Origin of the sequence: Streptomyces spectabilis, assembly GCF_008704795.1 — a bacterium.
GTDB lineage: Bacteria > Actinomycetota > Actinomycetes > Streptomycetales > Streptomycetaceae > Streptomyces > Streptomyces spectabilis.
In genome coordinates this window covers 5131935-5586728 of record NZ_CP023690.1, presented here as the reverse complement: position 1 = coordinate 5586728, position 454794 = coordinate 5131935, and the positions used below count along the sequence as shown (strand labels likewise).

Annotated in this window: 404 protein-coding genes, 3 tRNA genes, 3 rRNA genes, 5 pseudogenes, 2 CRISPR repeat arrays and 1 riboswitch (2 of these 418 running past the window's edge); of the genes and pseudogenes, 188 read left to right on the top strand and 227 right to left on the bottom strand. The window is 72.7% G+C overall.

The window, feature by feature from the left end:
- Nucleotides 1–504 carry the beginning of a protein kinase domain-containing protein gene (locus tag CP982_RS24510; protein ID WP_150512487.1) on the bottom strand. The gene continues 1188 nt to the left of window position 1, outside the view, so 504 of the gene's 1692 nt are visible here — the first part of the coding sequence; its start codon is at nucleotides 502–504; its stop codon lies off the left edge, out of view.
- 145 nt (nucleotides 505–649) lie between these two features.
- Between CP982_RS24510 and CP982_RS24505 the strand changes: the two genes are divergently transcribed.
- Nucleotides 650–1669, top strand: a complete 1020-nt coding sequence (locus CP982_RS24505; RefSeq protein ID WP_150512486.1) for an alpha/beta hydrolase — start codon at nucleotides 650–652, stop codon at nucleotides 1667–1669.
- 28 nt (nucleotides 1670–1697) lie between these two features.
- Here CP982_RS24505 and CP982_RS24500 read toward each other — a convergent pair whose 3' ends face one another.
- Nucleotides 1698–2579, bottom strand: coding sequence for a menaquinone biosynthetic enzyme MqnA/MqnD family protein (locus CP982_RS24500; protein ID WP_150515681.1), 882 nt, complete (start codon nucleotides 2577–2579; stop codon nucleotides 1698–1700).
- A 322-nt stretch (nucleotides 2580–2901) separates the two neighbouring features.
- Between CP982_RS24500 and CP982_RS24495 the strand changes: the two genes are divergently transcribed.
- Nucleotides 2902–3105 (top strand): cold-shock protein, encoded by a 204-nt coding sequence (locus tag CP982_RS24495; RefSeq protein ID WP_016645643.1) that lies wholly within the window; start codon nucleotides 2902–2904, stop codon nucleotides 3103–3105.
- 332 nt (nucleotides 3106–3437) lie between these two features.
- On the opposite strand, the gene CP982_RS24490 is transcribed toward CP982_RS24495, so the two are convergent.
- Genes CP982_RS24490 through CP982_RS24465 form a run of 6 tightly spaced genes read right to left on the bottom strand, consistent with a single transcriptional unit; the run spans nucleotide 3438 to nucleotide 9922 of the window.
- Entirely contained in the window at nucleotides 3438–4256 is an 819-nt protein-coding gene (locus tag CP982_RS24490) for an ABC transporter ATP-binding protein (protein WP_150512485.1), read from the bottom strand.
- Nucleotides 4253–5200, bottom strand: a complete 948-nt coding sequence (locus CP982_RS24485) for an ABC transporter ATP-binding protein (RefSeq protein ID WP_150512484.1) — start codon at nucleotides 5198–5200, stop codon at nucleotides 4253–4255. Before CP982_RS24485 ends, CP982_RS24490 begins: the two co-directional genes overlap by 4 nt.
- Entirely contained in the window at nucleotides 5200–6048 is an 849-nt protein-coding gene (locus CP982_RS24480) for an ABC transporter permease (RefSeq protein ID WP_150512483.1), read from the bottom strand. Before CP982_RS24480 ends, CP982_RS24485 begins: the two co-directional genes overlap by 1 nt.
- Nucleotides 6045–7004 (bottom strand): ABC transporter permease, encoded by a 960-nt coding sequence (locus CP982_RS24475; RefSeq protein ID WP_221515809.1) that lies wholly within the window; start codon nucleotides 7002–7004, stop codon nucleotides 6045–6047. Before CP982_RS24475 ends, CP982_RS24480 begins: the two co-directional genes overlap by 4 nt.
- A gap of 6 nt (nucleotides 7005–7010) precedes the next feature.
- Nucleotides 7011–8699, bottom strand: a complete 1689-nt coding sequence (locus CP982_RS24470; RefSeq protein ID WP_150512482.1) for an ABC transporter substrate-binding protein — start codon at nucleotides 8697–8699, stop codon at nucleotides 7011–7013.
- Nucleotides 8696–9922 carry a C45 family autoproteolytic acyltransferase/hydrolase gene (locus CP982_RS24465; RefSeq protein ID WP_150512481.1) on the bottom strand — a complete coding sequence of 409 codons (1227 nt, stop codon included), beginning with the start codon at nucleotides 9920–9922 and terminating at the stop codon, nucleotides 8696–8698. The genes CP982_RS24470 and CP982_RS24465 overlap by 4 nt, the downstream gene beginning before the upstream one ends.
- A 91-nt stretch (nucleotides 9923–10013) precedes the next feature.
- Between CP982_RS24465 and CP982_RS24460 the strand changes: the two genes are divergently transcribed.
- Entirely contained in the window at nucleotides 10014–10985 is a 972-nt protein-coding gene (locus CP982_RS24460) for a MurR/RpiR family transcriptional regulator (RefSeq protein WP_150512480.1), read from the top strand.
- A 25-nt stretch (nucleotides 10986–11010) separates the two neighbouring features.
- Here the strand turns inward: CP982_RS24460 and CP982_RS24455 are convergent, their stop codons facing one another.
- Nucleotides 11011–11526 (bottom strand): helix-turn-helix domain-containing protein, encoded by a 516-nt coding sequence (locus tag CP982_RS24455; RefSeq protein WP_221515823.1) that lies wholly within the window; start codon nucleotides 11524–11526, stop codon nucleotides 11011–11013.
- Nucleotides 11527–11734: 208 nt separating this feature from the next.
- Between CP982_RS24455 and CP982_RS24450 the strand changes: the two genes are divergently transcribed.
- Both CP982_RS24450 and CP982_RS24445 read left to right on the top strand, forming a co-directional pair.
- Nucleotides 11735–12469, top strand: a complete 735-nt coding sequence (locus CP982_RS24450; RefSeq protein ID WP_150512478.1) for an AzlC family ABC transporter permease — start codon at nucleotides 11735–11737, stop codon at nucleotides 12467–12469.
- Nucleotides 12466–12780: an AzlD domain-containing protein gene (locus CP982_RS24445; protein WP_150512477.1), complete on the top strand. Its 315-nt coding sequence runs from the start codon at nucleotides 12466–12468 to the stop codon at nucleotides 12778–12780. The genes CP982_RS24450 and CP982_RS24445 overlap by 4 nt, the downstream gene beginning before the upstream one ends.
- Here CP982_RS24445 and CP982_RS24440 read toward each other — a convergent pair.
- On the bottom strand, nucleotides 12757–14523 hold the full coding sequence (locus CP982_RS24440) for an AMP-dependent synthetase/ligase (protein ID WP_229879041.1): 1767 nt from the start codon (nucleotides 14521–14523) through the stop codon (nucleotides 12757–12759). The two genes, CP982_RS24445 and CP982_RS24440, sit on opposite strands and share 24 nt — an antisense overlap.
- A gap of 176 nt (nucleotides 14524–14699) precedes the next feature.
- Between CP982_RS24440 and CP982_RS24435 the strand changes: the two genes are divergently transcribed.
- Entirely contained in the window at nucleotides 14700–15725 is a 1026-nt protein-coding gene (locus tag CP982_RS24435) for an AraC family transcriptional regulator (protein WP_229879040.1), read from the top strand.
- A 98-nt stretch (nucleotides 15726–15823) separates the two neighbouring features.
- On the top strand, nucleotides 15824–17029 hold the full coding sequence (locus tag CP982_RS24430; protein ID WP_150512475.1) for a lipase family protein: 1206 nt from the start codon (nucleotides 15824–15826) through the stop codon (nucleotides 17027–17029).
- A gap of 113 nt (nucleotides 17030–17142) precedes the next feature.
- Here CP982_RS24430 and CP982_RS24425 read toward each other — a convergent pair whose 3' ends face one another.
- Complete coding sequence (locus CP982_RS24425) at nucleotides 17143–17688, bottom strand: hypothetical protein (protein WP_150512474.1); 546 nt, start codon at nucleotides 17686–17688, stop codon at nucleotides 17143–17145.
- Between the two features lie 39 nt (nucleotides 17689–17727).
- Nucleotides 17728–18207 carry a helix-turn-helix domain-containing protein gene (locus CP982_RS24420; protein ID WP_150512473.1) on the bottom strand — a complete coding sequence of 160 codons (480 nt, stop codon included), beginning with the start codon at nucleotides 18205–18207 and terminating at the stop codon, nucleotides 17728–17730.
- A 259-nt stretch (nucleotides 18208–18466) separates the two neighbouring features.
- On the opposite strand from CP982_RS24420, the gene CP982_RS24415 reads away from it, so the two are divergent.
- From CP982_RS24415 to CP982_RS43245, 7 genes are all read left to right on the top strand, one after another.
- Entirely contained in the window at nucleotides 18467–18739 is a 273-nt protein-coding gene (locus tag CP982_RS24415) for a WhiB family transcriptional regulator (protein WP_150515678.1), read from the top strand.
- Entirely contained in the window at nucleotides 18736–19281 is a 546-nt protein-coding gene (locus CP982_RS24410; protein WP_150512472.1) for a hypothetical protein, read from the top strand. The genes CP982_RS24415 and CP982_RS24410 overlap by 4 nt, the downstream gene beginning before the upstream one ends.
- On the top strand, nucleotides 19278–19517 hold the full coding sequence (locus CP982_RS24405; RefSeq protein ID WP_150512471.1) for a helix-turn-helix domain-containing protein: 240 nt from the start codon (nucleotides 19278–19280) through the stop codon (nucleotides 19515–19517). Before CP982_RS24410 ends, CP982_RS24405 begins: the two co-directional genes overlap by 4 nt.
- 285 nt (nucleotides 19518–19802) lie before the next feature.
- Nucleotides 19803–20204 (top strand): hypothetical protein, encoded by a 402-nt coding sequence (locus CP982_RS24400; protein WP_372503404.1) that lies wholly within the window; start codon nucleotides 19803–19805, stop codon nucleotides 20202–20204.
- 84 nt (nucleotides 20205–20288) lie between these two features.
- Nucleotides 20289–20936: a phage tail tube protein gene (locus CP982_RS24395; RefSeq protein WP_150512469.1), complete on the top strand. Its 648-nt coding sequence runs from the start codon at nucleotides 20289–20291 to the stop codon at nucleotides 20934–20936.
- A gap of 93 nt (nucleotides 20937–21029) precedes the next feature.
- On the top strand, nucleotides 21030–21320 hold the full coding sequence (locus CP982_RS24390) for a hypothetical protein (protein ID WP_150512468.1): 291 nt from the start codon (nucleotides 21030–21032) through the stop codon (nucleotides 21318–21320).
- 188 nt (nucleotides 21321–21508) lie between these two features.
- The gene (locus tag CP982_RS43245; protein WP_372503403.1) at nucleotides 21509–21718 is read left to right on the top strand and encodes a hypothetical protein; all 210 of its coding nucleotides are present in this window, start codon (nucleotides 21509–21511) and stop codon (nucleotides 21716–21718) included.
- Nucleotides 21719–21757: 39 nt separating this feature from the next.
- Here the strand turns inward: CP982_RS43245 and CP982_RS24380 are convergent, their stop codons facing one another.
- Nucleotides 21758–22372, bottom strand: coding sequence for a hypothetical protein (locus CP982_RS24380; RefSeq protein ID WP_150512467.1), 615 nt, complete (start codon nucleotides 22370–22372; stop codon nucleotides 21758–21760).
- A gap of 45 nt (nucleotides 22373–22417) precedes the next feature.
- Between CP982_RS24380 and CP982_RS24375 the strand changes: the two genes are divergently transcribed.
- From CP982_RS24375 to CP982_RS24330, 10 genes are all read left to right on the top strand, one after another.
- Nucleotides 22418–23014 carry a hypothetical protein gene (locus tag CP982_RS24375; RefSeq protein WP_150512466.1) on the top strand — a complete coding sequence of 199 codons (597 nt, stop codon included), beginning with the start codon at nucleotides 22418–22420 and terminating at the stop codon, nucleotides 23012–23014.
- A gap of 257 nt (nucleotides 23015–23271) precedes the next feature.
- On the top strand, nucleotides 23272–24219 hold the full coding sequence (locus tag CP982_RS24370) for a hypothetical protein (RefSeq protein ID WP_229879039.1): 948 nt from the start codon (nucleotides 23272–23274) through the stop codon (nucleotides 24217–24219).
- A gap of 83 nt (nucleotides 24220–24302) precedes the next feature.
- Nucleotides 24303–25133 (top strand): hypothetical protein, encoded by an 831-nt coding sequence (locus tag CP982_RS24365; RefSeq protein WP_150512464.1) that lies wholly within the window; start codon nucleotides 24303–24305, stop codon nucleotides 25131–25133.
- Nucleotides 25120–27495, top strand: coding sequence for a hypothetical protein (locus CP982_RS24360; protein ID WP_150512463.1), 2376 nt, complete (start codon nucleotides 25120–25122; stop codon nucleotides 27493–27495). The genes CP982_RS24365 and CP982_RS24360 overlap by 14 nt, the downstream gene beginning before the upstream one ends.
- Nucleotides 27488–27715 carry a hypothetical protein gene (locus CP982_RS24355; protein WP_150512462.1) on the top strand — a complete coding sequence of 76 codons (228 nt, stop codon included), beginning with the start codon at nucleotides 27488–27490 and terminating at the stop codon, nucleotides 27713–27715. Before CP982_RS24360 ends, CP982_RS24355 begins: the two co-directional genes overlap by 8 nt.
- Nucleotides 27712–28362, top strand: coding sequence for a hypothetical protein (locus CP982_RS24350; protein ID WP_150512461.1), 651 nt, complete (start codon nucleotides 27712–27714; stop codon nucleotides 28360–28362). Before CP982_RS24355 ends, CP982_RS24350 begins: the two co-directional genes overlap by 4 nt.
- Before the next feature lie 67 nt (nucleotides 28363–28429).
- Nucleotides 28430–29293 (top strand): peptidoglycan-binding protein, encoded by an 864-nt coding sequence (locus CP982_RS24345; protein WP_150512460.1) that lies wholly within the window; start codon nucleotides 28430–28432, stop codon nucleotides 29291–29293.
- Between the two features lie 11 nt (nucleotides 29294–29304).
- Entirely contained in the window at nucleotides 29305–29553 is a 249-nt protein-coding gene (locus tag CP982_RS24340; RefSeq protein ID WP_150512459.1) for a hypothetical protein, read from the top strand.
- On the top strand, nucleotides 29540–29794 hold the full coding sequence (locus CP982_RS24335; protein WP_150512458.1) for a hypothetical protein: 255 nt from the start codon (nucleotides 29540–29542) through the stop codon (nucleotides 29792–29794). The genes CP982_RS24340 and CP982_RS24335 overlap by 14 nt, the downstream gene beginning before the upstream one ends.
- Before the next feature lie 178 nt (nucleotides 29795–29972).
- Nucleotides 29973–30464 carry a cupin domain-containing protein gene (locus CP982_RS24330; RefSeq protein ID WP_150512457.1) on the top strand — a complete coding sequence of 164 codons (492 nt, stop codon included), beginning with the start codon at nucleotides 29973–29975 and terminating at the stop codon, nucleotides 30462–30464.
- A 13-nt stretch (nucleotides 30465–30477) separates the two neighbouring features.
- Here CP982_RS24330 and CP982_RS24325 read toward each other — a convergent pair whose 3' ends face one another.
- Nucleotides 30478–31875 (bottom strand): MFS transporter, encoded by a 1398-nt coding sequence (locus tag CP982_RS24325; protein WP_150512456.1) that lies wholly within the window; start codon nucleotides 31873–31875, stop codon nucleotides 30478–30480.
- Between the two features lie 266 nt (nucleotides 31876–32141).
- On the opposite strand from CP982_RS24325, the gene CP982_RS24320 reads away from it, so the two are divergent.
- Nucleotides 32142–33011 carry a helix-turn-helix transcriptional regulator gene (locus CP982_RS24320; RefSeq protein ID WP_150512455.1) on the top strand — a complete coding sequence of 290 codons (870 nt, stop codon included), beginning with the start codon at nucleotides 32142–32144 and terminating at the stop codon, nucleotides 33009–33011.
- Between the two features lie 13 nt (nucleotides 33012–33024).
- Here the strand turns inward: CP982_RS24320 and CP982_RS24315 are convergent, their stop codons facing one another.
- The gene (locus CP982_RS24315) at nucleotides 33025–34593 is read right to left on the bottom strand and encodes an alpha/beta hydrolase (protein ID WP_308294312.1); all 1569 of its coding nucleotides are present in this window, start codon (nucleotides 34591–34593) and stop codon (nucleotides 33025–33027) included.
- A 294-nt stretch (nucleotides 34594–34887) separates the two neighbouring features.
- On the opposite strand from CP982_RS24315, the gene CP982_RS24310 reads away from it, so the two are divergent.
- Entirely contained in the window at nucleotides 34888–36201 is a 1314-nt protein-coding gene (locus tag CP982_RS24310) for a 3-oxoacyl-ACP reductase (protein ID WP_150512453.1), read from the top strand.
- 62 nt (nucleotides 36202–36263) lie between these two features.
- Nucleotides 36264–37112: a MaoC family dehydratase gene (locus CP982_RS24305; RefSeq protein WP_150512452.1), complete on the top strand. Its 849-nt coding sequence runs from the start codon at nucleotides 36264–36266 to the stop codon at nucleotides 37110–37112.
- On the opposite strand, the gene CP982_RS24300 is transcribed toward CP982_RS24305, so the two are convergent.
- Together CP982_RS24300 and CP982_RS24295 are read right to left on the bottom strand one after the other, a co-directional pair.
- Nucleotides 37098–37715 carry a TetR/AcrR family transcriptional regulator gene (locus CP982_RS24300; RefSeq protein WP_150515676.1) on the bottom strand — a complete coding sequence of 206 codons (618 nt, stop codon included), beginning with the start codon at nucleotides 37713–37715 and terminating at the stop codon, nucleotides 37098–37100. The two genes, CP982_RS24305 and CP982_RS24300, sit on opposite strands and share 15 nt — an antisense overlap.
- A gap of 247 nt (nucleotides 37716–37962) precedes the next feature.
- Nucleotides 37963–38367, bottom strand: a complete 405-nt coding sequence (locus CP982_RS24295; protein ID WP_229879038.1) for an ATP-binding protein — start codon at nucleotides 38365–38367, stop codon at nucleotides 37963–37965.
- 245 nt (nucleotides 38368–38612) lie between these two features.
- Here CP982_RS24295 and CP982_RS43340 point away from each other — a divergent pair.
- Together CP982_RS43340 and CP982_RS24290 are read left to right on the top strand one after the other, a co-directional pair.
- A pseudogene (locus CP982_RS43340) lies at nucleotides 38613–39119 on the top strand (NsdA family TPR-like regulatory protein); the annotation flags it as partial.
- Entirely contained in the window at nucleotides 39091–39984 is an 894-nt protein-coding gene (locus tag CP982_RS24290) for an NsdA family TPR-like regulatory protein (RefSeq protein WP_308294311.1), read from the top strand. The pseudogene CP982_RS43340 and the gene CP982_RS24290, both read left to right, overlap by 29 nt.
- A 239-nt stretch (nucleotides 39985–40223) precedes the next feature.
- Nucleotides 40224–40862: direct repeats of the CRISPR family, unit length 29 nt; unit sequence GTGGTCCCCGCGCGTGCGGGGGTGGTCCC.
- A gap of 148 nt (nucleotides 40863–41010) precedes the next feature.
- Here CP982_RS24290 and CP982_RS24285 read toward each other — a convergent pair.
- The 5 genes from CP982_RS24285 to CP982_RS24265 all read right to left on the bottom strand — a co-directional run bounded on the left by CP982_RS24285 (nucleotide 41011) and on the right by CP982_RS24265 (nucleotide 46917).
- On the bottom strand, nucleotides 41011–41928 hold the full coding sequence (locus CP982_RS24285) for an aminoglycoside phosphotransferase family protein (RefSeq protein WP_150512450.1): 918 nt from the start codon (nucleotides 41926–41928) through the stop codon (nucleotides 41011–41013).
- Nucleotides 41929–42290: 362 nt separating this feature from the next.
- A CRISPR array of direct repeats spans nucleotides 42291–42990; the repeat unit is 29 nt; unit sequence GTGGTCCCCGCGCGTGCGGGGGTGGTCCC.
- Between the two features lie 134 nt (nucleotides 42991–43124).
- Nucleotides 43125–44456 carry a dicarboxylate/amino acid:cation symporter gene (locus CP982_RS24280; protein ID WP_150515675.1) on the bottom strand — a complete coding sequence of 444 codons (1332 nt, stop codon included), beginning with the start codon at nucleotides 44454–44456 and terminating at the stop codon, nucleotides 43125–43127.
- A 391-nt stretch (nucleotides 44457–44847) separates the two neighbouring features.
- Nucleotides 44848–45138 (bottom strand): DUF4229 domain-containing protein, encoded by a 291-nt coding sequence (locus CP982_RS24275; protein ID WP_150512449.1) that lies wholly within the window; start codon nucleotides 45136–45138, stop codon nucleotides 44848–44850.
- Between the two features lie 106 nt (nucleotides 45139–45244).
- Nucleotides 45245–46408, bottom strand: coding sequence for an aminofutalosine synthase MqnE (mqnE, locus tag CP982_RS24270; protein ID WP_144320328.1), 1164 nt, complete (start codon nucleotides 46406–46408; stop codon nucleotides 45245–45247).
- A gap of 53 nt (nucleotides 46409–46461) precedes the next feature.
- Nucleotides 46462–46917 carry an Lrp/AsnC family transcriptional regulator gene (locus tag CP982_RS24265; protein ID WP_030685400.1) on the bottom strand — a complete coding sequence of 152 codons (456 nt, stop codon included), beginning with the start codon at nucleotides 46915–46917 and terminating at the stop codon, nucleotides 46462–46464.
- Nucleotides 46918–47056: 139 nt separating this feature from the next.
- Between CP982_RS24265 and CP982_RS42985 the strand changes: the two genes are divergently transcribed.
- Entirely contained in the window at nucleotides 47057–47182 is a 126-nt protein-coding gene (locus tag CP982_RS42985) for a hypothetical protein (protein WP_260423133.1), read from the top strand.
- 16 nt (nucleotides 47183–47198) lie between these two features.
- On the opposite strand, the gene CP982_RS24260 is transcribed toward CP982_RS42985, so the two are convergent.
- From CP982_RS24260 to CP982_RS24250, 3 genes are read right to left on the bottom strand one after another with little or no spacing between them, the layout of a single operon-like run.
- Nucleotides 47199–47873: a UbiX family flavin prenyltransferase gene (locus CP982_RS24260; protein ID WP_362136722.1), complete on the bottom strand. Its 675-nt coding sequence runs from the start codon at nucleotides 47871–47873 to the stop codon at nucleotides 47199–47201.
- Between the two features lie 35 nt (nucleotides 47874–47908).
- Entirely contained in the window at nucleotides 47909–48811 is a 903-nt protein-coding gene (gene mqnP, locus CP982_RS24255) for a menaquinone biosynthesis prenyltransferase MqnP (RefSeq protein WP_150512447.1), read from the bottom strand.
- The gene (locus CP982_RS24250; protein WP_150512446.1) at nucleotides 48808–50259 is read right to left on the bottom strand and encodes a menaquinone biosynthesis decarboxylase; all 1452 of its coding nucleotides are present in this window, start codon (nucleotides 50257–50259) and stop codon (nucleotides 48808–48810) included. The genes mqnP and CP982_RS24250 overlap by 4 nt, the downstream gene beginning before the upstream one ends.
- Nucleotides 50260–50347: 88 nt before the next feature.
- On the opposite strand from CP982_RS24250, the gene CP982_RS24245 reads away from it, so the two are divergent.
- Together CP982_RS24245 and CP982_RS24240 are read left to right on the top strand one after the other, a co-directional pair.
- Nucleotides 50348–50650, top strand: a complete 303-nt coding sequence (locus CP982_RS24245; protein WP_150512445.1) for a PLD nuclease N-terminal domain-containing protein — start codon at nucleotides 50348–50350, stop codon at nucleotides 50648–50650.
- A gap of 117 nt (nucleotides 50651–50767) precedes the next feature.
- Nucleotides 50768–51688, top strand: a complete 921-nt coding sequence (locus CP982_RS24240) for an isopenicillin N synthase family dioxygenase (protein ID WP_150512444.1) — start codon at nucleotides 50768–50770, stop codon at nucleotides 51686–51688.
- A 6-nt stretch (nucleotides 51689–51694) separates the two neighbouring features.
- Here the strand turns inward: CP982_RS24240 and CP982_RS24235 are convergent, their stop codons facing one another.
- Entirely contained in the window at nucleotides 51695–52021 is a 327-nt protein-coding gene (locus CP982_RS24235; RefSeq protein ID WP_030685386.1) for an ArsR/SmtB family transcription factor, read from the bottom strand.
- A 147-nt stretch (nucleotides 52022–52168) separates the two neighbouring features.
- Here CP982_RS24235 and CP982_RS24230 point away from each other — a divergent pair, with 147 nt between their 5' ends.
- On the top strand, nucleotides 52169–53146 hold the full coding sequence (locus CP982_RS24230; RefSeq protein WP_150512443.1) for a quinone oxidoreductase family protein: 978 nt from the start codon (nucleotides 52169–52171) through the stop codon (nucleotides 53144–53146).
- Between the two features lie 21 nt (nucleotides 53147–53167).
- Here CP982_RS24230 and CP982_RS24225 read toward each other — a convergent pair whose 3' ends face one another.
- The 10 genes from CP982_RS24225 to hemL all read right to left on the bottom strand — a co-directional run bounded on the left by CP982_RS24225 (nucleotide 53168) and on the right by hemL (nucleotide 63456).
- Nucleotides 53168–53677 carry an SRPBCC domain-containing protein gene (locus CP982_RS24225; protein WP_150512442.1) on the bottom strand — a complete coding sequence of 170 codons (510 nt, stop codon included), beginning with the start codon at nucleotides 53675–53677 and terminating at the stop codon, nucleotides 53168–53170.
- Between the two features lie 42 nt (nucleotides 53678–53719).
- Nucleotides 53720–54652, bottom strand: coding sequence for a CU044_5270 family protein (locus CP982_RS24220; protein ID WP_150512441.1), 933 nt, complete (start codon nucleotides 54650–54652; stop codon nucleotides 53720–53722).
- The gene (locus CP982_RS24215; RefSeq protein WP_150515674.1) at nucleotides 54649–55278 is read right to left on the bottom strand and encodes an RNA polymerase sigma factor; all 630 of its coding nucleotides are present in this window, start codon (nucleotides 55276–55278) and stop codon (nucleotides 54649–54651) included. The genes CP982_RS24220 and CP982_RS24215 overlap by 4 nt, the downstream gene beginning before the upstream one ends.
- 85 nt (nucleotides 55279–55363) lie before the next feature.
- Nucleotides 55364–56485, bottom strand: a complete 1122-nt coding sequence (gene ccsB, locus CP982_RS24210) for a c-type cytochrome biogenesis protein CcsB (RefSeq protein ID WP_150512440.1) — start codon at nucleotides 56483–56485, stop codon at nucleotides 55364–55366.
- Nucleotides 56482–58251: a cytochrome c biogenesis protein ResB gene (gene resB / locus CP982_RS24205; RefSeq protein WP_150512439.1), complete on the bottom strand. Its 1770-nt coding sequence runs from the start codon at nucleotides 58249–58251 to the stop codon at nucleotides 56482–56484. The genes ccsB and resB overlap by 4 nt, the downstream gene beginning before the upstream one ends.
- A gap of 3 nt (nucleotides 58252–58254) precedes the next feature.
- Nucleotides 58255–59025: a cytochrome c biogenesis CcdA family protein gene (locus tag CP982_RS24200; RefSeq protein WP_170316659.1), complete on the bottom strand. Its 771-nt coding sequence runs from the start codon at nucleotides 59023–59025 to the stop codon at nucleotides 58255–58257.
- A 17-nt stretch (nucleotides 59026–59042) separates the two neighbouring features.
- Nucleotides 59043–59690, bottom strand: coding sequence for a TlpA family protein disulfide reductase (locus CP982_RS24195; RefSeq protein WP_150512438.1), 648 nt, complete (start codon nucleotides 59688–59690; stop codon nucleotides 59043–59045).
- A gap of 102 nt (nucleotides 59691–59792) precedes the next feature.
- Nucleotides 59793–61136, bottom strand: a complete 1344-nt coding sequence (locus CP982_RS24190) for a polysaccharide deacetylase family protein (protein ID WP_229879037.1) — start codon at nucleotides 61134–61136, stop codon at nucleotides 59793–59795.
- Between the two features lie 314 nt (nucleotides 61137–61450).
- Complete coding sequence (locus CP982_RS24185; RefSeq protein ID WP_150515671.1) at nucleotides 61451–62098, bottom strand: histidine phosphatase family protein; 648 nt, start codon at nucleotides 62096–62098, stop codon at nucleotides 61451–61453.
- A 32-nt stretch (nucleotides 62099–62130) separates the two neighbouring features.
- Nucleotides 62131–63456 (bottom strand): glutamate-1-semialdehyde 2,1-aminomutase, encoded by a 1326-nt coding sequence (hemL, locus tag CP982_RS24180; protein ID WP_150512437.1) that lies wholly within the window; start codon nucleotides 63454–63456, stop codon nucleotides 62131–62133.
- A 368-nt stretch (nucleotides 63457–63824) separates the two neighbouring features.
- On the opposite strand from hemL, the gene CP982_RS24175 reads away from it, so the two are divergent.
- The 5 genes from CP982_RS24175 to fxsT all read left to right on the top strand — a co-directional run bounded on the left by CP982_RS24175 (nucleotide 63825) and on the right by fxsT (nucleotide 72955).
- On the top strand, nucleotides 63825–64262 hold the full coding sequence (locus tag CP982_RS24175; RefSeq protein ID WP_016640275.1) for a hypothetical protein: 438 nt from the start codon (nucleotides 63825–63827) through the stop codon (nucleotides 64260–64262).
- 160 nt (nucleotides 64263–64422) lie between these two features.
- Nucleotides 64423–65421, top strand: a complete 999-nt coding sequence (locus tag CP982_RS24170; protein ID WP_170316482.1) for a trypsin-like peptidase domain-containing protein — start codon at nucleotides 64423–64425, stop codon at nucleotides 65419–65421.
- Nucleotides 65418–67043 carry a VMAP-C domain-containing protein gene (locus CP982_RS24165; protein ID WP_150512435.1) on the top strand — a complete coding sequence of 542 codons (1626 nt, stop codon included), beginning with the start codon at nucleotides 65418–65420 and terminating at the stop codon, nucleotides 67041–67043. The genes CP982_RS24170 and CP982_RS24165 overlap by 4 nt, the downstream gene beginning before the upstream one ends.
- 6 nt (nucleotides 67044–67049) lie before the next feature.
- A complete protein-coding gene (locus tag CP982_RS24160; RefSeq protein ID WP_229879036.1) occupies nucleotides 67050–68384 on the top strand; it encodes an AAA family ATPase in 1335 nt (444 codons plus the stop codon).
- The gene (gene fxsT / locus CP982_RS24155; protein ID WP_150512434.1) at nucleotides 68381–72955 is read left to right on the top strand and encodes an FxSxx-COOH system tetratricopeptide repeat protein; all 4575 of its coding nucleotides are present in this window, start codon (nucleotides 68381–68383) and stop codon (nucleotides 72953–72955) included. Before CP982_RS24160 ends, fxsT begins: the two co-directional genes overlap by 4 nt.
- On the opposite strand, the gene CP982_RS24150 is transcribed toward fxsT, so the two are convergent.
- Both CP982_RS24150 and CP982_RS24145 read right to left on the bottom strand, forming a co-directional pair.
- Nucleotides 72952–74850: an HEXXH motif domain-containing protein gene (locus CP982_RS24150; protein ID WP_150512433.1), complete on the bottom strand. Its 1899-nt coding sequence runs from the start codon at nucleotides 74848–74850 to the stop codon at nucleotides 72952–72954. The two genes, fxsT and CP982_RS24150, sit on opposite strands and share 4 nt — an antisense overlap.
- Entirely contained in the window at nucleotides 74847–75065 is a 219-nt protein-coding gene (locus tag CP982_RS24145) for a hypothetical protein (protein ID WP_150512432.1), read from the bottom strand. Before CP982_RS24145 ends, CP982_RS24150 begins: the two co-directional genes overlap by 4 nt.
- 213 nt (nucleotides 75066–75278) lie before the next feature.
- On the opposite strand from CP982_RS24145, the gene CP982_RS24140 reads away from it, so the two are divergent.
- From CP982_RS24140 to CP982_RS24125, 4 genes are all read left to right on the top strand, one after another.
- Nucleotides 75279–75863 (top strand): GNAT family N-acetyltransferase, encoded by a 585-nt coding sequence (locus CP982_RS24140; protein ID WP_150512431.1) that lies wholly within the window; start codon nucleotides 75279–75281, stop codon nucleotides 75861–75863.
- A 28-nt stretch (nucleotides 75864–75891) separates the two neighbouring features.
- The gene (locus tag CP982_RS24135; RefSeq protein ID WP_144320309.1) at nucleotides 75892–76227 is read left to right on the top strand and encodes a YnfA family protein; all 336 of its coding nucleotides are present in this window, start codon (nucleotides 75892–75894) and stop codon (nucleotides 76225–76227) included.
- Nucleotides 76228–76297: 70 nt separating this feature from the next.
- Complete coding sequence (locus CP982_RS24130; protein WP_150512430.1) at nucleotides 76298–77086, top strand: SDR family NAD(P)-dependent oxidoreductase; 789 nt, start codon at nucleotides 76298–76300, stop codon at nucleotides 77084–77086.
- Complete coding sequence (locus tag CP982_RS24125) at nucleotides 77083–77292, top strand: hypothetical protein (protein ID WP_138961172.1); 210 nt, start codon at nucleotides 77083–77085, stop codon at nucleotides 77290–77292. Before CP982_RS24130 ends, CP982_RS24125 begins: the two co-directional genes overlap by 4 nt.
- 38 nt (nucleotides 77293–77330) lie before the next feature.
- Here CP982_RS24125 and CP982_RS24120 read toward each other — a convergent pair whose 3' ends face one another.
- Entirely contained in the window at nucleotides 77331–78524 is a 1194-nt protein-coding gene (locus CP982_RS24120) for an RtcB family protein (RefSeq protein ID WP_150512429.1), read from the bottom strand.
- Between the two features lie 192 nt (nucleotides 78525–78716).
- On the opposite strand from CP982_RS24120, the gene CP982_RS24115 reads away from it, so the two are divergent.
- Nucleotides 78717–79655 (top strand): DUF3558 domain-containing protein, encoded by a 939-nt coding sequence (locus CP982_RS24115; protein WP_150512428.1) that lies wholly within the window; start codon nucleotides 78717–78719, stop codon nucleotides 79653–79655.
- A gap of 135 nt (nucleotides 79656–79790) precedes the next feature.
- A complete protein-coding gene (locus tag CP982_RS24110) occupies nucleotides 79791–80687 on the top strand; it encodes a DUF3558 domain-containing protein (RefSeq protein WP_184925770.1) in 897 nt (298 codons plus the stop codon).
- A 76-nt stretch (nucleotides 80688–80763) separates the two neighbouring features.
- Here the strand turns inward: CP982_RS24110 and CP982_RS24105 are convergent, their stop codons facing one another.
- A complete protein-coding gene (locus CP982_RS24105) occupies nucleotides 80764–81681 on the bottom strand; it encodes a trypsin-like serine peptidase (RefSeq protein ID WP_150512427.1) in 918 nt (305 codons plus the stop codon).
- Nucleotides 81682–81907: 226 nt separating this feature from the next.
- Here CP982_RS24105 and CP982_RS24100 point away from each other — a divergent pair, with 226 nt between their 5' ends.
- Nucleotides 81908–83383, top strand: a complete 1476-nt coding sequence (locus CP982_RS24100) for a DUF2637 domain-containing protein (protein WP_170316481.1) — start codon at nucleotides 81908–81910, stop codon at nucleotides 83381–83383.
- A 325-nt stretch (nucleotides 83384–83708) separates the two neighbouring features.
- Here CP982_RS24100 and lysS read toward each other — a convergent pair whose 3' ends face one another.
- The gene (gene lysS / locus CP982_RS24095; RefSeq protein WP_184925767.1) at nucleotides 83709–85472 is read right to left on the bottom strand and encodes a lysine--tRNA ligase; all 1764 of its coding nucleotides are present in this window, start codon (nucleotides 85470–85472) and stop codon (nucleotides 83709–83711) included.
- Nucleotides 85473–85700: 228 nt separating this feature from the next.
- Between lysS and argS the strand changes: the two genes are divergently transcribed.
- Nucleotides 85701–87458 carry an arginine--tRNA ligase gene (argS, locus tag CP982_RS24090; RefSeq protein WP_150512425.1) on the top strand — a complete coding sequence of 586 codons (1758 nt, stop codon included), beginning with the start codon at nucleotides 85701–85703 and terminating at the stop codon, nucleotides 87456–87458.
- 54 nt (nucleotides 87459–87512) lie between these two features.
- Here the strand turns inward: argS and CP982_RS24085 are convergent, their stop codons facing one another.
- Nucleotides 87513–88724, bottom strand: coding sequence for an aminotransferase-like domain-containing protein (locus CP982_RS24085; RefSeq protein WP_150512424.1), 1212 nt, complete (start codon nucleotides 88722–88724; stop codon nucleotides 87513–87515).
- Between the two features lie 112 nt (nucleotides 88725–88836).
- Complete coding sequence (locus tag CP982_RS24080; RefSeq protein ID WP_229879035.1) at nucleotides 88837–90252, bottom strand: helix-turn-helix domain-containing protein; 1416 nt, start codon at nucleotides 90250–90252, stop codon at nucleotides 88837–88839.
- Nucleotides 90253–90457: 205 nt separating this feature from the next.
- Here CP982_RS24080 and CP982_RS24075 point away from each other — a divergent pair, with 205 nt between their 5' ends.
- The 3 genes from CP982_RS24075 to CP982_RS24065 all read left to right on the top strand — a co-directional run bounded on the left by CP982_RS24075 (nucleotide 90458) and on the right by CP982_RS24065 (nucleotide 92902).
- Nucleotides 90458–91183, top strand: coding sequence for a DUF4232 domain-containing protein (locus CP982_RS24075; RefSeq protein ID WP_150512422.1), 726 nt, complete (start codon nucleotides 90458–90460; stop codon nucleotides 91181–91183).
- A gap of 104 nt (nucleotides 91184–91287) precedes the next feature.
- Entirely contained in the window at nucleotides 91288–91821 is a 534-nt protein-coding gene (locus tag CP982_RS24070; protein ID WP_150512421.1) for a DUF4232 domain-containing protein, read from the top strand.
- Between the two features lie 199 nt (nucleotides 91822–92020).
- Nucleotides 92021–92902 carry an NAD(P)-dependent oxidoreductase gene (locus tag CP982_RS24065; RefSeq protein WP_150512420.1) on the top strand — a complete coding sequence of 294 codons (882 nt, stop codon included), beginning with the start codon at nucleotides 92021–92023 and terminating at the stop codon, nucleotides 92900–92902.
- Between the two features lie 84 nt (nucleotides 92903–92986).
- On the opposite strand, the gene CP982_RS24060 is transcribed toward CP982_RS24065, so the two are convergent.
- The 7 genes from CP982_RS24060 to CP982_RS24030 form a co-directional block, all read right to left on the bottom strand.
- Nucleotides 92987–93952 (bottom strand): zinc-binding dehydrogenase, encoded by a 966-nt coding sequence (locus CP982_RS24060; RefSeq protein ID WP_150512419.1) that lies wholly within the window; start codon nucleotides 93950–93952, stop codon nucleotides 92987–92989.
- A 90-nt stretch (nucleotides 93953–94042) separates the two neighbouring features.
- Nucleotides 94043–95032, bottom strand: a complete 990-nt coding sequence (gene hemB / locus CP982_RS24055) for a porphobilinogen synthase (protein ID WP_150512418.1) — start codon at nucleotides 95030–95032, stop codon at nucleotides 94043–94045.
- 138 nt (nucleotides 95033–95170) lie between these two features.
- Nucleotides 95171–96841: a bifunctional uroporphyrinogen-III C-methyltransferase/uroporphyrinogen-III synthase gene (locus CP982_RS24050; RefSeq protein WP_144320294.1), complete on the bottom strand. Its 1671-nt coding sequence runs from the start codon at nucleotides 96839–96841 to the stop codon at nucleotides 95171–95173.
- Nucleotides 96838–97797: a hydroxymethylbilane synthase gene (gene hemC / locus CP982_RS24045; protein ID WP_150512417.1), complete on the bottom strand. Its 960-nt coding sequence runs from the start codon at nucleotides 97795–97797 to the stop codon at nucleotides 96838–96840. Before hemC ends, CP982_RS24050 begins: the two co-directional genes overlap by 4 nt.
- Entirely contained in the window at nucleotides 97794–99461 is a 1668-nt protein-coding gene (locus tag CP982_RS24040) for a glutamyl-tRNA reductase (protein WP_150512416.1), read from the bottom strand. Before CP982_RS24040 ends, hemC begins: the two co-directional genes overlap by 4 nt.
- A complete protein-coding gene (locus CP982_RS24035) occupies nucleotides 99458–100213 on the bottom strand; it encodes a redox-sensing transcriptional repressor Rex (RefSeq protein ID WP_030687529.1) in 756 nt (251 codons plus the stop codon). The genes CP982_RS24040 and CP982_RS24035 overlap by 4 nt, the downstream gene beginning before the upstream one ends.
- Before the next feature lie 351 nt (nucleotides 100214–100564).
- Nucleotides 100565–100864 carry a glutaredoxin family protein gene (locus CP982_RS24030; protein WP_150512415.1) on the bottom strand — a complete coding sequence of 100 codons (300 nt, stop codon included), beginning with the start codon at nucleotides 100862–100864 and terminating at the stop codon, nucleotides 100565–100567.
- A gap of 130 nt (nucleotides 100865–100994) precedes the next feature.
- Between CP982_RS24030 and CP982_RS24025 the strand changes: the two genes are divergently transcribed.
- From CP982_RS24025 to CP982_RS24015, 3 genes are all read left to right on the top strand, one after another.
- Nucleotides 100995–101933, top strand: a complete 939-nt coding sequence (locus tag CP982_RS24025; RefSeq protein ID WP_150512414.1) for an HAD family hydrolase — start codon at nucleotides 100995–100997, stop codon at nucleotides 101931–101933.
- Nucleotides 101934–102421: 488 nt separating this feature from the next.
- Nucleotides 102422–103192: an ECF subfamily RNA polymerase sigma factor, BldN family gene (locus CP982_RS24020; protein WP_150512413.1), complete on the top strand. Its 771-nt coding sequence runs from the start codon at nucleotides 102422–102424 to the stop codon at nucleotides 103190–103192.
- Between the two features lie 333 nt (nucleotides 103193–103525).
- The gene (locus tag CP982_RS24015) at nucleotides 103526–104758 is read left to right on the top strand and encodes a DUF5667 domain-containing protein (RefSeq protein WP_150512412.1); all 1233 of its coding nucleotides are present in this window, start codon (nucleotides 103526–103528) and stop codon (nucleotides 104756–104758) included.
- Nucleotides 104759–104859: 101 nt separating this feature from the next.
- On the opposite strand, the gene CP982_RS24010 is transcribed toward CP982_RS24015, so the two are convergent.
- The 11 genes from CP982_RS24010 to CP982_RS23960 all read right to left on the bottom strand — a co-directional run bounded on the left by CP982_RS24010 (nucleotide 104860) and on the right by CP982_RS23960 (nucleotide 117359).
- Nucleotides 104860–106023 (bottom strand): lysophospholipid acyltransferase family protein, encoded by a 1164-nt coding sequence (locus tag CP982_RS24010; protein WP_150512411.1) that lies wholly within the window; start codon nucleotides 106021–106023, stop codon nucleotides 104860–104862.
- 14 nt (nucleotides 106024–106037) lie between these two features.
- Complete coding sequence (locus CP982_RS24005) at nucleotides 106038–107141, bottom strand: NAD-dependent epimerase/dehydratase family protein (RefSeq protein ID WP_150512410.1); 1104 nt, start codon at nucleotides 107139–107141, stop codon at nucleotides 106038–106040.
- A gap of 328 nt (nucleotides 107142–107469) precedes the next feature.
- Nucleotides 107470–107568, bottom strand: coding sequence for a 30S ribosomal protein bS22 (locus CP982_RS24000; protein ID WP_003948845.1), 99 nt, complete (start codon nucleotides 107566–107568; stop codon nucleotides 107470–107472).
- A 132-nt stretch (nucleotides 107569–107700) separates the two neighbouring features.
- Nucleotides 107701–107910, bottom strand: a complete 210-nt coding sequence (locus CP982_RS23995; protein WP_157164103.1) for a helix-turn-helix domain-containing protein — start codon at nucleotides 107908–107910, stop codon at nucleotides 107701–107703.
- A gap of 129 nt (nucleotides 107911–108039) precedes the next feature.
- Nucleotides 108040–108855, bottom strand: a complete 816-nt coding sequence (locus tag CP982_RS23990; protein ID WP_150515668.1) for a phosphatase — start codon at nucleotides 108853–108855, stop codon at nucleotides 108040–108042.
- Between the two features lie 188 nt (nucleotides 108856–109043).
- Nucleotides 109044–110216 (bottom strand): acetoin utilization protein AcuC, encoded by a 1173-nt coding sequence (locus CP982_RS23985; RefSeq protein ID WP_150512409.1) that lies wholly within the window; start codon nucleotides 110214–110216, stop codon nucleotides 109044–109046.
- Nucleotides 110167–111423 carry an MFS transporter gene (locus tag CP982_RS23980; protein WP_150512408.1) on the bottom strand — a complete coding sequence of 419 codons (1257 nt, stop codon included), beginning with the start codon at nucleotides 111421–111423 and terminating at the stop codon, nucleotides 110167–110169. The genes CP982_RS23985 and CP982_RS23980 overlap by 50 nt, the downstream gene beginning before the upstream one ends.
- A 61-nt stretch (nucleotides 111424–111484) precedes the next feature.
- Nucleotides 111485–112129 (bottom strand): HAD family hydrolase, encoded by a 645-nt coding sequence (locus CP982_RS23975; protein WP_150512407.1) that lies wholly within the window; start codon nucleotides 112127–112129, stop codon nucleotides 111485–111487.
- 62 nt (nucleotides 112130–112191) lie between these two features.
- Nucleotides 112192–112308: ribosomal RNA gene (gene rrf, locus CP982_RS23970) — 5S ribosomal RNA — on the bottom strand.
- Nucleotides 112309–112396: 88 nt separating this feature from the next.
- A 23S ribosomal RNA gene (locus CP982_RS23965) occupies nucleotides 112397–115517 on the bottom strand.
- A gap of 316 nt (nucleotides 115518–115833) precedes the next feature.
- Nucleotides 115834–117359: ribosomal RNA gene (locus CP982_RS23960) — 16S ribosomal RNA — on the bottom strand.
- The 16S, 23S and 5S rRNA genes sit together here, the layout of an rRNA operon.
- An 867-nt stretch (nucleotides 117360–118226) precedes the next feature.
- On the opposite strand from CP982_RS23960, the gene trpS reads away from it, so the two are divergent.
- Nucleotides 118227–119264, top strand: a complete 1038-nt coding sequence (gene trpS, locus CP982_RS23950; RefSeq protein ID WP_150512406.1) for a tryptophan--tRNA ligase — start codon at nucleotides 118227–118229, stop codon at nucleotides 119262–119264.
- On the opposite strand, the gene CP982_RS23945 is transcribed toward trpS, so the two are convergent.
- Nucleotides 119192–120226, bottom strand: a complete 1035-nt coding sequence (locus tag CP982_RS23945) for a GlxA family transcriptional regulator (protein ID WP_150515667.1) — start codon at nucleotides 120224–120226, stop codon at nucleotides 119192–119194. The two genes, trpS and CP982_RS23945, sit on opposite strands and share 73 nt — an antisense overlap.
- 95 nt (nucleotides 120227–120321) lie before the next feature.
- Here CP982_RS23945 and CP982_RS23940 point away from each other — a divergent pair, with 95 nt between their 5' ends.
- A complete protein-coding gene (locus tag CP982_RS23940) occupies nucleotides 120322–120930 on the top strand; it encodes a cysteine hydrolase family protein (RefSeq protein ID WP_150512405.1) in 609 nt (202 codons plus the stop codon).
- A 134-nt stretch (nucleotides 120931–121064) separates the two neighbouring features.
- Here the strand turns inward: CP982_RS23940 and proC are convergent, their stop codons facing one another.
- From proC to CP982_RS23915, 5 genes are all read right to left on the bottom strand, one after another.
- Nucleotides 121065–121895, bottom strand: coding sequence for a pyrroline-5-carboxylate reductase (proC, locus tag CP982_RS23935; RefSeq protein ID WP_150512404.1), 831 nt, complete (start codon nucleotides 121893–121895; stop codon nucleotides 121065–121067).
- A 101-nt stretch (nucleotides 121896–121996) separates the two neighbouring features.
- A complete protein-coding gene (locus CP982_RS23930; protein ID WP_150512403.1) occupies nucleotides 121997–122734 on the bottom strand; it encodes an ABC transporter permease in 738 nt (245 codons plus the stop codon).
- A gap of 71 nt (nucleotides 122735–122805) precedes the next feature.
- Nucleotides 122806–123618 carry an ABC transporter ATP-binding protein gene (locus tag CP982_RS23925; RefSeq protein ID WP_150512402.1) on the bottom strand — a complete coding sequence of 271 codons (813 nt, stop codon included), beginning with the start codon at nucleotides 123616–123618 and terminating at the stop codon, nucleotides 122806–122808.
- 130 nt (nucleotides 123619–123748) lie between these two features.
- The gene (locus CP982_RS23920) at nucleotides 123749–124528 is read right to left on the bottom strand and encodes a class I SAM-dependent methyltransferase (protein WP_150512401.1); all 780 of its coding nucleotides are present in this window, start codon (nucleotides 124526–124528) and stop codon (nucleotides 123749–123751) included.
- A gap of 52 nt (nucleotides 124529–124580) precedes the next feature.
- Nucleotides 124581–125087, bottom strand: a complete 507-nt coding sequence (locus CP982_RS23915) for an EamA/RhaT family transporter (protein ID WP_150512400.1) — start codon at nucleotides 125085–125087, stop codon at nucleotides 124581–124583.
- Nucleotides 125088–125209: 122 nt separating this feature from the next.
- On the opposite strand from CP982_RS23915, the gene CP982_RS23910 reads away from it, so the two are divergent.
- Complete coding sequence (locus CP982_RS23910; protein ID WP_150512399.1) at nucleotides 125210–127420, top strand: serine/threonine-protein kinase; 2211 nt, start codon at nucleotides 125210–125212, stop codon at nucleotides 127418–127420.
- Between the two features lie 37 nt (nucleotides 127421–127457).
- Here the strand turns inward: CP982_RS23910 and CP982_RS23905 are convergent, their stop codons facing one another.
- The 5 genes from CP982_RS23905 to CP982_RS23885 all read right to left on the bottom strand — a co-directional run bounded on the left by CP982_RS23905 (nucleotide 127458) and on the right by CP982_RS23885 (nucleotide 132600).
- Nucleotides 127458–127775 carry an SH3 domain-containing protein gene (locus CP982_RS23905; RefSeq protein ID WP_184925078.1) on the bottom strand — a complete coding sequence of 106 codons (318 nt, stop codon included), beginning with the start codon at nucleotides 127773–127775 and terminating at the stop codon, nucleotides 127458–127460.
- Between the two features lie 161 nt (nucleotides 127776–127936).
- Nucleotides 127937–129790: a dihydroxy-acid dehydratase gene (gene ilvD / locus CP982_RS23900; protein ID WP_150512398.1), complete on the bottom strand. Its 1854-nt coding sequence runs from the start codon at nucleotides 129788–129790 to the stop codon at nucleotides 127937–127939.
- 179 nt (nucleotides 129791–129969) lie between these two features.
- The gene (locus CP982_RS23895; protein ID WP_150512397.1) at nucleotides 129970–130602 is read right to left on the bottom strand and encodes a TetR/AcrR family transcriptional regulator; all 633 of its coding nucleotides are present in this window, start codon (nucleotides 130600–130602) and stop codon (nucleotides 129970–129972) included.
- Entirely contained in the window at nucleotides 130599–131423 is an 825-nt protein-coding gene (locus tag CP982_RS23890) for a sugar phosphate isomerase/epimerase family protein (protein ID WP_150512396.1), read from the bottom strand. The genes CP982_RS23895 and CP982_RS23890 overlap by 4 nt, the downstream gene beginning before the upstream one ends.
- 244 nt (nucleotides 131424–131667) lie before the next feature.
- The gene (locus CP982_RS23885) at nucleotides 131668–132600 is read right to left on the bottom strand and encodes a Ppx/GppA family phosphatase (RefSeq protein WP_144320272.1); all 933 of its coding nucleotides are present in this window, start codon (nucleotides 132598–132600) and stop codon (nucleotides 131668–131670) included.
- Between the two features lie 260 nt (nucleotides 132601–132860).
- Between CP982_RS23885 and CP982_RS23880 the strand changes: the two genes are divergently transcribed.
- Entirely contained in the window at nucleotides 132861–133655 is a 795-nt protein-coding gene (locus CP982_RS23880; protein ID WP_229878981.1) for a DUF3109 family protein, read from the top strand.
- 29 nt (nucleotides 133656–133684) lie between these two features.
- On the opposite strand, the gene CP982_RS23875 is transcribed toward CP982_RS23880, so the two are convergent.
- The gene (locus CP982_RS23875) at nucleotides 133685–135451 is read right to left on the bottom strand and encodes a BACON domain-containing protein (protein ID WP_150512394.1); all 1767 of its coding nucleotides are present in this window, start codon (nucleotides 135449–135451) and stop codon (nucleotides 133685–133687) included.
- 282 nt (nucleotides 135452–135733) lie between these two features.
- On the opposite strand from CP982_RS23875, the gene radA reads away from it, so the two are divergent.
- Nucleotides 135734–137143, top strand: coding sequence for a DNA repair protein RadA (gene radA / locus CP982_RS23870; RefSeq protein WP_150512393.1), 1410 nt, complete (start codon nucleotides 135734–135736; stop codon nucleotides 137141–137143).
- 89 nt (nucleotides 137144–137232) lie between these two features.
- Entirely contained in the window at nucleotides 137233–138357 is a 1125-nt protein-coding gene (gene disA, locus CP982_RS23865; RefSeq protein WP_150512392.1) for a DNA integrity scanning diadenylate cyclase DisA, read from the top strand.
- 87 nt (nucleotides 138358–138444) lie between these two features.
- On the opposite strand, the gene CP982_RS23860 is transcribed toward disA, so the two are convergent.
- A complete protein-coding gene (locus CP982_RS23860) occupies nucleotides 138445–139284 on the bottom strand; it encodes a hypothetical protein (protein WP_150512391.1) in 840 nt (279 codons plus the stop codon).
- A gap of 240 nt (nucleotides 139285–139524) precedes the next feature.
- On the opposite strand from CP982_RS23860, the pseudogene CP982_RS23855 reads away from it, so the two are divergent.
- A pseudogene (locus CP982_RS23855) lies at nucleotides 139525–140154 on the top strand (phosphatase PAP2 family protein); the annotation flags it as partial.
- Nucleotides 140155–140557: 403 nt separating this feature from the next.
- Here CP982_RS23855 and CP982_RS23850 read toward each other — a convergent pair.
- Together CP982_RS23850 and CP982_RS23845 are read right to left on the bottom strand one after the other, a co-directional pair.
- Entirely contained in the window at nucleotides 140558–141244 is a 687-nt protein-coding gene (locus CP982_RS23850) for a response regulator (RefSeq protein WP_150512390.1), read from the bottom strand.
- A complete protein-coding gene (locus tag CP982_RS23845; RefSeq protein ID WP_229878971.1) occupies nucleotides 141241–142803 on the bottom strand; it encodes a sensor histidine kinase in 1563 nt (520 codons plus the stop codon). Before CP982_RS23845 ends, CP982_RS23850 begins: the two co-directional genes overlap by 4 nt.
- Before the next feature lie 277 nt (nucleotides 142804–143080).
- On the opposite strand from CP982_RS23845, the gene CP982_RS23840 reads away from it, so the two are divergent.
- From CP982_RS23840 to cseC, 5 genes are all read left to right on the top strand, one after another.
- On the top strand, nucleotides 143081–144013 hold the full coding sequence (locus CP982_RS23840) for an HhH-GPD family protein (protein WP_150512389.1): 933 nt from the start codon (nucleotides 143081–143083) through the stop codon (nucleotides 144011–144013).
- A 254-nt stretch (nucleotides 144014–144267) separates the two neighbouring features.
- A complete protein-coding gene (locus CP982_RS23835; protein ID WP_030679845.1) occupies nucleotides 144268–144807 on the top strand; it encodes a SigE family RNA polymerase sigma factor in 540 nt (179 codons plus the stop codon).
- Between the two features lie 38 nt (nucleotides 144808–144845).
- Complete coding sequence (locus CP982_RS23830) at nucleotides 144846–145433, top strand: hypothetical protein (protein ID WP_150512388.1); 588 nt, start codon at nucleotides 144846–144848, stop codon at nucleotides 145431–145433.
- A gap of 46 nt (nucleotides 145434–145479) precedes the next feature.
- On the top strand, nucleotides 145480–146193 hold the full coding sequence (cseB, locus tag CP982_RS23825) for a two-component system response regulator CseB (RefSeq protein WP_150512387.1): 714 nt from the start codon (nucleotides 145480–145482) through the stop codon (nucleotides 146191–146193).
- Nucleotides 146194–146270: 77 nt separating this feature from the next.
- Nucleotides 146271–147707, top strand: coding sequence for a two-component system sensor histidine kinase CseC (cseC, locus tag CP982_RS23820; protein ID WP_150512386.1), 1437 nt, complete (start codon nucleotides 146271–146273; stop codon nucleotides 147705–147707).
- A gap of 33 nt (nucleotides 147708–147740) precedes the next feature.
- Here the strand turns inward: cseC and CP982_RS23815 are convergent, their stop codons facing one another.
- From CP982_RS23815 to CP982_RS23805, 3 genes are all read right to left on the bottom strand, one after another.
- A complete protein-coding gene (locus CP982_RS23815) occupies nucleotides 147741–148187 on the bottom strand; it encodes a VOC family protein (RefSeq protein WP_150512385.1) in 447 nt (148 codons plus the stop codon).
- A 72-nt stretch (nucleotides 148188–148259) separates the two neighbouring features.
- Entirely contained in the window at nucleotides 148260–148673 is a 414-nt protein-coding gene (locus CP982_RS23810) for a helix-turn-helix transcriptional regulator (RefSeq protein WP_150512384.1), read from the bottom strand.
- Between the two features lie 182 nt (nucleotides 148674–148855).
- Nucleotides 148856–150421 carry an MDR family MFS transporter gene (locus CP982_RS23805; RefSeq protein WP_150512383.1) on the bottom strand — a complete coding sequence of 522 codons (1566 nt, stop codon included), beginning with the start codon at nucleotides 150419–150421 and terminating at the stop codon, nucleotides 148856–148858.
- Nucleotides 150422–150599: 178 nt separating this feature from the next.
- Here CP982_RS23805 and CP982_RS23800 point away from each other — a divergent pair, with 178 nt between their 5' ends.
- Nucleotides 150600–151181 carry a TetR/AcrR family transcriptional regulator gene (locus CP982_RS23800; RefSeq protein WP_150512382.1) on the top strand — a complete coding sequence of 194 codons (582 nt, stop codon included), beginning with the start codon at nucleotides 150600–150602 and terminating at the stop codon, nucleotides 151179–151181.
- 24 nt (nucleotides 151182–151205) lie between these two features.
- Here CP982_RS23800 and CP982_RS23795 read toward each other — a convergent pair whose 3' ends face one another.
- Nucleotides 151206–151763 (bottom strand): M23 family metallopeptidase, encoded by a 558-nt coding sequence (locus CP982_RS23795; protein WP_150512381.1) that lies wholly within the window; start codon nucleotides 151761–151763, stop codon nucleotides 151206–151208.
- 348 nt (nucleotides 151764–152111) lie between these two features.
- On the opposite strand from CP982_RS23795, the gene CP982_RS23790 reads away from it, so the two are divergent.
- The 3 genes from CP982_RS23790 to CP982_RS23780 all read left to right on the top strand — a co-directional run bounded on the left by CP982_RS23790 (nucleotide 152112) and on the right by CP982_RS23780 (nucleotide 159411).
- Nucleotides 152112–155204, top strand: a complete 3093-nt coding sequence (locus CP982_RS23790) for an NACHT domain-containing protein (RefSeq protein WP_150512380.1) — start codon at nucleotides 152112–152114, stop codon at nucleotides 155202–155204.
- Between the two features lie 113 nt (nucleotides 155205–155317).
- Nucleotides 155318–156298, top strand: a complete 981-nt coding sequence (locus CP982_RS23785) for a PDDEXK nuclease domain-containing protein (RefSeq protein WP_150512379.1) — start codon at nucleotides 155318–155320, stop codon at nucleotides 156296–156298.
- Nucleotides 156299–156354: 56 nt separating this feature from the next.
- The gene (locus CP982_RS23780) at nucleotides 156355–159411 is read left to right on the top strand and encodes an NACHT domain-containing protein (protein ID WP_150512378.1); all 3057 of its coding nucleotides are present in this window, start codon (nucleotides 156355–156357) and stop codon (nucleotides 159409–159411) included.
- A gap of 69 nt (nucleotides 159412–159480) precedes the next feature.
- Here CP982_RS23780 and CP982_RS23775 read toward each other — a convergent pair whose 3' ends face one another.
- Nucleotides 159481–162006, bottom strand: coding sequence for an ATP-dependent Clp protease ATP-binding subunit (locus CP982_RS23775; protein WP_150512377.1), 2526 nt, complete (start codon nucleotides 162004–162006; stop codon nucleotides 159481–159483).
- Nucleotides 162007–162472: 466 nt separating this feature from the next.
- Between CP982_RS23775 and CP982_RS23765 the strand changes: the two genes are divergently transcribed.
- Nucleotides 162473–163129, top strand: coding sequence for an SCO3374 family protein (locus CP982_RS23765; protein ID WP_150512376.1), 657 nt, complete (start codon nucleotides 162473–162475; stop codon nucleotides 163127–163129).
- Here CP982_RS23765 and CP982_RS23760 read toward each other — a convergent pair.
- From CP982_RS23760 to CP982_RS23710, 11 genes are all read right to left on the bottom strand, one after another.
- The gene (locus CP982_RS23760; RefSeq protein WP_144320252.1) at nucleotides 163108–163443 is read right to left on the bottom strand and encodes a histone-like nucleoid-structuring protein Lsr2; all 336 of its coding nucleotides are present in this window, start codon (nucleotides 163441–163443) and stop codon (nucleotides 163108–163110) included. The two genes, CP982_RS23765 and CP982_RS23760, sit on opposite strands and share 22 nt — an antisense overlap.
- Nucleotides 163444–163668: 225 nt before the next feature.
- On the bottom strand, nucleotides 163669–164262 hold the full coding sequence (locus CP982_RS23755) for an amino-acid N-acetyltransferase (RefSeq protein ID WP_150512375.1): 594 nt from the start codon (nucleotides 164260–164262) through the stop codon (nucleotides 163669–163671).
- A 9-nt stretch (nucleotides 164263–164271) separates the two neighbouring features.
- Entirely contained in the window at nucleotides 164272–164724 is a 453-nt protein-coding gene (locus CP982_RS23750) for a BlaI/MecI/CopY family transcriptional regulator (protein WP_150512374.1), read from the bottom strand.
- A 165-nt stretch (nucleotides 164725–164889) separates the two neighbouring features.
- Nucleotides 164890–165069, bottom strand: a complete 180-nt coding sequence (locus tag CP982_RS23745; RefSeq protein WP_150512373.1) for a hypothetical protein — start codon at nucleotides 165067–165069, stop codon at nucleotides 164890–164892.
- Between the two features lie 13 nt (nucleotides 165070–165082).
- Nucleotides 165083–165751 (bottom strand): hypothetical protein, encoded by a 669-nt coding sequence (locus CP982_RS23740; protein WP_229878970.1) that lies wholly within the window; start codon nucleotides 165749–165751, stop codon nucleotides 165083–165085.
- Nucleotides 165752–165886: 135 nt separating this feature from the next.
- Nucleotides 165887–166204, bottom strand: a complete 318-nt coding sequence (locus tag CP982_RS23735; RefSeq protein WP_170316479.1) for a hypothetical protein — start codon at nucleotides 166202–166204, stop codon at nucleotides 165887–165889.
- A 96-nt stretch (nucleotides 166205–166300) separates the two neighbouring features.
- A complete protein-coding gene (locus CP982_RS23730) occupies nucleotides 166301–167107 on the bottom strand; it encodes a type III pantothenate kinase (protein ID WP_138961121.1) in 807 nt (268 codons plus the stop codon).
- 6 nt (nucleotides 167108–167113) lie between these two features.
- Nucleotides 167114–168136, bottom strand: a complete 1023-nt coding sequence (gene nadC / locus CP982_RS23725) for a carboxylating nicotinate-nucleotide diphosphorylase (RefSeq protein WP_372503398.1) — start codon at nucleotides 168134–168136, stop codon at nucleotides 167114–167116.
- Nucleotides 168133–169836 (bottom strand): L-aspartate oxidase, encoded by a 1704-nt coding sequence (locus tag CP982_RS23720; protein ID WP_150512370.1) that lies wholly within the window; start codon nucleotides 169834–169836, stop codon nucleotides 168133–168135. The genes nadC and CP982_RS23720 overlap by 4 nt, the downstream gene beginning before the upstream one ends.
- 55 nt (nucleotides 169837–169891) lie before the next feature.
- Entirely contained in the window at nucleotides 169892–170893 is a 1002-nt protein-coding gene (panC, locus tag CP982_RS23715) for a pantoate--beta-alanine ligase (RefSeq protein ID WP_150512369.1), read from the bottom strand.
- Nucleotides 170890–171822: a Rossmann-like and DUF2520 domain-containing protein gene (locus tag CP982_RS23710; RefSeq protein WP_229878979.1), complete on the bottom strand. Its 933-nt coding sequence runs from the start codon at nucleotides 171820–171822 to the stop codon at nucleotides 170890–170892. Before CP982_RS23710 ends, panC begins: the two co-directional genes overlap by 4 nt.
- A 222-nt stretch (nucleotides 171823–172044) precedes the next feature.
- On the opposite strand from CP982_RS23710, the gene CP982_RS23705 reads away from it, so the two are divergent.
- On the top strand, nucleotides 172045–173289 hold the full coding sequence (locus CP982_RS23705; protein WP_150512367.1) for a threonine aldolase family protein: 1245 nt from the start codon (nucleotides 172045–172047) through the stop codon (nucleotides 173287–173289).
- Here the strand turns inward: CP982_RS23705 and CP982_RS23700 are convergent.
- Complete coding sequence (locus tag CP982_RS23700; protein WP_150512366.1) at nucleotides 173249–173485, bottom strand: hypothetical protein; 237 nt, start codon at nucleotides 173483–173485, stop codon at nucleotides 173249–173251. The two genes, CP982_RS23705 and CP982_RS23700, sit on opposite strands and share 41 nt — an antisense overlap.
- 263 nt (nucleotides 173486–173748) lie before the next feature.
- Here CP982_RS23700 and CP982_RS23695 point away from each other — a divergent pair, with 263 nt between their 5' ends.
- On the top strand, nucleotides 173749–174858 hold the full coding sequence (locus CP982_RS23695) for a DUF5937 family protein (protein ID WP_150512365.1): 1110 nt from the start codon (nucleotides 173749–173751) through the stop codon (nucleotides 174856–174858).
- A 74-nt stretch (nucleotides 174859–174932) separates the two neighbouring features.
- Here CP982_RS23695 and CP982_RS23690 read toward each other — a convergent pair whose 3' ends face one another.
- Together CP982_RS23690 and CP982_RS23685 are read right to left on the bottom strand one after the other, a co-directional pair.
- On the bottom strand, nucleotides 174933–175604 hold the full coding sequence (locus tag CP982_RS23690) for a response regulator (protein WP_150512364.1): 672 nt from the start codon (nucleotides 175602–175604) through the stop codon (nucleotides 174933–174935).
- Between the two features lie 102 nt (nucleotides 175605–175706).
- Entirely contained in the window at nucleotides 175707–176909 is a 1203-nt protein-coding gene (locus CP982_RS23685; protein ID WP_150512363.1) for a sensor histidine kinase, read from the bottom strand.
- Between the two features lie 106 nt (nucleotides 176910–177015).
- Between CP982_RS23685 and CP982_RS23680 the strand changes: the two genes are divergently transcribed.
- Nucleotides 177016–178062, top strand: a complete 1047-nt coding sequence (locus tag CP982_RS23680) for an SAM-dependent methyltransferase (RefSeq protein WP_150512362.1) — start codon at nucleotides 177016–177018, stop codon at nucleotides 178060–178062.
- Here CP982_RS23680 and CP982_RS23675 read toward each other — a convergent pair.
- A complete protein-coding gene (locus CP982_RS23675; RefSeq protein WP_170316658.1) occupies nucleotides 178027–179169 on the bottom strand; it encodes an NADH-quinone oxidoreductase subunit D in 1143 nt (380 codons plus the stop codon). The two genes, CP982_RS23680 and CP982_RS23675, sit on opposite strands and share 36 nt — an antisense overlap.
- Before the next feature lie 114 nt (nucleotides 179170–179283).
- Here CP982_RS23675 and CP982_RS23670 point away from each other — a divergent pair, with 114 nt between their 5' ends.
- Nucleotides 179284–179796 carry a PH domain-containing protein gene (locus tag CP982_RS23670; protein ID WP_150512360.1) on the top strand — a complete coding sequence of 171 codons (513 nt, stop codon included), beginning with the start codon at nucleotides 179284–179286 and terminating at the stop codon, nucleotides 179794–179796.
- A gap of 8 nt (nucleotides 179797–179804) precedes the next feature.
- Complete coding sequence (locus tag CP982_RS23665; protein ID WP_229878978.1) at nucleotides 179805–181148, top strand: PH domain-containing protein; 1344 nt, start codon at nucleotides 179805–179807, stop codon at nucleotides 181146–181148.
- A gap of 369 nt (nucleotides 181149–181517) precedes the next feature.
- Here CP982_RS23665 and CP982_RS23660 read toward each other — a convergent pair whose 3' ends face one another.
- The 4 genes from CP982_RS23660 to CP982_RS23645 all read right to left on the bottom strand — a co-directional run bounded on the left by CP982_RS23660 (nucleotide 181518) and on the right by CP982_RS23645 (nucleotide 185110).
- A complete protein-coding gene (locus tag CP982_RS23660; protein ID WP_150512359.1) occupies nucleotides 181518–182486 on the bottom strand; it encodes a v-SNARE N-terminal domain-containing protein in 969 nt (322 codons plus the stop codon).
- A 159-nt stretch (nucleotides 182487–182645) separates the two neighbouring features.
- Nucleotides 182646–183608 (bottom strand): ABC transporter substrate-binding protein, encoded by a 963-nt coding sequence (locus CP982_RS23655; protein ID WP_150512358.1) that lies wholly within the window; start codon nucleotides 183606–183608, stop codon nucleotides 182646–182648.
- An 84-nt stretch (nucleotides 183609–183692) separates the two neighbouring features.
- Nucleotides 183693–184373, bottom strand: a complete 681-nt coding sequence (locus CP982_RS23650; protein WP_150512357.1) for an ABC transporter permease — start codon at nucleotides 184371–184373, stop codon at nucleotides 183693–183695.
- Complete coding sequence (locus CP982_RS23645; RefSeq protein ID WP_150512356.1) at nucleotides 184370–185110, bottom strand: ABC transporter permease; 741 nt, start codon at nucleotides 185108–185110, stop codon at nucleotides 184370–184372. Before CP982_RS23645 ends, CP982_RS23650 begins: the two co-directional genes overlap by 4 nt.
- A 206-nt stretch (nucleotides 185111–185316) precedes the next feature.
- Between CP982_RS23645 and CP982_RS23640 the strand changes: the two genes are divergently transcribed.
- Complete coding sequence (locus CP982_RS23640; protein ID WP_150512355.1) at nucleotides 185317–186474, top strand: ABC transporter ATP-binding protein; 1158 nt, start codon at nucleotides 185317–185319, stop codon at nucleotides 186472–186474.
- 33 nt (nucleotides 186475–186507) lie between these two features.
- Here the strand turns inward: CP982_RS23640 and CP982_RS23635 are convergent, their stop codons facing one another.
- Nucleotides 186508–187641, bottom strand: coding sequence for an alpha/beta hydrolase (locus tag CP982_RS23635; RefSeq protein ID WP_150512354.1), 1134 nt, complete (start codon nucleotides 187639–187641; stop codon nucleotides 186508–186510).
- A 280-nt stretch (nucleotides 187642–187921) separates the two neighbouring features.
- On the opposite strand from CP982_RS23635, the gene CP982_RS23630 reads away from it, so the two are divergent.
- From CP982_RS23630 to CP982_RS23600, 6 genes are all read left to right on the top strand, one after another.
- Nucleotides 187922–189739, top strand: coding sequence for a phosphatidylglycerol lysyltransferase domain-containing protein (locus CP982_RS23630; RefSeq protein WP_150512353.1), 1818 nt, complete (start codon nucleotides 187922–187924; stop codon nucleotides 189737–189739).
- Nucleotides 189740–189769: 30 nt separating this feature from the next.
- Nucleotides 189770–190669: a dihydropteroate synthase gene (gene folP, locus CP982_RS23625; RefSeq protein ID WP_150512352.1), complete on the top strand. Its 900-nt coding sequence runs from the start codon at nucleotides 189770–189772 to the stop codon at nucleotides 190667–190669.
- The gene (locus CP982_RS23615) at nucleotides 190666–191325 is read left to right on the top strand and encodes a nuclear transport factor 2 family protein (protein ID WP_229878969.1); all 660 of its coding nucleotides are present in this window, start codon (nucleotides 190666–190668) and stop codon (nucleotides 191323–191325) included. The genes folP and CP982_RS23615 overlap by 4 nt, the downstream gene beginning before the upstream one ends.
- 176 nt (nucleotides 191326–191501) lie before the next feature.
- Nucleotides 191502–191861, top strand: coding sequence for a dihydroneopterin aldolase (folB, locus tag CP982_RS23610; RefSeq protein WP_030679955.1), 360 nt, complete (start codon nucleotides 191502–191504; stop codon nucleotides 191859–191861).
- Nucleotides 191858–192454: a 2-amino-4-hydroxy-6-hydroxymethyldihydropteridine diphosphokinase gene (gene folK, locus CP982_RS23605; RefSeq protein WP_150512351.1), complete on the top strand. Its 597-nt coding sequence runs from the start codon at nucleotides 191858–191860 to the stop codon at nucleotides 192452–192454. The genes folB and folK overlap by 4 nt, the downstream gene beginning before the upstream one ends.
- A 60-nt stretch (nucleotides 192455–192514) precedes the next feature.
- The gene (locus tag CP982_RS23600; protein WP_150512350.1) at nucleotides 192515–193003 is read left to right on the top strand and encodes a DUF3180 domain-containing protein; all 489 of its coding nucleotides are present in this window, start codon (nucleotides 192515–192517) and stop codon (nucleotides 193001–193003) included.
- Nucleotides 193004–193294: 291 nt separating this feature from the next.
- Here CP982_RS23600 and folE read toward each other — a convergent pair whose 3' ends face one another.
- The 6 genes from folE to dacB all read right to left on the bottom strand — a co-directional run bounded on the left by folE (nucleotide 193295) and on the right by dacB (nucleotide 200961).
- A complete protein-coding gene (gene folE, locus CP982_RS23595; protein ID WP_150512349.1) occupies nucleotides 193295–193900 on the bottom strand; it encodes a GTP cyclohydrolase I FolE in 606 nt (201 codons plus the stop codon).
- 113 nt (nucleotides 193901–194013) lie between these two features.
- Nucleotides 194014–196059: an ATP-dependent zinc metalloprotease FtsH gene (gene ftsH / locus CP982_RS23590; protein ID WP_144320226.1), complete on the bottom strand. Its 2046-nt coding sequence runs from the start codon at nucleotides 196057–196059 to the stop codon at nucleotides 194014–194016.
- Between the two features lie 203 nt (nucleotides 196060–196262).
- Complete coding sequence (gene hpt / locus CP982_RS23585) at nucleotides 196263–196823, bottom strand: hypoxanthine phosphoribosyltransferase (protein ID WP_030679974.1); 561 nt, start codon at nucleotides 196821–196823, stop codon at nucleotides 196263–196265.
- A gap of 76 nt (nucleotides 196824–196899) precedes the next feature.
- Complete coding sequence (gene tilS / locus CP982_RS23580) at nucleotides 196900–197985, bottom strand: tRNA lysidine(34) synthetase TilS (RefSeq protein WP_150512348.1); 1086 nt, start codon at nucleotides 197983–197985, stop codon at nucleotides 196900–196902.
- Between the two features lie 237 nt (nucleotides 197986–198222).
- The gene (locus tag CP982_RS23575; RefSeq protein WP_030679978.1) at nucleotides 198223–199344 is read right to left on the bottom strand and encodes a zinc-dependent metalloprotease; all 1122 of its coding nucleotides are present in this window, start codon (nucleotides 199342–199344) and stop codon (nucleotides 198223–198225) included.
- Nucleotides 199345–199437: 93 nt separating this feature from the next.
- Complete coding sequence (dacB, locus tag CP982_RS23570; RefSeq protein WP_150512347.1) at nucleotides 199438–200961, bottom strand: D-alanyl-D-alanine carboxypeptidase/D-alanyl-D-alanine endopeptidase; 1524 nt, start codon at nucleotides 200959–200961, stop codon at nucleotides 199438–199440.
- 85 nt (nucleotides 200962–201046) lie between these two features.
- Here dacB and CP982_RS23565 point away from each other — a divergent pair, with 85 nt between their 5' ends.
- Complete coding sequence (locus CP982_RS23565; RefSeq protein WP_138966881.1) at nucleotides 201047–201538, top strand: inorganic diphosphatase; 492 nt, start codon at nucleotides 201047–201049, stop codon at nucleotides 201536–201538.
- A 198-nt stretch (nucleotides 201539–201736) separates the two neighbouring features.
- Complete coding sequence (locus tag CP982_RS23560; protein WP_150512346.1) at nucleotides 201737–203392, top strand: threonine/serine exporter family protein; 1656 nt, start codon at nucleotides 201737–201739, stop codon at nucleotides 203390–203392.
- Nucleotides 203393–203415: 23 nt separating this feature from the next.
- On the opposite strand, the gene CP982_RS23555 is transcribed toward CP982_RS23560, so the two are convergent.
- Nucleotides 203416–204579, bottom strand: coding sequence for a DedA family protein (locus CP982_RS23555; RefSeq protein ID WP_150512345.1), 1164 nt, complete (start codon nucleotides 204577–204579; stop codon nucleotides 203416–203418).
- 168 nt (nucleotides 204580–204747) lie between these two features.
- Complete coding sequence (locus CP982_RS23550) at nucleotides 204748–205506, bottom strand: MerR family transcriptional regulator (RefSeq protein WP_150512344.1); 759 nt, start codon at nucleotides 205504–205506, stop codon at nucleotides 204748–204750.
- Between the two features lie 168 nt (nucleotides 205507–205674).
- Here CP982_RS23550 and gad point away from each other — a divergent pair, with 168 nt between their 5' ends.
- A complete protein-coding gene (gad, locus tag CP982_RS23545; RefSeq protein WP_150512343.1) occupies nucleotides 205675–207078 on the top strand; it encodes a glutamate decarboxylase in 1404 nt (467 codons plus the stop codon).
- Between the two features lie 173 nt (nucleotides 207079–207251).
- On the opposite strand, the gene CP982_RS23540 is transcribed toward gad, so the two are convergent.
- The 7 genes from CP982_RS23540 to CP982_RS23510 form a co-directional block, all read right to left on the bottom strand.
- Nucleotides 207252–208082, bottom strand: a complete 831-nt coding sequence (locus tag CP982_RS23540) for an ABC transporter permease (protein WP_150512342.1) — start codon at nucleotides 208080–208082, stop codon at nucleotides 207252–207254.
- On the bottom strand, nucleotides 208079–209050 hold the full coding sequence (locus tag CP982_RS23535; protein ID WP_150512341.1) for an ATP-binding cassette domain-containing protein: 972 nt from the start codon (nucleotides 209048–209050) through the stop codon (nucleotides 208079–208081). Before CP982_RS23535 ends, CP982_RS23540 begins: the two co-directional genes overlap by 4 nt.
- Nucleotides 209051–209188: 138 nt before the next feature.
- Nucleotides 209189–209836 carry a PadR family transcriptional regulator gene (locus tag CP982_RS23530; protein WP_150512340.1) on the bottom strand — a complete coding sequence of 216 codons (648 nt, stop codon included), beginning with the start codon at nucleotides 209834–209836 and terminating at the stop codon, nucleotides 209189–209191.
- Nucleotides 209837–209902: 66 nt separating this feature from the next.
- Nucleotides 209903–210451, bottom strand: coding sequence for a DinB family protein (locus tag CP982_RS23525; RefSeq protein WP_150512339.1), 549 nt, complete (start codon nucleotides 210449–210451; stop codon nucleotides 209903–209905).
- Nucleotides 210452–210550: 99 nt separating this feature from the next.
- Entirely contained in the window at nucleotides 210551–210871 is a 321-nt protein-coding gene (locus CP982_RS23520; protein WP_150512338.1) for a type II toxin-antitoxin system prevent-host-death family antitoxin, read from the bottom strand.
- A 67-nt stretch (nucleotides 210872–210938) separates the two neighbouring features.
- On the bottom strand, nucleotides 210939–212396 hold the full coding sequence (locus CP982_RS23515) for an aldehyde dehydrogenase family protein (RefSeq protein WP_150512337.1): 1458 nt from the start codon (nucleotides 212394–212396) through the stop codon (nucleotides 210939–210941).
- Nucleotides 212397–212457: 61 nt separating this feature from the next.
- Nucleotides 212458–213369 carry a helix-turn-helix domain-containing protein gene (locus tag CP982_RS23510; RefSeq protein WP_150512336.1) on the bottom strand — a complete coding sequence of 304 codons (912 nt, stop codon included), beginning with the start codon at nucleotides 213367–213369 and terminating at the stop codon, nucleotides 212458–212460.
- A 330-nt stretch (nucleotides 213370–213699) separates the two neighbouring features.
- Here CP982_RS23510 and CP982_RS23505 point away from each other — a divergent pair, with 330 nt between their 5' ends.
- The gene (locus CP982_RS23505) at nucleotides 213700–214212 is read left to right on the top strand and encodes an ATP-binding protein (RefSeq protein WP_150512335.1); all 513 of its coding nucleotides are present in this window, start codon (nucleotides 213700–213702) and stop codon (nucleotides 214210–214212) included.
- Between the two features lie 200 nt (nucleotides 214213–214412).
- On the opposite strand, the gene CP982_RS23500 is transcribed toward CP982_RS23505, so the two are convergent.
- The 6 genes from CP982_RS23500 to rpmG all read right to left on the bottom strand — a co-directional run bounded on the left by CP982_RS23500 (nucleotide 214413) and on the right by rpmG (nucleotide 217336).
- Entirely contained in the window at nucleotides 214413–214652 is a 240-nt protein-coding gene (locus CP982_RS23500) for a DUF397 domain-containing protein (protein WP_184925098.1), read from the bottom strand.
- 306 nt (nucleotides 214653–214958) lie between these two features.
- Nucleotides 214959–215294 (bottom strand): ArsR/SmtB family transcription factor, encoded by a 336-nt coding sequence (locus CP982_RS23495; protein WP_150512333.1) that lies wholly within the window; start codon nucleotides 215292–215294, stop codon nucleotides 214959–214961.
- 205 nt (nucleotides 215295–215499) lie between these two features.
- Nucleotides 215500–215736 carry a 30S ribosomal protein S18 gene (rpsR, locus tag CP982_RS23490; protein ID WP_150512332.1) on the bottom strand — a complete coding sequence of 79 codons (237 nt, stop codon included), beginning with the start codon at nucleotides 215734–215736 and terminating at the stop codon, nucleotides 215500–215502.
- A gap of 6 nt (nucleotides 215737–215742) precedes the next feature.
- Nucleotides 215743–216885, bottom strand: coding sequence for a CobW family GTP-binding protein (locus CP982_RS23485; protein ID WP_150512331.1), 1143 nt, complete (start codon nucleotides 216883–216885; stop codon nucleotides 215743–215745).
- A complete protein-coding gene (locus tag CP982_RS23480; protein WP_150512330.1) occupies nucleotides 216885–217166 on the bottom strand; it encodes a type B 50S ribosomal protein L31 in 282 nt (93 codons plus the stop codon). Before CP982_RS23480 ends, CP982_RS23485 begins: the two co-directional genes overlap by 1 nt.
- A gap of 5 nt (nucleotides 217167–217171) precedes the next feature.
- Nucleotides 217172–217336 carry a 50S ribosomal protein L33 gene (rpmG, locus tag CP982_RS23475; protein WP_030361075.1) on the bottom strand — a complete coding sequence of 55 codons (165 nt, stop codon included), beginning with the start codon at nucleotides 217334–217336 and terminating at the stop codon, nucleotides 217172–217174.
- 72 nt (nucleotides 217337–217408) lie between these two features.
- Between rpmG and rpmB the strand changes: the two genes are divergently transcribed.
- Together rpmB and rpsN are read left to right on the top strand one after the other, a co-directional pair.
- Complete coding sequence (gene rpmB / locus CP982_RS23470) at nucleotides 217409–217645, top strand: 50S ribosomal protein L28 (RefSeq protein ID WP_150512329.1); 237 nt, start codon at nucleotides 217409–217411, stop codon at nucleotides 217643–217645.
- Complete coding sequence (gene rpsN / locus CP982_RS23465) at nucleotides 217645–217950, top strand: 30S ribosomal protein S14 (RefSeq protein ID WP_150512328.1); 306 nt, start codon at nucleotides 217645–217647, stop codon at nucleotides 217948–217950. The genes rpmB and rpsN overlap by 1 nt, the downstream gene beginning before the upstream one ends.
- A gap of 24 nt (nucleotides 217951–217974) precedes the next feature.
- On the opposite strand, the gene CP982_RS23460 is transcribed toward rpsN, so the two are convergent.
- The 3 genes from CP982_RS23460 to CP982_RS23450 form a co-directional block, all read right to left on the bottom strand.
- Entirely contained in the window at nucleotides 217975–220116 is a 2142-nt protein-coding gene (locus tag CP982_RS23460; protein WP_150512327.1) for an FUSC family protein, read from the bottom strand.
- A 68-nt stretch (nucleotides 220117–220184) separates the two neighbouring features.
- A complete protein-coding gene (locus tag CP982_RS23455) occupies nucleotides 220185–220562 on the bottom strand; it encodes a MerR family transcriptional regulator (protein WP_150512326.1) in 378 nt (125 codons plus the stop codon).
- Between the two features lie 6 nt (nucleotides 220563–220568).
- Nucleotides 220569–221894 carry a DUF2786 domain-containing protein gene (locus CP982_RS23450; protein ID WP_229878968.1) on the bottom strand — a complete coding sequence of 442 codons (1326 nt, stop codon included), beginning with the start codon at nucleotides 221892–221894 and terminating at the stop codon, nucleotides 220569–220571.
- 84 nt (nucleotides 221895–221978) lie between these two features.
- Between CP982_RS23450 and CP982_RS23445 the strand changes: the two genes are divergently transcribed.
- The gene (locus tag CP982_RS23445; protein WP_150512325.1) at nucleotides 221979–224219 is read left to right on the top strand and encodes an FtsX-like permease family protein; all 2241 of its coding nucleotides are present in this window, start codon (nucleotides 221979–221981) and stop codon (nucleotides 224217–224219) included.
- 87 nt (nucleotides 224220–224306) lie between these two features.
- On the opposite strand, the gene CP982_RS23440 is transcribed toward CP982_RS23445, so the two are convergent.
- Nucleotides 224307–225146, bottom strand: coding sequence for a nitrilase-related carbon-nitrogen hydrolase (locus tag CP982_RS23440; RefSeq protein ID WP_150512324.1), 840 nt, complete (start codon nucleotides 225144–225146; stop codon nucleotides 224307–224309).
- A 107-nt stretch (nucleotides 225147–225253) separates the two neighbouring features.
- Here CP982_RS23440 and CP982_RS23435 point away from each other — a divergent pair, with 107 nt between their 5' ends.
- Entirely contained in the window at nucleotides 225254–226960 is a 1707-nt protein-coding gene (locus CP982_RS23435) for a bifunctional 3'-5' exonuclease/DNA polymerase (RefSeq protein ID WP_150512323.1), read from the top strand.
- A 50-nt stretch (nucleotides 226961–227010) separates the two neighbouring features.
- Here CP982_RS23435 and CP982_RS42600 read toward each other — a convergent pair whose 3' ends face one another.
- From CP982_RS42600 to CP982_RS23410, 5 genes are all read right to left on the bottom strand, one after another.
- On the bottom strand, nucleotides 227011–230568 hold the full coding sequence (locus CP982_RS42600; protein WP_229878967.1) for an AfsR/SARP family transcriptional regulator: 3558 nt from the start codon (nucleotides 230566–230568) through the stop codon (nucleotides 227011–227013).
- Between the two features lie 322 nt (nucleotides 230569–230890).
- Nucleotides 230891–232870, bottom strand: a complete 1980-nt coding sequence (locus CP982_RS23425) for a sensor histidine kinase (protein WP_150515660.1) — start codon at nucleotides 232868–232870, stop codon at nucleotides 230891–230893.
- A 97-nt stretch (nucleotides 232871–232967) separates the two neighbouring features.
- Nucleotides 232968–233792 (bottom strand): response regulator transcription factor, encoded by an 825-nt coding sequence (locus tag CP982_RS23420; protein ID WP_150512322.1) that lies wholly within the window; start codon nucleotides 233790–233792, stop codon nucleotides 232968–232970.
- Nucleotides 233793–233885: 93 nt separating this feature from the next.
- Nucleotides 233886–234272: a hypothetical protein gene (locus CP982_RS23415; RefSeq protein ID WP_150515659.1), complete on the bottom strand. Its 387-nt coding sequence runs from the start codon at nucleotides 234270–234272 to the stop codon at nucleotides 233886–233888.
- Between the two features lie 91 nt (nucleotides 234273–234363).
- Nucleotides 234364–237912 carry an ATP-binding protein gene (locus tag CP982_RS23410; protein ID WP_212669198.1) on the bottom strand — a complete coding sequence of 1183 codons (3549 nt, stop codon included), beginning with the start codon at nucleotides 237910–237912 and terminating at the stop codon, nucleotides 234364–234366.
- A 79-nt stretch (nucleotides 237913–237991) separates the two neighbouring features.
- Between CP982_RS23410 and CP982_RS23405 the strand changes: the two genes are divergently transcribed.
- The 4 genes from CP982_RS23405 to CP982_RS23390 all read left to right on the top strand — a co-directional run bounded on the left by CP982_RS23405 (nucleotide 237992) and on the right by CP982_RS23390 (nucleotide 242237).
- Nucleotides 237992–238909 carry an alpha/beta fold hydrolase gene (locus tag CP982_RS23405; RefSeq protein WP_150512320.1) on the top strand — a complete coding sequence of 306 codons (918 nt, stop codon included), beginning with the start codon at nucleotides 237992–237994 and terminating at the stop codon, nucleotides 238907–238909.
- A 107-nt stretch (nucleotides 238910–239016) separates the two neighbouring features.
- The gene (locus CP982_RS23400; RefSeq protein WP_229878966.1) at nucleotides 239017–240270 is read left to right on the top strand and encodes a sensor histidine kinase; all 1254 of its coding nucleotides are present in this window, start codon (nucleotides 239017–239019) and stop codon (nucleotides 240268–240270) included.
- Complete coding sequence (locus CP982_RS23395) at nucleotides 240234–240878, top strand: LuxR C-terminal-related transcriptional regulator (RefSeq protein WP_150512318.1); 645 nt, start codon at nucleotides 240234–240236, stop codon at nucleotides 240876–240878. The genes CP982_RS23400 and CP982_RS23395 overlap by 37 nt, the downstream gene beginning before the upstream one ends.
- A gap of 144 nt (nucleotides 240879–241022) precedes the next feature.
- On the top strand, nucleotides 241023–242237 hold the full coding sequence (locus tag CP982_RS23390; protein WP_150512317.1) for an RICIN domain-containing protein: 1215 nt from the start codon (nucleotides 241023–241025) through the stop codon (nucleotides 242235–242237).
- Between the two features lie 86 nt (nucleotides 242238–242323).
- On the opposite strand, the gene CP982_RS23385 is transcribed toward CP982_RS23390, so the two are convergent.
- Complete coding sequence (locus tag CP982_RS23385; RefSeq protein WP_150512316.1) at nucleotides 242324–243088, bottom strand: hypothetical protein; 765 nt, start codon at nucleotides 243086–243088, stop codon at nucleotides 242324–242326.
- A gap of 130 nt (nucleotides 243089–243218) precedes the next feature.
- Here CP982_RS23385 and CP982_RS23380 point away from each other — a divergent pair, with 130 nt between their 5' ends.
- A complete protein-coding gene (locus CP982_RS23380) occupies nucleotides 243219–243908 on the top strand; it encodes a TetR/AcrR family transcriptional regulator (RefSeq protein ID WP_170316478.1) in 690 nt (229 codons plus the stop codon).
- Nucleotides 243909–243910: 2 nt separating this feature from the next.
- Here the strand turns inward: CP982_RS23380 and CP982_RS23375 are convergent, their stop codons facing one another.
- The 9 genes from CP982_RS23375 to CP982_RS23335 form a co-directional block, all read right to left on the bottom strand.
- A complete protein-coding gene (locus tag CP982_RS23375) occupies nucleotides 243911–245449 on the bottom strand; it encodes an AMP-binding protein (RefSeq protein WP_229878965.1) in 1539 nt (512 codons plus the stop codon).
- A gap of 196 nt (nucleotides 245450–245645) precedes the next feature.
- Nucleotides 245646–245722: transfer RNA gene (locus CP982_RS23370), tRNA-Thr, on the bottom strand.
- 109 nt (nucleotides 245723–245831) lie between these two features.
- Nucleotides 245832–247439: an alpha/beta hydrolase gene (locus CP982_RS23365; RefSeq protein WP_150512313.1), complete on the bottom strand. Its 1608-nt coding sequence runs from the start codon at nucleotides 247437–247439 to the stop codon at nucleotides 245832–245834.
- Nucleotides 247440–247616: 177 nt separating this feature from the next.
- Nucleotides 247617–248822 carry a DNA polymerase III subunit delta' gene (locus CP982_RS23360; protein WP_150512312.1) on the bottom strand — a complete coding sequence of 402 codons (1206 nt, stop codon included), beginning with the start codon at nucleotides 248820–248822 and terminating at the stop codon, nucleotides 247617–247619.
- A 197-nt stretch (nucleotides 248823–249019) separates the two neighbouring features.
- Nucleotides 249020–252355, bottom strand: coding sequence for a dTMP kinase (gene tmk, locus CP982_RS23355; protein ID WP_150512311.1), 3336 nt, complete (start codon nucleotides 252353–252355; stop codon nucleotides 249020–249022).
- A 186-nt stretch (nucleotides 252356–252541) separates the two neighbouring features.
- Nucleotides 252542–255370: a type I DNA topoisomerase gene (gene topA, locus CP982_RS23350; protein ID WP_150512310.1), complete on the bottom strand. Its 2829-nt coding sequence runs from the start codon at nucleotides 255368–255370 to the stop codon at nucleotides 252542–252544.
- Nucleotides 255371–255744: 374 nt separating this feature from the next.
- A complete protein-coding gene (locus tag CP982_RS23345; protein WP_144320182.1) occupies nucleotides 255745–255942 on the bottom strand; it encodes a hypothetical protein in 198 nt (65 codons plus the stop codon).
- 286 nt (nucleotides 255943–256228) lie between these two features.
- The gene (locus CP982_RS23340) at nucleotides 256229–257746 is read right to left on the bottom strand and encodes a DUF7059 domain-containing protein (RefSeq protein ID WP_372503520.1); all 1518 of its coding nucleotides are present in this window, start codon (nucleotides 257744–257746) and stop codon (nucleotides 256229–256231) included.
- Nucleotides 257747–257778: 32 nt separating this feature from the next.
- The gene (locus tag CP982_RS23335) at nucleotides 257779–258378 is read right to left on the bottom strand and encodes a TetR/AcrR family transcriptional regulator (protein ID WP_150512308.1); all 600 of its coding nucleotides are present in this window, start codon (nucleotides 258376–258378) and stop codon (nucleotides 257779–257781) included.
- A gap of 118 nt (nucleotides 258379–258496) precedes the next feature.
- Between CP982_RS23335 and CP982_RS23330 the strand changes: the two genes are divergently transcribed.
- On the top strand, nucleotides 258497–259324 hold the full coding sequence (locus CP982_RS23330; protein WP_150512307.1) for a class I SAM-dependent methyltransferase: 828 nt from the start codon (nucleotides 258497–258499) through the stop codon (nucleotides 259322–259324).
- A gap of 158 nt (nucleotides 259325–259482) precedes the next feature.
- Here CP982_RS23330 and CP982_RS23325 read toward each other — a convergent pair whose 3' ends face one another.
- From CP982_RS23325 to bldG, 4 genes are all read right to left on the bottom strand, one after another.
- A complete protein-coding gene (locus CP982_RS23325; RefSeq protein WP_150512306.1) occupies nucleotides 259483–260067 on the bottom strand; it encodes a small secreted protein in 585 nt (194 codons plus the stop codon).
- A 207-nt stretch (nucleotides 260068–260274) separates the two neighbouring features.
- Nucleotides 260275–262677, bottom strand: coding sequence for a sodium-translocating pyrophosphatase (locus tag CP982_RS23320; RefSeq protein ID WP_150512305.1), 2403 nt, complete (start codon nucleotides 262675–262677; stop codon nucleotides 260275–260277).
- A 543-nt stretch (nucleotides 262678–263220) separates the two neighbouring features.
- Nucleotides 263221–263640, bottom strand: coding sequence for an ATP-binding protein (locus CP982_RS23315; protein WP_150512304.1), 420 nt, complete (start codon nucleotides 263638–263640; stop codon nucleotides 263221–263223).
- 117 nt (nucleotides 263641–263757) lie between these two features.
- Nucleotides 263758–264099 (bottom strand): anti-sigma factor antagonist BldG, encoded by a 342-nt coding sequence (gene bldG / locus CP982_RS23310; protein WP_030677886.1) that lies wholly within the window; start codon nucleotides 264097–264099, stop codon nucleotides 263758–263760.
- An 81-nt stretch (nucleotides 264100–264180) separates the two neighbouring features.
- Between bldG and CP982_RS23305 the strand changes: the two genes are divergently transcribed.
- A complete protein-coding gene (locus CP982_RS23305) occupies nucleotides 264181–266640 on the top strand; it encodes a DEAD/DEAH box helicase (RefSeq protein ID WP_150512303.1) in 2460 nt (819 codons plus the stop codon).
- Between the two features lie 297 nt (nucleotides 266641–266937).
- Here the strand turns inward: CP982_RS23305 and CP982_RS43240 are convergent.
- From CP982_RS43240 to ssd, 7 genes and pseudogenes are all read right to left on the bottom strand, one after another.
- A pseudogene (locus CP982_RS43240) lies at nucleotides 266938–267138 on the bottom strand (Rv3654c family TadE-like protein); the annotation flags it as partial.
- A gap of 113 nt (nucleotides 267139–267251) precedes the next feature.
- Nucleotides 267252–267689: a TadE family type IV pilus minor pilin gene (locus CP982_RS42590; RefSeq protein WP_150512302.1), complete on the bottom strand. Its 438-nt coding sequence runs from the start codon at nucleotides 267687–267689 to the stop codon at nucleotides 267252–267254.
- Nucleotides 267676–267840 carry a DUF4244 domain-containing protein gene (locus tag CP982_RS23290; RefSeq protein WP_078868871.1) on the bottom strand — a complete coding sequence of 55 codons (165 nt, stop codon included), beginning with the start codon at nucleotides 267838–267840 and terminating at the stop codon, nucleotides 267676–267678. Before CP982_RS23290 ends, CP982_RS42590 begins: the two co-directional genes overlap by 14 nt.
- A 249-nt stretch (nucleotides 267841–268089) precedes the next feature.
- Complete coding sequence (locus CP982_RS23285; RefSeq protein WP_150512301.1) at nucleotides 268090–268905, bottom strand: type II secretion system F family protein; 816 nt, start codon at nucleotides 268903–268905, stop codon at nucleotides 268090–268092.
- A complete protein-coding gene (locus tag CP982_RS23280; RefSeq protein WP_150515658.1) occupies nucleotides 268905–269825 on the bottom strand; it encodes a type II secretion system F family protein in 921 nt (306 codons plus the stop codon). The genes CP982_RS23285 and CP982_RS23280 overlap by 1 nt, the downstream gene beginning before the upstream one ends.
- An 8-nt stretch (nucleotides 269826–269833) precedes the next feature.
- The gene (locus CP982_RS23275; RefSeq protein WP_150512300.1) at nucleotides 269834–271003 is read right to left on the bottom strand and encodes a TadA family conjugal transfer-associated ATPase; all 1170 of its coding nucleotides are present in this window, start codon (nucleotides 271001–271003) and stop codon (nucleotides 269834–269836) included.
- Complete coding sequence (ssd, locus tag CP982_RS23270; protein ID WP_150512299.1) at nucleotides 271000–272142, bottom strand: septum site-determining protein Ssd; 1143 nt, start codon at nucleotides 272140–272142, stop codon at nucleotides 271000–271002. Before ssd ends, CP982_RS23275 begins: the two co-directional genes overlap by 4 nt.
- 523 nt (nucleotides 272143–272665) lie before the next feature.
- On the opposite strand from ssd, the gene CP982_RS23265 reads away from it, so the two are divergent.
- Nucleotides 272666–273493, top strand: a complete 828-nt coding sequence (locus tag CP982_RS23265; RefSeq protein WP_150512298.1) for an HAD family hydrolase — start codon at nucleotides 272666–272668, stop codon at nucleotides 273491–273493.
- Between the two features lie 504 nt (nucleotides 273494–273997).
- On the opposite strand, the gene CP982_RS23260 is transcribed toward CP982_RS23265, so the two are convergent.
- Nucleotides 273998–274825, bottom strand: coding sequence for a Fic family protein (locus CP982_RS23260; RefSeq protein ID WP_150512297.1), 828 nt, complete (start codon nucleotides 274823–274825; stop codon nucleotides 273998–274000).
- 101 nt (nucleotides 274826–274926) lie between these two features.
- Between CP982_RS23260 and CP982_RS23255 the strand changes: the two genes are divergently transcribed.
- Nucleotides 274927–275907: an ATP-binding protein gene (locus CP982_RS23255; RefSeq protein ID WP_150512296.1), complete on the top strand. Its 981-nt coding sequence runs from the start codon at nucleotides 274927–274929 to the stop codon at nucleotides 275905–275907.
- A gap of 42 nt (nucleotides 275908–275949) precedes the next feature.
- Here the strand turns inward: CP982_RS23255 and CP982_RS23250 are convergent, their stop codons facing one another.
- Nucleotides 275950–277239, bottom strand: coding sequence for a polysaccharide deacetylase family protein (locus CP982_RS23250; protein WP_150512295.1), 1290 nt, complete (start codon nucleotides 277237–277239; stop codon nucleotides 275950–275952).
- 294 nt (nucleotides 277240–277533) lie between these two features.
- Between CP982_RS23250 and CP982_RS23245 the strand changes: the two genes are divergently transcribed.
- The 6 genes from CP982_RS23245 to CP982_RS23220 all read left to right on the top strand — a co-directional run bounded on the left by CP982_RS23245 (nucleotide 277534) and on the right by CP982_RS23220 (nucleotide 285806).
- Entirely contained in the window at nucleotides 277534–279972 is a 2439-nt protein-coding gene (locus CP982_RS23245) for a bifunctional SulP family inorganic anion transporter/carbonic anhydrase (RefSeq protein WP_150512294.1), read from the top strand.
- 254 nt (nucleotides 279973–280226) lie between these two features.
- Complete coding sequence (gene acs / locus CP982_RS23240) at nucleotides 280227–282227, top strand: acetate--CoA ligase (protein WP_150512293.1); 2001 nt, start codon at nucleotides 280227–280229, stop codon at nucleotides 282225–282227.
- Between the two features lie 277 nt (nucleotides 282228–282504).
- Nucleotides 282505–283941: a Na+/H+ antiporter NhaA gene (gene nhaA, locus CP982_RS23235; RefSeq protein WP_150512292.1), complete on the top strand. Its 1437-nt coding sequence runs from the start codon at nucleotides 282505–282507 to the stop codon at nucleotides 283939–283941.
- Between the two features lie 87 nt (nucleotides 283942–284028).
- The gene (locus CP982_RS23230; protein WP_150512291.1) at nucleotides 284029–284529 is read left to right on the top strand and encodes a phage holin family protein; all 501 of its coding nucleotides are present in this window, start codon (nucleotides 284029–284031) and stop codon (nucleotides 284527–284529) included.
- The gene (locus CP982_RS23225; protein WP_150512290.1) at nucleotides 284526–285473 is read left to right on the top strand and encodes an alpha/beta fold hydrolase; all 948 of its coding nucleotides are present in this window, start codon (nucleotides 284526–284528) and stop codon (nucleotides 285471–285473) included. Before CP982_RS23230 ends, CP982_RS23225 begins: the two co-directional genes overlap by 4 nt.
- 132 nt (nucleotides 285474–285605) lie before the next feature.
- Nucleotides 285606–285806, top strand: coding sequence for a hypothetical protein (locus CP982_RS23220; RefSeq protein ID WP_150512289.1), 201 nt, complete (start codon nucleotides 285606–285608; stop codon nucleotides 285804–285806).
- A gap of 120 nt (nucleotides 285807–285926) precedes the next feature.
- Here the strand turns inward: CP982_RS23220 and CP982_RS23215 are convergent, their stop codons facing one another.
- From CP982_RS23215 to nth, 3 genes are all read right to left on the bottom strand, one after another.
- Complete coding sequence (locus CP982_RS23215; protein WP_150512288.1) at nucleotides 285927–287129, bottom strand: MarP family serine protease; 1203 nt, start codon at nucleotides 287127–287129, stop codon at nucleotides 285927–285929.
- Between the two features lie 112 nt (nucleotides 287130–287241).
- Nucleotides 287242–287883 (bottom strand): NUDIX hydrolase, encoded by a 642-nt coding sequence (locus CP982_RS23210; RefSeq protein ID WP_150515657.1) that lies wholly within the window; start codon nucleotides 287881–287883, stop codon nucleotides 287242–287244.
- 393 nt (nucleotides 287884–288276) lie between these two features.
- The gene (gene nth / locus CP982_RS23205) at nucleotides 288277–289242 is read right to left on the bottom strand and encodes an endonuclease III (protein ID WP_150512287.1); all 966 of its coding nucleotides are present in this window, start codon (nucleotides 289240–289242) and stop codon (nucleotides 288277–288279) included.
- Between the two features lie 474 nt (nucleotides 289243–289716).
- Here nth and CP982_RS23200 point away from each other — a divergent pair, with 474 nt between their 5' ends.
- Both CP982_RS23200 and CP982_RS23195 read left to right on the top strand, forming a co-directional pair.
- A complete protein-coding gene (locus tag CP982_RS23200) occupies nucleotides 289717–290391 on the top strand; it encodes a Crp/Fnr family transcriptional regulator (protein ID WP_006382668.1) in 675 nt (224 codons plus the stop codon).
- Between the two features lie 161 nt (nucleotides 290392–290552).
- On the top strand, nucleotides 290553–291383 hold the full coding sequence (locus tag CP982_RS23195; RefSeq protein ID WP_150512286.1) for a nucleotidyltransferase domain-containing protein: 831 nt from the start codon (nucleotides 290553–290555) through the stop codon (nucleotides 291381–291383).
- Here the strand turns inward: CP982_RS23195 and CP982_RS23190 are convergent.
- From CP982_RS23190 to sp36, 4 genes are all read right to left on the bottom strand, one after another.
- Nucleotides 291380–292210, bottom strand: coding sequence for an MBL fold metallo-hydrolase (locus CP982_RS23190; RefSeq protein WP_150512285.1), 831 nt, complete (start codon nucleotides 292208–292210; stop codon nucleotides 291380–291382). The genes CP982_RS23195 and CP982_RS23190 overlap by 4 nt on opposite strands.
- A 49-nt stretch (nucleotides 292211–292259) precedes the next feature.
- On the bottom strand, nucleotides 292260–293126 hold the full coding sequence (locus tag CP982_RS23185; RefSeq protein ID WP_150512284.1) for an NUDIX hydrolase: 867 nt from the start codon (nucleotides 293124–293126) through the stop codon (nucleotides 292260–292262).
- A 123-nt stretch (nucleotides 293127–293249) separates the two neighbouring features.
- Nucleotides 293250–293714, bottom strand: a complete 465-nt coding sequence (locus CP982_RS23180; protein WP_150512283.1) for a RidA family protein — start codon at nucleotides 293712–293714, stop codon at nucleotides 293250–293252.
- On the bottom strand, nucleotides 293711–293872 hold the full coding sequence (gene sp36 / locus CP982_RS23175) for a Sp36 family protein (RefSeq protein WP_003975360.1): 162 nt from the start codon (nucleotides 293870–293872) through the stop codon (nucleotides 293711–293713). The genes CP982_RS23180 and sp36 overlap by 4 nt, the downstream gene beginning before the upstream one ends.
- 82 nt (nucleotides 293873–293954) lie before the next feature.
- Here sp36 and bagA point away from each other — a divergent pair, with 82 nt between their 5' ends.
- Both bagA and bagB read left to right on the top strand, forming a co-directional pair.
- Nucleotides 293955–294935 carry an ATPase BagA gene (bagA, locus tag CP982_RS23170; RefSeq protein WP_150512282.1) on the top strand — a complete coding sequence of 327 codons (981 nt, stop codon included), beginning with the start codon at nucleotides 293955–293957 and terminating at the stop codon, nucleotides 294933–294935.
- Complete coding sequence (gene bagB, locus CP982_RS23165; RefSeq protein WP_150512281.1) at nucleotides 294932–296329, top strand: ATPase BagB; 1398 nt, start codon at nucleotides 294932–294934, stop codon at nucleotides 296327–296329. Before bagA ends, bagB begins: the two co-directional genes overlap by 4 nt.
- Before the next feature lie 177 nt (nucleotides 296330–296506).
- Here the strand turns inward: bagB and CP982_RS23160 are convergent, their stop codons facing one another.
- On the bottom strand, nucleotides 296507–296851 hold the full coding sequence (locus tag CP982_RS23160) for a WhiB family transcriptional regulator (RefSeq protein ID WP_170316297.1): 345 nt from the start codon (nucleotides 296849–296851) through the stop codon (nucleotides 296507–296509).
- A 438-nt stretch (nucleotides 296852–297289) separates the two neighbouring features.
- Between CP982_RS23160 and CP982_RS23150 the strand changes: the two genes are divergently transcribed.
- Nucleotides 297290–299524, top strand: a complete 2235-nt coding sequence (locus CP982_RS23150; RefSeq protein WP_150512280.1) for a transglycosylase domain-containing protein — start codon at nucleotides 297290–297292, stop codon at nucleotides 299522–299524.
- 109 nt (nucleotides 299525–299633) lie between these two features.
- On the opposite strand, the gene CP982_RS23145 is transcribed toward CP982_RS23150, so the two are convergent.
- A complete protein-coding gene (locus CP982_RS23145) occupies nucleotides 299634–300101 on the bottom strand; it encodes a GatB/YqeY domain-containing protein (RefSeq protein WP_150512279.1) in 468 nt (155 codons plus the stop codon).
- A gap of 110 nt (nucleotides 300102–300211) precedes the next feature.
- Between CP982_RS23145 and CP982_RS23140 the strand changes: the two genes are divergently transcribed.
- Both CP982_RS23140 and CP982_RS23135 read left to right on the top strand, forming a co-directional pair.
- Nucleotides 300212–301147: a metallophosphoesterase gene (locus tag CP982_RS23140; protein ID WP_150512278.1), complete on the top strand. Its 936-nt coding sequence runs from the start codon at nucleotides 300212–300214 to the stop codon at nucleotides 301145–301147.
- Nucleotides 301148–301255: 108 nt separating this feature from the next.
- Nucleotides 301256–301329 (top strand) — tRNA-Pro (locus CP982_RS23135).
- Nucleotides 301330–301398: 69 nt separating this feature from the next.
- On the opposite strand, the gene CP982_RS23130 is transcribed toward CP982_RS23135, so the two are convergent.
- Nucleotides 301399–301878 carry a DUF5994 family protein gene (locus tag CP982_RS23130; protein ID WP_170316477.1) on the bottom strand — a complete coding sequence of 160 codons (480 nt, stop codon included), beginning with the start codon at nucleotides 301876–301878 and terminating at the stop codon, nucleotides 301399–301401.
- Nucleotides 301879–302309: 431 nt separating this feature from the next.
- On the opposite strand from CP982_RS23130, the gene CP982_RS23125 reads away from it, so the two are divergent.
- From CP982_RS23125 to clsA, 7 genes are all read left to right on the top strand, one after another.
- Nucleotides 302310–302882: a DUF5994 family protein gene (locus CP982_RS23125; RefSeq protein WP_150512277.1), complete on the top strand. Its 573-nt coding sequence runs from the start codon at nucleotides 302310–302312 to the stop codon at nucleotides 302880–302882.
- 5 nt (nucleotides 302883–302887) lie between these two features.
- Nucleotides 302888–303166: a hypothetical protein gene (locus CP982_RS23120; protein WP_150512276.1), complete on the top strand. Its 279-nt coding sequence runs from the start codon at nucleotides 302888–302890 to the stop codon at nucleotides 303164–303166.
- Nucleotides 303163–303474, top strand: coding sequence for a hypothetical protein (locus CP982_RS23115; RefSeq protein WP_221515008.1), 312 nt, complete (start codon nucleotides 303163–303165; stop codon nucleotides 303472–303474). The genes CP982_RS23120 and CP982_RS23115 overlap by 4 nt, the downstream gene beginning before the upstream one ends.
- 78 nt (nucleotides 303475–303552) lie before the next feature.
- The gene (locus CP982_RS23110; RefSeq protein WP_150512275.1) at nucleotides 303553–304557 is read left to right on the top strand and encodes an acyl-CoA desaturase; all 1005 of its coding nucleotides are present in this window, start codon (nucleotides 303553–303555) and stop codon (nucleotides 304555–304557) included.
- A gap of 596 nt (nucleotides 304558–305153) precedes the next feature.
- Nucleotides 305154–309200, top strand: a complete 4047-nt coding sequence (locus tag CP982_RS23105; RefSeq protein WP_150512274.1) for a WD40 repeat domain-containing protein — start codon at nucleotides 305154–305156, stop codon at nucleotides 309198–309200.
- A 517-nt stretch (nucleotides 309201–309717) separates the two neighbouring features.
- On the top strand, nucleotides 309718–310479 hold the full coding sequence (locus tag CP982_RS23100; protein ID WP_150512273.1) for a glycosyltransferase family 2 protein: 762 nt from the start codon (nucleotides 309718–309720) through the stop codon (nucleotides 310477–310479).
- A gap of 353 nt (nucleotides 310480–310832) precedes the next feature.
- Entirely contained in the window at nucleotides 310833–311429 is a 597-nt protein-coding gene (gene clsA / locus CP982_RS23095) for a cardiolipin synthase ClsA (protein WP_150512272.1), read from the top strand.
- 34 nt (nucleotides 311430–311463) lie between these two features.
- Here the strand turns inward: clsA and CP982_RS23090 are convergent, their stop codons facing one another.
- Together CP982_RS23090 and CP982_RS23085 are read right to left on the bottom strand one after the other, a co-directional pair.
- Nucleotides 311464–312393, bottom strand: coding sequence for an FkbM family methyltransferase (locus CP982_RS23090; RefSeq protein WP_221515010.1), 930 nt, complete (start codon nucleotides 312391–312393; stop codon nucleotides 311464–311466).
- 60 nt (nucleotides 312394–312453) lie between these two features.
- The gene (locus CP982_RS23085) at nucleotides 312454–313692 is read right to left on the bottom strand and encodes an amidohydrolase family protein (protein ID WP_150512271.1); all 1239 of its coding nucleotides are present in this window, start codon (nucleotides 313690–313692) and stop codon (nucleotides 312454–312456) included.
- A gap of 184 nt (nucleotides 313693–313876) precedes the next feature.
- Here CP982_RS23085 and CP982_RS23080 point away from each other — a divergent pair, with 184 nt between their 5' ends.
- Together CP982_RS23080 and CP982_RS23075 are read left to right on the top strand one after the other, a co-directional pair.
- Nucleotides 313877–314326 carry a DoxX family protein gene (locus tag CP982_RS23080; protein WP_150512270.1) on the top strand — a complete coding sequence of 150 codons (450 nt, stop codon included), beginning with the start codon at nucleotides 313877–313879 and terminating at the stop codon, nucleotides 314324–314326.
- 102 nt (nucleotides 314327–314428) lie between these two features.
- Complete coding sequence (locus CP982_RS23075) at nucleotides 314429–314926, top strand: hypothetical protein (RefSeq protein WP_150512269.1); 498 nt, start codon at nucleotides 314429–314431, stop codon at nucleotides 314924–314926.
- On the opposite strand, the gene CP982_RS23070 is transcribed toward CP982_RS23075, so the two are convergent.
- Nucleotides 314923–317031: a nuclease-related domain-containing DEAD/DEAH box helicase gene (locus CP982_RS23070; protein WP_150512268.1), complete on the bottom strand. Its 2109-nt coding sequence runs from the start codon at nucleotides 317029–317031 to the stop codon at nucleotides 314923–314925. The two genes, CP982_RS23075 and CP982_RS23070, sit on opposite strands and share 4 nt — an antisense overlap.
- 148 nt (nucleotides 317032–317179) lie before the next feature.
- Complete coding sequence (cobN, locus tag CP982_RS23065; RefSeq protein WP_150512267.1) at nucleotides 317180–320815, bottom strand: cobaltochelatase subunit CobN; 3636 nt, start codon at nucleotides 320813–320815, stop codon at nucleotides 317180–317182.
- 86 nt (nucleotides 320816–320901) lie between these two features.
- Nucleotides 320902–320980, bottom strand: a riboswitch (cobalamin riboswitch).
- 113 nt (nucleotides 320981–321093) lie between these two features.
- On the opposite strand from cobN, the gene cobG reads away from it, so the two are divergent.
- The 3 genes from cobG to CP982_RS23050 are packed head-to-tail and all read left to right on the top strand — an operon-like array spanning nucleotide 321094 to nucleotide 324700.
- Nucleotides 321094–322518, top strand: coding sequence for a precorrin-3B synthase (gene cobG / locus CP982_RS23060; protein WP_229878964.1), 1425 nt, complete (start codon nucleotides 321094–321096; stop codon nucleotides 322516–322518).
- On the top strand, nucleotides 322515–323177 hold the full coding sequence (locus CP982_RS23055) for a precorrin-8X methylmutase (protein ID WP_150512265.1): 663 nt from the start codon (nucleotides 322515–322517) through the stop codon (nucleotides 323175–323177). The genes cobG and CP982_RS23055 overlap by 4 nt, the downstream gene beginning before the upstream one ends.
- A complete protein-coding gene (locus CP982_RS23050; protein WP_150512264.1) occupies nucleotides 323174–324700 on the top strand; it encodes a precorrin-2 C(20)-methyltransferase in 1527 nt (508 codons plus the stop codon). Before CP982_RS23055 ends, CP982_RS23050 begins: the two co-directional genes overlap by 4 nt.
- Before the next feature lie 7 nt (nucleotides 324701–324707).
- Here the strand turns inward: CP982_RS23050 and CP982_RS23045 are convergent, their stop codons facing one another.
- Entirely contained in the window at nucleotides 324708–325460 is a 753-nt protein-coding gene (locus CP982_RS23045) for a cobalt-precorrin-6A reductase (protein ID WP_150512263.1), read from the bottom strand.
- A gap of 30 nt (nucleotides 325461–325490) precedes the next feature.
- Here CP982_RS23045 and CP982_RS23040 point away from each other — a divergent pair, with 30 nt between their 5' ends.
- A complete protein-coding gene (locus tag CP982_RS23040) occupies nucleotides 325491–326615 on the top strand; it encodes a cobalt-precorrin-5B (C(1))-methyltransferase (protein WP_150512262.1) in 1125 nt (374 codons plus the stop codon).
- Nucleotides 326616–326637: 22 nt separating this feature from the next.
- On the opposite strand, the gene cobM is transcribed toward CP982_RS23040, so the two are convergent.
- The 3 genes from cobM to CP982_RS23025 form a co-directional block, all read right to left on the bottom strand.
- Nucleotides 326638–327387, bottom strand: coding sequence for a precorrin-4 C(11)-methyltransferase (gene cobM / locus CP982_RS23035; RefSeq protein WP_150512261.1), 750 nt, complete (start codon nucleotides 327385–327387; stop codon nucleotides 326638–326640).
- Nucleotides 327384–328661: a precorrin-6y C5,15-methyltransferase (decarboxylating) subunit CbiE gene (cbiE, locus tag CP982_RS23030; RefSeq protein ID WP_150512260.1), complete on the bottom strand. Its 1278-nt coding sequence runs from the start codon at nucleotides 328659–328661 to the stop codon at nucleotides 327384–327386. Before cbiE ends, cobM begins: the two co-directional genes overlap by 4 nt.
- A 285-nt stretch (nucleotides 328662–328946) precedes the next feature.
- A complete protein-coding gene (locus tag CP982_RS23025; RefSeq protein ID WP_150512259.1) occupies nucleotides 328947–329453 on the bottom strand; it encodes a hypothetical protein in 507 nt (168 codons plus the stop codon).
- A 384-nt stretch (nucleotides 329454–329837) separates the two neighbouring features.
- On the opposite strand from CP982_RS23025, the gene CP982_RS23020 reads away from it, so the two are divergent.
- Entirely contained in the window at nucleotides 329838–330554 is a 717-nt protein-coding gene (locus CP982_RS23020; RefSeq protein ID WP_150512258.1) for a response regulator, read from the top strand.
- A 28-nt stretch (nucleotides 330555–330582) separates the two neighbouring features.
- Here the strand turns inward: CP982_RS23020 and CP982_RS23015 are convergent, their stop codons facing one another.
- Complete coding sequence (locus tag CP982_RS23015) at nucleotides 330583–332331, bottom strand: sensor histidine kinase (RefSeq protein ID WP_150512257.1); 1749 nt, start codon at nucleotides 332329–332331, stop codon at nucleotides 330583–330585.
- Nucleotides 332332–332504: 173 nt separating this feature from the next.
- Between CP982_RS23015 and CP982_RS23010 the strand changes: the two genes are divergently transcribed.
- Nucleotides 332505–333089 carry a hypothetical protein gene (locus tag CP982_RS23010; protein ID WP_150512256.1) on the top strand — a complete coding sequence of 195 codons (585 nt, stop codon included), beginning with the start codon at nucleotides 332505–332507 and terminating at the stop codon, nucleotides 333087–333089.
- Here CP982_RS23010 and CP982_RS23005 read toward each other — a convergent pair.
- Nucleotides 333086–333916 (bottom strand): class I SAM-dependent methyltransferase, encoded by an 831-nt coding sequence (locus CP982_RS23005; protein ID WP_150512255.1) that lies wholly within the window; start codon nucleotides 333914–333916, stop codon nucleotides 333086–333088. The two genes, CP982_RS23010 and CP982_RS23005, sit on opposite strands and share 4 nt — an antisense overlap.
- Nucleotides 333917–333986: 70 nt before the next feature.
- Between CP982_RS23005 and CP982_RS23000 the strand changes: the two genes are divergently transcribed.
- Both CP982_RS23000 and CP982_RS22995 read left to right on the top strand, forming a co-directional pair.
- Entirely contained in the window at nucleotides 333987–335846 is a 1860-nt protein-coding gene (locus tag CP982_RS23000; protein ID WP_221515011.1) for a S9 family peptidase, read from the top strand.
- A gap of 57 nt (nucleotides 335847–335903) precedes the next feature.
- On the top strand, nucleotides 335904–336692 hold the full coding sequence (locus CP982_RS22995) for an SURF1 family protein (RefSeq protein ID WP_150512254.1): 789 nt from the start codon (nucleotides 335904–335906) through the stop codon (nucleotides 336690–336692).
- 46 nt (nucleotides 336693–336738) lie between these two features.
- Here CP982_RS22995 and CP982_RS22990 read toward each other — a convergent pair whose 3' ends face one another.
- From CP982_RS22990 to CP982_RS22950, 9 genes are all read right to left on the bottom strand, one after another.
- Nucleotides 336739–337992 carry a hypothetical protein gene (locus tag CP982_RS22990; RefSeq protein WP_229878963.1) on the bottom strand — a complete coding sequence of 418 codons (1254 nt, stop codon included), beginning with the start codon at nucleotides 337990–337992 and terminating at the stop codon, nucleotides 336739–336741.
- The gene (locus CP982_RS22985; RefSeq protein WP_150512253.1) at nucleotides 337989–338642 is read right to left on the bottom strand and encodes a SigE family RNA polymerase sigma factor; all 654 of its coding nucleotides are present in this window, start codon (nucleotides 338640–338642) and stop codon (nucleotides 337989–337991) included. Before CP982_RS22985 ends, CP982_RS22990 begins: the two co-directional genes overlap by 4 nt.
- 441 nt (nucleotides 338643–339083) lie before the next feature.
- Complete coding sequence (locus CP982_RS22980) at nucleotides 339084–340142, bottom strand: aspartate-semialdehyde dehydrogenase (protein ID WP_150512252.1); 1059 nt, start codon at nucleotides 340140–340142, stop codon at nucleotides 339084–339086.
- Nucleotides 340139–341410 (bottom strand): aspartate kinase, encoded by a 1272-nt coding sequence (locus CP982_RS22975; RefSeq protein WP_150512251.1) that lies wholly within the window; start codon nucleotides 341408–341410, stop codon nucleotides 340139–340141. Before CP982_RS22975 ends, CP982_RS22980 begins: the two co-directional genes overlap by 4 nt.
- Nucleotides 341411–341646: 236 nt before the next feature.
- Nucleotides 341647–344295 carry a tetratricopeptide repeat protein gene (locus tag CP982_RS22970; protein WP_150512250.1) on the bottom strand — a complete coding sequence of 883 codons (2649 nt, stop codon included), beginning with the start codon at nucleotides 344293–344295 and terminating at the stop codon, nucleotides 341647–341649.
- A gap of 6 nt (nucleotides 344296–344301) precedes the next feature.
- A complete protein-coding gene (locus CP982_RS22965) occupies nucleotides 344302–344619 on the bottom strand; it encodes a trypco2 family protein (protein ID WP_150512249.1) in 318 nt (105 codons plus the stop codon).
- Between the two features lie 75 nt (nucleotides 344620–344694).
- Entirely contained in the window at nucleotides 344695–345375 is a 681-nt protein-coding gene (locus CP982_RS22960; protein ID WP_051855490.1) for a DUF5063 domain-containing protein, read from the bottom strand.
- Nucleotides 345368–345967, bottom strand: coding sequence for a recombination mediator RecR (gene recR / locus CP982_RS22955; RefSeq protein WP_150512248.1), 600 nt, complete (start codon nucleotides 345965–345967; stop codon nucleotides 345368–345370). Before recR ends, CP982_RS22960 begins: the two co-directional genes overlap by 8 nt.
- Before the next feature lie 103 nt (nucleotides 345968–346070).
- Nucleotides 346071–346412 (bottom strand): YbaB/EbfC family nucleoid-associated protein, encoded by a 342-nt coding sequence (locus CP982_RS22950; RefSeq protein ID WP_150512247.1) that lies wholly within the window; start codon nucleotides 346410–346412, stop codon nucleotides 346071–346073.
- 313 nt (nucleotides 346413–346725) lie between these two features.
- Here CP982_RS22950 and CP982_RS22945 point away from each other — a divergent pair, with 313 nt between their 5' ends.
- Complete coding sequence (locus CP982_RS22945) at nucleotides 346726–347481, top strand: SLATT domain-containing protein (RefSeq protein ID WP_372503519.1); 756 nt, start codon at nucleotides 346726–346728, stop codon at nucleotides 347479–347481.
- Nucleotides 347482–347601: 120 nt separating this feature from the next.
- Here the strand turns inward: CP982_RS22945 and CP982_RS22940 are convergent, their stop codons facing one another.
- From CP982_RS22940 to CP982_RS41835, 5 genes are all read right to left on the bottom strand, one after another.
- A complete protein-coding gene (locus CP982_RS22940; protein ID WP_150512245.1) occupies nucleotides 347602–348252 on the bottom strand; it encodes a hypothetical protein in 651 nt (216 codons plus the stop codon).
- 93 nt (nucleotides 348253–348345) lie between these two features.
- On the bottom strand, nucleotides 348346–350808 hold the full coding sequence (locus CP982_RS22935; RefSeq protein ID WP_150512244.1) for a dolichyl-phosphate beta-glucosyltransferase: 2463 nt from the start codon (nucleotides 350806–350808) through the stop codon (nucleotides 348346–348348).
- The gene (locus CP982_RS22930; protein WP_150512243.1) at nucleotides 350805–351521 is read right to left on the bottom strand and encodes a GntR family transcriptional regulator; all 717 of its coding nucleotides are present in this window, start codon (nucleotides 351519–351521) and stop codon (nucleotides 350805–350807) included. Before CP982_RS22930 ends, CP982_RS22935 begins: the two co-directional genes overlap by 4 nt.
- A gap of 175 nt (nucleotides 351522–351696) precedes the next feature.
- Complete coding sequence (locus CP982_RS22920; protein WP_150512242.1) at nucleotides 351697–353055, bottom strand: aspartate aminotransferase family protein; 1359 nt, start codon at nucleotides 353053–353055, stop codon at nucleotides 351697–351699.
- 105 nt (nucleotides 353056–353160) lie between these two features.
- A complete protein-coding gene (locus tag CP982_RS41835) occupies nucleotides 353161–353436 on the bottom strand; it encodes a hypothetical protein (protein WP_170316476.1) in 276 nt (91 codons plus the stop codon).
- A gap of 450 nt (nucleotides 353437–353886) precedes the next feature.
- Between CP982_RS41835 and CP982_RS22910 the strand changes: the two genes are divergently transcribed.
- Both CP982_RS22910 and CP982_RS22905 read left to right on the top strand, forming a co-directional pair.
- The gene (locus CP982_RS22910) at nucleotides 353887–354573 is read left to right on the top strand and encodes a response regulator transcription factor (protein ID WP_150512240.1); all 687 of its coding nucleotides are present in this window, start codon (nucleotides 353887–353889) and stop codon (nucleotides 354571–354573) included.
- Between the two features lie 12 nt (nucleotides 354574–354585).
- Nucleotides 354586–355821: pseudogene (locus CP982_RS22905) on the top strand (sensor histidine kinase); the annotation flags it as partial.
- Between the two features lie 43 nt (nucleotides 355822–355864).
- Here the strand turns inward: CP982_RS22905 and CP982_RS22900 are convergent.
- Both CP982_RS22900 and CP982_RS22895 read right to left on the bottom strand, forming a co-directional pair.
- Nucleotides 355865–356764, bottom strand: coding sequence for a VTC domain-containing protein (locus CP982_RS22900; protein WP_229878962.1), 900 nt, complete (start codon nucleotides 356762–356764; stop codon nucleotides 355865–355867).
- Entirely contained in the window at nucleotides 356761–357408 is a 648-nt protein-coding gene (locus tag CP982_RS22895) for a DUF4956 domain-containing protein (protein WP_150512238.1), read from the bottom strand. Before CP982_RS22895 ends, CP982_RS22900 begins: the two co-directional genes overlap by 4 nt.
- Nucleotides 357409–357577: 169 nt before the next feature.
- Here CP982_RS22895 and CP982_RS22890 point away from each other — a divergent pair, with 169 nt between their 5' ends.
- Together CP982_RS22890 and CP982_RS22885 are read left to right on the top strand one after the other, a co-directional pair.
- Nucleotides 357578–358168: a DJ-1/PfpI family protein gene (locus CP982_RS22890; protein WP_150512237.1), complete on the top strand. Its 591-nt coding sequence runs from the start codon at nucleotides 357578–357580 to the stop codon at nucleotides 358166–358168.
- Nucleotides 358165–358641, top strand: a complete 477-nt coding sequence (locus tag CP982_RS22885) for a MarR family winged helix-turn-helix transcriptional regulator (protein WP_150512236.1) — start codon at nucleotides 358165–358167, stop codon at nucleotides 358639–358641. Before CP982_RS22890 ends, CP982_RS22885 begins: the two co-directional genes overlap by 4 nt.
- A gap of 70 nt (nucleotides 358642–358711) precedes the next feature.
- Here the strand turns inward: CP982_RS22885 and CP982_RS22880 are convergent, their stop codons facing one another.
- A complete protein-coding gene (locus tag CP982_RS22880; protein WP_150512235.1) occupies nucleotides 358712–358936 on the bottom strand; it encodes a hypothetical protein in 225 nt (74 codons plus the stop codon).
- The gene (locus tag CP982_RS22875) at nucleotides 358933–359391 is read right to left on the bottom strand and encodes a hypothetical protein (RefSeq protein ID WP_150512234.1); all 459 of its coding nucleotides are present in this window, start codon (nucleotides 359389–359391) and stop codon (nucleotides 358933–358935) included. Before CP982_RS22875 ends, CP982_RS22880 begins: the two co-directional genes overlap by 4 nt.
- A gap of 230 nt (nucleotides 359392–359621) precedes the next feature.
- Between CP982_RS22875 and CP982_RS42585 the strand changes: the two genes are divergently transcribed.
- The 5 genes from CP982_RS42585 (at nucleotide 359622) to CP982_RS22850 (ending at nucleotide 367357) form a co-directional block, all read left to right on the top strand.
- Complete coding sequence (locus CP982_RS42585) at nucleotides 359622–359873, top strand: hypothetical protein (RefSeq protein ID WP_150512233.1); 252 nt, start codon at nucleotides 359622–359624, stop codon at nucleotides 359871–359873.
- Entirely contained in the window at nucleotides 359848–360363 is a 516-nt protein-coding gene (locus CP982_RS22865; protein ID WP_150512232.1) for a DUF6879 family protein, read from the top strand. Before CP982_RS42585 ends, CP982_RS22865 begins: the two co-directional genes overlap by 26 nt.
- 6 nt (nucleotides 360364–360369) lie before the next feature.
- Nucleotides 360370–361224 (top strand): helix-turn-helix domain-containing protein, encoded by an 855-nt coding sequence (locus tag CP982_RS22860; protein WP_150512231.1) that lies wholly within the window; start codon nucleotides 360370–360372, stop codon nucleotides 361222–361224.
- A gap of 279 nt (nucleotides 361225–361503) precedes the next feature.
- Nucleotides 361504–363390 (top strand): serine/threonine-protein kinase, encoded by a 1887-nt coding sequence (locus CP982_RS22855; protein ID WP_150515652.1) that lies wholly within the window; start codon nucleotides 361504–361506, stop codon nucleotides 363388–363390.
- A 217-nt stretch (nucleotides 363391–363607) separates the two neighbouring features.
- Nucleotides 363608–367357, top strand: a complete 3750-nt coding sequence (locus tag CP982_RS22850; RefSeq protein WP_308294310.1) for a WD40 repeat domain-containing protein — start codon at nucleotides 363608–363610, stop codon at nucleotides 367355–367357.
- On the opposite strand, the gene CP982_RS22845 is transcribed toward CP982_RS22850, so the two are convergent.
- Nucleotides 367354–368637, bottom strand: coding sequence for an adenylosuccinate synthase (locus CP982_RS22845; RefSeq protein WP_150512230.1), 1284 nt, complete (start codon nucleotides 368635–368637; stop codon nucleotides 367354–367356). The two genes, CP982_RS22850 and CP982_RS22845, sit on opposite strands and share 4 nt — an antisense overlap.
- Before the next feature lie 162 nt (nucleotides 368638–368799).
- Here CP982_RS22845 and CP982_RS22840 point away from each other — a divergent pair, with 162 nt between their 5' ends.
- The 4 genes from CP982_RS22840 (at nucleotide 368800) to CP982_RS22825 (ending at nucleotide 374326) form a co-directional block, all read left to right on the top strand.
- A complete protein-coding gene (locus CP982_RS22840) occupies nucleotides 368800–369651 on the top strand; it encodes a diacylglycerol kinase family protein (RefSeq protein WP_150512229.1) in 852 nt (283 codons plus the stop codon).
- A gap of 1429 nt (nucleotides 369652–371080) precedes the next feature.
- Nucleotides 371081–372394, top strand: a complete 1314-nt coding sequence (locus CP982_RS22835) for a sensor histidine kinase (RefSeq protein ID WP_150512228.1) — start codon at nucleotides 371081–371083, stop codon at nucleotides 372392–372394.
- Nucleotides 372391–373074 carry a response regulator gene (locus CP982_RS22830; RefSeq protein WP_150512227.1) on the top strand — a complete coding sequence of 228 codons (684 nt, stop codon included), beginning with the start codon at nucleotides 372391–372393 and terminating at the stop codon, nucleotides 373072–373074. Before CP982_RS22835 ends, CP982_RS22830 begins: the two co-directional genes overlap by 4 nt.
- Nucleotides 373075–373093: 19 nt before the next feature.
- Nucleotides 373094–374326 (top strand): cytochrome P450, encoded by a 1233-nt coding sequence (locus tag CP982_RS22825; RefSeq protein ID WP_150512226.1) that lies wholly within the window; start codon nucleotides 373094–373096, stop codon nucleotides 374324–374326.
- A gap of 341 nt (nucleotides 374327–374667) precedes the next feature.
- On the opposite strand, the gene CP982_RS22820 is transcribed toward CP982_RS22825, so the two are convergent.
- Nucleotides 374668–375222: a class IV adenylate cyclase gene (locus tag CP982_RS22820; protein WP_150512225.1), complete on the bottom strand. Its 555-nt coding sequence runs from the start codon at nucleotides 375220–375222 to the stop codon at nucleotides 374668–374670.
- 14 nt (nucleotides 375223–375236) lie between these two features.
- Complete coding sequence (locus CP982_RS22815) at nucleotides 375237–376088, bottom strand: helix-turn-helix domain-containing protein (RefSeq protein WP_150512224.1); 852 nt, start codon at nucleotides 376086–376088, stop codon at nucleotides 375237–375239.
- Between the two features lie 292 nt (nucleotides 376089–376380).
- Here CP982_RS22815 and CP982_RS22810 point away from each other — a divergent pair, with 292 nt between their 5' ends.
- The 7 genes from CP982_RS22810 (at nucleotide 376381) to CP982_RS22780 (ending at nucleotide 381334) form a co-directional block, all read left to right on the top strand.
- Nucleotides 376381–376851, top strand: a complete 471-nt coding sequence (locus tag CP982_RS22810; protein ID WP_150512223.1) for a hypothetical protein — start codon at nucleotides 376381–376383, stop codon at nucleotides 376849–376851.
- Nucleotides 376848–377054, top strand: coding sequence for a hypothetical protein (locus tag CP982_RS22805; protein WP_150512222.1), 207 nt, complete (start codon nucleotides 376848–376850; stop codon nucleotides 377052–377054). The genes CP982_RS22810 and CP982_RS22805 overlap by 4 nt, the downstream gene beginning before the upstream one ends.
- Entirely contained in the window at nucleotides 377047–377505 is a 459-nt protein-coding gene (locus tag CP982_RS22800) for a hypothetical protein (protein WP_150512221.1), read from the top strand. The genes CP982_RS22805 and CP982_RS22800 overlap by 8 nt, the downstream gene beginning before the upstream one ends.
- Nucleotides 377506–377581: 76 nt before the next feature.
- Nucleotides 377582–377995 carry a DUF3151 domain-containing protein gene (locus CP982_RS22795; protein WP_144320093.1) on the top strand — a complete coding sequence of 138 codons (414 nt, stop codon included), beginning with the start codon at nucleotides 377582–377584 and terminating at the stop codon, nucleotides 377993–377995.
- A 195-nt stretch (nucleotides 377996–378190) separates the two neighbouring features.
- The gene (locus CP982_RS22790) at nucleotides 378191–379045 is read left to right on the top strand and encodes a tryptophan 2,3-dioxygenase family protein (protein WP_229878960.1); all 855 of its coding nucleotides are present in this window, start codon (nucleotides 378191–378193) and stop codon (nucleotides 379043–379045) included.
- Nucleotides 379038–380285: a kynureninase gene (gene kynU, locus CP982_RS22785; protein WP_150512220.1), complete on the top strand. Its 1248-nt coding sequence runs from the start codon at nucleotides 379038–379040 to the stop codon at nucleotides 380283–380285. Before CP982_RS22790 ends, kynU begins: the two co-directional genes overlap by 8 nt.
- 134 nt (nucleotides 380286–380419) lie before the next feature.
- Nucleotides 380420–381334, top strand: a complete 915-nt coding sequence (locus CP982_RS22780; RefSeq protein ID WP_150512219.1) for an alpha/beta hydrolase — start codon at nucleotides 380420–380422, stop codon at nucleotides 381332–381334.
- 13 nt (nucleotides 381335–381347) lie between these two features.
- Here the strand turns inward: CP982_RS22780 and CP982_RS22775 are convergent, their stop codons facing one another.
- From CP982_RS22775 to CP982_RS22745, 7 genes are all read right to left on the bottom strand, one after another.
- A complete protein-coding gene (locus CP982_RS22775; protein WP_150512218.1) occupies nucleotides 381348–382514 on the bottom strand; it encodes a MalY/PatB family protein in 1167 nt (388 codons plus the stop codon).
- Between the two features lie 71 nt (nucleotides 382515–382585).
- Nucleotides 382586–383608 (bottom strand): class II fructose-bisphosphate aldolase, encoded by a 1023-nt coding sequence (gene fbaA, locus CP982_RS22770; protein ID WP_150512217.1) that lies wholly within the window; start codon nucleotides 383606–383608, stop codon nucleotides 382586–382588.
- 162 nt (nucleotides 383609–383770) lie between these two features.
- Complete coding sequence (gene pyrE / locus CP982_RS22765) at nucleotides 383771–384322, bottom strand: orotate phosphoribosyltransferase (RefSeq protein ID WP_030682693.1); 552 nt, start codon at nucleotides 384320–384322, stop codon at nucleotides 383771–383773.
- Between the two features lie 30 nt (nucleotides 384323–384352).
- Entirely contained in the window at nucleotides 384353–385147 is a 795-nt protein-coding gene (locus CP982_RS22760; RefSeq protein ID WP_150512216.1) for an aldose epimerase family protein, read from the bottom strand.
- Nucleotides 385148–385337: 190 nt separating this feature from the next.
- Nucleotides 385338–386084 carry an SRPBCC domain-containing protein gene (locus CP982_RS22755; protein ID WP_150512215.1) on the bottom strand — a complete coding sequence of 249 codons (747 nt, stop codon included), beginning with the start codon at nucleotides 386082–386084 and terminating at the stop codon, nucleotides 385338–385340.
- A 70-nt stretch (nucleotides 386085–386154) separates the two neighbouring features.
- Nucleotides 386155–387738 (bottom strand): polyamine aminopropyltransferase, encoded by a 1584-nt coding sequence (locus CP982_RS22750; protein WP_150512214.1) that lies wholly within the window; start codon nucleotides 387736–387738, stop codon nucleotides 386155–386157.
- Between the two features lie 107 nt (nucleotides 387739–387845).
- On the bottom strand, nucleotides 387846–388364 hold the full coding sequence (locus CP982_RS22745; protein WP_150512213.1) for a DUF2617 family protein: 519 nt from the start codon (nucleotides 388362–388364) through the stop codon (nucleotides 387846–387848).
- A 783-nt stretch (nucleotides 388365–389147) separates the two neighbouring features.
- Here CP982_RS22745 and CP982_RS22735 point away from each other — a divergent pair.
- Nucleotides 389148–390349: pseudogene (locus tag CP982_RS22735) on the top strand (pyridoxal phosphate-dependent aminotransferase).
- Between the two features lie 91 nt (nucleotides 390350–390440).
- Complete coding sequence (locus CP982_RS22730) at nucleotides 390441–391637, top strand: mannosyltransferase family protein (RefSeq protein ID WP_150512211.1); 1197 nt, start codon at nucleotides 390441–390443, stop codon at nucleotides 391635–391637.
- 35 nt (nucleotides 391638–391672) lie between these two features.
- Here the strand turns inward: CP982_RS22730 and CP982_RS22725 are convergent, their stop codons facing one another.
- Nucleotides 391673–392212 carry a type III secretion system chaperone family protein gene (locus CP982_RS22725; protein ID WP_150512210.1) on the bottom strand — a complete coding sequence of 180 codons (540 nt, stop codon included), beginning with the start codon at nucleotides 392210–392212 and terminating at the stop codon, nucleotides 391673–391675.
- A gap of 105 nt (nucleotides 392213–392317) precedes the next feature.
- The gene (clpB, locus tag CP982_RS22720; RefSeq protein WP_150512209.1) at nucleotides 392318–394942 is read right to left on the bottom strand and encodes an ATP-dependent chaperone ClpB; all 2625 of its coding nucleotides are present in this window, start codon (nucleotides 394940–394942) and stop codon (nucleotides 392318–392320) included.
- Between the two features lie 119 nt (nucleotides 394943–395061).
- Between clpB and CP982_RS22715 the strand changes: the two genes are divergently transcribed.
- Nucleotides 395062–395490: a pyridoxamine 5'-phosphate oxidase family protein gene (locus tag CP982_RS22715; RefSeq protein WP_150512208.1), complete on the top strand. Its 429-nt coding sequence runs from the start codon at nucleotides 395062–395064 to the stop codon at nucleotides 395488–395490.
- A gap of 106 nt (nucleotides 395491–395596) precedes the next feature.
- Here the strand turns inward: CP982_RS22715 and CP982_RS22710 are convergent, their stop codons facing one another.
- A complete protein-coding gene (locus CP982_RS22710; RefSeq protein ID WP_078869065.1) occupies nucleotides 395597–395953 on the bottom strand; it encodes a Rieske (2Fe-2S) protein in 357 nt (118 codons plus the stop codon).
- Nucleotides 395950–396111: a hypothetical protein gene (locus CP982_RS41830; protein WP_170316475.1), complete on the bottom strand. Its 162-nt coding sequence runs from the start codon at nucleotides 396109–396111 to the stop codon at nucleotides 395950–395952. The genes CP982_RS22710 and CP982_RS41830 overlap by 4 nt, the downstream gene beginning before the upstream one ends.
- A 131-nt stretch (nucleotides 396112–396242) precedes the next feature.
- On the opposite strand from CP982_RS41830, the gene CP982_RS22705 reads away from it, so the two are divergent.
- Genes CP982_RS22705 through CP982_RS22695 form a run of 3 tightly spaced genes read left to right on the top strand, consistent with a single transcriptional unit; the run spans nucleotide 396243 to nucleotide 399281 of the window.
- On the top strand, nucleotides 396243–397232 hold the full coding sequence (locus CP982_RS22705; RefSeq protein ID WP_144320078.1) for a helix-turn-helix transcriptional regulator: 990 nt from the start codon (nucleotides 396243–396245) through the stop codon (nucleotides 397230–397232).
- The gene (locus CP982_RS22700; RefSeq protein WP_150512207.1) at nucleotides 397229–398215 is read left to right on the top strand and encodes a helix-turn-helix transcriptional regulator; all 987 of its coding nucleotides are present in this window, start codon (nucleotides 397229–397231) and stop codon (nucleotides 398213–398215) included. The genes CP982_RS22705 and CP982_RS22700 overlap by 4 nt, the downstream gene beginning before the upstream one ends.
- Before the next feature lie 58 nt (nucleotides 398216–398273).
- The gene (locus CP982_RS22695; protein WP_150512206.1) at nucleotides 398274–399281 is read left to right on the top strand and encodes a helix-turn-helix transcriptional regulator; all 1008 of its coding nucleotides are present in this window, start codon (nucleotides 398274–398276) and stop codon (nucleotides 399279–399281) included.
- Here CP982_RS22695 and CP982_RS22690 read toward each other — a convergent pair.
- Nucleotides 399278–399700, bottom strand: a complete 423-nt coding sequence (locus CP982_RS22690) for a hypothetical protein (protein ID WP_150512205.1) — start codon at nucleotides 399698–399700, stop codon at nucleotides 399278–399280. The two genes, CP982_RS22695 and CP982_RS22690, sit on opposite strands and share 4 nt — an antisense overlap.
- Before the next feature lie 341 nt (nucleotides 399701–400041).
- Between CP982_RS22690 and CP982_RS22685 the strand changes: the two genes are divergently transcribed.
- Nucleotides 400042–401073 carry a helix-turn-helix transcriptional regulator gene (locus CP982_RS22685; protein WP_229878959.1) on the top strand — a complete coding sequence of 344 codons (1032 nt, stop codon included), beginning with the start codon at nucleotides 400042–400044 and terminating at the stop codon, nucleotides 401071–401073.
- The gene (locus CP982_RS22680) at nucleotides 401070–402119 is read left to right on the top strand and encodes a helix-turn-helix transcriptional regulator (protein WP_150512204.1); all 1050 of its coding nucleotides are present in this window, start codon (nucleotides 401070–401072) and stop codon (nucleotides 402117–402119) included. The genes CP982_RS22685 and CP982_RS22680 overlap by 4 nt, the downstream gene beginning before the upstream one ends.
- Before the next feature lie 227 nt (nucleotides 402120–402346).
- Here CP982_RS22680 and CP982_RS22675 read toward each other — a convergent pair whose 3' ends face one another.
- Nucleotides 402347–402853 carry a hypothetical protein gene (locus CP982_RS22675; RefSeq protein ID WP_150512203.1) on the bottom strand — a complete coding sequence of 169 codons (507 nt, stop codon included), beginning with the start codon at nucleotides 402851–402853 and terminating at the stop codon, nucleotides 402347–402349.
- Between the two features lie 174 nt (nucleotides 402854–403027).
- Between CP982_RS22675 and CP982_RS22665 the strand changes: the two genes are divergently transcribed.
- Nucleotides 403028–403813 (top strand): fibronectin type III domain-containing protein, encoded by a 786-nt coding sequence (locus CP982_RS22665; protein WP_170316474.1) that lies wholly within the window; start codon nucleotides 403028–403030, stop codon nucleotides 403811–403813.
- 103 nt (nucleotides 403814–403916) lie between these two features.
- Here CP982_RS22665 and CP982_RS22660 read toward each other — a convergent pair whose 3' ends face one another.
- The 4 genes from CP982_RS22660 to dnaK form a co-directional block, all read right to left on the bottom strand.
- Nucleotides 403917–404372, bottom strand: coding sequence for a heat shock protein transcriptional repressor HspR (locus tag CP982_RS22660; RefSeq protein ID WP_144320071.1), 456 nt, complete (start codon nucleotides 404370–404372; stop codon nucleotides 403917–403919).
- A gap of 4 nt (nucleotides 404373–404376) precedes the next feature.
- Entirely contained in the window at nucleotides 404377–405564 is a 1188-nt protein-coding gene (gene dnaJ / locus CP982_RS22655) for a molecular chaperone DnaJ (protein ID WP_150512200.1), read from the bottom strand.
- Between the two features lie 120 nt (nucleotides 405565–405684).
- Entirely contained in the window at nucleotides 405685–406440 is a 756-nt protein-coding gene (gene grpE / locus CP982_RS22650) for a nucleotide exchange factor GrpE (protein ID WP_150512199.1), read from the bottom strand.
- A complete protein-coding gene (dnaK, locus tag CP982_RS22645) occupies nucleotides 406440–408311 on the bottom strand; it encodes a molecular chaperone DnaK (RefSeq protein WP_150512198.1) in 1872 nt (623 codons plus the stop codon). Before dnaK ends, grpE begins: the two co-directional genes overlap by 1 nt.
- A 315-nt stretch (nucleotides 408312–408626) precedes the next feature.
- Between dnaK and CP982_RS22640 the strand changes: the two genes are divergently transcribed.
- The 11 genes from CP982_RS22640 to CP982_RS22590 all read left to right on the top strand — a co-directional run bounded on the left by CP982_RS22640 (nucleotide 408627) and on the right by CP982_RS22590 (nucleotide 423276).
- On the top strand, nucleotides 408627–410903 hold the full coding sequence (locus CP982_RS22640; protein WP_150512197.1) for a (Fe-S)-binding protein: 2277 nt from the start codon (nucleotides 408627–408629) through the stop codon (nucleotides 410901–410903).
- Nucleotides 410904–411050: 147 nt separating this feature from the next.
- Nucleotides 411051–412355 carry an FG-GAP repeat domain-containing protein gene (locus CP982_RS22635; protein ID WP_229878958.1) on the top strand — a complete coding sequence of 435 codons (1305 nt, stop codon included), beginning with the start codon at nucleotides 411051–411053 and terminating at the stop codon, nucleotides 412353–412355.
- A gap of 131 nt (nucleotides 412356–412486) precedes the next feature.
- On the top strand, nucleotides 412487–413920 hold the full coding sequence (locus CP982_RS22630; RefSeq protein WP_150512195.1) for an FG-GAP-like repeat-containing protein: 1434 nt from the start codon (nucleotides 412487–412489) through the stop codon (nucleotides 413918–413920).
- Between the two features lie 39 nt (nucleotides 413921–413959).
- Complete coding sequence (locus tag CP982_RS22625) at nucleotides 413960–415399, top strand: FG-GAP-like repeat-containing protein (RefSeq protein ID WP_150512194.1); 1440 nt, start codon at nucleotides 413960–413962, stop codon at nucleotides 415397–415399.
- A gap of 379 nt (nucleotides 415400–415778) precedes the next feature.
- On the top strand, nucleotides 415779–416342 hold the full coding sequence (locus tag CP982_RS22620) for a hypothetical protein (RefSeq protein WP_150512193.1): 564 nt from the start codon (nucleotides 415779–415781) through the stop codon (nucleotides 416340–416342).
- Between the two features lie 134 nt (nucleotides 416343–416476).
- Entirely contained in the window at nucleotides 416477–417982 is a 1506-nt protein-coding gene (locus CP982_RS22615; RefSeq protein ID WP_150512192.1) for an FG-GAP repeat protein, read from the top strand.
- A 66-nt stretch (nucleotides 417983–418048) separates the two neighbouring features.
- Complete coding sequence (locus tag CP982_RS22610; RefSeq protein ID WP_150512190.1) at nucleotides 418049–419398, top strand: FG-GAP and VCBS repeat-containing protein; 1350 nt, start codon at nucleotides 418049–418051, stop codon at nucleotides 419396–419398.
- A gap of 97 nt (nucleotides 419399–419495) precedes the next feature.
- Nucleotides 419496–420974: an FG-GAP-like repeat-containing protein gene (locus CP982_RS22605; RefSeq protein WP_150512189.1), complete on the top strand. Its 1479-nt coding sequence runs from the start codon at nucleotides 419496–419498 to the stop codon at nucleotides 420972–420974.
- A gap of 169 nt (nucleotides 420975–421143) precedes the next feature.
- Entirely contained in the window at nucleotides 421144–422184 is a 1041-nt protein-coding gene (locus CP982_RS22600) for a YIP1 family protein (RefSeq protein ID WP_150512188.1), read from the top strand.
- A gap of 137 nt (nucleotides 422185–422321) precedes the next feature.
- Nucleotides 422322–422702, top strand: a complete 381-nt coding sequence (locus CP982_RS22595) for a PadR family transcriptional regulator (RefSeq protein ID WP_150512186.1) — start codon at nucleotides 422322–422324, stop codon at nucleotides 422700–422702.
- The gene (locus CP982_RS22590) at nucleotides 422689–423276 is read left to right on the top strand and encodes an HAAS signaling domain-containing protein (protein WP_150512185.1); all 588 of its coding nucleotides are present in this window, start codon (nucleotides 422689–422691) and stop codon (nucleotides 423274–423276) included. Before CP982_RS22595 ends, CP982_RS22590 begins: the two co-directional genes overlap by 14 nt.
- Nucleotides 423277–423348: 72 nt before the next feature.
- Here the strand turns inward: CP982_RS22590 and CP982_RS22585 are convergent, their stop codons facing one another.
- The 3 genes from CP982_RS22585 to CP982_RS41825 all read right to left on the bottom strand — a co-directional run bounded on the left by CP982_RS22585 (nucleotide 423349) and on the right by CP982_RS41825 (nucleotide 424747).
- Nucleotides 423349–423846 (bottom strand): phosphoribosyltransferase, encoded by a 498-nt coding sequence (locus tag CP982_RS22585; RefSeq protein WP_144320056.1) that lies wholly within the window; start codon nucleotides 423844–423846, stop codon nucleotides 423349–423351.
- Between the two features lie 8 nt (nucleotides 423847–423854).
- Nucleotides 423855–424430: a dCTP deaminase gene (gene dcd / locus CP982_RS22580; RefSeq protein WP_150512184.1), complete on the bottom strand. Its 576-nt coding sequence runs from the start codon at nucleotides 424428–424430 to the stop codon at nucleotides 423855–423857.
- Between the two features lie 158 nt (nucleotides 424431–424588).
- Entirely contained in the window at nucleotides 424589–424747 is a 159-nt protein-coding gene (locus CP982_RS41825) for a hypothetical protein (protein WP_170316473.1), read from the bottom strand.
- Nucleotides 424748–425053: 306 nt separating this feature from the next.
- Here CP982_RS41825 and CP982_RS22575 point away from each other — a divergent pair.
- Nucleotides 425054–425124, top strand: a tRNA-Gly gene (locus CP982_RS22575).
- 66 nt (nucleotides 425125–425190) lie between these two features.
- Here CP982_RS22575 and CP982_RS22570 read toward each other — a convergent pair.
- Nucleotides 425191–425715 carry an NUDIX domain-containing protein gene (locus CP982_RS22570; RefSeq protein ID WP_150512183.1) on the bottom strand — a complete coding sequence of 175 codons (525 nt, stop codon included), beginning with the start codon at nucleotides 425713–425715 and terminating at the stop codon, nucleotides 425191–425193.
- Nucleotides 425716–425829: 114 nt separating this feature from the next.
- Between CP982_RS22570 and CP982_RS42155 the strand changes: the two genes are divergently transcribed.
- Complete coding sequence (locus tag CP982_RS42155; protein WP_212669197.1) at nucleotides 425830–426144, top strand: S1 domain-containing protein; 315 nt, start codon at nucleotides 425830–425832, stop codon at nucleotides 426142–426144.
- Nucleotides 426145–426508: 364 nt separating this feature from the next.
- On the opposite strand, the gene CP982_RS22560 is transcribed toward CP982_RS42155, so the two are convergent.
- Together CP982_RS22560 and CP982_RS22555 are read right to left on the bottom strand one after the other, a co-directional pair.
- Entirely contained in the window at nucleotides 426509–427177 is a 669-nt protein-coding gene (locus tag CP982_RS22560; protein ID WP_150512182.1) for a YdcF family protein, read from the bottom strand.
- A 16-nt stretch (nucleotides 427178–427193) separates the two neighbouring features.
- Nucleotides 427194–428297 carry a helix-turn-helix domain-containing protein gene (locus CP982_RS22555; RefSeq protein WP_150512181.1) on the bottom strand — a complete coding sequence of 368 codons (1104 nt, stop codon included), beginning with the start codon at nucleotides 428295–428297 and terminating at the stop codon, nucleotides 427194–427196.
- 315 nt (nucleotides 428298–428612) lie between these two features.
- Here CP982_RS22555 and CP982_RS22550 point away from each other — a divergent pair, with 315 nt between their 5' ends.
- The 6 genes from CP982_RS22550 (at nucleotide 428613) to CP982_RS22525 (ending at nucleotide 432722) form a co-directional block, all read left to right on the top strand.
- Nucleotides 428613–429014 carry an ATP-binding protein gene (locus CP982_RS22550; RefSeq protein ID WP_150512180.1) on the top strand — a complete coding sequence of 134 codons (402 nt, stop codon included), beginning with the start codon at nucleotides 428613–428615 and terminating at the stop codon, nucleotides 429012–429014.
- A gap of 585 nt (nucleotides 429015–429599) precedes the next feature.
- Nucleotides 429600–429803, top strand: coding sequence for a cold-shock protein (locus CP982_RS22545; RefSeq protein ID WP_150512179.1), 204 nt, complete (start codon nucleotides 429600–429602; stop codon nucleotides 429801–429803).
- A gap of 209 nt (nucleotides 429804–430012) precedes the next feature.
- Entirely contained in the window at nucleotides 430013–431398 is a 1386-nt protein-coding gene (locus CP982_RS22540) for a DEAD/DEAH box helicase (protein ID WP_184925117.1), read from the top strand.
- Nucleotides 431399–431462: 64 nt separating this feature from the next.
- The gene (locus CP982_RS22535) at nucleotides 431463–431810 is read left to right on the top strand and encodes a CBS domain-containing protein (protein ID WP_184925119.1); all 348 of its coding nucleotides are present in this window, start codon (nucleotides 431463–431465) and stop codon (nucleotides 431808–431810) included.
- 53 nt (nucleotides 431811–431863) lie between these two features.
- Nucleotides 431864–432175, top strand: coding sequence for an SCO5918 family protein (locus CP982_RS22530; RefSeq protein ID WP_150512178.1), 312 nt, complete (start codon nucleotides 431864–431866; stop codon nucleotides 432173–432175).
- 193 nt (nucleotides 432176–432368) lie between these two features.
- A complete protein-coding gene (locus tag CP982_RS22525) occupies nucleotides 432369–432722 on the top strand; it encodes a helix-turn-helix domain-containing protein (protein ID WP_150512177.1) in 354 nt (117 codons plus the stop codon).
- Between the two features lie 5 nt (nucleotides 432723–432727).
- Here CP982_RS22525 and CP982_RS22520 read toward each other — a convergent pair whose 3' ends face one another.
- From CP982_RS22520 to CP982_RS22515, 3 genes are all read right to left on the bottom strand, one after another.
- The gene (locus tag CP982_RS22520; RefSeq protein ID WP_150512176.1) at nucleotides 432728–435802 is read right to left on the bottom strand and encodes a P-loop NTPase family protein; all 3075 of its coding nucleotides are present in this window, start codon (nucleotides 435800–435802) and stop codon (nucleotides 432728–432730) included.
- Nucleotides 435803–435915: 113 nt separating this feature from the next.
- Nucleotides 435916–436038: a hypothetical protein gene (locus CP982_RS42980; RefSeq protein WP_260422877.1), complete on the bottom strand. Its 123-nt coding sequence runs from the start codon at nucleotides 436036–436038 to the stop codon at nucleotides 435916–435918.
- 129 nt (nucleotides 436039–436167) lie between these two features.
- On the bottom strand, nucleotides 436168–436941 hold the full coding sequence (locus CP982_RS22515; RefSeq protein WP_150512175.1) for a 3-oxoacyl-ACP reductase family protein: 774 nt from the start codon (nucleotides 436939–436941) through the stop codon (nucleotides 436168–436170).
- A 101-nt stretch (nucleotides 436942–437042) separates the two neighbouring features.
- On the opposite strand from CP982_RS22515, the gene CP982_RS22510 reads away from it, so the two are divergent.
- Nucleotides 437043–437543 (top strand): MarR family winged helix-turn-helix transcriptional regulator, encoded by a 501-nt coding sequence (locus CP982_RS22510; protein ID WP_150512174.1) that lies wholly within the window; start codon nucleotides 437043–437045, stop codon nucleotides 437541–437543.
- Between the two features lie 157 nt (nucleotides 437544–437700).
- On the top strand, nucleotides 437701–439143 hold the full coding sequence (locus CP982_RS22505) for a condensation domain-containing protein (protein ID WP_150512173.1): 1443 nt from the start codon (nucleotides 437701–437703) through the stop codon (nucleotides 439141–439143).
- Here the strand turns inward: CP982_RS22505 and CP982_RS22500 are convergent.
- Nucleotides 439127–440050: a LysR family transcriptional regulator gene (locus CP982_RS22500; protein WP_150512172.1), complete on the bottom strand. Its 924-nt coding sequence runs from the start codon at nucleotides 440048–440050 to the stop codon at nucleotides 439127–439129. The two genes, CP982_RS22505 and CP982_RS22500, sit on opposite strands and share 17 nt — an antisense overlap.
- A gap of 159 nt (nucleotides 440051–440209) precedes the next feature.
- On the opposite strand from CP982_RS22500, the gene CP982_RS22495 reads away from it, so the two are divergent.
- The gene (locus tag CP982_RS22495; RefSeq protein WP_150512171.1) at nucleotides 440210–441292 is read left to right on the top strand and encodes a YncE family protein; all 1083 of its coding nucleotides are present in this window, start codon (nucleotides 440210–440212) and stop codon (nucleotides 441290–441292) included.
- A gap of 121 nt (nucleotides 441293–441413) precedes the next feature.
- On the opposite strand, the gene CP982_RS22490 is transcribed toward CP982_RS22495, so the two are convergent.
- On the bottom strand, nucleotides 441414–442010 hold the full coding sequence (locus CP982_RS22490) for a TetR/AcrR family transcriptional regulator (RefSeq protein ID WP_150512170.1): 597 nt from the start codon (nucleotides 442008–442010) through the stop codon (nucleotides 441414–441416).
- Nucleotides 442011–442205: 195 nt separating this feature from the next.
- On the opposite strand from CP982_RS22490, the gene CP982_RS22485 reads away from it, so the two are divergent.
- Nucleotides 442206–443780, top strand: coding sequence for an outer membrane protein assembly factor BamB family protein (locus CP982_RS22485; protein ID WP_150512169.1), 1575 nt, complete (start codon nucleotides 442206–442208; stop codon nucleotides 443778–443780).
- 64 nt (nucleotides 443781–443844) lie between these two features.
- Complete coding sequence (locus CP982_RS22475) at nucleotides 443845–445464, top strand: outer membrane protein assembly factor BamB family protein (RefSeq protein ID WP_212669196.1); 1620 nt, start codon at nucleotides 443845–443847, stop codon at nucleotides 445462–445464.
- On the opposite strand, the gene CP982_RS22470 is transcribed toward CP982_RS22475, so the two are convergent.
- From CP982_RS22470 to CP982_RS22460, 3 genes are all read right to left on the bottom strand, one after another.
- Nucleotides 445461–445979, bottom strand: a complete 519-nt coding sequence (locus tag CP982_RS22470) for a hypothetical protein (RefSeq protein WP_229878957.1) — start codon at nucleotides 445977–445979, stop codon at nucleotides 445461–445463. The genes CP982_RS22475 and CP982_RS22470 overlap by 4 nt on opposite strands.
- Entirely contained in the window at nucleotides 445976–447493 is a 1518-nt protein-coding gene (locus CP982_RS22465) for a sensor histidine kinase (RefSeq protein ID WP_229878956.1), read from the bottom strand. The genes CP982_RS22470 and CP982_RS22465 overlap by 4 nt, the downstream gene beginning before the upstream one ends.
- 68 nt (nucleotides 447494–447561) lie before the next feature.
- The gene (locus tag CP982_RS22460; RefSeq protein WP_150512167.1) at nucleotides 447562–448251 is read right to left on the bottom strand and encodes a response regulator transcription factor; all 690 of its coding nucleotides are present in this window, start codon (nucleotides 448249–448251) and stop codon (nucleotides 447562–447564) included.
- Between the two features lie 134 nt (nucleotides 448252–448385).
- Here CP982_RS22460 and CP982_RS42580 point away from each other — a divergent pair, with 134 nt between their 5' ends.
- From CP982_RS42580 to CP982_RS22435, 6 genes are all read left to right on the top strand, one after another.
- Nucleotides 448386–449042 carry a hypothetical protein gene (locus CP982_RS42580; RefSeq protein ID WP_229878955.1) on the top strand — a complete coding sequence of 219 codons (657 nt, stop codon included), beginning with the start codon at nucleotides 448386–448388 and terminating at the stop codon, nucleotides 449040–449042.
- The gene (locus CP982_RS42575; RefSeq protein ID WP_229878954.1) at nucleotides 449039–450109 is read left to right on the top strand and encodes a peptidoglycan-binding protein; all 1071 of its coding nucleotides are present in this window, start codon (nucleotides 449039–449041) and stop codon (nucleotides 450107–450109) included. Before CP982_RS42580 ends, CP982_RS42575 begins: the two co-directional genes overlap by 4 nt.
- An 83-nt stretch (nucleotides 450110–450192) precedes the next feature.
- Nucleotides 450193–450846 carry an ABC transporter ATP-binding protein gene (locus tag CP982_RS22450; RefSeq protein ID WP_150515642.1) on the top strand — a complete coding sequence of 218 codons (654 nt, stop codon included), beginning with the start codon at nucleotides 450193–450195 and terminating at the stop codon, nucleotides 450844–450846.
- Nucleotides 450843–452048 (top strand): ABC transporter permease, encoded by a 1206-nt coding sequence (locus tag CP982_RS22445; protein ID WP_150512166.1) that lies wholly within the window; start codon nucleotides 450843–450845, stop codon nucleotides 452046–452048. Before CP982_RS22450 ends, CP982_RS22445 begins: the two co-directional genes overlap by 4 nt.
- A 30-nt stretch (nucleotides 452049–452078) precedes the next feature.
- A complete protein-coding gene (locus tag CP982_RS22440; protein WP_150512165.1) occupies nucleotides 452079–453551 on the top strand; it encodes an aminotransferase class I/II-fold pyridoxal phosphate-dependent enzyme in 1473 nt (490 codons plus the stop codon).
- 225 nt (nucleotides 453552–453776) lie between these two features.
- Nucleotides 453777–454436 (top strand): hypothetical protein, encoded by a 660-nt coding sequence (locus CP982_RS22435; RefSeq protein ID WP_150512164.1) that lies wholly within the window; start codon nucleotides 453777–453779, stop codon nucleotides 454434–454436.
- 33 nt (nucleotides 454437–454469) lie between these two features.
- Here the strand turns inward: CP982_RS22435 and CP982_RS22430 are convergent, their stop codons facing one another.
- Nucleotides 454470–454794: the final stretch of an MFS transporter gene (locus CP982_RS22430; RefSeq protein WP_150512163.1), read on the bottom strand. It continues 1151 nt past the right edge of the window; 325 of the gene's 1476 nt are visible here — the last part of the coding sequence; the start codon falls outside the window, past its right edge; the stop codon is at nucleotides 454470–454472.

Below are 454794 nucleotides of genomic sequence, written 5' to 3'. Positions count from 1 at the left end.
CGTGAGCGAGGCCGTGCCGTCCGTCGCGCGGGCGATGCCGAAGTCGATCAGGCGCGGTCCGTCCAGGGTCAGCAGGACGTTGGAGGGCTTCACGTCGCGGTGGACCAGGCCGAGGCCGTGGACGTGCGCGAGCGCCTCCGCGAGGCCCGCGCCGAGGACGCGCACCGAGTGCTCGGGCAGCGGACCCGCGTCCCGCACGGCCTCCGTGAGGGAGGGGCCCGCCGCGTATCCGGTCGCCACCCAGGGCTGGGCGGCCTCGGGGTCGGCGTCCAGGACCGGGGCCGTCCACTCGCCGCCGACCCGCCGGGCCGCGTCGACCTCGCGGCGGAAGCGGGCGCGGAACTCCTCGTCGAGGGCGAAGTGCGGGTGCACGACCTTCACGGCTACCGTGCGGCCGCCCGCGCTGCGGCCCACGTACACGCGGCCCATGCCGCCGGAGCCGAGCCGGCCGAGGAGTCGGTAGGGCCCGATGGCCGCGGGCTCGTCCGGTTCTAGCGGGTGCATCGCGAAGGTCTCCCCCTGGTGCGCCGTACGCGTACGACTGCCACGGATCAGCCTACGGCCCCGGGAACCCGCGCCCCGGTTTCTCCCTCTACCCAGAAGGAATTGACCGTATTGCCGCCCTTGTCCCCAGGTCCGTCGAGGTCACATGAACGTCCGCCGCACCCCCGTCCCCCTGGCCGCCGCCGCGCTCGTCTTCGTCGCGGCCCTCCTCACCGGCTGCTCGTCCGACAAGGAGGACGAGCCCATGAGCTTCGACGGCCCGAGCTCCGCCGCCCCGGCCCCCTCCGCGGGCCACGGGAGCAAGGCCTCGGGGACCCGGTTCCCCACCGGTCCCCGCGCCTCCTTCACCACCGAGAGCACCCTTGACGACGGCACCAAGATCGGCGTCACGACACTGCGCGGAAAGAAGTCGGGATTCACCGGAAAGGTCTGGGTCTGGGCGCCGAAACAGTACTTCGACCCGAAGTACTCCCGCAGTGGCTTTCCCGTACTCATCGCGCTGCCCGGCGGACCCGGCTACCCCAATAACTATTGGATGGGCACCGACCTGAAGCTGGAGAGCTCCATCGCCAAGTGGTCGAAGGAGGGAAAGAGCCTGCCGTTCATCGTGGTGATGCCGGTGCTCAATCCCGACGACAAGTTCTATTACGACGGCAGCGACATACCGGGGCAGCCGAAAATGGGCACCTGGATGACCGACGACGTCCCGGATTTCGTCAAGGCGAATTTCCGCACCTTCACGTCCCGTGACGGATGGGGCTTCATGGGTTCGTCGTCGGGTGGTTTCGTGGGCCTGAAGTCCGTCCTGAAGCACCCCGAGAGGTTCAAGGCCGTCATCGCCTCGGGGCCGGACACCGTGCCCGACTCCCCGCTCTGGCGCGGACACGAGCCGCAGCGGCTCGCCAACGACCCGGGGCGCCTCGCCGAGCGCCTCATCCGACGCGGTGGCCCCGAGGTCGACATCGCCTTCCAGGTGGGCACGGCGGAGTCCGGGCAGCCGAACCTGCGGGCCTTCATGAAGAAGTACGGCAAGGGACCGGTCAAGACCCGGCTCAACGTCATCCAGGGCGGCAGCCACAGCGCCCGCTCGTACGTCCCCGCCATGGACGACGGGCCGATCCAGTGGATCAGCAAGAAGATGAAGGGCCCGGTCCCCAACGGCTGAGGCCCGGACCCGGCACGGCTGCTGCGGCCTACGGTCGCAGCAGCTCCACCCGCACGTCCTCGGGGAAGCCCGTCGTCGGCCCCACCCGGCGCGCGAACTCCGTGACGCCCGCCAGCTGCGGGCCGCCGAAGCGGAAGTCGAGCGTCGTGAAGTACCGCTCCAGGACGCCCGCGTCGAACGACTCCCAGCGCGAGGCCTGCTCCGCGACCTTCGTGACCTCTTCGAGGGACAGGTCCCGGGAGGCCAGGAACGCCTTGTGCACCTCGCGGACCACCTCGGGCTCGCGCGCCAGGTAGTCGCGGCGCGCCGCCCACACCGCGAAGACGAACGGCAGCCCCGTCCAGTCCTTCCACATCTGCCCGAGGTCGTGCACCTCCAGGCCGAGCTTGGGGGCGTCGATCAGGTTCGCGCGCAGCGCCGCGTCCCCGATCAGGACGGCCGCGTCGGCCTCCTGCATCATCAGACCGAGGTCGGGCGGGCAGGTGTAGTAGTCGGGGCGCACGCCGTGGCGCTCGGCGAGCAGCAGCTGCGCCAAGCGCACGGAGGTGCGCGAGGTGGAGCCGAGCGCCACCCGCGCCCCGTCCAGGCGGTCGAGCGGCACCTGCGAGACGATCACGCACGACATGACCGGGCCGTCGCAGCCCACGGCCAGGTCGGGGAAGGCCACCAGGTCGTCCGCGTTGCGCAGGAACTCGACCAGGGTGACCGGCGCGACGTCGAGGTCGCCGCGCACGAGCTGCTCGCTGAGCTTCTCCGGGGTGTCCTTGGTGAGCTCGAAGTCGAGGAGGGTGCCGGTCCGCGCGAGGCCCCAGTACAGGGGCATGCAGTTCAGGAACTGGATGTGGCCGACGCGCGGCCGTGCGGTGCGGCGGGAGCTGGGAAGCCGGTCGGCTTCCGCCCCGCTCGGGATGTCAGCGGGAGAATTGTCCACATCCGTGAGGCTAGCCCTCGTGCGCGGCGACCCGAGCGCCGGGGCCCGCGTGGGACTGCCGACAGGGCCCGCGTCAACCCGGCGCGAGGGGCTGTCAAACCTCTGAGTGACGTGATCTTGACCCCTATTGCTTCCGGGTGCCTGCGTGCTAAGCTCGCCGCAAGTTGCAGTTTGGTTTCCCTTGCAGTACAGAGCCTGCGGAGCATGTAACCCGCAGGCTCTCGTCGTTTTCAGACTTTTGCAGTTGTTTCAACAATCGCAGGTTCTGGAGCAGGGCAACCCTTTGGCCCAAGGAGGGCTTATGGCTACCGGAACCGTGAAGTGGTTCAACGCCGAAAAGGGCTTTGGTTTCATCGCCCAGGAAGGCGGCGGCCCCGACGTCTTCGTTCACTACTCTGCGATCAACGCCAGCGGCTTCCGCTCCCTCGAGGAGAACCAGGCCGTGACCTTCGACGTCACGCAGGGCCCGAAGGGCCCGCAGGCGGAGAACGTCACCCCCGCCTAAGGGGTGGCTTGTCGCCCATAAGGGCGGCTTGATCCGGACGGAAGCAGTACCCAAGGGGCCCCGCGCCCTCGCTTCGGCGAGGCACCGGGGCCCCTGCCTTTTCCTGGCGTGGGCGCCTTGAACCGGTGAGCTTCCCTCTGGTGGGGTGGGCCTCTCGCGGCGCGGCTCGATCGGCCTGCGGCCTCGTCCTCAAACGCCGGACGGGCTAAAAGTCTCCGGCGCGCGCCGCGTCTCGTCTGCAGGCCGCAGACAAGATCCGGTCCGCACCGGGAACCATCCAGCCCGTCCGGCGTTTGAGGACGAGGCGCGGAGCGCCGTTTCGGTGGCGAGGGCTACAGGGTCGCGCGGGCGCAGGCCGTGGCCTCGGGGTCCCAGCCCTGCGAGGGGACGCTGGCCAGGAGCAGCCGGGTGTAGGGATGCTCCGGGGCCGCGAGGACCAGCGGCGTCGGCCCCCGCTCCACCACCACCCCCTGGCGCATCACCAGGACCTCGTCCGTGACGTGCCGCACCACCGCCAGGTCATGGCTGACGAAGACCAGGGCCACCCCCGTCTCCTCCCGGATCTCCCGCAGGAGCTGGAGTATCTGCGCCTGGATCGACACGTCGAGCGCGGCGACGGCCTCGTCCAGGACCAGGACCCGGGGGCCCACCGCCAGGGCCCGCGCGATCGCGAGGCGCTGGCGCTGACCGCCGGAGAGGTCCCGGGGGCGCGCGTCCGCCTCGCGCGCGCCGAGACCGACGCGGTCGAGGAGGTCGCGGGCCGCCGCGCCGTCCTTCTCGTCCTTGCCGTGCAGGCGCAGCACCGTACGGAGGCACTGCGTGGCGGTCAGCCTCGGGTCGAGGGAGACGTACGGGTCCTGGAAGACCATCTGGATCTCCCTGGCCCTGGCCAGGCGGGCCCGGGAGGTGCGGGGCGTGCGGGGCTCGCGCGGGCGGCCCGCCACGGTGATCTCCCCCCGGTCCGGCGGGACGAGGCCCACGAGCATCCGGGCCACGGTCGTCTTGCCCGAGCCCGATTCGCCGACGATGCCGAGGGAGCCGCCCTCGGGGACCGTGAAGCCCACGTCGTCCGCCGCCCGGTGGCTGCCGCCCCCGGGCAGGGGGTAGGTCTTGCTCAGTCCGGTGGCCCGGAGCAGGGCGGTCGTCGTCACGGCTTCACCTCGGTCTCGACAGTGCCGCTCGCGGCCAGGCAGGCGGACGCGCCGCCGTCCGGCAGGGGCAGCGGCGCGGGGGCCCACGTCCCGCACTCCGGCAGCGCCTCCCCGCACCGCTCCACGAACGCGCAGCCCTCGAACACGTCCGCGAGGGACGGCGGACGGCCCGGGATCGGGCGCAGCGGGGCCTCCAGGGCGTCCAGGGTCGGGGAGCAGGACAGCAGGCCGCGGGTGTAGGGGTGGGCGGGGGTCGTGAACAGGGCCTTCGCGGTGCGCTCCTCCACCACCCGGCCCGCGTACATCACGTACACGCGGTCGCTGTACGCCGCCGCCAGATGCAGGTCGTGGGTGATGAACAGCAGGCCGAGTCCGTGCTCGGCGCGCAGGGTGCGCAGCAGGGCCAGGATGTCGGCCTGGGTGGTGACGTCCAGGGCGCTGGTGGCCTCGTCGGCCAGGAGCAGCCGGGGCCGGGCGGCGAGGGCGCCCGCGATGACGACGCGCTGGAGCATGCCGCCGGACAGCTCGTGCGGGCGCTGGCGCGCGCGGCGCGCGGGGTCGGGCAGCCCGACGGAGGCGAGGAGCTCGACGGCCTCGGCGCGGCTCGCGCCCCGTTCGGTGAGGAAGTCGCCGACGCGGCGCACCGGGTTGAGGGCCGCGCGCGGGTCCTGGTGGACCAGGGCGACCGACCCGGCGCGGTGGGCGCGCAGCCGCTCGCCGGTCAGGGTGAGGACCTCGGTGCCGTCGAAGCGCACGGAACCGGAGACCGCCGCCCCGTCCGGCAGCAGACCGAGCGCCGTCCGCGCGGTCGTCGACTTGCCCGAGCCCGACTCGCCGACCAGGGCCACCACCTCGCCCTCGGCGACCCGCAGGGACACGGAGTCGAGGAGCGGGCGGGCGGCGCCCGGCACGGTCACGCTCACGTCGTCGATGTCGAGCAGCATCACTGCCTCCCCAGGCGGTCGGCGGCCCAGACGCCGACGACGTTGAAACAGACGACGACCAGGGCGATCGCGGTGCCGGGCACCAGGGCGGGGAGCATCGCGCCCTGGACGATCGCCGCCTGCCCCTCCTGCACCATCAGGCCCCAGTCGGAGGATGGTGGCTGGGCGCCGAAGCCCAGGTAGGAGAGCGTCGCCAGGGACATCAGGGCCTCGCCGAAGAGGACCACGAGATAGCCGAGGACGGACCGGCCCAGGTTCGGTATCAGATAGCGGGCGCAGATCCGGGCGCCGCCCATGCCCTGCACGCGGTACGCGTCGACGTACGGCTTGCGGGCCTCGGCCAGGGCCAGGGAACGGGTGTACTTGGCGATGGTGGGCGTGAAGGCAAGGCCGAGGGCCAGGACGGACGTCGTCGTGCCGGTACCGAAGACGGCGATGATCAGGACGGTGAAGAGCAGGCCGGGGAAGGCGTACATCACGTCCGTGAGGCGGGAGACGAGCGTGTCCACCCAGCCGCCGCACCAGGCCGCGAGCACGCCGAGCGTGACGCCGAGCACCCCGGCGACGGCGAGCAGCAGCAGCGGTGCGACGAGGCTCGTCCGCGCGCCGTACAGGGCGCGGGAGAGCAGGTCCTGGCCGGAGGAGTCGGTGCCCAGCAGGTGTTCGCGGCCGGTGCCCACCAAGGAGGAGGACAGGTCGATGGCGTCCGGCGCGTAGGGCGCGAGGAGGGGCGCGAGGGCGGCCGCGAGGACGACGAGGCCGAGGAGGGCGCCCGCGACCAGGACTCCGATGGGGCGCCGGGCCCCGGCCGCCTTCACGGCGCTCGTACCGCTCAGGGTCAGGGTCATGAGCGCACCTCCTTCACGCGCGGGTCGAGCAGCGGGTGGACGGCGTCCACGGCCGTGGTGACGACGATGTAGCCGGTGACCATCAGGAGCAGGACGGCCTGGGCCACGGGGAAGTCATGGGTGTTGATGGCGCCGACGAGCAGGGAGCCGATGCCGCTGAGGCCGAAGGCGGTCTCGACGACGACGGTGCCGGCGAGCATGCCCGCCATGACCAGGCCGCACATGGTGACGATGGGCCCCAGCGCGTTGCGCAGCACGTGGCGGCGGACTATCTCGCGCTCGGGCACGCCGGACGCGCGGGCCGCCGCCACGTGGTCGGAGGCCGCCGCGTCCGCCATCGCCTGCCGGGTCACGCGGCTGACCAGGGCGAGCGCGCCGAGCGCCAACGACAGGGCGGGCAGCGTGAGATGGTGCACGGTGCCGAGGAAGCCGGAGCCGCTGCCGGTCACAGGGAACCAGCCGAGTCGCACCCCGAAGAACGACACCAGGGCGATCGCCGCGACGAACGACGGCACCGAGGCGGCGAGCGTCGTGATCCCGACCACCGCCGAGTCCACCCAGGTGGACCGCTTCACGGCGGCGAGGACACCGGCGCCCACGCCGAGGACCACGAACAGGACGGTGGCGTACAGGACGAGTTGGAGCGTCGTCGGGAAGCGGGCCGCCACCAGGTCGGACACCTGGTCGCTGTACTTGAAGGACCGGCCGAGGTCGAGGTGCAGGCAGTCCCACAGCCAACGGCCGTACTGGGCGGCCAGCGGCTCGTCCAGGTGGTACTCGGCGCGCACCTGGGCCAGGCGCTCGGGGGTCAGCTTGTCGCGGCCGCCCGCGAGGAAGACGGCGGGGTCGCCGGGCGCCGCGTACACGGCGGCGAAGATGACGAACGACGCGGCGAGCAGCGTGGCGAGCACGCCCGTGAGGCGCCGTACGAGACGGACGACGATGCCCTTTCCCATGGCGGCCTAGCCTTTCCGCGCGCCCAGCCGGGCGGCCCACGGGTAGTAGAGGTACGACTGGGAGGCGGGTGGTCCGGTGAGGCGGTCGCTGAGGACGAGCGCGGTGGGCACCTGGGCGACGGGGATCCACACGGCGGCGTCCACGAACCGCCGCTGCGCCTCGGTGGTGAGCCGGGCCCGCTCGGCGTCGTCGAGCGTGGCCAGGGCCTTGTGCACGAGGCGGTCGTACGCCGCGTCCTTGAAGCCGACCCAGTTGTTGGAGGAGTCGGACAGGCCGTTGTCGTAGAAGCCCATGGGGTCGGCCTTGGAGATGTACCAGTCGGCGACGAGGACGTCGATGTCGGCGCGGGCCTGGGGGTCGCTGTAGAACTCCTCGAACTGCGCGGGCGGCACGGTCTTGATCTGTGCCGGCACCCCGATCCGCTGGAGCGCGGCACGGGTGGCGTTGGCCACGACGGTGCGGCCCTGGCTGCTGTCGGTGCCGATGACGACGGGGTCGCCGGGGGCCCCTGCCTCCTTGACCAGCTTCTTGGCCTCGGCGAGGTCGTCGGCGGTCGGGGTCTCGGGGGCGGTGGCGCTCAGCTTCTTCTGGGCGGCGGCGAACCGGGGCCGCTCATAGCCCCAGGCTCCGGCGCCGACGGGGGCGGCCCAGGGCTGCACGAGGCCGCCGTAGCCGGAGTCGGCGATGCCCTTGCGGTCCAGGGAGAGGGACAGGGCGCGGCGGATCGCGGGGTCCTTGAGGCCGCCGCGCGCGGTGGGGATGAGGACGAGGGACGCGGTGGAGGGGCCGTAGTACTGCCGGAGGTCCTTCGTGCGGCGCAGCGCGGCGGCCGTGTTCGGCGACTCGGCGTACGTGCCGTCGGCCGCGCCCGTGCGCAGGGCGTTGACCAGCGCGCTGTCGGAGGCCCAGCGGAAGACGACGCGGCGGGTCAGCGGCTTGGGGCCCCAGTAGTCCGCGTACGCCTCGATGGTGAGGGAGTCGCCGGACTTCCACTCCTTGAGGCGGTACGGACCCGAGCAGGCGTCGGCCTGGCCGGGGGTGCCGAACTCCTTGCCCGCGTCGGCGACGCGGCGGGGGTTCCACACGATGCCCGCGTCCCCGGCGAGGGCCTTGGTGAACAGGGCGTCGGGCTCCTTGAAGCGGATCGTCAGCTCGCGGGGGCCGGTCCTGCGCATCGAGGACACGTTGCCGAACTCGTCCGACTGCTCCATGTCCTTCGCGGCGTGCCGCTTGAGGCTCCACAGCACGTCGGCGGCGGTGAGCTTCGAGCCGTCGTGGAAGGTGACGCCGTCGCGGACGGTCAGGACGAGCGTGCGGTCGTCCGGCGTGCGGGCCTTCTCGGCGAGGAACGGCTTGACGCTCATGTCGGGCTGGAGCTGATACAGCCGCTCGCAGATGTTGGTGAGGACGACGCGGCCGGCGCTGCCGCCCTGGCGGTCGAGGTCGAGCGAGTCGGGCTCGTCCTCGAGAAGCCAGTCGGCCCGGTCCAGGGGGCCCTGCGCGGGCGGGGTGGTGGCGCGCAGGGCCAGCTTCGCGGCGTCGGCGGGGGCGCCGCCCAGGGTGTTGGTGTCGGCTCCCGCGCAGCCCGCCGCGAGCAGGGACGCCGCGACGAGCCCGGCGGCGGCGCGCGCTCCCTGCCGCGGCGCGGCCCTGCCCGTGCCCGTGCCCGTCGGTCGCCTCGATGGGTGCGTCATCTGGTGGCTCCGGTGGCGTCTCCGGTGGTGTCTCCGAACGGGCCGTCGTACAGGTTCCAGGGAAGGTGCTGGTAGTCGCGGTCGCAGGGGGTGCCCGCCGTGACGCGGTAGTCGCCGGTGGTCAGGTCCACGCAGGAGGAGACGAGCGTGGCCCACTGCCTGAGCTCGGTGCGGCGCGGGTCCGGGTGGGTGCACAGGGACTCGGGGTGGCCCAGGTGGTCGGACATCGCCTGCTTGATGATCTTGAGCGACTCGTCGGGTCCCGTGGCGCCGCGCAGGGCGGCCAGGCCCTCCTCCGCGCGCGGGACGCGCACCAGGGAGTCCGGGGACAGCGGGCGGTAGCCGGGGGCCAGGGCCGCGGGCACCCCCGCCTGGTAGTGGTTGCCGTGCACGAGCAGGCCGTCCTTCGGGTACATCCAGCCGTGCCCCGCGGGGGTCGTCTCCAGGTCGATGGCGAAGCCTTCGCGGCAGGTGAGCAGCGCGTTCGACGCGATGTGGGCGCGGGTGCGGCAGAGGACGTCCACGGCGTCGGTGACGGCGTGCTGGTCGAGCACGCTGCGGCGCACCACGGTCTGCGGCAGGCCCACCGCGTCGCTGAAGCGCCCGCCGAGGCCGTTCGCATTGAGGGCGATGCCCGCCGAATTGGCCCCCTGGCGGCCTATCTGGCCCGCCTCGACCTGCATGATCAGGGTGGGCTTCGGGGGCTGCACGACGCGCAGCATCACGACGGTGTCGGCCACTCCGGCGCGCCAGTCCCAGTTCTGTCCCGCGTACACATGGCCGTCGCCGCTGGCCGGGCCGTAGGCCGCGAAGGAGGTGCAGCCGTCGGCGGCTTCGGCGGTGGCCTCGGCGTCCGGGGCCTGCGCCCCCTCGGGCACCGCCATCCGCTTGAAGGATCTGTCGTAGATCACCTCACCGCGCGCGTTCAACGCGAGGACGTCGAGCAGGTCCACCCCCGCGCCGTCCGCGATGCCGGCCATCTCCTCCTCCAGGTGCGGCGCGTACTCCCGGACGGGCTTGAGCCAGCGGGCGGCACGGGCGGTCACCTGCTCCCAGGTCAGACCCGCCGACTGGCCGAACGCGGCCGCGTAGTACCCGAGGGCCGCGTGCAGTTGGGGGCGGACGGCCTCGCCGTACTGACGGCCGCGCTCGGTCGGCGTGCCGGAGATCTCGACCACGGGAAGGACCCGGGAGGACCGGTCGGAGGTGGTGCGCGGCGCCATTCTTCTCCTGTAACGTCGATTACGAAATGCTCGATGCCTGGAACGTGCCATCCAGCATGTAACGTCCATCACACGGGAGTCAAGACCTGTAATGAAGATTTCAGAGCCGCCGGAGGGCGGAGCGGTGGACGGACCCGCCGGGCCCGGCGGACCCGGCGGACCCGGCGGGGCGGACGACGAGAGCGGCGCGGGCGGCGTCGCGCGGCTGCGCACCGCCGTGCGCGGCCAGTGGGAGACCCTGTCCGCGTCCGAGCGCGCCGTCGCCCAGTACCTGGCGAGCGCGCCCGCCGAGTCCCTGCTCTTCGCCTCCGCGCAGGAGCTGGGCACGGCCAGCGGGACCAGCAACGCCACGGTCGTGCGCGCCCTGCAGCGCCTCGGGTACGCGGGCCTGCCCGCGCTCAAGCGCGACCTCGCCACGGACTTCACGGCGGCGGTCGCGCCCGAGGTGCGGCTCGCCAAGCGCATCGCGCACGTCGGCCGGGACCTCGGCGGCATCTGGGACGAGGTCTTCGACGAGGCGCAGGAGCGCATCGAGCACGCCCGCCGCCTCACCCCCGACGACGCGCTGCGCACGGCCGTCGGCGTCCTCGCCGACGCGGGCGAGATCCACGCGTACGGAGTCGCCGCGTCCGAGCTGGCCGCGCGCCATCTGGCCCTCACCCTGGGCCGCGTGGGACGGCGCGCGCGGTACGTGGGCGCGACCGGGTTCGCGCTCGCCGACCACCTGCTCGCGCTGCGCCAGGGCGACGCCGTGGTGATCTTCCAGCCGGGGCGGGATCTGGCGGAGCTCTCCGTGTTCATCGAGCGGGCGCGGGCGGTGGGGGCGCGGGTCCTGCTGGTGACGGACGAGCTGGCCGAGCGGTACGGGGGGCGCGTGGACGCGGTGCTCACCGCGCCGCACACGCCCACGGGGATCACCACCGAGGCGCTGACCGCCCTGGTCGTGGCGGACGTGCTGCTCCTCGCCCTGACCACGCTCGACGAGGCGCGGGCCGTGGACACCTCGCATCAGCTGACGGCGCTGCGGGAGCAGCTGCTGGCCCCCCGGCCGCGGAAGGCATAGGACCCCGCCGGGCCCCGGGCCCGGCCTACACGTGCTGCATCACCAGGACGAACGTCGTCCCCGGCACCAGCGCCTCGTACGCGTGCGGCACATCGCCCCGGTACGACATGTAGTCCCCGGGGAACAGCTCCACCGGCTCGTCGCGCGGCCCCGCGAGGAGGTGGCCGGTGGAGACGATCAGATGCTCCACGGTGCCGGGGTTGTGCGGGTCGGACTCGCGCGCCGGGCCGGGCTCCATGGCGCCGTGGTAGATGTCACGCCGGAGTCCGGACGGGCCCCTGGAGAGCAGCGTGCCCGCGTACGAGGAGCGCTCCGCGTGCATGGTCGGCCCCTCGCCCGCGCGGATCACGGTGACGGCGGGGGCGGGCGACTCCATGAGCGCGCTGAACGGCACCCCGAGCGCCACGGCGAGCGCCCAGACCGTCTCGATGCCCGGATTGCCGGTCGCCGCCTCCAGCTGGGACAGCGTGGACTTGGCGATTCCGGCACGCTTGGCCAGCTCCGAGAGCGAGAGCCCGGCGCGCGCCCGCTCCCGGCGCAGCGCCTCGGCGACCCATTCCCGCGGGGCGCGGGGGGCGCGAGTGGCGTCCGCGCCGCGAGGGGTATCCGCGCCGCGAGAGGCGTCCGCGCCGCCCTCGACGCCTTCCGTGTTGCGGTCCGTCCCCACCGTTACGACTCCCGACCGTTCGGCATATCAGTCCATTCGTTCGCCTTGACGAACTTGATCTCTCTGAACCATCCTACGTCGCATGCGTTCGACACAGCGAACGGGCGGCCCGATAGAGCGAACACCCGGGCTCGTCCGCTTCTCCGACCTTCCCCCCGACGTGCTCCGCGACATCGCCCTCGTGCTGCTCGCCGACCTCGTCGTCGGCGTGTCCTTCGGCGCGATCGCCGTGGCGGGCGGCCTGCCGGTGTGGCTGCCCGTCACTATGTCGCTGCTCGTGTACGCGGGCTCCGCCCAGTTCAGCGCGGTCGCCGTGCTCACGTCGGGCGGCGGCGCGGCCGCGGCCGCCGCGACCGGGCTCCTCCTCAACACCCGCACCGCCGCCTTCAGCCTGGCCGTGGCGGACAGCCTGGGCCGGTCCTGGGCCGCGCGGCTCGTGGGCGCGCACCTCGTCACCGACGAGACGGCGGCGTTCGTCCTGGCCCAGCCCGACCCGCGGCGGCGCAAGGCCGCGTTCTGGATATCCGGCATCGGCCTGTTCGTCGCCTGGAACGTCAGCGTGCTCGCGGGCGCCCTGGCCGGCTCCGCGCTCGGCGACACCGCGCGGTTCGGGCTCGACGCCGCGTTCCCCGCCGTGCTCGTGGCCCTCGTCCTGCCCGTCCTGCGGGACGCCGACGGCGGCGCGCGCCGGGCGGCGGCCGTCGGCGCGGTGCTCGCGGTGGCGGCGGCCCCGGTCCTCCCCGCGGGTCTGCCGGTGCTGCTCGCGCTCCTCGGCCTGCTCGCGACGGGCCGCCGTCCCGCCGGAGGTGCGGCATGAACGCCCCGCTCGTCTGCGTCCTGGCCCTGGCCGCCGGGACCTATGTCTTCCGGCTCGCCGGGCCGCTACTCCAGGGACGGGTGGAACTGCCCGCGCGCACGCAGGAGTTGCTGGCCGTCGGCGCCACCGTGATCCTCGTGGCGCTCCTCGCGACCGGCGCCTTCACCGAGGGCCACGACTTCGCGGGGTGGTCGCGCCCGGCGGGAGTGCTCGTGGGGGCGGCGCTCGCCTGGCGCCGCGCGCCGTTCGTGCTGGTGGTCCTGGGCGCGGCGGGCGCCACGGCGCTGCTACGCCTCGCCGGTCTGCCGTAGCCCGCCGTACAGCGCCTCCACCACCGGCCCGTAGCGCTCGGCCACCGCCTGCCGCCGCACCTTCAGGCTCGGCGTCAGGAGCCCCGATTCGACCGTGAAGTCCTCGTCCAGGACGGCGAAGTCACGGATCCGCGCCGGGCGCGACGCGCTCGCGTTCGCCTCGTCGACGGCCTCCTGGACCAGGGCGCGGACCGCCGGATCGGCCGAGAGCGGCTCGGTGAGGGCGACGCCCGCGCGCCCCGCCCACCCCGTGACCTCCTCCGCGTCGAGCGTGATCAGCGCGACGGGGTAGGGCCGCCGGTCGCCGACCATGACCGCGCGCGAGACGAACCGCGAGGCCTGGACGGCGAGTTCGGTGAGGGACGGCGTCAGGTTCTTGCCGCCCGAGGTGATGATGAGGTCCTTCTTGCGCCCGGTGATGGTCAGATAGCCGTCCTCGTCCAGCGCGCCCAGGTCGCCGGTGTGCAGCCAGCCGTCGGCGTCGAGCGCCGCGCGGGTCGCGGCCGGGTCGCCGTGGTAGCCGGGGAACACGTTGGCCCCGCGCGCGAGGACCTCGCCGTCGTCCGCGATCCGCACCTCGCAGCCCGCGACGGGCCGCCCCACCGTGCCGTACCTGACGGCGCCGGGGTGGTTCAGGCTGATGACGCCGCCCGACTCCGTCATCCCGTACCCCTCGAAGGCCCGGATGCCGCAGGCCCGCAGGAAGTCCAGGACGTGCGGGGCGATCGGCGCGCCACCGCTGAGGGCCCACCGCAGCCGGCCCCCGAGCGCCTGCCTGACCGGAGCGAACAGCGCCTCGTCGGCGGCCTCGTGCGCCTCCCGGAGCTCCGGCGGCAGCGCCCCGTCCGCCGCGAGGACGCCCACGCGCACCGCCTCCGCGAAGCGCTCGCGCCCGCCCTCCCGGGACTCGGCGAGCGAGAGCACCGTCGCGTACACCTTCTCGAACAGGCGCGGCACCGACGGCAGATGCGTCGGCCGGGCCTCGGCCAGCTCGGCGACGACGTCCTCGATCCGCCCGCCGAAGTACACGAGGGTGCCGCCCTGGACGAGGGTCGTGAACTCGATGAGCTGCGCGAGAAGGTGCGCGAGCGGCAGATAGAGGTACGTCGCGTCGCCGGGCCCGCCCTCGATGAGCGGCAGCGAGGCGTCCTGCACGGCCCCGAGGTTGCCGTGGGTGAGCACACAGCCCTTGGGTGGCCCGGTGGTGCCGGAGGTGTAGATGATGGTCGCGGGGTCCGCGGGCCCCCGGCCGCCCGCCCGGTCGAGCAGCACCTCGTCGGCGACCCCGACGGCATCCTCGTACGCCCGCGGGTCCGTCATCGCCACGAGGTGACGGAGGCCCGGCAGCTTGTCGCGGAGGCGCTCCACCTCGGCGACGCGCGCCGCGTCCTCGCACAGGACCACCGAAGCCCCCGAGTCCCCGAGCACCCAGGCCGTCTCGTCCGCGCCCGCCGTCGGATAGACGGGCACGACGACCGCGCCCGCCGCGAGCGCGCCGAGGTGCGCGTACGTCCACTCGGCGCGGGTCTCGGCGAGCACCGCGACCCGGTCGCCGGGCGCCACGCCCCTGCCGACGAGCGCCCGGCCCACCCGCCGCGCCTCGTCGCGCAGGGCCCGGTAGGACACCTCCCGCCACTGCCCGGCGCGTTTGAACCGCAGCGCGGGCAGCTCGCCGTGGCGGTCCGCCGCCCACTCCGCGAGCACGGACAGGGTCGGGGGCCGGTGCGTCAGGCGTTCCGTCATGCGTACGACGCTAGGGACGCGGACCGACCGGACGGCATGACGCGAAACGTCACCACGGCTGACCCGTGCGCTCACCACCGCACACCCCGCGCGCCCCCCGTGTGAATCAGCCAACCCCGCGCACCCCGTCCGGCGCGCCCTTCTTGAGCGGGTGCCCGGCGGCTAACGTCATGGTCATGGCCAGGCGGACGATCACCGTGCACCACGTGCGGGCCGTGCTGCGCGGCGCCGAGCGGCACGGCATCGACACCGTGCCGCTGCTCCAGAGCGCGCAGATCCCGCCCCTGCTGCTCGGCGACGACCGTGCCCGGATCACGGCGCCGCAGTTCGCCCGGCTCTTCCGGGAGCTGTACCGGTCGACGCAGGACGAGTTCCTCGGCCTCGGCTCCTCGCCCAGCAGGCCCGGCACCTTCGCGATGATGTGCTACGCCGCGCTCGGCTGCCGCGACCTGGGCGCGGCCATGGAGCGCGGGGTCACCTTCTACGGCCTCTTCCCCGGCGGCCCCGACCTCGTGCTCAGCCGCACCGGGGACGCCGCCGTCTTCACCGTGCGCAACGACCTGGAGCAGGACTTCTTCCTCGCCGAGTGCCTCGTCATCATCTGGCACCGCCTGTGCAGCTGGCTGATCGGACGCCGCATCCCGCTGCGCTGGGCCGACTTCGGGCATCCGCCGCCCCCGCACAAGGACGAGTACGAGCTGCTCTTCGGCTGCCCCGTGCGCTTCGGCGCCGAGCGCACCGGCGCCGGGCTCGCCCCGCACTGGCTGAACGCGCCGCTGGTGCGCGACGAGGACGCGCTCGCGGCGATGCTGCGCCGCGCCCCCTTCGACCTGCTCTCGCGCCGCGACTACGGCACCACGGTCGCCGAGCAGGTGCGCCTGACCCTCGCCACCGGGCTTCGCGCCTCGCCGCGCCTGCCCTCGCTCGGCGAGATCGCGGCGCGCCTGGCGCTCAGCCCGTCGACGCTGCGCCGCCGCCTCGCCCTGGAGTCCACGTCGTACCAGGAGCTGAAGGACACGGTCCGGCGGGACGCGGCGATCGCGGGCCTCGCGGAGGGCCGGGAGCCGATCGCCGACCTCGCGGCCCGGCTCGGCTTCTCGGAGGACACGGCGTTCCACCGGGCGTTCCGGCGCTGGACGGGCACGACACCGGGGGCCTACCGGTACGCGTACCGCGATGGTCCCGGCGGTCAACGAAGCTGAGCGTTCCCGTCAGCCCCGTACTTACTCGCGAGTCACTACGGTCGTCGGCGTCTGGGTGACCAACGGCCCAGCCCCCCGCGCACAGTTGGGAGACCCGCATGCACGTACGTACGTCCTTCAGATGGCTGGCGGTGACGGCGGCGGCGGGCCTCGCGGCCGCGACGCTCGCCTCCGCCCCCGCGCACGCGGACGACGCGAAGGCCCCGGACGGCGCGACGGCCTCGGACGGCGCACCGGGAACCGCGAGCGCCCCCGGAGACCTCGTCAAGACCGAGCCCAGCGCCTTCCACCCCCTGCCCGGCCAGCCCACGCACACCAAGGCCTGGAAGATCCACTACCGCTCGACGACGGCGAAGGGCGCGCCGAACACCGTCTCCGGCACGGTCATCGTGCCGCAGGACGGGCGCAAGGGCCCGCGCCCGCTGATCACGTACGCCGTCGGCACGGTCGGCGTCGGCGACCAGTGCGCGCCGAGCGCGGGCTTCCCCCGGGGCACCACCCTCGAAGCCAACCTCATCCAGCAGCTCACCCTGCGCGGCTGGGCCGTCGCCGTCACCGACTACGAGGGCCTCGGCACGCCCGGCGACCACACGTACACGGTCGGCCGCGCGGCGGGCCACGCCGTCCTCGACGCGGCCCGCGCCGCGATCCGGCTGCCGGAGGCGGGCCTGTCCGCGGACTCCCCGGTCGGCATCATGGGCTACTCGCAGGGCGGCCAGGCCACGTCCTGGGCGGCGGAGCTGCACGGCAGTTACGCCCCCGAACTGAAGGTGAAGGGCACGGCGACCGGCGGCGTGCCCGGCGACCTGCCGAAGGTGGCCGCCTTCAACGACGGCTCCTACGGCGCGGGCCTGATCTTCATGGCGGCGATCGGCCAGAACGCGGCGTTCCCCGAGCTGGACCTGGAGTCGTACCTCAACCCCGCCGGGCGCTCCCTCATCGGCGCGCTGCGGGGCAGCTGCGTGGCCGACGGCTCGGTCCTCGGCGCCTTCAAGAAGATCAGCGACGTGACGACCAAGAACCCCCTGGAGCAGCCCGACTGGCGCCAGCGCCTGCGCGAGTCCCAGGTCGGCACCCGTGCCCCCGACGCGCCGGTGTACCTCTACCACGCGCTCGCCGACGAGCTGATCCCCTACGGCGTCGGCAAGCAGGTCCGCGAGGACTGGTGCGCGAAGGGCGCACAGGTCGAGTGGCACACGATCGCGCTCGGCGAGCACGTCAGCGGCGTCATCACCCAGTCCCCCCTGGCCGCCCAGTGGCTGGCCGACCGCTTCGCGGGCAGACCCGCACGCGGCAACTGCTGACTCTCCTCCCCCCCCAACCGGCACCGCGCTTCCCTCCCTGACACCCGCCCGAACACGCGCCGCCCGGGCCCGGACCCCGCCCGGGCGGCGCGCCCGTGGCCTCGCCCCGGGAGTCAGCCCCTGCCGTCCGGAAAGTGCCGTGCGGGGGCCGGGCGTCCCGGGTCGCCGGGCGCGGGGCGCGCCGCGCCGGGACGGCCCGGCTCCGGGAACTCCCGCACGCGCAGCCGCCGCACCGGGGCGCCCTCGGTGTCCGGGTGTCCCGAACCGCGGGTGGGACCGAGGTCTTCGCCGTAGCCGGAGCCGCGCGGGACGTCCGGGCCGTCGGGGCGCGCGGGCTCCTCGCCGTACGCGGTGGTGAACGGGGCCCTCTCCGGGTGGGTGCGGTCGGCGCCGGAGCCGGTCCCCGCGGGCGCCTCCCGTCCGGCGCACGCGCACGGCGCGTGCCCCGTGCCGGGCTCCCGGCCCCGCTCCTGCCAGCCCGCGCGGAACCAGGCCGCGCGGTCCCTCTCGACCTCCTCGTCGGTGACCACGCGCACGCGCTCCGCGCCGACCTCGCGCACCTTGTCGCCGAGTTCGGCAAGGAGCTCGACCACGAGCCGCTGGCCCGCCTCCCGCGCACCGTACGACGGAACCTCCGGCCCGTCCCCCGCGTTGACCATCTTCGTGCTCCTCCTCAACGCCCCGAGGGCATCCGGCCGTTACCCACCGCCACCGCCCTCCGGCAGGAACTGCCTCACCACCCTCACGAACAACTCCTGTAGTTCCACAGGGACTTCCATTCTCCGCGCGGCCTCCTCCGGACTCATCCGGTAATCCGCGGGCCCCCCGTCCGACCGCCGGTTTCCGGACAGCGGAAGATCCTCTTCCGTGAGCCGCCCCGACCTGATGAGCATCTCCCGCAGCGGCACGTCGAGCACCGCGGCAAGGCGCCGCATCGTCTCCAGGTCCGGCATGCTCTGCCGCTGCAACAGCCTGCTGACGCCCGCCCGGTGCACCCCGGCGTCGTCCGCGAGCTTGGACTTGCCGCCGCCGCGCGGACTGTCGATGTCGTAGCCCCTGCGGCGGATCAGGCCCTCGATCCAGCCGACGAACTCGTCAAGCCCGTCGACACGGTCCCTTTCGGCGTCCCCGTCGACCTCTTGGCCCCGGCGTGCGGTGGCCCCCGAGCTCGGACGCATGTGATCGCTCTCCCCTCGTCGCGAGGTGGGCAGCGTATCGAGCGGGCGCGCACCGCCGTGTGTGCGCGCTCGCACGCATTCGTGGAGATTCCGTCAACCCACGCACCGCACCAGTGAGTTCGACCATCGGCGCACCCTTCCCGTCAGACCCGCAACAGCTTGCGTGCGCACACGCACCATGCGACGCTGAGAACTCGTTCGTCACGCTCGAACGAATGTTCCCACATCTTGGGAGGGCTTACACGTGCCTGCTTCAACGATGTCGCCGCAACCCGCCCCGACCAGCCCGGACTTCACTCCATCCGGCGCCGGGGGCGAGCACCTCGACTGGCGCAGGTCGGCCGCTTGCGCCGATCTCCCCCCACACTCCGTGTTCACGAGAATCCCCTCCGAAGCCGCCGCGGTATTGCGAGCCTGCAATCAGTGCCCCATCCGTAAGGAGTGCGAAGCCGTGGTCGACCCCGGGCGCACCTGGTTCGACGGGGTCAGCGGGGGCCGGTTATGGCGCAACGGCCGGGCGGTGGCGGCATGAGCGCCCCCACCGCGGCCGCGCTCCGGGACAGCGAAGGACCCGCGGTGTGGCTGGGCGCCCTCGCGCGGCGCTTCCCCGACCTGCTCGCCGAGCTGACCCCGAGCACGTCCCGCCCCCTGCGCGAGCGCCCCGGCGCCAACCGCGTCGGCGGCACGGCCGCGCCCGTCCGCCTGTACGTATCGGACGCGATCCGCGACATCACCGACGGCGTGGTGGAGCTGGAGGAGGCGGTGCGCGACCGGCTCGGGCTCCGCCGGGTGCCGGCCGCGTCCGTCCCCGTACGCCTGCGGCGCGTCGCCGGGCTCCTGGACCGGGTGGCGGACCACCCCGACCTGGCCGCGCACATCGCCGACGAGGCACGGCGCATGACGTACCGCTGCACGCGGGCGCTCGGCGACCCCGAGCAGCTCCTGCGCGTCGCGGGCCGCTGCCCCGCCTGCGACTCGGTGTCCCTGCGGGCGTTCCCGGAGCGGGCGGTCGTGATGTGCGTGAACCCCGTGTGCCGCCACGTCCTCGAGGGCGCGGAGGCGGTCGCCGGATGAGCCCGGAGCGGGGCGGCGACGGCCCTCTCATCACGGGAGAGCTTGCCGCGGCCGAGGTGAGCGTGTCCGCCGCGACCATCCGCAAGTGGGTGCAGCTCGGCCACCTCGCGGCGGCGGGGCGCCAGGGGCGGCGGCATCTGTACCGCCTGGAGGACGTGTTCGCGGCGGAGCGGACGGCACGGCGACGGCCGGGCAAGGACGGCGGCGGGATGGCGAGGGCGGCGGCGGCCGGATAGCGACGGCGACGGCCGGGCTGTCAGGGCGGTCAGGACGGTCAGGGCGGGTCCCACTCACGGGGCCCGCCCTTTCCGTGTCCGAGGACCTCGTACGCGCCCGGTCGACGCGCGTGCGGGCCGCAGACGGGCCGAGCCCCCCGGCACTCACACCCCAACGCCCCAGCTCAGAGAGGTGAGTTGCGGCCCCGGACCCTCTCGCTCACACTTGGAGCAGCGGCAGAGCTGCGCCCCGGACCGGGGTGGCGGACCTGCCGCTTTTCGCTGCCCAGCGAAGGGAGCATGCATGTGAGCGTCCTGGACTTCCCCGACGCGGAACGCCTGATCGTCGACTTCCTGAAGAACCGCCCCGAGCTGGCCGGTACGACGGTCGACAACCGTCCGCCCACCGGTTTCGACGGCACCCAGAAGGCCGTCCTCGTCTCCCGCGTCGGCGGCGCCTGGGTCGACGACCAGCACCTGGACCAGCCGCTGCTGGACCTGGAGGCGTACGGCCCGGACAAGACGGCGGCGCACGCCGTCGCCCTCGCGGCCCGGGCCTGCGTCCTCGAACTGGCCGGAACGGCCCACGGCACGGCCGTCGTCACCGACGTCGCCGAGTCCGACGGGCCGCGCTGGCTGCCGGACTACAACCGCCCGCGCGGCAACCGCTACCTCGCGACGGTCCAGCTGCGGCTGCGCCTGGCCTGAGTCCGCGCCGCCCGGCCCCGGCCCCGCCTGCTCCGGCGGGGCCTTCTTCCTGCCCGAAACCCCTTTCGCAACCAAGGAGTTCCCATGCCCAACCCCTCCGCCAACAACGGTGGCCAGATCCGCGTCGCGGGCACCGGCCGCGTCCTGGTCGCCCCGGTCACCCTGCCGCCCGTCGGGTCCGCAGAGCCGCTCCCGGTCCCGGCCCCCCGGACGACCACCGACGACTGGCTGCTCCCGCACTGGCAGGACCTGGGCTTCACCACGACCGACGGGATCAAGTTCAACAAGAAGGAGAAGATCGACCCCGTCGACACCTGGCAGTCGGCGTCGCCCGCCCGGTTCATCTACTCCGACCGGGACCTCACGGTGAAGTTCCAGCTCCTGCAGATGAACAAGCAGACGCTCGCCTTCTTCATGGGCATCCCGGCGGCGGAGATCAAGCCGACCAAGATCTCCGAGGGCACGCCCCCGCAGGACAAGGTGGTCGACGGCACCTACGAGTTCCAGCTGCCGAGCAACCCGCAGAAGGACGAGCGCGCCCTGGGCATCGAGTTCAAGGACGGCTCGGACATCACGTACCGCTTCATCATCCCGCGCGGCCAGGTCACCGAGACCGAGGAGCTGGGGCTGACCCGGACCGGGGCGGTGAAGCTCGGCGTGACCTTCACGGCGCTCGAGGGGCCGAACGGCGAGCTGGCCAAGTGGATCATGAAGGACAAGTCCTACGCGTAGGCCGCTGGACCGGGCGGGGCGGCGGCCGGCCCCGGCTACCGCCCCGCCCGGGCGCCCCCGCCCCGCACCCCCTCTTCCGGAGACAGGAGCCCCATGCCCGCCTTCAACGTCAACGCCGCTCGCGCCCAGCGCCTCGAAGCGCTCGGCCGCAGCTGGGCCTTCGAGCTCGACGGCGACACCTTCGAACTCCCCACCGAGCTGACGCGCGCGGTGGCGCACCAGCTCCGCGCCCTCGACGACAACGACGTCGACGGTCTGCTCGCGCTCCTCCTGGGCGAGCGGCAGTTCGCGCGCTTCGCCCAGCACGAGACGACCATGCAGGACATCGCCGCGATCCTCGACGCCTACGGCAAGGAGACGGGGCTCGGCCTGGGGGAAGACTGAGCCTCGGCGAGCTCGTCGACGAACACGCCGAGGCCCTCGAGGCGGACCTCCTCCGCCACTACGGCGTCGACCTCCTGGACTGGCACCGCGCCCGCCTCACCTCCCGCCGCCTGGCGATCCTGATCCGCCACCTGCCGCGCGACAGCGCCCTGCACCGCGAACTCCACGGCGAGGCGGCGGAGTGGACGGTGACGGACTACCTCCTGGCCCACGCGGTGGACCAACTGTCGGAAGCGAACTGGATGTTCGCGACGGTCAACCGAGACGAGGAGGCGGAGCCGCTGGAAGCCCCTCGCCCCATCCCGCGACCGGACTCCGCTTCCCCCGAGCACGCCGGGGCACCGGACGATCCGCCACCCGGTCCCGACCTCGCACGGCTGACCGCCTTCTTCGGATAGGCGCGGTGCTTTTGACGGGCATGTTGAGAGAGGGCACAGCTAGGAAAGTGCGGAGATCAGCCGATAGGCGGCCAGTAGACCCATCGCCATGCCCGCCGCGTTGGCAAGCAAAAGCAAGAGGTTCTGCCCCAGGGAGAACCGCCCCGCATCGGCGTCGACGTCCAAGGCCTCGCATCTCTCCCTGCTGATCGACCAGAGCATTCCCCGAACGCCGACAGGGCGACTGAAGGCCAGGAGCAACAGGCCTGCGAGCGCTGTGGTCAATGCGCCCCACAGCGGCGTCTCGGCCACGAACAGTTCCACGGCACCTGATCCCACCAGCAATGGAACGATCACTCGATATGCCTCGTGCCCCTTTCGATAGGGCCGGAACACAATGCCTTCGAGGAAGAGCACACACAACATCGAGGCAGGGAACAGGAAAATCGCAAGGACGACCTGAGAGGCCTGCCCGATGGAACAGCCGACACCGGCGTACCGGGATCCGCAACCACCCGTGACGAAGAGTTCTCGATAAATGAAGTAGAGCAGTCCGAATAGTGCAGCGGGAACTGCCGTACATAAGGACATCATCACGTAGGTAACAGGGGAAGGCCGCTCCGGAACCGCTCTGACAGGCATATCGCCGCCTCGCTCCATGTAGTTGACCGTCACATCAGGACGCCGCACTCCGACCATTAAACCCAAGGGATATACGACATGTCGACCCCTCTCGACAAGAAGCCGAACACCAGTGAGCGCCTGGCCGAACTTGAGAAGAGCGTCGCGGAGGTCCAGAAGGACGCGGAACAGACCTCGAAGACACTGGAACACGCCCAAGTAGCGCTCAAACCGGAAGTGATCGGCGCCGCGCTCGTCGCCGCGCTGGTGAGTGGCGGAATATCCGCTATTTCCTCGGGCTGGACCCTGGTCAAGGCGGACTTGCCCACGCTGAAGGACTTTACGCCCCGGATCGACGCCTACCTCGATCGCAAATTCGGGTTCACCTCGGAGCCCTTGCGGACGGAGCGAAAGCTGGAGCGACGCCTCACGGGAATCGACCTCAGCATTGACGTCCACGACACCAAGATAAGCCGGATCGGCGAGCGAGCCGATGCCGCGTTCCAGCTGGCCGCACGGGCCGATTCCCGTGCCCGGGCAGTCGGTGAGCACGTCTCCAGGACTCGATCCGCGGTGCGCGAGTTGGGCTCCCAGCCGTCACCGAACGGTGCCGGTTCGCGTAGTGCCTCCCAAGCGTCCACGGCCGTACAGCGACTTGAATCACAGGTGAATCGTCTTATTTCTGCGTTGTCCTGAACGGTGCACCGCGGATTTTTCGCGTCCCCCGATCGGAGGATGTAACACTCATGGCTCTGATATCGGCGCTTGGTAAGGCGTCAGGAGCGCTACACACGCTCAAGAAGAACACCGGAACGACCGCAACGGGCCTCTCCGGCCTCCGGCGGAGTGCCGACCGGGCCGGGTCCGCCATGGGCGGCATTCGCTCCGCGGCGACACGCGGAGATGAAGCCGTACGGAAGCTGCGCGGCGGATCCGATCAAGCCCACACCGCTATGGGAAAGCTCCGTGGCAGCGCCGACCGCGCACGCACGGCCCTCGGCAAGCTCCGCACCGCCACCGCCCGCAGTGACGAAGCCGCGCGTAAGTTGCGGTCCGGGCTGCGGTCCGCCGATGGGGCCCTGGACAAGGCCAAGGGCGGCTCCGACAAGCTCAAGTCGTCGCTCGACCGGCTCCGGGGTTCCGCGGGGAAGGCCAAGGACGCGCTGCGGGACGTCAAGCGGCAGGCCGACGCCGTGGAGCGGTCCGTGGGCAAGGCCGGGCGGAACGCCGACCGGGGCGGGAAGTCCATGGGGCGGCTCGGCAAGGGGCTCAAGGGCGCCTCCCTCGCGCAGCGGGGGCTGAACCTCGCGATGGCGGCGAACCCGTTCGGGCTCGTCATGACGCTGCTCGCCCCGCTCATCACGAAGTTCGTCGACATGGACAAGGTCGCCAAGCTCCTGCGCCGGGGCATCTCCGCCGCCTGGAGCGGCATCAAGGAAGCGTCCGCGTCGGCCTCGCGGTTCCTCAAGCCGCTGTTCACGGGGGTCGTCAACGCCTTCCGGTCGCCCGTCGTACAGCTGGTGAGGGGGCTCAACGTCCTGATCGGCGCGATGAACCGGATCAAGTTCAAGGTGCCGGGCTGGGTGCCGGGGCTCGGCGGCAAGGGGTTCGGGTTCGACCTGCCGCGCATCCCCGTGCCGCACCTCGCCGAGGGCGGCGTCGTACGGGCCCGCCCCGGCGGCACCCTCGCGCTCGTCGCGGAGCGCGGCGAGAGCGAGGCGGTGATCCCGCTGAGCAGGCTGGAGCGGATGCTCGGCGACGGGCAGGGCGCAGGCGGCGGACTGCGCCGCCTCGCCGCCGCCGTCGAGCGGCTCGCCGAGCGGCCCGTCGTCGTCCAGGTCGACTCGCAGGCGATCGCCCGCGCCGCGTTCCTCGGGCAGCGGCAGCTCGCCCGCCGCTAGACGGCCGCGCCACCCACACGCCGCGGGCCCCCCGCCCGTGCCCCCACCCATCAGCCTCCGACCATTGGACGAGGTGCTTTCCCATGGGCAATCTCTGGATCGGCCCGCCCGGGGCCATGTACGAAATCGACCAGGCAGCGAAGTCCTTCGACCGCTCGGCCGACCTCGGCGTCAGCGAGTTCAAGTCGCTGACCGGCCGCATCACCCTCACCCGCCATCCGGCGCCGATACGCCGCGTCAAGCTGAGCTGGGACCTGCTCGGTCCGCACCACGCGCGGGCCCTCGACCGGCTCGCGCGGCGCGTGGACGGCGCCGGGCCGCTGGTCCTTGTGGACCCCGGCTCGGTCAACGTCCTCGGCCCCGCGCAGGCCGCGGGGCGCGGGCCCTCCGGGGCGGCCGGGCTCCAGCAGTGGTCCCGGGTCTCGGCGAACGGCTCCGTCATCGAGACCTCCGCCGCCACCGGCGTCTTCTCGTTCACCGCCGACGACGCCACGAGCCGGGTGGCCTGGCGCTGGCCGGGCCCCGGCGGGAACTTCCCGGTGACCGCGGGCCTCCCGGTGTCGTTCCACGCCCCCACCGCGCTCGCCGTTCCGGCCTCCCGCACCGTCGGCATCGACTTCAAGCGGGCCGACGGCACCACGGTCGGCTCGGCGACGGCGAACGGACCGCTCGTGACGGCCACGGTCCCCGACCAGGCCGCGTACCTGACCCCGCACGTCAGGCCCGGCACCGCGGGCACGTTCGCCCTGGCGGGTGCGTGCCTGACGTACGGCGGCGAGCGGGCCGCGGACGGCGTACCGGGCGACGGACTGCCGCTGATGTCCGTCACCGGGTACAGCGACGCCCCCGCCCGCCCGCTGCCGTACCGCAGCTTCGGCATCGACCTCGTGGAGGTGACCGGTGCAACCGGCTGACGACACCACCAAGGACGCGCTCGCGGCGGGCGAGCGCACCCTGACGCACGGCACCCGGCTCGGCGGCGAGGACGTCTCCGCCCAGGTGCAGTCGTGGCAGGTCGAGCGCGCGTACGCGACGGATCTGCCCAGCGCGATGCGCTCGTTCGCAGGCAGCTCGGCGGCCCAGCTCCAGCTCCAGGTCGCGGGGAGGGACGGCAGGGGGGCGCCCGCCCTGTACTCGCCGTGGGCCCCGCGCGCCACCGGCGACATCGCGCGGCCCGGCCAGTCCGTGGTGCACACGGCCGGTGTGGGCGGCGCGGCCCTGCCCGCCTTCCGCGGCACGATCCGCAGCCGGTCCGCCGTGTCGGGCACCGACTCCGTCGAACTCACGGCGCTGGACGGGGCCGAACGCCTGCGCGGTCCCGCCCAGTTGCCGCGCCCGTACACGGGGGTGCTGCGTCGCCGGCCCGTGGCCACGGCCACCTGGTGCGTGGACGAACTCCTGCGCCAGGCGGGCATGCTGACGTCGCCGCCGCCGCGCGGGCCCGAATTCGTCCCGGGCAAGCCGCTGACGCTCGTCCACGCCACGCTGCACGGCGGGTTCGCGACGCCGTACGGCATGCCGGAGGACCTGCCGGACCCGCGGCACTACACGTGGACGCGCGCCGGCGCCCCGCACGAGATGGCGTTCGTGCCCACGGCCCTGCCGCCGGGCCAGGAGCGCGTCACAGCGAGTTGGTTCCCGAGGGCGCGGGTGACCGTGCCCGGCAACCGGATCTTCGTGGAGGCCTGGGTCAACAACGCCCTGGGCGTGGGCGACCAGTTCCGCATCGATCTGATCCTCAACCGCAAGGGCACGACGACGGGCAGGCTGGCCCTGGAGGTCGACTTCCAGGCCGGTACGTACCGGCTCGTGTCCGCGGGAGAGCAGACGGGCGGGCTCTCCCTGCCCTGGGACGTGGCCTGGCTGCGGGAACAGCGGGGCGTGTGGCACTTCGGCGCGTTCTTCGACACCGTGGCCTCCGGCGGCACCGTGCTCCCGACCGTGCAGCCGTGCATCACCACGCCGACGGGCCACTTCTGGCGCGGCAACGCCCTCACCTTCGCCGACGACCGCGCGGCACAGACCGCGTCCGAGCTGCGTCTCGTACGGATGGAGAGCTCCGTCGGCGTGGAGGGGCTCCAGGTGACGAGCGGTCTGGCCGCCACCCCCGACGAGGCCGGGTTCAGCCAGGCCGCCGAGTGGACCAAAGCCGCCGAACTCGATGACGCCATCCTGCCCTTGCGGGTGATCCCGCAGGTCTCCGGTTCGCAGTGGGAGGCCATCACCGGGATCGCCAAGGCCAGCCTGTCGACGGCGGAGGTCGACGAGCACGGCTGGTTCCGCTGGCGCAACTTCACCCGCTTCCAGACCGCGCCGACCGCACCCGACCTCACGCTCACCTCCGTACGGGAGATCGCCTCGCTCACCGTCACCGAGGAGATCGACGCCTGCCGCAACTACTGCGTGCAGCCCGCCAAGGACTGGTCCGGGGTGAAGGCCGTCGTCAGTTCGGTGACCGAGGACGACCGGATCCGGGAGATCCCCCCGTACAGCTCGCTCACGCTGTCGTACACCTTCGACGAGAGCGAACTCGACATCGGCCCGCCGGACACCGACGATGACTCCGGGATCGCCGGCTCGCGCTTCCGCGTGGCCCGGCAGAACGCCGCGGGCCTGCCCCCGGTGAAGGGCATGGTCGACGCGCTCCTGCGGCGTGAGGACGGCGCGGTCGTGCTGCGCCTGGCCAACCGCGGCCCGGACCGGCTCTACACCGTCACCAAGGAGGGCGGTCCGTCCATCCGGATCGTCGGGATCAAGGCCGACCGGGACCCGGTGGAGCGCCACGGCGTCTCGTACGTCCCGGGATCGGTGAGCGAGCGGTTCTACGGCCGTCAGGAGTACTTCGCCGAGGCCACCGACTGGGTCCAGGAGCTCGACTCCGCGCGGCACCTCGCGGCCGCCATGCGGACGGCCGGAGAGCTGCCGGTCCCGGTCCTCGCGGACGTGCAGGTGCTGTACGACCCGCGGGTCCAGCTCGGCGACGTCGTACGGATCCAGGACACCTCCGGCGCCCGCCTCGACACGCTGGCCTGGGTGGTCGGCATCACCACGGCGGCCACCGCCGACGGCGGCGTCCAGCAGACCCTGAGCCTGCGCGGAACCCGCCCCAACGGCGTCCCGCAGGACTCCGGGCTCACCCCGGACCCGCCGGCGGCCGTCCCGCCTCGCCCGCCCCACGCCGACTACGCCGCCGTGAAGCGGACGCACCCCTCGCTCCAGGCGCTGCGCGAGTCCCGCGCCACCTGGCGCTCGGTGAAGGAGAACAGCGATGTCTGAACACCAGCCCGACCCCGTGCCCGTGACCCTCGACCCCGCGCAACTGCGGCAGCTCGCCTCCTCGGTGGCGGCCGGGCTCGCCGACTACCTCGGTCTGCCGCAGCGCCTGCCCGGCCCGCCCGCCGAGGGCGGCGAGATCGTGCCCGGCCTGCCCGAACCACCCGCCACCCACACCCCTGGCGACCAGGACCCCGGACCCGGCGAGGAGATCCCCGCATGACCATCCAGTACACGCCCATCAGCAACCTGCCCTACCCGCAGCCGTCCGACCCGGCGGACCTTCCGGCGCACCTGAAGTCCCTGGCCGAGGCGGTCGACGGCCGGACCGTCATGCGCTTCCAGGACGCCGCCTCCCGGGACGCCAAGCTGTCCGCCCCGGTCGCGGGCATGATCGCCTGGATCGGGGTCCCGGGCCGGTTGATGTACTTCACCGGCCAGGCGTGGGTGCCGGTCGCTCCGGTCCCGGTCTTCCGCGTCAACCGCGACGAGGGCACCACCACGGCCACGGACTACACGGAGTCGTTGGCGGACTCCAGCGCGGGCGCGCTGTCCGTCTCCTTCACCGTCCCCGCCTCGGGCCAGGTGATCATCGCGGTGGGCGCCTACATGCGTTCGCTCGGCTCCCCTCCCGCGGCCTCCTTCATGTCCGCCAACGTCCGGGCCGGGACCCAGGTCGTCCTCGCCGCGGACGACTCGCGGGCCGCCGCGGTGACCGCCGGGACGCGGACGTCCGTGTCCGCCCAGTACCTGGTCAGCGGTCTCGACGTCGGCACGACCTGCACGGCGACGGGAGCGTTCCGGTCCTACAAGGCCGACGCGAAGGCGTCCTTCGACACCCGCTACATCCGCATCGACCCGATCCCGTGACGCGACGCCCCGCCACCGCGGCCCGCCCGCCGCGCCTTGCCCCACCCGTGAGCCAAGGAGGCCCCCCATGGCCACCCCCCTGACCGCCACCGCCTTCCTCCACGCCCTCCACCGCGAAGGCACCCCCACCCGGCAGCACCCCGACTGGCGCTCCCACAACCGCAACCACAAGGGCCCCTGGGGCCCGGTGCACGGCGTGATGCTGCACCACACCGCCGGGACCGACAGCCTCTCCGCCTGCCGCCACGGACTGCCCGGCCTGCCGGGCCCGCTGTGCCTCGGCCTGATCGCCAAGGACGGCACCGTCCATCTGCTCGGCTACGGGCGCACCAACCACGCGGGGAACGGCTCGGCCGCGGCGCTCGCGGCCGTGCGCGCCGAGCAGCCGCCGCCCGCGCGGCCGGGCCCCGACGCCGTAGACGGCAACGCCCGGTTCTACGGCTTCGAGATAGAGAACCTCGGCAACGGCCGCGACCCCTACCCGGACGCCCAGCTCGACGCCGTGGAACGGCTCTCGGCCGCCCTGTGCCGGGCCCACGGCTGGACCGGCGCCAGTGTCGTCGGGCACAAGGAGTGGACCCGCCGCAAGATCGACCCGTCGTTCTCGATGGCGGCCATGCGGGCGCGGATCGACCGGCGGCTCGGGACGCGCCCGCCCGGCGGCCCCGACCGGCCCGCTCCCGCGTACGCGGCCTTCCCCGGCGCCGCGTTCTTCGTGCCGGGCCGCCGCAGCCCGCTGATCACCGCAGTCGGCCACCGCCTCGTCGCCGAGGGCTGCGGGCGGTACGCCGTCGGGCCGGGGCCCGAGTGGACCGGCGCCGACGTGCTCTCGTACGCGGCCTGGCAGCGCAGGCTCGGATACGCGGGCGGGGACGCCGACGGAGTACCGGGGCGCGCGAGCTGGGACCGGCTGCGCGTGCCCCGGACATGAGGGAGACCGCCATGAACGACACCGGCCGACGCGCCCTGCGCACCCTGGTCCAGACACTGTTCGGCCTGGTCACCGCCCTGCCGCTGCTCGCGGACGACCCCGCGGCGCGCGGCCTGCCCGGCATCGCCGTCGCCGTGGCGGTCGCCGGGGCGCTCAGCCGGCTGATGTCCGCCCCGGCCGTGGAGCGGCTGCTCCCGGCGTGGCTGCGCGTCCGCACGGGCCCGCCGCCCGGTGAGGAGGCGGACCATGGCCGGCTCTGACACCGACGGCATCGCCCTGGAGCTGGAGCGCCTGCACCGCTCGGTCGACGTGGGGTTCGCCACCACCCGCGGCGACCTGGCCCTGCTGCTGCAGCGCGCCGACCAGACCGACAAGGCCCTCAGCGAGCACGAGGAACGCCTCGACGCCCTGGAGCGGACCCGGTGGCCGCTGCCCTCGCTCGCCGCCGTCACGTCCTGTACGGCGCTCGCGCTCACGCTGTGGCAGCAGTCCGGCCGCTGACCCGCGGCGGACGTACGTCGTCGCGCTCCGGCGGACCCCCCGCGGGTGCGCCGGAGCGCGGCGCCCCGGGTCCCGGGCACTAGGTCCAGCGGACCCGGGGCCGTTCGGTCGCCGGTCCGATGCGCCGCTCCGTGGTCGTGGCGAGAATTTCCTCGTCCCCCTCCAGAAGGAGCCGACCATGTCCTACCCGGATCCCCGGTACTTCTCCGACAAGGGCGAGGTCAGTGCCGTGTTCCGCCCGGCCGACACGCCGCCCGACCACTCCACGCCCACGCAGGACTACCACTATCTCGCCACCACCGTTGTCACACAGGGCGAGTTCGGCCTCTACAAGGTGGACATGGGGCCGCGGGCGGGCGGGCCCACCACGCACTTCCACAAGGGGATCTCGGAGTCGTTCTACGTCCTCGACGGGGAGCTGGAGCTCTACGATGGCGACCGGTGGCGCACCGGCGGGCCCGGTGACTTCCTCTACGTGCCGGTCGGCGGGCTGCACGCGTTCCGGAACGCGTCCGACGCGCCGACGTCGATGCTGATGCTGTTCGCGCCGGGTGCCCCGCGCGAGGAGTACTTCGAGAACGTGGCGGAGATGGCGCGGCGCGGCGGCGACGAGTTCGGGCGCTTCCTCGTCGAGCACGACAGCTTCTTCGTGGACCAGGGCTACCGATGAGCGGCCCCGGAGTTCAGCGCCCGCCGCCCCGCGGCACGCCCCGGGGCAGCCGCCACACCGAGAGCGCCGCCGTGCCGAGCAGGACGAGGCCCACCACCACGAGGCCCTGCCGCATGCCGCCCACCGAGTAGCCGCCGCCGCTGCCGATGAGCGCGCCGAACAGCGCCACCGAGAGGGCGCCGCCCGTCTGGCGCAGCGAGTTGAGGAGGCCGGACGCGGTGCCCGCCCGGTGGCCGGGGACCGCGTCCATCAGCAGGGCCGTCAGCGCGGGCACCGCCAGCGCGCCGCCGATGCCCGTCGGCACGAGCAGGACGAGGACCAGCCACATCGGGGTGTCCGCCGCGAGCGGGAGCAGCGCGAACATGGCCACGGCCAGGATCAGTTGCCCGGTCACGATCACCGGGCGGCGGCCCGCCCGCTCCGCGAACCGCGGCGAGACGAGGTTCGTCGAGGTGATGAGCACCGCGAGCGGTACGAACGTCAGGCCCGCGGCCACCGCCGACATGCCCCGCAGCTGCTGGAGGTACAGGCCGAGCAGGAACACCACTCCGTAGAAGCCCGCGTTGACCGCGAAGCCGACCGCGAGCGACACGCCGACCTCGCGTTGGCGCAGCAGGGGCAGCGGCACCATCGGCGCCGGGTGCCGCCGCTCGGCGGCACGGAAGGCGAAGACCGCGGCCACCGCGAGGCCCGCCGCGACGAGGACCGAGGGGCTCGTCGGACCCGCGTGCCCGCCCTCGATGACGGCGTACGCGAGCGCGCCGAGGCCGAGCACGGCGGTGAGCTGACCGGGCACGTCCAGGGGCGCCGGACGGCGCGGGGACGGCGCGGTCCGGGTGAGCAGCGCCAGGATCAGGGCGCCGATCGGCAGGTTGAGCAGGAACACCGCGCGCCAGCCGACCGTCTGGGTCAGGACGCCGCCGAGCACCGGGCCCGCCGCCATCGCGGCGGAGCCGCCCACCGTCCACAGCGCGATCGCGCGGGCCCGCTGCCTCGGATCGTCGTACGCCTGCCGGATCAGCGCGAGCGAGGCGGGCATCACGACCGCGGCGGCGGCCCCCTGGCCGACCCTGGCGGCGATGAGCGCGCCGATGCCGGGGGCGAGGGCGCAGGCCAGGGAGGCGAGCGTGAACAGGGCGGTGCCCCAGGCGTAGGCGCGCCGCGCCCCCGCCCGGTCGGCGAGCGCCCCCGCGGAGATCATCAGCGCCGCGAACATCAGCGTGTACGCGTCCACGACCCACTGCAGGCCCGTCATGCCGCCGTGCAGGGACGAGCGGATGTCCGGCAGGGCGATGTTGACGGCGGAGACGTCGACGGTGATGACGGTGAAGCCGAGGAGGGAGGCGAGGAGGGCGGTGGCCGCTCGGGGGGTGGGGCGGGGTGGGGCGGGGGCCTGAAGGGTGAGGGGCATGGGGGTCCTGTCGGGGGGGCGCCGCGGAGCGGCGGAGATAGGGCGGGCGGGTGGGAGACCGTCGCGGAGCGGCGGAGCACGGCCGCGGAGCGGCAAGGCCCCGGGCCGCGGAGCGGCGAAGGCCCCGCTGCGGCCCGGCGGAGCCCCAGCGCGGCAGGGACAGCCTCCGCTCTCGCCGCCGCCCCCGGCAGACCGCCGCGTTCCTGGTCCTGACACGGCCCCCCACCGCCCCGCCGCCGAACCCCCCGGCCAGGGACAATGGCCGTATGAAGAGCAACGGTGGGACCGAGCTCGGCCGCTATCTGCGGGCGCGCCGCGCCCAGATACGCCCCGAGGACACCGGGCTCCCGGCCGGCACGGGCATCCGGCGGACGCCGGGCCTGCGCCGCGAGGAGCTGGCGACTCTGGCCGGGGTGAGCGTCGACTACTACACGCGCCTGGAGCGCGGCCGCGAGTCCAACCCGTCACCGGCCGTCGTCGACGCCCTGGCACGCGCCCTGCACCTGCGCGGCGACGCCCACGAGCGCCTGCACGAGCTGGCGGAGCTGGCCTCGGGCCGCCTCACCGAGCCGCGCCCCACCGCGGAGTTCACCGTCCGCGAGTCCGTGCACCGGATGCTGGAGGCGCTGCGCCCGCTGCCCGCGTACGTGGTGGGTCCGTACAGCGACATGCTCGCCGCGAACGCGCCGTGCCGCCGCCTCATGCCGGGCCTGTGGGACTGGCCCGCGCAGGAGCGCAACCTCGTGCGCTACCTCTTCCTGCACCCCGTCGGCCGCACCCTGTACGTGCCGTGGGAGGAGACCGTCGCCCTGTCCATCGCGCATCTGCGCGCGGTCGGCGGCCGCGATCCCGACTCCCCGCGCCTGACCGCGCTCGTCGGCGAGCTGATGCTCAAGTCCCCCGACTTCGCCCGGCTCTGGGACCGGTACGAGGTCTGCGAGCGCGGCGGCGGCGTCAAGTCCTTCGCCCACCCCAAGGTCGGCCCCATGACCCTCACGTACGAGGTCATGTCGCTCGCCCGCACCGGCGGCCAGCGCCTGGTCACCTACCAGGCCGAGCCGGGCTCGGCCGACGAGGCGGCGATGCTGCGCCTGGACTCCGCGTCCCGTACGGCGGCCGAGCCGAGCACGCGCTAGCGGCGCCGGGCGGTCACTCCCGCCACTCCGCCGCGCACGAACTCCCGTTCGCGGGCAGCTGCTTGTACAGCAGGAACCCGTCGACCTTCGCCTTCACGCACTTGGAGCCGAAGTACCCGGTGTGCCCGTCGCCCTTGTTGTCGAGCACGACCGCCGACGAGCCGAGGCGCCGCGCGGTCTCCTCCGTCCAGCGGTACGGCGTCGCCGGGTCGCCCCGCGTCCCGACGAGCAGCAGCTTCGGCGTGTCGACGTCCCGTACCTCCTTGCGGATGTACGAGGTGCCCGCGGGCCACCCGAAACACATCAGGACGAGCGTCAGATTGTGCTCGCCGAAGACGGGCGAGACCTCCTCGAACTCCTGCTGGAGCCGCCCGATCTCCTTCTCCACCTTCCGCGCGCCGGGCCGGTCGGGGTCGTCGGCGCAGTTCACCGCCGCGAGCGCGGCGGTCTCGTTGTCCTGCGGCACGTCCTGGCGCCCGTGCCCGAAGCCATGTCCGAAGCCGCGCCCGAAGCCGTGCCCGACCCCCATGCCCCCGGCGCCGCCGACGCGCATCAGCGCCCGCGGATCGCCGTCGGCGAGCAGCGCGCCGAGCGCCTGCGACAAGGCGGGCCAGGCCTGCCTGCTGTACAGGGCGGAGCCGAGGACGCTCACCACGTCCTGTCCGGTGAACTCCGCGCCGTCCGTGGAGCGCAGCGGCATCGCGTCGAGGTCCTCGATGACCTTCACCATGGTCTCGCGGGCCCGCCGCGAGTCGTCGCCGAACACGCACCCGGCGTTCTTCGTGCACCACAGCAGGAAGTTGTCGAGCGCGGTCTGCTGTCCCTCGGCGGACGCGAGCCCCTGCTCGTCGACGGGCTCGGTCAGCGTGTCCACGCCGTCCAGGACCATCCGGCCGACCTTCTTCGGGAACTGCGCCGCGTACACCGCGCCGAGCCGCGTCCCGTACGAGAACCCCAGGTAGTTGAGCTTCTTGTCGCCGAGGGCCGCGCGCATGACGTCCATGTCGCGCGAGACGTTCACGGTGCCGATGTGCGGCAGCACGGGCCCCGACTCCTTGACGCACCGCTCGGCGGTCCGCCGCAGCTGCTCCAGGACGGCCCCCGCGTCGTCCGGGTCGTCGAGCCCCTCGGGCTCCGGTTCGTCGCCGCAGCTCACGGGCTCGCTGAGACCGACCCCGCGCGGGTCGAAGCCCACCACGTCATAGCCCTTGCCGAGGTCGCCGAAGCCCTTCAGATCGGCCGCGAGCCCGGCCACCCCGGGCCCGCCGGGGCCGCCGAAGTTCACCAGGAGCGAGCCGCGCTTCTTGCCGCTCGCCTTCACCTTCAGCAGGGCCAGGTCGACGGTGCCGCTGCGCGGGCGGGCGTAGTCGAGCGGCACGGTGAGCGTGCCGCAGCGGACGTCCTCGTTCTTCGTGACCGTCTCCGGCAGGTTCTGCTTCTCCGGCGTACAGACGGCCCACTTGACCTTCTGGGCGTAGAAGCGCTTGAGGTCGGGCCGCGGCGGCTCGGCGCCGGTCGCGGCGGGCAGGGCCGTGAGGGCCAGGGCGAGGGCGGTGACGCCCGTGAGCGCCGGTGTGCGCACGGCTGCCTCCAAGAGGTGCGGTCTCCCCCAAGAGGTGCGGTCTAGCGGTCCACAGGTCCGGTCCCCTTCCGCAAGGCTAGGCGCCCTGACCGCACCCCGCCCGCCCAGAGCGCCTACGTTCCGTGATCGTCACAGCTCAGGACCGTTCCATACGCCCTTGGGCAACGGAACTCATCGACACCTCTCGACCAGCTTCTGACCCTTGAGTAACCTTACTCAAGGGTAAATTGACGTCGGGCTGAGCCCATTGACGGTGACAAGCCCGTCGAGACCGACCGAGCTGGGAGCTGGGCCATGGCCGACCGCTATCTGACGTTCACCCGTACCGCCCCCGGCCGCTTCCTCACCCGCAGGCTCGGCCTGCCCCGGCCCGTGCCGCTGCGCCGCTTCTCGCCCGAACACCCCGCGCTCGACGGGCCGTTGCTGCACCTCACGGCGGGCGACCTGCCGCTGCCCGGCCTGCACGAGGTCCTGACCCGCACCGGACTCCCGCCGCACACCGGCCCGTTGGGCACGCGGCACCCCGCCGCCGTCGTCCTGGACGCCACCGGCGTCGCCACCGTCTCCGCCCTCGTGGACGTGCACGCCACGCTGCACCCCGTGGTCCGCTCGATCGCGGACTGCGGCCGCGTCGTGGTCCTCGGCGCGCCGCTCTCCCCCGCCGACCACCACCAGGCCGCCGCGCAGCAGGCCCTCGACGGGTTCGTCCGCTCCCTCGCGAAGGAACTCGGCCGGGGCCGCACCGCGACGCTCGTCCGCACCGCCTCCGCGCCCGCCACCGAGCCCACCCTGCGCTTCCTCCTCTCTCCGAAGTCGGCGTACGTCAACGGCCAGACGATCGAGGTGACCCCCGACGCGCACGCACCCGAAAACGACTCGCCTGGACGCCCGTTGGCGGGCCGCACCGCACTCGTCACCGGAGCCGCGCGCGGCATAGGCGCGGCGGTGGCCGAGGTCCTGGCCCGCGACGGCGCCCGCGTCGTCGCCCTCGACGTGCCCGCCGCGCGCACCGATCTCGTACGCGTCGCCGAACGCGTCGGCGGCGCACCGCTGGCCCTCGACATCACCGCCGACGACGCGGGCGAGCGGATCGCCGCCGCGCTGCCCGGCGGCCTCGACGTCCTCGTCCACAACGCGGGCATCACCCGCGACCGACGCCTCGCCAACATGGCCGCCGACCGCTGGAGTTCGGTCCTCGACGTCAACCTGGGCAGCGTCCTGCGCACCACGGACTTCCTCCTGAAGTCCGGCACGCTGCGGCGCGGCGGCAGCGTCGTCGCCACCGCGTCCGTCGCGGGGCTCGCGGGGAACGCCGGGCAGACCAACTACGCCGCCAGCAAGGCGGGCGTCGCCGGCCTGGTCCGGTCCCTCGCGCCCCGGGCCCTGGCCGAGCACGGCATCACCGTCAACGCGGTGGCCCCCGGCTTCATCGAGACCCGCATGACCGCGGCCGTGCCCCTCCTCATCCGCGAGGCCGGCCGCCGCCTGAACTCCCTCGCGCAGGGCGGGCAGCCGGTCGACGTCGCCGAAACGGTGGCCTGGCTGGCGCTCGGCGGGGTGAACGCCCAGGTGATACGAGTCTGCGGCCAAAGCCTCCTGGGCGCCTGACGCCACCGCTGAGCTTGAACCGTGCCTCCCGCAAGGCCCCGCCCCCCTCCGGAAAGGCCCCCATGCCCCGGCCCCCGCTCCCCCTCACCCTCCTCAAGGGCGCCTTCCTCTCACCCCTCAAGCACCCCGGCACCGGGCACGGCAACGGCGGCCCGCGACTGCGGGACCGTGCCCGGGCCACGCCCGGCCGAGCCGACGCGTACCGCCGGGTCTGCGGGTTCGCCCCCACCGGGGAACCCCCCGGGGACACCCTCCCCCTGCCCTACCCGCACGTGCTCGCGTTCCCCCTCACCACCCGCCTCATGGCCGCCAGGGCCTTCCCGCTGCCCCTGCTCGGCCTGGTGCACACCTCCATCGAGGTCGTCCGGCACAGAGCACTCCGGCCCACGGACGACCTCGGCCTCACGGCGTACGTGGAGAAGCTGGCCCCGCACCGCCGCGGCACGGAGGCCACCCTCACCGTGGAGGCGACCGTCGACGGAACGATCGCGTGGGAGTCCCGCAGCACCTACCTCGCCCGCCACGAGACCGGGGCGACGGCGCCACCCCGACAGGGCCCCGGCGACGAGCCCCCGCTCCCCGTCGAGGCACGATGGCGCCTCGCGGCCGGTCTCGGCCGCCGCTACGCCGCCGTCTCCGGCGACCGCAACCCCATCCACCTGCACCCGCTCACGGCCCGCCCCTTCGGCTTCCCGCGCCCGATCGCCCACGGCATGTGGACGTTCGCGCGCTGCCTGGCGGAGTACGGACCGACCGGCACGGAACCAGTGCGCGTGACCGCCCGGTTCCGGGCGCCCGTACTCCTACCCGCGACCGTCACGTACGGCCGCCGCGGCCAGCACTTCGAACTGCGCGACAGCACCGGACGGCCGCACGTGCGCGGCCGGGTGGAGCCGCTAGGCGGGCGGTGACCAGGGGCGGCCCTCCATGAGGTCACCGAGCCCCGCCCAGGCGAAGTTCATGAGCGTGGCCGCGGCCTCCTTGGCCGGGACGGACGGCTCCGTGTTGGCCCACCCGGCGAGGGACTCCGCGGCGCCGACGAGGGCGTGCGCGAGCCCCGCGACCTCGCGGTCGGGCAGCGACGGGTCCCGGTGGGCGGCCCGCGCCGCCGCGCCTATGAGCGCGGTCACGAACGCGACGATCTCGGCCCGCGCCGCGTTCACCTCGGCGGCGAACGGCTCGCCGACCGTGCGCGCCTGGCTGTGCAGCACCGCCCAGGCGTCCGGGTGGAGCGCGGTGTGCTCGAAGAACGCCCGCAGGCCGTCCCAGAGCTGCTGATCGGCGGGCGCGTCGGGGTTCACGGCCGAGCGCACGGCCTGCGTGAGCGCGGCGGCCTCACGCCGGATGCAGGCGGTGAACAGGTCTTCCTTGGAGTTCAGATACAGATACACAAGCGGCTTGGAGACCCCGGCCAACTCCGCGATCTCGTCCATGGAAGCGGCCCGGTACCCGCGCTGCCCGAAGGTCCGCACCGCCGCGTCCAGCATCTGCCGCTCCCGCACGGCCCGCGGCATCCGCTTCTGCCGCCCCCGCTTCCCGCCCTCCCCGGCCCTGCTCCCGGTGCTCCCGGTCTTCACAGCTCCCACCCCGGCCGCCCGCCCTTCCGCACCCAACCGTCCACAGATCAGCGTACGACCCACCACCGACACCCCCACGTACAGCCAGGTGGCCCGGTCTCGGTTGAGGTTGTGAAGCGCGCCCCCTCCTCAGGAGGGGAACTCCGGAGCCATCCAAGGAGCCGCGCCCCTTGCGGCCGAGAGGTCAGCTCAGGCCGCGCCCCCGCTCCGGCAGCAGCGCCTCCGGGAAGTCGCCCGCGAGCTCAGGCGATAGGCGATCACCCACCGGAAGATCCGGCGGCGCGGAGTCCTCATCCGTCACGCCGATGCACAGCAGCCCCGGCCAGGTCATCACCGAGATGTCGATACGCCGCCTGGCACCGGGCTGCGCCAGACAGTTGTCCGGTACGGCGTGCTGTACGACGTTGCTGACGAGCTCGGAGACGGCGAGCCGGGCGTCATCGCCGATGCGCTCAAGCCCCCAGTCCTGGAGGGACCCCCGAACCATTTCCCGTGCGGCGCGGACCGCGTCCCGCGAATCTGCGGAGAGCGTCAGCGCCCGGTGATGACCAGCCGACGAATCGGCGGCATCAGCTCGCGGGGCTGCCATGCCTGAAGTGTTCGCTCTGTTCTTGCTCGGACGAGCTCCCATCACGTCCCCTCCTGATGCCGACGGGCGGCATACCCGGTCGTTCCGTGCCGAACAGTGAACGTCACGAGCCGACGAATCGGGAGCGTTCATCAGGGGGTTCATGTGAACCCCGGCGAAGGCAAAGGGGGTTCACATGAACCCCCGAGCCTTGCGAGCTGTGGCACCATGAACACTCGCCGTCATTCTCGGGTTGGCAGGGAAGCATGGACCGAGATCCGAACGCGCGCCTCATCCCCCTGATGGAAGAGGCCGGAGTCTCGAACAAGGGCCTCGCGAAACGCATGTGCGACCGGGCGGAGCAACGCGGCACACCTCTCGGAACCACGCACGTGTCCGTCCAGCGCTGGCGAGCCGGCGCAGGCATCAAGCCGCAGACGGCGGTGATCATGGCCGACGTACTCAGCGCCAAGCTGAGTCGCCGTGTCACGCCGGGCGATCTTGGATTTTTCGGCGAGCCTGCCCCGCCCGCATCGCAGCCGATCGGGTACCCGGCCACCGTGTCCGACGTGTTGGCCACACTCGACAGCCTCGCCCAAGAACGCGCCGAAACCGCCGCGCCCAACCGCCTGGTCGTCGCGGACGCCGACATCGACTCGGCGGTCCTGTCCTGGATGATCGCCCGCCCCGACGGCATCCAGGCCGACAGACCCGCGCGCCAGCGCATCGGCATGCGCGACGTACGTGCCATCCGAGACGCGGCGAGTACGTTCATGCAGCTCGACTTCAAGTACGGGGGGAGGCCACGGCCATCGGGCGCTGCGGCACTACTTCCGCCACGAGGTCCTGCCGCTGCTCAGCGCCAGCTACAGCGAGAGGGTCGGCACCGCGCTGTACAGCGCAGCTTCCGAAGTCGCCCAGTTGCTCGCATGGACCGCGTACGACGCAGGAAACCACCGCCTCGCACACCACTACCTCACGTCGACGCTACGGCTGTCCCAGGTCAACGGCGACCGCATGTTCGGCGCCCGCATCCTGACCAACCTCAGCCACCAGGCCAACTACCTCGGCACCCACGCCCAAGCGATCCAACTCGCCCGCGCATCAGTCGAAGGCGGCAAAGGCCAGTCCACCCCACGCGCCCTGGCAATCTTCACTGCCCACGAGGCCCGCGCCCTCGCCAACGCCGGAGACGCCCGCGGCGCAGGCCGCGCCATGAACGAAGCCGAGCGCCACTTCGAACGCGCCGACACGGCCGAAGACCCCGACTGGCTCCACTACGTCGACGCCGCAGAGATCCACGGCGAGATCTGCCACTGCCTACGCGACCTCAAACAGTGCCGCGAAGCCCTGGACCACGCCCAACGCGCCGTCGACAGCACGGACCCCCAGTACGCGCGCACCCTAGGCTTCTGCCGCATGGTCCTAGCCCAAAGCCAGCTAATGAGCGGCGAATTGGAGGCCGCCATCACAACAGCAAGCCTGGCGGTTGAGGCAGGCGACACCCTGCAGTCCTCTCGCTTCCAGCGATACGTCACCGACTTCCAGACAGAGGTGAGCGAGCACTCAGGCAACCCATCCGTTGCAGCCTTCAGTGAAAAAGTTCGCAACGCACTCGCTCGCTTGGACGACGACTGAGCCTCCACAGAGACGCCCAGCGCGGCTCGCCATCGCCACAGCTGAACAGCAATGGTTTTACTGTCGAGTTGGCCAGAAAGACGTAGCCTCATCGAGTCGTAAGGCTGCACCACCACAGCCCCCGCGCTAGCTCCGAACCGTGAGGTAATGGATGATTCACTCCAAATACTCGCAATGCCCGAGTCTCAAGAAGTGAGTAAAACCGCCCACCCGCCTGACGAACCCCCAGGTCACAGCCTGTGGTCCCCGCGCGTGCGGGGGTGGTCCCCCCGGCTTGCCCGTGAACGTCACAGGCCAGGTGTGGTCCCCGCGCGTGCGGGGGTGGTCCCATCACGGGGATGCCGTACGGATACTGCACCTCGTGGTCCCCGCGCGTGCGGGGATGGTCCTGCGGCGAGCAGGACGCGGTGAAGCGTGTGCTGGTGGTCCCCGCGCGTGCGGGGATGGTCCCTGGACCCGCAGCTCAGCCACGGGGTGTGCGCTGTGGTCCCCGCGCGTGCGGGGATGGTCCCAGCCGAGCGCATGCAGCCCGCGAGCAGTTCAGGTGATCCCCGCGCGTGCGGGAGTGGTCCCTCCTCGCCCTCCTCGATCGGGTTCAGGCTCATGTGGTCCCCGCGCGTGCGGGGGTGGTCCCTCGACCTGCCACTGGCCGCTGCTGGGGTACGCGTGGTCCCCGCGCGTGCGGGGGTGGTCCCATCTGGCCGCAGACCGCGAAGTGACTGCCGGGGTGGTCCCCGCGCGGGCGGGGGTGGTCCCCTGATCCCCCAGGTGCTCGCGCTCCGGGAAGGGTGGTCCCCGCGCGTGCGGGGGTGGTCCCGGGCAGGTCGGCGGCGAGTACTCCTCCCCCGGGTGGTCCCCGCGCGTGCGGGGATGGACCCATAGTGGCCTCTCCCCCCTGGCCGAGGTTGAAGTGGCTCCCACGCATACGCGGTGGCTCCTTCGCGACAGCCCTAGCCTCTACACCCGGAGTGCGGATCCCACCGCGTGCCCATACCTCGCCAAGGGGTACGCCACACCGCCGTAGCCCTACCAGGGCCGCCAATCCCGAGGCCCATCGTCATCCCGCAGTGCCGCGATCCGGCGCCGGTACTCGTCCGCCACCCGCTCACTCACCCGCACGTTCTGCATGAGCCACGTCGTCATGTTGAACTCCTGCAGCCCGCGGAGCGTCGCGTAGCCCTCCCAGTCGTACAGGTCCCGCCCGTACGCGCCCACGAAGTCGGCGTACTGCTGCTCGGTCTGCCAGCCGAGGCTGTGGTGTTCCACGGACGTGACCATCAGGTCCCACTCCGGGTGGTCGAAGCAGAAGACTTCGAAGTCGATCAGGATCACGCGGCCTTGGACGTCCACCATGAGGTTCTGGACGTGGGCATCCCCGTGGACGGGCCCCTTCGGCGTCTCGAACCTCAGCTCAGCGCACTTGTCCCGGAGCTCCCTCGCGCGCTTCCGCAAGAAGGCCTTGTCGTCATCTGGGATCACGGCCTTGTCCAGTCGTACGTCCGACTTGTCGAACGGCTCGTACGACGGCAGGTGGAGGCCCTCCGGCACGGTCATGGAGTGCAGGTCCCGCAGGACACCGCCCAACTCCCCGTACGTGGCCTTGCGGTCTGCCTCAACGATCAGGTGCCAGAACGTCACGGGATGGCCGTCGATCACGAGTGGCTGCTCCAGGTCCTCGACGGCCCGCGTGGCGGGGAACCCCTCGCCGGTCAGCCAGCGCGAGACCGCGACCTCGTTGCGCGCCTTGGTCAGCCACTCCGGCCCGCGCGCGACGCGGACGATCACGGGCGCCGAGGCGAGTCGGAAGAGCGCGTTCTCTCCGAGCCGGATCAACTCCGCGTCTCTGTCGTCCAGGCCCGCCGCCCGGCACGCGGCAGTCATCACCCGCGTCGCCCCCGCCTCCATGAACCCCTTCTCCGACCCCTGACCAGCGTCAGCCGCCATGCCCGAACCAGCTCCCCTAGTCGCGCGCGATCAACTGGCGCCACGCCCACGGGTGACCAACCCGACGCCCGCCAGACGCGTCATCGACCGTACAGACCACACCACTTGGCCACGAGGGGGCGCCAAGACGACAAGCTGCTGCGAAACGGCCCCATAGCCGCTTGCCTTGGCCACTGCCGCGGCCATCTAGACCGCCTAACATCGACAGCAACCAAGGCTGCACCAGCCCCTGAGACAAGCGACCACCAACCGCCGTCGCATTAACGACTGTACGCATTCGCCATCGAATGACCCCAATGCCGCTATCTCAAGAAGTGAGTCAGAACTCCCCAGTCGCCTGACAAACCCCCAGGTCACCGCCTGTGGTCCCCGCGCGTGCGGGGGTGGTCCCGCCGCCGCAGTGACGCCCCACGAGCCGATGTCGTGGTCCCCGCGCGTGCGGGGGTGGTCCCAACAGCACCATTCTTTCGTCCTGTTGCGCATTGTGGTCCCCGCGCGTGCGGGGGTGGTCCCGCCTCCCCGCGTTTCCGCCGCCGCGGCGGGCCGTGGTCCCCGCGCGTGCGGGGGTGGTCCCCCTGACGCTGGCCCAGGTGCTGGACCGGGCGGGTGGTCCCCGCGCGTGCGGGGGTGGTCCCGTCGACTTCGCAGGGAAGCCGCGAAGACCGTCGTGGTCCCCGCGCGTGCGGGGGTGGTCCCAGGGCGACACGGTTCACCGCGGTGGTCACCTCGTGGTCCCCGCGCGTGCGGGGGTGGTCCCCTCGCCGCCATCGAGGAGGCCTACCGCGCGGTGTGGTCCCCGCGCGTGCGGGGGTGGTCCCGTGCTCGTCTCTGGTGATCGCGCGATGTGCCGGTGGTCCCCGCGCGTGCGGGGGTGGTCCCAGAGCAATCGTCCCGCGGTGGGCGGCGCGGACGTGGTCCCCGCGCGTGCGGGGGTGGTCCCCAGCGCACCGTGTGGCCGCCGGGGGCGTTGTAGTGGTCCCCGCGCGTGCGGGGGTGATCCCGTCGCTCCGCCGCCGCGGGCCAGTTCATCCCAGTGGTCCCCGTGCTTGCGGGGGTAGTCCCGAGCTGAGCGGCGAGCACAGCGAACCCGACTCGTGGTCCCCGCGCATACGGGCCCCCCAAGCCACACCCCGCCACACCGCCGAGCCCCGCGCCAAGACATCGGCGCGGGGCTCGCGGAAAGAGGTCGGGAGGCGTCAGGCGTTAGCCGGTACCACGTCCGGCTCGTCGATCGGCGAAGCCGAGGCGTGCTCGTACGCCTCCCGGTCGAGGATGTTCTCGCGCGCCGCGACCAGGACCGGGACCAGGGCCTGGCCCGCGACGTTCGTGGCCGTGCGCATCATGTCGAGCACCGGGTCGATGGCGAGCAGCAGGCCGACGCCCTCCATCGGCAGGCCGAGCGTGGACAGGGTCAGGGTCAGCATGACCGTGGCGCCGGTGAGGCCTGCGGTGGCGGCGGAGCCGACGACCGAGACGAAGGCGATCAGGAGGTACTCCTTGATGCCCATGTTCACGTCGAAGATCTGCGCGACGAAGATCGCGGCGATCGCCGGGTAGATCGCGGCGCAGCCGTCCATCTTGGTGGTGGCGCCGAACGGCACCGCGAAGGACGTGTACTCCTTCGGCACGCCGAGGCGCTCGGTGACCTTCTGGGTCAGCGGCATGGTGCCGACGGAGGAGCGGGAGACGAAGGCCAGCTGGATGGCGGGCCAGGCGCCCTTGAAGAACTGGAGCGGGCTGACCTTGGCGACCGTGGCGAGCAGCAGCGGGTAGACGCCGAACATCACCAGGGCGCAGCCGATGTAGATGTCCGCGGTGAACGTGGCGTACTTGCTGATCAGGTTCCAGCCGTAGTCGGCGATGGCGAAGCCGATGAGGCCGATGGTGCCGATCGGGGAGAGCTTGATGACCCACCACAGGGCCTTCTGGAGCAGCGTGAGGATCGACTCGCTGAGGTCCAGGATCGGCTTGGCCTTCTCGTCGCCGATCTTGAGGATGGCGACGCCCGCGACGGCGGCCATGAAGACGATCTGCAGGACGTTCAGCTCGGTGAACGGCGTGATGACGTCCGTCGGGATGATGCCGGTGAGGAAGTCGATCCAGGAGCCCTCGTGCTCGGGCTTGGCGCCGTCCTTGGGGGTCAGGCCCGTGCCCGCGCCGGGGTTGGTGACCAGGCCGATGACGAGGCCGATGACGACCGCGATCAGCGACGTGATCATGAACCAGAGGAGCGTGCGGGTCGCGAGCCGGGCGGCGTTGTTGACCTTCCGCAGATTGGTGATCGAGATCAGGATGGCGAAGAACACCAGCGGGGCGACGGCCAGCTTCAGCAGGCCGATGAAGGTGTCGCCGACCTTCGACAGGGTGGTGACGAGCCAGCTGATGTCCTGGCTGCGGGCGAGCCAGCCGAGCAGCACGCCCAGGACGAGACCGCCGAGGATCTGGGCCCAGAAGGGCAGCTTCAGGAACTTCGGTATCCGGAAGCCGGGCTTCGGCTCGCCGGCGGGGGTCGCGGAATTCGCGGACACGGACACGGACACACTCCGGGTAATGACGGGGACGTGAGGAGCGGCGACCGCGAAAGGTCGGCGGGCGCCGCTGCAGTGCAGATGTCGAAGTCGTTCAGATGACGCGACAGGCCGCGGACATGCAGCGGCAGAGATCGACATGCAGGCGCGCCACGAGCGGGACGCTCATGGCGTTGCGGTGCGCGGCTGCTGTCTTCATGTCGAACACGTTAACACTTGAACTTTGAGTACATCAAAGCCCTTGTTTGAGGTAGACGGGGTCCCAAGCGTCCCAGAAACGACGGAACCCCGGCACCGGAGCGGCATGCTCCGGTACCGGGGTTCGCGGCGTGGTGAGTGGGGTGTGACGAACCTTACGACCGCGCGGGCCGCACGGCCCGCGGCCTCCGCGCTACTGCGCGGTGCGCGTGGCGTCGTCGGCGCCGTCCTCCTGGGTGCGGTTGCGCTCCAGGCTGGCCTTGACGTTGTCGACCTTCGCGACGACCTTCTCCGACGCGCGGTCACGCTCCTTGCGCAGGAGCACGAAGCTGAGGGGCGCGGAGACCACCAGGGAGAGCAGCGCCACCCACAGGAGGTTGGAGCCGCCGAGTCCGCGCGGCACGATGCCGGAGTAGACGAGGCCCCAGACGACCAAGAAGCAGCCCGCGAAGACCCCGAGGCGCATCAGCGTGTAGCGGAGCATGTCAATCCACTCTTCCGTTCCGACATAGGCCCGAGCATCCCGAATCAGCCCGAGCCGGACGAGCCCCTCCAGTGAAGCACGGCGCGGCGCCCCGGCAGGAGGCGGGTCAGAGCCGCATCGGCTGCGGCGACTCGCGCAGCTCCCGGTCGGGCCCGGGGAACTCGCGGATGACCTCGTAGCGCGTGTTGCGCTCCACCGGGCGGAACCCGGCCTCGCGGATCAGGTCGAGCAGGTCGTCGCGGGTCAGCTTGTTCGGCGTGCCGAAGTTGTCCGCGTCGTGTGTGATCTTGTACTCGACGACGGAGCCGTCCATGTCGTCCGCGCCGTGCTGGAGCGCGAGCTGCGCGGTGGCGAGGCCGTGCATGACCCAGAAGACCTTGACGTGCGGCACGTTGTCGAACAGCAGCCGGGAGACGGCGAAGGTCTTGAGGGCCTCGATGCCGGAGGCCATCTTGGTGCGGGCCTGGAGGCGGTTGCGGACCTTGCCGTCCTGCATGTCCACGAAGTCGTGCTGGTAGCGCAGCGGGATGAAGACCTGGAAGCCGCCGGTCTCGTCCTGGAGCTCACGCAGGCGCAGCACGTGGTCGACGCGGTGCCGGGGCTCCTCGATGTGCCCGTACAGCATCGTCGCGGGGGTCTTCAGACCCTTCTCGTGCGCCAGGCGGTGGATCCGGGACCAGTCCTCCCAGTGGGTCTTGTGGTCCACGATGTGCTGGCGGACCTCCCAGTCGAAGATCTCGGCGCCGCCGCCGGTCAGCGACTCCAGACCGGCGTCGATCAGCTCGTCGAGGATCTCGGAGGCGGACAGGCCCGAGATGGTCTCGAAGTGGTGGATCTCGGTGGCCGTGAAGGCCTTCAGGGAGACGTTCGGCAGCGCGGCCTTCAGCTCCCGCAGCGAGCGCGGGTAGTAGCGCCAGGGGAGGTTCGGGTGCAGGCCGTTGACGATGTGCAGCTCGGTGAGGTTGTCGGCCTCCATCGCCTTGGCGAGCCGGACGGCCTCCTCGATGCGCATCGTGTACGCGTCCTTCTCGCCCGGCTTGCGCTGGAAGGAGCAGTACGCACAGGAGGCCGTGCACACGTTGGTCATGTTGAGGTGCCGGTTGACGTTGAAGTGCACCACGTCGCCGTTCTTGCGGGTGCGCACCTCGTGGGCGAGACCGCCGAGCCAGGCCAGGTCGTCGGACTCGTACAGGGCGATGCCGTCCTCACGGGACAGCCGCTCGCCGGAGCGGACCTTCTCCTCAAGGTCGCGCTTGAGCCCTGCGTCCATTGCCGTACCTCTATCCCTCAACGACCTGCGAACAGACCCGACCAACCGTACGCCTAGACCTCCTCGGGAAGTTCCCCGACCCGGTTCTCCCACTTCGTGGAGAGGACGATCGTCGTCCGCGTGCGCGAGACGCCCTTGGTGCCGCTGAGGCGGCGGATGGTCTTCTCCAGGCCGTCGACGTCGCTGGCGCGGACCTTGAGCATGTACGAGTCGTCGCCCGCGATGAACCAGCAGTCCTCGATCTCGTGCAGGTCGCGCAGGCGCCGGGCCACGTCCTCGTGGTCGGCGGCGTCGGACAGCGAGATGCCGATCAGCGCGGTGACGCCGAGGCCGAGGGACGCGGAGTCGACCGTCGCGCGGTAGCCGGTGATGACGCCGGCCGCCTCCAGGCGGTTGATGCGGTCGGTGACGCTGGGCCCGGAGAGGCCGACGAGGCGCCCGAGCTCGGCGTAGGAGGCACGTCCGTTCTCGCGCAGAGCCTGGATGAGCTGCCTGTCCACGGCATCCATAGGTCGAAGCCTTTCATTATTTAGCGTTTTCGCGAGTCTACGTGTAGAATCTAAGGCGTAACAGGGTCTAGACCCTGCGAATCTTCCGGATGTTCAGCCGATCAACGACGATCCTTCGAATCCTTCAGGAGTGTTCCCCGTGTACACGATCGAGATGGCCTACGCCCGTATGCGCGAGCTTCAGGACCAGGCCAACCGCTCGCGTGCCCACCAGTCCGCCGTCGCCGCGCGCAAGGCCCGCAAGCGCGCCGCCAAGAAGCGCTGAGCGCCCCTCCGGGCGCTCACCCCTCACGGGAGCCGCCTCCTAGCTCCCCTTCCCATCGGCGGTACAGCCGGTGCGGCACCTGAGCCGCGTCCAGCATCCGCCCGGCGACGAAGTCCACCAGATCCTGGATGTGCGTCGCCCCCGCGTAGAACGCCGGAGAGGCGGGCAGCACGATCGCGCCCGCCTCGTCCAGGCTCACCAGGTGCCGAAGCGTCTGCCCGTTCAGCGGCGTCTCCCGTACGCAGACCACGAGCCGCCGCCCCTCCTTGAGCGTCACGCTCGCCACGCGCTGCAGCAGGTCCTTCGAGAGCCCGAGCGCCACCCCGGCCACGCACGCCGTGGACGCGGGCACGATCAGCATCCCCTTCGTCGCGTACGAACCCGACGAGGGCCCCGCCGCCAGGTCACCGGCCGCCCAGTAGCGCACGTCGTCCGTGCGCACCCGGAACGTGTCCGGCTTGCCGTCCGCGCCCCGCGCCAGCCACTGCTCCAGGTCCGCGCGCCAGTGCGCGTCCCGGAACGAGATGCCGGTCTCGTCGAGCAGCGTCAGACGCGAGGCCCGCGAGACCACCAGGTCCACGCTCTCCCCGGCCGCGAGCAGCGCCCGCAGGACCGCCGCGGCGTACGGGGTGCCGGAAGCGCCCGACACCCCCACGACCCAGGGCCTACGCTCCGTATCTCCCGCGTTCACGCCCCGCAGCCTATCCACGGGCTCGGTGCGGCCCGTCATACCGTGAGCCCGCGCACCAGCAGGTCGAGCAGCGCGCACACGAAGAGCGCGATGCCGATGAAGCCGTTGACCTGGAAGAAGGCACGGTTGAGGCGGGACAGGTCGTGCGGGCGCACGATCGAGTGCTCGTACAGGAACGCACCCGCGACGATCAGCAGGCCCAGCCAGAAGAACGCGCCCGCGCCGGTCTGTACGGCGTACCAGACGAGCAGCGCCGTCGTGACGGCGTGGCAGCCGCGCGCGCCCCGGATGGAGGCCGGAACGCCGAACCGCGCGGGGACCGAGAGCACACCGGCCTCCCGGTCGCTCTCCACGTCCTGGCAGGCGTAGATCAGGTCGAAGCCGCCGATCCACACGCCCACCGCGAGACCCAGGATCACCGCGGTCCACGACCACTCGCCGGTGATCGCGAGCCAGGCGCCGATCGGCCCCATGGCCTGCGCGATGCCGAGGATCGCCTGCGGGAAGTTGGTGAACCGCTTGCCGTACGGATAGACGACCATCGGGATCACCGCGACCGGCGCGAGCGCCAGGCACAGCGGGTTGAGCAGCGCGGCGGAGCCCAGGAAGACCACGACGGCGACGAGCGCGCCGGTCCACGCGGACTTCACCGTGACCGCGCCGGTGACCAGCTCGCGGTGCGCGGTGCGCGGGTTACGGGCGTCGATCTCGCGGTCGATGATGCGGTTCGCGGCCATCGCGAAGGTGCGCAGGCCCACCATGCAGATGGTGACCAGGAGCAGCCGCCCCCAGTGGATGTTCTTGTCCCACTCGTACATCGCCGTCAGGGACGCGATGTAGGCGAAGGGCAGCGCGAACACCGAGTGCTCGATCATGACGAGCCGCAGGAAGGCTTTCGTACGTCCCGGCTGCGGCAGCGCGGCGGAAGCGGAACTCACAGGCCGTACTCCCTCCAGCGGCGGTCCACGAGCGCCGCCGTGTCCGGGTCCGACTCGACCATGTCCGGCCAGCCGCCGTCGCGCGTGTAGCCCTCCTCGGGCCACTTCTTCGTCGCGTCGATGCCCGCCTTGCCGCCCCAGAACTGCTGGTACGAGGCGTGGTCGAGGTGGTCGACGGGCCCCTCGACGACGGTCAGGTCACGCGCGTAGTCGGTGTTGCCGAGCGCCCGCCACGACACCTCGTGCAGGTCGTGGACGTCGCAGTCGGAGTCCACGACCACGATCAGCTTGGTCAGGGACATCATGTGCGCGCCCCAGATGGCGTGCATGACCTTCTGCGCGTGCTTCGGGTACTTCTTGTCGATCGAGACGATCGCGCAGTTGTGGAAGCCGCCCGACTCCGGCAGGTGGTAGTCCACGATGTCCGGAACGATGATCTTCAGGAGCGGCAGGAAGAACCGCTCGGTGGCCCGGCCGAGGGGCCCGTCCTCCGTCGGCGGACGGCCCACCACGATCGACTGGAGCAGCGGCCGCTTCCGCATCGTCACGCAGTCGATCGTCAGCGCGGGGAACGGCTCCTGCGGCGTGTAGAAGCCGGTGTGGTCGCCGAAGGGGCCCTCGGGGAGCATCTCGCCCGGCTCCAGCCAGCCCTCCAGGACGACCTCGGCCTGCGCGGGCACCTGGAGCGGCACGGTCTTGCAGTCGACCATCTCGATCCGCTTGCCCTGGAGAAAGCCCGCGAAGAGGTACTCGTCGATGTCGCCGGGCAGCGGCGCGGTGGACGCGTACGTCACGGCGGGCGGGCAGCCGAAGGCGATCGCGACCGGAAGGCGCTCGCCCCTCCGCGCCGCCACCTGGTAGTGGTTGCGGCTGTCCTTGTGGATCTGCCAGTGCATGCCGATGGTGCGCCGGTCGTGGCGCTGGAGCCGGTAGAGCCCGAGGTTGCGGACACCGCTCTCAGGGTCCTTCGTGTGGGTGAGCCCCAGATTGAAGAAGGACCCGCCGTCCTTCGGCCAGGTGAACAGGGCGGGCAGCCGGTCCAGGTCCACGTCCTCGCCGCGGAGCACGACCTCCTGCACCGGCGCGTCCTTGACCTTCTTCGGCGGCACGTGCGTCATCGCGCCGAGCTTCCCGAAGGCCTCGCGCACGCCGACGAAGCCCTGCGGCAGCTCCGGCCTGAGCAGCCCGCCGATCTTCTCGCTGATCTCGCCGTACGACTTCAGGCCGAGGGCCTTGAGCAGTCGGCGGTCGGTCCCGAACACGTTCATCGCGAGGGGCATGTCGCTGCCCTTGACGTTCTCGAAGAGGAGCGCCGGGCCGCCGGACTTCTGTACGCGGTCGACGATCTCGCCGACCTCCAGATACGGGTCGACCTCGGCCTTGATCCGCTTCAGATCGCCCTCGCGCTCCAGTGCCCTCAGCAGAGAGCGGAGATCGTCATAAGCCATGCGGTCAAGTATCGGTCACCGGCTACCCTGGCCCCGTCACCGGGTACGCCCGGCGCCCGCGCTCCGCTCTCTGGGGGATCTCCGACACATGCTCAGGTATCTGCCGTTCCTGCTGGTCCTGGCCGTGTGGATCTACGCCTTCATCGATGTGCTCAACACTCCCGAGAAGGAAGTGCGCCATCTGCCCAAGGTGGTGTGGGTCATCATCGTGCTCCTCTTCGGCGAGGTCCTCCTGGGTCCGATCGCCTGGTTCGTCACCGGCAAGAAGCGGGGGCCCGCGACCGGCCGGGCGGGCGGCTCCCGCGGCGGCTGGGTCGCCCCCGACGACAACCCCGAGTTCCTGAAGAACCTGAACAAGGACCTGGACGACAAGCGGGACGAGGGAAAATAGCCCGTCCGGCGTTTGAGGACGAGGCGCGCAGCGCCGAAAAGGGGGTCCAAGGGGGCGGAGCCCCCTTGCTCGGGAAGGGGCGGGTCAGGGGCGCACCGCGAGGGCAGCATAGGCACCATGACGATCCCCACCGTCGACCTGCGTGCGTGGCGCTCCGGCCCTCCCGAAGCCCGCCAAGAGATCAAAAGGGCCGTGGACGACGGCCTCCGCACCGCGGGCTTCCTCCTCGTCACCGGCCACGACGTGGCACCCGGCCTGCGCACGGCCATCCGCGAGGAGTCCCGCTCCTTCTTCCGGCTTCCCCCCGAGGCCAAACAGCCGTACTCCGTGCGGGTGGGCGCCCGCGGCTGGCTGGGCCCCGGCGCGGAGGCCAACAGCTACGCGGAGGGCACCCCGTCCCCGCCGGACCTGAAGGAGTCGCTGTCCTTCGCCGCCGACGAGCCGACCGGCGACGCGGCCGTCGACGCGGAGTGGTTCGCGCCCAACACCTGGCCCGCCGAGACCCCGGGCCTGCGCGCCTGTGTGGAGACGTATCTGCGGCTGATGCGGACGCTCTCCGACCAGCTCCTCGAACTGCTCGCGGCCGCGCTCGGCGAGCCCGAGGACTTCTTCACCCGCCACACCGGCCACCCCACCTGGGGCTTCAACATCAACTGGTATCCGGGCCGCGACCGGGTCGGCACGCCCGAGCCGGGCCAGTTCCGCATCGGCCCGCACACCGACTTCGGCACGGTCACCGTGCTCGACCGGCAGGCGGGCCGGGGCGGGCTCCAGGTGTTCACCGACGCCGACGGCTGGCAGGACGCGCCCTGGGACCCGGAGGCGTTCACGATCAACATCGGCGATCTGATGGCGCGCTGGACGGGCGGCCGCTGGCGCTCCGGCCGCCACCGCGTCCTGCCGCCCCCGGCCGACGTGCCCGCCGAGGAGCTGATGTCGCTGGTGTACTTCTACGAGTGCGACCCGGGCACGGACGTGCGCGGCATCGACTCGCACGTCTATCTGCGCGCCCAACTGGACGCGATCGCCTCCGGCTGAGCCGGGTCAGTCGCCGCGCAGCACCAGGGCGAGAAGCCCGGGGAAGCGCGCGTCGAACTCCTCGCGCCGCAGCCGGTTCACCCGCCGCGGCCCCTCGTCGCGCTGCTCGACCAGGCCCGCGGCCCGCAGCGCCGCGAAGTGATGGCTCAGCGCGGCCTTGCCGACGGGCACGTCGAAACTCCCGCAGGCCCGCGACCAGTCCGCCGAGCCCGCGAGCTCCCGCACCAGGCGCAGCCGCACGGGGTCGGCGAGCGCGGCGAGGGCCTCCTGCACGGTGACGTCGTCGAGGCGCGCGTGCACGGGGGCCGCGCGGTGGCTTGTGCGTGGGGCCATGGGCCCGCCTTCCCGTTCGCGAGGGGCAGGGACTTGCAGAGTGTTCGATGAAAACCATACAGTCCCGAGTGTTCAACGCAGATCGAACACGCAGAACGAACACGCAGAACGAACACGCAGATCCAGCACCCAGCACGGGAGACACGCATGCGCGCAGTCACGCTCCACGAGTTCGGCGGGCCCGAGGTCCTGAAGACCGTCGAGACCGACGCCCCCGGGCCGGGGCCCGGCCAGGTCGCCGTCGACGTCGCGTACACCGGCGTGAACTTCGCCGACCTCAAGGCCCGCGCCGAGGGCTACCGCGTGCCGGGCCTGCCGTTCGTACCGGGCCTCGAGGTGGCGGGTCGGGTGCGCGCGGTGGGCGCCGGCGTCGCGGGCTTCGAGGTCGGCCAGGAGGTCGCCGCGCTCACGGCGGGCGGCGCCTACGCCGAGGTGGCCGTCGCGGACGCCGCCACCGTCTTCCCGGTCCCGGCCGGTGTCGGCCTGCGCACGGCCGCCACGCTGCCCACCGTCCTGCCCACCGCCCACGCCCTCCTCCACGAGGTCGGCCGCCTGCGCGCGGGCGAGACGGTGCTCGTGCAGGGCGCCGCGGGCGGGGTCGGCACCGTGGTGGGCCAGCTGGCGAAGGCCGCCGGGGCCACGGCGTACGGCGTGGTGTCGAGCGCGGCGAAGGCGGAGTACGCGCGCCGGTACGGCTACGACGAGGTGTTCGTCGACAGCGGGTCCGGTTTCGCGGCCCCGGCCCGCGCGGCCACCGGCGGGCGCGGCGTCGACCTCGCGCTCGACCCGGTCGGCGGCGACGCCTTCCGCGCCGGCCTCGACGCGCTCGCCACCTTCGGCCGCCTGGTCTCGTACGGCAACGCGAGCTCGGCCGAGCCGTGGCGCGCGGGCCAGGCCGAGCTGTTCCCCGGCGCGCGGTCCGTGGCGGCCTTCTCCATCCTGACCCTGGCCAAGGAGGACCCGCGGGCGCTGCGCGCGATCGCCGAGCGCGCCTTCCGCCTGGTCGCCGACGGCACGGTCACGCTGCCCGTCACCGCCGAGTTCCCCCTCGAAGAGGCCGCGAGGGCCCACGAGCTGATGGGCACCCGCACCACGACGGGCAAGCTGCTGCTGCGCGTGGCCTAGGGCCTGTCCACCGGACAGGCCCTAGGCGTAGGTCTCCCGCAGTTCGCGCCACCGGTCCAGGTTCCACGTCGACCAGTCCTTCGGGCGCCCGGCGAGCGCGTCCAGCAGGAACTCGAAGTGGTCGTGCCACCCGGCGAGGCAGTCGAGGCGGAAGCTGTCCTCGCCGGTCAGCTCGTTGGTGAACCGCAGCGTCGTGCCCGCGTCCCCCGCGGGCTCCAGATGGAACCGGCAGCGCCCGTGCAGGTCGATCGTGTACTCGGCGACGACGTCCGGGTCCCAGGCGGTGATGTGCCCGGAGTGAACGGCGCTGTCCGGGGTCTCGTTGTTGAGCCAGCGCAGGCTCACAGCGCCGCCGAGGCGCGGCTCGAACACGTCGGCGGCGGCGAGCCACCCGGGAAGCCCTTCCGGGGTGGCCACCGCCGCCCACACCCGAGCCACGGGGTGCGGCAGGCGCAGCACCCAGTGGAGCGTGTGCGTGTCCCCCTCGCTCCGGCTCGTCCCCCGCTCGATGATTCCGCTGACATCGCTCATGGCCCAAGCCTCACGCACACGGTCGCCCGCGTCACGCATCCACTACGGGCGTTCGCCCGCCTTGTCGACGACCTCCAGCTCCACGACGGCCGAGCTGGAGGTCACCTCGCCCTTCTCGGCGTGCGGCTGGTCCTCGGTCATGACGGTCCGCTCGCCCATGTACCGCCTGGTCCTCTTGTCGAAGATCAGCTCGGCGCGGGTGCCGTCGTCGTCCTCCCAGGCGATGGCGACCCCGTGCCGCCCGGCGGCGTCCACGGCGTCGTCGACCAGCTCGACGCCGGGGATCCTCGTCGCGGCGAGATACATGGCGGCCGCCTGCTCCGGAGGCATCAGCGACTCCATCACCATGTCGCCCAGGAGCACGAAGGGCTTCCCGTCGGTCTCCTCCTTCGCCACCCTGTTCAGCCAGTCGAGCATGTTGACCGGGTCGGTCGGCAGCTTCTGCAGATTGCGGTAGTCGGTGTCGGACTCGACGGGCTTCCCCTCCGGCGGCATCCACATGTTCGCGTTGTCGTTGGCGGGCTCGTGCAGCAGCTCCGTGTGCTTGCCGTCGACGGAGAGCCAGATCTCCCGGTCGTGCAGGGACTGCTGCTTGCCGTCCGCCCGCAAGCTCACCTTGCTCTTGATGTAGACGAACTGGTCGTCGTCGATGTCCTTCGGTACGAACCGCTGCCGCTTCGCCGCGTCCGCGATCTGCTCCAGCATCCGTACCGTCTCCTTCGACGGCGGCCCGGCCTGCGCCGATTCGCCGCCGAAGGGCTGGGCGACCACGAGGCCCGCGGCGACCGCCGCGGCCACCGCCCCCGCGACCAGCGAGGGCCGCAGCCAGGTCCTGCCCTTGGCGCGCGGCACGGTGTCGCCGTTCTCTTGCCGGATCTCGTTCAACAGATGCTCCTTCAGGCGCGGATGGCGGCCTGGCGGAAGGTCCCGCTCCGGCGGGGTCGGGAAGTCGGCACCGCTCTCGGGTGACTTCATCGCGTGCCCTCCTCTAGAGGCCTGACCGCGGTGGTGCGGTCCTCTCTCATCTGTTCGCGCGCCTCGGGCGGTTCCATCTGTTTCGCGAGCTTTCTCCGGGCCCGTGAGAGGCGCGAGCGCACCGTCCCGACCGGGACGCCGAGCGCGCTCGCCGCCGCCTCGTAGCCGAGCCCCGACCACACGCACAGCGCGAGCACCTCGCGCTCGGCCCGGCGCAGCTTCGCGAGCGCCGTGCGGACGAGGGCCAGCTGCTCCCGGTCGTCGACGCGCCCCGCGACCTCGTCGGCGAAGTCGGCGACGGCATCGGCGCGCGGAAGGCGGGCCACGGCCGCGGCGTGGCGGCGGCCCGCGCGCCGCTGGTTGCGGGTCACGTTCGTGGCGATGCCGAGCAGCCACGGCCGCAGCGAACCGCCGTCCGCGTCGGCCCTGGCGCGCAGCCGCCACGCCTCCAGGAAGGTCAGCGACACGATGTCCTCGGCCGTCGACCAGTCCCCCGTCAGGCGGTAGGCGTGGTTGTAGACGGAGCGGGCGTAGGTGTCGAAGAGCTCTCCGAACGCGTCGGGGTCGGAGCCCCGGATCCGTACGCGTAACCGCCGTCGCTCCGCCGCGAGTTCCCCCTCATTCATCTCCACGCCCTGTTGTCTGTCCGTACGACGAAGGCCGGTTCCCATGACCTGTGTCACGGGAACCGGCCTTCGGGGCCTCGCGGGGTCAGACTCCGGCGTAGGAGTGCTTGCCGCTGACGAAGATGTTCACGCCGTAGTAGTTGAACAGCCAGCAGCCGAAGGCGATGAGCGCCAGGTAGGCGGCCTTGCGGCCCTTCCAGCCCGCGGTGGCGCGCGCGTGCAGGTAGCAGGCGTAGGCGACCCAGGTGATGAAGGACCAGACCTCCTTGGGGTCCCAGCCCCAGTAGCGGCCCCAGGCGTCGCCCGCCCAGATCGCGCCCGCGATGATCGTGAACGTCCACAGCGGGAAGATCGCGGCGTTCATGCGGTACGTGAACTTGTCGAGCGAGGCCGAGGCGGGAAGGCGCTCCATGACGGAGGTCGCGAACCGTCCTGGCGTGCCGCCGCTCTGGAGCTTGGCCTCGTAGCTGTCCTTGAACAGGTACGCCGCCGTGGACACCGCGCCGACGTAGAAGGCGGCGCCGCAGAAGATCGCGGTGGAGACGTGGATCCACAGCCAGTACGAGTGCAGCGCGGGAACCAGCTGGTCGCTGTCGGTGTACAAGACAGTGACGGCGAGACCGAGGTCGAGGAGGATCGTCGTGATCAGCGGCAGGCCGATCCAGCGGACGTTCTTCTTCAGGGCGAGCAGCCCCAGGAAGACACCGACGGCGACGGTGGAGAAGGTGATGTTGAACTCGTACATGTTGCCCCACGGCGCGCGCTGCACCGAGAGCGCGCGGGTGAGGACACCACCGGCCTCGACGAGGAAGCCGAGGGCGATCATGGAGACGGCGATGCGGCCGTAGAGGTCGCCCTGCTCGTCACCGGCGGCGGCGCCCGGCCCGTCGGGCACGTCACGGCTGCCCGCGGCGGCACGGGTGACCACCTTGGGCGCGGCCTTGGGGCGCTCCAAAGTGGCCGTGCCGCCCTTGGCCCGCACGGCGACGGCGGGCGCCGACGCCTTGGTGGCGGCCGCGTCGGCCGCGCCGTCCGCGGTGAGCGCGGCGGCCGTGCGGGCGACCTTGCTGCGGCTGCCGAACAGCCACTCCGCCATGAGCGCGAAGAAGGCGAGGAGGTAGACGGCCATCGCGGAGTAGATCAGCACATTGCTGATGTGCGCGAGGTTCTCGTTGGGTTCGGCGGCGAGGGTCGTGGCGAGCGTCACTTCTCAGCCCCTTCGGCAGGAACATCGGGGGTGGGGTGGGGTTCGTCGGTGGCCGGGGTTTCCGAGGCCCGAGGGGCGTCGGCGGCACCGTCCGGTTCGGTCTGTTCGGCCGGTTCCGACGTGCTCGGAGCCCGCTCGTGCAGGGTCTCGGCGAGCGCGGCAAGCTCCTCGGGCACCTTGGCGGACTCGCTGCGGCCGAGGCCCGCCATCTCGACGACCGTGACGCCGTCGGCGCCCCGCACCGCCCGGACCCAGACGCGGCGGCGCTGGATGAACAGCGACCCGGCGAGCCCCGCGATGGCGGCGACCGCGCCGCCGAGGGCCCAGCCGCTGCCCGGCTCCCGGGAGATCTGGAAGGTCGCCCACTGCTTGAGGTCCTTCTCGAAGGTGATCGACCCGGCGCCGTTCGGCAGCTTCATCGTCTCGCCGACCTTGAGCCGCTTCTTCAGCAGCTCGCCCTTGGAGTCCTTGAACTTCTGCATCTTGCGCGTGTCCAGCTGGTACACGTTCTGCGGGATGCCGGAGTCCACACCGAGGCTGCCGTGGTACGCGGAGAGCGCGAGCCGCGGATTGAAGGGCGCGGGGAACTGGGAGAACATCTGGCCGTTGCCCTCGCCCGCGAACGTCGGCACGAAGAAGGCGTTGAAGCCCAGCTGCTCCTTCTTGCCGTTCTTGTCGCGGTAGCCGTCGAGGATCTTGATGGCGCCGGTGGCCGTGCCCATGGAGTCGATGGGCAGCAGGGGCACGGAGACGCGGGAGACGACCTTGCCGCGCCCGTCGCGGACGGTGACCGTGGGCGCGTACCCGTGGCCGATGAGGTAGACCTTCGTGCCGTTGACCTCAAGCGGCTTGTTGACCTCGATGGCCTTCTTCTTCTCCGGCCCGTCGACGCCCTCGGTGTAGGTCACGTGCGCCTTGTAGGTGCGGGCCGTGCCGCGCTCGGGTCCCGACATCTCGTACGTGCCCTCGAAGCCGCGCAGCCGGAAGCTGAACGGCTCCAGCTCGTCGGTGCTGAACAGGCTGCCGGACTTGAAGTCGTCGTACTGCGTGAGCGTGTTGGAGAACCCGTCGCCCTCCATGATCAGCTTGCCGCCCTCGGACTTGAACAGCTGTCCGGCGGCGAAGGCGAGCAGGAGCACGATCAGGGCGATGTGGAAGGCCAGGTTCCCGGCCTCGCGCAGATAGCCCTTCTCGGCGGCGACGGACCCGCCCACCTCGTGGGAGCGGAAGCGCCGCTGCTTGAGCAGCGCCAGCGCGGCCTCGTTCACCTGCTCGGGCGAGGCGTCGGTGCGCCAGGTGGTGTACGCGGGCAGCCGGGTCAGACGCTTGGGCGCGGCCGGCGGGCGGCCGCGGAGCTGGCCGACGAACTGCCAGGTGCGCGGCACGATGCAGCCGATGAGCGAGACGAAGAGCAGGATGTAGATCGCGGAGAACCACACCGAGCTGTAGACGTGGAACAGGCCGAGCTTCTCGTAGATCGGCGCGAGCGTGGTGTGGGTGTCCTTGAAGTCCTGGACCTTCAGCTCGTCCGTGCCCTGCTGCGGGATGAGCGAGCCGGGGATCGCGCCGAGCGACAGCAGGAGCAGCAGCAGGAGCGCGACCCGCATGGAGGTCAGCTGCCGCCAGATCCAGCGGAACCAGCCGATGACGCCGAGCGCGGGCAAGCCGGTCCCGGACTCCTCCTGGGGAGCGGTGGACAGCTGGGCCCCCGCCGCGCCGAGGTCGGCCCGCTCGTCGTCGCGCGGGTTGGTCTTGGTGTCACTCATGGATCAGATTCCCACGTTGTAGCGGTTGGTCCACACCTGCATGTCCTGCACGATGCTGTCCCACACGCCGGTGACGAGGAGCAGCCCGGTCGCGATCATCATGACGCCGCCGACGCGCATCACCCACACATAGTGCTTCTTCACCCAGCTGAAAGCGCCGAGCGCCTTGCGGAAGGCGACGGCCGCCACGATGAACGGGATGCCGAGTCCCAGACAGTACGCGACGCCGAGCACGGCGCCCCGCTGCGGGTTGCCGCCGTCCAGGGCGAGGAGGTTGACGGAGGCGAGCGTGGGGCCGATGCACGGCGTCCAGCCGACGGCGAAGAGCGCGCCCAGGACGGGGGCGCCCACGAGACCGGCGGCGGGCTTCCGGTGGAAGCGGAACTCGCGCTGGTTCAGCCACGGCATGAGGCCCATGAAGAAGATCCCGAGCAGGATCATCAGGGCGCCCAGCACATTGGTGATGGTGCTCTGGTGCTCCCGCAGGCTCTCCCCGAGGGCGCCGAAGAATATCCCGGCGGGAACGAAGATCGCGGTGAAGCCGAGGACGAAGAGCCCCGCCCCCGCGACCATCCGGCCCCGGCGGGCCTCCTGGAGGTCCTGGCCCGTGACCCCGGTGACGTACGACAGATAGCCGGGTACGAGGGGCAGGACGCACGGCGAGAAGAACGAGACGAGGCCACCCAGCATCGCGACGGGGATCGCGAGCAGCAGCGCTCCGCTCATGATGGTCTGGTTCGGCCCGGACGCGGCGAGCGTGTGGGCGGCGGCGATGGCGGTCGACACGTCGGTCACTTCTCCGCGACCACGGGGTCGATCATCTTGCGCAGCTTCTCCTCGCTGAGGGGCTGCTGCGAACGCGCCGCGATCTTCCCGTCCTTGTCGATGACGAGGGTGGAGGGGATGAAGTTCGGGTTGAGCGTGCCCCGCGGGAAGCGCAGCATCAGCTTGCCCATCGGGTCGTACAGGCTCGGGTACGGCACGCCCTTGTCCTTCTCGAAGGCGATGGCCGGGCCCTTCTCGGGGTCGCGGGCGTTGATGCCCACGAACTCCACGCCCTTGGGCTTGGTCTCCTTGGCCACCTTCGCGAAGCTCGGCGCCTCGGCGCGGCACGGCGGGCACCAGGAGCCCCAGACGTTGACGACGACGACCTTGCCCTTGTAGTCGCCGAGGCTGAGCTTCTCGCCGTCGAGGGTCTCGCCGTCGAGGTCCGGCGCGTCGCGCCGGTCGGCCTTCTTCGCGGTGGAGATGCCGTCGGAGCCGGTGATGAAGTTCGTCTTGCCCGAGCCGCCCGACGTGCCGCCCGAACTGCAGGCCGTCAGGGTGAGCGCGGCGGCCGCCGCGGCCGCCGCCAGCGCCGACACACGACTGCGACGACGGCTGGCACGGCGGTCGAGACTGCGGTTCTGGCTGCGGGGGGCGCGGCAGGCGGCACTCATGTGAAAAGTTTCGCATGCCCGATTCGGGGATCTTCGACGCCCCCCGCGGTAGCGGAAAGTCCCATTTCAGACAGGGTTTCCGCGCGTTTTCAAGCCGGTGGTTCAGGCCGCGTCGCCGGTGGCGCCGGTGTCCTTCTCGGCGTCCTTGCGGCTGCCGCCGGAGCCGGCGTCGGACAGGAAGCTCTTCCAGCCGCCCGCGGGCTTCTGGCCGACCTCCAGGCTGCGCAGCTTGGCGAGGACCTCGGGCTTCTGCACGTCGAGCCAGTCCACGAACTGCCGGAAGGAGACCATGCGGACGTCCTTCTTGCCCGCGATGCCCTTGATGGCGGCCTCGACGGCGTCCATGTAGATGCCGCCGTTCCACTCCTCGAAGTGGTTGCCGATGAAGAAGGGCGCGCGGTTCGACTCGTAGGCGCGCTTGAAGCCGGAGAGATAGGCCTCGGTGGCCTGCTTGCGCCAGCCCGGGTAGTTGGCCGGCGGGGCCTTCGTGGAGTTCTTCGACTGGTTGGCGAGGATGTTGTAGTCCATCGACAGGACCTCGAAGGAGTGCCCCGGGAACGGGATCTGCTGCAGGGGCAGGTCCCAGACGCCCATCTTCTTCTCGGGCCACTTCTGGCGGCCGCCGGGCGAGGAGGCGTCGTAGCGCCAGCCGAGCTTCTTGGCGGTCGGCAGCAGGTTGTTCTGGCCGAGCAGGCACGGCGTGCGGCCGCCGACCAGCTCCTTCTCGTAGTCGAACGGCAGCGACGGCAGGTCCGTCCAGCCCGTGTTCGTACGCCACTTCTTGACGAAGGACTTGGCCTGGTCGATCTCGCTCTGCCACTGGGCGGGGGTCCAGTTGCCGACGGTGCCGGTGCCCGCGCAGAAGTGGCCGTTGAAGTGCGTGCCTATCTCGTGGCCCTCCAGCCACGACTGGCGGACGTACTTCAGGGTCTCCTTGATGTGGCCGTCCGTGAGGTAGCCGATGTCGGAGGCGCCGACGGCGTTGTTCGGCGGACGGTAGAGCCGCTTCTTCGACTCGGGCAGCAGATAGAGCCCCGAGAGGAAGAACGTCATCTTCGCGTCGTGTTCCTCGGCGAGCTTCAGGAAGCGCGGGTACAGGCCGTTGCCGACCTCGCCCGCGCCGTCCCAGGAGAAGATCACGAACTGCGGCGGCGTCTCCCCGGGCTCCAGCGGCCGTGGCGCCTCCGGCTGCTTGGGCTGCTTCCCGGTGAACGCCGTGGAGCCGTCACCGATCGGCTTGGCGGGGCGCTCCGGCGTGGCGCCGCCGCCCTTGCCCTTGTCGGCGGCCGAACCCGATTCCCCGGAGCCGGAGCCGCAGGCGGTGAGCCCGAAGGCCGCCGCGGCACCTACGCCCAGGCCTATCGCGCCCCGTCGGCTGAGCGCACCACGGCTCGCGGCCGCTGCTCCGCCGCCCAGGTCCGGGTCCGTCCGGCTGTCGTCGCGCATTCCATCCCCATTCGTCGCGCCCTCGGTTGTGCAAAGGACAACCACTTAGAGGGCACGACACGGGGGCGGGTTCCGGCCAAGCCGGACCTATTCGGGGCCTATTACAGAGAACAGACATTCCGCGCCATAGGGTGGCCACACCACTACCCGCCGCGCACAGCAACCTCACAGGAAGCGCCCCTAAGGGACAGCGCCCCAAAGGGGCGCGGGGAACTGCGCGCCCAGCCAAGCACAACCGGCGGCCGACAGGCGGCAAGCGGCAGCAGTCAGCCCGGCCCCGCAGGGGCCGATGCTGCTCAAGCCCAGCGCACCGGCTACGCCCCGAAGGCCTTGGACTTGCCCTTGACCGGCTTGGCCCCGGCCAGGAGATGCTTCGGCACCAGATCCCGCGCGGGCTCCGAGTACCCCACCGACACGATCTTGTCGCCGCGGTAGGTGAACGACGTCAGCGAGGCGAGCGTGCACTGCCGCTTGCGCGGGTCGTGCCACAGGCGCCGCTTCTCCACGAAGCTGCGCACGATCCAGATCGGCAGCTGGTGGCTGACGCACACCGCCTCGTGCCCGCGCGCCGCGACCCGCGCCGCCTCCAGCGCGCCCATCATCCGGACGACCTGCTCGATATACGGCTCGCCCCAGGACGGCTTGAAGGGGTTGACCAGGTGCTTCCAGTTGTCCGGGTTCTTCAGGGCGCCGTCGCCGACACCGAAGGTCTTGCCCTCGAAGACGTTGGCGGCCTCGATGAGCCGCCCGTCCGTCGCGAGGTCGAGCCCGTGCGCCTTGGCGATCGGCGTCGCCGTCTCCTGCGCCCGGTCGAGCGGCGAGGCGACGACGTGCGTGACGTCCCGCGACGACAGGTGCTCGGCGACCCGGTCGGCCATCTGCCGCCCCAGGTCGGACAGGTGGTAGTCGGGCAGGCGCCCGTACAGGATCCCGTCCGGGTTGTGCACCTCGCCGTGGCGCATCAGATGGACGACGGTCAGCTCATCGGCCCCGCTCACGCGCTGACCTCCTCGGCCTCGGCGGCGGCGCGCGCGGCGGCCGGAAGCGCCGCGGCGATCTTCTCGACGGCACGCTCGTCATGGGCGGTGGACACGAACCAGGACTCGAAGGCCGACGGCGGCAGATACACGCCCTGCGACAGCATCGAGTGGAAGAACGCGGTGAAGCGGAACGACTCCTGCGCCTTCGCGCCGTCGTAGTCGCGCACCTCGCGGTCCGTGAAGAACACGGAGAACATGTTCGACGCGTTCTGCACGCGGTGCGCCACGCCCTCCTTGGTGAGCGCCTCGGTCACCAGGGCGCGCACGCTCTCGGAGACCGCTTCGACCTTCGCGTACGCGGCGTCGTCGAGCAGCCGCAGCTGCGCGAGTCCCGCGGCGGTCGCGACCGGGTTACCGGACAGCGTGCCCGCCTGGTAGACCGGGCCCGCCGGGGCCAGGTGCGCCATCACGTCGGCGCGGCCGCCGAACGCGGCGGCGGGGAAGCCGCCGCCCATGACCTTGCCGAAGGTCATCAGGTCGGGCACGACCCCGTCCACGCCGAACCAGCCGGCCCGGCTCGTCCGGAAGCCCGTCATGACCTCGTCGGAGATGAACAGCGCGCCGTTCTTCTCGCAGGCGGACTTCAGGCCCTCGTTGAAGCCGGGGCGGGGCGGCACCACGCCCATGTTGCCCGGCGACGCCTCGGTGATCACACAGGCGATCTGGCCCGGGTGGTTGTGGAAGGCCTCGTGCACGGCCTCGATGTCGTTGTACGGAAGGACGATGGTGTCGCCCGCCTGGGCGCCGGTGACACCCGGGGTGTCCGGCAGGCCGAGGGTCGCGACGCCGGACCCGGCCGAGGCGAGGAGCGCGTCCACGTGCCCGTGGTAGCACCCGGCGAACTTGATCACCTTGGCGCGCCCGGTGAAGCCGCGGGCGAGCCGGATGGCGGACATCGTCGCCTCGGTGCCGCTGGACACGAGCCGGACCTGCTCGACGGGGCGGATCCGGGCCACGATCTCCTCGGCAAGGGCGACCTCGCCCTCGCCGGGCGTGCCGAAGGAGGTGCCGCGCGCGACGGCCTCCTGCACGGCCGCGATCACCTCGGGGTGGGCGTGGCCGAGGATCATGGGCCCCCACGAACACACGAGGTCGACGTACTCGCGACCGTCGGCGTCCGTGAGGTACGGACCGGTACCGGACACCATGAAGCGGGGCGTACCACCCACCGCGCGGAAGGCGCGCACGGGCGAGTTCACACCGCCGGGCGTCACGGCCGCCGCACGGTCGAAAAGAGTCTGCGAAACTGGGGCGCTATACGGGAAGCTCACATGAACCATGGTGTCAGAGGGTCCGGACGTCGCGCCGGGGCCTCCTGCGCGCCGGCTTTCCTCCCGTACCGCCTTCCCTCGGGGCGGGTGGTGCGGAGATCCTGTGGACTGGTGTTTCACCCCACGTTTCGGCGGGTGACCGTGGGGGAGGTCACTGACACGATGATCGGGTTGCGCGGCAAGGTCCGCGCGCCCTGGAAAAGCAGTCGGGTGGAGATATGCAGCGCGGTGGTGGACTGGGCGAGGGGACCGACGGCCTGGGTCCCCGGCGTGCCCGGCGGGGAAAGCACCGGCGAGATGCGGAGGCGGGCCCGGCCCCTGAGCAGCGGACGCCGGACGGGGCGCGGCGGGACCGCACGGGAAGCAGGAGCGGCGGGGTGGGGGTGACCTACAAGTACTTCGGGGCCCCCGACGGCGCGACCGCGGCCCGGGTGCCGATCTCGATGCGGCCCGAGGAGCTCGGCGGCGACGAGCTGGGCATGGGCGGCATGTTCACGAAGATCAAGCCGGAGACGATGGCCGCGATGGTCCTCACCGGCATCGAGGGCATACCCCTGCACAAGGTCCCCCCGCTGGAACTGGTCGTCCTCCACCCCGACTACGCGGTCGTGAAGCTCCCCATGACGGTCGTCGACCCGCTGCGCGGCATCGGCGAGGAGTCGGTGGGCGCCGCGGCCTTCATCTGGTCCACGGTCCCCGACCGCGGCGGCCCCCGGGACGCGTTCAACGTGTACCAACTCCTGCACGAGTGGCAGGACTTCAGCCACCGCCTGCACGACGCGGGCCATCAGGCGTACTGCCTGGTCTGGCCGTGAACGTCCGGTTCCCTGGGTAGTCACCGGGGTACCGGCGGGCGACGACCCGGGATGCCCCGGTGCGCGCAGCGCCGGTGCGCGGAGCGTGCGTCCTTCGTACGCTGGCTCCGTACGGGGAAGTGCGCGCCGTCGGATCCGTGCCGGGGGAAGGGGCGGGGCAGTGGCCGAGGGGGATGGGCAGAGCACGCCCGCCGCGGGGCGCGTGCGCGTCCTCACGCCGACGGGCGCCTTGCGGGGTGCCGGGATCATCGTGGCGCCCGGCTCCGTGCTGACCTGCGCGCACGTGGTCGCGGGCGCCCTGCGCCAGGACGGCCCCACCGCCCCTGTCGGCGCGGTCGGCCTGGACGTCGGCGGCCATCCGGATCGCGCGCGGGGCGAGGCCTCGGTCGCCGCGGACGGCTGGTTCCCCGGGCCGCTCGACGGGGCGCGGGGCGGCGACCTCGCGGTCCTGACCACCACGTGGCGGCCGCCCCCGGGCGTCGGCTTCGCGCGGCTCGGGCCCTGCGGCGACCCCGACCGGCGCGAGGTGCACGTGTACGGCCACCCCGCCCGCGCGCCCGACGGACTCTGGTCGCGAGCGAGCCTTGTGGGCCGCGGGGGGCCGCACAGGGACTGGGTACAGCTCGACGGGCTCGACTCCGCGACCGCCTGGATCGAGCCGGGCTTCAGCGGCGCGGGCGTCTGGGACCCCGCCACGGGCCGGGTGGTCGGCATGGTCACGGCCGCGCTCGGCGACCGGGGCACCAGGGCGGCGTGGATGCTGCCCATGGAGGCGGCGGCCCGCCTGTGGCCCGCGCTCGCCCCGGCGGTGACCGGGCACGCGCCCCCCGGCGCGGCGCCCAGTGCCGCGAAGCCCCCCACCGACCACCAGCAATTCGCCCTCGCCGACGCCCTCTTGAGGGTCTCCCTGGTCGAGGAGGACCGCGCGGCCACGCTGCTGCGGCTGCTGCCCGCGCACATCCGGCACGGGGTCCGGGACCACCCGAGGGCACGGCTCCAGGTCTTCTACGTCGTCCAGGCCTGTGTCGACCACCGCGACGGCCGGGCCGCGCTCGTGGCCGCCCTGCGCATGCTTGACGAGTCGTCAGAAGCGGCGGGCGCCGCGCTCGCCCTGTTCGACGAGGTGTGGCCGCAGGGCCCGGGCGGCGATGCCCCGTGAGCCAGGCCTGGGGACCGCCCAAGATCGTGCTCGACGCCCTCGACGGCGTACCGGCCTTCGACGAGACGGCCACCCTCCGGGAGTGCACCCGCATGGTGGGCCGGGCCCTCGGCGCGACGGTCACGGTGCCGGACAGCGCCCGGCGGCGGACGTACCTCTCCTCGCTCCTCATGGCGGTCCTGGAGTACGCCGACGGGCTCCAGGTCCTCGGCGGCGTCGTCGAACTGCTCGAAGGCAACACGCGCTACACCGAGCGCGTACGGACCGCGATCGCCGTGGCGGAGGTGCCCTTGTTCCCGCCGGAGGACTGGTCCCGTCTGATGGAGGCGCTCGGCGGCCTCGAAGTGCTCGACATCGCGGGCGCGTACCAGGAGGTCATGCGGTACCACGCCGACCCGCTGCCCGCCCACTGCACCGAGCCCTGGCTCGCCGTCGTGCACGCCGCGACGCTCAACGCGCGGCCCGGCGAACTGCCGCCCTGCGTCCTGCTCGTGGAGCACCTCGCGCGCTACGCCAAGGGCCAGCAGCAACAGGACCTGCTCGGCTGGGCGACGGAGCACCGCGCCCGCCCCGAGTCGTACGGCGACGGGCCCGCGCTTCCGGCGGCCGCCGCCCGGAGCGAGCGCGGCCGCCCGGCGAGACCGGAGGACGTAACGGCCGTACCCGCCATACCGGCCAGGAGCGGCGATAGCGCCCTCCCCGTGGCGGCAGGGGCGGAATCCGGCCTTCTTGGGCGCGGCGTGCGCACGGCGGCCCCCGCCCCCGCGCCCCTGGTGCGCGCCGTCGGCCAGGAGCCGGTGTGGGCACCGAGCGCCTGTCTGCTGATCCGTCTGCGCCCCCTGCCCGACCCCGACCACAAGGACGAGCGGCTGCTCTCGTACTGGTGGCAGATCGAGGGGCCCGAGCCCTACCCGGTGCGCGGCGGGGATCTGCGCGTCGATGTGGCCGAGCTGCCCGAGCAGGTGAAGTCCCTGGTGGAGGAGGCGGAGACGGGCTGGGCCTACTTCTGCAAGGAGGACCTCACGCTGGAGTTCGTGCTGCCGAGGGAGCTGCTGGGGCTCCCGGTCGAGCGGTGGGCCAAGAAGGGCTTCCACGGCGCCGACGGCAGCCTCGGGGAGGACCACCCGGTGCTCCTGCGCAGCCTGGAGAGGATGGAGCGCACGGACACCCACGGCCGCTGGGCGCGCCGCTGGGACGCGCTGCTCACCGGCTGCGCGGGCCCCGTGCACTGGTTCCCCGACGACGGCCGCTCCCGGCTGCTCTCGGATCCGCGGCGCGTCATGGTGGTCCTGAGCGATCCGCCGGGCAACGCCGACGGGCGCGGCTCCGGGGTCGACGAGCTGGCCGAGTCGCTGCGCGCCGGGGTGCCGATCGTGGTGTGGGACAGACGGGGCGGCATAGATCCGGTGTTCCGCGGCGAGCTGGCCGACTTGGCCGCTCGCACAGGAATCCATCAACTACCTGATGCCGTACGGTCGTTGCGCATAGAGGCGAAATCCGGGGATGCTGCTGAGGGCGACTCAACGCTCGGTCGTCACGCAGCACTGCTCTGGGACGATCCGTACCGCCTTCCAGGAGGGGGCGGCGCCATGGCGGATTCTTCCGCACAGGGGGGAGGGTAGGACGCGATGCTTCCCGAGGACGGCGTGCCTCAAGGGATCCGCCCGGTCGGCGCGGCGGGCGCCGAGGACGTCCGGTCACAGGACATGCCCCCTGACCCGGACATGACTCCCGCCCGGGACACGGCTCCCGCCCGGGACACGGCTCCCGCCCGGGACTCGGCGACACCCACGGAAGCGGCGGACCCGGCGGCCGCGGGCGGCGGCTCCGCCGACGGCGGACCCGGCCCCAGCTCCGGCTCCTCCGGGCAGAACCGCTGGTGGATCTACCGCGGTTCGGGGCAGCCCCTGTACGACACGAGCCTGCGCGAGCTGCTTCCCGACCCGCCGCCCTGGCGCCGCTTCACCGGCGGGCCCGTGGTGGCGCCGCCCCCCGCGGACGACGAGGAGGTCGAGCGCAGGCTGGGCACCCCGTCGGGGCGCTCCCCGGCCTCCGACCAGCTGCGGCGCGAGGCCGATATGGTCAATGCCGCTTTGCTTCTGCGACGACCTCTCCTGGTGACCGGCCGCCCCGGCACGGGCAAGAGCAGCCTCGCGTACCGCATCAGCCGCGAGCTGCGCCTCGGGCGCGTCCTGCGCTGGCACATCACCAGCAGGACGACACTGCGCTCGGGGCTGTACGAGTACGACGCGATCGGCCGCGTCCAGGACTCCGCCGCGCTCCGGGCGGCCGCCGACGGGACGGCGGGCGACGGGGCGCCGGACGGCTCCGCGCCGAGCGAGGAACGGCTCCCCGGGATCGGCGACTACGTCCAACTGGGCCCCTTGGGCACGGCGTTGCTCCCGTACGAGACCCCGCGCGTGCTGCTGATCGACGAGCTGGACAAGAGCGACCAGGACCTGGCCAATGACTTGCTGAGCGTCTTCGAAGAGGGCCAGTTCACCATCTCCGAGCTCCTGCGGGCGCGGCGGCGCCACCCGCGCGTGACCGTCCTGACCGACGACCCGGAGGGCGGCGCGGAGATCGTCGGCGGGGTGGTCCGCTGCCGGGCGTTCCCGGTCGTGGTCATCACGTCCAACGGCGAACGCGAGTTCCCTCCCGCCTTCTTACGTCGCTGTTTGCGGCTGAGAATGCCGGATCCGGATCGCGCACAGCTCGTCGACATGGTGACGGCACACCTCGCGGACGGCGCGGTCACCCGCGCCGGTGACGGCGGCGATCTGATCGAGCGGTTCCTCCGGCGCAGCCGGGAGCGCGGCGGGCTCGCCGTCGACCAACTGCTCAACTCCGTGTACCTGGCGACCTCGGGACGCCTCCCCACCGACGCGGGAGCGCTCGACGAACTGGTCGACGCCCTGTGGCACCGGCTCGACGGGGCGGGGGCGGAATCGAGGCCGGGATGACGGCAGCCTCCGCGGAGCCGTCAGCCCAGGCCGCACGGGAGTCCGCGCGCGCCGGGCAGGACCCGGACACCCCGAACCCGGAAGCGCCCACCTGGACGGAGCTGGCGGACGCCCTGTACCTGGCCGCGTGCCAGGACGCGGCCCTGCCGGAGTTCCCCCCGCTGCCCGCGGCGCGCGGCACGGCCGGGTCCGCGCGGCCGGTACGGCCCGCGCGTCCCGACGAGCCGCCGGCGCCGCCGCGGCGCTCCGCCCCGGACCTCGCGAACGGGCCCCCGGACGGACACGACGAACACCCGGGACAGCGCCCGGAGGAAGTGCACGAGAAGGCACCGCCGTTGGCCGCGGCCCCGGTCAGGCCGCTCGGGCCGCTCGTCGGCCTGCGCGGCGGCGTCGGCGGCGGGGCCGCGGGCGCCGAGCGGACCCCCCGCCCCGAGGACACCGCGCCGCTCGCCGACTCCCTCGCCCTCGGCCGCGCCCTGCGCCCGCTGCGCCTCTCCCGCCCCTCGCCGCACGACGTGGAGCTGGACGAGGAGGCCACCGCCGAGCAGGCCGCCGCGGACGGCCTGTGGACGCCGGTGTGCCGCTCGCTGCCGGAGCGGCACCAGGACCTGCTGCTGCTCGTGGACGACGGCCCCTCGATGGCCCTGTGGCGCGGGACCACCCGCCGGATCGGCGCGCTGATGGAGCAGACGGCGGCGTTCCGCACGGTGCGTCGGGTGCGCTGGAGCCCGCGCGGTGCCGCGCCGCCCGCCCCGTCCACCGGCACGCGCCAGCTGGTCCTGGTCGTCACGGACGGCGGCCACGACGCCTGGCGCGACGGCGCCGCCGCCGCGCTCCTGCACCGTCTCGCGCGCTCGTCCCCCACCGCCGTCCTGAACGTGCTGCCGCAGCACCTGTGGGACCTCACCCTGCCCACGGTCACCCCCACCCGGCTGCGCGCGGCGTCCCCGGCCGAGCCCAACCGCCGCTACGACGCCGAGACCTGCCCGCCGGAAGCCGACGCCCTGGCGCCCCGCGCCGTCCCCGAGCCGGGCCCCGCGGACGCCGTCGCCGTCCCCGTGGTCGAGCTGCGCGCCGAGTCCCTCGGCCGCTGGGCCCGCCTGGTGGCCGCGGCCGACACCAGCGAGTGGCACCGCATCGCCGCGCTCCTGACGGCGCCCGCCGGGGACCTGCGCGCGGAAGCGGTCGGCCCAGTGCCGAGCCGCCTGGCCGAAGCGCTCCTGGAGGGCGCCGACGAGGCCGGGCAGGAGCCGCAGGAGCGGGACCGCGCCGCGCGCGCGGCCGCCGTGGTGCGCCGGTTCCGCGCCACCGCGTCGCCCGCCGCCTTCGCCCTCGCCAAGCGCCTCGCGGCGGTGCCCCTGAACCTGCCGGTCATGCGGCTGCTCCAACAGGCCCTGCCGGGCACCCGGTTCTGGAACCTGGCCGAGATCGTGCTGCTCGGCCTGGTGCGCCGCGGCGACGACGCCACCGACGTCGAGGACGCGCACCAGGTGTCGTACGACTTCGTGGAGGGCGTGCGCGAGGAACTGCTCGCGCTGGGACGGCGCGCCGACACCATCGGGGCGCTGCGCCAGGTCGAGGGCTATCTGGGGCCCCGGCTCGAAGCACTGTGGGAGGGGGGCGGCGCTCTGGTCGCGCCGGACGGCGACCCCGCGGACCCGCCGATCACGGACCAGACGCGCCCTTTCGTGACGCATCTGTACACCGCGCTCTGCGCCCTTTCGGGGCCCTATCTCGCCCGCGCCGATCACCTGGGAAGGCTGTTGCAAAGCCATGCGGCAGGCCCGCGCGCCCTGACTCGGGACGAAGCCTTTACATCAGGACATAAGCCGTCATTACAGTACTCACAGGCTGATAGCGGGTCAAACTTGAAAAAGAGCCATCAAACTGCGATACGGTACCGGCCGCAAGCCCCGGCGAACACCCCCGACCGCCCGGGCCTTTCGTCGTCGCCTCCATCCCAGGCCGCGCCCTCCACCGCCACACCCCCCACCCCGCCCCCCTCTCCCTCAGCTCCCCCTCGCTCCCTTCCTGGAGGCCCCGCCGTGTCTGCCGGTCTGCCGGTTGCCCCGGGCCCGCGCGGCCCGCACGACCCGCCCCGAATCTGGGGGAACGTACCGCAGCGGAACAGGAACTTCACCGGCCGGGAAGCCCTGCTCGAACAGCTGCAGGACCGCCTCGGCACCGGAGTCACCGCGGTGCTCCCCGAGGCACTGCACGGCATGGGCGGTGTGGGGAAGTCCCAGATCGCCGTCGAGTACGTCTACCGGCACAGCCGCGACTACCGGCTCATCTGGTGGGTGGCGTCCGAGCAGGAGAACCAGATCGTCCAGTCCCTCATCGAACTGGGCGAGCAGATGGGCCTCCAGGCAGGGTCCGAGATCTCCGCGGTCCCGGCCGTCCTCGACGCCCTGCGCAGGGGAGAGCCCTACAGCGATTGGCTGCTGGTGTTCGACAACGCGGAAGACCCCAAAGAAGTACGCAAGTACTTCCCCAGCGACGGCCCCGGACGCATCCTCGTCACCTCGCGCAACGTCCAGTGGTCCCACACGGCGAGCTCCCTGGAGGTCGACGTGTTCGCCCGCGAGGAGAGCGTCTCGCTGCTGCGCCGCCGCAGCCCCGAGCTGCCCGACGAGGCCGTCAACCACCTCGCGTCCTCCCTCGGCGACCTGCCCCTGGCCGTCGAGCAGGCCTCCGTCTGGCTGGCCGAGACGGGCATGCCCGTCCAGCAGTACCTGGAACTCTTCGAACGCAAGTGGGCCGAACTCCTCAGGTCCGACCCGCCACCGGACTACGAGATGCCGGTCGCCGCCGCCTGGAACGTGTCCCTGGAACGCCTCCGCGAGGACCGCCCCGACGCCCTCCAGCTCCTCCAGGTCTGCGCGTTCTTCGCGCCCGAACCCATCTCCTGGGACCTGTTCTCCGCCGTGCGCGGCATCTCCGTGCCCCAGGAACTCCAGGCCGCGCTCGACGACCCGGTCAAACTCGGACGCGCCGTGCGCGAGATCGGCCGCTACGCCCTCGCCCGCATCGACCACCGCCAGTCCACCGTCCAGCTGCACCGCCTGGTCCAGCGCGTCCTCGTCGAGCAGATGAACCCGCAGGAGCAGGCCCAGATGCGGCACGCCGCACACCAGCTCCTGTCCAACGCCGACCCCAGGAACCCCCAGCGCGCCACCTTCTGGCCCCGCTACTCCTCCCTCCTCACCCACCTGCGCGCCTCCAACGCCGTCGAGTGCGAAGAGGGCTGGACCCGCCGCCTCGTCCTCAACGAGGTCTGGTTCCTACGCGCCCGCGGCGACTACGCCGCCGCCCTCAACCTGGGGGAACGGGCGGCCGAGATCTGGCGGGGACGGCTGGGAGAGGACCACGAAGAGGTCCTCGCCATCGACCAGCAGATCGCCGAGACCCTGCGCGAGCAGAACCTCGACCTCGAACGCGCCTTCCACATGCAGGCCGAACTCGTCGACCGCTACCGCAGGGTCCTCGGCAACGCCCACGAGAACACCCTCCAGGCCCAGAGCTTCATGGCCGGCAACCACCGCATCCGCGGCAACTTCTACGAAGCCAGCGAGATCGACCAGCGGGTCTACGAAACGAGCCTCGCCGAATTCGGCCCCGACGACCCCGCCACCCTCCTCACCGCGCACAACTACGCGGTGAGCCTGCGCCTCGCGGGTTCGCCCGAGAAGGCGCGGGAGCTGGACCACGACACGTGGCAGCGCCGCGTGGAAGTCCTCGGCGAGGACCACCTCTACACCCTGACCACCTACAACGCCTACCTCCTCGACCTCCAGGAAGTGGGCCGGTACGAGGAAGCGCTCGAAGGGTACGAGCAGCTCGCCGAAGACCTGCGGGAACAGCTCGGCGGAGACCACTGGTTCACCGTCCAGGTGGTCCGCAACCTGTGTGTGACCCGCCGCAAGAAGGGCGACCACGAAGGCGCGTACGAACTCTCCACGCCCTACATCTCCCTGGTGCGCGGCCGCTTCGGGGAACGCAGCCGCCAGTACCTGCAGATGGCCATCAGCCACGCCAACGACCTGCGTCAGGTCGGCAAGCTCCAGGAGGCCCGGCAGCTGACCGAGCAGGCCCTGGCGGCGCACCGCGGCCTCTACGGCAGGGAACACCCGCACAGTCACGCCATGGCCATGAACCTCGCCGTGACGCTGCGCCTGCTCGGTGAGAACGACGGCGCCCTCGCCCTGAACCAGGAGATCGTCGACGGACTGACCCGCACCCTGTCGGCCGAGCACCCGCGCACCCTGCTCGCCCGGATGAACCTGGCCAGCGACCACTTCGCGCTCGGCCGCCCCGACCAGGCCTACGAGATCGACGCGGCGGTCGCGCAGGAAGCCGCGCGGCTGCGCGAGCGCCACCCCGCGAACCTCGCCGTGCAGCTGAACCTCAGCCACGACCTCAAGGCCCTGGGCCGGACGGAGGAGAGCGGGCACCTCCTCGAAGAGGCGCTGTCCACCTACCGGACCATCCTGGGGCCCTCCCACCCCGCCACCCGCGACGCCGAGAAGGGGCTCAGGGCCAACGCCGACATCGACCTGATCTCGCTCTAGCCGCTCCAGCCGCTCTGACCGCTGTCGCCGCCGGGCGCGGCGACAGCACCGCGGAGCCAGTCCGCGAGCTCCAGCGGCGCGGACGGCTCCGCCCCCAAGGCCGCCATCGCCCGGCGCACCGCCGCCACGGCCTCCGGCCGTTCGAGCAGCAGCGCCGCGGCCGCGGACCGGTCCTGCCGGGCGAGGGCCGCGCCGATCCACGCCTCCGCGTCGTGCGGCTCCACCGCGGTCCACGCCGCGTAACGGCGCGCCGCACCGTCGACGTCCCCGGCCACCGACGCGCACTCGGCACCGATCACCACGTCCCGGTCCGCGTCGGCCTCCCGCCAGCGGCGGGCGAACGCGTCGGGCGTCCCGAGGCGGAGCCGGACCACATGGCCGAAGGTGTCCGTACGGATCGCGTCCGGGCGCGGGCGCAGCCGGGAGCCCGGCAGCGGCGGGGCGGGCAGCCCCGCCACCCGGGCGACGGCCGCCCGCCGCGCCGCCGCCCCGTCGAGCTCCAGGTGCCGCGCCCGCCACACGGCGCGCCGCAGCGCGCAGTAGCGCGCGGCGAGCCGGGAAGGCCCCGGCAGGACGTCCTCCTTCGCCCACCGCTCGGCGGCCCCCGCGATCTCCTCCACGAAGAGCCGCCCCGCAGCGGTGAGTTCACCACCGGCGAGCAGCGCGGTGGCGACCTCCCGCACCTGGTCCCGGAACACGGCGAACTCGAAGTCCGCCCGCCGCGCCTCGTCGCCCGTCACGAACTCCCGGTGCAGCCGCCAGAAACGTGTCACTCCCGCGAACGCGAACACCCCGTGCAGCAGGCCGTGCGCCGGCCGCGGATCACTGCGCCACGGCGCGTAGTGCAGCGGACGCCGCGCCCCGGCCTCCTGCTCGCGCACCAGCGGCACCAGGCCGAGCAGCGCGTTCAGCTGCTGGTGGCGGGTCTCGTGCACCAGCGTGGCGGCCATCTGCGCCTCGTCGTACGGCAGCGACAGCGTGACCGCGCCGAAGGCGTCGGGCGAGGAGGAACTGGCCACCTGGCCGCGCGTGGACGCGGCGAAGGCGCGCGGCACCAGGACGCGTACGAGCGCCGCGAGGCGTGCCGTGTCCGCGGGGGACTCACGGGCCAGCAGGGCGCAGGCACCGGCGACCCGCTCCCGCCACAGCCCGGACCTGCGCCCCGGCATCCGCACCGGAGCGCGCGGCGACACCTCGAAGTCGCGGTACGGCGTCACCGTGTCGAGGCGAAGGGCGGCCCCCGGCTCCGCGCACCACGGCGCCGCGTCCCACAGCACGGGCAGCGGACGCCAGCCGGGCGCCGGCGCGCCCAGGTCCCGGGGAAGCCGCACCTCCCCGCTCTCCCCCCGTACGACGGCCCCGTCAGCCGCCACCCGAACCTCGGCGCCGCTCCACCTGCGGGACGACAGCGGCCCCACGACCCCGGCACCGGGCACCCACACCACGCCCCGGTGGGCCGGTACGCCCACGACGGCCTCGCTCCCGGCACGCAGTGCCGCCGCGGCGGCCAGCGCGTACAACTGGCCGACATCCGCCCACAGCGGCGCCGCCGGAGAAGCGACGCCCCTCCCGGCCCCTCCCAGGCGCCGCAGCAGCCGCAGGGCCCACGCCATCACCATGGGGTCCGCCAGGACCACGTCCACCGCACCCGGGTCCCTCCGCTGCGCGGCGGCGAGCAGGCGCCAGGCGGACTCCGCCGACGCCACCGCGCCGACGCGCGGCGGCCTGGCCCGTGCGACACCGCTGTGGTCGACGAGCGACCTCAGGACGAGCAGCAGGTGGCTGCGCTGGGCCGACCGCAGCAGCCGCAGCTCGGGAGCCCCCGCGTCACCTGCGGCGATGGACCTCAACGACTCCTCGGGGAGCCGGTAGAGGTCCAGCCGCCCGTCGGTCACTTCCGCTGCCTCGGCCGGTCTGCGCGCAGCAGGGCCATCTCCTCGCTGTTCTGCTCGTCCAGCGTGCCGGCGAACACGCTCGCCCGGCGCGCCGCCCGGTTCAGTGCCCGCCGCAGCACCGGATCGTCACCGGCGTGCAGCTCCGCCAAGGAGACCAAGGAGACCCTGGACAGATCCACCAAGTCGGAACAGAAGTCCTTCCCAGACTCCGCCATACCGTGGTTCCCCCTGACGTAACGGTTCCGCGACTCAGAATCCGCTTCCATGGTGGCTGCAATGGCACTCCAGCGGAAGACTGGCGCTGGTCATCCCGTGTGCGAACACCCGGTGAAACACGGCTGGTTGAGCCGGACCGGGCCGCGTACCGGAACGGGCGGCGAACGCGCAGCTCAGGCCGCGTTGTCAGACCCTCCCCCTACCGTGAGGGCATGGAGCGCACACCCACGGCACCCCCGGCCCCGGTCCGACTCGTCCCGTACGGCAAGGACGACTTCCCGCAGCTCGTCCGGCACAACACCCCGGAGATGACCGCGCATCTGGGCGGCCCCGAGACCGAGGAGAAGCTGCGCGACCGCCACCACAGATATCTGAACCTGGGCGGCACGGGCCGGATGTTCAAGATCGTGACGACGGACCCGGAAGCGGACGCGGAAGGGGACCCGGAAGCGGACACCGAAGCGGCCGCCGGACTCATCGGGTACTGGGAGTCGATCCACTCCGGGCACACCGTCTGGGAGACGGGCTGGGGCGTCCTGCCGGAGTTCCAGGGCCGGGGCATCGCCGTCGCCGCGACCCGCCTGGTCGTCGAGGAGGCCCGCGCGGCCGGACGCCACACCGCGCTGCACGCCTTCCCCGCCGCGACGAACGGCCCGTCCAACGCGGTCTGCCGCAAGGCCGGCTTCACCCTCGTGGGCGCGGGCGACTTCGAGTACCCGAAGGGCCGCTGGAGCCGGTGCAACGACTGGGCGCTCGACCTGACCGCCGCAGCGCCGAAGGAGCCGCACACCGGCTGACGCCCCCGCCCGTGACACCCTGACCTGCATGCTCGTCGCACGCTCCGCCGCCCTGTTCGCCGTCGCCGCCCTCTTCGAGATCGGCGGTGCCTGGCTCGTCTGGCAGGGCGTGCGGGAGCACCGGGGCTGGGTGTGGATCGGCGCGGGCGTCCTCGCCCTCGGTCTGTACGGCTTCGTCGCCACGCTCCAGCCCGACGCCGAGTTCGGCCGCATCCTGGCGGCGTACGGCGGCGTCTTCGTGGCGGGCTCGCTCGCCTGGGGCGCGGTCGCTGACGGCTACCGGCCCGACCGGTGGGACGTCATCGGCGCCCTGGTGTGCCTCGCGGGCATGGCCCTGATCATGTACGCCCCGCGGGGCGAGTGAGGCCGCCGCCTATCCTGGCTGCCGGAGCGAGAACGCCCGTACGAGCCCCGCACCCGAGGGAGCAGCCCCCATGCCGTCCACGCCGCACGCCGACACCTCCCGCAAGCCCGGAATCGCCGTCGTCACCGGCGCCAGCGGCGGGATCGGCGCCGCGACGGCGCGCGGCCTCGCCGAGGCCGGGTACCGCGTCGTCCTGACGGCCCGCCGCAAGGACCGCGTCGAGGCGCTCGCGGCGGAGCTGACGGACGCGGGCCACAGCGCGATGGCGTACGCGCTCGACGTCACCGACCGCGCGGCCGTCGACACCTTCGCCACGGCCTTCCAGAAGGTCGCGGTCCTGGTGAACAACGCGGGCGGCGCGCTCGGCGCCGACCCGGTCGCCACCGGCGACCCGGAGGACTGGCGGCAGATGTACGAGACGAACGTCATCGGCACGCTGAACGTCACCCAGGCCCTGCTGCCCGCCCTCACCGCCAGCGGCGACGGCACGGTGGTCGTCGTCTCCTCCACCGCGGGCCACGCCACCTACGAGGGCGGCGCGGGCTACGTCGCCGCCAAGCACGGCGCCCACGTCCTCGCCGAAACCCTCCGCCTGGAGATCGTCGGCACCCCCGTGCGCGTCATCGAGATCGCCCCCGGCATGGTCAGGACGGAGGGCTTCGCCCTCACCCGCTTCGGCGGCGACGCGGAGAAGGCCGCGAAGGTCTACGCGGGCGTGGCCGAGCCCCTGACCGCCGAGGACGTCGCCGACACGATCACCTGGGCGGTCACACGCCCGCCGCACGTGAACGTCGACCTGCTGGTGGTCCGCCCCCGCGCCCAGGCCTCCAACACGAAGGTCCACCGGGAACAGCCGTGACCTACGCCGCCGACGACCCCGGCACCCCCGGCGGCTCCCCCGACTCCACGGACCCCCTCGACCGGCTCCGCTACGAACAGGAGTCCCGCCGCCTGGCCGAGGAGAAGAAGAACGAACGCATGGTGTGGTGGTACCTGGCGTACTTCCTCTTCGGCATCCACATCGTGGCCTTCGTCATGATCTACGCGGTCTCCCACGCGAAGTAGGGCCCGGGCCTGCGCCCGGGCCCCTGCGATTCGGGGCGTCAGCCCTTCACGCACACCACCTGCTTGAGCTTCGCCACCACCTCGACCAGGTCGGTCTGCTGGTCGATGACCTTCTCGATCGGCTTGTACGCGCCGGGGATCTCGTCCACGACGCCCGAGTCCTTGCGGCACTCCACGCCCCGCGTCTGCTCCTCCAGGTCCTGCGTGGAGAAGCGCTTCTTCGCGGCGTTCCGGCTCATCCTGCGGCCCGCGCCGTGCGAGGCCGAGTTGAACGACGCCTCGTTGCCGAGGCCCTTCACGATGTACGAGCCGGTGCCCATGGAGCCAGGGATGATGCCGTAGTCGCCGGAGCCCGCGCGGATCGCGCCCTTGCGGGTGACGAGCAGGTCCATGCCGTCGTACCGCTCCTCCGACACGTAGTTGTGGTGGCAGGAGATCTCCCGCTCGAACGTCGGCTTGGCCTTCTTGAACTCCTTGCGGACCACGTCCTTCAGGAGCGCCATCATGATGGCGCGGTTGTACTTCGCGTACTCCTGCGCCCAGAAGAGGTCGTTCCGGTACGCGGCCATCTGCGGCGTCTCCGCGATGAAGACGGCGAGGTCGCGGTCCACCAGACCCTGGTTGTGCGGCAGGTCGCGGGCCACGCCGATGTGGTGGTCGGCGAGTTCCTTGCCGATGTTGCGGGAGCCGGAGTGCAGCATCAGCCAAACAGAGCCCTCCATATCCACACAGACTTCGACAAAGTGGTTGCCTCCTCCGAGCGTTCCCATCTGCTTAGTGGCACGCTCCTGACGGAATTTGACCGTTTCGGCAACCCCCTCGAACCGCCCCCAGAACCCGTCCCACCCCGCCGTGGCGAAGCCGTGGAAGCCGCCGGGGTCGACGGGGGAATCGTGCATCCCGCGGCCCACCGGGATCGCCTCCTCGATCTTCGAGCGGAGGCGGGACAGGTCGCCGGGGAGGTCGTTGGCCGTCAGGGACGTCCGGACCGCGGACATGCCGCAGCCGATGTCGACGCCGACCGCCGCCGGGCACACCGCGTCCTTCATGGCGATCACGGAGCCGACCGTCGCGCCCTTGCCGAAGTGGACGTCCGGCATCACGGCCAGACCCTTGATCCACGGCAGCGTGGCCACGTTCCGCAGCTGCTGCATCGCGACGTCCTCGACCGTGCCGGGATCGGCCCACATCCGGATCGGCACCTGCGCGCCCGGAACCTCTACGTACGACATACCGTCCTCATTCCCCCGGAACCAAAGCAAAAGCACTGGAGCGCAAATACCGGCGCCAAGGTCAACAAATAAGAAAACGGACCGGCGTCCACGGCAGCGCGTGCGATACACATTGTGTCCACCGGCCGCCCGCCGGCGGCAACCCAATAACCAGGCCGGACGGACCGGACAGGACCGAGAGGAGCCAGCACGGTGCAGCGGAGGAAGGTCTATGTACCGGGTGCCGCAGCCCTCCTCGTGGCACTGCTCGCCGGCTGCACCGGCGACTCGGGCCACGACGACGGCGGCGACGGCAAGTCCGGCGACACGGGCGCCTCGACGACGGCGGCCGAGCCCGGCAGGTACCGCACCCTGCCCGAGCCCTGCGGCGCGGTCGACAGCTCGACGCTCGACGCGATGCTGCCCGGCATCGAGGAGATCGAGGACACCGACCGGCGCGAGAAGGCCTACGCGGGCTCCCCCACGGTCACCTACGACACCGACCGCCGCGTGGGCTGCCGCTGGAAGGTCGAGTCGGCTGACGCCACGCACCACCTGCTCGTCGACTTCGAGCGCGTGGTCTCGTACGACGGGACCGTGAGCGACGACGCCCGCGCGCAGCAGGTCTACCGGACCAAGCTCCGCGAGGCGGACGTCCCGGAACCGTCGGCCTCGGGCTCCGACGAGGACGACGAGGAGTCCCCGTCCCCGTCCGGGTCCGAGGGGTCGAAGGGCCCCGAGGATCCCGATGCCCCCGAGGGCTCCGCGAAGCCCAAGGGGTCCGCCGGCTCCGCCGGCGCCGAGGGTTCCCAGGTCGCCGCCAGGCCGCAGGGCGGCACGTCCGCCGAGGTCGGCAAGGGCGACGGGGCCGATCCGGGGGACACCGCGGAGGCCGAGGTCACCCCCGAGGGCCTGGAGTCGCGCACCCTCGACGACCTCGGTGACGAGGCGTTCCTCACGGACGTGCTCACCACCGCCGCGTCGGCGAGCCGCCACCGGACCGTGACTGTGGTGTTCCGCACGTCGAACGTCGTCGTCACCGTCGAGTACGACGAGCAGCCCGCCCGCCGCACCGAGGTCTCGGACTCCAAGGAAATGCAGGACAACGCGCGCGAACTGGCCGATAACCTCGCCGACAGGTTCGACGGCTGACAGGTCCGGGAGGCCGGTCCGGGCTCCCCGGAAGCCGGGTCACCTGCGTCGCTCACCGCGTACGGTGGCCCAACGGACCCAGTGGCCCGTACGCACCCGGCACGGACGCCCCGAGCGAACACGAGTGAAGGAACCATGCACCGACCCGCACAGCGACAGCGCCAGCGACTCACCCGCGTTCTGGTGGGCGCGGCCGCCGCACCGGTGATCCTCTTCGCCTCCGCCTGCAGCGGCGACGACTCCGGCTCCGGCTCGGACGACGCCAAGAAGGACTCCGCGGGCAAGCCCTCCGCTTCGGCGTCGAAGGACTCCGGCGGCGAGGCGGCGACCGTCGAGAAGGCCGTGTACGCCAAGCTCCCCGAGCCCTGCAAGACGCTCTCCAAGCAGACGCTCGGCGACCTCGTCCCGTCCGCCAAGGACAAGACGGGCAAGACGGGCACGTCGGACGATGTGTCCACGCGGGGCAACTGCACCTGGGAGAGCCTGGAGGACAACGGCGTCGACGGCTCCCAGTTCCGCTGGCTGCGGGTCTCCCTGAACCGCTTCGAGTCCGACCAGTCCCTCGGCAGCGGCGCCAAGCGCGCGCAGGCCAACTTCGCCAAGCAGGTCGCGGACGCGCAGGCGGTCAAGGGCGCGAAGAGCGTGAAGACCACGCCGGTGCCGGGCACGGGCGACCAGGCGACGCTGGTCAGCTACGACGTGACCAAGGGCAAGGAGACGTTCAAGCAGCAGACCCTCGTGACGCGCGTGGAGAACGCCGTCGTCACCGTCGACTACAACGGCGCGGGTCTCGCGGGCGACGAGCAGCCGAACGCGGCCGACCTCGCCAAGGGCACGCAGAAGGCCGCGAAGGAGGCCGCCGCGTCGGTCGTCGCGGCGAACAAGGCGGGCGCCCCGGCGACTTCGGACAAGCCGAAGGGCGACGCGAAGGGCGACACCAAGGGCGATGCCAAGGGTGACGCCAAGGACAAGCCGAAGGGCGGCGACGGCAAGGGCGCGGCCCTCGACGGCGGCGCCAAGCCCAAGAGCTAGCCGCTCGATCAGTGACGCGGGTCAGGGAGCCCGGCCGCCCCGCGCGGCCGGGCTCCCTGTCCATCGCCGTCTCTCGTCAGCGGCCCTGGGCCCGGTCGTAGACCTTCTTGGCCGTGGTCTTCCACACCTCGCCGAACATCTTGGTCGGCGTCAGCGAGTCGAGCGCGCTGTTGACCGAGACCAGGACGCCGCCCTTGCCCGTGGTGGCGTCGAAGTCGGCCAGCCACGGGCCGCCGCTGGAACCGCCGCTCATGTCGCAGGAGATGGCCTGCTGGCCGTCCTCCTTCTTCGCCGTACCGGTGCAGCGCAGGAGTTCCTCGCCGCGCTGCGGGCGGGTGGCCGAGTAGCCGAGGGCGGAGACGGTGCCGCCGACCGGACGGTTGAAGGCGAGGGGCGTGCCGCCCACGACGTCGGTGAGCTTCTTGCCGTTCTTGTCGGTGCCGACGGTCAGCGCGGCCATGTCGTTGCGGGAGTCCGTCTCCCAGGTGCGCGGGGTCGCGGCCTGCCGTACGGCGAACGCGCCGTACGGCGTCCTGCCCTTGTGGTACGCGGGCACGAACACCATGGACATGTTGGTGTTGTAGGGCGAGGAGCCCCGGCGCACGCAGTGGGCCGCGGTCATCACGGCGGAGCGGTTGGCGCTCTTCACGGCCGTGGCCGTGCACCAGGTGTCGGCACCACTGGCGTTGACGAAGAAGAGCCGCCCCACGGTCTTCAGGGTGGGGCCGCGCCACGGCTTGGCCTTCGGCCCGGTCGGGCCGAGGTCGACGGACTTTCCGACCGCCGTCATCCGCGCGGGCGTCCAGTAGGCGAGGGCGTCCTTGCGCTCCTTGGCGGTGAACTTCAGGACGGAGACCGGGTCGGCCGACGCGGCCGTGGCCTGCCCGGTCAGGGCCGTCGCCTGCGCCGGGACGGCGAGGACGAGGGCCGTACCGGCCACGGCGAGTCCCGTGGCCCGGCGCCGGAGGGTGCGGGAAGGGGCGGTCTCGGGCATGGCGGCTGTCTCCTCGGCTGATGCGGGCGGCGGGCGGGGTCGTTCCGTCCGTGCTGCAAGAGAGCGGAACTCGCCGTTCGGTTGGCGCTGTTGACGACCTGTGACACACGGGGCGAGGGGTGTGCCCCGGCCCCTGCCAGCGGTACCGGCTCACGCTCGGCCGCACACATGTGCCACGCTGTCGCTCGCAACAGCCGGATTAGGGAGGGGTTCGCGGGTGGCGGCGATGCAGCTGACACGCATGCACCGGATACTCATCGGGGTCGTCGTCTTCGGTGCGCTCGTCATCGCCGGCATCGGCTTCGCCGGTTCCTACGCGGCCGTGCGCGAGCTCGCCGAGAAGAAGGGCTTCGGCTCCTTCTCCGTGGTGTTCCCCATCGGCATCGACGCGGGCATCTGTGTGCTCCTCGCGCTCGACCTGCTCCTGACGTGGATCCGCATCCCCTTCCCGCTGCTCCGCCAGACCGCGTGGCTCCTGACGGCGGCGACGATCGCGTTCAACGGCGCGGCGGCGTGGCCGGACCCGCTGGGCGTGGGCATGCACGCCGTGATCCCGGTGCTCTTCGTGGTGGCGGTGGAGGCCGCGCGGCACGCGGTCGGCCGGATCGCCGACATCACGGCCGACAAGCACATGGAGGGCGTGCGCATGACGCGCTGGCTGCTCTCCCCGCTGCCCACCTTCCTCCTCTGGCGCCGCATGAAGCTGTGGGAGCTGCGCAGTTACGACCAGGTCATCAAGCTGGAGCAGGAGCGGCTCGTCTACCAGGCGCGCCTTCGCTCCCGCTTCGGCCGCCGCTGGCGCAGCAAGGCCCCCGTGGAGTCCCTGATGCCGCTGCGGCTCGCCCGCTACGGCGTGCCGCTCGCGGAGACCGCCCCCGCGGGCCTGGCCGCCGCGGGCATCGAACCGGCCGTCCTGCCGCCCGTGACCGCCGTGCCCGTGGCCGAGCGGCCCGCGCAGCAGCCGGAGCTGGCCCCGGCACCCGCGTCGGCACCGGCTGCGGCCCCCGCCGCCGCACCGCCGCAGGTCCATGCCGAGCCCGAGCCCGAGCGGCCCGTGGAGCTGCAGAAGCCCTCACCGCCGCAGCCGCCTGGGCGGCCCGAGGGGGTCGAGGGACCGGAAGGGCCGGACGGCCAGTGGGCGCCGGGCCAGCACGGCAGCCCTTGGTTCGCGGCGCCGCAGCCGCAGCGCCCGCAGGGCGAGGCACCGCTCCCCTACGACCCGGAGGGCCCGTACGAGGAGTGGTACGAGGAGCAGGATCAGGAGGCCTACGAGACGTTCGAGGGCGCGCGGCCGTACGCCCGCCCCGCGGAGCCGGACGCCGCCGAGTTCCGGGTCCCGTCGGGTCCGGGCCGCACCCGCCCGCTGGCGAACGGCACCGCGAACGGGCAGCTGATCCCGAACCCGCGCGCGGAGCAGGCGCCCGACGACGAGCCGGAGCCGCTGCCCGAGCCCGCCGAGGGCGCGCCGGGCCTGCCGGACGACATGACGCGCGAGGAGGCGTACTTCAGCGCCTTCCGCAAGTACGTGAGCGAGATGGGCGACTATCCGAACGCCCGCCAGTTCAGCCTGTACCTGATGGACCTGTACGGCGTCACGGGCCAGGCGGGCGGCCCCCTCACGGAGAGCACCCTGCGCCCCTACCTGCGCGGCTTCCGGGACCGCTACCAGCAGGACCTGGACGCCGAGGAACACATCGCCTGAGCCGAGCGCGGCTGAACGGGCTCTCTCTCCCACCCGCCCACCCGTGACACCAGGCTTCGCCCGCCCGGCCCCGACGCCCAGCGCCGCGACCGAGTGGGTGGTCCCACCGCTACCGCGGCGGCCTTTCCCACCCGCCCACCCGAAACTCCCCAGCCTTGCGAGGCCCGGGCGGGGGCGGGCGGGTGGGACCGGCCCGACCCCGCTGTGGGCAATCGTCCCGCAGGGCGGGACGGGTGGGCACAGCCCCGGGCGCCGAGCAACCGCACGGCCCGGGCCCGGCGCAGGGCATCCCGCGCCGGGCCCGGTTCGAGGCCCAGGGGCCAGGTCAGGCGCCGAGGAGCTTGCGCACGCGCTCCGCGCCGACCGCGAGCAGCAGCGTGGGAAGCCGCGGCCCGGTCTCCCGGGTGACCAGGAGGCGGTACAGGAGCGCGAAGAAGGAGCGCTGGGCCACCTTGATCTCCGGCGGCAGCTCCTTGGCCGTGGCGTCCGCGGAGAACCCGGCCCGCACCTTCGGCACGCCGTACACGAGGTGCGTCAGACCGTCCAGGGACCAGTGCGAGTCGAGCCCCTCCAGGAGGAGGCGCAGCGATTCACGGCTTTCGTCGTCCAGGGACGACAGGAGCTCGGCGTCCGGCTCGGCCCGGACGATCGTGCGGGCCTCGGCCGGCACCTGCGTGGTGATCCAGTTCTCGGCGCGGTCGAGCCGGGGCCGGACCTCGTCGAGGGAGGCGAGCGGCGCCGACGGGTCGAGGTCGCCCAGGATCCGCAGGGTCTGGTCCTCGGCACCGGCGGTGATGTCGGCGACGGAGGCCAGCGTGCGGTAGGGCAGCGGCCGCGGCGTGCGCGGCAGCTCGCCCGCGGCGGTGCGCACCGCGCGCGAGTGCGCGGCGGCGTCGGCGGGCAGCGCGCTGCCGTCGGCGACCTTGCCCTCCAGCTTGTCCCACTCGTCGTAGAGCCGCTGGATCTCCTGGTCGAAGGCGATCTTGAAGGACTGGTTGGGCTTGCGGCGCGCGTACAGCCAGCGGAGCAGCGGCGCCTCCATGATCTTCAGCGCGTCGGCCGGGGTGGGCACGCCGCCGCGCGAGGAGGACATCTTGGCCATGCCGGAGATGCCCACGAAGGCGTACATGGGGCCGATGGGCTGCACGCCGTCGAAGATCTGCCGGACGATCTGCCCGCCGACGACGAACGACGAGCCCGGGGACGAGTGGTCCACGCCGCTCGGCTCGAAGACCACGCCCTCGTACGCCCAGCGCATCGGCCAGTCGACCTTCCAGACCAGCTTGCCGCGGTTGAACTCGCTCAGGAGCACGGTCTCGCCGAAGCCGCACGCCGTGCAGACGTACGCCAGCTCGGTGGAGTCGTCGTCGTACGAGGTGACGGTGGTCAGGTCCTTCTCGCACTGCCCGCAGTAGGGCTTGTACGGGAAGTACCCGGCGGAGCCGCCGCTGCCGTCGTCCTCGCTGGCGGCGCCGGAGCCCTCCGCGGCCTCCAGCTCGGCCTCGTCGACGGGCTTCTGCGCCTGCTTCTTGCCCTTGGCCGGGTCCTTCTTCGTGCGGTACTGGTCGAGGATCGCGTCGATGTCGGCGCGGTGCTTCATCGCGTGCAGGACCTGCGCGCGGTACGTCCCCGAGGTGTACTGCTCGGTCTGGCTGATCCCGTCGAACTCGACGCCGAGCTCGCGCAGGGAGGCGATCATCGCGGACTTGAAGTGCTCGGCCCAGTTCGGGTGCGCGGACCCGGCGGGCGCGGGCACGGACGTCAGCGGCTTGCCGATGTGCTCCGCCCAGGACTCGTCGACGCCGGGGACCCCGGCCGGGACCTTGCGGTAGCGGTCGTAGTCGTCCCAGGAGATGAGGTGCCGCACCTCGTGGCCCCGGCGGCGGATCTCGTCGGCGACCAGGTGCGGGGTCATGACCTCGCGCAGATTGCCCAGGTGGATGGGGCCGGAGGGGGACAGGCCCGAGGCCACCACGATCGCCGGTGCGGCGGCGCTGGATTTCGCGCCCGCGGCACGACGCTCCGACTCGGCGATGACCTCGTCCGCGTAGCGGGAGACCCAGTCGGTGGTATCGGTGCTCTGAGCCACGATCGGCGCCCTTCTTTTCCTGCCTCGATGCCGGTACGTACGGGCGTACCGCTGGACCGACCCATTCTCCCAGGTCGCCCCGCAACCGCGAAAACGCCTTTCCGCCCACCCGCCCACCTGCGGCGGAGCGCCCCCGCCCGGCCCCGCCGCGGGCGCGAAATCCGCTGGACGCCCCGTGGGATACTGACCAGGTCTATCCGCACCCTCGAGGAGAACGGCACCCACTCCATGGCCTCGGTCCAGTCCCTCACCGCCTCCGTACACCAGCGCCTCGCGGACGCCCTCTCGGCAGCCCTGCCGGAGGCAGCCCCCGCCGACCCGCTGCTGCGACGCAGTGACAGGGCCGACTTCCAGGCCAACGGGATCCTCGCGCTCGCCAAGAAGCAGAAGGCCAACCCGCGCGACCTCGCCACCCAGGTCGTCGGCGCGATCGACGCCCCCGGGCTCCTGAAGGACGTCGAGGTCTCGGGACCCGGCTTCCTGAACATCACGGTCACGGACCGGGCGATCACCGAGACGCTCGCGGCCCGCGCGGCCGACGGCGACCGCCTCGGCGTGCCCCTGAAGGCCGAGCCGGGCACCACGGTCATCGACTACGCCCAGCCGAACGTGGCGAAGGAGATGCACGTAGGCCACCTGCGCTCGGCGGTCATCGGCGACGCCCTTCGCGGCATGCTCGACTTCACCGGCGAGAAGACGATCGGCCGGCACCACATCGGCGACTGGGGCACCCAGTTCGGCATGCTCATCCAGTACCTGATCGAGAACCCGGACCAGCTGTCCGCGGAGACCGACACGGACGGCGAGCAGGCCATGTCGAACCTGAACCGGGTCTACAAGGCCTCGCGCGCGGTCTTCGACGCCGACGAGGACTTCAAGGAGCGCGCCCGCAAGCGGGTCGTCGCCCTCCAGTCCGGCGACAAGGAGACCCTCGGCCTGTGGCAGCGGTTCGTCGACGAGTCGAAGGTCTACTTCTACTCGGTCTTCGAGAAGCTGGACATGGAGGTCCGCGACGAGGAGATCGTCGGCGAGTCCGCGTACAACGACCTGATGCCCGAGACCGCCCGCCTCCTGGAGGAGTCCGGCGTCGCGGTCCGCTCGGAGGGCGCGCTCGTCGTCTTCTTCGACGACATCAAGGGCAAGGACGACAAGCCGGTCCCGCTGATCGTGCAGAAGGCCGACGGCGGCTTCGGCTACGCGGCCTCCGACCTGTCCGCGATCCGCAACCGCGTCTTCGACCTCGCCGCGACGACGCTCCTGTACGTGGTGGACGTGCGGCAGTCGCTGCACTTCAAGATGGTCTTCGAGACGGCCCGGCGCATGGGCTGGCTGAACGACGACGTCACCGCGCACAACATGGGCTACGGCACGGTGCTCGGCGCGGACGGCAAGCCGTTCAAGACCCGTGCGGGTGAGACCGTGCGCCTGGAGGACCTCCTCGACGAGGCGGTGCAGCGCGCCGCCGAGGTCGTGCGCGAGAAGGCGAAGGACCTCACCGAGGACGAGATCCAGGAGCGGGCCGCGCAGGTCGGCGTCGGCGCGGTGAAGTACGCGGACCTGTCCACGTCGCCGAGCCGCGACTACAAGTTCGACCTGGACCAGATGGTGTCGCTCAACGGCGACACGTCCGTCTACCTCCAGTACGCGTACGCCCGCATCCAGTCGATCCTGCGCAAGGCGGGCGACACCGCGCCTGCCGCGCACGCGGAGCTTGAGCTGGCCCCGGCGGAGCGCGGCCTCGGCCTGCACCTGGACGCGTTCGGCGACACGGTCTTCGAGGCCGCCGCCGAGTACGCGCCGCACAAGCTGGCGGCGTACCTCTACCAGCTGGCGTCCCTGTACACGACGTTCTACGACAAGTGCCCGGTCCTGAAGGCGGAGACCCCGGCCCAGGTGGAGAACCGCCTGTTCCTCTGCGACCTGACGGCCCGCACCCTCCACCAGGGCATGGCCCTCCTGGGCATCAGGACCCCCGAGCGCCTCTAGCAGCGGTCACGCTGTGCCCGCCCCCGCCCCGCTGTGGGCGGGGGCGGACCACTGCTAGGCGAGCCCCAGCCGAAGGCGACGCAGGCCCTCCCCGATCTCCTCCGGGGTCTGGGTGACGAAGCACAGCCGCAGCGTCGCCGGGTCGGGCGCACCCGCGTAGAACGGCGCCCCCGGCACATAGGCCACGTCGTGCGCGACCACGTCCCGCAGCCGCTCCGTGGCGTCGTACCCGGAAGGCAGCCGCACCCACAGGAACATCCCGCCCTCGGGACGGTTCCACGTGGCCCCTTCGGGGAGCGCGGCCGCCAGGCCCGCGAGCATCGCGTCCCGCCGCTCCCCGTACACCCCGGCCACCCGCGCCACGTGCGCGTCCAGGTCGTACCGCTCCAAGTACCAGGCGGCGGCGAGCTGGTTGACGGTCGGCGTGTGCAGGTCGGCACCCTGCTTGGCGATGGCGCAGGCGCGCCGCAGCGCGGCGGGGGCGCGCAGCCAGCCGAGCCGGAGGCCCGGCGCCATCACCTTCGAGAAGCTGCCGAGCAGCGCGGTCCGGTCCTCGGCCCCCGGGTGGGCGGCGATCCACGGCGCGCGCTCGCCCTCGAACCGCAGCTCCCCGTACGGGTCGTCCTCGACGAGCCAGATCCCGCACCGCGCGGCCACGGCGGCGACGGCCGCGCGCCGCTCGGCGGGCATGGTGCGCCCGGTGGGGTTCTGGAACGTCGGCACGGTGTACAGGAGCTTGGGCCGGTGCTCGGCGATCAGCGACTCCAGGGCGCCGGGGTCGATGCCCTGCTCGTCACCGGGCACGGCGACGACGTGCGCGCCGGTGAAGGCGAACACCTGAAGGGCCGCGAGATAGCAGGGGTTCTCGACGAGCACGGTGTCCCCGGGCTCGACGAGCGCCGTCGCGAGCAGCGAGAGGGCCTGCTGCGAGCCGGACGTGACGAGGATGTCGTCGGCGTCGGTGACGAGCCCGCGCTCGGTGTACCGCGCGGCTATGCGGGCGCGCAGCGCGGGCTCGCCCTCGGTCGTGGAGTACTGGAGCGCCTGCCCGGGCTGCTCCGTGAGGACGGCCTGGTAGGCGGCGGCGAAGCCCTCGCTGTCGAAGAACTCGGGCGCGGGCAGGCCGCCCGCGAAGTTGATGACCTCAGGTCGTGCGGTGACCGCGAGGATGTCCCGTACGGGCGAGCCGCCGACGGCGGCGGCGCGGGCCGCGAAGGCCGGGACGGGCGCGGTGCTGGGCGCGGGTGCGGGTGCGGTGGCGGTCATCGGCGCTCCTTAGTTTTCCGCTCAGCCTAAGCGGCTGAGTGGCCGATACAGGAGTCGTTTCGCGATACGGACGTGGCGCTGCCCGCCCGGCAGACGTGGCGCTGCCCGCCCGCTACCTGCCCTCCCATTCGTAGCCGTCCTCCCCGTTCGGGCGGCGCCACGCCTTCACCCACTCCCTGCCTTCGAGGGTGTAGCCGAAGAGGTGGTCGTCCGGGGCTCCGCTCGTGCGGAACGGCTTGCCCTCGTCGTTGATGACGACCGTCCCGTGCCGGGTGCCGCTGGACCACTCAAGCTCCAGGTACCAGCGCACGTAACGGGACTTGGCCGTGGTGAGGACGTAGAAGGTCTCGGGGTCCTTCTCGCTCACCTTGTACGGGAAGTCGTCGCCCTCGGGGACGAGGGCGGGCCTGCCGTGGTCCAGCTTCGCGTTGAAGGAGTGCTTGGGCACGTTGCCGCCGCAGCCCACGCCCAGGAAGCCCATGAGGTACTTGTTCCAGGCGGGCGGATCGCTCCTGCCGACGACGCGGATGTTCAGGGACTCCAGGACGACGGTCTCCTTGCCGGTCCCCTGGACGGTGAACTTCACGTCATGGCTCTCGGCCGAGACCGCGTCGAACGCGGACACCCAGCCCGCGGCGTCCTGCGGGGTGGGCGGCGAGGGCAGCCGGTCCGGCGGGCGGTTGATGAGGTAGGGGCGCCCGCACTCGTTGTCCCAGTACTGGGGCTGCGTGGAGACGGTGAGGGGGGCGCGGCCCGAGCCGCCGCCGGAGGCCTCGCCGCCCGCGCCCGGGGCGCGGCCCTCGCTGCCTTCGCCGCCGCCCCGCGGGCCGCTCTTCGTACGGCCGCCGTCCTGCTTGTCCTCGTCCTTCTCCGGCGGCTTGGCCGAGGAGGTGAGCGAGGGCCTGCCGGACGGCTGCTTCTCGGCCGTGCCCGACGGCGAGCGCGCGGTGTCCGGGCGGGGCGTGTCGTCCGCGGCGGCGTGCTTGCCGTCGCCGCCGCCCGAACTCCCCGACGCCGAGTGCACGGCGAGGGCGGTGCCCGCGACGGCGAGCACGACGCCGACGGCGGCGAGCGCGCCGAGCCGCTGCCGCTTGCCGCGCGACAGTGACAGACGGGACTTGGACCGGGGCTCGTGCCGCCGTGCCACTTCGAGTTCCGTCTCCGGCTCCGGCACGGGTTCCGGTTCCGGTTCCGACGACACGGGTTCCGGTTCCGGCACGCGCTCCGGCTCCGGCTCCGGCTCCGGCGTGGCCTCGGCTTCCTGTACGGGTTCCGGCTCCGCCTTCCGCCCGCGCGTCGCGTCGGCGACGATCCACCTGCGGTGGACCTCCATCAGCTCGTCCGGAGTGGCCTTGCACAGCCGGGCGAGGCGCTCGACCGGCGCGAACTCCGTCGGCACGGCGGTGCCGTTGACATAGCGGTGGAGCGTCGACGTGCTGACGTGCAGTCTCTTGGCGAGGGCTCCGTAGCTGAGCCCGGACCGCCCCTTCAGTTCTCGCAACAGCTCCGCGAGATCGCCCGCCCCCACGTGTTCTCCTTCCCACGCCGCCGTTCCAGGTGACACGTATTCCCCCAGGTCAGAGCCGGTACGAACATTCCAGCGTCCCGAACACCGCGGTGAGGCTAACGGCTGGGACGAAACCCCGCACAAGCTTTGGTCATCCAAGCACGCCGCTCGCCGCGGTCCGGCCGAGCGGCACGCGTCTACCCCGTCACACGAGAAGAGACCAGCCATGCGTGCGCCCGTCCGACGCTCCCGTACCCGCCTGTTCGCCGCCGCGACGATCGCGGTCGCCGCGCTCTCGCTCACGGCGTGCGACGACGAGGACGGCACCCGGGACGAGGGCGCGGCGAAGTCCACGCAGTCGTCCACGGGCGGCACTTCGGAGCAGCCTGACAAGACTGACGGTGAATCCGGGGCCAATGGTTCCGACGCGAGCGACGGCGGGGAGGGCTCCGGCGGCGCCTCCGGAAGCGGCGGCGAGGGCACGTCCGGCGGGGCGTCGGGCGGCGCGACCGGCGGCAAGGAGACGGACCCCTACGACCCGGCGAACCGCGTCCCCTGCTCCGCCGCCAACACCTCGATCACCGCGACGCCGGTGCAGCGCCCCCTCAACTACATGCTCCTGACGGTCACCAACACCGGCTCCAAGATGTGCGACCTGAAGGGCTATCCGCGGGTCAAGTTCGAGGACGCGCAGTCCGTCCCGCCGGTCATGGAGAACACCAAGCCGCAGGCGGTCACCTCCCTCAAGCCGGGCGGGAAGGGCTACGCCGGAGTGATCCTGTCCGCCGGTGACGGCAGCGGCGGCGAGGGCCGCACCGCGCAGAGCGTGGAGATCGGCTTCGAGGGCAGCGACCGGATGGCCGAGGCCGCGCTCCAGGCCAAGGGCGTCCACGTGGACGACAAGCTGCGCGTCACGTACTGGCTGACCAGCTCGACCGACGCGCTCAACTGACCACCCTCCGCGTCCGGCCGCCCGGCCGGACCGCACCCACTGACCACACCGGCCACACCGGCCACACCGACCGAGTCATTTCGCGAAAAGAGACGGAACCGACCATGCGCACGAACCGCCGCACCACCACCGCCCTCCTCACCCTCACCGCCGCGCTCTCCCTGACCACTCTCGCCGGTACGGCGGCGACGGCCGCCGCCCCCGCCAAGGCCGCGGCCCCGGTCACCTGCTCCGCCGCCAACACCAAGGTCACCGTCAAGCAGGTCGACCGCCCGATCAACCACCTGCTCCTGACCGCCAAGAACACCGGCACGAAGACGTGTTACGCGTACAACGCCCCGTACCTGCGCTTCGACGAGGCCCAGTCCGCCACCCAGATCGTCGAGGACAGCAAGCCGCAGGCGGTCGTCACCCTGAAGCCGGGCCAGTCCGCGTACGCCGGCATCGGCACCTCGTCGCCGGAGGGCGAGCACGGCCACGACGCCAAGAAGCTCGGCGTCCTCTTCTCCAACCGCTCGGCGACCGGCAGCGTGGGCTCCACGACCCACCCGAAGCTCCCGGGCGGCAGCGTGTACGTGGACACCTCCGCGTACGTCACCTACTGGCAGTCGACGGCCGCGGACGCCCTTCGCTGGTAGTCCCCTACCGGCAGTCCGCCCAAGCCGTACGACTCGCCTCGGCCGCGCCCGCACACCACATCCCCCTGGTGCGCGGGCGCGGCGCCTTCACTGACCAGTTCGTAAGTACCCCACTAAATAGTCGGTACTTGTCCGAAGGATCGCGGGGCCGGAGGATCGAGGCATCACCTCGATCCCCTCCCTTCCCGAAGGAGCCCCCATGTCCTCCGCGTCCCCCAAGCCGCCCGTGTCCGTCCTCGGCCTCGGCAACATGGGCAGCGCCCTGGCGGCCGCCCTGCTCAAGGCGGGCCACCCCACCACGGTCTGGAACCGCACGGCCGCGAAGACGGGCCCCCTCACGGCCCAGGGCGCGACCCCCGCCGAGACGCCCCTTGCGGCGGTCACCGCCGCCCCGCTGGTGATCGCCTGCCTCACCCTCAACGACCACGTCTACGACGTCTTCGAGCCGCTCGCCGAAGAGCTGCGCGGCAAGACCCTGGTGAACACCACGAACGGCACCCCGGCCCAGGCCCGCGAGCTCGCCGCCTGGGCCGCGAAGCACGACATCGCGTACGTCGACGCCGGGATCATGGCCATCCCGCCGATGATCGCGACGCCGGGCGCGTACATCCTCTACAGCGGCGACGAGAAGGCCTTCGAGGAGCACCGCGAGACGCTGGCGGCCCTGGCCGACACCAAGTGGGTCGGCCAGGACGCGGGCCTCGCCGCGCTCTGGGACCTGTCGCTGCTCACCGGCATGTACGGGATGATCGTCGGCGTGACGCAGGCGTTCGCCCTGACGGGCAGGGCGGGCGTGCCGCCGAAGGAGTTCGCGCCGCTCCTGGCCGACTGGGTCACCGCGATGACGAACGGCCTCGTGCCCGGCACCGCGGCGGCCCTGGAGTCCGGGCAGCACCTGACGGACGTGTCCAGCCTGTTGGTGAACCAGGCGGCGTTCCCCAACCTGCTCGCGACGTTCGCGGAGGCGGGCGTCAGCGACGAGCTGTTCGCGGGCGTACAGCCCCTGCTCGACCGCGCGGTCGAACAGGGCCACGGCGCAGACGGCCTCTCCCGCCTGGCCGAACTACTCAAGCAGGACTGAGAACCGCCGCCGCATGGAGGCGCCCCAAAGGGGCGCGGGGAACTGCGCGCCCAGCCACATCAGACCCGCAGACGAACAAAACACTCACGGCACCAACACCACTTTCCCAGTGGTCTCCCGCCGCTCCAGCGCAGCATGCACCTCGGCGGCATGAGACAACGGAAACGACTGCACGGCAGGCACAAGCTCGCCGCGCGCCCCAGCGGCCAGGGCACGGCCCTCGTAACCGGGCCGATCCTGGGGCCGGTTCAGCAGCGCGCGCAGCGCGTCGACGTACGCGACCGGGCCCGGCGGAGGCGTGAAGGCGACCTGCGAGGCGTACCCGATGGACACGAACCGGCCGCCCTCGCCGATGAGTTCGAAGGCGGCGGCGGCCAGGGGCCCACCGACCCCGTCCAGGACCACGGTCACGGGCCGCTGCTCGCCGCCGAGCAGTTCGCGGACGGCGTCGTCCCAGCCGTCCTCGCGGTAGTCGACGGCCTCGGCGCCGAGCTTGCGCACGGCGTCGGCCTTGGCGGCCCCGCCCGCCGCACCGACCACGGTGGCGCCCACGGCGAGCGCGTGCTGGACGACGAGACGGCCGACACCTCCGGCCGCGGAGGTCACCAACACCACGTCGTCGGCGGTGAGTCGGGCGATGTCGAGCAGTCCCACGGCGGTGGCGCCGGTGACGACCATGGCCACGGCGTCCTGGAACCCGAGCCCGTCGGGCAGCGGATGGACCTGCTCCACCGCGGCGACGGCCAGCTCGGCGTACCCGCCGGGCGTCCCGGACCCGGTCACGACGGACCGCCCGAGCCAGGAGCCGTCGACCCCGGGGCCCACCGCGTCCACGACCCCGGCGACCTCACCGCCGAAGATCGCGGGCAGCTCGGGCAGCGGCGGCGCGAGATCGCTCGCGGCCCCCGCCCGCATCACGGTCTCGATGAAGTGGACCCCGGCCGCCCGGACGGCGATCCGGACCTGGCCGGGCCCCGGCTCCGGGTCCGGCACGGTCTCGTAGCGAAGGTTCTGAGCGGGTCCGAACTCGCGCAGTACGACGGCGTGCATCTGTGGTCCTCCCCCATGGGCGGCTACGACCTGACACACACCACTCTGAAACATCAACCAATGTTGAGGTCAAGCGCCGCAGGGGACGGCTCAGAGCTGCCGGGCCACCTCGGTCGCCCAGTAGGTGAGGATCATGTTGGCCCCGGCCCGCTTGATCCCGGTGAGCGACTCCATGATCGCCTTGTCCCGGTCGATCCAGCCGCGCTCGGCGGCGGCCTGGATCATCGCGTACTCACCGGAGATCTGGTACGCGGCCACGGGCACGTCCACGCGCTCCGCCACCTTGGCGAGGATGTCGAGGTAGGGCCCGGCCGGCTTCACCATCACCATGTCGGCGCCCTCCTCCAGGTCGAGCGCCAACTCCCGCAGGGACTCACGGGTATTGGCCGGATCCTGCTGGTAGGTCTTGCGGTCGCCCTTCAGCGAGGACCCCACGGCCTCCCGGAAGGGGCCGTAGAACGCCGACGAATACTTGGCGGTGTAGGCGAGCACGGACACGTCCTCGTACCCGGTCTGGTCGAGGGCGTCGCGGATGACGCCGACCTGACCGTCCATCATCCCGCTCGGCCCGACCACGTGGGCGCCCGCGTCGGCCTGGACCTGCGCCATCTCGGCGTACCGCTCGAGGGTGGCGTCGTTGTCGACGCGGCCCTCACTGTCGAGCACTCCGCAGTGCCCGTGCTCCGTCGTCTCGTCCAGACACAGGTCGGACATCACGATGAGGTCGTCGCCGACCTCGGCCCGCACATCGCGGATCGCGACCTGGAGGATCCCGTCCGGGTCGGTGCCCGGCGTGCCCAGGGCGTCCTTCTTGGACTCCTCCGGCACCCCGAACAGCATGATCCCGGAGACCCCGGCCTCCAGCGCCTCGACGGCGGCCTTCCTGAGGGTGTCCCGCGTGTGCTGGACGACGCCCGGCATGGACTCGATCGGCACGGGCTCGTCGATGCCCTCCCGCACGAAGGCGGGCAGGATCAGATCGGCCGGATGCAGCCGCGTCTCGGCGACCATGCGCCGCATCGCGGGGGTGGTGCGCAGCCGCCGGGGCCGCGAGCCGGGGAACGAACCGTATGCAGTCACTGCGCATGCACCTCAACAAGTCTCAAGCCCGTCCGGTGTCTACGGACGGGCGCGAAGCGCGATCAACCGGGGCCCAGGGGGGCTGACGCCCCCCTGGTTCGGGACGGGGTGGGCCTGGCGCGCACCCGAGAAGGCAGCCTACGGCGCGGCCGCCCGGCGCCGCCGGGCCCCCGGCCGACGCTCACTGGGTCGCGTGACGGGATCGCCCGCCTCGATCGCGGCGGCCCGGCGCCGGGCGCCGAACTCCGCGAGGGCCGCCGCCAGCTTGTGCACGGACGGCTCCGGAGCCATCACGTCCACGCGCAGGCCGTGCTCCTCCGCGGTCTTCGCGGTGGCGGGCCCGATGCAGGCGATCACGGTCACGTTGTGCGGCTTGCCGGCGATGCCGACCAGGTTCCGCACCGTGCTGCTCGACGTGAAGAGCACGGCGTCGAAGCCGCCGCCCTTGATCGCCTCGCGGGTCTCCGCGGGCGGCGGCGAGGCCCGCACGGTCCGGTAGGCGGTGACGTCGTCGACCTCCCACCCGAGGTCGATGAGCCCGGCGACGAGGGTCTCCGTGGCGATGTCGGCGCGGGGCAGGAACACCCGGTCGATCGGGTCGAAGACGGGGTCGTACGGCGGCCAGTCCTCCAGGAGGCCCGCGGCGGACTGCTCCCCGCTCGGCACCAGGTCCGGCTTCACGCCGAAGGCGATGAGCGCGGCGGCCGTCTGCTCGCCCACGGCGGCGACCTTGATGCCCGCGAAGGCACGGGCGTCGAGCCCGTACTCCTCGAACTTCTCGCGCACCGCCTTGACCGCGTTCACCGAGGTGAAGGCGATCCACTCGTAGCGCCCGGTCACGAGCCCCTTGACCGCCCGCTCCATCTGCTGGGGCGTGCGCGGCGGCTCGACGGCGATCGTCGGCACCTCGTGCGGCACCGCGCCGTACGAACGCAGCTGGTCGGAGAGCGACGCCGCCTGCTCCTTCGTGCGCGGCACGAGCACCCGCCACCCGAAGAGCGGCTTCGACTCGAACCACGACAACTGGTCGCGCCGGGCGGCGGCGGAACGCTCACCGACCACGGCTATGACGGGCCGGCCCCCGTCGGGCGAGGGGAGGACCTTCGCCTGCTTGAGGACCTGCGCGATGGTGCCAAGCGTCGCCGTCCAGGTGCGCTGGCGCGTCGTCGTACCGGCGATGGTCACCGTCATCGGCGTGTCGGGCTTGCGCCCGGCGGCGACCAGTTCGCCCGCGGCCGCCGCCACCGAGTCCAGGGCCGTCGAGACCACCACGGTCCCGTCCGACGCCCCGACCTCGCTCCAGCAGCGGTCGGACGCGGTCCGCGCGTCGACGAAGCGCACGTCCGTGCCCTGCGCGTCGCGCAGCGGCACCCCCGCGTAGGCGGGCACGCCCACCGCGGTCGCGATGCCCGGCACCACCTCGAAGGGGATGCCCTCGGCGGCACAGGCGAGCATCTCGTCCGCGGCGTCCGTGTCCAGACCGGGGTCACCGGTCACCGCACGCACGACCCGCCTGCCGCCCCGCGCCGCCTCCATGACAAGATTGGCCGCAGCCTGAGCCGGTGCGGCAGTCGGCGCCTGAGCGCTCTCTGACGTGCCGTCAGCCGACTGGGGCAGCGGTGTGTCCACACCCCCTCGGGCATGCACGCGTACGACATCGAGAACATCCGGCTCGGCGATCAGCACATCCGCTCGGGCCAGCGCCTCGACGGCGCGCAGAGTCAGCAGTCCCGGATCTCCGGGTCCGGCACCGAGAAAGGTGACGTGCCCGTGTGCGGGAAGGCCGGGAAGGTTCGAGGTGGGGCTCAAAGTGCTCGCTCCCCCATCAGACCGGCCGCGCCCTTGGCGAGCATCTCGGCGGCGAGTTCCCGCCCGAGCGCCATCGCCTGGTCTTCCGTCCCGGGCACGGGACCGGTGGTGGTCAGCTGCACCAGCGACGAGCCGTCGGTGGCACCGACGACGCCGCGCAGGCGCATTTCCTTGACAACCTGTCCGTCGGCCAGCAGGTCGGCCAGCGCGCCCACAGGTGCGCTGCAGCCGGCCTCCAGGGCGGCGAGCAGGGATCGCTCGGCGGTCACGGCGGCCCGTGTGTACGGGTCGTCGAGCTCGGCGAGCGCGGCGATGAGGTCCGCGTTGGACGCGGCACACTCGATCGCCAGTGCCCCCTGGCCGGGGGCGGGCAGAACCATGTCGACCGACAGGAAGTCGGTCACCTCGTCGAGCCTGCCGACGCGGCTGAGTCCGGCGGCGGCCAGGACGACGGCGTCGAGCCGCCCGTCGTGCACGTATCCGATCCGGGAGTCGATGTTGCCGCGGATCGGCACGGTCTCGATGGTCAGACCGTGAGCGCGGGCGTACGCGTTGAGCTGCGCCATGCGGCGCGGCGAGCCGGTGCCCACGCGGGCCCCGTCCGGCAGCTGCGCGAAGGTCAGGCCCTCGCGCGCGACCAGGACGTCCCGCGGGTCCTCGCGCACCGGCAGGGCGGCGAGCGTGAACTCCTCGGGCTGCGCGGTCGGCAGGTCCTTCAGCGAGTGCACGGCGAAGTCGACCTCGCCGTCGCGCAGCGCGTCCCGCAACGCGGTCGCGAACACACCGGTGCCACCGATCTGCGCGAGGTGCTCGCGCGAGGTGTCGCCGTACGTGGTGATCTCGACGAGCTCGACGGGGCGCCCCGTCAACTGCCGGACCTCCTCGGCCACCTGGCCGGACTGGGCCATCGCCAGCTTGCTGCGCCTGGTCCCGAGCCTGAGGGCCCTCTCGGTCATGCCCGGCCTCGCTTCGGGTCGTCGTTCTGGTGGAGCTGGTCTTGCAGAGCCGCCTGGACGCCGGGGGCGTCCCGCAGGTGGTCGGCCCGGGACACGGCCGCGACCGTCTCCGGGTCGAGGTCGAAGAGGGTGCGGAGCGCGTCCGCGTACCCGGCGCCGCCAGGCTCGCTGGCCAGCTGCTTCACCCGCACCGTCGGCGCGTGCAGCAGCTTGTCCACGACGCGGCGCACGGTCTGCGTGATCTCGGCCCGCTGCTTGTCGCCGAGCTCCGGAAGGCGCCCGTCGAGCCGGGCGATCTCGCTGCTGACGACGTCGGCGGCCATGGTGCGCAGGGCGACCACGGTGGGCGTGATGTGCGCGGCCCGCTGGGCGGCGCCGAACGCGGCCACCTCGTCGGACACGATCGTGCGCACGGCGTCCACGTCGGCGGCCATCGGCGCGTCGGCGGAGGCCTCCGCGAGCGACTCGATGTCGACGAGCCGGACGCCCTCGACGCGGTGCACGGCCGCGTCGATGTCACGCGGCATGGCCAGGTCGAGCAGGGCGAGCGCGACGGCAAGGCCCGGGGCGGCGACCTGAGCGCGGGCCACGGCCGTGGCGGTCCGCGACGCGGCGGCGCCCACGGCGGGGCTGTTGTCGACGAGCGCGCCGTGCTGCTCGTACGCGTGGGCGTCGCCGATGTGCGGGCCCGCGTCGGGCCCTTCGGCGCCGTCGGTGTCGTCGGCGGGCGTGACGAGGCAGGTGTCGTCCGCGCAGGCCAGGGAGGTGTCAGCGGTGGCCGCGGGCGTGCCCGACTGGCCGGGGAGCGTCACCGCGGGCGTACCCGTCCGGCCGGAGACCGCCGCCGCGACATCGGCGCCCGTGAGCACGAGACCCGTGGCGCCGGTGCAGGAAACGGCCACGTCGGCACGTGTCAGCTCGGCCGCCACCGCGTCCATCCGGACCGCCCGGGCCCGCACACCGGTGCCGCCGTCGGCGAGGATCTGTGCCAGCCGCTCGGCCCGCTCCAGGGTGCGGTTGGCGATCACGATCTCTTCGACGCCGGAGCGCGCGAGGGTCGCCGCCGCCAGGGACGACATGGAGCCCGCGCCGATCACCAGGGCGCGCTTGCCCTTGGCCCACGCCTCCACCGGCTCGCGCCCGGCGAGCTGCTCCAGGCCGAAGGTCACCAGGGACTGCCCGGCCCGGTCGATGCCGGTCTCGGAGTGCGCCCGCTTGCCGACCCGCAGCGCCTGCTGGAACAGGTCGTTGAGCAGCCGCCCCGCGGTGTGCAGGTCCTGCGCCCGCGCCAGGGCGTCCTTGATCTGGCCGAGGATCTGCCCCTCGCCCACGACCATCGAGTCCAGGCCGCACGCCACCGAGAACAGGTGGTGCACCGCCCGGTCCTCGTAGTGCACGTACAGATAAGGGGTGAGCTCCTCGAGGCTCACGCCGCTGTGCCGGGCGAGCAGCGTCGACAGCTCGGCCACGCCCGCGTGGAACTTGTCCACGTCCGCGTACAGCTCGATGCGGTTGCAGGTGGCGAGCACGGCGGCCTCGGCCGCGGGCTCGGCGGCCACCGTGTCGTGCAGCAGCTTGGACTGCGCGTCGACGGTGAGCGCGGCCCGCTCCAGGACGCTCACCGGAGCGCTCCGGTGGCTGAGGCCAACGACGAGGAGACTCATGCCGGCATCACCGCGGGGACGTCCCCGTCGGGTCCCTTCCGGTGCTCCTGGGAGGCGGCGGGCGCGGCGGCGCCGTCGCCCGCCCCTTCCTCGCCGGCCTTGCGCTGCTCGTGGAAGGCGAGGATCTGCAGCTCGATGGAGAGGTCGACCTTGCGCACGTCGACGCCGTCCGGGACGGTCAGGACGGTCGGAGCGAAGTTCAGGATGGACGTGACGCCGGCGGCGACGAGACGGTCGCAGACCTGCTGGGCGGCGCCCGCGGGGGTCGCGATCACGCCGATCGAGACACCGTTGTCCGTGATGATCTTCTCGAGGTCGTCGGTGTGCTGCACCGGCATGCCCGCGACGGGCTTGCCCGCCATCGCCGGATCGGCGTCGATGAGGGCGGCCACGCGGAACCCGCGCGAGGCGAACCCGCCGTAATTGGCCAGGGCGGCGCCGAGGTTACCGATGCCGACGATGACAACAGGCCAGTCCTGGGTCAGACCGAGCTCACGGGAGATCTGGTAGACGAGGTACTCGACGTCGTAGCCGACACCGCGCGTTCCGTACGAACCGAGGTACGAGAAATCCTTGCGCAGCTTCGCGGAGTTGACCCCCGCGGCGGCCGCGAGCTCCTCGGAGGAGACCGTGGGCACGGAGCGCTCCGACAGCGCGGTCAGCGCCCTCAGGTACAGCGGAAGTCGGGCGACGGTGGCCTCGGGGATCCCTCGGCTACGGGTCGCCGGTCGGTGAGTTCGGCCAGTTGCCACGGTGCTCCTGCGGGTAGAGCGGGGCTGCGGGCGGCCCCACGTCCCAAGACCGCCCCGTCGAATGCAGGCTATGTCTTTGTGAACGCGTGCACAAAGATGGTGTCCGATTTGCCCGCCCAACGTGACCGGGGTCACGCGCCCCTGGCGCACTTTCGTGGAACCGGCGCACGGCCAGGAACGACACTCACCTGACGGGGGCAAAGCCGCACACACTCCTCATGATCATCGCCCCCGAGACCTCCGAACCGCACCCGATGCTAAACGACTTTCCGGACAGCTCCGGACGTCATAACCAGCCATCGCCGCGCACGGCCCCCGCCACACCCGTGCTATGCGGCCGGCCCCCGCCCGCTACTGCGTGAGCGCCCGCCGCAGCCGCTCGGCGTCGACCTTCCAGAAGGTGTGCTGCTCCCCGTCCACGAGGACCACCGGAATCTGCTCCCAGTACTCCCGGTGCAGCGCCTCGTCCTCGGTGATGTCCTTCTTCTCCCACGCGGCGCCCAGCTCGCCGCACACCTTCTCCACCACGGCCTCGGCGTCCTCGCACAGATGGCACCCGGGCTTGCCGATCAGCGTGACCAGCCGGTCCCCGGGCACCTTCGCGGCACTCCGCGCCGCCTGCTTCGCCGTCCTACGAAAAATCGGGCTCATGCCCCCAGCTTCCTACGCGCTCCCCCGCACCGGGCGAACCCCGTACTGTGACCAGCGCGACACAGTGCGTTGACGGGTTCGAATCCCAGCCTTCACGGGAGAACCGAACAGAGTGGCTATGCTCGACGGCATGGCCGCTCTCGGTTGGCTCCACCCCCGTAGGCGCTCCGCCACCGCGCGCAGCGTCCTGGCAGGCGAGGCCTCGGCGGAGGCCGCTCGCAAGTCCTCGCAGGAGTTGGAAGACCTCGCGCGGACCCCGCCGCCCGACGAGGCCGCAGGTCCCGAGTTCCCGGTGGTCGGCGACGACAAGGCCGCCGCCTTCTTCGACCTCGACAACACCGTGCTGCAGGGCGCCGCGCTCTTCTACTTCGGCCGCGGCCTGTACCAGCGCAAGTTCTTCCAGCGCCGCGAACTCACCCGGTTCATCTGGCAGCAGGCCTGGTTCCGGCTCGCGGGCGAGGACCCCGAGCACCTCCAGGACGCCCGCGAGAGCGCCCTGTCCATCGTCAAGGGCCACCGCGTCGCCGAGCTGATCTCCATCGGCGAGGCCGTGTACGACGACTACCTGGCCGACCGCATCTGGGCCGGCACCCGCGCCCTCGCCCAGGCCCACCTCGACGCGGGCCAGAAGGTCTGGCTGGTCACCGCGGCCCCGGTGGAGATGGCCACGATCATCGCCCGCCGCCTCGGCCTGACCGGCGCGCTCGGCACGGTCGCCGAGTCCGTCGGCGGCATCTATACGGGCAAGCTCGTCGGCGAGCCCCTGCACGGCCCCGCCAAGGCCGAGGCGGTGCGCGCCCTGGCCGCCGCCGAAGGCCTCGACCTGGCCCGCTGCGCCGCCTACAGCGACTCCCACAACGACATCCCGATGCTGTCGCTCGTCGGCCATCCGTACGCGATCAACCCCGACGCCAAGCTGCGCAAGCACGCGCGCGCCCGCGACTGGCGGCTGCGGGACTACCGCACGGGCCGGAAGGCCGCGAAGGTCGGCATCCCGGCGGCCGCGGGCGTGGGAGCCCTCGCCGGCGGGGCCGCGGCCGCGGTGGCGCTGCACCGCCGCCGCCACTGAGCCCTCGGGGCGCGTGAGCCGTCCCCCGGCGCCGCGCACCTCGTCCTCGGGCGCCGGACCGGCTTCCCTTTCGCGCCGCGTGCTCGTCCTCGAACGCCGGGCGGGCCATATCCCCCGCGTCTCCGCCGGCATCGATCGCGTGTGCGGCCCGGCGGCCGCCACGTACCGTCACCAGTGCGAAAACGGCGGTAATCGTTCTCTCTTACCCGTCGGGCCTCCCGCCAGTCCCGTTCGTTCAACTCGGCCACAACACGCCCCCCGCTCAGCCCGAATGCGCGCCGTTTCGATCAATAAGCGTTCAATAACCGGTACTTGTCCGACCGCTGAACGGTAAGAGAAGCGACGTAATCGATGATTTGAGCAACTGGGTGTAGCGCTGCCTGTACGAAGCGTTATTCTCCTCAGACGCATACCGGACCCCGCACGTCGCTACGACGGGTGAACGGTCCAGCACTGCACGTGATGGAAGCTCTGCCTCTGGGAGTCCCGTGTACCCACACGTCGGGGTTGACGCCTCGGGCCTGGCTACGCTGCGCGCAACGGTCCTCGACCGCCTGCGCGGCTTCGTCCCCACCGCGTACGCCGTCCCCGCCTTCGCCGTCCCGGCACCCGCCGGGCCGTGCTACGCCTTGGCGGACGGCGGTGCCGCGGTCAGCAGACGGACGCGCTCCGGCGCCGCCACCACCACCCGCCGCCCCGCCGCGGACAGTGACAGCGCCCGCATGATGGACCTCGTCGAGCGCGCCCAGGCGGGCGAGGCCGACGCGTTCGGCCGCCTCTACGACCAGTACAGCGACACGGTCTACCGCTACATCTACTACCGCGTCGGCGGCAAGGCGACCGCCGAGGACCTCACCAGTGAGACCTTTCTGCGCGCCCTGCGCCGGATCGGCACCTTCACCTGGCAGGGCCGCGACTTCGGCGCCTGGCTGGTCACGATCGCCCGCAATCTCGTCGCCGACCACTTCAAGTCGAGCCGGTTCCGCCTCGAAGTGACCACCGGCGAAATGCTCGACGCCAACGAGGTCGAGCGCAGCCCGGAGGACTCCGTCCTCGAATCCCTGTCGAACGCGGCGCTCCTGGACGCCGTCCGCCGCCTCAACCCGCAGCAGCAGGAGTGCGTGACGCTGCGCTTCCTCCAGGGCCTGTCCGTCGCCGAGACCGCACGCGTGATGGGCAAGAACGAAGGCGCGATCAAGACCCTTCAGTACCGAGCGGTCCGCACCCTCGCCCGGCTCCTCCCGGACGACGCCCGCTGACCCGGCATCCGGGCCGACAGCCGGGCCGGCACCCGGACCGACCACCGGTCCGACACCCTGAGCGAGCGCCAACTCACCGTCCGTGGCGGCCAGATGGCCGTCGCGGCATCTCCTCATTCTTTGGCGGTCCGATCATCCTCCGTCCGTAACCCAAGTGCCGCGACGCTCGTTGTGCGAGATGCAGGCTCCCTGTGGTCGCATCCTGACCTCCCCCGAGCTCCGAAAGAGCAGGGGGACGCCCCATTCGTTCACCCGATCGTGTGGAAGCGCTCAGGACCTGCAACCCTCAGGACGCCTGGGGAGTCGACGTCATGACGAGAGGAGGTGCCGCCAGTGATCGCGAACGTATCGGCCCACCGGCGGGCGAACGCCTTCGCCCAGGCCCTGGAGGAGCACTCCGGCCAGGACCCGGCGGCCGAGCAGCCCGAAGAACCCGCCGCCCACGCGGTCGCCCGCCCCGACACCGCGGGGCCAGGACCGGCCGAGAGCGACCGCCTCCTGGCGCTCGCCGACGGCCTGGCCCGGCTCCCCAGGCCGGAGCTCGACCCCGAGGTCAAAGTGGTGCAGCGGGCCCAGCTCGTGGCCGCCATGGAGGCCATGCTCGCGGAGGGCACCACAGGCGACGCCGCCTCCGTGCCGCGCCAGCGCTCCCGCAAGGGCGCCCACCGCGCACTGCGGAAGCTCAAGCCGCGCACCCGTCTGTCCAAAGGCATCGCCGCGGGCGGACTCACCGTGGGCGTGGCCGCCGGAGCCTTCGGCGGCATCGCCGCCGCGAGCAACGACGCACTGCCGGGCGACTCGCTCTACGGCCTCAAGCGCGGCATGGAAGACCTCAAGCTCGGCATGGCGGACAGCGACGCCGACCGCGGCCAGATCTACCTCGACCAGGCCTCCACCAGGCTCAGCGAGGCCCGCAGGCTGATGGAGCGCGCCCGCTCCGGCGACCTCGACCACGAGTCCCTCGGCGAGGTCCGCCGCGCCCTCTCCGGCATGCGCCACGACGCCTCGGAAGGCCACCGCCTCCTCCGCCAGGCCTACGAGCGCGACGGCTCCCTCGGGCCCATCCAGGCGCTCTCCTCCTTCGCCAAGGCCCACGGCGCCAGCTGGCGCGACCTGCGCGCCAAGCTCCCCGTCCAGCTCGGTGACGTGGGCCAAGAGGTCAGCTCCGTCTTCGACGCCATAGAGCAGCAAGTCGACCCGCTGCGCTCCCTGCTTCCCAGGACGCCCGGAAAGCACCGCGCGACGGACGACCGCCCCCGCGAGGAAGCCCCCGACACGCCCCGCCGGGACCACCCGTCCCCGCACACCGCGGACGAGTCCCCGTCCCACCGCGCCCCGGGCAAGCCGAGGCCCCCCGCCCCCTCCCACAAGGAGAGCGAAGGCCTCCTCCCCGGAGTGACGGACGGCCTGATCGAACCGCCCGGTCCGCACACCCCGCCCCCCTCGCACCACACGTCCGAGAAGCCCCACAGCAACCCCGACCCCGCGAAGCCGGACGTGACCCTCCCGCCCCTGATCCCCGGGCTCCTGCCGGAGCTGAGCATCGAGGACGAGGGCCAGAAGTAGGCGTTTCGACACCCGGCCGTCCGCCCCCGAAATGGGAAGGCGGACGGCCGGGTCGTTTCAGCTCGTCTACGTCGTTGCAGCCCGTCCGGCCCTGCTGGGCGTCAGAAGAACACCGACCGCCGCTGCACAAGGAGCTTGTACAGCGTGTGCTGAATCTGCTCCCGCACCTGATCCGTGAGGTTGAACATCAGCATCGGATCCTCGGCGGCCTCCGGCGGATACCCGTCCGTGGGAATCGGCTCCCCGAACTGGATGGTCCACTTCGTCGGCAACGGCACCACCCCCAAAGGCCCCAGCCAAGGAAACGTGGGCGTCAGCGGAAAGTAGGGAATCCCCAACACCCGGGCCAACGTCTTCGCGTTGCCCACCATCGGGTAGATCTCCTCCGCGCCCACGATGGAGCACGGCACGATCGGCGACCCGGTCCGCAGCGCCGTGGACACGAACCCGCCCCGCCCGAACCGCTGCAACTTGTACCGCTCCCCGAAGGGCTTCCCGATCCCCTTGAACCCCTCGGGCATCACCCCGACGAGCTCCCCCCGCTCAAGCAGCGCCCCCGCGTCCTCCGCACAGGCCAGCGTGTGCCCGGCCTTGCGCGCCAGCTCGTTCACCACCGGCAGCATGAACACCAAGTCGGCCGCGAGCAGCCGCAGATGCCGCTGCTGCGGATGGTGATCGTGCACGGCGACCTGCATCATCAGGCCGTCCCACGGCAGCGTCCCCGAGTGGTTGGCGACGATCAGCGCCCCGCCGTCACTGGGCACGTTCTCGATGCCCTTGACCTCCACCCGGAAGTACTTGTCGTAGATCGGCCGGAGCAGCGACATCAGGACCTGGTCGGTGAGCTCCGCGTCGTACCCGAACTCGTCGACCTCGTAGTCCCCCGTCAGCCGCCGCCGCAGGAACGCGAGGCCACCGGCGATCCGCCGGTCCCAGCCGCCCCCGCCGCCGCGCGGCTCGGGCACCTGCCGTGCCACCGACTCCCGCTCCCCGGCGCGGTCGGCCTCGGACACCTCACCCCGGGCGCGGCCGTCCCGCCGCGGCCGCCGGCCCGAAGGCTCGGAGGAGTCCCCGCCCGCGGCCCCCGGCTTGGTCTCGTCCACCCCGGGAGCACCTCCGTCGCGCCCTGCCGGCACCGCCTTGACCTCACGCACCGTCGCCGCGTCGCCCTTGCGGCGCGACACGGTGGTCCTGCGGCGCGGCGGCCGCTGTCCGGCCCCACGCGACCGGTCGTCGTCGAACGGAATGACCTTGGCGTCCGCCATCGTTGACGATCTCCTCAGTTGGCGCTGTGGTGGGCACTGTCGTCGGCTTCGCGCCCGGCGCCCACGGGGGCGCCGCGCTCCGGACCGCCGCTCGCGAACGGCAGCGCCGCGACCTTGTCGACGGCCGCCGCGAGCGCCTCCGGAGGCAGCAGCCCGGGACCCCGGCTGCGTACGAAGTCCGCGAAGGTCTCCGCGGTCGTGTACTTGGGCTTGAACCCCAGTGTCTCGCGCATCTGCCGCGTCGCCACGACCCGGCCGTGGGTGAGCAGCCGGATCTGCTCGCGCGAGAAGTCGGTGACCCCGAGCGTGCGCAGCGCGGTGCCCACCCAGGTGACGGCGGGCAGGAACACGGGCAGCGTCGGACGGCCGAGGCGGCGCGCGCACTGCGAGAGCAGCAGCAGTCCGTCACCCGCGATGTTGAAGGTGCCGCTGTTGAGCGTGGAGCGCGCCGGGTCGTGCGAGGCGAGGCGCAGCACCTCGATCACATCGTCCTCGTGGACGAACTGCAGGCGCGGGTCGTAGCCGAAGACCGTCGGCAGGACCGGCAGCGCGAAGTACTCGGCGAGCGGCGAGTCCGCGGCCGGGCCGAGGATGTTCGCGAACCGCAGGACGCACACCGCGACGTCCGGGCGACGGCGCGCGAAGCCCCGGACATAGCCCTCGACCTCGACGGTGTCCTTGGCGAAGCCGCCGCTCGGCAGCGACTTGGGCGGGGTGGTCTCCGTGAAGATCGCCGGATCGCGCGGCGCCGAGCCGTACACGTTCGTACTCGACTTCACCACCAGGCGCTTGACCGTCGGCGACTTCTGGCAGGCGCCGAGCAGCTGCATGGTGCCGATGACGTTGGTCTCCTTGACCGAGCCGCGGCTGCCGCCGGCGAGCGCGGTGCCCGTGACGTCCATGTGCACCACCGTGTCCACGGCGTGCTCGGCGAGCACCCGGGTGATCGTGGGCTGCCGGATGTCGGCCTGGACGAAGTCGGCGCCGCCCAGATGGTGCTCGGGCGGCACCGCGTCGACGGCGACCACCCGCTCGACCTCGGGATCGCGCTGAACGCGCCGGACGAACCTGCCGCCTAGCTGCCGGGCCACCCCGGTCACGAGCACGACCTTGCCCAAGATCAGCGCCGCCTTTCCCCAGCCCCGCGTTGCTTCGGTTGCTGCGGGCCGCGTACCGCGCTTCGGCCTCTTCAGGCATCGCGGTGCGTCCGGCCTCGCGTTACGTGCGTGGCCAACGCTAGCGGGTTGTTGTTGCGCTGTGATGACTGCGAGCTGCGCGAAGTGACGACGGCCACACGACTTCGTAGAGATCAAGCCGTTCGCCCGGCTTTGAACAGTTGAACCCCTTATGAACCCCTTGCGCGAGGTCCCCGAACGCACCGAAGCCCTCCCGTCGGACGACGGGAGGGCTTCAGTACGTGCGCTGGCTCGCTCGCTCAGCAGCCGCTTACTTCTTGTTGCGGCGCTGGACGCGCGTGCGCTTCAGCAGCTTGCGGTGCTTCTTCTTCGCCATCCGCTTGCGCCGCTTCTTGATAACAGAGCCCACGACTACCCTCGCTCACTTCTCGGATCACCCCCGCGTCAGCGGGGATATTGGTGCGGGGCGTCTGGGCCCACACGACCTACGTCGGCCTAGCCTACCCGCCCGTTCGCCGAGCCTGTAATCGAGAGATGTCGATCAGGCTGTCTCCACCCCCACGTATGAGTCGCGAAGGTACTCGTGAACCGCGTTCTCGGGCACTCGGAAGGACCTTCCGACCCGGATTGCGGGCAGATGACCGCTGTGCACCAGCCGGTACACGGTCATCTTCGAGACTCGCATCACCGCGGCGACCTCCGCCACGGTCAGGAACGCAACCTCGCTGAGAGGCCTCTGGTCAGCAGCCATGACACACCTGAACCTTCCGCACATGACGCGCACCGGCTTCCCCTTCCGGTGACTCCTCGTCGCTGTGCGCTCACTCCCCAGAGTAGGGGCGGGTGATGCGAGTGGGGAAGAGGAGCTGCCATCGGCCGTTTACTGTGACAGACACGCTCGATTGAGTACATAGCGAGTAAGCGGTCGGTAGTAATCAGACCGCACAGCGTCATCAAGCGGAACGACGACGGACACTCGCCCCTCGGCCTCTCCGACGAACAGCGCCGGATCGTCCGTATCCGCCAGACCGATCGCCTCAAACCCCAGCTGACCTGCTCCGCAGACCCATCCGTGGTCCCCGATGACCAGCTCGGGCAGGGGGCCACCGGACTCCGCCTGCACCCCGAGAGCCCGTCGAACCGGCAAGGGCGAGTGGCTGTGTGCGCCGGTCTCACTCCCGGTGGGACGCGCGCCGGGTTCGCGCACCAGCGCGACACCTTGTACGTAGTCAAGGTTGTACGTGCGTAGGCCGAACCGGGTCGTTATGTCGACACGGTAACCCTGCGCGGGAGTGAGGACCTGGCAGCCCGCCGCCGACAGGGCATCGGCCAACGCGGCGTAGAAGCCCAGGAGTCGATGCGGGTGCCCCGTCCCGAGCAGCACGGGAACCCGCCGCCGGGCCGCCGCCCGGAGCCGCTCGGCGAACGCGTCGAGCGCCGCCAACGTCCGCTCCGGGTCGATGACATCGGCCCCCGTAGTGTGCCGGGGGTCGCCCGACACCCCGCACTTGTCGGCCATGAGCCGCAGCAAGTCGCCCGTGCCCCAGGTCCATTCGGGATCGAGCCCCAGGAGTATGCGCGGATCCCGGGCGGCGAAGAGCCGGTAGCTCCGCAGGCTCTCCTCCCGTGACGTGGCCACAGGCCCGGCGAGCCGGGCCGCCAGCAAATGCGCACGCAACGCTCCGGTGCTCAACACGCCCCGATGCTGCCGCACCCCCACCAAGCTCATCACGAAAACCCCGAAAACACCGCACAGTTGGGCTAACACGGTGGTAACAGTCCGTCCGGCGTTCGCGGGCGAGGCGCGGAGCGACGATCGAGTGCGAGCACGGGAGCGGCAGCCCCGGAGCGGGCACGGGCGGGCCCGGGGCGCACCGCGAGACCCTAGGCGAGCAGCCCCCGCAGCGGGAACACCGCCCGCCGAGCCGCCAACACGGCTTGATCCACACGGTCAGCGGGGTCGTACCCCTCGTCCCACCCCCGCCATCGCACCGGCCACCGCCCGTCCGTCATCCGCCCCGGAGCGTGGATCCGCGCCCGCGCGAACACCTCCCGCCCCCACTCCTCGGGCACTCCCGAGGAAGGCTCGACCTCGCGCCCTGCCGCGACGCCCACCAGATGCGTCCAGGACCGCGGCACCACGTCCACCACCGCGTACCCGCCCCCGCCGAGGGCCACCCAACGCCCTTCCGCGTACTCGTGGGCCAGCGAGTGGCACGCGATCTGCACCGCCCGCTGCGCGTCCAGCGACACCGCCAGATGCGCCAGGGGATCCTCGAAGTGCGTATCGGCACCGTGCTGCGTCACGAGGACCTGCGGCCGGAACTCCGCGAGCAGCTCCGGCACCAGCGCGTGGAACGCCCGCACCCAGCCCTCGTCCCCCGTCCCCGCGGGCAGCGCCACGTTCACCGCACTGCCCGGCGCCGCCTCGCCTCCCGTCTCCTCCGGCCATCCGGTCCCCGGGAACAGCGTCCTGGGGTGCTCGTGCAGGGAGATCGTCAGGACCCGCGGATCGTCCCAGAACGCGGCCTGCACCCCGTCCCCGTGGTGCACGTCCACGTCCACATAGGCGACGCGCTCGGCGCCCAGCTCCAGGAGGCGCGCGATGGCCAGCGCGGCGTCGTTGTACACACAGAAGCCCGAGGCCGCGCCCGGCATCGCATGGTGCAGCCCGCCGGCGAAGTTCACCGCGTGCAGCGCCTCTCCGTGCCACACGGCCTCGGCGGCACCGACCGACTGCCCGGCGATCAGCGCGGACACACCATGCATCCCCGCGAACGCCGGCACGTCCTCCGTGCCGAGGCCGTACTCCCCGTGCGCCGAGGACGGGTCGGCGGAGGCCGCCTTCACCGCCGCCACATAGTCCTCGCGGTGGACGAGGCCCAGCGTCGACTCACCGGCACGCTTCGCCGCGACGACGTCCAGCTCCCGGTCGAGCCCGAAGGCACCGATCAGGCTTCTGGTCAGGGCGAGCCGGACCGGGTCCATGGGGTGCTCAGGACCGAAGTCATAGCCCGTTACCGCTTCGTCCCACATCAGCCGTGCGCGCCCGCTCATGACCGTCACCGTATCTGTCCGGTCCGGGGGCGAACGACCGGGCGTACCGCAGGATCACAAGCACCAACACCAAGGGAACGACCATCGCGCCGCGATAGTTCCACACGTCCCCGAGCGCCCCCACCAGCGGCGAACCGACCAGAAACCCCACATAGTTGAAGATATTGAGCCGCGCGACCGCCACGTCCGAGGCGCCGGGGAACAGCCGCCCCGCCGCAGCGAACGTCTGCGGCACGATCACGCACAACCCGAGGCCGAGCAGCGTGAATCCACCGATCCCCACCCACGCCCCAGGGGCCACGGCCACCACACCGAACCCCACCGCGGCCACCACGGCTCCGCCCCGCACCACGGCCACCGCCCCGAACCGCCGCACCCCCAGGTCCCCAACTCCCCGCCCCACCAGGGTCATCACCATGTACACGTTGTACGGGACCGTCGACAGCTGCTCCGAGCTTCCCAGCACGTCCTGGAGGTACTTGGCGCCCCAGTTGGAGACGGTCGAGTCCCCGATGTACGCGAACGCCATCACCAGGCAAAGCGGCAACAGCGTCCGAAAAACGACCACGCCATCGGCGCCCTCACCCCCACCGCCCCGGCCGTCCTGCCCCTCCTGGCGGCCCTCCGCGCCCACGTCCCCACGGCCGCGTACGTCGTCGACGTACCACCGACTCCCCAGGAACGCGGCGGGCAACAACACCACGACCACCGGCAGGTACAGCACGAACAGAGACAGGTCCCAGTGCGCGCCGGCCCACGCCAGCGAGGCCCCCACGATGCCGCCCAGGCTGTACGCCGCGTGGAAGCCGAGCATGATGCTGCGCCCGTAGGTCCGCTGGAGGCTCACCCCGAGCATGTTCATCGAGGCGTCGAGAGCCCCCACCGCGACGCCGAACGCCGCGAGCGCCACCGCGATCTCCCACATCGCGTCGCCCGCCCCCGCGCCGAGCAGCGCGAGCAGTGCCGCGGGCTGCGACCACCGCATCACCCGGCTGGGCCGCACGCGCCTCACCAGCCGCTCGGCCCCCACGCTTCCGGCTCCGGCCAGCACGGGCACGCCCGCCAGGAAGACCGGAAGGAGTCCGTCGGATATCCCGTACTGGTCCTGCAGCGCCGGTATCCGCGTCACAAGGAGCGCGAACGCGACGCCCTGCACCAGGAAGCCGAACGCGAGCGAGGCCCTGCCCCGCCGCAGCGTCTCCGTCATGACCGCGAAGCGTAGGCCCGGGCGCTACCGCTGGGTAGATAGATCACTCATCAACTTAGCTTTAGCTGAGGAGCGTGGTCAGCTCCCTCAGGTCCCCGAAGAGCCGGGTGGCCCCGGTCAGCCGCTCGGCCGGGGTCATGCCCGTGAACCCGTACACGTCCATCCCTGCCGCGATCGCGGCCTGCACCCCAAGAGGGCTGTCCTCCACCACGACGCACCGCTCCGGCGCGACCCCCATCCGCTCGGCCGCGTACAGGAACAGATCCGGTGCCGGCTTCCCCCGCCCCACGTCCTGCGAACTGAAGACGCGCTCTTCCGCGAACCACTTGTCGAGCCCGGTCTTCCGGTGCCCTACCCGAATCCGCTCATGGCTCCCCGAGGAGGCGAGACAGTACGCGACTCCGTCGGCGGTCAGCTTCTCAAGGACCTCGTAGGCCCCGGCCATGGGTTCCAGTTCCCGCTCGAAGGCCGCGAAGACCCGCCCGTGAAAAACCTCGTCGAAGTCCTCCGGCAACCGCTGCCCCGACCGCTCCAGAACGGTGTCGTGTACGCGGTGGAGCGCGGCACCCATGTAATCGCGCAGGGAGTCCTCGTAGGTGGTGGGGTGCCCGAGCTCGGTCAGATATCCGGCGAGGAGCGTATTGGAGAGCGGCTCGCTGTCCACCAGGACACCGTCATTGTCGAAGATGACAAGGTCGTATCGCATACTTCGACCCTAAACGCAGAAAACCCCCGTGCCCACTGGCACGGGGGTTTCCCTCACAATTTGTTCGGCGGCGTCCTACTCTCCCACAGGGTCCCCCCTGCAGTACCATCGGCGCTGTAAGGCTTAGCTTCCGGGTTCGGAATGTAACCGGGCGTTTCCCTCACGCTATGACCACCGAAACACTATGAAACTGTGAACTACCGCACCACACCAGAAGGTGTGGGGTTGTTCGTGGTTTCAGAACCAACACAGTGAACGCGAGCAACTGAGGACAAGCCCTCGGCCTATTAGTACCAGTCAACTCCACCCGTTACCAGGCTTCCATATCTGGCCTATCAACCCAGTCGTCTACTGGGAGCCTTACCCCATCAAGTGGGTGGGAGTCCTCATCTCGAAGCAGGCTTCCCGCTTAGATGCTTTCAGCGGTTATCCTTTCCGAACGTAGCCAACCAGCCATGCCCTTGGCAGGACAACTGGCACACCAGAGGTTCGTCCGTCCCGGTCCTCTCGTACTAGGGACAGCCCTTCTCAAGACTCCTGCGCGCACAGCGGATAGGGACCGAACTGTCTCACGACGTTCTAAACCCAGCTCGCGTACCGCTTTAATGGGCGAACAGCCCAACCCTTGGGACCGACTCCAGCCCCAGGATGCGACGAGCCGACATCGAGGTGCCAAACCATCCCGTCGATATGGACTCTTGGGGAAGATCAGCCTGTTATCCCCGGGGTACCTTTTATCCGTTGAGCGACGGCGCTTCCACAAGCCACCGCCGGATCACTAGTCCCGACTTTCGTCCCTGCTCGACCCGTCAGTCTCACAGTCAAGCTCCCTTGTGCACTTACACTCAACACCTGATTACCAACCAGGCTGAGGGAACCTTTGGGCGCCTCCGTTACCCTTTGGGAGGCAACCGCCCCAGTTAAACTACCCATCAGACACTGTCCCTGATCCGGATCACGGACCCAGGTTAGACATCCAGCACGACCAGAGTGGTATTTCAACGGCGACTCCACGAACACTGGCGTGCCCGCTTCACAGTCTCCCACCTATCCTACACAAGCCGAACCGAACACCAATATCAAACTGTAGTAAAGGTCCCGGGTCTTTCCGTCCTGCTGCGCGAAACGAGCATCTTTACTCGTAGTGCAATTTCACCGGGCCTATGGTTGAGACAGTCGAGAAGTCGTTACGCCATTCGTGCAGGTCGGAACTTACCCGACAAGGAATTTCGCTACCTTAGGATGGTTATAGTTACCACCGCCGTTTACTGGCGCTTAAGTTCTCAGCTTCGCCCCACCGAAATGGAGCTAACCGGTCCCCTTAACGTTCCAGCACCGGGCAGGCGTCAGTCCGTATACATCGCCTTACGGCTTCGCACGGACCTGTGTTTTTAGTAAACAGTCGCTTCTCGCTGGTCTCTGCGGCCACCCCCAGCTCAGAGTGTAAAACTCGTCACCGGGTGTGGCCCCCTTCTCCCGAAGTTACGGGGGCATTTTGCCGAGTTCCTTAACCATAGTTCACCCGAACGCCTCGGTATTCTCTACCTGACCACCTGAGTCGGTTTAGGGTACGGGCCGCCATGAAACTCGCTAGAGGCTTTTCTCGACAGCATAGGATCATCCACTTCACCACAATCGGCTCGGCATCAGGTCTCAGCCTCAATGTGTGACGGATTTGCCTATCACACGGCCTACACCCTTACCCCGGGACAACCACCGCCCGGGCTGGACTACCTTCCTGCGTCACCCCATCGCTTACCTACTACCACCTTGGGTCGGCGGCTCCACCACTTTCCTTTCCCCGAAGGGTCCGGAACGGCTTCACGGCCTTAGCATTAATGGGCTCGATACTGGGCGTTTCAAAGCGGGTACCGGAATATCAACCGGTTATCCATCGACTACGCCTGTCGGCCTCGCCTTAGGTCCCGACTTACCCTGGGCAGATCAGCTTGACCCAGGAACCCTTAGTCAATCGGCGCACACGTTTCTCACGTATGTATCGCTACTCATGCCTGCATTCTCACTCGTGAACCGTCCACCACTGCCTTCCGGCGCAGCTTCACCCGGCACACGACGCTCCCCTACCCATCCCAGCGGGCGTTGGCCCTCATGCTGGAATGACACGACTTCGGCGGTACGCTTGAGCCCCGCTACATTGTCGGCGCGGAATCACTAGACCAGTGAGCTATTACGCACTCTTTCAAGGGTGGCTGCTTCTAAGCCAACCTCCTGGTTGTCTCTGCGACTCCACATCCTTTCCCACTTAGCGTACGCTTAGGGGCCTTAGTCGATGCTCTGGGCTGTTTCCCTCTCGACCATGGAGCTTATCCCCCACAGTCTCACTGCCGCGCTCTCACTTACCGGCATTCGGAGTTTGGCTAAGGTCAGTAACCCGGTAGGGCCCATCGCCTATCCAGTGCTCTACCTCCGGCAAGAAACACACGACGCTGCACCTAAATGCATTTCGGGGAGAACCAGCTATCACGGAGTTTGATTGGCCTTTCACCCCTAACCACAGGTCATCCCCCAGGTTTTCAACCCTGGTGGGTTCGGCCCTCCACGAAGTCTTACCTCCGCTTCAGCCTGCCCATGGCTAGATCACTCCGCTTCGGGTCTTGGGCGCGCTACTCAATCGCCCTATTCGGACTCGCTTTCGCTACGGCTTCCCCACACGGGTTAACCTCGCAACACACCGCAAACTCGCAGGCTCATTCTTCAAAAGGCACGCAGTCACGACGCAAGGAGCAAGCTCCCTGCGCGACGCTCCCACGGCTTGTAGGCACACGGTTTCAGGTACTATTTCACTCCGCTCCCGCGGTACTTTTCACCATTCCCTCACGGTACTATCCGCTATCGGTCACCAGGGAATATTTAGGCTTAACGGGTGGTCCCGCCAGATTCACACGGGATTTCTCGGGCCCCGTGCTACTTGGGTGTCTCTCAAACGAGCCGCTGACGTTTCGACTACGGGGGTCTTACCCTCTACGCCGGACCTTTCGCATGTCCTTCGCCTACATCAACGGTTTCTGACTCGTCTCACAGCCGGCAGACTGTGAAAGAGAGATCCCACAACCCCCCAAGCGCAACCCCTGCCGGGTCTCACACGCTTGAGGTTTGGCCTCATCCAGTTTCGCTCGCCACTACTCCCGGAATCACGGTTGTTTTCTCTTCCTGCGGGTACTGAGATGTTTCACTTCCCCGCGTTCCCTCCACACCGCCTATATATTCAGCGGTGGGTGACAGCCCATGACGACTGCCGGGTTTCCCCATTCGGAAACCCCCGGATCAAAGCCTGGTTGACGACTCCCCGGGGACTATCGTGGCCTCCCACGTCCTTCATCGGTTCCTGGTGCCAAGGCATCCACCGTGCGCCCTTAAAAACTTGGCCACAGATGCTCGCGTTCACTGTGCAGTTCTCAAACAACGACCAACCACCCATCACCCCGAACCAGCGGTTCGAGTGCACTGGGGCCGGCATTGAGGTCAGGAACAAGTCCGTACCCTCAGATACCCAACAGCGTGCCCGACCCGGTCCCGCCCGGAGATCATGCGTTCCACGCCCCGAAGAGCAGTACTAACAGCCTCCGACCCGTGAACCAGGCCGAGTAGTCAACGTTCCACCCATGAGCAACCAGTGCGAGACGTTCGCCCGCATGCTGGCCTCTGACCTCACCCCGAGGGGATCGGTAAGAAGTGCTCCTTAGAAAGGAGGTGATCCAGCCGCACCTTCCGGTACGGCTACCTTGTTACGACTTCGTCCCAATCGCCAGTCCCACCTTCGACAGCTCCCTCCCACAAGGGGTTGGGCCACCGGCTTCGGGTGTTACCGACTTTCGTGACGTGACGGGCGGTGTGTACAAGGCCCGGGAACGTATTCACCGCAGCAATGCTGATCTGCGATTACTAGCGACTCCGACTTCATGGGGTCGAGTTGCAGACCCCAATCCGAACTGAGACCGGCTTTTTGAGATTCGCTCCACCTCGCGGTATCGCAGCTCATTGTACCGGCCATTGTAGCACGTGTGCAGCCCAAGACATAAGGGGCATGATGACTTGACGTCGTCCCCACCTTCCTCCGAGTTGACCCCGGCGGTCTCCCGTGAGTCCCCAGCACCACAAGGGCCTGCTGGCAACACGGGACAAGGGTTGCGCTCGTTGCGGGACTTAACCCAACATCTCACGACACGAGCTGACGACAGCCATGCACCACCTGTACACCGACCACAAGGGGGCGACCATCTCTGGCCGTTTCCGGTGTATGTCAAGCCTTGGTAAGGTTCTTCGCGTTGCGTCGAATTAAGCCACATGCTCCGCCGCTTGTGCGGGCCCCCGTCAATTCCTTTGAGTTTTAGCCTTGCGGCCGTACTCCCCAGGCGGGGCACTTAATGCGTTAGCTGCGGCACGGACGACGTGGAATGTCGCCCACACCTAGTGCCCACCGTTTACGGCGTGGACTACCAGGGTATCTAATCCTGTTCGCTCCCCACGCTTTCGCTCCTCAGCGTCAGTATCGGCCCAGAGATCCGCCTTCGCCACCGGTGTTCCTCCTGATATCTGCGCATTTCACCGCTACACCAGGAATTCCGATCTCCCCTACCGAACTCTAGCCTGCCCGTATCGACTGCAGACCCGGGGTTAAGCCCCGGGCTTTCACAACCGACGTGACAAGCCGCCTACGAGCTCTTTACGCCCAATAATTCCGGACAACGCTCGCGCCCTACGTATTACCGCGGCTGCTGGCACGTAGTTAGCCGGCGCTTCTTCTGCAGGTACCGTCACTTTCGCTTCTTCCCTGCTGAAAGAGGTTTACAACCCGAAGGCCGTCATCCCTCACGCGGCGTCGCTGCATCAGGCTTTCGCCCATTGTGCAATATTCCCCACTGCTGCCTCCCGTAGGAGTCTGGGCCGTGTCTCAGTCCCAGTGTGGCCGGTCGCCCTCTCAGGCCGGCTACCCGTCGTCGCCTTGGTGAGCCATTACCTCACCAACTAGCTGATAGGCCGCGGGCTCATCCTGCACCGCCGGAGCTTTCCACACGGAGATCATGCGATCCCGTGTCATATCCGGTATTAGACCCCGTTTCCAGGGCTTGTCCCAGAGTGCAGGGCAGATTGCCCACGTGTTACTCACCCGTTCGCCACTAATCCACCCCGAAGGGCTTCATCGTTCGACTTGCATGTGTTAAGCACGCCGCCAGCGTTCGTCCTGAGCCAGGATCAAACTCTCCGTGAATGTGTACCCGTACTCGGGTGCAACACCACGAGAGCGGAACAACCAGGAGGAATAATCCCGGTCGTTCACAGCGTCCTCGCTGTGCGCCTCTCACCAGAGTGGGAGGACTTTTTCAAAGGAACCTCGCCACCGGACTGATGTCCGGCAGACGGGGTATCAACATATCTGGCGTTGACTTTTGGCACGCTGTTGAGTTCTCAAGGAACGGACGCTTCCTTTGTACTCACCCTCTCGGGCTTTCCTCCGGGCGCTTCCCTTCGGTATTTCGTGTTTCCGACTCTATCAGACTCTTTCCGGCTTCCCGGTCCGTTCCGATTTCCTCGGTGCTTTCCGGCCTTTCGGCCTTCCGGCGGTTTTGACTCTATCAGATCCTTTCGGGCCTGATTCCCAGTCAACCGGGTTTGTCTTCACGACTGTTGGGCCGTTCCGACGAGTGAGACTTTAGCGGAATCTCGGCTCCCGACCTAATCGGGGGCGTCCCTTCGAACGCCGATTCCTCATTTCGCAAAAACACATGGAAACGAGCCGACGCCGGACCCTTCGCGAACACGAAGAGGCTGCGCGTCGATCATTTGATGGTTCTTACGGAATGGCCGCCCGGGGACCGACCAGAGTCGGCGCTCACATCGGGCAACTCGGAGAACACTACGTTCCGGGTCTAGGGGTGTCAACTCCGGGCCCTGGAGCGCTACGGTGGAGACGTGACTACGCACGCGTGCATCCAACTGTGGTGGGCCGCCTGACGGCGGCCGTACTCACGCGTGTACTCAACGGCCGCCGCCTCGGCGGCCGTTCGCGTATCTCCCTCCGGAGGACCTGAGCCCGGCCGTCGGGGCGACGGCCCCGTTCTGGAGGTGGAGAGCAGCCATGACGCGGATCTTCAGTGGGGTCAAGCCGACCGGGCATCTGACGCTGGGGAACTACCTGGGGGCCGTCCGGCGCTGGGCTGAAGTGGATCAGTACCGGGCGGAGGCGTTGTTCTGTGTGGTGGATCTGCACGCGCTGACCGTGGAGCACGATCCCGGCCGGGTGCGCAGGCTCAGTCGGCAGGCGGCGACGCTGCTGCTCGCCGCGGGGATCGACCCCGAGCCGTGCACCGTCTTCGTACAGAGCCATGTGGACGAGCACGCGCGGCTCTCGTATCTGCTCGAGTGCGTCGCGACCGACGGCGAGATGCGCCGGATGATCCAGTACAAGGAGAAGTCGGCCGTCGAGCGGGCGCGGGGCGGGAGCGTGCGGCTCTCGCTGCTGACGTATCCGGTGCTGATGGCGGCGGACATCCTGGCGTACGGAGCCCATGAGGTGCCGGTCGGGGACGACCAGACGCAGCACGTCGAGCTGACGCGGGACCTCGCGGTGCGGTTCAACCAGCGGTACGGGCACGCGTTCGTGGTGCCGCGGGCGACGCCGCCGCAGGTGGCGGCGCGGGTCATGGACCTGCAGGACCCGACGTCGAAGATGGGCAAGTCCCACGAGTCCGGGGCCGGGATCGTCTACCTCCTTGACGAGCCGGACGTGGTGCGGAAGAAGGTCATGCGGGCCGTGACCGACAGCGGCAGCGGGGTCGCGTACGACCGCGAGGCCCGGCCGGGGGTGGCGAATCTGCTGGAGATCCTGGCCGCCTGCACGGGTGGGAACCCGGACGAGTTGAGCGGTGTATATGAGTCGTACGGAGCGTTGAAGAAGGACACCGCGGACGCCGTGGTGGAGCTGCTGCGGCCCGTGCGGGAGCGGCACAAGGAGCTGGTCGCGGATGCGGCGTATGTAGAGGAGGTGTTGCGAGCCGGGGCGGAGCGGGCCAGGGGGATGGCTCGGCCGACGGTCGATGCCGCCTATCGAGCGATCGGGCTGCTGCCCCCTGCGGCCGAGGTGCCCGCGGACGTGCCGGTGAACGTGGCGCGGTAGGCGCGTGGGCTGGTGGCGAGACGCGAGGCGAAGTGCTGTCGCATCGTGATCTCGCTGCCGAAGCCCGCGCGGCGGGCGACTTCGGGCATGGGCAGGTCGGTGCGTTCCAGGAGCTTCTGTGCGGCGGCGACGCGTTGGTCGAGGAGCCAGCGCAGGGGGGTGGTGCCGGTCGCCGCGGTGAAGTGACGGGCGAAGGAGCATGCCGACATGCCCGCCCGGGTGGCCAGGTCAGCGATGGTGAGCGGCTCGTGGAGGTGACGGAGGGCGTATTCACGGACGGCGGCCAGGGCGTCGGCGTCGCGGTCGGCGCGGGGTGTGGGGTGCTCGATGAACTGTGCCTGGCCGCCGGTGCGGAAGGGGGCGGTGACCATCGAGCGGGCGATCGTCGCGGCGGTCTCGGAGCCGTGTGCCATGCGGACCAGGTGCAGGCACAGGTCGATCCCGGCGGCGGTACCCGCGGCGGTCCAGATCTTGTCGTCCTCGATGAACAGGGCGTCGGGCACGACATCGACAAGGGGGTGATGGGCGCGCAGAAGATCGACGAGGTGCCAGTGGGTGATGGCCCGACGGCCGTCGAGCAGGCCGGCCTGGGCGAGCGTGAAGGCGCCGCCGCAGAGGGCGGCGACAGGGATGCCGTGGGCGTGGGCGCGGCGCAGGGCTTCGAGGATCGGAGGTGGTGTGGGGGTCAGGTGGTCGTCGAGGCCGGGGACGACGATCAGGTCGCCGTCGGTCAGACGGCTCAGCCAGGCGAGAGTGCGGTCGGGGGTGAGGCTGAGGCCGCCGCGCATGGGGACCGGCGCGGGTTCGGCGGCGACGCGGCGGAGGTCGAAGGGGGGTACGCCGCGGTCGGTGCGGTCGGCACCCCAGACCTCAGTGATCACGGAGACGTCGAAGGCGCGGATGCCGGGGAAGGCGAGCAGGGCGATGCGCTGCGGGCGCGTGGGCGCCGGGGTGGCGGGCATCGGTTCGGCGGCGGTGGACACGCTGGCAGTAAACCATCGATCGGTGGCTTCTGTACCTCTGGGGCGGAGGGCTCTCGGGCGGCAGCATCGAGGGCATGGAGATCACAGAGAACGCAGCACTGGTCGTGGTGGACGTACAGAAGGGCTTCGAGGAGGTGGAGTACTGGGGAGAGCGGAACAACCCGGAGGCCGACGACAACATCGCCGCGCTGATCGGGACGTGGCAGGAATCGGGGCGGCCGGTCGTGTTCGTACGGCACGACTCGGTGAAGCCGGACTCGCCGCTGCGGTCGGGATACGTGGGCAACGACTTCAAGGAGTACGTCGAGGAGCGGCGTGGGAAGGGGGCCGGTGGTGAGCTCCTGGTGACGAAGAGCGTGAACTCGGCCTTCTACGGGACGCCGAATCTGGACGCCTGGCTCAAGGAGGCGGGGGTCTCGCAGCTCGTGGTGACCGGGATCCAGACCAATATGTGCGCGGAGACGACGGCGCGGATGGGCGGGAATCTCGGGTACGACGTGCTGTTCGCGCTGGACGCGACCTACACCTTCGACCTGGAGGGGCCCTTCGGCTGGCGGCTCGGGGCGGAGGAGATCGCGCGGGCGACGGCGGTGACCCTGCACGGGGGCGGGTTCGCACGCGTGGTGACGACGGCGGACCTGATCGCGGGGGCGTCCAGGCCGTCCGGCCCGTCCGGTGTGTGAGGGCGAGTCGCGAAGTCCCGATGGCGGGGCAAGGGGCGGGGCCCCGAGCCCTCGCCACGGGTGAGCCGGTAAGCGGGTGTGCCGGTAGACCCAGTAAGAGGTGTGCCGGTAGACCCAGTAGGAGGGAGGCGGAATCAGACGCTGTTGCCGGAGGCGAGCTCGCGGCTGCGGTCGCGGGCGGCTTCCAGGGCGGCGATGAGCGCGGCGCGCACCCCGTGGTTCTCGAGCTCGCGGATGGCGTTGATCGTGGTGCCCGCGGGTGAGGTCACGTTCTCGCGGAGCTTCACCGGGTGCTCGCCGCTGTCGCGGAGCATCACGGCGGCGCCGATGGCGGCCTGGACGATCAGGTCGTGGGCCTTGTCGCGGGGCAGGCCGAGGAGGATCCCCGCATCGGTCATGGCCTCGACCAGGAAGTAGAAGTACGCGGGGCCGGAGCCGGACAGGGCCGTGCAGGCATCCTGCTGGGTCTCGGGGACGCGGAGGGTCTTGCCGACGGCGCCGAAGATGTCCTCGGCGTGGGTGAGGTGGGCGGCGGTGGCGTGGCTGCCGCCCGAGATGACGGACATGCCCTCGTCGACGAGGACGGGGGTGTTGGGCATGACGCGGATGACGGGGGTGCCGGCGGTCAGGCGCTCCTCGATGAAGGAGGTGGTGATACCGGCGGCGGCGCTGATGACGAGGCGTTCGGCGGTGACGTGGGGGGCGAGTTCGTCGAGCAGCCGCTCCATGTCCTGCGGCTTGCAGGCGAGGATCAGGGTGTCGGCGCGCTTGGCGGCCTCGGCGTTGGTGAGGGCTTCGACGCCGAAGCGGGTGCGGAGCTCGTCGGCGCGTTCCTGGCGGCGGGTGGTGACCAGGAGGTCGGCGAGCGCCCAGCCACCGCGGATCATGCCGCTGAGCAGGGCTTCGCCGATCTTTCCGGTGCCGAGGACCGCGACGGTCTGGCTCGGCTTGCGCGTCTGGCTCATGAGCGAGGGCCTCTCCCGGGGTGCGTCGTTCGGGCCATCCTCGCATCGGGCGGGGTGGGCCGCGGCGGGGTGTCCGGTGGGCGGACGGTCGCGGTCCGTGGTCAGGCCGTGCGGCGGCGCAGGGTGGCGGCGCCCAGGGCGAGGACGAGGACGGCGCAGGCGGCGACGATGACGGCGTCGCGGACGAAGTCGCCGGTGACGTCGGGGTGGCGCAGGACTTCGTTCATGCCGTCGACGGCGTACGACATGGGGAGGACGTCGGAGAGGGCTTCGAGGACGGGCTGCATCTTGTCGCGGGGGGTGAAGAGGCCGCAGAGGAGGAGCTGGGGGAAGATCACCGCCGGCATGAACTGGACGGCCTGGAACTCGGAGGCGGCGAAGGCCGAGACGAACAGGCCGAGCGCGGTGCCGAGCAGGGCGTCCAGGAGGGCGACCAGGAGCAGGAGCCAGGCCGAGCCGGTGACGTCGAGGCCGAGTCCCCACAGGGCGAGGCCGGTGGCGAGGGCGGACTGGATGATCGCGAGGGCGCCGAAGGCGAGGGCGTAGCCCGCGATGAGGTCGGCCTTGGCCAGGGGCATGGCGAGGAGGCGTTCCAGGGTGCCGGAGGTGCGTTCGCGCAGGGTGGCGATGGAGGTCACCAGGAACATCGTGATCAGGGGGAAGATCCCGAGCAGGGAGGCGCCGATGGAGTCGAAGGTGCGGGGGCTGCCGTCGAAGACGTAGCGCAGGAGCAGCAGCATCACGCAGGGGACGAGGATCAGCAGCGCGATGGAGCGGGGGTCGTGGCGCAGCTGGCGCAGGACGCGGGCGGCGGTGGCGAGGGTGCGATGGGTGTTCATCGTGGGCTCCGGTGATGCCTGGGGTCGGTGGGTCGGTGGGTCGGTGGGTCTGGTGCTCCTGGGGTGAGGGGTCAGGGGAGCTGCGGCTCCCGGCCCGGGTGCGGCTGCGCGGCGTTCGCCTCGTCGACCAGGTGGAGGAAGGCCTCCTCGACGGTGCCGGAGCCGGTGCGTTCGCGCAGGGCGTCGGGGGTGTCGTCGGCGAGGATCTCGCCCTCGCGCATGAGGAGGAGCCGGTGGCAGCGCTCCGCCTCGTCCATGACGTGGGAGGAGACGAGGATCGTGGTGCCGCGCTGGTCGGAGAGGGTGTGGAAGAGGTTCCACAGGTCGCGGCGGAGTACGGGGTCGAGGCCGACGGTGGGCTCGTCGAGGACGAGGAGTTCGGGGGCGCCGAGGAGGGCGACGGCGAGGGAGACGCGGTTGCGCTGCCCGCCGGAGAGGTTGCCCGCCAGGGCGTCGGCGTGGCCGGTGAGGTCGACGTCGGCGATGGCGCGGGTGACGTCCTCGCGGCGGCGGGCGGCGGGGCCGCGGCCGGGGGTGAGGACGGCGGCGAAGTAGTCCAGGCTCTGGCGGACGGTGAGGTCCTCGTAGACGGAGGGGTCCTGGGTGACGTAGCCGATGCGGGAGCGCAGGGCGGGGGTGCCCGCCGGGTGGTCCAGGACGTCCAGGGTGCCGGTGACCTTGGCCTGGGTGCCGACGACGGCGCGCATCAGCGTGGACTTGCCGCAGCCGGAGGGGCCGAGCAGGCCGGTGATCTGGCCGCGCGGGACGGTGAAGGCCAGGTCGCGCAGGACGGTGCGGTGGCCGCGGATGACCTTGAGGTCTTCGGCGTGGATGGCGGCCGGGGCGGTGGCCGGGGCCCGGGCCGGGGTCTTAATATTCATCATGTGATGAATAGTGCGCCTGGAGGGCCCGGCCCGTCAAGACGCCGAAGGGCACTCGGGCCTTGCGCGGGGAGCACGGACTGCCGCGGGCGGCTTCGTCGCGGTGGGGTCAGCGGTGGGGTCAGCGGTGGGGTCAGCGGGGACTGCGCACGACGGTGAGGTCGAGGGCGTAGGCCTCCTCCACCGTGCCGTCGGGGAAGTGTTCGAGGAGGTGGGTGCGCTCGTCCGCGAGGACGGCGGCGGACCGGTCGGGGCCAAGGGAGGCGAAGTACGAGCGGCTGCCGAGGTGGGCGAGGTGGACGTCGAGCGGGACCCGGCGCGTCCAGTGCAGACAGCGGTGGACCGGGGTGAGGCCGGGCACCACGCGGTCCACGATGCGGGCGGCGTCGCCGGTGACGCTGTGGGCGTGGTAGCCGGGGAGGCGTGACTTCAGGCGCGCTTCCTGGGCGGCGGCCCAGGGGACGTCCGGGTCGGGCACGTTCCACCACAGGGCGAGGGCGCCGCCGGGACGCAGCACGCGCAGGGCCTCCGGGACGGAGCGCTCGGGGGCGGTCCAGTGGAAGGCCTGGGCGTAGGTGACGAGGTCGGCGGAGGCCGTCGCCAGGGGCAGGGCGTCGCCCGAGCCGCGCACCAGGGGCGTGCCGGGCAGGGCGGCGCGCAGCTGCGCGCCCATCTCGGGGCCGGGCTCCACGGCGATGACGCGGGCGCCCCTCTCACGGAGGAGCCGGGTGGCGATGCCGGTGCCCGCGCCCACGTCGACCACGGTCGCGCCCTTGAGGGGAGCGTCCGCGAGGTCCTGGACCGTGGTGAACAGGCCGGGCGGGTAGCCGGGGCGGGAGGCGGCGTACTGGGCCGCGACGGATTCGAAGGAGAGGGCGAACTCAGCCGATGCGGTGGGGTGTTGGTCTGCCATGGAGGCATCCTCACACCGCCGGGACGGGCCTCGCGGGCCCGGCGCGGGGGCCCTACTTCTGGTGGCGCTTGCGTTTGGAGGGGTTGCCCGCGCGGCGCTTCGTGCGGCGTTCGTACTGCTCGCGGGCCGTCTCGTACTCCTCGCGGTGCAGACGCTCGCCCGGGGCCTCCTTCAGGGAGCGGAAGAAGTAGGCGAGGAGGGAGCCGATGAAGCCGATGGTCATCAGGCTGCGCATGGACGCCACCGACTGCGGGTCGTGGTGCTTGGAGAACCCCTCCCAGGTGCGCCGGAAAGCGATCGCGCTGCAGATGGCGAACATGACCACGACCAGCAGGTTCACAAAGGCGCCCACGTCCGCGATCTCCAGGCCCTGGTACGCGAAGCGCAGCACCAGACAGCCCGCGGCCGCCGCCACGAGCGCGCCTGCCGCGACCCCGGCGCGGCGGGCGGCGTAGCCGTCGGTGTGCTCCAGCCACGACGTCCCGAAGAAGCGGATGGGCTCGGGGCGGGGACCCGGCGGAGTGCCCTCGGTCTGGCCGGTACGTCGTTCGTCGCTCACGTCTCGATTATCGCCCGCGTCGCGAAAGGGCGGGCCGCCTTGCTCCGCCTCCCCGTCCGGCCGCTAATTTGTGCGGGCAGGTAGTAGTACGGGGGACGACCGGTACCGGGAGGTCGAAAGAGGTGTCGCTCCGCTCAGGGGACCCTGAGGAGATCGGTGGCTACCCACTGGAGTCGCGGCTCGGCTCCGGCGGCATGGGCACCGTCTTCCTCGCACGTACGGCGTCGGGGCGGCCGGTCGCGATCAAGCTGATCCACCAGCAGTTCGCGGGGGACGAGGAGTTCCGCATCCGGTTCCGGCAGGAGGTCGCCGCGGCCCGCCGGGTCAGCGGCGCGTTCACCGCTGCCGTGGTCGACGCCGATCCCGAGGCGGAGCAGCCGTGGATGGCCACCGCGTACATAGAAGGCCCCACGCTCGCGCAGCGCATCGCGCGGCGCGGTCCCATCGTCGGGATGGAGCTGCGGACGCTCGCGATCGGGCTCGCGGAGGCGCTGCGCGACATCCACCGCGCGGACGTCGTGCACCGCGACCTGAAGCCGTCCAACGTCGTGCTGTCCGCCGAGGGGCCGCGCGTCATCGACTTCGGCATCTCGCGCGCCGCCGACCAGCAGACGCTGACGATGACGGGGCGGGTCATCGGCACGCCGCCGTTCATGTCGCCCGAGCAGCTCCAGACGCCGCGCGGCGTCGGTCCCTCGTCGGACGTCTTCTCGCTCGGCACGCTGCTCGTGTACGCGGCGACGGGGCAGGGGCCCTTCGACGCGGACAGCCCGTACATGACCGCGTACCAGGTCGTGCACGAGGCACCGGCCCTCGACGAGGTCCCGGGCGAGCTGCGCACGGCCGTCGAGCCCTGTCTCGCCAAGGACCCCGCCGTCCGCCCCACCATCGACGAACTCCTCGTCCGGCTGCGGGACCTGCCGGTGGACCTCGCAGCGGCGCCCGGGCCCGGCGGAAGCCGCACGCGGGACACCGACACGCAGCACCACCTCTCCACCGCCTCCGCCGATGCGGGAGACGCCGGGGCCGACGCGGCGGCGACCCGCGGCCTCGCCGGTCGGCTGCGCCACCGCTGGCGGCCCGTGCTCGCCGCCGTCCTGGGCATCGCCGTGATCGCCGGCGGCGTCGCGCTGCTCGGTCCGGGCGCGGACGGCCCCCGGGACGAGGGGCCCGACGACGGCGGCCGCAATGTGGCGGCGACCGGGGCGCCGCTCCCCCACGGCTTCCGGGCCTGGCGGCAGAACGTGTCGCCCGGCGCGGCGAAGCTCCCGGACGAGCTGCGCTGCGTGCCGCGCGGCGGCTCGGCGTACTGCGGGGGCGGCGGCGTCATCGCCACCCGGATCCGCGTCGCCGACGGCCACCGGATGTGGACCGCGCACCACCCGGGCGTCCCCATGCAGAACACGCACATGGTCGGCGTGTCCGGGAACACGGTCCTCGGCTACCGGCTGCTCCCCGACGGTTCGGGCCCCGGCGAGGTCGTGGCCCTCGACGCGGCCCGGGGCAAGGAGCTGTGGTCGACCCGGTTCGCCACCAAGTCGATGGCCGTCACGAGCCGTTCCGCCGACGCCGAGGTGATCGGCTCCACCGTCATCACCCTCAACGCGCCGGGCACGCACGTCGAGGGCCGCGCGGTCCGCTCCGGAAAGGTGCTGTGGAGGACCCCGGTCCCGGCGGGTGCCATCTGCGCGCCGCTCTCCGCCGGTGGCGCGGCGTACGTGATGTGCGGTTCCGCCGCCGAGGTGTCGAGCACCGTGCTGCGGCACGCCACGGTGCGCGGCCTCGACCTCAAGTCGGGTGCCTTCGGCAAGGCCGTCGCGCTGGAGGGCCCGCTCCAGGTGCTCGGCGCGCACGAGGGCCGGCTCGTCATGGCCAAGGAGCGGGTGGGCGAGATCGGCGTCATCGAGTACGAGGCGGTCGTCCGCGTGGACGTGGCGCGCGGCGAGGTCGCGAAGACCCGGCTGCCGAAGCGGTTCGGCGGCGCCCCCAGCCTGGCCGCCGGGACGGTGTACTTCACCGAGCAGAACGGCGAGGTCAGCGCGGTCAACGCGGCGACGGGCAAGCTCAGGTGGACCCGGCAGGCAGGCGTGGAAGGGGCCTCGGGGCCGGTCGCCGGACCCGGGGCGCTGTACTTCAGCTCGGCCAGCGGCCGCGTCGCCGCGCTCGCGCCGCGCGACGGCGCGCGGCTCTGGACGACGGACCCCAGGACCAACGGCTCGGCGGAGGTGGGCGCGAGCCCGCGCGTCGTCCTCGCGGGCCGCGCGGCGATCGTGACCGGGGCCAAGAACCTGGTGTACGCGTTCGACACCGCGAAGCCGCCGAAGTCCGGGTGACCCCGGGCCCGGCGGCCTCAGGAACCGGCGGCGCGGGTCAGCAGCGCGGCGCCACGTAGCCGTTGCTGCCCGTGCGGACATAGGTGTCGGAGACGTACCGTCCGCTGCCGATGCGGTCCCAGATCTTCGACGTCCCGGTGGGGCCGGTGACCGTCTCGCCGGGCTGCTGGCAGCCGATGGTGACCTGGGTGCCCGCGGAGAGGCGGCCGACCTTGTCGTACGCGGTGCCGGGGCCTGAGCGGACGTTGACGTCGGCGACGATCGCGTACCGTCTGGCCGTCGCGGCCTCTATCGTCAGTTCCGCCCCGTCCGCCACATCGGCGGTGGCGGGCATCGTCAGTTCTTCGCTGCTCATGGTGATCCCCCGTGTGTCCCCGTGTTCCACGTGAAACGGGCGGCGCGGGCCGCCCATGGCATGTACTCCACACCATAGACGCGCCCGCGCTCCACACCAGTTGCAGGACAAACCGGGACAGTCGGCCCGCCGGGTGGCGGAGCCGCCGCGCCGGAGGGGCCTCAGCCCAGCCGCGACACGTCGCGCACCGCGCCCTTGTCCGCGCTCGTCGCCATCGCCGCGTACGCCCGCAGGGCCGCGGAAACCTTGCGCTCACGGGACTTGGGCGCGTACGTGCCGCCGAGGGCCTCGCGGCGGCGGGCCAGCTCGGCGTCGTCGACCAGGAGGTCGATCGAGCGGCCGGGGATGTCGATGCGGATGCGGTCGCCGTCCTCGACGAGGGCGATGGTGCCGCCGGACGCCGCCTCGGGGGACGCGTGGCCGATGGACAGGCCCGACGTACCGCCGGAGAAGCGGCCGTCGGTGACCAGGGCGCAGGCCTTGCCGAGGCCGCGGCCCTTGAGGAAGGAAGTGGGGTAGAGCATCTCCTGCATGCCGGGGCCGCCCTTGGGGCCCTCGTAGCGGATGACGACGACGTCGCCCTCCTTGACCTGCTTGTTCAGGATCTTCTCGACGGCCTCGTCCTGGGACTCGCAGACGACGGCCGGGCCCTCGAAGGTCCAGATCGACTCGTCGACGCCCGCGGTCTTCACGACACAGCCGTCGACGGCCAGGTTCCCCTTGAGGACGGCGAGGCCGCCGTCCTGGGAGTAGGCGTGGGCGACGTCGCGGATGCAGCCGTTCGCCGCGTCCGTGTCGAGGGTGTCCCAGCGCTCGGACTGCGAGAAGGCCTCGGCGGAGCGCTTGCAGCCGGGGGCCGCGTGCCACAGCTCCAGGGCCTCGGGGACGGCGGAGCCGCCGCGCACGTCCCAGTCGTCGAGCCACTGCTTGATGGAGGGCGAGTGGACCGTGTGCACGTCCTCGTTGAGGAGGCCGCCGCGGTAGAGCTCGCCGAGGATCGCGGGGATGCCGCCCGCGCGGTGCACGTCCTCCATGTAGTACGTGCCTTGCGGCGCCACGTTCGGGGCGACCTTCGCCAGGCAGGGGACGCGGCGCGAGACGGCGTCGATGTCGGTCAGGTCGTAGCCGGCCTCGGCCTCCTGGGCGGCGGCCAAGAGGTGCAGGATCGTGTTGGTGGAGCCGCCCATGGCGATGTCGAGGGCCATGGCGTTCTCGAACGCGGCGTGGGTCGCGATGTTGCGCGGCAGGACGGAGGCGTCGTCCCCGTCGTAGTAGCGCTTGGTGATCTCGACGACGGTCGCGCCCGCCTGCTCGTACAGCGCCCTGCGGGCGGTGTGGGTGGCGAGCACCGAGCCGTTGCCCGGCAGGGACAGGCCGATGGCCTCGGTCAGACAGTTCATGGAGTTGGCCGTGAACATGCCGGAACAGGAGCCGCAGGTCGGGCAGGCGTTCTCCTCGATGCGGAGGATGTCCTCGTCGGAGACGTTCTCGTTCGACGCGTCGACCATCGCGTCGATCAGGTCGAGCTTGCGGACGGTGCCGTCGACCAGGGTGGCCTTGCCCGCCTCCATGGGGCCGCCGGAGACGAAGACCGTCGGGATGTTCAGGCGCAGGGCGGCCATCAGCATGCCGGGCGTGATCTTGTCGCAGTTCGAGATGCAGATCAGGGCGTCGGCGCAGTGGGCCTCCACCATGTACTCGACGGAGTCGGCGATCAGATCGCGGGAGGGCAGGCTGTAGAGCATGCCGCCGTGGCCCATCGCGATGCCGTCGTCCACGGCGATCGTGTTGAACTCGCGCGGGATGCCGCCCGCCTCCCGGACGGCCTCGCTGACGATGCGGCCGACCGGCGCGAGGTGGGTGTGGCCCGGCACGAACTCGGTGAAGGAGTTGGCGACGGCGATGACCGGCTTCCGGCCGATGTCCGCGCCCGGTACCCCGGAGGCCCGCATAAGGGCGCGCGCGCCCGCCATGTTGCGTCCGTGGGTGACTGTGCGGGACCTCAGCTCGGGCATCGTCGCTCGCTCCTTCAGGGGCAGATCTCGATACGGCTATCGATACGGCCGAGCGTACGCCGATGATCCAAGATCCGGACAGGGTGTCCGCATGGCGGGACGGCCGTCTCATGCGGATCCGTACGGATCAGGCCGGGGCCACACCGGCCGGGCCCGGGGCCACGCCGGCCGGGCCGGGGTCACTCGGGGTTCGAGAAGCCCGTCAGATGCCCCTGCACCACCGGTGCGAGGCGCGCCACCAGGTCCTCCATGTCCGCCGAGGCCAGCGGCTCCACCTGGATGACGTACCGGAGCATCGAGACGCCCACCAGCTGGGCCGCCGCCAGCTCGGCGCGCAGCTCCGCGTCGGGCAGGTCGAGGGTGGCCGCGACGCGGGACAGGAGCTGGGTCGTGACGAGGCGGCGGAAGACGGCGGCGGCCGTCTCGTGGTTGACCGCCGAGCGCACGATCGCGAGCAGCGGCGTACGGGTGGCCGGGTTCTCCCAGACGCCGAGGACGAAGCGGGTCAGGCGCTCGCCGACGGCGTCGAAGGGGCCGTCCTCGATCGCGGCGGGAGCCTGCAGCGCGGGCGCGAAGGAGACCTCGATGGCCGCCGCGAAGAGCTGCTCCTTCGTGCCGAAGTAGTGGTGCACGAGGGCCGAGTCGACGCCCGCGGCCTTGGCGATGGCGCGTACGGAGGTCTTCTCGTAGCCGTGTGCGGAGAACTGCTCGCGCGCCGCTTCCAGGATCACCTCGCGGGTGGCGGGCCCCCGCTCGGTCTGGGTGCGTGAGGGACGGCCCCGGCGCCGGGGCGCGGCGGCGCCGGCCGTCACGAGCGCGGCACCTTCACCGACGACGCCAGGTGCAGCCGGGTGAAGGCCAGGGCCTCGGCGAGGTCGGCCTCGCGCTCGGCGCTGGACATGGCGCGGCGGGTGTTGACCTCGATGACCACGTGGCCGTCGAAGCCGGAGGTGGCGAGGCGCTCCAGGAGCGCGGCGCAGGGCTGGGTGCCGCGGCCGGGCACGAGGTGCTCGTCCTTCGCGGAGCCCCGGCCGTCGGCGAGGTGGACGTGGCCGAGCCGGTCGCCCATGCGGTCGACCATCTCCAGGGCGTCCGTACGGGCGGTCGCGGTGTGGCTGAGATCTATCGTGAAGTGGCGGTAGTCGTCCTTGGTGACGTCCCAGTCCGGGGCGTACGCGAGCATCTCGCGGTCGCGGTAGCGCCAGGGGTACATGTTCTCCACGGCGAACCGGACGTCCGTCTCCTCCGCCATCCGCCAGATCCCCTGGACGAAGTCCCGGGCGTAGCCGCGCTGCCAGCGGAAGGGCGGGTGCACGACGACCGTCGACGCGTCCAGCTTCTCGGCGGCGGCCCGGGCGCGCTGGAGCTTCACCCAGGGGTCGGTGGACCAGACGCGCTGGGTGATCAGCAGACAGGGCGCGTGCACCGCGAGGATGGGGATCTGGTGGTAGTCGCTGAGGCGGCGCAGGGCCTCGATGTCCTGGCTGACGGGATCGGTCCACACCATGACCTCGACGCCGTCGTACCCGAGGCGCGCGGCGATCTCGAAGGCCGTCGCCGTCGACTCCGGATAGACGGAGGCCGTGGACAGGGCGACCTTCGCGTCCGGGATGCGTACGACTGGTTCCACCACGGGGAACAGCGTACGGGGCCCTGCGAGGGAGCGGGGAGGCGGCGTCCGGCCCGGGCCCCCTGCCCCCGGCTTGATCGGCCTGCGGCCTCGTCCTCAAACGCCGGACGGGCTGGATTGTGCCGGTGCGGACCAGTTCTCGTCTGCGGGCGCGCAGAAGGCATCCGGTCCGCACCGAGGTCTTTCAGCCCGTCCGGCGTTTTGAGGACGAGGCCGCAGGCCGAAACGGCTTGGCGCCTCGGCAGGGTCAGGGCTGGGGCAAGTGGTCCAGGCGTCGCAGGATCACGCCCTCCCTGAGGGCCCAGGGGCAGATCTCCACGGACTCGACGCCGAAGAGGTCCATCGCGCCCTCGGCGACGAGCGCCCCCGCGAGCAGCTGTCCGGCCCGCCCCTCGGACACCCCGGGAAGCTCCGAGCGCTCGCCCGTGGTCATCGCGGCGAGCTGCGGCACCCAGTCCTCCAGGGACTTCCGCTTCAGCTCGCGCTGCACATAGAGCCCCTCCGTGGAGCGGGCCGCGCCCCCGAGCCGGGCGAGCTGCTTGAAGGTCTTGGAGGTGGCCACGACGTGGTCGGGGCTGCCGAGGCGGCTGAACTCCCCCACGGTCCGCGCGATCTGCGCCCGTACGTGCCGCCGCAGGGCGCGGACGTCGCCCGGCTCCGGCGGGTCCTCGGGCAGCCACGCGGCGGTGAGCCGCCCGGCGCCGAGCGGCAGGCTGACCGCGGCGTCGGGCTCCTCGTCCATGCCGTACGCGATCTCCAGGGAGCCGCCGCCGATGTCGAGGACGAGCAGCTTGCCCGCGGACCAGCCGAACCAGCGGCGGACGGCGAGGAACGTGAGCCGGGCCTCCTCCTCACCGGTGAGGACCTGGAGGTCGACGCCGGTCTCCGCGCGCACCCGGGCGAGGACGTCGTCGGCGTTGGTGGCCTCGCGCACGGCGGAGGTCGCGAACGGAAGCAGATCCTCGACGCCCTTGTCCTCGGCGGCCTGGAGGGCGTCACGCACCGTGGCGATGAGCTGATCGACGCCCTCGGGGCCGATCGCGCCCGCCGGGTCGAGCAGTTGGGCAAGGCGCAGGTCGGCCTTGTGGGAGTGCGCGGGCAGCGGGCGCGCGCCGGGGTGGGCGTCCACCACCAGCAGATGCACCGTGTTCGAACCCACGTCGAGGACACCGAGTCTCATATACGGAACGCTACTGCGCGCGCGGCTTTCGCTGGTCCCGGGGCGGGTGTGAGCGCGCATACCCTGGAGGCGTGCCAAAGACGAAAAAGGCGAAGGCCGACAAAACGAAGTCCGCGCGCTCATCGGAGCCCTCGGACCTGTCGGCGCCGCCCGCGCGGGACGGCGCGGGCGGCAGCGCGGACCGGACGGGCAAGGGCGAGAAGACCACCAAGACGGGCAAGAAGAACAAGACGGGCAAGGAAGCCAAGGCGGGCAAGGCCGTGCGCAAGCTCCGCAAGACCGCGGAGGGCGCCGTTCCGGCCGACGACGAGAAGGGCCTCGACTTCCCCCGGGCCTGGGTGGAGTTCCCCGACCCGGCGGACGACGAGCAGCTCTTCCGCTGCGACCTGACCTGGCTGACCTCCCGCTGGACCTGCGTCTTCGGCAGCGGCTGCCAGGGCATCAAGGCGGGCCGCGCCGACGACGGCTGCTGCACGCTCGGCGCGCACTTCTCGGACGAGGACGACGAGAAGCGGGTCGCGGGGTTCGTGGACCGGCTCACGCCCGACATCTGGCAGCACCACGACGTGGGCCGGGAGACCGGCTGGGTGGCCGAGGACGAGGACGGCGAGCGCCAGACCCGTCCGTACAACGGCTCGTGCATCTTCCAGAACCGCCCGGGCTTCGCGGGCGGCGCGGGCTGCTCGCTGCACATCCTGGCGCTCAAGGAGGGCCGGGAGCCGCTGGAGACCAAGCCGGACGTGTGCTGGCAGCTGCCGGTGCGGCGGACCTACGACTGGATCGAGCGGCCGGACGACACCAAGGTCCTCCAGGTCTCCATCGGGGAGTACGACCGCAGGGGCTGGGGGCCGGGCGGCCACGACCTGCACTGGTGGTGCACGTCGGCGACCTCGGCGCACGGGGCGGGCGAGCCCGTGTACGTCTCCTACCGGCCGGAGCTGATCGAGCTGATGGGCAAGGCGGGCTACGACCGGCTCGTGGAACTGTGCGAGGCGCGCCTCGCCTCGCAGCTTCCGCTGCTCGCCCCGCACCCGGCCGATCCGCCGCGCGCCTAGCCGGGCCGCCCCGCCCACCGCTGCTCCGGTCAGCCCTGGCCGGGGCTGCCGTCGCCGCTCGGCGGGGGCGTGGAGCCCGGGTCCGACGGCGTCGGCGCGGGGTCGGTGGGCGCCGGGTCCGTGGGGGTCGGGTCGGGGTCGGGCGGGGTGGGCGTCGGATCGCCGTCGCCGCTGGGCGTGGGGGCCGGGTCCGGCTCCGACGGCCCCGGGCGGGTCGGGGTCGGGCGGGGGCCGGGGTGGCTGGGCCGGGAACTGCCGTACCCCTCGATGGAGATGACGGCTCCCGAGGGTGCGATCGTGACGCGCGCGCTCCAGTGGCCGGCCGGCTCGCGGTCGTCGTCGACGTACACCCGGATCGTGAACGAATCGCCCGGCGCGAGCGTTCCCGACGACTGGCTCAGGACGAGCCAGGGCGCTCCGGTGCTCGCGGACCAGCGCACCGGCGAACTCCCGGACGCGGTCAGGGTGATGAGGGTGACCCCGCCGTTCGACCGGGCCTGGACGGCGACGCGTCCGGCGCCGGGCGCCGCGGGGGCGCCGGGGCTGATGACCTCCACGGAGACGCCGGGGCCACCGCGCCCCGCGGCGAAGCGGGGGTCGGGGGTGGTCTTGGCATTGCCCGCGTTCTCGTAGCTGTCCCGGCCGCGGGAGCCGTCCCGGCCGCCGGGACCGTCGTCGGCCTCGGAGGCGCTGGACGCGCGGCCGTCGGTGCCCTCGCCGGTCAGGGGCGCGCCCCGGTAGGCGGCCCACAGGGCGAGGACGGGAGCGGCCACCACGGTGGCGACGACCGTGGTCGTGACGGCCCGCGCGCGAAAGCGCTCCCGGCGGGCGGCGTGGTCCTTGGGGTCCATGGGGAAGCCGCGCCGGTCGAAGCGGGGCCCGCCGCGGGTCCTGCGGTGGGCGCGCGGAGCGTGGGCCATGGCGTGGTGCAGGGCCGCGCGCGGGGCTTCGATCAGGGGCAGCGCGGCCGGGGTGACGGCGGTGCCGGGCCAGGCGCCGGACGCGGTGCGCTCGGCGGTGCGGCGGCAGCGCGGGCAGTCGTCGACGTGCCGGACCAGCTCGCGGCGCAGGGCGGTGCCGAGCAGGACCTGGTTGTCGCCGGTGAGGCGGGCGACGATGGGGCAGGTGCCCGTCTCGACGACGGCGAGCGCGGCGCGGGTGCGCTCCACCTCGCAGGCGGCCGAAGCGAGCAGCTCGCGGGCAGCCGTGAGGTCGAGGCCGAGGACGGCGGCGACCTCCTTGGGCGCGAGCTGATGGCGGACGGCCAGCTCCAGGGCCTCGCGCTGCTCGGGCGTCGTCCCGGCGGCCTCGGGCCAGGCGAGCTGGGCGAGCTCGCGGCGCCGGGCGCGCTCGGCGTCGTCCTCGGGTGGCGGGTCGGCGGCGTGCGGGGGCGCGGGCGGCGTCTTCCCCTGGTTTCCCTGCTTCACCTGCTTAGCCTGGTTCGCCTGGTTCGCCGAGCCGGCCGCGTGCGCCCCCTGGCGGCTTCCCTTACGGGCGTCGGCGAGCGCGCGCAGACACATCCAGCGGGCGAGCGCGTACAGCCACGCGCGCGTGTCGCCGTCCGGCCGGGCGCCGCGGCGCTCGGCGAGCGCCAGGACGTCGCCGAGGGCGGTGGTGGCGGTGTCGTGGTCGCAGAGGACGGACAGGCAGTACGTGAACAGGCCGTCCAGGAACGGTTCGTAGCGGGCGGGGGGCGCCTGCGAAACCGTGCGCGGCACCACACGATTGCGGGGGCCCGCGTAGGCCCGGTGCGCGCCGGTGGTGTGCGTGGGGACTTGCGGACTGCTGCTCATCACCCGTGCGAAGTTAGGCGCATGATGCAGAGGGCTTCCTCCCCCTTGAGCACATTTAATCCTTACGGGTGAACAGATCCCTCAAAAGGGGACAGGAAGCCACGATTCCGTTGTCTGTTCGAGCCGTGCCGCGTCGGAGGGGCGCGATGGTGGGCCCTGGCGGGCCGGGGTGGCCCGAGGTGGCGCGGCCTGGCGGCGCTGTCGGCCTTGTCAGGGGCGGCCGCCGGGGGGGTGTCAGTGGCGGCCGCCGCGGTGTTGTCAGTGGCGGCCGCTACGGTTCCTTCCATGGCTGCCCGTACGAAAACCGCCAAGGACCGTCCGTCCTACCGCTGCACCGAATGCGGCTGGCAGACGGCCAAATGGCTCGGCCGCTGCCCCGAGTGCCAGGCCTGGGGCACGGTCGAGGAGTACGGCGCGCCCGCGGTCCGCACCACCGCGCCCGGCCGCGTCACCACCTCCGCCCTGCCCATCGGCCAGGTCGACGGCCGCCAGGCCACCGCGCGCTCCACCGGCGTGCCCGAGCTCGACCGCGTCCTCGGCGGCGGCCTGGTGCCCGGCGCCGTGGTGCTGCTCGCGGGCGAGCCCGGCGTCGGCAAGTCCACGCTGCTGCTGGACGTCGCGGCGAAGGCGGCCACGGACGACCACCGCACGCTCTATGTGACCGGCGAGGAGTCGGCAGGACAGGTCCGGCTGCGCGCCGACCGCATCGGCGCGCTCGCCGACGACCTCTATCTGGCGGCGGAGACCGACCTGGCCGCGATCCTCGGCCACTTGGACGCGGTGAAGCCCTCGCTGCTGATCCTGGACTCGGTGCAGACGGTCGCGTCCCCGGAGATCGACGGCGCGCCCGGCGGCATGGCGCAGGTCCGCGAGGTCGCCGGGGCCCTCATCCGCGCTTCCAAGGAGCGCGGCATGTCCACGCTCCTGGTCGGCCACGTCACCAAGGACGGCGCGATCGCGGGCCCCCGCCTCCTGGAGCACCTCGTGGACGTGGTGCTCCACTTCGAGGGCGACCGGCACGCGCGCCTGCGCCTGGTCCGCGGCGTCAAGAACCGGTACGGGGCGACGGACGAGGTCGGCTGCTTCGAGCTGCACGACGAGGGCATCGTCGGGCTCGCCGACCCCAGCGGCCTGTTCCTCACCCGCCGCGCCGAGCCCGTGCCCGGCACCTGTCTGACGGTGACCCTGGAGGGCCGCCGCCCGCTGGTCGCCGAGGTCCAGGCGCTCACCGTGGACTCCCAGATCCCGTCCCCGCGCCGCACCACGTCGGGCCTGGAGACGTCCCGGGTGTCGATGATGCTGGCCGTCCTGGAGCAGCGCGGCCGCATCAGCGCCCTCGGCAAGCGCGACATCTACAGCGCGACGGTCGGCGGCGTGAAGCTCTCCGAGCCCGCCGCCGACCTCGCCGTGGCGCTCGCGCTCGCCTCCGCCGCGAGCGACACCCCGCTGCCGAAGAACCTGGTCGCGATCGGTGAGGTGGGCCTCGCGGGCGAGGTCAGACGGGTCACGGGGGTGCAGCGCAGACTGGCCGAGGCACACCGCCTGGGCTTCACGCACGCGCTCGTGCCGGCCGACCCCGGGAAGGTCCCGGCCGGTATGAAGGTCACCGAAGTCGCCGACATGGGCGACGCGCTGCGCGTCCTTCCGAGATCGCGTCGCCGAGAGGCCCCACGGGAGGACGAGGACCGCCGGTAGACTTTGCCCTGGTCTCGCCCATCCGTACGAACTCAGCCGTACGGCAGAGCGTCGGCCGAGCCTCGGAAACCTGCGACCGGAGGAGTGCAGTGGCAGCCAACGACCGGGCAGCGGTTCCCGGGAAGCCCGGTGGCGGCTCCGGCGCCGACGGGCTGATGCGCGCCTCACTGAGCGCCGTCGCACCGGGCACGGCCCTGCGGGACGGCCTGGAGCGCATCCTGCGGGGCAACACGGGCGGGCTCATCGTGCTCGGCTCCGACAAGACCGTCGAGTCGATGTGCACGGGCGGATTCGTCCTGGACGTCGAGTTCACCGCGACGCGACTGCGCGAGCTGTGCAAGCTCGACGGCGGCATCGTGCTCTCCTCGGACCTGTCGAAGATCCTGCGGGCGGGCGTCCAGCTGGTGCCGGACCCGACGATCCCCACGGAGGAGACGGGCACGCGGCACCGCACGGCGGACCGCGTGAGCAAGCAGGTCGGCTTCCCCATCGTGTCCGTGTCCCAGTCGATGCGCCTGGTCGCGCTGTACGTCGACGGACAGCGCCGGGTCCTGGAGGACTCGGCGGCGATCCTGTCACGTGCCAACCAGGCCCTCGCCACCCTGGAGCGGTACAAGCTCCGCCTCGACGAGGTCGCGGGCACGCTCTCCGCCCTGGAGATCGAGGACCTGGTGACCGTGCGGGACGTCACCGCCGTCGCGCAGCGCCTCGAAATGGTGCGCCGCATCGCCACCGAGATCGCCGAGTACGTGGTCGAGCTGGGCACCGACGGCCGTCTCCTGGCCCTCCAGCTGGACGAGTTGATCGCGGGTGTCGAGCCCGAGCGCGAGCTCGTCGTGCGGGACTACGTCCCCGAGCCCACGGCCAAGCGCTCCCGCACCGTCGACGAGGCCCTGTCCGAGCTGGACTCCCTCACCCACGCCGAGCTCCTCGAACTGTCCACCGTGGCCCGCGCGTTGGGCTACACGGGCTCGCCCGAGACGCTCGACTCGGCCGTCTCCCCGCGCGGCTTCCGGCTCCTCGCGAAGGTCCCCCGGCTGCCCGGCGCCATCATCGAGCGCCTGGTGGAGCACTTCGGCGGCCTCCAGAAGCTGCTCGCCGCGAGCGTCGACGACCTCCAGACGGTGGACGGCGTCGGCGAGGCCCGCGCGCGCAGCGTGCGCGAGGGCCTTTCGCGGCTGGCGGAGTCCTCGATCCTGGAGCGCTACGTCTAGCCTCCGGCGGGCCGCAGCGGCCGGGGCCGGGCCCCGGCGCCCCCCTGACGCTCCGCACCCTTCGACGCCCGGTGAGCGACCCGGGAGTCAGTCGGCCGTGAGGACGAAGGACGCGCGGTCCGAGCCGAGGGCCTCGGACTTGGCCTCCACCAGATAGGTGTCGGGCTTCGCCGACCCCGGCGGAGGCGTGGCGCACTGGGGCGCGCTCGGCTTCAGGTCCCACTCGACGACGTGCGAGACCCGGCCGTCCCCGGGGACCCGGAAGAGCAGGCTCGTACCGCCCGCGGCGGGGCAGTCGTCGGAGGACCAGATCTCGTCGCCCGAGCCGGACTGAGTGATCGTCAAGACCGTGCCCTTGGCGCCGAGATCGACCTTGCACGCCTTGCCGCCCGTGTTCACGGCGGTCAGCTGGAGCTTCGGCTTCTGCCCGGCCCCGTACTCGTTCCGCAGGCTGCGCAGCTTCAACTTCACCGCGCCGGGGGCGCAGTTGGGGAGCGTGGAGCCCGCGGGCAGCCGGTTGCCCGAGCCGCCGCCGCCCTTCGCGCCGTCGTCGGAACCGGAGCCGTCCCCGGCGCCGCCGCCGGAGCCCTCGCCCGAGCCGCCGCCGGAACCGGAGCCCCCGTCCCCGTCCCCGTCTGAACCGCCGGAACCACCAGAGCCGCCGGAGCCGCCGGAGCCCTCCGACTCCTCCCGGCCGCCCGGGTGTTCGCTGATCGCGGGGCCCGAGCCCGAGGGGCCCGGCGTGATGGACGTCGCGGGGCCGTTGCCCGACGGCCCGTCAGCACCGTTCTTCCCGCCGCCCCCGCCCGAGGCGAGGGCCCAGACGACGAGGAGCAAGAGGAGTCCGAGCACGGACAGCAGAACGGCCCTCCGACGCCAGTAGATGGAGGAGGGAAGCGGCCCGATCGGATTGCGCAGAGATCCCACGCCCAAACCTTACGAGAGAACGGCGCGTTCTCTGGCCCCACCCGCCGCCCAGGTTCACAACTTTTGCGGATCATCATCACGGTTCCGGCCACGCGCCCCGCCCCGCACCCGCCCCCTACCGGGCCCGTCGTCCCGTCCTCGCCCCGTCCCCGCCCCGCGCCCTCCCTGTCTTTCGTCAGGTCTGATATCGGTCCATCGCTGGATGTGACGATTCGAGATCCCTACGTACGGTCCGTAATCATGGACACCATGGATTCCTCCGGCCTTTACCGCGACATCACCGAGTTCGCCCATGACACCCCCGGCTGGGTGCAGCACCTCGCCGAGGTGTGGACGGAACTCGGCCTGCTGCTCTTCGGCGCGCTGTTCGTCGTCGCCTGGTGGCGGGCGCGGCGCGGGGACTCCCGCGCGCTCGCGGTGGCGGTCCTGGCGCCCCTGGGCACGGCCCTCGCGTATGTGATCAGCGAGGCGGCGAAGTCCATGGTGGACGAGGAACGGCCGTGCCGGGCCGTGAAGGGCGCGCTCACGCCGCTCGTCGAGTGCCCGCCGCACGGCGACTGGTCCTTCCCCAGCAACCACTCCACGATCGCGGGCGCCGCCGCCGTCGGCCTCGCGCTCGCCTGGCCGCGCGTCGCCGCCCTCACCTTGCCGATGGCGGTCCTCATGGCCTTCTCGCGGGTCTTCGTGGGCGTGCACTACCCGCACGACGTGGCCGTCGGCCTGGTGCTCGGCGCGGTCGTCGCGTTCCTCGCGGTGCGCCTTGCCACGCGCCCCGTGGCGCGGGTCGCCGAGACGATGCGGGGGTCGCGCACGGCGCTCGTCACCTGGTTCGCGGGCCCCGGCCCGGCGACGGCGCACGCGTCCGGAGGCGCCTCGGCTCCGGCACCGGCGTACGCGGCGCCTTCGACGTACGACGGGTACGGGGCGTACGGGTCGTACGGGGCGCCCTCTGCACAGCACCCGTCCCCGGCGCACGCCGACGCCCCGCACGCCGCCCCGTACGACGACACGACGCCGTACCCGTACGCCACGCAGGCCCCGTACGCCACGCAGGCCCCGTACGGCACGCAGGCGCCCTACGGCACCCAGGCCCCCTACGGCGAAGCGGCGTACCCGGGGCAGGCCGCGGACCCCTACGTCCCGCACCCCCAGCAGGGCGGCTACCCCCAGGGCGACTACCAGCAGAGCGGCTATCACCAGGGCGACTACCAGCAGAGCGGCTATCACCAGGGCGACCACCAGCAGCCCCCGACGCACCGCCCGTGAGGCGGGATCAGCCCGGGGCGCCCGGAGCGGTCCGCGCGCCGTCGTCCGCGACGAGCCCCGCCTCGTGCGCGACGATCGCGGCCTGAACGCGGTTCTTGACCTCCAGCCGGTCGAGGACCGCGCTCACATACGCCTTGACCGTGCCCTCGACGAGGTGCAGGCGCGCGGCGATCTCCGGGTTGGACAGGCCCGCCCCCACCAGGCCGAGGACCTCGCGCTCGCGCGGGGTCAGCGCGGCCACGCGCGCGCGGGCCGCCGACTCGCGGCCGATGCGCCGCCCGCCGAGCCCGTCGATGACGTACCGGGCCACCTTCGGCGACAGGAACGCGGCTCCGCCCGCCACGGCCCGTACGCCCGCGATGAGTTCGTGCGGGTCCCCGGACTTCAGCAGGAAGCCGGTGGCGCCGCCGCCGAGCGCGCGGGCGACGTACGCGTCCTCGGAGAACGTCGTCAGCATCGCGACCGCCGTGCCCGGCAGCGTCCGTACGATCTCCTCGCCCGCGGCGAGGCCGTCCAGGCGGGGCATGCGGATGTCGAGGAGCGCCACGTCGGGGCGGTGCGCCCGGGCCAGCTCGATCGCCTCCCGGCCGTCGGCCGCCTCGGCGACGACCTCGATGCCGTCGCCCGCGGTGAGGATGGCCCGTACGCCCGCGCGGATCATCGCCTCGTCGTCGGCGAGGAGCACGCGGATCACCGCCGTCCTCCGGCGCCGCTCTCGGTGGCCGAACCGGCCTTGGGGATCACCGTCTTGTCCACGAGCTTTCCGTTCTCGAAGCAGAGCCTGAAGTGCGCTGAGGAAGTGAAGAGTTGACCGCTGGCGCGGTAGTAGCGGCAGTCCGCCCCCGGAGGCGGCCGGCTCGGCGCCCGGTCCACGGGCGGGTCGTCGACGCCGCGCTCCGGCAGCACGGCCGCGACGTCGGCCTGCTCCGCGCCCACCCGCAGCGCCGCGAAGTCGGCGGGCTTCAGGACCGAGTGCGTCTTCGTGTACGCGTACCAGCCGAAGGTCCCGGCGATCAGCACGGCGCCGGTCGCGGCGGCGGCCCCGAAGGCGAGCACGGTGCGGCGCCGGGCGTGGGCGAGCGTCCCCGAGGGCAGCGGCACGGCGTCCACGAGGACGCCCGTCCCCGGCGGAACGCTCGCGTCCGCCGGAATCACCGCGCGCACCCGGAAGCCCCCGCCGTGCGGCCCCGCGTCGAGGTCGCCGCCCAGGGCCGCCAACCTGGTGTGCAGATCCGCGAGGCCGGAGCCGCCGCCGGGGGGTGAACCGGGCTCCCGGGACGGTCCGTTGGTGACCGTGATCGTCGTACGGGGGTCCGCGCGGGTCGCCGCGACGGTGACGGGGGCTCCGGGCGCGTACTTCGCCGCGTTGGTCAGGGCCTCCTGGACCACGCGGTAGGCGAGGCGCTCCGTCGGGCCGGGTTCCTCCGCGCCGTCCGCGACGTACCGCACGGGGAGGCCCGACTCGGCCGCCCGCGCGACCAGTTGCTCCACCGTCTCGCCGGGCGGCGCGAGGGGGGCGGGTTCGTCGCCCTCGTCCCGCAGTACGCCGATGATCTCGCGCAGCCGGTCGGTGGCGTCGGCGGCGGCGACGCGCAGGTCGGAGGCCGCCGCGCGATGGTGCTCCGGCAGGTCGGCGGCCAGCTGGAGGGCGCCCGCGCGCACCGCGATCAGGCTCAGCTCGTGGCCGAGCGAGTCGTGCATGTCCTGGGCGATGCGGGCCCGCTCGCGCAGCCGGGCGCGGTCGGCGACGATCCGCTGCTCGCGCTCCAGCTGGTCGGCGCGGGCGAGCGCCGCCGCGGTCAGGGCGAGGCTCTGCCGCCAGTAGCGGCCCGCGAGCCAGGGGAAGACCGCGCCGAACAGGAGCGTGGCCATGAGCACCAGCCACTCGACGACCGGGTCGACGTCGCGCACCGCCACCTTGGCGGTGCCCGCCGCGGCGACCGCCGCGAACGCCAGGAGCGCGGGCCTGGCCCGCGGCCCGTGCCTGCCGAGCAGATACGCGAAGGCCGCGAGGGCCATGCCGTACGAGACCGTGAACAGGGAGGGCGCGGTGGCCTCGCCGGGGGCCGCGGCGAGCAGGAACGCCAGGGTGGGGCGGCGGCGCCAGACCGCGGCGGCCGCGGCGAGGGCGGCGAGGCCGCCCAGCTGCTGCCAGGCCGTGCGCGGCTCGTTCAGGCCGATCGCGTCGGCCGTCGCGGCGGGGATGGCCAGGGCCAGCCACAGCAGGGCGTCCACATGGCGTCGGGTTCTCACCCTCCCGACGCTACGTGCCTGCGGCCGCGTGCGGACCTGTCGATCGGCAGGGCTCTTCTCCCACCCGCCCGCCCCGTTCGTCGCGCTCCGCGCTCGTCCTCAGACGCCGGACGGGCTTGATCGGTCCACTGACACCGCCGTCGTCCGACCGTTCCCGCACCGCGCTGACGCGCTTGTCCTCAAACGCCGGACGGGCTGGGTGGGCCGGGGCCCACGTTCAGCGCGCGGCGAGCGTGCCGTGCCGCTGGCCCGTGCCCTCCGTGGCAGGATCGTGGGCATGCCGACCGCACTCGCCGCCGACCGGACCGACAGCCGAGCCGCAGAGGGGCCCTCGGCCCACGGCAGGCTCCACTCCCCCGTCATCGCCTGGTTCGACGCACACGCGCGTGACCTGCCGTGGCGCCGCCCGGACGCCGGGCCCTGGGGGGTCATGGTCAGCGAGTTCATGCTCCAGCAGACGCCCGTCGCCCGGGTCCTGCCCGTGTACGAGCAGTGGGTCGCGCGCTGGCCGCGCCCGGCCGACCTGGCCAAGGAGGCGCCCGGTGAGGCCGTGCGCGCCTGGGGGCGGCTCGGTTATCCGCGCCGCGCGCTGCGCCTGCACGGCGCCGCCGTCGCCATAACGGAGCGCCACGGCGGCGACGTACCGACGCAGCACGCGCAGCTGCTCGCGCTGCCCGGCATCGGCGAGTACACCGCGGCGGCCGTCGCGTCCTTCGCGTACGGGCAGCGGCACGCCGTGCTCGACACGAACGTCCGCCGGGTCTTCGCGCGGGCCGTGACCGGCGTGCAGTACCCGCCGAACGCCACCACCGCGGCCGAGCGCAAGCTCGCCCGCGCGCTGCTGCCCGAGGACGAGGCGACCGCCGCGCGCTGGGCCGCCGCGTCCATGGAGCTCGGCGCCCTGGTGTGCACCGCGAAGAACGAGGACTGCGGGCGCTGCCCGATCGCCGCGCACTGCGCGTGGCTCGCGGCGGGCAAGCCCGCGCACGAGGGCCCGGCGCGCCGCGGCCAGACGTACGCCGGTACGGACCGCCAGGTGCGCGGCAAGCTGCTCGCGGTGCTCCGCGAGGCCGTGACGCCGGTGCCGCAGACGGCGCTCGACCGGGTGTGGGACGAGCCGGTGCAGCGGGCCCGCGCCCTGGACGGGCTCGTCGCCGACGGTCTGGTGGAGCCCCTGCCGGACGGGTTCTACCGGCTGCCGCTGACCTGAGTCACGAAGGGCCGCGGGCCGCCGCGGGGTCTCCGTAACAAGCCCGCGGCGACAAATCGGGCAAGCACTCCCACATTGAGCTGCGGGTTTACCTCTGCCCTACTTCTGTTACACAACCGACGTACAGCCGTGCGTCCGCCGCTGGCTGCTCCGCATGGCGCCGTGACAACGCCTCCGTAACTTCATTCCCGTACCGCACAGGCAAGGGATCGCGGTCAGCGAACCGGGGACGAACGGAACGGAGGCGGTTGGGAATGGCGCACGGCGAGGTGCTCGAGTTCGAAGAGTACGTCCGCACTCGGCAGGACGCCCTGCTGCGCAGCGCCCGACGGCTCGTTCCGGACCCCGTCGACGCGCAGGACCTGCTGCAGACGGCGCTCGTGCGGACGTACGGCCGCTGGGACGGCATAGCCGACAAGCGGCTCGCGGACGCCTATCTGCGCCGCGTCATGATCAACACCCGGACCGAGTGGTGGCGCGCCCGCAAGCTCGAAGAGGTGCCGACCGAGCAGCTGCCGGACGCCTCCGTGGACGACGCCACCGAGCAGCACGCGGACCGCGCCCTGCTGATGGACATCATGAAGGTGCTCGCCCCGAAGCAGCGCAGCGTCGTCGTGCTGCGACACTGGGAGCAGATGTCCACGGAGGAGACGGCCGCCGCCCTCGGCATGTCGGCCGGGACGGTCAAGAGCACGCTGCACCGGGCGCTCGCCCGGCTCCGCCAGGAGCTGGAGAGCCGCGACCTCGATGCGCGCGCGTTCGAACGTGAGGAGCGGGAGCGTTGCGCGGCCTGAGTTCCCGGGGTGTGCGTCCGAAGGCGGGGAGTGCGGCGGTGGCCGTGCTCGCCGCCCTCGGGCTTTTGCTCGCCGTGACGAGCTGCTCCACGGGCGGCTCCGGCACCCGTGACGAGGGTCCGGCGCGCACCGGGGCCGTTGCCTCGGCCTCCCCCTCGGAGTCCCCGTCGCCCGCTCCCAAGAACGTCGACGCGGTCCAGCTCGTCAAGGACGACCCGAAGGTCAGCCTCGCCGTGAAGCGGGATCTGAAGCCGTGCACCGAGGACGAGTACCCGGTGGACGTCTCGTACGGCAACCTGACCGGAGCAGCGTCGTCCGACGTGGTCGTGAACGTGCTGACCTGTGGTGACGCCGTGGGCATCGGAAGTTACGTGTATCGCCCGGACGGCAAGAAGTACGAGAATGTCTTCGCCGACGAGCAGCCTCCCGTCTACGCCGAGATCGACCGGGGCGCCCTGGTCGTCAGCAAGCAGCTGTACGGCAAGGACGGCTCGGTGGCGGAGCCCACCGGCGAGGACGTCATCACGTACCGCTGGACGACGGACCGCTTCACCGAGCGGGGCCGCGTCCGCAACAACTACAGCAGCGCGGTGGGCGGCGAGTCCACCGCTCCGAGCGACAACTGAATCCCGTCCGGACCCGACCTTGACCACCCCTAACTGAGAGCACCCGATGGCAGAACACACCCATGTCCTGTTCGTCGAGGACGACGACGTCATCCGCGAAGCCACGCAGCTCGCCCTGGAGCGGGACGGCTTCGTGGTCACCGCCATGCCCGACGGCCTGGCGGGCCTCGACGCGTTCCGGGCCGACCGGCCCGACATCGCGCTGCTCGACGTGATGGTCCCGGGCATGGACGGCGTCTCGCTGTGCCGCCGCATCCGCGAGGAGTCCACGGTCCCGGTGATCATGCTGTCGGCGCGGGCCGACTCGATCGACGTGGTCCTCGGCCTGGAGGCGGGCGCGGACGACTACGTGACCAAGCCGTTCGACGGCGCCGTCCTGGTCGCCCGCATCCGCGCCGTCCTGCGCCGCTTCGGGCACGCCAGCGGCTCCGGCACGGCGGGGTCGGCGGCCCAGGACCAGGGGCCCGCGGACGGCGGCGTGCTGACCTTCGGCGACCTGGAGATCGACACCGAGGGCATGGAGGTGCGCCGCGGCGGCCAGCCGGTCGCCCTGACGCCGACCGAGATGCGCCTGCTCCTGGAGTTCTCCTCCGCCCCCGGCACCGTCCTGTCCCGCGACAAGCTCCTGGAGCGCGTCTGGGACTACGGCTGGGGCGGTGACACCCGCGTCGTCGACGTCCATGTGCAGCGCCTTCGTACGAAGGTGGGCCAGGACCGCATCGAGACGGTCCGCGGCTTCGGCTACAAGCTCAAGGCGTGAGCTTGCGGGATGCGATACGAGGCGCTGCGCGCCGGGCACGCCGCAGCGGTGCCCGCACGGCGGTCCGGGGGACGGACATGAGCGGGGCGGCACGGCCCGGGCTCGGCCCGCGCGGCGAGCGGGGCGGGCGCGACGGCCGCACCGGCTTCGGCGGCCGCGCCGGCGGTGTGCGGGACCGGCTGCTCGGCCTGGTCGGACAGCGGCTGCGGACCGGCGTGCGGTGGAAGATCGCCACCGCCATCGGCCTGGTCGGCGCGCTCGTCGCGATCGCGCTCAGCCTCGTCGTGCACAACGCCGCCCGCGTGTCCATGCTCGACAACGCGCGCGACCTCCAGGACGAGCGCGTCCAGATCGCCCAGCGCAACTACGAGGCGCGCGGCACCACCACCGCCATCTTCGGCACCAAGGTCGACGACCCGGAGCTGCCGCAGGAGCTGCGCCGCCAGGTCCTCAAGGGGCGCCGCGCCACCTACGTCCAGGAGCGCGGCGAGGGCCCGCCCGACATCTGGGCGGCCGTGCCGCTCAGCAACGGCCACGTCCTGTCGGTGCACACCCGCTTCACCGACCGCAGCGCCACGATCATGAAGGACCTCGACCAGGCCCTGGTCATAGGGTCCATCTCGGTCGTCTTCGGCGGCTGCGCGATCGGCGTGCTCATCGGCGGCCAGATGGCGCGCCGGCTGCGCAAGGCGGCGACGGCCGCGAACGAGGTCGCCCAGGGCCAGACCGAGGTGTCCGTACGGGATGCCATCGGCGGCGTCGTGCGCGACGAGACCGACGACCTCGCGCAGGCCGTGGACGCCATGGCGGACGCGCTCAAGCAGCGCCTGGAGGCCGAGCGGCGGGTGACCGCCGACATCGCGCACGAGCTGCGCACGCCGGTGACCGGGCTGCTCACGGCGGCCGAGCTGCTGCCGCCCGGCCGCCCGGCGGAGCTGGTCAAGGACCGCGCGCAGGCGATGCGCACGCTCGTCGAGGACGTCCTGGAGGTGGCCAGGCTCGACTCCGCTTCGGAGCGGGCCGAGCTGCAGGACATCATGCTCGGCGAGTTCGTGAGCCGGCGGATGGCCACGCTGCCCACCGAGGTGACGGTGGCCGTGGTGCACGAGTCGGAGGTCACCACCGACCCGCGCCGTCTGGAGCGCATCCTGCACAACCTGGTCACCAACGCCGCCAAGCACGGCAAGCCGCCCATCGAGGTGAGCGTGGAGGGCCGCGTGGTGCGCGTGCGCGACCACGGCCCCGGCTTCCCCGAGGCGCTGCTCGCCGAGGGCCCGAGCCGCTTCCGGACCGGCTCCGCGGACCGCGCGGGCCGCGGCCACGGCCTGGGCCTGACCATCGCGGCGGGCCAGGCGCGGGTGCTCGGCGCGCGCCTGACCTTCCGCAACGTGCGCCCGCCGGGGGCGTCGCCCGACGAGCCCGCCGAGGGCGCCGTGGCCGTCCTGTGGCTGCCCGAGCACGCGCCGACGAACACCGGCAGCTACCCGATGCTCCAGCTGCCGGACCACATGTGAGGCGCCTTCACGGGCGCGGCACCGGCGGCGCGGTCAGGAGCACCACTCCTGGTCGAGGTCGAGGCCGCCCTCGCGGCGCTGCGTGAACGAGAACCAGTTGCCGGAGTCGTCGCGGAAGAGCGCCTCGGTGCCGTACGGCCGCTCCTGGGGCTCCTGGATGAACTCGACGCCGCGGGCCTTCAGCTTCTCGTAGTCCCCGTGGACGTCGTCGGTGACCAGCACGCCCGCGCCGAGGATGCCCTTGGCGACGAGCTTCTTCATGGCCTCGGCGGACTCCGGGTCCATCCCCGACGCGCTGGGGACCATCAGCGTCAGCTCGACGTCCGGCTGGTCCTTCGCGCCGACGGTGAGCCAGCGCATGCCGCCGTCGCCCATCGTCATGTCGGTACGGACCTCCAGGCCGAGCTTCTCGGTGTAGAACTCCTTGGCCCGGTCCTGGTCGAGGACCCAGACGGTGGAGATGGCGAGTCCCTTGATCATGATGTGCTCCTGTGCGCGGGGGATGTCCTGCCTGCCCGGCCACCGTAGGCAGAGGGTCCGGGGCGCCGCTTCTCAAGAATTGCGGTCCCGCCCGGTGCCGGGGAAGCCGCCGGCCCACAGCAGCGCGTAACACCCCGGTATGAGCGCGGTGCCGCGGCCCACGTGCCGGGTGCGGTACTCGCTGGGGGTCAGGCCCGTCTGCCGCTTGAACGTCGCCGAGAAGGTGCCGACGCTGGAGAAGCCGACGAGGAAGCACACCTCCGTGACGGCCAGGTCGGCCGAGCGGAGCATGTCCTCGGCACGCTCGATGCGGCGCCGCGACAGGTACTGGCCCGGGGTCTCGCCGTACGTCTCCTTGAAGGCGCGGATGAAGTGGAAGCGGGAGTAACCGGCGTGCGCGGCCACCGCGGCCAGGTCGAGGTCGGGGTCGGCCCAGTCGCGGTCCATCGCGTCCTTGGCCCGACGCAGCTGCCGCAGTTTCTCCACGGTTCCGATGCTGGCACGCGGCACTGACAACGGCCCCCCGGCGGGCACAGGGAACGGCGGCGGCCCCCGGCGCGGCTGCGCCGGGGGCCGTGGGGCCGGGGTGCGGGGCGGCCGCTCGGACGGCCTCTGCCGCCGTCCGTTCCGTCCCGCGCGCGGAGTCCCCGTCCGCGCTCCCGGCCGGCCTACTTGTCGCCCGAGGCGGCGGACGCGGCGGGCGCGGCCCCCCGCAGCGGCGTCTCCCGCACGAACACCGCGGCCAGCAGCGCGGCCACCGCCATCACCGAGCCGAGCACGAACGCGGCGTGCGTACCGGACGACACGGCGTGCTGATAGGCGTCGCGCACCACGTCCGGCAGCTTGGCGAGGCTCGCGGCGTCGAGCTGGGCCGACTGCTCGGTGACCTTGCCGCCCGCGGCACCGGCCCGCTCGGCCATCTCCTCGTGCACCCGGTTGTTGAACAGCGCGCCCATGACGGCGACGCCGAAGGACGAGCCGAGCGTGCGGAACAGCGTGGCCGAGGAGGAGGCGACGCCCATGTCCTTCATCTCGACGCTGTTCTGCGCGACGAGCATGGTGATCTGCATCAGGCAGCCCATGCCCGCGCCGAGGACGGCCATGTAGATCCCGGAGGTCAGCCGGGAGGTCTCGGTGTCCATCTGGGCGAGCAGGAAGAGGCCCACGGCCATCAGGACGCTGCCGGCCACGGGGAAGATCTTGTACTTGCCGGTGGAGGTGGTGACGCGGCCCGCGACGTTCGACACGGCCATCATGGCGAGCAGCATCGGCATGAGCAGCAGGCCGGAGTTGGTGGCCGATGCCCCCTGCACGGCCTGCTGGTACAGCGGCAGGAAGAGCATCGCGCCGAACATCACGAAGCCGGTCAGGAAGCTGATCACCGACATCAGCGTGAAGTTGCGGCTGCGGAAGATCCGCAGCGGCATGAGCGGCTCGGCGGCCTTCTGCTGAACGAAGTAGAAGCCGACGAGCGCCGCGGCGCCGAGGCCGATGAGCTCCATGATCACGGCCGAGCCCCAGGCGTACTCGGTGCCGCCCCAGGTGGTCACCAGGACGAAGGAGGTGATGCCGACGGTGAGCAGGGCCGCGCCCAGGTAGTCGATGCGCCCGGTGGTCTGCTTCTTCGGCAGGTGCAGCACGGCGCTGACCATGAACAGGGCGACGACGCCGAGCGGCAGGTTGATGTAGAAGGCCCAGCGCCAGCCGAGGTGGTCGGTGAGGGTGCCGCCGACGAGCGGGCCGCCGATCATCGCGACCGCCATGACGCCGGTCATCATGCCCATGTACTTGCCGCGCTCCCGGGGCGGCACCAGCTCGCCGATGATCGCCATGACGCCGACCATCAGGCCGCCCGCGCCGAGCCCCTGGACCGCGCGGAAGGCGATGAGCTGCCCCATGTCCTGGGCCAGGCCGCTGAGCGCGGAGCCGACCAGGAAGATCACGATGGAGGTCAGGAAGGCGCCCTTGCGCCCGTACAGATCGCCGAGCTTGCCCCAGATCGGGGTGGAGGCGGCGGTCGCGAGGGTGTACCCGGTGACGACCCACGACAGGTGCTCCAGGCCGCCGAGGTCACCGACGATCGTCGGCATCGCGGGGCTCACGATCATGTTGTCGAGCATCGCGAGGAGGATCGCGACCATCAGCGCGAAGATCACCACGCGCACGCTCCGCTGGGGCGGCTCCTCCACCACCCGTTCCTTGCTTCCCGGCCCGACTGCTACGGCACTCGCCATGACGCTCCCCGCTCCCCGACTACTTACTTGCCGCCCGGCAAGTTGACTACACTGAGGGAAGGTAGACCCCCAACTAGCCGGGCGTCAAGCAAGTTGGCTAGCCGGGCGTCAAGTAAGTACCAAGGGGTCGCAAAGAGGCCGGGCCCCTCGGGCGAAGAAGGAGTGCGAGGATCGCCCCATGGGCACAGGGAAGCAGCAGCGCCGCGGTGACACCCGCCAGCGCATTCAGGACGTAGCGCTCGAACTGTTCGCCGAGCAGGGGTACGAGAAGACGTCGCTGCGGGAGATCGCCGAGCGTCTCGAGGTCACGAAGGCGGCGCTCTACTACCACTTCAAGACCAAGGAAGACATCCTCACCAGCATCTTCGACGACATGACCCGCCCCATCGACGAGCTGATCGAATGGGGCAAGGAGCAGCCCCGCACCCTGGACACCAAGCGGGCGATCCTCACGCGCTACAGCGAGATCCTCACGAACGCCGCGCCCCTCTTCCGCTTCATGCAGGAGAACCAGGCGACGATGCGCGACCTGAAGACCGGTGAGAGCTTCAAGGACCGCATGCTCGCCCTCCTGGACATCCTCAGGGACGACGATCCGGCGACGCCGATGACCGCGCAGGTGCGCTGCTTCAGCGCGCTGTTCACCATGCACGGCGGGATGTTCGTGCTCAAAGACGCCGATGGCGACCCCGAGGAGAAGCGGAAGGCCATCCTCGAGGTCGCCATCGAATTGGTGACCCAGGCGCACCACGGCGCCTGAGTCAGAGCGTGCGCGCGGAGGGGATCACACGCGCACGCCCTGCTTGCGCAGGAAGGAGACCGGGTCGACGGCCGAGCCGTAGTTCGGCGTCGTGCGGATCTCGAAGTGCAGGTGGGGGCCGCTGGAGTTGCCCGTGTTGCCGGAGAGGGCGATGCGCTGGCCGCCGGTGACGGCCTGGCCGACGCGGACCTCGACGCGCGAGAGGTGGGCGTACTGCGAGTACGTGCCGTTGGCGTGCTTGACGACGACGGCGTTGCCGTACGCGGGACCGTCACCGGCGCCGTTCGGACCGGCCTTCACCACGGTGCCGGCGTGCACGGACTTGACCACGGTGCCGGTCGGGACGGCGAAGTCCTGGCCGGAGTGCTTGTGGGCCCACATGCTGCCGCCGAGGCCGAAGGTCGCGGAGAGGCGGTAGCGGTCGACCGGGTCCTGCCAGGCCGGAGCACTCGGAGCCTTGCCCGCGGCGCCCGCCGCGCCCACGCCCATGACCGTCACCGCGCCGACGCCGACGGCGACGACGGCCGCGCGGACGCGGCGGGACGGACGGCCGGAATGGTGGGACTTCGAGCGCTTCGACATGGGGACCTCCGGGGCGGGCGGCACAGGTGTGCCGGGGGCGCGGGCCGCACGGGGAGCGGCCCGCACGCTGGGGACGTACAAGGCAAGAACCGCAAAGGGAATCCGGCACGCGAGGGGGGTGCGTGCCGGATGGCCATCCCTTGGTAACCCCCACCCCGCCCGGCGCCCAAAACGCGCTTCTACTAGGAGGGGCCGTAGCCCCGGGGGCGGGTTGCGGGCCGAAAGTCCCGTCCACGGCGTCGAAGGGCACCACTAACCGTCCTCGTATGTGACGTATGCCCTGTGCCCCATGTCACCGCCCGGAAGATCCACCACCGGGCGGATGTGACCGGCGCTACGCTCGCGCGCATGGAACCCGCGGCCGTCGGCATCCGTCTCGCCTCCGGAATCGTCACCCCTCTGGTCAGGAAACTGTTCACGCGTCCCGGCCCGGGCGCCGCCCTGGTGGACAAACCCGTACGTATCGACTCCTTGGTGTCGTTCACGGGAGAGCGCCGGAAGCTGACGGAGAACGACCTGCGCGGCCTCGCCGCCGAACTGGTCCGCCAGGCGGTCCGTGCGGGCGAGCGCCCGCTTCCCGCCGACGAGGAGCAGGCGGTGGTCCACGCCCTGACGGACACCCTGCACGCCCTCGGCGACGTCACCCTGACCGACGTGGAGGCGGTGGAGCTCGGCCACGAGGACCTCGCGCGGCGTCTGCGCCGGGCGGCCGCGACGACGACCGGGGACCCGGCCCGCGACCTGCCGGCGGACGCCACGTACTTCTACGAGCGCCTGCTCACCACCACCTGTCTGCACGTCCTGAACTTCTTCACGCAGCGGTCGACGTTCGTGTCCCACACCCTGGTGCGACAGAGCCGTCGCCAGGCCGAACTGGTAGCCAAAGTTGACGAGCTGATCAGAAGGGACCCCCTTCCGGGAGCCGAGGACGCCTCGTTCGAGCAGCGGTACCTGGAGTACGTCGCGAAGAGGCAGGGCAAGCTGACGATCTTCGGGATCGACCTGGCCAACTCGCCCGGGAAGTGGCCGCTGGACACGGCGTACATGAGCCTGCTCGCGACCCCCCGGGAGGACATCTACTACGTCGGCGACGTCGAGCCGGGCGACGACTGGCCGGAGCTGCTCGGGAAGCCCCTGGTGCCCGAGGAGGAGCCCCACCCCGCCGACCAGGCCCTCGCCACCCACGACCGCGTCCTCCTGCGCGGCGAGGCGGGCTCCGGCAAGACGACCCTGGTGCAGTGGCTCGCGGTGTCGGCGGCCCGCCAGGACCTCGACGACCGGATGGCGTACCTGTACGACCGCGTCCCGTACGTCCTGCCGCTGCGCACCCTCACCCGCCACGGCGAACGTCTGCCCGCGCCGAAGGACTTCCTCGCGGCCGTGGGCTCGCCCCTGGCCGGGGAGCAGCCCGACGGCTGGGAGGCCCGCGTCCTCAGGGCGCGCCGGGCCCTGCTCCTGGTCGACGGCATCGACGAGGTCCCGGACGCGGAGCGCGCCCGCACGCGCGCGTGGCTGGCGGACCTCATGGACGCCTACCCCGGCAACCGGTGGCTGGTCACGTCCCGCCCCTCGGCCGTACGGGACGACTGGCTGGCGGACGAGGGCTTCACGGAGCTGACCCTGGCGCCGATGCGCGGGCCGGACGTGGCCGCGTTCATCGGCCGCTGGCACGCGGCCGCGACGACGGGCGCCCCGGAGGACGACGCCGAGCTCGCGGCCTACGAGACCCAGCTCCTCGCGGCCGTCCGGGCCAAGCCCGACCTCGGCCGTCTCGCCACCAACCCGCTGATGTGCGGCCTGATCTGCGCCCTTCACCGGGACCGCAGGGGCTTCCTCCCGCTCGGCCGCAAGGACCTCTACACGGCGGCCCTGTCCATGCTCCTGCTGCGCCGGGACCGCGAGCGCCACATGGGCATGCCGGAGCTGCGGGAGGAGCCCCAGCTCCAGGTCCTGCAACGGCTCGCGTACTGGCTCATCCGCAACGGCCGCACGGAGATGGACCGCTCGCGGGCGGAGACGATCATCGCGGACGCGCTCCCCGCGGTGCCGGAGCTCGCCGCGCTCGGTGCCGCGCCCGCGGTGTACGACCACTTCCTCCAGCGCAGCGGGCTGCTCAGCGAGCCGGGCCCGGACACGGCGGTGTTCGTCCACCGCACCTTCCAGGACTTCCTGGGCGCGCGGGCGGCCGTCGACGAGGGCGACTTCGGCATGCTCGCGCGCCACGCGGCCGACGACCAGTGGGAGGACGTGATCCGCATGGCGGTGGCGCAGGCGCGGCCGCGCGAGCGGGCCGAGATCCTGCGCGACCTGCTCGCCCACGGCGACGGACTGCGCGACGCCCCGCGCGCCCGCGTCCACCTCCTGGCGACGGCCTGCCTGGAGCACGCGGCGGAGCTCGACCCGGCGGTACGGACGGAGGTGGAGCGGCGCACGGCCGCCCTCGTGCCGCCGCGCGACGCCGCCGGCGCCCGCAAGCTGGGCGCGGTCGGCCCCATGGTGCTCGACCTGCTCCCCGGCCCCGACGGCCTGACCGAGGCCGACGCCCTCAACGTCGCCATCGCGGCGACGCACGTCCCGTCCGACGCGGCGATCCCCTTCCTCGCCCGCTTCACGAGCCACCCCGCCCAGTCCGTGCGCGGCCAGCTCATGTGGGGCTGGACCCGCTTCGACCGCCGCCTGTACGCGGAGCAGGTCGTCGCCCGGCTCGTCGACGGCGAGACCCACTTCACGCTCCGCTCCGACGACGAGATCACGGAACTCGTGCGCCTGGGCCTTCGCCCCCGGCACCTGGACATCAGGGAGACGGTCGGCGTCGACGCGGCCTCGCGCATCCTCACGGCCTGCGACCCCGTCGTCCTCGACCTCGCGGTCCCGCCCGGCCGGCTGACCCCCGAGGCGTGCGCGTCCCTCGGCTCCCTGACCGAACTGCGCGTCATCGACGTGCGCGAGCCGTGGAGCCTCGCGCTCTTCCCCGCCGAGGCGCCGCTGCGGACGTTCGGCCTCTTCGGCCAGCGCCGCTATCTGCGGGACGTCTCCGAGATCGACCGGTGGCCGACCCTCAACTGGGTGATCGCCGCGCGGGACTCCTACCCGGCGGCGCCCGCGCACTGGCAGGCGCTCGCCCGCCTCCCCGAGCTTGATCAGCTCACCTTGTCCACCGGCCCCCTGGCCACCGCCCCGCCGGAGCTGCGCCTGCCGACGGTCCGCACCCTGCGCCTCAACCACTCGGCCCTCTGGGAGTCGGCGGCACCGCGCCTGACCGAGCTCTTCCCGGAGCTGCGCCTCCTGCGCGTGATGGCGCACAAAGTGGACCTGGACCTCTCGGCGCTCGCGCCGCACCCCACGCTGAGCCGCGTCGTGGTGCACGCCAAGCGGGTGTGCGGCCTTCAGGAGCTGCCCGACCGCATGACAGTGGAGGCGCACACCCCGCGCGCCGACTGAAACAGCCGCTCCGTGCCCCTTAAGAAGCCGAACTCCCAAACCACCCCCACACGTTCGGATGACCCCACAGAGTTCCCGCCCCTGTAAAGCACCGGCTGCGCGAGCCTCGCCCCATGCACAAGTACGAAGATCTGCTGGCCGAAGCGAAGGCCACGGCAGAGGGGGCCCGCCTCCGCACCCGGAGGGCCGTGAACACCGAACTGGTCCAGATGTACTGGCGGATCGGCAAGCTGATCCTCGCCCGCCAGACAGAGGACGGCTGGGGCACCGGCATCGTGGCCCGTCTCGCCACGGACCTCCGGGGCGCCTTCCCCCGGCAGCGGATCTTCTCGTACCGGAACCTCGTGCAGACCCCGAAGATGGCGCACACCTGGCCCGCGCTCATCACCCAGCGCCCGGTCGCCCAGCTCCCCTGGAGCCACATCACGGTGCTGCTCGACAAGCTGCACACCCGCGCGGAGCGGGACTTCTACGCCACCGAGGCAGTACGCAACGGCTGGTCGCGGGCGCAGCTGAACCTGGCCATCCGCCAGCGCCTGCACCTCCCGCAGCGCGGCACCACCCCGCTCCCGGACGACGCCACCCTGCCGGACGGCTCCCCGGCCCTCGCCGAACTCGCCTGCGACCCCTACCGCCTGGACTTCCTGCGCCTGGACGACCAGCGCCCCGCGGCCGACCCCACGTACGAGGAGTCGATCGCGAACCGGATGGTCCGGGTCCTCACCGGCCTCGGCACCGGCTTCGCCTTCGTCGGCTGCCGCTACCCCGTCCTCGCCGGTGACCAGTACCACCGCGTGGACCTGCTCTTCTACCACCTCACCCTGCGCCGTTACGTCGCCTGCGCCCTCGGTACGACGACCGCGCGGCCCACCCACCTCACCCGCCTGGACACCCAGGTGCGGGCGGTGGACCGCCTTGTGCGCGACCCCGACCGGGACGCGCCCACCATCGGCGTGCTCATCGAGACGAGCAGCGGCCAGGCCACCTACACCTCGCTGCCCCCGCGCGGCCGGCAGCTGCTGCCCACCGAGGAGGACCTGGCGCGGGTGCTGCGGGAGGCCATCGGCCCGGTCGACGCCGCCCCGCACCTGTGAGGGCGGGCCGCGCCCCGCGGGGATAGGCCGCCGCTCCGAAGGGGTAGGCAGCGCCCATGGACCCCCTCCTCCTCGGCACGCGCCTGGCGTCGAGCGCCCTCACCCCTCTCGTGCGGAAGCTCTTCGTACGCGAAGGTCCGGGCGCGGGGCTCGCGGACCGGCCCGTGCGCCTCTCCGCGCTCGTCTCGTTCCGGGGCGAGAAGCGCGCCCTGGACGAGCGCGACGTACGGAAGCTGGCCGGTCAACTGGTCCGGCGAGCCGTGGAGTCGCCGGGCGAGCCGCCCTTCCCGGCCGACGAGGAGACCGCCGTCACCGACGCCCTCGCGAGTCGGCTGCTCGCCCTCGGCGACCTGGACATGGACGACGTCCAGGCGGTCCGCCTCGGCCATCGGACGCTGGCCCGCAAGCTCCACACGCACGCACCCGGGCTCTCCACGGACGCCACCGTCTTCCTGGACTCCGTCACGGAGTGGGCGTGCGTGCACATCCTGCACTTCTTCACCCAGCGCAGCACCTTCACGGCCCGCACCCTGGTGGAACAGAGCAGGTCCCAGGCGGAACTCATAGTCAAAATTGACGAGTTGATCCGAAGGAACCCCCGCCCCAGCGCCCAGGACGCCTCCTTCGAGCGCCGCTACCTCCCGTACGTCGCCGACAAGCACAACCACCTCACCATCTACGGCATCGACCTGCGCGAGTCCCCCGACCGCTGGCCCCTGGAGGTCGCCTATCTGACCCTGGAGGCGACCACGTACGAGGAGTACTCGGTCGGTGACCACATGGGCGCCGCCCTCGTCACGGTCCCGCTCTCCGCCGCCGCCACGTTCACCGGCCGGCCCCGCGTCCTGCTGCGCGGCGAGGCGGGCTCCGGCAAGACCACGCTCGTCCAGTGGCTCGCGGTCTCGGCGGCCCACGAGGGCACCCGGGTGCCCTTCGTCCTCCCCCTGCGCACCCTCGTGCGCGCGCCCGCCCTGCCGGGGCCCGGCGCCTTCCTGACCGCCGTGTCCTGCCCGCTCGGAGCCCCCGACGGCTGGGCCGAACGCGTCCTGGCCGCCGGGCGCGGCCTCGTCATGGTCGACGGCATCGACGAGGTCCCGGCCGCCGACCGCGCCCGCACCCGCGACTGGCTCCTCGACCTCACCCGCGCCTACCCCGACAACCGGTGGCTCGTCACCACCCGCCCCACCGCCGTCCGCCCCACCTGGCTCGCGGAGCAGGGCTTCCACGAGCTGACCCTGGCCCCGATGAAACGCGCCGACGTGGCCACCTTCGTACGCCGCTGGCACACGGCCGCCGACGCGCGCGACTACGAGGACCGGCTCCTGACCGCCCTGCGCGGCAAACGCGACCTGGCCCGCATGGCCACCAACCCCCTCATGTGCGGCCTGATGTGCGCCCTGCACCGCGAGCGCCGCGGCTTCCTGCCGCAGGGCCGCAAGGAGCTGTACGACGCCGCGCTCTCCATGCTCCTCACCCGCCGCGACCGCGAACGCGGCATGGGCGGCACGGCCGACGGCATCGAACTGGGCGAGGAGGCCAAGCTCGAACTCCTCCAGTCCCTCGCCTACAGCCTGATCCTCAGCGGCCGCACCGAAATGGACCAGGACGGCGCGGTGCTGCTCCTGGAGCGCGCCCTGCCCACCGTCGCCTCCGCCGCCGCGCAGGGCGACGCCGACGCGGTCTTCCGCCATCTGCTGCTGCGCAGCGGACTGCTGCGCGAGCCGGGGCCCGGCGTCGTGGACTTCGTCCACCGCACCTTCCAGGACTACCTGGGCGCGCGGGCCGCCGTGTCCGACGGCCACCTCGACGCCCTCGTGAGCCACGCGGGCGACACCGGCTGGGAGGACGTGATCCGCATGGCCGTCGCCCACGCCCGCCCCCGCGAACGCGCCGCGCTGCTGCGCAAACTGCTCGCCGCCGACGGCTCCGCCCGGGTCGGCCTCCTCGCCCTGGCCTGCCTGGAGGACGCGACGACCCTCGACCCTGCCGTCCACAAGGAGGTCGAGACCCGGGCCGCGGGCCTCATCCCGCCCCGCACGGCGGCCGAGGCCCGCGTCCTGGCGGAGGCGGGCCCCCTGGCCCTGGAACTGCTTCCCGGCCCGGAGGGGCTCTCGGACGACGAGGCCCTGGGCGTGGTCGTCACGGCCGGTCTGGTGGGCGACGAGTTCGCCCTGCCGGTCCTGAAGCGGTTCCGGACCCACGCCGACACCCGGGTGTGCTCCCAACTCAACTCTGCCTGGATCCAGTTCGACACCGAGGAGTACGCCGATGAAGTCCTGGCCCATGTCTCCCCGGACGAGCTCTACTTCACGGCGCGGAGCCGCGCCCAGGCACAAGCCCTCCGCCGGATCGGCCCCTTTGCGCGGATGAGTATTTCCGGCGCCTACACGGCCGAGGAACTCCTCGCCTTCGTCGATCCGGACGTCCTCACGCGCCTCACGGTCTTCGACAACCCGATGCTGAACGACCTCAGCCCATTCACCAGGCTGCGCCGTCTCCGTCAGCTCACGGTGTCCAACTGCCCAACGCCCATTGATCTCGCGCCCATGGCCTCATTGGCCCTGGAAAGGCTGTACCTGCGCGGTACGGGCAATGCCGATTCCATACGCGGTCTGAAACAGCTGAGGACACTGCGCGTACTTGGTATCAACTACACCCTGAACGGCGACGACCTCACCGCGTCGCTGCCTACTGGTGCCCCCTTGGAGAACCTGAGCCTGTATGACGGAGCCCTGGGCACATCGGGCTTGCGAGGTCTCGGCCGCTGGCCGACCTTGACCTACCTGATGCTGGCCATGGGCGAATGCGAGCCGACCTCAGCGGACTTCGAGGAACTGGCCGCTCATCCCTCCCTGGATGAACTCCTCCTGGAGCCGCCCGTGCTTCCCTACCTTCAGGAAGCCCCTGAACTCCCCCGAATCGCGACGCTCCGCCTCTTCCCCTTGTACGGGACCGAAGACCTCTCGCACCTGCCTCGGGTCTTCCCTGGTGTACGCGAGGTCGTCATCACGCCCGCAGGCCAACGATACTTTCCGGCTGACCGCTATGAGGGGCTCTTCCCCCACGCCCGGGTCGAGGTCCGGAAGACCTTCTGGAACACCTCGACCTCCTAGACCGAAACGGGGCTGCCCCGGACCGTTTCGTACGGTCCGGGGCAGCCCCGTCAGCGCGCCCTCGAAGGGCTACGCCTCCTTGCTCAGATTCGGCCCCGAGCCACCGGCGGCCGACTCGATCGGCGGGACGTCCGGCAGCGCGGCCTTCTCCTCGCCACGGAAGGTGAACGTGGCGGCCTCGCCCTCGCCCTCCGTGTCGACGACCACGATGTGGCCCGGACGCAGCTCACCGAAGAGGATCTTCTCGGAGAGCGTGTCCTCGACCTCGCGCTGGATGGTGCGGCGCAGCGGCCGGGCACCCAGGACGGGGTCGTACCCCTTCTTGGCGAGGAGCTCCTTCGCGGCCTGGGAGAGCTCGATGCCCATGTCCCGGTCCTTCAGGCGCTCGTCCACCTTGCCGATCATGAGGTCGACGATCTGGAGGATGTCGTCCTGGCTCAGCTGCGGGAAGACGACGACGTCGTCCACGCGGTTGAGGAACTCGGGGCGGAAGTGCTGCTTCAGCTCGTCCGAGACCTTGTTCTTCATCCGCTCGTAGTTGGTCTTCTTGTCACCCGAGGCCGCGAAGCCCAGGTTGAAGCCCTTGGAGATGTCCCGGGTGCCGAGGTTGGTCGTCATGATGATGACCGTGTTCTTGAAGTCCACGACCCGGCCCTGGGAGTCGGTCAGGCGACCGTCCTCCAGGATCTGGAGCAGCGAGTTGAAGATGTCCGGGTGGGCCTTCTCGACCTCGTCGAAGAGGACCACGGAGAACGGCTTGCGGCGGACCTTCTCGGTCAGCTGACCGCCCTCTTCGTACCCCACGTAGCCGGGGGGCGAGCCGAAGAGGCGCGAGACCGTGTGCTTCTCGCTGAACTCCGACATGTCGAGGGAGATCAGCGCGTCCTCGTCACCGAAGAGGAACTCGGCGAGGGCCTTGGACAGCTCGGTCTTACCGACGCCGGACGGGCCCGCGAAGATGAACGAGCCGCCGGGGCGCTTGGGGTCCTTCAGACCGGCACGCGTACGCCGGATCGCCTTCGAGAGCGCCTTGACGGCGTCCTTCTGGCCGATGACGCGCTTGTGGAGCTCGTCCTCCATGCGCAGGAGCCGGGAGGACTCCTCCTCGGTCAGCTTGAAGACCGGGATGCCGGTGGCCGTGGCGAGGACCTCGGCGATCAGCTCGCCGTCGACCTCGGCGACGACGTCCATGTCGCCGGCCTTCCACTCCTTCTCGCGCTTGGCCTTCGCGGCGAGGAGCTGCTTCTCCTTGTCGCGCAGGGACGCGGCCTTCTCGAAGTCCTGGGAGTCGATCGCCGACTCCTTGTCCCGGCGCACGCCCGCGATCTTCTCGTCGAACTCGCGGAGGTCCGGCGGCGCGGTCATCCGGCGGATGCGCATCCGGGAACCGGCCTCGTCGATCAGGTCGATCGCCTTGTCCGGCAGGAAGCGGTCCGAGATGTACCGGTCGGCGAGGGTGGCCGCCTGCACGAGGGCCTCGTCCGTGATCGAGACGCGGTGGTGGGCCTCGTAGCGGTCGCGCAGACCCTTGAGGATCTCGATGGTGTGCGGCAGGGACGGCTCCGCGACCTGGATCGGCTGGAAGCGGCGCTCGAGGGCCGCGTCCTTCTCCAGGTGCTTGCGGTACTCGTCAAGGGTGGTCGCACCGATGGTCTGGAGCTCGCCGCGGGCCAGCATCGGCTTGAGGATGCTCGCCGCGTCGATGGCGCCCTCGGCGGCACCCGCACCCACGAGCGTGTGCAGCTCGTCGATGAACAGGATGATGTCGCCGCGGGTGCGGATCTCCTTGAGGACCTTCTTCAGGCGCTCCTCGAAGTCACCGCGGTAGCGGGAGCCGGCGACCAGGGCGCCGAGATCCAGCGTGTAGAGGTGCTTGTCCTTGAGGGTCTCGGGCACCTCGCCCTTGACGATGGCCTGGGCGAGGCCCTCGACGACGGCGGTCTTGCCGACGCCGGGCTCACCGATCAGGACGGGGTTGTTCTTCGTGCGGCGGGACAGCACCTGCATGACCCGCTCGATCTCCTTCTCGCGCCCGATGACCGGGTCGAGCTTGGACTCACGAGCGGCCTGGGTGAGGTTCCGGCCGAACTGGTCGAGGACCAGGGACGTGGAGGGCGTGCCCTCGGCAGGACCGCCGGCGGTGGCGGTCTCCTTGCCCTGGTAGCCGGAGAGCAGCTGGATGACCTGCTGCCGCACCCGGTTGAGATCGGCGCCCAGCTTGACCAGGACCTGGGCGGCGACGCCCTCGCCCTCGCGGATCAGGCCGAGCAGGATGTGCTCCGTGCCGATGTAGTTGTGGCCCAGCTGAAGGGCCTCGCGGAGCGACAGCTCCAGGACCTTCTTGGCCCGGGGGGTGAAGGGGATGTGGCCCGAGGGCGCCTGCTGGCCCTGGCCGATGATCTCCTCCACCTGCTGGCGGACCGCCTCGAGCGAAATCCCGAGGCTCTCCAGGGCCTTAGCGGCGACACCCTCACCCTCATGGATCAGGCCCAGGAGGATGTGCTCGGTGCCGATGTAGTTGTGGTTGAGCATCCGGGCTTCTTCCTGAGCCAGGACGACAACCCGCCGCGCGCGGTCGGTGAACCTCTCGAACATCGTTAATCGCTCCTCAGAGCGGTCAGGCAGTAAGGGGTCGGTCCCCTCCCTGTCCTTCCGCAGCTTAGTCCCGCAAGCGGGGACCGCTCATTCCAACTGCCGACACCCGTCCGGATCACCCTCACTACCGTAGGGAACGGTTCCTGACTCCAACGCCGACACATGCTCCAACCTGATGGTGCGAGACGATGTTCCCGCAGGCCAAGCGGTTACCCTCGCCATCAGTACGCCGTTGGCGAACGTGAGACGCCTGAACACTGCGTGTCGCCCCTCCCCACTAGGGATGTCTTACCCGTATGCACTGACACTCCATGCGGCGCACACCGGTTCCCTCCGCTACGGGCGAACACCCTTGCGCCGAAGAGAGCCCTGACACGCCCCCGATTTCGCCACCGTACGCAACCAGTGCACCACCCTGCGTGATGCCTGCCGTAACTCCCGTACGCCTCGGGCGGTTGCTCCTGACATGGCCCTCCCCAGCGTTCCGCACCCCCGGCCGCCCGCCGAACCGCGTACCCGGCGCGACAGCGCGCTGCGGGACGACCCGGTACGACGGTGGTACGAGCGGGACCTCGGCTGGCCGGTGCGCACCGGGCCGGGGCCCGGGACGGCCCTCCGTCTGGTCACGGGCGTGCGCTTCGACGTCCTTCAGCTGCCCGCCGAGGCGGGCTTCGCCGCGCTGCGCCACCTGGGCCCGAAGGCGCCCGTGGCCCTGCACGGCGGGACGATGCGGCTCCTGGTGGCCGCGGGCAGCGCCGATGAGCTGCCGGGGCTGCTCGACTGGCTGGAGTGGGGGGACATTCCCCTGGATCTCACGGCGATCGGCACGGGCGGCCTGATCGACGCCCCGACACCGCCGGGAATGCCCGGCTCACGGGGGGCCGCCGCCTGGCTGCGCCCCCCGGAGCCCGGACACGAAGTGGAAGCCGCGCTGCCGTCGCTCACGACGCTGGCGGCCCCGGCGCCGCGCGCTGCGGCGCGGGCCCTGGACGGCAGCGGAACCGACCCCCATTCCGGCTCCGCCACGGGCTCCGATCTCGTACGGCTCGTGGACACGGCGGCGACGCAGTGCCACCGGATCCGCTTGCGGCGTACGAGCAATCAGCCGTTGGCCTTCTCGTAGGCCTCGCGGATGGACGCGGGGACGCGGCCGCGGTCGTTGACCTCGAAGCCGTTGTCCTTCGCCCAGGCGCGGATCTGCGCGGTGTCCTGGCTCTGGCTCGCCGCCGGAGCACGCCCCTTGCCACGACCGCTCGCGCGGCCCCCGGTGCGCCGACCGCCCTTGAGGTACGGCTCGAGAAGCCCGCGGAGCTTGTCTGCGTTGGCGGTGGTGAGATCGATCTCGTAGCTCTTGCCGTCAAGGGCGAACGTCACGGTCTCGTCCGCCTCGCCGCCGTCGAGGTCATCGACAAGAAGGACCTGAACCTTCTGTGCCACCGGATTTCCTTTCATCGATAACTTCAGGGCCGGGCCACGCGGCCTGAGCCGCCGATTCGCCGCCCCCTGTTATATGCAGCACTGCAGTACGTCGGAAAGCAAACCGCTTTTCCTGGAAAAACACAAACCCCTGGGAGAGACCGGCTCCACGAGATCCCGGGAAACATGCGCGTTTCGGACATAGCCCACCCCGCCATGTGACAGCCCGGAATAGTCCCGTCACGATCACAGATGCAGAAGCATCCGGCTGTTGCCCAAGGTGTTCGGTTTCACTCGTTCGAGGCCCAGGAACTCCGCGACGCCCTCGTCATAGGAACGAAGGAGCTCCGCGTAGACATCTGTGTCGACCGTATCCGCGGGCCTCTCGCCGATCTCCACGAAGCCGTGCTTGGCGAAGAAGTCGACTTCGAAGGTGAGGCAGAAAACGCGCCGGACACCGAGCCAGCGCGCGGTCTCCAGCAACTTACCGAGCAGCCGATGCCCCACGCCCGCGCCCTTGACCTGAGGATTCACCGCGAGGGTACGGACTTCGGCCAGGTCTTCCCACATCACGTGCAGGGCCCCGCAGCCGACCACCGTCCCGGCTTTGCCGTTGCCGCCGCCGCGTTCCGCGACCCAGAACTCCTGGATGTCCTCGTAAAGCGTGACAGTCGCTTTGTCGAGGAGGACACCCCGGCGGGCGTACGAGTCGAGCAGGGACCGCACCGCGGGCACATCCGTGGTGCGCGCCCTGCGTACGGAGACGGCATTCGGCGCGGAGTCGCACGGCGGCGGGACTTCGGATCGCTCCGCGGGGAGTTCGTCGGGCTCGGCTGGCATGGGCGGACGCTATCGCCCGGCCACCCGGTCAGGACCGTCGGGGTTCGCGCGGTTCTCGGGGTTCGCCTGGTTCGCCGGACTCGCGGGGCTCGCGGGGTTCTCATGGGATTCCACCATGCGGACCGCGTCGCTGAGGGCTTCCCGCTGCTGCGGCGACATCATGCCGAAGAAGGCGACGAGAGCGGCCGCGGGGTTGTCGCTCTGCGACCAGGCTTCGTTCATGAGTGCGGCCGAGTAGGCGGCGCGGGTCGAGACCGCCTCATATCGATAGGCGCGGCCTTCCGCTTCGCGGCGTACCCAGCCCTTCTGATGGAGATTGTCCAGAACGGTCATCACAGTGGTGTACGCGATCGACCGTTCCTGCTGAAGGTCTTCCAGGACTTCTCGAACGGTCACGGGGCGGTTCCACTTCCACACCCGCGTCATCACTGCGTCTTCGAGTTCTCCCAAGGGGCGAGGCACAGCAGAACAATAGTGGGCGAAGTGACCTAAGTCACTGAAGCCGCGAAAGAAGGGGCGGGTGGGATAGACATACCATAACGCCTGGTTTGGTGACAAAAAGGGCGTACGGCCCGCGTGGAAGGGGTGGACCGTACGCCGTTGAGGGGCCGGGGACGAGCGCCCCGGTCAGGCGCCGCCGGCCTTCGGCGACTGCCGGACGGACTCGGCACTGGTGAGCGCCGCGTCGACGGCGGCGTCCTCCTTCGCCTTGTTGGCGCCGCCCTGGGTCTTGACGATCGTCACGATGAGGCCGATGAAGAACACGGCCATCACTACGGGGGGCACGAGCGCGGAGACGTATTCCATGCCCCCAGCGTAGCTAGCCCGCCGCGAGCCGCTGCGACGGGGCGGGGGGCGGCGCCGGGCGCTTGGGCGGGAACACCTCGGCGGGGGTGGGCACCGGGCGCGGTCGCGCGGGCGGCGTTGCGGGGGGCTCGGCGGGCGGATTCGGCCGGGGCGCGGGCTTGTCCCCGTCGGCGGCGCGGCCGCCGGGCAGCGCGAGGAGCCGGGTGCGGGACGGCGGCACCAGGGGCCGGGGCGTGGTCGCGGTGCGGCCGTCCGCCGGCCGGGCTTCGCCGGCCGCCGCGAGGCGGGCGCGCAGGGCCCGCTCGGCGAGGCCCTCGCAGCGGGCGAGCAGGGCGGCCGCGCGCGGGGTGCCGCGCAGGGCGCGCAGCGCCGCGAGGTCGTCGGGCGCGGGCCGGTAGCCGGTGGCGAGCACGTCCTCCAGGAGCTCCAGATATCCGGCGGCGGTACCGGGAAGTGCGGCCCGGTAGCGCGCGAGGTCGGCCACCAGGAAGGCGCGCAGCCGTGCGCCTTCGCACACCGTCTCGTCGATGTCGTCGGCGAGGCGCACGCAGTCCTGCACGGCCTGGTCGTCGAGGGCGTGAGCGGTACTGGGGTGCAGGGCGAGGGCGAGGGCGCGGCGGAGCACGCGCAGCTCCTGTGCGCCGAAGGCCATGCCGCCCCGGGATCCGTATGGCGTGGGCATGGGGTGACGATACGCGCGCAAAGGACAAAATCGTCTTAACTCACCCGTTTGCGCGACGCGTCGCCCCTGGCCGCGGCGCACCGGACGACCGCGCCCGCGTGCCGTGACGCCGCGCGCCGACCCGCCGAACGGGCCCTAGTCCGGGCGTCGCCGTGTCGTGGCGAAGGTGACCGCTCCCACGCCGAGGGCCGCCGCGCCGCCGATCGCGATCCACGGCAGCACCCCCGCACCGGTCTCGGCCATGCGCCCGGCCGGTCGGGGCTCGCCCGCGGGGCCGGAGGACGCGCTGGGCTCGACGGTGGAGAGGGGCGCCGGGTCCTCGGCCCCGGCGGGGACGTACGCGGCCTCCGCGCGCGTCACATGGGCCGTGGTCGCCGCGGCGGCCGGCGCGGCGACCGTGAGCGTCGCCGCCGCCAGAGCCACCGCGGCACCCCACCGCCCGCTACGTCTCATGCGTCCCATGCCCATCAGGCACCCAGCCCCCACACCCGCTCGGAACCCCTCCCGGGAGAGACTCCCCGGAGGGGGGCGGGGTTGCCTGACGGAACGTCAAGTACGAGACACGTTCCGCTCGTAGACCAGGCGGAGGCCGATCAGGGTCAGCCAGGGCTCGTGCTCGTCGATGACCGACGCCTCGCCGAGCACCATGGGCGCGAGCCCGCCCGTGGCGATGACCGTGACGTCACCGGGCTCGCCGTGCGGACCCGCGAGTTCGCGGGCCATCCGCCGTACGACGCCGTCGACCTGGCCCGCGAAGCCGTACAGGATGCCCGCCTGCATGGCCTCCACGGTGTTCTTGCCGATGACGCTGCGCGGCCGGGCCAGCTCGATCTTTCGCAGCTGCGCGCCGCGCACGCCGAGGGCCTCCACGGAGATCTCGATGCCGGGGGCGATGACGCCGCCCGCGTACTCCCCGCGCGCGGAGACCGCGTCGAACGTCGTCGCCGTACCGAAGTCCACGACGATCGCGGGCCCTCCGTAGAGCTCGACCGCCGCGACCGCGTTGATGATGCGGTCGGCGCCGACCTCCTTGGGGTTGTCCATGAGAATGGGGACGCCGGTCTTGATGCCGGGCTCCACCAGGACGGCCGGAACGTCGCCGTAGTAGCGGCGGGTGACCTCGCGGAGCTCGTGCAGGACGGACGGGACCGTGGAGCAGATCGCGATGCCGTCGATGCCGTCGCCCAGCTCCTCGCCGAGCAACGGGTGCATGCCCATCAGGCCGTTGAGGAGCACCGCCAGTTCGTCGGCGGTGCGCCGGGCGTCGGTGGAGATGCGCCAGTGCTCGACGATGTCCTCGCCGTCGAAGAGTCCGAGGACGGTGTGGGTGTTGCCGACGTCGATCGTGAGCAGCATGGCGGGTTACTCCGCCCCGCGCGCGGGGGCATCGGCGGCGTCCCTCAGGTCCAGGCCGATGTCCAGGATCGGCGAGGAGTGCGTGAGGGCGCCCACCGCGAGGAAGTCGACGCCCGTCTCCGCGTACGCCCTGGCGTTCTCCAGGGTGAGGCGGCCGGAGGACTCCAGGAGCGCGCGGCCGCCGACGATCGCGACGGCCTCCGCGGTCTCGCCGGGCGTGAAGTTGTCCAGGAGGATCAGGTCGGCGCCCGCCTCCACGACCTCGCGCAGCTGGTGGAGGGTGTCCACCTCGACCTCGACCGCCACGTCCGGGAAGGCGTCCCGGACGGCCTTGAAGGCCTGGGCCACGCCGCCCGCGGCGACCACGTGGTTGTCCTTGACGAGGGCCGCGTCGGCGAGCGACATGCGGTGGTTGACGCCGCCGCCCGTGCGGACCGCGTACTTCTCCAGGGAGCGCAGGCCCGGCGTCGTCTTGCGGGTGTCGCGGACCTTCGCCCCGGTGCCCTCCAAAGCGTCCGCCCACGCGCGCGTGGCGGTCGCGATGCCGGACAGGCGGCACAGCACGTTCAGCGCGCTGCGCTCGGCGGTGAGCAGGTCGCGGGTGCGGGTGGTGATGCTCAGGAGGACGTCTCCGGCCTCGACGCGCTCGCCGTCCTCGACGTGCCGCTCCACCTCGAACTCGTCCGTGCAGACCACGGAGACGATGGCCTCGGCGACCCTGAGGCCCGCGACGGTGCCCGCCTGGCGTGCCGTGAAGTCGGCGGTGGCGACGGCCTCTTCGGGGATGGTGGCGACCGTCGTGACGTCCACGGCGTCCGGCGAGAACTCCATGTCCTCGGCGATCGCGAGGTGCGCGATGTCCTCGACCTGGACGGGGTCGAGCCCGGCGTCGGCCAGGAGCCCGGCGAGCGACGGGTCGAGCCCGCACGCCATGGCGTCGGGCGCCTCGTCGCCGCAGCCGCAGGCGTCGCCGCAGCCGCTGTCGGCGAGGGGGAGTTCGGGGGTGCCGGTGGTGCTCACGTCGGTCACTGCTCCTGAGTGCTGGGGAAGCTGGCGTTGTCGGTGGTGCGGGTGGCGAGGGTGCGATCCGAGTTGATGCGTACGACGATGTGGCGTCCCCACGCCGCGTCGTCGCGGGTCCCGTAGTCCTCGCGCCAGTGGCAGCCACGAGTCTCCTCGCGCCGCTGCGCCGCCGCCACCAGGACGCGGGCCACGCACAGGAGGTTGGTGGTCTCCCAGGCGTCGACGCCCGGCTCGGCGGTCTTGCCGTCCTCGGCGAGCGCGCCCGCCGCGGCCGCGTGGATCGCGGCGAGCCGCTCGGCGGCCTGGGCGAGCGAGGCGGCGGACCGCAGCACACCGGCGCCCTCGGTCATGACCCGCTGGATGGCGAAGCGGGCCTCCGGGGGCAACAGGGGGTGGGCGGGCTGCTCCGGGGTCGCCACCGGGGCGGGCACGCGCGCGTGGAGGGTGTCCGCGGCCTGCCGGGCCGCGATGTCCGCCGCGATGCGCTCGGCGTAGACCAGGCCCTCCAGAAGGGAGTTGGAGGCGAGCCGGTTCGCGCCGTGCACGCCCGTGCAGGCGACCTCTCCGCACGCGTACAGGCCCGCCACCGTGGTGCGGCCGTGCAGGTCGGTGCGGACGCCGCCGGAGGCGTAGTGCGCGGCGGGGGCCACCGGGATCGGCTCGGTCACCGGGTCGATCCCGTGGGCCCGGCAGGCCGCGAGGATCGTCGGGAAGCGCGTGGCCCACATGTCGGCGCCGAAGTGGCGGGCGTCCAAGTACATGTGCTCGGTGCCCTGTTCCAGCATGCGGCGCGTGATGCCCTTGGCGACGATGTCGCGCGGGGCCAGCTCGGCCAGCTCGTGGGCGCCCACCATGAAGCGCACGCCGTCCGCGTCCACGAGGTGGGCGCCCTCGCCGCGCACGGCCTCGGAGACCAGCGGCTGCTGGCCCTCGGCGTCGGCGCCCAGGAAGAGCACCGTCGGGTGGAACTGCACGAACTCCAGGTCGGAGACCTCCGCGCCCGCGCGAAGGGCCAGTGCCACGCCGTCGCCCGTGGACACGGACGGGTTCGTCGTCGCCGAGAAGACCTGGCCCATGCCGCCGGTGGCGAGCACCACGGCGGGCGCGCGCACGGCGCCCACGCCGTCGTGCTGGCCCTCTCCCATGACGTGCAGGGTCACGCCCGCGGCGTGCCCCTGGGCGTCCGTCAGGAGGTCGAGGACCAGGGCGTTCTCGACGGTGGGTATGCCGCGCTCGCGGACCGCGTCGACGAGGGCGCGGGAGATCTCCGCGCCGGTCGCGTCGCCGCCCGCGTGCGCGATGCGGCGCCGGTGGTGGCCGCCCTCGCGGGTCAGGGCGAGACCGCCCTCGGCGGCCGCGTCGAACCGGGCGCCCGTCTCGATGAGGCGGCGTACGGCGTCGGGGCCCTCGGTGACGAGGGTGCGCACCGCTTCCTCGTCGCACAGGCCCGCGCCCGCCACGAGGGTGTCGTCCAGGTGCTGCTCGGGGGTGTCGCCCTCGCCGAGCGCGGCGGCGATGCCGCCCTGCGCCCAGCGCGTGGAGCCGTCGTCCAGGCGCGCCTTGGTGACGACGACGGTCTTCAGGCCCGCCGCCGCGCAACGCAGCGCAGCGGTCAGACCGGCCACTCCGGAGCCGACGACCACGACGTCGGCGTCGAGGGACCAGCCGGGGGCGGGGGCGTGCAGCCGTATGCCAGTACCGCTCATGCGAGGGCTCCGATCACGGTCGTACGGGGGCTCGTGGCGGCCCGGGCGCGCGCGCTCACGCCGGGCCTCCGAAGGTCAACGGGATGTTGTCGATGAGGCGGGTCGTGCCGACCTTGGCGGCGACGGCGAGCACCGCGTCGCCCCGGTGGCCGCGCGCGACCGGCCGGAAGTCCGAGGGGTCGACGAGCGCCACGTAGTCCAGGACGAGCGGGGGCCGAAGGCGCGCCGCCTCGTCGAGGACCTGCCGCGCGGCCGCGAGGACGGCCTCGGGGCCCGCGGGCGCGGCCTGGGCGACCGCGTGCGCGTCGGCTGCCGCGCGGGACTCGCCGAGCGCGTTCAGCGCGTCGGCGCGGGCCGGGGTGGCCGGGGCGAGCGCCGCACGCGCGCGCAGGGCCTCCTGCGCGGCGTGCCGGTCGCGGCCCGCGAACAGGGCGCGGGAGAGCGCGAGCGCGGTGTGCCGCTCGGTCGGCGACAGATAGCGGTTGCGGCTGGAGCGGGCGAGGCCGTCCTCCTCGCGGACCGTCGGTACGCCGACGATCTCCACGGGGAAGTTCAGATCCCGCGCCATGCGGCGGATCAGGGCGAGCTGCTGGGCGTCCTTCTGGCCGAACAGCGCCACGTCGGGGGCCGTCAGGTGCAGCAGCTTGGCGACGACGGTGAGCACGCCGTCGAAGTGCCCGGGGCGCGTGGCGCCTTCGAGGACCGTGCCCATGGGGCCCGCGCTGACGCGGACCTGCGGCTCGCCGCCGGGGTAGACCTCCTCCGCGGAGGGCGCGAACACGACGTCGGCGCCCGCCTGCTCGGAGGTCTTCACGTCGGCTTCCAGGGTGCGCGGATAGCGGTCCAGGTCCTCGCCCGCGCCGAACTGGAGCGGGTTCACGAAGACCGTGACGACGACCTCGCCGTCCTCGCCCGCCAACCGGCGGGCCTCGCGGATCAGTGTGGCGTGGCCGTCATGGAGGGCGCCCATGGTCATGACGACGGCCCGGCGGCCGCCACGCGCGCGTGCGCGCAGTTCGTCGGCCGTGTGCAGGAGCCGGATCGGTGTGCCGCTCATCGGTCTCCTCCGTCCGCGTCGCCGTCATGTCCGTCCGCTCCGCCGTCGCGGAACCCCTCGGTACCGCCCGCCGCTGCCGCGGGGCCCGCGAGCACGCCGAGGAGGTCCTCGGCGAGCTCCGGCTTGAGGAGTCCGTGCGCGAGGGCGCGGTCGGCGGTGGCGCGGGCCATCGCCAGATACCCGGCCACGGTCTGCGGGGCGTGCTTGCGCAACTCGGCGACGTGCGCGGCGACGGTGCCCGCGTCGCCGCGCGCGACCGGTCCGGTCAGCGCGGCGTCGCCGGAGCGCAGGGCGTTGTCGAGGGCCGCGCCGAGCAGCGGGCCGAGCATGCGGTCGGGGGCGGCGACGCCCGCGCCGCGCAGCAGCTCCATGGACTCGGCGACCAGGGTCACCAGGTGGTTGGCGCCGAGCGCGAGCGCCGCGTGGTACAGCGGCCGGGCCTCCTCGGCGATCCACTCCGGCTCGCCGCCCATCTCGATGACCAGGGCCTCGGCGGCGAGCCGCAGCTCGTCCGGCGCGGTCACGCCGAAGGAGCAGCCGGCCAGGCGCTGGACGTCCACGGGGGTGCCGGTGAAGGTCATGGCGGGGTGCAGCGCGAGCGGCAGCGCCCCGGCGCGCAGCGCGGGGTCGAGGATCTTCGTGCCGTACCGCCCGGAGGTGTGCGCCAGGAGCTGGCCCGGGCGCACCGCGCCGGTCTCGGCGAGGCCTTCGACGAGGCCCGGGAGCGCGTCGTCGGGCACGGTCAGGAGCACCAGGTCGGCCTGGGCCAGGACCTGCGCGGGCGGGACCAGGGGCACGTCCGGGAGCATCTCCGCGGCCCGCTTGACGGAGCTGTCGGACACGCCCGAGACGGCCACCGGACGGTGCCCGGCCAGCTGCAGCGCCGCGGCGAGGGCGGGGCCGACGCGGCCCGCGCCGACGACGCCCACGGTGAGCCGCGCGGGCCGGTCCTTGGGGTCGGGGCCGTGGCCTGCTCGGGGGTCGGAGTGCCGCTCCGGCCGGTGAGGTGCGTTCACGCGATGACGCCTTCCGTTCCAGTCCGCTCGGGGTACCGGACGATTTCTCGTCATGCTAACGCTATCCGTCGGCGCGGCGCCGTCGGCTGTCCACAGGCTGTGGGCATTCGTACGACCGCGCGGGATGATCTGTGGATGACCGCACACGACGCACGGGACGACGCGCTCACGCCGCAGGAGGGCCCCGGGGCTGACGGGACCGAAGGGGCTGACGGGACTGACGGGGCCGGGGCCGACGGGGCCGAAGGCCGGGGCGAGCCCGATGAGCAGGCCCGGCGCATCGCGGCCGCGCGGGGCGCCCGGCGGCTGCTCGCCCGCCCCCCGACGACCGTTCCGCTCGGCGAGCGCCTCGCCGCCCTCGCCGCGGGCGCGGCCGACGTCGCGGATCTGGCGGGCCCCACCGACATGTACGGCGACGGCGTGGTCGCCGACCTGGAGGACGAGGTCGCGCGGCTGCTCGGCAAGGAGGCGGCCGCGTTCTTCCCGACGGGCACGATGGCGCAACAGGTGGCGCTGCGCTGCTGGGCGGGCCGCACCGGCAACGCGACCGTGGCGCTGCACCCGCGCTCCCACCCGGAGGTCCACGAAGGGGGCGCCCTGGCCACGGTGAGCGGCCTGCGCACGGTGCACCCCGCGGACGCCCCGCGCCCGCCGACGGCCGAGGAGGTGCGGGACTTCGAGGAGCCCTTCGGCACGCTGATGCTCGAACTGCCCCTGAGGGAGCCCGGTTTCCTGCTGCCCACCTGGGACGAGCTCCAGGAGGTGGTGGCCGCGGCCCGCGAGCGGGACGCCGTGGTCCACTTCGACGGCGCCCGGCTGTGGGAGTGCACGCCGCACTTCGGCCGCCCCCTGGACGAGATCGCCGGGCTCGCGGACAGCGTGTACGTGTCGTTCTACAAGTCCCTGGAGGGCATCGCGGGCGCTGCGCTCGCAGGTCCGCAGACCCTCGTCGAGGAGGCACGGGCCTGGCGGCACCGCTACGGAGGGCTCGGTTTCCAGCAGTTCCCGACCGCCCTGTCGGCGCTGCTCGGCCTGCGGAACGTCCTGCCGCGCCTGCCGGAGTACGTCTCCCACGCGCGCGTGGTCGCCGACGCGCTGCGCGAGGCGCTCGCGGCCTCCGCGGTGCCGTGGTCGCGCGTGCACCCGGAGCCGCCGCACACCCATCAGTTCCAGGTGTGGCTGCCGTACCCGCCCGACGTGCTGAACGAGGCGGCGCTCACCCAGGCCGAGGAGACGAAGACCCTGCTGTTCTGGCGCTGGTTCCCGGACGGCCCGCCCGGCCTGTCCGTCACGGAGGTCACCGTGAACGGCCCCGGCCTGGCGTGGACGGCCGACGACGTCAGGGAAGCGGTCGCGGAGTTCGTACGCCGCCTTCCCTGAGGCCGCTCAGGAGCCGGTGGAGGGCGGCCCGCAGGCGGCCCCGCGCGGGGCGTTCGTGGATCACGGCGTTGAAGCGGCCGTAGTCGCGCACCTCGCGCACGACCTGCCAGTCGTGGACGCCGGGCGCGGGCGGCGCGGCCTGACCGTGCTGGGCGGCGCGGTAGCTGTCGAGCAGGAACTGCTGAGTGACGCTCATGACGTACGACCTTTCATGGCAAATAGTACTTAACGGACAGCGCGAAGGCGACGGAGCCCGTCGGACCGCTCGAAGTGATCGGGGAGTCGGGGAGTCGGGGAGAGGGACGGGCCGGGAGGAACGGCCCCATCAGGGCGGGGCGGCGACATCGGCGCCCGGCGATGACTCAAGCCTGCGCCACGCCCCCGGGCCGCGTCGCGCCGATTGACATCAGTCGTCAATCGGCGGCGGCGCTGTCAGTGGCCCGGTGCACCATAGGGACCATGAGCGTGACCATCGACATCACCGGCCTGGCGCCGGAGCGGGTCCATGTCGTGCCCTCGCCCCTCGCGGAGCTCGGCATGGCGCTGCACGCGCTGTCCGAGACCGGTCACCACCCGGGCCTCCAGGGCTGGGCGACGGCGGTCAACGCGCGCCTCGACCAGAGCCTGGCGGACCGCCTGTGCGAGGCGGACTTCCTGTGGCGGACGACGTTCTCGGACGTCTTCGCGCCCTTCGCGGGCATCCCCGGCAAGCGCGCCCTGCCCGGCGCCACGCTCGCCGAGGAGCTCGACCAGCTCGACAAGCTGACGGACGAGCAGTTCGTGGACGCCGCCCTGGAGTTCACCTGCCAGCTCGCCTACGACCAGAACCGCGTGACGGACCCGCTGAACGACCCGGACATGCGCCGCCACGCCCTGGACCTCGCCGCCGCCCGGGGCGAGCACCAGGTGGCGTTCACCGAGCGGCTCCTGGACGACCCGCCCGCCGTGCGCGGCTGGTTCCGGCAGCTGATGCAGGACTGCGACGAGGCCTTCTTCTCGGACACCTGGGCCCGGCTCAGCCACCAGCTCGCCGCGGACGCCCGGCACAAGACCGAGCTGCTGCGCCGCAAGGGCCTCGGCGAGGCCCTGAAGGCGATGTCCGGGGCGGTGACCCTGGACGAGGACGCCCGGCGGATCACGATCGACAAGATGGCGTCGGGCCACACCAGGACGGCCGAGGGCGGCCTCGTCCTGGTGCCGACCAGCCTCGGCTGGCCGCACGTGATGGTCCTGCACCGCTATGGCTGGCAGTCCTCGATCACCTACCCGATCAGGTCCCCCGGCCTGACCGAGCCCGCCTCCGTGGAGCAGCTCACGCGCCGCATGGCCGCGCTTTCGCACCCGGTGCGGATGCGTCTGTGCCGCCACCTCGCGCGCGGGGCGTACACCACGGGTGAGCTGGCGGACGCCCACGGCATGACGGCTCCGGAGATATCCCGGCACCTGAGCGTCCTGAAGAAGGCCGAGCTGATCACCACACGCCGCCGCGGCCGGTACGTGCAGCACCAGCTGGACCTGGGCGTGGTCTCACGGCTCGGCAGCGAGTTCATCGAGGGCGTGCTCCGTTAGCCGGGGCAGCGGCGTTTCGCGCTGACGCGCTCGTCCTCAAACGCCGGAGGGGAAGGGGCGGCCCCGTCAGGGGCTCAGCCCGCGCCGCCGCCCGCGCGCACGAGGCCCGTCTCGTACGCGAGCACCACGACCTGCACCCGGTCCCGCAGGCCCAGCTTGGTCAGGATGCGGCCCACATGGGTCTTCACGGTCGCCTCGGACAGCACGAGGCGCGCCGCGATCTCGCCGTTCGAGAGCCCCTGGGCGACGAGCACCATGACCTCGCGCTCGCGCTCGGTGAGCCGCTCCAGCTCCTTGTGCTGCGGCTGCGCCGAGCCCGGCAGCATCGGCGCGAACCGGTCGAGCAGGCGCCGCGTCGTGGACGGCGCGACCACCGCGTCGCCGCTGTGCACGGCCCGGATCGCGGCCAGCAGCTCGCCGGGCGGCACGTCCTTGAGCATGAACCCGGACGCGCCCGCCTTCAGGCCCGAGAAGGCGTACTCGTCGAGGTCGAAGGTCGTCAGGATCAGCACCTTCGGAGGGTTGGGCCCGGAGCAGATGCGGCGCGTGGTCTCCACGCCGTCCAGCTTCGGCATGCGCACGTCCATCAGCACCACGTCGACCGCCGTGGCCCGCAGCTCCTGCAAGGCCTCCACGCCGTCGCCCGCCTCGGCGACGACCTCCATGTCCGGCTGGGCGGCGAGGACCATCCGGAATCCGGTGCGCAACAGCACCTGGTCGTCGACGAGCATCACGCGGATGGACATCACACGGTCCCTTCGGGGTGGATCGATGGCAAAACTCGGTGGCGACACGCCACGGGCGGAGTCAACCACGGCCGCACGGCCGGGGCGCACCGGTGACAGGTGTCAGTGTGCGGGTTTGAGTGGCAGCAGCGCACTGATGCGGAATCCGCCCCCCGGCCGCGGCCCCGCGTCCAGGGTGCCGCCGACCATGCCGACGCGCTCGCGCATGCCGATCAGGCCGTGCCCGCTGCCGTCCGCGCCGCCGTCCTCGTACAGCTCGTGCGGGGCGCCCTTGCCGTCGTCCTCGACGAGCAGCCCGAGGCCGTCGTCGAAGTAGACGAGCCGGACGCTGGCACCGGCGTTCTCACCGCCGTGCTTGCGGGTGTTGGTGAGGGCCTCCTGCACGATGCGGTACGCGGTCAGCTCCACGCCGCTGGGCAGCGGGCGCGGGGTGCCCTCGACCTTGAAGTCGACCGGCAGACCGGCGCCGCGCACCTGCTCGATCAGCTCGTCGAGCTGCTCGACGTCGGGCTGCGGGACGTACTCCCCGCTCTCCTCGGGCTCGCCGGTGCGCAGCACGCCGAGCAGCCTGCGCATCTCCGCGAGCGCCTGGCGCCCGGTGCCGGAGATCGTCGCCAGGGCCTGCTTGGCCTGGTCGGGCGCCGCGTCCAGGACGTACGCGGCGCCGTCGGCCTGGACGACCATCACCGACACGTTGTGCGCGACGACGTCGTGCAGCTCGCGGGCGATGCGGGCGCGCTCGGCCGCGACCGCGACCTTGGCCTGCGCCTCGCGCTCCTTCTCCAGGCGGGCGGCGCGCTCCTCCAGCTGCGCGAAGTAGGCGCGGCGGGTGCGGATCGAGTCGCCGAGCACCCAGGCGAGGGCGAACGGCACGACCATGAAGACGGTGTAGAGCACGTTGCCCCACGTGCCGGTCGACGGCTCCGGCCAGCGCAGCTGCGACAGCGGGGCGGCCGCGAGACCACCGGTGAGGGCGAACCGCGAGGCCCACTTGGGGCCGTCGGCCGCCGCCGTGTAGATGATCACGAGCATCGCGAAGTTCGCCGTGTTCGGCCGCACGTCGCCGGCCATCTGCGCGGCGCCGATCACCGCGGCGAGCACGAGCATGTGCTCCGTGAACCGGCGACGCAGCGCCACCACCAGGCACAGACCGATGACGACCGGAATCGCCAGGAGCGTCGGGTCGTGGCCCTCCGAGTCGGCGACGGCCACCACGCTCAGCCCGGAGAGACCGAGGAGGACGAACGCCCAGAAGGCGTCGACCCCCGTCGGGTGTCTGCGGAGGAAGTCATAGAGGCGCTGCACGTAACCCAGCGTAGGCAACCGGTCCGGGCCCCCGGGTCAACCCGAGGTGCGATCCGTACGGCCTTCTCGTACTCCCCAAGGTGGAGGCCCGCATAGCCTTCTCGCTGTGACGCATGAGGCACAGCGAACGGCAGGGCCCCCCGCGCGGGGCTGGCGGGAAGCCACGGAGGAGGCCCTGTACGGGCCGTACGGCTTCTACCACCGCCCCGAGGGGCCCGCGGGGCACTTCCGCACCTCCGTGCACGCCTCGCCGCTGTACGCGGCCGCCGTGGCCCGGCTCCTGCGCCGCGTGGACGCCGTGCTCGGGCACCCGGACGAGCTGGCGTTCGTGGACGTGGGCGCGGGCCGCGGCGAGCTGACCGCGGGCGTCCTCGCGGAGCTGCCCGCCGACGTGGCAGCCCGCACGCGCGCGTACGCGGTGGAACGCGCCGCCCGCCCCGAAGGCCTCGATCCGCGCGTCCAGTGGCGTGCCGCCCCGCCCACCGGGGTGAGCGGCCTGCTGTTCGCCAACGAGTGGCTCGACAACGTGCCCGTGGATGTCGCCGAGACCGCCCCCGACGGCTCGGTCCGCTACGCCCTCGTCCACGAGGACGGCACCGAAGAGCTGGGCGGCCCCGTGGCGGGCCCCGACGCCGACTGGCTGGCCCGGTGGTGGCCGCTGGGCGCCGAACCCGGCCTGCGGGCGGAGATCGGCCGCCCCCGGGACGCAGCCTGGGCGTCGGCCGTGGCGACGCTGAGCCGCGGCCTCGCGGTCGCCGTCGACTACGCGCACGCCCGGGACGCGCGGCCGCCCTTCGGGACGCTGACGGGCTTTAGCGAGGGCCGGGAGACGCGGCCCGTGCCGGACGGCGGCTGCGACATCACCGCCCACGTGGCGCTCGACGCCTGCGCCCTGCCCGGCGGACGGCTGCTCACCCAGCGGGCCGCCCTCGCCGCCCTGGGGGTCAGCGGCGGCCGCCCGCCGCTGACTCTGGCCGCCACCGACCCGGCCGCGTACGTACGAGCCCTCACGCGCGCGGGCGAGGCGACGGAGCTGACCGCGCGGGGCGGGCTCGGCGACTTCGGCTGGCTCGCGCAGCCGGTCGGCACGGCACTCGACGACCTGTTTGCCGGTGACCTACTTGTCGATGTCGCCGACCACGAAGAACAGTGACCCCAGGATCGCCACCATGTCGGCGACCAGCTGCCCCGGCAGGAGCTCGGTGAGCGCCTGGATGTTGTTGTACGAGGCCGAGCGCAGCTTGAGCCGGTACGGGGTCTTCTCGCCCTTGGACACCAGGTAGTAGCCGTTGATGCCGAGCGGGTTCTCCGTCCACGCGTACGTGTGGCCCTCGGGGGCCTTGAGCACCTTCGGCAGGCGCTGGTTGATCGGCCCCTGGGGAAGCTCCGCGATCCGGTCCAGACAGGCGTCCGCGAGGTCGAGCGCGTTGTGCGTCTGCTCCAGGAGGCACTCGAAGCGCGCCAGGCAGTCGCCCTCCTCGCGGGTCACCACCTTCAGGACGTCGGCAAGCTCCCCGTACGCCAGATACGGCTCGTCGCGGCGCAGGTCGAAGTCGACACCGGAGGCGCGGGCGATGGGACCGCTCACCCCGTAGGCATGCACCGCCTCTTCGGAGAGCACGCCCACGCCGCGCGTACGCCCCCGGAAGATCTCGTTGCCGAGCACCAGACGGTCGTACACGTCCATGCGGGAACGCACCGAGGCGACGGCCGCCCGCGCGCGGGTGGTCCATCCGGCGGGCAGGTCCTCCTTGAGGCCGCCGACCCGGTTGAACATGTAGTGCATCCGGCCGCCGGAGATCTCCTCCATGACGTTCTGGAGCTCTTCGCGCTCCCGGAAGGCGTAGAAGACCGGCGTGATGCCGCCCAGTTCGAGCGGGTACGAGCCGAGGAACATCAGGTGGTTCAGTACGCGGTTCAGCTCGGCGAGCAGCGTGCGCGTCCACACCGCGCGCGTGGGCACCTCCATGCCGAGCATCCGCTCCACGGCGAGCACCACGCCCAGCTCGTTCGAGAACGCCGACAGCCAGTCGTGGCGGTTGGCCAGCATCACGATCTGCCGGTAGTCGCGCGCCTCGAAGAGCTTCTCCGCGCCCCGGTGCATATAGCCGATGACCGGCTCCGCGTGCTGGATGCGCTCGCCGTCCAGGACGAGGCGCAGGCGCAGCACGCCGTGCGTCGACGGGTGCTGCGGGCCGATGTTCAGCACCATGTCGGTGCTCTCGGCGGCGCCGCCGACCCCGACCGTCGTCTCCGTCAGCTCCGTACCCGCCGCTGTCCGCGTCTTCCTGTGCTCCGTCGTGGGGCTCATGCGGACAGTCTGACGCACAGCAGCGGCCACGCCACTGTCAGATCCCGTACGTAGGCTTGAGGCATGGAAACGGGGACGGGGACGCCGATGCCGGCGCCTGGCGCGGACGCGGGCGAGCCGGTGTGGACCGGGCTGCCGCGCGGGCTGCTGAAGATGCGCCGGCTGCTGCTCGTGGTCTGGCTGGTGCCGGTCGCGGTGGCGCTCGGCGTGCTGCTCGGCCTGTTCGCCGGGCCCGCCTGGGCCGTCTTCGCGGCCCTTCCGCTCGCCCTCGCGGCCTGGGGCTGGCTGCTCCTGGAGCGCAACTGGCGCTCCTGGCGGTACGCGGAGCGGGCCGACGACCTGCTCATCAGCCGCGGCGTGCTGTGGCGCGAGGAGACGGTCGTGCCGTACGGCCGCATGCAGCTCGTCGAGGTGACCTCAGGGCCCGTGGAGCGCTACTTCGGCCTCGCCGGGGTCCAGCTGCACACCGCGGCGGCCGCCACGGACGCCCGCATCCCCGGCCTCGACCCCCAGGAGGCCGAGCGCCTCCGCGACCGCCTCACCGAGCTCGGCGAGGCCCGATCGGCGGGGCTGTGACCGGGGAACTGGCCCCCCGGCCACGCGAGGACGCCGCGCCCGAGCCGCACGCGGACGGCGGCCCGCGGGAGCGGCGGCTGCATCCCGTGACGCCGCTGCGGCGGGCCTGGGCGCCCGTCGCCGTCCTCATGGGCTGGGCCTTCCATGATCCGGACGGCGCGCAGCGCCGCATGGCCGACATGACCGCCACCTCGCTCGCCCTGGTCGCCACGGCGGTCGTCCTCGGCGGCTCCCTGTACGGCTTCCTCAGCTGGTGGTACACGCACTTCGCCGTCACCGACACCGAGCTGCGCATCCGTACGGGCCTGGTGTTCCGGCGCACCGCGCACATCCGGCTCGACCGGCTCCAGGCCGTGGACCTGACCCAGCCGCTCGCGGCCCGCGTCGTCGGCGTCACCAAGCTGAAGCTGGACGTCGTCGGCACGGACAAGAAGGACGAACTGGCCTATCTCGGCGAGCGCGACGCCACCGCGCTGCGTGCCGAACTCCTCGCGCGGGCGGCCGGATTCGCCCCCGAGACGGCGCACGAGGTCGGCGAGGCGCCCTCGCGGCAGCTGCTGCACGTGCCGCCGCGCATGCTCGCCGTCTCCGTACTCCTCACCGGCGCGCCCTGGCTGCTCCTGCTCGCCACGCTCGTCGTCCCGACCTTCCTGTGGTTCCTGACGCACAGCGTGTGGACCGTCATCGCGACCGGCCTTCCCATGCTCGGCGGCGCCTTCGCCAGCAGCGTCGGCCGCTTCGTCGGGGAGTACGACTGGACGGTCGGCGAGTCCCCCGACGGGCTGCGTCTGGACCACGGGCTGCTCGACAAGGCGCACGAGACGGTGCCGCCCGGCCGGGTGCAGACCGTGCGGCTCGTGGAGCCGCTGCTGTGGCGCCGGTTCGGCTGGGTGCGGGTCGAGCTGGACGTGGCCGGGTCGGCGAACGGCGTGCTCGTGCCGGTCGCGCCGCGCGCGCTCGCCGAGTCGGTGATCGCACAGGTCCTGCCGGGGGTGCGGGTGCCGGGCCCGGACGAGCTGTCCCGGCCGCCCGCGCGCGCGTCGTGGTGCGTCCCGGTGTGGTGGAAAGGGCACGGGCTCGCCGTCACCGACGCGGTGTTCGCCGCGCGGCACGGGCTGCTCCGGCGGCGGCTCTCCCTGGTGCCGCACGCGAAGGTGCAGAGCGTGCGGCTCGTGCAGGGGCCCTGGGAGCGGTTCAAGGGCGTCGCCGACGTGAAGGTGGACAGCGGGGCCGGGCACACGGTGACGGCGCGGCTGCGGCCCGCGGAGGAGGCGGCGGAGCTGTTGCGGGCGCAGGCGGAGCGCTCCCGCACGGGGCGCCGGGCCGCGCGGCCCGATCGGTGGATGGCCTGACTCTGCCTGCCCTCCGGGGGTGGGGGTACCGCGGGGCGCTACCGCGCAGTGGGCCGTGCCGCCGCTACCGCGGCGGACCTTCCCGCCCTCCCACCCGGAACTCCCCCGCCTTGCGAGGCCCGGCCCCGACGCGGAGCGCCGCAGCCGAGTGGACGGCACCGCCGCTACCGCGGCGGGGTTTCCCACCCTCCCACCCGAAACTCCCGAGCTTCGCCGGCTCGGCCCCGACACGGGGCGCTGCGGATGGTGCCCCGCGATCCCGTGGCCGGGGTGGTGGCGGGTGGGTGGGACTGCCCCGGTCGGGCGCAGCGCGGGCCCGGTGTCGGGCGGCGCGCAGATGCCCCCGGGGCGTTCCGCCCGGGCGGGGCGTCAGGCGCGCAGGGCCGTGCGGAGGCCCTTCAGGTCGATCTGCTCCGTCTCGTCGTGCGCGGTGAGGTCGATGACCTGGCCCACGCCGCGCTCGGCGTCGGTCGCCGCGTCCGACGGCTTGAACTCGGCCTCGGCCTGCGCCTTGTGGACCGCGAGGGCTTCCTCGCCCACGACGTCGGCGAGGTCCTCGTTCTGCACGGCGTCGAGGGCGGCCGGGGCCGCGCTCTTGGCGTCCACGTCCGTGGCCTTCGTACCGAAGAAGTCGAAGCCGCCCTCACCGGCGGACCTGCGGACCTGCGCGGCGGCCGGGACGACGACCGCGGCGGCCGGAACCATCAGCTGCGCGCCCACCGCCCGCTCATGGTCGTCCTCGGGCTCGGGCTCGGGCTCGGCGTCCCGCTCCGCGAGGCGGTCGAGCGCCGCGTTGGCCCGCTCGTACAGCGAGGCCTCGGGCGTCTCCGCCGCGGCGGAGTCCTCCGAGGAGGCCGGCGGCAGCGCCCGCGTGGCGGGGCCCGTGGCCCCTAGGGCGAGCAGCCGCCGCCCTTCGAGGGCGCTGGCGCGCTCGGTCTCCGCCGTCGCGTACCGGCGCAGCAGCGCCGCGTGTTCGTTGCGCAGCGCGGCCAGCTCCGCCCGCTTGGAGCGCAGCTTGTTCTCCAGCTTGGAGCGCAGCTCACGCGCCTCGTCGAGGTCGGACTCGCACTCCGCTATGCGCTCTTCGTAGCGCCACTCCTCGCTCGCGCGCGCCCTGCCGAGCTCGGCGACCCGCTTGCCCGCGGCCCGGTCCCAGCGGCGCATGACGACCGAGCCCAGAACGGCGCTCGCGGCCGCGGCCGCGACGAGCCCGCGCAGCACGACGGGTTCCGCGAACAGCCAGGCGCCGCCGGCGCAGACGACGGAGAAGCCTGCGACCGCCGACGGGGGAAGCAGCCTGTGCAGTGGTGGGGAATGGCGGTGACGTCCACGTGGCATGGCCAGAAACTTACCGCGCGTAGGCGAAGTCTGGTGCCCCGCCCGCCAAAATCCCGGTGCCCCCACCGCAACTCCCCACCCCGCCGAGCCACTTCTTCTCCGACCGGCCACTTCACCGCCTCCGGCCGGATTCCGCAACCCGGCACACGATCTCCGCGCTTACTTCTTGATCAGGCCCTTGGACTTCAGATAGTCCTCGGCGACATCGCCTTCCTTCTGGCGCTCCTCGTCGACCTTGCGGTTCAGTTCGATGAGGTCGTCCGTCGTGAGCGTCTTGGTGAGCTTGCCGAGCGCGTCGGCTATCTCCTTGTCGCCCGCCGACTTCTCGTTCACCACGGGAAGGATGTTGTCGGCGTTCTGGAGCTTCTTGTCGTCCTCCAGGATCACGAGGTCGAAGTTCTTCAGCGTCGCGTCCGTGGTCGTCGTCAGGACCAGTTGGTCCGTGCCGTTCTTCACGGCCTGCTTCGACTGGGTGGTGCCGACGCCCTTGGGGTCGATTCCGGCGACGTCGATGCCGTACTTCGTCTTCAGGCCCGGCGCGCAGAACGGCCGCGTCTCGCATTCGTCACCGGCGGCGATCCTGACCTTCTCACCGGACTTGCCAAGATCGGAAAGCGTCTTGAGCTTGTGCTCCTTGGCGTAATCCTCGGTCACCGCGAACGCGTTCTGGTCGACCGCGCCGCCCGCCGGGAGCACCTTGAGGCCGCGCGGCTTCGCCAGGTCGGTCAGTGCGCGGACCGTCGCCGCGAGATCACTGGACGCGACCGGCTTCGCGTCCGAGCCGTTCTTCTTCAGATTCAGGAATTCCGCGAGCGTGGCCGCGTATTCGGGAGCGACGTCGATGGAGCCCTTCTTCAGCTCCGGCTCGTACACCTCGCGGTTCTGCACGGTCTTCACCGACGCGTCGTAACCGGCGTCCCGCAGCACGCCCGCGTACAGCTCGGCGAGCACCTTCTGCTCGGTGAACCGTGCCGAGCCCACCACGATCGAGCCCTTGCCGCCGCCCGAGTCCTTGTCGTCCTCCAGGCTGTCGCCGCCGCACGCGGCGAGGCCCGCGCCCAGCGTCACGACGGCCGCGGCCGCCCCTGCCATCCGTCGCGCGCGACGCGTTCTGCTGTTCATCGGTGAACCACCATTCGAGAGTTTCAGGATCACGAGCGTTTCGAGGCCGGAGGCCGGACCTGCGGGAGGGAGGGGCCCGGATGCTCAGGCACGCATACGGGACCGCCCCCGCATCGGGTCGAAGGCCCACCCCACCGCGACGAGCGCTCCCTCCACCACCAGGGCGAGCAGCGCCACGAGGAAGGCGCCCGCGACCACCTGCGGCGTGTTCTGCAGATTGAACCCGGCCGTGATGATCCGGCCCAGGCCGCCCTCGCCCGCCATCGCGGCGAGCGTCGCCGTGGCGACCACCTGCACGGCGGCCGACCGCACCCCCGTCATGATGAGGGGGTACGCCAGCGGCAGCTCGACCCGCCCGAAGACCTGACGGCCGCTCATCCCCATGCCGCGCGCGGCCTCGACCACCGAGCGGTCCACCTCGCGCATGCCGACGTACGCGTTCGTCAGGAGCGGCGGCACGGCGAACAGGACCAGGGCGATCAGCGTCGGCACGTCCCCGTGCTCCCCGAGCGGGGTGAGCGTGAGCAGGATGAGCACCGCGAGCGTCGGCACCGCGCGCCCCACGTTCGAGATGTTCACCGCGAGGGCGCCGCCCTTGCCGATGTGCCCGAGCAGCAGCGCGATCGGCAGCGCGATGGCGCACGACACGACGAGGCAGACGCCGCTGAAGTAGAGGTGCTCGGCGAGCCGGTGCCACACCCCCTTCTCGCCCTGCCAGTTGGCCGATGTGGTCAGCCATTCATAGGCACCGGATATCGCGTTCATACGGGCTCAGCCACCTTGCCCACACCGGGGGCCGCATCCGCCTTGCGCGCGAAACGGCTCGTACGTATGCGATGCGCCCGGGTCCACGGGGTGAGCAGGCGCTGGAGCGCGAGCAGCAGCAGGTCGGCCGCGAGCGCGAGCAGCACGCACAGCACCGACGCCGTGAGCACCTGGGCCTTGAACTGGGTGTCGAGGCCGTCGAGGATCATCGTGCCGAGACCGCCCTTGTCCACGATGGCGCCGACCGTGGTGAGCGCCACCGTCGAGACCGTCGTGATCCGTACGCCGGCGAGCAGCGAGGGCAGCGCCAGCGGCAGTTCGACCTCCCACAGCAGCCGCAGCGGGCCGTACCCCATGCCCTTGGCGGCTTCTCTGGCCTCCTCGGGCACCGCCCGCAGGCCCGCGAGGATGTTCCGCACGAGGATCGTGAGCGAGTACAGGACGAGGCCCGTGACCACGAGCGACGCGGACAGGCCGAAGAACGGGAGCAGCAGCGAGAACATCGCGAGCGACGGGATCGAGTACAACACCGTCGTCACGCCGAGGATCGGCGCGGCGAGGAACCGCCAGCGCCGCGCGAGCAGGGCGAGCGGCAGCGACACCGCCACGCCTATCGCCACGGACACCGCCGTGATGCCGACGTGCTGCACCGTCGCGTCGATCAACTCCTCACTGCGCGAGCGGACGTACTCACCGCAGATCCAGTCGTTCGTCACGAGACAGTTCCGCTTGCTCACCCGCCCCGCCTCCCCCGATTCCCCGAAGCCATGCCGATCGGACATGTGCTCCATCGCACACGTGCCCAAGCGCACACGTTCATCTGTCCCGCGACCCTAACGCCGAGCACTGACAATCGCCGAGACTCGTCGTGCGGGCGCAACACGGCCTTCACAGACGCGGGCGCACCATGGCCCTCTCAGCACACGCGCCACAATGGGGACTCATGATCCGGTTCGAGCATGTGACCAAGCGGTACGCGGACGGCACCACGGCCGTCGACGATCTGTCCTTCGAGGTCGGCGAGGGTGAACTGGTCACGCTCGTCGGCCCTTCGGGCTGCGGCAAGACCACGACGATGAAGATGGTGAACCGGCTCATCGAGCCCACCAGCGGGCGGATATTCCTCGATGGTGACGACATATCGGACATCGACCCGGTCCAACTGCGCCGCCGCATCGGCTACGTCATCCAGCAGGTCGGCCTGTTCCCGCACAAGACGGTCCTGGACAACACGGCGACCGTCCCGCACCTCCTCGGCGTCAAGCGCGCCAAGGCCCGTGAGCGCGCCGCCGAACTCCTCGACCTGGTCGGCCTCGACCCGTCGGTGTACGGCGAGCGCTACCCCGAGCAGCTCTCCGGCGGTCAGCGCCAACGCGTGGGCGTGGCCCGGGCGTTGGCGGCGGACCCGCCGGTGCTCCTGATGGACGAGCCGTTCGGCGCGGTCGACCCGGTGGTCCGCGAGCACCTGCAGAACGAGTTCCTCCGCCTCCAGCAGGCCGTGCGCAAGACCGTGTTGTTCGTCACGCACGACATCGAGGAGGCGGTCCGGCTCGGCGACCGCATCGCCGTCTACGGCCACGGCCGCATCGAGCAGTTCGACACCCCGTCGACCGTCCTCGGCGCGCCGGCCACGGAGTACGTCGCGGACTTCGTGGGGGCGGACCGGGGCCTGAAGCGCCTCTCGGTGACGCCGATCGAGGAGGGCGACCTGGAGCAGCCGCCGGTCGTGCACCTCGACGACACGCTGCCCAAGGAGCTCGACGCCCGCTGGGCCGTCGTCCTGGACGGCGAGAACAACCTGCACGGCTGGATCTCCACGGAGCACGCGCGCGTGGGCACCGGTACGGTCCGCGAGCACGCGCGGCGCATGGAGGCGTGGCTGCCGGTGGGCGCGAGCCTGAAGCAGGCGTTCTCCACGATGCTCCAGCACGACGCGGGGTGGATCGCCGTCATCGACGAGAACAGCGAGGGGCGCTTCCTCGGCGTCCTCACGCCCGCGCGGCTGCACGAGGCGCTGCGGCGCTCCACGGCGGCGGACGCGCTGGCCATCGCGCGCGACGAGGTCGAGCTGGAGAGTGTGGCTTCGGTCACGGGCAGCTGACCACAGGCGCCCGTGACCGGGTGTCGAAGACGGCTACCGCACGTCCGAGCCGCCGGTCAGGCGCTGGCTCAGCCACACCAGGGACGCCGGGATCTCCCGTCGCCACGTGTTGAAGTTGTGACCCCCGCTTTCGAGGATCATCGACGAGATGCGCGTCGGCGGCTTCACCTTGTCGATGAACTTCAGGGTGTCCTTGTAGTTGCCCTCGCCCTTCTTGCTGCTGCTCACCAGCAAGGAGGTCTTCGGCGGCGGCATGTGCTCCAGGTACCACATGAGGTTGGCCTGGTTCTCCAGGTCCTTGTCCCCGTGGAAGAGGTTGCCCGTGGTGACGTCCTGCGCGGCCTTGTAGTAGCCGGAGAGGCTCGCTCCTGCGCCGTACACGTCGGGGTGGTGCATCGCGAGCTTCAGCGCGCAGTAGCCGCCGGTGGAGTCGCCGATGATGCCCCAGGAGTCGGGCTTCTTGCCCGCGCGGTAGTGCTGGGTGATGGCGTCCGGCAGGTCGCGGGCGAAGAAGGTCTCCGACTGCGGGCCGCCGGGGATGTCCACGCACTCGGTGTCGCGCGGCGGTGCCACGGTCGGCCGGAGCATGACCAGGATCATCGGCTGCATCTTGCCCTGCCGGGCCTGCTTGTGGGCGGTCTGCGGGTAGTGCAGGCCCTTGATGAGCGCCTCGGCGGTGCCGGGGTAGCCGGTCAGGACGACGGACGAGGGGAAGGTGCGGTGGCGGTACTGCGGCTGGAAGTACTCCGGGGGCAGATAGACGTACGCCGGGCTGGCGATCTTCGAGTTCCGGCCCTGGACCTGGATCTTCTGGATCTGGCCGCCGACACGGGGCGTCTCGCCGCCGGGCACGTCCACGGTCTGGGTGTCGGTCACCTTGACCGGCCCCTTCTCGCCCTTGAGCACGTCGTGGTCCACGACGACTCCCTGCTCGGTCTCCTGACCGAGGAGGTCCGCCCAGCTGGCGTAGAACCCGAACGCCTGGTTGGTGTAGAGACCGATGGAGGCGAAGACCGCGACCTGCGTGGCGAGGAGCAGCCCGACGCGCCCGGTGACGGCGCGCCAACTGCGGCGTGCGAGCCGCGGCCACAGCCAGATCGTGCCGATGAACAGCAGCACGCCCAGTGCGATCGCGAGTGCCAGCACTTTGTTGCTCGTGAGACCCATGGGAAGATCCTGCCTGCGCTTTCTGCCTGTTCACTCCCGGGGGCCGGAAGGGCGGGCTCCGGACTCGGGTCAGAGCCCTGGCCCGGGTTTGGCCGGGGCTTTCCTCGGCCTTGCCATGCCTTTTCCGCCAGCTTTGAGCTGGTTTTCCGGTTCGGAGTGAACCCGTGTCCCCGAAGGACCGTCCTAGAGGGCGCAATATTGCCGGTTGCCGGTTTTGGCACCGGATCGAAGCTCTCTCGCGGAACTACGGGATGCGATGTCTGTCAGGATAGATGGGGAAATGTCGGGTGTGGTTCCAGAAGGCAAGGGTGGGCTGCGCCGCATCCTCCGCGGCCCCCGCCCCGAAGCCGTCCCCGCCCTGGTCGCCAGAGCCTGCGCGCTCGTAGGGCTCCTGAACGTGGCGGCGGGGGTGTTCCCCCGCTTCCGCCACAGCCGTTTGCATACGTTTGCCGAGGTCCTGCCCGGTCTGTTCGGGCCGTTCGCCGCCGCGCTCGCGCTCAGCTGCGGCGTGCTCCTGCTGCTCCTCGCGCACGGTCTGCGCCGCAACAAGCGCCGGGCGTGGCGCGCCGCCGTGGTGCTGCTGCCCCTGGGTGCCGTGGCGCAGTTCACATACCGGCACTCGTTCATCGGCGTGCTGATCCCGATCGCGCTGCTCGCGCTGCTGCTCCGGCACCGCAAGGAGTTCGCCGCGCTGCCCGACCCGCGCAGCCGCTGGCGGGCGCTCGCGAACTTCGTCGTCCTCGGCGCCGGCTCCCTCGCGCTCGGCCTGGTCATCGTCAGCGTGCACCCGGACAAGGTCGTGGGCGACCCCAGCATCTCCGAGCGCCTGATGCACGTCCTGTACGGCCTCTTCGGCGTCGAGGGGCCGGTCGACTACACCGGCCGCACCCCGTGGACCGTCGGCTTCTCGCTCGGCGCCCTGGGCCTGCTCACCGCCCTCACCACCATCTACCTGGCCTTCCGCCCGGAGCACCCGGCGGCGCGCCTCACCGAGGACGACGAGACCCGGCTTCGCGAACTGCTCGCCAAGCACGGCGGCCGCGACTCCCTCGGCCACTTCGCGCTGCGCCGCGACAAGGGCGTGGTGTTCTCGCCGAGCGGCAAGGCCGCGGTCACGTACCGCGTCGTGTCGGGCGTGATGCTGGCGTCCGGCGACCCCATCGGCGACGTCGAGGCCTGGCCCGGCGCGATCGAGCGCTTCATGGACGAGGCCAAGGCCCACTCCTGGACGCCCGCCGTCATGGGCTGCTCCGAGACCGGCGGCCAGGTGTGGACCCGCGAGACCGGACTCGACGCCCTGGAGCTGGGTGACGAGGCGGTGGTGGAGGTCGCGGATTTCTCCCTGTCCGGGCGCGCGATGCGCAACGTGCGCCAGATGGTCAAGCGGATCGAGCGCAATGGCTACGAGACGCGCGTACGGCGCATCCGTGACCTCGGCGAGCAGGAGCTTGAGCGCATCCAGCGGGCCGCCGACGACTGGCGGGGCACCGACACCGAGCGCGGCTTCTCCATGGCCCTCGGCCGCATCGGCGACCCGGCGGACGGCGACTGCCTGATCGCGACCGCCCACAAGACCGACGAACAGCCCGGCCCGTACGGCGACTTGAAGGCCGTGCTGCACTTCGTGCCGTGGGGCAAGGACGGCGTGTCGCTCGACCTGATGCGCCGCGACCGCAGCGCCGACCCGGGCATGAACGAGCTGCTCATCGTGGCCGCGCTGCAGGCCGCCCCGCAGCTCGGGGTCGCCCGCATGTCGCTGAACTTCGCGATGTTCCGCGCCGCCCTCGCCCGCGGCGAGAAGCTGGGCGCGGGCCCGGTCCTGCGGGCCTGGAGGGGACTGCTCGTCTTCCTCTCGCGCTGGTTCCAGATCGAGTCGCTGTACAAGTTCAACGCCAAGTTCCAGCCGCGCTGGGAGCCGCGTTTCGTGGTCTACCGCTCCAGCCGTGACCTCCCCCGGATCGGCTTCGCGGCCATGCAGGCGGAGGGCTTCGTGACCCTCGCGCTTCCGCGGTTCCTGCGCCGCCGCACCGCGGGGCCCCGTCCCTGCCCGCACCAGTCGGCGCGGTCGGCCGAGCAGCACGAGGTCCGTGCGGCGTAACACTCCCGCACACGGGCCTAGGCTGGAGGCATGAGTACGTTGCGCGGGCGGGGATCGGTCGAGGGGCTCCCCCAGTGGGACCGCTGTGCGGTCATGGGTGTCGTGAACGTGACTCCCGACTCCTTCTCCGACGGCGGCCGCTGGTTCGACACCACGGCCGCCGTCAAGCACGGCGTCGACCTGGTCGCCCAGGGCGCCGACCTGGTCGACGTGGGCGGCGAGTCGACCCGTCCGGGCGCCCCGCGCGTGGACGAGGACGAGGAACTGCGGCGCGTGGTGCCCGTGGTGCGGGGCCTGGCCGCCGAGGGCGTCACGGTGTCCGTGGACACCATGCGCGCCTCCGTGGCCCGCCAGGCGCTCGCCGCGGGCGCGGTGCTCGTGAACGACGTCTCCGGAGGGCTCGCCGACCCGGACATGGTCCCCGCGGTGGCCGCCGCGGGCGCGCCGTTCGTGGTGATGCACTGGCGCGGCTTCCTGACGGACCTGCACGCCGAGCCGCACTACGAGGACGTGGTCTCCGAAGTCGTCGACGAGCTCCACGCGCGCGTGGAGGCCGCGATCGCGGGCGGCATCGCCCCGGAGCGGATCGTCATCGATCCCGGCCTCGGCTTCTCCAAGAACGCCGAGCACGACCTGACGCTCCTGGCCCACCTGGAGAGCCTGCTCGGCCTCGGCCGCCCCGTGCTCGTCGCGGCGTCCCGCAAGCGGTTCCTCGGCCGGGTCCTCGCGGGCCCCGGCGGCTCGCCGCCCCCCGCCCGCGAGCGCGACGCGGCCACGGCCGCCGTCTCGGCGATCGCCGCGCGCCAGGGCGCCTGGGCGGTCCGGGTGCACGAGGTGCGGGCGACGGCGGACGCGGTCCGGGTGGCGCAGGCCGTGACGGACGCGGCACGGGGCGCCGCGGGCGCGGCCGGAGCGGCGGGCGCTCGGTGACACGCGCCAGAACGGACATCGAGCAGGTCGAAAGGGCGAACACCGCCTTCTACGAAGCACTGGAGCGCGGCGACTTCGACGCGGTCACGGACCTGTGGCTGGACCCGGCCGACCTCGTGGACGGCACCGGGAGCGGCGGCCCGTCGAGCCTGACCACCGCGCTCTCCCGGCTCCCCGTGGACCTGGAGGACGACGAGGACTCCGGGACCACCGGAGCCGCCGAGGCCGTCGGCCCAACGGCCGACGACAGCGACGACGGGGCGGACGACTTCGGCGACGACGGCTTCGGCGACGAGACCGAGGGCGCCGCCGCGATCTCCTGCGTCCACCCGGGCTGGCCGGTGCTCACCGGCCGCGGCGAGGTCCTGCGGTCGTACGCGCTGATCATGGCGAACACGGAGTACATCCAGTTCTTCCTCACCGACGTACGGGTCAGCGTGGCCGCGGACACGGCCCTGGTGACCTGCACGGAGAACATCCTCAGCGGCGGCCCCGCGCCCCGCGACGGCGACGAGCTCGGCCCCCTCGTCGGACAGCTCGTGGTCGCCACGAACGTGTTCCGGCGCACCTGTGACGGCTGGAAGCTGTGGTCGCACCACGCGTCGCCCGTGCTCGCCGAATCCGGTGACGACGAGGACGACGAGACCCCCTCCTGAGGGAGTGCGGTCCGGCGCCGAGTGGGTAGGGGCACCGGCGAACGTCGGCGGCGGGGCCGTCCGGCAGCCCCGCGGGCGAACGCTGTCGGTGCCCGCAGGTAGATTCGAATGTGGCTGGGGTGCCGACCGCACTCGGCAGGGACCGGCCGTACCGACGACTGTCAGGAGTGATTCGCGTGGATCGTGTCGCGCTGCGCGGCCTCAAGGCCCGCGGGCACCACGGTGTCTATCCGCGGGAGCGCGAAGAGGGCCAGACCTTCATCGTGGACCTGGTGCTTGGTCTGGACACCCGTGCGGCCGCCGCCGACGACGACCTGGCGAAGACCGTGCACTACGGCATCGTGGCGGAGGAGGTCGTGGCCGTCGTGGAGGGCGAGCCGGTGAATCTCATCGAGACGCTCTCCGAGCGCATCGCCCAGGCCTGCCTGAAGCACGAGGGCGTCCTGGAGGTCGAGGTCACCGTGCACAAGCCGGACGCCCCGATCACCGTCCCGTTCGACGACGTGACCGTCACCATCACCCGGAGCCGCGTATGACCCCCCACAGCGACCCCACCGTCCAGCCGGTACCCGCCTCCGTCGTGGAGCAGGTGGACGCCGCCGACACCACGCTCTCCAACCCCCACCGCGCCGTGCTCTCCCTCGGGGCGAACCTGGGCAACCGCCTGGAGACCCTCCAGGGAGCCGTCGACGCCCTGGAGGACACCCCGGGCCTGCGCGTCAAGGCCGTCTCTCCCGTGTACGAGACGGAGCCCTGGGGCGTCGAGCCCGGCTCGCAGCCGGCGTACTTCAACGCGGTGGTGGTCGTGAAGACCACGCTCCCCCCGGCCTCGCTCCTGGAGCGCGCGCAGGCCGTCGAGGAGGCCTTCCACCGCGTCCGTGACGAGCGCTGGGGCGCGCGCACGCTGGACGTCGACATCGTCGCGTACGCCGACGTCGTCTCGGACGACCCGGCGCTCACCCTGCCGCATCCGCGCGCGCACGAGCGGGCCTTCGTGCTCGCCCCGTGGCACGACGTGGAGCCGGAGGCACGGCTCACCGGCCGCGGCCCGGTCGCGGACCTGCTCGCGAGCGTCACCCGCGAAGGCGTCACGCCGCGCGCCGACCTGGAACTCCGCCTGCCCGAGTAGTCGTTAGGGTCTACCGAGAAGGCTGAAGCGGGACAGAGGCAAAAAGGGGCGACCTCCGGAATGAAGCAACTGCGCGTGAGGACGCTGGCGGGCCTCTTCGTCGTCGCCGGGGTGCTCTCCTGGGCGGGCGCCCGGCTGTGGAACTCCGTGGGCACGCTGCCGCGCGTGCCCCTCGCCGCGCCCATCGTCCTCGCCGTGATCGCCGTGGTGCTCCTCGCCACGGCGATCTCGCTGCGCGCCCGGCTGCGGGCCCAGCGCGAGCGGCGGCCCGGTGCCAAGGGCGTCGAGCCGCTGATGGCGGCCCGCGCGGTGGTCTTCGGCCAGGCGAGCGCCCTGGTCGCGGCCCTGGTCTGCGGGATGTACGGCGGCGTGGGCGCCTTCATGCTCGAGTTCCTCGACATCCCCGACCGCCGCGACCAGGCGTACTACGCGGGCTTCTCGGTGCTCGCGGGCATCGGCGTGATAGCGGCCGCGTTCTTCCTGGAGCGCGTGTGCAAGCTGCCGGAGAACGGCGACGACGAACACGGCGGCGCGGCCCCTGCGGCCTGACCCACTCCCCGAGGCACCCCGGCGCTCGCCTGGACCACGGCCGCCTGCCCGGACCACAGCGGCCCGGCTGTCCCGGCGGCGTGACACGGACACGATCAACCGGGCCCCGCAAGCACGCCCCCCCGAGGCGCACCAGCGCTCCCTCAGGCCCCGCCAGGCCCCCCGAGCGCACCCCGATCGCACCCCGAGGCCCCACAGCGCCTCACAGGCCCCACAGACGCCCGCGGCCCTCCGCAGGAGCTCCCGCTCCCCCGGAGGGCCGTTATGCCGTGTACGGGCCTCTCAGCCGCCTCAGCGCGCCAGTATCAGGCTCATCGCCTCGGCCCGCGTCGTCGCGTCCCGGAGCTGACCGCGCACCGCCGACGTCGTGGTCTTGGCGCCGGGCTTGCGGATGCCGCGCACCGACATGCACATGTGCTCGGCCTCCACCACGACGATCGCGCCGCGCGCTTCGAGGATGCGCATCAGGGAGTCGGCGATCTGCGTGGTCAGCCGCTCCTGGACCTGCGGGCGGCGGGCGTACACATCGACGAGGCGGGCCAGCTTCGACAGGCCCGTGATCTTGCCGGAGTCCGCGGGGATGTACCCGACGTGCGCCACGCCGTGGAACGGCAGCAGGTGGTGCTCGCAGAGGCTGACGATCTCGATGTCCTTCACCAGGACCATCTCGTCGTGGCCCAGGTCGAACGTGGTCGTCAGGACGTCCTCGGGCTCCTGGCGGAGCCCGGAGAGTATCTCCCGGTAGGCGCGCGCCACCCGGGCCGGAGTCTCGCGCAGGCCTTCGCGATCCGGGTCCTCGCCGACCGCGATCAGCAGCTCCCGCACGGCGTTCTCGGCCCGCTTCTCGTCGAACTCGCCGATCGAGCCCTCGCCGGCCAGCGTCACGGGGTCGGTCATCTGTGCCTCGTTCCTGGTTCCTGGTACTTGCGGACGGCCGAAAAGAGCCGTGCCCCCCAGGCTAGAACCAGGGGGGCACGGCATCCATTCCGGGCCTGCTGAGGCGCGCGGGATCAGCTCTCGGGGCGGTCCTCGGGAGCCACCTCAAGGGACTTGGTCTCACCGCTGGAGCCGCTGGAACCGCTGGAGGCGGTCACCGCGGGGGTGGCGCCGTTCGCACCGTTCGTCAGGGACAGCTCCTTGGGCGAGAGCACCGGCGGGCGGGTCGACGGCGTGCGCCGCGTGGAACCCGTCCAGGCCGGGCGGGCCGGGCGCTTGACGATCGGGGCGAAGACCTCGGCGATCTCCTCCTTGCCGAGGGTCTCCTTCTCGAGCAGCGCGAGGACCAGATTGTCCAGGACGTCGCGGTTCTCGACGAGGATTTCCCAGGCCTCGTTGTGCGCGGTCTCGATGAGCTTCTTGACCTCTTCGTCGACCAGCGCCGCGACCTCTTCCGAGTAGTCCCGCTGGTGCGCCATCTCGCGCCCGAGGAACGGCTCGGTGTTGTCGCCGCCGAACTTGATCGCGCCCAGCCGCTCGGTCATGCCGTACTGCGTGACCATCGCGCGGGCCGTGGCGGTGGCCTTCTCGATGTCGTTCGCCGCACCGGTGGTCGGGTCGTGGAAGACGAGCTCCTCCGCCGCGCGGCCGCCCAGCATGTAGGCCAGCTGGTCCAGCATCTCGTTGCGCGTGGTGGAGTACTTGTCCTCGTCCGGGAGGACCATCGTGTAGCCGAGGGCGCGGCCGCGGGACAGGATCGTGATCTTGTGCACCGGGTCGGAGTTCGGGGAAGCCGCCGCGACCAGGGCGTGTCCGCCCTCGTGGTACGCGGTGATCTTCTTCTCCTTGTCGGACATGATCCGGGTCCGCTTCTGCGGGCCCGCCACGACGCGGTCGATGGCCTCGTCCAGCATGTGGTTGTCGATGAGCTTCTTGTCGCTGCGGGCCGTGAGCAGCGCCGCCTCGTTCAGCACGTTGCTCAGGTCCGCGCCGGTGAAGCCCGGGGTGCGACGGGCGACCGCCGCGAGGTCGACGTCCGGGGCGACCGGCTTGCCCTTCTGGTGAACCTTGAGGATCTCCAGACGGCCCAGCATGTCCGGACGGTCGACGGCGATCTGCCGGTCGAAGCGGCCGGGGCGCAGGAGGGCCGGGTCGAGGATGTCCGGGCGGTTCGTGGCGGCGATCAGGATGACGCCGCCCTTCACGTCGAAGCCGTCCATCTCGACGAGCAGCTGGTTGAGCGTCTGCTCGCGCTCGTCGTGACCGCCGCCGAGCCCGGCGCCGCGGTGGCGGCCGACGGCGTCGATCTCGTCGACGAAGACGATCGCCGGGGCGTTCGCCTTGGCCTGCTCGAAGAGGTCACGGACACGGGAGGCACCGACACCGACGAACATCTCGACGAAGTCGGAACCCGAGATCGAGTAGAACGGGACGCCCGCCTCGCCCGCGACGGCGCGCGCGAGCAGGGTCTTGCCCGTACCGGGCGGGCCGTACAGCAGCACGCCCTTGGGGATCTTGGCGCCGACGGCCTGGAACTTGGCGGGCTCCTGGAGGAACTCCTTGATCTCGTGGAGCTCCTCGACCGCCTCGTCCGAACCGGCGACGTCGGCGAACGTCGTCTTGGGGGTGTCCTTGGTGATGAGCTTCGCCTTGGACTTGCCGAAGTTCATGACCCGGCTGCCGCCGCCCTGCATCTGATTCATCAGGAACAGGAAGACGACGACGATCAGGACGAAGGGGAGGAGGGACAGCAGGATGCCGACGAAGGGGTTCTGCTTCGACGGGGAGACGGTGTAACCGTCGGGGATCTGCTTGTCCTCGTACTTGGCCTGCAGGGACTTGGCGATCTCGACGCCCTGGTCGCCGATGTAGCTCGCCTGGACCTTGCTGCCGCCCTTGACCTTCTGGCCGTCCTTCAGCTCGACCTTGATGGTGTGGTCATCGCCGGTGGTGAGCTTGGCCGACTTGACCTTGTTCTCGTCGATGGCCTGCACGACCTGGCCGGTGTCCACTGTCTTGTAGCCGCCGCCCGAACCGACGACCTGCATCAACACGACCACGGCAAGGACGGCCAGGACGATCCACATGACTGGCCCACGGAAGTATCGCTTCACGTCCATCCACACGGAGCGATGACGCTCCGTACCTCCTGCCATAGTGAGTTTGATAAAAGACTGTTCTTCGGACGGTACCCCAGCATTGTGACCCGAAGCCGCACGGGACTGCTGGCAATCCGGCCTTCGCATGCTCCAACGGCGGGAAACGGCTGGGGGTTCCCGGGCGTCTTACGCCGCCCGGGCCACCCCGCGCAACTCGAGCGCCGTCAGCCGCCGTACACGTGCGGGGCGAGGGTGCCCACGAACGGCAGATTGCGGTACTTCTCCGCGTAGTCCAGGCCGTACCCGACGACGAACTCGTTCGGGATGTCGAAGCCGACCCACTCGACGTCGATCGCGACCTTCGCGGCCTCCGGCTTGCGCAGCAGCGTGCACACCTTGAGGGACGCGGGCTCGCGCGAGCCGAGGTTGGACAGCAGCCAGGACAGGGTCAGGCCGGAGTCGATGATGTCCTCGACGATCAGGACGTGCTTGCCCTTGATGTCGGTGTCGAGGTCCTTGAGGATCCGGACCACGCCGGAGGACTGGGTGCCCGCGCCGTACGACGACACGGCCATCCAGTCCATGGTGACCGGGGTGGACAGGGCGCGAGCCAGGTCCGCCATGACCATGACGGCGCCCTTCAGCACGCCGACGATGAGCAGGTCCTTGCCCGCGTACTCCGCGTCGATCTTCGCGGCCAGCTCAGCCAGCTTCGCGTCGATCTCTTCCTTGGTGATGAGCACCGACTGGAGGTCGGTGCCCATGTCTTTCGCGTCCACCCGCATCACTTTCGGTCGTCCCACCGGCCCGCGGAGAAGAGTCGGGAAAACAGCTGGAACCAGTTGCCACCGGTCTTCCGCGTCAGCCTTGCCGGATCACCAGTCTGCCACCCTGCCGCTGGGCGACGACTTTGCCCGGGAGATTGATGGCCCCCTGACCGCGCCATCCGGTGATGAGCCGGTCGACCTCTTCGATGTGCCGGGCGAACAGCGCGCCCGCCGGGGCACCGGCCTCGATGGCCGCCCGCCGCACGATGCGGCGGCGCACCGCGGGCGGGAGGGCGAAGAGCTTCGCGCACTCCAGGCGGCCGGACGCGTCCCGTACGGACGCCTCGGCCTGGGCGGCCCAGGAGTCCAGCGCGTCGGCGTCGTCCCGGGAGAGCTGGGCCGTCCGGGCGAGGGCCTCCACGACGCCCTTGCCGAGCGCCTTCTCCAGGGCGGGCAGGCCCTCGTGGCGCAGGCGGGAGCGGGTGTAGGCCGGGTCCGCGTTGTGCGGGTCGTCCCAGACCGGCAGGGACTGGACCATGCACGCCTTGCGCGCGGTCTGCCGGTCGATGTGCAGGAACGGCCGCCGGTAGCGGCCGTGGGTGCCGGACACGGCGGCCATGCCGGACAGGGAGCGGATGCCGGAGCCGCGCGCGAGACCGAGCAGGACCGTCTCGGCCTGGTCGTCGCGGGTGTGCCCGAGCAGCACGGCGGCGGCGCCGTGGCGGTCGGCGACGGCGTCCAGGGCCGCGTACCGGGCGTCGCGGGCGGCGGCCTCCGGGCCGCCGTCGCGGCCCACCGACACGGCGAGCGACTCGACCGGGCCGAGGCCGAGTGCGGTCATGCGCGCGACGACCTCGGCGGCACGCAGGTCGGAGCCCGCCTGCAGACCGTGGTCGACGGTGACGGCACCGGCGCGGATGCCCAGCTTCGGGGCCTCGAAGGCGAGCGCGGAAGCGAGCGCCATGGAGTCGGCGCCGCCCGAGCACGCCACGAGCACGAGCGGCGAGGGGGGCGGCTCGTGTGCGGGGAGTGCCGGGTGTGGGGTCTGGAAGGCGTGCGCGTCTACGTGGGGGGCGTGCAGGGAGTCGAGTTCGCGCTGGGCGGCGACGTCGGTCAGTACGTCGTGGAGTACGCGGCGGACCGCCAGGCGTATCGCCGCGACCGCAGGATGGGGACCCATTCCGGTTGGTTCCCTTCATGAAGTTCGGGGGGTGAGCCTCGGGGCTGTCACTCAGCGCCCTCGCGTGGGGGTCGCGAGGTACGGATCCCATGATCCCCACACAATCGGTCACTGAGAGTGTGTCGATGGTGACAGAACCGAGCCGTTACCCGAGCATTGCACGCCTACCCATGCCCCACGGTCCCTCGGACGGGTGATAACGGGGGCGTTCTCCTGCCGTCAGCCGCATCTGTTCGCTCAGTCTGCCTTACGGTGCACCCGCGCGACCCAGTCCGCTGGTTTGGCGATCTCCGCCTTGGTGGGAAGCGTGTTCGGAGATGTCCACACGCGGTTGAAGCCGTCCATGCCGACCTCGTCGACGACCGCCCGCACGAAGCGCTCCCCGTCGCGGTACTGCCGCAGCTTGGCGTCCAGGCCGAGGAGCTTGCGCAGCGCCTGGTCCAGACGGCTCGCACCGCGCTGGCGGCGCTCCTTGAACTTCTCCCGGATCTCGCCGACGGACGGCACGACACCGGGCCCGACACCGTCCATCACGTAGTCCGCGTGGCCCTCCAGGAGCGACATCACGGCCGTCAGACGGGCCAGGATCTCGCGCTGCGTGGGCGTCTGCACCAGGTCCACGAAGGAGCGGCCCCCGTCGTCCTCCTCGGCCTCGGGACGGCCGCCCGCGAGGCTCTGCGCGGCCTCCCTGATGCGCTCCAGGACGGTCATCGGGTCCACCTCGGTCTCCCCGAGGAACGCCTGGATCTCACCCTCCAGGTGATCGCGCAGCCACGGCACGGACGAGAACTGGGTGCGATGCGTCTCCTCGTGCAGGCACACCCAGAGGCGGAAGTCGTGCGGGTCGACGTCCAGTTCGCGCTCCACGTGCACGATGTTCGGTGCCACGAGGAGGAGCCTGCCGCCGCCGTTCGCCCCGGCGGGCAGTTCGCGGGTGGCCGGGGCGAAGGTCTCGTACTGGCCGAGGACCCGGGAAGCGAGGAAGGAGAGCAGCATGCCGAGCTCCACGCCCGTCACCTTGCCGCCGACCGCGCCCAGGACGGCGCCGCCCGGGCCGCCGCCGCGCCGGTCCTTCATCTTCTCCAGGAGGGGCTTGAGGACCTCGCGGAACCCGGCCACGTTCGCCCGGACCCAGCCCGCGCGGTCGACCACGAGCACGGGCGTGTCATGGGTCTCCTCCGTCCCCATCCTGGTGAAGGAACGGACGTGCTCCTCCGAGGACTTGGCGTGCCTGCGCAGCTCCGCGACCACGGCGCGGGCCTCGTCCCGGCTCACCTCCGGGCCCGGCCGCACGAGCCGGGTCGCGGTCGCCACCGCGAGATTCCAGTCGACCATCTCCGCACCACCGAGGCTCGTCATGTGTCAACGGTACGTGGTCGACCGCGCGCGCGTACCGGGTTGGGGCGCCCTTCAGCCGGGCTCGCGGCCCGGTGCCGGGGCCTTGGGACACCGCTACGGAGTACAGCCGCAGGCGGCCGTCGCCGAGGCCATGGCGTCCAGGGCCGCCTGGGCCCCCACCGCGTCCGTCGTGCCGGTCGTCATGAAGGCGAAGGCCAGGAGCCGCCCGTCGGCGGTGACGACCGTGCCGGCCAGGGCGTTGACGCCGGTGAGCGTGCCGGTCTTGGCGCGGACCAGACCCGTGCCCGGCGACCCCTTCGGATAGCGGTCGACGAGGGTGCCGGTGAAGCCCGCGACGGGCAGCCCGGTGACCACCGAGCGCAGCTCCGGGTGGTCGCGGTCGGCGGCGCGGGCGAGCAGCGCGGCCAGGAGGTCCCCGCTGAGCCGGTCCGCGCGGTCGAGGCCGCTGCCGTCGGCGAACTTCGCCCCCGCCAAGGGGAGGTCGAGCTTCTTCAGCCGGGCGCGGATCGCCTTGGAGCCGCCGGCGAAGCTCGGCCGCTCCCCGCTCGCCCGGGCGGTCTCGCGCGCGAGGGCCTCGGCGATGTCGTTGTCGCTGTGGGTCAGCATGCGCTCGACGAGCACGGAGAGGGCGGGCGAGGAGGTCCGCGCGAGCTTGCCCGCGCGGGCGGAGGCCTTGGCCGGGCCGGGGTCGCCCTTCACGTCGACGCCCCGCTCGCGCAGCAGGTCCGCGAACTTCCGCGCCGCGTCCGCCGCCGGGTCCGTGCTGCGCGGGGCGGGGCCCGACGTGGAGTCGTCGAGGCGGCCCTCGTCGGCCATGAGGGAGCTGACCGGCGTGATGTTCTCGTTCGGGCCGATGGGGTGCTGCGCGGGCCCCGCGTACCGGGAGGTGTCGTAGGAGAGCGTCACCCGGCCCTTGGTGCCGCGCTTCTTCAGGGCGCGGGCCGTGTCGTCGGCCAGATCGCGCAGGCTGGCGAAGCCCGTGACGTACCGGCCGTCCTTGCGCGCGGTCAGCGTCGGGTCGCCGCCGCCGACGAGGACGACCTCGCGGGAGCCGGGTTCCAGGACGGTCCGCGTGCTGAGCCGGTGGTCGGGGCCCACGGCCGAGAGCGCGGCCACCGCCGTGGCGATCTTCGTGGTGGAGGCGGGCGTCAGGGCGTCGCCCGCGCGCTCGCCGTACAGGCGCTTGCCGGAGGCGACGTCGACGACGACCGCGGAGCGCTCGGGGCCGAGTGCCCGGTCCTTCAGGACCGGCTCCAGGACGTCGGAGAGCGCCTTGCCGCCCGGCTTCGCGCGGGCGGGGGCGCCGAGCCCGGCGAGCACGGCCGGGGCGCTCGGCGCCGCCCCGGGGCCCCCCGAACCCGGAAAGCCGAGGTGATCTGCGCCACCCCCGGCCTCCTGAGAGGCGGCGGAGCGACGCTCCGCCGTACGCTGACCGGAGGAGTCCCAGGGCCCGGCCGCGGTGACCGCCACGGCCGCGACGGCGAGGCCCACGGCGGCGGAGCCCGTCGTGACCTGCCATGTCTTGGCTGTCCGGAGTTGCCCGGCAGGCTTGACGGCAAGCCGCCGCAGCAGCGGCAGCGGCCGCCGAAGCCACCGCCAAGTCACGTGCTCGTCCACGACGACCTGCCCCTTTCGCGATCACACATCTGCGTGAGGGACACTTAACCACCCGAAGTATGTGCTGATCATGGAGGAGCCACCCGTGGAGTTCGACGTCACCATCGAGATTCCGAAGGGTTCGCGGAACAAGTACGAGGTCGACCACGAGACCGGCCGTATCCGCCTGGACCGTCGACTCTTCACGTCCACCAGCTACCCGGCTGACTACGGCTTCGTGGAGAACACCCTCGGCGAGGACGGCGACCCGCTGGACGCACTGGTCATTCTTGACGAGCCGACCTTCCCGGGCTGCCTCATCAAGTGCCGCGCGATCGGCATGTTCCGGATGACCGACGAGGCGGGCGGCGACGACAAGCTGCTGTGCGTCCCGGCCTCCGACCCGCGCGTCGAGCACCTGCGCGACATCCACCACGTGTCCGAGTTCGACCGCCTGGAGATCCAGCACTTCTTCGAGGTCTACAAGGACCTGGAGCCGGGCAAGTCCGTCGAGGGCGCCGACTGGGTCGGCCGTGCCGACGCCGAGGCCGAGATCGAGGCCTCGTACAAGCGCTTCCAGAGCAACGGCGGCCACTGAGCCTCACGCGTACGAACGGGCCGTGTGACCCCTCCTGGGGCCACACGGCCCCTTTGTGCGCCCGGACGCATACTGAGACGAGCAAAAGCGGCAAGGATCAATCACAGCAACCATCAATTGAGAAACCCCAACGGCGGGTGACCACACCCGCGAGAGCGGCGCCGGCTTAGGCGCAAAGGGGAGAGTGAGGCGGGACCGGTGGCTGACTCGGAGGACGAGGACCGCAAGCCGCAGTCGGACGAGGCGCGCAGCGCCTTCGCCCCGGTGGGCGGGGTCGAGCAGACGACGGCACCGGAGGAGGACCATCCGTCCTCCGAGTTCACGATCCCCACGGGGCTGAGAATCCCCGCCGCGCCCGAGGACAAGGAGTCCTCGGCCTTCACCACGCCGCAGAGCTACGACGGGCAGCAGGCGGTGTCGGCCTTCACGCCGCCCGGCGGGGTGCCGGTGGTCCGGCTCACCAAGGAGGCGCCCTGGCAGGACCGGATGCGCACGATGCTGCGCACCCCGGTCGCCGAGCGCCCCGCCCCGGAGGCGACGCAGCGGCACGAGGACGAGTCCGGGCCCGCCGTGCCGCGCGTGCTCGACCTGACGCTGCGCATCGGGGAGCTGCTGCTCGCGGGCGGCGAGGGCGCCGAGGACGTGGAGGCGGCGATGTTCGCCGTCACGCACGCGTACGGCCTGGACCGCTGCGAGCCGAACGTCACCTTCACGCTGATCGCCATCTCGCACCAGCCGTCGCTCGTCGACGACCCCGTCACGGCGTCGCGTACGGTACGCCGCCGGGGCACCGACTACACCCGTCTGCAGGCCGTCTTCCGGCTCGTCGACGACATCAGCTCCGAAGAGGTCGACGTCTCCCCCGAGGAGGCCTACCGGCGTCTCGCCGAGATCCGGCGCAACCGCCACCCCTACCCGGGGTGGGCCCTCACGGCGGCCGGCGGGCTGCTCGCGGGCGCGGCGTCCGTGCTCGTCGGCGGCGGGCTCGTGGTGTTCATCGCGGCGGCGATCGGGGCGATGCTCGGCGACCGGCTCGCGTGGCTGTGCGCGGGGCGCGGGCTTCCGGAGTTCTACCAGTTCGTGGTGGCGGCGATGCCGCCCGCCGCGATGGGCGTGGCGATCAGCCTGCTCGACCTGCAGGACGTACGGGCGTCCGCGGTGATCACCGGTGGCCTTTTCGCGCTGATCCCGGGGCGGGCCCTGGTCGCGGGCGTGCAGGACGGCCTGACCGGCTACTACATCACCGCCGCCGCCCGGCTCCTGGAGGTCGGGTATCTGATCGTCGGGATCGTCTGCGGCGTCCTCATCGTGCTCTATCTGGGCGTGCAGCTGGACGCGGGGCTCAACCCGGAGACGTCGATCCACTCCACCGACCGGCCGCTGGTCCAGATCCTCGCGTCCATGGCGCTGAGCTGCGCCTTCGCGATCCTGCTCCAGCAGGAACGTTCAACCGTGCTGCTCGTGACCCTGAACGGCGGCGTGGCCTGGGTCGTGTTCGGCGCCCTGGCCCGGGCCGGGGACATCTCGCCGGTGGCCGCTACGGCCATCGCGGCGGGCCTGGTGGGCCTGTTCGGGCAGTTGCTCTCGCGCTACCGGTACGCGTCCGCGCTGCCGTTCGTGACGGCGGCAATCGGTCCGCTGCTGCCCGGCAGCGCCACGTACTTCGGGCTCCTGGAGATCGCGCGCAACAACCTCAACCCGGGGCTCGCCTCCCTGTCCAAGGCGGCGGCCCTCGCCCTCGCCATCGCGATAGGGGTGAACCTGGGCGGGGAGCTGTCGCGGCTCTTCCTCAAGGGACCGCGGCCGCAGGAGGCGCAGGGGCGCCGCGCGGCCAAGCGGACGCGCGGCTTCTAGCTCTTGTAACTCCTGCTACGCCGTCAGTAGCGCGGGTGACCGTGCTGGTGCGGCTCGTCGGGGTGCTGCGGCTGCCGGCCCTGGTACTGGCCCTGGCCCTGGCCCTGGCCCTGCTGGTGCGGGTACGGCTGCTGGGGCTGGTACTGCTGGCCGTCCGCGGGGGTGCCGTACTGGCCGTCGTACTGCCCCTCGTACTGGTTGTCGTACTGGTTGTCGTAGGGGTACGGCTGCTGGGGCTGGTACTGCTGCTGGCCCTCGTACTGGGGGGCGTACTGCTGGTGGCCGCCGCCCTGGCCGCCGTACTGCTGGTGCGGGGGCTGCTGCTGGCCGGGGTACGGGTACTGCTGCTGGTGCTGCTGGCCCGGGTACTGCGGCTGCTGGGCCTGGTACTGGGACTGGTCGGGGTACTGGCCCGGGTACTGGGACTGCTGGTGCTGCTGGGACTGCTGGCCCGGGTACTGGGGCTGCTGCGGCTGGTACTGCCGGGCGGCCTCGGGGGTGCTCTCGGGGGTGTCGTCGTGGGCCGTCCGGGCCGCCGGGGCCGTCGGGGCCTGGGCGGCCGCCTTCTTCTTCTGCGAGCGGGCCCGCAGGAACTCGATGATGATCGGGACCACCGAGATGAGGACGATCAGGATCAGGATCGCCTCGATGTTCTTGTGCACGAACTCGTGCTTGCCGAGCCAGGCGCCGAGCAGCGTGACGCCCGCACCCCACAGGACGCCGCCGATGATGTTGAACGTGATGAACGAGCGGTAGCGCATGCCGCTGACGCCCGCGATGATCGGCGTGAACGTGCGCACGATCGGCACGAAGCGGGCCAGGACCAGGGACTTCGGGCCGTGCTTCTCGAAGAACTCGTGCGCCTTGGTGACGTTCTCCTGCTTGAAGAGCTTGGAGTCCGGGCGGTTGAAGAGCGACGGGCCGACCTTCTTGCCGAAGAGATAGCCCGCCTGGTCACCGAGGACCGCGGCGATGCAGATCAGGATGCAGGTCAGCCACAGGGGGGTGTCCAGCTTGCCCGTCGTGATCAGCAGGCCCGTGGTGAACAGGAGCGAGTCGCCCGGCAGGAAGAAGCCGATGAGCAGACCCGACTCGGCGAACACGATCAGGAGCAGGCCCCACAGACCGAACTGGTTCAGCAGGTAGTCCGGGTCCAACCAGCTTGGTCCGAGCGCAAGCGTCTGCACGGTTCCGGGCTCCTGTGGGGTGTGAGGCGTACGGCGGAGGGGGTGCGGGGCGGGCCGTGCGTGGTGATGGCTTCGGCCGCGCCGCTCAAAGCTATCAACGCGGGCCGGGAGCGACAGGTTCCACCGCTCGAATCCCGCTGGGCGCACGGCCCGCGCCCCTTCCGGGCGCTATGCGTGCCGTGCCGCGTTCGCCGCGATCGCGTCGCGCAGGTAGACCGCGAGACCCGGGCGGATGGCCTCGTACGTGGCCGTGAAGCGCGGGTCGTCCACGTACATGGCGCCCAGGCACGTGTGCATCTCGTGCGAGCAGTCGTAGTAGCTGTCGCGGATCAGCAGCCGGTGGGCCTCGGCCACGTCCATGGCCTCGTCGGACGCGGCGGGCCTGCCGGCGTCGAGCAGGTCCGCCATGCGCGCGTGCAGCGCGTCCATGCTGTCGTTGATCCGCTTCCAGTCGTCCTTCGTGTACGCGGCCGTGCGGCGGCGCGACTCGGCGTAGGCCTCCGTGTCGCCCCAGCGGCGCTCGACCTCCTCCTCGTGCTGGTCGGGATCGAAGTCTCCGAAGACCTCGAACTTCTCCTCGGGCGTGAGGTTGATCCCCATGCGTCTCGCCTCCATGGCGGTCTCGACAGCGGCTGCCATCTCCTGGAGCTGGGTGATGCGCTCGGTGAGCAGCCCGTGCTGGCGCCGCAGATGCTCCCGCGGGTCGGCCGCGGGGTCGTCGAGCAGCGTGGCGATCTCGTCCAGCTGGAAGCCCAGCTCCCGGTAGAACCGGATCTGCTGGAGCCGGTCGAGGTCGGCGTCGTCGTAGCGCCGGTGGCCCGCGTGGCTGCGCCCGCCGGGCACGAGGAGGCCGATCTCGTCGTAGTGGTGCAGGGTGCGCACCGTGACCTTGGCGACGGCCGCCACCTGTCCGACGGAGTAGCTCACCGCTGTCTCCTTTCCTTCTGACACCGATCAGCCTGGGTCCTCACGTCGCGTGAGGTGCAAGCCCAGGATGCTCCAGATGTTGTGCCGGTTTTGTCCGCATACAGTGGCCGGAAGGGCCGGGGTGGGCGTGGAGGGGCCCGGGAGAGCCGACTTCCGGGAGGCACCGCCATGTCGCTGCACCGAGGAGCGGACGAGGGCCGCGACGCGCGCCCGCTGTCCGTGAACCCGTTCTTCGGCGAGGCGAACCCGGTCGGCGGCATGACCGGGGCCCCGCCCAAACACCGCCTCCCCAAGGACCCGCTGCCGCCCTCCACGGCGTACCAGCTGGTCCACGACGAGCTGATGCTCGACGGCAACTCCCGGCTCAACCTCGCCACCTTCGTCACCACCTGGATGGAGCCGCAGGCGGGCGTGCTGATGGCGGAGTGCCGGGACAAGAACATGATCGACAAGGACGAGTACCCGCGCACGGCCGAGCTGGAGCGGCGCTGCGTGGCGATGCTCGCCGACCTGTGGAACGCGCCGGACCCGGCGGCCGCCGTGGGCTGCTCCACGACCGGGTCCAGCGAGGCGTGCATGCTCGCGGGCATGGCGCTCAAGCGGCGCTGGACGCTGCGCAACGCCGACCGGTACCCGTCCCGCGAGGCCCGGCCCAACCTCGTGATGGGCGTGAACGTGCAGGTGTGCTGGGAGAAGTTCTGCGCCTTCTGGGAGGTGGAGGCGCGGCAGGTCCCCATGGAGGGCGACCGCTATCACCTCTCCCCCGAGGCCGCGGCCGCGCTCTGCGACGAGAACACGATCGGGGTCGTCACCGTCATGGGCTCCACGTTCGACGGCTCCTACGAGCCCGTGGCGGACGTCTGCGCGGCCCTCGACGCGCTCCAGGAACGCACCGGGCTCGACATCCCCGTGCACGTGGACGGGGCCTCCGGGGCGATGGTCGCGCCCTTCCTCGACGAGGACCTGGTGTGGGACTTCCGGCTGCCGCGCGTGGCGTCCATCAACACCTCCGGGCACAAGTACGGGCTCGTCTACCCCGGCGTCGGCTGGGCGCTGTGGCGCACGCCCGCCGAGCTGCCCCAGGAGCTGGTCTTCCGCGTGAACTACCTCGGCGGTGACATGCCGACCTTCGCCCTCAACTTCTCCCGGCCCGGGGCGCAGGTCGTCGCGCAGTACTACACCTTCCTGCGGCTCGGGCGCGCCGGGTACCGGGCGGTGCAGCAGGCCGCGCGGGACGTGGCGCGCGGGCTCGCCGGGCGGATCGGGGACCTCGGGGACTTCCGGCTCCTCACCCGCGGGGACGAGCTGCCGGTGTTCGCCTTCACGACGGCGGACGACGTGCGCGCGTACGACGTCTTCGACGTGGCCCGGCGGTTGCGGGAGCGGGGGTGGCTGGTGCCCGCGTACACGTTTCCCGCGCACCGGGAGGATCTGGCGGTGCTGCGGGTGGTGTGCCGCAACGGGTTCTCCGCGGACCTGGCGGGGCTGTTCCTGGAGGATCTGGGGCGGTTGCTGCCGGAGCTGCGGCAGCAGCCTGGGCCTCTGGGCGGGGCTACGGGGTTCCACCACTGACGTGCCCTCGCGGGGCGCCCCAGACCCGCCCCTTCCCGATCCTGGGGGCTCCGCCCCCAGACCCCCGCTCCTCAAACGCCGGAGGGGCTGAAAACACTGCCGCAACCGGCGACAGATCCAGCCCGTCCGGCGTTTGAGGACGAGGCTCGGAGCGCCGAAAAGGGCAGCGGGCCTCAGCGGCTCAGTGCGCTGAATCGGTGCACCGCCAAGGGCAGGAAGAGGGCGATCAGGGCCAGGGGCGAGAGGACCGCGAGGAGTTCGGCGTGGGCGGTGGGCCAGGAGGGGGCGCCCGTCCCGGGGGAGCCGCCGAACAGGTCACGGACCGCCGTGGCCGTCGCCGACATCGGGTTCCACTCGACCGCCGCCCCCAGCCAGTCCGGCATGCCCCCGGGCACCGTGAACGCGTTGGAGAAGAACCCGACCGGCCAGACCAGGATCTGCACGGCCGCCACCAGCTCCGGCCTGCCCGCGACCATCGCGAGGTAGATGCCGAGCCACAGCATCGCGAAGCGCAGCAGGAGCAGCAGCCCGACCGCGCCCGCCACCCCGGCGAGGGACCCGTGCCAGCGCCAGCCGATGGCGAGCCCGACGCCCATCATGACGATCAGGGAGGCGAAGGACTGGAGCATGTCCGCGACCGAACGGCCCACCAGGACCGCGCCGTTGGTCATCGGCATGGAGCGGAAGCGGTCCACCACGCCCTTGTTGAGGTCGCCGGTGACCGCGACCATCGTGGCGTCCAGGCCGAACACCATGGTCAGCGCGAACATGCCGGGGACGAGGAAGTCGACGTAGTCCCCTTCGACGCCCTTCCCGCCGCCGATCAGGTAGTTGAACATCAGCAGCAGCATGACCGGGAAGGCGAGGCCGACGAAGACCTGGACAGGCTGGCGCGCCCAGTGGGCCAGCTCGCGCCGCGTCATGGTCCAGGAGTCGGTGACGGCCCAGGCGAGGCGCGCGCCCGCCCCCTCGCCCGTCGACGCGGTGCTCACACTCGTGCTCATACGGCCTCCTTCGCCCGGTCGTCGGCTTCGGCGCGCTCGGCACGCCCGGTCAGGCGCAGGAACACCTCGTCGAGCGTCGGCCTGCGCACCGCGATGTCCTCCGCCTCGATGCCCGCCTCCTGGAGGGCCCTCACGGCCCGCGTCAGGGCCTCCACGCGGTCCGAGACGGGCACACTGGCCAGGCGGCGGTCGGCGTCGACCGTGACGTCGCCGGGGTCGCCGGGGAGCAGCCGGGCCGCCCGCACCAGCTGGGCGCCGTCGCGCACGACGACGTCGATGCGGTCGCCGCCCAGGCGCGCCTTCAGCTCGTCCGCCGTGCCCTCGGCGATCACTTTGCCGCTGTCGACCAGGGAGATGCGGTCGGCCAGCTGGTCGGCCTCTTCCAGGTACTGGGTCGTCAGGAGCACGGTCGTGCCGCCGCCCACCAGGGAGCGCACCGCGTCCCACACCTCCGCACGGCCGCGCGGGTCCAGGCCCGTCGTCGGCTCGTCCAGGAACAGCACCTCCGGTTCCGTGATCAGCGACGCCGCGAGGTCGAGGCGGCGCCGCATGCCGCCGCTGTACCGCTTGACCGCCTTGCCGCCCGTGTCGGCGAGGCCGAAGCGGGCCAGCAGCTCGTCGGCCCGCGTGCCCGCGCGCCGCGCGCCCAGGTGGTGGAGCCGCCCGAACATCTCCAGGTTCTGCCGGCCGCTCAGCTCCTCGTCGAGCGCCGCGTGCTGGCCGAGCAGGCCGATGCGGCGGCGCACCTCCCCGGCCGCGCGCCGCGCGTCGCACCCGGCGATCTCCACCCGGCCCTCGTCCGCCGTGAGCAGCGTGGACATGATCCGCACCGCCGTGGTCTTGCCCGCGCCGTTCGGGCCGAGCACGCCGTGCACCGTGCCGCGCCCGGCCACCAGGTCGAGCCCGTCCAGGGCCCGCTTCTCTCCGTACCGCTTCCGTACGCCGTCCAGGACGATCGCGTCCGTCATCCGCATCCTCCGAGCCCCGCACTCACCGCCTAGTCAACTTTGACTAGGCCCAGACGGAGGAAAGTACTCCCCGGAAGTCCGGTTAGTCAAACTTGATTACTTGGACAGGGGTGACGACGTCCGCCGGTGCGGGGACCGTCAGCGGCTGTCTCCGGGGTGCTTCGCCCCCGTCGCGAACGGGTTCTCCTCGCCCTCCGCGAGCACGCCGACGAACGGCTCGCCCTCGCCCGCGAAGTCGTACGCCCCGTTCTCGATCCGCTCGATGAGGCCCTTGGTCCATTCGGCGCCCGCGTCGGCCGAGTGGAGCCAGAGGTTCATGATCTCGCCGATGTGGCCGAGCTGCTCGGGGCCGTCCTCTGGCGTGTAGTACTCCGTGACGGAGTGGCGCCAGTCCTCCAGGGCGCGCACCCGCTGCTTGAGGAGCGAGACGACCTCCTCGCGCGGCAGGTGGACCATGAAGCCGACGGCCGCCGAGAGCATGTCGGGCTTCTGCTCGTGCGCGACGGTGGTCAGGGCCCCACGGAGAAGGGCCAGGAACTCCTCGGTGCCCTTCTCCGTGATCTCGTACTCGGTGCGCGGCGGGCCGCCCGCCGTGGAGGGCGCGGTCTCGTGCTCGTGCAGCAGCTCCTGCTTCGCGAGCTGCCGCAGCGCGTGGTAGATCGACCCGGGCTTGGCGTTGGACCACTCGTGGGCGCCCCAGTACTCCAGGTCGTTGCGCACCTGATAGCCGTGCGCCCGCCCGTGCTGGCGGACCGCCCCGAGGACGAGCATCCGGATCGCCGACATTCACCGCACCCTTCGGCTTGAGTCATCAACTTTGACTAGGGTACGGCTCAGGAGGCCCGTCACGCCTCAGCCCCAGGACTGGCCCGACTCCAGCGCCACCAGCTCGAAGGCCGTCTTGCCGTCCAGGCTCTCGCGGATGATGTCCGCGTGGCCCGCGTGGCGGCCGATCTCCTCGACGAGGTGCAGCAGCAGCCAGCGCATCGACACCGCGCCGTCCTGAGGGAACCACGGCGCCTCGGGCAGCGGGAAGGTGTCGTCCAGGCTCGGCACGGACCGGATGAACTCCTCGGTCTCGGTGGCCACTTCGGCCCAGAAGGCGAGGACGCCGGCGAGCGTCTCGCCCTCGACGAGGAGGAAGCTCTCACCCCAGGTCTCCTGGGTGCGCTGCCGCTCGTTGGGCTTCTGCTGGGCCATGCGCAGCCAGTTCAGCTCGGCCTCGGCGACGTGCTTGACCAGGCCCCCGAGGGACAGCTCGCTGGCGCTCGGGCGACTCGCCGCCTGCTCGTCGTCCAGGCCGAGCACCGACCGGCGCAGGCCGCCGCGCTGGGCCTCGACGAAGGCCAGAAGGGCGCCGCGCTCGTCGCCGTGGGCTTCCGCGTTGACGTGAGTGGGCATGAGGTCCGCCTCTCCCGAAGGGTGCTCGCCGGGCTTTCCGACACCTCAGACGCTACGGACCCTTGCGGACAACCACTGTCCTCAAGGGTCCGGGAGCTTTCAGGTGCGAGGGCCTACCCGCACCTGACGGGGCCGGCTCCCCCTGGACCTGCCAGGCCACTCGCCCCTCCCGGCCGCTTCGAGCAGGGCGCGGCGCGCTTCGTCGTGCGGGATGGGCGCTTCCGCGCGACCGAGCGCACGGTCACGCTCCAGACGGGCGAGGGTGAGAGCGTCCTCAAGGTCTTCCAGTTCGGCGGGAGAGATGAGTACCGCCACCGGGACGCCGCGGTCGGTGAGAGTGATGCGCTCGCGCCGGGCGGCCCGGCGGGCGAGGGCGCCGAGCTTGTCCCCCGCCTCGGCGAGGGGATACGTAGCAGACATGTGTCAGGTGTACTCCTGGGCGCACGCCTGGGGCAGTACCGGAAAGGGGCCCGGTTCCCGGCCCCGCTCAGAACGGGAAGCGTGAGCGGCCGTGCTGGACTGAGATCCACTTCAGGGCGGTGAAGGCCTCCACCGTCGACTCGCCGTTCAGGCGGCCCACGCCCGAGTGCTTCTCGCCGCCGAACGGCACGATGGGCTCGTCGTGGACGGTGCCGTCGTTGATGTGGATCATGCCGGTGCGGATGCGCTGGGCGAGGCGTACGCCCCGCTCGGTGTCGCCGGTGTGGACGGCGCCGCTCAGGCCGTACGGCGTCTCGTTGGCGATGCGGACGGCCTCTTCCTCGCCGTCGAACGGCAGGATGATCGCGACCGGGCCGAAGACCTCCTGGCGCAGCACCGGGGAGTCCTCGGGGAGGTCGGTGAGGACGGACGGGGACACGAGGTTGCCGTCGGTGACGCCGTGCAGCAGGGCCGTGGCGCCCCCCTGGACCGTCTGGGCGACCAGCGAGGAAACGCCTTCCGCCTGCGAGGAGTTGATGAGCGGGCCGATGTGCGTCGACGGGTCCGCGGGGTCGCCGACCTTCAGGGTCTTGACCTTGGCGACGAACTTCTCGGTGAACTCCTCCCGCACCGACCGGTCCACCAGGATGCGGTTCGCGGCCATACAGACCTGCCCCTGGTGCACGAAGCGGCTGAAGACGGCGGCGTCCACCGCGTAGTCGATGTCCGCGTCGTCCAGGACGATCAGCGCGCTGTTGCCGCCCAGTTCGAGGATGCAGCGCTTGAAGGTCTGGGCGCAGACCGTGGCGACGTGGCGGCCGACGGCGTCCGAGCCGGTGAAGGAGATGACCCCGGGGACCGGGTGCTCCAGGAGGGCGTCGCCGATCTCCGCGATGTCCGTGATCACGACGTTCAGGACGCCCGGCGGGAGCCCGGCCTCCTCAAAGATCTTGGCGACCAGGCTGCCGCCGAGCACGGGCGCGTTCTGGTGCGGCTTGAGGACGACGGCGTTGCCGAGCGCGATGGCCGGGGCGACCGACTTCAGCGAGAGCAGGAAGGGGAAGTTGAAGGGGCTGATGACGCCGACGACACCGACAGGGACGCGGTAGAGCCGGTTCTCCTTGGTGTCGTCGGGCGAGGGAAGTATCCGGCCCTGCGGGGCGAGTGCCATGTGCACCGCCTCGCGCAGGAACTCCTTGGCCAGGTGCAGCTCGAAGCCCGCCTTGACGAGGGTGCCGCCGAGCTCCGTGACGATCGCCTCGGTGATCTCGGCCTCGCGCTCCTCGACGATCCGCAGGGCGCGCTCGAAGACCGTGCGGCGCGTGTAGGGGTTGGTGGCGCCCCAGGCCTCCTGTGCGCGCTGAGCCGCGCGGTAGGCCTGGTCGATCTCGTCGGCCGTGGCGACCGTGATCGACGCCAGCTTCTCCCCGTCGTACGGGTTGAAGTCGATGATGTCCCAGGAACCTGAGCCGGCCTTCCACTCACCGTCGATGTACTGGTGAGCCAGATCGGTGAAGAAGGACATGAGACGGGACCCCTTGCCGCGGAAGAGCAGACACCTGAATTCCAGTCATACTACTGACGATTCAGGTCAGTTGGAGTAGACCACGGAGAAGGTCGCGGCTGTCGGCCGGATTCGGACAGTCCTCCTGGAGCTCGGCCATCGCCCGCTCGTACTGGGCCACTTCTTCCCGCTTGTCCAGATACAGGGCGCCCGTGAGCTGCTCCAGATAGACGACGTCCGACAGATCGGACTCCGGGAAGCTCAGCATCGTGAACGCCCCGCTCTCGCCCGCGTGTCCGCCGAAGGTGAAGGGCATGACCTGCAGCGTCACGTTCGGCCGCTCGGAGATGTCGATCAGGTGCTGGATCTGACCCCGCATCACTTCCCGGTCGCCGTACGGCCGCCGAAGGGCCGCCTCGTCGAGCACGCACTTGAACTGCGGCGCGCGCTCGGACACGAGCAGCTTCTGCCGCTCCAGACGCAGGGCCACCCTGCGGTCGATGTCGGCCCGGCTGACCTTGGCCGGACGGCCGCCGCGGCCGCCGCCTGCGGCCTTGCCCGCGGCGACCTTCATGCCGCGCTCGACGACGGCGTGGGCGTACGCCTCGGTCTGCAACAGGCCGTTGATGAACTGGACTTCGTAGACGCGGATCAGGGACGCGGCGCCCTCCAGACCGATATATGTCTGGAACCAGCCCGGCAGGACGTCGGAGTAACTGTGCCACCAGCCGGTCGGGTTGGCCTCCTTGGCGAGCGAGAGGAGCGCCGTGCGCTCGGCCTCGTCGGTGACGCCGTAGAGCGTGAGGAGGTCTTCCACATCCCTGGACTTGAAGCTCACCCTGCCCAACTCCATGCGGCTGATCTTCGATTCGGACGCGCGGATCGAGTAGCCGGCCGCTTCGCGGGTGATGCCACGTGCCTCCCTCAGGCGCCTCAGTTGCGAGCCCAGCAGGATGCGCCGTACCACCGAGCCGCTCGACTCCCCAGCGGTCACTTCGCTCAGTCCTCCCCAAGGTGTTGAGACTCGCAGTCTGCCATTAAACGCTTCAGGCGGTACTCGTTCGGTTACGGAAAGGGAAAGCGTAAGGCAGGTCTCCGCAAGAAACCGTAGGAAGAAATAGGCAAGAAGCGACCTAGGAGCGGTCAAGTCCGGCGCGTGCACGTGCATCTGCCCTTGCATCTGCTGTACGCATTCGGAACCATGGTCGGCGCGCCACTTCTGTGCCGTGCTCTACCGACCGGCTGTACCGACCGCGCCACCGCTCGATCGCTTTGTACGCGAACCGCTTGTACCGCGAACCGCGAAAACCGGGGAGTGCCTCGCATGGGGACGAATGGATCAACCATGCTCGAGCCATTACGGCAGGGCCTTCCTCCGCTCGACCCCTCCGCGGTCTCCAGTGCGGCCTCCTGCGCCCTCCCCGCCCGTTACGAAGCCGTGGGCAGCGCGCGCCAGTTCACCCGCAAGACGCTCGTGTCGTGGGAGCTCGACGACCGCTTCGACGACATCGCGCTCGTGGTCTCCGAACTCGTCACCAACGCGCTGCGCCATGCGCTTCCCGGCGACACGCACCCCGAGGTGCACTGCGTCGTCGGCGAGGACGCCCCCGTGCGGCTGCACATGATGAGATGGACCTCACGTCTGGTGTGCGCGGTACGGGACCCCAGCGACGACGGTCCGGTCGCGCGCGAGGCCGGTGACGCCATCGACGACTTCGCGTCGGAGTCGGGCCGCGGGCTCTTCCTCGTGGACTCGTTCAGCGACGGCTGGGGCTGGCATCCGCTCGCGGGCGCGCTGAGCGGCAAGGTGGTGTGGGCGCTGTTCCAACTGGCCTGACGGCCCGGCCCACCGGTGGGCCGGGCGGCCTCGCGGCCGGCCGGAACAGCCCTGCCCCCGTCTCCCGCGGGTGTTCACTCCCCGCGTCCCCGTGAACGATCGCCCTCCGTCGCGGTTCCCCCGCGGACGATCGTTTCTGCTGGCGCCGCCTGCCTTGTTGCCGCACGCGTGCCACTCGTCGACCGGTCGGATCGAAGTGGTCAGCCGTTGATCAGGTGGTCGAACTCGCCGTCCTTCATGCCGAGCAGCATGGCTTCGATCTCGGCGCGCGTGTAGACGAGCGCGGGCCCGTCCGGAAAGTTCGAGTTGCGGACGGCGACCTTGCCGCCCGGCAGCTTCGCGAACTCCACGCAGGAACCCTGCGAGTTGCTGTGCCTGCTCTTCTGCCAGACCACCCCGTGAAGATCCGTGGCCGCCATGCCGTTGAACACGTGGTGCACAGGTCGCTCCCCGGTGGTGCCGTGGCTGTTGTTGTAGCCGTCAACTGTCCCGGATCATAGCTGTGTTCATGTGCCGATGCATGGGCAGATGCACGTGCACGCGGCGTGGTGAGCTGGTTACAGCTCCCCCGCCACCGTGCCGAACCCCGCATGACATGCGAACGCCAGCCCCCGTCCATGATCTTCCACGCCCTCTTCCGGGCCGGGTTGTCCGGATCCGATTCCTCGTGCATTAGGAACAGACGCGTGCGGAGGCCTTCTGGTGGCAGGTGAATTTCCCGGAGAGCGCCACGAGGGCGGTACGGGCTATTCCGGACTGTCGCTCGTGCGCTCGCACGTGCTTCGACACGTGCGTTCGGGCCAGAGGCGCTCGTACGGGCCGAGCCACTCCCGCACCTCGGCGAGCCGAAACGCTTCGAGCCGGTAGATGCGCTGGCGTCCCGTGCGCTCCCCGGAGACGAGACCGGCCTCCCGCAGCACCCTCAGGTGCTCCGAGAGGCTGGGCCTGCGCATGTCGAAGTGCGCGGCGAGGGCCTGTACGGGCTGCGGGCCGCCCTCGCGCAGCAGGCGCAGGACCTCACGCCGCGTGCCGTTGGCCAGCGCGGCGAACAGCCGGTCCTCGTGTCCGCCGGTGCTGACCATGGGGGCGCCGCCTCTCTCTTTGACCTCGGGTCCCGCGGGCCTGCCCCGGGGGGGGCGGGGGGCCGTCCGGGGGGACGAGCAAGATCCGTCGGGGGGTTCCCGGTGGGACGGGAGCCCTGGCCGAGCCGAAGCGTGGGCGCTACACGTGCGCCCCCTTCGCGGCCTGGGCGCCCCGGGTCCTGGCGGAGGGCGGGGCCGGTGGTCGCTAGCGCGACGCGTACGGGAGCAGGGCCATTTCCCTGGCGTTCTTGATGGCCCGGGACAGTTGGCGTTGCTGCTGGGACGTGACGCGGGTGATGCGGCGGGAGCGGATCTTGCCGCGGTCGGAGAGGAACTTCCGCAGGAGTTCGGTGTCCTTGTAGTCGATGTACGTGACGCCCGCCCGGTCCAGGGGGTTGGGGCGCGGCTTCGTAGGGATGCGGTCGGGGCGGCGGGGGGACAAGGGGGCTCAAACCTCCAGGAAGGCGTCGAAGGCGGGGGGCAGGTTCTTCCAGGCGGTGCGGCCCGCGGCGTACTCGGCGTCCGTGAGGAGGCAGGACTCCAGGACCTGTTCGAGCGCGTCGCGGTCCAGGCCGGGCGAGGTGAACACGAGGTGCTGGCAGCAGTCGCCGTGCTCCGGGTGCCAGTCGAGGGCGGCGGCCGCGCGGCGCACCGGCTCCACCAGGTCCCAGGCGGCGTCCGGCAGGGACGCCAGCCACGGCCCCACGCTCTCGACGCACAGCGCGCCGCCCGCCGCGTCCCAGGCCAGCAGCGTGTCCGGCCGGTCCGCGAGCCAGAACCGGCCCCGGCTGCGGGCGGCGGCGCAGGTGAGGTCCTCCAGGGCCGCGTACAGGCGCTCGGGGTGGAAGGGCCGGTCGCGGTGGAACACGACCGTGCTGACGCCGCCGTCGTCGGCCTCGGCGGGGAGCAGCGCGCACGCCGGGTGCTGCGCGGCGGCGGCCGCCTCCACGTCGAAGCCCGCGAGCGCGGCGCCCGCCAGGTCGCCGTGGCCGATCGGGACCTGGCGGGCCGTCGGGTGGAGCTGGGCGAGGAGCGCGCGGTCCTCGGCGTCGGCGGCCGCGGTGTCCAGGACGGCGAGCACCGGCGGGTACTCCAGCTGGCGCGCCCAGGTGTCGGCGACCGTGCGCCGGTCGCCGGGGGCAGCGGCGAGCCCCGCGTCGAGCAGGTCGTCGCCGTTGGCGAGGCAGGGCAGGAGCAGGCCCGGGTCGACGGCCGTCATGACGCCGGTCAGGCGCAGCGACCGTGAGCCGTACCCGGCGATGACCTCGGCCATCGCCTTGGGCTCCACGGAGTCCCACAGCTCGACGACCGCGAGCCGGGTGCGGCCGCCCGCGGCGAGCCGCTCCAGCTCCGGCACGAGGTCTTCGCGCAGGGCGCAGCAGGCGCAGTCGTTCACGAGGGGGGCCTCGCCGGTGGAGAGGAGGCCGGTGGCGTCGCGCACGGTCCGTACGACGTGGCCGGTCGTGGCGCTGGAGAGGTCGTGGTGCAGGGCGACGCTGCCGGGGACGGTGGCCAGCAGCCGGGCCACGGCCGCGGCCCGGGCTTCCGTGTGCAGCCCCGCGACGACGGCCACCGCCATGGCGGTGCCCATCAGCGGGCCGTGCCTTCGGCGGCGCCGGGACGGCCGGGGGCGCCCCCGTACCGCCGCTCGAAGCGTTCCACTCGGCCCGCCGTGTCCAGGACGCGCTGCTGGCCCGTGTAGAAGGGGTGGCTCGCGGAGGAGATCTCGACGTCGATGACGGGGTACGTGTGCCCGTCCTCCCAGGTGACGGTCTGGTCGCTGGTCGCGGTCGAGCGCGTGAGGAAGGCGAAGCCTCCGGCCTTGTCGCGGAAGACGACGGGGCCGTACGGCGGGTGGATTCCGGGTCGCACGGGGATCAGCGCTCCTCTCGGAAGTCGACGTGGCGGCCTGCCACCGGGTCGTACTTGCGCAGGGTCAGGCGGTCGGGGTCGTTACGGCGGTTCTTGCGGGTCACGTAGGTGTAGCCGGTGCCGGCGGTGGACCGGAGCTTGATGACCGGGCGGAGTTCGTTGCGAGCCATGACGGCTAGTATATGAAAATGAATCCCGTTTCCAAATGGATGGGACCGAGACCGATCGAGAGGTGCGTCACCTTGTCCGCCCACTGCCAGCTCACCGGCGCCAAGCCGGGCTTCGGCAAGAACGTCTCCCACTCCCACCGGCGCACGTCGCGCCGGTTCGACCCGAACGTCCAGAGCAAGCGCTACTGGCTGGCGAGCGAGAGCCGGTACGTGCGCCTGCGGCTGAGCGCCAGGGGCATCAGGACCGTCGACGTGATCGGCGTCGAGGCCGCCGTCGCCAGGATCCGTGCGCGCGGAGGGAAGGTCTGATGGCCAAGAAGAGCAAGATCGCGAAGAACGAGAAGCGGCGCGAGGTCGTCGCCCGGTACGCCGAGCGGCGGGCCGAGCTGAAGGAGATCATCCGCCGCCCGTCCACGCCGGACGCCGAACGGCTCGCGGCCCGGCGGGAATTGGCGCGCCAGCCGCGCGACGCCAGCGCCACGCGCGTACGCAACCGCGACAGCGTGGACGGGCGCCCCCGCGGATACGTGGGGACGTTCGGGCTCTCCCGGGTGCGGCTGCGGGAGCAGGCGCACGCCGGATTCCTGCCCGGGGTGCGCAAGTCCTCCTGGTAGCCACGGCGCCGGCAGACGAAGCGCTCAGGGGTCGGCGGGCCCCGGCCGCTCCGTGCGTACGCCGCTGTCCGTGCCGTCCACCAGCATCGGCGGAGGCGTCGTGTCCAGGGCGTCGGACAGCTCGTCGAGGGCCTGGAGCAGGAGGTTCGCGCCCCGGCGGACGACGCGGTCCGGGACGCCCTCGCCGTCCCAGGCGGCCAGGGCCTCGCGCACCGGGTCCCAGGTGGGGACGCGGCGTTCGCGCACGGCCTTCGCGCCCTGCGCGGTCGCGGTGCGCAGGGCGTCCGCGAAGCGGGCCGCGGCCGGGACCGGGGGCGCGCCGCGCTCCGGCAGGTGCGCCTCCATCAGCATGGCGACGCGGCCGATCTGCACCAGGGCGTGCTCGGCGTCCTGCGCGGCGGCGCGGGACAGGCCGCGGTGGCGCACGGGCTCCCGCTGGGCGCGCTCGGCCGCCTCCTGCCAGGCGACGCGGGCGTCCCGGGCGGCGAGGAGCGTCTCGCGGACGTCCGGGCAGGACTTGCCCGCGGGTTCGGCGTAGTGGCCGACGACGGCGGCGGCGTACCGGCCGTCCGCCGCCAGCCAGTCCGCGAGCCGTGTGCGCAGGCGCGGGGTCTCCCAGGCCGGGTAGAGGGCGTACGCGAGCATCGCGAGGGCGCCGCCGAGCAGCGTGAGGAAGACGCGCTCCGGGACCGTCTGCGTCCACTCCTCGCCGCCCATGCCGAGCAGGAACACCACGTACGCGGCGACGCAGGCCTGGGCGGCGAACTGGCCCGTGCGCATCAGCAGGTACATGAGTCCGGCGGAGGCGACGGCGAGGGCCGCGGACAGGCGCGTGCCCGGGTGGGTGAGCTGGACCAGGCCGGTGGCCAGGGCCACGCCCACGAGGGTGCCCGCGAAGCGGGCCACGGCACGGGAGTACGTCTGGGAGAAGTCCGGGCGCATCACCATGACGGAGGCCATGGGGGCCCAGTAGGCGTGGCCGAGGGGAAGGTAGGTGCCCAGGGCGTAGCCCGCGGTGGTGACCGTGGTGACGCGGAGGGCGTGGCGGGTCACCGGGGAGCCGCGCCGGCGCAGCTCCGCGCGCACGGCCCTGGCCGCCGCGGGGACCAGGGCGGCCAGGCCCGGGCGGAGGAGGTTCTTGTCGGCCGCCTTGGGGTCGCGGTCGCCCGGCGCCTCGGCCGTGCGGCCGCCCGCGACTTCCACCACGTCCTTGAGCAGGGCGCCCAGGCGCGTCGCCGCCCGGTGGGGCGGGCCCTGGAGGATGGCGCCCGTGTCGGGGGTCTGGAAGGCGGCCACGGCGGGGGACGGCAGGCGGACGGGGGTGCCGTGGCGGATCGCTCGGGCCGCGGCGTCGAGGATGTCGGCCGCCGCGGCGAGGAGTTCACGGGCGCGGGCGCGTTCGGGGCCCTCTTCGGGGACGCCCATCGCCGGGTCGGCCAGGGAGGCGAGCACCGGGCGGACGCGTTCGGCGAGGCCGCGGGCGCCGTGGAGTTCGGCGGGGCGGGTGCGGGCCTGGCGCGGGGTGATCGTCGCGGCGTCGCGGGCCGCCATCAGCGGGATCGGGTCGAAGGGCGCCACCGGGTCGTGGCGCAGGCGCCGCGCGTAGTCGGCCTCGGCGGCCAGTGCGTCGGCGAGGGCGTCGCGGTGGGCGCCCCAGCGGCGTACCGGGAAGAGGACCACGAGGGCCGCCTGGACCAGGCCGCCCGCGACCATCATCGCCGCGTGGCCGGCGGCCGCCGCGATCGAGGTGGGGAGGGTGATCGTCACCAGCATGATCGCGACGTTGGACGTGGCGATGAGGCCGATCGTGGGGCCCGCCGCCCAGCTCAGGCCCGCGAGGCAGGTCCACAGGGCGAGCAGGGCCAGGAACAGGGGCTGGTGGGAGGCCGTCGCGTAGCCGAGGAAGGTGGAGACGGCCAGGCTCGTGCCGGAGGCGATGGCCAGCTCGGGGCGCGGGCGCCAGCTGCGCTGGAACGTGGCGATGGCCGCCTGGTACGCGCCGAACGCGGAGCTGGCCGCCACGGCGGGGCCGAAGAGGGCGAGGCTCGCGCCGATGACCAGGGCGAGGCCGGTGGCTCCGCGGAGGGCCACCAGGGGTTCCAGGCGGCGGCGTTCCACGGACAGGCCCGTGTGGGCGGTCTGTCTCAGGGCTCGCCACCAGGTCACTCCGTGATGGTACGCAGCGTTTTGGGGGTTTTGCCCTAGGGGTCGGGGCCGGGGGTACGGTCGGGCGCCTAGGCGGGCTGTTGGGCGCGGGTTTCTCGTACCGCTGCCAAGTAGTCCGCTATCGCGTCGCGGTTGCGGGTGAGGCATTCGACGCGTTCGGTCATGCGGTCGCGTTCGTGCTCCAGGGTGGCGAGCATCTCCGGGGTCGCGTCCGGGAAGTGGATGATCCGGGGCTTGTTCAGGCAGGGCAGGATCTGCTTGATGAGGCGGGTGGGGAGCCCGGCCTCCAGCAGGCCGCGGATCTGCAGGACGCGGTCGACGTAGAACTCGTCGTAGTCGCGGTAGCCGTTCGGGGTCCGGTCCGCGACGATCAGGCCCTGTTCCTCGTAGTAGCGCAGCAGTCTGCGGGACGTGCCGGTGCGTTCCGACAGCTCTCCGATGCGCATGTCATGTCACCCCCTGGTTCCCGGAGAGGCGTCCGAAGAGGTGTCCGGAAGCCTCACGCGTGCGTGCAGGGTAGCGCCCGCCGCCGCGGCGGCGCCCTCGGCCCAGCCCGCGCCGTCCACCACGCCCCGCACGCGGGTCGTGGTGGTCTCCGGGAACATCCGCTCCGTGCGGTCGGTGACGGAGACGTCCCGGGCCACGAGCACCGGAAGCAGCGCCCCGTCCCCGTCCTCGTGCGTGACGGGCGCGGCCGCGGCCTCCAGGCGGGCGCCGACGCGGTGGGCGTACGCCATCCAGAAGGCCTGGCGGAAGGTCTTGGTGCGGTTGCGGCCGCCCGCGCGCTGGTCCGCCTCCGCGGTGGTCATGGCGGCGGCGCCCTGGACCAGGAGGGAGGCGTACAGCAACTCGACCACGTCCAGGTCGGGTTCGAAGCCGACGACGGTGGTGAAGGCGAAGGCCTCGTTCCACACGGCGCGGCAGCGGTTCGCGGTGGCGACGGCGTCGAGGAGGATCGCCTTCGCAGTCTCGTACGGGGCGTCGACGCCGACGCGGCAGGCGCCGGGCGTGCCGGCGGCGTGCGTGCGCGCGGCGATGAGCGCCTCGTCGACGCTGTAGCGGGCCATCAGCTCCTGCGCCTTCGCGGTGAGGGCCTCCGCCTCCTCCGGATATCCGGTGGCCTCGGCCTTGGCGAGCAGGGCGCGGATCCGGGTGAGGGCGCGCGGCTCGCCGTGCGCGGGCGGGGTGTCGAGCGGGGCGCGGGCGCCGGGCGGCGGGCCGACCGGCTCGACGGCGGGCAGGCGCAGCAGGAGGCGGTAGAGCGTGAGGAGGGCGGTGGCGCGCGTGAAGCGGTCGGGGGCGCGCCACGGGGCGAGCGCGTCGAGCTCCGCGAGCTGGGCGGGCCAGCGGGCGGGCAGCCGACCGGGGGCGTAGCGGCGGGTCTCGGCGCGGATCAGTTCGGCGGCGAGGCGTACGTGGTCCTCGTCGAGGTCGCGGCGCACGAGCCGGACCACGTCGGCGGGCTGCCAGCCGCGCTCCCAGGCGCGCCGGACGAACTCCTCGCCGCGGCGCGCCACTTCGGCGTCGGCCGAGGGGGTGGCGGCGAGGAGGGAGGCGGCGGTGTCGAGGGCGTCGTCGACGAGCCCCGCACCGGCGGCCCGGCCGGACGCCCGCCCCGGACGCCCGGGGCGCCCGCGCCGCCTGCGCCCGTCCCGCCGCTTCGCGGTGCCGCCGTCCCCGTGACCGTCGTCGCCGTCGTCGTCGGTCCCGGTGGTTCCCGAGGCCGCCGCACCCGCGTACAGCGCTGCCGCGAACGCCTTGTCGATCACCGAGTCCATACCCCTAAGGGTAGGTCTGGCCCTACCCCCGATCCGCCCGCCAGGGGGCGTGAGGCGGCGGGCCCGGGGCGGTTCGCTTGAGGCATGATCTTTGCTTCGCTCCGTTCTCGCTGGGCCGGGTTCCTCGGCGCCTTCGTCGCCCTCGCCCTGGGCGTCGCGCTGACCGCCGCCATGGGGGTGGGGCTCGCGGCGAGCACGGGCGGGGCGGAGCGGGCGCCGCAGCGGTTCGCCGGGGCGCCCGTCGTCGTGGCCGGGCGGGACACGCTGAGCGTGCCGGTGCGCCGGGGCCCGGAGACCGAGCGCGTCAGCGAGCGGCTCGCTCATCCACACCCTGTGGACAAGGATCTGCTCGCGGCCCTGCGGCGGCTCGGGCCCGTGCGCGGGAGCGGGCCGCCGGACCGCGGGAGCCGGTTGCCGGACGCCGTCGGCGTGAGCGCGCCCGTCGGCGCGGTGCGGGCCGCCGTCGCCGCGTCCGGCACCGGGGCCCGCGTGCTCACCGGCGCCGATCGCGCCCGCGTCGACCCCGGCGCCGAGCGGGACGGGCGGGCGCTCGTGGCCGTGAACGCGTTCCTCGGCACGGCGGGCGGCGTCGCCGTGTTCGTGTCGGCGTTCGTGACCGCGTCCACGTTCGCGTTCGTGGTGGCGCTGCGCCGCCGGGAGCTCGGCCTGCTGCGGGCGGCCGGGGCGAGCCGCGGGCAGGTGCGGCGGTGGCTGCTCGGCGAGGCCCTGGTGGTCGGGGCCGCGGCGGCCGCCACGGGCTGCACGCTCGGGGCCCTGGGCGCGCCGCGTCTGGCGCGGGCCCTGGTGGACGCGGAGGTCGCGCCGCCGTGGTTCACGGTGGCCGAGGGCCTGCGCTGGACCTGGTGGCCGTACCAACTCGCCTTCTGGACCGGGCTCCTGGTCGCCGTCGCCGGGGCCTGGAGCGCGGCGCGCCGTGCGGCCCGGGTCAGCCCCGTGGAGGCGCTGCGCGAGGCGTCGCTCGACACCGGCGTCATGCCGCCCGGCCGCCGCGTCGCGGGCGCGGCGCTGCTCGCGGGGGCGCTCGGGCTGCTCGCCTGGACGCTGTGGTCGGACCCTTCGGACCTGCTCAAGCGCAAGACGTACACCACCCAGCCGATGATCCTGGCGACAGCGGTCGCCGCGCTCGCGCCGCTGCTCGTGCGGCACGTCGTGGCCCTGTTCCGCTGGCCCGTCCCCGCGCGGCCGGGGCGGGTGCGCCGTGCGGCGGCCCTGGCCCGGGTCGTCCGCGCCAACAGCGGCGCCGGGGTGCGCCGCACCGCCGCCGTGGCCGCGCCCGTCCTCGTCACCGTCGCGCTCGCGGGCTGTCTGCTCGGTTCGGCCGCGACGGTCGGCGCGGCGAAGGCGGCGGAGGCGCGGCAGCGCACCGCCGCCGACCTGGTCGTCACGGGCGACGGCACCGGCGGCGGCCTGCGGCCCGTGGGCCCGCTCCCGGGCGCCACCGTCGCCGCGTCCGCCGCCACCGCCGTCTTCGTGCCCGAGGACGAAGGATCGGCGGTGGTCAGGGCCGAGGCTCGGGCGGTGGCGGACCCGGCGGCGTTCGCGGCGGTCACCCGGCTGCCGGTCGTGGCGGGCGACGTACGCGACCTCGACGACCGGTCGATCGTCGTCGACGAGGAGTGGCAGCACCGCCGCGTCGGCGACCGGGTGGCCGTGTGGCTCGGCGACGGGCGGCGGGCCCGGCTGCGGATCGTGGCGGTCCTCGCGCGCGGCACCGGCGACAACGGCGCGTACGTCACCGCCCGGAACGCGGCGGCCGCGCCGGTGGACCGGCTCGACGTGCGGCTCCGTGCCGGGGCCGACCGCGCCGCCGTGGCGCGGGCGCTGCGCGCGAGCGGCGGCGAGGTGCGGCCGGTGGAGGACTGGCTCGCCGCCGCGTACCCGGGCATGCGGCCGCAGACCCGGCTCGGGCTGCTTGTGCTGCTCGCGCTCTGCCTCGCGTACGCGGCGATCTCGCTGGTCGCCACCTTGCTGATGACCGCGCCGGTACGGGCTCCGGAGCTGCGGTCCCTGCGCCTGGCGGGGGCGACCCGCGCGCAGCTGCGGCTTGTCGCGGCCGGGGAGGCGGGGCTTGCGGTGGCGGTGGGTGCGGTGCTCGGGCTCGCGGTGACGGCGGTCGGGCTCGGCGGGCTCGCGCTGGCCCTGGCGCGCCTCTCGGTGCCGGTGGAGGTGGTGGTGCCGTGGGGGGCCATGGGGGTGTGCGCGGGGGTGTGCGGGGCGGTGGCCGTCGTGGCGGGGGTGGCGGGGCTGCCCGGACCCGCCGTTCATCGCGCTGGCGCGCTCGTCCTCAAACGCCGGACGGGCTGAATACCCACGGCCCGAGCCGGAGAGTTTCAGCCCGTCCGGCGTTTGAGGACGAGGCGCGGAGCGCCGATGAGCTGCGGGGCCCCCTGCCTAGGAGTCGCCGCCTTCGTCGATCAGGCGGCGGACCTCTCGGTCGACCAGGCCGAGGCGGGCCTCCGCCACGAGGGGGACCGCGCGGCGCTGGCGGCGGGCCTCGTGCAGGTCGATGTCGACCGTGACCAGGCCCGCCTCCCACTTGGGCGCCTGCGCCACCACCGTGCCGCGCGGGTCCACGACCCGCGAACCGCCCCAGAACGTGGCCCCGTTCTCGTTCCCGACGCGGTTCACGAACACCACCCAGCACTGGAGCATGCGGGCCGTGTACGACAGCAGGGTGTCCCAGTACAGGCCCGTGTCCATCGCCTCCGGGTCGAGGCTCGCCGCGCTGTTCGTGGGGATGACGATGACCTCCGCGCCGTCCTGCACCGCGAGCCACGGAAGCACCGGCTGCCAGGCATCGTTGCAGATCAGCGTGGCCGCGCGGCCGTGCTCGCCGGGCAGGTCGTAGGCGCGCAGGTGCTGGCCGGGGCTGACGTGCTTGCGCTCCTCCCAGGCGAGGTAGTTCGGCAGGTACAGCTTGCGGTGCGCGTGCCGCAGGGCGCCCGCCGCGTAGTACCCCGCCGTGTTGTACGCGCGCAGGCTGGTGTGCTCGTGCAGGCCGATCAGGACGTCCGGGCCGAGCAGGGACAGGTCGAGCAGGCGCGGGTCGTCGGCCGCAAGCGAGGTGTCCCGCCTCAGGGCGCCCAGGTGGTAGCCGTGCAGGCTCAGCTCGGGGAACACCACCAGGTCGGCGGACTGGGCCCGCGCCTGGGCCACGCACTCGCGGGCGACCTCCAGGTTCTCGTCCACCTCGCCGAGTGCGCAGTCGGTCTGAGCCAGGGCGACGCGCATGGGACCGAGCGTGGCAGGGGTGGATGGAGGCGGCATGCGGGGTGGGCCATGCGGGGTCCTGCCCGCGGCCGCGGGGCGTTGTCAGTGGGCGGTGCGATCGTCGGGGCATGAACGCGGAACGGTGGGTGATCGGCGCGGACGAGGACGGGGGTGTCCTGGTCGGGCCGGTGGGCGACGACGGACGGCTCGTCGGGCCCGCCGTGCGGGAGGCCGACGTCGTCGAGGCGGTGCGGCGCAGGGCCGGGGTCGGCCGGTGGGTGTGGCGCTCCACCGCCGACGTCTATCCCCGGCTGCTCGCGGCGGGCGTCCGCGTCGAGCGGTGCTATGACGTGGAGGCCGCCGAGGCCCTGCTGCTCGCGTACGAGGGACGGCTCGGCGAGCCGCGTTCGGCGGCGGCCGCCTGGGCGCGCGGCAGGCGAAGACCCGTGCCCCCGGACCCCGCGCCCCGTGCCGCGGTGCCCGGCGCGCAGGACTCGCTGTTCGAGCCGACCGCGGCGGCCCCACTGCCCTTCGACGCCCTCGTGGAGGTGTACGCGAAGCAGCTCGAGCGGCATGAGGCGACCGCGCACCCGGGGCGGATGCGGCTGCTCACCGCCGCCGAGTCGGCGGGCATGCTCGTGGCCGCCGAGATGAACGGGGCGGGACTCCCGTGGCGCGCGGACGTCCACCGCGACGTCCTCACCGAACTGCTCGGCGAGCGGTACGGCGGCGCCGGCGAGCCCCGGCGCCTGGCCGAGCTGGCCGACGAGGTGTCCGCGGCGTTCGGGCACCGGGTGCGCCCGGATCTGCCCGCCGACGTGGTCAAGGCGTTCGCGCGGGCGGGCGTCAGGGTCCGCTCGACCCGGCGCTGGGAGCTGGAGGAGATCGACCACCCCGCCGTGCGCCCGCTCCTGGAGTACAAGTCGCTGTACCGCGTGTGGACCGCGCACGGCTGGTCCTGGCTCCAGGACTGGGTGCGCGACGGCCGCTTCCGGCCCGAGTACACCCCGGGCGGCACCGTCACCGGCCGCTGGACCACCAACGGCGGCGGCGCCCTGCAGATCCCCAAGGTGATCCGCCGCGCGGTGGTCGCCGACCCGGGCTGGCGGCTCGTCGTCGCCGACGCGGACCAGATGGAGCCGCGCGTCCTGGCCGCCATCTCGCGCGACCGGGGCCTGATGGACGTCGCGGGCAGCCCCGAGGACCTGTACACGCGCCTGTCGGACCGCGCGTTCTCCGGCGACCGCGAGCACGCCAAACTGGCGCTGCTCGGCGCGGTCTACGGCCAGACCTCCGGCGACGGCCTGAAGAACCTGGCGGCGCTGCGCCGCCGCTTCCCGCAGGCCGTCGCGTACGTCGACGACGCGGCGCGCGCGGGCGAGGAGGGCCGGCTCGTGCGGACCTGGCTCGGCCGGACCAGCCCGCCCGCCGCGGGCTCCGGCGAGGACGCCCTCGGCGAGGCGGGCCTGCCGCAGGAGGACGCCGCCGAGCCCGAGGACGCCCCGCGCGAGGACGCGTTCACCCCCGGGTACGCCTCGACCAACGCCCGCGCGCGCGGGCGCTTCACCCGGAACTTCGTGGTGCAGGGCAGCGCCGCCGAGTGGGCCCTGCTCATGCTGGCCGCGCTGCGGCGGGCGACCGCCCACCTCCGCGCCGAACTGGTCTTCTTCCAGCACGACGAGGTGATCGTGCACTGCCCGGCCGAGGAGGCACAGGAGGTCGCGGCGGCGGTGCGCGAGGCCGGGGACCTGGCGGGGCGGATCGCCTTCGGCGAGACCCCGGTGCGCTTTCCGTTCACCACTCGGGTCGTACGGTGCTATGCCGATGCCAAGTGAGGTGTGCGGCGCGCCTCGGACCTGGCCTTCTTCGCGCTGCGCGCTCGTCCTCAGACGCCGGACGGGCTCGATTCCCCACCGGTGAGTGCGATCAGTTCCGTCACCACTTTCGGGCTCACCCCGTCCAGGGACTCCAGGGCGGTGAGGGCCGACCGCCACTGATCGTGGGCCTCTTGGGTGCGGCCCTCGGCGTGCAGGAGCAGGCCGTGCTGGTGGCGGGCCAGGCCGGTCATGTGGGTGTCGCCGCGGTGCGCGGCGCGCTCCAGGAGGAGGGCGCAGGCGCGGTCCGCCTCGGCGGTGCGGCCGAGGGCCCGCAGGGCGCGGACCAGGCCGAGGCGGGTGTGGGACTCGCCGTGCCAGTCCTCGTACTCGCCGTGGACGCGCAGGCTGACCTCGAAGTGGCCGAGGGCGGCGGCCGGTTCGCCGAGGGTGAGCCGGGCGTAGCCGATGTTGCAGTGCGCGGACTGGCGGACGACGGCGTGGCCGATGCGCTCGCCGATGGCGAGGCTGCGCTCGTGGTGGACGATGGCGAGGCGGGCGTCGCTGTGCTCGTAGAGGTTGCCGAGGTGGCTGAAGGTGATGGCCTCGCTGAGCGGGTCGTCCAGGGAGCGGGCGAGTTCCAGGGCCCGGGTCAGGGCGTCCACGGCCTCCGCGCGGCGGCCGAGGCCGTCGAGCAGCAGGCCCCGGTGGTTCAGGCCGCGGCGTACGCAGGAGACGTGGCCGATGGAGTGCCACAGGGCGAGCGCCTCGTCGTTCAGGGTCAGGGCCTCGCCCGCGCGGCCCGTCAGGAAGCGGTGGCCCGCGAGGTCGGTGAGCGCCTGGGCCGTCACGGCCGGGTCGCCGTGCAGCCGCGCGGTGTCCACGGCGAGCGCGGCGAGCGTGCCCAACTCGGTGAGGCGGCCACGGCGTTGCAGATAGGGGAAGAGGTAGCGGACCAGGGCGGGGACGAGCCCGGAGGCGTCACCGGGGTACCGCTCGGCAAGCGCGACGACGGTGTCCAGCTCCTCGTCGGCCCAGGCGAACGCGGCATCGAGCGACCCGAAGGGACCGGCCCCTTCGAGCCCGTCGCCGGAGGGGCCGTTGCCCGAGGGGCCGTCGGACGCGGGGACGCCGGTCCCGGAAACGCCGGTCCCGGAAACGCCGGTCCCGGAAACGCCGGTCCCGGAAACGCCGGACGCAGGAACCGCGGGCGCGGGCACGCCAGGCCCGGGGACACCGGACGCAGGCCCGCCAGGCGCAGGAACGTCGGACGCAGGAACCGCGGGCGCAGGGACACCAGGCGCGGGCACGGGGGACGCAGGAACCGCGGGCTCGGGAACACCAAGCGCGGGCACACCGGACGCAGGGACGGTGGGCGCGGGCACGGCGGGCGCGGGCACGCCAGGCGCGGGAACACCAGACGCGGGCACGCCGGACGCAGCGACACCAGGCGCACTCACGCCGGACGCAGGCACGCCAGGCGCAGGCACGCCAGGCGCGGGCACGGCAGACGCGGGCACGGCAGACGCAGGCCCGCCAGGTGCAGGCACGGCGGACGCAGGAACCGCGGGCGCAGGGACACCAGACGCGGGCACGGCGGGGGCAGGCCCGCCAGGCGCAGGCACGCCAGACGCAGGCACGGCAGACGCAGGCACGCCAGGCGCAGGCACGGTCAGGCGGTCGGTGCGGTCCTGGCCCTCCGGGGTGATCGCGAGGAGCGCGGCGCGGGCCGTGTCGCCGTACCAGCGCAGCGCCGTCTCGCCGACGGTCACGGCGTCCTCCCCGACGGGTTTCCGGTGGGCGCGGGCGAAGTCCCGTACGAGGTCGTGCGGGGCGTAGCGGCCGTACGCCGTCTCTTCGAGGAGGGCGACGTCGACTAGGCGGTCCAGGGCGGCCTGGGCGCGGCAGCGCGGCGCGGGCAGCAGCCGGGCGAGCAGCGGCGCGCCGTACGCGGGCAGGTCGAGCGCGCCGATGACGCCGAGGGCGCGGGCGGCGTCCCGGTCGCTCTCGCGCTCCGACGTGCGCAGCGCCTCCAGGGCGACGTCGAGGGAGCGCCGCACGCTCAAGTCGTCGTACTCCAGGTGCCGCAGGCGGCCCTCGCAGTCCGTGAGGAGGCCCGCGAGGGCGTCCGGGGTGAGCGCGCGGCGGGCGGCGAGCCGGGCCGCGACGATGCGCAGCGCGAGCGGGAGGCGGCCCGTGAGCCGCACCAGGGCGTGCCCCGCGCCGAGGTCGTCACGGCCCGAGGCGGCGCGCAGGAGCGCCGTACTGGCGTCGGCGGACAGCGGCGGCAGCGGGAAGCGGGCGGCGCCGTCGAGCGCGGCGAGCGGGGACCGGCTGGTCACGAGCGTGCCGCAGCCGGGCCCGCCGGGCAGCAGCGGCCGCACCTGCGCGGCGCTCGCGGCCCCGTCGAGGACGAGCAGCGTGCGGGTGGGGGCGAGCAGCGACCTCAGCAACGCGGCTGCCGCGTCCGGGTCTTGGGGCGCGTGCCGGGCCTCGGCGCCGAGGTCGCGCAGGAGCGCGGCGAGGGCCTGCCCCGGCGTGAGCGGGGCGACGCCAGGAGTCGCGCCGTGCAGGTTGACGTAGAGCTGGCCGTCGGGGAAGCGCTCCCTGAGGCCGTGCGCGACGTGCAGCGCGAGCGCGCTCTTGCCCACGCCCGCCATGCCCGAGATGACGACCACGGGCGGTGCGCCTTCGCTCCCTGCCGTGAGCCGTTCGCGCAGCTCACGGGCCACTTCCTCGCGGCCCGTGAAGTGTGAGGGCGCGGGCGGGAGCTGGGCGGGCCGGGGCGCGCGGCCCGGTGGCGAGGTGGTGGGGCGGCCGCCGGCGAGGACGACGCGGCTCGCCCGGACGGCGTCGGCGGCGCGGGGCCCGGGGCCGTTGAGGATCTCCCGGTGGGCCGCGCGCACGCCGTCGCCCGGCTCGACGCCGAGCTCCTCGACGAGCCTGCGGCGGAGTTCGCGGTGCACGGCCAGGGCCTCCGCCTGACGGCCGGTGCGGTGCAGGAGGAGCATCAGCTGGCGGTGGAACGACTCGCGGAGCGGATGCTCGGTGACGAGCGAGGTCAACTCCGGTACGAGGGCGGAGAGTTCGGGCCCCTGTCCGGGGGCGCGCTCCAGGGCCGCGTCGTAGCGCCACTGGAGGACGAGCAGCCGGGCCTCCTCCAGGCGCTGGACCAGGGCGTCACCGGCGGTGGTGGTGGCCAGGCCGGAGAGCGGGCTGCCGCGCCACAGGCGGAGGGCGGCGACGGCGGAGCGTTCGGCGGCGTCCCAGTCGCGGGCGGCGTGGGCGGCGCGGGCCCCGGCGGCGTGCCGCTCGAAGACGCGGACGTCGAGTTCGCCGTCGGCCACGCGCAGCCGGTAGCCCGGCGGTACGGCGTGCAGCCGGGCGGGGTCGTCGAGGAGGCGGCGCAGGCGGGTGACGTGGTTCTGGAGCGAGGCGCGGGCGGAGGCGGGCGGCCGCGCGCCCCACAGCGCCTCCTTGAGCGCGTCGGCGGAGACCACGCGGCCGGGTTCCAGGAGCAGCGCGGTCAGCAGGGCGCGGGCCTTGGGGCTGCGGAGCGGGCGGGGCTCGCCGTCGGCGTCGTACAGGGCGGGCACGCCGAGGAGCCCGAACCGCAGCTCGCCTGCCATGCGTGCCCTACTCCCCCAGTGCCCGCAGCCCCCGTTGGCTGTCGCGGCCACGCCAAAACGGGGGCCGTTGGGGCCATGTTAGCCATCTGTTGGCGCGGCCTGATCTGATCCCTGCATCGGACCTGGCCCCGCCGGTGCATGCGCTTGGCGCGTGGCTCGGGGGAGTGTCGCCGCCGCGGCCGGGTCCGCCCAAACCAAGGCCGCCCCTGGCCTCTCCACGCCGGGGGCCGCGCCCCCGCCCCTCCCCTCCGGAGTGTGGGCCCCTTCGAACACCGCGCTGACGCGCTTGTCCTCGAACGCCGGACGGGCTGAAAACGGCACGTCACGTGATGGGGAGGTGGAGGGTGAAGGTGGTGCCCCGGCCCGGGGCGCTTTCGGCGGTGACCGTGCCGCCGTGTGCCTGCACGAGGTTGCGCACGATCGCGAGCCCGAGCCCGCTCCCGCCCGTGGCCCGCGTACGCGACTTGTCCGCACGCCAGAACCGGTCGAACACGTGCGGAAGGTCCGCCGCGGCGATCCCGGTCCCCGTGTCGGCGACCTCGATGGCCACCCGCCCCGAGTCGACACGGGAGGTGACCGTGACGCTGCCCCCGGCGGGCGTGTGCCGTACCGCGTTGGAGACGAGGTTCCCGATGGCCTGCCGCAGCCGCAGCGGGTCGGCGGTCAGCCACGGCTCGCCCTCCGCGCGGGCGCGGAGCCGTACGCCCGCCGCGTCCGCCCGCGCCTGGTGCGCGGCCACGACCTGCTCGGCGAGGTCGGCGGCGCACGCGGGCTCCCGGTGCAGCCGCAGCGTCCCGGCGTCGGCGGCGGCGAGGTCCTGGAGGTCGTTCACGATGTGCTGGAGGAGCAGCGCCTCCTCCAGGAGCGAGGTGACGAGCTCGGGATCGGTGGCGACGACGCCGTCCTCGGCGGCCTCCAGCCACCCCCGGATGTTCGACAGCGGCGTACGCAGCTCGTGCGCGACGTCGCTGACCATGGCCTTGCGCTGCTCCTCCAGTGCCTTGCGGTGCGCCGCCATGTCGTTGAAGGCGGCCGCGAGCTGGCTGATCTCGCCCGCCGAGCGCGCGGGCACCGGCTCGGTGGCCTCACCGGTCTTCATGCGCTGCGTGGCCGTGGTGAGCGCCCGCAGCGGCCGCGTGAGGCGGGTCGCGGCGAAGGCCGTGACGGCGACGGTCAGGGCGAGCACGGCCGCGGCGAGCCCGACGAGCTTCGCGGTGTTGGCGCCGGAGAGCCGGAAGCCGCTCTCGGAGGGGCGGCTGCCGTCCGGGCTCGTGATGAACAGCAGCGCGGGCGAGGAGACGTACGGGCCGAGCTGCTCGCGGCGCGCGCTGTCCACGCAGTTGGCGGCGAGCGCCGCGACGGGGTCGGCGGCCGCGGCGGAGCCCGTGACGGACGGCGCAGGGGACGGCACCACGCCGCCGGACGCGGCCTCCTCGGAGGGCTTCTTGCTCGGCGGCGGCCCGGCGACCGCGTACAGCCACGGGGCACCGCCGCGCGACATGGTCAGGCCCAGCTTCACGGGCTTGGTGCCCTTGCGGCGCATGCACGCGTCGGCCAGCTCGCTGATCTTGTCGAGCGCCTTGCGCTCGGTCTTCGTCGGCTCGTTCAGGGCGATGGCCCCGCACCGGTAGTCGACGACCTCGTCGCTGTCACCCACCGTCTCCAAGTACGTGCGTCCGCTCGGCCCCTCCACGCTCTTGGCCGACACGCCGGTGTCCTGGGCGCAGCCGACGAGCTTCTCCGCCATCGCCCGCAGTCGCGCCCGCTCCTCGGGGGGCAGCCGGAACGGCCCCACGGCACGCGGATCGATGCGGTCCACGGCACCGGTGCCGGTGCCGGTACCGCTGCCGCCGGCCGCGCCGGTGCCAAGGCGCGTACCGGCGCCGACGCCGACCGCCGTGTCGTCGTCGCGCCCCGCGGCGAGCGTCGAGTCCACGGCCAGCGGGTCGACCACCGCCGACGCCCGCGCGGGCAGCCGGGAGCCGGGCACCGCGCCGTGCTCGCCCGCCGCCGAGTCGGCGATGACCTTGCGGTCCTGGGTGGTCAGGGCGATGCGCCGCCCGGTCTCCGCGGAGAGCTCGCGCACCGTGCGGTCGGCGCCGCGCCAGTTGGGGGCGCCCGCGGCGAGGCCGAGGAGGCGGTCGTAGATCCGCGCGTCGTCGGCGAGCACCTGCCCCTGCTCCTGCCGGATGGCCCCGGACGTGGTCTGCGCGGCGAGCCAGGCGGTGGCGGCGATGGACAGCACGGACACGAGGACGGACACCGCGAGCAGCCGGGTGAGGAGGCTCTTGCGCACGGGGATGCGGCTGCGGACCGGGGCGCCGCCGGGCGGGCCGTCGCCGGGCGAACCGCCGCCGTGCGGACCGCCGCCTCGCGGACCGTCGCCTCGCCGCCCCGCCTTACGCCCCACGACGGCCCGCCGTCTCCCCCGCGGCCGGGCCCCGCCTCCGGGCCGCCGGCAGGGCGGAGGGCGCCGCGCCCGGACCCTGGTACGCGACCAGCTTGTAGCCCACCCCGAAGACCGTGACGAGCCGCTGCGGCGTGCGCGGATTCTCCTCGATCTTCTTGCGCAGGTTCAGGACGTGCACGTCCACGGTGCGGACCGATATGTACCCCGACGAGCCGTGGATCCGGTCGAGCAGCTGCGGGCGCGTGAACACCCGCTCCGGCTCCGCCGCCATCGCCGCGAGCAGCTCGAACTCGCCCGGGGTGCACTCCACCCGCTGCCCGTCCACGGTCACCTCGTGCCGCAGCGCGTCCACGACGAGGCCACCCGCGCGCAGCACCTGCGCGTCCCCCTCGGGCGGCGGCCGGTGCGCGGCCCCGCTGGCCCGGCGCAGCAGCGTGCGGACGCGGGCCATCAGCTCGCGGGGGCTGTACGGCTTGGTGAGGTAGTCGTCGGCGCCGAGATCGAGGCCGAGCAGCAGGTCGTCCTCGGTGGAACGGGCGGTGAGCATGAGGATGGGCAGCGTGCCGGTGCCGCGCCCGGTCCCCGGTGCCCCGGGCGCCGGGTCCGACCGCAGCACGCGGGTCACGCCGAGCCCGTCGATCTCCGGCATCATCACGTCGAGGATCAGCAGGTCGGGGTCGTGAAGGCGGACCCGCTCCAGCGCGGTGCGCCCGTCGTGGGCGACGCCGACGGTGTGCCCCTCGCGCTCCAGATAGCGGCGGATGAGGTCGGCCTGCTTCTCGTCGTCCTCCGCGACCAGGACAAATGCGCACATGCGCCGAGCATAGGCGGCGGCCGTCCGATCCCGGTCGGCGCGTCGGCGCCCTGACAGGATCCTCATAACCGGCGGCTGCCCGGCCCGCACCTCTCAGCCGTGCGGTACGACGACGACCTGGACCTCGTCCTCGTAGATCACCCGCCCGGGATCGGCGGACCGCACCTCCCGGCATGGCACGCCGTGCGCGGCGAGGAGCTCCAGATGGCCGGGGACCCGCTCGATGAGGTGGGTGGCGGTGCTCTTGAACCAGGAGACGGCGCCGGGGTACCGCTCCGGGTCGTAGAAGGCCGCGTCGGGCGTCGGGTACGCGGCGTCGAACCAGTCGTTGCCCGCCCGCCAGAAGCGCTGCTGCGCCGCGGTCAGCCGCCCGGCCCTGGCGAGCCCGTTGGCGAGGGCGAACACACCGGGGAAGTGGCCGCGTTCGTGGCGCTGCGGCGATTCGAAGCGTACGTACGTCACGGACGGCGCGGACGTCACGGGCGGCGCGGACGTCACGTGCGGCGCGGCGGAGTCCGTCGCCGCGGGCACGGAATTCGCCGTCGTACCCGCTGAATTCGCCACCACCGGCTCAGAGTTCATCGCCGCATCCTCGCATCGCCGCGAGCGCGGCCCGCGCGGCGGCCGTCCAGTGCGGGGCCCCGGCGCGTTCGGCGACGGCGAGGGCGGCGCGGTAGTGGGCGGCTGCGGGACGGCCCAGGGCCACGGCCAGGTCCCCGAGCTCCTGGGCGACGGGCCCGAGCGCGACGAGGCCGCTGCCCGCGCCCGCCAGCTCGTCCTCGGCGGGCAGCAACCGGCGGTACGCGTCCGCCGCGGCCGCCCTGTCCCCGGAGCGCGCGGCGGCGCGGGCGCGCAGGCACAGCCGCAGGTCGAGGAGCTGCCCCGCGTCGGGCACGTCGGCGTCGGCCGCCGCACCCAGGCACGCCAGGGCGAGGCGCAGCAGCCCCTCCTCGGACATCCCGCTCATCCCGCTGCCGCGCAGCCGCCCGGCGGCGCTCCGGTACGCGGCCTCCGCCTCCTCCGCGCGCCCGGCGACGGCGGTGCGCAGGGCGGCGTACCAGGACGTGAACACGCCCACGAGCGGCAGCCCGTACCGCTCGGCCAGCCGGTCCGCGGCGGCCGCGGCGGCGTCGGCGCGGGCGAAGTCGGCGCGGGCGGCGTGGGCCTGGATCAGCGTGAGGTGGCCGAGGACCTCGAAGCCGACGAGCCCGTGGCGGGCGGAGAGCACGACCAGCTCCGCGCCGACGCGGGCCCGCTCGGGGGCGAGCCCGGGGCGGTGGAAGGTGTGCAGGAAGCGGCCGTTGAGGGCGTACGCGAGCAACGCGGCGTCCTGGTCCGGGTGTTCGCCCCCGGCGGCCAGGCCCCGCGCGAGCGCCTCCGCCTGCCGGGCCGCCTCGGCGCCCGCGCCCGTGGTGTCCCCGCGCGTCTCCATGGCGACGCTGCTCAGGAGGCGGCAGCGGGTGGCCCGGCGCTCCCGCGTCCCGTCGTCGGGCAGCGCGCCGAGGGCCCGCCGGGCCGCGGCCACGACGCGCCGGGACAGCTCCTCGTCGTCGTTGCGGGCCCAGATGCCGGGCACGTCGAAGGCGCCGACGACACGGGCGGTGAGGTCCGGGTCGCCCGCGGCCTCGGCGACGGCGAGCGCCTCGGCCCGGTACCGCCGGGCCTCGGCGAGACCGCCGGTGACGGCGAGGGCGCGGCCGAGGCCCATGAGCAGGGTGAGGCGTTCGGCGGGGTCCCGGTCCGCCGCGTCGCGGTCGTACGCGTCGAGGGCCGCGCCCCACAGCCGCCGGGCCCGGTGCGGCGCCCCCGAGGCCTCGGCCCGGCGCGCGGCGCGGCTCGCGTGGGTGACGGCGCGGGCAGCCGTCGCGCGCGTGGCCGCGCTGACGTAGTGGTGGGCGAGGGCGTCGACGACTGCGTCCTGGGGGCGCAGCCGCTCCAGGGTCTCGGCGACCGCCGTGTGCAGGCGGGCGCGGCGCGGCCGCGACAGGTCGTCGTACACCGTCTCGTGGACCAGCGCGTGCGCGAACCGCACCTGTTCGGCGGCGGGCCCCTCCGCCGCGGGCGGCACGAGGAACCCGGCCGCGGTCGCCGCCTCCACCGCGTCCAGGACGGCCTCCTCGTCCCCGGCGAGCGCGCACAGCACGTCCAGGTCCGCCTCCGCCCCGACGACGGCGGCGAGCCGCAGCACCGTGCGCGCCTCATGCCCGAGGGCGCCGAGGCGGGCGCGGACGAGGTCCCGCACGCCGACGGGGACGCGGGACAGGGCCGCGGCGCCTTCCGCGGCGTACAGACGGGCGAGTTCGCGCACGAAGAAGGGGTTGCCGCCGCTGCGGCGGCGCACGGCGCGGGCGGTCGCGGCGTCGACGTCCCGCCCGGAGACGGCCGCCACCAGGTCCCGTACGGGGCCTTCGGCGAGCCCGGCCACGCGCACCCGCACCGGCTCGGCCCGCGCCGCCCGCCCCAGGAACGCGGCGAGGCCGGGCGGGACTTCGGTGTCGCGGTACGTGCCCACGACGAGCACGGGCGCCGCGGGCGGCACCGCCGCGAGCCCGGCGAGCAGGTCCAGGGACTCCTCGTCGGCCCAGTGCAGATCGTCGAGTACGAGCAGCAGGGGGCGCCGGTCGCGCGCGGCGAGCGAGGCGAGGCGCTCGCCCACCCACCGGCGCCGCCGCAGCCGCAGCGCGGCGGGGTCACCCGGACCGGCGCTCAACTCCCCTACGGGCAGGCCGAGTTCCCCCAGGGCCTCCACCCAGGGCCACCCGGCAGGGACGGCCCCGCCGTCCGGCGCCCGGCCCCAGGCAGTCGTCCAGCCCACCGCGCCGAGGCGCCCCGCGAGCTCACGGGCCAGCGCGGTCTTGCCCGCGCCCGCCTCCCCGGAGAGCAGAGCGAGGGTGAACCGGCCCTCCCGCACAGCGGCATGCGCGGCCCCTTCGAGAGCACCGACCTCGACACCCCGCCCGAACAGAACGACGGCGTTCCGCGCGGAGGGGGCGGTTGCGGCTTGAGGGGCGGGGACGGCCGCGTCCCCCACGACGGGAACAGCCGCGTCTCGTACGACGGGGGCCGCCGTGTCCCGCGGGGCGGAGGCCGTCACGTCCCGCACAGCGGAGGCCGCCGCATCACGCCGCACGACGGGGGCGACCGTGTCCCGCACGGCGGGAGCGGCCTTGTCCCCTACGACGGGAACAGCCGCGCCCCCCACGCCGGAGGCGGTCGCTTCCCCCACGGCAGGGACAGCCGCGTCCCCCACGCCGGAGGCGACCGAGTCCCGCCCAGCGGAAGCCGCCACGTCCCGTGCGGCGGAAGCCGCCGCAGGCACCCTCTGAGTCAGGATCTCCGTCTCCAGGCGGCGCAGCCCCTCGCCCGGGTCCACGCCGAGGTCGCCCGCCAGCGTCTCGCGTGCCCGGCGCAGCGCGGCGAGGGCGTCGCCCTGGCGGCCCGCCCGGTACAGGGCCAGGGCGAGGAGGCCCCACGCCTCCTCGCGCCAGGGGTGGGCCGCGGTGTGGGACTCCAGATCGAGGGCCGCCTCCGCGGCCCGGCCGAGGGCCAGGGCGAGGCGGGCGCGGCGCTCCACGGCCAGCAGCCGCAGGCCGTCCAGGCGTGCCACCTCCGCGCGGGCCCAGTCGGTGTCGGCCCACTCGGCGTAGGCCGGGCCCCGCCACAGGCCGAGCGCCTCGTCCAGGGCGGCGAGCGCGGCCCCGGTCACCGGGCCGCCGCCGTCGAGGAGCAGGCCCGCCTCCCGCACGGCCCTCTCGAACCGCCAGGCGTCCACCGCGTCCGGCGCGGCGAGGAGCGCGTAGCCGGGCCCCGCCGTCACCAGGAGACGGGCGGGCGCCCGCCGGGCCCGGCCGGGTTCGAGGGCCTTGCGCAGGGCCCCCACGAACGTGCGGATGGTGCCGACGGCGGTCGGCGGCGGCTCGTCCCACAGGTCGTCGACCAGCCAGCTCACGGGCACCGTCCGGCGCCGGGCGACGATCAGCCGGGCCAGCACCGCGCGGTGCCGCGGACCCTTCAGGTCGAGGTCGCGCCCCTGCCCGTCGCGGGCGCCGAGCGGCCCGAGCACCCGGAACGCCACCGGCACGGATCCCGCCCCTGACGTCGCCCCTTCCTCCTCCGGCACCCCTTCAACGTACCCGTAGGGACCCGGCCGCTCAGCGCACGCTGATCCACCGCTGATTCGCGCCCCGCACGCTGGCCGCATGAACCCCAGCACCCACGGCGGCGCGCCCGCCGCACCCCGCATCGAAGGCTTCACCCACCACCGCGTCCCCGTCGCCGACGGCGTCCGGCTGAGCGCGGCCGTCGGCGGCGACCCGTCCGGTACGCCCGTCGTCCTCCTGCACGGCTTCCCGCAGACCGGCCTCATGTGGCGGCACGTGGCTGCCGCCCTCGCGGCCGACCACACCGTCATCGTCCCGGACCTGCGCGGCTACGGCGCCAGCGACAAACCGGCCGAGGCCGCCGACGGACAGACGTACGCGAAGCGGACCATGGCGGCGGACGTCGTGGCCCTGGCCCGCGCGCTCGGGCACGAGCGGTTCGCGCTCGCGGGCCACGACCGGGGCGCCCTCGTGGCGATCCGGGCGGGGCTCGACCACCCCGACGCGGTCACGCACCTCGCGTCCCTCGACGTCCTCCCGACGCTCGACATGTGGGACGTGCTGCGCGGCACGGGCGCGGCCGTCGGCTTCCACCTGTACTTGATGGCGCAGCCGCCCGGCCTGCCGGAGCGGATGATCGCGGCGGACCCGGACGGGTTCTTCGGGCACTTCCTGGACCTGTGGGCCAAGGACCCGGGCGCGATCCCGGCCGACGTACGGGCCGCGTACCTGACGGCGTGCCGGGAGGCCGTCCCCTCCATCGTGGCCGACTTCCGGGCGTCGTCCTTCGCGGACGTGGAGCACGACGCGGCCGACCGCGCCGCCGGGCGGCGGCTGCGGATGCCGGTGACGGTCCTCCAGCAGGACTGGGGCACGGCCCTCGGCTTCGACGCGGTGGGCCTGTGGCGCGCGTGGGCGCCGGACCTCGTCCACCGGACGGTGCCCTGCGGCCACTTCATGGCGGAGGAGTCCCCGGCCACGGTCACGGAGGCGATCCGCGCGCTGCTCCTGCGCTGACCGAGGCGTACGGCCCGTGGCGTACGACCCGACGGGCCGGCCCGCGCCCCGAAGAGGGGAGTTTTTACCACCGACTCCGGGCCGCCCCGCCTTCGATAATGACCGCCATGACCCGCATAGGCCCCACCGGCTTCCGCCGCTCCCTCACCCTCTGGCGCCTGTCGCTGCGCGCCTTCTGCCTGTCGCCGTGGCTCGGCGTCGTGTACGCCGCGCTCACCACCCGGCTCGGTCCGCGGCTGCTCCCCGGCGCGGTGCGCGCCACCCGCGCGCTCGCCGACCGGCAGCGCGCGCTGGCCCTGGAGTGGTCGGGCGTCGACGTCCCCGTCGCCTACCCGCCGGCCGAGACCGCCGGTGACCTGCGCGCCCAGCTGCTGGACCGGGACAGCCAGGTCCGCAGGGACTGGCGCTGGGTCGCCGTCGACCCGTACGTCGGCGGGATGCTGGCCTTCGTGCCGACGCTGTTCCTGCTCAGCGGGGTGTGGGGCCTGTCCACCGCCGTGTTCGGACCGCGGCTCTCGGACGACTGGGGCAGCCTCTGGTACCTCTTCATCCCCGTCTACGACACGGCGTCGGCGGGCCTCGCGGGCGTGCTCGCCGCGCTCGCCTTCCCCCTGGCCCTGTTCTGGGCGGGCCCGTACGTCGTGCGGCGGCACGCCCGCTATCTGCGCGTGATGCTCGCGCCGGACGAGGCCGCACTGCTCGCGGCCCGCGTCGAGCACCTGCGGACGACCCGCTCCGACGCCACCGACACCCGGTTCGCCGAGATCCGCCGCATCGAGCGCGACCTCCACGACGGCGCGCAGGCCCGCCTGGTCGCGATGGGCATGACCCTCGACGCCGCCGAGCACCTCCTGGAGTCCGACCCCGACGCCGTGCGCGACCTGCTCGTGGAGGCGCGGCAGTCCTCGACGGCCGCCCTCAAGGAGCTGCGCGACCTGGTCAAGGGCATCCATCCGCCGGTGCTCGCCGACCGCGGCCTGGCCGATGCCGTACGCTCCCTGGCGATGATCAGCCCGCTGCGGACCGAGGTGGTGGCCGACCTGGAGGCCCGCCCCGAACCCCCGGTCGAGTCGGCCGTCTACTTCGCCGTCTCCGAGCTGCTCGCCAACGCCGCCAAGCACTCCGGGGCCGGGCGCGGCTGGATCGACCTGCGGCACGAGGACGGCTCCCTGCGGGTCACCGTCACCGACGACGGCCACGGCGGCGCGGATGCCGCCCGCGGCACCGGGCTGCGCGGCATCGAGCGCCGCCTCGCCCACTTCGACGGCGTCCTCGCCGTCAGCAGCCCCGTCGGCGGCCCCACCCTGATGACCCTGGAGGTCCCGTGCGCGTTGTCCTCGCCGAAGACCACTTCCTGCTGAGGGACGGCGTCACCCGCCTCCTCGGCGCCTTCGGCCACGAGGTCGTCGCCGCCGTCGACAACGGCCCCGACCTGCTCGGCGCGCTCACCGGCCTGCGGCCCGACGTGGCGGTGGTGGACGTCCGCCTGCCGCCCACGTTCTCCGACGAGGGCCTGCGGGCCGCGGTCGCCGCCCGCACCGAGGTCCCGGGCCTGCCGGTGCTGCTCCTGTCCCAGTACGTGGAGCCCCTGTACGCCCACGAGTTGCTGACGACGGGCTCGGAAGCCGTCGGCTACGTCCTGAAGGAACGGGTCTCCAACGGCGCCGAGTTCATCGCGACGATCGAGCGCGTCGCGGACGGCGGCACGGCCATGGACCCCGAGGTCGTCGCCAAGCTCGTCACGGGCAGGTCCCGCGACGAGCCCTTCGCCGCCCTCACCCCCCGCGAGCGCGAGGTCCTTCAGTGCCTGGCCCAGGGCCTCTCCAACGCGGGCTCGGCGGAGGCCCTCTTCATCACGGAGAAGGCCGTCGCCAAGCACATCGGCAACATCTTCACCAAGCTGGACCTCCCCCCGTCGGAAACGGCCAACCGCCGGGTCCTGGCCGTCCTGGCGTACTTGGACCGCTGACACCGGGCCCTCTCCGGGCGCACCCCCTCTGGTTGCGGGGTCAATAACGTCCGAAACCATGCCGTATCGGGATCACGGCCCGCGCTTCTAGGCTGACCCGCGCACCCTCCCCGACGTTTCAGCCCGACGCACCAGGAGGCCGACGTGGCAGCGTTATCCGAGGGCATCTACCTCATCAAGAACGAGGCGAGCGGGTTGTACGCGACCGTGCAGCCCGGGGCCGGGGCGAAGCAGAGCGCCAAGGTCGTACTGGAGGAGCTGCACGGCGACGGCGCCGCACGGCACGGCCAGCTGTGGCACGTGCGGCCGCACAGCGCGCGCGAGGGCGCGTGGACGCTGCGCAACGTGCACAGCACGTACTTGATGGACGTCATGGCGGGCCGCGGCCGCGCGGGCGCGGCGGTCCAGCAGTGCGCGGCGGAGACGCGCGACGACCTGCTGGCCTCGCAGCTGTGGCGCCCGCAGCAGGTCAGCGAGGACGTGTACACGCTGACGAACGGCTACAGCGACAAGGCGCTCGCCGTGAAGGCCGAGCGCCGCGAGGCGAACGCGGTCCTGGAGCAGGCGGAGCCGCGGCCCAGCGAGGACCGCGGCACCCAGGCGTGGCGCCTGGAGCGGCTGCCCGCGCGCGGCGAGCCGAAGGGCTTCGACGCGCTGACCGCGTCGGTCGTCTCCGGCCACGGCGGCGCCATCGCCGCCACCCTCAGCGGTCTCACGGGCCTCGCCAAGGGCGTCCTGGACGCGGGCGGCGGCGTCTTCGAGACGATGGCGAAGGTGGTGACCGACCCCAAGGCCCCCTATCTGCGGTTCGACGGCTTCCGCGGGGACGAGTTCATCCGCTTCTCCCAGCGCCACGGCATCGAGGCGGGCCCGAAGAAGATCAGCGAGCAGTTCACCCGGCCGCCCCGGGGCTTCCGCACCGACTACGAGGACGTCCTGACCGCGCGCCGGGGCAGCGGCCACACCCACGCCGCCCTCATCCGCGACGAACTCCTGGAGTTCTCCGAGCGGTCGGCGAGCGACACGCCCCGGATCCTGCCGCGGGAGCTGCGCGAGCGGCTGCCGGTGAAGGCGGCCACCGTGGCCGACGCCAAGGGCGAGACGGTGGCGTTCTTCACCGGCGAGGCGATCGTCGTCACCGACGGCTCCCTGCGCCCCACCGGTGAACTCCGCCTGCCGCACGCGCCGGACGCCTTCCGGACGGACCTCGACACGGCCACCGCCGTCTCCGTCGACGACGAGATGCACTTCTTCCTCGTCAAGGGCGAGGAGTTCGTCATCGTGAGCGAGGGCAAACTCGTCCAGGGCCCGGCCAAGCTGACCGACGCCTACTCCTTCCTCACCGGGGTGTGGATGTAGGACCCGCGAGGGGGGCGCGCGCCGAGCACGTGCGCGTGCGGGGCGCGCCCCCCGTCCGGGGCAGGTCGAGCGCTGACCGCGCGGGCCTACACCTCCTGCGGAGCGACCGTGGGCAGCGGCAGCGGCGGCGACATCGGGTACGCCGAGGGCGCGCCGCCCGCGTGGCGGGACTTCGGCAGCCACAGCGAGAGCAGCGCGCTGACCCGGTCGAAGACGGGCTCCGCGCGCAGCGCGGCGGGCAGCAGTGGGCCGAGCCAGGAGGGGCCGGCCAGCTCGTCGGCCGCGGCGGCGATCGTGTGCAGGCCGATCAGGCGGTGCTCGGGCTGGTGCAGGAGCCAGGCGCCGCCCAGGCCCCGGCTCTCGGCCTCGTCCCGCACGCGCGCCCAGGCGCGGTCGAGCGCGGCCTCGGCGTCACCCTCGTACCGCAGCCGCTCGAAGCGGCTGACGTGGTGCGTGTCGAGCGGCGCGAAGTTGTGGGCGCCCGCGACCCGCCACACGTACCGCTCCACGTCCAGGAAGAACGGACGGCTCCAGAACTTCACGCCCGGCTCGAACTCCAGCTCCTGGCTGGTGAACCGCTCGTAGTCGAGCACGTCGGCCCACGTCTCGAAGAGGTAGCGGCCACCGGTGTGGTGGCGCCCGCCCAGCGGGTCGAACCGGCTCGGCATGTACTTCGCGTACATGCCGGGACGCGCGTCCATCACGCGCCGCTCCACCTCCTGCTTGTCGACGATCTCCTGCAGCCCGACGCCGTCCGCGAGCGGGAAGTCCGAGGTGAACGCGGCCTCCATGGAGAGGGGGCCGACGTCGTAGCCCTTGATCGGGCCGGGTCCGTACGCGTGCTTGGTCATGGCGCTCCTTCAGGCAGGGGTACGCGGCGGCCGGCGCGGGTCGCGCCGTCGCCGTACGACAGGACCGTATGCCGAACACCGGCCAAACTCCAAACAGTGTTCAATCTTTGTCCGCCGTACCATGGTGCTCATGACCAGCCCGAAGGAAGGCGCCAGCAGACGCGCGCGCCACCGTGCCCAGACCACCGCCGAGATCAAGGCCACCGCGCTGAAACACCTGGTGGAGGGCGGTACCGACGCCGTCGCACTGCGGGGGATCGCCCGGGACATGGGCATGGCGCCCGGCACCTTCTACAGCTACTTCGACACCCGCGAGGCCCTCCTCGCGGCGCTGGCCGCCGACGCGTACCGCGCGCTCGCCGCGCATCTGCGCACGGCCCGCGAGGGCGCGCGGGAGCCCGCCGGGCGCGCCCTCGCGCACGGGCTCGCCTACCGCGCGTGGGCCCTCGCCCACCCGCAGGAGTTCCGGCTGCTCTTCAGCGGCCGCAGCCCGCACGCGCAGACACGGGACAGCACCGAGGCCGAGTACGAACTGTGCCTGGGCATCGTGGAGATCGCGACGACCGAGGGCGCGGCCGACACCGCGTCCCCCTACTCCTGGGGGGACTTCGACCCGGCCTTCACGGAGGTGGCGCGCGCCGCCTTCCCGGCCCTCACCCCCGCGGTGCTCGCCCGCTCCCTGCGCCTGTGGGGCCGACTGCACGGCCTGGTCACCCTGGAGATCGACGGCCTGCTCCGCCCCCAGATCACGGACCCGGAACGCCTGTACCGCGACGAACTCGCGGACATCACCGCGTGGTTGAACGGATCCGGCCTATGACCTCAGCTGCGGTTGATACGAACCTCGCGCCGCAGCACCTTCCCGGCCTCCGACCGGGGCACCTCCGCCCGCACCTCGATCACCCGCGGCACCTTGAACCCCGCGAGCGCGCCCCGGCAGTGCGCGACGAGCCGCTCCACGAGCCCGTCGGACGCGTCCACACCCGCCTCGGGGCGCACGACGGCCCCGACGCGCTGCCCCCACTCCTCGTCCGGCACGCCCACGACGGCCGCGTCGGCGACCTCGGGGTGCGCGAGCAGCACGGCCTCGACCTCGGCCGGGTACACGTTCACGCCCCCGGAGACGATGAGGTCGGTGCGCCGGTCGCGCAGATAGAGCCAGCCGTCGGCGTCCAGGTATCCGTGGTCGCCCGCCGTGAAGTACCCCTCCCGCATGGACCGCCGGGTCTTGTCCGGGTCCTGGTGGTACGCGAACGGAACCACCGGCCGGAAGTAGACGCCGCCCGTCTCCCCCGCGGGCAGCGGCCGCCCGTCCTCGTCGAGGACGCGGATGCCGACGTCGGCCATCGGAAGGCCGACCGTGCCGGGCCTGGCCAGCCAGCCCGCGCTGTCCACAGCGGTCACCCCGCCCTCCGTGGCCGCGTAGAACTCGTACAGCACGGGACCGAACCAGTCGATAGCGCGCCGCTTCACGTCCTCGGGGCAGGGCGCGGCCCCGTGCACGACGGCGCGCAGGCTCGACGTGTCGTACCGCTCGCGGACCTCGGCGGGCAGCCGCAGCAGCCGGTGCAGGACGGTGGGCACGGTGAACAGGAAGTCGACGGCGTGCTGGTCGACGAGGCGCAGCCAGTCCTCGGTGCGCGGACGCTCCGCGAGAACGACGGTGTGGCCGAGCTGGAGCGCCATGTTCGCGAACAGGCCCGGCGCCGCGTGGTACAGCGGCGCCGCGCACAGCTGCGTGAACGGCCCGGGGCCGACGCCGCACCGCGCCATGAAGTCCAGCTCGTACGGGCTCGGCCCGGGCAGCGCCGACGACAACTGCCTGCGGACGGCCTTGGGCCGCCCCGTCGTACCGGAGGTGTAGAGCATCACGCCACCCGCGCGCCGCTCGGCCGGAGGCGTGGCGGGCTCGGCGGCGAGCAGCTCCTCGTACGCCACCCAGCCCGGCGCCGATCCTCCCCACACGACCCGCCGCTCACGCGGCACCCCCGCCGCGTCGAGCGCGGCCCCGGCGACACCGACCAACTCGACGTCCACCACCACGACCCGAGCCCCACTGTCCACCACCACATGCTCGACCTCGGGCGCGGTGAAGTGATGGCTGAACGGCGTGAAGTACAGCCCCGACTGCCCGGTGGCAAGCCGCAGTTCGAAGAAGGCCCGCCCATTGGGCAGCATCGCGGCGACACACTCCCCCGGCCGCACCCCGAGCCGCGCGAGCGCCCGGCTGAGCCGATGCACCCGCCGCTCCAGCTCCCCGTACGTCATCACCCCGCCATCGGCCTCCACCAACGCGACCCGCTCCGGCCACGCCGCGGCCACACCCCCGAACCCGACGACCGCCCCCTCCACCCGCCCCACCCCTCTCCTTGGTCGGCGCATCGTAGGCAGACCCCGGCCACCCCCGTACATAACGCCCCACCACACGGATCCCCACCCGGATCTGTCCACTACACACAGCCCCACGCACGGCACCCATGCGGTACACACCCGCCCCCCACGGAGGCGCAAACACAAAAGAACCCCAGATCGTGACCTACACGACCTGGGGTTCCAGTGGAGCCGCCTTCGGGATTCGAACCCGAGACCTACGCATTACGAGTGCGTTGCTCTGGCCATCTGAGCTAAGGCGGCGCGCGTCCCGCACCTATGGTGCGATCAGCAACGTCAGCAAGTCTACACAGTTTCCGGGGGTGCTCCGTACACCCCTCCGGGCGGGCGGGTGGAGGGGTGTGAGCTGGGGTTACGCGCAGCGCTTGGCGGTGCGGGGGGCGCGGCCCTGCAGGAGGTAGGTGTTGATCGTGTCGTCGACGCAGCGGCTGCCGCGGCCGTACGCCGTGTGGCCGTCGCCCTCGTAGGTGAGGAGGCGGCCCGAGGAGAGCTGGGCGGCGAGGGCCTTGGCCCAGCGGTAGGGGGTGGCGGGGTCGCGGGTGGTGCCGGCGACGAGGATGGGGGCGGCACCCTTCGCCTCGATGCGGTGGGGTTCGCCCGTAGCCTTCACGGGCCAGTACGCGCAGTTCAGGGCCGACCACGCGAGGCCCTCGCCGAAGACGGGCGAGGCCTTCCTGAAGGCGGGGAGCGCGGCCTTCACGTCGTCGGGGGAGCCGAAGGACGGCGGGAGGTCCAGGCAGTTCACGGCGGCGTTGGCGTACATCAGGTTCGAGTACGCGCCGTCGCCGTCGCGCTCGTAGTAGCTGTCGGAGAGGGCGAGCAGGGCCGAGCCGTCGCGGTCGCGCATCGCCGCGTCCAGGGCGTCGCGCAGCTGGGGCCACGCCGACTCGTCGTACATCGCGGCGATCACGCCCGTGGTGGCGAGCGCCTCGCCGAGCGCGCGGCCGCCCGCCGGGCCCGGGTCGCCCGCGGGGATCGGGGAGCGGTCCAGGTCCGCGAAGAAGGCCTTCAGGCGGCGGCCCGCGTCCGCGGGGCTCTTGCGGCCGAGGGGGCAGCCCGCGCTGCGCACGCAGTCCTTCGCGAACGACTGGAAGGCCGTCTCGAAGCCCGCCGTCTGGTCCTCGTTCATCCGGCGGGCCGAGAGGGAGGGGTCCATCGCGCCGTCCAGGACGAGGCGGCCCACCCGGTCGGGGAAGAGCCCGGCGTACGTCGCGCCGAGGAACGTGCCGTACGACGCCCCCACGTACGTCAGCTTGCCGTCGCCCAGGGCGGCGCGCACGACGTCCATGTCCCGGGCCGCCTCGACCGTGGAGACGTGCTTCAGGAGGCCGCCCGCCCGCTGTTCGCAGCCCGCCGTGAACTTCCGGTAGGACGTGGTGAGGCGGGTCGTCTCGGCCGCGTCGTCGGGTGTCACGTCCGTCTGCGTGTACGTGTCCATCTGGCGGTCGTTCAGACACGTGACGGGCTCGCTGCGGGCCACGCCGCGCGGGTCGACCGCCACCATGTCGTAGCGGGCGCGGACCTTGTCGGGGTAGCCGAGCGCCGCGTACGACTGGAGGTAGTCGATCGCGGAGCCGCCGGGTCCGCCCGGGTTGACCAGGAGCGAGCCCAGACGGTCGGCGGCCTTGCCCGTCGCCCGCTTGCGGGACACGGCGAGGCGCAGGTCGCCCGCGCCCGGGGCGGCGTAGTCGCGCGGCACGCGCAGCGTCGCGCACTCGAAGTCGGGCACCCCGCAGGCGCGCCAGCGCGGCTTCTGGTCGTAGTACGGCGCCAGCTGCTTCGGCGTGGCACGGGGCAGCGCGGCCAGGGCGACGTTCGCCGTGGGATCGCCCGAACCGTCCGACGAGCAGCCCGGGATGAGCAGCGCGGCGGCCAGCAGCGCGAGGACTCCCCGGCGGAGGCGGGGCGTCCCGGGGCGACCTTGGGGACGGGGGCGTCGGGCGCGGCTGGTGGTTCCCATCACGCGAGAGTAACGCTCCGGTGTCGCACGATCACCATGCGTGCCCTTTTGGGTGACCTCGGAGGCTCGGGGGCCTCGGAGGGTGGGCGGACTCGGAGGGTGGGCGGTCTCGGAGGCTTGGGCGGCCCCGGAAGCTTGGGGGCCCGGAGGCTGCGCGGCCTCAGCGGTCCGCGCCGGTCACCCCGCCCGCAGCGCCACCGTCATCGCCTCCACCGCGAGCAGCGGCGCCACATTGCGGTCAAGGGCCGTGCGGCAGGCGCCGATCGCCTCGATGCGGCGCAGCGTGGACTCCGGAGAGGTGCCGCGCGCCATGCGCTCCAGCATGTCCTGCACCTCCGTGTTGGCGAGCGGCACGCGGGAGCCCAACTGGAGCGCGAGGACGTCCCGATAGAACCCGGTCAGGTCGACCAGGGCCAGGTCGAGGCTGTCGCGCTGCGTACGGGTCCTGCGGCGCTTCTGCTTGTCCTCCAGCTCCTTCATCGCACCCGCCGTGCCGCGCGGCATCCGGCCGCCCTGCGCCGCGCCGAGCGCCGCCTTCAGGTCCTCGGTCTCCTTGACGTCGACGTCCTCGGCGACCTGCTTGGCCTCCTCGGCGGCCGTGTCGATCAGCTCCTGCGCGGCCCGCAGACAACCGCCGATGTCCTCGACGCGCAGCGGCAGCTTCAGCACGGCGGCCCGGCGCTGCCGCGCGCGCTCGTCCGTCGCGAGGCTGCGGGCCCGGTCGATGTGCCCCTGGGTGGCACGGGCGGCGGCCGCGGCGGCCGTCGGCTCGATGCCGTCGCGGCGCACGAGCATGTCGGCGACCGCCTCCACCGACGGCGTACGCAGCGTCAGGTGGCGGCAGCGGGAGCGGATGGTGGGCAGCACGTCCTCAAGGGAGGGCGCGCACAGCAGCCACACGGTGCGGGGGGCGGGCTCCTCCACGGCCTTCAGCAGGACGTTCCCCGCGCCCTCGGTGAGGCGGTCGGCGTCCTCCAGGACGATGACCTGCCAGCGGCCCACGGCGGGCGAGAGCTGGGCGCGGCGGACCAGCTCGCGGGTCTCCTTGACGCCGATGGAGAGGAGGTCGGTGCGGACCACCTCCACGTCCGCGTGCGTGCCGATCAGGCTCGTGTGGCAGCCGTCGCAGAAGCCGCAGCCGGGCTCGCCCCCGAGCGCGCGGTCCGGGCTCACGCACTGCAGGGCCGCGGCGAAGGCGCGGGCGGTGTCGGCCCGGCCGGAGCCGGGCGGGCCCGTGAACAGCCAGGCGTGCGTCATCTTCGACGACTCGGGCACGGGAACGCCGGTGTCGGCGGCGGTGACCAAGGCATCGGCGTCACGTGCGGCGGCCGCGAGCTGGACGCTCACCTTCTCCTGGCCCACCAGGTCGTCCCATACCGGCATGGGTCACCGCCTTCGCCTTGCCTTCGCGCACACGTCACCGTCGTACGCGCGCCTCCTTCACCACGTGCGTGACCGTCACCAGGCACGTCAGGCACGTCGCGCTGTCGGAACTCATTGTGGGGCACGGCACTGACAACCCCGGCCGCGCACTCGTTGACCTGGGCCTTTGCGCGGCCGCCCGGTCAGCGGCCCCGCAGTCAGCGGCGGCGCCGCCTGCCCCGCTCCTCCGGCTCGTCCTCGTGCGACCCGAGGAGTTCGTCGGCGAGCGACGGCAGGTCGTCCATCGGCGTCTCCTCCGCCCACTCGGAGCGCTGACGGCGCGGGGTGCCGTTCTCGTCGACCTGCGGCAGCTCGCGCGTGCGGTCGTTCGGGCCGAGGTCGTCCCGCGCGTCGGCATGGGCGCGCTCGTCGCGGAAGTAGCCGGGCGGGACCCGGTCCGCCACGTCGTCCCGTACGGGCGCGTCGTCGCGTACAGGCGCGCTGTCCGGTACGGCCGCGTCGTCCCGCAGTGCCGGAAGGACCGTCGTCTCATCCGCCGCTCCGTCCACACTCACCTGCGGAAGCACGGTGGTCTCGTCGGCGGAGCCCGGTACCGCGCCCTGCGTGGCCTGCGGCAGCTTCGCCGTCTCGTCGGCGGCGCCCAGCGCCTTCGGGTCGACGACCGGCGTCGCCACGGTGGTCTCGTTGTCGGGCGAGGTCGGCCTGTCGGACTCGGCCGAGGCGGGCTGTCCGGCCGACGAGGACTGTCGGGCCGAAGAAGGCTGCTCGGCCGACGAGGGCCGCGCGCCCGAAGACGACCGCTTGTCCAGCTTCGGCGCCTGGGCAGGACGCGCGGGCGGCTCAGGCGAAGCCGAAGCCGAGGCCGGAGCACGGGCCGGAGCCGGCGGCGCCTCCGCGGCCGAGCCCGTCACCGCCGCGGACGCCGCCGCGGAGGCAGCCGCCTCCGCAAGGCGCCGGGCCTCCTCCGCCCGCCGCAGCGCCTCCTCCGCCTTGCGCTGCTTCTCCAGGCGCCGGGCCTCCGCCTCGGCACGCAGCCGGGCCTCTTCCTCGGCCTTGCGCCGGGCCTCTTCCTCGGCGCGCCGCCGCGCTTCCTCCTCGGCCTTGCGGGCCGCCTCTTCCTCGGCGCGGCGCTTGGCCTCCTCCTCGGCCTTGCGGCGGGCCTCCTCGGCGCGCTGCCGGGCCTCCTCCGCCTGGCGCTCGGCCTCGCGGCGCTGGGCCTCCTCCAGCTCGCGCCGCTTGCGCTCCTCTTCCTCGGCGCGCAGCTTGGCGAGCTGCTCCTGGCGCTCGCGCTCCTTGCGCTCCTCCTCGGCCTTGCGGGCCGCCTCCTCCTCGGCGCGGCGCCGGGCCTCCTCCTCGGCCTTGCGACGGGCCTCTTCCTGGGCCTTGATCTCGGCTTCGGAGAGCGGCAGTACGACGTCGAGCCGGTGCCGGATGACCGTCGTGACGGCCTCCGGCTCCTGGGCCGCGTCCACGACCAGGTAGCGCCCGGGGTCGGCGGCGGCGAGGGTGAGGAAGCCGGACCGCACGCGCGCGTGGAACTCGGCGGGCTCCGACTCCAGGCGGTCGGGCGCCTCGGTGAAGCGCTCGCGCGCAGCCTCGGGCGCCACGTCGAGCAGGACCGTCAGATGCGGGACGAGGCCGCCCGTGGCCCAGCGGTTGATGCGGGCCACCTCGGTGGGCGACAGGTCGCGGCCCGCGCCCTGGTACGCGACGGACGAGTCGATGTACCGGTCGGAGATCACCACGGCCCCGCGCGCGAGGGCGGGCCGTACGACGGTGTCGACGTGCTCCGCGCGGTCGGCGGCGTACAGCAGCGCCTCGGCACGGTGCGAGAGACCGGCCGACGACACGTCGAGCAGGATCGACCGCAGCCGCTTGCCGACGGGCGTGGCGCCCGGCTCACGCGTGACGACGACCTCGTGGCCCTTGGCCCGGATCCAGTCGGCGAGCGCCTCGGCCTGGGTGGACTTCCCGGCGCCGTCGCCGCCCTCCAGGGCGATGAAGAAGCCGGAGTCGGCGGGCGTCTGCACCGGGTCGTCGCCGCCGCGCAGCGCGTCCCGCAGGTCGTGGCGCAGCGGCACGCCCTGCCGGTCGTCGGCCTTGGCGAGGACGAGCGCGGCCACCGGCAGGAGCAGCGCGCCGACCAGCATCAGCGTGAAGGAGGCGCCCCCGTGGTCGAACACGAACTTGCCGTTGACCATCCGGTGCGGCCCGATGACCGCGGCCAGCAGCGGCGCCACCAGTACGGCGAGCGCCACGAAGAGGCGTACGGCCGCCTGGAGGTGCTCGGTGGTGCGGGCCCTGCGGTAGTCCTCGACCTCCTGGTCGAGGAGCGCGTGCCCGGTGTTCGCGGCGACGCCCGCCGCCACGCCCGCGAGCAGCAGGATCAGCAGCACGCTCGTCAGGTCCGGCACGAGGCCGGCGGCGAGGAGGGCGACACCGGTCACGGCGATGGCGAGGGCGAAAAGGCGGCGGCGCGACAGCGAGGGCAGCAGCGCGGGCGCGAGACGGATGCCGGCGACCGTGCCACCGGTCAGCGCGAAGACGAACAGGCCGTACGTGACCGGCCCGCCCTGGAGGTCCTTGGCGTGCAGCACGGTGACCGCGACGGCCGCGGCGACCGCTCCGGCGACGGCGGTGCAGGCGGCGACGAGCAGCGGGATCGCGCCGGTACGGCCCTTGTCGGTGCCGGTTCCGGTACGGGGCCTGCGCAGGCCCTCCAGGGGGCTGCGCGGGCGCGGCGTCTGCGTGCCGGGCAGCCGGATGGCGTACACGACCGAGGCGGACGCGGCGAAGAGCCCGGCGGCGACGAACGAGGCGAGCCCGACCTGGTGCCGCTCGAACCAGTCGACGCCCGAGCCGAGCAGGTTGCTGACGAGACCGACCGCGACGAGGACGACGGCGGCCAGGGGCAGCGCCACGAACCCCGTGCGCAGCGAAAGGCGCCGCAGCGCGTCCAGGTGGTCGGGCAGCGGGCGCACGGCGGCGCCCTCCGGCGGCGGGTTGGGCAGCAGCGCGGGCGCGGCGCTCTCGCGGGCGACCGTCCAGAAGCGCTCGCTGACGCCGACGACGAAGGAGGTGACCAGGAGCAGCGCGAGCGCGTTGGCCGGTGTCCAGACGATCCACAGGGGCGCGCAGACGAGGAGCGCGGCGCGCACGCCGTCGGCGCCGATCATGGTCCAGCGACGGTCCAGGGGCCCGTCCGGCGAGGTGAGGGTGGTGAGCGGGCCGAGCAGGACCGCCCCGAAGAGCAGCGTCGCGAGGACGCGGGCTCCGAAGACGGCGGTCACGGCGATCGACACGCCGCGGTAGCCGCCGCCGAAGGACCCTTCGGCGATGGCCGCCTGGAGCCCGAGGACGACGAGGACGAGCAGCGCCAGGGCGTCACCGACGCTCCCGACGAGGTGCGCGCTCCACAACCGCTTCAGCTGCGGTACGCGCAACAGGGCCCGCACCGCGCGCTCGCGGGAATCCGCCGCCAGGGAATCGTCGGGAACCGTGGTCATGGCGGGTGGCTGCTCGGCACGCGTCATCCGTCCAGCCTATCTGGAGGCCGAGCCTTCACAGCGGCGACGCCCGAACATACGGGCGTCGCCCGCGGGGAGTACCGGAGGTCCGCCGGGGCGCTCGGAACCACGCGAGCCCCTGACCGGGAACGGTCAGGGGCTCGCGGGAGCAGGCCTACGGCGGGCCGACGGTCAGTCGGTGGTCTCCGACGGTCAGTCGGTGGTCTCCGCGGCGGCGGTCTTCTTGGCGACGGCCTTCTTCGTAGTCGTCGTCTTCTTGGCAGCCGTCTTCTTTGCCGTCGTTTTCTTGGCGGCGGTCTTCTTGGCCGCCGTCTTCTTCGCGGGAGCCTTCTTCACGGCCTTCTTGGCGGTCTTCTTCGCGGGACCCTTCGCCCGCTTCTCCGCGAGCAGCTCGAAGCCGCGCTCCGGGGTGATGTCCTCCACGGAGTCGGCCGCGCGCAGCGTCGCGTTGGTCTCGCCGTCCGTCACGTACGGGCCGAAGCGGCCGTCCTTGACGACGACGGGCTTGCCGCTGACCGGGTCCTCGCCGAGCTCCTTGAGCGGCGGCTTCGCGGCGGCGCGGCCGCGCTGCTTCGGCTTGGAGTAGATCTCCAGGGCCTCGTCGAGGGTGATGGTGAAGAGCTGGTCCTCACTCTCCAGGGAGCGCGAGTCGGTGCCCTTCTTCAGATACGGGCCGTAGCGGCCGTTCTGGGCGGTGATCTCGACGCCCTCGGCGTCGGTGCCGACGACGCGCGGCAGCGACATCAGCTTGAGCGCGTCCGCGAGCGTCACCGTGTCCAGGGACATCGTCTTGAAGAGCGAGGCCGTGCGCGGCTTGACCGCGTTCTTGCCGGTCTTCGGAGTGCCCTCGGGGAGCACCTCGGTGACGTACGGGCCGTAGCGGCCGTCCTTGGCGATGATTTCGCGGCCCGTCTCCGGGTCCGTGCCGAGCTGGAAGTCACCGCTCGGCTTGGCGAGCAGCTCCTCCGCGTACGCGACCGTCAGCTCGTCCGGAGCCAGGTCGTCCGGGACGTCCGCGCGCTGATGGTTCTCGGAGTCCTTCTCACCGCGCTCCACGTAGGGGCCGTAGCGGCCGACGCGCAGCACGATGTCGTCGCCGACGGGGAAGGACGACACCTCGCGGGCGTCGATCGCGCCCAGGTCGGTGACGAGCTCCTTGAGGCCGCCGAGGTGGTCGCCGTCGCCGTTCCCGGCGTCGGCGGCACCGCTCGTACCGATGCCGTCGCCCTCGCCGAAGTAGAAGCGCCGCAGCCACGGCACGGCCTGGGCCTCGCCGCGCGCGATGCGGTCGAGGTCGTCCTCCATGCGGGCGGTGAAGTCGTAGTCGACGAGCCGCCCGAAGTGCTTCTCCAGGAGGTTCACCACGGCGAAGGAGAGGAAGGACGGCACCAAGGCCGTGCCCTTCTTGAAGACGTAGCCGCGGTCCAGGATCGTGCCGATGATCGACGCGTACGTCGACGGGCGGCCGATCTCGCGCTCTTCCAGCTCCTTGACCAGGGAGGCCTCGGTGTAGCGGGCCGGGGGCTTGGTGGCGTGGCCGTCGACGGACATGTCGTCGGCGGACAGCGGGTCGCCCTCGGAGACCTGCGGAAGGCGGCGCTCGCGGTCGTCCAGCTCGGCGTTCGGGTCGTCGGCGCCCTCTACGTAGGCCTTGAGGAAGCCGTGGAAGGTGATGGTCTTGCCGGACGCGCTGAACTCGGCGTCGCGGCCGTCGGCGGCCCGGCCGCCGATCTTCACGGTGACCGAGTTGCCCGTCGCGTCCTTCATCTGGGAGGCGACGGTCCGCTTCCAGATCAGCTCGTAGAGCCGGAACTGATCGCCGGTCAGACCGGTCTCGGCGGGCGTGCGGAAACGATCACCCGACGGTCGGATCGCCTCGTGCGCCTCCTGCGCGTTCTTGACCTTCCCGGCGTAGGTGCGCGGCTTGTCCGGCAGGTAGTCGCTGCCGTACAGCTGCGTGACCTGCGTGCGGGCCGCCGTGACCGCCGTGTCGGACAGCGTCGTGGAGTCCGTACGCATATAGGTGATGAAGCCGTTCTCGTACAGCTTCTGGGCCACCTGCATGGTGGCCTTCGCGCCGAAGCCGAGCTTGCGCGAGGCCTCCTGCTGCATCGTCGTCGTACGGAACGGGGCGTACGGCGAGCGGCGGTACGGCTTGGACTCGACCGAGCGGACCGAGAACGCGGTCTGCTCCAGGGCGGCGGCGAGCGCGCGGGCGTTCGCCTCGTCCAGGTGGAGCGTGTTCTGGCTCTTGAGCTGCCCGACGGAGTCGAAGTCGCGGCCCTGGGCGACGCGCTTGCCGTCGACCGTGGTGAGGCGGGCCACGAGCTGCGAGGGGTCGCTCGCGTCGCCGCCGCGGCCGGTGCCGAAGGTGCCCGTCAGGTCCCAGTACTCGGCGGAGCGGAAGGCGATGCGCTCGCGCTCGCGCTCGACGACGAGCCGGGTCGCCACGGACTGCACGCGGCCCGCCGAGAGCCGCGGCATGACCTTCTTCCAGAGCACCGGCGAGACCTCGTAGCCGTACAGGCGGTCGAGGATGCGGCGGGTCTCCTGGGCGTCGACCATGCGCTGGTTGAGCTCGCGCGGGTTGCGGACGGCGCCCTGGATCGCGTCCTTGGTGATCTCGTGGAACACCATGCGCTTGACCGGCACCTTGGGCTTCAGGACCTCGAGGAGGTGCCACGCGATGGCTTCGCCCTCGCGGTCCTCATCGGTGGCGAGGAAGAGTTCGTCGGACTCCTTGAGGAGGTCCTTGAGCTTCTTGACCTGGGCCTTCTTGTCGGCGTTGACGACGTAAATGGGCTGGAAGTCGTGCTCGACGTCCACGCCGAGGCGGCGCACCTCGCCCGTGTACTTCTCGGGGACCTCGGCGGCGCCGTTGGGAAGGTCACGGATGTGCCCGACGCTCGCCTCGACGGTGTAGCCGGGGCCGAGGTAGCCCTTGATCGTCTTCGCCTTGGCAGGCGACTCGACGATGACGAGTCGGCGGCCGCCCTGTGCGGTCTCGCTGGTCGGGGACAACTTCGCTCTTCTCTCCGGTCGACACTCGGTTGGCAGTACGGTGCCCGGCGCCCCCTGAAGGGTCGCCGTGACGGCGCTTGCGGTTGCGCTGTCGCTGCGGAGTGTGACGGTACATCCCGCCCCCGTGTCAAACGGGAAAAGCTCGCAACGGCCACTCGAACGGTAACCCGACTACCGCCATTCCTGCCGCCTGGGCTGGCCGCGGGGCCTTGAACCGTGCACGGTGGCCGGGCCCGGCGCGCATCGACCGCCCGGTGGTTGTGGTCGCGCTGTGCGCTCGCCGACGGCCTGCCGCGGTCTCTCTCCCGTGTCCCGGGCAGGAGCATGCGTGGAGCGGGCCGACGGCCGGGGGCGGACGCGCCGCCCGCCCGGCCTCACATGCGTGTGAAGGACCACACCGCCAGGGCCAGGGCGCCGCAGCCCGCCAAGGTGGCCAGGGCCGCGGCGGCCGTCTGCTGCACCCCGTGCGCCACCGGGGCGCGATGGGCGACCCGGGTGCCGGTCCACAGCAGCAGCGCGGCGCCGAACAGCGCGAACACCGTCCCGGCGAAGATCGCTGGTCCGCTCTCCATGGCCCGGCCTCCCCGTGCAGTCCCGTACGTGACATCTGTGGGATGCCCCGGCTGCGGACGCTGGCACGTCCAGGCGGCGGAACCACGAAATCCGGGTGAACGAGGGGCGGCGGGGCGGGACGACAATGGCCGGTTCCATACGCGGAAGGGCCGACTCCGGGTGGGTACGGGGATCGGCCCCCGGTGGTGACAGGGACTCGTCACGTTGCGTACAGAAGTCGCTCACACCGCGTACGTGACCGGCCGGAGCCCGCACGAGACGCGCCTCCGGTCGCCACGGCCGTCCCTACCGCCCCTGCTGCCCCACCGGCTCCAGGAATCCCTGCTCCACCAGGAGCCGGATCTGGGCCGGGGTGCGGTCCCGGAGCGCCACCGGGTCCTCGCCCATCAGCTGGGCGATGGCGTCCAGGATGCGGCCGGCGCCGAGCGTGCCGTCACACACGCCGGCGAAGCCCGCGCCCACGGTGTCCACGCGGGTTGCCCGCCGCATGCCGCGGTGCTGGCGCAGCACGACGTGCTCCGGGTCCTCGGCACCGGGCATGCCGACCTGCTCCTGCACGACGTCGGCGGCGAGCTTGAAGTGGTCGGCGAGCAGCGCGGCGTCGTCGTGGGCACGCAGATAGTCCTGGCGGGCGAAGTGGGCCCGGACCGTCTCACCGAGGGGCTGCTCGACGGGGTGCGGCCACTCCTCGATGGTCACGGACGGCTCGGCGGCCCCGGACTTGCGCAGCGTGATCCAGCCGAAGCCGACGCCCTTGGCCTTGCGGGCCTCGAACTCGTCGAGCCACGCGTCGTACAGCGCCGCGTACTCCGCCGGATCGGTGCGGTGGTCCCCGGCGTCGCGCAGCCACAACTCCGCGTACTGCGTGATGTCCTGCACCTCGCGCTGCACGATCCAGGCGTCACAGCCACGCGGCACCCAGGAACGGACGCGCTCGGTCCACTCCTCGCCCTCCACGTGCTGCCAGTTGGCGAGGAAGTGCGCGTACCCCCCTTCGTTCAACATGTCCCCCGCCTGCTGAACGATCGAGCGGCACAGATCGTCCCCGCCCATGCCGCCGTCGCGGTACGTGAGCCGCGCGCCGGGCGAGATCACGAACGGCGGGTTGGACACGATGAGGTCGTACGTCTCGCCCTCGACCGGCTGGTACAGCGAGCCCTCCCGCAGGTCCGCGTCCGGTGCCCCGGAGAGCGCGAGCGTGAGCCGGGTGATGTGCAGGGCACGGGGGTTGAGGTCGGTCGCGGTGACGCGGGTGGCGTGCTGGGCGGCGTGCAGGGCCTGGATGCCGGAGCCCGTACCGACATCGAGGGCACTGGCCACGGGTGTGCGCACGGTGACCCCGGCGAGCGTCGTGGAAGCGCCGCCGACGCCGAGCACCACGCCTTCGTCACGGCTGCCGATGCCCCCGGCCCCGCCGACCGCGCACCCCAGGTCAGAGACGATGAACCAGTCCTCGCCGTCGGGCCCTCCGTACGGGCGTACGTCGACGGTGGCCTTGAGGTCGCCGCCCTCGCCCGCCGCGCGGTCCTCCGCGAGCCAACCGCTCTCCAGGAGGGGGCCGACGGGCAGCACGCGCTCCACGCGCGCGCGAGGCACGGAGCGCTGCAACAGGAAGAGCCGTACGAGCGTCTCCAGGTCGCCGTCGCCCCGGGTGGCCCGCAGCGCGGGCACGGTCTCGCTGCGCGCGAGTGCGGCGTACGCGGACGCCCCCAGGAGTTCGAGGAGTCCGTCCGCGGTGAAGTCGGCCCCCAGGAGGGCCTCCCTGAGGCGGGCGGTGACATCGGAACGTTCAGACAAAGGCAGGCCATAGCTCACGCCCACATTGTGACCCGTGCTCAGGCAGACGGTCCGCGCACAACGCCCGCGACGACCGTACGCACGACTTTCTCGACGGCCTCGGGCTCCGGCGGGGCGCCCTTCCGGTCGGCGAACAGCAGGTGCCCGGCGCCGATCAGCGTGGGCGCGAGCGTGTCGACGTCGGCGTAGGCCGCGAGACGGCCCCGTTCGCGCTCGGCGCAGAGGTACGCGACGACCATGGCGGTGGCCTCCGCGAGCACCGGCACCCCGGTGGGCCGCACCTGCCGCAGCCGGGCGCGCAGCTCGTCGCGCGAGGTCACGAGGCCGACCACCGCCACGGCGACCGAGCCGAACAGCTCCGTCAGGGCGCCGCTGAGGTTGCCGACGACGGTGCCGGTCCCGGCGGACGCGCGCAGCACGGCGGCCTGACGGTCGACGCGGGCGACGCGGTCCAGGACCAGTTCGGCGAGGAAGGCGTCGAAGTCGGCGAAGTGCCGGTGCAGCACGCCCTTGGCACAGCCCGCCTCCGTGGTGACCGCCCGGCTGGTCAGCGCGCTCGGCCCGTCCCGGAGCAGGACGCGCTCGGCGGCGTCGAAGAGCTGCTCGCGCGCGTCGCGGATGGCGACTCCTGTGGGCACCGGGGCCTCTCCTTTACTAGCGGGCACTTACGGGCACTTACGGGCTGCTTCTAGGGCGCTGCGGCCTTCGGCTGCCGGGCCGTTGACGAGTGGGCGAGCGCCCACTCATAGTGGGCGCATGCCCACTTTACCGCCGGGGCCAGCGGAGCAGGGCCCTCCCAGCGAGCCGACGCCCCATCAACATCGCGACGTGGCCGAGTCGTTCGGTGCGGACGCCGACCGCTACGACCGGGCCCGGCCCGGCTACCCCCAGGACCTGGTGGACCGCGTCGTCGCCGCGAGCCCGGGACCCGATGTCGTCGACGTCGGCACGGGGACCGGTATCGCCGCCCGCCAGTTCCAGGCGACCGGATGCCGGGTGCTCGGGGTCGAGCCGGACGCGCGGATGGCGGCCCTGGCGCGGCGGCGCGGCCTCTCGGTGGAGGTGGCGGCGTTCGAGGGCTGGGAACCGGCCGGGCGGGCCTTCGACGCGGTCGTCTCCGGCCAGGCGTGGCACTGGGTGGACCCGGTGGCGGGCGCGGCGAAGGCGGCCCGGACGCTGCGGCCCGGCGGCCGCCTCGCCGTGTTCTGGAACGCGGGCGAGCCCCCGGCCGGCCTCATGGAGGCCTTCGCGGGGGTCTACAGCCGCGTGCTGCCCGACTCGCTCGCCGCCCGCCAGTGGACGATGTCCGCCGGAGACGCGTACGCGGCGCTCGTCCTGAAGGCCGCCGACGGGATGCGTGCGGCGAGCGCGTTCGGCGCGCCGGAGGAGTGGCGCTTCACCTGGGAGCGGGACTACACCAGGGACGAGTGGCTGGACCAGCTGCCCACGACCGGGGGCCACACCGGCCTCCCGGCCGCCCGCCTGGAGGAGGTCCTCGCGGGCGTCGGAGCCGCCGTGGACGCGGCAGGAGGCGGCTTCACGATGCGGTACACGACGGTGGTGGCCACGGCGGTGCGTACGTAGGACGCGAGAAGGGCGCGAGAAGGGCGCTCCCTGCCGAGGAGGCGCCCTTCATCACACCGCACGGGCGGGGTCGCCGGGCTCTGGTCGCCGTGCCCTGGTCGCCCAGCTCTACAGCCGCCGCCCCGACGCGCCGACGAGCCCCGCGACCTGCCGAGCCGTCAGCTGGCCGAAGGCGAGCTTCCGGCCTTGCAGCTGTCCTGCTCGCGCATGGCCTTGCCGACGTCCCCGGCCTCCAGCTGCTTCTGGGCCGTGTTCTCGCTCTTGCTGAGCTTGCCCAGCTCCTCGGCGACCTTGGCGAGGTCGTCCGCGAAGGCCGACTGGTTCTTCGTGTCGAGCTTGTCGGTCTGCGTCTTGAGGCCCGCGTACGACTTGGAGAGGCCGTCCAGCTCCTTCACGGCGGCGTTCAGCTTCTTCTCGCCGTCGTCGACCGGCGGCGCGCCCGCCTTCTTCAGGGCGGCGCTGCGCTCCTTGTAGGCGTCGGAGATGTCCTGGAACGCCTGCGAGTCGGTCTTCTTCACTTCCTCCGGCGAGCTGTTGTCCGCGGTCTGCTTCTTGATCGCCGCGTTGGCGTCCGCGATCTTCTTCGACTGGGCCTGTACGGCCGTGTCGCAGACCTTCTTGGCCCAGTCGTCCAGCTTCTTGTTGCCGTCGTCGTCCGAGCACCCCGACAGCGCCAGTACCAGTACCGCACCGCCGGACAGTGCGGCCGCGAGCTTCTTGTTCACCGGATTGGTCCCTTCCATGGCTCTCGGCCCCGGAACTTACACGTCGAGGGGGCGGTGACCGCACGCCGGGCGTCCGGTACCACCGCTATTGCAGCCATTTGCACCAAGGGGCGCGGGGCGAGAGAAGGCTCACGGGAGGCGCCGGGAGGCGCCGCCGACACGCACGAGGGGCGGGCAGCGCCTCAAAAGGCGCCACCCGCCCCCGTGTTGGGACGGAAAGACCGGCTACGAGACGATCGCGGGGTCGGCCGAGCTGGCGACCTTCCCCGGGTTCTCCTCGTCACCGACGGCGATGCCGCGCCGCTTGGACACGTACACCGCGCCGACGATGACCGCGATGGACAGGGCCGCGATCAGGACGCGCATGGCGACGCTCTTGTCCTCTCCGTAGCTGAACTTGACGACCGCGGGCGCGATGAGCAGCGCCACCAGGTTCATCACCTTCAACAGCGGGTTGATCGCCGGGCCCGCGGTGTCCTTGAACGGGTCGCCGACCGTGTCGCCGATCACCGTCGCGGCGTGGGCCTCGCTGCCCTTGCCGCCGTGGTGGCCGTCCTCGACCAGCTTCTTCGCGTTGTCCCACGCGCCACCGGAGTTGGCCAGGAACACCGCCATCAGCGTGCCCGTGCCGATCGCGCCCGCGAGGAACGAGCCGAGCGCGCCGACGCCGAACGTGAAGCCGACCGCGATCGGCGTGAGCACGGCGATCAGACCGGGCGTGGCCAGCTCGCGCAGCGCGTCCTTGGTGCAGATGTCGACGACGCGCCCGTACTCGGGCTGCTCCGTGTAGTCCATGATCCCGGGGCGCTCGCGGAACTGCCGCCGCACCTCGTACACCACGGCCCCCGCCGACCGCGACACCGCGTTGATCGCGAGCCCCGAGAAGAGGAACACGACCGCGGCGCCGAGGATCAGGCCCACCAGGTTGTTCGGCTGTGAGATGTCCATCACCAGGTTCATCGGCGCACCGTCGCCGAGTTTCTGGCCGACGTCGTCGGCCGCTTCGGCGATCGCGTCCCGGTACGAGCCGAACAGCGCCGAGGCCGCCAGGACGGCCGTGGCGATGGCGATGCCCTTGGTGATGGCCTTGGTGGTGTTGCCCACGGCGTCCAGGTCGGTGAGCACCTGCGCGCCCGCGCCCTGGACGTCGCCGGACATCTCGGCGATGCCCTGCGCGTTGTCGGAGACCGGTCCGAAGGTGTCCATGGCGACGATGACGCCGACCGTGGTGAGCAGGCCGGTCCCGGCCAGCGCCACCGCGAACAGGGCGAGCATGATCGACGCACCGCCGAGCAGGAACGCCCCGTACACGCCGAGGCCGATCAACAGCGCCGTGTAGACGGCTGATTCCAGGCCCACGGAGATGCCCGCGAGGATGACGGTGGCCGGGCCCGTGAGCGAGGTCTTGCCGATGTCCTTGACCGGCCGCCGGGTGGTCTCGGTGAAGTAGCCGGTGAGCTGCTGGATCAGCGCGGCCAGGACGATGCCGATGGCGACCGCCACGACCGCGAGGATCCGCGGGTCGCCGCTCTTGGCCAGGATCGCCGCGTCCTCGACCCCGTCCAAGTCCGCGTACGACGACGGGAGGTAGACGAAGACGGCCACCGCGACGAGCGCGAGCGAGATGAACGCCGAGATGAAGAAGCCGCGGTTGATGGCGGTCATGCCGCTGCGGTCGGAGCGCCGTGGCGCCACCGCGAAGATGCCGATCATCGCGGTGATCACGCCGATCGCGGGCACGATCAGCGGGAAGGCGAGCCCGGCGTCACCGAACGCGGCCTTGCCGAGGATCAGCGCGGCGACGAGCGTGACGGCGTACGACTCGAAGAGGTCGGCGGCCATCCCTGCGCAGTCGCCGACGTTGTCGCCCACGTTGTCGGCGATGGTCGCGGCATTGCGCGGATCGTCCTCCGGAATGCCCTGTTCGACCTTGCCGACCAGGTCGGCGCCGACGTCGGCGGCCTTGGTGAAGATGCCGCCTCCGACACGCATGAACATCGCGATCAGCGCGGCTCCGAGGCCGAAGCCTTCGAGCACCTTCGGTGCGTCGGCCGCGTACACGAGCACGACACAGGAGGCACCGAGCAGACCGAGCCCCACTGTGAACATGCCGACGACGCCGCCCGTACGGAAAGCGATCTTCATCGCTTTGTGCGAGACGGCGGTGAGATCCTTTTCCGGCTCGCCTTCCGCCGGTGTCGCTTCCCGGGCCGCGGCGGCCACGCGCACATTGCTGCGCACGGCGAGCCACATACCGATATAGCCGGTGGTCGCCGAGAAGGCAGCTCCGATCAGGAAGAACACCGACCGGCCGATGCGCTGATTCCAGTCGTCCGCGGGCAGCAGCATGAGCAGGAAGAACACCACGACGGCGAAAACGCCGAGGGTCCGCAACTGCCGCCACAGATAGGCATTCGCGCCTTCCTGCACCGCCGCCGCGATCTTCTTCATGCTGTCGGTGCCCTCGTCGGCCGCGAGCACTTGACGGACGAGCACCCAGGCGACCGCCAGGGCGGCGATCGCGACGGCCGCGATGACCATCACGATGAGCCGGTTGTCGTCGGTCAGTACCGGACCCGCGAGGATTGAGGGGTGGTCGAGCTGATGAGGGGTAGAAAGCCCCGCCATTCGTCCTCCTTGACGCTTGGGCTGAGCTCAAGATGTGGACGGATTGTAGGGAGCCTGACCTGATCAAAACAGTGCGCCGCAAACAGAATTGGCGCGCAGGTGCGTATCTTCAAAAGATCGCGCCCGCCGATTGACCCCGAAAGCGGTAATGCCCCAAAACCATTGACGCCGCCGCCGAGACCGCCCTCCCCGCTGTCACCTCCATTGATCACCGTTCTCCCGCTCACCAATTTCCCCACTTGTCACACAAACAGAAACTGCGCGCACGCATACGGCGAACAGATTTATGTAACGCGGGAGCGGGAGGCGGTGGGGACGGGTTGAGAACCGGTCGGAGGCGGGTCGCAGGCCGATCGGGAGCCGCTTGGGGGGCCGGTCGGGAGCCGGACAGGAGCCGCTTGGGGGCCGGGCAGGAGCCGGTCGGGAGCCGCTGGAGGCACTGGGGGCGGCAGTTCATGCCAGGAGGCCCCGCTGGGGTGTCCAGGAGGCCTCTGGGGTGTCTGGGGGTGGCGTCGCCGACGGTGCTGCGCGGGGGCCGGGTCGCTAGGGCGTCGTGGGCCAGGTCATGCGGATCAGGCCACCGGCCTCGTCCGCCGTGACCTCCACGTCGTCGACGAGGCCGCTGATCACCGCGAGCCCCATCTCGTCCTCGCCCTCGGCCTCCGGATCCTCCGCGCCGGGCCGGCCGCCCGGCGCGGCCGCGGGCACGACGCGCGGCGCCTCGTCACCGACCTCGATGGAGAACTGCTTCTCCTCCTCGACCAGCGCGACGCGCACGGGCGCGGTGATCCCGGCAGCCTGGTGCAGCCCCACGGCGCGGGTGCAGGCCTCGCCGACCGCGAGCCTGACCTCATCGAGGACGGCCTCGTCCACTCCGGCCCGTCGCGCCACCGCGGCCGCCACCAGTCGGGCGGTCCTGACGTGCTCGGGCAGCGCGCTGAAGCGGAGTTCAACGGTGGCCATGCATCCCCCTCGGACATACACGCGTGCTGTCGAAGGGCCGGGCCGACGGCCCGGCCCTCCGCCGTACTGCCACTCCGGGACGGAGCCCGGAACCCCGGACCTGCCGGGGCGTCCGGCTCAGTCGGTGGCCGCGACCGCTTCGTCGACCGAGGTGTGGATCGGGAACACCTTGGTCAGGCCGGTGATGCGGAAGATCTTGAGAATGCGCTCCTGGTTGCACACCAGGCGGAGCGAGCCCTCGTGGGCACGCACCCGCTTCAGGCCGCCGACCAGCACGCCGAGTCCGGTGGAGTCGAGGAAGTCCACTCGCTCCATGTCGACGACCAGATGGAAACTGCCGTCGTTCACCAACTCGACCAACTGCTCGCGCAGCTTGGGCGCGGTATAAACATCGATTTCGCCACCGACCTCGACGACCGTACGATCGCCGACGGTACGGGTCGACAGAGACAGGTCCACGGATCCTCCAGCACCTTGCTATCGAGCGGTCGCCCCTCGGGACACCTCGGCCCACGCCCCCGGGACGGATCGCCAGCCGCGATGGCATTCAATCACTTACGGGCAGGCGCGCACGACGCCTTCGGACCATTGTCCATCCCGCCAGTGACACACTCGATGCCGATGGCCAACTTTTCCCCTTCCGGAAGACCCTCGGCGGACCCCCCGGCCCACGTCTCCCCGCAGTCGGTCCTGGACCGACTGACCACGGGGCCGAGCCGGGCTGCGCGCGTCACTCATACGGAGCACCTGCCCCCGAGGGCGGCCCGGTATGCCGTCTGGCCCGATCGCATCCGCTCCGAGGTCGTCGCCGCCGTCCGGAAGGCCGGAATCGAGCATCCCTGGGCCCACCAGGCACGGGCCGCCGAACACGCCCTCGACGGCGAATCCGTCGTCGTCGCCACCGGCACCGCCTCCGGCAAGTCATTGGCATATCTCACACCGGTGCTCTCCGCCCTCCTGGACGGCTCCGAGGCCGCGAACGGGCGCGGCACCACCGCCCTGTACCTGGCCCCCACCAAGGCCCTCGCGGCCGACCAGCGCCGTGCCGTGCGCGCCCTGGCCGCACCGCTCGGCACCGCCGTCAGGGCCGCCGTGTACGACGGCGACACCCCCGTCGAGGAACGCGAGTGGGTGCGCCAGTACGCCAACTACGTCCTGACCAACCCCGACATGCTGCACCGCGGCATCCTCCCGTCCCACCCCCGCTGGTCCTCCTTCCTGCGGTCCCTGCGCTACGTCGTCATCGACGAGTGCCACACCTACCGCGGCGTCTTCGGCTCGCACGTCGCCCAAGTCCTGCGCCGTCTGCGCCGCTTGTGCGCCCGCTACGGCTCCGCGCCCGTCTTCCTCCTCGCCTCCGCCACGGCCGCGGAACCCGCCGTGGCCGCGCGGCGCCTGACCGGCCTGCCCGTCACCGAGGTCGCCGACGACGGCTCGCCCCGCGGCGAGGTCGTCTTCGCCCTCTGGGAGCCGCCGCTCACCGAACTCCACGGCGAGAAGGGCGCCCCGGTGCGCCGCACCGCCACCGCCGAGACGGCCGACCTGCTCACCGACCTGACCGTCCAGGGCGTCCGCTCCGTCGCCTTCGTCCGCTCCCGGCGCGGCGCCGAGCTGATCTCCGTGATCGCCCAGGAACGCCTCAGCGAGGTCGACCGCTCCCTGGCCCGCCGTGTCGCCGCCTACCGGGGCGGCTATCTCCCCGAGGAGCGCCGCGCCCTGGAACAGGCCCTGCACTCCGGCGAACTCCTCGGCCTCGCCGCCACCACCGCCCTCGAACTCGGCGTGGACGTGTCCGGCCTGGACGCCGTCCTCATCGCGGGCTATCCCGGGACCCGGGCCTCGCTGTGGCAGCAGGCGGGCCGCGCCGGACGCTCCGGGCAGGGCTCCCTGGCGGTGCTCGTGGCCCGTGACGATCCTCTGGACACGTATCTCGTCCACCATCCCGACGCGTTGTTCCACCAGCCCGTCGAGTCGACCGTCCTCGACCCCGACAATCCGTACGTCCTCGCGCCCCACCTCTGTGCCGCCGCGGCGGAACTTCCCCTCACCGAGGAGGACTTCCCGCTCTTCGGACCGGCCGCCGAGGAGCTGCTGCCGCAGCTGGAGGCCGCGAAGCTGCTGCGCCGCCGCACGAAGGCCTGGCACTGGACCCGCCGCGAGCGCGCCGCCGACCTCACGGACATCCGCGGCGGGGGCGGCCGCCCCGTCCAGGTCGTCGAGGAGGGCACGGGGCGGCTGCTCGGCACCGTCGACGCCTCCGCCGCGCACACGACCGTCCACGAGGGCGCGGTCCACCTCCACCAGGGCCGTACGTATCTCGTGCGCCACCTGGACCTGGAGGACTCCGTCGCACTCGTCGAGGAAGCCGTCCCGCCCTACTCGACGACCGCCCGCGACACCACCGCCATCTCCGTCCTCGACACCGACACCGAGATCCCCTGGGGCCCCGGCCGCCTCTGCTACGGATCCGTCGAAGTCACCAACCAGGTCGTCTCCTTCCTGCGCCGCAAGCTCATCACGGGCGAGGTGCTCGGCGAGACCAAGCTGGACCTGCCGCCGCGCACCCTGCGCACCCGCGCCGTGTGGTGGACGGTCACCGAGGACCAGCTCGACGCGGCCCGCATCAACCCGGAGATCCTCGGCGGCGCCCTGCACGCCGCCGAGCACGCCTCCATCGGCATGCTGCCGCTGTTCGCCACCTGCGACCGCTGGGACATCGGCGGCGTCTCCGTGCCGCTGCACCCGGACACGCTCCTCCCGACGGTCTTCGTCTACGACGGCCATCCCGGTGGCGCCGGGTTCGCCGAGCGCGCCTTCCACACCGCCCGCGCCTGGCTCACCGCCACCCGCGAGGCCATCGCCTCCTGCGAGTGCGAGGCCGGGTGCCCGTCGTGCATCCAGTCCCCCAAGTGCGGCAACGGCAACGACCCCCTGCACAAGCGCGGCGCGGTCCGCCTGCTCACCACCCTCCTGAAGGACGCGCCCGCGGCCACGGACTGAGCGGTGCGCGGATGCGTCGACCGGGCCGTGGCCAGGCCCGCCGACTGGGCCGTGGGCTGGGCCGTGGGCTGGGCCGTGGCCGGGGACGTCGTTTGGGCCGTAGCCGGGTGCGTCAGCTGGTCCGCGGCCGGGTGCGCCCGCTGGTCCATGGCCGGGTGTGCCAGCTGAGCCCTGCGCAGGCGCGTCGACCAAGCCGTCGCCGGGTGCTCTGAACGCCACGGGCCCCGGGGCCGTCGGGGGCCCCGCCCGTGACCTGACCTCCGTCGTGAACGGCCCGAGCTCCGCCGCCGCCGTCACGTCCGACACCTGGCCCCGGACCTCGCACCGCACGATCCGCGTGCCCTGGGCCCGCGCCACTCGGCCGGCCCGCTCGCAGGCGCCGCCGGGCCCGGCCATCCAGTGGTCCGCCGCCGCGAGCGCGGCCAGGTCGGCGGCACCGCCCGCCCGGTGCCGGGCGACCATCACCTGCCCCATCGCCAGGACGGCACCGGTGACCACGCACAGCACGGCCAGCACGACCACCACCCACACCGTGGCGGCGCCCCGGTCCGTCCGCACGCCCCCTCGGCCCGCCGGGGCAACGCTCCCGTCCGCCCGCCGTCCGACCCGACTCACGTGCCCACCCCCACCGTGCCCGCGCCCACCGTGTCCTCCGCCAGCGCCACCGCCTCCGCGCGCAGCCGCACGCCGAGCCCCAAGGGCCGCGGTCCCGGTGACGGCGCCACCACCTCGACCCGCACCAGGTCTCCGTCCCTGCGCACGGCGACCCGCGCCCCGCGCGGCGCCGCCTGCCGGGCCGCCGCCACGGCCGTGCCCTGCGGGTCCTGGCGCGCCATCGCACGGGCCCCGGCCCGGGCCGCGTCCACGCACTGGATCTGCGCGGACGCGGTCATGAGGACCCATAGGAGCCCCATCGTGAACAGCACCAGGGTCGGCAGGACCACGGCCGCCTCAGCCGTCACGAACCCGTCGTCGTGCCGCCTCCCGGGCCCGCCACCGACCGGGCCCGTGGTGCCTTCTCCGTCCGTCCCGGCCTCAGAACTGCACATGGAGCGCCCTCTCCACCACCGCTTGCAGCCCCGCGCGGACGGGCCCGCTCGTCACCACCTTGTAGAGCAGCCCGGCGAAACCCACGGCTGCGATCAGCCCCATCGCGTACTCGGACGTCGCCATCCCGGCGTCCCGTGTGCCGGTGCGCATCCGCGTCCAGCGCCGTGACCCCCAGGCCCGCGCCGAGCCCGGCCCGCGCCCCGGCTCCTGCCCGCAGCCACGGACGCTTCCCTGGCCTCGCTCCTGTCCCTGTTCCTGCGCCTGTTCCTGCGCCTGTCCCCACATGACAACCCCCATGAAATGCCGACTCGTCTGAGATGCCGACTCGTTGAGATGAGATTCGAAATTCCTGCTCTTTGCTCACAGCCGCTTCCTGCCGGTGCGGCCGACACCACCGCCTCAGCGGGCGCTCAGCAGCGCTCCCCCGAGGCCCATGACCACCGGCACCACCCCGAGCGCGATGAACGCGGGCAGGAAGCACAGCCCCACCGGTGCCGTCATCGAGACCGCGGCCCGGCGCGCCCGGGCGGTCGCCTCGCGCGCTCTCTCGGCCCGGCAGTCCGCCGCGAGGCGGGCCACCGGACCGGCCGCGGGCGCCCCGGACTCACCCGCCCGCTCCAGGAGGCGGGCCAGCGCCCCGGCGCCCGGTACGGCGCTCAACTGGCGCCAGGCGTCCGCGGGCGCGCCGCCGAGCCGCACCTGTGCCGCGCCCCACGCGAGCCGCTCGCCGACCGGCCCCCGCAGCGACTCCCCGACGGCCTGGGCCGCCACGACCGGCCCGGCCCCGGCGGCCACGCACGCCGCCACCAGGTCCGCCGCCAAGGGCAGTTGACGCGCCGCCTCAGCCGTGTCGAACTCCGCCTCAGGGGCACCACCCCGCCCTATCCGCAGCACGGCACAGCCGAGGCCCGCGCCCACCAGGAGTCCCGTCACCCCGCCGACCAGCGCCCAGCCGGCGGCAACCGCCCCGGCCGCGGCGAGCCGCACGCGGACCGCGTCCCGCCGCCCGGACAGCCCGCCACGCCACCGCCCGCGCCACTGCGGCTGCCACGGCCAGCACCGGACCGGCCGTCCGCGCTCGCCCAGGGCCGCCACCACGCGTCTGCCCAGGGCCCGTTCGCGTCGGGCCATCGTCGCCACGAGGGTCAGCCACAACACCGCCACCGCCGACCACAGCGCCACCCCCAGCCTGTGGAAAACCTCGGCCCCGTTCATCACCCCTCCGCCTTTCGCATGATCCGCAGCGCCCACCAGGCGCCCGCGCCCTCCAGAAGTCCGCCCACGAGGAGGCACCCGAACCCCGCCCCCGTGTGCAGCAGCACCCGCAGCGGCCGAGCGCCGAGCGCGCCGCCCATCAGCAGACCGAGCGCGGGAAGCCCGGCGAGCAGCACTGCCGTCGATCGGGCACCCGCCAACTGGGCGCGGAGATCGGACCGTTGATCCCGCTCGGCCCGCAGGGCGCCCTCCAGACGCTCAAGTCCCGTCGCGAGCCCCGCGCCCCGGTCGACGGCGACCCGCCAGCAGGCCGCGAGCCCCAGGAGCCCCTCCGCGCCGGGCTTCCGCGCGGCCTCCCGCAGCGCCCCCGGCACATCCCCGCCGAACCTCGCGGCCGCGAGCACCCCGGCCCACTCCCCGCCGAGCCCTCGACCTACGGCCCGACCAGTGCCTGTGGGCTCCGCAGCCCCCGCACGCGCCCGGCCCGCCGCAGCGCCTTCCACGGCCTCCGTGGCCGTCCGCAGCGCCTCTCCCGGCTGCCGTCCCGCGCGCACCTCACCCGCGAGCGCCCCGCACAAGGCGATCACCGCGTCCGTCCGCCGCTCCCGCTCCCGGCGGGCCTCCCGGGCTCTGCGCAACCGCCGGGCCAGGGGCACACCGACCACCCCCGCGACGAGCGGCACCACTGATTCGCCCAGGACCGCGACGGCCAAACCGCCCACCAGGACCCACACTTCAGGCCCCACCCGGTCCGCGAGGCGCCCGCGCGCCCCGGCAGCGGCCCGGCGCCAAGCGGGCGCGGGACCCACCTCCCCGGGCACCGCGAGCGCCAGCCGGGCCCGCCTCAGCTCCCGGGCCCGGGCACGCCCGCCCAGGAGCCACACCGACCCGCCCGCGCACAGTGCCGCGCCCCATGCCATCGCCGTGCTCACGCGGTCTCACCCCGGCTTCCGAGCAGCGCGCCCAGCCGCCGCCAGCCGCGCTCCTGGACGAAGCCGCGCTCGCCCCACCGCAGCGCGGGCACCGTCGCCACCAGGCCCGCGGCGTCCCGCTCCAGGACGTGCACCTCGGCGATGCGCCGCCGCCCGGCCCGGTCCCGCGCGAGATGGATGACCACCGAGAGCGCGGCCGCCACCTGGCTGTGCAGGGCCGCGCGGTCAAGCCCGGCTGCCGTGCCCAAGGCCTCCAGACGGGCCGGGACGTCCGCCGCGGCGTTCGCGTGCAGAGTGCCGCAGCCGCCCTCGTGGCCCGTGTTGAGCGCGGCCAGCAGATGCACCACCTCCGCGCCGCGCACCTCGCCCACGACGAGCCGGTCGGGACGCATCCGCAGGGCCTGGCGCACCAGGTCGTCGAGACCGACGAAGCCCGCGCCCTCCTGATTCGCCTGCCGGGTCTCCAGGCGCACCACGTGCGGGTGCTCGGGGCGCAGCTCCGCGGAGTCCTCGGCGAGCACGATCCGCTCCCCCGGGCCGACCAGACCGAGGAGGCTGCTCAGGAGCGTCGTCTTGCCGCTGCCCGTGCCGCCGCTGATCACGTACGACAGACGGGCGTCGAGCAGGGCGCGCAGGAAGCGCTCGCCGCCGGGCGGCACCGTGCCCGCCGCGGTCAGCTCCGCGAGGGTGAAGGCCCGCGGCCGCACGACCCGCAGCGACAGGCACGCCGAGCCGACGGCGACCGGGGGCAGCACGGCATGCAGCCGGGTGCCGTCCGGAAGGCGGGCGTCCACCCAGGGCCGCGCGTCGTCCAGGCGCCGGCCCGCGACCGCCGCGAGGCGCTGGGCGAGCCGTCGCACGGCCGCCGCGTCCCGGAACGCCACGTCCGTGAGCTCCAGGCCGCCGCCCCTGTCCACCCACACCCGGTCCGGCGCGGACACCAGCACATCAGTCACGGAGGGGTCCGCGAGCAGGGGCTCCAGCGGGCCCGCGCCCACGAGCTCGGAGCGCAGCTGCTCGGCCGCCCCCAGGACTTCGGCATCTCCGAGGACGCCTGCCTGGGCCCGCAGCGCTTCGGCTACCCGGGCCGGGGTCGGCTCCGTGCCGTTCGCAGCGAGCCATTGGCGTACGCCGTCCAGCATGCGCGCGCCCACCACCGCGTTCATACGCGCCCTCCGGTGGCGTCCACCGGGAGCTGCTGCCAGAAGGCGGCGCAGAACCGGGCGAGCGGTCCGCGTGTCAGTCCGCCGGGTGGCCGCCCGGCGTCCAGGCCTTTCGTGAGGCCGTGCTCCCAGGGCAGCTCGCCGACGAGCGGCAGCTGGAGGAGGCGCGCGATCTCGCCCGCATCGAGCCCCTCACCGCCGTCGAGCGCGCCGCGCCCGGACCGGCCGGTGGCGGCGACCACCCTCAGATCCCGCAGCACCATGCCCACGGCCGACGCGACGCGGCACGCCCCTGCCACCGCGCGCAGCTCGCGCGGCACCACCAGGAGGCCCAGGTCGAGCTGGGCCAGCGCCTCCCCCACCGTCTCGTCCACGCGGCGCGGCAGATCCACGACCACCACGCCGCCGCGCCTGCGGGCCGCGGCGAGGACGGCCCGCATCGCCTGCGGAGCCACGGCCACGGTGTCGCCGCGATCCCAGCTGAGCACCCGCAGGTCGTGCAGCTCGGGCAGCGACTCCTCCAGGGCGCCGCCGCCGACCCGGCCGCGCGACTGGGCGAAGGCGGGCCAGCGCAGCCCGTCCGCGGTCTCCCCGCCGAGCAGGACGTCGAGCCCGCCGCCCAGCGGGTCGGCGTCGATGAGCATGGTGCGGCGCCGGGCGCGCGCCGCCGTGACGGCGAGGGCGCAGGCCAGGGTGGAAGCTCCGGCTCCGCCCCGGCCGCCGATGACGCCGATGGTGAGCGCGGGCCGCCCCACGCCCTCGGCCACGTCCGCGATGCGGTCCACCAGCCACTGCTCGCCGTCCGGCAGGACGAGGACCTGCTCCGCGCCGATCTCCACCGCTCGCCGCCAAACGTCGGAATCGTCCTGATCCCGCCCAACCAGTACTACTCCGCGCCGCCGCGCGGCTCGGCGGACCCGGTCCACCGCGTCGTCCCCGACCAGGACGAGCGGGGCCGATGTCCAGGTGTCCCTGCCACCCCCGCGCTCCGGCACCCCGTGGTGCACCTCGGGTCGCGCGCCCGCCGCGGCGCACAGCCGCAGCAGGTCATCCAGCAGGTCCGCGTCCTCGGTGACGATCAGTGGTGCGCCGGGCCGCCCGTCGGACGGCGGCGACGCGTCGCCCGTAATGACTTCGGCCACGATCTCCAGCCCCCTCTCGCTGCAAGTCCTCGAATGCGCGCCTGTGTGCATCCGGGTCCGAGCTCGCGAAGACCGGCCGCTGGAATCCGGCCATGAACTTCACGAGCGGAATCAGCGTGCTGCGCTCCCGGAAATCGTGTGGATCTTGGTCAATAACTGTGGAGAAGACGGCGGCTGTGAATATCTCCGTCACCCATACCGGTGAGGCCCCGAACGACTTCCGCAGCGCAGCGCCACGACTACGCACAGTGATGAATCTTGGGCAGGGCTCAGCGGCGCCTCAGCGGCCCATGAGGGCGCACGGCGATCATCAGAGATCAGAAAACGAGGGAGAAAACCCACCCGGACATGCGACGACCCCCGCCGGGGGGGAGAGCGGGGGTCGTCCCCTCGGTCCGACTCGGGGGGGGAGGAGCCAGACCGGGTTAGCACGGTCGCGAACGATCCGTGACTTCCATGGTGTACCCGAGAGCCTTCTCAGGCAAACCCACGCGCCTCAGCTTACGCCGAATGGTGGGCGCCTATGCTCAGGCTCGTGGAAAACCACTCCTTGCCTCGCACGGCCGCCTTCTTTGACCTGGACAAGACGGTCATTGCGAAGTCGAGCACCCTCACCTTCAGCAAGTCGTTCTACCAAGGCGGCCTGATCAACCGCAGAGCGGTACTGCGCACCGCATATGCCCAGTTCGTGTTCCTGGCAGGCGGCGCCGACCACGACCAGATGGAGCGCATGCGCGAGTACCTGTCCGCGCTCTGCCGCGGGTGGAACGTGCAGCAGGTCAAGGAGATCGTCGCCGAGACCCTGCACGACCTGATCGACCCGATCATCTACGACGAGGCCGCCTCGCTCATCGAGCAGCACCACACCGCCGGACGGGACGTCGTCATCGTCTCCACCTCGGGCGCCGAAGTGGTCGAGCCGATCGGCGAACTGCTCGGCGCGGACCGGGTCGTGGCCACCCGGATGGTCGTCGGGCCCGACGGCTGCTTCACGGGCGAGGTGGAGTACTACGCGTACGGGCCGACGAAGGCGGAGGCGGTCAAGGAGCTCGCGGAGTCGGAGGGGTACGACCTGGAGCGGTGCTACGCCTACAGCGACTCGTTCACCGACATGCCGATGCTCGAGTCCGTGGGCCACGCCCACGCCGTCAACCCCGACCGGGCGCTGCGCCGGGAGGCACTCGCGCGCGAGTGGCCGATCCTCGATTTCCACCGCCCGGTGCGGCTCAAGCAGCGCCTGCCCGCGCCGCCGCGCCCCGCGCTCGTCGCCGCGGCGGCCGTGGGGGCCGCCGCGGCCACCGCGGGCCTGGTCTGGTTCGCCACCCGTCGCCGCGCCGCGGCGGCGAGCTGACCCGCTCCGCGCCACCGGGCGGCACGAGGGACCCCTCGAGGGACGCGACAGGCACGCGCGCGTAGGGATGCGACCGGGCTTCGAGGGGCACCCGGAAAGCAGCGCCCGATTCGCCCTTGTTTGAACCTAAAAGTAAAGAAGTGCGGTCAGGGCTTCCGCTTCCCGGAGGACCGTAGTACAAAGGATTCAACGGCCCGCGAGACCAAGGACATCCGAGAGGATTACCTTCAACCGCAGAATTGGCCCCACGGACCGAAGCATGGACACCGAGCACCCACGCGACGTCGACCCGTCGATTACGGGCCAGCCGCACCAGGTGACGGGCAAGGTTCCCGACCTGATGGGCACATGATTCGAGGACGCTTGGTACCCCGGTGAACATGCCAGCGGCGGTACGAATCCTCGTACCGCCGCAACCCTGTTCAGGGCCGGTCGGCAACCCTCTTCGGGGCCGATCGCACACCCCGGGGCTTCAGGGCCGATCGCACACCCCAGGACCTCGCCCTAGGCGGCGCCCCGCTGCAGCGCCTCGCACACCGCCGTCGACTCCCTGACGCCCAGCTCAACGGCCTTGCCGCAGTGGGCGATCCAGGCAGCGAGCCCCTCCGCCGTGCCGGACGCGTAGCCCGCGAGCGCCGCCGCGTAGGCGTCGCGCCCCAGCTCCGCGTGGCCCGCCTCGGCCGGGCACACCGACTTCGGGTCGAGCCCACTGCCCACCAACACGATGCGCTCGGCCGCGCGCGCGACCAGGCCGTTGTGCGAACCGAAGGGCCGCAGCACCGCGAGCTCGCCGTGCACCACGGACGCCAGCACCAGGGCGGGTGCGGAGCTGCCCGCGACGACGATGCGCGAGAGCCCCTCCAGGCGCCCCGCCACCTCGTCGGCGTCCGGCAGCGCCAGCGCGGACGAGGGCCCGTCCAGGGGTTCGTCGACCGGCTCGCCCGCGAGCCGTGGGCGGCCCGCCGCCTCGTCCGAGTCGGCCGCCGCGACCAGGTGCAGCCGCGCGAGGACCCGCAGCGGCGACTGCCGCCAGATGGACAGCAGCTGCCCCGCCTCGGCCGTGAGCCGCAGCGCGGCGCCCACGACGCGCGCCTCGGCGTCACCACTGAAGTCGCTGCGCCTGCGCACCTCTTCGAGCGCCCACTCGGCACCGGACAGCACGGCGGAGCCACGGGCGCCGCGCAGCGCGGCCTCCGAGGTGATCTCGTTGCTGCGGCGGCGCATGATCCGGTGTCCGTAGACGCGGTCCACTGCCTTGCGCACGGAGTCCACGGCTTCCGGGACGCCGGGCAGGGCGCCCAGGGGAGCCAGCGGATCAGGTGTCGTACTCATGAGTACGACCCTACGCACTCGGGGCCGCCGCCCCACGAAGGAGTGGTCTTCTTCACTCGGGGGCCCGTCCGCCGCCGGGCCCGCCGCTACGCTAACCGACCATGAAAATCGCTTTCGTGGGGAAGGGCGGCAGCGGCAAGACCACGCTGTCCTCGCTCTTCATCCGACACCTCGCCGCCACCGGCGCACCCGTCGTCGCGGTGGACGCCGACATCAACCAGCACCTCGGCCCCGCGCTCGGCCTCGACGACGAGCAGGCCGCCGAGCTGCCCGCCATGGGCGCGCGCCTGCCGCTGATCAAGGACTATCTGCGCGGCGCCAACCCGCGCATCGCCTCCGCGGAGACGATGATCAAGACGACGCCGCCCGGCGACGGCTCCCGGCTGCTGCGGCTCCGCGAGCAGAACCCGGTGTACGACGCCTGCGCGCGGCCGGTGGAACTCGACGGCGGCGCCGTGCGTTTGATGGTCACCGGGCCGTTCACCGAAGCCGACCTCGGTGTCGCCTGCTACCACTCCAAGACCGGAGCGGTGGAGCTGTGTCTGAACCACCTGGTCGACGGCCGTGACGAGTACGCCGTCGTCGACATGACCGCGGGCTCGGACTCCTTCGCCTCAGGGATGTTCACCCGCTTCGACATGACGTTCCTCGTCGCCGAGCCGACCAGGAAGGGGGTCTCCGTCTACCGCCAGTACCGCGACTACGCACACGACTTCGGCGTGGCCCTGAAGGTCGTGGGCAACAAGGTCCAGGGCCAGGACGACATCGACTTCCTGCGCGAGCAGGTCGGCGACGACCTCCTGGTGACCGTCGGGCACTCGAACTGGGTGCGCGCCATGGAGAAGGGCCGCCCGCCCCGGTTCGCCCTCCTGGAGGACGCCAACCGCAGCGCCCTGCGGACGCTTCAGGACGCCGTCGACGCCACGTACGAGCACCGCGACTGGGACCGGTACACGCGCCAGATGGTCCACTTCCACCTGAAGAACGCGCAGAGCTGGGGCAACGCCAGGACCGGAGCCGACCTGGCGTCCCAGATCGACCCCGACTTCGTCCTGCGCGAGGAAGCGGTCGCCACGGCCTGAGGGACCCGCGCGACCGCCACCGCCCGCGCGTCCCGCGGACCCCTACCTCTTGGCCGGTTCAGCCCCCGGGACCCCCTTGGGTGCCGGAGCCGGGCGGGCCGAGAGGAAGGCGGGCCAGCCCTCCTTGGGGGCCTTGCCGACGCCCAGCTCGGTGAGCTTGGCGAGGACCTTCGGGTCCTGGGCGTCCAGCCAGTCAGCGAGCTGCCGGAAGGACACGCACCGCACGTCCCTCTTGGTGCAGACCCGCTCGATGGTCTCCTCGATGGCGCGCATGTACGTGCCGCCGTTCCAGGATTCGAAGTGGTTGCCGATGATCAGGGGCGCGCGGTTTCCGTAGTAGGCGCGGTCGAAGCCCTTCAGCAGGCCGTCGCGCATCTGGTCGCCCCAGTACTCATGCCGGGACGGGTCGCCCTGGGAGGTCGAACCGGACTGGTTCACCATGAAGTTGTAGTCCATGGTGAGCGTCTCGAAGCCGCGCCCGGGGACGGGGACGAGCTGCATCGACAGGTCCCACAGACCCTCCTTCTTCTCGGGCCAGAGCTGGTTGTTCACACCGCTGGTGTCGTAGCGGAAGCCCAGTTCGCGCGCCGCCCGCATGAAGTTCGCGCGGCCTTCGAGACAGGGGGTGCGGGCGCCGATGAGCTCCTTGTCGTAGTCGAAGGGCAGCGGCAGCGCGCTCTTGAGGCCCGTGTTCGTCTTCCAGGCCTTCACAAAGGACTTGGCCTGCCGGATCTCGCTCTTCCAGTCGGCGACGGACCACTCGTCGACGCCCCGGCCCGCGCCGCAGAAGTGGCCGTTGAAGTGCGTGCCGACCTCGTTGCCCTCCAGCCAGGCGCCGCGGAGCTGGTCCACGGTGTCCTTGATTCCCTGGCGGTCGTTGAAGCCGATGTCCGAGCTGCCGGCCAGGTGCTGGGGCGGTTTGTAGAGCGCGCGCTTCTCCTGCGGAAGCATGTACACACCGCTGAGGAAGTAGGTCATGGTGGCGTTGTTGCGCTTGGCGACCTTGCGGAAGTGCGAGAAGAGCTTCTGGCCGTCCTCGCCCGCGCCGTCCCAGGAGAAGACCACGAACTGCGGCGGCTTCTGCCCCGGCCTCAGCCGTTCCGGCCGGGGCAGCAGCGGCTGCTTGCCGGTGAACGCGGTGGAGCCGTCGCCGATCATCCGGACCGGCGACTTGGGCGCGGCGGCGCCCGGCGGCTTCTTCGCGCCGTGCGCGCCCTCGCGCGCGCTCTTCTTCGTGTCGGACGCGCCACTCCCGCACCCGGCCAGGGCCGCTACGCAGACCACGAGGGCGGCGAGCCCGGCCGCGGCGGCAGTCCTCTGGTTGGCGGCCATCCGCCCACCTACTTCCGTACGAATTGGGACAGAACCCGAGCAACTTCGCACAGGGGTACGGAAGCCTTGTTACGACAAGCCGATGAATAGGGTTATTCACTCATTGGGATGATCGGTTGCCCCATTTGCGTCGAAAATCCTGCCGTGACCTTTACTCTGCATTACGATTCGTTTACCGAGAGTTGAGTCATCCCGCCGCTGCAACGCCGTGACCCACGGCCGCGACCCGCCCTCCGGCAGCCCGTCGGAGGCCCACCTGTTCCGCGACCGCGCCGCCCCGGAGGAGACGGGAAAATGTCTGCCAGCGTCCCCCCACGCGCCACCGACTCGGCCCCAGCCGCAAGCGCCCGGCAGCCGCACGCGCCACCGCCGCGCCGCGCCTTCCGCATCGCAGGCGCCGACCTCTCCGCGTCGATCGCCGTGTTCCTGATCGCCCTGCCCCTGTCCCTCGGCATCGCCCTCGCCACCGGGGCGCCCCTCCAGGCCGGCCTCGTCGCCGCGGCCGTCGGCGGCATCGTCGGAGGCCGCCTCGCCGGCTCCCCGCTCCAGGTCAGCGGCCCCGCCGCCGGGCTCACCGTCGTCACCGCCGACCTCATCCAGCGCTACGGCTGGCGCACCACGTGCGCGATCACCGTCCTCGCGGGCATCACCCAGGTAGGCCTCGGCTGTCTGCGCGTAGCTCGCACGGCCCTCGCCGTCAGCCCCGCCGTGGTGCACGGCATGCTCGCCGGGATCGGCGTCACCATCGCCGTCGCCCAGCTCCACATCGTGCTCGGCGGCACCCCCCAGAGCTCAGTGATCGACAACCTCCGCGGCCTGCCCGCCCAGCTGACCGAGCTGCGCCCGGCGGCCCTGTCGATCAGCCTCCTGACACTTCTGCTGCTGCTCCTCTGGCCGCACCTGCCCGGACGCGCGGGGCGCGCCGCGCGCGTGCTGCCCGCACCCCTGGTGGCCGTCGCCGCCGCCACGGCGCTCGCCGGCTTCGCCGCGCTGCACCTCGACAAGGTCGACCTGCCGTCCTGGCGCAGCCACGCGCTCGCGGGACTGCCCGAAGGGCCCACGCTCGGCCTGGTGGCGGCCGTGCTCACCATCACGCTGGTGTGCAGCGTGCAGTCGCTGCTCGGCGCGGTCGCCATCGACAAGCTCACGTCCGGCCGCCCGGACTCGCCCCCCGGCGTGGGCCGTTCCGACCTCGACCGCGAACTGCGCAGCCAGGGCGCGTCGAACATCCTCTCCGGAGCGCTCGGCGGCCTCCCGGTCGCCGGAGTCGCGGTCCGCAGCGTGGCGAACGTGCGCGCGGGCGCCGTCAGCAGGAACTCCACGATGCTGCACGGCGTTTGGGTAGTAGTGGCCGCCCTGCTGCTCGTGCCCGTCCTGGAGCTGATCCCGCTCGCCGCCCTCGCCGCCCTCGTCATGGCCGTCGGCATCCAGATGGTCAGCCTGAACCACATCCGTACGGTCACCCGGCACCGCGAGATCCTGGTCTACGCGGTCACCACCCTCGGCGTGGTCGTGCTCGGCGTCCTCGAAGGGGTCGCGCTCGGCGTCGCCGCGGCCGTGGCCGTGGCCCTGCACCGCCTCGCCCGCACCCGCATCACCTGCGACGAGGACACGGAAGGAGTCCACCACATCCACGTCCGGGGCCAGTTGACGTTTCTCGCGGTGCCCCGGCTCAGCCGCTGTCTGCACCACATCCCCCACCGGGCCCACGCCGTCGTGGAGCTGGACGGCTCCTTCATGGACCACGCGGCGTACGAGACGCTACAGAGCTGGCAGGACGCGCACGCCGCGCACGGCGGCACGGCCGAGATCACCGGCCGGGGCGGCCAGCGGATCGCCGAGCCCGCGCGGATCGCCCACTGCAGCTGCCGCCCCTGGACTCCGTGGCGCAACCACAACTGCGAAGCGCCCCCGCAGCCCTCCGGGAGCGACCACCACGGCCACCCCCACCACCAGCACGAACTGGCCCAGGGCATCAGCGCCTTCCAGCAGCACACGGCCCCGCGCGTGCGTGGCGAGCTGGCCCGGCTCGCGCGCGAGGGCCAGCAGCCCGTGCAGCTGTTCCTGACGTGTGCCGACTCCCGGGTCGTCACCTCCATGATCACGTCCAGCGGCCCGGGCGACCTCTTCGTCGTACGGAACGTGGGCAATCTGGTGCCGCTGCCCGGCGCCGAGAGCGGCGACGACTCGGTCGCCGCCGCGATCGAGTACGCGGTGGATGTCCTGAAGGTCAAGTCCATCACCGTGTGCGGACATTCGGGCTGCGGGGCGATGCAGGCGCTGCTCAGCTCCCCGCCGTCCGGGGCGCAGACGCCGCTCAAGCGGTGGCTGCGGCACGGCCTGCCGAGCCTGGAGCGGATGGCGGCCTCCAGCACCGCCGAGCCGCCCGGCAGGATCGCCCCGCGCCTCGCCGGGCGGGCGCCCGCCGACGCGGTGGAGCAGCTCTGCCTGACCAATGTGGTCCAGCAGCTGGAGCATCTGCGGGCCCACGAGGCGGTCGCGCGACGCCTCGCCGAGGGGACCCTGGAGCTGCACGGGATGTACTTCCACGTCGGCGAGGCCCAGGCCTATCTGCTGGCCGAGGGCCCCCGCGGCGCACCGGACACGCACGGCGGCGCGCACGGCAGTGAGGGCGGCGAGGGCGGTGCGGCCGACGGCGGCAAGCCCCTGCCGCACGAGGTGTTCAGCCAGGTGCGGCCGTCGCCCCGGGCGGAGGCCACACCGACGGGCTGAGCACGACGGCCTCCCGCCGGGCGGGAGGCCTCGCCCTCGCCCTTCAACGCCTGAGCGCCCTGAGCGCCCTGAAGCATCCCGAAGCGCCCCTCAAGCACTCTCGCGCACCCTCAAGCGCACGCAAAAGCGCTCCGACACGCCCCTACGCGCCCCGGCGCGCCCCCTATGCCGAACACCCCCGACCTGCCACCCTCTACAGGTCTAAACCAATTATCGGCAAGCCCTTGTCACCAGGGCCGGGTGTCTGATGAGCTGTGGCTTGGGACACAACGGACACCCTGAGAAAGGGAGATGTCGTGAGTAACGAAAGCCTGGCCAACCTCTTGAAGGAGGAGCGTCGCTTCGCGCCGCCGGCCGATCTGGCCGCGCGGGCCAACGTCAGCGCGGAAGCGTACGAGCAGGCCAAGGCTGACAGGCTCGGCTTCTGGGCCGAGCAGGCCCGTCGGCTGACCTGGGCCACCGAACCGACCAAGACGCTCGACTGGTCGAACCCGCCGTTCGCGAAGTGGTTCGAGGACGGCAAGCTCAACGTCGCGTACAACTGCGTGGACCGCCACGTCGAGGCGGGCCACGGCGACCGGGTGGCCATCCACTTCGAGGGCGAGCCCGGCGACAGCCGGGCCATCACCTATGCCCAGCTGAAGGACGAGGTGAGCCGCGCCGCCAACGCCCTGACGGAGCTGGGCGTCGGCAAGGGCGACCGGGTCGCCGTCTATCTGCCGATGATCCCCGAGGCGGTCGTGGCCATGCTGGCGTGCGCCCGCATCGGCGCCGCGCACTCGGTGGTCTTCGGCGGCTTCTCCGCCGACGCGATCGCCGCCCGCATCAAGGACGCCGACGCCAAGCTCGTCATCACCGCCGACGGCGGCTACCGCCGGGGCAAGCCGTCCGCGCTGAAGCCCGCGGTCGACGAGGCCCTGGGCCGTGTGGAGGGCGTCGACAAGGTCCTCGTCGTACGGCGCACGGAGCAGGAGGTGGCCTGGACCGAGGGCCGCGACGTGTGGTGGCACGACGTGGTCGGACGGCAGTCGGCCGAGCACGCCCCGGAGGCCTTCGAGGCCGAGCAGCCGCTGTTCATCCTGTACACCTCGGGCACGACGGGGAAGCCGAAGGGCATCCTGCACACGTCGGGCGGCTATCTGACGCAGGCGTCGTACACCCACCACGCGGTCTTCGACCTCAAGCCGGAGACCGACGTCTACTGGTGCACGGCCGACATCGGCTGGGTGACGGGCCACTCGTACATCACGTACGGACCGCTGTCGAACGGCGCGACGCAGGTGATCTACGAGGGCACCCCGGACACCCCGCACCAGGGCCGCTTCTGGGAGATCGTGCAGAAGTACGGGGTGACGATCCTGTACACGGCGCCCACGGCGATCCGTACGTTCATGAAGTGGGGCGACGACATCCCCGCGAAGTTCGACCTGTCGTCGCTGCGCGTCCTCGGTTCGGTCGGCGAGCCGATCAACCCCGAGGCGTGGATCTGGTACCGCAAGCACATCGGCGGCGACAACTGCCCGATCGTGGACACCTGGTGGCAGACCGAGACCGGCGCGATGATGATCTCGCCGCTTCCGGGCGTGACCGAGACCAAGCCGGGCTCCGCCCAGCGCGCGCTGCCGGGCATCGCCGCGACCGTCGTCGACGACGAGGCGAACGAGGTGCCGGACGGCGGCGGTGGCTATCTGGTCCTCACCGAGCCGTGGCCGTCGATGCTGCGCACCATCTGGGGTGACGACCAGCGGTTCATCGACACGTACTGGTCGCGTTTCGAGGGCAAGTACTTCGCCGGGGACGGCGCCAAGAAGGACGAGGACGGCGACATCTGGCTGCTCGGCCGGGTCGACGACGTGATGCTCGTGTCCGGGCACAACATCTCCACCACCGAGGTGGAGTCGGCGCTCGTCTCGCACCCGTCGGTCGCCGAGGCGGCGGTCGTGGGCGCGGCCGACGAGACCACGGGACAGGCGATCGTGGCCTTCGTGATCCTGCGCGGCACGGCGAACGCCGAGGACGAGGGGCTCGTCGCGGAGCTGCGCAACCACGTGGGCACGACCCTCGGGCCGATCGCCAAGCCCAAGCGGATCCTGCCGGTGGCCGAGCTGCCGAAGACCCGTTCCGGGAAGATCATGCGGCGCCTCCTGCGGGACGTCGCGGAGAACCGCCAGCTCGGCGACGTCACCACGCTCACGGACTCCTCCGTGATGGACCTCATCCAGTCCAAGCTTCCGGCTGCCGCCAGCGAGGACTGATTCCCTCGTCGGTCGGCTGCGGGTTGTTCGTGGCTGGTCGCGCCCACGCGGCGTAGCCGCATATCGACACAGCCCCGCGCCCCTTTGGGGCGCCCCAAAGGCACCCGGCGCTCCGCGCGCCGGGTGCCTTTTCGCGCCTGCCGGGCGAGCCTTTTGTCCCTAAAGTGGCTTTCGCCGGATACCCCCGTCGCACGCGCGTCCAAGCGATTAGGTAAGCTAAGGATCAACGTCAACAACGCGACAAGAATCGCAAGGTGCGCCGGGAAGTCTGGTCGGCATGTGCTCAGCCCTGCCTACCGACCGGAGGTCGACTCCCGTGGCCGCGCCCACCCCCAGCAACCGCAAGTTCCTCGGACGCCTCTCCCTGCCCGAGCGCACCTTCGTCGCCAACGCGCTGCGCACCGAGACCGTCGGCGGCGTCCTACTGCTCGTCGCCGCCGTCGCGGCCCTGATCTGGGCGAACACCCCGCTCAAGGACAGCTACGCGAGCGTACGGGACTTCCATCTGGGCCCCGGCTCGCTCGGTCTCGACCTGTCCCTCCAGCACTGGGCCGCCGACGGGCTGCTCGCGGTCTTCTTCTTCGTCGCCGGGATCGAGCTCAAGCGCGAGCTGGTCGCGGGCGACCTGCGCGACCCCAAGGCCGCCGCGCTGCCCGTCATCGCCGCGATCTGCGGCATGGCCGTACCGGCGCTCGTCTACACGCTGGTCAACACCGTCGGCAGCGGCTCCACGGACGGCTGGGCCGTGCCCACCGCGACCGACATCGCCTTCGCGCTCGCGGTCCTCGCGGTCATCGGCACCTCGCTGCCGTCGGCCCTTCGCGCCTTCCTGCTCACGCTCGCCGTCGTCGACGACCTCTTCGCGATCATGATCATCGCGATCTTCTTCACCAGCGATCTGAACTTCGCCGCGCTCGGCGGCGCCGTCATCGGCCTCGCCGTCTTCTGGCTGCTGCTGCGCAAGGGCGTGCGCGGCTGGTACGTCTACGTGCCGCTCGCCCTGGTCATCTGGGGCCTGATGTACAACAGCGGCGTCCACGCCACCATCGCCGGTGTCGCCATGGGCCTGATGCTGCGCTGCCACCGCGAGGAGGGCGAGGGGCACTCCCCCGGCGAGCACATCGAGCACCTCGTACGCCCCGTCTCCGCGGGCCTGGCGGTGCCGCTGTTCGCCCTGTTCAGCGCCGGGGTCGCGGTCTCCGGCGGCGCACTGGGCGACGTCTTCACCCGGCCCGAGACGCTCGGCGTGGTCCTCGGCCTGGTCCTCGGCAAGACGGTCGGCATCTTCGGCGGCACCTGGCTCGCCGCCCGCTTCACCCGGGCCGAGCTGAACGACGACCTGGCCTGGCCCGACGTCTTCGCGGTCGCCTCGCTCGCCGGGATCGGCTTCACCGTCTCGCTGCTCATCGGCGAACTCGCCTTCAGCGACGACCCCGCCCTCACCGACGAGGTCAAGGCGGCGGTCCTCGTCGGCTCCCTGATCGCGGCCGTGCTCGCCACCGTCCTGCTGAAGCTCCGCAACCGCAAGTACCGCGCGATGTGCGACGACGAGGAGCGCGACGAGGACCTCGACGGCATCCCGGACATCTACGAACAGGACAATCCCGATTACCACTTGCGGATGGCGGAGATCTACGAGAAGAAGGCCGCCGAGCACCGCAGGCGGGCGGAAATGTCGGCCGGATCGGGCGATCCGGACCACCGTCCGGCATGATCTGTCCAGAACCTTCCGCGCGGCGCCGGTCCCCGGGCGGCAGGATTGCGCACGCTGACCGGCAGACAGAGAAATGAGGAGTACGCGATGAGCGCACCCGACGGTCCCGTCGGCACCGAACGCAGCCTCGGCCAGCTCGTCTCCGCGGCGAGCAAAGAGATGTCGGAGCTGGTGCACGACGAGATCGCGCTGGTCAAAGCCCAGCTGACGCAGGACGTCAAGCGTGGTGCGATCGGCAGTGCCGCGTTCATCGCGGCCATTGCCGTCCTCATCTTCTCGCTGCCGATGCTGAGCTTCGCCCTGGCCTACGGCATCCGCACCTGGAGCGGCTGGAACCTCGCGATCTGCTTCGTGCTGTCCTTCGCCGCGAACGTCCTGGTGGCGGGCGTGCTCGCTTGGATCGGCGTGATCTTCGCCAAGAAGGCCGCCAAGGGCAAGGGCCCGCAGAAGGCCGCCGCCGCGGCCAAGGAGACGGCCGCCGTGCTGCAGAACGTCAAGCCGCATCCGCGCCCCGTGACCCCCGCGAAGAGCGCTCTTGAGCTCGAGAAGGGTGAGCGGGCCGACGCTGTGGCACGCTCGACTCCATGACGGACCCCGCCAATCCCCCCCAGCACGCCTCCGCGACCGCGTCGGCCGTACGCATCGACGGACCCTGGACGCACCGGGACGTCGCCGCCAACGGCGCCCGCTTCCACATCGCGGAGCTCGGTGACGGGCCGCTGGTGCTGCTGCTCCACGGCTTCCCGCAGTTCTGGTGGGCCTGGCGGCACCAGCTCGTCTCGCTCGCCGACGCGGGCTTCCGCGCGGTGGCGATGGACCTGCGGGGCGTCGGCGGCAGCGACCGCACCCCGCGCGGCTACGACCCGGCCAACCTGGCCCTCGACATCACCGGCGTGGTGCGCTCCCTCGGCGAGCCCGACGCCGCGCTCGTCGGCCACGACCTGGGCGGCTACCTCGCCTGGACGGCCGCCGTGATGCGGCCCAAGCTGGTGCGCCGCCTCGCCGTCACCTCCATGCCGCACCCCCGGCGCTGGCGCTCGGCGATGCTGCGGGACATGAAGCAGACCGCCGCCGGGTCGTACGTGTGGGGCTTCCAGCGACCCTGGGTCCCGGAGCGCCAGCTCATCGCGGACGACGGCGCCCTGGTGGGCCGCCTGATGCGGGACTGGTCCGGGCCGCGCCTCCCGGACGACGAGGCGGTGGAGACGTACCGCCGCGCGATGTGCATCCCCTCGACGGCGCACTGCTCGATCGAGCCGTACCGCTGGATGGTGCGGTCCATGGCGCGCCCCGACGGGATCCAGTTCAACCGGCGCATGAAGCGGCCGGTGCGGGTGCCCACGCTCCATGTGCACGGATCCCTCGACCCGGTGATGCGCACCCGCAGCGCGGCCGGTTCCGGCGAGTACGTCGAAGCGCCGTACCGCTGGCGGCTGTTCGACGGCCTGGGGCACTTCCCCCACGAGGAGGACCCGGTGGCCTTCTCCAACGAGCTGGTGAGCTGGCTGAAGGACCCCGAGCCGGACCGCTGACGCCCCCGCCCGACCACGGCGTCACCCGAATGCGGGAACGCCAGTCCTACGAACGCCAATTGCCTGGCGCATAGGCCAATTGGGGCCCCTGTGCGCGGTTACCGACCTTGAGGCACGGGCACACGTCCGGGTATGGGCTGGACGCACGACTACAGTGACGTAGCACGCAAGCGCCGCACGGCCACCGTGGTGAACGGCCACGAGGGGGGCGGCGGCCCGCGCGAACAGGGCTACCCGGAGCACTCGGCATCCGCACAGGCCATCGGCATCCCGCGCATCCTGCGGCGCCGCGCGCGCTGGGTCTCGGCGCGGTTGCGGCACACGCGCGACTAGCGTTCCGCTGGGAGGCGCGGCGCGAAATCTGCGGGCCGTCTGTGGCTGGTCGCGCCCACGCGGCGGAGCCGCACATCGACGTAGCCCCGCGCCCCTTCGGGGCGCTCCTGTATCGCACCCCTAGAGCGCGCACCCCTGGCTGTCGACCTCCTGGTTGGCGGTGCGGCCGCGCTCGATGTCCTCGCGGATCTCGTCCGCCGTCAGGGCGTAGCCGGTGTCGGGGTCGTCGAGGGACTTGGCGAACACGACGCCGTAGACCTCGCCCTTGGGGGTGAGCAGCGGTCCGCCGGAGTTGCCCTGGCGGACCGTGGCGTACAGCGAGTACACATCGCGGCGGACCGTGCCCCGGTGGTAGATGTCCGGGCCCTTGGCCGTGATGCGGCCGCGGACGCGCGCGGCGCGCACGTCGTACGGGCCGTCCTCGGGGAAGCCCGCCACGATGGCGCTGTTGCCGCTCACGGCGTCGCCGGAGGCGAACTTCAGGGCGGGGGCGGGCAGCGAGGGCACGTCGAGCACGGCGATGTCGCGCTCCCAGTCGTAGAGCACGACCTTGGCGTCGTACTTCTCGGCCTCACCGCCTATCTGGACCCTGGGCTCGTCCACGCCGCCGACCACGTGCGCGTTCGTCATGACGCGGCGCGGGGCGAAGACGAAGCCGGTGCCCTCGAGGGCCTTGCCGCAGCTGTGCGCGTCGCCGCTGACCTTCACGATGGAGCGCTTGGCGGTGACGGCGACCTGGCTGCGGGCGAGCTTCGGGTCCGGGGGCGGGACCTCCTTGATCGGCTCGTTCGAGAACGGGCTGAAGACCTGCGGGAAGCCGTTCCTCGCGAGGACCGAGGAGAAGTCCGTGAACCAGGTGTCGGCCTGGCCGGGCAGGGCGCGGTCGATGCCGAGCAGCACCTTGGAGTTGCGGACCTCCTTGCCGAGCGTCGGCAGCGTCGTGCCCGCGAGGAGGGAGCCGATCAGCCAGGCGACCAGCAGCATCGCCACCACGTTGACCAGGGCGCCGCCGGTGGCGTCCAGGGCTCTGGCGGGCTGCCAGGTGATGTACCGGCGCAGCTTGTTGCCCAGGTGGGTGGTGAAGGCCTGGCCGACGGAGGCGCAGACGATCACCACGACGACGGCGATCACCGCCGCGGTCGTCGTGACCTTCGCGCCCTCGTCGGTCATGGCGTCCCAGACGACGGGCAGCAGATACACCGCGACGAGACCGCCGCCGAGGAAGCCGATCACGGACAGGATGCCGACGACGAAGCCCTGGCGATAGCCGACGATCGCGAACCACACCGCGGCGAGCAGCAGCAGGATGTCCAGCACGTTCACCGATTCAGTCCTCGCCTCGCATGAATCGCCGCCTCGCGGTCGCCGTCGCACGCCACGCCCCGCGTGGCCGCGCCCGTCCTCGGCCCCGGTGGCCTCGGTCCCCGCAACCTTGTCATGAGCCCCAGTCGAGCGGGACGCGGCGGTCCCTGTCCCAGGGGCGCTCCCACCCGGCGAAGTGCAGGATCCTGTCGATGACCCCGGCGGTGAACCCCCAGACCAGAGCGGACTCCACGAGGAAGGCGGGGCCCTGGTGACCACGGGGGTGCACCGCCATCGCGCGGTTCGCCGGGTCCGTGAGGTCGGACACGGGCACGGTGAAGACCCGGGCGGTCTCGGCCGGGTCGACGGCGAACACCGGGCTCGGCGCGCGCCACCAGCCGAGGACGGGGGTCACGACGAAATCGCTCACGGGGATGAACAGGCTCGGCAGCACCCCGAAGAGCTGGACGCCGCGCGGGTCGAGCCCGGTCTCCTCCTCGGCCTCTCTGAGGGCGGCGCGCAGCGGCCCCTCGCCCCGCGGGTCCCCGTCCTCCGGGTCCAGGGAGCCGCCGGGGAACGACGGCTGCCCCGCGTGCGAGCGCAGCGAGCCGGCCCGCTCCATGAGCAGCAGCTCGGGCCCCCGCTCGCCCTCTCCGAAGAGGACGAGCACGGCGGACTGCCGCCCGCCGCCGCCTTCCGGGGGCAGGAACCGGCTCAGCTGATCGGGCCGCACCGTGGCGGCCGCCCGCACGACGGGGTCGAGCCAGGAGGGCAGGCCCTCGGTGGTGAGGGGGGTCCGGCCGTGGTCTTGGGGGGCGGAGGCGGCAGGCCCCGGGGTGTCCCGGGGGGCGGTGGCGCCCTGCGCGCGGGAGGCGCCGACGGCCTGCGCGCGAGGGGCGTACGGCTGCCGCGCTCGCGGGGCGCCCGGGGCGGGGTGCGTCTGGGCGCCGCCGGGCGGGTGGGGCCGGGCTCCGTCCGGGGTCTCGTGGGTGTGGGGGCCCCGCGCCCCGTGGGAGTCCGTGCCGTGCTTCTCGCCGTCGTCGCTCATGTCCCTGCCGCCTGTGTGCGTGTCACTCGCGTGCGTCATCGGAACCCCGGTCCCCCCGTGCTCCCCCGTCCGTCCCTCCATCTCTCCACAACGCCACCGGCCCCGCCGATGGTTCCTCGATCACCCCGCGGCGCCGAGCGGCGGCGCGGGCTTGCCGGGGTAGTCCGGCGGGGGCTTGAGGCGCTGTCCGGGCAGCCCGCCCTTCTCGTACTTCAGGAGCTTCTCGGCCTTCTCCGGGTCCGTCTCGCCCTCTCCGTACGACGGACAGAGGGGGGCGATCGGGCAGGCGCCGCACGCGGGCTTGCGGGAGTGGCAGATGCGGCGGCCGTGGAAGATCACGCGGTGCGACAGCATCGTCCAGTCGCTCTTGGGGAAGAGCGCGCCGACGGCGGCCTCGACCTTGTCCGGGTCGGTCTCCTCCGTCCACTTCCAGCGGCGCACGAGACGGCCGAAGTGGGTGTCCACGGTGATGCCGGGGACCCCGAAGGCGTTGCCGAGGACGACGAAGGCGGTCTTGCGGCCCACGCCCGGCAGTTTCACCAGGTCTTCGAGGCGGCCGGGGACCTCACCGCCGAAGTCGTCCCGCAGAGCGGCGGAAAGGCCCATGATCGACCGGGTCTTGGCGCGGAAGAACCCGGTCGGCCGGATCACTTCCTCGACCTCTTCGGGGTTCGCGGCGGCGAGGTCCTCCGGGGTCGGGTACTTGGCGAAGAGGGCCGGTGTCGTCTGATTGACCCGCAGGTCCGTCGTCTGCGCGGACAGGACGGTCGCCACGAGCAATTGGAACGGATTTTCGAAATCGAGCTCGGGGTGCGCATACGGATACACGTCGGCGAGCTCGCGGTTGATGCGGCGGGCCTGGCGGACGAGGGCCGTGTGCGTCCTGGGCGCGGCGGGGGCCTTCACGCCCTTGGCCGCGGCGGGCGCCTTCACACTTCTGGCGGGCGCCTTCGCGGCCGGCGCCCGCTTCGCGGGGGCCTTCTTCGCCGGGGCCTTCGCGGCCGCGGCCTTCTTCGCGGGGACCTCCGCGTCCGACACCTTCTTCGCCGGGGGCCGAGCGGCCCGTGAAGCGCCTTGATTCGCCATGCGGCCAGCGTACGGGCCGCTACCGACAGCGGCGGCGGAGATGCGCACTTGTCACCGCGGCGGGCACCGGCCGAGGTGCCGGCCGAGACTCCGACCGCGGTGACCGGTGCCGGGCGCACGCCGGAGCGCACCCTCCCCAGCGCACCCCCGGCGCCCTCCCCCAGCGCGCCACACCAGCCCGATTTGTCCGATTCTCAGCAGTGGCGGAAGCGTGTTCGCCCACAGCAGAATCATCCTGCGTAACCGTGCTTCGCGCCGCTGTGGCCTGTGCTCTCACGGGCCCGGAGGCGGGTGTCCGGTCTCCGGCCGGGCGGCCGCATCCGGCGCCGATCCCCCGGATCGGCCCCCAATTGGCCCCCTTCCGCATTGCCTCCGTCACAAGTGCGGCAGACTTGAGTGACTGATCACACTGTTTGAACCGTCCGGCAAACTGGGGGCACCGTCCCCTGATGCAGGTCGACAAGGAGAGAACTCGTGGACGACGTTCTGCGGCGCGCCCCGCTCTTCGCGGCGCTCGATGACGAGCAGGCCGCGGAGCTCCGCGCCTCCATGAGTGAGGTGACGCTCGCACGCGGAGACGCGCTCTTTCATGAGGGCGACCCCGGAGACCGCCTGTACGTGGTCACCGAAGGCAAGGTGAAGCTCCACCGCACCTCCCCCGACGGCCGCGAGAACATGCTCGCCGTCCTCGGCCCCGGCGAGCTCATCGGTGAGCTCTCGCTCTTCGACCCGGGCCCCCGTACGGCCACCGCCACCGCCCTCACCGAGGTCAAGCTGCTCGGCCTCGGCCACGGCGACCTCCAGCCGTGGCTCAACGCCCGCCCCGAGGTGGCCGCCGCCCTGCTGCGCGCCGTCGCCCGGCGCCTGCGCAAGACCAACGACCAGATGTCGGACCTCGTGTTCTCCGACGTCCCCGGCCGCGTGGCGCGCGCCCTGCTCGACCTGTCCCGCCGTTTCGGCGTGCAGTCCGAAGAGGGCATCCACGTGGTGCACGACCTCACGCAGGAAGAGCTCGCCCAGCTCGTCGGCGCCTCCCGCGAGACGGTCAACAAGGCCCTCGCGGACTTCGCGGGCCGCGGCTGGCTGCGCCTGGAGGCCCGCGCCGTGATCCTCCTGGACGTGGAGCGCCTGGCCAAGCGGTCGCGCTGACCCACCCCGCTCACCGAACGCACCGCGCCCACGGGCCCGGTGCGTTCGGCGTACCCGGCCCCCGCCCGCACCCCGGCGCCGTACGTCCGACGGCGTACGTCCCGCCGTGCCGCCCGGGAAAAGTGCGTGCCCCGCGGGCACCCACCCTGCACAGTGGCCCCATGACTACCGTCAGGCGTGGCCTCGACAGCCAGGGCTACATCGAGCGCGACGGCTCCCTGGGACGCGTCCAGGACGCCTTCCGGCCCGTCGTCGCCGCCGCGCGGGACCAGGTCGCGGACGTCTTCGGCAAGCGGCTCGACAGCGCCTACCTGTACGGCTCCGTGCCGCGCGGCACCGCCCGCGTCCACCGCTCCGACCTGGACCTCCTCCTCGTCCTGCGCGAGGAGCCGGGCGACGGGGACCGCGCCGACGCGCGCGCCGTGTCCGCCGCCGTCGACAAGGAGTTCGCGGAGGTCGACGGCGTCGGCATCCTGCTGCTGAGCCGCGCGCGCGTCCTGAGCGACCACGAGACGTACGACCACGGCTGGTTCCTCGCCTGCCTCTGTACGCCGCTGCTCGGCGAGGACCTGGCCGAATTCCTGCCCCGCTACCGGCCCGACAGCCGGCTCGCCAGGGGGACCAACGGCGACCTGGCGGCCCTCCTGCCGTCCTGGCGAGAGCGCCTCGACTCCGCCGCGGCCGCGGGCGACGACGCCGCCCTGCGAGCCCTGTGCCGGACGGTCTCCCGGCGCGTCGTCCGCACCGGCTTCACGCTCGTCATGCCCCGCTGGAACGGCTGGACCGGCGAACTCGACGAGATGGCGGAGGTGTTCGGCCGGTACTGCCCCGAGTGGGCCGACCGGATGCGGGCGGCCGCCGCCCTGGCGTACGAGCCGGTGGCCGACCCCGGTGCGGTGCGCGAGCTCACGGACGTACTCGGACCGTGGCTCGCGCGGGAGTACACCGCACGGCACGGCGCCAGGACGCCCGGCCCATCGGACACGCCCTAGATCAGGCCGTGCTCCTTGAGGTACTCCAACTGCGCGAGCACCGACAGCTCGGCGGCGGGCCACAGGGAGCGGTCCACGTCCGCGTACACGTGCGCCACGACGTCGGACGCCGTCACGTGACCGTTCTCGACGGCCGTCTCCACCTGGGCGAGGCGGTGGGCGCGGTGCGCCAGATAGAACTCGACGGCCCCCTGGGCATCCTCCAGGACCGGGCCGTGACCCGGCAGGACCGTGTGCACGCCGTCGTCGACGGTCAGCGACCGCAGGCGGCGCAGCGAGTCCAGGTAGTCGCCGAGCCGTCCGTCGGGGTGGGCGACGACCGTGGTGCCGCGGCCGAGGACCGTGTCGCCCGTCAGGACGGCGCGGTCGGCCGGGAGATGGAAGCAGATCGAGTCGGCGGTGTGGCCGGGCGTCGGTACGACGCGCAGCTCCAGGCCGCCGGTCGTGATGACGTCACCGGCGGCGAGGCCCTCGTCGCCCAGGCGCAGCGCCGGGTCGAGGGCGCGGACCTTGCTGCCGGTCAGCTCGGCGAAGCGGACGGCGCCCTCGGAGTGGTCGGGGTGGCCGTGCGTGAGGAGGGTGAGCGCGACGCGCTTGCCCGCCCGCTCGGCGGTCGCGACGACCTCGGCGAGGTGCGCCTCGTGCAGCGGGCCCGGGTCGATGACGACCGCGAGGTCGGAGTCCGGCTCGGCGACGATCCAGGTGTTGGTGCCGTCCAGGGTCATCGCCGACGGGTTCGGCGCGAGGACGTTGACGGCGCGGTCGGTGGCGGGGCCGCTGAGCACCCCGCCACGGGGCCGGCCCGGCAGGGCGGCTGCTTCGGTCATGCGGGGACGGCTCCCGTCGGACTCGGGGTGGTCGATGTCTGCGGCCGGGTCATGCCGGGCCGCCGGAGGGGATGTGCTTGGTGAACTCGTCGTGGCCCGGCCAGGAGAGCACCAGCTCCCCGTCCTCGATGCGGGCCCGGGCCAGGACCGGGGTGAGGTCGTGCCCGGACGCCGCGGCCACGGCGTCGGCGGCGGCGCGGTGCGGGGCGAGCTGGCGCAGGGTGGCGATGGTCGGCGGCATCATGACGAACTCGCCGCGGTCGTAGCGGGCGGCGGCGGCCGCCGGGCCGATCCACTCCGTGCGGTCGGCCTCCGTGGAGGCGTTGCGGGTGCGCTGGCCCTCCGGGAGCGCGGCCACGAAGAAGAACGTGTCGTAGCGGCGCGGCTCGAACTCCGGGGTGATCCAGCGGGCCCACGCGCCCAGGAGGTCGCTGCGCAGCACCAGGCCGCGGCGGTCGAGGAACTCGGCGAAGGACAGGTCACGGGCCACGAGGGCCTGCCGGTCCGCCTCCCAGTCGTCGCCCGTGGTGTCGCCGACGACCGTGTCCGGGCTCGGGCCCGCGAGCAGGACGCCCGCTTCCTCGTACGTCTCGCGGACGGCCGCGCAGACCATGGCCTGGGCCGCGGCCTCCTCGACGCCGAGGCGGGCCGCCCAGGCGGCGCGCGGCGGGCCCGCCCAGCGGATGGCGCGCTCGTGGTCGCGGGGGTCGACACCGCCGCCGGGGTAGGCGTACGCGCCCGCCGCGAAGGGCATCGACGTACGGCGCCGGAGCAGGTGCACCTCCGGGCCCTGCGGGGTGTCCCGCAGGAGCATCACCGTCGCGGCGGGGCGTGGGGGTGCCGGGGTCAGGTCGCCGCTCGCGAGGGCGCGGACGCGGTCGGGCCACTCCGGTGGGTACCACTGCCCAGTTGCCATGGGCGGAGGCTATCCGAGGTGGAGCGGATGTTCGAGGGTCACCTTCGGTGCCCCGGCGAGGGGGCCGGGGCCCCGGGGCGGGTGGCCGGGCGGGAGCGGACCGCCGCCCGGCCGCCCGAGGCACTACGGCTTGAGCTCCACCTGGATCTCGACCTCGACCGGGGCGTCCAGCGGGAGGACCGCCACGCCCACCGCGCTGCGCGCGTGCACGCCGGCGTCGCCGAGGGCCGCGCCGAGCAGCTCGCTCGCGCCGTTCAGGACGCCGGGCTGGCCGGTGAAGTCGGGGGCCGACGCGACGAAGCCGGTGACCTTCACGACCCGGGCGATCCGGTCGAGGTCACCCGCGACGGACTTCACGGCCGCGAGGGCGTTGAGCGCGCACAGGCGGGCCAGGTCCTTGGCCTCCTCGGGCGTGACCTCGGCGCCGACCTTGCCGGTGACGGGCAGCTTGCCCTCCACCATGGGCAGCTGCCCGGCGGTGTACACGTACACCCCCGAGCGCACGGCCGGCTGGTACGCCGCGAGCGGCGGGACGACCTCGGGCAGCGTGTGCCCGAGCTCCGCCAGCTTCGCCTCTACGGCGCTCATGCCTGCTTCTCGCGCTTCAGATAGGCCACCAGCTGCTCGGGGTTGTTCGGACCCGGAACGACCTGGACCAGCTCCCAGCCGTCCTCGCCCCAGGTGTCCAGAATCTGCTTCGTGGCATGGACGAGCAGCGGCACGGTTGCGTATTCCCACTTGGTCATACGGCGACTGTAATGCCTGGGACCGGCCTGCTATGGACAGCCTCATGCGTAGCCCGCGAGGGGACTGGTTAGGCTCGAAGACGTGAGCAGGCTCCAGGTCGTCAGCGGCAAGGGCGGTACCGGCAAGACCACGGTCGCCGCGGCCCTCGCGCTCGCCCTCGCGACCGAGGGCAGACGCACCCTCCTCGTGGAGGTCGAGGGCAGACAGGGCATCGCGCAGCTCTTCGAGACGGAAGCGCTTCCGTACGAGGAGCGGAAGATCGCGGTGGCTCCCGGCGGCGGGGAGGTGTACGCCCTCGCCATCGACGCGGAACTGGCGCTGCTCGACTACCTCCAGATGTTCTACAAACTCGGCGGCGCGGGCCGCGCCCTGAAGAAGCTCGGCGCCGTGGACTTCGCGACCACGATCGCGCCGGGCCTGCGGGACGTGCTCCTCACCGGCAAGGCCTGCGAAGCCGTCCGCCGCAAGGACAAGAGCGGGCGGTACGCGTACGACTGCGTGATCATGGACGCGCCGCCCACGGGCCGCATCACGCGCTTCCTGAACGTGAACGACGAGGTCGCCGGGCTCGCGAAGATCGGCCCGATACACAACCAGGCCCAGGCCGTGATGCGGGTCCTCAAGTCCCCCGAGACGGAGGTCCACTTGGTGACGCTCCTGGAGGAGATGCCCGTCCAGGAGACCGCCGACGGCATCGCCGAGCTGCGCGCCGCGGGCCTGCCGGTGGGCCGCGTGATCGTGAACATGGTGCGTCCGGAGCTGCTCGACGAGCAGGCCCTCGACCTCGGCCTGGAGCGCACGCCCCGCGCCGCCATCGCGAAGTCCCTGGCGGCCACCGGCCTCGGCGGGGCCCGCGGGGCCGCGGCGCGGCTCGTGGACCCGCTCCTGGACCAGGCCGCCGAGTACGCCGCGCGGCACGCCCTGGAGGGCGCCCAGCGGGCCGTGCTCGCCGATCTCGGCCTGCCCACGCACGAACTCCCGCTGCTGGCCGGCGGGATGGACCTGGGGGGCCTGTACGAGCTCGCCAAGGAGCTGCGTCACCAGGGGGTGAGGAACGCATGAGCCTCGATCCGGCACGTGACCCGCTCGACGTGGACGCGCTGCTCGACGACCGCGGGACGCGCATCGTGGTGTGCTGCGGCTCGGGGGGCGTCGGCAAGACCACGACGGCTGCCGCGCTCGGCCTGCGCGCCGCCGAACGGGGCCGATCCGTCGTGGTGTTGACGATCGACCCCGCGCGCAGGCTCGCGCAGTCCATGGGGATCGACTCGCTGGACAACGTGCCGCGGCGCGTGGAGGGCGTCAAGGGCGAGGGCGAGCTGTGCGCCATGATGCTCGACATGAAGCGCACCTTCGACGAGATCGTCGAGGCGCACGCGGACAAGGAGCGCGCGAAGGCGATCCTGTCCAACCCCTTCTACCAGTCGCTCTCGGCGGGCTTCGCGGGCACGCAGGAGTACATGGCGATGGAGAAGCTGGGGCAGCTGCGGGCCCGGGACGACTGGGACCTGATCGTCGTGGACACCCCGCCCTCGCGCTCGGCCCTGGACTTCCTGGACGCGCCGAAGCGGCTCGGGTCCTTCCTCGACGGCAAGCTGATCCGGCTCCTGATGGCCCCGGCGAAGGTGGGCGGCCGGGCCGGGATGAAGTTCCTGAACGTCGGGATGTCGATGATGACGGGCGCCCTCGGCAAGCTCCTCGGCGGTCAGCTGCTGCGGGACGTGCAGACCTTCGTGGCGGCGATGGACACGATGTTCGGCGGCTTCCGCAAGCGCGCGGACGCGACGTACCGGCTGCTGCAGGCGCCGGGCACGGCGTTCCTCGTGGTGGCGTCGCCGGAGCGGGACGCGCTGCGGGAGGCGGCGTACTTCGTGGAGCGGCTGGCGGCGGACGACATGCCGCTGGCCGGGCTCGTGCTGAACCGGGTGCACGCCAGCGGGGCGGCCGGCCTCTCGGCGGAGCGGGCGCTCGCGGCGGCGGAAAATCTTGAGGAGCGCGGCATTGTGGATCAGGAGGACGGGAAGGTTGGAGGGCGTAGCTCCTCCGAGGCTCCCTCCTCCGAGGCCCCCACGTCAGCGGCTCCCACATCTCCTGAGGCCCCCGGCAGTTCAGCATCCACCGGCACCCCGTCGTCCGAAGGGCCCGAGCCCGCGTCCGCGTCCGGATCGGCCCCGTCAGCAGCCACGTCCGACGCCGACACGCCCGGTGCCGACACGTCCGCCGACCCCTCCGTCGAGCGGCTGACGGCGGGCCTGCTGCGGCTGCACGCGGAGCGGATGCGCCTGATCGCCAGGGAGCGGCACACGCGTGACCGCTTCACCGCGCTCCACCCGGAGGTGGCGGTGGCCGAGGTGGCCGCGCTGCCGGGTGATGTGCACGACCTCGCGGGCCTGCGCACCATCGGCGAGCAGCTCGCGGCGGCACGCGGCACGGAAGGACCGACCGGGTCGGCGTGAACCGGGAGCCGTGCGCCCCTTGGCCGTGCGCCTCGCGGGGCCTCGTACTGCACCGTCGCGGCGCTCTTCCGCTTCCGCGGCACCCCGAAGGCACCGGCGGCCCGGCACGGCTCCGGGGCCGCCCGAGAGAGAGGCGGCACCCGTGGGAGCCGGTAGCAGGATGTGCGTGACGTGGGGTCAGCCCACGGCCGCGTAGCTCTCGTACGTCTCCTCGTCGTCCAAGTCCACGGGCAGCAGGCCCGTGCCGCGCTCGTACTCGGAGCGCGCTGTCTCAAGGAGCCTGCGCCACGAGGTGACCGTGGGGCGCCTGCGCAGCAACGCGCGGCGCTCCCGCTCCGTCATCCCGCCCCACACGCCGAACTCGACGCGGTTGTCCAGCGCGTCGGCCAGGCACTCGGTCCGCACCGGGCAGCCGGTGCACACCGCCTTGGCCCTGTTCTGCGCTGCTCCTTGTACGAACAGTTCATCCGGATCGGTAGTGCGGCAGGCGGCCTGCGCACTCCAGTCGGTTACCCAGCCCATACCGGCGCCGTCCTCTCCCGAATCGAGGCTCCCCCACGGCGGCAGCGGCATATTCACCGCCGCCAGTTGAGGACGTTACGGAAGGTGGGCACAGCGCAACACCCCCTTCGGGCCCAATCTTGAATGGCCCGAACGGACTATGCGTAAGCGGCAGATCACCCGACGGAGTGAGCGGACGACATGCGTGACCAACCCGGCAAACACGGGCAGTTCAGTTGAGCCACAGCGGACACGGGGCGACGCGTGAGGCGGATCCGGACAGACTTCCGCCGGAACGGCCGAATACGCGCTGTAACCGAGCCACATTCGAGGAATGCTGAACGAACGGGGAAAGGCCGACGTAGAACTTGGTGCGGGACCGCACTGCTGTGACAGTTGAGAGCAGCTTAGGCCAAGGCATATACGCCTGTCCGGCGAATCAGAACGTAGGCTGCCCCCATGGGAAACAAGCGATCGGGCGGTGGTCTGTCCCCTGCGCAGCAGGGCGCCAAGTTCCTGGGCGTCAGCGTGCTCGCGGGCGCGGTGCTCGCCGGGATCGCGCTGCCCGCCGTGGGGGTGATCGGGCTCGCGGCCAAGGGGTCGGTCGAGGGCTTCGACGAGCTCCCCGCGAATCTGAAGCAGCCGCCGCTGAGCCAGCGCACCACGATCCTGGACTCCGCGGGCGGCCCGATCGCCACGGTCTACTCGCGCGACCGCACCGTGGTCCCGCTGAAGCGGATCTCCCCGTACATGCAGAAGGCGATCGTCGCCATCGAGGACGCGCGGTTCTACGAGCACGGCGCGGTGGACCTCAAGGGCATCCTGCGCGCCGTGAACCAGAACGCGCAGAGCGGCGGCGTGGCCCAGGGCGCCTCGACCCTCACGCAGCAGTACGTGAAGAACGTCTTCGTGGAGGAGGCCCATGACGACCCCGCGAAGGTCGCCGAGGCCACCCAGCAGACGCTCGGCCGCAAGATCCGCGAGCTGAAGTACGCGATTCAGGTCGAGGAGGAGCTGGGCAAGAAGCGCATCCTCAAGAACTATCTGAACATCACGTACTTCGGTCAGGCGGCGTACGGCGTCGAGGCCGCGTCCCAGCGGTACTTCTCCAAGCCGGCCAAGGACCTCAAGGTGCAGGAGGCCGCGCTGCTCGCGGGCATCGTGCAGTCCCCGAGCCGCTACGACCCGGTCAACGACGCGACGGAGGCCAAGCAGCGGCGCAACGTCGTGCTCCAGCGCATGGCCGACACCCACGACATCTCGCAGGCCCAGGCCGACCGCGCCAAGAAGACCCCGCTCGGCCTGGACGTGAGCCGCCCCAAGAACGGCTGCATCACCGCCGTGAAGGGCGCCGGGTTCTTCTGCAAGTACGTCGAGAAGGTCTTCAAGAACGACCCGGCCTTCGGCAGGACCAAGGAAGCCCGCGCCAAGCTCTGGGACCGCGGCGGCCTGCGGATCAGGACGACCCTCGACCCCCAGACCCAGCGCTCGGTGCAGGCCTCGATAAAGGATCACGTCTACCAGACCGACGACGTGGCGACCGCCGCGACCATCGTCGAGCCGGGCACCGGCAAGATCCTCGGCATGGGCCAGTCCCGCCCCTTCGGCTACGGCAAGAACGAGACCGAGATCAATCTGTCCGTGGACGAGTCGATGGGCGGCGGCGCGGGCTACCAGCCCGGTTCGACGTTCAAGCCGATCGTGGCCGCCGCCGCCCTGGAGCGCGGCATGTCACCGGGCAAGCGCTACTCGGCCCCGTACGAGATGCCGTACCCGTCGAGCGTCGCCGCCTGTGACGGCAAGACGTGGCGGAACGACCCCAACCTGCCCGCGAAGCTCACCAACGAGAACGAGTCCGAGGTCGGCCCCTACCGCCTCCGGGAGGCCACCGCGAAGTCGGTCAACACCTACTTCGTGCAGATGATCGGCGAACTCGGCATCTGCCCGGTCACCGAGATGGCCGGGAAGATGGGCGTCGAGCGGGCCAACGGCAAGCCGATGGACCAGGCCCCGTCGATCGCGCTCGGCACCCAGGAGGTGTCGCCGCTGACGATGGCGAGCGCGTACGCGACGTTCGCGGCGCGCGGCAGGTACTGCACGCCGATCGCCATCGAGTCGATCAGCACCATCGCGGGGAAGTCCCTGCCGGTGCCGAAGTCGCGGTGCTCCCGGGCCATGTCGGAGCGGACCGCCGACACGATCAACACCCTCCTGAAGGGCGTGGTCGAGGACGGCACCGGCAAGCAGGCGGGCCTCGGCTCCCGCGACAGCGCGGGCAAGACGGGTACGACGGACTACCGGTACGCGGCCTGGTTCGCGGGCTACACCCCGAACATGTCCGGCGCGGTCTGGGTCGGCGACCCGGCCCACGAGCGCAAGATGATCGACATCTCCATCGGCGGCCGGGGCTACGGCAAGGTCTTCGGCGGTGAGGTCCCCGGTCCGATCTGGCGCGACGCCATGAGCGGCGCCCTCTCGGGCAAGCCCGACCCGCGCTTCGACACGGTCCGCCTGCCGGGCGACCGGGACCGCGACGACCACGACGGCCACGACGGCGGCGGGAACGGCGACGACGACGGGGACGACGGCAAGCCGGGCGACGGCCGCGACCGCGGCAACGGTGGCGGCAACGGCAACGGCGGCAACGGGAACGGCGGCCGGGGCGATGACGACTGGGGCGGCTGGGACGACTGAGGCCAACGGCCCGCGCCAGACGGCACATTGACGGGGGCGGCCCCTGAGCTTCTGCTCAGGGGCCGCCCCCGTACTGTCCGGCTACCCGGCCGTCCGGGAAAGGCGCTGGTCAGCCGCCCGCGAGCAGGCGCTTGACCGTGGCGGCGACGCGGCCGCCCTCGGCCTGGCCCGCCACCTTCGGGTTCACGATCTTCATGACCTGGCCCATGGCCCTGGGGCCCTCGGCGCCCGCGGCCTTCGCCTCGGCGACGGCCTCGGCGACGATCCGCTCCAGGTCGTCGTCGGAGAGCTGCTTGGGCAGGTACTCCGCGAGCACCTCGCCCTCGGCCCGCTCGCGCTCGGCCTGCTCGGGGCGGTTTCCCTGGGCGAAGGCGTCGGCCGCCTCGCGGCGCTTCTTCGCCTCGCGGGTGATCACCTTCTGCACCTCGTCGTCGGAGAGCACGCGCTTCTCCTTGCCCGCGACCTCCTCCTTCGTGACGGCGGCGAGCGTCATCCGCAGCGTCGAGGAGCGCAGCTCGTCGCGCCCCTTGATCGCGGCGTTGAGGTCGTCCTGAAGCTTCGACTTGAGCGTGGTCATGGGGCAATTGTGGCAGGTGCACCGCACGCCCGGCCCCTTCATTTCCCGGGGCGGCCGCCCGGGGGCGACGGGGCGTCCGGCGGGCGTACGGGGTCTGACACGATGGAGGCATGCGCGCGCGATACGCAGTACCTCTGGGAATCTCGGCGACGGCCGCGGCCGGTATCGCCTACTCCGTGGGCATCGAAGCCCGCTCCTTCCGGGTCCGGCGGGTGACGGTCCCCGTACTGCCGCCGGGGATGCGGCCCCTGCGCGTACTCCAGGTCTCGGACATCCACATGGTCTCCGGTCAGCGCAAGAAGCAGCGCTGGCTGCGCTCGCTCGCGGGCCTGCGCCCCGACTTCGTGATCAACACGGGCGACAACCTCTCGGACCCCGAGGGCATCCCCGAGGTCCTGGACGCGCTCGGCCCGCTGATGGACTTCCCCGGGGCGTACGTCTTCGGCTCCAACGACTACTACGGGCCCAGGCCCCGCAACCCCGCCCGCTATCTGCTGGAGAAGGTGCAGGGCCGCCACGGTCTGAACGGCAACCCGCCCGCCGTGGGCGTCGTCCACATCCAGTGGGAGGACCTGCGCGACGGCTTCGACGCGGCGGGCTGGGTCAACCTCACGAACACCCGGGGCACCCTCAAGATCGACGGCTACGAGATCGCGCTCACCGGCGTGGACGACCCGCACATCAAGCGGGACCGGTACGCGCAGGTCGCGGGCGGCCCCGACACGAACGCCGACTTCTCCATGGGCGTCGTCCACGCCCCGTACCTCCGCTCCCTGGACGCCTTCACCGCGGACGGCTACCCGCTGGTCCTCGCGGGCCACACCCACGGCGGCCAGGTCTGCATCCCCTTCTACGGGGCCCTCGTCACCAACTGCGACCTGGACACGGACCGCGTGAAGGGCCTCTCCACGCACGAGGCCGGAGGCCACACCTCCTACCTCCACGTCTCCGCCGGCTGCGGCGCCAACCGCTACACCCCGTTCCGCTTCGCCTGCCCGCCCGAGGCGACGCTCCTGACCCTCACGGAGCGCCCCGCCCGCCCCTGACCCGGCCCTCCGGAAAACCGGATTTCGTCTCCGGGCGCCGGTCCGCTAAAGTAATCGATGTCGCCGCGACCTGCGCAGCAGAGCTGACAGTGAGCGGAGCATCGACATCGGGGTGTGGCGCAGCTTGGCAGCGCGCTTCGTTCGGGACGAAGAGGTCGTGGGTTCAAATCCCGCCACCCCGACAGCTGAAACACCAGGTCAGGGGCCTGATCCGCTTAGCGGGTCGGGCCCCTGACTCGTTTCTGGCCCCCTCACGTCCCTCCAGCGGAAGTGATTCCGGTGGCCGCCAGGATCTCCGCGGCCGATGCGCTGTTGCCGTCCTGCACGGCCATGGCCATGGCCGTACGCGCGGCGGAGGCGTCGGTCCCCGGCGGGAGCATCAGGAAGGAGAAGATGTCCTGCCGCCCCCGAGTGATGAGCATCGTGCTGTCGTCGACGGCGGACCAGTCGATGCGGACCATGTGACCGTCGACGATCACGTGGCGCGTGTGCACGTCCCAGGCGCTCGCGTCCAGGCCGATACGGGCGAGGGGGCCCAGGCGCTCGGTCAGCGCGCGCAGCAATTCGGGCAGCTGGGTTTCGAGGTTCCGGGAGCGCGGCCACCAGGCGCCGTCGAAGGTCCCGTCACGGCGGGGCGTCGTCTGCATCCTCAGTACGGCCGCACCGGGTGCCACGAGATGGGTCTGCGTGTCCGCCAGCAGCTTCGCGGGGCGCTCGAGGTCATCGGTCATGGCGCACCGCCAACCCGGTGCGCGGCAGCAGTCGCTGCTGATCCGGCGCGGCCGTCGGCCAACCCGCCTTCAGCACATGGCTGTTGGCGGGTGTTTCCTTCAGGCGGGGTGTGGTTCGTGTCCATGGGCGTGACCTCGCTTCGTGCGGGCCCGGTCCGGTGGCTCGCCGAGCGCGACACGGGTGTCTGGGCTCGTGCGCGCAGAGCCCTCGGCACTTCGAGCCTACTCCCGACCGCTGTCCGTCCGGCCAGGGGCGGCCCGCTGGTCGGGCAGTCGTGGTCGGGGCCGCCGCAGGAGTAGGCTCGACAGCGCCGAGAGAATTTCTTGACCGACTTCCGTGCCGGTTTCTCGCTCGGTTCCATCGCACCGGGCCGGCTCGCTCGGTTCCATCGCACCGGGCCGGCACGACAGCCCGGGGACAGGTCGACACCATGACGGTGCTCACCGCACGGCCCCCGCCGACCGCACCGACCGCCGAGCCCTCCGACCATCCGCCGCCGCGGCTGTCCGTCAAGCCTCCGGGCCCTGCCTCCGGCCTGCTCGACGGCGCCTGGTGGCCGCGCTCCCGAGACCTCGCTCGTGAACTTCCCGCCCTGACCGACCTGTTGGGCCCCCTGTGGGGCCGCATCACGCGCGTCACGGTCAACCCGACGTACTGGCCTGACGTACCGCGCAAGGTCCCCGTCAACGGACGTGTGGTCAAGGTGGGTTGGTTCCGTGCCGAGCAGGACCCGCACCAGCTCATGCTGCGCTCCTACCGCGTAGGGCGCTGGGACCTGCTGATCATTCCCCCAGAGACCGGGGCTGAAGCCGCCGGGCGCCTCATGGCCGCGGCCTGCGATCCTCGGATCGCACGGACCGGCAGCGCTCTCATCGCCGACGAGCTGGACCGTCACCCCGCGACCCCGGCCGAGGCGGACCCGCCGGGCCGCACGCAGGCAGAGGCCTGGGAGGCGGAGGGCGGCGCCATGGCCGCACCCGTCGCCGCGGTCGACGGGAGGTGACGGCCATGGACACCGGCATCACCGTCGCCGCCGTACTCGCGATGATCGCTCTGGGAGCATTCCTGATCCACCTCCTCAATGACCAGCACGCCGACAGGATCGCGCTCCGCCAGTACGCCCGTCGCCTTCCCGGTCGCAGCGGTTCCCACAGCCCCGCACAGCCGCAACCCGACAGCACCGCACCACCCGCCGTCCGCGCCCGCCGCGACCACCGGGACGGCGGGCGCGGGCGCCTCCGCCCACGGCGCAGGACCAACAGAGCCGCGAAGGGCCGAAGGACATGACCGGGCATACGGCGACGCGGCTCGGCCCGATCGGGCCGAGCCGCCAAGAACAGTCGGCCGACGGGCACGTCGAGGTCCGCATCGTCGCCACCGACCCCGACGCGGCGCGGCAGGTCGCCCTGCTCCTCAGCCGGTACTTCGTCTGCGACGAGCCCCGCAGCTACCCCACGGGCAGCGCGGGAGGCGGCACCCGCCTCCACCTGACAGTGGACACCCTGCCCACCCACGTGCCCGACCCGGCGGCCAAGTCCTGGCTCGCCGAAAGCAGCTCACAGGCACGGCGCACCCACGTCGGCGAAACGGCTTGACTCCCCGGGCCGCCCACCACCGATTCCCTGGCCCCGGACCCCGGCCCCCTCTGCCAGACCGAGGTCAAGGAGCCTTGCATGTCCACCAGTTCCACCCTTTCCCGAGCCCCCGCTCCGTCGCACGACGTCACCACGTCGCAGACGTACGACGGGACGGCCCCCTTCCCCACCGACGGCCGCCCGGCGCCCGTGCGCAAACGCGGTGAGCGGCTGTACGTGACGGTGACGGCGCTGATCGTCGTCCTGCCGTTCCTCGCTCTCGGCCTGGCCGCCTGGCTGCTGTGGGGGCGCCTCATCCACTCCACCGACGTGCTGCTCGCCCTGACCCTGTACGTCGTCACGGGGCTCGGGGTCACCGTCGGCTTCCACCGCGGCCTCACCCACGGCGGGTACCGGGCCACCCGGCCCGTGCGGATCGCCCTCGCGGTGGCCGGGTCGATGAGCTTCCAGGGCGATGTCATCGGCTGGGTCGCCACGCACCGCCGCCACCACGCCTTCACCGACCGCCCCGGCGACCCGCACTCCCCCTACCGCTACGGCACGCACCTGCGCGGCCAGCTGCGCGGCCTCGCCCACTCCCACGTCGGCTGGCTGTTCCGCAACGACCCCACCTCCGCCGAGCGCTACGCCCCCGACCTGCTCGCCGACCGCGACATCCGCGCCGTCTCCCGGGCCTTCCCCGCCCTGTGCGTCCTCACCCTGGCCCTCCCCTTCGCCCTGGGCTGGGCGATCGGCGGCACCTGGGCCCACGCCCTCACCGCCCTGCTGTGGGCGGGCCTCGTCCGCATCGCGCTGCTCCACCACGTGACCTGGAGCGTCAACTCGCTGTGCCACGTCATCGGACGGCGCCCGTTCCGCACCCGGCGCCACGACCGCGCCACCAACCTGTGGCCCCTGGCCCTGCTCTCCTTCGGCGAGAGCTGGCACAACCTCCACCACGCCGACCCCACCAGCGCCCGCCACGGCGTGGACCGCGGACAGATCGACCCCTCCGCCGCCGCCATCCGCCTGCTCGAACGCCTCGGCTGGGTGCACGACGTACGTTGGCCGACGCCGGACCGCGTCGAGGCCCGGCGTACCTGAACCGCGTCCTGGCCGCCATCGGGGCAGCCTCGTCGACCAGGGCATCCCACCGTCACCCGGAACAGCACCGCCGGGTGCGTGGGCGTCAGCGTTTCGGGCGGGGCCGGCACGGGCCCCAGCCGGAGTCGCGGGCGGTCGTGCGGGGTGGCTGGTGCGCGTGGGAGTGCCCTGTGGGCGGGAGGTCGTTTCGGCACCGGTCCCTCCCCTCGTGGGGACCGGTACCAAACGACACGGGCGATGTCGCCCCGCGCCGGGACGGCGCGGATCGGAGAGAGCCGGGGCCCGCGGCCGACGCGGAGGCGGTCCGGATGTGACCGGCCGCGCGCGTCGTCCGACAGGGCATGGCGAGAGCCTCGCCACCGCTCCGTAACTCCAGCAAAATCCAGCCAGGAAGTGGCAGCGCCATCAGTCGCCTCTCCAGGCGCAGGGCCGGTGGCCTGCCCTGACGCCGCGTGATTGCTTCGCCCCTGCCGCGATCCTGCCAACTGTGGCGGCCGCTGAGGAGGATCCGGTTCCGTCCGGTCCGCTGAGCCGCAGGTCAGCCGTATAGAGTGAGTTTTCCGGTCCGGAAGTCCAGGTGCCGCGGAAGTAAAGGGGTGGAGGCCTTGAGCTCCGACTCAGGGGCACGCACAGCCTTCGCGGAACGTCTCGCGCTGCTGTACCAGGAGGCCGGAAACCCTCCCTTGAAACGCGTTGCCGAGGCGGTTGCCCGACTGCAACGGGTCGATGAGCGCGGCCGCCCCGTGCGGGTGTCCGCGCAGCGGATCAGCGACTGGCGGCGGGCCAAGAACGTCCCGGCCCAGTTCACCGCCCTCGCCGCCGTCCTGCACGTCCTGGTCCCCGAGGCGCGGCGCGTCCGCACGACGCCGGTGTCGCCCGGCCTGTACGACCTCGCCCAGTGGCAGCGCCTGTGGGAGCGCGCGGTGGCCGACCCGGTCGTCGGCGACGCCGCCGCGGCGGCCGCGGGCGAGGAGGAAGGCGGCCCGGCCGACACCCCGGTGCCCAGCGTGTGCCCGTACCGCGGACTCGCTTCGTACCGTCAGCAGGACGCGCAGTGGTTCTTCGGCCGGGAGCGGAGCACGGACGCGCTGCTCGCCCAGCTCCGCGCGGCGGAGAAGACCGGCGGCCTGGTGATGCTCGTGGGCGCCTCCGGCGCGGGGAAGTCCTCGCTCCTGAACGCCGGGCTCGTGCCCACCCTGCGCGACGGCGCCCTCGGCGACGGCAGCGGCCGGGCCGCCCAGGTGCTGCACCTGGTGCCGGGCGCGGACCCGCTCGCGGAGCTGACCGGGCTCATACCCGAGCTCGCGCCCGCCGTCGCCGCCGCGGAGGAGCAGGCGGCGGAGTCGGGCGAGGAGAGCCCCGGCGCCCCCGGCACCCCCGAGTTCGCGGACGAGGTCAGGGAGTGCGTGACGACGTGGGCGCGGCGCGGGACCGCGTCCGACGCCCGGCCGGTCGTCATCGTCGACCAGTTCGAGGAGGCGTTCACGCTCTGCGCCGACGAGACGGCCCGGCGCACCTTCGTCCAGCTCCTGCACGCCGCGTGCTCGGCGGCGGGCTCCGACCCCGCCCCCGCGCTCGTCGTCCTCGGCGTCCGCGCCGACTTCTACGAGGAGTGCCTCGCCCACCCGGAGCTGGCCGACGCGCTCCAGCACCGGCACATGGTGCTCGGGCCGCTGACCACCGCCGAGCTGCGCCACGCGGTGACCGGCCCGGCCAAGGCCGTGGGCCTGGAACTCGAACCGGGGCTCGCGGAGCTCATCGTCCGGGAAGTGAGCACGGACGGCCCGCGCGGCGCCCACGACACGGGCGTCCTGCCGCTGCTCTCCCACGCCCTGCTCGCCACCTGGCAGCGGCGGAAGGCGGGCCGCCTCACGCTCGCCGGGTACCGCGCGGCCGGCGGGATACAGGGAGCGGTGGCGGCGACCGCCGAACGCGCCTGGTCCGACCTCGACTCGGCGGCGCGCACGGCCGCGCGGCTGCTCCTGCTGCGCCTGGTCAGGCTCGGCGAGGACACCCAGGCCACCCGCAGGCGGGGCACGCGGCGCCAGCTCGCGGAGGAGTCGACGAACCCCGACAAGACGGAGGAGTCCCTGGAGGCGCTGGCCCGCGCCCGCCTGGTGACGCTCGACGCGGAGACCGTGGAGATCACGCACGAGGCGCTGCTGCACGCCTGGCCGCGCCTGCGCGACTGGATCGACGAGGACCGGGGTGACCATCTGCTGCGGCAGCGGCTCGAAGAGGACAGCAGGACCTGGGAGGACTGCGAGCGCGACGCGTCGCTGCTCTACCGCGGCTCCCGCCTGGAGCAGGCCCGCACCTGGGCGGAGTCCGCCGAGGACACCTTCCTGACGCGCAGCGCCGTGGACTTCCTCGCCGCGTCGACCAGGCTCCGCAAGCGCACGGTCCGGCTCCGGCGCGGCGCGGTGTCGACGCTGCTCGTCCTCGCGATGCTCGCCGCCGTCTCGGCGGTGGTCGCCTGGCAGCAGCGGGACGACGCGGTGTCCGAGCGGAACGACGCGATCTTCGCGCAGGTGACCGCGGCGGCCGACCGCGCGCAGCGCACGGATCCCTCGCTCTCGGCCCAACTCGCCCTGGTGGCGCACCGCTTGCGCCCCGGCGACCAGGGCACGATGAACCGCCTCATCTCGATCGTCAACGCGCCCCTCGCCACCCCGCTCACGGGCCACACCGGCGCCGTCTACCTCACCTCGTTCCATCCGAACGGGCGGCTGCTCGCCACCGCGAGCTACGACCGGACGGTCCGCCTGTGGGACGTGTCGGACCGGTCGCGGCCGAAGCCGCTCGGCAAGCCCCTGACCGGGCACACGAGTTGGGTGAGCAGCGCGGTCTTCAGCCCGGACGGCAAGACGCTCGCCAGCGCCGCGGACGACGGCACGATCCGGCTCTGGGACGTCTCGGACCCGCGGCGTCCGCGCCCCCTCGGCGCGCCCCTGACCGGCCACGCGGGCACCGTCTACCTGGTGGCCTTCAGCCCGGACGGGCACACGCTTGCCTCCGCGAGCGAGGACCGCACCGTACGGCTGTGGAACGTGCGGGACCCGCGGCGTCCGAAGGCGCTCGCCACCCTGACCGGGCATACCGCGCCGGTGCGTTCCGTGGCGTTCGGGCCCGACGGGAAGACCCTCGCGGCGGGCGCCGACAACGGCGTCGTCCGGCTGTGGGAGACGGCGGACCCGCGCCGCCCGAAGCGGATCGGCACGGTGCTGACCGGCCACAAGGACACGGTGCACTCCGTGGCGTTCGCCCCGGGCGGCAAGACGCTGGCCAGCGGCAGCTCGGACAACACGATCCGGCTCTGGGACGTCGCGGAGCCGCGCCGCGCGCGCCCGCTCGGCCCGCCGCTCGCCGGCCACACGGGGCCCGTGTGGTCCGTGGCCTTCAACCACGAAGGGTCGATGCTCGCGGCCGCCAGCGCGGACAGCACGGCGAGCCTGTGGAACGTCCGTGACCCGGCGCACCCTTCGCAGGTGGGCGAGCCGCTCGCGGGCAGCAGCGGGGAGATGTACGCGCTCGGCTTCAGCCCGGACGGGCGCACCCTGGCCACGGGGAGCGGCGACAACAAGGTCCGCCTGTGGTCGATCCCGACCTCGGACATGATCGGCCGCATCGGGGCGTTCCGCCCCGACGGGAAGCTTCTCGTCACGGCCGCCCGCGACGAGAAGCTCCGGCTGTGGAACGTGCGGCGGCCCACCCGGCCCGTGGCCGTCGGCAAGCCCTTCGAGCCCGGCGACGGCGCCGTGCGCGCGCCCGCGTTCTCGCCCGACGGCCGCACGCTCGCGGTGCTCACGGGCACCCGCGCGGTGCAGCTGTGGGACGTCTCCGAGCCCGCACGCCCGGTTCCGTACGGGGATCCGGTCGAGCTGCGGACGCGGTTCGCGGCGGCCCTCGCCTTCAGCCGGGACGGGCGCACCCTCGCGACCGCGTACGAGGACCGCACCATCCAGCTGTGGAACGTCGGCGACCCGTCCCGCCCGCGGCGGCTCGGCCCGCCGCTCACCGGCCACAAGGGCTATGTGAACGACCTCGTCTTCGGCAAGGACGGGCGCACCCTCGCCAGCGCCAGCTCCGACGGCACCATCCGGCTCTGGAACGTGGCCGATCCGCGGCGCGCCGCACCGCTCGGCAAGCCGCTGACCGGGCATCTGGGACCCATCAACACGCTGGTCCACAGCCCGGACGGCCGGACCCTGGCCAGCGGCAGCGACGACGGCACGGTCCGGCTCTGGGACGTCTCGGATCCCCGTGCCGCGGCCCCGCGCGGCGCCCCGCTCACCGGGCACACCGACGCGCTCGTGTCCCTGACGTTCAGCCGGGACGGCCGCACCCTGGCCAGTGGCGGCAACGACAACACGGTGCGGCTCTGGGACCTCACCCACCCGTCCGAGGCCGCTCCCATCGGGCAGTCGATGAGCCCCAACGCCAAGACGGGCAGTTTCCTGTCGTTCAGCCCGCAAGGGCACATGCTCGGAGTTTCGAGCGGCCCCGATACGGTCCGGCTGTGGAATCTGGACGCCACCACGGCAATTCGCCGTATCTGCTCGACCACTCGGGGCGTCCTGACGCCGGAGAATTGGCGCGAGTATCTGCCCCGGCTCTCGTATGAGCCGCCGTGCGCGAAGTAACGCCCCGTTCCTTCTCAGTTGCGGATCGCGTACGTGATCCCGATCACAACTCGGCATCTTTATGGGGAAGTTCACTCCCCATACCCAGGCCGCCTTGTTAAGGTGGTGAACAACCCGATCGCTGGTGCATCCCCCGTCGCCAGCGATCGGGTTCTTCCATATCCGGAGCCCCTGCGGGGCGCCCCGCGCACCCCCTACAAGACCCCTAATTACCCAGCGCATTTCACTGGCCACGGCTGGCACCCGGGGCTCGGACAAAAGATACTTTCCCGTTGCATGCAACGCTGCCGCCGCGAACTCGCGCCCCGGCGGCCCCGGGATCCGTTGCACCCTCAACAACGGCCTGCAAACCGGCGCGCCGTGCGGCCGTCATGGCGTGGGAGCCGTCTTCGAATTCACCGACCGTGGATTTCCGCGCGGCGCCGCGCCACGTGCCGCGCCATGTGCCGCGCCACACGCCCCGACCCCGCCCCCACCCCCTCGTCGCCGCCCGTCGAGGGGTCGTAGGGTGAGGGTCATGCGTCAGCGCGTCACCGTCATCACCGCTGTCCACGCCCCGTCCGCGCGCTTCCTCAGCGACGCGTACGCCTCGCTGCGCGAGCAGGAGCTGCCCGACGGCTGGGAGTGGCACTGGCTGATCCAGGAGGACGGCAAGAGCGACCAGGTGGCCCCCCAGGTGCCCGACGACGAGCGGGTGACCTTCCGGCAGGGGCGCGCAGGCGGCCCCGGCGTCGCCCGCACCATGGCGCTCGCCCACGCCGACGGCGCGTACGTGAAGGTCCTCGACGCCGACGACCGGCTCGGCCCCGGCGCACTCGCCCGTGACCTGGCGGCCTTAGAGGCGGACGACACGATCGGCTGGGCGACGTCGCGCGTCCTGGACCTGCTTCCCGACGGGTCGACGGCGGGCTTTCCCGGCGACCCCGAGCACGGCCCGATCGAGCGCGCGGCCCTCCTCGACCGCTGGAAGGCGGACGGCTTCCGCGCCCCGGTCCACCCCGCGACGCTGTTCGTCCGCCGCGACCTGCTCGTCGCCCTGGGCGGCTGGATGGCGCTGCCCGCCTCGGAGGACACCGGCCTGCTCCTGGCCCTCAACTCGGTGGCCCGCGGCTGGTTCTCCGCCGAGGTCGGGCTGTTCTACCGCAAGTGGGAGGGCCAGGTCACCGGCCAGGCCGCGCACACCGAGACGGCCGAGCGCGCCGCGCGCATGGCGGTCGTGGAGTCCCGGGCCAGGGCCCTGTCCCACTTCCGGTGGCGTTACGCGCTCGGCTCGGGCTGAGCCCTTCGGGCCCTGACACTCAGGGACCGTCCGGCCCCATTCCCATGCTGGTTCCTGTTTCCGTAGCCGGGGTTCGCGGAGAACGCTTCCTCTTCATGAAGCCCCCCCTTCATAAAAGGACTTCGCCGCACGCCGCTCGAAGGGCCGCGCAGCCTTGCGCCACACAAGATGCAGTATGCACCGATTTGCCGGTCGGAGGGAACGCGCGCATGACTGCCGACATGGCCTCTGAGCAGGCTTTTCCGTCTTCCGGGCGCGGCTGGGCACGGTGTCGCCCCTGATAGGATCCTCGATCGGCCAATCAACAGGATCAGGACAAAACGATCCGGGCGCAGGATTTCGGAGGCACGTCGGTGGCGCGTGACGGATTCGACAGGGTACTCACGATCCCCAACGCCCTGAGCGCCCTGCGCGTGGCCGGAGTTCCCGTATTCCTCTGGCTCGTCCTCCAGCCGTACTTCGGAAATCCGAATCGCGACGGCTGGGCCGTCGCCCTGCTCGCGCTCAGCGGCGCGACCGATTACCTCGACGGCAAACTGGCCCGCCGCTGGAACCAGATCACGCGCCTCGGCCAGATCCTCGACCCCGCGGCGGACCGCCTCTACACGGCGTCCACCCTGCTCGCCCTGTTGCTGCGGGACATCATTCCCTGGTGGTTCCTGGTGCTGCTCCTCGCGCGCGACGTCTTCATGACGTTCAACGTCGCCGCCCTGCGCAGAAGCGGGTACGGCCCGCTCCAGGTGAACTTCATGGGAAAGGCGGCCACCTTCAACCTGATGTACGCCTTCCCGCTGCTCCTCCTGGCGAGCGGGGACGGCGCGGTCGCCGACTGGGCGCACGTCTTCGGCTGGGCGCTCGCGCTGTGGGGAGCGGCCCTGTACTGGTGGTCGGCCGGGCTCTACACGATCCAGACGCGCGGGCTGAGGCGCGGCGCCGCACCGGCGCGGTAGCCCGCGCGGCCCGGCGGGCCCGGCGGGCCCGGCCTCACTCCAGGGCTTCGGCGTCGACGCGCGAGAAGATCAGGTCGCTCTCCCCGCGGACCGGCCCGCGCCATCGGTCAGGGCCCGCGCCCGCGTACCGGACGGCCGCCGGATAGCTGCCCGGCGCATAGTCGTTGAGCAGGCGGTACGTGTGGAAGCCGTGCGCGCGCATCGTCTCCAGGAGTTCGTCGACGCTGTCGCCGAGCTGCGCCATCCGCTCCGGGGTGACCTCCACCGCGATCTCCGCGTCCGGCCGGAGCCGGTCCAGGACGGGAGCCAGGCCGCGGACGACGCTTCCCTCCGCTCCCTCGACGTCCACCTTGATGACCCTGGCACGGGCGATCTCGTCCGGCTCCAGGAGCTCGGGCAGCGGCACGGCCTGGGCCTCGAAGCGGGAGGCGACCGGCCCGTCCCACGGAACGACGCTGTTCGCGCCCATGTTGTGCGCGCTGGCGAGGACGAAGGTGAGCCGCTGCCTGCGGTCCGAGACGGCGGCGTTGACCGCCCGGATGTTGTCGCAGCCGTTCAGCTCCCGGTGCAGCAGCACCCGGCGGTGGAACTCGGGCGAGGCCTCGATCGCGACCACGCGTCCCCCGGGGCCGACGAGGCGGGCCCCGAGGACGCTCAAGTAGCCGATGTTCGCGCCGACGTCCACGAAGACGTCGCCGGGGCGCAGCCGCCCCCTCAGCCAGCGCGACATGTGCGGCTCCCAGACGCCGAACAGATAGAGGTAGCGCTGGATGAGGTCCCGCGTGTCGACGGCGAACCGGGCGCCGAAGACCGAGTCGACCACCCGCTCGCGGGGGTGCTCCCGCAGCCAGGGGTTCAGACACCGGGTCACGAGCGCGGCCTTGCCGAAGGTCCCGGGAGCGTCGCGCACGTACCGCCGGCCGAGCGTGGCCAGGACCTCCGACACCGTGCTGCCGCTGCTCAATGCTCTCGCCTCTCCCACGGGGCCCACGCGAACCGCGGCGGTCCGCTCCCGGGGTTCGGGTCAGGCGGTGGCCGCGACCGTCCGGTCCTGATCGAACGGCAGGTCCAGCATACGAATCGCGTTGCCGCGCAGCAGCTTGTAGGCCACCTCCGCGGACAGGCCGCCGACGTGCTCCTCGGCCACCCGTTTCGTGTGCGGCCAGGTCGAGTCGACGTGCGGGTAGTCCGTCTCGAACGTCGCGTTGTCGACGCCCACGGTCTCGATGGCCTCGATGCCGTGCTTGTCGCGGAAGAAGCAGCAGAAGACCTGCCGGTAGTAGTACGACGACGGCGGCTCCGGGACCAGGTCCCGCACCCCGCCCCAGGCGCGGTGCTCCTCCCACACGTCGTCGGCGCGCTCCAGGGCGTACGGGATCCAGCCCATCTGCCCCTCGCTGTAGGCGAGTTTGAGCCGCGGGAACTTCACCAGGACACCCGAGAAGAGGAAGTCCATCATCGAGGCCATCGCGTTGTTGAAGGACAGCGCGGCCTGCACGGCGGGCGGCGCGTCGGGCGACGCGGCGGGCATCTGCGAGCTGCTCCCGATGTGCATGTTCACCACCGTGCCCGTCTCCTCGCACGCGGCGAAGAACGGGTCCCAGTACCCGGAGTGGATCGACGGCAGGCCCAGATGGGTCGGGATCTCGGAGAACGTCACCGCCCGCACCCCGCGCGCCGCGTTCCGCCGGATCTCCGCCACGGCGAGGTCCACGTCCCACAGCGGAATCAGACACAGCGGGATCAGGCGTCCGCCGCTGTCCCCGCACCACTCCTCCACCATCCAGTCGTTGTACGCGCGGACGCAGGCGAGGGCGACCTCCTTGTCCCGCGCCTCCGCGAACGTCTGGCCGCAGAACCGCGGGAAGGTGGGGAAGCACAGCGAGGCCTCGACGTGGTTGAGGTCCATGTCCTCCAGGCGCGCCTTGGGGTCCCAGCAGCCGCGCCGCATCTGCTCGCGCGTGATGCCGTCGAGCGTCATCTCGTCCCGGGAGAAGCCCACGGCGGCGATGATCCGCTTGTACGGGAAGACCTCGCCCTCGTACCGCCACCAGTCCGTGATCTGGCCGTCCGGATCGGTGGTGAAGCGGTACTTCCCGCCCACGTACGCCAGCTCTCCGATCCCGGCCGTGAAGGGCTTGGGGCCCTGGTCGCGGTACTTGCTCGGAAGCCAGGTCTCGAAGAGGTGCGCGGGCTCGATCACGTGATCGTCCACGCTGATGACCTGGGGAATGTCCTTCGTGCCGGACTCATTGCCGCTCATGCCGCAGCTCCCTGCCCGCTGGTTCGGCTGCCGGGTCCCATATCTGACGACCCATCAGGTTCAGGGTAGGTCGCCGCGCCGCGGGACGGCAAGCGGGCGCGGACCCTTGCGAGTTGCGCGCCGTTCCGCTGAACTGACGCCCCGTCAGTTCCGTGTCCGCTGCGACGCCGGGAGGGACTCACCCATGCAGACGATCTGGCTCGGCGGCGCCGAGTGGTTCGCGGCCTTAAGGATCGGCCTGGGCCTGTGGTGGCTGGAGAGCTGGCGGCACAAGGACAAGAAGAGCTGGTTCTCGGGGGGCGGCATCGCCTGGGCCGCGGGCATCGCCGAACGGCACCGCTGGCCCGTCGTACGGCGCGGCTTCGACGGCCTGGTCAAGCCGCGCCCGCGCCTCATGGCCCACGTCGTCGCCCACGCGGAACTGGCCCTGGGCCTCGGCCTGGTCCTCGGCTTCCTCACCCCGGTCGCCCTGGCCGCGGGCCTGGTGCTCAATCTGATCTACCTCGTCCTCATGATCCACGACTGGGCCGAGCAGGGGCAGAACCTCATGATGGCGCTGGTCTCCGCCGTGGCCTTCTCGGGCATGGCCTGGCAGACGTGGTCACTGGACGAGGCGCTGGGGCTGTTCGGGTAGGGGCCCGGCCCTCTCGAAACAAGTCCGTCCGGGCCTGGCTACTTCCCCGCCGGCGTGCCACCCTGCCGCAGCAGCGCTGCGCCCTACACCGAGGAGGTGGCCATGAGCGTGCCCGTCCGCAGTGACCAGCCGGAGCCCGCCGACGAGCGAGCGCTCCAGGACCAGCACCTGGCCCGTGCCAGAAGCGCGTACGAGCGTGCCGTCGCCGCCTGCCGCGCCGCGGGCATCGAACCGGACCGGGCGGAGATCGTGCCGACCGGCCCGGCCGCCCGGGCCGCGAACGCGGTGCGCCTGTCCGCCCGGTCGCTCGCCGAACGCGAGGGCCGGGCCCCCGACCCCGCGGCCGACGCCCGCTGCGCCCGCAACGCCGCGGCCACCGCCGCGACCGCCGCCCAGGCGGCCCACGCCCACACCCCCGGAGACCTGACGGCCACCGCCCTCCAGGCCGCCCTCAAGGCCTCCCAGGCCGCCGCCGAGGCAGCCGGGGGCCGCAGCTCGGGCCGCGACCCGACCCTGACGGCCCGGGCCGACACGACCGAGGCCACGGCCGTCGCAACGGCGAGAAGAGCGGGCTGGACCGGGGCGGCCGCCACCCGCTAACGCGCCGGGGGTACCTCCGGCCGCGGACTCACGCTGCCCAGCCACAGCACGTCACGGGCCCGGGTCATGGCCACGAAGAGCTGGCTGCGGAACAGCTCATCGCGCTCCCGCTCGGTCTCCGAGACCCCCTCGCGGGGCGTACGACCGGTGTCCGCCAGGGTGGCGTCGTGCTCAGGGAGGTAGACGCGCTTGAACTCAAGGCCCTTCGCCCTGCGGTAGCTGCCGAGTTTGACGGCGTCGACGGGGTGGCCGTCGTAGTGCTCCAGCAGGCACACGGGGATACCCGCGCGGGTGAGGAGCCGCTGGTAGTGGCCTATGGCCCGCATGGAAGGGCACAGTACTGCGCTGTCGGAGCGGGCCGCGGACGACAGGTCCAGGAGCGACTCCAGCAGGGCCCGGTCGTGATCGGCGCGCGTCGCCTCGACGACGCGGACCACTTGGCCGTCGTGGTAGGTGAGATCGACGTCCCGGCGACCCGGCGTGCGCAGCCCGTCGATGTCCTCGAAGGAGTCGTCGGCGACGACCGCGAGCGCCGCGTTGAGGATCTGCCCGCTGTTGCGGTAGTTGGTGCGGAGAACCTGCCCGCGGTCACCGCGGATGTCGATTCCCGCGTCGGACAGGCGGAAGCCGCCCGGGTAGACGGCCTGCTGTCCGTCACCGACCAGCAACAGACCGTTGGCGATGTCGCCGACGAGGGCGTGCAGGAGCCGCACACCGACCAGCGTGAGGTCCTGCACCTCGTCCACGACGACGGCCGCGTAGCGGTGCTGCCCCGCGCGGCGGTGTGCCTCCGCCAGGGCGAGGGAGAGGACGTCGTTGAAGTCGTGCACGCCGCGCTCCTCCCGAAGTTCCTCGTACGCCTCGTACAGCGCCCAGACCGCCTGCCGGTGCGGGCGGCGCAGGGCGGCGCGGCGACGCCTGCGGGGCACCGTGGCGTACTCCTCGAAGGAGGTGATGCCACGCCCCTTGATGACGTGGTCGATCTCGTCCTTCCAGTAGGGCGGGGCCGGGTCGATCTCGGCCAGGCAGCTGTCACGGCCGACGTGCTTCCAGGCGAGGCTGAAGGCGGTCTGTGCCTTGTCACCGTGCAGCCGCACCGGCACCTCGCAGTCGTGCAGGAACTCCTGGGCCCAGGAGTGCAGGCTGCGAAAGTCGACCCGCCCGGCCACTGCCGGAGACATCGTGGTCAGGAACGTGGCCTGCACCCGGGGAAGGTTGTTGGCGAACGTGACGTAGAGGACACGGCCACCGGTGCGCTGGGCGAGGTGGGCCGCGCGGTGCAGACCCACCACCGTCTTGCCGGTTCCCGCAGGACCGCTGATCCGTGCGGGTCCCGCCCAGTTCCGGCGCACCAAAGCCACCTGGTCGGGATGGAGGAAGGTCATCCACTGCTCGATCGGGGCCCGCAGGGCCTCCGCAAGGGCGGCCTCGCGCAGTCCTTCGAGGTCGAAAAGCCCGTCGGACAGCTCTTCTTGCGGCTGTGGCGGAGGCGGGACTGTCGCCGCCTGGTGCACGGAGGACCCCTCGTACTCGGGGAACACCCGCTCCAGATGGTCCGCGATGGCCCGTACGGACTCGGGGCGCAGCCGATGCCGCTCCGTCAGGAGGGCAGGGCCGACCTCGCGCTCCCCCAGCAGCCTGATCCGGCCGAGGTCGGCGTCGACACGGTGCCCGGCGAAGACCATGAGGGGCCGGACCGCGACCGGCGACATGCCCAGGGACGCCACGGCTGACTCGGCCACCTTCGTCACGGCAAGCAGCTTGGCCGCTTGCTCGTCACGGGGCTCCGGGCCGGCGTGGAGCCGCCCGTCCGGAGTCTCCGGTGCGGCCCGCCAATTCTTGACGTCGATGACGAACACACCGCCGGGGCCGACCAGCAGGATGTCCACATTGGCCGCTCGCGTCCCCGGCCACCTACGGTCCACCAGTAATCGCCAGCCGCGCGCGGTCAGGACCAACAGCTGAGCCGCGACCCGGCGTTCGCTCTCGCTGGCGGCTTCCCACCGGCGTGCTTGCCGCCGGGCCGCCTGCCACTGCTCCCGCAGCAGCCTTTCCTGCCGTCGTGCCTCCTGCGCCCGCCTCGAAGCCGAGCCACCAGCCCCCATGCCACGCTCACCCCCATCGCCGTTTCGGTTCGCACACGCGCGAAATGCCCGGGCTCACCGAATCCTGCCAGCGATCAAGTCACGGGTCAGCGACTCCGCGTGATCGGCGGAGCCGGGGCGTCAGAAGGACGCCCCGGCCGGAGCGTGGTCAGGCCCCGTTGTCCTCCAAGTTGCCCTCGGTCTCCAGGTAGGTCTGGCGGAGGGCTTCCAGGGTTGCGGGGTCCGGGTTGGACCACATGCCTCGGGATTCGGCTTCCAGGAGGCGTTCGGCGATGCCGTGGAGGGCCCAGGGGTTGGCTTCCTTGAGGAAGGCGCGATTGGTGGGGTCGAGGACGTAGGTCTCGGTGAGCTTGTCGTACATCCAGTCGGCGACCACGCCGGTGGTGGCGTCGTAGCCGAAGAGGTAGTCGACGGTGGCGGCGAGTTCGAAGGCGCCCTTGTAGCCGTGGCGGCGCATCGCCTCGATCCACTTGGGGTTCACCACGCGGGCGCGGAAGACGCGGGAGGTCTCCTCGACGAGGGTGCGGGTGCGGATCGTCTCGGGCCGGGTGGAGTCGCCGATGTACGCCTCGGGCGCCTTGCCGCCGCGCAGGGCCTTCACCGTGGCGACCATGCCGCCGTGGTACTGGAAGTAGTCGTCGGAGTCCGCGATGTCGTGCTCGCGGGTGTCGGTGTTCTTGGCCGCGACCGCGATGCGCTTGTACGTCGCCTCCATCTCGGCGCGGGCCGGACGGCCCTCCAGGCCGCGGCCGTAGGCGTAGCCGCCCCAGACCGTGTAGACCTCGGCGAGGTCCGCGTCGGTGCGCCAGTCGCGCGAGTCGATGAGCTGGAGCAGGCCGGCGCCGTACGTGCCGGGGCGGGAGCCGAAGATGCGGGTGGTGGCCCGGCGTTCGTCGCCGTGCTCGGCGAGGTCCGCCCGGACGTGGGCCCGGACGTGGTTGGCTTCGTCGGGCTCCTCCAGCGACGCCGCGAGGCGCACCGCGTCGTCCAGGAGGCCGATCGTGTGCGGGAAGGCGTCCCGGAAGAAGCCGGAGATGCGCAGCGTCACGTCGATGCGGGGGCGGTTCAGCTCCTCGTACGGGATCGCCTCCAGGCCCGTCACGCGGCGCGAGGCGTCGTCCCAGACCGGGCGGACGCCGAGCAGGGCCAGGGCCTCGGCGACGTCGTCGCCCGCGGTGCGCATCGCGCTGGTGCCCCACAGGGAGAGGCCGACCGAGGTGGGCCACTCGCCGTTGTCCGCGCGGTAGCGCTCCAGGAGCGAGTCGGCCAGGGCCTGGCCCGTCTCCCAGGCGAGCCGGGAGGGGACCGCCTTGGGGTCGACGGAGTAGAAGTTGCGGCCCGTCGGCAGGACGTTGACCAGGCCGCGCAGCGGGGAGCCCGAGGGGCCCGCCGGGACGAAGCCGCCGTTCAGGGCGTGCACGGCGTGGTCCAGCTCGGCCGTGGTCGCCGACAGGCGCGGCACGACCTCGCGGGCGGCGAACTCCAGGATGGCCGTCACCTGGTCGCGGCGGTCCTCGGCGACGGACGCCACCACCGCAGGTACGGCCGCCGGGTCCCAGGCCGCCTCCTCCATCGCCACGACCAGGGCGCGGGCCTGCTCCTCCGCCGCGTCGGCCGTCGTGCGCGTCGCGGCCGACTCGTCGAGGCCGAGGGCCTCGCGCAGACCGGGCAGGGCGGTGGTTCCGCCCCAGATCTGGCGGGCGCGCAGGATCGCGAGGACCAGGTTGACGCGGTCGTCGCCCGCCGGCGGGGCCCCGAGGACATGCAGGCCGTCGCGGATCTGGGCGTCCTTGACCTCGCACAGCCAGCCGTCGACGTGCAGCAGGAAGTCGTCGAAGCCGTCGTCGTCCGGGCGGTCCTCCAGGCCCAGGTCGTGGTCGAGCTTCGCGGCCTGGATGAGGGTCCAGATCTGGGCGCGGATGGCCGGGAGCTTCGCCGGGTCCATCGAGCTGATCTGCGCGTACTCGTCCAGGAGTTGCTCCAGGCGCGCGATGTCGCCGTAGGAGTCGGCGCGCGCCATCGGCGGGACGAGGTGGTCGATGAGGGTGGCGTGCACCCGGCGCTTGGCCTGGGTGCCCTCGCCCGGGTCGTTGACCAGGAACGGGTAGACGAGCGGGATGTCGCCGAGGGCGGCGTCGGGGGCGCAGGCGGCGGACAGGCCCGCGTTCTTGCCGGGCAGCCACTCCAGGTTGCCGTGCTTGCCGAGGTGGATCATCGCGTCGGCGCCGAAGCCGCCGTCGGACGCGGCCGCCGCGATCCAGCGGTACGCCGCCAGATAGTGGTGCGAGGGCGGCAGGTCCGGGTCGTGGTAGATCGCGATGGGGTTCTCGCCGAAGCCGCGCGGCGGCTGGATGAGGATCAGCAGGTTCTCGAACCGGAGCGCGGCCAGGACGATGTCGCCCTCCGGATTGGCGCTGCGGTCCACGAACATCTCGCCGGGCGCCGGGCCCCAGTGCTCCTCGACGGCCGTCCGCAGCTCCTCGGGGAGCGTGGCGTACCAGCGCCGGTAGTCGGCGGCCGGGATGCGCACCGGGTTCTTCGCCAGCTGCTCCTCGGTGAGCCAGTCCTGGTCGTGGCCGCCCGCCTCGATCAGCGCGCGGATCAGTTCGTCGCCGTCGCCGGAGACCAGGCCGGGGATCTCGGCGTCGCCGAAGTCGTAGCCCTCCGCGCGCAGCCGGCGAAGGAGCTCCACCGCGCTCGCGGGGGTGTCCAGGCCGACCGCGTTGCCGATCCGGGAGTGCTTCGTCGGGTACGCGGACAGGACGAGCGCGATCCGCTTGTCGGCGGCCGGGATGTGCTTGAGGCGGGCGTGGCGCACGGCGATCCCGGCGACGCGGGCGGCGCGCTCGGGGTCGGCGACGTACGCCGGGAGGCCGTCCTCGTCGATCTCCTTAAAGGAGAACGGCACCGTGATCAGGCGGCCGTCGAACTCCGGCACCGCGATCTGGCTGGCGGCGTCCAGCGGCGAGACGCCCTCGTCGTTCTCCTCCCAGGCGGCGCGCGAGCCGGTCAGGCACAGGGCCTGAAGGATCGGCACGTCCAGGGCGGTGAGCGCGCCCGCGTCCCAGGACTCGTCGTCGCCGCCCGCGGAGGCCTCGGCGGGCTTGGTGCCGCCCGCGGCGAGGACCGTGGTGACGATGGCGTCGGCGGCCCGCAGCTCGTCGATCAGCTCGGCCTCGGGGGCGCGCAGCGAGGCCACGTACAGCGGCAGCGGCCTGGCGCCCGCCGCCTCGACGGCGTCGCACAGGGCGTGCACGAAGGCGGTGTTGCCGCTCATGTGGTGGGCGCGGTAGTAGAGCACGGCGACGGTCGGGCCCTCGCCCGCCGGGGCCTGCCGCTCCAGGGGGCCCCACGTCGGCGCGGGCGCGGGCGCGTCGAAGCCGTGGCCGGTGAGCAGGACGGTGTCGGACAGGAAGCGGGCGAGCTGCTCCAGATTGCCGGGGCCGCCGTGCGCGAGGTAGGCGTGCGCCTCGGCGGCGATGCCGACCGGGACCGTGGAGGCGGCCATCAGCTGGGCGTCCGGCGCCTGTTCCCCGCTGAGGACCACGACGGGGCGGCCGTCGGCGAGCAGCAGGTCGAGGCCTTCCTGCCAGGCGCGGATGCCGCCGAGGAGGCGTACGACGACCAGGTCGGCGCCGTCCAGAAGGCCCGGCAGGTCGTCCAGCGGGAGCCGGGAGGGGTTCGCGAAGCGGTAGGCCACGGGGCCCGCGGCGGCGCGGGCGCTGAGGAGGTCGGTGTCGGACGTCGACAGAAGCAGGATGCGGGGCCCGGTCGTGTGCTGCATGCGGCGTCGGCCTTCCTCGGGGTGTCCGCGCCCCGGGTGGTGTGTGGGTCTCTCCTGCCCGGCCGGAGCCGGGCGTGCGGAGAAGGGAGTTCCTGGCTCGCCCGGCCCCTCACGGGGTCGGGCTCACAGTGGCGGGACCGCGCCGGAATCGCACCGGGCTTCCTCCCCTGTCGCCGTCATGGCGATGGTGGATCGGGTGATCCACTGTGGAGCATAGTAAGCGGCGGCCGTTCGAGGCAGGGCGTATCCGCGGTGTGATGGTCGGTATGCTCGCCGCCATGTCCACGGCTCCCCTCCGCCCGTCCCCGCAGGCCACAGCGGCCCCACGGGACCGCGGCGACGCCTGCCCGGGCAGCCTGCGGCTGCACGCGGCGGACGACGGGGCCCTTGCCCGCGTACGGCTTCCCGGCGGCGTGCTGACCGTCCGGCAGGCCGCGGCGCTCGCCGCGGCCGCCCGGGACCTGGGCGACGGCGAGCTGCATCTGACCTCGCGCGGCAACGTCCAGCTGCGGGGCCTCGCGGACGGCTGTGGCGCGGATCTCGCCGCGCTGCTCGACGCGGCGGGCCTGCTGCCCTCGCCCGGGCACGAGCGGGTGCGCAACATCGTCGCCTCGCCGCTGTCCGGCCTCGACGGCCGGGGCGAGGGCGACGTCCGGCCGTGGCTCACGGCCCTCGACGCGGCGCTGTGCGCGAGCGAGGCGGCGCGGGCCCTCTCGGGCCGGTTCCTGTTCGCGCTCGACGACGGCCGCGGGGACGTGGCGGGGCTCGACGCGGACGTGACCGTGCGGGCGGCCGCGGGCGGCCGGGCCGTGCTCGGCCTCGGCACACCGCACCCGGCCCTCGCGGTGGCCGCGGCGGACGCGCCCCGAGCGGCGCTCGTGGCGGCCGAAGCGTTTCTGCACCGCGTGCGGGAGAGCGGCACCAAGGCCTGGCGGATCAGCGAACTCCCGCTGCCGCCCGGGGCGTTGGCGGCCGAGGTGCGGCGACGCCTGGCAGCCGAGGGCATCACGGCCGAGCCCGCGGTGCCCGAGGCGCCCACCGGGCCTGCGGCGCCCGCCGAGAGCGCCGAGTCCGCGACACCCGCCGGGCCTGCGGCACCCGCCAAGTGCGTCGGGTCCCCAGCACCCGCAAAGCCCGCCACGTCCACGGCGCCCGCGGCGCCCCGCGTGGGAGGGCCGCCCCCCGGAGTCATCGGTTCCGCCCTGTCCGTCCACATCCCCCTCGGCCGCCTCTCCGGGCTCCAGTGGCGGGAGTTGACGCACGTCGCCGCCGCCACGCAAGCCGGTGAACTGCGCCTGACCCCCTGGCGCGGCGCCGTCGTGCCCGCCCCCGGCCTCGGCCCCGCGGACGCCGCCGCCGCGCTCGCCCGGCTCTTCGCCACCGGCCTCGTCACCGAGCCGGACTCGCCCTGGCTGCGCGTCGGCGCCTGCGTGGGCCGCCCCGGCTGCGCCAAGTCCCGTGCCGACGTACGGGCGGACGCGGCCCGGACCCTCGCCGCCGCCGGACGGGCGGCACTGCCGCTGTACTGGTCCGGCTGCGAGCGGCGCTGCGGCCACCCGCGCGGTGACCGCATCGACGTGGTCGCCGCACCGGGCGGCGGCTACGACCTCTCCGCCGTCCGCGGGGAGCAGCAGACACCCGGCGCCTCCGTCGCCGACCCCACCCACCTCGCCACCGCCCTGGCGGCGTTTCCCCCCGCATGACGACCGAGAGCAGCGAGAACAAGACCGTGACCACGTACGACTACGAGAAGGACGGGGCGGCCATCTACCGCGCGTCCTTCGCCACCATCCGCGCGGAGGCCGACCTCGCGGCCCTGCCCGCCGACGTCAGCCAGGTCGCGGTCCGGATGATCCACGCCTGCGGGATGGTCGACCTCGTACGGGACCTCGCGCACACGCCCGGCGTGGTGGCCCGCGCCCGGGAGGCGCTGCGCGCCGGGGCACCGATCTTCTGCGACGTGCAGATGGTGGCGAGCGGCGTCACGCGCAAGCGGCTGCCCGCCGACAACGACGTGCTGTGCACGCTCTCCGACCCGTCCGTGCCGGAGCTCGCGGCGAAGCTGGGCACCACGCGCAGCGCGGCCGCCCTCGAACTCTGGCGCGACCGCCTGGAGGGCTCCGTGGTGGCCGTCGGCAACGCGCCCACGGCCCTGTTCCGGCTCCTGGAGATGATCGAGGAGGGCGCGCCGCGCCCCGCCGCCGTCATCGGCGTCCCGGTCGGCTTCATCGGTGCCGCGGAGTCCAAGGACGCGCTCGCCGCGCACCCTTCGGGCCTGGAGCACCTGGTCGTGCGCGGCCGGCGCGGGGGCAGCGCCCTGGCCGCCGCCGCGCTCAACGCGATCGCGAGTGAGGAAGAGTGAACGGCAAGCTGTACGGCGTCGGGCTCGGCCCCGGCGACCCGTCCCTGATGACGCTGCGCGCCGTCGAGGTCATCGCCGAGGCCGACGTGGTGGCGTACCACAGTGCCCGGCACGGCCGGTCCATCGCGCGCTCCATCGCGGCGAAGCACCTGCGCGCCGACCACATCGAGGAGCCGCTGGTCTACCCGGTCACCACGGAGACCACCGACCATCCGGGCGGCTACCAGGGCGCCATGGAGGAGTTCTACGCCGAGTCGGCGGCGCGGCTCGCCGCGCACCTCGACGCGGGGCGCACCGTCGCGGTCCTCGCCGAGGGCGATCCGCTCTTCTACGGCTCGTACATGCACATGCACAAGCGGCTCGCCGACCGCTACGACACCGAGGTCATCCCCGGCGTCACCTCGGTGTCCGCCGCCGCGGCCCGGCTCGGCACGCCGCTCGCGGAGGGCGAGGAGGTCCTGACCATCCTGCCGGGCACCCTGCCCGAGGAGGAGCTGACCGCCCGGCTCGCCGCGACCGACGCGGCCGTGGTGATGAAGCTGGGCCGCACCTTCCCCAAGGTGCGCCGCGCCCTCGCGGGCGCGGAGCGCCTGGACCAGGCCCGCTACGTCGAGCGGGCCACCATGGCCGGGGAGCGCCTCGCCGAACTGGCGGACGTCACCGAGGACTCGGTGCCGTACTTCTCGGTGGCGGTCCTTCCGAGCCGGGTGGCCGCGCTTCCGGTGCCGGGCCAGGGGGCCGCGCCCGCGGCCGAGGCGGCCGAGGCCCCCGCTCGGGGCGAGGTCGTCGTGGTCGGGACGGGGCCCGCGGGGCCGCTGTGGCTGACGCCCGAGTCGCGCGGCGCGCTCGCCGCCGCCGACGACCTGGTCGGCTACACCACCTATCTGGACCGGGTGCCCGTGCGCCCCGGCCAGGTCCGGCACGGCTCGGACAACCGGGTCGAGGCCGAGCGCGCCGAGTTCGCGCTCCAGCTCGCCCGGCGGGGGCGGCGCGTCGCCGTGGTCTCCGGCGGCGACCCGGGCGTCTTCGCGATGGCCACCGCCGTCCTGGAGGCCGCGTCGGAGGCCGCGTACGCGGACGTGCGCGTACGGGTCCTGCCGGGTGTGACCGCCGCCAACGCGGCCGCCGCACGGGCGGGCGCCCCGCTCGGCCACGACTACGCCACGCTCTCCCTCTCCGACCGGCTCAAGCCGTGGGAGGTCATAGCCGAGCGGCTGCGCGCCGCGGCCTCGGCCGACCTGGTGCTCGCCCTGTACAACCCCGGCTCGCACAGCCGCACCTGGCAGGTCGGCAAGGCCCGCGAGCTGCTCCTCGAGCACCGGGCGCCGGACACCCCGGTCGTGGTCGCGCGGGACGTCGGCGGCTCCGGCGAGCGCGTGCGGATCGTCCGCCTCGCGGATCTGGACCCGGCCGAGGTCGACATGCGCACGATCCTGCTCGTCGGCTCCTCGCAGACGCGGGCCGTGCGGCGCGGGGACGGCGCGGAGATCGTCTGGACGCCGCGCCGCTACCCGGAGGCGTAGGCCGCGGTCAGGCCCTGTCGAGGCGGTCCGTGAGCCAGCGGGCCGCCGCCGCGGGGTCCGCCACCACCGGGACCCCCTCGGGCACCGGCGGCCTGCGGACCACGACCACGGGGAGCCCCGCCTCGCGGGCGGCCGTCAGCTTCGGCGCGGTGGCGGCGCCCCCGCTGTCCTTGGTGACCAGGACGTCGACGCGGTGGCGGCGCAGCAGCTCCCGCTCCCCTTCGAGGGTGAAGGGGCCCCGGTCGAGGAGCACCTCCATCCGGGGCGGGTGCGGTGGCTCGGGCGCGTCCACGGACCGGACCAGGAACCACTGCCGGTCCAGGGCCGCGAAGGCCGCGAGGCCCATCCGGCCCGTGGTCAGGAACACCCGGGCGCCGAGCGCGGGCAGCAGCTCCGCGGCCTCCTCCAGGGAGGCCGCCGCGTGCCAGTCGTCCCCCGCCACCGGCACCCAGCCGGGGCGGCGCAGCGCCAGCAGGGGAACATGGGCCGCGGCGGCGGCCCGCGCCGCGTTGAAGCTGATGGTCCCGGCGAAGGGGTGGGTGGCGTCGATGAGCGCGTCCACCGCGTGCGCGCGCAGCCACGCGGCCAGGCCCTCGGGCCCGCCGAAGCCGCCCACGCGCACCTCGCCGGGCGGAAGCCGGGGCGCGGCGACGCGTCCGGCCAGGGAGTTCGTCACGCGCAGCCCTCGCGGCGCCCCGTCCGCCAGGTGCTCGGCGAGGCGACGGGCCTCGGTGGTCCCGCCGAGGATGAGGATGTGCACGAAAGCCGGTTCCCTTCGGAAGAGCGAGGCATGAGCAGCGAGGCCAAGGGCGGCCGCGGCGCCCAACTCAAGCACACCGGTCTGCGGCCCGGCTGGACCACCGGCTCCTGTGCGACGGCGGCCACGACGGCCGCGTACACCGCGCTGCTCACCGGCGCGTTCCCCGACCCGGTGACGATCACGCTGCCCAAGGGGCAGACGCCGTCCTTCGCGCTCGCGGCCGAGGAGCTGACGGCGGGCCGCGCGATGGCGGGGGTCGTGAAGGACGCGGGCGACGACCCCGACGTCACGCACGGCGCGCTGATCCGGGCCACGGTGCGGCGCCTTCCCGCCGGGTCCGGGGTCGTCTTCAGGGCGGGCCCCGGCGTGGGCACGGTCACCCGCCCTGGCCTTCCCCTGCCCGTCGGCGAACCGGCCGTGAACCCCGTGCCCCGGCAGCTGATGCGGGACCACGTCGCGCGGGTCGCGGCGGCCCACGGCGGCAGCGGCGACGTCGAGATCACCGTCTCCGTCGACCACGGCGAGGAGATCGCCCGCTCCACCTGGAACCCGCGGCTCGGCATCCTCGGCGGCCTGTCCATCCTCGGCACCACCGGCATCGTCGTGCCGTACTCCTGCTCGGCGTGGATCGACTCCATCCGGCGGGGCGTGGACGTGGCGCGGGCGGCCGGGCGCACGCACGTCGCCGGGTGCACCGGGTCGACGTCGGAGCGCACGGTCGTCGCCGAGTACGACCTGCCCGAGGACGCCCTGCTCGACATGGGCGATTTCGCGGGCGCCGTCCTGAAGTACGTCCGCCGCCACCCGGTGGACCGCCTGACCGTCTGCGGCGGCTTCGCGAAGCTCTCCAAGCTCGCCGCCGGCCATCTCGACCTGCACTCCGCCCGCTCCCAGGTCGACAAGGGCTTCCTCGCCGCCCTGGCCCGCCGCGGCGGCGCGGACGAGGACCTCGCCGAGCGGGTCGCGACCGCCAACACCGGCCTTGCGGCCCTCCAGCTGTGCGCGGCGGCCGGGGTGCCGCTCGGCGACCTGGTGGCCCGTGAGGCCCGTGACCAGGCGCTCGCGGTGCTGCGCGGCGCGCCGGTGGTCGTGGACGTCATCTGCGTCGACCGCGCGGGCACGGTGGTGGGCAGATCGAGCCCGGCCAGCGGCTGAGGACGGGCCCGACGCGCGTCGCCTAGCAGGTGTGGCGGTCGCGTTCGGCCGAGTAGAGGTGGCTGTCGCGGAACTGCTCGGCTCCGAGCGTCCGCCCCACCATGATCACGGCGGTCCGTACGACGCCCGCGGCCTTCACCTGCCCCGCGATCTCGTCGAGGGTGCCGCGCAGGACCAGTTCCTCGGGCCGTGAGGCGTACGCGACGACGGCGGCGGGGCAGTCGGCGCCGTAGTGCGGAAGCAGCTCCTCGACCACGCGGTCCACGTAGCCGGCGGCCAGGTGCAGCACGATCAGCGCGCCGCTGCGGCCGAGCGTCGCCAGGTCCTCGCCCTCGGGCATGGCCGTGGCGCGCTGCGCGATCCGGGTCAGGATCACGGTCTGGCCGACGGTCGGCACGGTCAGCTCCCGCTTCAGAGCCGCGGCCGCGGCGGCGAAGGCGGGCACGCCCGGGACGACCTCGTAGGGCACCCCGGCCGCGTCGAGCCGCCGCATCTGCTCGGCGACCGCGCTGAACACCGACGGGTCCCCGGAGTGCAGCCGGGCGACGTCGTGCCCCTCCTCGTGGGCGCGGGTCAACTCGGCGACGATCTCGTCCAGGTCGAGCCGCGCGGTGTCCACCAGGCGGGCGTCCGGCGGGCATTCGGCGAGCAGTTCGCGCGGCACCAGGCTGCCCGCGTACAGACAGACCCGGCAGGCGGCGAGCGTCCGGGCGCCGCGCACCGTGATGAGGTCGGCGGCACCGGGTCCGGCGCCGATGAAGTACACGGTCATAGCTCTGCTCCCGCTGTTCCTGCTGCGTCTGCTGTGTCTGCGGTCTTCTGTACGGCCCACTGGGTCACCGGCATGGCCTGGCGCCAGCCGGTGAAGCCGCCGACGGGCACGGCGTGGGCGACGGCGAGCCGCACCAGGTCGCCGCCGTGGCGCCGGTAGGCGTCGGCGAGCAGCGCCTCGGACTCCAGCGTCACGGTGTTGGCGACGAGGCGGCCCCCCGCGGGCAGCGCCCGCCAGCAGGCGTCGAGAAGCCCGGGGGCGGTGAGCCCGCCACCGATGAAGACGGCGTCGGGCCGGGGCAGTTCGCCGAGCGCCGCGGGCGCGGCGCCCGTGACGACCCCGAGGCCCGGTACGCCGAGCCGCTCGGCGTTGCGGCCGATGCGCTCGGCCCGCACGGGGTCGCGCTCGACGGTGACGGCCCGGCACGACGGATGGGTGCGCAGCCACTCCACGGCGATCGAGCCGGAGCCGCCGCCGATGTCCCACAGGAGCTCGCCGGGGGCGGGCGCGAGCGCGCCGAGCGTGGCGGCGCGGACGTGCCGCTTGGTGAGCTGCCCGTCGTGCTCGTACGCCGCGTCCGGCAGGCCCGGGACCGCGCCGAGCCGCAGGGCGTCCGGGGCGCGGCGGCACTCGACGGCGACGACGTTGAGGGCGTCCCCCGGCGGCAGCGCCCACGCGTCGGCGGCGGCCGCGTCGGTCATCCGCTCGGCCGGGCCGCCGAGTTGCTCCAGGACCCGCATCCGGCTGGGCCCGAAGCCGCGGTCCCGCAGCAGGGCCGCGACCTCGGCCGGGGTGGCGGCGCCCGCGCTGAGGACGAGCAGGCGGCGCCCGTCGTGCAGGGCCGCGGCGAGCCGCCCGGGCTTCCGCCCCACGAGCGTGACGACCTCGACGTCCTCCGCGGGCCAGCCGAGCCGGGCGCAGGCGTACGACACGGAGGAGGGGTGCGGCAGGACGCGCAGCGCGCCGGGGCCCAGCTCCTCGGTGAGGGCGCGCCCGATCCCGTAGAACATCGGGTCGCCACTGGCGAGCACGGCGATCGCGCGGCCCGCGTGCGCGGCGAGCAGCCGCGGTACGGCCGGGCGCAGCGGTGACGGCCAGGCGATCCGCTCGCCGCCGCAGTCCGGCGGAAGCAGCGCGAGCTGGCGGGGGCCGCCGATCAGCACGTCCGCCGCGCGCAGCGCGTCCCTGGCCGCCTCCGGGACGCCCTCCCAGCCGTCGGCACCGAGCCCCACGACGGCGACGGGGGCGGGTGGGGCTGGGTCGGGGCGGATCACTGCGCGGTACCTCGTGACTCGGGGGCAACGGAGGCGCACTTTACTGGGGCCGCGCGTTCCCTCGCGGGGCGCCCCTGACCCGCCCCTTCCCGACCTGGGGGCTCCGCCCCCAGACCCCCGCTCCTCAAACGCCGGAGGGGCTGAGATCCCTGCCGCGACCGGCGACAGTTTCAGCCCGTCCGGCGTTTGAGGACGAGGCGCGGAGCGCCGAAAAGGCGGGGGTACGGGGGCGGCAGTCCCCGGATCGGGAAGGGGCGGGTCAGGGGCGCCCCGCGAGGGCACGCCTCAGGAATGCTCGCCGAACGGGGCAGGGGACAGCGCCCGCAGGCGGCGTGCGCACCGCTCGCGGAAGTCCGGCGAAGCCGCAGCCGCGGCGATCACGAGGGCGACGGTGCCCAGGCCGAGGGCGAGGGCGGTGGGGTTCAGCCAGCCGGGCACGCCCGCGGTGTACGTGCCGTCGCCCGCGACGTGACAGCCGAACCGCAGCGGGAAGTAGGTCGCTTCATAGCCGTCGACGCGCGAGGCGCGGCTCGCGCCCACGGCCTGCCGACAGGCCTCGGCGTGCACGGTTATGTCGAAGCGGAGCAGCTGGACGGCCCCCCAGGCGTAGACCCCGGTGGCGCCCGCCGCGCACAGGGCGGCACCGGCCCGCAGGGCCGCCGGCAGGGCGGGTCGGCGCCTGGCCACGCACACCCAGGCGTACGCCACGAGCGACGTGACGGCGACCAGGGCGATGAGGACGATGCCCATCAGGGAGACGAAGTTGTGCTCCTGGAGGGGATCCGGTGACATGGCGCTTTGCCTCCCTTTGTCTTTCCGGGAAGCTATCAGAGGGCCCGCGCGCGGCCCGGGGCGGCGCCTGCGCGGCCGCTCCCCTGCGACCGCGCAGGCGGGGTGCGGTGTTCGCCGGCCACGTCCTCAGCCGTGCCGCACCTGGTGACGGTCCCGGAACGGCGTCGCCGTCTCGGGCGCCGGGACCTGGGTCAGGGGCCGCCCAGGCACCAAGATGCCCTGCGGGGTAGGGGTATCGCGAGGGCCGACCGGCCCCCTCCCGGGGCCGGTCGGTACCCCCTTCGCCGTCGCGGCGGGCCGTTCGGCCCCTGGCAGGAGTAAGCCCTTACCGCCACCCTCGTAAGGGCCACACCACGGAGATCGCGGCGAACGCAGGGGGCAGTGATGAACACACCCGCCGCGGCGGACCGACCGCCCGCGGAGCGAAAGGCCCCCATCCGGGTCTTCCTCCTGGACGACCACGAGGTCGTCCGCAGAGGGCTGCGCGACCTCCTGGAGGGCGAACCCGACATCGAGGTGGTCGGCGACGCCGGGACCGGCGCGCAGGCGCTGGTGCGCGGCCCCGCCCTCCGCCCCGACGTGGCGGTGCTCGACGTCCGCCTCCCCGACGGCGACGGCATCAGGGTCTGCCGCGAACTGCGCTCGCTGATGCCGGACCTGGCGTGTCTGATGCTCACGTCGTTCGACGACGAGGACGCGCTGCTCGACGCGATCATGGCGGGCGCCGCCGGGTACGTGCTGAAGCAGATCAAGGGCTCCGACCTGGTCACGGCCGTACGGACCGTGGCGTCCGGGCAGTCGCTGCTCGACCCGGCGACGACGGCCCGGCTCATGCGGTCCCTGCGCGGCCCCGGGGACGCGCCGCCGCCCGAGGACGCGCGCATCGCCGCCCTCAACGACCGGGAGCGCGCCATCCTCGCGCTCGTCGGCGAGGGCCTCACCAACCGCCAGATAGGCGAGCGGCTCTACCTCTCCGAGAAGACCGTCAAGAACCACATCTCCCGCATGCTGGCGAAGCTGGGCGTGGAGCGCCGGGTCCAGGCGGCGGTCCTCGCGGCCCAGGTGACGCCCCCCACGGCGCCGCGGAGCAGGGAGCGCTGACCCACCGGGCGGGCCCCGGGGCCGGGCGCTAGGACGCGCGCCGCAGCGGGACCTGCCATTCGAGGCGCGTCCCCCGGCGTTCCCCGGCCCGCACCCCGAGGCTTCCGCCGAGGCGCCCGGCCCGCTCCGCGAGGTTGCGCAGGCCCGCGCCGTGCTCCGCGTCCAGCGGCTCGGGCGCGGGCTCCCCGGGCCGCGCGATGCCCACGCCGTCGTCGGCGACGGCGAGTTCGAGCGCGCCCTCGCGGACCGTGAGGGAGACCTCCGCGCGGTGGGCCCGCGCGTGCCGCGCGACGTTGGCGAGCGCCTCGTTCAGCACGGCGACCACGTCGTCGGCGACCTCGCGCGGTACGTCCGTGTCGATCAGGCCCTCCATCCGCAGCGCGGGCGTGAAGCCGAGCGCCCCGGCCGCGTCCTCGACGGCCCGCACCACGCGCACGCGCAGGCCCGCCGCGCCGCCGGGCGCCTCGTGGTCGCGCAGGCCGAAGATGGTGGACCGGATGATCTTGATGGTGGCGTCCAGGTCGTCGACGGCCCGGCGCAGCCGTTCCGCGGCGCCGGGGTGCTCGACGAAGCGCTGCACGCTCTGCAGCGTCATGCCCGTCGCGAAGAGCCGCTGGATCGCCAGGTCGTGCAGGTCGCGGGCGATCCGGTCGCGGTCCTCCAGGAGGCTCATCTGCTCGGCGTCGCGCCGCCGGTCGGCGAGTTCGAGGGCCAGCGCGGCCTGCCCCGCGAAGCCCGTCAGGGGCGTGGTCTCCGCCTCGGAGAAGCCGGGGCGCCCGGCGCTGCGGGCGAGCAGCAGGACGCCCCGTACGTCGTCGCGCGTGCTCATGGGCACGGCCACGGCCGCCCCGAGCCCCTCCCACCGGTCCGCCTTGAACGTGACCCGCGGGTCCTTGCGCACGTCGGTGGCGGACACCAGCGCCTGGGCGTCAAGGGCGGCGCCCGCGAAGGTGCCCCGGCGCGGCAGGGTGGCGCCCTGGTGGGCCCGCGCGCGCTCGCCGATGGCGATGACGACGCGCAACTCGCCGTCGCCCTCGACCAGTTCGATCACCCCCAGCTCCGCCGACGTCAGCTCCCTGGCCCGCTCCGCCATCAGCTTCAGGACCTGGGCCTGGGGCGCGCCCGACAGCAGGGCGCTGGTGACCTCCGCGCTGGCCTGGAGCCAGCGCTCGCGCAGCCGGGCCTCCTCGTACAGGCGGGCGTTCTCCACGGCCACGCCCGCCGCGACGGCGAGCGTGGAGAGCACCGACTCGTCCTCGGCGTCGAACTCGGCGCCGCCGTGCTTCTCCGTCAGGTACAGATTGCCGAAGACCTTGTCCCGTACGCGGATCGGTACGCCGAGGAACGAGTGCATCGGCGGGTGGTGCGCCGGGAACCCGGAGGACGCCGGGTGCTCGGACAGCTCCGCGAGCCGCAGCGGCTCGGGGTTGCGGATCAGCTCCCCGAGCAGGCCGTGCCCGGAGGGCAGGTCACCGATCTGCGCGCGCAGTTCGTCGCTGATGCCCACCGGCAGGAACTCGTCGAGCATGCGGCCCTGGCCGATCACGCCGAGCGCGCCGTACTCGGCGTCCACGAGCGCGACGGCCGTCTCCACGATCCGTCTGAGCACCTGGGCCAGGTCCAGCTCGCGGCCGACCGACAGGACCGCCTCCAGGAGGCTGTGCAGACGGTCGCGGGTGCCGCGGACCGTGCCGATCCGTGCCGCGAGTTCCTCGAGCAGCTCGTCGAGACGCAAGCGCGTCAACTGCTGGCCGCCGCCCGCGCCTTGCTGGCCCATCGGCTCCTCCACCCGAGCAGACGTGCACGTGCCCCGCCCCGCGTTCCGACGCTCACGGTAGCCGCTCGGCAGGGCCCCGCGGAGAGGAACCCCGGGAGAAGCCCCGCCGGGGCAGGTTCCGCGTGGCGGCTCGTGCTGTCACCATGCTGACCCAGGCGTAGGGGGAGGCGCGGATGGCAGAGGTGTTCTTGCGGCGGCTGTCACGTTGGCAGGCGGAGCAGCAGCGCGAGGACGTGGCGACCGTGTACACGGCGTGCCACGAACAGACCCCGCATCAAGAGCAGGTCCACGACCGGGACGTGAGCCGGGGGCAGGGCGCGTACAGGATCAGGGGGCAGGAGCGCGCCGAGTTCCTGGCGAGGTTCGAACGGCACGTGCAGGAGCGGGACTTCGACATGGTGGCGGCCGACTCCGCCACGGGCCTCGTCGGCTGTCTGTACGGCTACCGCGCCGCCCCGGACACCCCGGACCTCACGGCCCTGCGCGACGTCCTGCCGCCCGCGGCGACGGGCGCGGCGGCCGCGGGCCGCCTGTTCCTGCTCGTGGAGCTGATGGTCCTTCCGGAGCACCGCCGCAGACGCGTGGCGACGCGCCTGCGGGACCTGCTCCTGGCCCGGCACGGCACGGACGTCGTGGTCACGACGCCGACGGCGGTGGCGGGCGACGGGGCCGCGCACGAGGTCCTTCGGGCCTGGTCGTGCACGAAGCTCGGCGAGTTCGGGACGCCGCCGCGGGAGGCCTGGCTGCACCCGGCCTAGGCGCGCGGCTTCCCGGCCTTCAGGGAGTACATCAGCGGCACGCGCGGGCTGGTGGCCGGATAGCGGTAGAGGCCGTCGCGCGGTTCGAGCGCGGCGAACCTCCGGAAGAGGGTCACGTCGTGCTCGTGCAGGAAGTCGACGCGCAGGCCCGCCCGCGCGAGGGCCGTGACGACCTCGCCGACGGGGTGCTGCCACTCCACGCTGCGGTTGTGGACGGTGACGGCGTCCCCGTCGGCGTACCCGCCGGGCCCGTCCTCGACCCACGGGTCGCGCGCGAAGTAGTCGTGCTCGATCCGCGTGCCGGTGGCGTCGTCGAGGACGTCCGTGAGGGGGTGGAACTCGGCGAGGTAGAGGAAGCCGCCGGGCGCGACGAGCGAGGCGGCGGTCTCGGCCCAGCGCCGGATGTCGGGCAGCCAGCACAGGGCGCCGACACCGGTGTAGACGATGTCGTACGAGGAGTCCGGCACGGCCTCGGCGGCGTCGTACACGTCGGCCGCGACGAACGCCGCCCGGTCCTGGGTGAGGCCCAGCTCGGCGGCGAGGCCGCGGGCGGCCTCCACGGCGGGTTCGGAGAAGTCGAGGCCGACGACGCGGGCGGCGCCGTGCCGCGCCCAGGAGAGGGTGTCGAGGCCGATGTGGCACTGGAGGTGCAGCAGCGAGCGGCCGGTGACGTCGCCGATCTCGGCGCGTTCGAAGGCGCGCAGCGGGTCCTTGCCCGCGCGGAAGGCGGCGAGGTCGTAGTAGTCGCTGGCCAGGTGGATCGGCACACGCTCGTCCCAGCGCCGCCGGTTGGACTCGCGCCAGTCGGCGGGGTTCGGTGTGTACATGCCCGAAAGTTATCCACAGGCCTGGGACCCTCGCCAGCGGATTGCGGGGAGAGCCAGGCACTATGGGGCCATGAGTGAGACGGGCAAGCAGGTGGACGCAGGAACCGGAAGCGACGCGGGAGCCGGAAGCGACGCAGGGGGCGCCGTGACGCCCGACTGGGAGAAGCGCTTCCGCGCGCCGCGCGTCTCCCTGCCGGACTGGGCGGAGGACGCCCCGGACCGCTCCCTGTTCGTGTCGAACGCGACGGGGACGTACGAGCTGTACGCCTGGGACCGCGCGACCGGCGCCCAGCGCCAGGTCACCGACCGGGCGAACGGCACGACGGACGGCCTCCTGACCCCCGACGGCCACTGGATCTGGTGGTTCGACGACAAGGACGGGGACGAGTTCGGGGTGTGGCGCCGCCAGCCCTTCACCGGCGGCGCCGACGAGGCCGCCGTGCCCGGCCTCGCCCCCTCCTATCCGGCCGGGCTCGCCCTCGGCCGGGACGGCCGCACGGTCGTGGTGGGCCGCTCCACGGACGAGGACGGCTCGACGGTCCACGTCGTGCGCCCCGACGCGGCCCCGGGCGCCGAGCCCGTCGAGATCTACCGCCACCGCGAGTCCGCGGGCGTCGGCGACCTCTCGCACGACGGCTCCCTGATCGTCGTCGAGCACACCGAGCACGGCGACGCGATGCACTCCGCCCTGCGCGTCCTGCGCCTGGACGGCTCGGTGGTCGCCGACCTGGACGACAGCAAGGGCGGCGAGGTCGAGCTCGGCCTGGAGTGCCTCGGCTTCGCGCCGGTCGACGGGGACACCCGGCTCCTGGTCGGCCACCAGCGCCGCGGCCGCTGGGAGCCGATGGTCTGGGACGTGGCGTCGGGCGAGGAGACGGACCTGGCCCTCGACCTGCCGGGCGACGTGTCGGCGGAGTGGTATCCCGACGGCTCCGCGCTGCTCGTCGCACACGACTTCGAGGCCCGCGGCGACCTGTGGCGGTACGACCTGGCCACCCGCGAGCTGACCCGCGTCGAGACCCCGCGCGGCTCGGTGTCCGGCGCGACGGCACGCCCGGACGGCACCGTGGAGTACATGTGGTCGTCGGCCGCCGAGCCGCCCGTCCTGCGCTCCACCTCCGGCCGGGTCGTCCTGGACCCGCCGGGTCCGAAGGCGCCCGCGTCGGTGCCGGTGGAGGACGCGTGGGTGGAGGGCCCCGGCGGCCGCGTCCACGCCCTGGTCCAGAAGCCGGCCGGGGCCACGGGCCCGCTGCCCACGGTCTTCGAGGTGCACGGCGGCCCCACCTGGCACGACAGCGACTCCTTCGCGGCGGGCCCCGCCGCCTGGATCGACCACGGGTACGCGGTGGTCCGGGTCAACTACCGCGGCTCCACGGGGTACGGCCGCGAGTGGACCGACGCCCTCAAGCACCGCGTCGGCCTCATCGAGCTGGAGGACATCGCGGCGGTGCGGGACTGGGCCGTCGCCTCCGGCCTCGCCGACCCGGACCGGCTGATCCTCTCCGGCGGCTCCTGGGGCGGCTATCTCACGCTCCTCGGCCTCGGCACCCAGCCCGACGCCTGGGCGCTCGGCCTCGCCGCGGTCCCCGTCGCGGACTACGTGACGGCGTACCACGACGAGATGGAGGCCCTGAAGGCGATGGACCGCACCCTCTTCGGCGGGACGCCGGAGGAGGTGCCCGAGCGCTTCGAGGCCTCCTCCCCGCTGACGTACGTGGACGCGGTCAAGGCCCCGGTCTACATCTCCGCGGGGGTGAACGACCCGCGCTGCCCCATCCGCCAGGTGGAGAACTACGTCGACCGCCTCGCAGGGCGCGCCGCCGTCCACGAGGTGTACCGCTACGACGCGGGCCACGGCTCCCTCGTCGTCGACGAGCGCATCAAGCAGGTCGCCCTGGAGCTGGACTTCGCGGCCCGCCACCTGCGGTAGCCCGCGCGGGGCGCCCCGGGGACGGCCCGCCCCGGAGCGCCCCGTACCGTGGAAGGCGTGTACCGGTTCCTGCTGACCCCCCGCTGGTGGGGGATCAATGTCTTCGTCGCGCTGGCCATTCCGCTGTGCCTGTTCATGGGTTCCTGGCAGCTGAGCCGCTTCCAGGACCGCGCGCAGGACCACGAGGACGCCAAGCAGCGGACCACCGTCGACACGAGCGCGAAGGCGCGGCCGCTGGCCGGTCTGCTGCCCGTGGACCGGGAGACGTCCGGCGAGCGGACGACCGCGACCGGCCGGTACGGCAAGCAACTCCTCGTCCCTGACCGCACGTTGGACGACAAGAGCGGGTACTACGTGCTCACGCTCCTGCGCACCGACGGCGGCAAGTCGCTGCCGGTCGTGCGCGGCTGGCTGCCCGGCGAGGCCGACGCGGCGAAGGCGCCCGCACCGCCGAAGGGCGAGGTCACCGTCACCGGCGCGCTCCAGGCCTCGGAGAGCCCCAGCTCGGACGGTGTGCGCACGGCGGGCGGCCTGCCCACGGGCCAGGTCGGCATGATCAGCGCGGCGTCCCTGGTGAACCTCGTACCGGACGACGTGTACGACGCCTGGGTCACGCTTGAGCGGGGCGCCGACGGGCTGCGGCCGGTCCCCGCGGCCGCGCCGGAGGACTCGGGCCTGGACATCAAGGCGTTCCAGAACCTGGGCTACACGGGCGAGTGGTTCGTGTTCGCGGGGTTCGTGGTCTTCATGTGGTTCCGCCTGTTCCGGCGCGAGCGGGAGTCCGCCCGGGACGCCGCGCTCGGCCTGGTGCCGGAGCCGGAGGCTCCGCAGCCCTCCACCACCTGAGGGCCCGGCCGCCGAGGGGAAACCCCGGCGGCCCCTTCGCGGTGCGTCACTCCGCGGGAAGCACCCCGGTCTTGTAGACCGTGCCCGAGCACGCGTTCGTCACCGTCGCGTCCGCCGACGGGCCGCCCGCGTCCGCCGTGAGGGACACCGCGACGCTGCCGTCCTTGGCGACGTCCTCGCGGACCAGCTGGGGCGTCACGCCGCCGCTGTCCCCGGTGCCGCCCTCCGAGCCCGTGCCGCCCGCGCCGTTGTCGGACGGGGACGGGTTCGGCGTGGGCTCGCCGCCGTCGGACGGGCACTGCTCCGAGGGCACCCAGGCGAAGCGCACCTCGTACGACGCGCCGGGCTTGAGCACGAGCGAGCTGGCCTCCTGGGCCGGGTCGGGCAGTCCGGTGCCGTCGCCCGGGGTGTGGTCGACGACGTTGATGTCCGAGGGGCTGGTGGCGCCCTGGGCGGTGGCGGCCACGGCGCCCGCGCTGTCGACCGTGCAGCTGTCGCCGGAGACGTTGGCGACGCGGAAGGTGCCGTAGACCTTGCCGTCGGCGTCGGCGGGCCCCACGGAGCCGGAGGCGCCGAGCTGGGAGGCGTCGCAGGCGGGCGAGCTGACGGCGTCGGTGCCCTGGTCGTCCGGCTCGGTGCCGCCGGTGGCGCCGCCCCTGCCGGTCTCGCCCTTGCCCTTGCCGCCCTTCTCCTTGCCCTTTCCGCCCTTGTCCTTGTCCCTCTTCTTCTCCTTCTTCTCCTTGCCGCCGCCGGTCTCCTTGCCGGGGCGGTCGGTGCCCTTGCCCTCGCTGCTGCCGCCCTGGCTGTGCTGGCTGTTGCCCGCGCCCGCGATGGACGGCCGCGCGTCGGAGTCGCCCGACGAGCGGGTGACGTGCACGAGCGCGGGCACGGCGGTGGCCGCGAAGAGGACCACGGCGGCCGCCCCGACGAAGGCCTGCCGCTTGCGGGTCCGGCGGGCGGGCACCGCGTGCCGGAGCTTCTCCAGGGCCGCGTCGCCCGGCTCGATGTCCTGGACGGCGGTGCGCAGCAGCTGCCGCAGCGCCAGCTCGTCGTCGGCGAGCCCGCCGGGGGCGTCGGGGCCGCCGAGCGCGTCGGGGCCGCCGACGGCGGTCAGCCGCCCGAGGCCGCGCAGCCGCTCCGTGACGTCCGGCGCGCTCGGCGTGCTCGACGCGTGCGAGGCGTCCGGTACGTCGTGTCCGTGGTCGAGTCGGTCGCCGTCGCCCGGCCCGTGCTTCACCGTGTCGTTCCCAGCGTCGTGCTCGTGCTCGTGGTGCTTGCCCATGTCGCCCGTTCCGCTCATGCCGGGGCCTCCATGGCGATGCGCAGCGCTGCGATGCCGCGCGAGCCGTAGGCCTTGACCGAGCCGAGCGATATGCCGAGCGTCTCGGCGACCTGGGCCTCGGTCATGTCCGCGAAGTACCGCAGGACGAGGACCTCGCGCTGACGGCGCTGCAGACCGCGCATGGCCTTGATCAGCTCGTCGCGCTCCAGCTGGTCGTACGCGCCCTCCTCGGCACTCGCCATGTCGGGCATCGGCTTGGTCAGGAGCTTCAGACCGAGGATGCGCCGACGCAGCGCGGACCGGGAGAGGTTCACCACGGTCTGGCGCAGATACGCGAGGGTCTTCTCGGGGTCGCGGACGCGCTTGCGCGCGGAGTGGACCCGGATGAACGCCTCCTGCACGACGTCCTCGCACGACGCGGTGTCGTCGAGGAGCAGGGCGGCGAGGCCGAGCAGCGACCGGTAGTGGGCGCGATACGTCTCGGTGAGGTGGTCGACGGTGGTGCCCGCGGTCACGGCCACCTCATCGCCCTCGCGCTGCGTCGGAATGCGGGCGGGCCGCGTCACGGGCATGGGGGCGATCACCGGCATGCCGCCGGGTACGCGAGGACGGCGGGACGGTCGTAGTGCCGCCGCGCCGCTCGCGGTGAATTCGAGTACCTCTGCCACGCCTGTTGGACACGCTTCCCCCCATCAGGGTTGTACGCGTCAGGCATGGCGTTCGGCACCGCGGGCGCGGCGTGCCTCACAGCCACCGCTCTCCACGGTGCGTCAAAAGCCCCCATGCGTACCAGCTCTTCCCCTATGCCCCAATTGCTTTTCGCAGCGTTCAGGCCGCCCACCGGAAGGGCGACGGCGAAGACGCCTGTGCCGCCCGGTCGGTTGCAGCGGCCGGAAGCCGAATCTTCGAACGCGCGGACGCCCCAGTTCAAGCGGTCTGGACCAGAGATCGGACACAGAACTTACACAGCTCCTACAGGCCGCTCCGCTTCGGGGAGCCTTTCGGGCAGCCGGATCTGCCCCCGGGAGCCGCCCTTCGGGCACACCGCACAGGCACACCGCACAGGCGCCCGCCCGGCCGTCGGCTCAGGCGCACGCTCGGGTGCCCGCTCAGGCGCCCGGGAACTCCCCCGCCACCAGCTCCGCGATCTGCACCGTGTTCAGCGCGGCGCCCTTGCGCAAGTTGTCCCCGCACACGAAGAGTTCGAGCGCGGCCGGGTCGTCCAGGGCGCGCCGGAGCCGCCCGACCCAGGTGGGGTCGGTGCCGACTGCGTCGGCGGGCGTCGGGAACTCACCGGCGGCGGGGTCGTCGAACAGGACGACCCCGGGCGCGGTGGCGAGGATCTCCCGGGCCCTGGCGACGGTCACCTCGCGCTCGAAGCGCGCGTGGACGGTCAGCGAGTGCGTCGTGACGACCGGCACCCGTACGCAGGTGACCGCGGCCTTCAGGTCCGGCAGGCCGAGGATCTTCCGGGACTCGTTCCGGACCTTCATCTCCTCCGACGACCAGCCGTCGTCGCGTACGGAGCCGACCCAGGGCACCACGTTCAGGGCGACGGGCTCCGGGAAGGGCCCGGTGTCGTCGCCGACGGCGCGGCGCAGGTCGCCGGGCCCGGTGCCGAGGTCGCTGTCCGCGACGAGCTTGAGCTGGCGCCGCAGCGTGTCCACGCCGTCCCGCCCGGCCCCGCTGACGGCCTGGTACGACGACACCACCAGCTCCCGCAGGCCGAACTCGGCGTGCAGCGCGCCGATGGCCACGATCATCGAGAGGGTGGTGCAGTTCGGGTTGGCGATGATGCCGCGCGGGCGCAGGCGCGCGGCGTGCGGATTGACCTCCGGCACGACCAGCGGGACGTCCGGGTCGAGCCGGAAGGCGGCGGAGTTGTCGACCACGACGACGCCCCGCGAGGCGGCGATGGGCGCCCACTGGGCCGCCACCTCGTCGGGCACGTCGAACATGGCGACGTCGACGCCCTCGAAGACGTCCTCGCCCAGCGCGAGGACCTCGACCTCCTCCCCGCGCACGGCCAGCTTGCGGCCGGCCGAGCGCGGGGAGGCGACGAGCCTGATCTCGCCCCAGATGTCGGCGTGCTGCGACAGGATCTGGAGCATCACCGAGCCGACGGCTCCGGTCGCCCCGACGACCGCGAGCGTCGGCTTGCGGTTCATCGCCCGGTGCCTCCATAGACCACGGCTTCGTCCGAGTCGGAGTCGAGTCCGAAGGCGGTGTGCACGGCGCGCACGGCCTCGTTGACGTCCTCGGCGCGGGTGACCACGGAGATGCGGATCTCGGAGGTCGAGATCAGCTCGATGTTCACGCCCGCGTCCGTCAGCGCCTCGAAGAACGTGGCGGTGACGCCGGGGTTCGTCTTCATGCCCGCGCCGACCAGGGAGATCTTCGCGATCTGGTCGTCGTAGCGCAGGGAGTCGAAGCCGACGCCCGCCTTCGTCTTCTCCAGGGCGTCGATGGCCTTGCGGCCCTCGGCCTTGGGCAGCGTGAAGGAGATGTCGGTGAGGCCCGTCGCGGCGGCCGACACGTTCTGGACGATCATGTCGAGATTGATCTGGGCGTCGGCGACGGCGCGGAAGATCGCGGCGGCCTCGCCCGGCTTGTCCGGCACGCCCACGACCGTGATCTTGGCCTCGGACGTGTCGTGCGCGACACCAGAGATGATCGCCTGCTCCACCTTGCGGTCCCCTTGCGGTTCGTTGCTGACCCACGTGCCCTGCAGCCCACTGAAGGAGGACCGCACGTGGATCGGGATGTTGTAGCGGCGCGCGTACTCCACACAGCGGTGGAGGAGCACCTTGGACCCGGAGCTGGCCAGCTCCAGCATGTCCCCGAAGCTGATCCAGTCGATCTTCCGGGCCTTCTTCACGACGCGCGGGTCGGCGGTGAAGACGCCGTCCACGTCCGTGTAGATCTCGCACACCTCCGCGTCGAGCGCGGCGGCGAGGGCGACGGCGGTGGTGTCGGACCCACCGCGACCCAGGGTCGTGATGTCCTTCTTGTCCTGGCTCACGCCCTGGAACCCGGCGACGATGGCGATGTTGCCCTCGTCGAGCGCGGTCCGGATGCGGCCCGGCGTCACATCGATGATCCGGGCCTTGTTGTGGACCGAGTCGGTGATGACACCGGCCTGACTGCCCGTGAACGACTGGGCCTCGTGGCCCAGGTTTTTGATCGCCATGGCCAGCAGGGCCATGGAGATCCGCTCTCCGGCGGTCAGCAGCATGTCGAATTCGCGCCCGGCAGGGATCGGCGACACCTGCCCGGCAAGATCGATCAACTCATCCGTCGTGTCACCCATCGCCGACACCACGACGACCACCTGGTGGCCGTTCTTCTTGGCGTCGACGATGCGCTTGGCGACCCGCTTGATGCCCTCGGCATCGGCTACGGAGGAGCCTCCGTACTTCTGCACGACAAGGCCCACGTGCGCTCCTCGCTCAGTTACGTCTCTTCCCGCCCACGGCGGTCGGCTCAGTCTAACGAGCGGCCGAATTCAGCCCCGGCAGTATCAGATCGTGAGATGTCCCGCTCACGTCGTGATCACCGATGGCTCCTTGTCCTCCGGCCGCTCCGGGGACTCCACTGCCCGCTGCGGAGCGGAGCACGCCGGAAAGTGGGGTGGGTCACAGGGGCGCGCGGGATCGCACGGGGGAGCTGTGGCTATGAGGAGGCGGCCTGCTCCAGGGCCTCGGCCAGACTGCTCCGCGCGTGCGTCGTCACCGGGTGGCCCTCGCCCAGGGCCCGGGCACAGACGTCCAGCGTCCGCTCAAGGAGCGCGGTCGCCCGCGGCAGGTCGCCCGCCGCCCGGTAGGCACGCGCGAGGTGCAGCTGTGACCGCAACGCGTCCGGATGCTCCCCGCCCAGCGTCCGGACGCGGTCGGCGGCCGTCTGCTCAAGCAGGGCCACCGCGCGCTCCAGGTCCCCCGCGGCCTCGCAGCAGTACGCGACGTTGCTGCGCACGACGTGGGTGAAGGGGTGGTCGCCGCCCAGCACGCGCAGGCAGCCGGCCAGGGCCTCCTCGAACATCGGGGCCGCCCGGGCCAGCTGCCCCGCCAGCAGATACGCGTCCGCGAGGTTGTTGCGCGAGAGCAGCGTGCTCAGATGGTCGGAGCCCAGGAGACGCATGCGGTCGGACAGGTTCCGCTCGTGCAGCGGCGTCGCGCGCTCCAGGTCCCCCGCCGTCTGATAGGCACTCGCGAGGTTGTTGCGCACGATGAGCGTGTTCGGGTCGTCGTCGCCGCTCACTTCGATCCGGGCCGTCAGCGTCCGCTCCAGGAGCGCGATCGCCTCGTCCAGCTCCCCCGCCGACTCGTACGCGCTCGCGAGGTTGTTGTACGCGGTCAGCGTGCTGGCGTGCTTCTCGCCGAACAGACGGGACGAAGCGGCCACGGAACGGCGCAGGAGCGCGATGGCCCGGCCCCGCTGCTCCTGCCCCGCCAGGTACTGCGCCCACTCGTTGAGGGCGAAGTCGGTGTCCTCGGTGTCGTCGGCGGGGTCGACCGCGTCCAGGAGCGCTTCGACATGGGGCAGCAGACGCCTCCACTCGGGCCAGCCCGCGACGTTGAGACGGGGGTCCAGCGGAAGGACGCGCCGCAGCGCCGCCGCGGCCCTGTCCCGCGCCTCCGTGATGCGCTCCGGCGCCCGGTGCGGATCCTCGGGCGACGCCGTGCGCGCCACCCGCTGCACGAGGCGGTGCACGCCCAGCGTCTGCCGCTCCAGCGAGATCAGGTTGTAGTCGGCGAGCAGCCCCAGGGCCTGGGCCAGGTCCAGCGGGTCTTCGACCACCTCCGTGAAGAGCTCCCGGGGGATGTCCGTGGGCGCGCACCACGCGGCCATGCGCAGGAGGTCCACCGCGCGGGGGTCCTTGGCGTGCACGGCGTCGAGAGTGATGCGCCAGATCCGGGCCACGGTCCGCATCGGGTCCGTACCGCCGGGCGCGGCGGCCGTCGTGCGCTCCGGATGCCGCCGGAGCATGAGCCGGTACTCGCCCAGCGTGCTCCCGGTCTGCGCCACGAAGGCACCCGCCTGCTCCAACGCCAGGGGCAGATGGCCGAGTTCCTCGGCGAGGGCCCGCGCCTCGGCCCCGGCCTCGCCGTCGTCCGTGAGCCGGGCGAGCAGGTCGAGGGACGCGCCCTCGTCCAGGACCGGCAGGGCGATCGGGGCGCCCGCCCAGCCGCTCCGGTAGCGACTGGTGATCAAGTACCGCCCGGAGGACCGCAGTTGCCCCGTCACCGCCGCCGCGACCTGAGGCCGCTCCACGTTGTCGAACACCAGGAGCCAGCCCGGGTGCGTCTGGAGCCAGCCGACGGCCCAGTCGGCTGCCTGGGTGGTGGTGAGGTCCGAGGCGGCGGCCCCCTGGACGCGCAGGGCGAGGGCGGCGAGGCTCGCCTCGATCAGTTCGCGGCTGTCCGAGCGGATCCACCACACCAGGCGGTACGTCCCCACGTGCGCGTGGGCGTAGTGCAACGCCAAGGTCGTCTTGCCGACACCGCCCAGGCCGTGCAGCGTCTGCGTGATGGTCTGGGAGTCCCCGGCCAGGGCCCGCTCCAGCTCGGCGAGCACGTCCTCGCGGCCCACGAAGTGCCGGGACGGCAGCTCGGGCAGGTTGTTGAGGCCGGGCGGGGCCTCGATGTCGTACGCCGTCCGCCCGTACGGAAGCTCCGCGGTCAGGGTCTCCAGGAGCAGCTCCCCCACCGCCCGCGCGAAGCCGGGCCGGGCCGCGAGCGACTCCACCGACACCGCCGTGAGCTGGTTCGCCTCGTAGTCACGGGCCCGGTCCGCGGTGAGGACGCCGATGATCCGTCCCCGGCAGAAGAGCGCGGCTCCCGAGGCCCCCGCCCAGCGCCCCTCGCCCTTGCTCGGTGCCGCCGCCCGGTCGACGTGGACGGTGATGACGCCGTCCGCCTTCAGGCCCGTCAGGGCCTCGACGTGGCCGCGGATCTCCTTGGTGTCACGGAGGCCGTCGCGCGCCTCCGAGCGGGGCAGGCCCACGGCGAGACAGGGGAGCCGGCCCTCCGCCGGGGGCGCCGCCGCGTCGATCCTGCCCCACCGCACCGGCTCTCCCCCGGGCGGCGTCCACCGGGTGTCCACGATCCGGAGCAGCGCCGCGTCGGGTGCGCCGGCGTCCGCGGCGGGCCAGAGCACCTCGGCCCGCGCCCACGCGTCGCTCCCGAGCGGTCTGACCTCCGCCGCTCCGGCGCCGCGCACGTTATGGAGCGCCGTCAGGACCAGGCGGTCCGCGACGAGGTAGCCGGTGCCGGAGAGGCCCGCGTCCGGATTCCACAGCTCGACGACCCGTCGTACGTCCATCGCGCGCTACCGAGGGCGCCCCTGCGCGTCACGGTCGCCGATGAGGCGGTCCTCGCCCGCGTCGTCCACCGGCTGGAGGGTCACCTTGAGGCGGTGGGTCGTACCGGTCGAGCGGGACCCCTTCGCCTCCGCCCCGAAGGGGAGCACGAAGACCTTCGCCCGTGCCTCGCCCTCCTTGCGGACGTCGACGGAGAACTCCAGCTCCACGGGGCCGGTGCGGAACCGCACGCTCTCGTTCCGGCCCGCTTCCTCCGCCCGGAGCAGCTCCGCGCGCACCGCGCCGATCGCCTCCGCGAGTCCCGCCCAGGATGTCTCGTCCGCCACAAGCAAGCCCCCCTCACCGCACGGCAGTAGTGCGCAGCGTAACGCCACGCCCCGCCGGGGGAGCCGGGAAGCGGATTACTGGACCGGGCGCAGGCCCAGGGGCCCGGCGATCTCCTCGGCCATGACCTTGCCCGCGGCCTCTTCCAGGGTCTCGTCCGTGAGGTCCTGGTCGGTGTCGAGGCCGTTGAGGTCCTCCAGGGGCTGGTTCAGGCGGACGTGGGCGACCAGGGACTGGAGGGCGCGCAGGGACGCCGACGCCGTGGCGCCCCAGTTGGAGAAGTAGGAGAACTGCCACCACCACAGGGCCTCCGTGGTGCGGCCCTCGCGGTAGTGGGCCAGGCCGTGGCGGAGGTCGGTGACGACGTCGGCCAGGTCGTCGGAGATGCGGCAGGCCACCGGGGCCTTGCGCGGCTCGTACGGGTCGAAGACCTCGGAGTAGACGTCGATCGGGTCGAGGAGGACGGCCAGGCGCTCGCGGAGCTCGTCCACGTCGCCCTCCGGGCCCAGGTCCGGCTCGTAGCGCTCGTCGGGGACGATGTCCTCGTGCGCGCCGAGGCGGCCCCCGGCCAGGAGCAGCTGGGAGACCTCCAGGAGGAGGAAGGGGACGGCCGAGTCCGGCTCGTCGCCCCGGGCGACCTCCGTGACCGCGACGATGAAGCTCTCGATCTGGTCGGAGATCTGGACCGCGAAGTCGTCCGGGTCCTGGGACGCGGCGTGCACCAGCGTCTTCGGCTGGGGCTCAGGTGACTTAGACATCTAGGAGTCGTCTCCCCTCGAAAGCGCGGCCCAGGGTGACCTCGTCCGCGTATTCCAGATCTCCCCCGACAGGGAGTCCGCTGGCCAGGCGGGTGACCTTCAGGCCCATCGGCTTGATCATGCGCGCGAGGTACGTCGCCGTGGCCTCGCCCTCCAGGTTCGGGTCCGTCGCGAGGATCAGCTCGATGACGGTGCCGTCGGCGAGGCGCGCGAGGAGTTCCCGTATGCGCAGGTCGTCGGGGCCCACGCCCTCGATGGGGCTGATGGCGCCGCCGAGCACGTGGTACCGGCCCCGGAACTCACGGGTCCGCTCGATCGCCACGACGTCCTTGGGCTCCTCGACCACGCAGATGACCGCGGGGTCCCGACGGGGGTCGCGGCAGATGTTGCAGAGCTCCTCCTGCGCCACGTTCCCGCAGGTCGCGCAGAAGCGGACCTTCTCCTTCACCTCCAGGAGCGCATGCGCGAGGCGCCGCACGTCCGTGGGCTCCGCCTGGAGGATGTGGAAGGCGATCCGCTGCGCGCTCTTGGGACCGACGCCGGGCAGCCTGCCCAATTCGTCGATGAGGTCCTGGACCACGCCTTCGTACAACGGACTGCCTTTCCTGCGGGTTTTCCGGGGTCAGTGTTCGGGGGTCAGGGGGCTTTGATACGTACCGTAGTTGGCCGCCGGGCGACTTTGAAGGTAACGGCGATTAGAACGGCAGGCCGGGGATGCCGCCGCCGCCGAGTCCCTGGGCCAGCGGGCCGAGCTTCTGCTGCTGGAGCGCCTGCGCGTTCTCGTTCGCCGCGTGCACGGCGGCCACGACCAGGTCCGCGAGGGTCTCCGTGTCCTCCGGGTCGACCGCCTTCGGGTCGATCGCGAGGGCGCGCAGCTCACCGGAGCCGGTGACCGTGGCCTTGACGAGGCCGCCGCCCGCCTGGCCTTCGACCTCGGTGCGCGCCAGCTCCTCCTGTGCCTTCGCGAGGTCCTGCTGCATCTTCTGGGCCTGCTGGAGCAGCTGCTGCATGTTGGGCTGTCCACCACCGGGGATCACGATCAGCTCCTGGTGTCGATCGAGTGCGTACGACGTGCTTGTCGGGCGGGTTGACGCCTGGCACGAGCCTACGTGGTGACCGGGGCGCGCGCCCCGGCACTCCCGGCGGCACTCTTTCGGGTGAGATCGACCGCGCTCCTATACCTGATCAAGCTCCCCTTCCAGGCGGAAAAGCCGTGAAAACGGCCGCATAGCCACCCATTGGGCGGTAGGACTTGTGCTCGCGCAGAGGCACCGTCCATTACGTTGCGTCACTTATGCGGAACTTATGCGGAAGCCGAGGGAGTGCCGGGTGAGCCACCACCAGCCGGAGATGCAGCCTGAGGGGGTGCCCCATGACGGGCACGAGGCCGGGGCGGGGGCGCCGGGCGGCGCGGGTGGCGGGCTCGGGGGCGCCCCGGGCGGCCGGGAGTTCCCCACGGGCGACTGGGGCGAGCCCGCGGCGCGGCTCGACGAGCTGTACCGGTGGGTGGAGCGGGGTGCGCTCGACACCGCCGGGTGGTACCTGCGCGACCGCGTCCGCAAGCGGCGCGGGGCCCGGCTCCTGCGCGGCGGCGCCGCGCTCGGGGCGCTCGGGGCCGGGGTCCTTCCGCTGCTCGACCTCACCGGGGCGGTGGGCGCCTCGGCCACGTGGGGATTCGTTTCGCTGCTCGCCGGGGTCGCGTGCGTGGGGTGCGACCGGTACTTCGGCTTCACGTCCGGGTGGATAAGGGACGTCGCCACCGCGCAGGCCGTGCAGCGGCGGTTGCAGGTGCTGCAGTTCGACTGGGCGTCGGAGAGCGTGCGGGAGGTGCTCGGGCCGACGGAGGGGACCGCGAGCGAGGCGGCGGAGCGGTGTCTCGGGGTGCTGCGGAGGTTCTCCGACGACGTGACGGAGCTGGTGCGGGCCGAGACCGTGGACTGGATGGTGGAGTTCGGCGCGGGGGCCGCGCCGCTCGCCATGCAGTCCGGCGGGGGCGGCCCCGCCCCCGGCCCCGCCCGCGAGCCCGGCGGGGCCCCGGGCCGTTTCCCCCTGCCACCGGGGGCCCGGCCGAACATGCCCCGGCAGCGCCCCCCTGAGCCCCGGTGAGGCGAGGGCGCCCCGGTGGCCGGCGGGGCCCGGCTGCATGGCTGGGCGGCACCTGGGCTGTGCCCACCCGTTCCGCCCTCTGGGCGGACCAGCTGCCCACAGCGGAGGGGAGAGAGCCGGCTAGCTGTAGATGATCATTGAGCCCTGGGCCAGGCTTCGGGTCGTGGCTGCGTGGAGGCCGAGCCAGACGTGGCGTTCGCGGGCGAAGGGGCTCGGGTCGTGGGGCGGCGCGGGGGCCGGTTCCTCCAGGGCCGTCGGGGACCGCGGCGGGGCCGGGGGCAGCGGCGGGTTCGCGGGGTCTATGCCGATGGACGGCGCCACGAACTCCAGCTCGCGCAGGAGGGCGTGCGAGGACCCCAGCGGACCGCCGCCCGCGAGCAGCTCGTCGTTGGCGAGCGGCGCCGGGAAGTCCACGGGCACGTACGCCCCGGCGTGGTCGTAGTGCCACACCAGATGCGACTGCTGGGCCGTCGCATCGAACATCTCCAGGAGCTGTTCGTAGTCACCGCCGAGCTCGTCGACCGGCGTCACCTCAAGACCGCAGACGCGCAGCAGGTACGCGCGCCGCAGGAAGTGCAGCGCGTCGTAGTCGAAGCCCGCCACCGGCGCCACGTCGCCGGACAGGCCCGGCATGTACGCGTAGACGGGGACCGTCGGCAGGCCCGCGTCGGTCAGCGCCTTGTCGTACGCGGCGAGTTCCTCCGCGAAGGGGTTGTCGGGGCTGTGGCAGAGCACATCGACGAGCGGGACGAGCCACAAGTCGCAGGCCAAGAAGGGCTCCTCGGGTCAGCGGATGGGCGGGCGCGTGCGCGGGGGTTCACTACCGTGCGTGTTGTTCCCGCAGCGTAGTGGCAGCGGGGCCGCTCAGGATCCCCCTTGCACGTCCCAGATCCACACCCCGTCTACCCACTTTCCGCGCTGTCCAAGAAGGTCGTCGAGGGTGCTGCGCAGCGCCGCGTCGGCGGCCTGCGGGGCGAGCACGACGACGCCCGCGTTCCAGTACCGCAGGTCCTCGCGCACGGCCCGCCGCCAGGCGTCCGTGGCGCCCACGGCCACGCCGGTGCCCCGGATGTCGCGGAGGAGGTTGGTGGTGTTGCGGGGCGGGGCGCCGTAGATGCCGACGCGGTCCGGGCCCCAGGGCCCGTTGAAGTAGCCGCCGGGGAGCCTGAAGCCCAGGCCCGCGGTGGTCTGCCAGTGCAGCGCCTCCGCGTAGCCGGGGTCGGGCAGCGGCACCGGGACGAGGGTCTCCCCCGCCGCCGTGTCGACGTAACGCCGCCAGGTGCCGTCGGCGATGAACGCCGGGACCTCGATCCGGTCCACGGCCTTCAGGGGCAGCGGTACGAGGGGCAGCAGGGCGGCGGCGACCGCGCCGAGGCCCGCGTACCGCACGGCGGCGGCCCGGGTGCGGCCCGCCGTCGGCGCCCACCCCGGCGCCCGTCGCGTGCTCACGAGCAGCCGCTCGATCGCGAGCGCCACGAGCATGCCGAGCACCGGAGCGCACACCATCGCCACGCGCCCCTCGATGACCGACTCGAAGAGCGGCCGGTCGGAGAGGAGGGCCCACGGCCCGGGCAGGACCACGTCCGTCAGCGGGATGCGGAACTTCGGGCCCAAGGACAGGAACGCCGCCGCGACCGCCGTGAACGCGAGGGCCTTCACCGCGGGGCGCCGCCACAGCCACACCGTGATCACGAGGGCGAGCACGACGAGCGGCCAGCCGTAGAAGGCGTTCTGCTCGGTCGGGTTCATCGAGAGCGAGGCAGCGGTGTCCGCGTCGCCCGCGAGGGAGCGCTCGGCGAAGGACAGCAGGGCGAGCGGGCTGTTTCCCGCGTTGTCGCCGTGCAGCACGCTCTTGTAGCTCTGCGGCCCGAAGAACTGCCACCACAGAGGGAAGGCGACCAGGGGCAGACAGACGCCGACGCCGATCGCCAGGCCCCGCGCGAGGGGGCGCCAGGCGGCGCGTGCGACATCCCGCCGCACCACCGCGTACGCAAGGGTGAAGAGCACCATCCCCATGGCGGCGAGCAGCAGCGGCTCCTCGCCGAGGAAGATCTGGTACGCCGTGAACAGGCCGAGCACCACGCCGTCCCGTACGACGTGACGGCCCGCGCACAGGCGCAGCGCCCGATCGATGATCAGCGGGATCATGAACAGGACGATGAAGTTCGGGTGCGCGTGCGCGTGGCTGACCATCGGCGGCGCGAAGGCGGCGAGCGCCGCGCCGACGGCGGCGGCTCCCCGGTGCCGTACGAGCCGCCGGCGAAGGAGCCAGTACCAGGCGGTCGCGGTGGCGGCGAGGCCCAGCGTCATCGCCACGTTCAGGCTGACGGCCGGGCCGAACACCCAGGTCACGGGGGCCAGCGGCACGGAAAGCCCGAGCATGACCGTGTTGGCCATGAGGTTCACGCCGTCCGGGGCGTTCTGGAAGGTCGTGAACAGGGGGTTGTCGAGGTGCCTGACGTTGTGGGCGGTGACCTCGAAGAACCACTCCCACTGGTTCTGGTCCTGGAGGGCGTGCGGGAGGTAGCGGGTGTCCGGGGAGATCCAGCGGCGCGCGTACAGGGCGGTCGATGCGACCAGGAACAGGGCGGCGACGAGCAGATCGGCGGGGCGCAGCGCGCGGGCGCGCAGCGCGGTCAGCTCGGCCAGGACGCGGACGTAGTCGGTGGGCCGCACCTTGGAGCCCTCCTGGTGCGACCACTGCACCGGCACCTCGGCGACCGGCCAGCCCTGGGCGCGGAAGTGGTGCAGGATCTCGACGTCGATGCCCCAGCCGCGCAGGCGTGACGCGGCGAACGCCGCGCGGGCCCGGTCGCCGTCGAACAGCTTGAATCCGCACTGGGTGTCACGGATCCCGGGGACGGCGACCGTGCGTATGACGAAGTTCCCGCCCCGGCCGAGCAGCTCGCGCAGCCGGTGCTGGTGCACGCCGATCGTCGCGCCGGGCCGCGCCCGGGAGCCGACCGCGGCCGCGTTCCCGTCGGCCAGGGCCTTCTCCAGGGCCTCCAGCTCCTCGATGGGCGCGGCCAGGTCGGCGTCCGTGACCAGGACGCGGCGGCCGTACGAGGCGAGGACGCCCTGGCGCAGGGCGTGGCCCTTGCCGCGGTTCCTGCCGCCGCGCACCAGCTGGACGCGGGGGTCGGCCGCGGCGGCCGCGGCGGCGATCTCCGCCGTGCGGTCCGTGGAGCCGTCGTCGACGACGATCAGCTCCCACGCCGGGGGCTCGGGGGCCGCGTCGAGGTAGGCGCGGACGGCCTCCAGGGTGGGGGCGAGACGGCGCTCCTCGTTGAAGGCGGGGATGACGACGCTGAGGTCCACGGCGGTCATCCGGAGGCCCGCTCGTCGTCCCCGGCGGCCAGCGTCTCGATGAGCCGCAGGGAGTGGGCGTTGTACTCCGCGACGATGCGGTGCGCGGCGAGCGGGTCGCGGCGCGACACGGCGTCCACCAGCTCCGTGTGCCGCGACCACAGGCGGCCGCGCAGCTCGCCGCCGCGCTCCGCCTCGCGGCGCAGGTGCGGGACCGCGCACACCCAGGACTTGACGCGCAGGCGGTGCAGGAAGTCGGCGAGGTAGGCGTTGCCGAAGAGGGCGCTCAGCTCGCGCCAGAAGCGCAGGTCGTAGCCTATGAGGACGGTGAGGTCGCCCGCGGCGGCGGCGCGGGCCGCCTCCTCGCCGCGGCGGCGCACCGACACGAATCCGGCCGCCGGGACGGTGCGGCGCTCCGCCGTCACGGCGAGGTCGCGGAAGATGCCGTCGGCGACGAGGCCGCGGGCCTCGATCATGCCGCGGTAGTCGGCGAGCGTGTGCTCGTGCACGCGGAAGCCGCGGTGCTGCACCGAGTCCAGGAGGCCCTGCGCCGAGAGGTTCACCAGGGCCTCGCGGACCGGGGTCGCGGAGACGCCGTACTGCTCGGCTATCTCCTTCACCGTGAACTCCTGGCCCGGCACGAGGCGGCCCGCGAGGATCTCGTCGCGCAGGGCGTCGGCGATCTGCTGGCGCAGGGTGCTGCGGATGACGGCGGGGCCGTCGGCTCCGGGCATGGTTGGTGGCCTCCCCCTGCGTGGTGCTGTCCGGGTCCGCTCGGACGACGCTCCCGGCGTCGTCGCTTACGAGCACGTCAGACTACGCGGTCGGGGTTCCGCCCCCCGAGCCCCGCCCGCCCCCGCCCGGGGTGCGGACGGGGGCGGGGCGCCGGCGCGAGGGCCGCCGCCGGGATCAGGTCGTGTGGGTGTCGGTGATGTCCAGGGCCCGGTCAAGGGCCGCGAGGCCGGCCTTCGCCTCGGCGTCGGTGATGGTGCAGGGCGGCACCACGTGGGTGCGGTTCATGTTCACGAAGGGCCACAGGCCGTTCGCCTTCGCGGCGGCGGCGAACGAGGCCATCGGGGCGTTGGCCTCGCCGGTCGCGTTGTAGGGGACCAGCGGCTCCCGGGTCTCCCGGTCGCGTACGAGCTCCAGGGCCCAGAACATGCCGATGCCGCGCACCTCGCCCACGCTCGGGTGGCGCGCGGCGAGCTCGCGCAGGCCGGGGCCGATGATGTCGGCGCCGACGCGGGCCGCGTTCTCGACCACGCCCTCGTCCGCCATGACGTTCAGCGTGGCGACGGCGGCCGCGCAGGCCAGCGGGTGGCCGGAGTAGGTGAGTCCGCCCGGGTAGGGCCTGCGGGCGAAGGTCTCGGCGATCGCCGACGAGATCGCCACGCCGCCGAGCGGCACGTACCCGGAGTTCACGCCCTTGGCGAAGGTCAGCAGGTCCGGTACGACGCCCTCGTAGTGGTCCACGGCGAACCACGCGCCGGTGCGGCCGAAGCCCGCCATGACCTCGTCCAGGACGAGCACGATGCCGTGCCGGTCGCACAGCTCGCGCACGCCCGCGAGGTAGCCGGGCGGCGGGGGCATGATCCCGGCGGTGCCGGGGATCGTTTCGAGGATGATCGCCGCGATGGTCCCGGGCCCCTCGAAGGCGATGGTGTCCTCCAGGTGCGTCAGGGCCCGCTCGCACTCCTGGGTCTCGTTCTCGGAGTAGAACGGGGACCGGTAGAGGAAGGGTGCCCAGAAGTGCACGACGCCCGCCGAGGCGGTGTCGGACGGCCAGCGGCGCGGGTCACCGGTCAGGTTGATCGCGGCGGCGGTGGCCCCGTGGTACGAGCGGTACGCGGAGAGCACCTTGGGGCGGCCCGTGTGCAGCCGGGCCATGCGGGTGGCGTTCTCGACGGCCTCCGCGCCCCCGTTGGTGAAGAAGATCTTGTCCAGGTCGCCCGGGGTGCGCTCGGCGATAAGCCGGGCCGCCTCCGAACGGGCCTCGATCGCGAACGCCGGGGCGAACGTGGCGAGGCTCGCGGCCTGCTCCTGGATCGCGGCGACGACCTTGGGGTGCTGGTAGCCGATGTTCGTGTAGACGAGGCCGCTGGTGAAGTCGAGGTAACGGTTGCCCTCGTAGTCCCAGAAGTACGAGCCGTCCGCGCCGGCCACCGCGAGCGGGGTGATCAGTTCCTGGGCCGACCAGGAGTGGAAGACGTGCGCGCGGTCGGTTGCGGCGACCGCTGCGCCGAGCTGGGGGTTGGGCTGAGGGGTCATGGGGGTGAGGGTAGGTGTCCGGAATGCGCCCTGGACATGTGCGCGGTGTCTGGCGGCCGCCCCATAACGCGACAACCTGTCGCCCGCGGGGTGGGGCGCCGGGCCTCAGTCGTCCGGAGCCCGGTGGGCCCGGGGCCTGCCGTCGGGGCAGGTGATGTCGTAGGTCAGGTCGTCGGCGTCCTCCGCGCCATCGCCGTCGTCGGCGTCGTCGCTGGGCTCCGCCTCCAGGCGGGCCGCACGGCCCGGCCCGCGCACCACGTCCTCGTCGAAGTGGTAGCCGTCCGCCGGGCTCCAGGAGACGAGGTACACCGTGCCGCCCGGGCGGCACTCCACCGTGGCCGTGCCTCCGGTGAAACGGACCGTCGACCGCTCGGGGGCCATCGACCGCGAGGGCCCTGGGCCCGATGGCCTCGGATCCGAAGGCGTCGGGCCCGAAGGCCGCGGGCTCGACGGCGTCGGGCCCGAAGGCGTAGGGCTCGAAGGGGTCGGGCTCGGAGGGGTCGGGCTCGGAGGGGTCGGGCTCGAAGGCGTCGCGTCCGCCGTCCCCTCCCCCGCCAGCGCCCTGCGCACCGCCCCTTCGTCCAGCGGACGGCTGTGCGCCGCGCCCCCGCCGTCCGCGCTCGCCAGCTGCCAGGCCCCGAGGCCCCCCGCGGCCGTGCCGACCGCCACCCACGCCACCGTGCCCGCGGCACTCCACCACTTCCGCATCCGTCCACCCTCCCCCGCCGTTCCCTAACGTCCGGTTAAGAGCCCGGTTAAGGGTCGATCAGCAGCCCGGTCAGCCGGAAACCGATGGTGAACTCGCCCCGAACTCCTGGCTACCGTGACCCCATGGCCCATCTTCTCGTCGTGGAGGACGACCCCCAGCTGCGCGGCGCCCTGCTGCGGGCCCTGCGGGACAGGGGGCACGCCGTGGTGACGGCGCCGACGGGCATGGCGGGGCTCGACGCGGCCGTGACGCACCCGCCGGACCTGGTCGTGCTCGACCTGGGCCTGCCGGACGTGGACGGGGCGCAGGTCCTGCGGATGCTGCGCGCCGTCAGCGACGTACCGGTCATCGTGGCGACGGCCCGCGACGAGGAGCCGGAGATGGTGGCGGCCCTGGGCGACGGGGCGGACGACTACATCGTGAAGCCGTTCGGCGCCGCCCAGTTGGACGCCCGCGTCAAGGCGGTGCTCCGGCGGCTCGGCGCGGGCGCGGCCGAGGAGCCCCTGCGGGTGGGCGGCCTCACCGTGGACCCGGCCGCGCGCGAGGTGACCCTGGACGGCGCGGCCGTGGACCTCACCCCGCGCGAGTTCGACCTCCTTGCCCATCTGGCCCGGCGCGCGGGCCGGGTGGTGTCGCGGCGCGAACTCCTCGCCGAGGTCTGGCACCAGCCGCTCGGCGGCGCCGACAAGACCGTCGACGTGCATCTGTCGTGGCTGCGCCGCAAGCTGGGCGAGACCGCGCAGGCCCCGCGCTATCTGCACACCGTCCGCACGGTGGGCGTCAAACTCGCCGCGCCCGAGCCGTCGTAGGAAGCGGCCGTCATGCGCCGCCGCCTGCTCCTGCTGACCGCCGCCACCACCGCCCTCGTGCTCACCGCCCTGCTCGTGCCGCTCACCCTGCTCACCCGCAGCCACGCCGCCGACCGCGCCACCGCGGAGGCCACCGCGCGGGCCCAGTGGGTGGCGCACGCCATCGGGCCCGCCCTGGCGTCGCGGAAGGAGCGGCCGACCGCCGAGCAGACCGTGGAGAGCGTCAACGGACCCGGGCTGCCGCGCACTTCGCTGATCCTGGGCGGCGGCGCGACCGTCGGCCCCGGGCCCGCCGAGATCACCGACGCCGTCCGGCTGGCCCGCACCGGACGGGCGTTCACGTACGAGCCCTCGTCCGGCGGCCGCCAGGTCCTGGTCCCCGTGCACGGCGCGGCCGACGGCACCGCCGTCGTCCAGGTCACGCTCACCGACCGGCAGTTGTACGCGGGCACGCTGACCTCGTGGCTCGTGCTCGCCGGGATCGGCGTCGGGCTCGTCCTGCTCGGACTGCTGCTCGCCGACCGGCTCGGGGCCCGCCTCGTGGGCGCGACGCGGGGCCTGGCCAGGACCGCCGACCGGCTCGCCGCCGGGGACCTGTCGGCCCGCGCCGCCCCGGAGGGGCCGCCCGAGCTGCGGCTCGTCGCCGCCGAGCTGAACCGCCTCGCGGCCCGCATCGACGACCTGCTCACCGCCGAACGCGTCACCGCCCGCGAGAACGCCGCCGACCTCGCCCACCGCCTGCGCACCCCGGTGGCCGCCCTGCGCCTGGACGCGGAGACGCTGCGGGACCCGGAGGAGGCCCGGCGCATCGCGGCGGACGTGGTCGCCCTGGAGCGCAGCGTCGACGACGTGATCCGCAAGGCCCGCCGCCCGCTGAACGCCGCCCCGGGCGCGGACCTGGCGGCCGTGGCCCGCGAACGCGCCGCCTTCTGGCAGCCGTTGGCCGAGGACCAGGGGCGCAGCGGTGACGTCGAGGCCCCTGACGACAGGCTCACCGTGCCCGTGCCGTACGACGAACTCGCCGCAGGCATCGACGCGTTGATCGGCAACGTGCTCGACCACACGCCCCAGGGGACCGCCTACCGCGTCGCCGTCACCACGGGGCCCGACGGCCGCGCGCGCCTGACCGTCAGCGACGACGGGCCCGGCTTCCCCGGCTCCTGCGCCCGGTCCGCCGCGCGCGGCGCGAGCGGCGGCGGGTCGACGGGCCTCGGCCTGGACATCGCCCGGCGCACGGCGGAGGACGCGGGCGGCTCGTTCGCCGTCGAGCACCGCCCGACCCGCGTGACGCTCACCTTTCCCCGTCCGGCCCGTCCCCAGGACGGCCCGGACGGCCCGGACCGTCCGGATCACCCGAACCACCCGGCCCGCCCGGATCGCCCGGATCGCCGGGACCCCCCACCGCCCGCGGGAACGCGACCCGGACCGCCCGCGCCCAGCGGTTGATCCCCAGGTCCGGGCGGACCGCCGCCAGGCCGCCGCAGTACTTGGTGAACTCCGCGGCCCGCAGGCCGTACCGGTGCAGGACCCGGTCGGCGTCCGTCAGCTTGCCGCGCGTCTTCGTCTCGACGAGGACGAGCCCGCTGTCGGCCGTCGCCGTGCGGCCCGTCGCCACGTCCCGGACGACGAGGGCGGCGTCGCACGTGATCCGCTGGCCGTCGGCCACGAACGTCGCCCGCCGGTAGTGCGTGACCAGGGAGGGCGTCAGGGAGGCCGGCGCCTCGACGCCGTACGAACCGCGGAGCACCCCGGCGAGGAAGCCGCGCCGGGTGTCGTCGAGCGCGTGCTCGTCGCCCCGCATGCGCTGGCGGTGCTTGACGGTCTCGCCGCGCCCGGTCTTCAGCTTGATCTCGAACTGCCGCTCCCCGCTGTCCTGATAGACCCGCTCCCGTATCCGGTAGCGCAGCCGGCGGCCCTGGCGGTGGTCGTGGAAGGTGCCGAGGCCCGGGGTGTCGTAGTACGTCGAGTGGTACCCGAAGCTGCGGCGGCCGCCGATGCTCAGGGCCCGGAACGGGCCGCCGCGTCTGCGCGGGTCGGTGAGCAGCGCGGCGAAGTCCTCGAAGACCTCGACGGGGACCAGATAGCCGTGGTCGTAGCGGGCGAGCAGCTCCGCGCGGGCGTTCAGCTCCGCGAGCGAGACGGGGTGCGCGGCGAGCGCGGCGCGGCTCAGGGCACGAAGGGCAGGGTTCACGCGGGCTCCTTGCTGAGGCGTGCGGCCGGTCCTGACGTCGTACGCGTACTCCTACTCGTACTCCTAGTGAACGACCGGGAGCCCTCCGTGAGTTCCGGCTGCCGGAAGCGGACTTCCAGCACCATGAGGTCGCGGACGAAGTCCACCTCGTGGACGGTCCAGCCGAGCGGCTGCCCGACGCGGCGCTCCAACTCGGCGCGCAGGGCGTCCTCCTCGCGGTACACGGCGTCGAGGGTGACGACGGCGCGGCGGTCGCGGGCGTACAGGCGCGGGTGGTCGGCGACGTACATCACGAGCAGGAGCACGGCCGCGAGGCCCGCGGCGGAGGGCAGGGACAGGCCGGGAAGCCCGCACAGGAGCCCGAGGACGAGCGTCGTGAAGTAGTACGCGACCTCCTGGTGGCGCACCGCGTCGGAGCGGAGCCGGACGATCGAGAGCACGCCGAAGAGCCCGAACCCGAGCGCGAGTCCGCCGCCCCTGGCCTCCGACAGGGCGGCGACGACCGAGAACAGCGCGACGTTCAGGGCCAGATAGGCGGGCACCAGCTCGCGCCGGTGGTGGCGCGGATAGAAGACGGCGAAGGTCAGCAGCGCGACGGCCAGGAGGTCGAGGCCCAGATGGGCGGCGAGCGTCGTGAGGTCCATGCGCCGGACGCTAGGCGGGGGCGGGTTAAGGGGGCGCCTGGTGAGCGTTAAGGCTCCCCGGGCTCGGGCTCCCGCCCAGCCATTGACAGCAAACTGTCGTAATGACAGCATCCTTACATACCCACTCGGGCAGCGGCCCGGGTCCGGGAGCCCGGCACTGGAGGTCACCATGAGCAAGGCCGTTCACCTCGCCGTCTACGACACGCTCGCCGACTGGGAGACCGGGTACGCCACCGCGTTCCTCGCCCGCACCGGCCACACCGTCCGCACGGTCGGCCTGACCGCGGAGCCGGTCACCAGCATCGGAGGCGCCCGCGTGGAGCCGGACCTCACGCTCGACGCGCTGCGCCCCGAGGACAGCGAGCTGCTCATCCTGCCCGGGGCCGACCTGTGGGACACGGGCGACGGTCTCGCGCCGTTCGCCCGCACCGCCCGCGCGTTCCTCGACGCGGGCGTGCCCGTCGCCGCGATCTGCGGGGCAACGGCCGGACTCGCCCGCGAGGGGCTGCTCGACGAGCGCGCCCACACCAGCGCCGTACCGATGTACCTGGACGCGACCGGCTACAAGGGCGCGGACCGGTACGTCGAGTCCGACGCCATCACCGACGGCGACCTGATCACCGCGGGGCCCACCGAGCCCGTCGCGTTCGCCCGCGAAGTCCTGGGCCGCATGGGCGCGTTCGAGGGCGAGAAGCTCGACGCCTGGTACCGGCTCTTCCACGACTCGGACCCGGCCGCGTACGAGACGCTGAACTCATGAGCGCCGCGGACGACGGCGAGCGCGCCGCCCAGGACCTGCTCAGCCGCACCGCGGTCGGCGTCTTCCGGCTCAACGGCCAGTTCCTCGGCATCTCCGAGGAACTGGCCCGGCCCGCCGGGCTCACCGCCGCCTGGTGGCAGGTGCTCGGCGCCGTCCTGCGCGAGCCCCTGCCGGTGGCCGGCATCGCCCGCGCCATGGGCATCACCCGGCAGAGCGTGCAGCGCGTCGCCGACCTGCTCGTACGCCGCGGACTCGCCGAGTACGCGCCGAACCCCGCGCACCGCCGCGCCAAGCTCCTGCGCCCCACCGACGAGGGGCGCGCGGCCGTCGCGAAGATCGAGCCGGGCCACGCGGACCTCGCCGCCCGGCTCAGGGACGCGCTGGGCGCGGCCGAGTTCGAGCGGACCGTGCTGGCCCTGGAGCGACTTTCGGACGCGCTCGCGAGCCTTGAGCAGGCCGTTACGCAACCGTAGAGCGATGCCGTGGTCGTAGGCGAGGGAACTCAACGGGACTACGACGAACAGCCTCAAGGGCTCGCTCACGTCACGCATGGGATCGCACCCCCCAGAACCACCGCTCCGTACCGGCGGCCCCGTAGCCGGGCCAGTCCTCATCCAGCCAGGCGGCGGCGAGGCGCGCGCCTTCGACGCAGTCGGCGAGGAGGCCGGTGTGAATACCGGGGCAGTGGTCGAGGTGCTCGCGGTAGGCCCCGTAGAGGTCCGGGAACTCGTAGTCGCCCACGTACTCGTCGGGCCCTGCGGCGGTCACGTCGTCACGCCCTTCATCGCCTCGTGCGCGGTGGTGTACGCGGACAACAGCTCGGCTGGGTCCGTGAGGAGGAGCGGGGTGGTGGGGGCGACGATCCAGGAGCGGGTGCGCACGGTGAGCGGGGCGACGACGGCGGGGCCTGGGGCCGCGATGAAGTCGCCGCGGCTGAGCGTGGTGGCCTGCGGCGCGCACCAGGACCGCGCGGTCCCAGGAGGGACGAGGACCTCGACGTGCGTCGCGGTGTGCAGCACGGGCCCGAGCAGAGCGCTGTCGGCACGCAGGCAGTGGATGGTGCGCCAGCCGATGCGCTGCGGCATGCGGACCACGTCCCAGGCGGCTCCGACGGGGACCGGCGCGAGGTCGCCGCGATCCCACTCGGCGAGTGCTCTGCGGACGTCGGCGCGTGCTTCCGTGAGCCAGGTGACAGCGCCTGCGGTTGTCGTGCTCTCGGCCATGTCGGCTCCTGCTGGTCGGCCACGCCCCGGGACCGTTCGCCTGGTCGCCGGAGTTTCGTCGTAACCACCGACGCTAGGAACTGGCGCAGCGCAGGCGCCACGAAGTTGCACCGAATTACAGGGAAGTTGAGGCTCCCGAGGTGGCTGCACAGGCCCTCTTGACGCCATGACGCGAGGGGATGAACGTGGTGCAAATCTCTGCAACCGAGTGGCGCGGAAGGCGGGGCACCATGACCATTCACTTCGTCGGGATCGACCCTGAGACGGACGAGGACGGATGCCCAACAGTGTGGGTGGACAGGTCGACGTCGGATCTGCTGATCCAGGGGTACGAGGCCGACGAGAGGACGAGCGCCCAGTGCGAGGCCCTGTCGCCGGCGCGGGCCCCGATCCCGCCCGGCGAGGGAATCATCAGGGTCCCGGCCCGTATGGTTTCGATCATCAGGAAGGCGTGCGATGAGCTCGGTCCCGGAGTTCGCTGAACTCCTCGCCGGCGCCGTGAAGTCGGCCGTCCACCTGGAGATGAGGGACGCCTACTACAGCAACCCTCGCTTCGAGGCCTGGCAGGAGGGCCGACGGGTCGAATGGGCTGATCGCACTTCCTGGTGGCGTCCCTACCACCAGGTCATCGCGGATGCCGTCGCCCGTGGCGTCCACGTACGCCGCGCCCGGATCGTCTCGGAGCCCGTCACCGATTACATCAGGTGGGAGCACTACCAGACCCGCGCCAACACCGAGGCGGGCGAGGAGGTCCGCTGGCTGCCCCGCCACCGCACGTGGGACATGCTGCTTCCCGGTAGCGATCTATGGATCTTCGACGGACGGCTGATGCGCGTCCACCACTTCTCCGGTGACGGCGAGTGGATCAACAAGGAACTGTGCGACGACTCAGCCGTGGTCGGCCAGCAGGCAGCCGCGTTCGAGCGCGTCTGGGAGCGGGCCGTTCCGCACGACCAGTACGAGGTCAAGTAACCGCCGATGCCCTCCTTCCCGACGACCAGCGTGCAGGAGGCGCGCGCAGCTCTCGCAGGCCGCCTGCGAGAGCTGCGCCTGGACGCCGGGATCACCGGCAGGGAACTCGCGCGCCGCTCCGACTGGTCCGTCGCCAAGTCGTCCCGCATCGAGAACGCTGTTACCGCCCCTTCAGACGCGGATGTCCAGGCCTGGTGTACGGCCTGCGACGCCGCCGACCAGGCTGCGGACCTGATCGCGGCCAACCGCCAGGCCGACTCCATGTACGTCCAGTGGAAGCGTCTCCAGCGGAGGGGCATGAAGCAGCTGCAAGAGGCTTCGACCGCCCGATACGAGCGCACCCGCCGTTTTCGGGTGTACGCCTCCCACGTGATCCCCGGCTACCTTCAAACGCCTGGCTACGCCACAGCCCTCATGAGCACGATCGCCGCCTTTCGCGGCACCCCCGACGACGTGAGCGAGGCCGTGAAGGCGCGCATGGAGCGCGCGCGTGTACTCCACGAAGGAGATCGCCGGTTCGCGACCCTCATCGAGGAGAGCGTCCTGCACCACCGCGTCGGCGATACGGACGTCATGGCAGGCCAGCTCGGGGCACTGCTCGCCGCGATGGCGTTGCCCTCCATGTCCCTCGGGATCATCCCCGCCACCGCGCCGCGAGAACAGGTCATGTGGCCGCTGGAACAGTTCACGATTTTCGACGACGCACGCATCCACGTCGAGCTGCTCGCCGCGAAAGTCACTGTCACAGCTCCGGGGGAACTGGACATCTACTTACGGGCCTTCGCGCGGCTTTTCGATCTCGCTGTCCATGGAACCGAGGCACGAGCCCTGATCTTGCGATCCATCGAAGCCCTGCACTGAGGGACAGCTCGCCCCCGGGGCCCTGGTGGAGGATGTCCGCCCGCAAGTCCCCGGGGCGACGATCACTGTGGCGGGGCCGAGCGCTGTCTCACGGATGTGTCACAGATTCCGTCGACACACTGCGGAAGAGGCGCCCATGTAGTGGGCTTATAGGGACTCGGGGGCGTCGCGCGGACCATGTGGACGGTACGTAGACTCCTCGGTCTGTTGCACGGCGGTACACGCACAGTGGCCGTCTGAAAGTGGCTGGAACTGGGGGAGGACGGCGCCGCGATGGCCATGGAGAAACTGGGTCCGGGCGAACCGCAGCGGATAGGCGCCTACCGCCTGCTCGCACGGCTCGGCGCGGGTGGCATGGGGCAGGTGTACCTGGCGCGTTCCGGCAGGAACCGCACGGTCGCCGTCAAGCTGGTGCGCGAGGAGCTCGCCGCGCAGGAGGAGTTCCGCAGCCGCTTCCGGCAGGAGGTGCAGGCCGCGCGGCGCGTCGGCGGCGCGTGGACGGCGCCGGTGCTCGACGCCGACACGGAGGCCGCGATCCCGTGGGTCGCCACGGGGTACGTCGCCGGGCCCTCGCTGCAGGCCGTCGTCTCGCACGACCACGGCCCGCTGCCCGAGCGCTCGGTGAAGATCCTCGCGGCCGGGCTCGCGAACGCCCTCAAGGACATCCACGCCGCCGGGCTCATCCACCGCGACCTCAAGCCGTCCAACGTCCTGGTGACCATCGACGGGCCGCGCGTCATCGACTTCGGGATAGCCAGGGCCCTGGAGACGGTCACCGACGGCGGCCTCACGCGCACCGGCGCGCTCGTCGGATCTCCGGGGTTCATGGCACCCGAGCAGGTGCGCGGCGACCGCGTCACCGAGGCGGCGGACGTCTTCTGCCTGGGGTCCGTGCTCGCGTACGCCGCGACGGGCGCGCTGCCCTTCGGCACGGCCAACAGCGGTGTGCACGCGCTGATGTTCCGCATCGCCCAGGAGGAGCCGGACCTGGAGCCGGTGCCGGAGTCGCTGCGCGACCTCGTCAAGCACTGCCTGGCCAAGGCACCGGAGGACCGGCCCTCCTTGGACGACGTCCTGGACCGTACGGGCGCCGGGAACACGGTCTTCGAGGGGAAGTCCCGGGATCCGTGGCTCCCCGGCGCCCTGGTCGCCCAACTCGGGCGGCACGCCGTGCAGTTGCTGGAGGTCGAGGACCCGGAGGCGGAGACCTCGGATGCGGGCGGGGCCGGGGCCGCGGCAGAGGCCGTGCCCGACGGACCGCGGCCGTCCGCGGAGAGCACACCGCCCCCGCCCGCGAACCCTCCCGCCACCCCGCCCGCGGCTCCCGGGCAGCCCGACACCCCGCCGCCGCCCGGCGTGCCGGGACAGGGCTCGGTCGACCGCCTGCCGACCATGGTCAGCGGGGCGCCGCCCGCGCCCCTGCCCGCCGCGCCCGCCGTCACGGCCGCGCCGCCGCCGGTCCCCACCCCGGCCTACGCCTACCCCCACCAGGCCGCGGGGCCCGTGGGGCCCGCCGCGTACGGCTATCCGCACCCGCAGGGGCCGTACGGCACCGGCACCGGCACGCCCCCGTACGGCCCGCCGCCGCTCGACCCGCCGCGCCGCAGCGCCCGGTCCACGGCGCTGCTCGTCGCCGTGGCCGTCATAGTGGCGCTCGGCGCGGGCGGCACGGTGTACGCGGTGATGAAGGGCGACGGCGACCCCAAGGCGCGCGGCGACAGCAAGAACCGCGAGAGCTCCGCTCCCACCACGCCGGGCACCCCGTCCGACTCGGCGGAACCCGCCTCGCCGACGCCGTCCGCGTCCGCGTCCGACGAGGACACCGTGCCGGACAAGTACCTCGGCACCTGGAACGGCACGGTGTCCGGCGAGGCCGGGACCAGCACCCGCCGCCTCACCATCCAGCAGGGCGAGGTCGGCGACACCGTCCTGTCCCTGACCGCCGACGGCCCGCTCAAGGGCGGCGGCACCTACCACTGCGTGTTCCAGGGCACCTTGACCTCCGCGTCCGACAGCGAACTGCGCATCTCCAGGACCCAGGTCACCGTGGGCCCGCCCCGCACCTGCGAGCCGGGCGCCCCCAGCGTCGTCAGCATCCTGCCGAGCGGCGAGCTGCACCGGGTCAACACCGACGGCGGCAAGGCGCTCACGTACACCAAGGGCTGACCGGCTCGCGCGACCGGGCCGCCGCCCGCCCCCCGTCGGTCGGGCGGCGGCCCTGCCACCCGGCGATTCCAACCCGCCGCGCCGTTGTCCCGCACCCCCTCCGCGTGCCCCGGGACAAAACAGGTTTTGGCTCGCTCACGGCTTCCGCGGGGCCGGGCTGCGGAGTTGGGTGGGTGCCCATCACGCACGTACGGGGGCACACGCGGGGGGATGCGTCGTGGGACGTCGCGAGAAACCGATCGATCCGGCGGCGGGACCCGTGGAGCGGTTCGCCCACGAGTTGCGCGCGCTGCGCCGCGGGGCGGGCGCGCCCACGTACCGGGCGATGGCCGCCGACTCCGCCTACTCCGCCACCACCCTCGCCTACGCCGTCGCGGGCGAGAAGCTGCCGTCGCTGCCGGTCGCGCTCGCCTATGTGAAGGCCTGCGGCGGCGACCCCGGCTGGTGGGAGCGGCGCTGGCGCGAGGCCCGCGTCGAGGAGGCCGCGCACGGGCCCCGCGACGACGCCCAGGACGCCGATCCGCCCTACCGGGGGCTCGCGCGCTTCGACACCGGGGACCAGGAGCGTTTCTTCGGCCGCGACCGGCTCACCGCCGAACTCGTCTCCCTGGCCAGGGAACACCGCGTCACCACCGTCTTCGGCCCCTCCGGCAGCGGAAAGTCGTCGCTGCTGCGCGCCGGGCTCATCCCCTGTCTGCGGCAGCCCGCGTCCGGCGCGCCCCGGCCCGCCGCGATCCGCGTCCTCACCCCGGGGCCCCGGCCCGTGCGCACCCACGAGCGGCTGTTCGCGCCGGCCCCGGGCGACGGCGACACCTGGCTGGTGGTCGACCAGTTCGAGGAGGTCTTCACCCTCTGCCACGACGCGGGCGAGCGGCAGGAGTTCATCGACCGGCTCGTGTCCGCCCGCACCCCGGTCCTGCGCCTGCGGGTGGTGCTCGGCGTGCGCGCCGACTTCTACGGCCGCTGTCTGCAGCACCGCGGGCTCGCCGACGCCATCCGCGAGGCCAACCTTCCGGTGGTCCCGATGAGCCCCGCCGAACTGCGCGAGGCCATCGTCCGACCGGCCGCCGCGCACGGCCTCATCGTGGAGCGCGCCCTCACCGCCCGGCTCATCGAGGAGACCCTGGACGAGCCGGGCTGTCTGCCGCTGACCTCCCACGCGCTCCTGGAGACCTGGCGCCGCCGCCAGGGCCGCACCCTGACGATGGCCGCGTACGAGGCGTCGGGCCGGGTCACCGGCGCCCTGGCCCGCACCGCCGAGGACCTGTACACCCAACTGCCCGAGGACCAGCGGGAGTCGGCGCGCCGCATCCTGCTCCGTCTGATCACGCCGGGCGACGGCGTGCCGGACACGCGGCGGCCGGTGCGCCGGGCCGAACTGGACGGCGGGGACGGCAGGGACGGCAGGGACAGCGGGGACGGCACGGACACAGTGGGCGCCGCAACGCCCGCCGCCCGCGTCCTGGACCGGCTCGCCCGCGCCCGCCTGGTCACGCTCGACCACGACACCGCGGAGCTGACCCACGAGGCCGTCATCACCGGCTGGCCCCGGCTGCGCGCCTGGATCGACGAGGACCGCGAGCGGCTGCGCTGCCACCGCCGCCTCACCGAGGCCGCCGAGGCCTGGCGGGAACTGGGCCGCGACGCCGGGGCCCTGTACCGGGGCACCCGCCTCGCCACCGCGGACGAGCACTTCCCGAAGGCCCGCACCCACCCCGAACTCACCCCACTGGAACGGGACTTCCTCGCCGCGAGCACCGCCGCCCGCGACCAGGAGCAGCGCGCGGCGGCCCGCGTCACCCGCCGCCTGCGCCGGTTCACCGCGGCCCTGTCCGCGCTGCTCGCCCTCGTCCTCGCCGCCACCCTGATCGCCTGGCAGCAGAGCCGCGACAGCGACCGCGAGCGCGACCGGGCCCGCGCCGCGCAGCGCGTGGCTCAGTCCCGCCAGCTCGCCGCGCAGTCCGCGGCGCTGCTCGACAGCGACCCCGACCTGGCCGCGCTGCTCGCGGTGCGGGCCCACCGCACGGCTCCCACGCCGGAGGCCGCGGGCAGCCTCTACGCCGCCGCCGAGCTGCCGCTGCGGCGCCGCTTCACCGCCGCCGAAGGACCGGTCCTCTCGGTGGCGGTGAGCCCCAGCGGGCGCACCCTCGCCACCAGCGGCTACGACGGCGTCGTACGGCTGTGGGACGCCACCACCGGCCGGCTGCGGGCCGACCTCAGCAGCGAGACCGGGGACGTCCACTCCGTGGCGTTCAGCCCCGACGGACGCACCCTCGCGGCCAGCGGCGACACCCGGGTCCGGCTGTGGAACGTCACCACCGGCACCGTGCGCCGGGCCTTCCCCCGCCACACCGACGCGGTCTTCACGCTCGCGTTCAGCCCCGACGGCCGCACCCTCGCGAGCGGCAGCGACGACGGCACCGTACGCCTCTCGGACACGGCGACGGGACGGACCCGCGCCACGCTCACCGGCCACGAGGGCGAGGTCTCCAAAGTCGCCTTCGGCCGCGGCGGGCGCACCCTGGCCACCAGCGGCGCCGACCGGACCGTACGCCTGTGGGACACGGCCACCGGCGAGCCGCGCGGCACGCTCCGGGGCCACCGCGGCGAGGTCTCCGCCGTCGCCTTCAGCCCCGACGGGCGCACCCTTGCCAGCACCGGCTACGACCGGACCGTACGGCTGTGGGACGCGGCGCGGCGGCGGACACGGGCCGTCCTCAGGGGGCACACGGGCGAGGTCTCCACCGTCGCGTTCAGCCCCGACGGGCGCACCCTGGCCACCGGCGGCGCCGACCGCACGGTACGCCTGTGGAACCCGGCCGACGGCCGCACCCGGACCGTCCTGACCGGCCACACCGCCCCCGTCTCCGGTGTCGCCTTCGGCCCGGACGGGCACACCCTGGCCACCAGCGGCTACGACAGGACGGTGCGGCGGTGGGACACGGCGCCGCAGACCCCGCGCACCACGCTCACCGGGCAGGGCGCCCCGGTCTCGCTCGCCGCGTACAGCCCCGACGGGCGGATTCTGGTCACGGGCGGCACCGACGGGAGCGTACGCCTTTGGAACGCGGCCACCGGCCGCACGCGCGCCACGCTCACCGACCGCACCGGGCCGGTCCTCGCGGTCTCGTTCAGCCGGGACGAGCACACCCTGACGACCGTCAACGACACCCAGCGGGTGCGGCGGTGGGACGTGGCCACCGGCAGGCCGCGCAGTACGTCCGTCGACAGCGCCGAGGCCGTGGTGGCGGCGGCCATCAGCCCGGACGGCCGGACCCTCGCCGTCGTCACGGGGCAGCGCACGGTCCGGCTGTGGGGCGTGGCCGCGGGCCGGGCCAGGACCGAGCTCGACCACCCGGGGGCGGTCCTCGCGCTCACCTTCAGCCGGGACGGGCGGACCCTCGCCACCGGCAGCGCCGACGGTTCGGTACGGCTGTGGGACGTCGGCAGCGGCACGCCGCGGGCCACCCTCACCGGGCCCGCCGACGCGGTCGGCGCGGTCGCGGTCAGCCCCGACGGCCGCACGGTGGCCGCGGGCAGCGACGACGGGACGGTACGGCTCTGGGACACGGCCACGGGCCGCACCCGGGCCACCCTCACCGACCGCACGGGCCAGGTCCTCGCGGTGGCCTTCAGCCCCGAGGGCCGCACCCTCGCCGGCGGCGGCGCCGACGGCACGGTACGGCTGTGGGACACGGCCACAGGGCACCTCCGCGCCCGGCTCAGCGGGCACACCGAGTCCGTGCGCGCGGTGGCGTTCAGCCCCGACGGACGGACCCTGGCCACCGGCGGCGAGGACGCGAGGGCCCGTCTGTGGCGGACCGACCTGCCCACGCCGGCCGGGGCGGTCCGGCGGATCTGCCACGCGGTCGGCCGCGACCTGACCCGGCAGGAGCGCGCGAGCTACCTGCCGGACCAGCGCCGCGGCCGTGGCTGCCAACAGCTGTCAGCAGTCGCCAGTCGCTAAATGAACGAGTTGATCTCGATCGTCTCGTCCCGGCCCGGACCCACGCCGATCGCGGAGATCGGGGCGCCGGACATCTCCTCCAGGGCCTTCACGTACGCCTGCGCGTTCTTCGGCAGGTCGCCGAAGGTCTTGGCCTTGGTGATGTCCTCGGACCAGCCCGGCAGCGTCTCGTAGATCGGCTTCGCGTGGTGGAAGTCCGTCTGGTTGTACGGGAGCTCCTCGACGCGCTTGCCGTCGATCTCGTACGCGACGCAGACCGGGATCCGCTCCCAGCCGGTGAGGACGTCCAGCTTGGTGAGGAAGAAGTCCGTCAGGCCGTTCACGCGGGTCGCGTAGCGGGCGATCGGGGCGTCGAACCAGCCGCAGCGGCGGTCACGGCCCGTGGTCACACCGCGCTCGCCGCCGATCTCGCGCAGCGCCTCGCCGTCCTTGTCGAACAGCTCCGTCGGGAACGGACCGGCGCCGACACGGGTCGTGTACGCCTTGAGGATGCCGATGACGCGGCTGATCTTCGTCGGACCGACGCCGGTGCCCGTGCAGGCACCGCCCGCGGTCGGGTTCGACGAGGTGACGAACGGGTACGTGCCGTGGTCCACGTCCAGGAGCGTGCCCTGGCCGCCCTCGAACAGGACGACCTTGTCGTCGTCGAGCGCGTTGTTCAGGATCAGCGTGGTGTCGGCCACGTACTGCTTGATGTTCTCGCCGTGCTCCAGGAGCTGCTCGACGATCTGCTCCGCCTCGATGGCGCGGCGGTTGAACACCTTGGTGAGCAGCTGGTTCTTCTGCTCCAGGGCGGCTTCGACCTTCTGCTTCAGGATCGACTCGTCATAGAGGTCCTGGACGCGGATGCCGGTGCGGTTGATCTTGTCGGCGTACGTCGGGCCGATGCCGCGGCCGGTCGTACCGATCTTCCGCTTGCCGAGGAAGCGCTCGCCGACCTTGTCCACCGTCACGTTGTACGGCGTGATGATGTGCGCGTTTCCGCTGACCAGCAGCTTCGACGTGTCGACGCCGCGCTCGTTCAGACCGCTCAGCTCGGAGAGCAGGACCGACGGGTCGACGACGACACCGTTACCGATGACCGGTACGCACTCCGGCGAGAGGATTCCGGAAGGGAGAAGGTGCAGCGCGTACTTCTGGTCGCCTACGACGACCGTGTGGCCGGCGTTGTTGCCGCCCTGGTAGCGCACTACATAGTCCACGGATCCACCGAGCAGGTCGGTGGCCTTTCCCTTGCCTTCGTCACCCCACTGAGCACCGAGCAGCACGAGTGCGGGCACAGGCGTACACCCCTTCCGGGCGGGGCATGTCCAAGGTCAGGGGCCGTAGCCGCCGTATGGGTGTGCCTTGGATGCTGCCCCGGAATAGACGAAGCCCCTGGCGCAATAGCGCAAGGGGCTCTTGCACAAAGATGCTACCCGAGGACTAAAGAAAGGGCGCACGTGTCGGCTCGCGGCCCGCGCGATGACCTCATCGTGATCATCGACCCGGTCGCCCGGCGCACGGACGGCGAGTCCGTACGCATCGCCAAGGACGTGCTTGGCGCGGGCGCGGCGCTCAAGCTCGTTCTGCCCGAGGGGCCCGAGGAATTCGCCCGCGCCCTGGCCAGGCGCGGCACGCGGCGCCCGGTCGTGGTCGGCGACGACGCGGCCCTGCGGCGGGCCGTGGCCGTCCTGCACCGGGAGCGGGCGCTCGGCGCGACCGACCTGGCCGTCGTGCCCGTCGCGGGCGGCGCCACCGGGGTGCGGCTCGCCCGCGCCCTCGGCGTGCCCGCCGGGGCCGTCGCCGCGGCGCGCACCGTGCTCGACGGGGTGCCCCGACGGCTCGACCTGCTCGTCGACGACCGGGACGAGGTCGTACTCGGCGACGTGCGGATCCCGTCCCTCGGCGCGGGCCTCGCCGACGAGCCCGGCGCCGAGCGGCACGGGCACGCCTGGCTGCGGACCTGCCAGTCCCTCGTCCGCACCCTCGGCGCCCGGCCCGCGGCGGGCCGGGCCGGGCCCTCCCGGCTGCGCGTCGAGGCCGACGGGGTGACCCTCGTCGACCTCGACCAGCCCGTCGAGGGCGTGTCCGTGGCCACGGGCGGCGGGGGCCTGGCCCGGGTGGAGGTGCGGCCGTCGTCCGTCGGGGCCGGGGTCGCGCCCGTGGGGGCGCGGGCCCGCTCCGTGACGGTGTCGGGGCCGGACTTCCGCTACCGCGCGGACGGCGCGACGGCGGGCCCCGTCCGCACCCGCACCTGGACCGCCCGTCCCCAGGCCTGGGGGCTCACCCTTCCGGCGGACCTGCGGGCCTAGGCTCGGCCCGCTCGTGCGCGGTCCGCCCTGGGCCGGGCCCCGGCGCCCCGGGGCCTGCGCTCCGCGCCGCCGGGGTGGCCCCACCCACCCGCCCCACCGGTTCGACTCCCTCGGGCCGGAGCGCCCTGGCCCGGGGCCTGCGTCTGCTGCGGGGCGCTTGCGGTGGCCCCCACGCTGGTGCCCCGGCGACAGCGTGCTTGCGCTCCGCGCCGCTGGGGTGGTCCCACCTACCCGTCCCACCGGTTCGACTCTCTCGGGCCGGAGCGCCCTGGCCTGGCGGGGCCCGACCGCGACGCGGGGCGCTCGTGGGGGTGCCACCCGCGCTTCTGCCCTGGCGACAGGGGGCTGCGCTGCGCGCCGCCGGGACGGTCCCACCCACCCGCCCCACCGGGCCGAGTCCCCCGGGCGGCAGGGCCCTGCCTGGCGAGGCCCGCCCCCGGACGCGGGGGGGGTGCCTGCGGCTGGCGCCCTCGCTGCCCGCCCGGCCCAGCTGGGCCGGGGCCCGGCGCGGGGCGCTACCGCGCAGTGGACGGCCCCGCCGCTACCGCGGCGCGTGCTTTCCCACCCTCCCACCCGAAACTCCCGAGCTTCGCCTGCCGGGCCCCACAGCCCCCTGTCGCGGGCGGGACCGCCCCCGCTCCGCGCGGCTGGGGCCCGTGGTGCCCTCACGGTCCCCCACCCGGGTGGGGGCGGGTGGCGGGACCACCCTCGGCACCGCACAGCCAGACCCGGTCCGGGGCGTTTGCCGGTGGTGCCCAACAGGTCCCCACCCCGGACGGGGCGGGTGGCGGGACCACCCCGGTTCCGCACGGCCAAGCCCCCGCCCCAGGGCTTGGCCGTCGTGCCCCGCAGACCCCCACCCCAGGCGGGGGCGGGTGGCGGGACCACCCTCGGCTCCGCACGGCCAGGCCCGGCGCGGGGCGTTTGCCGGTGGTGTCCCGCAGGTCGCTGCCCCGAGTGGGGGCGGGTGGCGGGACCACCCCGGTTCCGCGCGGCCGGGGCCCCCGCCCCAGGGCTGCCCTCGTGCCCCGTAGACCCCCACCCCAGGCGGGGGCGGGTCGCGGGACCGCCCTCGGCACCGCACGGCCAGGCCCGGCGTAGGGCGCTTGCCGGTGCTGCCCAACAGGTCCCCACCCCGAGTGGGGGCGGGTGGCGGGACCACCCCGGTTCCACACGGCCGGGGCCCCCGCCCCAGGGCCTAACCCTCGTGCCCCGCAGACCCCCGCCCCAGGTGAGGGCGGGTGGCGGGACCGCCCTCGGCACCGCACGGCCAGGCCCGGCGCGAGGCGTTCGCCGGGGGTGCCCAACAGGTCCCCGCCCCGAGTGGGGACGGGTGGCGAGACCGCCCGCGTAGTACTTGCGACGGACCCCTGGGAACCCGTCTCGGAGGGGACGTCCGGGGGGTGGCGGCCCCCGTACCGTCTTAGGCGTGACCGAGAAAACGCGCAGCCCAGAGTTCCACCTCGCGCAGAACGCCCTCCAGGGACTGCGGGCCGATCTGTTCCAGGACGTGTTCGCCTACCGGCCGCTGCAGCCGCTGCGGCGGGAGGCCGCGCGGCTGCCGGGGCGGGCGGGACAGGCCTCGGTGTGGCTGCCGCACGGGCTCGTGGCCGGGCTCGCGCTGCTGACCCTGTTCGTCGCGTACGCGGGCGGCTTCGGCGGCTGGGACGTGCGGGGGGAGTTCGCGTGGGCGCTCACCGGCTTCCTGCCGGCGGGCGCGGTGCTGCTGACCCTGGCGCGGCCGGTGCTCGCCTGGTGGTGCTCGCTCGGGATGACCCCGATGATGCTGGTCCTGAGCGGCGGCGGCTGGGCACCGTGGCCCCCCGGTTCGATCGTCGGGCACACGGCGGTGATGGCGGTGGTCGCGGCGCGCACCCGGCCGCGCACGGCGGCGTGGATGTGGGTGCTGACCGCCCTGTACTCGATGTTCGCCGAGGCGACCGTCGCCTGGGACTCGAACTCGGTGCAGATGCTGATGTTCAGCGGCGTCGTCGTCGCCATCGTGACGCTGGTGTCGGCGAACCGGGACGCGCGCCGCGAGGTCGTCGCCGAGCGCACCGTGACCGCCGTCGAGCGGGACAAGCGCACGCTCCTGGAGGAGCGCACGAACATCGCCCGTGAGCTGCACGACGTCGTGGCCCACCACATGTCGGTCGTCGCCATCCAGGCGGAGGCGGCCCCGTACCGCGTGCAGGACCCGCCGCCGGAGCTCGCGCAGGCCTTCGCGACGATCCGGGAGAACGCGGTGGTCGCGCTGACCGAGCTGCGCCGCGTCCTCGGCGTCGTACGGGCGGAGGACTACGAGGCCCCCGACGCCCCGCAGCCGACGCTCGCCGATCTGGACCGGCTGATCGCCAACGTGCGGGAGACGGGCCTCGTCGTGGAGAAGGCCGTGACCGGGGGCGTGCGCGAGCTGCCGCAGGGCGTCGAGCTGTCCGCGTACCGGATCGTGCAGGAGGCGCTCAGCAACAGCCTGCGGCACGCGCCGGGGGCCACGGCCCGGGTGGAGATCGGGTACGTCATCGGCGGCCTCGGCCTGCGGATCGTGAACGGGCCCGCGACCGGGCTCGTGAAGCCCTCGCCGGGCGCCGGGCACGGGATCACCGGGATGCGGGAGCGCGTCGGCATGCTGGACGGGGAGATGACGGCCGGTCCGACGGCCGACGGCGGGTACGAGGTGACGGTGTTCCTGCCCGTCCCGGTGGCGGCGGCCCCGGGCGCGGCCGAGGGGGAGGCCGCGTGAGCGGCGAGGCCATCCGCGTGCTGATCGCGGACGACCAGATGATGGTCCGCGAGGGCTTCTCCGTGCTGCTCAACGCGATGCCCGACATCGAGGTCGTCGGCGAGGCGGTGAACGGCCGCGAGGCCGTGGAGCGGGTGCGTGAACTCGCCCCCGACGTCGTCCTCATGGACATCCGCATGCCCGAGCTGAACGGCATCGAGGCCACGCGCGAGATCGTCGCCGCCGACGGCACCACCACCAAGGTCCTCGTCCTGACGACCTTCGACCTCGACGAGTACGTGTACCAGGCGCTGCGCGCGGGCGCGTCCGGCTTCCTGCTCAAGGACGCCTCGGCGCAGCAGCTGGCGGACGGCGTCCGGGTCGTCGCCTCCGGTGAGGCGCTGCTCGCGCCGAGCGTGACGCGCCGGCTGATCACGGAGTTCTCCCGGCTCGCGGACCGGCCGCGGCCCGCAGGGACCGCGCAGGCGCAGGCCCAGTACGGGGAGCTGACCGAGCGCGAGACGGAGGTGCTCGTGCTCATCGCGCAGGGGCTCTCCAACGCGGAGATCGCCACGCGGCTCGTCGTCGCCGAGTCCACCATCAAGACGCACGTCAGCCGGGTCCTGGTGAAGCTCGGGCTGCGCGACCGCACCCAGGCCGCCGTGTTCGCGTACGAGGCGAGGCTGGTCACACCCGGGTGAGCGCGGCTAGCGTCCGTCCATGGCCGACGCAGCTGATGTGACCGAGGTGTTCGCGCCCTCGTCGGACGCCTTCCTCGCGGATCCCTACCCCGCCTACGCGGAGCTGCGCGCCCGCGGGCGCGTGCTCCACTACGGGCCGAGCGACCAGTATCTGATCCCGCGCCACGCGGACGTCGCCGCGCTCCTGCGCGACCGGCGGCTCGGCCGGACCTATCTGCACCGGTTCAGCCACGAGGAGTTCGGGCGGGTGGCGCCGCCCGCCGCGCACGAGCCGTTCCACGTCCTCAACGATCACGGCATGCTCGATCTGGAGGCGCCCGCGCACACCCGCATCCGCCGTCTGGTCGCGAAGGCGTTCACGCCCCGGACGGTGGAGCGGCTGCGCCCGTACGTGGAGGGGCTCGCGGACGACCTGGTGCGCGGCCTCGTCGCGGACGGCGGCGGCGATCTGCTCGCGCGGGTCGCGGAGCCGCTGCCCGTCGCGGTGATCGCCGAGCTGCTCGGCATCCCGGAGGGCGACCGGGACCCGCTGCGGCCGTGGTCGGCGGACATCTGCGGGATGTACGAGCTGAACCCGGGCGAGGCGGCGGCCGCGCGGGCCGTGCGGGCCTCGGTCGAGTTCTCCGCGTACCTGCGGGAGCTGATCGCCGAGCGGCGCGTCCGTCCCGGGGACGATCTGCTCACCGACCTCATCGCCGCCCACGAGGAGGGCGACCGGCTCAGCGAGCAGGAGCTGGTCTCCACCTGCGTGCTGCTTCTCAACGCCGGGCACGAGGCCACCGTCAACGCCACCGTGAACGGCTGGCACGCGCTCTTCCGCCACCCCGGGCAGCTGGCCGCCCTGCGCGCGGAGCCGGAGCGGCTGCTGCCCACGGCCGTGGAGGAGCTGCTCCGCTACGACACCCCGTTGCAGCTCTTCGAGCGGTGGGTGCTGGACGACATCGAGGTCGGCGGCACGGTGATTCCCCGGGGCAGCGAGGTGGCCCTGCTCTTCGGCTCGGCGAACCGGGACGGGGCGGTCTTCCCGGCCCCCGACGCCCTCGACCTGTCCCGCCCCCGGGACGCCAACCCCCACATCTCCTTCAGCGCGGGCATCCACTACTGCATCGGCGCCCCCCTGGCCCGCCTCGAACTCGGCGCCTCCCTACGGGCCCTGCTGCGCCGGGCCCCGGGGCTCCGCCTCGCGTCCGAGCCGCCCCGGAAGCCGGGCTTCGTGATCAGAGGCCTGAAGGGCCTGCACGTGACGATGTGAGGGCCGGTCGGGACCGGTGCGGAACCCTGGCGTCCCCGTCGGGCCGCTCCCGCCCACCCGCCCCCGCCCCGGGCACGGCTGAACCCTGCGGGCCCGTTCAACCCCCTGCCCACAGCGGGGGGGCGTGCACCCGCGCGGGGTGGTCCCACCCTCCGCCCCCACCGCCCGGGCACGTGGCCCCGGGCAGGGGGCACCACGCGCAGGGCTTCACACCGAAGCCAAGCACCATCAGACGGGCCGGTCCCACCACCCGCCCTCACCCAGGCAGGGTTCCACGAGGCGCCACCAGCGAGCGCCGTGCGTCGGGGCGAACTGGCGAAGGATCCTTCGGTCGTCCGGGGTCACATTCGCTGAGCAGCTACCGCCCCTGTGTACGTCTCCTTCGTGAGGTCGTCATCATCGATGCCGAGTTCGGCGAGCACGGCCCGGATGTCTGTCAGGGCATCGCCCAACTCGGCTTCCTCCACGAGTGTTTCCACCTCCAGGAACACGCCGTCGAGTTCGGGGACGCGTACGAGAGTCGCCAGCATCTGCCGCCCTCTCGCCTCGAACTCGTAGTTGCAGCAGTGCTTTTCGAACGCGATGACCACCACGTGGCCAAGGCCCCGAAGAATCGCGTGCGCTGCTTCCACGCCCTCGACGAGGATCTCGTGCTCCGGCTTGGATCCGGACGCCTCATCGACCGACGCGTCCTTGAACGTCAGCACCGTGCGCGTGCTCTCCGGCCCGTGCACCGTACGTACGCGCAGCTCCTGGTCCGCCGCCTCCAGCGAGCCGTCGGGCCGGTCGTAGTAGGTGTCCCGGTACACCTCAACGCGAGCGGGCGCCCGCTTGTCCAGTTCGCCCATGACTGTCTCCGGCGCGCGCACTCGCGCCTTCAGCTCGGCCTCGATCACCGGTTCCCCTTCCGTCAGACAGTGCGCTGCGCGCCGTCGATGACCGCCTCGAACATCCTGCGGAACCCCCTGAAGAGCGGTCCGTGTGGCGTCGCCATCACCTTGTACGTCGCCGACTCATGCCCTTCCCACCCCTTGTCGAACGCACCCACGAACATCACATCGCCCGTCCGGATGAGGCGCCAGGTCGGCAGCATGCCGTACCGCCACACACTGATGTCGCAGGTGTCCGCCAGCTCCCGCAGCCGCGCCTCGGTGAGCCGGACCCCCGACGCCAACGACTCTGTGGACTCGCCGATCTCGGCTGCCCGCCGCGCTAGGGCCGCGCTGTCGGGATCGAGCAGCGCGACCCGGACCCGCAGCCCTTTGCCACCTTGATCTCGCGGGAGGCAGGCACGAAGCAGGCTGTCGTTCAGCCCGACCAGGCCGAGGCCGCGTACGGCCAGCACGTCCAACTCGTCGGTTTCATGGGCCAACTGCTGGATCTCTTCGGCTGCCGACCTTTGTGCCGCGTAGACCCGCACGACCTCTGGGAAGGCGGCCAGGTCGAAGGCGGCACCCCCGCTGCGCTTCTCGCGACCGGCGGCCAGCCCGAGAAGGTGGCGAGCGTCGTCGGGCATGTGCAGGCCGTCGGCGATCCGCTCGTACACGTCGAGCCTGCTCACCTCACGCCGACCGTTGATGATCTCGTTGACGCGGGCCTGCGTCATCCCGACGGCCGCTGCGATACGGGCTTGGCTTGCTCCCGTGTACTGCTGCACGTACCGGAACACAGCTCCTATGGCGCGACCTCTGAGGGCTTCCCGTACCTCGGCGCGCTCCCACGCCCAATCCGGTAACTCAATGGGCCCCGACGCGATCGGCATCGCACTCCCTGCTCACCACGAGATGGAAAGTCATCCCACCGTGAGATTACCGGCAGGGGATCGAGCAACCACGTTGCGTCACAAGATCCTGGCCTGACTACGAAGGACCCCGGCGACCGAGCGACCGACCCCGGGGCGTGGCCGACTACCGAGGAGTCGACATGGGCGAGAGTGCGGCCCCCGTGCCAGCGCCGAGAAGCAACGACCGGGCACGGGGCCTACCGAACGATCCCGCGTGTCGAGCGATCCCCTGCCGGTGGGTGGCGGCCCCCCAACGACCGGAGGCAGTCCGGTGAACACGCAAGCGGAGAACAGACTCATCGCTGACTGGCTCGCTCAGGCCCACCCGCTGCCGAGCAGGGCCCGGCGGGAGTGGGCGGACGCCTACGTCGCGATGATCCCGCTCGGACGCCGCTTCGACGCCGTACGTGTGCCTGCTGCGCGGGTGCACGCCGCAGTCGCAGGCGAGGAGCCTGCCACGGTGGCCGCGGCACTGAAGGACTGGCTTCGCGGCCCGGTGATCCGGGACCTGCGGAGTCCGCTGGGCGCGTACTACTTCCTGGTGCCCCCCGGCGCGGAATGGGACGGCCCGGAGGCCCGCCTGAGCACCGGCACCTACCTCGGCGTCCCCCGCGTGGGACACATCGCCTACCTGATGACGTGGGTGGTGCCGCCGGAACACCCCGGGAACCTGTGCGACGTCGCGGCCCTGCACACGCTGCTCGCCACAGCCGATCCACTACCGACGGCGGGCCGACGATGACCGACTTCGACGACTACACCGGCCGCCAGGAACCGATGGGCCCGTACGAGGCCTACCGAAACCACCTCGACACCTGCCCGCACCGGCACTTCGGCATCCTCGCCGACTGCTCCGAAGGCGCCCGCCTGCACGCCGCCTGGATCGAGGGGGACCGCAGGGCCACCACGCCCACGGGCCCGGCCAGGGGAGGCCAGGGTGCCTGAACCCGCTCCGGTGGTGCTGCTGCGCGTCCTGCCCGAGATCCACACGCTCACTCCGACACAGCTGTCCGGCGCCGCGTGCGTGTGGTGCCGACACGCGTTGCGCCCCGGCGAAGGGATCGACCTCGGCAGTCCCGGTCCCGCCCGGCCGCACGGCTGCTTGTCCTGCTGCGAGAGCAAGACGCGGTCCCTGAGGACCTACCTCGACTGGTACGACCACGGCATCACCTGCCTGCGGTGCCCAACCGGTCCCTGCGATCGCGGCGAGGCCCTCGGCGCAGCGCACCTGGCCGTGCGGGAGGAGGCGGGCCAGCCGCCGATGCGGTGCTGCGCCTGCGAGACCGACATCGCCCCCGGCGAGCTGGTCCGCCCCTACCTCTGGGAACGGCCGGACGGTCCGGTGCTCGGCTACCTCCACGCCCGTGACTGCCCCCTCCCTCGCCCACCCTCATAGCGCCCCCAGACCTTCAGGCCGCAGGACCGGGACCGGGGCGCGCCCCCGCGGGGTGGCATGGAGCAGACTGGAGCCCATGGCCATTCACGAGAACCTGCTCGGGGGACCGCCCCCGACCCATCTGCCCGACGACCCGGAGCCCCGGGAGCTGCTCGCGGGCGGCACGGCGGCCGCCGACGTCGCCGCCAAGTACCCGACGTCCTCGCTCGCGTGGGCGCGCCTCGCGGACGAGGCGTTCGAGGCGGGCCGCGTCGTCGAGTCGTACGCGTACGCCCGCACCGGCTACCACCGGGGCCTGGACGCCCTGCGCCGGGCCGGCTGGAAGGGCCACGGCCCGGTGCCGTGGGAGCACGAGCCGAACCGCGGCTTCCTGCGGGCGCTGCACGGCCTGGCCCGCGCGGCCCAGGCGATCGGCGAGCAGGAGGAGTACGAGCGCTGCTCGACGTTCCTGCGGGACTCCTCGGCGACGGCCGCGGACACCCTGGGCTAGCCCCGCCGTCGCGGACCTGCCTGGGCCACCCTGCGTGACCAGGCAGGTCTTGCCGTTTCCGGGGATGTTGCGGAGGATGCGGGTGGGGACCGGGGCCCCCGTGTCGGTACCGGCAGGGGCGGACCGCTACCCGGATCACGCATCTAGGAGACAGCGATGTCCCACGAGGCGAGCACGGCAGACGAGACTCACGAGATGAACGAGACACAGCAGATGCCCGGCGAGACGCCCGACCAGAGTCCCGACAGCCCCAACCTCGACTTCGCAGGAAGCACGCCGTACGAGGACTACGTGAAGGCGGACGTCCTCACCCACCTCCAGCACCTGCGCTCCGACGACCCGGGCGAGATGGTCTTCCTGGTCACGACCCAGGTGATGGAGCTGTGGTTCACGGTCATCGTCCACGAGTGGGAGACCGCGGCGCGCGCCCTGCGCGACGACGACGTGCCGACCGCGGTGGCCGCCCTGAAGCGGTCCGTGCGCGAGCTGGAGGCCCTGAACGCCTCCTGGAAGCCGCTCGGCCAGCTCACCCCCGGCCAGTTCAACTCCTACCGGGGCTCGCTCGGCGAGGGCTCCGGCTTCCAGTCGGCGATGTACCGGCGCATGGAGTTCCTGCTCGGCGAGAAGTCCGCGTCCATGCTGGTCCCGCACCGCGGCACGCCGCGCGTGCACGCGGAGCTGGAGAAGGCCCTCCAGGAGCCGAGCCTGTACGACGAGGTGCTGCGGCTGCTCGCGCACCGCGGGTACGACGTCCCCGCCGAGGTCCTCGGCCGCGACGTGGCCGCCAAGTACGAGCCGTCGCCCCGCGTGGAGGCCGTGTGGACCGAGCTCTACTCCGGTGACGACAGCTCCGACCTGGCCCGTCTCGGCGAGGCCCTGACCGATGTCGCCGAGCTGGTGTGGCGCTGGCGCAACGACCACCTGGTGGCCACCCGCAGGTCCATGGGTGCCAAGACCGGCACCGGCGGCTCCGCGGGCGTGGCCTGGCTGGAGAAGCGCGCCACCAAGCACGTGTTCCCCGAGCTGTGGACGGCGCGCAGCCATGTCTGAGCCGAGGGAAGCAGACCTGCGCGTGCGGGCCGCCGCCCTCGACGCCGCCGACGGCCTGGCCGCCAAGCGCAAGGAGTTCGTCCTCGACGCCACGGTGTACCTGGACGGGAACTCCCTGGGCGCCCTGCCCGCGAACGTGGCGGGCCGGGTCGCCGACGTCGTCACGCGCGAGTGGGGCGGCCTGCGCATCCGCTCCTGGGAGGAGAGCGGCTGGTGGACCGCGCCCGAGCGGGTCGGGGAGCGGATCGCCCCGCTCATCGGCGCCGGACCGGGCCAGGTGGTCGTCTCCGACTCGACGAGCGTGAACGTCTTCAAGGCGGTCGTCGCGGCGGTGCGCATGGCCCAGGCCGACGACCCCGCACGCGACGAGGTCGTCGTCGACGCCACCACGTTCCCGACGGACGGGTACATCGCCGAGTCCGCCGCCCGCCTCACCGGCTGCCGTCTGGTCCCGGCCGCACCGGCTGACGTGCCGGGCCTGCTCGGCCCCCGCACGGCGGCGGTCCTCCTCAACCACGCCGACTACCAGTCGGGCCGCCTGCACGACATGGCGGGGCTCACCGCGGCCGTGCGCGCGGCGGGCGCCCGCGTGGTGTGGGACCTGTGCCACACGGCGGGCGCGCTGCCCGTCGCCCTGGACGAGCACGGCGTGGACCTGGCGGTCGGCTGCACGTACAAGTACCTGAACGGCGGCCCGGGTTCGCCGTCCTACCTGTACGTACGCCGTGACCTCCAGTCCCGCTTCGACTCGCCGCTGCCGGGCTGGAACTCGCACACCGACCCGTTCGGCATGCGGCCCGACTACGAACCCGCCGCCGACGTGGTGCGCGGCCGGGTCGGCACGCCGGACATCCTGTCCCTGCTCGCCCTGGAGGCGGCCCTCGACGTCTGGGACGGCGTCTCGCTCGACGACGTACGGGCCAAGTCCCTGGCGCTCACGGACTTCTTCCTGGAGTGTGTGGCGGCGTACGTGCCCGAGGGCCGGGTCGAGTCCGTCACCCCGGCCGCGCACGCGGAGCGCGGCAGCCAGATCGCGCTGCGCTGCCCGGACGCGCGCGAGGTGATGCCGCGGCTCGTCGCGGCGGGCGTGGTCGGCGACTTCCGCGCACCGGACGTGCTGCGCTTCGGGTTCACCCCGCTGTACGTGTCGTTCGCGGACACGGAGCGGGCGGCGCGGGTGCTCGGGGGGATTCTCGGCGGCTTCGGGGAGCTGGGCCCCGAGGGCGACCGGGATACCTGATAACGTCCGGCGAATCTGGATCATGGCCCGCCCGCGCGGCCGGTCCGGACTCGTCCGCGAACGCCCGCCGGGCGCCGGTCCGTTGTCACCGGCGCCCGGCGGTCCCGCACCACGCCGAGCTGGGAGGTCACCGCATGCCGGACGACGACGCCGTGGCGCGGGACGCCGCCGAGGAGCAGTCCGCCTTCGCGCACCCCGCGGTGCGGCCGGACGCCACCGCCGCCTACGGGCCGCACGCGGACCAGGTCGTGGACTTCTACGCGCCGCGCGGCGGCGAAGGCCCGGCGCCGCTCGTCGTCGTCCTGCACGGCGGGGCGTGGCGGGGCCCCTACGACCGGCAGCACATCACGCCGTTCGCGGACTTCCTGGCCCGGCGGGGCTTCGCCGTCGCCAACGTCGAGTACCGCAGGGGCCGTTCCTCCTCGGGCCCGGTCCCCGCGCAGGGCGGCGCCGCCGGGCCCGTGGCCGGGCGCTGGCCGGAGACCTTCGACGACGTGGCCGCCGCCCTCGACGCGCTGCCCGCCCTTGCCCGGGCGGCGCTGCCCGTCGCCGACGCGCGCCGCACCGTGGTGACCGGCCACTCGGCGGGCGGCCACCTCGCCCTGTGGGCGGCGGCCCGGCACGTCCTGCCGGAGGGGTCGCCGTGGCGCACGGCCCGGCCCACGCCGCTGCGGGGCGTCGTCGCGCTCGCCCCCATCGCGGACTTCCGCGCCGCCGACGAGCTCGGCGTCTGCTCCGGAGCCGTACGCCAGCTCCTGGACGCCGAGGGCCCGACGGCGGCGGCGACGGAGACCCGCTTCGCCGAGCGCCTGGCGCACGCCGACCCCGCCGCGCTGCTCCCCACCGGCATCGCCACGACCGTCGTCCAGGGCCGCACCGACATCGTCGTCCCCCAGGCGGTCGCCGAGGCCTACGCCGACGCCGCCGCGAAGGCGGGCGAGGTCGTCGGCCTGACGCTCCTGGAGGACGTCGGCCACTTCCCGCTGATCGACCCGGCGGCGGACGCGTGCGCGGTGGTCGCGGAGGAGATCGCCCAGCTGGCGTTCTGAGCCGCCGCTCCCGCTAGCCTTCCGACGCCACCGCGCGCACCGCCCGCACCAGCGCCTCCGCTCCCGCCTTCGCCTTCTCCCCCGGGCACCCCACGTTCATCCGCACGAAGCCGGGGGCGCCGTAGGCGGCGCCAGGCATGACCGCGACCCGCTCCCGGTGCACCAGGTGGCCCTGGAGGGCCTCGTCGCGCGTCTCGCCGAGGACGGGGCGGAGGTCGATCCACGCCAGATAGCCCGCCTGCGGGGGCCGCAAGGCCAGGGCGGGGAACGCCTCGTTCAGGGTGGCGGCCACCAGACGCAGGTTGGCGTGGGCGTAGCCGCGGACGGCGTCCAGCCAGGCCCCGCCCTCGCGGTAGGCGGCGATGTGCGCGGTCAGCGAGAGCACCGCGGGGGACGCGAGGCCCTCACCCGTGTCCATGCGGCGGACGAAGGCCGCGTGGTCGCCCGGGTCCCCGATGATGCCGTAACTCCCGCTCAGGGACGGGAAGTTGAAGGACTTCGTCGCGGAGGTGACGAGGGCCCAGCGGCCGCGTCCGTACTGGGTCCACGGCCGGTGGACGTGCCCCTCGTGGGTGAGGTCGGCGTGGATCTCGTCGCTGATGACGGCGACTCCGTGCCGCTCGCACAGCTCGGCCGTCCGCGCCAGCTCCGCGTCGGTCCACACCCGGCCGGTGGGGTTGTGCGGGGAGCACAGGATGAGGACGCGGCTGTCGGCGCGCGCCAACGCGGCGTCGAGGGCGGCGAATCCGGGATCGTCGAGCGGCACGGTGCGCAGCTCCCGGCCGAGGCCGGTGACCGCCTTGCGGAAGCCGTCGTACGTCGGGGTGTGCACCACGACGCCCTCGCCCGGCTCGGTCCACATCCGCAGGAGCTGGGATATCTGGTTGAGCACGGAGGGCGCGTAGACCAGCGAGGCGGGGTCGACGTCGGTGTCGTAGCGGCTCTTGAACCAGTCCCGCACCGCGCCACGGAAGTCGTCGTTGCGCCAGTCGGTATAGCCGAACACGCCGTGTGCGAGGCGCTGTTGGAGGGCGTCGAGCACCTCGGGCGCGCACCGGAAGTCCATGTCGGAGATGGTGAAGGGCAGCAGGTCGGGCACCGGGAACCGGTCGCGGATGCCGTCCCACTGCACGCACCAGGTGCCGCGCCGGTCCACGGGGGTGTCGAAGTCGTACGCCACGGGCGGTTTCCCTTCGGGTACGCCGACGGGCCCGGCACCCACGAGGAGTGCCGGGCCCGTCGAGCGGTGGACTACTTCAGCTTCGTGCCCGTGGAGCGCAGCGCGGCGCACGCCTCGGTCACGCGCTTGGCCATGGAGGCCTCGGCCAGCTTGCCCCAGGTGCGCGGGTCGTAGGTCTTCTTCGAGCCGACCTCGCCGTCGACCTTCAGGACGCCGTCGTAGTTCTTGAACATGTGGTCCGCGACGGGACGCGTGAAGGCGTACTGGGTGTCGGTGTCGAGGTTCATCTTCACGACGCCGTTCTCCAGGGCGGTGGCGATCTCCTCGGCGGTGGAGCCGGAGCCGCCGTGGAACACGAAGTCGAAGGGGGACGCCTTGCCGTACTTGGAGCCGACGCCCTCCTGGAGGTCCTTCAGGAGCTCGGGGCGCAGCACGACGTTGCCCGGCTTGTAGACGCCGTGCACGTTGCCGAAGGACGCGGCGAGGAGGTAGCGGCCCTTCTCGCCCAGGCCGAGGGCCTCGGCGGTGCGCAGCGCGTCGTCGACGGTGGTGTACAGCTCGTCGTTGATCTCGTGCGTGACACCGTCCTCCTCGCCGCCGGTCGGGGTGATCTCGACCTCAAGGATGATCTTCGCGGCGGCGGCCTTGGCGAGCAGCTCCTGGCCGATGGCCAGGTTGTCGGCGAGGGTCTCCGCGGAGCCGTCCCACATGTGGGACTGGAAGAGGGGGTTCTCACCGCGGGCGACGCGCTCGGCCGAGACGTCGATCAGCGGGCGGACGTAGGTGTCCAGCTTGTCCTTGGGGCAGTGGTCGGTGTGCAGCGCGATCGTGACGTCGTACTTCTTGGCGACGATGTGCGCGAACTCGGCGAGGGCCACCGCGCCCGTCACCATGTCCTTGCTGTGCTGCCCGCCCAGGAACTCAGCGCCACCGGTGGAAATCTGGATGATGCCGTCGCTCTCCGCCTCCGCGAAGCCACGCAGGGCGGCGTGCAGGGTCTGGGACGAGGTCACGTTGATGGCCGGGTAGGCGAACTTGCCTGCCTTCGCCCGGTCGAGCATCTCGTTGTAGACCTCGGGGGTTGCGATGGGCATGTGTCCGCTCCTTGTGATGTGCGGGGTGAGTGCTGCTGTGCTGCTTGGCCCTGACCTGGGGTGTCTAGGGATCCCTGAGACGTACGGGGAGCCCGGGGGCGGCGACGGCGATGTCGTCGCCCCCATCTTTCCAGACTTACTGGACTTGCTCGGTCCGCGGACTCAGTCGAGCCCGAGCTCGTCCTTGGAGTACGCGAAGAGGTACGGGACCCCGGCGCCCTCGGTGATCTTCACATCGGCGCCGGTGGCCCGGTCCACGATCGTGGCCACGCCGACGACCTCGGCGCCGGCCTCGCGCACGGCCTCCACGGCGGTCAGCGGGGAGCCGCCGGTGGTGGAGGTGTCCTCGACGACGAGGACGCGCCGCCCCTTGATGTCCGGGCCCTCGACACGGCGCTGCAGGCCGTGCGCCTTGGCGGCCTTGCGCACCACGAAGGCGTCCAGGCGCCGGCCGCGCGCGGCGGCCGCGTGCAGCATCGACGCGGCGACCGGGTCGGCCCCCATCGTCAGGCCGCCCACGGCGTCGAACTCCAGCTCGCTCGTGAGGTCGAGCAGCACCTGCCCGACGAGCGGGGCGGCCTCCCCGTCCAGGGTGATGCGGCGCAGGTCGACGTAGTAGTCGGCCTCCAGGCCCGAGGAGAGGGTCACCTTGCCGTGCACGACGGCCTTGTCCTTGATCTGCCGCAGCAGGTCGCCGCGTACGTCGTTCGTCATGGCTACGAGCTTAAGGGCGCGGCCGGGCCTTCAGAGCCGCCGCCAGGTCCAGGTGGTCGAGGTCTCCAGCGGCTCCAGGGGCGTGACCAGGCGCGGCAGGGTGTTCAGGCCGTTGGGCGGTCCTGTCTGCGGCTCCACGCACACGGCGGCCTCCTGCTCGTCGTACACGACGACCCACTCCTCGCGGCTGGCCACATTCACCTCCAGCTGCCCCGGCCAGGTGAGGGTGACGTCGACGCCGTCCGGCATGCCGAAGCAGTCGTCCCAGGGGCCGGGCTGCGGGTCGACGCGCTCGCCGGTGGGCAGGTGGTCGTCGCCGCGGCGCTCCTGCCAGGCCGCGTCGAAGGCGATCCGGACGTCCTCGCCGTCGGCGGTGAGCCGCCGGTTGAACCACGGGTGCCAGCCCGCCTGCGCCGGGAAGGAGTCGTCGTACGTCTCCACGGACATCCGCAGCGTCAGGGCGCTCTCCGTCAGCTCGACGATCTGCGTGACCCGGCCGGAGTAGGGCCACGGGTCCGCGAGGTCGTAGGTGAACACGGCCTCGCGGTCGCTGACCCGGGCGGTCTTCCACGCGGTGTCCCTGCCGGTGCCGTGGATGGCGTGCGGCGGGGAGTTGAGCGGCAGCTGGTGGGGGTGGCCGCCGCTCAGGAAGCGGCCTTCCCTGACCCGGCCGCACCACGGCACCATCGGGAAGCAGCCGTACCGCTCCCCCTGCCGCAGCAGCTCGACACCCCCCACCTTGAGACTCCCGAGCCGGGCCCCGCGCCCCGGCCGCACCGAAACTTCCGCGTCACCCGCGGCCAAAGTGATCTCATCGCTGCTCACGCTTCGACCCTAACCGCCAGTGGACCGGCTTGATCGGCCTTCGGCCTCGTCCTCAAACGCCGGACGGGCTGGATGGTTGCCGGTGCGGACCGGATCTCGTCTGCGGCCCGCACCGGAGATCTTTCAGCCCGTCCGGCGTTTGAGGACGAGGCGCGGAGCGCCGAAAGCGCGGACACGGGGGCGGAGCCCCTCAGCGGCGCTTGCGCAAGGCCCTGGTCACCACGATCGCCGAGGCGACGAGGACCGCGGCGGCGGGTGCGGCCCAGCGCAGGGCGGCGCCGCCGCCGAGCGTCTCGGGCGCGGGGACGGGCGCGTACCGCCCCCGGGGCGGCGCGTGGTCGACCTCCTCCGCGCTGCGCCCGATCATCGTCCGCCGCGCGTGCGCGGCCTCCGGCCCGACCCCCACCTCGGCGAGCGGTTCGAGCGAGGGCGGCGGCACCTCGGCGTCGAAGACGCGGGACACCCCGGCGGGAGCGGACGGCTCGTCGTCCGCGGCGGGAGCCGCGAGCCCCTCGGCGAACCGCGCGAGCAGCCGGCGCACCGCACTCTCCACAGCCTGTGGAGAATTCTTCACGGCCTCGGCGACCCGGCCGTCCGCGGACGCGGTCCCGCTGAAGGACACCTGCGTGCCCCCCTCCGCCGCGGCGGCCAGGCGCAGCACGAGGGAGAACGTTACGGCGCCGCTGCCCCGGGCCTCGTGGGCCTCACCGGTCACCGCGTACCCGCCGTCGCCGCGCGCGGCGATCCGCAGGCCGCCGCGGTAGGTGATCGTGTGACCGCCGGCGCGCACCTTGAGCCGCCCGGTGACGGGCAGCGCGTCGGGCCCTGGGTCGGCGTCGCGCTGCAACCCGGGCACCGCGCGCGCGACCCGCTCGGGGTCGGCCAGCGCCTCGCGGAGCGGCTCTTCCGGAACCGGTACGAACACCTCATGCTCCATGACAGTCGAGCGTACCGACGCCGCCGCCGTGATGTACGCCACTTCGGCCCGGCCGTCGTACCGCGGGCCGTCAGTCGGCGTAGCGCGGATGCACGAGCGTGGACGGCTCGATGGTGCGCCAGTCGGACGGCCGCAGCCGCTCGGCGGCGCGGGATCCGGCGCGCAGGACGGTGGCGCCGCGGGCCGCGCCGAGCACCGGCTCGGCGCGGGCGGCGAGCACGAAGCCCCAGTCGCGGGGCGCCTCGCCGGGGTCGGCGGTGCGGTCGGGCCCGGCGGCGTGCGCGCCGCGGCGGCCGGTGAGGCGGTAGGGCTCGGTCCAGTACCCGGCGGCGCGCAGCGTCGCGTCGACGGTCCAGTAGGTGCGCGGCCGGGTCGCGGCGGGCCCGGCGTGCACGGCGAAGCGCCCGTCGTCGGTGAGGACGCGAGAGACCAGGCCGTAGAACTCCTGCGAGTACAGCTGGGTGCTCGCGGTGATGCCGGGGTCGGGCAGATCGGCGACGACGACGTCGTACACGCGGCGGTGCGGGCCGCGCAGCCAGCGGAAGGCGTCGGCGTGGGTGACGCGCACGCGCGGGTCCCGGTACACGTGTCCGTTGAGGTCGCTCAGGGCCGGGTCGTGCCGTGCCAGGTCGACGACGGCCGGGTCGGGTTCGACGATGTCGACGCGGCGCACCCCGGTGTGCCGAAGGACCTCGCGGGCGGCCAGCCCGTCGCCGCCGCCCAGGACAAGGACGCGCCGGTGGGGGCCGCCGCGCAGGGCGGGCTGGACGAGGGCCTCGTGGTAGCGCCGCACGTCGCGGCCGCTGACGCGCAGCCTGCCGTCGAGGTAGAGGTGCAGGGACTCCCGGTCGCGGCCGGTGAGGACGACTTCCTGGAGGCCGGTGTGGACGGCGACGCGGATCTCGGAGCCGTACACGGCGCGGCGCGCGGCCCGCTCGAAGTCGTCGACGAGGACGGCGGCGGAGGCGAGGACGGCGAGCACGACGGCGTTGACCACGAGAAGTAACCAGCGGCCGCGCGGGCTCAGATCGCGCCCGAACAGGCCGAGCACGAGGGCGCCGCCCGCGAGCACGTTCACGGCGCCGGTGAGCAGCGCCCCGGTGAGCTGCCCGAACCAGGGGAGCAGCAGGAAGGGGAAGGCGAGGCCGCCGACCAGGGCGCCCACGTAGTCCGCGGCGAAGAGGTCGGCGACGGCGCCGCCCGCGTCCTGCCGCCGCACCCGCTGGATGAGCACCATGAGCAGGGGGACTTCGGCGCCGATCAGGACGCCGATGGCCAGGGAGAACACCACGAAGAGATAGCGGGAGCCGCTGGCCCACATCTCGCCCCGGTCGCCCGCCCACGCGAACGCCGCGTACAGGACCATGGCGCTGCACCCGCCGACGAGCGCGAGGGCCGCCTCGACGAGCCCGAACCCGGCGGCGGCCCGGCAGCGCAGACGCTTGGCGAGCAGCGAGCCGACGCCCATCGCGAAGACCATCACGGACAGCACGACGGAGGCCTGCGTGACGGAGTCCCCGATCAAGTACGCGGCGAGGGCGACGAGTTCCAGCTCGTACACGAGTCCGCAGGCGGCACAGATGAACACGCCCGCGAGGACGAGGAAGCGGCCTGTCCGGGGCGTGACGGGCAAACGCTGACGCGGCTCGATCACGCTGGGAACGCTACGTCACCGTCCGCTCACACCAAGTCCCCCACAAGGGTGGAGGTGGCGGCGAGAATGTGTGAACCGCCGCCCGGCGAGCCGTCGCACGGCCCCGCTCAGAGCGCCACGGGCATCCGCACACCCACCCGCGTGCGGGTCGCCACCAACTGCCCGTCCTGCGGATACGCGTGCCAGGTGCGCCACATCACCGAGCCCTCGTGCCGCTGCGCCAGCATCGCCGTGAACGCGTGCGGGATGCCGGGGAAGACCCCGGCGAGCCCGTGCGGGTGCTCGGCGACGAGGGCGAGCAATTCCTGCGCCCGGCCCGCGAACTGACCCCGCGACAGCGTTTCGACGCGGGCCGCGAACTCGTACTCCCACTCGCCGACGCGCTTGGAGACGCCGAGCGGCAGCGGGGTGCTGCTGCCGGGGATGCAGGCGACGGTCTCGGAGCAGCTTCCCCTGTCCTCTTCGAGCAGCACTTGGTGGGAGGCCCCGAGGAGTCTCAACTGCACGGTGGCACCGGTCAGTTCGAGGTCGAGAGTGGCGAGCGCGGGCAGCGGCTCGCGGCCGAGGGCCCAGGCCAGGTCCCCGGCGCGCGTGTCGGTGTAGACAGTCTTCAGGGTCGTGAGCATGGGTCGGCTCCGCTAACACGCAATGGAGGTGGGGGGGCCGGCGCGCCCGGTCGGACACCGGGCTGAGGGGGATGCCGGCGCGTGCCCACGGAGACGAACCGCTGCCTGCCGAGCAGAGGCGTCCGAGGGCGGTGTGACGGTTAAGAGGGAATCATGAACTGCGACACTGCCACAGCGCTTTTACCCAACTTCGTAGGGTTTCCATCCCCTAGAGGGCCGAACAGTTCATCTGTTCACGTTTCAGGGAAAGCAGTCAGTCCGGAAATGGCATCCTATGGTCGCCAATCGGTCCGTCAACGACGAAGCGCCCGGCGGGAGTTGCCTCCCGCCGGGCGCTCGGCCCAGTGGACCAGCTGCCCCGTGTCAGCTGCCTCCGCCGCCGCAACCTCCGCCCCCGCCACCGCAGGACGAACCGCCGCCGCAGGACGAACTGCCACCGCAGGAAGAGCCTCCGCCACAGGACGAACCTCCGCCGTCGTAGGTCGCGGTCCCGCTACTCGAGCCGGACCCCGCCCACCAACTGCGGCCCCCCGATGTGGCGCGCCTGCGGCCGTTCCTGCTCACGTGCACGAGCAGCCCGATCACTACGAACCAGCCGATGAAGAACAAGGCCACAACCATCCACCCCATCCCTCACTTCCTTTCCCCCGAAGCGGCCCCGGACCGTTCCCCCGAACCGGCGCCGCTGTGCGGATATGGTCCCGCGTCGTTGCGTGACAAGGGGATGCCCCCGGCCGACCGCGGTCAAAGCAGAGTTGAGGAAGTCCAGAGGTTCGGCGGAGGATGACCGCCATGACGTCATCTCCCGGTGCCTCCAGGAACGACCGCCCGCTGCTCAACCGCCGCCTCGCGGAATTCGGTACGACGATCTTCGCCGAGATGTCCGCGCTCGCGGTGCGGACCGGAGCGATCAACCTGGGCCAGGGCTTCCCGGACACGGACGGCCCCGAGCAGGTGCGCGAGGCCGCGGTGCGCGCCCTGCGCGACGGCCGCGGCAACCAGTACCCGCCGGGCCCCGGCGTCCCCGAGCTGCGCACCGCGATCGCCGCGCACCAGGAGCGCCGCTACGGCCTGGCCTTCGACCCCGACCGCGAGGTCCTCGTCACCGCGGGCGCCACCGAGGCCATCGCCGCCTCGCTGCTCGCCCTGGTCGAGCCGGGCGACGAGGTGATCGCCCTGGAGCCGTACTACGACTCGTACGCCGCCTCGATCGCCCTCGCGGGCGGCACCCGGGTACCGGTGACGCTGCGGCCCGGCGGGGGCCGCTTCTCCCTCGACCTCGACGAGCTGCGCGCCGCCGTCACCCCGCGCACCCGGCTGCTCCTGCTCAACACCCCGCACAACCCGACCGGCACCGTCCTCACCCGCGAGGAGCTGGCCGAGATCGCGAAGCTCGCCGTGGAGCGCGATCTGCTCGTCGTCACGGACGAGGTGTACGAGCACCTGGTCTTCGACGAGGGCGGCCACGTCCCGCTCGTCTCCTTCCCCGGCATGCGCGAGCGAACGGTGACGATCGGCTCGGCGGGCAAGACGTTCTCGTTCACGGGCTGGAAGGTCGGCTGGATCACGGCAACGCCCGAGCTGGTCACGGCGGTGCGGTCGGCGAAGCAGTTCCTCACGTTCGTGTCCTCGGGCCCGTTCCAGTACGCCGTCGCGGAGGCGCTCGCGCTGCCCGACGCGTACTTCACCTCGTTCCTCGACGACATGCGCGCCAAGCGCGACCTGCTGGCCTCCGGCCTCACCGCGGCGGGCTTCGAGGTCTACCGTCCGGCGGGCACGTACTTCATCACCACCGACGTCCGCCCCTCGGCGAGAGCGACGGCCTGGCCTTCTGCCGCGCCCTGCCCGAGCGCGCGGGCGTCGTCGCCATCCCGAACGCGGTCTTCTACGACCACCGCGACCAGGGCGCCCCCTTCGTCCGCTTCGCCTTCTGCAAGCAGACGCCCGTCCTGGAGGAAGCGGTCTCCCGTCTGAAGTCCCTCTAGCCCACGACGAGCCCGCACCCAGGCGAAAACCCCCACCCACACGGCCCCGCCTAACTCGCGCCCGCCCCGCGGGGCCCGCAAGGTTCCGGGTGTGACCCACCCCAGCCCCACCGTCCCGCACCCCGTCACACGCGCCCCCCGCACGGAGCAGGCACCCCTCGGGCCGAGCCGCCGCACGGCCACCGCGGCCCACGCCCTGGGGGCCTTCGCCGCCGCACGGCTCACCGGCCTGCTCGCCCTCGCGGTCGCGGCCCACGTCAGCGACCAGGACGTCTTCCGCCTCCTCGGCCGCTCCTGGGACTCCCGCTGGTACACCGGTATCGCCGCCCACGGCTACGGCCGCACCCTGTACTTCGAACCCGGCGTCGTCCAGAGCGACCTGGCCTTCTTCCCGCTCTACCCGGCCCTGATCCGCGCGGTGGAGGCCCTCACCCCGCTCGGCTACGGCGCGGCGGGCCTGCTCGTCTCCTGGCTCGGCGCGGGCGCGGCCGCCGTCGCCATCTACAAGATCGCCGCCCGCCTCCACGACCACCGCACGGCCACGGTCCTCGTCCTGCTCTGGGGCCTGCTACCGCACTCCGTGATCCTGACGATGGCGTACACCGAGCCGGTCCTGACGGCGCTCGCCGCGGGCTCCCTGTACGCGCTCCTGACCGGCCGCTGGATCTGGGCGGGCACCCTCGCCGCGCTCGCGGGCCTGGCACGCCCGAACGGCTTCGCGGTGGCCGCGGCCGTCGCGGTGGCGGCCGTCTGCGAGCTCGTCCGGCACCGGGGCCGCGTTTCCCACAGGCTGTGGACGGGCGCGGCGCTCGCCCCCGTCGGCTGGGGCGCGTACGTGCTGTGGGTGGGCGTGCGCAGGGGCGACCCGCTCGGCGGCTACTTCGCGGTGCAGCGCGGCTGGGGCTCCCGCTTCGACTTCGGCCGGGGCTCGCTGGCCTTCGTCCGGCATCTGCTCCTGGACGGCGACAAGCTCGTCTTCGCCATGACCCTGGTGATCGTCGCGGCGGGGCTGCTCCTGTACGGCCTTCTGCTGTGCGACCGCGCCCCGCTGCCGCTGCTCGTCTACACCGGGGTGCTGCTGCTCATCACGGTCGGCGGCTCCGGCTTCTTCGAGTCCAAGCCGCGCTTCCTGCTGCCCGCGTTCCCGCTGCTGCTGCCGCTCGCCTGCGCCCTGGTGCGCACGGCGAGAGCCCGGCCGGGGCACGCCGCCCTGGTGGTCGGCGCCCTGGCCGGGCTCTCGCTGGCGTACGGGACGTATCTGGTGACGACGGCCCGCATGCCGTTGTGACGTTGTGACGCTGTGCGCGCGCTACGGAACCGGCGTCAGGCCTGCTCGTCGCCCGGCTCGGCGTCGGCCGCCGCGTCGGCGTCCTTCTCCAGGCCGAGGTGCTCCACGAGCCAGCGGTCGAACTCGATCGCGGCCCGCACCCAGCTGACCGTCGACGACACGAAGTGCTCCAGGGAGACACCCGTGCCGATCAGCATCTGGGCCTCGCCGATGAGGCGGACCGTGCCGTCGTCGTGCGTGTGCGTGTAGACCTTGGGCCAGAGGGTGCGGCGGTTCCAGTCGTCGATGGACTCCAGGAGCTGCGGCTTCTCCTCGATGCCGTGCGGCCTGTCGTAGAAGGTCCGCACCGAGAAGACCTGCTGGTCGTCCTCGCCGCGGAACATGAAGTACGTACGGAACTCCTCCCACGGCGCCGCGAGGTCACCCTCGTCGTCGACGACGTACTTGAGTTCCATCTGCTCCAGGAGCTGCTTGACGAGGTCCTGGTCAGGGATGACGGGGCCCGCCGGTCCTTCATTGGGCATGGGCTCGGGCTGGCCCCCGAAATTCGGAATCGAGGACGGGTCGATGCTCACCGTGTATTTCCCTTCGTACGGATTGAGCCATCCTCTCCCATCCGGGGCGGGGGCTCGCAACCCCCGCCCCGGATGTGACCGGTTACGGCGCCCCGCCCGCCTCCGCTACAGGGACTTTCCGGACGGCTCGGCGGTCGCGGGCCCGACGATGAGGTCGTCCCCGAAGACGTCCACGCGCACGGTGTCGCCGTCCTTGACCTCGCCCGACAGGATCTCCTTCGCCAGCCGGTCGCCGATGGCCGTCTGGATCAGCCGGCGCAGCGGCCGGGCACCGTACGCCGGGTCGTTGCCCTTGTCCGCGAGCCAGGCCAGGGCCTGCTCGGTGACGTCGAGCGTGAGCCGCCGCTCCGCGAGGCGCTTGGCGAGCCGGGAGATCTGCAGCTCGGCGATCCGGGCCAGCTCGTCCTTGTGCAGGGCGGAGAAGACGACGAGGTCGTCGAGCCGGTTCAGGAACTCGGGCTTGAAGGAAGCGCGGACCACCTCAAGGACCTGCTCCTTCTTCTCGTGCTCGCTGGTCAGGGGCTCGACCAGGAACTGGCTTCCCAGGTTCGACGTGAGGATCAGGATGGTGTTGCGGAAGTCCACCGTCCGGCCCTGGCCGTCCGTGAGCCGCCCGTCGTCGAGCACCTGGAGCAGGACGTCGAAGACCTCCGGGTGCGCCTTCTCGACCTCGTCGAGCAGGACGACCGAGTACGGCCGCCGCCGCACGGCCTCGGTGAGCTGGCCGCCCTCCTCGTACCCGACGTAGCCGGGGGGAGCGCCGACGAGGCGGGCCACGCTGTGCTTCTCGCCGTACTCGCTCATGTCGATGCGGACCATGGCCCGCTCGTCGTCGAAGAGGAAGTCGGCGAGCGCCTTGGCCAGCTCGGTCTTGCCGACGCCGGTGGGGCCGAGGAACAGGAAGGAGCCCGTGGGCCGGTCCGGGTCGGCGATCCCGGCCCGGGTGCGCCGGACCGCGTCGGAGACGGCCCGCACGGCCTCGCCCTGGCCGATGAGCCGCCTGCCCAGCTCGTCCTCCATGCGAAGGAGCTTCTGCGTCTCGCCCTCCAGGAGGCGCCCGGCGGGGATGCCGGTCCAGGCCGCCACGACGTCGGCGATGTCGTCGGGTCCGACCTCCTCCTTGACCATGGTGTCGGCCTTCGTGCCGGCCTTGGCGGCCTCCTCCTCGGCCTCGGACGCGGCCTCCAGGTCGCGCTCCAGGGCGGGGATCTCGCCGTACAGCAGCTTGCTGGCGGTGTCGAAGTCGCCGTCGCGCTGGGCCCGCTCGGCCTGGCCGCGCAGCTCGTCGAGCTTCTCCTTCAGCTCGCCGACGCGGTTGAGGGACTGCTTCTCCTTCTCCCAGCGGGCGGTGAGCCCGCGCAGCTCCTCCTCCTTGTCGGCGAGGTCGCGGCGCAGCTTGTCCAGGCGCTGCCGGGAGGCCGGGTCGGTCTCCTTGCTGAGCGCCAGCTCCTCCATGCGAAGGCGGTCCACGGCGCGCTGCAGCTCGTCGATCTCGACGGGCGAGGAGTCGATCTCCATGCGCAGGCGCGACGCCGACTCGTCGACGAGGTCGATGGCCTTGTCGGGCAGGAACCGCGAGGTGATGTACCGGTCGGAGAGCGTGGCGGCCGCGACCAGGGCGCTGTCCGCGATCTGCACCTTGTGGTGCGCCTCGTAGCGCCCCTTGAGCCCGCGCAGGATCGCGATCGAGTCCTCGACGGACGGCTCGGCGACGAGCACCTGCTGGAACCGCCGCTCCAGGGCCGGGTCCTTCTCGATCCGCTCGCGGTACTCGTCGAGCGTGGTGGCGCCCACCATGCGCAGCTCGCCGCGGGCCAGCATGGGCTTGAGCATGTTGCCCGCGTCCATGGCGGAGTCGCCGCCCGCGCCCGCGCCGACGACGGTGTGCAGCTCGTCGATGAACGTGATGACCTGCCCGTCGCTCTCCTTGATCTCGGAGAGGACGGTCTTCAGGCGCTCCTCGAACTCGCCGCGGTACTTGGCGCCCGCGACCATCGCGCCGAGGTCGAGCGAGACCAGGCGCTTGTCCTTCAGCGACTCCGGCACGTCACCCTTGACGATGCGCTGGGCGAGCCCCTCGACGACGGCGGTCTTGCCGACGCCGGGCTCGCCGATGAGCACGGGGTTGTTCTTCGTGCGGCGGCTGAGCACCTGCACGACCCGCCGGATCTCCTGGTCACGGCCGATCACGGGGTCGAGGCGGCCCTCGCGGGCGGCGGCGGTGAAGTCCGTGCCGAACTTCTCCAGGGCCTTGTACTGGCCCTCCGGGTCGGGGGTGGTCACGCGTCGCCCTCCACGGCTCTGCTCAAAGGCGGCGAGCAGCTTCTTGTCCGTCGCGCCGTTCTCGGTCAGTACGTCGCCCGCGGCGCCGCCCTTGGCGGCGAGGGCGATGAGCAGGTGCTCGGTGGACAGATAGTCGTCGCCGAGGTCCTTCGCGCGCCCGGCGGCGTCCGCGATCACGGCCAGCAGCTCGCGGTTCGGCTGCGGCGGGGCCACGGTCGAGCCGGTGACGCTCGGCAGCGTGGCGAGCGCGCGCTCGGTGGCGGCGCGCACGGCGGCCTGGTCGGCCTCGACGGCGGCGAGCAGGTCGGTGATGTTCTCGTTGTCCTGGCCCTCCAGCAGGGCGAGGAGCAGATGCGCGGGGGTCAGGTCCGGATGGCCTGCGGACACGGCCCGGCTCGTCGCCGCGTTGATCGCGTCCCGGCTCCTGTTCGTCAGCTCGGCGTCCACTGGGGGCTGCTCCTCCTTCTCGCTCCACTTACTGACTTACTGACTCACCTAACGTACACAAAGTTGAGTCTATTCCACTCAAGGCGAGTGCCGGAAGTCCGACCGGCTACCTTCCGGCCATGGCCATCGACCTCGGCGCCCTGCCCGCGCCCTACCTCAGCTTCTGGCGCGAACGCCACGTCTGCACCCTGACGACGCTCCGCCGCGACGGCACCCCGCACGTGGTGCCCGTCGGCGTGACGTACGACCCCGAGCAGCGGGTCGCCCGGGTGATCGCGAGCGGCACGAGCCGCAAGGTGGCGCACGTCCTGGCCGCGGCGGACGGGGCGGGAGCGGGCGCGCGGGTCGCGGTCTGCCAGGTGGCGGGCCGCCACTGGGCCACGCTCGAAGGCCGGGCCACGGTGTCGGCGGAGCCCGCGCGGGTGGCGGACGCGGAGCGCAGGTACGCCGAGCGGTACGGCAGGAACCCGCGGGAGAACCCGGCCCGGGTGGTGATCGAGATCGCGGTCGACCGCGCGCTCGGGAATGTGAAGGAAGCCGCGGCCTGACGGGCGCGACCGGCACACACCACAGCGGCGCCACCGTGTTCAGGTCCACGGTGGCGCCGCTGCTGGGGGAAGCACCTGCGCGATTTACAACGACGGGGGAATCGCGTCAGGCGCTGCGGGGGGTGGCTGTGAGGGGGTCGGAAGCCGCGGAGTGCCGCTCGGCGTCGCGCTTCCGCTTCCCGATCAGCTGGTGGTCACGCTGGTCGAGGTTGACGAAGACCATGCCGTAGCGCACGGCGCAGCGCACCGGCTGGGGCGCGCCGCGGGGGCGGCGCAGGCAGCGGTAGGCGCGGATGTCCTCGTCGTCGTCACGTACGATGATCACCGGCTCGCCGACCAGGGTGACCATCAACGAGTCACCGGGGTGGGGGATCGCGGTGGCGAGGTCGATGAAGTGCCAGCCCGACCGGTAGGCGGTGGCCATTTCCCGGCGGAAGGTGCGGTCATCGGGAGGCGTGCTCATGCCTTGTCACCCGCCGGCGTGATCCAGGCAAGGTCAGACGGCGCGGCTGTGCTCTTCGCTGGGTGGCTCCAGGCGAGATCCATGGCACTCACCGCACCCAGGCCAATCCCTGCGGAGAGAGCGGTCACCAGGACCGCGCGAAGCATGCGCTTGAACATGGTCGGCTTCGTCCTCACTTGGTAGGTTCCTCTCCCCCGGCACAACAAGACGATGTCTCAATCGAGCACGTCAAAGCCACAGGGTGGATGCATCATGTTCCTGCACGTTCAGGACCCTGGGGGGTGGAGAATTGCTCACAACTGACGCCAAACCGACACATCCTCACCCCGAGAGCCCACTATGTGGCGAAGGAGCGAGGCTGTACGCCACCGCGCTGAGCAACGGGCGGCTCGCGCGGGCCGAGGCTGAGAACGCACCGTGCCTTCTGGAGTCCGCACTCGTACATCCCGACCCGGATGACGCGGCCTGGCTGCGACCCGTTCCACCGGTCACGGCACTCGCCCAGCGACTTCATCCCATCGAGCGCGAGATCCAGGACCGGAGGCGGCTCGCGGTCGAGCTGACCGACACCTTCGAGCCATTCATGGCCATCCCCACGCGGGTTGAACCCACGAGCCACGCGATCACGGTATTGGAGGGCGAGGCCCGCATCAACGAAGCGATCGAGCAGGCCACGGCCGAGTGCCGGCACGAGGTCCTGACGGTCCAGCCCGGCGGCGGCCGAAGCGAAGAGAGGTTGAATATCGCGCTCCGGCGCGGGCAGACCATCCTCGACCGCGGCATCTCGATGCGTACCCTCTACCAGCACACCGTCCGGCACAGCCGGGGCACCCTCGCCTACGCGGCCTACATGTCGCACGGCAACGTGCAGATCCGCACGCTGGAGGAGGTGATCGACCGACTGATGATCTTCGACCGCACAGTCGCCATCATCCCCGCGCGCGCCGACCGGCAGGACGCCCTGGAGATCCGGCACCCCGCCCTGGTCGAGTACCTCTCCAAGGTCTTCGAGCAGCAGTGGCAGCTGGCGACGCCCCTGCTCGACGAGGACCCGTACCCGCCCTCCGCCGACGGCATCACCGGCGTCCAGCGCTCCATCGCCCGGCTGCTCATCGAGGGCCACGTGGACGAGGCCATCGCCCGCCGCCTCGGCATGAACGTGCGCACCTGCCGTGCCCACATAGCCAAGATCGCCGCCGCCCTCGGCAGCGGCAGCCGCGCCCAACTCGGCTATCTGATCGCCCAGTCCGGCATCCTCGGGCAGGACAAGCCGAAATGAACACCGACCCCCGCCGGCACCCCCACCCGCACGGGCCCGACGAACTGTGCGCGGAGGGCTCCGCCCTCTACACCCGCGCCCTGCGCGAGGGCCGCGTCGCGCAGCGGGAGGCCGACTCCACGCCCTGTCTGATCGACTTCGGCCTGCTGCACCCCGACGTCGAGGACATGCGCTGGCTGCGCCCTACCGCCCCCGCCATCGCCCTGCCCCAGCTGCTGCGCGGCATCGAGGACCGCATCGCCCAGCAGCGCCGCCGCGAGGAGCGCCTGACGGCGATGTTCGAGCCCCTGATGGCGCTCGACGCCCGGCAGACCCTGGGCGCCGAGCACCAGGACATCACCGTCCTCGACGGCTTCGACCGGATCAACGAGGCGATCACCCGGGCCACCGCCGACGCCGCCCACGAGCTGCGCACCGTCCAGCCCGGCGGCGCCCGCTCCCCGGAGATCCTGGCCGACGCGCTCCCGCGCGAGCAGGAGTTCCTGTCCCGCGGCTGCCGCATGCGCACGCTCTATCAGCACACCACCCGCCACTCCCTGCCCGCCCTCGCACACTACGAACAGCTAGACGGTGACGTAGAGGTCCGCACGCTCAACGAAGTAACGGAGCGCATGGTCGTCCTCGACCACACGGTGGCATTCATACCGGCGAGCAAGGACCGCACGGCGGCCCTCGAGATACGCCAGCCGGCGATCGTCGACTACCTCATCACCACCTTCGAACGACTGTGGCGCCTCGCGACCCCCATGTACCCGCACGCGGCCCAGCTCCCCGCGGAGAACGGGGTCACGACCCGCCAGCGGGCCATCGCCGAGCTCCTCGTCGAGGGCCTCACGGACACCGAGATAGCCGAGCGGCTCGGCATGAACGTGCGTACCGCCCGCGAACACATCGCGAAGCTCGCCGCGATCCTCGGCAGCAACAGCCGGGCCCAACTCGGATATCTCATTGGCCAGGCAGGAATCCTGAACCAGAATCACTAGCTGCTGAGCGTGGGAGCCGGCGGACGGATGCCGGCGAGCCGTGAGGAGGGGCAGCGACGTGGCGAGGGATCACAGTCCGCACGGCGCCGGGGAGCTGTGCGGAGTGGGCAGGAGCACATACGTCCGCGCCCTGCAGGACGGCGGCGTACCGGCCGGTGACGCGGACCGCGCCCCCTGTCTCATCGACCTCGGCCTGCTCCACCCGGACCCCCGCGACGCCGCCCGGCTGCTGCCCACCGCCCCGTCCGTCGCGCTGCCCCGGCTCCTGCACGACCTCGGCGCCGACGTCACCGACGAGCGCGCGCGGCAGCGAAGGCTCGCCGAGGTCTTCGCGCCCCTGATGACGCTCGGGGAAGGGCAGTTCACGGGGGCCCGCGCGCCGGGCGCCACGGTCCTCAAGGGCGTGCCGCGCATCAACGAGGCCATCGACCGGGCGGCGTCCCGCGCGAGTCAGGAGGCCCTGGCCATCCAGCCGGGCGGCAGACGGACCCAGGAGACCCTGGAGCACGCCCTTCCGCGCGCGGACGGCATCCTGTCCCGCGGCGGCCGCATGCGCTCGCTCTACCAGCACACCGGGCTGCACGCCTGCCCCGTGTTCGCCTACTTCCAGCGGCTCGACGGCGACGTGGAGGCCAGGACCCTGACCGAGCTGCCCAACCGGCTGCTCGTGTTCGACCGCTCCGTGGCCTTCATCCCGGCGGGCGAGAGCCGTGACGTGGCCCTGGAGATACACCAGCCCGCCGTCATCTCCTACCTGGTGACCACCTTCAAGCTGCTGTGGCAGCTGGCCACCCCGATGTGGCCGGACACCGCCCCGCCGCCGCCCCGGCAGGGCATCACCCCCCGCCAGCTCGCCATCGCCGAGCTCCTCACCGAGGGCCTCACCGACACCGAGATCGCCACCCGGCTCGGGATGAACGTACGGACGGCCCGCGTGCACATCGCCAAGCTCTCGGCCGTCCTGAACAGCCAGAGCCGGGCCCAGCTCGGCTATCTCATCGGCCAGTCCGGCATCCTCGGCGACCGGTCGCGGACCGGCCCTCGACCGGCCCTCGAGCAGCCCTAGATGGCCCGCTGAAGCGGCAGGCCCACCGACCGCAGCGCCTCGCGCACCACGCGCTCCCCGTCCAGGCCTTCGGCGCCCAGGTCGAGCACCGCCGACTGCTCCCACCGCACCGACGACGGGCGCCCCATGCTCACCCGCCACACCACGGCGGGCGCGGCGCCGTCGCCCCGGACGTCGAGGGCGATGTTCAGGACCCGCACCACGGAGACCTTCGCCACCACCTGGAGCGGGAAGTCACCGGCGAGGAGCTGTCTGTCGACGACCCAGGTCACCGGGTAGCCGCGGCCGTTGAGGTCGTCGGCGATCGCGTGCACGACGGCCGCGTGGCGGTCGGGCGCGCGCGACGCGGTGCCGCGCCCCGGCACCGGCGCGTCCCGGCCGGAGGGCTCGGCGGGCGTCCGTACCCCGGCTGCCTCCATGTCGCCATCACCTCACCGTCCAAGGGCCGTTCAGGGCGTTCGGGTCGCGCACGCCGCCGATCCCCCCGCCCCTGCCCCCTGTGCCGCTTCCCCGCGCGCGCACGCGGGTCCGCGCGCGCGTTCCCTGCACCATAAGCCCAAGGGCCCGCCCGCGGCCGCTCCGCCCGGGGCATACGTCGATGTCTGAATAGGTGCGTGCGGATTGCAGGGAATAGCCCCACCATTGAAGGCAGTTGCCGCGTTGGCAACAATGGTCACTTACGTGCCGCGCCTCATGCGCACGCGATGGCCGATCCGCGCACCCGATGCGCGCACCGGACGGGAGGAGCAAGGGGAGCGCCGTGCCGGACGGAGCGATGCGCGAGACGGACACGGGCCGCACGGCCCACCCGCCGCACGGCCACGACGTCCTCTGCGAGCAGGCGCGGGATTTGTACGCGCGCGCCCTGCGCGACGGCCGCGTCGCAGCCGACGCGCCCCACGCCGACTGTCTGCGCCCCTTCGGCCTGCTGCGCGCGGACCCGGCGGGCGAGCGCGGCTGGCTGCTGCCCGCGGCGCCCGCCGTCGCCCTGCCCCGGCTCCTGGCGGACATCGAGCGGCGCGTGGCCCGGCACCGGGCCCTGGCCGCCCGGCTCGCCACCGCGTTCGAGCCGTTCATCCGCGCGGAGCCGGTGCCGGACCCGGACTCGGCGGCGGCGCACCTCACCGTCCTCAAGGGCGTGCCGCGGATCAGGACGGCCGTGCGCCAAGCCCTCGCCGACGCCCGCGAGGAGCTGCTCACGATCCAGCCGAGCCGCCCCCGGCCGCGGCTCCTGCCCCACGACGAGCCCTGGCGCATCGCCGAGTTCGTCGCGCGCGGCGGGCAGCCGCGCACCCTGGCCAGGGCGCCGCTCGCCTGCGCGCCGCCGCCCCTGACGCACCCGCTGGGGCCCGCCGTCGACGGCGAGGCCCGCACGCTCGACGAACTCCCGCCCTGCCTCATCGTCCTGGACCGGCGCGTGGCGTTCCTGCCGGCGGACGAGCACGGCGAGATCGCCTTCGAGGTGCGCTCGCCCGCCCTCATCTCGTACGTCGCGAGCGCCTTCGACATCCTCTGGCGGCTCGCCCGGCCGCTGTACCGGGAGGACACCCCGCCGCTGCCCGACCAGGCCGTCTCACCGGTGCAGCTGGAGATCGCGCGCCTGCTCACCGAGGGCCTCACCGACACGGACATCGCGGGCCGCACCGGCATGAACGTGCGTACCGTACGCGTCCACATCGCCAAGGTGGCCCAGGCGCTCGGCAGCACCAGCCGCACCCAACTCGGCTTCCTCATCAGCCGGTCGGGGATGCTCGAAGGCCCTTCCCCACGGCGCTTCCCACCCGCCCGGTGAGCGTCGCGGGCGGCGGGGGGCCGCACCGGCCGCACGGGGCCGACGCGCCGTGCGCCGCGGGCGCCGCGCTCTACGGCCGGGCCCTCAGCGAGGGCCGCGTCCGCGCCCGGGAGGCCGAGGACGCGCCCTGCCTCGTCGACTTCGGCCTGCTCCACCCCGACCTCGACGACATGGCGTGGCTGCTGCCCAGCGCGCCCTCGCACGCCCTGCTGCGGCTGCTGCGCGGCATCGAGGAGGACGTGGCGCACGAGCGGCGCCGCGAGGCGGAGCTGACCGCCGCCCTGAAGCCGTTCCTGGCCCTGGCCAGGCAGGCCGCGCCGCGGGCCGCCGCGGCCGCGCCGCCGGACGGTGACGCCGCGCCCCGGCCGCCCGCGATCGCCGTGCTCAGGGGCCTGCCCCGCATCAGCGACGCCATCTGCGAGGCCGTGGCCGCCTGCTCCGACGAGGTCCTGACCGTCCAGCCGGGCGGGTTCCACCGCATCTGGGACCTGGGCCCCGCGCCGCCGCGCGAGCAGCCGCTGCTGTCCCGCGGCTGCCGCATGCGCACCCTGTACCAGCACACGACCCGGCACGCCTTCCCCCTGATCGCCCACTTCGAGCGGTTGGACGGCGACGTGGAGGTCCGCACGCTGAGCGAGGTCACCGCGCAGCTGGTCGTCTTCGACCGCACGGTCGCCTTCCTGCCCGCCGACCGGGACTGCGCCCTGGCCCTGGAGATCCGCGTGCCCGCCCTGGTCGGCTGCCTGGCCACGCTCTTCGACCGCCTGTGGCAGCTGGCGACGCCGCTGTTCCCGCACCCGGCGCCGCAGCCCGCGCGCGGCGGGGTCACCGCCCGCCAGCGCGCCATCGCCGAACTGCTCACCGAGGGCCTCACCGACGCGGACATCGCCGAACGCCTCGGCATGAACGTGCGTACCGTACGCGTCCACATCGCCAAGCTCGCCCAGGTCCTCGGCAGCACGGGCCGCACCCAACTCGGCTATCTCATCGGGCAGTCGGGGCTGCTGAGCCCCGGCGGCCCGGGCGGCCCCGAGCGCACCCGCTGAATCACGAAGGTCCCGAATTGCGGCCACTTGCCCCCGCCTCCGCCCCTTGCACCGCAACAAGTTGACGGTAGCGGAGAGTGGGCACGGCACTGCATCGTGATGAGCGCAGCGGCTCTGTTGTGGTCTCCCCCCGCGGAGTCGCGCTTCCCTAAGGCGCTCCGGCCCGCCTCGTTCCACGGCGGGCCGGGGCAGCCACGCCCCGCGCGGACAGCGGACGCGGCGGGGGCCTAGGCCTCTCCCGCCCACTCCCGCAGCAGCCGCTCGCGCAGCTCCTTGCGGGGCGTGCCGCCCTCGTGCGAGCGCCCCCACTCGGCCATCGCCGACAGCGTGGTCAGCAGCGTGGCGGCGCCCTCCGTGAGGCGGGCGAGCACGGCGCGGGAGAGGTCGTACTCCTTCTGGGAGTAGCCGTACGCCGCCGCCACGTACGCGGTCAACTCGACCTCCACGTCGGCGGTCTCCACGCACACGGTCATCGACGGCGCGTCCTCACCGCCGCCGAGGCCGACCGTGAGCGCCATGTCGACCACCATCCCGACCTGCCGCTTCAGCGACTTCACGGGAACGTCCTCGACGGTCAGCGCCCGTACGTCGTCCCACAGCCACAGGCCGGACTGCGGATGCCCGAGCCCGGCCACCCCCTCGGGTGTGAGCCGGACCCCGGGAGCGAGCCCGGACGGCTTCGAGCCCACGTACACATCGCCCTCGGCGATCCAGAACAGCCCCACCATGGCCATGGAGAATCCAGCTTTCCCGCGGAAGAAATCACGACAGCCTGCCAACTATAGGAGCGCGACGCGCCGTCTACCGTTCCCGTCCGTCCGCTCGCTAGAGTGCGCAGTCCCCCACGGACCAGCAGCTTCTCCCCCCACGCCTGCGCCTCCCGTCACTTCCGAAAGGGACTGCCAGCCGTGTCTCACCCCTCGCGGAGATCCCGTCTCCGCACGTTCGCCGTCCCGTCGGCTGCGGCCGCCGCCGTGCTCGCCGCGGGCCTCGGCCTCGGCGCCGCGCTCGATTCCGGACCCGCCGGTGCCACCGCCGCCCCCGCGTCGGGCTCGGCGCCGAAGGTCCCGGAGAAGCCGCGGGCCGTCTCCGGCACGAACGCCAACACCGTGACCTGGACGGCCTCTTCGGGCGCCAGGAAGTACGACGTGTACCGGGCCGAGGGCGACGGCGCCTTCACGCGCGTCGGCTCGGTGACGGCGCCGAAGTACACCGACGGGCGGGTCGTGCCCGACGTGCCGTACACCTACAAGGTCAAGGCGGTCGGCTCCGCGGGCAAGGCCTCGCCGTACTCCGCGGCCGCGCGGGCGGCCCGGGACACCATCGCGCCGCTGCCGCCCGCGAACCTCGCCGTCGTCCCGTCCGACGACGGGCCCGGCACCGCCCTGGCCTGGCGCGACGGCACCGACGCCGTGGCGTACACGGTCTATCGCTCCACGTCCCCGCAGGGGCCCCTGAAGAAGATCGGCACGTCCACGACCACCTCGTTCCGCGACACCGGGGCCCCGGCCCCGGACCGGCCGTACGTCTACTGGGTGAAGGCGGTCGACGCCGCGGGCAACGCCTCCGAGGCGGCCACCACCAGCCGCCCGCCGGAGCCGACCCGGCCGCCCACGCAGTCGCCGGGGCCGACGCAGCCGCCCACGTCCCCGCCCACGACCCCGGCGCCGTCGCCGACCTTCGGGGACGGCTGAGCCGCCCGCCGCGCTCCGGCACGACGAAGGCCGGGCGGCCCGCGCACGAGTCGTTCGTACGCGGGCCGCCCGGCCTCAAGTGCCGGATTCCGGCGGGCTACTGCTACTGCTCAGGCGACCTCTTGGGCCGCCACACCACGAGCGCGCTCGCCTGCTGCACGTCCTGGTACGGCACCAGGTCGCGGCGGTAGGAGGCGTGGACCTGGGCCTCGCGCTGCTGCATCGCGACCGCCGCGCCCTCGACCGCCGCCGACAGCTCGGCGACCCGGGACTGGAGCGCGGCGACCTGGTTCTCCAGCTCGATGATGCGCTTGATGCCCGCGAGGTTGATGCCCTCCTCCTGGGAGAGCTGCTGCACGGTGCGGAGCAGCTCGATGTCCCGGGCGGAGTACCGCCGGCCCCGGCCCGCGGTGCGGTCGGGCGAGACCAGGCCCAGGCGGTCGTACTGCCGCAGGGTCTGGGGATGGAGACCGGAGAGCTGGGCCGCCACCGAGATGACGTACACCGGGGTCTCGTCCGTCAGTTGATACGGGTTGCGTCGGCGGCCGTCCCGCTCCATGAGGTCACGCTCCCTTCGCGGCCTTGAACAGTTCTGCCCGCGGATCGAGATCCGCAGTCGCCTTGCGGTACCCCTCCAGGGCTTCCTTCGCCGCGGGGGACAGTGTCGTCGGTACGGACACCTCCACCGTGACGAGCAGGTCGCCGGGCGTGCCGTCCTTGCGGGCGGGGCCCTTGCCGCGCACCCGCATGGTGCGGCCGTTCGGCGTGCCGGGGGGCAGCTTCAGGGTGACGGGCACGCCGCCGAGCGTGGGCACCCGCACCTCGCCGCCGAGCGCGGCCTCGGTGAGGGTCACCGGGACCGTCACCGTGAGGTTCTCGCCCCTGCGGCCGAAGACCGGGTGGGCGTCCACGTGCACGACCACGTACAGGTCGCCCGCGGGGCCGCCGCGCTCACCGGGCGCGCCCTTGCCGCGCAGGCGGATCCGCTGGCCGTCGCTGACGCCCGCCGGGATGCGCACCTGCATCGTCCGCGACGACTTCGCGCGGCCGCTGCCGTGGCACACCTCGCAGGGCGTCTCGGCGATCAGGCCGCGGCCCTTGCAGTCCACACAGGGGTCGGTGAGGGAGAACCCGCCACCGCCGCCCCGGGAGACCTGGCCCGTGCCCACACAGGTGGGGCACACGCGCGGCGTGCCGTTCTTGTCGCCGGTGCCCGAGCACGCCTTGCAGGCGGCCTGGGAGGACATGCGCAGCGGAACCGTCGCGCCCTCCACCGCCTCCGTGAAGCTCAGCGTGACCTCGGACTCGACGTCCTGGCCCCGGCGCGGCTGCGTGCGCGTCCCCGTGCCCGCGCCACCGCGGTTGAACAAGCCCCCGAAGACGTCACCGAGGCCGCCGCCGAAGCCGCCGGCACCCGCTCCACCGCCGCCCGGGGCGCCGCCTCCGAAGAGGTCGCCCAGGTCGAAGTTGAACGTGCCGCCGCCCGCTCCGGGGCCTGGCCTGAATCCGCCGTTGCCGAAGAGCGCGCGGGCCTCGTCGTACTCCTTGCGCTTCTTGGGGTCGCCGAGGACGTCGTTCGCCTCGGAGATCTCCTTGAAGCGCTCCTCGGCCTTCGCGTTGCCCTTGTTGGCGTCCGGGTGGTTCTCGCGGGCGAGCTTCCGGTACGCCTTCTTGATCTCGGCTTCGGTGGCGTCCTTGGGGACGCCGAGGACCTTGTAGTAGTCCTTCTCGATGAAGTCCTTGGTGCTCATCCCCGACGTCCCTCCTTCCTCGTCGTCAGGTCGACGCCGACGCCGACCGCGGCGCCGGGTCCGCGACCATGATGGTCGCGGAGGGCCCGGCCGCGGTCGACGTCGCCGTCCGTGTCAACGTCAGCCCTTGTCCGGGCCACCGTTTTCCTTGCTCTCGGCCTGGTCGGCCTTGTCGGCGCTCTTGCCCGTGTCCTCGGCCTCGGCCTGCTCCGCGGCGTCCGGCCGCACGGGCTCGTCGCCCTCGCCGCCGGTCTCGTCCGCCGATTCCGGCTTCACCGTCTGCGCGCCGGGCTGGGGCTCCGCCACCGCCACGCGGGCGGGACGGATGACGCGCTCGCCGATGCGATACCCCGGCTGGAGGATCGCGACGCACGTCGTCTCCGTGACGTCCGGTGCGTAGCTGTGCATCAGGGCCTCGTGGATCGTCGGGTCGAAGGGCTCGCCCTCCTTGCCGAACTGCTGGAGGCCCATCTTGGCGACGACGGTCTCGAGCGATTCGGCCACCGACTTGAAGCCGCCGACCAGCTCGCCGTGGTCCCGCGCGCGGCCGACGTCGTCGAGGGTCGGGAGCAGCTCGGTCAGGAGGTTCGCCGAGGCGATCTCCTTCACCGTCACCTTGTCCCGCTCCACCCGGCGGCGGTAGTTCTGGTACTCGGCCTGGAGCCGCTGGAGGTCCGCGGTGCGCTCGCCGAGCGCCGAGCGGGCCTGGTCCAGCTGGGCCGTCAGTCCTGCTTCTCGCATTGCGTCCCCGGCCGGGGCCGCCGGGCCCTCCTCGGTGGAGGGCTCGGCGGCCTGCGGCGCCGCTTCGTCAGGGGTGGCGCCGGAGGGGACGTCGGGCCGCTCGGCGTCACCGAAGCCCGGGGTCTCCTCCGTCATCAGGCAGCGCCGCCCTTCGCGTCACCGGGCTTCTCGTCGTCGACGATCTCGGCGTCGACGACGTCGTCCTCCTTGGACATGTTCGGCGCGTCGGCGCCGGGGGCGGCACCTTCGGCACCGGCCGCGGCACCCGCAGCCTGGGCGTCGGCGTACATGGCCTGGCCCAGCTTCTGGGAGACGGCGGCGACCTTCTCCGTGGCGGTGCGGATCTCGGCGGTGTCCTCGCCCTTGAGCTTCTCCTTCAGCTCGGCGACGGCCGTCTCGACCTCGGTCTTGACGTCACCGGGGACCTTGTCCTCGTTGTCCTTGAGGAACTTCTCCGTCTGGTAGACGAGCTGCTCGCCCTGGTTGCGCGACTCGGCGGCCTCACGCCGTGCGTGGTCCTCGTCCGCGTACTTCTCGGCCTCTTCGCGCATGCGGTTGACCTCGTCCTTCGGCAGCGAGGAGCCACCGGTGACGGTCATCTTCTGCTCCTTGCCCGTGCCGAGGTCCTTCGCGGTCACGTGCATGATGCCGTTGGCGTCGATGTCGAAGGCGACCTCGACCTGCGGCACGCCGCGCGGGGCCGGCGGCAGACCGGTCAGCTCGAACATCCCGAGCTTCTTGTTGTACGCCGCGATCTCGCGCTCGCCCTGGTAGACCTGGATCTGCACGGACGGCTGGTTGTCCTCGGCCGTCGTGAAGATCTCGGAGCGCTTCGTCGGGATCGTGGTGTTGCGCTCGATCAGCTTGGTCATGATGCCGCCCTTGGTCTCGATGCCAAGCGACAGCGGGGTGACGTCGAGGAGCAGGACGTCCTTGACCTCGCCCTTGAGGACACCGGCCTGGAGGGCGGCGCCGATGGCGACGACCTCGTCCGGGTTCACGCCCTTGTTGGCCTCGTTGCCACCGGTCAGCTCCTTGACGAGCTCGGCGACGGCGGGCATGCGGGTCGAGCCGCCGACGAGGACCACGTGGTCGATCTCGGAGAGGGCGATGCCCGCGTCCTTGATGACGTTGTGGAACGGCGTCTTGCAGCGCTCCAGGAGGTCGGACGTCAGCTGCTGGAACTGGGCGCGCGTGAGCTTCTCGTCCAGGTGCAGCGGGCCCTCGGCGGAGGCCGTGATGTACGGCAGGTTGATCGTCGTCTCGGTGGAGGACGACAGCTCGATCTTCGCCTTCTCGGCGGCCTCGCGCAGGCGCTGGAGCGCCATCTTGTCCTTGGACAGGTCGACGCCGTGGCCGTTGGCGAACTGCTTCACCAGGTAGTCGACGACGCGCTGGTCCCAGTCGTCACCACCGAGGTGGTTGTCGCCGTTGGTGGCCTTCACCTCGACGACGCCGTCGCCGATCTCGAGCAGCGAGACGTCGAAGGTGCCGCCACCGAGGTCGAAGACGAGAATGGTCTGGTCGTCCTTGTCGAGGCCGTAGGCCAGGGCGGCGGCAGTCGGCTCGTTGACAATGCGCAGGACGTTCAGACCCGCGATCTCACCGGCCTCCTTCGTCGCCTGGCGCTCGGAGTCGTTGAAGTACGCGGGCACGGTGATGACCGCGTCCGTGACCTTCTCGCCCAGGTACGCCTCGGCGTCGCGCTTCAGCTTCTGCAGGATGAAGGCGCTGATCTGCTGCGGGTTGAAGTTCTTCTCGTCGATGTCGACCTTCCAGTCCGTGCCCATGTGGCGCTTCACGGAGCGGATGGTCCTGTCGACGTTGGTGACAGCCTGGCGCTTGGCGACCTCGCCGACCAGTACTTCACCGTTCTTGGCGAAGGCGACGACGGACGGCGTGGTCCTGGCGCCTTCGGCGTTGGTGATGACGGTGGGCTCGCCGCCTTCGAGAACGCTGACGACGGAGTTAGTCGTGCCCAGGTCGATGCCGACCGCACGTGCCATTTCGATGCCTCCAGATGAACTACTTGAGTGGATCTGGCTCAAGGATGCCCCACGGGTTGCCCCGAGTCAACAGAGCTGAGTCGATGGGACTCAACTCTTATCCACTCCTTACGCGCAACCTGGTGTTCACGGGGAGAGACGGCGAGCGGCCCCGCACGGTTGAGCCGCCGCACCCCGGACCCAGGAAGGCGAGCCTGAGCGACGCAGATCACCGCCTGCCCGGCTGCGAGGCCGCACAGTATGTGGGTAGTCTCAGACGGACTGCATAAGTTACTGCTTAGTAATAGACGCCTCGCAGGCCTGAGGAGCCCCGAAATGCAACTCGCCGCGATCATCGTGTCGCTGGTCCTAATCGCGGTCGGCGTCGCGCTGTTCGGCCGTGCCATCCTGCAGATCTACCAGTTCGTGCGGCTCGGCCAGGCCGTGCCCGCCGGCACCCGGACCGACGCGCCCGCCGAGCGCACCCTGACCGTGGCCAAGGAGTTCCTCGGCCACACCCGGATGAACCAGTGGGGCATCGTCGGCGTCGCGCACTGGTTCGTGGCGGTGGGCTTCTTCTCCCTGCTGCTGACGATCGTGAACGCCATCGGCCAGCTCTTCCAGGCCGACTGGATGCTGCCGGTCATCGGTGACTGGGCGCCGTACAACGTCTTCGTCGAGTTCCTCGGCACCATGACCGTGCTCGGCATCCTGACGCTGATCGTCATCCGGCAGCTGAACCGGCCCGGCGGCGCGGGCCGCAAGTCCCGCTTCGCGGGCTCCAACACGGGCCAGGCGTACTTCGTCGAGGGCGTCATCCTCGTCGTGGGTGTCTGCATCTTCACGCTGCACGCCCTGGAGGGCGCCCAGCACCACGTGGACGGCTACGAGGCCTCGTTCTTCATCTCGTACCCGTTCGTCTCGTGGTTCTCGGGCATGGACGTCTCCACGCTCCAGAACCTCACGTACTTCTTCGCCGGGCTGAAGATCGCGACCTCCTTCATCTGGATGATCACGGTCGCCCTGAAGACCGACATGGGCGTCGCCTGGCACCGCTTCCTGGCCTTCCCCAACATCTGGTTCAAGCGGAAGGCCGACGGCTCCACCGCGCTCGGCGCGCTGCTTCCGATGACGAGCGGCGGCAAGGAGATCGACTGGGAGGACCCGGACGAGGACACCGTCTTCGGCGTCAGCCAGGTCGAGCAGTTCTCCTGGAAGGGCATCCTCGACTTCTCCACCTGCACCGAGTGCGGCCGCTGCCAGTCGCAGTGCCCCGCCTGGAACACCGGCAAGCCCCTCTCGCCGAAGCTCCTGATCATGTCGCTGCGCGACCACGCGCACGCCAAGGCCCCGTACCTGCTCGCCGGTGGCGGCAAGACCATGGAGGGCGAGGAGAAGGCGTCGGCCGAGCAGCTCGCCGACGTCCCCGCCGCCGCCCTCGCGGAGGCCGAGCGCCCCCTGGTCGGCACCGTCGAAGAGGGCGGCGTCATCGACCCCGACGTCCTGTGGTCCTGCACCACCTGCGGCGCCTGCGTCGAGCAGTGCCCGGTCGACATCGAGCACATCGACCACATCGTCGACATGCGCCGCTACCAGGTGATGATCGAGTCCGCGTTCCCGTCCGAGGCGGGCACGATGCTCAAGAACCTGGAGAAGAAGGGCAACCCCTGGGGCCTGGCCAAGAAGCAGCGCCTGGAGTGGACCAAGGAGGTCGACTTCGAGGTCCCGGTCGTCGGCAAGGACATCGACGACCTCACCGAAGTGGACTACCTGTACTGGGTCGGCTGCGCGGGCGCCCTGGAGGACCGGGCCAAGAAGACCACGAAGGCCTTCGCGGAGCTCCTGCACATCGCGGGCGTCAAGTTCGCGATCATGGGCGGCGACGAGAAGTGCACCGGTGACTCGGCACGGCGTCTCGGCAACGAGCCGCTGTTCCAGCAGCTGGGCGCGGAGAACGTGGCCTCCCTGAACATGGCGTTCGGTGAGGACGACGAGGACGAGTCGACGAAGAAGCCCAAGTCGGCGAAGAAGATCGTCTCCACCTGCCCGCACTGCTTCAACACCATCGCGAACGAGTACCCGCAGCTCGGCGGCGACTACGAGGTCATCCACCACACCCAGCTGCTCCAGCACCTCATCGACGAGGGCAGGCTGATCCCGGTCACCCCGGTCGAGGGTCTGATCACGTACCACGACCCGTGCTACCTGGGCCGTCACAACAAGGTCTACACGCCCCCGCGCGAGATCATGGACAAGGTCCCGGGCCTGCGCCAGCAGGAGATGCACCGCCACAAGGAGCGCGGCTTCTGCTGCGGCGCCGGCGGCGCGCGGATGTGGATGGAGGAGCGGATCGGCAAGCGCATCAACACGGAGCGCGTGGACGAGGCCCTCAGCCTCAACCCGGACATCGTGTCGACGGCCTGCCCGTTCTGCCTGGTCATGCTCACGGACTCCGTGAACGGCAAGAAGAACGACGGCGCGGCCAAGGAGTCGCTCCAGGTCGTGGACGTCGCGCAGCTCCTGCTCGACTCGGTGAAGACCCCGGCCGACAACCCGCCCCCGGCGGGCGAGGCCGAGGCGGAGAGCGAGCCGGAGCCCGAGCCGGTGAAGTGAGCCGGTGCCCTCGCCGGTGAGGTGAGCCGCACAAGACGGTCGTAACGGGCCGGTTCCGCCCTGGCGGGACCGGCCCGTTGTCGTTCGTGTAAACCTGTGGTGCTCATGACGACTGTGCCGACCGCACCGGCTGAGGAGTGGGTGGACTTGAGGAGATCCGGTATCCGGCTGCTGGCCGCCGTCGTCGGCGGCGCCCTGCTCCTCGCGGGCTGCGGCGGCGACGGCGAGTCCCCCGCCCGCCCCACAGCCGAAGGGCTCGCGGCCAGGGGCGCGCCCGCGAAGGCCGTCCCCCACGGCAAGGGCAGCGAGGTGCCGGACGACTTCAACGGCGACGGCGCCCGTGACCTCGTCCTCGACGACCTGGCCCACCAGGGGCACGGCGACGACCCCGGCATCGGCATCGTCTACGGCGGCCGCGCCGGGCTCGTCCCCGACACCCGGCACCTCCTGACCGCGCGCGCCGACGGCGCCCGTACGAAGGGCGAACTCCCCGCCGCCTTCGAGTCGGAGGCGGCGTGCGACCTGGACGGGGACGGGTTCACCGACCTGGTGGTGTCCACGGATCCGCCGTACGACGGCCAGGGGCAGCCGCCGGTGCCGCTCCAGCTCCTCTTCGGCTCCCCGAAGGGGCTGACCGGCACGGCCGTCAAGCTCCAGGTGCCCGCGCGGGCGCGGCTCGGCAACGACTGGCCGGACCAGCCGGTGTGCGGCGACTTCGACGGGGACGGCGCCCAGGACCTCGTGCTGCACGCGAGCGGCGCCCATCTGAGCTTCCTGCGCGGCCCCTTCACCCACCGGGGCGAGCCGCGCGCGGCCGCCGCACCCCTCGCCGCGCCCGGCAACGAGCTGGTGACGGGCGGCCCCGCGGTGGACGTGAACCGCGACGGCTACGACGACCTGGTGGTCCGCGAGGAGGCGGGCGCCTCCCGGGGCGGCCTGGTCCTCGGCGGGCCCGAGGGGCCGCGCCGCACCGGGGCGCTGCTCCCCGCGGGCACGGACACGGCCTTCGGCACCTTCCGCGGCGGGCGGGCCGTGGACGCGGCGCTCCCCGGGCCGCGCGGCATCGCCCTGCGCTACGACGTACCGGGCACCGCGCGGGCATCCCTCGCGGTGCGCGCCGCGACCGTGCGGACGGGCGACCTCGACGGCGACGGCCGCAGCGAACTCGTCGTGACCGGCGGCGGCAGCGGCGAGGTGTGGATCTACCGGGGCCGCGCCGCGGGCCTCGCGGCCAACGCCACGGCGACGCTCGTCCCCGCGGGCGGGAGCGGCCCGGTGCAGGTCCTGAAGGTGGCCGACTTCGACGGCGACCGGCGCGCGGACGTGGTCGTACGGACGTCCACCGGCCGGGGCACGGACCGCGTGCGGGTCTACCGGGGCGTGCGGAACGGGGACCTGGTGGAGCGGAAGCCGGGGCTCACCTTCTCCACGACCATGTTCGCGAGCCGCTAGAGCGAGCCGAGAGGCCCGCCCAAGCCCCGGGCCGCAAGGTCCGGTTCACTTCACAGTCGTCCTCGCACAACCATTCGTACAGCCCGCCGGTCACATCCCCGGAAGCACCACTTCATCCACGGGGAGCGTACGTGCGCGCAAGGAACCTGGCCCTCACGGCGACCGCGGTCGCCCTCGCCGCGGGCGGCGTCACGCTGCCGCTGGCCGGGACGGCCACGGCCGCCGGGACCGGCACGGTCCGCAAGGACGACTTCAACGGCGACGGCTACCGCGACCTGGCGATCGGTACGCCGGGGGCCAACTCCGTGACCGTGACGTACGGTTCGGCGGCGGGAGTCGGCACCTCCCGGGCCACGACCGTCACGCAGAACACGGCTGGGGTGCCCGGAGTCACCGAGCAGGGCGACGAGTTCGGCGAGAGCGTCACCAGCGGCGATCTGAACAGCGACGGCTACGCGGACCTGGTCGTCGGCGCCCCCGGCGAGAAGACGGCGGGCAAGCCCGAGGGCACGGTCACGGTCGTCTGGGGCGGCAAGGACGGCTTCAAGAAGGGCGGCAAGACGCTCACCGCGCCCGCCGACAGCGAGCGCCGCTTCGGCGAGGCCGCCGTCTTCGTCGACATCGACGGCGACGAGGTCGCGAACCTGGCCGTGATCAGCGGCGACTCCTGGTGGTTCTACCCCGACGGCGTCCCGGAGGACGGCCGCGCCATCGGCCTGGAGACCGACTTCCTGCCCCAGGGCGTCCGCCTGGACAACATGACCGCGGGCCACTTCACCTCCAAGGACGGCTATACGTACGTCCTCACGGGTGAGCGAGCCGACGGCGGCGCCTACACCGCGTACATGAAGGGCGGCGCGGGCGACTACGGCTACTGGTCCGGCGTGCTGGCCGAAGGCAACGCCCCGAGTGCCTCGCGCGACCCGCTCGCCGTGGGCGACGTCAACGGCGACGGCTACGACGACCTGGTCACCGGCAACCCGCGCGTGGGCAGGGGCGGTGCGATCAGCGTCCGCTACGGCGCCGACGCGAAGCTCGGCGCGCCCGTGACGTACACGCAGGACAGCGCGGGCGTGCCCGGGACCGGCGAGACCGACGACGCGTTCGGCTGGTCGGTGGCCGCGGGCGACGTGACCGGCGACGGCCGCGCGGACATCGCCGTCGGCGTGCCCGGCGAGACGTCCGGCGAAACGGCCCCGCGGGGCGCGGGCGCCGTCGTCGTGCTCAAGGGCGGCGCGCACGGCCCGCACGACGGCCGCGTCTGGCACCAGGACACGCCCAAGGTGCCGGGCGTCGGCGAGAAGGGCGACGTGTTCGGCTCGACGGTCCGCCTGAAGGACGTCAACAAGGACGGCAAGGCGGACCTCGCGGTCGGCGCGGGCGGCGAGGACATCGGCTCGGGCCGGTCCGAGCGGCGGGACGCGGGCGCCGTGTGGGTCCTGCGCGGCTCGTCGGCGGGCATCACGGCCGCGAGCGCGACGTCGTTCAACGGCTCCGACTTCGGCGTGCGGCTGCCCCCGGGCGCGGGCGGCGTCGGCAAGGCCTTCGGCGAATCGCTTCGCTGACCTTCATCCCCCTTCCCTCTCAGCTCAGTTGGAGACACCTTGCGCAAGAAGCACCTTTCGGCCGTGATGCTGTGCACGGCCACCGTGATCGGATTCGCCGGTCTCTCCGCGACGGCCGCCCAGGCCGCGCCGCGACCGGACGCGAAGGCCGACTTCAACGGCGACGGCTACGCGGACCTCGCGGTCGGCGTCCCCGGCGCGACCGTCGGCGGCAAGGCCAAAGCGGGTTACGTGAACGTGGTCTGGGGCGGCCGGAGCGGCCTCGGCAAGCACGGCTCGTCGACCGTCAGCCAGGACACGGCAGGGGTCCCCGGCCACGCCGAGAAGGGCGACGGCTTCGGTCGGACGGTGGTGCCCGCCGACATGAACGGCGACGGCATCACGGACATCGTCGTCGGCACCCCCGACGAGGACAGCGGCACGATGCTGAGCGCGGGCACCGTCACCGTCCTGTGGGGCTCGAAGTCCGGCATCAAGGGCGGCTTCACGGCGGTCAACGGCGCGTACTCCGACAGCCGCCTCGGCGACCTGCTCACCACCGGCGACTACGACGGTGACAAGGACCAGGACATCGTGCTCAGCCGCAAGGGCGAGGAGACCGGCGGTGTCGCCCTGCGGCCCGGCCCCTTCAAGGCGGGCTCGCCCTCGGACCTGAAGCCCATCGCGAGCTGGCACTTCAACCGCCCGGTCGCGGTGACGTCCGCCGACTTCGACGCGGACGGCCGCGACGACCTCGCGGTGTCGTACGGCGACGGCGAGATCACCGGCACCGACGTGCTCTCCCACCCGGAGACGGGCACACGCCCGTGGAAGGAGAAGTGGGGGATAGCCGAGTACAGCAACTCCCTCGCGGCGGGCGACTTCGACGGCGACGGCACGGTGGACCTCGCGCTGGGCAACATCAGGCCGAGCAGCGAGAGCGAGGGCGACAACTTCTGCCCGGACACGTTCGGCGGCTCGATCGCCCTGGCGTACGGCAAGTCCGGCACGACGCTCGGCGGCCCGCGGTCCTGCACGAACCAGAACTCGCCCGGCGTCGGCGGTGAGGACGAGACCGGCGACGGCTTCGGTACACGCCTCGCCGTCGGCAACCTCGACCGGGACGGCGTCGACGAGCTGATCGCCGGTTCGGAGTACGAGACGGTGGGCACCGCGAAGAACGCGGGCAGCTACTGGACGCTGGCCTCCGCGGGCACCGGCAAGCCCTTGGTGGGCCCCTCCCGCAGCCAGAACTCGGCGGGCGTGCCCGGCACGGCCGAGGCGGGCGACCGCTTCGGCGCGGCCGTCGCCACGGGTGACTTCAACGGCGACGGCTACCCCGACACGGCGATCGGCGCGCCCGGCGAGGACTCCGCGAAGGGCGGCGTCTGGTACGCCCGGACCCCGAAGGACGGCCCCAACCCGGCGCAGGTCTCCCTCACTCCGGGCACGCTCGGCCTCTCGGGAGCCCACAAGTACGGCTCGGTCCTGGGCCGCTAGGACCGACGCCCGCACCCGACGGCCGGGGCCACGCGCACACCGCGCGGCCCCGGTCCCGGGCGGGGGCGGGGGCCACATGCGAAAAGGCCGATGGCCCTCTCACTGACTCAGTGAGAGGGCCATCGACTTCGTGGAGCGCCCGGCAGGCCTTGCACCTACATTTCCCATCGGATGATGGGCGTCTTTCCTTGGACCACAGACGCGCGACTTCGGTGTTGTGCGCCGAAGTTGTGCCTTGATCTTACACAGCTTTCGTGGCCCGGGTCCAACTCGGCGCCCTGGGGCGGACCCCCGCGCCGACGCCTCCGCCGCACGGGGGAGGCGAACATCGCGCGGCGGCCCGATTCCGGCTGACCGATGGTCAACAACAGTGGTGTCCATGGCGATCAGCGAAACGAATCCGGTGCGTACGTCCCCCGGCTCCGGTACGACCGAACGGCCCGTCCCCCTCTGGGCGGAGCGGGTCGCCCGGCTGCTCCCCCTCGTGGCCCTGCCCGTGTGCCTGTGGCGGCTGCCCATCGGCTTCGGCCACCAGATGGGCATGGACGTGGCACCCGAGACGTGGCCCCGCTGGCAGCTCGTGGCCTACGTCCTGACGCTCAGCCTGCTGACCGAGGCGTTCGCCCTGCTGTGCCGGGGCCTGGTGCGGCCGTGGGGCGAGACCGTCCCCCACTGGGTGCCGAAGGTCGGCGGGAAGCGGATCCCGCCCTTCCTGGTGATCGTGCCCGCGGCCCTGAGCGGCCTGCTGCTCACGGCGCTCCTCGTCGACTGGGCGCTCTGCACGTTCCACATCGGGGGCTTCTCGGACGTCCCGTACACGAACCCGGGGTGGCAGCTGCTCGCCTCGGTCGTCAGCGGCCTGTTCGCGCTGTGGGGCCCGATGGTGCTCGCGCTGACGTACGCGTACTGGCGGAGGCACCAACTCCCCATCACAGCAAGGTAACTTCACTCCCGTCACACACAACCCTCACACCCCGTCAGCGGTCTCTCCTAGGTCAAGGTCCAGGCCAACGCATCCGCAAACGCGTGGCCGGGCTTCGGCAAACACCTCATCAGACCCGCAGGAGAGATCACCGCATGGCTCAGCGCAAGCGCACCGCCTCCCGCGACACCCGCCCCCACAGACCCGGCCGCCGCCTCCGCCTGGCCGCCGCCACGACGACCGTGGCGCTCACCGGCGGGCTCCTCGTGAGCGCCGTACCCACGGTCGCGGCGGCGCCCCGCGCCGCACTCCCGGCCCACGACGCCGACTTCGACGGCGACGGCTACGCGGACGTGGCCGCCGCCGCCCCCTACACCTACGTGAACGGCAAGGAGGCGGCGGGCGCCGTCGTCGTCGCGTACGGAAAGGCGAGCGGCGTCGACCGCTCCGTGAAGTACACGCAGAACAGCCCGGGCGTCCCCGGCTCCGCCGAGAGGCGGGACGCGTTCGGCACCGATCTGGCGTACGGGGACTTCGACGACGACGGCTACGACGACCTGGTCGTGGGCGTCTCGGGCGAGGACGTCGGCCGCGACAAGGACGGCGGCAGCGTCCAGATCCTGTGGGGTTCGGCGAACGGCCTCAGGGGCGGCACGGCCCTGAAGGACCCGCGCCCCGCGAAGCACGACTACTTCGGCGCGTTCCTTGAGGCCGGGGACTTCAACGGCGACGGCAAGGACGACATCGCCCTGGGCACGACGGTGGCGGTCGTCGACATCTACCGGGGCGGCTTCACCCGCGGCGGCAGGACCGGCGGGCACTACACCGTCACCCCCCGCATCCACGGCAACGGCGAGGACGGCGTGCAGAACCTGCACTCCGGGGACGCCAACGGCGACGGCAAGGACGACCTGATCGTCAACGGCTACGAGAACGACACCCGGCGCGGCTACAACGCCAACTGGTGGCTCCCCGGCTCCCGTTCCGGCCTGAAGGTCTCGGCCGCGCAGAAGCTGCCCGCCGGTGTCATCACGGACCTGGGCGACACCGACAAGGACGGCTACGACGACGTCGTCATCGGCAACCACTGGGACAGCGGCATCACGGGCGCGGCCAAGGGCGGCGCGGTGCACGTCGTGCGCGGCGGGGCCCGCGGCCCGGCGAACGGCGACCGCGACAAGATCACCCAGAACACCTCCGGCGTCCCCGGCAGCGGCGAGAAGGGCGACGGCTTCGGCAACGAGCTGGATCTCGGCGACGTCAACGGCGACGGCAACCTGGACCTGATCGTCGGCGCCCCCGGCGAGACCGTCGACGGCATCGAGGACGCGGGCGCGGTGACCGTCCTGTACGGCCGCGCGAACGGCTCCGGCATCAGCGGGCGCGGCGCGAAGCTCCTCACCCAGAACACGCCGGGCGTGCCGAACACCGACGAGAAGCACGACTTCCTCGGTACGGACGTGCACGCCGACGACCTGAACGGCGACGGCCGCGCGGACGTGGTCCTGGGCGCCCACGGCGAGAACGGCGGCAACGGCGCGGTCTACCCCCTGCTCTCCACCGCCGGCGGCTCCTTCAAGGGCACCTCGGGCATCTACCCCGGCACGGCGGGCCTCCCGGCCACGGGCAACCCCCGCCTGGGCTCGAACTTCGCCGACTGACACCAGCACTCCCCCGCCCCCAGCCGGGCCCGACACCCCGGGCCCGGCCCTCCCCTAGGAGCCCCCGTGCGCCTGCGCACCGCAACCCTGCTCACCACCGCCCTCACCGCCGCGACCCTCACCCCTCTCACCCTGCCCACCACGGCGACGGCCGCCCCCGCCACGTACGCGGACGACTTCAACGGGGACGGCTACCGGGACTACGCAGGGCAACAGTCGCTCGACGGCAACAAGGGCGGGTCCGTCCAGGTCACCTTCGGCACGGCGGAAGGACCCGGCAGCCGGTTCCAGATCGTCGACCAGGACAGTCCTGGCGTCCCCGGCAGCGACGAGCGGGGGGACTCCTGGGCCGAGGGCACCCGCGTCGCCGCGGACTTCGACCGCGACGGATACGGCGACCTCGCCGTGTCCGCCGTCAACGAGAAGGTCGGCCGCCAACGGGGCCAGGGCGCGGTGACCGTGCTGTGGGGCTCGCCGACCGGCCTGAAGGGCGGCACGGCCGTCCCCAACAAGGCCCCCGGCGCGCAGAAGGCCTTCGGGGACGGCCTCGCCACCGGTGACTTCGACGGCGACGGCAAGCCGGACCTCGCCGCGACCAACGGCGGCTCGGTGTACGTCTACAAGGGCGGCATCTCACGCACAGGAGTGGGCAGTTCCGCACAGCGCCTCGCCAAGCGCGGCCTCACCCCCACCGACCTGATCGCGGGCAAGGTCACCAAGGACCGCGCGACGGACCTGGTTGTCGTGGGCCCGGTGGTACGGGACTGGCAGGAGACAGGTGACGCCTGGTTCGTCAAGGGCGGCAGAACCCTCAAGCCCGGTGCCACGCTGCGCCTCGGCGCGTACGCGGACAGCGCGAACGGCGTGATCGCCGACTTCGACAGGAACGGGTACGGCGACCTCGCCATCGGCAACTACGCGGACTCCAAGTACAAGGGCGCGGTGACCGTCTGGCGCGGCGGCAGGACCGGCCCCGGCGCGACGGCCCGGATCACGCAGGGCACCCCCGGCGTCGCGGGCACCCCGGAGAAGGGCGACCGCTTCGGCGGCTCCCTCTCGGCGGGCGACACCAACGGCGACGGCTACCCGGACCTGGCCGTCGGCGCGGAGAGCGAGACCGTCGACGGCACGCGGCGCGCGGGTGGTGTCCATGTCCTGCGCGGCGGCGCGTCCGGCCTGAAGGGCACGGGGTCGAAGTGGTTCGCCCGCAACAGCGCCGGGATCCCCGGTTCCCCCGGCGAGGCGGACCGCTTCGGCAGCACGGTGCGCCTGCGGGACACCGACCGCGACGGCTACGCGGACCTGTACGTGCACGGCGAGTTCGACCCGGTCCGTCTGCCCGGCTCCGCGTCCGGGATCAAGAACAGTGGGGTGTCCCGCGTGGAGTACGGGATCGTCGAGGGCTTCCTCCAGTAGCTCCCGTTCGCGTACTGGGTCCGCCACCACAACCCTCGCCCAACCTCGTGTGTCACACAGGTGAAGACCAAGCGTCACCCACAGAGTTGGAGCACCCGTGCGCACACGCACCCTCGCCCTGGCCGCCGCCACGGCGCTCGCGGCGACCGGCCTCACCCTGCCGCTCGCCGCGGGCGCGAGCGCCGCGCCCGCCGGCGCCACCCCGCCCACCAAGGCCGACTTCAACGGCGACGGCTACGAGGACCTCGCCGTCGGCGTCCCGGGCGCGGGTGTCGGGGGCAAGGCCAAGGCCGGTTACGTGAGCGTGGTCTGGGGCGGGCCCGAAGGGCTGCGGCCCAAGGGCGCCGTACGGATCAGCCAGGCCACCGCGAACGTGCCGGGCACCCCGGAGGCGGGCGACCGCTTCGGCGCGTCCGTGGCCGTCGCGGACTTCGACGGCGACGGCCTCACCGACCTCGCGGTCGGCGCCCCGGGCGAGGACGTCGACGGCAAGGCGGACGCGGGCAACGCGACCGTCGTGTACGGCACGAAGACCGGCTTCGGCAAGGCCAACAGCGCGGGCCGCGGCGCCAAGGCCAAGGACAGCTACGGCAACGCCCTGGCCGCCGCCGACTTCAACGGCGACAAGCGGTTCGACCTGGCCATCGGCGGCACCGACAAGGTCGTCGTCAACTACGACCCGCGCGCCGCGAAGACCGAGCCGGGCATGGGCGACCGCATGGGCGGCCGCGCCCCCGTCCTGTCCACGGGCGACTTCGACGACGACGGCCTCGCCGACCTGGCCGTGGCGTACTACACCAAGCAGCAGCCGTACACCCAGTCCCACGTCCAGCTCTACCGCTACGACAAGCAGGAGAAGCGCCTCCTGCTGTCCTGGTCCAACAGCAACGGCGCCACCTCCGCCTTCGCCACCGGCGACTTCAACGGCGACGGCCTCGACGACCTCGCCCTCGGCAACTGCCGCGAGATCGCCGACGAGAACATCGACGACCCGTGCGGCCCCGAGGAGCTGACCAAGGGCGGCGGCGTCCACATCCGCTACGGCAACCCCAACGGCTCCTTCGGCTCGCGGACCCAGACCCTCAACCAGGACACCCCGGGCGTCCCGGGCGTGGCCGAGAAAGGCGACGGCTTCGGCGAGGCCGTCACCGCCCGCGACATCGACAACGACGGCTTCACCGACCTGATCATCGGCGCCCCCGGCGAGGCCATCGGCAGCAAGAAGGGCGCGGGCAGCGTCACGGTCCTCCACGGCGCCAAGAAGGGCATCCTCGACGCCGACGACGAGCTCGGCGACGGCGAGGCCGACGGCTACGCCTTCCAGCAGGACACGAACCAGATCCCCGGCACCGCCGAGACCGGCGACCGCTTCGGCGCCGCCCTCGTCACCGGCGACTACGACAACGACGGCAAGCCGGAGCTCGCCACCGCCGCCCCCGGCGAGGACGCCTCCGCCGGCGGCGTCTGGGTCTCGCCGGACGTCCTGCCGCCGGGCACCACCACCGTCACCCCCAAGTCCCTGAACCTGCCCGTGTCTTCGACGGCACTGACGTACGGCGCCGTCCTCGGCCACTAGTCCGACGCGCCACCCGAGCCACCCGCGCCGCACCAGGTCACCGGCGCCACGGGGACCCTGAGGACAACCCCTCCGGGTCCCCCTAGGGGTTGTTACAGGTCAGCCGCAAACGGGCTCTCCTCCACAACAGGGGCGCGACCGCCCCGCCGGACCAGGTACGTTCGATTCCGTGGCTGGATTCAGGATCGGACGCGGCGGCCGGGACAACCGCGCACAGCAATCGGGACGCCCCCAAGGACACCAGGGGCCGGGACAGAGCCCGCAGCAGGGCCCCGGGCAGGCCCCGTACGGACAGCGGCCCCCGCAGCAAGGCGGCGGCCAGGCGCCGTACGGCTACCCGCCCGCGCCCTCGCACGGACACCCGGCCCCACCCCAGTACGGCGGCCGGCCCGCCTACGGCGGCGGCCAGGGCCCCGGCCCCGGCCAGTACGGCGGCGGCCAGCACCACGGCGGCGCCCAGCAGTGGCCCCAGCCCCCCGGCGGCAGGGACGAGCCCGAGTACTTCGGCGGCCAGGGCGGTCACGGGGGACACGGCGGCGGCCACGGCGGCGCCCCCGACCCGTACGCCGCCAACAACCCCGGCAACACCCAGGCCTTCTCCCTCGGCGAGGACCCCTACAACGACGGGGACACCTACCGCGCGGGCCAGGCCCCCGCCGGACCCATCGGCCCCAAGCTGCCCTGGAAGGACCTGCTGCGCGGCATCGTGCTGCGCCCGGGCCCGACCTTCCTCCAGATGCGCGACTACGCGATGTGGGCCCCGGCCGTCATCGTCACGTTCCTCTACGGACTGCTCGCCGTCTTCGGCTTCGACGAGGCCCGCGAGGACGTCCTCAACGCCACGCTGTCCACGGCGGTCCCGTACGTCCTCACCACCGGCGTCGCGATCTCCCTGAGCGCGCTCATCCTCGGCGTCGTCACGCACAGCCTCGCCCGCCAGTTCGGCGGCGACGGCGCCTGGCAGCCGACCGTCGGCCTGTCCATGCTGATCATGGCGCTCACGGACGCGCCGCGCGTCATCGTCGCCCTGTTCCTCGGCGGCGGCAACGGCTTCGTCCAGCTGCTCGGCTGGGCCACCTGGCTCGCGGCGGGCGCGCTGCTCACCCTGATGGTGACCAAGTCGCACGAGCTGCACTGGACCCGCGCCCTCGGGGCCAGCGCCATCCAGCTGCTCGCGATCCTGTCGATCATCAAGCTCGGCACGTTCTGACGCCGCCGCGCACGGCGCGCGTCACCAAGGGCCCCGGCGGGCACGACCGCCGGGGCCCTTGCCCGTACGCGCCTCCGTCACGTACCTTGCAATGCAATGTTCCAGGCAAAGCAAGGAACTGGAGGGGGGCGAGGGGCATGGCGGACCCGCTGACGAAGGCCGCGAGCCAGCTGCGCAAGGGCGTACTGGAGTACTGCGTCCTGGCCCTGATGCGCGACGGCCCGCGCTACGGCGTCGAGCTGGTAGAGGAGCTGTCCGCCGTCGCCGTGATGACGACGAGCCAGGGCACGATCTACCCGCTCCTGTCCCGGCTGCGCCGCGACCGCCTGGTGGACACGGAGCTGCGCGAGTCCCCCAGCGGCCCGCCCCGCCGCTACTACACGCTCACGCCCGAGGGCCGCACGGCCCTCGCGGACTTCACGGCGAGCTGGCCCCTCTTCCGGGACGCCGTCGACCACTTCCTGGCGCCGGCGCCCCGCCCTTCGCACGACACGGAGAACCCCCATGACGGCACTTGACCACGCCCTCGTCCGCGCCTATCTGACGGAGGTCGAGCGCGCGACGACGGCCCTGCCCGCCGCCCGCCGCGAGGAACTCCTCGCCGACCTGCGCGAGCACATCGAGGTCAGCCTCGCCGAGGCGGACACCCGGGACGACGCGACGGTGCGCGGGATCCTGGACCAGCTGGGCAGCCCGGCGGCGATCGCGGCCTCGGCCCTCGCGGAGGCCCCCGCCATGCCCGAAGCCCCCGAGCCGGACCGGCTCCGCACCCGCCTCACGATCCTCGTACTGGCGGCCTCCGGGCCCCTGATGCTGATCGCCGGACCGCTCGCGATGCTGGCCGCGATCGCGGCGGGCGTCTACCTCCTGTCCAACTCCACCCGCTGGACCGCGCGCCAGAAGCTCAAGGGCGCCGCGCTGACGCTCTCGCTCCCGGCCCTGCTCCTGGTCGGCCTCGTCGCGGGAGCGGACCGCATCGGCCCGACGGAACTGCTGCTGCTCCTGCTCCTGAACGTGGTGCTGCCGCTGCTCGGCGCGCGCCTGCTGTGGCGCACGCGGCGGCCCGCCGGCCCCGTACCGGCGCGGGCATGACGAAGCCGCGGCGCCCCCGCCCGGGTGGGGCAGGGGCGCCGCGGCCTTCGCGCGTACGGGTCGGGCTGCCGGTCAGGCGTCGAGAACCTGCCCGTGCCGCTGCACGACGGGCGGCTCGACGCTCCACGGGAAGTTGATCCACTCATCCGTACGCTTCCACACGTACTCGCACTTCACGAGCGAGTGGGACTTCTCATAGATGACGGCGGAGCGCACCTCGGCCACGTGGTCGAGGCAGAAGTCGTGCACGAGCTTCAGCGTCTTGCCGGTGTCGGCGACGTCGTCGGCGATGAGCACCTTCTTGTCGGTGAAGTCGATCGCGTTGGGCACCGGCGCCAGCATGACGGGCATTTCCAGCGTCGTCCCCACTCCCGTGTAGAACTCCACGTTCACCAGGTGGATGTTCTTGCAGTCGAGGGCGTACGCGAGGCCACCGGCGACGAAGACGCCCCCGCGGGCGATGCTCAGCACGACGTCGGGCTCGTACCCGTCGTCGGCGATCGTCTGGGCCAGCTCACGGATGGCGCCGCCGAACTTCTCGTACGTAAGGTTCTCGCGCACGTCGCTCATGGGGGATGTCACACCTGGGTCCGATGGAAGTTGAGGAAGGAACGGGAGGCCGTGGGCCCGCGCTGTCCCTGGTAGCGCGACCCGTACCGCTCGGACCCGTACGGGGCCTCGGCGGACGAGGTCAGCCGGAACAGGCACAGCTGCCCGATCTTCATCCCCGGCCAGAGCTTGATCGGCAGCGTGGCGAGGTTCGAGAGCTCCAGGGTCACGTGCCCCGAGAACCCGGGGTCGATGAACCCGGCGGTGGAGTGCGTGACGAGCCCGAGCCGGCCGAGGCTCGACTTGCCCTCCAGCCTGCTGGCGAGGTCGTCGGGCAGCGTGATGACCTCGTACGTCGACGCGAGCACGAACTCCCCCGGGTGGAGGATGAACGGCTCGTCCCCCTCGGGCTCCACGAGCCGGGTCAGATCCGCCTGCTCCACGGACGGATCGATGTGCGGGTACCGGTGGTTCTCGAACACCCGGAAGTACCGGTCGAGGCGCACGTCGATGCTCGACGGCTGCACCATGGATTCGTCGTAGGGATCGATCCGTACCCGCCCGGAGTCGATCTCGGCCCGGATGTCCTTGTCTGAGAGAAGCACGCACCGAGGATACGCAGAGCGCGCGGGAAGGCCGCAATTTGCGCAATGCGCCACCCGCGCGCTCTGTCGCCGTACTGGCGGTAGCGGTGGTAGGCGGGTACCGGCCACGGGCCCGTGCCGACCGACCAGGCCGCACCACCCGCTCCCGCCCCTCGCTCCTACCGCTTCTCGAACTCCACCGGCACCGCATGGCGGAGCCGCGCACACCGCGGACAGCGGATGAGGCGTCCCGGCCCGAGCCGGTCGGCCTGCTGCATCGGGAACGAAGCGGTGCTGAACACGTGCCCTTCGGCACAGCGGACGACGGTGCGCTCCATCAAGTCGACGAGTCCCTTCCCCAAAGCCGTAACTGGCGGACGACGAAAGCCACATTACGGGATGAAAGGGACGCCACTCCAGGCGGCACTCCGACCCCTCGGGAGCCCCTCACGACCCCCACACACGTCCCCCGGAATCAACCACGGGGAAGCCTCGGCGCGGCCCCCACCGTACGCCCCAACTCCCTTCGCCCGCAGTCACACCGGGCCCACGCAGCGCAGCCAGGCCCTGGGCGGCACGGCGCCCGGGGCCTGGGATGGGGTACAGTGTGCGACAGTACGAAACCGGTTCAACCGGTGTACCGCGCGGGTGTAGTTTAATGGTAGAACATCAGCTTCCCAAGCTGAGAGCGCGAGTTCGATTCTCGTCACCCGCTCTTCTGAAACCCCAGGTCAGTGGCCTGGGGTTTGTTGTTTTCCGGGGCGTCGGTGCGCCGGTCCGGTCAGCGGTGTTCCGGGTACGCGGAGCCGTCGTGCAGATACTCGGGACACCCGGTGGCGAGCGCCCGTATCGCGGCTTCGAGGCGCGTGCCGAGGCGCGGTCGCAGGAGCTCCTGGGCGTCGCTGACGGTGGCGAAGGCGGTGTCGGACAGTTCCTCGTCGTGCGGGCGGAGTGCGGACGCCCGGTCACGGGGCAGGACGCCGCCGTCGAAGACGAAGCACAGCTGGTCGTCCCACGGGCCGTGGGGCGGGACCCAGTCCACCACCAGAAGCCGGAGCGGGGCGACGTGCAGGCCCAGTTCTTCCCGCAGCTCCCGTAGAGCCGCCTGGTGCGGGGGCTCGTTGGCCTCGGCCATTCCGCCCGGCAGGTCCCAGCCCGGCTTGTACGTGGGCTTGACCAGCAGCACCCGGCCGTCGGCGTCCCGGATCAGCACGTCCGCCGCGACGCGCTTGCGCGGCTGGGTGGCGTTCCCCTCGGCGAGATACGCGTTCCAGGCCACTGGGTCGGCGGGAGAGGGAGGCTTCATCTCAGGTCCTCCGGGGCGTGAGGATGTCGGCGAGAAGAGCCGTTCTCGCCGTCCGGGCGGCGTCGGAACGCTCCAACTGTCGACTAGGCTCGTCGCTCTGACCATGATTGGTCCATGCCCGAGTTCAGTTGGCCGGACCGCGCCTTGGCTCCAGATCCGGATGCCATAGCCCAGTGCTGGCCAGCAACAGTCTCTGCGCTACCCCTCGGATCTCACGTCAGCGGACGAGTCATCGGCCGACAACCGTTCGGCGTCTTCTTCCACCTCGATGGTGTGCCGAACGCAGTCGGCCTCGCCGAAATCACCGCCATGCCCAGCAGCATGGAGCTGCCTGCCTTGGGGGCCACCGTCGCAGGTGAGGTGATCTGGCACGCGGACCACAACTGTCAGGTGATGGTCCGCCTCGATGAATGGCGCGTGTCCGGCTGATCACCCCCTGGTCGCCGCAGCCCTGCACCACCACCGCACCAGAACGCGCCCGTTCGCCCAGGTCATCCCTCGAACAGCCCCAAAAGAGCTCAGCTTCCCAAGCTGAGAGCGCGAGTTCGATTCTCGTCACCCGATCCATGGTGAAGGCCCAGGTCAGCGACCCGGGCCTTTCTGCTGTCCGCGCTGGTCGTTCAGCGTGTGCCTGCTCCGTGCCAGACCTTGAGTGCCCGCCAGCCGAGCGCGAGGGCCCGGAGCTGGGCCGCGACGGCGGCCGGACCTCGGGTGGCCATCGCCCACAGTGCACGTCGGCCACGCCCGGGGCGGCGGGCTGGTGAGCGGCGCGCAGTCTCCTGGGAGGGCGGGGTCAGGGAGCGATGAGGCGGCTGGTGAAGCCGTCGCGGATGAGGGATTCGTACGCGGCATGCACGTCCTGCGGGACCTCCTGCTCGATGGCGAAGCCGAGCCTCGGGTACTCGATCACCCGCTGGAGGTCGCCGACGAGCATGTCCACCACGAGCTTCTCGTCGCCGATGCTCTTGAGGTAGTCGTCGAATTCCAGTGGCTCCGAAGCGCACACGATCTCGACCTCGGGCCACAGCTTGCGGGCGGTCGCGAACGATCGTCGTTCCATGTAGGGCTTGGAGACCAGCAGCGCGGTGGTCGGGGTGACGCCGACGGCGGCAAGAACGTCGCGGGAGAGGGTGATGTTCTGCCCGGTGTTCGCGGCGTTCGGCTCCAGCAGGATCGCGGAGGCGGGGACGCCGAGGTCGATGGCGTGCTCGCGATAGTGCACGGCCTCGCCGCGCGGGAAGCGGGACCGGGTGGTGGGACTGTTGCCGCCGGTGAAGACCAGGAGCGGGCAGAGCCCCCTGCGGTAGAGCTCGGCTGCGTGGGTGGCCACACCGAGATCATGACTGCCCAAGCCGATCGCCACGTCGGCCGCTCGAGCCTCGTGGTGCATCTGATGGTGGTCCCAGACCAGCTTCGCCTGGTGCCACTGGTCCTCGGTGATGGCCTTCTGGTTGTCGCTCACGCGTTGGTCTCCCTGATCACCGTTGCCGGAGCCCTCCCGGCCCCTCACTGCTGGCCTTCACGCTCTCGATACTGCGCAGTTGGTGCACGAGGCCGTACTGCGCGGCTGTTCCAGCAGCCTGGTCGAGGACGTGAAGCCCATCATCCCGGGTCGCCCTGTCGGAAAGCAGGACGTGGCCGTGAGCGGTGTCCATGCGTACGCATTGCATCGGTGAGTCAGTGCACCCGCTGCGGCGGGCGATGTCGATGAAGTAGAGGGCCTGGGTGAGATCACCGGCGCCTCGACGGGCAAGGGCGAGTTTCTGGTGTGCCACCGACCAGTCGTCGGGTTCGGACAGGTCCTCGAACTCGCGGGTCGCGGCCTGCATGACACGGGTCGCGTAGTCGTGGTGCCCGTCCTTGCTCAGTGCGGTTCCCACCCAGAGCCTGGCTCTGGTCCGGTCCCGCCGGGACAGCCGCTCGTCTACGGCGAGGTTCTGGTAGGTGTGAGCGGCTGTGTCCAGCTTGCCGGACATCTCCGCGACGACCGCGAGGGACAGGTCGAGCTGGGCGACGCGGCGGGGGATGTCGAGATGGGTGAAGACCGAGCGCGCGTCCCTGTACGCATGGTGGGCGGACAGCGGTCCGAGTACGCACCCCTGATCACGCTTGAGATCTCCGAGGAGTGCGGTGGAGCGGGCGTAGAGATATAGGCCCTTGTCATCCAGTTCGGTGGCTCTGAAGCGGTTCAGCCACCTGGCCAGCAGGCTGTCGGCGAAGGTGAAGTCCTGCCGGGACAGGGCTACGGAAGTACGGTCCAGGTCGTCGGTCCAGGACTCGTACTCCCAGGCTCTGGGACCGGCGGCCGTCACCCGGCACCCGGCCGCCGACCCCGCGCGACCGCCGGTCTCCGACAGGATCGTTTCGAAGCGCAGGTGCACGGAGGAGTCTGCGCGGCCTAGCGCGGTGTCGAGGATGGCCTGGGTATCGGGCCGGGGCTCCGTGGCGGCCAGGAGCTTCTCCCACTTCGACACGGTCGCGACCGCGAGTCCGAGGCGCTGGGCGAAGCCCCGCACACTCATGCGCAGGGCAAGCCGTAGGGCTCTGGCTTCCAGGCCGGTCCAGTGGTGCACGGTCGCCACGCTTCCCTCCCTTCCACCGGTCATCGAAGCAGACACGTGCAATCGACGGGACGGAAGTGGAGCGGAAGTAGAACGGCCGGTGATTCCCCATGAGTTGGCGCTCCGGAATGCTCAAGTGGCTACCACTTCGCCGAGCCCGGACGGTCGAAACCATGGAACCCCTCACGGAGCATCGCCCAGTCAACGGCCCCATCGTGTATTGCAGACACCTACGGTCTCATCGCCCCGCCCCTCTCCCACCTGGAGCCGAAAGCCATAGAGCCGAGCAAGTCCGGAAGCCGGCGCGCGTTCGGGTCGACGAAAGGGGGGCACGGGATGATCGCGTCGACACAACAGCTCTTCGCCGCGCGACCTGAATCAGTGCGTGAGGCGCGGGAGTTCGTGGCCAAGGCGTTGGACAACTGGGGTCTGATCGCCCGCGCTGAGGACATTCGTCTCTGCCTGTCCGAGCTCGCCACTAATGCCGTGGTCCACGGCACCGATCCAGGACAGGGGTTTCTCGTCAGGCTCCGTTCCGATGACGACGTCGTACGCCTGGAAGTGCAAGACAGCCGTCGTCGGCGGCCCACCGTGCGTGCGCCGTCCGCAGATGAACCCTCCGGACGGGGCCTGACACTGGTGGTCGCGCTCTCCGACGGATGGGGGGTGGAGGACCGCACCCCGGCCGGGAAGGTCGTCTGGTCCTGCTTCAAGGGCGCAGGAGGGAAGCCACGCTGATCCCTCTCGCCTGCCGAACATCGCCCTGCCCGCGCGTCTGCTGCCCGAGCGCCCCGCCTTCGTCCGCGCCGTCGGCGGAGCGTCCGCCCCGAGCAGTGCCTCTCTTCGAGAGGTAGTACGCCCATCATCGGGCGGGTACAGGGGCTTCCTGCCGTGCGCGGCGCAGGGCTGTCAGTGAGGCCGCGTCGGCAGGGCTTCGCCCTCGGGGACGGCGCTTCGGGGTGAATTTGTTGTCGCGCCGTGGCTGACGGGGGCCGGGCGGGGGTGGCTGGCCGTGAGGGCGGGGCGGGATGCGTCGTGGGAGGTCACAGGGGTTGCGGCGGTGTGTGTGGCAGGAAGGCTGTGGCCGGTGGGGAGCAAATCTGTGGCCGCGAAATGAGAAATAGGCGGGGGGCCTTGCGAGTATTTCGCGACTGTCGGGCGGATTTTGAATTATTGGCCGCACACGGCGGGGCGCACCGTGCTACTGTCGAAAGCAGTTGCAAGTGTGGTTGCCAGCAGGATCATTTCCCGACGAGGTAATCATCACGGCGACACGGAATTCTGACAGTGAATTCCTGAAACCGCCTCCGAAGGAGAATTGATATGTCTAATGGCACCGTGAAGTGGTTCAACGCGGAAAAGGGCTTCGGCTTCATCGAGCAGGAGGGTGGCGGCCCCGACGTCTTCGCCCACTACTCGAACATCGCCACCCAGGGCTTCCGCGAGCTGCAGGAAGGCCAGAAGGTGTCGTTCGACATCGCGCAGGGCCAGAAGGGCCCGACGGCCGAGAACATCGTCCCCGCCTGACACCGGTAGCGACGCGCATACTTCGCAGCTGGGGCCCGCACCTTGGGGTGCGGGCCCCAGCTCGCTGCGTTTCAGGGCACGGTTCCCCGTCGCTTCCCCATCACTTCGGCTCGTTCTCGCGATTCTCTGCGCTGTCCTCCGCTGCGGGAATTCCTTGTTACGCGCCGTATCGCCGTATCGCCGTATCGCCGTATCGAGGAAGGTTCCGCTTGAATCGCAGGCGCACCACACGCAGCCCTGACCGCTCCGGCATTCCGCGCAATTCCCGGTCCTGCGATCCGGTATCGCCGGGGACGGGCACGCCCGCGCTGCCCGCCGTCGAGGCGTTCGCCGATCTCGCCCTGCCCGCGCGGCTGTTGGCCGAGCTCGGCCGTGAAGGTGTGACCGTGCCGTTCCCGATCCAGGCGGCGACCCTGCCGAACACCCTGGCCGGCCGTGACGTGCTCGGCCGTGGCCGCACCGGCTCGGGCAAGACCCTCGCCTTCGGCCTCGCCACCCTGGCCCGTACGGCAGGACGGCGTGCCGAGCCGCGGCAGCCGCTCGCCCTCGTCCTCGTCCCCACCCGCGAACTCGCGCAGCAGGTCACCGACGCGCTCGCTCCGTACGCCCGTGCCGTGAGCCTGCGGCTCGCCACCGTCGTCGGCGGGATGTCCCTCAACAGGCAGACCGGTGCGCTGCGCGCCGGGGTCGAGGTCGTCGTCGCGACGCCGGGGCGGCTCAAGGACCTCGTCGACCGCGGCGCATGCCGGCTGGACGACGTCGGCATCACGGTCCTCGACGAGGCCGACCAGATGGCCGACATGGGCTTCGTACCGCAGGTCACCGCCCTGCTCGACCGGGTGCGTCCGGACGGGCAGCGGATGCTCTTCTCGGCCACTCTGGACCGCGACGTCGACCTGCTGGTCCGCCGCTATCTGGTGGACCCGGTGGTCCACTCCGTCGACCCGTCGGCGGGCGCGGTCACCACGATGGAGCACCACGTCCTCCACGTACACGACGCGGACAAGCAGCGGACGACCACCGAGATCGCCGCGCGGGACGGCCGCGTGATCATGTTCCTGGACACCAAGCACGCGGCCGACCGGCTGACCAGGCACCTGCTGAGCAACGGTGTCCGTGCCGCGGCCCTGCACGGCGGCAAGTCCCAGCCGCAGCGCACGCGGACCCTGGCCCGGTTCAAGAGCGGGCACGTGACCGTCCTGGTGGCGACCAACGTCGCGGCGCGCGGGATCCACGTCGACCATCTCGACCTGGTCGTCAACGTGGATCCGCCCGGTGACCACAAGGACTACCTGCACCGCGGCGGTCGCACGGCCCGCGCGGGCGAGTCCGGCAGCGTCGTCACCCTGGTGACTCCCGGCCAGCGCCGCGCGGTGCGCCGGCTGATGGCCTCGGCGGGCATCACCCCCCAGGTCGCCCGGGTGCGATCGGGCGAGGAGGAGCTGAGCCGCATCACCGGCGCCCAGGCCCCTTCCGGTGTCCCGGTCGTCATCACCGCGCCGGACGTGGAACGGTCCCGGAGCCGCCGGGGGCGACGAGGCCCGGCCGGACAGGAGCGGCCCTTCGGCGAAGCGGCGCGCTCCAGGGCCGCCTAGAGCCGCCGGGCCACCGGCCCGCCCCTTGCCCCGCAAGAAACCCACCCCTCTCCAGGAGGCACCTATGACGCCTGTTCGGACGCAGCACCGTGGAGTGGCCCCCGCCCCTGAGGCCGTCGTCGGCGGAAGGGACGCGGTCGGACCGCGGGTCTGTGACGACATGACGGTCGAGGTGGCCCTGTCCCTCATGGCCGGTGCCCGTGTCGATCACCTCGTCCTCTGCGACGGGGACGAGCAGAGCACGGGCCTGGTCACCCTGGCAGGGCTTGCCGTTCTCCGCGGCAGCCCCGCCTACACGGACCGGCTCCGGCTGCGGGACGTGGTCACCGGACCGTGCCTCCTGCCCGGCCCCCGGTCCACCGCCGTCGGCGAGTACGACCGGACTACGGGCATCCGCACGCTCGCCGGCTGACTCTCCCCGCCCGGTCAGCCCGTCCCCGTCCTACTTCTTCCCTGTGAGGCATCATGCGCTGTGTCATCGCCCGCTACCCGTTCGAGCTGACCAAGAACGGGGTGCTGGCCTCGATGAAGGGCATCATGCCCGAGGTCGTCACGGGTGCGTCCGTGACCATCGGCCGCCGCCGCTACCCGGTCAAGCAGGTGGGCCGGATCATCACCCGGCAGGACCCCCGCGACTTCACCAGCGGCGAGGTCGTCCGGGCCATGACCCGCCTCGGCTTCAGCTGCGACGAGCACCCCGGGACCGCCCCGGCGAGCGCCCCCACCCCGTTCGAGAGCGCGGCGGCGCTGCTCGGGGGCACCCCCGAGAAGGTGTGAGACCGGCGGAGAGCCCGCCACGAGAGGCCCGGCGAGGGCCCTGCCGACGCGCGTCGGCAGGGCCCTCGCTGTCGTATGACCGCAAACAGAAGGTCGGCACCGCTCGAGGGCCGACGGATGGTGTTGAATTCCCCTCGGGGCCCTGGTGCCGTACGGCAGCGGGGCCCCTCGACGCGTTGCACAACGAGGTGACATGGCAGCAGATAATCCACTCAGTGGCCGTCTGGACGACGACGACTACCCCGCGTACACGATGGGCAGGGCCGCCGAAATGCTCGGCACCACCCCTGGCTTCCTGCGAGCCATCGGTGAGGCCCGTCTGATCACTCCGCTGCGCTCGGAGGGCGGACATCGCCGGTACTCGCGCTACCAACTGCGCATCGCCGCCCGCGCCCGCGAGCTCGTCGACCAAGGGACCCCGATCGAGGCCGCGTGCCGCATCGTCATCCTCGAGGACCAGCTTGAGGACGCTCAGCGCATCAACGCCGAGTACCGCCGTGCCGCGGACGCCGCGTCCGACCACCGTTCCGGCCCCGGCCCGAGCTGACCGCGTCACCCGTGCCCCCGCCGCGGAGCGAAGCACCACGGACCCGACAGCTCTCCCTCTGCCGTGAGGCCGTAGCGCGGGAGGTCGCGCCAGCGCGGGGTGGTGCGGGCGCGGAGGGCCGACCAGGTGGGGAGGGACGCGTCGTGGCCCGCGTCGACCGCCAGGCGGTAGAGGCGGTCGGCCTCGGCCGGTGAGCCGCGGTGGGCGCAGAGCTCCGCCAGGTCGGAGAGGGCCTCGACGTGCCCCGCGCGGGCGGCGGCGCGGGCGTGGTGTTCGGCGGCCTCGTGGTCGCCGGACTGCTGTTTGAGGCGGGCCAGCTCGCCGAGGGCCCGGGTGCGGCCCAGGTCGGCGGCGCGCTGGTAGAGGCGCTCCGCCTCGGACTTGCGGCCGTCCGACTCCCACAGGCGGGCCAGTTGCAGCAGGACGCGGCCGCCGCCGGCCGCGGCCAGGCGTTCGGCGCCCTCGCTGTCGCCGCTCTTCTCCCGGCGCAGCACGAACTCGTTGAGCACCTGGGCGTCCCCGGCCCGCGCGGCGCGCAGGACGAGGGCCTCGGCTCCGGCCTTGTCGCCGGACTTCTCGCGCAGCCGGGCGAGGAGGACCAACGCACCGGAGTTGCCCGCGCGGTTGGCGGTGTGGGCCAGGCGTTCGGCGCCTTCGGAGTCGCTGTTCTTCTCGCGCAGCCAGGACAGTTCGAGGAGCGCGAAGGTGCTGCCGCCGCCCGCCGCGCCGCACGCCATGCTCTCGGCCTCCGCGCCCGCGCCCTCCTCCTCCTTGAGCAGGGCGAGGTGGGCGAGCGCGTCCGAGCTGCCGGCCGAGGCCGCGCTGCGGTAGAGGCGCACCGCGGCCTCCCGGTCCCCGGCCTTCTCGCGCAGGCGGGCCAGCTCGGTCAGGGCGTACACGCTGCCCTGGCGCACGGCGGTGCCCAGGAACCGCTCGGCCCCGTCGCTGTCGCCCCACCGCCGCTTGAGGCGGGCCAGCTCCGTCAGGGCGAAGATGCTGCCCGCGTCCGCGGCGAGGTCGAGGGCGCGGGCCGCGCCCTCGCGGTCCCCGGCCTGGCGCCGCAGCCCGGCGAGGCGGAAGGCCGGGCGCACCTTGCCCCCGGCGGCGGCCGCGCGGACCAGGCGCTCCGCCGCCGCCCCTTCGCCCGCCTTCTCGCGCAGGCCCACCAGGTCGGAGAGCGCGTACGTGCTGCCGGTCCGGGTCAGGGCGAGGAAGGCGAGTTCCTCGGCGCCCCGCCGGTCCCCCGCCTCCTCCCTGGAGCGGGCGAGCCCCGCGTACGTCCGGATCTTTCCGCTGGCGGCGGCGTTCCGCGTCAGGCGCTGGGCGCCCTCCTCGTCCCCGGCCTCCTGGCGGAGCCGGACGAGCCGGGTCAGACAGGAGCTGTCGCCCTGGTTGGCGGCCTCGTGGGCCAGCTCCTCCGCCCGGCCGGGTTCGCCCTTGAGCTGGCGCAGCCGGACGAGTTCCCAGTGCGCCCGGTGGTCGTCCTCCCACGCGGCCTCGTAGAAGTCCTTCGCCCGGTCGAGGTCGCCGACGCCCTCGGCGAGGCGGCCCAACTCGGGCCGCACGTCGGTGTTCCCGGCCTGCAGGGCCCGGCCGTAGAGGGACGCGGCGATCTGGAGGCGGCCCCTGCGCTGTGCGGCGCGCGCGAGGGCGACGCTGTCGTCGGTGTGCGGGCAGCGGCGGACCGCCGCGCGCCAGAAGGCGGCCGGGGGGCTCATGAGGCGGCGGTCGACGCGGCCGTACTGCTCCAGGTAGTCCGCGAGCCGGTAGGCCCGGGCGGTGAGCGCGCCGCTGCGGGCCGCCACGGGCGTCAGCGGTCCCGGCACGCCGTGGCACGGCATGGCGCAGTGCGCCAGGGCCTCCTCCAACCAGCGGCTGCCGCGCAGGCCCCGCTCCTGGTCGCGCAGATAGCCCTCGGCGGCCTCGGCGAGCAGCTCGTGCGGGAGCACGGGGCCGTGCCCCAGCCTGCGGTAGTCCATGGCGGCGTGGATCAGCGCCTTCTGCGCGGGGGGCGCGCACAGATAGCGGCGCATGAGCTCCGGGACACCGGCGAGGAACTGGGTGATCTCCCCGTCGGTCGCCCCGGCCAGGGCGCTGGCGAGGCGCGGGTCGTCGCGTGCCCGCTGCCGCGCCTGGCGCAGGTCGTGCTCGGTGAACGCCTTGGGCACCACCACGCACCGGCCGAGCCCGGTGAGGAGCTTGCGCTGCTGCTCGAAGCGGTCGTCGGCGCCGGTGGCCGAGGGCAGCGTCAAGGTCTCCCAGAACCGGGGCCAGATGGTGGCGAGGACGAGGACCGGGCCGCGCCGCCGGTCGGTCAGGAGCGAGCGCAGGCCCGCGGCGATGCCCTCGGCGGTCTTCGCGTCGGGGGCGAGGAGGTAGTGCTGGATCTCGTTGAGCCAGATCACCGTCTGCGCGCCGACCTCCGCGAGGTGCACGAGCGCGGCGTCCGGGCGCGTCGGGTCGAAGGGGTGCCACACCCGCCACCCCTGCGGAAGGCGGCGCAGCACCTCCCAGCAGGCGCGGGTCTTCCCGGTCGAGGACTCGCCGACCAGCGTGACCATGAGGCTCTCGCCGCCGGTCGCCCGGTCCACGAGGTCGCCGAGCGCCGCGTCGTGGTCCCTCGGCACGTACGCGGGAAGGCGCGGCAGCGCCCGCTCCCCGGGCACGCTGATCGCCCGGTGCACCTCGAGGGCGAAGGGGTCGAGGTCGACGACGGGGCTGCCGAGGGGCTGGGCGAGCTGGGCGGCGAACCACATCCGGCGGACCAGCGTCCCCGCCCGGCCCTCCTCCCGGCCCGCCCACCGGGCGAGGAGGAGGGCGACGGAGACGACGTCCTCCTGGCCCGTCGGGAGTTCCGTGGAGCCGATGATCCGGTGGATGGTGGCCTTCGACGGGCTGCCAGGAAGGGCGTCGTCCTGCCCGATCTCCTCCGCCATGCGCTGTGTCGCGGGCGCGCCGGCGTCCACGTAGAGCTGGTAGACGTACTCCTTCAAGTCCCGCAGCGGCGCGGGAGTCACGCCCAGCGGCTGCGGAATCCGTCGCTGGCTCCCTTGCCGCGCACCACTCTTGCGACCGGTCATCGAAGCATCCTTGCGTGTGGGAGGCGCGGCCGCCGGGAGAGTCACGGATTCGGCCGCGGACAGGGCACGGGGCACGGGGCGTCCGGGCGGACAGGGCGTCCGAGGGGAGCCGCTCAGGACACCAGCGCCCGGAAGGTCTCGTCGGCGGCCGCTCCGACGAGGGCGGACACGAGTCCGCTGAGGACGAATCCCAGCAGGGTCAGCCGCTCACGACGGCTCAGGGGGCGTCGGGGCATGACGGGGCTCCTGTCTCGGTGCGCTCGGGCGGCCGACCGGATCGCCGGCCAGGACCTACTGTCGCGGACCGGCTCGCCCCGTGGACGAGTTGAGACGAGCCGCCGCGCACGCCCGGGCACCGGCCGCGCTCAGGTCGTGAAGCCGCCGTCGATGTTGATCGTCGCGCCCGTCACGTACGCCGCCTCGGGGCCCGCCAAGTAGACGATCAGGCCGGTCAGTTCGTCCGGGGTCGCGTAGCGGGCGGCCGGGGTCAGGCCGGTCATGACGTCGGCGACGGGGCCCTCGGGCGGGTTGGTGTCGGTCGCCACCGGGCCGGGCTGGACGTTGTTGACCGTGATCGCCCTCGGGCCCAGCTCCCGGGCGAGCGCGCGGGTGAATCCGGCGACGGCCGCCTTGGTCAGGGCGTACGTCGTGCCGTTCGGGAACGGCATGCGGTCGGCGAAGACGCTACCGATCGAGATGATCCGGCCGCCGTCGCCCAGGTGCCGCAGGGCTTCCTGCGAGGCCACCCACACCGCGCGCACGTTCACCGCGACGTCCCGGTCGAAGTCGTCGACGGTGAGCTCGCCGAGCGGGCCCATCGTGCCGACGCCCGCGTTGTTCACCAGGATGTCCAGGCGGCCGAAGGCGGCGACCGTGCCGGTGACCGCCGCGCGGACCGCCTCCGCGTCGCCCGAGTCCGCGGCGATCGCCACCGCCCTGCCGCCCTCGGACTCGATGTCCGCGACGACGCCGTCCGCGCGGCCGGGCGACGAGTGGTAGGTGATCGCCACGGCCGCGCCCTCGCGGGCGAGGCGGCGCGCGATGGCCGCGCCGATGCCCCGGCTCCCGCCGGTCACCAGGGCGACCTTTCCGCCGAGGGAACCGTCGGGGGATGCGTCCCGCGTCCGTGTGCTCGTCATGCGACTGCCCCTCGTTCGGCGCTTCGACCACCGGTTGATACGTCAACCCGAAGCTAGGCCCGATAGGTTGATACGTCAACCTGAACGCGTAGAATCGCGCCATGGGCGATTCCGGGTGGCTGAGCGACGAACAACAGCGCGCGTGGCGGAGCTTCGTCTCCATGCACACGGCTCTGCTCACGCGCCTGAACGCGCACCTCCAGGACGAGGGCGGCCTGTCGTCCCCCGACTACCAGATCCTGGTCGCGCTCTCCGAAGCGCCGCGCGGGCGCGCCCGGGCCACCGCCCTCGGCAGGGAGACCGGCTGGGAGAAGAGCCGCCTCTCGCACCATCTGAGCCGCATGGAGCGGCGTGGCCTGCTGCGTCGTGAGGCGTCGGCGGAGGACAGCAGGTACGCCGACGTCGTCCTGACCGACACCGGCCGGGCGGCGATAGAGGCGGCGGCCCCGCGCCATGTCGCGCACGTGCGCGAGTGGTTCGTCGACGCGATGACGCCCGAGCAGCTCGCCGCCTTCGGTGACCTGTGCGACGCCGTGGTGGCCAAGGTGCGGACGCCGACGGACGGGCCCTGCCGGATCGGTTTTGAGCCGACCGGGGCCTGAAACCCCCGCCGGCCGCTCGCCCCGGGCCCTTTTGCCCCTACGCTCGTTGATCCCCTCAGTGCGGTGTGAGCGGTGCCCGAGCGGCATGGAGGCATGGACCGACAGTGCTGCCCGGCGTCGGCCTCCCGAGGGCAGGTGAGCGGAGAGTCCCGTGCGCATGACCGACCTTCAGCGTTGCGAGATCCGTCCCGGACGGCTCGTGGAGTGGACGCTGCACCCGGCCGCGGTGGGGGCCGCGCGGGCCCTGCCCGACGACGTCAGGCCGCCCGCGTACGTGCAGGAGTCCCACATCCGCACCTCGCGCACGGTGCGCCGCGACGGCCTGTTCGTGCCGACCTGGCTCGGCACCGTCTTCGACCTGCCGGGCCGCGTCGACCTCGACGTCCTCCAGGGCGCGCTGCGCGTCTGGACGCTGCGGCACGAGACGCTGCGCAGCGGCTTCCGCTGGGCGGGCGACGAGATGCGGCGCTTCACGCTCGCCGCCGACGACGTCGCGCTGCAGCGCGCGGAGGGCGGCACCTTCACCGACGCGGCCACCCTGATCCGCTATCTCCAGGACCGCTTCGACACCGCGGCGGACGCGTTGACCTGGCCGAACTTCATCTTCACCGCCATCGTCCGGGACGACGGGGCGACCGTGTGCATGGCGTTCGACCACAGCAACGTCGACGCGTACTCGGTCCACCGCATCACCGCCGAGATCCACGAGCTGTACGCCGCCGGGCTCGGGGGCACCGCCGTGGCCGCCCCGCCGGTCGCCAGCTACGTCGACTTCTGCGCGAGCGAGCGCACCGACGCCGACCGGATCGACCACACCCACGCCGTCGTGGCCCGCTGGCGGGAGTTCATCGGCCGGTGCGACGGCAAGCTGCCGAACTTCCCCGTCGACCTCGGCCTCGACCCCGAGGGCCCGCTGCCCGAGCAGCGGCTGCTGCACGAGATGCTCGTGGGCGACGCGGAGGCCGCCGCCTTCGAGGCGTACTGCCGCCCCTACGGCGGCAGTCTCGTCGGCGTCCTCGCGTCGGTCGCGCTCATCGCCCGGGAGATCAGCGGTCTGCGGGTGTACCGCACCGTCGTGCCGTTCCACACCCGGGTGCGCTCGCAGTGGGCCGAATCGGTGGGCTGGTACGTGGGCGGGGCGCCGATCGAGGTGCCCATCGCCGACGCGGTGGACTTCGACGACGCGCTGCGGATGGTCCGCGCCGCCCTGCGCGAGGCCAGGCCGCTGTCCCGGATGCCGATCGCCCGGGTGCTCCCGCTCCTCGGCGCCGACTTCCGGCCCACGTCCCCCGACCTCTACTCGATCGTCAGTTACGTCGACACGCGGGCGACCCCGGGCGCGGAGCGGTGGCAGGAGCTGAAGGCGTACGGCCTGATCCGGGTGTCGTACGGCGACCAGGTGTGCGCGTGGATCACCCGGCTCCACGAGGGGCTCCAGTTCGCCTGCCGCTACCCGGACACCGACGCGGCGTACAAGAACATGCGGCTCGTGGTGGAGCGGCTGCGGGAGCGCCTGGTGGAGGTGGCGGGGGCGGTGCCGGACGGCGTCCCGTCCGCGCGGTCCGGGCAGGGCGCTCCCCGGGTCACCCCGGTCCCGTAGGGCCGGGGCGCGCGGCCGCCTGCGGGGCGAGGACCGCCGCCGCCAGGTGGTCGCGGAACCAGCGGTGGCCCGGGTCGGCGTCGTTGCGCGGGTGCCAGGCCATGCCCAGGTCGATCGGCGGCAGCGGCAGCGGCACCGGGAAGGTCCGCAGGCCCAGGGCCTCGGTCGCGCCGGGGAGCCAGCCGGGCAGGGTGAGGGCGACGAGGTCGCTGTCGCGGGCGAGCAGCAGCGCGCTGGTGTGGCTGGGCACGACGACCGCGACCCGGCGGCGCAGGCCCAGCTTCGCCAGCTCCGCGTCGATGGGGCCGAGGCGCTTGCCGAGCCGGGAGATGCCGATGTGGCAGGGCTCGGCGAAGCGGCGGGCGTCCACCGGCCCGTCGAACAGCGGGTGCCCGGCGCGGGCGACGCCGACCAGGGTGAGGCGGGCGAGCTGCCGGGTGCGGGTCTCGGGGTCCAGATGCGCGAGGACGCCCAGTTCGACGTCCAGGAAGCCCTGGCGCAGCGCGGGCCCGCCCTCCCCCGACTCCGGCAGGAACACCACGTCCACGCCCGGGGCTTCGGTCCGGACGCGCTCGGCCAGGGGCCCGGCGAGACCCGCCTGGAGCAGGTCGATGGCCTGCACGGTGAAGGTCCGCTGGAGGTGCCGGGCGGCGAAGCCCGCCCCGGGGCGCAGCACGTCGTCGCAGCCGCGCAGCAACGCGCCGACCTGCTCGCGCAGTTCCAGGGCCCGCGGCGTGGGCACCATGCCCTGGCCCGCGCGGACCAGGAGGGGATCGCCGACGGCGCGGCGGAGCCGGGCGAGGGTGCGGCTGGCCGCCGCGGGGGACGTGCCGAGCCGCTCCGCGGCGCGCGTCACGCTGTTCTCCTGGAGCAGGGCGTCCAGGGCTCGCAGCAGATTGAGATCCATGAACTGGCCCTCCTGAGCGGCGGTTTTGCGTTGGCGGCAACTATTGGGTGCCGATCCTTGCATTGCCGCGGAATCCTCCGGTGGCGAGGGTGGAGACATCCCAGGGGGCGTCCGCGACAGGGCGGGCGACACCCCGCGCCGTCTTCCTCAGGAGCCTTCATGCAGCAGCCCGACCGTCAGTCCGCCCGTGCCGGTCGCGAGGGCGACGTGCTGGCCGTCGTCAGCCAGAGCGGCCCGACCGTCTCCTTCTTCGACGCCGCCACCGACCGGCACCTCGGCGCGGTGGACGTCCTCGCCGAGCCCCACGAGTTGTGCTTCGACCCGACCCGGCGACTGCTGTGGTGCGCGTCGACGTACTCCTCCGGCTACTACCACGACAACGCGGGCCGCCGTACGGAACTGACCGTCATCGACCCCGACGCCCGCCGCGTCGTCGACGTCGTCGACATCGCGCCCGAACACGGGCCGCACGGCCTCGCGTTGGACGCCGCGCGCGGCCGTCTCTACGTCAGCGTGGAGGGGTCCGGCGACCGGCCCGGCGGCGTCGTGGTGATCGACACCGAGTCCCGCAAGCCGCTGGGCCGGATCGACACGGACGCACCGGGGCCGCACTGGTTCGCCATCGACCCGGCGGGCACCATCGGGTACGCCACCAACAAGGAGGCGCCGTTCGTGTCGGTCGTCGACCTCGAACGGGGCGTCCTCACCGCGAAGGTCGAGGTGCCGGGCAGCGAGGGGCTCGCCGTCTCCGCCGACGGCACGCACGCCTTCGTCGCGGCCCCGTACGGGTCCTTCTCCCCGCCGCGGGCCGCCGACGGGTCCGTCGGGGCCGCGCCCGTGCCCGGCATCCGGGTCGTCGACGCCGCGACGGCGTCCGTCACCGAGGTCCTGCCCACGGAGAACACCGTCTTCCCGGTGCACCTGACGTCGACGGGCCTGCTGCTCGCGGGCGAGCTGCGGATGGAGACCGACCCCGGATCGCGGCTCGGACGCCAGGCGCCCGGACGGCTCCTGGTGTACTCCGCCGACACCCGCGAGGCCATCGGCGAGGTCGAGGTGGGGCGCTTCCCGCTGACGATCACCTCGTCGCCCGACGGGGGGCTCGCCTATGTCTCCGGCGTCGTCTCCTCCACCGTCGACGTCATCGACCTGGAGATACTGCGGAGCCTGGCCCGCCTCGACATCGCCCGAAGCGGCGAGCCCGGCGCCCACGGCCTGGCATACGTGCCCCGCCCAACCTGAAGCGGCACGCGCCCGAAGGGGCGCGGGGCTGTGCTGATATGCGGCTCCGCCGCGCGGGCGCGACCAGCCACGACGGACCCGCAGGCGCCCGACGGCATGGGGCGGCACATCGAGCGGAACGCTAATCCGCCTGCAACGAGCGCCAGATGCGGTCCGGCAGGACCCGGGCCGCCTCCTCCAGGTCCACCTCGTAGGTGCTGGAGAGCCAGCGGTGGGCCGTCTCCGCCACCGGGCCCATGACCAGGACCTCGATCAGGGGCGCGGGCAGCGCGGCCACCTCGCCGGAGACGATGCGCGGGTGCAGCCAGGCGGCGATGGGCGCGAACTTGGCGTCCTTCGCCGCCATCACCCGCTTCGCGTGGGCCGCCAGATAGCTGGAGTACGCGGAGCCGTGCAGGAAGAGCGCCACGTCCCGGTGGTCGCGGGTGAAGTCCAGATAGGCCCGCACCAGGGCGCGGATGCCGGTGCGGGCCGTGCGGCAGCGGGTGACGGCGGCCACCACCGGGTCGCAGAGCTGGTCCACGCAGCGCAGATAGAGCGCGGCGGCCAGGCCGTCGAAACTGCCGAAGTGGTGGTAGAGGCTGCCGAAGCTCACGCCGCTCGCCGCCGTGACCGCGTTGACCGTGAAGCCCTGCGCACCCGCGTGCGCGTACACCCGCAGGGCGGTGTCGAGGAGCAGGTCGACGGTGGCCTCGCCACGCTGCTGCTTAGGGGACACGGCACCGCCCCGGCTTCCCCCGAGCCCCGGAACGGGCGCGTCCGCCTGGTGTCACCTCGTCCGCAGCCATGCGTTCCAGCGTAGAGCAGAACCGGTGTCACGGAGCGCCGCGGAAAGCCTTCGCCGCACCAAGAATTTAGAGGCAATTTCTAGAAACTCTCTCCACCAACTCGCTTGCTGGGCCACACTCCTGTCATGGCAGGTCCTCCACCCCAGCGGCCGCACGAGCCCGTTCCCGGCAATCCGTACGTCCAGCCCGTCCCCGCCCCGAAGAGGCGGAAGGGCGCGGTGGCCTGGGTCGTCGCGGGTGCGGTGATCGCGGCCGCGGGCGTGGGCGCGGGCGCGTACGCCCTCCTGAAGGAGGACGACGGTAGGCGGTCCGGTGGTTTCCGGGCCCCGCTCGCCCGCGACACGGGACCGTCGGGCGAGCCGTCCGGCTCGGGGGAGCGGACGGACGCGCCCGGCGGCCCCGACGCGCCGGTGCGGCGCGTGGACGTCAACGCCGGGCGCAAGCAAGGCGAGTCCAAGGGCTGGCTCGACCTGAACGGCGTCAAGCTGCCCGGCAAGGGCGCCATGCTGGGCGATCTGTGGACCGTGGACGGCGGCGGGCCCGGCAGGGCCGACCAGCTCGTCGTGCAGGCCCTCTACGACACGGTCACCGCGTACCGCGCGCGGGACGGCGAGAAGGCCTGGACCCTGCGGCTGCCCGACAGGGTCTGCGACACCCCCGTCGACACCGCGCCCGGCGGGCACGTCGTCGTCGCGTACGGCAACGGCACCACCTCCGGCTCCGGCAAGTGCAACCAGCTCCAGCAGATCGACCTGCGGACCGGCGAGAAGGGCTGGCACCGCGAGCTGAAGGAGCACGACCTCTCGGACAGCACGAGCACCGTGCACCTCGCCATGACCGGCGGCACCGTCACCGTCGGCCAGGGCGACATCGCCCACGGGTACCGCGTGAGCGACGGCAAGCGGCTGTTCTCCTCCCGGCGCGAGCGCGTGGGCGCCTGCTTCCTGCGCGACGTCGCGGGCGGCGCCCGGCTCCTGTACGTCGAGGGCTGTGCGGCCGGGGCGCCCAAGGCCCACGGCCTGGTGAAGAACGTCGACCCCAGGACCGGCGACGTCCGCTGGCGGTACCGCACCAGGGCCGGCTGGAGCGTCGACAAGGTGTACTCCGTCGACCCCCTCGTCCTCGCCGTCCGCAACAAGGACGACTACGACAAGTGGGGCATCGTCTCCGTGGACGGCAAGGGCCGCGAGCGCGCCTGGATCCCACTCGACAAGGGACCGTACGCGTACGAGATGTGCGACGGGGCCGGGGACGCCGGGGAAGGCGTGCAGAACTGCCCGGGAGGCGCCGTCGGCGGCGACTCCCTGTATCTGCCGACCGAGCCGAAGGACGGCGTCCTCGGGCCCAACAGGGTCGTCGCCTTCGACCTCGCGACGGGCGAGCGGCGCTGGACCGCCACCGTGCGCGGGCGGCAGCTCATCCCCGTGCGGCAGACCGGGGACGGCAGGCGCTCGGGCGTGGTCGTGTACGTGCGCGCGCAGCACGGCAAGACCGGCCGCACCGTGCGGTTCCCGGCCGGGGGCGGGGCGCCGGAGGTGCTGCTCCGGCACTCCACGCCCGCCCAGAAGTGGGAGGCCGAGATGTTCGCGGGGGAGACGCTGTACAGCGGTGGGCGGATCTTCGTGGCGCCGTCGCGGCTCGAACCCAAGGCGCTCGGCGGCAAGAAGGAGCAGGGGCGGCTGGTGTCGTTCGGCCGGTGACGGCCGCCGCGGCGCGACCGGGCGCCGACCGAGCACCCCGCAGGGCACCGACTTTGGAGAGACGATGACGCAGCCGCCGCCCGGACCGTCCGAGCCCCAGGGGCAGTTCGGACCGCCGCCCCCGCTCGCGGGCCCGCCCGGGAGCGGATTCGGGCCGCCGCAGGCCGGGTTCGGGCCGCCGGTGCCGCCGCCTCCGGGAGGCTTCGGGCCGCCCGCGCCCCCTTCCCCGCCCCCGCCGAAGGCCCGCCGCCGCACGGCCGTCGTGATCGCGTCGGTGGCCGCGCTCGCCCTCGTCGCCGGGGGCGGGGCCTGGTACGTCGCCGCCCGCGACGGCGGCGGCTCCGACGACGGCGGGGGCAAGGGCGGCTCCAAGAAGCCGGGGCCCGCGTACGCGCGGCCGAAGGAGGCCGTGCCCGCCGATCCGAGGGCGACCTTCCACGGCGGGGCACCGGTGCCGAAGCTGCCCGAGAAGGAGAGCACCTGGCCGGTGAAGGGCTCCTGGCTCACGGACGAGGTGTACGTGAAGTCGTCCGTCGCGAAGATAACGGGGCTCGACGCGGCCACGGGCAAGACGCGGTGGACGCTGCCCAAGCCCGGCCAGTCCTGCGGCGGTTCGCCGGAGGTCGGCGCGGGCGGGATCGCCGTGGTGGTGTTCGCGCCCGCCGCGCACGACAAGAAGGGGTTCCGCGCGACCTGCACCCAGGTCATGGCCTTCAAGGTCGCGACCGGCGAGAAGCTGTGGACGAAGTCCGTCCGTACCGGCTACCAGACGGAGCGGACCGCCTTCAACCAGGTCGCGATCAGCGGGCGGACGGCCGCCGTCGGCGGTCTGTACGGCGGGGCCGCGTTCGACCTGCGCACCGGCGAGGTGCGGTGGAAGCCCCGGTCCGGCGACACCTGCCGCGACGTCGGGTACGGCGGCGGCGCGCGCCTCGTCGCGATCCGCACCTGCGGCGAATACGGCGCGGAGAAGTACACGGTGCAGGACATCGACCCCACGTCCGGGAAGCCGCGCTGGAGTCACAAGCTGCCCGGGGGCGTGAAGAACCTCAACGTCATCTCCACCGACCCCGTGGTCGTCGGCCTCGACTCCGGCGAGATCACCGGGCAGGGCGCGAGCGACGTCTTCGCCCTCGACGGCCGCGGCAGGCTGCGCTCGAAGATCGCGCTGCCGGAGCGCAGGTATCTGCACGACTGCGGCGACACCAGCGTCGTCAACGACTGCCGGGGCCTCGTCGTCGGCAACGACCGGCTGTACGCCCCGACCGCGCGCCGCGACGCCAAGGACGGGATCTCGTCCACGAACGACATCGTCGCCTTCTCCCTGGCCACCGGCAGGACGACCGGGCCGCGCGGCAACACCGACAGCCAGGGGCCGACGTTCCCGTTCCGCATGGACGGCGGGAACGTGCTCGCGTACCGGGACGCGCTGGGCGTCCAGGTGGTGGCGCTCGACGGCCGGACCCTGAAGGAGAGGAAGCTCCTCATCTCCACCAAGGGGCCCAGCGGACTCGTCCCGGTCGAGTCGGAGCTGCACTTCGTCGACGGCAGGCTGTACATGAGCACCGACCTGGTCTCCAAGTCCAGTACGAAGGGGCCCGCGCGGTTCATGATGTACGTCTTCGCCCGCAAGGACCAGAAGGATCAGAAGGGCCGGCAGGACCAGCAGGGCGGGAAGGGCTAGCCGTCCAGGAACTGCGAGCAGCGGTACGGGCCGAAGCGGCGCTCGCCGTTGTCGAGGGTGACCTGGACGTCGTCGGGGCGGATGCGGCGGGCCTCGTCCTTCGACGACAGGTACGAGTGGGCGCGGGCCAGGGTGCAGACGAGCTGGCCGTTGGGCAGCCGGTCCCGGTCGGAGTCGAAGAAGGCGCCCGGCGAGCGGTAGGTGACCCGGTCGCCCCGCGCGGTCACGTCGATCTCGCCGATCTCCACGAGGTTGGTCAGACCGGCCTCCCGCTCGGCCTTGTTGGGCCCCTCGCCGAGCATCTTGATGACGCCGGGGAGGTCCCTGAGCCCCGAGTCGGGGCGGGAGACGCCGCGCAGGCCCGTGCCGTCCACGTAGTAGAGCCGCAGCCCCCGGGTGAGTCCTGTGGCCGGGTCCGCGCCGGTCACCACGCCGGTGGGGCGCACCCCGCAGGCCGTGAGGGCGGCGGCGAGGGCGAGGGTCAGGGCGAGCGTGACCACGCGTACGGGGGTCACCGGGGCTCGCCTTCCGGGCCCGCCGCCGGACGCAGGGGCAGGCGCAGGGTGAAGACCGCGCCCGGCCCTTCGGGGCGGTTCGCGGCCTCGACGGTGCCGCCGTGAAGGCGGGCGTTCTCCAGGGCGATGGCCGTGCCGAGGCCGCTGCCCTCGGAGCGGGTGCGGGCCGCGTCGGCCTTGTAGAAGCGGTCGAAGACGTGCGCGACGACGTCCGGGGCGAGTCCGGGCCCGTGGTCGCTGACGGTGACCGTGGCGAGGCCGTCGCCGGTGGTGAGCCGTACGGTCACGGGCGGGGCGCCGTGCCGCAGCGCGTTCCCGACGAGGTTCGCCAGGGTCACGTCGATCCTCCGTACGTCGATCAAGGCGGGCGCGGAGTCCGGGAGTTCGGTCCTCACCCGGTCGGTCCAGGCGCGCAGGCCGAGGGACGAGCGGACGGTGGCGGCCAGGTCCGCCTCCGTCAGGTGCAGCCGGGCGACCCCGGCGTCGAAGCGGGACATCTCCATCAGGTCGTCGACCAGGCGGGTCAGCTTCGCCGTCTCGGCGCTGACGGTGCGGGCCGCGTGCGCGGCGTCGGGTGTGAGCCGGTCGGCGTCCTCGTCGAGGACGGTCGCCACCATGGTCATGGCGGCGAGCGGGGTGCGCAGCTCGTGCGACACGTCGGCGACGAACCGCCGGGCCTTCGCCTCCTGCTCCCGGGCCCTGGCCTCCTGCTCGCGCGCTTTCGCCTCCTGGTCGCGCAGTTCGGCGACCGTGGTCTGGAGCGCGTCGGCGGTGGTGTTGAAGTCCCTTGCCAGATCGGCGAGTTCGTCGCGGCCGCGGGGTTCGACACGGGTGCCGAGGTCGCCCTCGGCGAGGCGGCGCGTGGCCCGGCCCAGGTCCCGCACCGGGCGCAGCACCGTACGGGCGGCGAGCAGCGCGAGCACGGCGGTGAGGACGAGGACGGGCAGAAGGCCGTCGCGCACCGAGGTCAGCAGGGCGGCGATGTCCCGCTCCTCGGCGCGCAGCGGCGTGACGGCGAAGACCTCCAGGCGCGAGGGGCGGCCGCCCTCGTAGGTGACGGGCGTGCCGACCACCAGGTACGGCGTGCCGTCGCGCGTGACCCGCTGGAAGCTCATCCGACCGGAGACGCGGACGTCGGCCCGCAGCTCCGCCGTGACGCGGGGGTCGTCCGGCGATCCGTCCGACGCCGCCTTGAGGTTCTCGTACCGGGCCACGACCAGGGGCGCGCCGGTGAGCCCGGAGGACACCGAGCGCGCGAGGGCGGCGAGCGAGCGCGGGTCGGGCGGCACGTCGACGTCGGGCGCGAGCGCGGCGACGCGGGTGCGGAGGTCCTCCTGCGCGGCTTCCTGGGTGCGGCTCAGGACGGCCGTGCGGGCGTCGCGGTAGGCGAGGGCGGTGGCGGTGCCGGTGCCGATGAGGGCGACGAGCACGAAGGTGACGACGAGGCGGGCGCGAAGGCCGCGCGGGACGCGCGAGCCCCGCGGCTTTCCGGAGCGGCGGCCGGGCTGCCTCACGGCGGGCCGGACGGGTCGCCTCGCCGCGGGCCGGACGGGTCGCCTCACAGCGGGCCGGACGGGTCGCCTCACAGCGGGCCGAACCGGTAGCCGAAGCCGCGGACCGTCTGCACGTAGCGCGGCCGTGACGCCACGTCCTCGATCTTCGCGCGCAGCCGGCCGACGGCGGCGTCCACGATCCGGGAGTCCCCGAGGAAGTCGTGGTCCCACACGCTGCGCAGCAGCTGCTCGCGGCTGAAGACCTGGCCGGGCGACGCGGAGAGCTCCAGGAGGAGGCGCAGCTCGGTGGGCGGGAGCGCGAGGGGCGTGCCGTTCTTGGTGACGGTCAGGCCCGCCCGGTCGACGACCAGGCCCGCGTACGCGTCCCGGGCGGCGACCGGCGTCGCGCGGCGCAGGGCCGCGCGGATGCGGGCCTCCAGGACGGGCGCGGTGACGGGCTTGACCACGTAGTCGTCGGCGCCCGCCTCCAGGCCCAGGACGACGTCCGTGTCGTCGCCGCGCGCGGTCAGCATGATCACGGGGAGCGTCGAGTGGGACGTACGGGAGCGCACGCGGCGGCACACCTCGAAGCCGTCGAGCCCGGGGAGCATCAGGTCGAGCACGGCGATGTCGACCGCCTTCCCCTCGGGGGCGTCGAGCAGGGCGAGGGCGGCCTCACCGGTGGAGGCGACGGACACCTCGTAGCCGTGGCGGCGCAGCACCAGCTCCATCCCGTCGCGTACGGAGGCGTCGTCCTCGATCAGCAGCACATGCGGCATGCGCTCGATTATGGGCGAGGGCCCGGCCTTTCCAAGCTGGTCAGAGGGGTCGGACGGGGCCCGCCCGCACATTGTTACGTGCTCATCATGTGGCCATGGAGGGACCATCATGCGGCCGCCGGACGGTGGGGCGCATGACCACCACCTCACGCAGGGCGCCGCTCTCCGGCGCGCCCCGGATCCGTCTCGTCGCGCTCGCCGCGGCTCCCCTGCTCGCGCTCGCCGTCGGCTGCGGCGGCGGGGACGACGGGGGCGGCAAGGACGACCAGGTCGCCTCCGTGCCCGAGAAGTCCGGCAAGAAGTCCGACGGCTCCGGTGGCAAGGCCGCGGGCTCCGCCGACAAGACGGGCAAGAGCGCCTTCTTCGACGCGCAGATGACGTACGTCCGCTGCATGCGCACCAAGGCGGGCCTCAAGGACTACCCCGACCCCAAGCTCAGCGGCCACCTCGACTTCCCCGCGATCGAGAAGCTCGTCGACCCGAACGGCGGCGGCGAGGAGTACAAGGGCGGCAAGAACGGCGTCTGCAAGGACGAGTTGCTCGCGGCGATGAACGCGGAGCCCAAGCGCGACCAGCAGCGGGACTACGAGTCGATGCTCGCGCACGCCAAGTGCATGCGGGACAAGGGCGTCTCGCTGTTCCGCAACCCGACGATGGCCGACGGCAACGCGCAGCCCGGCGGCGAGCCCGACCCCGCCTCGCCGAGGATCGACACGGAATCCCCGCTCTACAAGCAGGCGCGGGAGGCCTGCGCGGCCAAGCTGCTCGACGGCCTGGACGGGATGCAGTGAGACGCCGCACGGGCTTGACGGCGGCCGTCGGCGCGGCGGCCGCCGGGGCCGTCGCGGTGGGCGCGTTCGCGTGGGGCGGCGGGTCGCGGGACGGGGTCAGGGACGAGGGCGGCGCCCCGCCCGCGACGGCCGAGGTCGTCCGCACCGACCTGGTGCTCAGCAAGACCGTGGACGGCACGGTGGACTTCGCCGGGCGCAGGCCCGTGAAGTCGGCGGTGGAGGGCACGGTGACCGTGGCCGCGCGCGAGGGCGCGACGGTGCGGCAGGGCCAGGCCCTGTACGAGCTGGACGACAAGCCGGTGACCCTGCTGTACGGGCCGGTGCCGGCGTTCCGCGAGATGAGGAAGGGCGACCGGGGCACGGACGTCCTCCAACTGGAGCGCAACCTCCGGGACTTGGGCCACGGCGCCGGTCTCTTCGTCGACGCGCGGTACGACGCCGCGACCGCGGCCGCCGTCAAGCGGTGGCAGAAGTCCCTCAACCGCACCCCGACCGGCCGGGTCGGCAAGGGTCACGTGGTGTTCCAGGGCGGCCCGGTCAAGGTGGTGGCGGCGGACGCCGCGCTCGGCGACCAGGTCGGCCCCGACGGGCCCGTGCTCACCGCCGCCTCGCCGAGGCCCGTGGTGCGGGCCGGTCTCGACCAGGGCGACAGCTCCCTTGCCGCCCGCGGCACCAAGGCGGAGATCCGCCTCGCCGACGGCGAGAAGGTGCGGGGGAAGGTGACCGGGACCGTGCGCCCCGAGGGCTCCGACGAGGAGTCGGGCGGCGACGGCATCACCGTGGAGATCGCGCTCGACGGCAGCGCCTCCGCCCTCTCGGGGCAGGCGGCGCGGGCCGCCGCGAGCGTCACCTTCGTCAGCGAGAGCAGACGCGGCGTCCTCGCCGTGCCGGTCGAGGCGCTCGTCGCCCTGCGCGGCGAGAACGGCGGCTACGGCCTCCAGCTCGTGCCCGCGTCGGGACCGCCCCGCATGGTGCGCGTCGACACCGGCATGACGGCCGAAGGCCGGATCGAGGTGCGCGGCGCCGGGCTGCGCGAGGGCGTGCGGGTGGGGGTGGCGGCCCAGTGAACCGGCCCGCGCCCCACGGCGCCGCGCCCCGGGCCGCAGCGGCCGCCGCGCCCTGGGCCGAGGCGGCCGCCACGCCCGAAGCCGTGGTCGAGCTGCGCCGCGCCACCAAGGTCTACCCCGGTGGCGTCACCGCGCTGCGCGAGGTCGACCTCACCGTCCACGCGGGGGAGTTGCTCGCCGTCGTCGGCCCCTCCGGGTCCGGGAAGTCCACCGCCCTCAACCTCATCGGCACCCTGGACCGGCCCACCTCCGGGACCGTGCGCGTCGCCGGGCACGACGTGGGGGCCCTTTCCGACGCGCAGGTCGCCGCGTTGCGGGCCCGGCACATCGGGTTCGTCTTCCAGCACTTCCACCTCGCCCCCGGGCGCGGCGCCGTCGACAACGTCGCCGACGGGCTGCTGTACGCGGGCGTCCCCGCGCGGCGGCGGCGCGAAGCGGCGCGCGAGGCCCTTGAGCGGGTGCGGCTCGGGCACCGGCTCGACCACCGCCCCGGCGAGCTGTCCGGCGGCGAGAAGCAGCGCGTCGCGATCGCCCGCGCGCTCGTCGGCGCGCCCCGGCTGCTGCTCGCCGACGAGCCGACCGGCGCCCTGGACTCCGCGTCCGGGCAGATCGTGATGGATCTCCTGCGCGAGCTGAACGCGGCGGGCACGACCGTGTGCGTCATCACGCACGACCACGACATCGCGGCCGCGCTGCCGCGCCGCGTCCGCTTCCGCGACGGGCAGGTCGTCGCATGACGGCGCCCCGCCGGGACCGGCTCAAGCCCGCGCGGCTCTCCTTCGCCGACGTGCTGCGCGTCGGCTCCGTCGGCCTGCGGGCCCGGCGCGCCCGCGTCGTGCTGTCCTCGCTCGGCATCGCCATCGGCATCGCCACGATGGTGGCCGTCGTCGGCCTGTCCACGTCCAGCCGCGCCGATCTGATGCTGCGCCTCGACCGGCTCGGCACCAATCTGCTGACCGCCGAGGCGGGCAAGGACGCGAGCGGCCAGGAGGTGAAGCTGCCGAAGAGCGCCGTCGCCATGGTGGAGCGCATCGGCCCGGTGCGGCAGGCCACCGCGACGGGCGACGTCAACGCGCCCATCCGCCGCAGCGCCGCCGTACCGGAGGAACGGACGGCCGGAGTCACCACGCAGGCCGCCCGCACCGACCTCCTGTCGGCCCTCAACACCCGGATGGCGAAGGGCACTTGGCTCGACCGGGGGCGGGAGCGGCTGCCCGTGACCGTGCTCGGCCGGGTCGCCGCCGAGCGGCTCGGCATCACCGCGCCCGGCGAGAAGATCATGATGGGCGACCGGTACTTCGTGGTCGTCGGCATCCTCGCACCGGTGGAGCTCGTGCCGACGCTCGACCGGGTCGCCCTGGTCGGATTCCCGGCCGCGCAGCGGTACTTCGGCTTCGACGGCCACCCCACGACGGTCTTCGAGCGCTCCACGGACGCCTCCGTCGAGGACGTGCGCGCGGTGCTCGCCCGCACGGTGAACCCCGGCGGCCAGGGCTCCGTGACGGTCTCGCGCCCCTCCGACGCGCTGGCCGCCAAGACCGCGACCGACGAGGGCCTGACCGCCCTGATGCTCGGGCTCGGCGCGGTCGCGCTGCTCGTCGGCGGGGTCGGCGTCGCCAACACGATGGTGGTCTCGGTGCTCGAACGCCGTGCGGAGATCGGCCTGCGGCGGGCCGTCGGCGCCACGCGGGGCGCCGTCAGGGTCCAGTTCCTGACCGAGTCGCTGCTCCTGTCGGCCATCGGCGGCGCCGCGGGCGCGGGCCTCGGCGCCCTCGCCACCTACGGCTTCGCCCTCGCCCAGGGCTGGACCCCGGTCGTCCCGCCCTGGTCGCTCGCGGGCGGCCTGGCCGCGACCCTCGTCATCGGCGTCCTCGCGGGCCTGTACCCGGCCGCGCGGGCGGCGCGGCTGCATCCGACGGTTGCCCTGAACGCCACGTGACATCCGGCGCGATCGCGGTACCCATCCCGTATGGAGCCCATCGACCACACCTCGGCCCCGGTCCTGGAAGCCCTGGACGCCTACCACGACCGGGGCCGGCTCGCCTTCACTCCGCCAGGCCACAAGCAGGCCCGCGGCGCCGATCCCCAGGCGCGGCGGGTCCTGGGGGACGCCGTGTTCCGGTCCGACGTGCTCGCCGTCGGCGGCCTCGACGACCGGCGCGCGGGCGGACACGTGCTGAGCCGGGCCGAACGCCTCATGGCCGACGCCGTGCACGCCGACCACACGTACTTCACCACCTGCGGCAGCTCCCTGTCCGTGAAGGCCGCCATGCTGACGGTGGCCCACCCCGGCGACCGGCTCCTGATCGGCAGGGACGCGCACAAGTCGGTGGTCGCGGGCCTCATCCTGTGCGGCATCGACCCGGTGTGGGTGGAGCCGCAGTGGGACGCCGAGCGCTCCCTGGCGCACCCGCCGTCCGTGGCCGCGTACGAGGAAGCCTTCGACCGGCACCCGGACGCGCGCGGCGCGCTCGTCACCAGCCCCACCCCGTACGGCGGCTGCGCCGATCTGCGGGCGCTCGCGGACCTGTGCCACGCGCGCGGCCTGCCGCTCGTCGTCGACGAGGCGTGGGGCGCGCACCTGCCCTTCCACGAGGACCTGCCGTCGTGGGCGATGGACGCGGGCGCCGACATCTGCGTCACCAGCATCCACAAGATGGGCAGCGGCCTGGAGCAGGGTTCCGTCTTCCACCTCAGGGGCGACCGCGTCGACCCCGCCGAGCTGGCCTCGCGCGCCGATCTGCTCGGCACCACCAGCCCCTCCGTCCTCATCTACGCGGGCCTCGACGCCTGGCGCCGCCAGATGGTCCTGCGCGGCCACGAGCTGGTCTCCGGCGCGCTGCGCCTAGCCGCCGAGGTGCACGAGGAGATCGCGCTCATCCCGGGCCTGCGCGTGAACGGCCGCGACGACCTCACGGGCCCCGGGCTCGCCGCCGACCTCGACCCGCTGCACACCGTCATCGACGTCTCCGCGCTGGGTACGACGGGCTACCGCGCCGCCGACTGGCTGCGCGAGCACCACGCCCTCACCGTGCACATCAACGACCACCGCCGCATCGGCGCGCAGCTCACCCACGCCGACTCGCACGAGACAACCGAGCCGCTCCTCGACGCCCTGCGGGACCTGTCCGCGCACCGCGCCGAACTGGCCGACGCGCCCCGCGTGGACGTGCCCTCGCCCGCCGGGCTGCGGATGGAGCAGGTGTGCCTGCCGCGCGACGCGTACTTCGGCGACGTGGAGCCGGTGCCGCTGGAGCGGGCCGCGGGCCGCGTGGCCGCCGAGATGGCCACGCCCTACCCGCCCGGCATCCCGGCCGTGCTCCCCGGCGAACGCCTCACCGAACCGGTCCTCGCGTATCTGCGCAGCGGCCATGCGGCGGGCATGTACATCCCCGACACCGCCGACCCCGGCCTCCGGACGATCCGCGTGCTCAAGGAATGAGCCTTAGCCTTGCCGTATGCCGGACACATGTCCGACGTACGAGCTGAAGCGAAGTGCCTGGCGGCGCGACGCGGTGGAGAAAGAGGACGGAAGCCGATGCCGCGGCGGGCCCCGAGACGCACCCGCGGGCGCAGCCGCCCGCAGCCCCGAATAGCGGGGTCGCCGCCCCTGGCCGCGGGCGCGGCGGCCCCGGAGGGCGAGCGGGCGGCGCGTCCCGGACGAGGCATGGTGTCCCGGGCCCGTGCCGTGCTGCGGCGGGAGTGGCGGGACGTCGGGGTCGCCGCGTGGCGCGCGCTGCGCGCCCGGGGCGTGGCGGGCGTCGCGCTCGCCCTCTTCGGCACCCTCGCGATGATCGTGCTGCACGGCCTGGAGCAGATTCCCGAGTCCGACCGGGTCGTCCGCATGCTCGGTGAGGTCCGCGCCGACCAGCCCCTGTGGCAGTCGCTGCTGCGCACTCCCCTGTCCGTGTTCATCCCCACCCGCGAGCAGCCGCCCTGGGGCGGCATCCCCCGCCTGGTCATCGCCTTCGGCCTGGGGCAACTGCTCATCGGCTGGCGCCGCACCCTCCTGGTCGCGTACGGGGCCACGCTGGCGGGCACGCTCGGCGCCCGCGTGATGGTCGCCATCGGCCCCGGCCACTGGGCCGGGGTCCCCGAGTCCTACGCCCACGCCGTGGACACCGGCGCCTCCGCGGCCGTCGTCGGCCTCTTCACCTACCTGGCGATCCGGTTCCGGGCCCCGGTCCTGTGCCTGGCCTTCGTGCTCCCCACGGTCATCGGCTCCGTCCTCAACCCGAACCTGGCGGGACGGGAGCACCTGGTCGCGGTGGCCTTGGTCGCGACGGCGGCGGTGGCCCTGCACGGGCGGCGCGGCGCCGCGCCTTGACCGGAGGACCCGGGCGCCCCGCGGCCCGGCCCGTCAGCGGGTGCGCGTGGTGGGGCGGAGGACGGTGGCCGCGATCAGGAGTGCTGCGGCGAGGAGCGCCGCGCCGATGCCGAAGGCCAGGTGGTAGCCCGAGGTGAGGGCCTCGGGCCGGGGGCGGCCGGAGGCGAGGGCGGACTCCGTGCGGGAGGCGGCGAGGGTGGTCAGGACGGCGACGCCCAGGGCGCTGCCGATCTGCTGCGTGGTGTTGAAGAGCCCGGACGCGAGCCCCGCGTCGTCGGCGCGGGCCCCGGACATCGCGAGGGAGGTCAGCGCGGGCAGCGCGAGCCCGAAGCCCGCGGCGAGGAGCATGACGGGCAGC

Coding starts and splice junctions, on each gene's coding strand:
- mqnE (WP_144320328.1), bottom strand. CDS start 46,408: ATGGACGCAGGGCTCAAGCGCGACCTTGAGGAGAAGGTCCGCTCCGGC.
- CP982_RS23250 (WP_150512295.1), bottom strand. CDS start 277,239: ATGGCCGCCAACCAGAGGACTGCCGCCGCGGCCGGGCTCGCCGCCCTC.
- CP982_RS23720 (WP_150512370.1), bottom strand. CDS start 169,836: ATGAGCGGTACTGGCATACGGCTGCACGCCCCCGCCCCCGGCTGGTCC.
- CP982_RS24395 (WP_150512469.1), top strand. CDS start 20,289: ATGCCCAACCCCTCCGCCAACAACGGTGGCCAGATCCGCGTCGCGGGC.
- CP982_RS23020 (WP_150512258.1), top strand. CDS start 329,838: ATGAACACACCCGCCGCGGCGGACCGACCGCCCGCGGAGCGAAAGGCC.
- CP982_RS23230 (WP_150512291.1), top strand. CDS start 284,029: ATGAGCGCACCCGACGGTCCCGTCGGCACCGAACGCAGCCTCGGCCAG.
- CP982_RS24120 (WP_150512429.1), bottom strand. CDS start 78,524: ATGTCGTACGTAGAGGTTCCGGGCGCGCAGGTGCCGATCCGGATGTGG.
- CP982_RS22460 (WP_150512167.1), bottom strand. CDS start 448,251: ATGCCGCATGTGCTGCTGATCGAGGACGACGCCTCCGTACGCGACGGG.
- CP982_RS24030 (WP_150512415.1), bottom strand. CDS start 100,864: ATGAGCCCGATTTTTCGTAGGACGGCGAAGCAGGCGGCGCGGAGTGCC.
- argS (WP_150512425.1), top strand. CDS start 85,701: ATGGCCTCGGTCCAGTCCCTCACCGCCTCCGTACACCAGCGCCTCGCG.
- CP982_RS23455 (WP_150512326.1), bottom strand. CDS start 220,562: ATGCGCATCGGAGAGCTGTCGGAACGCACCGGCACGTCCCGCAGACTG.
- CP982_RS24060 (WP_150512419.1), bottom strand. CDS start 93,952: ATGCACGCCGTCGTACTGCGCGAGTTCGGACCCGCTCAGAACCTTCGC.
- CP982_RS23145 (WP_150512279.1), bottom strand. CDS start 300,101: ATGACCACGCTCAAGTCGAAGCTTCAGGACGACCTCAACGCCGCGATC.
- CP982_RS22525 (WP_150512177.1), top strand. CDS start 432,369: ATGGCAGCAGATAATCCACTCAGTGGCCGTCTGGACGACGACGACTAC.
- CP982_RS23755 (WP_150512375.1), bottom strand. CDS start 164,262: ATGCCAGCCGAGCCCGACGAACTCCCCGCGGAGCGATCCGAAGTCCCG.
- CP982_RS24305 (WP_150512452.1), top strand. CDS start 36,264: ATGCCCCGGCCCCCGCTCCCCCTCACCCTCCTCAAGGGCGCCTTCCTC.
- CP982_RS22855 (WP_150515652.1), top strand. CDS start 361,504: ATGGAGAAACTGGGTCCGGGCGAACCGCAGCGGATAGGCGCCTACCGC.
- CP982_RS41830 (WP_170316475.1), bottom strand. CDS start 396,111: ATGTTCAAGCGCATGCTTCGCGCGGTCCTGGTGACCGCTCTCTCCGCA.
- CP982_RS22640 (WP_150512197.1), top strand. CDS start 408,627: ATGCAACTCGCCGCGATCATCGTGTCGCTGGTCCTAATCGCGGTCGGC.
- CP982_RS23530 (WP_150512340.1), bottom strand. CDS start 209,836: ATGTCGGCGATCCGGATGCTCGTCCTCGGGGCGGTCCGCCAGCACGGG.
- CP982_RS24235 (WP_030685386.1), bottom strand. CDS start 52,021: ATGGCCCCACGCACAAGCCACCGCGCGGCCCCCGTGCACGCGCGCCTC.
- tmk (WP_150512311.1), bottom strand. CDS start 252,355: ATGACGCGTGCCGAGCAGCCACCCGCCATGACCACGGTTCCCGACGAT.
- cseC (WP_150512386.1), top strand. CDS start 146,271: ATGAGCGGGGCGGCACGGCCCGGGCTCGGCCCGCGCGGCGAGCGGGGC.
- CP982_RS23745 (WP_150512373.1), bottom strand. CDS start 165,069: ATGGAATACGTCTCCGCGCTCGTGCCCCCCGTAGTGATGGCCGTGTTC.
- CP982_RS23800 (WP_150512382.1), top strand. CDS start 150,600: ATGGGCACAGGGAAGCAGCAGCGCCGCGGTGACACCCGCCAGCGCATT.
- CP982_RS24275 (WP_150512449.1), bottom strand. CDS start 45,138: ATGCTCCGCTACACGCTGATGCGCCTCGGGGTCTTCGCGGGCTGCTTC.
- CP982_RS23670 (WP_150512360.1), top strand. CDS start 179,284: ATGGAAACGGGGACGGGGACGCCGATGCCGGCGCCTGGCGCGGACGCG.
- CP982_RS23920 (WP_150512401.1), bottom strand. CDS start 124,528: ATGGCAGACCAACACCCCACCGCATCGGCTGAGTTCGCCCTCTCCTTC.
- CP982_RS23025 (WP_150512259.1), bottom strand. CDS start 329,453: ATGTCACCGGATCCCCTCCAGGAGCACAACTTCGTCTCCCTGATGGGC.
- CP982_RS22510 (WP_150512174.1), top strand. CDS start 437,043: ATGGGCGATTCCGGGTGGCTGAGCGACGAACAACAGCGCGCGTGGCGG.
- CP982_RS23315 (WP_150512304.1), bottom strand. CDS start 263,640: ATGGCCACCGTTGAACTCCGCTTCAGCGCGCTGCCCGAGCACGTCAGG.
- CP982_RS23160 (WP_170316297.1), bottom strand. CDS start 296,851: ATGGGCTGGGTAACCGACTGGAGTGCGCAGGCCGCCTGCCGCACTACC.
- radA (WP_150512393.1), top strand. CDS start 135,734: ATGGCTGCCCGTACGAAAACCGCCAAGGACCGTCCGTCCTACCGCTGC.
- rpmG (WP_030361075.1), bottom strand. CDS start 217,336: ATGGCTCGCAACGAACTCCGCCCGGTCATCAAGCTCCGGTCCACCGCC.
- CP982_RS22675 (WP_150512203.1), bottom strand. CDS start 402,853: ATGGCCATGGTGGGGCTGTTCTGGATCGCCGAGGGCGATGTGTACGTG.
- CP982_RS23055 (WP_150512265.1), top strand. CDS start 322,515: ATGACGACCGAGAGCAGCGAGAACAAGACCGTGACCACGTACGACTAC.
- CP982_RS24300 (WP_150515676.1), bottom strand. CDS start 37,715: ATGCCGCGGGCCGTGCGGGAGCGGCAGATGCTGGACGCGGCGGTGCGG.
- hemC (WP_150512417.1), bottom strand. CDS start 97,797: ATGACCGAGAGGGCCCTCAGGCTCGGGACCAGGCGCAGCAAGCTGGCG.
- CP982_RS23120 (WP_150512276.1), top strand. CDS start 302,888: ATGGACACCGGCATCACCGTCGCCGCCGTACTCGCGATGATCGCTCTG.
- fxsT (WP_150512434.1), top strand. CDS start 68,381: ATGACGGCAGCCTCCGCGGAGCCGTCAGCCCAGGCCGCACGGGAGTCC.
- CP982_RS24145 (WP_150512432.1), bottom strand. CDS start 75,065: ATGGCGGAGTCTGGGAAGGACTTCTGTTCCGACTTGGTGGATCTGTCC.
- CP982_RS23400 (WP_229878966.1), top strand. CDS start 239,017: ATGACCCGCATAGGCCCCACCGGCTTCCGCCGCTCCCTCACCCTCTGG.
- CP982_RS24325 (WP_150512456.1), bottom strand. CDS start 31,875: ATGCCCCTCACCCTTCAGGCCCCCGCCCCACCCCGCCCCACCCCCCGA.
- rpsN (WP_150512328.1), top strand. CDS start 217,645: ATGGCCAAGAAGAGCAAGATCGCGAAGAACGAGAAGCGGCGCGAGGTC.
- CP982_RS22495 (WP_150512171.1), top strand. CDS start 440,210: ATGCAGCAGCCCGACCGTCAGTCCGCCCGTGCCGGTCGCGAGGGCGAC.
- CP982_RS23365 (WP_150512313.1), bottom strand. CDS start 247,439: ATGGGAACCACCAGCCGCGCCCGACGCCCCCGTCCCCAAGGTCGCCCC.
- CP982_RS23735 (WP_170316479.1), bottom strand. CDS start 166,204: ATGAGACGTAGCGGGCGGTGGGGTGCCGCGGTGGCTCTGGCGGCGGCG.
- CP982_RS24375 (WP_150512466.1), top strand. CDS start 22,418: ATGTCGACCCCTCTCGACAAGAAGCCGAACACCAGTGAGCGCCTGGCC.
- cseB (WP_150512387.1), top strand. CDS start 145,480: ATGGCAGAACACACCCATGTCCTGTTCGTCGAGGACGACGACGTCATC.
- CP982_RS42590 (WP_150512302.1), bottom strand. CDS start 267,689: ATGTGCAGTTCTGAGGCCGGGACGGACGGAGAAGGCACCACGGGCCCG.
- CP982_RS22970 (WP_150512250.1), bottom strand. CDS start 344,295: ATGGACGTACGACGGGTCGTCGAGCTGTGGAATCCGGACGCGGGCCTC.
- CP982_RS23630 (WP_150512353.1), top strand. CDS start 187,922: ATGTCGGGTGTGGTTCCAGAAGGCAAGGGTGGGCTGCGCCGCATCCTC.
- dnaJ (WP_150512200.1), bottom strand. CDS start 405,564: ATGAGCACCAAGGACTTCATCGAGAAGGACTACTACAAGGTCCTCGGC.
- CP982_RS22980 (WP_150512252.1), bottom strand. CDS start 340,142: ATGAACCGCAAGCCGACGCTCGCGGTCGTCGGGGCGACCGGAGCCGTC.
- folP (WP_150512352.1), top strand. CDS start 189,770: ATGAGTACGTTGCGCGGGCGGGGATCGGTCGAGGGGCTCCCCCAGTGG.
- CP982_RS23180 (WP_150512283.1), bottom strand. CDS start 293,714: ATGAGCGCCGTAGAGGCGAAGCTGGCGGAGCTCGGGCACACGCTGCCC.
- CP982_RS24340 (WP_150512459.1), top strand. CDS start 29,305: ATGAACGACACCGGCCGACGCGCCCTGCGCACCCTGGTCCAGACACTG.
- CP982_RS23445 (WP_150512325.1), top strand. CDS start 221,979: ATGATCTTTGCTTCGCTCCGTTCTCGCTGGGCCGGGTTCCTCGGCGCC.
- CP982_RS22960 (WP_051855490.1), bottom strand. CDS start 345,375: ATGTCTAAGTCACCTGAGCCCCAGCCGAAGACGCTGGTGCACGCCGCG.
- CP982_RS23765 (WP_150512376.1), top strand. CDS start 162,473: ATGGCCCTCCCCAGCGTTCCGCACCCCCGGCCGCCCGCCGAACCGCGT.
- CP982_RS23420 (WP_150512322.1), bottom strand. CDS start 233,792: ATGTGCGCATTTGTCCTGGTCGCGGAGGACGACGAGAAGCAGGCCGAC.
- CP982_RS24160 (WP_229879036.1), top strand. CDS start 67,050: ATGCTTCCCGAGGACGGCGTGCCTCAAGGGATCCGCCCGGTCGGCGCG.
- CP982_RS24335 (WP_150512458.1), top strand. CDS start 29,540: ATGGCCGGCTCTGACACCGACGGCATCGCCCTGGAGCTGGAGCGCCTG.
- CP982_RS22895 (WP_150512238.1), bottom strand. CDS start 357,408: ATGGACCTCACGACGCTCGCCGCCCATCTGGGCCTCGACCTCCTGGCC.
- panC (WP_150512369.1), bottom strand. CDS start 170,893: ATGAGCGGCACACCGATCCGGCTCCTGCACACGGCCGACGAACTGCGC.
- CP982_RS23905 (WP_184925078.1), bottom strand. CDS start 127,775: ATGAGCAGCGAAGAACTGACGATGCCCGCCACCGCCGATGTGGCGGAC.
- CP982_RS24240 (WP_150512444.1), top strand. CDS start 50,768: ATGACGATCCCCACCGTCGACCTGCGTGCGTGGCGCTCCGGCCCTCCC.
- CP982_RS24350 (WP_150512461.1), top strand. CDS start 27,712: ATGACCATCCAGTACACGCCCATCAGCAACCTGCCCTACCCGCAGCCG.
- CP982_RS22550 (WP_150512180.1), top strand. CDS start 428,613: ATGATCGCGTCGACACAACAGCTCTTCGCCGCGCGACCTGAATCAGTG.
- CP982_RS24250 (WP_150512446.1), bottom strand. CDS start 50,259: ATGGCTTATGACGATCTCCGCTCTCTGCTGAGGGCACTGGAGCGCGAG.
- CP982_RS23985 (WP_150512409.1), bottom strand. CDS start 110,216: ATGAGCGGGCGCGCACGGCTGATGTGGGACGAAGCGGTAACGGGCTAT.
- CP982_RS23285 (WP_150512301.1), bottom strand. CDS start 268,905: ATGAACGGGGCCGAGGTTTTCCACAGGCTGGGGGTGGCGCTGTGGTCG.
- CP982_RS23225 (WP_150512290.1), top strand. CDS start 284,526: ATGACGGACCCCGCCAATCCCCCCCAGCACGCCTCCGCGACCGCGTCG.
- CP982_RS22805 (WP_150512222.1), top strand. CDS start 376,848: ATGACCGACTTCGACGACTACACCGGCCGCCAGGAACCGATGGGCCCG.
- CP982_RS23290 (WP_078868871.1), bottom strand. CDS start 267,840: ATGCGCACCGGCACACGGGACGCCGGGATGGCGACGTCCGAGTACGCG.
- CP982_RS24230 (WP_150512443.1), top strand. CDS start 52,169: ATGCGCGCAGTCACGCTCCACGAGTTCGGCGGGCCCGAGGTCCTGAAG.
- CP982_RS23730 (WP_138961121.1), bottom strand. CDS start 167,107: ATGCTGCTCACGATCGACGTCGGCAACACCCACACCGTCCTCGGACTC.
- CP982_RS23785 (WP_150512379.1), top strand. CDS start 155,318: ATGCACAAGTACGAAGATCTGCTGGCCGAAGCGAAGGCCACGGCAGAG.
- CP982_RS22585 (WP_144320056.1), bottom strand. CDS start 423,846: ATGAGCGACGTGCGCGAGAACCTTACGTACGAGAAGTTCGGCGGCGCC.
- CP982_RS24085 (WP_150512424.1), bottom strand. CDS start 88,724: ATGACCGCCACCGCACCCGCACCCGCGCCCAGCACCGCGCCCGTCCCG.
- CP982_RS22535 (WP_184925119.1), top strand. CDS start 431,463: ATGACGCCTGTTCGGACGCAGCACCGTGGAGTGGCCCCCGCCCCTGAG.
- CP982_RS42580 (WP_229878955.1), top strand. CDS start 448,386: ATGACCACCACCTCACGCAGGGCGCCGCTCTCCGGCGCGCCCCGGATC.
- CP982_RS22435 (WP_150512164.1), top strand. CDS start 453,777: ATGGTGTCCCGGGCCCGTGCCGTGCTGCGGCGGGAGTGGCGGGACGTC.
- CP982_RS22795 (WP_144320093.1), top strand. CDS start 377,582: ATGGCCATTCACGAGAACCTGCTCGGGGGACCGCCCCCGACCCATCTG.
- CP982_RS24185 (WP_150515671.1), bottom strand. CDS start 62,098: ATGCGCCACGGCGAGGTGCACAACCCGGACGGGATCCTGTACGGGCGC.
- CP982_RS22445 (WP_150512166.1), top strand. CDS start 450,843: ATGACGGCGCCCCGCCGGGACCGGCTCAAGCCCGCGCGGCTCTCCTTC.
- CP982_RS41825 (WP_170316473.1), bottom strand. CDS start 424,747: ATGGAGCGCACCGTCGTCCGCTGTGCCGAAGGGCACGTGTTCAGCACC.
- CP982_RS23995 (WP_157164103.1), bottom strand. CDS start 107,910: ATGGCTGCTGACCAGAGGCCTCTCAGCGAGGTTGCGTTCCTGACCGTG.
- CP982_RS24070 (WP_150512421.1), top strand. CDS start 91,288: ATGCGCACGAACCGCCGCACCACCACCGCCCTCCTCACCCTCACCGCC.
- CP982_RS22920 (WP_150512242.1), bottom strand. CDS start 353,055: ATGACCCCTCAGCCCAACCCCCAGCTCGGCGCAGCGGTCGCCGCAACC.
- CP982_RS23805 (WP_150512383.1), bottom strand. CDS start 150,421: ATGGCGAGTGCCGTAGCAGTCGGGCCGGGAAGCAAGGAACGGGTGGTG.
- pyrE (WP_030682693.1), bottom strand. CDS start 384,322: ATGACGAACGACGTACGCGGCGACCTGCTGCGGCAGATCAAGGACAAG.
- CP982_RS23790 (WP_150512380.1), top strand. CDS start 152,112: ATGGAACCCGCGGCCGTCGGCATCCGTCTCGCCTCCGGAATCGTCACC.
- CP982_RS24420 (WP_150512473.1), bottom strand. CDS start 18,207: ATGCGTCCGAGCTCGGGGGCCACCGCACGCCGGGGCCAAGAGGTCGAC.
- CP982_RS22440 (WP_150512165.1), top strand. CDS start 452,079: ATGGAGCCCATCGACCACACCTCGGCCCCGGTCCTGGAAGCCCTGGAC.
- CP982_RS22935 (WP_150512244.1), bottom strand. CDS start 350,808: ATGACCGCCGTGGACCTCAGCGTCGTCATCCCCGCCTTCAACGAGGAG.
- CP982_RS23540 (WP_150512342.1), bottom strand. CDS start 208,082: ATGAGCACGAGTGTGAGCACCGCGTCGACGGGCGAGGGGGCGGGCGCG.
- CP982_RS23195 (WP_150512286.1), top strand. CDS start 290,553: ATGACTACCGTCAGGCGTGGCCTCGACAGCCAGGGCTACATCGAGCGC.
- CP982_RS24460 (WP_150512480.1), top strand. CDS start 10,014: ATGAAGATTTCAGAGCCGCCGGAGGGCGGAGCGGTGGACGGACCCGCC.
- CP982_RS22690 (WP_150512205.1), bottom strand. CDS start 399,700: ATGGAGGCAGCCGGGGTACGGACGCCCGCCGAGCCCTCCGGCCGGGAC.
- CP982_RS24370 (WP_229879039.1), top strand. CDS start 23,272: ATGGGAAAGCTCCGTGGCAGCGCCGACCGCGCACGCACGGCCCTCGGC.
- CP982_RS24135 (WP_144320309.1), top strand. CDS start 75,892: ATGCTCGTCGCACGCTCCGCCGCCCTGTTCGCCGTCGCCGCCCTCTTC.
- CP982_RS22660 (WP_144320071.1), bottom strand. CDS start 404,372: ATGGAGCGGGACGGCCGCCGACGCAACCCGTATCAACTGACGGACGAG.
- CP982_RS24470 (WP_150512482.1), bottom strand. CDS start 8,699: ATGACGCACCCATCGAGGCGACCGACGGGCACGGGCACGGGCAGGGCC.
- CP982_RS22620 (WP_150512193.1), top strand. CDS start 415,779: ATGGCGATCAGCGAAACGAATCCGGTGCGTACGTCCCCCGGCTCCGGT.
- CP982_RS22710 (WP_078869065.1), bottom strand. CDS start 395,953: ATGAGCACGCCTCCCGATGACCGCACCTTCCGCCGGGAAATGGCCACC.
- CP982_RS24445 (WP_150512477.1), top strand. CDS start 12,466: ATGAACGCCCCGCTCGTCTGCGTCCTGGCCCTGGCCGCCGGGACCTAT.
- CP982_RS24105 (WP_150512427.1), bottom strand. CDS start 81,681: ATGCCCGAGACCGCCCCTTCCCGCACCCTCCGGCGCCGGGCCACGGGA.
- CP982_RS24320 (WP_150512455.1), top strand. CDS start 32,142: ATGAAGAGCAACGGTGGGACCGAGCTCGGCCGCTATCTGCGGGCGCGC.
- CP982_RS22520 (WP_150512176.1), bottom strand. CDS start 435,802: ATGACCGGTCGCAAGAGTGGTGCGCGGCAAGGGAGCCAGCGACGGATT.
- CP982_RS23440 (WP_150512324.1), bottom strand. CDS start 225,146: ATGCGCGTCGCCCTGGCTCAGACCGACTGCGCACTCGGCGAGGTGGAC.
- CP982_RS23925 (WP_150512402.1), bottom strand. CDS start 123,618: ATGATGAATATTAAGACCCCGGCCCGGGCCCCGGCCACCGCCCCGGCC.
- cobM (WP_150512261.1), bottom strand. CDS start 327,387: ATGACCGTGTACTTCATCGGCGCCGGACCCGGTGCCGCCGACCTCATC.
- dnaK (WP_150512198.1), bottom strand. CDS start 408,311: ATGGCACGTGCGGTCGGCATCGACCTGGGCACGACTAACTCCGTCGTC.
- CP982_RS24330 (WP_150512457.1), top strand. CDS start 29,973: ATGTCCTACCCGGATCCCCGGTACTTCTCCGACAAGGGCGAGGTCAGT.
- CP982_RS22875 (WP_150512234.1), bottom strand. CDS start 359,391: ATGGCCGAGAGCACGACAACCGCAGGCGCTGTCACCTGGCTCACGGAA.
- CP982_RS23150 (WP_150512280.1), top strand. CDS start 297,290: ATGGGAAACAAGCGATCGGGCGGTGGTCTGTCCCCTGCGCAGCAGGGC.
- CP982_RS22865 (WP_150512232.1), top strand. CDS start 359,848: ATGAGCTCGGTCCCGGAGTTCGCTGAACTCCTCGCCGGCGCCGTGAAG.
- CP982_RS23125 (WP_150512277.1), top strand. CDS start 302,310: ATGACGGTGCTCACCGCACGGCCCCCGCCGACCGCACCGACCGCCGAG.
- proC (WP_150512404.1), bottom strand. CDS start 121,895: ATGAGCCAGACGCGCAAGCCGAGCCAGACCGTCGCGGTCCTCGGCACC.
- CP982_RS22890 (WP_150512237.1), top strand. CDS start 357,578: ATGAGCAAGGCCGTTCACCTCGCCGTCTACGACACGCTCGCCGACTGG.
- CP982_RS22990 (WP_229878963.1), bottom strand. CDS start 337,992: ATGAGCGGAACGGGCGACATGGGCAAGCACCACGAGCACGAGCACGAC.
- CP982_RS24425 (WP_150512474.1), bottom strand. CDS start 17,688: ATGGTCAACGCGGGGGACGGGCCGGAGGTTCCGTCGTACGGTGCGCGG.
- CP982_RS24485 (WP_150512484.1), bottom strand. CDS start 5,200: ATGCTGCTCGACATCGACGACGTGAGCGTGACCGTGCCGGGCGCCGCC.
- CP982_RS23255 (WP_150512296.1), top strand. CDS start 274,927: ATGAAAATCGCTTTCGTGGGGAAGGGCGGCAGCGGCAAGACCACGCTG.
- CP982_RS24220 (WP_150512441.1), bottom strand. CDS start 54,652: ATGAAGTCACCCGAGAGCGGTGCCGACTTCCCGACCCCGCCGGAGCGG.
- CP982_RS24310 (WP_150512453.1), top strand. CDS start 34,888: ATGGCCGACCGCTATCTGACGTTCACCCGTACCGCCCCCGGCCGCTTC.
- CP982_RS23815 (WP_150512385.1), bottom strand. CDS start 148,187: ATGATCAAGGGACTCGCCATCTCCACCGTCTGGGTCCTCGACCAGGAC.
- CP982_RS23245 (WP_150512294.1), top strand. CDS start 277,534: ATGTCTGCCAGCGTCCCCCCACGCGCCACCGACTCGGCCCCAGCCGCA.
- CP982_RS24430 (WP_150512475.1), top strand. CDS start 15,824: ATGCACGTACGTACGTCCTTCAGATGGCTGGCGGTGACGGCGGCGGCG.
- CP982_RS24245 (WP_150512445.1), top strand. CDS start 50,348: ATGCTCAGGTATCTGCCGTTCCTGCTGGTCCTGGCCGTGTGGATCTAC.
- CP982_RS23885 (WP_144320272.1), bottom strand. CDS start 132,600: ATGAGACTCGGTGTCCTCGACGTGGGTTCGAACACGGTGCATCTGCTG.
- gad (WP_150512343.1), top strand. CDS start 205,675: ATGTCGCTGCACCGAGGAGCGGACGAGGGCCGCGACGCGCGCCCGCTG.
- CP982_RS22485 (WP_150512169.1), top strand. CDS start 442,206: ATGGCAGGTCCTCCACCCCAGCGGCCGCACGAGCCCGTTCCCGGCAAT.
- CP982_RS23070 (WP_150512268.1), bottom strand. CDS start 317,031: ATGGGGGCTGGTGGCTCGGCTTCGAGGCGGGCGCAGGAGGCACGACGG.
- CP982_RS22515 (WP_150512175.1), bottom strand. CDS start 436,941: ATGACGAGCACACGGACGCGGGACGCATCCCCCGACGGTTCCCTCGGC.
- nth (WP_150512287.1), bottom strand. CDS start 289,242: ATGGCGAATCAAGGCGCTTCACGGGCCGCTCGGCCCCCGGCGAAGAAG.
- CP982_RS23015 (WP_150512257.1), bottom strand. CDS start 332,331: ATGGGCCAGCAAGGCGCGGGCGGCGGCCAGCAGTTGACGCGCTTGCGT.
- CP982_RS24100 (WP_170316481.1), top strand. CDS start 81,908: ATGCAGCTGACACGCATGCACCGGATACTCATCGGGGTCGTCGTCTTC.
- CP982_RS23110 (WP_150512275.1), top strand. CDS start 303,553: ATGTCCACCAGTTCCACCCTTTCCCGAGCCCCCGCTCCGTCGCACGAC.
- CP982_RS23075 (WP_150512269.1), top strand. CDS start 314,429: ATGAGCGTGCCCGTCCGCAGTGACCAGCCGGAGCCCGCCGACGAGCGA.
- CP982_RS22790 (WP_229878960.1), top strand. CDS start 378,191: ATGAACGAGACACAGCAGATGCCCGGCGAGACGCCCGACCAGAGTCCC.
- CP982_RS23535 (WP_150512341.1), bottom strand. CDS start 209,050: ATGACGGACGCGATCGTCCTGGACGGCGTACGGAAGCGGTACGGAGAG.
- CP982_RS22815 (WP_150512224.1), bottom strand. CDS start 376,088: ATGCCGATCGCGTCGGGGCCCATTGAGTTACCGGATTGGGCGTGGGAG.
- CP982_RS23380 (WP_170316478.1), top strand. CDS start 243,219: ATGACCAGCCCGAAGGAAGGCGCCAGCAGACGCGCGCGCCACCGTGCC.
- CP982_RS23740 (WP_229878970.1), bottom strand. CDS start 165,751: ATGCCCACGCCATACGGATCCCGGGGCGGCATGGCCTTCGGCGCACAG.
- nhaA (WP_150512292.1), top strand. CDS start 282,505: ATGTGCTCAGCCCTGCCTACCGACCGGAGGTCGACTCCCGTGGCCGCG.
- CP982_RS24195 (WP_150512438.1), bottom strand. CDS start 59,690: ATGAGTGCCGCCTGCCGCGCCCCCCGCAGCCAGAACCGCAGTCTCGAC.
- CP982_RS22755 (WP_150512215.1), bottom strand. CDS start 386,084: ATGGAGCATGAGGTGTTCGTACCGGTTCCGGAAGAGCCGCTCCGCGAG.
- CP982_RS23980 (WP_150512408.1), bottom strand. CDS start 111,423: ATGACGGAGACGCTGCGGCGGGGCAGGGCCTCGCTCGCGTTCGGCTTC.
- CP982_RS23115 (WP_221515008.1), top strand. CDS start 303,163: ATGACCGGGCATACGGCGACGCGGCTCGGCCCGATCGGGCCGAGCCGC.
- CP982_RS24365 (WP_150512464.1), top strand. CDS start 24,303: ATGGGCAATCTCTGGATCGGCCCGCCCGGGGCCATGTACGAAATCGAC.
- CP982_RS41835 (WP_170316476.1), bottom strand. CDS start 353,436: ATGGCCCCCGAGCGGTCGACGGTCCGTTTCACCGGAGGCACGGCCACG.
- CP982_RS24075 (WP_150512422.1), top strand. CDS start 90,458: ATGCGTGCGCCCGTCCGACGCTCCCGTACCCGCCTGTTCGCCGCCGCG.
- CP982_RS23795 (WP_150512381.1), bottom strand. CDS start 151,763: ATGTCGAAGCGCTCGAAGTCCCACCATTCCGGCCGTCCGTCCCGCCGC.
- CP982_RS24390 (WP_150512468.1), top strand. CDS start 21,030: ATGCCCGCCTTCAACGTCAACGCCGCTCGCGCCCAGCGCCTCGAAGCG.
- CP982_RS23705 (WP_150512367.1), top strand. CDS start 172,045: ATGACCGCACACGACGCACGGGACGACGCGCTCACGCCGCAGGAGGGC.
- CP982_RS23080 (WP_150512270.1), top strand. CDS start 313,877: ATGCAGACGATCTGGCTCGGCGGCGCCGAGTGGTTCGCGGCCTTAAGG.
- CP982_RS23130 (WP_170316477.1), bottom strand. CDS start 301,878: ATGACCGATGACCTCGAGCGCCCCGCGAAGCTGCTGGCGGACACGCAG.
- sp36 (WP_003975360.1), bottom strand. CDS start 293,872: ATGACCAAGTGGGAATACGCAACCGTGCCGCTGCTCGTCCATGCCACG.
- CP982_RS24040 (WP_150512416.1), bottom strand. CDS start 99,461: ATGAGTCTCCTCGTCGTTGGCCTCAGCCACCGGAGCGCTCCGGTGAGC.
- CP982_RS24465 (WP_150512481.1), bottom strand. CDS start 9,922: ATGGCGCCGCGCACCACCTCCGACCGGTCCTCCCGGGTCCTTCCCGTG.
- CP982_RS23190 (WP_150512285.1), bottom strand. CDS start 292,210: ATGACCGAAGCAGCCGCCCTGCCGGGCCGGCCCCGTGGCGGGGTGCTC.
- CP982_RS23780 (WP_150512378.1), top strand. CDS start 156,355: ATGGACCCCCTCCTCCTCGGCACGCGCCTGGCGTCGAGCGCCCTCACC.
- CP982_RS24215 (WP_150515674.1), bottom strand. CDS start 55,278: ATGAATGAGGGGGAACTCGCGGCGGAGCGACGGCGGTTACGCGTACGG.
- bagB (WP_150512281.1), top strand. CDS start 294,932: ATGAGCCTCGATCCGGCACGTGACCCGCTCGACGTGGACGCGCTGCTC.
- CP982_RS23485 (WP_150512331.1), bottom strand. CDS start 216,885: ATGGGCACCGCCATGGCGGTGGCCGTCGTCGCGGGGCTGCACACGGAA.
- folE (WP_150512349.1), bottom strand. CDS start 193,900: ATGACCGACCCCGTGACGCTGGCCGGCGAGGGCTCGATCGGCGAGTTC.
- CP982_RS23655 (WP_150512358.1), bottom strand. CDS start 183,608: ATGAACAGCAGAACGCGTCGCGCGCGACGGATGGCAGGGGCGGCCGCG.
- CP982_RS24225 (WP_150512442.1), bottom strand. CDS start 53,677: ATGAGCGATGTCAGCGGAATCATCGAGCGGGGGACGAGCCGGAGCGAG.
- CP982_RS24345 (WP_150512460.1), top strand. CDS start 28,430: ATGGCCACCCCCCTGACCGCCACCGCCTTCCTCCACGCCCTCCACCGC.
- CP982_RS23690 (WP_150512364.1), bottom strand. CDS start 175,604: ATGTCCATCCGCGTGATGCTCGTCGACGACCAGGTGCTGTTGCGCACC.
- hpt (WP_030679974.1), bottom strand. CDS start 196,823: ATGCGGGTGGACGCGAAAGACATGGGCACCGACCTCCAGTCGGTGCTC.
- CP982_RS23505 (WP_150512335.1), top strand. CDS start 213,700: ATGGGGACGAATGGATCAACCATGCTCGAGCCATTACGGCAGGGCCTT.
- tilS (WP_150512348.1), bottom strand. CDS start 197,985: ATGGGTCCCCATCCTGCGGTCGCGGCGATACGCCTGGCGGTCCGCCGC.
- CP982_RS22700 (WP_150512207.1), top strand. CDS start 397,229: ATGAACACCGACCCCCGCCGGCACCCCCACCCGCACGGGCCCGACGAA.
- CP982_RS42600 (WP_229878967.1), bottom strand. CDS start 230,568: ATGGCAGGCGAGCTGCGGTTCGGGCTCCTCGGCGTGCCCGCCCTGTAC.
- CP982_RS22930 (WP_150512243.1), bottom strand. CDS start 351,521: ATGCCCGGAGCCGACGGCCCCGCCGTCATCCGCAGCACCCTGCGCCAG.
- CP982_RS23945 (WP_150515667.1), bottom strand. CDS start 120,226: ATGCCCGCCACCCCGGCGCCCACGCGCCCGCAGCGCATCGCCCTGCTC.
- cobN (WP_150512267.1), bottom strand. CDS start 320,815: ATGCAGCACACGACCGGGCCCCGCATCCTGCTTCTGTCGACGTCCGAC.
- CP982_RS23100 (WP_150512273.1), top strand. CDS start 309,718: ATGCGTCAGCGCGTCACCGTCATCACCGCTGTCCACGCCCCGTCCGCG.
- CP982_RS22825 (WP_150512226.1), top strand. CDS start 373,094: ATGGCCGACGCAGCTGATGTGACCGAGGTGTTCGCGCCCTCGTCGGAC.
- CP982_RS24010 (WP_150512411.1), bottom strand. CDS start 106,023: ATGGCGGACGCCAAGGTCATTCCGTTCGACGACGACCGGTCGCGTGGG.
- CP982_RS22570 (WP_150512183.1), bottom strand. CDS start 425,715: ATGAAGCCTCCCTCTCCCGCCGACCCAGTGGCCTGGAACGCGTATCTC.
- kynU (WP_150512220.1), top strand. CDS start 379,038: ATGTCTGAGCCGAGGGAAGCAGACCTGCGCGTGCGGGCCGCCGCCCTC.
- CP982_RS23305 (WP_150512303.1), top strand. CDS start 264,181: ATGGCATTCAATCACTTACGGGCAGGCGCGCACGACGCCTTCGGACCA.
- CP982_RS22545 (WP_150512179.1), top strand. CDS start 429,600: ATGTCTAATGGCACCGTGAAGTGGTTCAACGCGGAAAAGGGCTTCGGC.
- CP982_RS42585 (WP_150512233.1), top strand. CDS start 359,622: ATGACCATTCACTTCGTCGGGATCGACCCTGAGACGGACGAGGACGGA.
- CP982_RS23040 (WP_150512262.1), top strand. CDS start 325,491: ATGAGCAGCGAGGCCAAGGGCGGCCGCGGCGCCCAACTCAAGCACACC.
- CP982_RS22475 (WP_212669196.1), top strand. CDS start 443,845: ATGACGCAGCCGCCGCCCGGACCGTCCGAGCCCCAGGGGCAGTTCGGA.
- CP982_RS42155 (WP_212669197.1), top strand. CDS start 425,830: ATGCCCGAGTTCAGTTGGCCGGACCGCGCCTTGGCTCCAGATCCGGAT.
- CP982_RS24505 (WP_150512486.1), top strand. CDS start 650: ATGAACGTCCGCCGCACCCCCGTCCCCCTGGCCGCCGCCGCGCTCGTC.
- CP982_RS24450 (WP_150512478.1), top strand. CDS start 11,735: ATGCGTTCGACACAGCGAACGGGCGGCCCGATAGAGCGAACACCCGGG.
- ftsH (WP_144320226.1), bottom strand. CDS start 196,059: ATGGACGTGAAGCGATACTTCCGTGGGCCAGTCATGTGGATCGTCCTG.
- CP982_RS23495 (WP_150512333.1), bottom strand. CDS start 215,294: ATGGTCAGCACCGGCGGACACGAGGACCGGCTGTTCGCCGCGCTGGCC.
- CP982_RS42980 (WP_260422877.1), bottom strand. CDS start 436,038: ATGCCCCGACGCCCCCTGAGCCGTCGTGAGCGGCTGACCCTGCTGGGA.
- CP982_RS23575 (WP_030679978.1), bottom strand. CDS start 199,344: ATGACGAGCCTCGGTGGTGCGGAGATGGTCGACTGGAATCTCGCGGTG.
- CP982_RS23280 (WP_150515658.1), bottom strand. CDS start 269,825: ATGGCATGGGGCGCGGCACTGTGCGCGGGCGGGTCGGTGTGGCTCCTG.
- CP982_RS23600 (WP_150512350.1), top strand. CDS start 192,515: ATGAAGCAACTGCGCGTGAGGACGCTGGCGGGCCTCTTCGTCGTCGCC.
- CP982_RS24475 (WP_221515809.1), bottom strand. CDS start 7,004: ATGGGAAAGGGCATCGTCGTCCGTCTCGTACGGCGCCTCACGGGCGTG.
- CP982_RS23635 (WP_150512354.1), bottom strand. CDS start 187,641: ATGGGTCTCACGAGCAACAAAGTGCTGGCACTCGCGATCGCACTGGGC.
- CP982_RS24410 (WP_150512472.1), top strand. CDS start 18,736: ATGAGCGCCCCCACCGCGGCCGCGCTCCGGGACAGCGAAGGACCCGCG.
- CP982_RS23220 (WP_150512289.1), top strand. CDS start 285,606: ATGGGCTGGACGCACGACTACAGTGACGTAGCACGCAAGCGCCGCACG.
- CP982_RS24265 (WP_030685400.1), bottom strand. CDS start 46,917: ATGGATGCCGTGGACAGGCAGCTCATCCAGGCTCTGCGCGAGAACGGA.
- CP982_RS22885 (WP_150512236.1), top strand. CDS start 358,165: ATGAGCGCCGCGGACGACGGCGAGCGCGCCGCCCAGGACCTGCTCAGC.
- CP982_RS23260 (WP_150512297.1), bottom strand. CDS start 274,825: ATGAGTACGACACCTGATCCGCTGGCTCCCCTGGGCGCCCTGCCCGGC.
- CP982_RS23840 (WP_150512389.1), top strand. CDS start 143,081: ATGCCGACCGCACTCGCCGCCGACCGGACCGACAGCCGAGCCGCAGAG.
- CP982_RS23140 (WP_150512278.1), top strand. CDS start 300,212: ATGCGCGCGCGATACGCAGTACCTCTGGGAATCTCGGCGACGGCCGCG.
- CP982_RS23185 (WP_150512284.1), bottom strand. CDS start 293,126: ATGGCAACTGGGCAGTGGTACCCACCGGAGTGGCCCGACCGCGTCCGC.
- CP982_RS23835 (WP_030679845.1), top strand. CDS start 144,268: ATGGCGCACGGCGAGGTGCTCGAGTTCGAAGAGTACGTCCGCACTCGG.
- CP982_RS24480 (WP_150512483.1), bottom strand. CDS start 6,048: ATGACCCTGACCCTGAGCGGTACGAGCGCCGTGAAGGCGGCCGGGGCC.
- CP982_RS22505 (WP_150512173.1), top strand. CDS start 437,701: ATGACCGACCTTCAGCGTTGCGAGATCCGTCCCGGACGGCTCGTGGAG.
- hemL (WP_150512437.1), bottom strand. CDS start 63,456: ATGGTTCATGTGAGCTTCCCGTATAGCGCCCCAGTTTCGCAGACTCTT.
- CP982_RS22615 (WP_150512192.1), top strand. CDS start 416,477: ATGGCTCAGCGCAAGCGCACCGCCTCCCGCGACACCCGCCCCCACAGA.
- CP982_RS23435 (WP_150512323.1), top strand. CDS start 225,254: ATGAACGCGGAACGGTGGGTGATCGGCGCGGACGAGGACGGGGGTGTC.
- CP982_RS24415 (WP_150515678.1), top strand. CDS start 18,467: ATGTCGCCGCAACCCGCCCCGACCAGCCCGGACTTCACTCCATCCGGC.
- CP982_RS22910 (WP_150512240.1), top strand. CDS start 353,887: ATGGCCCATCTTCTCGTCGTGGAGGACGACCCCCAGCTGCGCGGCGCC.
- CP982_RS23930 (WP_150512403.1), bottom strand. CDS start 122,734: ATGAACACCCATCGCACCCTCGCCACCGCCGCCCGCGTCCTGCGCCAG.
- CP982_RS23940 (WP_150512405.1), top strand. CDS start 120,322: ATGGAGATCACAGAGAACGCAGCACTGGTCGTGGTGGACGTACAGAAG.
- CP982_RS23085 (WP_150512271.1), bottom strand. CDS start 313,692: ATGAGCGGCAATGAGTCCGGCACGAAGGACATTCCCCAGGTCATCAGC.
- CP982_RS22945 (WP_372503519.1), top strand. CDS start 346,726: ATGCAGCCTGAGGGGGTGCCCCATGACGGGCACGAGGCCGGGGCGGGG.
- CP982_RS22780 (WP_150512219.1), top strand. CDS start 380,420: ATGCCGGACGACGACGCCGTGGCGCGGGACGCCGCCGAGGAGCAGTCC.
- CP982_RS22500 (WP_150512172.1), bottom strand. CDS start 440,050: ATGGATCTCAATCTGCTGCGAGCCCTGGACGCCCTGCTCCAGGAGAAC.
- CP982_RS23515 (WP_150512337.1), bottom strand. CDS start 212,396: ATGTCCTTCTTCACCGATCTGGCTCACCAGTACATCGACGGTGAGTGG.
- CP982_RS24440 (WP_229879041.1), bottom strand. CDS start 14,523: ATGACGGAACGCCTGACGCACCGGCCCCCGACCCTGTCCGTGCTCGCG.
- CP982_RS23405 (WP_150512320.1), top strand. CDS start 237,992: ATGAACCCCAGCACCCACGGCGGCGCGCCCGCCGCACCCCGCATCGAA.
- CP982_RS22745 (WP_150512213.1), bottom strand. CDS start 388,364: ATGCTCACGACCCTGAAGACTGTCTACACCGACACGCGCGCCGGGGAC.
- ilvD (WP_150512398.1), bottom strand. CDS start 129,790: ATGCCCGAGCTGAGGTCCCGCACAGTCACCCACGGACGCAACATGGCG.
- CP982_RS23695 (WP_150512365.1), top strand. CDS start 173,749: ATGAGCGTGACCATCGACATCACCGGCCTGGCGCCGGAGCGGGTCCAT.
- CP982_RS22860 (WP_150512231.1), top strand. CDS start 360,370: ATGCCCTCCTTCCCGACGACCAGCGTGCAGGAGGCGCGCGCAGCTCTC.
- CP982_RS23660 (WP_150512359.1), bottom strand. CDS start 182,486: ATGCCACGTGGACGTCACCGCCATTCCCCACCACTGCACAGGCTGCTT.
- fbaA (WP_150512217.1), bottom strand. CDS start 383,608: ATGCCCATCGCAACCCCCGAGGTCTACAACGAGATGCTCGACCGGGCG.
- grpE (WP_150512199.1), bottom strand. CDS start 406,440: ATGACGGAGGAGACCCCGGGCTTCGGTGACGCCGAGCGGCCCGACGTC.
- CP982_RS22715 (WP_150512208.1), top strand. CDS start 395,062: ATGGCCATCGACCTCGGCGCCCTGCCCGCGCCCTACCTCAGCTTCTGG.
- CP982_RS24130 (WP_150512430.1), top strand. CDS start 76,298: ATGCCGTCCACGCCGCACGCCGACACCTCCCGCAAGCCCGGAATCGCC.
- CP982_RS23650 (WP_150512357.1), bottom strand. CDS start 184,373: ATGAACGCGATATCCGGTGCCTATGAATGGCTGACCACATCGGCCAAC.
- CP982_RS24110 (WP_184925770.1), top strand. CDS start 79,791: ATGCACCGACCCGCACAGCGACAGCGCCAGCGACTCACCCGCGTTCTG.
- CP982_RS23275 (WP_150512300.1), bottom strand. CDS start 271,003: ATGAACGCGGTGGTGGGCGCGCGCATGCTGGACGGCGTACGCCAATGG.
- CP982_RS23975 (WP_150512407.1), bottom strand. CDS start 112,129: ATGCGATACGACCTTGTCATCTTCGACAATGACGGTGTCCTGGTGGAC.
- CP982_RS23360 (WP_150512312.1), bottom strand. CDS start 248,822: ATGCCGGTATGGGACGACCTGGTGGGCCAGGAGAAGGTGAGCGTCCAG.
- CP982_RS23000 (WP_221515011.1), top strand. CDS start 333,987: ATGAGTGAGACGGGCAAGCAGGTGGACGCAGGAACCGGAAGCGACGCG.
- CP982_RS23525 (WP_150512339.1), bottom strand. CDS start 210,451: ATGCCCACTCACGTCAACGCGGAAGCCCACGGCGACGAGCGCGGCGCC.
- CP982_RS23345 (WP_144320182.1), bottom strand. CDS start 255,942: ATGGAGAGCGGACCAGCGATCTTCGCCGGGACGGTGTTCGCGCTGTTC.
- CP982_RS24190 (WP_229879037.1), bottom strand. CDS start 61,136: ATGCGCGACGACAGCCGGACGGACCCGGACCTGGGCGGCGGAGCAGCG.
- CP982_RS24025 (WP_150512414.1), top strand. CDS start 100,995: ATGGCCGCTCTCGGTTGGCTCCACCCCCGTAGGCGCTCCGCCACCGCG.
- CP982_RS23005 (WP_150512255.1), bottom strand. CDS start 333,916: ATGTACACACCGAACCCCGCCGACTGGCGCGAGTCCAACCGGCGGCGC.
- CP982_RS23700 (WP_150512366.1), bottom strand. CDS start 173,485: ATGAGCGTCACTCAGCAGTTCCTGCTCGACAGCTACCGCGCCGCCCAG.
- CP982_RS24495 (WP_016645643.1), top strand. CDS start 2,902: ATGGCTACCGGAACCGTGAAGTGGTTCAACGCCGAAAAGGGCTTTGGT.
- trpS (WP_150512406.1), top strand. CDS start 118,227: ATGACGCGGATCTTCAGTGGGGTCAAGCCGACCGGGCATCTGACGCTG.
- folK (WP_150512351.1), top strand. CDS start 191,858: ATGACCCCCCACAGCGACCCCACCGTCCAGCCGGTACCCGCCTCCGTC.
- CP982_RS22530 (WP_150512178.1), top strand. CDS start 431,864: ATGCGCTGTGTCATCGCCCGCTACCCGTTCGAGCTGACCAAGAACGGG.
- CP982_RS24405 (WP_150512471.1), top strand. CDS start 19,278: ATGAGCCCGGAGCGGGGCGGCGACGGCCCTCTCATCACGGGAGAGCTT.
- resB (WP_150512439.1), bottom strand. CDS start 58,251: ATGAGTGACACCAAGACCAACCCGCGCGACGACGAGCGGGCCGACCTC.
- CP982_RS24140 (WP_150512431.1), top strand. CDS start 75,279: ATGGAGCGCACACCCACGGCACCCCCGGCCCCGGTCCGACTCGTCCCG.
- CP982_RS23450 (WP_229878968.1), bottom strand. CDS start 221,894: ATGGACTCGGTGATCGACAAGGCGTTCGCGGCAGCGCTGTACGCGGGT.
- CP982_RS23010 (WP_150512256.1), top strand. CDS start 332,505: ATGGCAGAGGTGTTCTTGCGGCGGCTGTCACGTTGGCAGGCGGAGCAG.
- CP982_RS23640 (WP_150512355.1), top strand. CDS start 185,317: ATGATCCGGTTCGAGCATGTGACCAAGCGGTACGCGGACGGCACCACG.
- CP982_RS24295 (WP_229879038.1), bottom strand. CDS start 38,367: ATGGCAGCCCCGCGAGCTGATGCCGCCGATTCGTCGGCTGGTCATCAC.
- CP982_RS24355 (WP_150512462.1), top strand. CDS start 27,488: ATGTCTGAACACCAGCCCGACCCCGTGCCCGTGACCCTCGACCCCGCG.
- CP982_RS22595 (WP_150512186.1), top strand. CDS start 422,322: ATGGCGGACCCGCTGACGAAGGCCGCGAGCCAGCTGCGCAAGGGCGTA.
- CP982_RS23775 (WP_150512377.1), bottom strand. CDS start 162,006: ATGTTCGAGAGGTTCACCGACCGCGCGCGGCGGGTTGTCGTCCTGGCT.
- CP982_RS24065 (WP_150512420.1), top strand. CDS start 92,021: ATGTCCTCCGCGTCCCCCAAGCCGCCCGTGTCCGTCCTCGGCCTCGGC.
- CP982_RS22590 (WP_150512185.1), top strand. CDS start 422,689: ATGACGGCACTTGACCACGCCCTCGTCCGCGCCTATCTGACGGAGGTC.
- cobG (WP_229878964.1), top strand. CDS start 321,094: ATGTCCACGGCTCCCCTCCGCCCGTCCCCGCAGGCCACAGCGGCCCCA.
- CP982_RS24435 (WP_229879040.1), top strand. CDS start 14,700: ATGGCCAGGCGGACGATCACCGTGCACCACGTGCGGGCCGTGCTGCGC.
- CP982_RS23325 (WP_150512306.1), bottom strand. CDS start 260,067: ATGGAAGGGACCAATCCGGTGAACAAGAAGCTCGCGGCCGCACTGTCC.
- CP982_RS23330 (WP_150512307.1), top strand. CDS start 258,497: ATGCCCACTTTACCGCCGGGGCCAGCGGAGCAGGGCCCTCCCAGCGAG.
- CP982_RS23320 (WP_150512305.1), bottom strand. CDS start 262,677: ATGGCGGGGCTTTCTACCCCTCATCAGCTCGACCACCCCTCAATCCTC.
- CP982_RS23385 (WP_150512316.1), bottom strand. CDS start 243,088: ATGACCAAGCACGCGTACGGACCCGGCCCGATCAAGGGCTACGACGTC.
- CP982_RS24285 (WP_150512450.1), bottom strand. CDS start 41,928: ATGGCGGCTGACGCTGGTCAGGGGTCGGAGAAGGGGTTCATGGAGGCG.
- CP982_RS23265 (WP_150512298.1), top strand. CDS start 272,666: ATGCTCAGGCTCGTGGAAAACCACTCCTTGCCTCGCACGGCCGCCTTC.
- CP982_RS23520 (WP_150512338.1), bottom strand. CDS start 210,871: ATGTCTGCTACGTATCCCCTCGCCGAGGCGGGGGACAAGCTCGGCGCC.